This is a genomic window from Micromonospora sp. CNZ285 (genome assembly GCF_004637285.1).
Window position 1 is genome coordinate 4,035,533 of record NZ_SPQD01000001.1, and the last position, 455,831, is coordinate 4,491,363.

Here is a 455,831-nt window from a genome sequence, read left to right on the forward strand (position 1 = left end):
CGGCCCGCTGGCCCGGCTGCGGGACGACAGTTACCGGGGTTCCCGCCGGGCCCGGGGCGCCGGGCTCAGTCGGGCGGCTCGACGGGGGTGACGGTCTGCTCGGAGGTGCGGTGCTCCAGCACCGTGTCGGGGGCGGCGTTCTGGTCCGCCTCGCGGATGTCGGACTCGGTGAGGATCGCGTCGGCCTGCGCCTCCGCGTCGTCGCTGCCCGCCGCCGCCTCCTCCGGCAGCAGATGCGCTCGGGACTCGATCCGTTCCTGGTCACTCGGGTCGTGGCTCGTGGTCATGCCGATCACATACCCCGCGTTCCGCACTTCGGAACGACAGCGGGCTTTCCGCCGCGCGTCGGGTACGCTGGCCGACGTGACGCGGTCGTATCGATGGTTTAGGCAGCCGGCTGGAGGAGCCGGTGACTCGACCATGAGCTGACGTCACCACCTCTTCGAGCCGGCGGGCAGGGATCGATTTCCCTGCCCTTTCGTATGCGAGCAGCCGGCTCGATCCCCCGGACCCGGCACGGGGGCACGGTCGGCGGAAGGAATCCCCACCGTGACCACGTCCCAGGACGCCCATCGGGTCATCGACCAGCGCATCGACCGTGTGGTGCCGCTGACCACCCCGGCCCTGCTGCACCACCACCTGCCGCTCGACACCCCGCTGGCCGAGGCCGTCGTGGCGGGCCGCCGTGCCGTCGGCCGGGTGCTGGACCGCGACGACGACCGGCTGCTCGTCGTCGTCGGCCCCTGCTCCGTGCACGACCCGGCCGCCGCCCTGGAGTACGCGGGCCGGCTGCGCGAGGCCGCCGCCCGGGTCGCCGACGACCTGCTCGTGGTGATGCGTGTCTACTTCGAGAAGCCGCGCTCGACGGTGGGCTGGAAGGGCCTGATCAACGACCCGGCGCTGGACGGCTCCGGTGACGTGAACACGGGTCTGCGTACCGCGCGGGCGCTCCTGCTCGACGTGCTGCGGCTGGGCCTGCCGGTGGGCTGCGAGTTCCTCGACCCGATCACCCCGCAGTACATCGCGGACACGGTGGCCTGGGGCGCGATCGGCGCGCGGACGGTGGAGAGCCAGGTGCACCGGCAGCTCGCCTCCGGGCTGTCCATGCCGATCGGCATGAAGAACCGCCCGGACGGCAGCATCGCCACCGCCGTGGACGCGATCCGGGCGGCCGGGGTGCCGCACGTGTTCCCCGGCATCGACGTCTCCGGCACCCCGGCGATCATGCACACCCGGGGCAACGCGGACGGGCACCTGGTGCTGCGCGGCGGGGGCGGCCGGCCGAACTACGACGCGGAGTCGGTGGCCGGGGCGCTGGAGCTGCTGCGGGCCGCGGGCCTGCCGGAGCGGGTGGTGGTCGACGCCAGCCACGCCAACAGCGGCAAGGACCACCGCAACCAGCCGCTGGTCGCCGCCGACGTGGCCGCCCAGCTCGCCGCCGGTCAGCGCGGGATCGCCGGCATCATGCTGGAGAGCTTCCTGGTGCCCGGCCGGCAGGACCTGGACCCGACCCGGGAGCTGGCGTACGGCCAGTCGGTCACCGACGCCTGCATCGGCTGGGACACCACGGCCGAGGTCCTGGAGCACCTGGCCCAGGCCGTCCGGGCCCGCCGGGCCACGCTTCCGGCCCGGGCCTGAGCGGGGTTGGGGCGAGTTTGACCGGTTCGGTGCCGGGTAGGTGGTCGGCGTGACCGATGACGCGCCCGTGACCGAGCAGCCCGACACGCGGCCGCTCGACGACCTGCTCGACGACATCTACCACGGCCAGGAGCGGATCACCCAGGCGGACATCTACCGCCGGGCGGTGGCCGCCGAACTCCCCGCGGAGCTGCTCACCCGGATCGCCGCGCTCCCCCAGGGCGAGTACGCGGCGGACGAGGCGGCCGATCTGCTGGGCGGAACGGTCGCCTGAGCCCCCGCCGACGAGAGGACGCGAGATGACCGACCGCAACCCCGACCACGAGCACCTGGCGGCGCTCGGCCAGCCCCCGGAGGGCGTCGACACGCTGCCGGAGCCGGACTTCGCCAACGAGCACGACCGCACCGCCGTGGACCGGGACGTCGTCACCGGCGAGGACGAGGACGAGCGGGAGCCGGAGGCGTCGCGCGGCTGGGCCGGCGAGGACCACGGCACCACCCCCACCTGACGGTGGGAGACACGAAAAAGGGGGCCGGCGCGCGCCGGCCCCCTTTCGTGTGCAGGTCTCACGCCTCGTGGCGACCGCCCTCGGCCGCCTGCTGGGCGACCGCGTACCCCATCTGGAGGAAGTCCGAGGCGGCCACCGCGGTCAGTGCGGTGGCGACCAGGCGGGTCAGCCGGGGCGCCAGCACCAGGCCGCCGGTGAGCCCGGTGGCCACCCAGACCGCCAGGCAGAACGGGCAGCTCACCAGCTCGCCGAGCGCGTGCCGGGTCGGGCTGCCCTCGTCGCGGACCTGCTCCATCACCTCGCCGCTGCCGATCGGGTGGTCGTAGCGGGTGAACGGCGCCCGCAGCGGACTGGTGATCGCGTCCTTGGACAGCAGCCGGCTGAGCTTGTGCGTGGCGATCGAGAGCAGCACCACGTCCGCCGGCGTGGGCCGCTCGGGCACCGGCCGCCCGGTCGCCCGGACCAGGCCGACGAGCGCGGCTGTCACCCCCGCGTACGTGCCCATCGCCTTCAGGTAGCCCTCCAGCGGCCGGTGCTCGTGCGGCGCGTACGCCTGGCGCAGGCGCGCCACCTTCTGCTTCAGGCCACTCCCGGTCAACCCGGCCTCCTCGTGCTCGTCGTGCGGACCGGGCTCAGCCGGCGGTCAGGTTGTCGGCCACCTCGCGGTCGAGGTTGGCCAGGATCTCGTCGGCCAGGTCGTGGTCCGGACCGGCCAGGTCCAGCCGTACCCGGGCACCGCCCGCGCCGGCCGGCTCCACGTCGATCTCGGCGGACCAGTCCGCGGCGCTCCACCGGGCCCGCATGTCGTCGGCGTCGACGACCTCCACCCGGCACGTGCCGGAGGTGCGCAGCCGCTCGGGCAGCCAGGCCGAGGAGCGGTCCGGATCAGTGGCGGTGTTGAACACCACCTCCGGCGGCGCGGACATGCCGCGTTCGGCGTGGCTGGCCATCAGGCGTCCCGCAGCCGGCTCGGGTCGACCTCCCGGCCGGGGTGCCGGGCCAGGTACTCCGTCTCCAGTTCGGCGGTGCGCCGCAGGTGGTTGGCGAGCGCCGAGTCGGTGGCGTGGCGCAGCGTGTCCAGCCGGGTGCGGTGCAGGCTCTGCATCTCCCGGACCAGGTCCTCGTCGCCCAGCTCCACCGGGTCCACCCCGAGCTGATCGCCGTCGACGGTGCGGGCGTGATCGCCGTCCCACTCCGCGACCCGCTGTTCCGGGCTCGCGTCCCGGCGTACCGATTCGGTCATCGTCGCCCCCTCGTCTCGTTCGGGTTGGCACCTGTTCGGATGCCCAGCGGGCGTGCCACCAAACCACCACCAGGACTACGACGCCGCGTCGGAGAAGCCCGGCGGCCCCGGTACTCTCGTGGGCATGCATCGGCTCTGGACACCGGCGTGGATCGTCCGCCACGTGGCCATGGTCGTGCTCGTGGCAGGTTGCCTCGGCATGGGCTGGTGGCAGGTCACCCGCGCCGCCGGGGGGAACGCGATCAGCTTCGGTTACGCGATCGAGTGGCCGGTCTTCGCCGGTTTCGTGATCTTCGTCTGGTGGCGTGAGGTCCGCCAGACGCTGCGCGCCGGTCCGGCGGGCGACGCGCAGCCGCCCGGCGATCCGGCGCCGTCGGTGACCGCCGGCGCAGCGCCGGTCGCCACCACCCCTGCGGTACGCCGGCCGGTGCGCGTCGTGCGGGCGCCTGCTGCCCCGGCCGACGGGGCGGACGACGCCGAGCTGGCCGCGTACAACAGCTACCTATCCTGGTTGAACGCCAATCCGGGCGCCCGGCCCGGCGACTATCCCGGCTGAGGCCGGTGCGGAAGGACGGACGACGGTGGGCGGAGCCTTTACCCGGTACCGCGTGATCGCCTGGATCGTGGGCGTGGCGCTCGTGGTGCTGGTCCTGATCGGCATGCCGCTGAAGTACGGCTTCGACAACCCGAGCGTGGTGGCCGTGGTCGGCGTGGCACACGGCTGGCTGTACATGCTCTATCTGGCGCTCACGTTCGACCTGTCGCGCCGGGCGAACTGGCCGCTGAAGCGGATGCTGCTGGTGATGCTCGCCGGCACCGTGCCGTTCGTCTCCTTCTACGCCGAGCGGCGGGTGAGCCACTGGGTGGCCGCCGAGGCCCGGCCGCGGACGCCGGAGCCGGTCGCGGGCTGACCGCCGGTCACCGGGCCGGCCGCCACGGCTCGGCCGCCGGCGGGTCGGCCCAGCCGCCCAGCCGCGCCGCCTCCCGGGCCCGCCCCAGCGCGCGGGCGACCTGGCCGAACTGCCGCTCGTCGTCGCTGCTGAACAGCAGCACCTCGGTGCCCCGGACCCGGCCCCACAGCTCGTGCGCCGGGGGCCGCACGCGGTCGCCGATCAGCACCAGCAGCATCGGCACCAGCCCGACGGCGCCGAGCAGGAGGTACGCCCCGGCGGTGAGCCGGTGCAGGCCGCCGGTGAAGCCGAGCAGCAGGCCGACCGCGGCGATCATCGCGGCGGACACGGCGACGGCCCGGATCGCGAGCCGGTCGTGCGGCCCGCGGTCGATGCGGAGCTGGGTGATCTCGGCCACCGGCCAGGTGTTGCGGCCGACGGTGAAGCGCTCGGCGGTGACGACGATGCCGGGCTGGGCGTAGAGCAGCCTGGGTCCGGCCGGTCGCGGCGAGCGGGGCGGCTGGGTGGCGGAGCGGTCGGTCTGCACGGCGGCCTCCCGGGAGCAGGGATCCCGTGGTGGGATTTCCCGTCCGGGCTTCATTGTGTTTGCCTCGCGCCACCTGACCTCGGGGTTTCGGCTGTCGCGGGGGTCACCGGCCCGGCCGCGCCGCCGGAAACAGAGAATGATTTCCGTCTTTGTCATGACTTTACCTAGCGTGGCCTGGCGACATCCGCCCAGAACGACGAATCGGGCGAGTCGCCTCATCCACCCACCGGCTCCCCCTCATCACTTTCCGCCACTTTGCCAACTTTCGCCCCTGCTTGAACTCCCGGCTACTGCGATCACGGGTTAGGTTGTCCAGGTCGGCCCGGTCGACAGCCGTCCACCCGGACGGCCCCGGGCCGGTGTCGCCGGGCCGCGAACGCGCCCGGCGACCGGTGGGAGAGGAGCTTTCCGCTCTTGTCGTCCTTACGGATGCTGCTCCGCTCGCTGGCGGTGGCCGGCCTCTCGGCCGCGTTGCTCGCCCCGGCGCAGGTGGCCCGGGCCGAGCCGACCCCCGCCGAGCTGACGAAGCAGATCGAGAAGTCCTCGACTGAGCTGGAGCGAATCGTCGAGTCCTACAACAAGCTCAACGAGGACATCAAGACCAACAAGGCCACCGCGGCCAAGTTGGAGGCCCAGATCGGGCCGCTGCAGGAACAGGCCGAACGCAGCCGCGCCGACGTGGGCGTGCTGGCCGCGACGGCGTACAAGACCGGTGGCATGCGCACCGCGGCGGCCCTGCTGGACCCGGGCAGCCAGGCCACCCTGCCGGAGCGGCTGGGCACGCTCGACCAGCTCACCCGCCAGCGGCAGCGCACCATCAACAGCTTCACCGCCGACCAGAAGCGGCTGATCGACCAGAAGACCGCGCTGGACGTCACGCTCGCCCGGGAGGCGGCGCAGGCCAAGCAGCTCAAGTCCGCGAAGACGCGGATCGAGGCGGACCTGTCCGACCTCTACGAGATGCGGCGCAAGGCGTACGGGCGGGCCACCGAGGCGCCCGGCAACCCCAGTTCGGCGGGCACTCCCCCGGCCGTCTCCGGCAAGGCCGGTGTGGCGGTGCGGTACGCCTACGGCGCGGTCGGCAAGCCCTACGGCTACGGCAACGACGGCCCCGGCAGCTACGACTGCTCCGGCCTGACGCTCGCCGCCTGGCGGGCGGCCGGGAAGTCACTGCCGCACAGCGCGGCGCAACAGTGGGGCGCCACCACCCGGATCAGCCGCAGCCAGCTGCAACCCGGTGACCTGGTGTTCTACTCCGGGCTCGGGCACGTGGCGCTCTACGTCGGCAACGGCCAGATCATCGACGCGCCGAGCGCCGGACGCAACGTCAGCAAGCGCGGCATGAACATCATGTCGATCGCCGGCTACGGCCGGGTCTGAGCACTGCGAAAACGGCGAACGGCCGGCGTCCCCCTGTCGGACGCCGGCCGTTCGCCGTTCATTGTTACCAGGTCAGGCCGCCTGGAGCCCCTCCGCGCGAGCCAGCTCACGCAGCCGGCCCAGGGCCTGGATTTCCAGCTGGCGGATGCGCTCGCGGGACAGCGAGAACCGCGACGCGACCTCGGTCAGCGAGTGCTCGCGCCCGTCCTCCAGGCCGTACCGGGCCCGCATGATGCCTGCGGAACGGTCGTCGAGGTGGTTGAGCAGGCCCTCGATCCGCTGCCGCTCCAGGCCGGTGAGCACGATCTCCTCCGGCGACGGCGCGTCGCTGTCGGCGACCAGGTCACCGAGGTTGGTGTCGCCGTCGTCGCCCACCGGGGTGTCCAGCGAGACGGTGTCCTGCGACCAGCGGACCAGCTCGTTGACCCGCTCGACGGTCACGCCGAGCGCGGTCGCGATCTGCTCCGGCTCCGGGTCGCCGCCCAGCTCACGGGTGAGCTGCCGGGCCACGTTGCGCATCCGGTTGACGTCCTCGACCAGGTGCACGGGCAGCCGTACGGTCCGCTCCTGCTGGGCGATCGCCCGGCTGATGGCCTGACGGATCCACCAGGTCGCGTAGGTGGAGAACTTGAATCCACGCTCGTAGTCGAACTTCTCGACCGCCCGGACCAGGCCGGTGTTGCCCTCCTGGATCAGGTCCAGCATGGGCATCCCGGAGCGCACGTAGCGCCGGGCGATCGACACGACCAGTCGCAGGTTCGCGCGGATGAACAGGTCCTTCGCGCGCTCACCCTCGACGACCAGCCGCTCCAGGTCCTCCCGGTCGGCGCCCTCGGGGATCCGGTCCTCGTCGAGCAGGTGCTCGGCGTAGAGGCCGGCCTCGATCGCCTTGGAGAGGTCGACCTCCCGGGCGGCGTCGAGCAGCGGCGTCCGGGAGATCTCGTGCAGGTAGACGCCGACCAGGTCCCGCTCCTCGGCGACCTCGTCGGTACGCATGCCGATGTTCTTGTCCACGATTGCCACGGTCCCCTCGCTCGCGCCGGTTGCCCGGTTCCTTGCCATCCCCACGTTCATCAGCCCTCCCCGTAACCTCCGCTGTGCCCGTAGGTGCTGACACCTACACAACAGATGTGACGCGTCGGGGATTCCATGTCGTGAGTCGAAACTGTCACGAATGCCTGAGTAGTAGCTGAGAGCCCGGTCCATGTTTCCTGTTACCGGCCCGGTTCGGGCGGCTCGCGGGCGCCGTTTCCGGCACACACCGGAGCTGCGAAATCGCCGGTCGCCCATGGAATGGCACCATTGCCTGTTCCATGAACACAGCGAGCCGCGTCACCGAGTCGTTGCGATCCTGGTCACTGCGAGATACGCGCCTGCGGACCGGTCGGTTCAGCCATGCTCAAGGATTACCCTCCGCCTCGTTGAACAATCCGGGCGGGAGGAGTCGTCCCCCTCCCGCACGTGATACGCGTCGCACCCGCCGGACGGATGCGCCGGGCGGGTGGATCGGGCGGACGGGGCGGGACGGACCGGGACAGGCCGGGCTCGCGGCGAGGGGCCGGAGACGGTCAGGAGGCGAGCAGGGCGAGCGCGCCGCGTACCTGGTGGGCGGAGCGGGCCAGCGCGGCCCGGGCGGCGGGCACCTCGGCGCCGGACACCAGCGCGACGAGCGCGGTCTTGAGGTCGCCGTCGGCCTCCCGCAGGGCGACCCGGCACACCTCCTCGGCGCAACCGGTGGCCTCCACGAGAATCGAGATCATGCGGCCGCGCAGTTTGGCGTTCGTCGCCACCATATCGATCATGAGATTCGAGTAGACCCGGCCCAGACGCACCATCACGGCCGTGGAGAACGTGTTGAGCACCAGCTTCTGCGCCGTGCCGGCCTTCATCCGGGTCGACCCGGTGACCACCTCCGGTCCGGTGTCCACACCGATGAAGACGTCCACCGACGCGGCGGCCTCGGCCTCCGGATTCGCGCAGAGCAGCACCGTACCGGCCCCCTGCGCCCGGGACGCGGCGAGCGCCCCGAGGACGTACGGGGTGCGCCCGCTGGCCGCGAGGCCCACCACGAGGTCGCCGGGGCGTACGCACTCGGCCGCGTCGGCGGCGCCACCGCGCTCGTCGTCCTCGGCGTCCTCGACGGCGCGCCACATCGCCTCCGGGCCGCCCGCGAGGTGCGAGCAGAACCAGTGCCGCGGCGAGTTGAACGTGGGCGCCAGCTCGGCGGCGTCGAGCACGCCGAGGCGACCGGAGGTGCCGGCGCCGAAGTAGTGCACGCGGTGCCCGTCGCGTAGCGCGGCCACGGCCAGGTCGACCGTCTCGGCGATCTCGTCCAGCACCGCGGCGACGGCGGCCGGTACGCGCCGGTCCGCCTCGTTGATGACGGTGAGCACGTCCCGGGTGGACATCAGATCGAGGTCGACGCTGTGCGGGTTGCGCCGCTCGGTCGGCGCGCCGACGCGCACCACCGGTCGTACCGCCGCCACGCCGTCGCGCTCCACCCGACCCGCCGTCATCCCCGCCTCCGCCCGGGGCCGACCCGGTGCGACTGGACCGCCTCGGCGGTGGCCTCCAGGGCCTTCTTGGTCCGGGCCCGGCTGCGGGCGGCCACCCCGACGAAGAGGCAGTCGACCACTGTGAGCTGGGCCAGCCGGCTGGCCGTCGCGCCGGAGCGGTACGTCGTCTCCCGGGCGGCGGTGGTGAGCACGTGGTCCGCGACCTCGGTGATCGGCGAGCGGGGGAAGTTGGTCAGCGCCACGGTGGTGGCACCGCGCGCACGCGCCTGCTCCAGCACCTCGATCACGTCGGAGGTGGTGCCGGTGTGCGAGATGCCGACGGCGACGTCGCCGCGGCCCAGCAGGGCGGCGGAGGTGAGCGCGGTGTGCACGTCCGGGAAGTAGAACGCGATGCGGCCGATGCGGTGCAGCTTCTGCTGGAAGTCGGAGGCGACGAAGCCGCTGGCGCCCGCGCCGTAGACGTCGATCCGGCCGGCCGCGCCGATCGCCTCGACCACCTGCTCGCAGACCGCCGGGTCGAGCTGCTCGGCGGTCTCCTCCACGGCCCGGGCGTCGTTGAACGCTATCGTGGCGATGATCTGGGCGAGGTCCGCGCCCGGCGGGATGTCGCCGCCGACCACGCGGGCGTCCGGCGGCTCGACCCGGCGGGCGGCCTCGGCGGCGAGCCGGATCCGCAACTGGGGGTAGCCGTCCATGCCGACCGAGCGGCAGAAGCGGATCACTGTCGCCTCGGACGTCTCGGCGGCGGTGGCGAGGTCGGTGATCGTACGCCGGGCCGCGTCCGCCGGATCGGCGACGACCAGCCGGGCCACCCGCTGTTCGGCCGGGGACAGCGAGGGCAGCAGGCCGCTGATGTGGACGATCAGTCCACCGGTCTCGTGACTCGCAGAAATCTTCGGACTCTTCGCCACGGATGAAACTTACTTTCACGAGGCGTGAGCGTCAACCATGACACCGCGTATCGGGAAATTTACTGTCTTCCGTGCCCGCCCCGGGCCAAGGATCCCATTGTCGCAGCCCCACCGCCTCAGCCGCTCCGGTCGAGTCACTCCTGCCGCCCGACGTGCCGGTCCGCCGTCGCGCGGCACGGCCTGCCTGGTCGGCCTCGGCCGGGCGGACCGGACGGCCCGTGCGGGTCACCGGTCGGTCGGCGCGGCCGTTGGCTAGCGTGTGTGTCCATGACGGAACGCACGGTGCTGGTGACCGGAGGCACGGGCGGGCTCGGCGGCGCGGTCACCGCCGCCTTCCTCGACGCCGGCTGGCGGGTGGTCGTACCCCAGCGGGAGCCCGGGACGGACGACGGCCCGGTCCGGGTCGTGGCCGACCTGCTGACCCCCGAGGGGGCCGATCGGGCGGTCGAGACGGCGACCGCCGACCCGGCCGCGCCGCTGCGCGCGGTGGTCAACCTCGTCGGCGGGTACGCCGCCGGCGGCCTGGTGCACGAGACCCCGGTCGAGGACTTCGAACGGATGCTGCGGCTCAACCTGCGCCCGACGTACCTGGTCACCCACGCGGCGCTGCCGCACCTCATGGCGTCCGGCGACGGCGCGGTGGTCTGCGTCTCGGCCCGCGCGGCGCTCTCGCCGTTCCCCGGCGCCTCCGGCTACGTCACCGCCAAGGCGGCGGTGCGGGCGTTCGCCGAGACGGTGGCGGTCGAGTACCGGCAGCGCGGCGTGCGGTGCAACACGGTACTGCCGAGCGTCATCGACACCCCGGCCAACCGCGCCGCCCAGCCCGGCGCCGACCACGGGCGCTGGGTGCCGCCGGCCGAGATCGCCGCGGTGATCCGCTTCCTGGCCTCCCCCGAGTCCGCGCCCACCAGCGGCGCGAGCATCCCGGTCTACGGGCGGGCCTGAACCGGCACCGGCCCGTCCCGCCCGGCGCCACCGGCCGGGCGTCTCGGGCCGGCCGGAGCCGGACCGGGACCGGCGGACGGGTCGTCGGGCAGCCACTCGCTCAGGTGCGCCCGGATCCGGCGGGCCACCTCCTCCGGCGGGCCGTTGCCGTCCACCACCACGAAGCCGCCGTACTCCGGCAGCTCGCGGTAGGCGGCGTCCGCGGCGGTCAGCCACGCCATCGTCTCGTGGTCGGTGCCGCGCTGTTCGATCCGCCGGTACGCCTCGGCGGGGTCGACGGTGAGCAGGAACGTCACCCGAGGCGCCGGGAAGATCCGGTACCCGGCCCGGGCCAGCCGCTCCCACCGCTGCCCGCCGTGCGCCCGGATGCTGGCGTACTGACAGGCCGACCACCTGTCCATCACCGCCGTCCGGCCGGTCACCAGGCAGCTGAGCAGCGCGAGCGCGATGGCCAGCCAGCGCAGCACCGACTCGACCACGAGCAGGCCGTCGCGCCCGACGAGCCGCTGCGCGTCCGGACGGCCGAGCCGCTGCGCGATGCGGCCGAGCCAGCGGCGGCCACCGGCGTTGCGGTGGTACGTGGCGGGACGGCCGGCGGCGGTGAGCGCCTGGGCGAGCCGGTGGGCCTGAGTGGTCTTACCTGAGCCGTCGATGCCGATCAGGGCGACGGCGCGCAGTCGGGCCCCGCCCCGGCGCGTCCGCAGTGAGCTGGCCACCCTCCCGAGGTTATCCGACCGATGCTCACACCGGCCCGTATGTCGCTTTCCTGCCCTGGCGGGCCGATCGCGCCGCAACAGGTGTGACCGGAGCGTCCGCCGGGTACGCATCGTGGTCCCACCGCCCAATGACGACGAGGGAGCCGCAGATGGCCGAGCGCGGGGACGAGACCCTGGTGCACACGCTGAAGAAGGTCGCCGCCGTGCTCAAACAGTCCGAGATCCCGTTCGCGCTCGGTGGCAGCTTCGCGGTGTACGCGCACGGCGGCCACTCCAGCGACCACGACGTGGACTTCCTGCTCCGCGAGGCGGACGTGGACCGCGCGCTGGAGGCGCTGGTCGAGGCCGGCTTCACCGCCGAGCGCCCGCCGGAGGACTGGCTGGTCAAGGTCTACGACGAGGACCGGATGGTGGACCTGATCCACCGGCCGGTGGAGACCCCGGTCACCGAGGAGACGTTCGCCGACACGATCGTGCGCCCGGTCGACGCGATCCACATGCCGGTGCTGTCGGCCAGCCAGCTCATGGTGCACAAACTGCTCAGCTTCTCCCAGCACTACTGCGACTTCGCCCGCGCCCTGCCGCTGGCCCGCTCGCTGCGGGAACAGATCGACTGGGAACGGGTACGGAAGGAGACGCAGCACTCGCCGTACGCGGAGGCGTTCCTGGTGCTGCTCGACCGGCTGGACGTGCTGCCCGGCGGCGCGCCCGGAGGAAGGGAGACCCTGTGACCGGACTGTCCGGCGACGTTCCCCCCGACGAGTACGTCGAGGCGGAGATCCAGAGCATGCTGGCCGAGGACCCGACGGTGGCCGAGCAGGGCATCACCGTGGTGCGGCGGGAGAACGGGCTGGTGCTCTACGGCGAGGTGGAGAGCCCGCACCGGCGGGAGGAGATCCTGCGGCGGGTGGCCGAGCGCTTCCCGGACACCCACGTGACGAGCGACATCGGGGTGATCCGCACGCAGGCGCCCACCCAGGTCGAGGAGTTGCCGTGAGGGAGGTTCGATGGTGATCCGGATCGCCGCCGTGGGCGACGTGCATCTGGACCAGGACGTGGTGGGCCGGTTCCGCCCGGCCCTGGAGGAGTTGCCCGGCTGCGCCGACGTGCTGCTGCTCGCCGGTGACCTGACCCGGCACGGCACCGAGGCCGAAGCGCGGTGCGTGGCCCAGGAGTTCGGCGACCTCGGCGTACCGGTGATCACCGTGCTCGGCAACCACGACCACCAGTGCGACGAGGTGCCGCAGGTGGTAAAGGTGCTGGAGGACGCCGGGATCACGGTGCTGGAGGGCACCGGCACGGTGGTGGAGACCCCCGGCGGACGGCTCGGGGTGGCAGGCGTGAAGGGGTTCGGCGGCGGGTTCGCCGGGCGGTGCGCCAGCGACTTCGGCGAGCCGGAGATGAAGGCGTTCGTGCGGACCACCCGGGAGAGCGCCGACGCGCTCACCGGCGCGCTGCTCTCGCTGGAGTGCGACGCGCTCGTCGCGCTCACCCACTACTCCCCCGTACCGGACACGCTCGCCGGCGAGCCGCTGGAGATCTACCCGTTCCTCGGCTGCTACCAGCTCGGCCAGGCGATCGACTCCGCCCCCACCGCGCTGGCGCTGCACGGGCACGCCCACCACGGCACCGAGCGCGGCACCACACCGGGCGGGGTACGGGTCCGCAACGTGGCCCACCCGGTGATCAAACAGGCGTACAGCGTCTTCCATCTGGGCGGTGATCAGATCGACTGAGCGGGAGGTTTCCGGTAACGGGCACCCGGGTATTCAGCCGACATGGAGCTGATTCTCTGGATTCTCGCAGTCGTACTGGTGGTCGCCGGAATTCTCGCCCTGTTCCGCCGACAGATCCTCTGGGGCATCGTCCTCATCGTCGTCGGCCTGCTGGTCGGCCCGGGTGGCGTCAGCATCTTCAACACGTAACAGCGGTTCTCGTACCCGCCGGGGTCGCCGGGCCCGGGTGTTCCGTCCTGCCGGACCGGAACGCCCGGGCCGGGTGACCCCGGCTTTTCCGCGTCCGGTCCGGTGGCGCCCGGGCGTTTGCCGGGCCGGTCGAGCGGAAACATCTCGACCATGGAGATGTCGCAGACTGCCACCCGGCGCACCAACGGCGCCCGCACGTGGTGGGCGCTGCTCGGCTTCGGCGCCGCCACCTTCGTCGCCGCCGCGATCGGCGGGCTGGGTGTCCAGGGCACCTCCGCCGAGTACCAGAGCCTGGAGCAGCCCGCCTGGGCGCCGCCGTCGTGGCTGTTCGGCCCGGTCTGGACCGTGCTCTACGTGCTCATCGCGATCGCCGGCTGGCTGGTCTGGCGCCGGGCCGGGTTCGGCACCGCGGTCTGGGCCTGGGTCGTGCAGCTCGTGCTGAACGCGATCTGGACCCCGCTGTTCTTCGGCGCCGGGGCATACGGGCTGGCGTTCGCCGAGATCGTGCTGATGTGGCTGGCGATCGGGGTGACGGTGGCCCTGTTCCGGCGCGTCTCCCGGCCGGCAACGCTGCTGATGTTGCCGTACTGGGCCTGGGTGACGTTCGCGTCCGCGCTGAACTTCGCGGTGTGGCGCCTGAACTCCTGACCGGTACGGGCGCGGGGGCCGCGGCTCCCGCGCCCGCCGGGTTCAGCAGCGGGGTACGCCCGGGATGTAGCCGTCGTACCCGGTGTAGACGTAGGCGTCGGAGATGAACCGGCCGGAGCCGATCCGGTCCCAGATCGAGCTGGTGCCGTACGTGCCGGTGACGCTGGTGCCGCTGGTCTGGCACTGGATGGTCACCTTCGCCCCGTCGGCCACCGTGCCGACCGAGCTGTAGCCGGTGCCGGGACCGGAGCGGACCGTCAGCGGGGAGCCGGCCGTGTTGACGGTGCCCTCGCCGGTGTTCGTCCCGCCGCACCCGTTGTCACTGGTGTAGGTCTTGGTGCCCCAGTAGAGCGCCTGGACACCGTTGAACTTGATCTTCACAGAGCTGCCGTCGATGCGCTGCTCGTAGTGCAGGTGCGGGCCGGTGGAGCCGCCTGTCGTGCCGACGTACCCGATCACCCGGCCGTAGCCGACGGTCTGCCCGACGGAGACGTTGAAGGCGTTCAGGTGGGCGTAGTAGGTGGTGTGACCGCCGCCGTGGTTGATCCGGACGTACTTGCCGTAGCTGGTGTCGCCGAGGTTGGTGACCACGTCGACGGTGCCCGGCGCGCTGGCGACCACCGGGTCGCCCAGGTCGTCGGTGCGGTTGAAGTCGATCGCGTTGGCCGGGCTGTGGTTGGTCCGGGTCTGACCGGACCAGGACTGGTTGCACGGGAACGGGACCTTGAACGTCGGGGCGGCCATCGCCGGCGCGGCCGGCACGAGGGTCGCCGCCAGTACCGCGGCGCTCGCCCCGAGGGCGAGCCATCGCTTACGCATCCACTGCCTCCAATGTTGAAAGTCTTCAATGTGATGCGGACATCCTGACAGAAAGTTCCGTTCCCGGGAAGATTCGTGGGAGCGCACCCACCGCCGGCGGACAGGGTTTCGGGATTGTTACCGGGCCGTGTCCGGCCAGGGGTGGACCCGACACGATGCAAGCGCTTACATGTGAGGACGACCATCGGACCGGCGCGGGTTCGATCCCCCCACGCGCCGGCAAGGAAGGAGATCGGCATGGCGTTTGCCAGATCGCGCCAGGCTCTCGCGGTCGCCGGCGTCCTGGGGCTGGCGCTCGGCGTCGCCGCCTGCGGCACCGGCAACGACAAGAAGAGCAGCAACGCGGGCTCGGCCGAGTGCGGCGCATACGAGAAGTACGAGGGTCACGACGGCAAGAAGGTGACCATCTACTCCTCGATCCGTGACATCGAGGACGAGCGCCTCCAGCAGTCCTGGAAGCAGTTCGAGGACTGCACCGGCATCGAGATCGACCACGAGGGCTCCGGCGAGTTCGAGGCCCAGCTGCCCGTGCGGGTCGACGGCGGCAACGCCCCCGACCTCGCCTTCATCCCGCAGCCGGGTCTGCTGAAGCGGTTCGTCGACTCGGGCAAGCTCAAGCCGGTCGGCGCCGACACCAAGGCCATGGCCGAGCAGAACTACTCCGCCGACTGGCTGAAGTACAGCACCGTCAACGGCCAGCTCTACGGCGCCCCGCTCGGCTCGAACGTGAAGTCCTTCGTGTGGTACTCGCCGAAGACCTTCAAGGAGAAGGGCTGGACGGTCCCCACCACGTGGGACGACATGATCAAGCTCTCCGACCAGATCGCTGCGAGCGGCACCAAGCCGTGGTGCGCCGGCATCGAGTCCGGTGACGCCACCGGCTGGCCGGCCACCGACTGGATCGAGGACGTGCTGCTGCGTACCGGCGGCCCGGACGTCTACGACAAGTGGACCACCCACGAGATCCCGTTCAACGACCCGCAGGTTGCCGACGCGCTCAACCGGGCCGGCACCATCCTGAAGAACGAGAAGTACGTCAACGGCGGCTTCGGCGGCGTGAAGAGCATCGCCACCACCTCGTTCCAGGAGGGCGGCACGCCCATCACCACCGGCAAGTGCGCGCTGCACCGCCAGGCGTCCTTCTACGCCAACCAGTGGCCCGAGGGCACCAAGGTGGCCGAGGACGGCGACGTCTTCGCGTTCTACTTCCCGGCCATCGACCCGTCGAAGGGCAAGCCGGTCCTGGGCGGCGGCGAGTTCGTCGCGGCCTTCGCCGACCGTCCCGAGGTCCAGGCGGTGCAGACCTACCTGGCCTCCGGCGAGTACGCCAACAGCCGCGCCAAGATCGGTGACTGGGTCTCCGCGAACAAGAAGCTGGACCTGAACAACGTCCCGAACCCGGTGGACAAGCTCTCCGTGGGCATCCTCCAGGACGAGAAGACGGTCTTCCGCTTCGACGGCTCGGACCTGATGCCGGCCGCGGTCGGCGCCGGCACCTTCTGGAAGGGCATGGTGGCCTGGATCAACGGCAAGGACACCACCGCCGTCCTGAACGACATCGAGGGCAGCTGGAAGTGATCTAGCAGGTGGCCCGGTCCGGTTCCCCGGACCGGGCCACCTCTGCTAGCCGAACCCTTGAGGGAGGGTCGATGGAGTTCGACTTCGCGGCGGAGCAGCCGAAGTTCCTCATGCTGATGTACGGGCTGATCGCTTTCGTCGCGGTGGTGGGCGGGCTGCTCCTGCTCCTCGACGTGGTGCCGTCGTACTTCGCCCGGCGCCGGGAGGCGCAGCTCGTCGCGGCCTCGGCCAGCGGCGCGCCGCTGCCCCGCCGGCGCAGGCAGGGCGAGGGCGCGTTCGCGTTCTTCTTCCTGTTGCCGACGCTGCTGCTGCTCGCCGTCGGGCTGGTGGTCCCCGCCGTCCGCACCACGCTGCTCTCCTTCATGGACTCCGGCAGCAACGACTGGGTGGGCCTGGACAACTACCGCTGGATGTTCGCCGAGGACTCGATCGTGCGGGTCCTGATCAACACGCTGATCTGGGTGCTGCTCGTGCCGCTGGTGGCCACCGCGTTCGGCCTGATCTACGCGGTCCTGGTGGACAAGGCCCGGTTCGAGGCCGTGGCCAAGTCCCTGATCTTCCTGCCGATGGCGATCTCGTTCGTCGGCGCCTCCATCATCTGGAAGTTCGTCTACGCCTACCGGGGCGAGGGCGACCAGATCGGCCTGCTCAACCAGATCGTGGTGAGCCTGGGCGGCGAACCGAAGCAGTGGCTGCTGGACTCGCCGCTCAACACGTTCCTGCTCATCGTGATCATGGTGTGGATCCAGGCCGGTTTCGCGATGGTGGTGCTCTCCGCCGCGATCAAGGCCATCCCGGCCGACATCGTGGAGGCGGCCCGGCTGGACGGCACGACCCCGTGGCAGATGTTCTGGCGGATCACCGTGCCGAGCATCCGGCCGGCGCTGATCGTCGTGGTGGTGACGATCTCCATCGCCACGCTCAAGGTCTTCGACATCGTCCGGACCGCCACCAACGGCAACTACGACACGAACGTCATCGCGACCGAGATGTACAACCAGGCGTTCCGCTACCAGGAGAACGGGCAGGGCTCGGCGCTGGCGGTGTTCCTGTTCGTCCTGGTGATCCCTATCGTGATCTACCAGATCCGCAACCTGCGCAAGCAGCGGGAGGGCTGAGATGACCACCGCAACGCCCACCGTCGGAGTCGGCGCCCAGGCCACCGAACCGACCACCCGGGGCGCCCGGGTGCGCAAGCGCCTGAACAGCCGCACCGCCACGCTCGTGTCGATCGTGATCGCGATGCTCTGGACGATCCCGACCTTCGGCCTGTTCATCTCCTCGCTCCGGCCGGAGAACGAGATCAAGACCACCGGGTGGTGGACGTTCTTCACCAACCCGCAGATCACGCTGGAGAACTACCAGGAGGTGCTGTTCAGCTCCGGCTCGTCCGGGCAGCTGGCCAGCTACTTCATCAACTCGCTGGCGATCACCATCCCCTCGGTGCTCTTCCCGCTGGCCTTCGCGTCGCTCGCCGCGTACGCGCTGGCGTGGATGAACTTCAAGGGGCGGGACTGGGTCTACATCGGGATCTTCGCGCTCCAGATCGTGCCGTTGCAGATGGCCCTGGTGCCGCTGCTGCGGTTCTTCTCCACCGGCGTCACCGTCGCCGGGGTGCAGATCCTCCCGGCGTGGGACCTGGTCGACGAGCAGAAGTTCGCCCAGGTGTGGTTCGCGCACACCTGCTTCGCGCTTCCGTTCGCCGTGTTCCTGCTGCACAACTTCATCTCGCAGCTTCCCGGCGACCTGATGGAGGCGGCCCGGGTCGACGGGGCCACCCACCCGAAGATCTTCCGCACCATCGTGCTGCCGCTGATCATGCCCGCGCTGGCGGCGTTCGGCATCTTCCAGTTCCTCTGGGTCTGGAACGACCTGCTGGTCGCGCTGATCTTCGCCGGTGGCGGCGACGAGACCGCCCCGCTGACCGTCCGGCTCGCGGAGCTGGCCGGCACCCGGGGCAACGAGTGGCAGCGGCTGACGGCCGGCGCGTTCGTGTCGATCGTCGTACCGCTGATCGTGTTCCTGTCCCTCCAGCGCTTCTTCGTGCGAGGTCTGCTCGCCGGCAGCGTCAAGGGTTGATCCGGCGCCCCGCCGCCGGCACGGCCGGCGGCGGGGTCCGGGTCACAGCGGGGAGCCCACGATGACCAGGATTGACGACGTCGCCCGTCTGGCCGGGGTCTCCACGGCCACCGTCTCCCGGGCGCTGCGGGGCCTGCCGACGGTCTCGGCCGCGACCCGCCGCCGGGTGCTCGCCGCCGCCGAACAACTCCAGTACGCGGTGTCGCCCAGCGCGAGCCGGCTGGCCGGCGGCCGGACCGGCACGGTGGCCGTGGTGGTGCCCCGGATCACCAGGTGGTTCTTCGGCACTGTGGTCGAGGCGGTCGAGGAGTTCCTCCAGGACAGCGGCTACGACCTGCTGCTCTACAACCTCGGCGGCCGGGAGCGGACCCGGCAGCGGGTGCTGCGCACGGCGAGCCTGCACAAGCGGGTGGACGCGATCATCCTGGTCGCGACCCCGCTGCGCGCGGCCGACGTGCACGCGCTGACGAAGCTGGACCTGCCGGGCGTGACGATCAGCTCCGGCAGCGAGGTGCCCGGGTGGCCCTGCGTCCGGATCGACGACGTGGCCGCCGCCCGGACCGCCACCCGCCACCTGCTCGACCTCGGCCACACCCGGATCGCGCACATCTCCGGCGACCCGGACGACGAACTGGCCTTCACCACCCACCTGGACCGGCGGCGCGGCTACCAGGAGGCGTTACGGGCCGCCGGGCTGCGGCCCGACCCGAGCCTCGACGTCGAGTCGCGGTTCACCATCGACGGCGGCACCCGCGCCACCGCCGAACTGCTGGCCCGGGGCGAGCCGCCGACAGCCATCTTCGCCGCCTGCGACGAGATGGCGATGGGCGCGATCACCGCGCTGCGCGACGCCGGGCTGCGGGTGCCGCAGGACGTGAGCGTGATGGGCATCGACGACCACGACCTGGCCGGCGTGCTCGGGCTCTCCACGATCGCCCAGCCGGCCGCCGACCAGGGGTCGCTCGCCGCCCGCATCCTGCTCGACCCGCTCGGCGTACGGGCCACCGAGCCGTATCCCGGCCTGGTGCCCGCGCCGCGCGGCGCCGACACCGGCGACGGGACACCACCCCCGGTGATCCTGCCCACTCGCCTGGTGGTGCGCGAATCGACCGCGCCGCCCCGGGCACACTGAAGAACTCGCTCGTCCCGCACCACCCAGACAGGAGTAAGGCGCTGAACACCGACGCGACGCAGCAGGCCCCGGGCACCGGCTGGTGGACCGAGGCGGTCATCTACCAGGTCTACCCGCGCTCGTTCGCCGACTCCGACGGCGACGGGATCGGCGACCTGCCGGGCATCACGTCCCGGCTCGACCACCTCGCCGAGCTGGGAGTCGACGCGGTCTGGCTGTCCCCGTTCTACCCGTCCCCGCAGGCCGACGCCGGGTACGACGTGTCCGACTACCGCGACGTCGATCCGCTGTTCGGCACACTCGCCGACGCCGACAAGCTGATCGCCGAGGCGAAGGCACGCGGGCTGCGGGTGATCGTCGACCTGGTGCCCAACCACACCTCCTCCGCGCACCGCTGGTTCACCGAGGCCGTCGCCGCCGCGCCGGGCAGCCCGGAGCGGCAGCGCTACGTCATCCGCGACGGCAAGGGCCCGGACGGCGCCGAGGCGCCGAACGACTGGGTGAGCGTGTTCGGCGGCCCCGCCTGGACCCGGCTGCCGGACGGTCAGTGGTACCTGCACCTGTTCGACTCCGGCCAGCCCGACCTCAACTGGGACAACCCGGAGGTGCGCGAGGAGTTCCTCGACGTGCTGCGCTTCTGGCTGGACCGGGGCGTGGACGGCTTCCGGGTGGACGTGGCGCACGGCCTGATCAAGCAGGCCGACCTGGCCGACTGGCAGGAGCCGCAGGAGATCCTCTCCGGCAGCGAGGTGGACAAGCCGCGCCCGCCGATGTGGGACCAGGACGGCGTGCACGAGATCTACCGGGAGTGGCGGCGGGTGCTCGACTCGTACCCCGGTGAGCGGATCCTCGTCGCCGAGGCGTGGGTGGAGCCGGCCGAGCGGCTGGCCCGGTACGTGCGCCCGGACGAGATGCACCAGGCGTTCAACTTCGAGTACCTGATGGCCGCGTGGACCGCGCCGGCCCAGTACGCGGTGATCACCCGCTCGCTGGAGGCCACCGACTCCGTCGGCGCGCCCACCACCTGGGTGCTGTCCAACCACGACGTGGTGCGGCACGCCTCCCGGCTCGGGCTCGGCACCGGCGGCGGCCGGGCCAACGGCGTCGGTGTGGACGACCCGCAGCCGGACGCCGCGCTGGGCCTGCGCCGGGCCCGGGCGGCCAGCCTGCTGATGCTCGCGCTGCCCGGCTCCGCCTACCTCTACCAGGGTGAGGAGCTGGGGCTGCCGGAGCACACCACGCTGCCCGACGAGGCCCGTCAGGACCCGACCTGGAAGCGCAGCGGGCACACCGAGCGCGGCCGGGACGGCTGCCGGGTGCCGATCCCGTGGGAGGCCGACGCCCCGTCGTACGGCTTCGGGCCGACCGACGCGAGCTGGCTGCCCCAGCCGCCGGTGTGGGCCGAGTACGCGCTGGACCGGCAGCGCGGCGTGCCCGGCTCGACGTACGAGCTGTACCGGACCGCGCTGCGGCTGCGCCGCGAGCACACGCTGGCCCGGGGGCCGCTGCGGTTCCTGTCCTCCGGCGACGAGGTGCTCACGTTCACCAACGGCGGCCTCACCGTGCTGACCAACTTCGGCGCCGACCCGGCGCCGCTGCCGGCCGGCGCCGAGGTGCTGGTGTCGAGCGCGCCGCTGGACGCCGACGCGGTCCCGACCGACGTGACGGTCTGGTTCCGGAGCTGAGGCAGTGGCCCCGCCGGACGGTCACCGTCCGGCGGGGCCCTCGCTCTCCAGCCGCCCGGCGCGGGCGTGCAGCAGGTCGTGCACCTGTGCGATGTCCCGGGGCGAGGTGCGGGCGGCCAGCCAGTACATGATCCCGGTCGGGATGAAGAAGAGCTGGAACGCGGCCAGCCCGACCGCGTAGTTCAGCGGCGGCGGGAAGGCCGCCCGCAGCCCGGCGAACGCCACCCCGACCAGCCCGTTGCCCGCCGCCCGGCCGACGCCGTTGACCAGGTTGCCCAGGCTGTAGACGGTGCCCCGGTGCTCGGGCGGGTTGACGTCGGCGATCAGGGCGAACCAGTTCGGCGAGTTCGCCGACGTCAGCGCCAGCGCCACCACGGCGGTGAGCAGGCTCAGCCCCACCGACGGCTCGGTGAACACGCTGGACAGCACGGCCGTCACCACCGCGCCGGAACCGGCGCCGTCGGGCACGTCGATGCGGATCGGCACGAAGAACAGGACCAGGTAGAACGGCAGCGCCGCGAGGATGCCGACAGCAGCGACCATGGCCCGGCCGCTGGGCGTACGCCGTTGCAGCGCGTCGCCCACCAGTCCGCCCACGATGGACAGCACGCCGCCGAGCTGGAACAGCGTGGCGAAGATGCTGCCCACCACCACCGCCGTGGCGGGCGAGTAGCCCTGCGCCTCGGCCCGCTGGCTGAACAGCACCGGCAGCCAGACCAGCGAGCCGAACGCGGCCTGGGCGGTGAGCCCTTGGAGGATCAGCCAGCGGTTGGTCCGGCGGGCCAGGATCCGGGGCAGGTCGGCACGGCTGATCCGGTAGTCGTACTCGTTCCCGGCGTCGATCGCCCCGGCCAGCTCCGGTTCGCTCTGCCCGCGCCGGATGTCGTAGGTGAACAGGTACGCCACCGTGGCGGCCAGGCCCACGCCGGTCAGCAGCAGGAACGGCCGCCGCCAGTCGGTCGCGCCGAGCACGCCGCCGAGCAGCGTCCCGGCCAGCGTGCCGACGCCCTGCGACAGCCCCCAGAAGCTCATCACCAGGCCCCGGCGGCGCGGTGAGATCAGGTCGGTGACCACGGAGAAGCCGACCGAGCCCACCGCGCCGAGCCCGACCGCGCCGACGAACTGCGCGATCAGGAACGTCGCGTACCCCCCGGCGAGCGCGCTGCCCCCGGTGCCGGCGGCCCACAGCAGCGTGCCGACCATGAGCAGCGGCTTGCGGTTGGTGCGGTCCCCCACGTACGCCCAGCCCACCGCCGCCACCGCGCTGACCAGGAAGCTCACGGCGGTGACCAGGCCGAGCATCCGCTGGGGTACGTCGAGGGCGGTGGAGATGGGCCCGTACAGCGGGGGCACCAGGCCGATCGCCACGTTGTCCAGCGAGGCGAGCACCACGAAGACCACGACGCTGTAGAACCGGTGTGCCGTGTTCCCGCGCCGGGAGATCCTCGTGCCGCTCATGCCGGGCAGCAAATCAGGTGAAGGTCACCTGCGCAGCACGACCCCCCGTACCGGCGTTACCCCCGCGCCTCGGCGTAGCGCTCGCGGATGGCGGGGACCGCCTCGCCGGTGTACTCCTCGGTGTCGCCGATGGACCAGGCGGGCGGGGTGTCGCCACCGAGCGCCACCCAGGCGGCCTGCCGGGCCGCGCCGTCGGCCACGTACTCGCCCGGCGGCGGCACCACCACCGGGCGGCCGAAGACCTGCGGCGCGATCCGGCGTACCGCCTCGGACCGGGCGCCGCCGCCGACCAGGATGATCCGGTCGGCGCGGGCGCCCTGCGCGATCAGCGCGTCCAGGCCGTCGGCCAGGCCGCAGAGCATGCCCTCCACCGCGGCCCGGGCCAGGTGCGCCGGGGTCGAGGTGCGCAGCGTCAGGCCCTTCAGCTCGCCGGTGGCGTGCGGCCGGTCCGGCGTCCGCTCCCCTTCCAGGTACGGCACGAGCACCAGCCCGTCCGCGCCGGGCGGGGCGGACAGGGCCAGCTCGCCGAGCGTGTCGAGGTCGACGCCGAGCAGGGTCGCGGCGGCGTCCAGCACCCGGGCCGCGTTGAGCGTGCACACGAGCGGCAGGAACCGGCCGGTGGCGTCGGCGAATCCGGCCACCGCGCCGCTGGGATCGGCGGCCGGCGTGTCCGCCACCGCGAACACGGTGCCGGAGGTGCCGATCGAGACGACCACGTCGCCCGGGCCGGCTCCGGCGCCGAGCGCCGCGGCGGCGTTGTCCCCGGTGCCCGGCCCGAGAAGGACCGGGCCTCCGGACGGACCGGCCGCGCCGGACGCCGCGCCGCCGCCGAACACGGCCGGGTCGAGGTGCCCGGCCACCTCGGCCGGGCCGAGCACGACAGGCACCTCCGGGCGCCGGCCGAAGGCACGTTCCAGCAGGTCCAGCCGGTACTCCCCGGTGCGCGGCGACCAGTACCCGGTGCCGCTGGCGTCGCCCCGGTCGGTGCGCAGCGCGTCCAGGCCGGGAGCGCCGGCGAGCCGCCAGGTCAGCCAGTCGTGCGGCAGACAGACGGCGGCGACCCGGGCGGCGTTGTCCGGCTCGTGCCGGGCCAGCCAGCGCAGCTTCGTCGCGGTGAAGCTGGCCACCGGCACCGCGCCGGTCGCCTCGGCCCAGAACCGGCGGCCGGTCTCCCCGCCGCCGGCCTCCTCGACCAGGTCCCGGGCCGCGTCGGCGGACCGGGTGTCGTTCCACAGCAGCGCCGGCCGGACCACCTCACCTGAGGCGTCCAGGCAGACCATGCCGTGCTGCTGGCCGCCGACCGAGACGGCGGCCACGTCGGCCAGGCCGCCGGCCTCGGTCACCGCCGCCCGCAGGGCCTCCCACCAGGCGTACGGGTCGACCTCGGTGCCGGGCGGGTGCGGCGCGCGGCCCTGCCGGACCAGTTCGCCGGTCTCCGCGTCCCGGACGACCACCTTGCAGGACTGGGTCGACGAGTCGACCCCCGCGACGAGCGGCATGGCGGCCCGCCTCAGCGCGCGCCGAGCACGTGCTCGACGGCGAGCTGGTTGAGCCGGACGAAGCCGAAGCCCTTCGCCCCGGCGGCCTCCGGGTCGAACTCCTCGAACGCGGTCCGGTCGGCCAGCAGCTCGCGGTAGCCCTCACCGGGGTTGAGCGTCGGGGTGGCCAGCTCGGCCACCCGGGCGGCACCGAGCGCCTCGATCACCTCCGGGTCGGCGCGGAACGCCGCGGCCCGCTCCTTGAGCAGCAGGTACGTGCGCATGTTCGCCTCGGCGGAGGCCCACACGCCGGTCATGTCCTCGGTGCGGGACGGCTTGTAGTCGAAGTGGCGCGGGCCGTCGTAGGCCGGACCGCCGTTCGGACCGCCGTGCTCCAGCAGATCGACCAGGGCGAACGCGTTGAGCAGGTCGCCGTGGCCGAAGACCAGGTCCTGGTCGTACTTGATGCCGCGCTGGCCGTTGAGGTCGATGTGGAACAGCTTGCCCTGCCAGAGCGCCTGGGCGATGCCGTGGGCGAAGTTCAGCCCGGCCATCTGCTCGTGCCCGACCTCGGGGTTGAGCCCGACCATCTCCGGGCGGGCCAGGGTGGAGATGAAGCCGAGCGCGTGGCCGACGGTGGGCAGCAGGATGTCGCCGCGCGGCTCGTTCGGCTTGGGCTCCAGGGCGAAGCGCAGGTCGTAGCCGTTGTCGACGACGTACTCGCAGAGCAGGTCGACGGCCTCGCGGTAGCGGTCCAGCGCGGCCTGGACGTCCTTGGCGACGTCGTACTCGGCGCCCTCCCGGCCGCCCCACATGACGAACGTCTTGGCGCCCATCTCGGCGGCCAGGTCGACGTTGCGCAGCACCTTGCGCAGCGCGTACCGGCGCACGTCGCGGTCGTTGCTGGTGAAGCCGCCGTCCTTGAACACCGGGTGGTTGAACAGGTTGGTGGTGACCATCGGCACGACCAGGCCGGTCTCGTCGAGCGCCTTGCGGAAGCGGCTGAGCCGGGCGTCGCGGGTGGCGGCGTCCGCGCCGAACGGGACCAGGTCGTCGTCGTGGAAGGTGATGCCGTACGCGCCCAGCTCGGCGAGCCGGTGCACCGCCTCGACGGCGTCCAGCTCGGGCCGGGTGGCGTCGCCGAACGGGTCACGGGCCGGCCAGCCCACCGTCCAGAGGCCGAAGGAGAACTTGTCCGCGGGGGTGGGGCGGGGTGCCATGGCAGACCTCCAGGTGGTGGTGTCGTCCGCGATTTGTTCAGCGGTTGAATTAAATGGCGGCGATGTGGCAGTGTCAAGAGGTGACGAGCACCAGCACCGCCGGGGCGGTCCGGCAGGGCAGCCTGCGCGAGTTGAACCTCGCGGTGGTGCTGCGGCGGATCGCCGCCGCCGACCGGCCGCCCTCGCGCGCCGGGATCGCCGCCGACACCGGCCTGACCCGGGCCACCGTCTCCGCCGTGGTGGACGACCTGATCGCCGGCCGGCTGGTCGCCGAGGCCGAGCCGGAGCCGCGTACCGGGGCGGGCCGCCCGGCCCGCGGGCTGGTGCTCGCCTCCGACGGCCCGGCCGGGCTCGGCCTGGAGGTGAACGTCGACTACCTGGCGGCCTGCGTCGTCGACCTGACCGGCACGGTCCGGCACCACCTGGTCCGCCGCGCGGACCTGCGCCCGGTCTCCCCCGCCGACGCGCTCGCCCGGCTCGCCGCGCTGGCCGCCGAGGCGCGCGCCGCCGCCGTACGCGACGGGCTGACCCTGGCCGGCGCGGCGCTCGCCGTGCCCGGCCTGGTGGGCGACGGCGGCCTGGTCCGGCTCGCGCCGAACCTCGGCTGGCGGGACGTGGACGTGCCGGCGCTGCTGGCCGGGCACCCGCTGGCCGAGCCGGTCGACGGGGTGCCGCCGCTGGTGGTCGACAACGAGGCCAACCTGGCCGCGCTCGGCGAGCTGTACGCCGGCCCGGCCGGCCCGCGCAGCTTCCTGCACGTCACCGGCGAGATCGGCATCGGCGCCGGGATCGTGCTCGACGGCGCCCTCTACCGGGGCGCGCGCGGCTGGAGCGGAGAGATCGGTCACTTCCCGGTGCAGCCGCAGGGGCGGCCGTGCCGCTGCGGCGGCCAGGGCTGCCTGGAGCGGTACGCGGGCCAGGAGGCGATCCTCGCCGCCGCCGGGCTGCCCGGCGCGGAACTGCCCGCCGACACCGCCGCCACCCGGCTCGCCGACCTGGCCGAGGCCGGTGACCCGGCCACGCTGACCGCCCTGACCGACGCCGGCACCGCCCTCGGGGTCGCGGTGGCGGGCGTGGTGAACCTGCTGGATCTGGACACCGTGGTGCTCGGCGGCGGATACGCCCGGCTCGCGCCCTGGCTGCGGCCGACGGTGGAGGCGGAGGTCTCCCGGCGGGTGCTCACCGCCGCGTGGGCGCCGGTGACGGTGCGCCCGGCCGTGCTCGGGGCGCAGTCCGCAGCGGTCGGCGGGGCCGGCTCGGTGGTCCGCCGGATCGTCGACCGGCCGGTGGGCTGGCTGGCCCGCACCGGCTGACCGGGACGATCCTCGACGGGCATTCCGTGCCTGCGCTCGGTACGCTTGCCGCCAGGCAACCTGTCCGTCGAGCGAGGAGTGCACCGACAGCATGCGCACGGGTCGACCGACCGAAGCGCCCGGCCACCGGAGGTGACCGCCGCGCGCCGGGGCGGTGTCGCGGGGCCGGTCAGCGGCGGTGGACACGCCTCGCGGAGACGACCCCGGCGGGTTGCCGGGGTCGCGCTACCGGCTGACGACCACCTGGCCCGGGAGCTGCTGGACGGGCTCGCCGAGGCGATCGTGACAGTCGACCACGCGGGCGTGGTGACGCTCGTCAACGCGATGGCCGCCGACCTGCTCCCCGAGGTGGCGCCCGGGGTCGACCTGTCCGCGTGCCGGGTCCCCGCGCTGGCCGACGCGGCCGCCGCCGGATCGGACTCGTTCGAGACCGACCACCACGGCCGGCGGCTGCGCGGCGTGCGGCGCCCCCTGGCCGACGACCGCAGCGCCTGGTACGTCCGCGACGCCACCGAGGAACACGCGCGTACCGACGCGCTGCTGGCCGAACGGTCGCGCACCGCGTTCCTCGCCGAGGCGGGCAGCCGGCTCGGGCTGTCCCTGCACCGCGAGCAGACGCTGCGTACCGCGGTGACGCTGCCGGTGCCCTACCTGGCCGACGTCGCCGTGGTGGTGCACCGCCCGCCGCCGCCCGCCGAGGACCAGCCGCACTGGATCCGGTACGCCACCGGCGATCCCGGCCCGGTCACCGGCCTGGCCGGCTGGCCGACTGTGGAGTCCGTACCCGGCCTTGTCGAGGCGCTCGACGGCGACCTCACCGAACCGAGTCCCTGGCTGGACGCCGAGCTGGCCGACCTGGCCGAGGTGCTGCCCGCCGGCTTCGGCCGTCCGGGCACCGTGTTGATCAGCCCGATGCCGAGCGCCGGTGGTCCGGCCGGCGCGCTGGTGCTGGCCCGCCGCCCGGAGCGGCCCGGCTTCGACAGGCGGGAGATCGGCCTGGCCCGCGAGTTCGCCGGGCGGGCCGGCGCCGCGCTGGCCGCCGCCGAGCTGTACGGCGAGCAGGCCCACCTGGCCCGGGTGCTGCAGAACAGCCTGCTCCCGCCGGAGCTGCCGCGCCTGCGCGGGATGACGCTGGCCGGCGGTTATCGCGCCGCCGGGGACAGCCTGCGCATCGGCGGCGACTTCTACGACCTGTTCCCCACCGGCGACGGCGGCCTGTTCGCGCTCGGTGACGTCTGCGGCAAGGGCGTCGGCGCCGCAGTGCTGACCGGCCGGGTCCGCCAGTCGCTGCAGACCCTGCGCCTGGTCGAGCAGCGCCCCCGGGAGCTGCTGGAGCTGCTCAACCGGGCCCTGCTGGACGCCCCCGACGCGGCCCGCCGGGCCCAGTTCACCACGCTCCTGCTCGGCGCGCTGCGCCGCGAGCCGGACGGCGGGCTGCTGGTGCGCCTCGCCGGTGGCGGGCACCCGTCACCGCTCGTCGTCCGCGCCGGCGGCGGGGTGGAGACGGTCCGGGTGGGCGGCATGCCGGTGGGCGCGCTCACCGACGCCCGGTTCGCCGGCACCGAGGTACGGCTGGCACCGGGTGACCTGCTGCTGGCGTACACCGACGGGGTGACCGAGGCCCGCGGCGGCCCCACCGAGCCGGCCATGTTCGGCGACGCCCGGCTGCGGCAGGCGCTCGCCACCGGCACCGGGCTTCCGCCCGCCGCGCTCGTCGAGCGGGTGCTCCAGCTCGTCGACGAGTGGCTGGACGGGCAGCCCCACGACGACATCGCCATGCTCGCCGTGGCGGCCGGGTGACACCGCCGCCGCCTGATCGCCCCACCCCGGCGGGCGAGCGCCGGATCGGACCGGACACGCTCGCCGCGTACCTCGATCACCTGGACGCCGCCGACCGGGCCGGCGCGGTGGCGCTGGCGCGCGGCCTGCTCGCGGACGGCTTCTCGGTCGCGGACGTCCTGGTCGACCTGGTCGCGGTGGCGCAGCGGGAGGTCGGCCGGCGCTGGCTCACCGGCTCGTGGAGCATCGCGCAGGAGCACGCCGCCACCTACGTCAGCGAGCAGGTGGTGGACGCGCTGGGCGCGACGGCCGGCCCACCGCGACGCGGGCACGTGGTGATGGCGTGCGTCGAGGGCGAGTGGCACGCGCTTGCCGCCCGCATCGTCACCGAGGTGGTCCGGGCGGCCGGCTGGCGGGTGACGTTCCTCGGCGCCAGCGTGCCGGCCCGGCACCTGGTCTCCTACCTGCACCAGACCGGTCCGGACGCGGTGCTGCTGAGCTGCGTGCAGCCGAACCGGCTGGTCCGGGCGGCGCGGATGGTGGAGGCCAGCCGGGCCGCCGGGGTGCCGGTGCTCGCCGGTGGTCCCGGCTTCGGTCCGGACGGCCGGTGGGCCACCACGATCGGCGCGGCGGGCTGGGGCGCCAGCGCCCGGGACGCGGTGGAGCTGCTGGAACGGCCGCTGTCTGCCGCGCACACCGGCGCGCCGCCGCCCCCGCCCGACGACGCGTACGTGGCGGTGCTGCACCGGCGGCGTGAGATGGTCCGGCTCGCGCTCGCCGCGGTGGACCCGCCGCCGGAGAGCGCCGAGGATGTCGCCGCCGGTATCGCGCACCTGGTGGACGCGCTGATCGCGGCCGTGCGGGTGGACGACGACCGGCTGCTGCGCGACTTCGTCGGATGGCAGGAGGAGGCGCTGACCTCCCGTGGCGGCCGGGCTCTGCTGGACCGGGTGCTCGACACGCTGGAACGGGCGCTCACCGAGCATCCCCGGGTGGTGGCCCGGTTGCGGGCCGCCCGCGAAGCCGCGCCTGACGATCCCGGCCCCGCCGGCTGAGTCAGGCGGTACGGGCCACCGGAGGTTCGCCGGACGGCCGGGCCGGGTCGCCGATCCGTTCCCCGGAGGGTTGCAGCATCGGCCAGCCCTCCGCCACGGTGGCCTCCCCGCGCCGGCCCACCTCGTCGAACTCGCGCATGCCGCGTACCAGCGCGGCCCGGCCCTCCGGGCTCATCCCGGCCAGGATCCGCTCCAGCCGGTGCCGCCGGTCGGCACGCAGCTCGGCGAGGAGCCGGAGGGCGGCGGGCGTGAGGTGCAGCGAGATCTCCCGCCGGTCGTAGCGGCCCGGCTCGCGTTCCAGCATCCCGGCCGCGACCAGGCGGTCGCACAGCCGGCTGGCGGAGGAGAGCAACATGTCGGTGAGCGTGGCGAGACGGCGGAGGTTGATGCCGTCATACTGCTCGACGACCATGATCGCGCGTAGCTGGGCACTCGACAGCCGGCTGGTGGTGCGCTCCCGGGCCGCCTCCCAGACGGCGAGCAAGGTGCCTGCCGCCTCGTCCAGGGCTGCGGACATACTCGTTTCAGGTCCCCGGGGACCGCGCTCTTCGGTCATGGTGGGCCCGAGACTACTCCCCGGATCTGCCCGGCGACCTGTGCAAAGGAGCAAAGATGAGCGGAGCGGAGGGCCACGCGCGCCGGGTCCTGACCGAGGCGCCGACGGACCTGATCGTGGACCGGCTCGCCGCCGAGCTCGCGCGCACGTACGGCGTCACCCACACCGAGCTCTACCAGGTCGACTACCGGCTCGCCGAGCTGCTGCCGCTGGACGACGGTCCGTCGGTCACCGGCCCCGGCCACCCGGCCTGGCGCGCCTTCGACCACCAGGAGCCGGTGATCGCCGACGGCGTCGGCTGGTTCCCGGTGGGCATGCGCGGCGAACGCCGGGGCGTACTGAGGGTCTCGCCGGTGCCCGCCGACCCGGACGCCCGCCGGGAGCTGGACACCATCGCCACGGTCCTCGGGCACGAGCTGAGCGCGGTCATGGCGACCACCGACATCTACCGGACCGCCCGGCGCAGCAGGCGGCTCACGCTGGCCGCCGAGATGCAGTGGGAGCTGCTGCCCGGGCGCAGCCGGATCCGGCCCTCGTTCAGCCTGGCCGGGCAGTTGGAGCCGGCGTACGCGGTGCGCGGGGACAGCTTCGACTGGTCCGACGACGGGCACCGGCTCTGGCTGGCGGTGCTGAACGGCTACGGCGAGGGGGTGGCCGCGGCGCTGCTCGCCTCGCTGGCCACGTACGCGCTGCGCAACGCGCGCCGGGCCGGGCTGGACCTGGCCGACCAGGCCGCGCTGGCCGACCAGGCCATCTACGCCCAGCACCGGGGCGAACAGCACGTCTCGGTGCTCCTGATCGAGCTGGACCTGGCCTCGGGCGAGATGACAGTGGTGGACGCCGGTTCGCCGCGGCTGCTGCGGCTGCGGGCCGGCGAGGTGACCGAGCAGGAGCTGGACAAGCAGTTCCCGCTCGGCATGTTCGAGGGCACCGACTACCGGCCGCAGCGGTTCCGGCTGGAGCGCGAGGACCGGCTCTTCGTGGTCAGCGACGGCGTGGTCGACGCCACCACCGAGCAGGTGCGCTACGGCGAGGTGGCGCTGGACCGGTTCCTGCGCCGGACCGGCCCGATGGAGCCGCTGGACGCGGTCCGGTCGCTGATCGGCGACCTGCGGGCGTTCGTCGCCGGTGACCTGGTGGACGACGCGGTGGTGGTCTGCCTGGACTGGCTGGGGCCGCAGCCCTGACCCGCCGGGTCAGTACGCGCCGCGGCTGTTGACCACCGCGCCGAACGTCTTCCACAGGATGGTCAGGTCGGCGGCCAGCGACCAGTTCTCCACGTAGTACAGGTCGAGCCGGATGCCGTCCTCCCAGCTCAGGTCGGACCGGCCGCTGACCTGCCAGAGGCCGGTCATGCCGGGCTTGACCAGCAGCCGGCGTGCCACGTCGCCGTCGTAGCGGGCCACCTCGGACGGCAGCGGCGGGCGCGGGCCGACCAGGCTCATCTGGCCGAGCAGCACGTTGGCGAGCTGGGGCAGCTCGTCCAGCGACCACTTGCGCAGCAGCCGGCCGACCCGGGTGACGCGCGGGTCGTCGCGCATCTTGAACATCAGGCCGTCGGTCTCGTTGCGCGCGGCCAGCTCGGCGAGCAGGGCGTCGGCGTTGACGACCATGGTGCGGAACTTGAAGACGCCGAACTCCTCGCCGCCCTGGCCGACCCGGGTCTGCCGGAACAGCACCGGACCCCGGCTGTCGATCTTGATGGCGAGCGCGATCACGATCAGCAGCGGCGCCAGCACGAGCAGGGCGATCGACGAGATCGACCGGTCGACGAAGCCCTTCACCAGCTTGCGGGCACCACGGAACTCGGGCGCCTCGACGTGGATCAGCGGCAGGCCGGCGACCGGACGGGTGTGGATGCGGGGACCGGCCACGTCGGTCAGCGCCGGTGCCACCACCAGGTCGACGCCGGTGCCCTCCAGCTGCCAGCCGAGCCGGCGCAACCGGGTCGCGGTCAGCTCGCCCGAGGCGGTGACCGCCACCGTGTCGGCGCCGATCGCGGTGGCGGCCTCCGGGATGCCCCGGAAGCTGCCGACCACCGGCACGTCGCCCAGACGTTGCGGCACCGGGGCGAGCAGCGCGTCCGGGATGCACGCGCCGACCACCTGGTAGCCGGCGTACGGTTCCCGGCGCAGCGTGTGCACCAGCTCCAGCACGTGCGCGGTGTCGCCCACCACGAGCACCTTGCGGGACCAGCCGGCACCCCGGTCGCGGGCCCGGTGCAGCCGCTTGCGGGCCGCGAACCGCGCCACCTCCAGGCCGATCGTGCCGACCGCGAAGGAGATGGCCAGGAAACCCCGGGAGACGCCGACGTCGGCGATGTACCCGGCGATGGCGATGCCGCCGGCGAGTCGCATGCTGGCCGCGCTGACCCGCCGGTACTCGTCGGCGCCGTAGCCGAGCACCTGGTCGTCGTAGCACCGCATCGCCTTGAGCGAGACGAGCCAGACCAGCAGGAGCGCCGGGGCGACCACCACGTACGGGATCTCGGACCCGGTCGGTTCCTCGTCGCCGAACCGGGCCAGGTAACCGACCAGGATGGCCACCGCGAGCACGGCGGTGTCCAGCACCACCAGGACCCGGATGTAGGCCCGCTCCGCGGCTCGCGTCGTCTTGCCCGGGCGTTCACCACCGGGTCGCGACGACGTGGCAGGGGTCAACAGCGTCGCCGAGGTCACCGGCCCTCCCCACTTCGCTCAGGACCGCCCCGTCGCCGCCCGGCTCCGGTGTGGAGCGCGCGGTCGAGGCACCCGGTCATCATGCCTGGACAATTATGGTTACCGATTGATTCGGACGCATTACCGTCAGTTCTCATCCCGTGCCTTGACCCGGGAAGCCTTCCGCCGTACCGGATTTCCGGTACGGCGGAAGACTAGCGCTGAGCTTCAGGTCAGCGGGGAGCGGGCGGCCGCAGCGCGATCGCCCGGAGGAAGATCTCGCCGATCTTGCTGGGGTCGGTGGTGACGAACGCGCCGCCGCCGGTGACCTTGGTGATCGACTCCAGCTCGGCCCGGTTCACCTCGGTGCCGATGCCGATGATGATGACCTGGACCGGCTGCTCGTCGTCCTTGAGCTTGTTCAGCTGCTCCAGCAGCGCCTTCTGCGAGATGCCGTCGTCGTCCTCGTTCTTGCCGTCGGTGAACAGCACGATCGAGTTGACCTTGCCGGGCTCCCAGTCCTGCTGCACCTTCTTGTACGCCGCGAGCATCGTGTCGTACAGGCCGGTGTTGCCGCTGGAGGGCTTGATCGAGGCCAGGCCGCGCTGGAGGGCGCCCCGGTTGCTGGACAGAGGCTTTATTCCGACCAGCTCGCTCCAGTCCTGCGAGCCCTGCAGGTTGGTGGAGAAGGTCCAGAGGCCGATCGACCAGGAGTCGTCGAACAGCCCGAGGCCCTGGCTCGCGGCGGCGACCGTCACCTGCTCACGGCTGGCGCCGTTGGCGGTCGCGACCGGCTTCTTCATCGATCCGGAGACGTCGATGACGCAGAGCATCCGGCCCGACTGGGTGGCCACCGACCAGGTCGTGGTGGCGGTCGAGATGGCGCCGGGGTCGAGGTCGGCCGCGCCGCCCTGGCCCGACGGCGGCACCTGGCTCGCGCCGCCGTTGGCCGGGCTCGGCGCGCCGGTCGGGGCCTGGAAACCCCGGCCCCAGTTGCCGTCCGGCGCGCGCAGCGCCTGCGAGGCGAGCCGGTCCTTGAAGCCCGGCGTCCGCAGCACCTCGAAGAGCACCTTGGCGGCGGACGCCTTGGCCGGCTCGATGCCGGGCAGCACCGCGAACGGGTAGTCCAACGGGATCGGCGCCGGCTCCAGGTAGAGCGCGGCCAGCCGGATCGGCGGCTTGGTGCTGTTGTAGGCGATCACGTCCTCCTCGGACAGCGCCGCCGCTCCGAGCCCGTTGGCGATCGCCGTCGGGTCGGACGAGCGCGGGAACCGCGCGAGGAGGTCCTGCCGCAGCGAGGAACGGTTGGTGGCGAGCGCCCGCAGCGCGCCGACCATCGCCTCCTGCGCCTTCGGCGAGCCGGACTCGCCGGTGGAGCTGGCCGCGGCGGTCAGCGACAGCAGGCCGGACAGGCCGGCCGCGTCCTGGGTCGGCTCGACGATGCCGGCCCGCAGCGGCTTGCTGGCGGTGACCTGGGTGAGCAGGTCGGACCAGCGGAGCTTCTTGTCCGGCCACCCTATGCGCGAGGCCACCGGCTCGGGCAGCGCCACCACGACCGGGCTGCGCGCGATCGAGGCGCCGTTGGTCGGCGCGAACGCGCTCGCCCCGCCGCTCTTGAGCCGGACGAGCCAGGTCGAGGAGTCCGGCACCCAGACGTCGGGGGTGACGGCGGTGCCGCTGGCCTGCCCGACGCCGGCGAGCGTGGCGCCGTGCTTGCTCGCCACCGCGGCGGCCACCTCGACCGACTCGGACGAGGAGACGTTCACCGCGATGCACGTGCCACCCACCGCGGCGCCGTCGGAGACCCACTGGTCGGCGGCGGCGCGCACCGCGGGGGCGATCTCCGGGGCGGTCGCCACCGACAGCTCGATCCGGCCCGAACAGTTCGGGCCGGCCAGCTGCTGGTAGCCGAACCAGGAGCCGGCTACGACGGCGACCAGGGCGACCGCCACGGCGGCGGCACCTGCTCCGCGGAGGTGAGAACGCATGCGATGGCGGCCAGACACGGTGACCATCTTGCGTACCTCGTGGGGTTACCACCACAACCGTTCGGACGAAAGTTACGCAGCAGAAACAGTTGATCAGCTAACCCATACGCTAAGTTACTAGTCAGTCATTTATGGTGATGTCAATCCACTTCGGACTGCCACTTGGTGACCGTCCGGTCACGGTCGGACGCACGTCGGGCTCGCCATCGGCACCGGCTCCCCCACCGCCTCCGGCACCCCGCCGTCCGGATCGACCCGGAAGATCCTGATCATGTCGGCCCGCTCGTCGGCCACGTACAGGTGCTCCCCGGCGAACGCGAAGTGCCGCGGCCACTCGCCGCCGGTGTCGACCTCGGCCACCAGCTCCGGCGCCGGGCCGTCCAGCGCGAAGACGGCGATCGTGCCCACGCCGCGGTTGCCCACGTAGAGGAAACGCCCGCCCGGCCCGACAGTCACCTCGGACGGCTGGACGTGCCCGGTCCGGCCGCTGGCGTCGACACGCGTCCGCTGCCGCGGCCCGTCCGGCGTCAGCTCGTACCCGGTGACGGTGGCGTCCAGCTCGCCGACCAGCCACAGGCGCCGCCCGTCCGGGTGCCGGGCCAGGTGCCGGGGACCGGTCCCGGGCGCCGTCCGCAGCCTCGGCTCCCGCTCCGCCAGCCGGCCGGTGGCGTCATCGACGTCGTACCGGTAGACCGAGTCGGTGCCCAGGTCGACGGCGAGCAGCCCGCCGCCGGCCGGGTCCGGCGAGACCATGTGGCAGTGCGCGTGCTCCTGCCGCTGCGGGTCGGCGCCGTGACCGGAGTGCCGGATCAGATCGGTGCGCTCCCCCGGCACGCCGTCGGCGTCCAGGCCGAACACCGCCACGCTGCCGCCGCCGTAGTTCGCCACGAACAGGTGCCGCCCGTCCGGGGCGACGGACAGGTGGCACGGCTCCGCACCGCCGGTCTCGCGGACGCCCAGCGGCGCGAGGTCGCCGTCCGCCGCTACCCGGAACGCGCTCACCTGCCCGACGGGCAACTCGTTGCACGCGTACAGCACCGGCAGCGCCGGATGCCGCACCAGGAACGACGGCGACGGCGTGACCGCCACGACGCCCAGCGGGGTCAGCTCCCCGGTCGCCCGGTCCCGCCGGGCCGCCACGACGCCCTCGGCCCGCCCGCCCGTCTCCGCCGTGTAGCCGCCGATGTGGACGATCTCGTCCTGCCCGGTCACCGCACCCACCTCTCGTCGGTCCTGCCTGCGATCCAACCAGAGGCTTCCCGGTGGCGCGCCCGGTCAGTCCCACGAGGCCCGACGGATCGGGTACGGCGTGCTCAGCCCACCGGCACCGGCTCGCCGCGCTGCCGCGCCACGTGCTCGACGAGCGAGATCAGCACCAGCTTGCCGGACTGCCGGTCCCGGGCGTCGCAGAGCACCAGCGGGACGTCCGGGTCCAGGTCCAGGGCGTCGCGGACCGCCTCCAGGCCGAACCGGCGGGAACCCTCGAAGCAGTTGACGCCCACCACGAACGGGATGCCCCGCTGCTCGAAGTAGTCGATCGAGGGGAAGCAGTCGGCCAGCCGCCGGGTGTCGGCGAGCACCACCGCGCCGAGCGCGCCGAACGCCAGCTCGTCCCAGAGGAACCAGAACCGGTCCTGGCCCGGGGTGCCGAACAGGTAGACCTGGAGGTCGTCGTTGATGGTGATCCGGCCGAAGTCCATCGCCACCGTCGTGGTCGACTTCTGCTCGACCCCGGAGACGTCGTCGGTGCCGAGCCCGGCCCCGGTCAGGACCTCCTCGGTCTGCAACGGCCGGACCTCACTCAACGCGCTGACCAGCGTCGTCTTTCCGGCGCCGAAGCCACCGGCGATGAGGATCTTCAAAGCCAGCGGCACTCGTGCCGCCCCCGGCTCCTGGTCATAGCGCACGGAGTCCACTGACCACCGCCTTGAGGATGTTGTCGTCGGGCAGGTACGCGGTGGCCGGTGGCCGGTGCACCGCGACGAGCCCATGGGCGAGGAGGTCGCCGAGCAGCACCCGGACCACGCCCAGGGCGAGGTCCAGGTCGGCGGCGAGGTCGGCCACGGCCTTCGGCCGCCGGGCCAGCTCGATCAGGCGGCGGTGCTCCGGCTGGAGACCGGGCGTGCCGGCCGGGTCCGCGCCGGGAGCGGCGAGCACGAACGCCAGCAGGTCGAAGCCGTCGACCGGCGGACGCACCCGGCCGCCGGTGAGCGTGTACGGGCGCACCACCGGTCCGGCGTCGGCGTCCAGCCACTCGTGCTGCGGCCCCGGCGACTCAGCGCGCATCGGTCCGCTCCCCCGCCACCCGGCTCGGCGCGGCCAGGTTCTCCCCGACCCGGATGACGAGCATCGCCATCTCGTACGCCACCAGGCCGATGTCGGCGTCGGCGTCGCTCGCCACGGCGAGGCAGGCGCCCTGCCCGGCGGCGGTCACGAACAGGTAGGCCGACTCCATCTCCACCACGGTCTGGCGGACCGCGCCGCCGCCCAGGTGCCGGGTGGCGCCCTTGGCCAGCCCGGAGAAGCCGGACGCCAGCGCGCACAGGTGTTCCGCATCGGTGCGGTCCTGGCCGGTGGAGGCGCCGAGCAGGAGCCCGTCCGCCGAGAGCACCACCGCCTGGCGGGCGGCGGGAACACGCTCCACCAGGTCGTCGAGCAGCCAGTCGAGATCGGCGTTCTGCCGCGTCGTGTGCACCACTAGGCGTCCCTCTCAGTCGCGGTTCGTTGATCCGGCGCCGGCGGGGCGGGCTGAACGGCCGGCCCCGCGGTGGTGGACGGCGTACCGGTGTCGCGCGTTTCGGTGGTGGGGGTGGCCGGATCGGTTCCGGTGGCGCGGGAGCCGTCCCGGCGTCCGCGCGCGGTGCCGGCCTGCAACGCCGACATGGCGCGGCGGGCCTCCTCCGGGGTGCGGTGGGCCGGGGTGTCGGCGACGGCGGCGCGCGGACGGGCGGTCGCACCGCGACGCCGGATCCGGCGGGGCAGCCCGTCGTCGTCGGCGGGTGGCTCCACCGTCGAGGCCCGCGCCGACTGCAGCGGGACCACTGTGCTCTCCGACCGCTCCCGGCCCGGCCGGACCGGCCGCCCCGGCCGGGGCACAGTGGCCAGCCGGGTCACCTTGGCCAGGCGCCGCCGTTCCGGCCCGGCGGAGGCGTCCACGCCCACCGGCGGTTCGTCGGTGACCAGTTCCGACGGTACGAACACCGCTGCCACGATCCCGGCCGGGCGCGACGGCCGCAGCTCCACCCGGACGCCGTGCCGGGCGGCCAGTCGCGCCACCACGAACAGCCCGAGCCGGGCGCTGCCGGCCGGGTCGAACTCCGGTGGCTCGGCCAGCTTGCGGTTGGCCTCGGCCAGGGCCGGCGCGGACATGCCCAGCCCCCGGTCGAGGATCTCGATGGTGTAGCCGCCCGGGACGCTGCGGCCGGTGACGTCCACCCGGGTGCCGGGCGGGGAGAACGTGGTCGCGTTCTCGATCAGCTCGGCGAGCAGGTGGATCACGTCGCCGACGGCGCGGCCCAGCACCCCGGCCGGCGCCACCTCGCCCACGTCGACCCGGTCGTACGCCTCGACCTCGGAGATCGCGCCGCGCATCACGTCGACAGCGGCGACCGGGCGGCGCCAGCCCCGTCCGGGCGCGGCCCCGGCGAGGATGACCAGGTCCTCGGCGTGCCGCCGCAGCCGCGTCGCCAGGTGGTCGACCTGGAACAGCCCGGCCAGCTCGTCCGGGTCCTCGGTACGCCGTTCCAGCCGGTCCAGCAGCGCCAGCTGCCGGTGCACCAGCCCCTGGCTGCGCCGGGCCAGGTTGAGGATCACCTCGTTGAAGCCCCGGCGCAGCGTCACCTCGTCGACGGCGGCCCGGACCGCGGTCCGGCGCACCTCGTTGAAGGCGCGCGCCACCTGGCCGATCTCGTCGCCGCCGTGGTCCAGCTCGGGCGCCTCCCGGGCCACGTCGACCTCCTCGCCCCGGCGCAGCCGCGCGACCACGTCGGGCAGCCGGCGTTCGGCCACCTCGGTCGCGGCGGCGCGTACGCCGGTCAGCCGCTGCGCCAGCGACCGCCCGACCCGCAACGCCACCAGCACGCACACCACGATCGCGATCAGGCCCAGCACACCGGCGGCGGCGAGCTGGACGAGGATCCGGGTGGCCATCGGCACCGACCGCTCGGCGAGGGCGTCCGCACCGCGCAGCTCGAAGTCGCGCAGGCTCTGCCACACCTCGGCGTGGCCGGTCTCCCACGCCCGCATGTCGAACCGGGCGGGCAGCCCGGGCGAGCGGATCAGGCTGTCCTGGAGCGCGCGCAGCCGGAGGAACCCGGCGCCCTCGGTCATCCGCTGGTACGCCGTCCGCTCCCCGGCCGGCAGGTCGGCGACCGCCATCTCGGCCAGGAAACGCTGGTTCTCCACCGTGCGTACCAGTTGCTCGTGCTCGCCGTCGGCGTACCGCCCGGCGGTGACGGCGCCGGCCAGCAGCGCGTCGGCCTGCCCGAGCAGCTCCCGGGAGCGGCCCAGCGCGGTCAGCGCCGTGGCCTCCCGGTTGAGCTGCGCGTCGGGCAGCGCGGCCATCGCGCCGAACGCCTGGAACGCCGAGCCGATCATCCCGCTGTAGAGGCCGACGGCACCGGCCCGGTCCACCTTGCGGTCGTCGATGAACGCGCGCCCGGCGGGCAGCGCGTCGAGCGCCGAGACGAGTTGGTCGAGCCGGTTGTCGAGCTGGGCGTCGGCGACGTCGCGCAGGTCGCCGCCGTCGACCTTGCGGCGCAGCTCGACGATCGCGTCGTCGGTGCGTACCCGCTGCTCGGTCAGCTCGGGGAGGGCGCGGTCGCCGGCGAGCTGGACCACCGACAGCCGCCGCTCGCGTTGCAGCTCGGCCACCACGGCCTCGCCGGGACGGCCCAGGTCGTAGAGGAGGGTACGCGCGGAGAGCAGGTCGAGCGCGGGCCCGAAGGTGAGCGTGGTGGCGAAGATCCACAACGCCAGCAGCCCGGTCACCGGGCCGATGACCAGCGCGGTCAGCTTGGCGCGGATCGGCCAGTCACGGGTGTTCAATCAGACCTCGCCCGGGAAGGTGTCGCTCGGTGGCGCCGGCAGCGGCCGTCACGTTCGCCGGCCACGACGCCGGGCCCCGGCCCGGACGCCTTGGGCAGGATACGTAATCCGGGGCGGATGCACTACCGGCCGTCTCGGCTCTCACTACGGTCCGAGACGGGCACGGCGGGCGCAGTCGGACACCGATCCGGCACCGGACGGTGGTCGCGACACCGCGCCTTTTTCCGGAGCGGGGCGGAAAGTGCCGCACAACGGGATTGGCGATCACCCGCACGAGGGAATACCAGCGTGCGAAGGAGGAGCCATGTCGTCCACCCAGGTAGTCGTCATAGTCATCGTCGTCGCCGTCATCGCCGCGCTCGTCGCGGTCGCCGTGGTCGCCAGCCGCCGCCGGGCGCTGCGCGAGCGCTTCGGCCCCGAGTACGACCGGGTCGTCGCCGAGCAGGACAGCCGCAGCGCTGCCGAGCGGGAGCTGCGGGAGCGCGAACGCCGGCACGCCGAGCTGGAGCTGACCCCGCTGAGCCCGGAGTCCCGGGCCCGCTACGCCGCCGCCTGGGAGGAACTCCAGGTGCGCTTCGTCGACTCCCCCGCGGAGACCGTCGGCGAGGCCGACGAGCTGGTCAGCCGTCTGATCGCCGAGCGCGGATACCCCACCGGGGACTTCTCGGACCAGATCGCCCACCTCTCCGTCGAGCACGCCCGCACCCTCACCCACTACCGCGACGCCCACGAGATCCGGCAGCGCAACGAGCGCGGTGAGGCCGGCACCGAGGACCTCCGGCAGGCGCTCGTGCACTACCGCGCCCTCTTCGCCGACCTGCTCGGCGAGGACCCGGTGCCCACGTCCACGCAGCAGCCGGAGCAGCGCCACCCCGACCACGACCACGACGTCCCGAGCCGCTGAGGAGGCCGCCGCCATGCGCCAGGAGGAACAGCAGGTCACGCAGGACCACCCCGAGGCCGTCCGGTCCGCACCGGTGCCGGTGCCGGTGCCGCAGCCGGGCGAGCACGCCGACACCGACCGCCGTGACGCCGACCGGGCCGACGTGCCCGAGGACGCGCTGGACGACCGCGGCACCTTCGACGACCCGGCGGTCGCCGACCAGCGGCGCGACGCCGAGGTCGACGAGACCCGCGCCTACGACGCCGGGGAGCTGCGCGACGCGGCCGACCGGACCGACGACGACGGGCGGCCCCCGTTCCACGAGCCGGCGCCGCTGCCGACGGCGTTCGGCGCGGCCACGGTGGGCGACGCGGTCGCCGCCTCGGCCCTGGCGAGCGGCCGCCCGCAGGACGAGCGCGACGCGCGCGGCGAGGACACCGCTGCGCCGGGCGACGGCGCGCCGGGACGCACCGACCCGCTGGACGACGAGCGGGCCGACCCGACCGCCGGGGACCGCCTGCACGACCGGGACCGCTGGGACGCCGAGCACTCCGGCACCACCGACCGTGACGTGGACGGCGACGGCCGGGACGACCGCACCGGCGACGACGTGGCCCGCGACGACCGCGGGGCCGACGGCGTACTCCGGGACGACGCGGTCGCCGACGGCGCGGTCGGGTACGGCAGCGCCGAGCCCGGCCTGGTCGACCCGGACGCCGAGCCCGTCCCCGCCACCGACGACGCCGACCGGCGGCACGGGGTGGACACGGCCACCGCCGGCGCGGCGGCGGGCGCGGCAGCCGCCGGCACGGGCCTGGCCGGCGCGGCTCGGCCCGCACCCGGCGCGGTGCCGGCCGACGCGGCGACGCTGTTCGCGCCGGAGGCCGCACAGGGCTTCCGGGACCGCTGGCGCGACGTGCAGCTGCGCTTCGTGGACGACCCGCGCGCGGCCGTCGGCGAGGCGGAGTCGCTGGTCGAGGAGGCGATCGAGGCGCTCTCCACCGCCCTGCGCGAGCAGCGCACCCGGCTCGGCACCTGGCAGGAGTCCGGCTCCACGGACACCGAGCAGCTCCGGGTCGCCGTGCGCGGCTACCGCGACTTCCTGGACCGCGTGCTGGGCCGCTGAGAAACCGCCACGAAGCCCCGGCCGGTGACCCGGCCGGGGCTTCCGCACGCCCGGACCGAACAGCAGGTATGAAACTTCGCAATCGGGGTACGTGCGGGCAGCGGTGCACACGAGGGGAGCACGGGCATGGGCGGTGGCGGCCTGCGATTGAACATGAACGCCCTGGACTATCTGATCCTGGCGCTCTACTTCGTCACGGTGCTCGGCGTCGGTTTCGCCGCCCGGCGCGCGATCCGTACCAGCGTGGACTTCTTCCTCTCCGGCCGCTCGCTGCCCGCCTGGGTCACCGGCCTGGCGTTCGTCTCGGCGAACCTGGGCGCGCTGGAGATCATCGGCATGGCCGCCAACGGCGCGCAGTACGGCATCATGACCGTGCACTACTACTGGATCGGCGCCGTGCCGGCGATGGTCTTCCTCGGCATCGTGATGATGCCGTTCTACTACGGCTCCAAGGTCCGCAGCGTCCCCGAGTACCTGCGGCTGCGCTTCAACCGCCCCACCCACCTGCTCAACGCGATCAGCTTCGCGGTCGCGCAGGTGCTCATCGCGGGCGTGAACCTCTACGCGCTGGCCCTGATCATGCAGGCGCTGCTCGGCTGGCCGCTCTGGTTCGCGATCATCGTCGGCGCGGTGATCGTGCTGGCGTACATCACCGTCGGCGGGCTCTCCGGCGCCATCTACAACGAGGTGCTCCAGTTCTTCGTGATCATCGCCGGTCTGGTGCCGATCACGGTGATCGGACTGGTCAAGGTCGGCGGCGTGAGCGGCCTGATGGACGCGGTCCGCGACTCCAAACTCGGCGAGGCCGGACTGCACGCCTGGGAGGGCACCGGCAGCACCGACAACCCGCTCGGCGCGCACTGGCTGGGCATCGTGTTCGGCCTCGGCTTCGTGCTCTCCTTCGGCTACTGGACCACCAACTTCGCCGAGGTGCAGCGCGCGCTCTCCGCGCGGAACATGAGCGCCGCCCGGCGTACGCCGATCATCGCCGCGTACCCGAAGCTGCTCATCCCGGCGGTCACCGTGATCCCCGGTCTGATCGCCCTGGTCACCGTGAAAGGGCTGGGCGCCGACGAGGGCGACCTGGTCTACAACAACGCGATCCCGCTGCTCATGCGCGACCTGCTGCCCAACGGCGTGCTCGGCATCGCGGTCACCGGCCTGGTGGCCTCGTTCATGGCCGGCATGGCGGCGAACGTCAGCGGCTTCAACACCGTGTTCACGTACGACATCTGGCAGGCGTACTTCCGGCGGGACCTGCCGGACGAGCACTACGTGAAGGTGGGCCGGCTCGCCACCGTCGGCGCCGTGGTGATCGGCATCGGCACCGCGTTCATCGCGGCCGGGTTCAGCAACATCATGAACTACATCCAGGCGCTGTTCTCGGTGTTCAACGCGCCGCTGTTCGGCACGTTCATCATCGGCATGTTCTGGCGGCGGATGACGCCGCTGGCCGGGTTCTGGTCGCTGCTGTCCGGCACCGTCGTCGCCACCGCCACGTACCTGCTCTACAAGGGCGGCGTGATCAGCTTCAACTCGGACCTGGAGGAGAGCTTCTGGGGCGCGGGCCTGGCCTTCGCCACCGTCGCGGTGGTGGCCGCGATCGTCACGCCGCTGACCCGGCCGAAGACCGACCGGGAGCTGACCGGGCTGGTGTACGGCCTCAGCGACAGCACGCTCGCGGACGACACGCTGGCCGGCGACGCCGCCTGGTACCGCTCGCCGGTGCTGCTCGGCGTCGTCGCGGTGATCCTCGCCGCCCTGTTCTACATCCCGGTCTTCTAAGGAGGGGACGCACGCCATGGCAGACAACGCAGACCGCCACTACCAGGGCGGCGAGGCGCACGACCCGCTGGTCGACGAGACCGAGGACGCCCGCGAGGAACGCTCCGCCGCCGCCCGGCTCTTCGACATCCGCCGGGTCATCGGTGGCCTGTTCGTGGTGTACGGGCTGATCGTCGGCCTGATGGGGCTGTTCGACACGTCCGCCGAGATCGACAAGGCGCAGGGCGTCCGGATCAACCTGTGGGCCGGCGCGGCGATGCTGGTGTTCGGCCTGCTGATGCTGCTGTGGCTGCGGCTGAGCCCGACCGAGACGCCGGAGCCGCACCGCGACGAGTCCTGACCCCCGCCGCCCGCATGGCGCGGCCCGCACCGGGTACGCCACGGGGATCAGGCGGAAGGGACAGGAGGGCAGCAGCATGACCGATCGTGACCGCGGTGGCGAGCGGCCGCTGGAGGAGACCCCCGAGGTGGCCGCGGCGGTGGACGACGACAGCACGGTGCCCCAGTTGCGCAGCGGCGGCACCGACCCGGACAACCCCGTCTTCACCGAGCCCGACGGTGCGGTGCCCGACACCGGGTCGCCGAACCTCATCGGCGACCCGTACGCGGCCGGTACCGGCGCGACAGGCACCGGGACGGGCGCCGCACCGGACGACATCCGCACTGGCGCCGAGCAGCCCTGGGATCCGGAGGACCTGGTGCAGGCCCGGGGTCAGGACGTGACCCCGGAGAACCTGGAACGGGCCCGCCGCGACCTGGCCGAGCTGGGCCGGGCGGCGATCGAGCGCACCGTGCCCTGACACCGGCACGGCCGAGGGCCCCTGGCCGACGTGGGCGTCGACCAGGGGCCCGGGGAACCCGCGCGGCGGTGCCTCACTCCCGCCGCCGCGGGTGGTCCGGCCGCGGCTCAGGAGAGCGGCGGGTACGCGTTCTGCATGAGCTGCTGGAACTGCGCCGCGAACCACGCGCCGGAGATCGGCGCGTTCGGCAGGGCACCGGACATGTTGTTGCCGTTGCGGGCGTTGCCGGTGTACGTCGGGTCGCACATCCGGTCGAAGCCCTTGCCCTCGTTGTTCGGGATCTCGGTGCTGGAGCCGTCCGACTCACCCGGGGGCTTCACCCAGACGTAGGCGTCGATCCCGGTCTCCGGGTTGGCCCGCGGCCGCTCGCCGAGACCCGCGCCGGCCTGGTTGCACCAGTTGCCGGTGTGGAAGCGCCGGTCGACCCGGCCACCGTCCACGTAGGCGTCCACGCTGGTCGACGGGCCGGGGCCGGTCGGCCGGGCGGTGCCGCCCCAACCGTTGCGGGAGGTGTCGATCAGCATGCCGATGTTGCTGTCGAAGCCGACCGAGACCAGCTTCTGCCGGAACGCCTGGGCGAACGACAGCTCGTCCACGTACTGGTTCCAGTCGATCCACTTGGACTGCCGGACCGTCTGACCGTTCACCGAGTCGGTGACCTTGACGTACGGCTCCTTCAGGGCGGAGTAGTTCGCCGTGTTGACGATGAAGCCCTGCACGTTGGCGACGGTGCTGCCGGACGCGACGGCGGCGGCCTTGAGCTGGTCGGCGACCGGGCCGAAGTTGCTGTCCCAGCCGATCCAGCCGTGGTGGGCGGCGTCGATGTAGTTGTAGACGTTGCCGATCGCGCCCAGCTTCGCCAGGGCGTAGCCGACACCGTTCACGTACGCGCCGTTGGCCTTCACCGTGTCACACATGACCGTGCCGCCCGCGTTGCCCGAGGTGTTGGTCACCAGGTTGGGCAGCGAGTCGATCTCGATGATGTTGACGATGCGCAGGTTCCGGTACTTCGAGTCGCCCTGGATCGCGGCGATCGGGTCGATGTACTCGGCCTTGTAGCGGGGCAGCTCGTCCGGGCCCAGCTCACCGTTCGAGGCGAGCGCGGAGCAGTCCCGGCCGGGCAGGTTGTAGATGACGAACTGGATGTAGCCGGCGCCCTGGGCGAGCGCGGCGTCCAGGTGGTCACGGACGCCCATCGCCCCGTTGGAGCTGCTGTCCGGCGTGCCGTTGATGGCGGCGATCCGGTCGATCCAGACGGCGGTCGGGTTGTTCGACACCCGGTTGCCGCCGGACACCGACTCGGCCTTGGCCTTCCACTCGGGGTTCACGTACCCCTTTGCGCCGGCGTACGGGTTGTCGACCCGCTGCCCCGGCGGCGGAGTCGTGGGCGGCGGGGCCGTCGTGGGCGGCGGGGCCGTCGTCGGCGGGGTGCTCGTGGGGGCGTGCTGGTCGGCGGCGTGCTCGTCGGCGGGGTGCTGGTGGACGGCGTGCCGCCGTTGCACACAGTGCCGTTGAGCGTGAACTGGGTCGGCTTGGGGTTGCTGCCGCTCCAGGAGCCGTTGAAGCCGATGGTGGTGCTGGCGCCGCTGGCGAGCGACCCGTTGTACGACTCGTTCTGCGCGGTGACGTTCTGGCCGCTCTGGGACCACCGCGCGGACCAGCCGTTCACCACCCGCTGCGAGCTGTTCGGGAAGGTGAAGCCGAGGTTCCACGAGCTGAGCGCGTCACCGATGTTCTTGATGGTCACGGTGCCGGTGAATCCACCGGGCCAGTCGCTGGTCGTGTAGGTCACGCTGCACTGCGTGGCGGCCTGCGCCGCGGTGACCGGGAGGGTCACCAGTCCACCGGCTACCAGGACGCCGGCGCCGGTGAGCGCAAGCGTCCGGTTCCGGCCGGACAGCCTTCTCCACAGATTCATGCCACTGATCTCCTTGGGCGAGACCGGATCCGCGTACGGCCCGGCGCAATGGCGGCTGCGGTCGTCCTGCGGGAACGGCCGTGCGCGCCACGGGTTACTTCGGGGGACGCCCGACCCGGACGGGCGTTGTGGGGGTGGTGGTGCCGACCGGTCCGCAGGACCGGCCGATGGAGCCGGACGTCGGCCGATGGTGCCGGCTGCCCTCGACGTCTGAGCTCGCGGTGTGGCTCCCCGAACCGCGTGCAGCGATTCTTGCATGGGAGCGCTTCCATGGCAATGGCTCGATGCGCCTCGCCCCACCGTACCGCCGCCCGGCGCCACCACACCCCCCACTCCCCGCCGCCCACCGGCACCTCTCGGCTCGGGTGAACGTCATGGGTGTCGAAACGACCCGGAGACACCCACGACGTTCCACTCGGCACGCGGACCGCGCGAGGGGCCGCTGACAGCACGAGTGGGACCGGCGTCGCGGGACCGCCATGGAGAGCCCGATCGGCGCTACCGGTCGCGCAGCACGCGCCGGGGCCGCATCACCGGCAAATCCCTAAAAGCGAATCTTTCCCCGGATAAGTCGCGAAAAGGTCTAACGTCAGCCTTAGCTCGACTGACGTCGGGCTCAGGACGAACAGGGATGGAGACGCTGGTCATGGCTAAGAAGATGCTCGGGAAGGTGGTCGCGGGCGCCGCCCTCGGCGGAGCCGGCCTTCTCGCGTTCACCCCGGGAATGGCCTACGCGGGCGGGCACGACGAGGGCAAGGTCATCGCCAAGCCCCACGTGGTGAAGGCGGGGGACACCGTCGAGCTGCTCGCGATCTGCTCCGAGCCGCAGAAGCACGCCACCGTCTGGTCGAAGGTCACCGGCAAGGTCGACCTGCACCCGGCCCGCGACGGCGAACACGGCGACTGGGCCGACCGCGGCGGCGACTGGGGCGGCGACCAGGACTGGGGCTGGGACGACAAGGGTGCGGACGGCAAGGACGAGCACGGCAAGGGCCCGGACGGCAAGGACGAGCACGGCAAGGGCCCGGACGGCAAGGATGAGCACGGCAAGGGTCGGGACGGCCGCGGTGAGCCGGGCGGGGACGGGCACGGCCCGGACGGCAACGGCCCCGGCGGCAACGGTCCGGGCGGCAACGGCCCCGGTGGGAACGGGCCGGGCGGTGACGGGCCCGGCGGGAACGGCCCGGGTGGCGACGGCATGCCGCAGCCTCCGGCGAACCAGCCCCAGCCGCCGGCCGGCCAGCCGGAAGGGCAGCCGCAGCCGGGCGGCGCGGGCGCCGGCGCGGCCGTCGACCCCGGCGACTGGCAGGGGCACGACGAGTACGGCCAGGACGCCGAGCCGGGCTGGGAGAAGGAGAAGCCGGGCGCGCCGGACTGGACCAAGGACGAGCACGGCCCCGACGGCAAGGACCGGCACGGCAAGGACGCCAAGGACGAGCACGGCAAGGACGACCGTGGCGGGCGGCCGGACGACAAGGGCAAGGACGGCAAGGACGAGCACGGCTCCTGGCAGGACGGCAAGGACGACTGGCAGGGCGGCAAGGACGGCAAGGACGAGCACGGCTCCTGGCAGGGCGGTAACGACGACTGGCAGGGCGGCAAGGACGACTGGCAGGCGAGCGGAGGCGCCTGGCAGGAGGACAAGGGCGACTACGGCAAGGACGCCGAGCGCGACTACGGCAAGGACGAGTGGGAGCACGGAAAGGACTTCGTCTACTACGGCGAGGCCACCGTGTCGCACGACGCCCGGCCGGGCCGGTACGAGCTGCGGGGCACCTGCGGTGAGGGCGAGCTGGTGGTCCTGCCGCGCGGCGGGGTCGACGGCGGCGACGGTGGCATGACGACCACCGGCGTGGACCGTACCCTCGCCACCGGCGGTGCGGGCATGATCGGCGCCGCGGCGCTGGGCGGCCTGGTGCTGCTGCGCCGGCGGCGGGCCGGTGGCCTGGTCTGACCGGACGACGACCCGGGCCGGCGGCCGCCACGGAAGTCCGTGGCGTGCCGCCGGCACGGCCGTCGTCGTCCTGCTCGCCATGGCCGGGGCCGGTCTGATCGGCGCGTCCGTCCGGACCGTCCCGCCACCGTCACCGCCGCAGCCGCTCGGTCGGGCCGCCCCGGTCACCACCGGCCCGCAGAGCGATCCGGGTGGCGCCTACGCCGACCCGGACACCGAGGGCCGACCCGCACCGGGCACCGAGGGCCAACCGGCACCGGGCACCGGGCAGTCCACACCGGGCGGCACCGGCCGGCCGGCAGCGGACGCCGCCGGGGGCGGCCCGGCGGCGCCGGGCCCAACGACCGGCGCCACCCCGGGCGCCGCAGCCGTCCCGGGCGTCCCGAACACGACGGGCGCCGCCCCGGCCCCGCTGCCCCGGTCGGCGCCGGTCACCATCTCGATCCCCCGCATCGGGGTGCAGGCGCCGATCATGTCGCTCGGCACGAACCCGGACGGCACGGTCCAGGTGCCCCCGCTGGACCAGGCCATGAACGCCGGCTGGTACTCCCCCGGCGCCAGCCCGGGCGAGGCCGGCAACGCGGTCATCGTGGGTCACGTCGACTCCGCCCAGCTCGGCCCGGCGGTGTTCTTCAACCTCGGCGCGCTGGTGGCGGGTGACACGATAGTGGTGGCCCGGCAGGACGGCTCGTCCGCCACGTTCACGGTGCGGGAGGTCGCGTCGTACCCGAAGACCGCCTTTCCCGCCGCGCAGGTCTACGGCCCGTCGGACGTCCCCGCCCTGCGCGTGGTGACCTGCGGCGGGGTGTTCGACAAGACGGCCGGGAGCTACCTGAACAACATCGTCGTCTACGCGGCGATGACGAGCTGAGGGCGGGAACAGCAGTGGCCCGGTGGTCGGGGAACCGACCACCGGGCCACTCGTGCGTCAGCGTCAGGTCGCCGCCGAGGTCCGGACCAGGGTACGGATCTGGCGCAGCAGCACCGACAGCGCGGACAGGTCGGCGCGGGACTCGTCGAACTCCCCCATCGCCCGGTGCGCCCGGTGGATCGAGGTGGCGTTCGCCTGCTCCCACTCCTGCACCCGCTCCACCGGCGGCACGTCCTCCGGCGTGGACCCGAGCACCTCGGCGGTGAGCGCGGCCAGCGCGGCGTACAGGTCGTAGCGCAGCGCCATCCGGGCCAGCGTCTGCCACCTGTCCTCGCGGGGCAGCAGGGAGATCTTCGACAGCAGCGCGTCGACCCGGAACCGGTCGGAGAGCACGAAGTAGACCGAGGCCACCTCGCCCACGTCCCGCCCGGTGCCCTGCGCCGTCTCGACGATGTCCAGCAGGCCGAAGCTGTACATCAGGCGGGTCGCCTGCTCGGCCAGGTCACGCGGCAGCCCGCGCTCGACCAGCGACTCGATGTGCGCCGCGATGGCCTCCCGCTCGGTGCCCCAGAACCGGTTCTCCAGGTCCGGCAGGAGCCGGGCCACACCGTCGCGCAGCCGGGCGATCTCCGCCGGCACGTCGATCGGCGAGCGCCGGTTGGTGACCAGCCAGCGCACCGCGCGGTCGAGCAGCCGCCGGGTGTCCAGGTAGACGGCCGTCTGCAACTCGGGCGAGACCTTGTTGTCCAGCGCCTCGACCGCGTCCCACAGGTCACGCAGGCCGAACACCTCGCGGACCACCACGTACGCCCGGAGCACGTCGGCAGCGGACGCCGCCGTCTCCTCGACCACCCGGAAGACGAACGAGATGCCGCCCCGGTTGATCGCCTCGTTGACCAGGACCGTGGTGACGATGTCCCGGCGCAGGCGGTGCCGGCCCATCCGCTCGGCGAAGCGCTGCCGCAGCGGCGTCGGGAAGTAGTTGACCAGGACGTCGGTCGTCCACTCCTCGTCCGCCAGGCCCTCGCCGACGATCTCGCGCTCCAGCACGATCTTGACGTACGCGAGCAGCACCGCGAACTCCGGCGCGGTCAGGCCGCTCTCGGTGCGGACCGCCAGTTCCTCGTCCGAGGGCAGCGCCTCGAGCGCCCGGTTCAGCGCGCCGGACCGCTCCAGCTCGTTGATCATCCGCCGGTGCACCGGGAGCAGCGAGGCGGCCTGGGCCTGGGCGTTGTTGAGCGCCCGTGCCTGGTCGTAGTTGTCCCGCAGCACCAGCTCGGCGACCTCGTCGGTCATCTGGGCCAGCAGCTCGTCGCGCTCCGGCCGGTCCAGCTCACCATCGGCGACCGCCGTGTTGAGCAGGATCTTGATGTTGACCTCGTGGTCGGAGCAGTCCACACCGGCCGCGTTGTCGATGAAGTCGGTGTAGATGCGGCCGCCGGTCGAGGCGTACTCGATCCGGCCCTGCTGGGTGAAGCCCAGGTTGCCGCCCTCCCCGACGACCCGGCAGCGCAGGCCCTTGCCGTCCACCCGGATGGCGTCGTTGGACTTGTCGCCCACCTCGGCGTTGGTCTGGCTGGACGCCTTCACGTAGGTGCCGATGCCGCCGTTCCAGAACAGGTCGACCGGCGCGGTGAGGATCGCCTTCATCAGCTCCTGCGGGCTGAGCTGCGTGACGTCCTCGTCGAGGCCGAGCACCGCCCGTACCTGCGGCGAGATCGGCACCGACTTCGCCGTACGCGAGTGGACGCCGCCGCCGGCGGAGATCAGCTCGCGGTCGTAGTCCTCCCACGACGAGCGCGGCATGTCGAACAGCCGCTTGCGTTCCTCCCAGGACCGGGCCGAGTCCGGATCCGGGTCCAGGAAGATGTGCCTGTGGTCGAACGCGGCCACCAGCCGGATGTGCTTCGACAGCAGCATCCCGTTGCCGAACACGTCGCCGGACATGTCGCCGACGCCGACCACTGTGAAGTCCTGCGTCTGGGTGTCGTGGCCCAGCTCCCGGAAGTGCCGCTTGACCGACTCCCAGGCGCCCCGGGCGGTGATGCCCATCTTCTTGTGGTCGTAGCCGGCCGAGCCGCCGGAGGCGAACGCGTCGCCCAGCCAGAAGCTGTGCGCCTCGGAGATCTCGTTGGCGATGTCGGAGAACGTCGCGGTGCCCTTGTCGGCGGCCACCACCATGTACGGGTCGTCGCCGTCGTGCCGGACCACGTCCTCGGGCGGCACGATCTCGCCGCTGACGATGTTGTCGGTGACGTCGAGCAGCGCGGAGATGAACTCCTTGTAGCAGATCACCGCCTCGTCCCGGTCGCCCGGCTTCTGCTTGAGCACGAAGCCGCCCTTGGCGCCGACCGGCACGATCACCGCGTTCTTCACCATCTGCGCCTTGACCAGGCCGAGCACCTCGGTCCGGAAGTCCTCGCGCCGGTCGGACCAGCGCAGACCGCCGCGGGCCACCGGCCCGTAGCGCAGGTGCACGCCCTCGAACCGGGGCGAGTAGACGAAGATCTCGAACTTGGGCCGCGGCGCGGGCAGGTCCGGGATGGCCTGCGGGTCCAGCTTGAACGCCACGTACGGCTTGGGCCGCCCGCCCACCGGCTTCTGGTAGAAGCTGGTGCGCAGCGTGGCCTGGATCAGCGTCAGGTAGGCCCGCAGGATGCGGTCCTGGTCGAGGCTGGCCACCTCGTCCAGCGCCTCGCCGACCGCGTCGACCAGTTCGCCGCTGCGCTGCCGCCGCTCGTCGAGCGTGGTCGCGCCCGGGGCGAACCGGGTCTCGAACAGCTTCACCAGCAGTTCGGCGATCTGCGGGTACGCGATGAACGTCTGCTCCATGTACTCCTGGGAGAACACGGTGCCGGCCTGGCGCAGGTACTTCGCGTACGCGCGCAGCACGACGACCTGCCGCCAGGTGAGCCCGGCCCGGAGCACCAGCTCGTTGAAGCCGTCCACCTCGGCCTCGCCCCGCCAGGCGGCGGCGAAGGCGTTCTCCACGTGCGGACGCACCTCGGCCAGGTCCTGGTGCCGCTCGGGCAGCTCCAGACCGAAGTCGTAGAGCCAGATCCGGCCGTCGACGCGCTCCACCTCGTACGGGTGCTCGTCGACCACCTTCACGCCGAGCGAGTGCAGCACCGGCAGCACGGCGGAGAGCATCATCGGCTCGCCGTACCGGTAGACCTTGAACCGCACGTCCATCGCCTCGTCGGCGTCGGCGGCGCGGGCGGCGTACGGACGCGGCGGCGCCTGCTTGCGGAACAGGTGCATCTCCAGCTGGCCGGGCTCCTCCAGCAGCTCCAGCTTCGCCAGGTCCTTCATCGCCTCGTACGGCGTGTGCCCGTCCTTGTAGCCCTCCGGGAACGCGTCGGCGTACCGGGCGAAAAGGTGCTTGGCCTGCTCGTCACCGAGCTTGCGTTCCAGCACCAGCCGGTAGTCGTCGTCCCAGAGCCGGGTCGCGTCGGCCAGTTCCTCGGCGAGCAGGTCGGCGTCGATGTCGCCGGGCGGGTTGTTCGGATCGGTACGCACGATGAAGTGCACCCGGGCCAGCATCGACTCGGTCACCCGGGTGGTGTAGTCGACGCCGACGCCGTTCAGCTCGCGCAGCAGGATGTCCTGCATGCGCAGCCGGTTCTGCGTGGTGAACCGGTCCCGCGGCAGGTAGATCAGGCAGGAGATGAACCGCCCGTACGCGTCGCGGCGCAGGAACACCCGCAGCTGCCGGCGACCGGCCATCCGCAGCACGCCGATCACCGCGTGGTAGAGGTCGTCGGTCTTGATCTGGAACAGTTCGTCGCGCGGGTAGGTCTCCAGGATCTGCAGCAGGTCCTTGCCGGAGTGGCTGCGCAGGCTCAGGCCCGAGCGGTCGAGCACCTCGGCGACCTTGCGCCGGACCACCGGCAGCTCCTGCACGCTGGTCCGGTACGCGGCGGTGGAGAACAGGCCCAGGAAGCGCCGCTCCCCGACCACCTCGCCGGCCTCGTTGAAGATCTTGAAGCCGATGTAGTCGAGGTACGCCGAGCGGTGCACAGTGGCACGCGAGTTGGCCTTGGTGATGATGAGCAGGCGCTTCTCCAGCACCTTCTCGTGCGCCTCGGGCGTCATCGAGTTCAGCGACCGGGCCTCCGGCGAGTCGGAGCGCAGGATGCCCAGCCCGGTGCCGAGCACCGCCTCCAGGGCCTGCCCGCCGCGCACGCCGTCGGTGTGGACCAGGCGGTACTCCCGGTAACCGAGGAACGTGAAGTGGTCGTGCGCCAGCCAGCGCAGCAGCTCCACCGAGTCGGTGATGTCCTTCTCCGGCACCGGCGGGCGGTTGTCCGACGTCCGGGCGGCGGCCAGCTCGTCGGCGAGCGCGAGGGCCCGCTGCCGCATCTTCGGCCAGTCCTCGACCGCCTCGCGCACGTCGGTCAGTACCCGCTGCAACTCGCGCCGCAACGCCTCCCGCTCGGCCGGGTCGCGGACCGGGTCGATCTCGATCCGCATCCAGCTCTCGACCAGGTCACCGGCGATGGCGTCGTCCGGTTCCACGTCCGCCGACACCTCGGTGAGCCGGCCCAGCGGCTCGCGCCGCACCACGACCAGCGGGTGCACCAGCAGGTGCACGTCCAGGTGGCGGGAGTTCAGCAGGGCGGTCACCGAGTCGACGAGGAACGGCATGTCGTCGGTGACGATCTCCACGACCGTGTGGTGCTGCTCGGCGTCCGGCTCGTGGATGCGGAGCTTCAGCTCGCCCGGCACCCGCTGCTGGGCCAGGTCCCGGTGGGCCCGGGCCGCCTCCAGCATCTCCTCGGCGGTGAAGCCGATCAGCTCCTCGTCCGGCGCGAACCGCCAGAAGCGGTCCACCAGTGTGGCCGCGTCGTGGTCGTCGCCTGCCAGCGCGACCGCCTGGGCGACCAGCCGCTCCGCGTTGGGAACGGGCTCGTCCAGCTCGGCGTCCTCCGACTCGTCGGCCAGTGCCTGCGCAGGCAGGCCCAGGTCGTAGAGGGTGTCGATGCTGGAACCGGTCATCCCGGTCACTCCTGTGTCGAGACGGCTGAAACCGTCTCCGTCGGTCGCCGAATCGAAGCTGTCGTCGTCCCGGCCGGTGTCAGCCTGCCGGAGGTCGGGTCCCGGTTTGATCGCCGGACGCCGGTCCATCGGTGCCACTCCCCTCGACCCACCGCGTTGTGGGTCACTCTGCCGCCCAGCCTAGGCCCTACCGCGCGGTACCTCCCGCGGCGGACCACCGGCCGGACGTCCGGATCTGGACTCTGTCCTTTCACCCGTTGCGGGTCCGAGGTCGGCCGCTCGCGGAGTACCCCGACTGGCGATGTTCATCACACTGCCACACGCCGCTTCTGGCGCTGCCGGAGGCGGTGGCGGGGCGGTGGGGAACGCCTGGTCGTACTAGCGTGCAGGGCAGTTGAGCACCGGAAGGACCGCTTCATGCCCGTGTCGTACCCCGTCCGCCCCCGCCGTCACACCCGTCACCGTGCCCTCGCGGCACTGGCCGCAGTCCTGGTCACGGCCGGTGCGCTGACCGGATGCTCCGGGGACGACGGCCCGGAGGCGGCCGTCGAGGCGTTCCTCGGCGGCTGGCGCTCCGGCGACCTGCAGGCGGTCGGCTTCGTCCAGCCGGCCGGCGGGCGGGTGCCCGCCGGCGACGTGACCAAGCAGATCCAGGCGCTGGCCGGCGCGCTCGCGGCCAACCCGCCGGAGCTGGCGCGCACCGGCGACATCACCACCAAGGGCGACGTCGCCACCGCCCGGGTCAAGGTGAGCTGGGCGCTGCCCGGCGGCGGCACCTGGGCCTACGAGAATCCGGTACGCCTCAAGCGCGGCGGCGACGACCAGTGGCAGGTGATCTGGGAGCCGTCGGTGGTGCACGAGAAGCTGGAGAGTGGTGACAAGATCGCGCTGCGGCGGGAGCCGGCGCAGCGCGCCGGTGTGCTCGACGCGGCCGGTCAGCCGATCGTCGCGCCGCGCCCGGTGGTCCGGGTGCAGCTCGTCCCCGGCGAGATCGACGACGTCCCCGGCCTGCTCCGGAAGCTGGACGCCGCGTTCAAGGCGATCCGGCCAGCGCTCACCCCGCCGGTCGACCTGGGCGACCTGCCCAAGCGGCTCAAGGAGGCCAAGCCGGACGGCCTGGTCGAGGTGGTGACGTTGCGGGACGAGGCGTACCGGCAGATCAAGCCACGCATCTACGACCTGCCCGGCACCCGGTTCGCCTCGGGGCAGCTCATGCTGGCGCCGACCCGCGAGTTCGCCCGGGCGCTGCTCGGCTCGGTCGACCAGGCCACCGCCGACGACCTCCAGGCCCACCCCGAGCGGTACGCGCGCGGCGACCTGGTCGGCCACGGCGGGCTCCAGGGCCGGTACGACGAGCGGCTGCGCGGCGTCCCCGGCGTCACCGTCATCACCGAGCGGACCACCCCGGACGGCAAGGTCGAGCCGACCGGCACGGAGCTGTACCGCGCCGACCCGAAGCCGGGTCAGCCGGTGAAGACGACAATCGACGCGGCCACCCAGAACGCCGCCGACGCCGCGTTGCGCGGGCAGACCCGCCGGTCCGCCCTGGTCGCCGTGCGGATCAGCGACGGCGCGGTGCTGGCAGCCGCGAACGGCCCTGGTGCGGCGGGCGACAACCTCGCCTTCACCGCCCAGGTGCCGCCCGGCTCGACGTTCAAGATGGTCAGCGCGCTCGGCCTGCTCGACCGGGCCGCGGTGACCCCGCAGACGACTGTCAACTGCCCGAAGACGGCGACCGTCGAGGGACGGATCTTCAAGAACTCGGACAACTTCGAGCTGGGCGCGGTGCCGTTCGCCACCGACTTCGCCAAGTCGTGCAACACCGCGTTCACCGCGCTGGCGCCGAAGCTCGGCCCGGACGGGCTGGCGCAGGCCGGCCGTACGCTCGGCCTGGAGGCCGCCTGGGATCTGGGCACCGACGCGTTCACCGGCAAGATCTCCGCCAACGGTTCGGCCACCGAGCAGGCCGCCGCCGCGATCGGCCAGGGCACCACGCTGGTGAGCCCACTGGCGATGGCGAGCGCCACGGCGGCCGTGGCCCGGGGCAAGTTCGAGCAGCCCAAGCTGCTGCTCGACCCGGCGCCGGCCAAGCCCGCACCGGCCGGCGAGCCGCTCAAGCCGGAGTCGGTGACGGCGCTGAAGTCGATGATGCGCGGGGTGGTCACAGCGGGCAGCGGCAGCGCGCTGGCGGACGTGCCGGGCGAGCCGGTGCACGGCAAGACCGGCACCGCGGAGTACGACAACAACCCGGCGCACACGCACGCCTGGTTCGTGGGCTGGCAGGGAGACGTGGCCTTCGCCGTCTTCGTCGAGCAGGGCGGGGCGGGCTCCAAGGTGGCGGCGCCGATCGCCGAGAAGTTCCTGCGCGGCCTGGCCGCGAGCTGAGGCGTACCGGTCAGGCGATGTCGATGCCGGAGCGCGCCGGGTCCGGCTCGTCTCCGGCGGAGGCGCGGCGCAGCAGGCCGGGCCCGAGCGGGTCGTCACCGAGGTCGTCGCCGGCGGTCGGATCGGGCCCGATCGGTTCCACCGCGACCGCCGGCGCCGGTACGGCCGCCGGGGCGGGCAGCGGCTCGGGCTCCGGCCGGTTGTCGGCGACGCGGGGCGCCGGTGCGACGGGTCCGGTCGGCAGCAGCCGGGGCGGCACGGCGCCCGGCGCAACGACAGGGGCGAGCCCGGCGACCACCGTGTTCACGATCTCGGCCGCGTAGGCCCCGTCCGGGTCGTAGTCGGGGTCGAAGACGGTCAGCTCGACGCCGAGGCAGTGCGGGGTGTCGACCAGCCCGGCGAGCAGGATCTCCAGCTCGGCGAAGGCGATGCCGCCCGGGTCGGGCGCGTCCACGGCGGGCATCACCGCCGGGTCGAGCACGTCCACGTCGATGTGCACCCAGTAGCCGGCGCAGTCGACGAGCTGCTCGTGCGCCCACTGGGCGGTCCGGGCGGCGCCCTCGGCGCGCAGCGCCGGCACCGGCCGGGTGGTGATGCCGGCGGCCTGGAGGTCGAGCCGGTACTCGTCCTGCGCGCGGATGCCGAGCACCACCACGTCGATGTCCCGGAAGTACGGCCGGCGGCCCTCGATCGCGGCCAGGTCGGGCTGTCCCCGGCCGGTGACCAGGGCGAGATCCTCCCCGGCGGCGGCGCCGACGTAGGAGGCGTTGCCGGGGTGCCGGAAGTCGGAGTGGCCGTCGACGAAGACCAACCCGATCCGCCCGCCGACCGCCTCGCCGAGGCGGTGCATGGCCAGCGCCGAGCCGAGCAGCACCGAGCAGTCGCCGCCGAGCACCAGCGGGAACTCACCCCGGTCGATGATCGCGCCGATCCGGTCGGCGAGCACCACCGAGTACGCGGAGATCTCCGGCGCGTGGCAGACACCGTCGCCGGGCCGCCAGTCGCCCGGGTCGTACCGCGGCGGGGTGAGGCAGCCGGCGTCGCGGGCCCGCAGCCGCGCGAGCAGGCCGTGGTCGCGCAGCGCGCCAGGCGCCTTGCCGCAGCCGGGGACGGAACTGGCCGTGGGCGGGCGCAGTCCGAGGTTGGTCGGCGCGTCGAGGACGGCGATCCGGCGCATCATGGGCTCCCGTCCTCGGTGGTCGGGCGGGCCGGCGGTGCGCCGGCCCGCGCGGGTTGACTCAGAACAGTGCGCTGGCCAGGGCGCGTCGGGCGGACGCCACGGCGGGGTCGTCCGGGCCGGCGATGGTGAACAGGCCGAGCAGGTGCTGGCGTACCCGGTCCCGGTCGTCGCCCGCGGTACGCCGGACCAGGCCGACCAGCCGCTTGTACGCCTCGTCGGCGAGGCCGCTGAGCACCTCGATGTCGGCGGCGAGCAGCTGGGCGTCGACGTCGTCGGGGGCCGCGGCAGCGGCGTCGAGCGCGCCCTGCGGGTCGGCGCCTGCCACCCGGCGGGCCAGCCCGACCTGCGCCAGGCCCGCCTCCGCCGCCGCGTCGGCCGGGGTCTCGGCGAGGATCTTCCGGTACGCCGCCTCGGCCGCGTCGAGGTCACCGCTCATCAGCGCGTCGTCGGCGGCGTCGAGGCGCGGATCCTCCGGCTCGGCGACTGTGACGCCACCGGCCTTGAGGACCGCCTGGAGCCACTGTCGCAACTGCGCCTCCGGGACCGGGCCGGGGAAGGCGTCGATCGGGCGGCCGCCGACGATGGCGTACGTGGTGGGCAGCGTCTGGAGCTGGAACATCTGCGCGAGCCGCGGCTGCTGCTGCACGTCGACCCGGGCCAGCAGCCACGCTCCCCCGCCCTCGGCGGCCAGCCGCTCCAGCACCGGGGCGAACTGGTCGCTCTCCGGGTAGCCGGCGGCACCGAAGAAGACCACTACCGGTGTGGTGAGCGAGCGTTCGAGCACCTCGGACTGGATGTTCGCCTCGGTCACGTCGATCACGGCGGCGGAGCCTGCGGGGCTGCCCGGCAGCCCGGTCGGGCCGGTGCCCTGGGACGGTGTGGCGGAGGAGGTGTCGGCCGGTGCGGGGGTGCGCAGCGCGCTGAGGTCGACCGCGCCGCGGGTGAAGATCGACGAGGTGATCCGTGGGTCGCTCATGGTTGTCTAGTCTCGCACGTACCCCGGGGATCTCCGACCACCCGCAACGCCCACGTCGCCACTCTCACCCCTGCTCAGCCCCCGCGCCGCCCCCGCACCCCCACCTCCCCGCGATCTTGCACTTTCCGCCCCGGCAAATGCGACGAATGCCGCAGTCGCGGGGCTCGAAGTGCAAGATCTGTGAAGGTTGGTGTCAAGTGGTGGCTTCGAGGGTGCGCCAGATTTGGCGGGCTATGTAGCGTTTGAGGCTGCGGGTGATCTCGGCTGGGGTGCGGCCTTCGGTGGTGCGGCGGTTGATGTAGTCCTTGGTGGGCTGGTGGCATCGTTGGCGGGTTTTGGCGATGGTGTGCAGGGCGGCGTTGAGGGTGCGGTCGCCGCCTCGGTTGAGGCGGTGGCGGGTGATGCGGCCGGAGCTGGCGGGGACGGGGCTGACGCCGGCGAGTGAGGCGAAGGCGGCTTCGTTGCGGAACCGGCCGGGGTGTGACCAGGCGGTCAGCGCGATCGCGGCGGTGACGGGGCCGATGCCGGGTTGGTCGAGCAGGGTGGGGCAGAGTTTGTCGACCAGGGTGCGGATCTCGGTGAGGTTGGCTTTCAGGAGTTGGTCGAGGGTCTGGATCTGCTCGGCGAGGGCTGCCAGGTGAGTGCGGCGCACCCGGTCGAGACCGCTGCCGTTGCTCGTGGTGGTGAGGGTGGTGGCGTGCTGGACCTGCCGCAGGGTGCTCAGTCCTCGCATCTGTGCGCGTAGGTCGTCGTCGGCGGTGAGGATCACCGATTTGAACAAGTTGATGGTGGCGGTGCGGGTGTCGCTGTAGTGACGGCGGCAGACGTGCAGCAGGCGCAGGGCTTCCCGGTCGCCGTCGGCGCGGGGTGAGGCGACGTGGTCGGCGGCCAGCACGCCACGAGCGGCGTGCACGGCGTCCAGCGCATCGGACTTGCCGCCTCGACGGCAGCGCCCCGCAGCGGGTTTAGGTGCTTCCAGGACGTCCTCACCCGCGGCACGCAGGACGCGCAGCAGACCGACACCGTGACAACGAGCGCCGTCCAGGGCCCAGGCCCGCCGGCCCGTTCCCAGCCCGGTCGTCTGCCGGCCGGCCCAGGCCAGCAGCACAGCGGCGCCGTCGTTGGTGGCCGGCACGGTGATCTCCGCCAGCACGGTCCCGACCACAGTGAGCACCACGGCGGTGTGCGTATCGGTATGGGTATCCACACCGATGACCGCGTCGACACGCTCGGCCAGACGTTCTGCCAGGATAGGAAACACGGACGGTTCTCCCTTGCACGGGACGACGTTCGGACGGCGTCGGCCCGGGAGACGATCACCCAGCGGCACATCTGTGATGAGTCACGCGACACGGGCTGCACACCCTCCGCGGACAGGCTTCTGATCAGGCCAACAAGGTGGGCCGGGCCGACGCCGGCAATCCACGAGGACACGTCGACGCCACGGCACACCAACTGACGGCGGCCAGATCTTGCATGAGTCACTCATAGATCACCAACGTCGAACCCTACCGATACCAACCTCCCGGAACCGGCCCACTTATAGAAGCGTCGACGGGGTGAGGGTGGGGCGAGGGGGTCAGAAGCGGGCGGGCTCTCGGTAGACGCCCCACTCGGTGCGGAGGGCGTCGCAGATCTCGCCGAGGGTGGCCTCGGCGCGGACCGCGTCGAGCATGGCGGGGATCATGTTCTCGCCGGTCCGGGAGACCTCGACCATCCGCTTGACGGCGGCGGTGACGGCGGCGTCGTCGCGGGCCGACTTGCGCTCGGTCAGCACCCGGCGCTGCTCCAGCTCCACCTCGTGCGAGATGCGCAGGATCTCCAGGTCCTTGGCGACGGTGCCGGTGTGGCAGTTGACGCCGACGATCCGCTTGTCGCCCTTCTCCAGCGCCTGCTGGTAGACGAACGCCGACTCGGCGATGTGCCCGGTGAACCAGCCGTCCTCGATGCCGCGCAGAATGCCGGAGGTCATCGGGCCGATGGTGTGCGGGCCCTCGCCGCCGAGCTGCTTGATCCGGGCGAAGATCTCCTCCGCCTCGGCCTCGATCCGGTCGGTGAGCGCCTCGACGTACCAGGAGCCGCCGAGCGGGTCGGCCACGTTCGTCACCCCGGTCTCCTCCATCAGCACCTGCTGGGTCCGCAGGGCGATCTCGGCCGACTCGTCGGTGGGCAGGGCGAGCGTCTCGTCGAGGGCGTTGGTGTGCAGCGAGTTGGTGCCGCCGAGCACCGCGGCCAGGGCCTCCACGGCGGTACGCACCACGTTGTTGACCGGCTGCTGCGCGGTCAGCGACACCCCGGCGGTCTGCGTGTGGAACCGCAGCCACTGGGCCTTCTCGCTGGTGGCGCCGTACACGTCACGCAGCCAGCGGGCCCAGATCCGGCGGGCGGCGCGGAACTTCGCGATCTCCTCGAAGAAGTCCACATGCGAGTCGAAGAAGAAGCTCAGGCCGGGGGCGAACGTGTTCACGTCCAGCCCGCGCGACAGGCCCAGCTCGACGTACCCGAAGCCGTCGGCCAGCGTGTACGCCAGCTCCTGCGCGGCGGTCGAGCCGGCCTCGCGGATGTGGTAGCCGGAGACGGACAGCGGCTTGTACCGGGGGATCTCCCGGGCGCAGTACTCCATCAGGTCGCCGATGAGGCGCAGGTGCGGCTCGGGGTCGAACAGCCACTCCTTCTGCGCGATGTACTCCTTGAAGATGTCCGTCTGGAGTGTCCCGTCCAGCGTGGACAGATCGGCGCCCTGCCGTTCGGCGGCGACCAGGTACATGCAGAAGACCGGAACGGCCGGGCCGGAGATGGTCATCGAGGTGGTCACGCCGGCCAGGTCGATGCCGTCGAACAGCACCTCCATGTCGGCGGCCGAGTCCACAGCGACACCACAGTGGCCGACCTCGCCGAGGGACTGCGGGTCGTCCGAGTCGCGGCCCATCAGCGTCGGCATGTCGAAGGCCACGGAGAGACCGCCACCGCCCGCGCCGAGGATCATCTTGTAGCGCTCGTTCGTCTGCCGGGCGTTGCCGAAGCCGGCGAACTGCCTGATGGTCCAGGTCCGCCCGCGGTAGCCGGTCGGATACAGACCCCTGGTGTACGGGAACTCGCCCGGCCAGCCGATCCGCTCGAACCCGGGGTACGCGGTGTCCTCCGGCGGGCCGTACACCGGCTCGACCGGCATTCCGGACAGCGTGGTGAAGTCCGCGTCGCGCTTGCGGGCGGCGTCGTAGCGGGCCTGCCAGCGGGCCCGACCGGCGGCGATCTCGTCAGCGTCCATGCGCGGAGCTCCTTCTCAAGTCGTCGTCCCGGTTCCGAGTGTAGAGCGAGATCCTGAACGATCCTTAAGGGCTCGCGTACCGGCCGGTAACCCGGCGATCGGCCCCACCGAGGCGACCCATCACCGTCGATCCGCAGGTCAGGGCGCTGTCTCACGTGGCGGACGACTGCCCGGCGCAGCCTCCCGGCAGCCGGGTTCCCGTGCCACACTCCCGCCGTGGGCAATCGAATCACGACCCGGCTGATTACCTAGGCGGCGTACGCCTCCGCGTGCGTCGCCGGCCAAGCGATCCTGTCGGCTCGTCCTAGTGAGGCCCCCGTGAGCGTGTCCGCATCCACCCCCGCAACCGTCGACCATCCCCGGCCCGCCCCCGGCCGCCCGTACGACGAGCCCGCCGCCGAGCACGGCACGCCGAGCACGATGGTGATCCACCTCGGCGTCGGCCACTCCACGACCGGCCTGCTCAAGGTGCTGTCCGTGCTGCACTCCCGCCGGGTCGCCGTCTCACACGTCCAGTACGTGCAGTGCCCCGACCGGTCCGCGGTGATGATCGTCGAGTGCACCCCCGGCACGGCGCCGCTGGAGACGGTCCGCAAGAGCGTCGCGAACGCCGTACCTGTGGTCAGCGTCAGCGTGCACAGCGCGCCGACCCGCGACGGCGTCCGGCGCCTCCGGTCGGGCCGCGGCACCCACAGGTGACGGGTCAGCCGGTGGACTCCGGGCCACCGGCGCGCATGACGTCCCGGGCGGTGAGCGCCACGTGTAGCGACAGGCGCCGCTCACTCGAATCCAGGTCGACGCCGAGCACCCGCTCGATCAGCTCCAGCCGCTGGTAGAGCGCCGACCGCGACAGCGACATCGCGTCCGCCGCGCGCCGCTTGTTGCGCCCCTCCACCAGGTACGTCTCCAGCAGCGCGACGTGGTTCGTGCCGTGGCGCTGGTCGTACGAGAGCAGCGGGCCCAGCTCGCGCTCGACGAACGTCTGCAGGCGCACGTCGTCGCGCAGCAGGTACAGCAGGCCCCGGAGGCGGACGTCGTGCAGCCGGTAGAACGGGCGCGGCTCGGCGGTGTGCACTGTCGCGTCGGCCACCTGCGCCGCCTCCACCAGTGAGCGCCGGGCCAGGTCGAGCGTCCGGACCACCGACCCGGCGGCGACCACGACGTCCGCGCCCGCCCGGTGGCCCGCCCGGGTGAGCGCGGCGGACAAGCTCCCCAGCGCGGCCTCGTCGGAGCCGGTCTCGTCGAGCGCGACGAGGAGGGTGACGCCGGTGCCGCCTGCCGCCTCGTCCACGTCGCCGGCGAGCGCGGCGAGCCCGCACTCGCGTACCGCCGTCTCCACCGCGTCGAGCAGTGCCCGCCGGTTCGCGTTCCCGTCGGCGCCGGTGCCCGGGGCCGGCCGGCGCCGCCGGACCACGACGCCGAGCAGCCGGCGCTGTTCCAGGACGACACCGAGTCCGCGTGCCCGCAGTGCCACGTCCCGGGTGGGCGCCGAGTGGGTGACGATGCTCAGCAGCAGGCTGCTGCGCGCCTGCCGCTCGACCGACGACGAGTCCCGGGCGACAAGCTGGTTCAGCGCGATGGTGGACGCGGCGCGTTCCAGCAGCACCCGGGTCCGAGCCGGTGGCTCCTGGTCGCACAGCAGCACGAGCCGCCCCCACCGGTTGCCGCGCGCCTCGACGCTCGTCACCAGCCAGCCCGAGCGCGGCTCGTAGCCGGTGCCGGACGGGACCTCGACCGCGCGGGAGCGGGTCTCCCAGCGGTCGAGCAGCTCCTCGGCGGTCAGCGGACCGGTCTCGTACGCCAGCACCTGGTGGGCGAGGTTCTCCAGCACCGCGGGACGCCGGGACAGGCGGGTGACCTCGCGGAGCACCTGGCGGGGCTCGGCGCCCTCCACCGACAGCTCGGTGAAGATGCGGTGGATCTCGTCCTTCGCGAGCAGGTCCGCCGTCTGCTCCTCGACGATCACCGAGTGGACGACCTCGGTCACGGCGACGAACCGCATCTCGCGGCGGAGCGCGATCAGGGGCAGGTTCCGGCTGCGGGCGTGCTCGACCAGCCCGGCCGGCAGCGTGCCGCCGAACCGGCGGCCCAGCTCGACCACCACGCCCGCCACCCCGACGGCCGCCAGGCCGTCGATCCACCGGCGCAGCCCGTCGTCGTCGGGGGGCAGGCCGATGCCCGTGGTCAGGACCAGCTCGCCACCGCGGAGCAGGTCGGCGATCTCGGGGATCTCGGCGACGTGCACCCAGCGCACCGGCGCGTCCAGCCGGTCCCGGCCCGCCAGGACGCGCGGACCGGCCTGCTGCAGGGCCGGCAGTTCGAGCACGTCACGGACCGTCATCGGCATCGGAGCGCCTCCCCCTCTCCTCCGGCGCACAGTATGTGCGCTTCCCGTGGACGGGAACGACACAGTGCCCATTGCCCGGACCTGGGGAAGCGCAGATGATCCCGGGCATGACCCAGACAGCACCCGGCACCGCGCCCGCTCCCGTCCCGCTGGAGCGGGTGACCCACTGGATCGACGGCAAGCCGTTCGCCGGCGTCACCGAGCGTACGGCCCCAGTCTACGATCCGGCGCTGGGCGCGGTCCGGACGGAGGTGCCGCTGGCCTCGGTCGACGAGGTGGACCAGGCCGTCGCCTCCGCCGCCGCCGCATTCGCCTCCTGGCGGAACTCGTCGCTGACCAGGCGCACCCAGGTGCTGTTCGCGTTCCGGGAGCTGGTCAACCAGCACAAGCAGGAGCTGGCCGAGCTGATCACGGCCGAGCACGGCAAGGTCGTCTCCGACGCCCTCGGCGAGGTCACCCGCGGCCTGGAGGTCGTCGAGTTCGCCTGCGGCATCCCGCACCTGCTCAAGGGCGGCTACTCCGAGGGCGTGTCCACGAACGTGGACGTCTACTCCATCCGGCAGCCGGTCGGCGTCTGCGCCGTCATCTCGCCGTTCAACTTCCCGGTGATGGTCCCGATGTGGTTCGTGCCCATCGCCATCGCGGCGGGCAACACGGTCGTGCTCAAGCCCAGCGAGAAGGACCCGTCGGCGTCGCTGCTCGTGGCCCGGCTGTGGGAGCAGGCCGGCCTGCCCGCCGGCGTGTTCAACGTCGTGCACGGCGACAAGGTCGCTGTGGACCGGCTGCTGGAGCACCCCGAGGTCAAGGCGGTGTCGTTCGTCGGCTCCACGCCGATCGCCCGGTACGTGTACGAGACCGGCACCCGCAACGGCAAGCGCGTCCAGGCCCTCGGCGGCGCCAAGAACCACATGGTGGTGCTGCCGGACGCCGACCTCGACCTGGCCGCCGACGCGGCCGTCAACGCCGGGTTCGGCTCGGCCGGCGAGCGGTGCATGGCCATCTCGGCCCTGGTGGTCGTCGAGCCCGTCGCCGACGACCTGGTGGCCCGGATCCGCGAGCGCATCGCCACGCTGAAGGTCGGTGACGGGCGGCGCTCCTGCGACATGGGTCCGCTGGTCACCAAGGAGCACCGCGACCGCGTCGCGTCGTACCTCGACGCGGGTGTCGAGGCCGGCGCCGAGCTGGTGGTGGACGGCCGCGAGGTGCGGGTCGACGGCGACGAGTCCGGGTTCTGGCTCGGGCCGAGCCTGCTGGACCGGGTGTCGCCCGAGATGAGCGTCTACACCGACGAGATCTTCGGGCCGGTGCTCTCGGTGGTGCGCGTCGGCAGCTACGACGAGGCGCTCGCGCTGGTGAACGCCAACCGGTACGGCAACGGCACTGCGATCTTCACAAACGACGGCGGCGCGGCCCGGCGCTTCCAGAACGAGGTCGAGGTCGGCATGGTCGGCGTCAACGTGCCGATCCCGGTGCCGATGGCCTACTACTCCTTCGGCGGCTGGAAGGACAGCCTCTTCGGCGACTCGCACGCCCACGGCGCCGAGGGCGTGCACTTCTTCACCCGCGGCAAGGTCGTCACCTCCCGGTGGCTCGACCCCAGCCACGGCGGCATCAACCTCGGCTTCCCCGAGAACGTCTGAGCAGCGGAGAGAGAACGCCGATGAGCAGCAGCGCACGACGCACCTACGAACTCGACCGCGCGCACGTCTTCCACTCCTGGTCCGCCCAGTCGCTGCTCGACCCGATGGTGGTCGAGCGCGCCGAGGGCTCGTACTTCTGGGACGGCGACGGGAACCGCTACCTGGACTTCTCGTCGCAGCTCGTCAACACCAACATCGGCCACCAGCACCCGGTGGTGGTCGCGGCGATCCAGGAGCAGGCGGCCCGTCTGTGCACGATCGCGCCGTCGTACGCCAACGACGTTCGCGGCGAGGCGGCCCGGCTGATCACCGAGCTGACCCCGGCGGGCCTTTCCAAGGTGTTCTTCACCAACGGCGGCGCGGACGCGATCGAGCACGCCGTCCGGATGGCCCGGCTGCACACCGGCCGGCCGAAGGTGCTGTCGCAGTACCGCAGCTACCACGGCGGCACCCAGACCGCGGTGAACCTGACCGGCGACCCGCGCCGCTGGCCCAGCGACAACGGCACCGCCGGGGTGGTGCACTTCTTCGGCCCGTTCCTCTACCGGTCGGAGTTCGGCGCCACCACCGAGGAGGAGGAGTGCACGCTCGCGCTGCGCCACCTCGAACGCGTCGTGGAGATGGAGGGCCCGTCCACCATCGCGGCGATCGTGCTGGAGACGGTGCCGGGCACCGCCGGCATCATGCCGCCGCCGCCGGGCTTCCTCGCGGGCGTACGGGAGCTGTGCGACAGGCACGGCATCCTCTACATCGCCGACGAGGTGATGGCGGGCTTCGGGCGTACCGGCGCCTGGTTCGCGCTGGACCACTACGGCGTGGCGCCGGACCTGATCACCTTCGCCAAGGGCGTGAACTCCGGTTACGTCCCGCTCGGCGGTGTGGTGATCGCCGACCATGTCGCCGAGACGTTCGCCACCCGCGCCTACCCCGGCGGCCTGACCTACTCCGGTCACCCGCTTGCCACCGCCGCCGCCGTCGCAACCATCAACGTGATGCGGGACGAGCGGATCGTCGAGAACGCCGCCACGATCGGCGCCGACGTGCTGGGCCCGGGGCTGCGCGAACTCGCCGACCGGCACCCGAGCGTCGGTGACGTGCGTGGGCTCGGCGTGTTCTGGGCGCTGGAACTGGTACGCGACCGCGGGACGAGGGAGCCGCTGGCGCCGTACGGGTCGTCGTCGCCGGAGATGAACGAGGTGCTGGCCGCGTGCAAGCGCGGCGGCCTGGTCGCGTTCGCGAACTTCAACCGGATCCACGTGGTGCCGCCGTGCACCGTGTCGGAGACGGAGGCCAAGGCGGGCCTGGCGATCCTCGACGAGGCGCTGACACTCGCCGACCGCCACACGGTCTGAGGCACTGCCCACCACCGCCCGCCGGGTCCACCCCGGCGGGCGGTCCCGTATCCGAGAGATCCGCGAGACGGCCGGCGACCCCGGTGACGCGGAGACCGACGCACCCAGAAGGTGACGAATGACTACCGTAGATCTCGCCGACCCACCGGTCACCAACCCCTTCACCGGCACCACCGGCCTTCCGCGTACCTCAGAGGGCTGGACCCAGCTCGTCACCCCGGACGGGCGCCTGCACCCCGAGGTCGACGCCGACCGCGACGCCCTCGGCCGCCTCACCCGTGACCTGTACCGGGGGATGCGGCTCGCGCGCCGCCTCGACGACGAGGCGTTCGCGTTGCAGCGACAGGGCGAGCTGGGCCTGTGGCTGCAGTGCCGCGGCCAGGAGGCCGCCCAGGTCGGCTCGGTCGCGGCGGTACGCGCCGACGACTACGTCTTCCCGAGCTACCGGGAGCACGCCGCGGCGCTGTGGCGCGGCATCGGCCCGGCCGACCTGCTGCGTCAGTGGCGCGGTGTCGCGCACAGCGGCTGGGACCCGGAGCCGTACTCGTTCCACATCTACACGCTGGTCCTGGCCGCCCAGTTGCTGCACGCCACCGGGTACGCCCTCGGGGTGCAGCGCGACGGCAGCGACACGGTCGTCGTGACGTACTTCGGTGACGGCGCCGCCAGCGAGGGCGACGCGAGCGAGGCGATGAACATCGCCGCCGTCAACGCCGCGCCGATGGTGTTCTTCTGCCAGAACAACCAGTGGGCCATCTCCACGCCGACCGCGTCGCAGACGCGTACCCCGATCCACCGGCGCGGCGCCGGGTTCGGCCTGCGCAGCGAGTGGGTCGACGGCAACGACGTGCTGGCGGTGTACGCGGTGACGTCCGCGGTGACCGCGCACGCCCGGTCCGGCGCCGGCCCCGCGATCGTCGAGGCCACCACGTACCGGATGGGCGGGCACAGCACGTCGGACGACCCGACCCGGTACCGCACCGACGACGAGCTGGAAGCCTGGCGGGCGCGGGATCCGCTGGCCCGGGTCGAGGCGCTCATGCGCGCCGAGGGCTGGAGCGACGAGGCGTTCCTCGGCGAGATCCAGGCCGAGGCGGACGAACTGGCCGACCGGACCCGCCGGGAGTGCCTGGCCCTGACGGCGCCGGACCTCGCGGACGCCTTCGCCACGGTGCTGGCCGACGTGCCCCCGCTCCTGCGGGAGGAGCGCGACACGTTCGTCGCCTACCGCGCCTCCTTCCTCGACTGACGCCCGCCTGCGATCGGAGAACTCGTTCATGCTCACCCTCTGTCAGGCACTGAACTCCGGCCTGCGCCGCGCCATGGAGGACGACGACAAGGTCCTCCTGATGGGCGAGGACGTCGGCCGGCTCGGCGGCGTCTTCCGGGTCACCGACGGTCTCCAGAAGGACTTCGGCGAAGCCCGGGTGGTGGACACCACCCTCGCCGAGTCCGGGATCATCGGCACCGCCATCGGGCTGGCGCTGCGCGGCTACCGCCCGGTCTGCGAGATCCAGTTCGACGGCTTCGTCTACCCCGCGTTCAACCAGATCGTCTCCCAGCTCGCCAAGATGCGGGCGCGCACCGGCGGCCGTACCGGCCTGCCCGTGGTCGTGCGGATCCCCGTGGGCGGCGGCATCGGCGCGGTGGAGCACCACAGCGAGTCGAACGAGGCGTACTTCGCGCACACCGCCGGGCTGCGGGTCGTCTACTGCGCCAGCCCGGACGACGCGCACTGGATGATCCGCCAGGCCGTCGCCGGTGACGACCCGGTCATCTTCTACGAGCCGAAGCGCCGCTACTGGGTCAAGGGCGAGGTGACAACCGCCGGACCGCCGCTGCCGCTGGACCGCGCCCGGACCGTGCGGCCGGGCACCGACGTGACCCTGCTGACGTACGGCGGCACCGTCGCCACCTGCGTCGCCGCCGCCGAGGCCGCCGCTCAGGAGGGCCGCGACATCGAGGTGATCGACCTGCGGTCCATCTCCCCGCTGGACGTGGCGACCATCGAGGAGTCCGTGCGCCGTACCGGCCGGGCGGTGGTGGTCCACGAGGCCCCCACGTTCGCCGGGTTCGGCGCCGAGGTCGTCGCGCAGGTCACGAGCCGGTGCTTCTACTCGCTGGAGGCGCCGGTCGAGCGGGTCGGCGGCTTCAACCTGCCGTACCCGCCGGCCAAGGTCGAGGAGGAGTACCTGCCCGACCTGGACCGGATCCTCGACGCCGTCGACCGCGTCCTGGCCGCGTGAAGGGAGAGGTACCCGTGAGCGTTCAGCAGTTCCGTCTGCCCGACGTCGGCGAGGGCCTCACCGAGGCCGAGATCGTCACCTGGCGGGTCGCCCCGGGCGATCCGGTCCGCCTCAACGACGTCATCGTGGACATCGAGACCGCCAAGGCCGTGGTCGAGCTGCCCAGCCCGTACGCCGGAGTGGTGGACCGCCTGCTCGCCGAGGAGGGACAGACCGTCGAGGTCGGCGCCGCGATCATCGCGATCCGGACCGGTGGTGACTCGGACGCCCCGGATGCCGCGCCGGCCGCCGCGCCGCAGGCCGCCGACGAGCCGGCCGTGGAACGTACCGCGGTGCTCGTGGGCTACGGGGTGTCCGCCCAGGCGCGGACCCGCCGGCCACGCCGCGCGACGCCGTCCGTCCGCCCGGCCGAGCCGGGCCGCCCGGCGCACACGTCCCGGCCGCCGGTGCTCACCAAGCCGCCGCTGCGCAAGCTCGCCAAGGACCTCGGCGTGGCGCTGGCGGACGTGCGCGGCAGCGGCCCCGGCGGCCGGATCACGCGCCAGGACCTGCTCGACCACACCACCGGCCCGGCGCCGGTGGCCGACCAGCGGCGGGACGAGCGCCTGCCCGTGCGCGGGGTACGCAAGGCGACCGCCGCCGCGATGGTCGCCAGCGCGTTCACCGCGCCGCACGTCACCGAGTTCCTCACCGTCGACATGACCGGCACCGTCGAGTTCGTGGACCGGCTGAGGCAGGATCCGGCGTTCCAGGGGGTGAAGGTCAGCCCGCTGCTCGTGGCGTCGCTGGCGGTGCTGGACGCGGTCCGCCGGTACCCGGACGTCAACGCCCGGTGGGACGAGGGGAACCAGGAGATCGTCCGGTTCGCCGACGTCAACCTGGGCATCGCCGCCGCGACACCGCGCGGCCTGCTGGTGCCGAACGTCAAGGCCGCGCAGAACCTTCCGGTACGGGACCTCGCGGTCGCCCTGAACGAGCTGGCGGGCACCGCGCGGGAGGGCCGTACCCGTCCCGCCGACCTGTCCGGCGGCACGATCACCATCACCAACATCGGCGTGTTCGGGGTGGACGCCGGCACCCCGATCCTCAACCCCGGTGAGGCGGCGATCCTCTGCCTCGGCGCGCTGCGCCGGATGCCGTGGGTGGTCGACGAGCAGGTCGTTCCCCGGTGGACGGTGCAGTTGTCGCTGTCGTTCGACCACCGGCTGGTGGACGGGGAACTGGGCAGCCGGGTGCTCGCCCACGTCGGGCGGTTCCTGGAGGACCCGCTGTGGGGCCTGGCCCTGCGCTGAGGCCCCGACAGGCGGACGGCGCGCGGACGGACGACGAGGTCCGTCCGCGCGCCGTCGCCGTACGCGGGGCGCGCGTCAGTCCACCACCTCGAACCCGACGCCGACGGACGGCCGCGGCGCGACGCCGCCCGCCGGCGCGATCGGTTCGCCGACCTCCTCGGACGCGGCGAGCCGAAACCGCACGTACTCCAGCTCGCCGGAGAACTCGTGCCGGGCCGGGTAGCTCGGCGACACCGGCGAGTGGATGCTGCGCCCGACGTCCATGCCCGCGAAGCCGTGGAAGAACGGCAGCAGGCGCGGGAACAGCGCCTCGCCCGCCGCCTCGCCGTCCACGTACAGGCGGCCGGTGCCCTGGCAGTCGGCGGTCTTCGTCAGCTCGAAGGTCAGCTCCACCGGGCCCAGCGGCAGTTCGCCCTCCGACCGCAGCACGTAGTGGGTGCCGAGGTGGTTGTACTCGTACACCAGGTGGTTGTCCTTGATGTGCAGCACGTAGCCGCCGCTGACGTTGCCGAGCACCACGATCACGCCGCCCTGGGTGGCGTCGGTGCGGTGCACCCGCGCGGTGATGGCGTGCGAGCGGTTCATCGTCGGCGGCACCGCCGCGCCGGAGATCGTCGGTACGCCGGCCAGGTAGGTGAAGTCCAGCCGGTCCCGTACCGATCCGGGTCGCGGCACCCGGGCCCGGATCGCGAATCCCCTGTCGTCCAGCGGCAGCACGTCGTAGCGGGCCGCCTCGATCCAGAACTCCTCGATGAGGCGCCGCAGCACCTCCGGATACTCGGCGGCCAGGTCGCGGCTCTCGGTCGGGTCCTCGTCGATCCGGTACAGCTCCCAGCGGTCCTCGTCCCACGAGGTGCCCCGCTCGTGGAACGCGACCGCCTTCCAGCCCTGGTGGTAGATGCCGCGATGGCCGAACATCTCGAAGTACTGGCGGTCCCGCGATGGCGGCGCCGCCGGGTCGCGCAGCCCGTCGCGGAAGCTGCGACCGTGCAGCGGCATCTGCGGGACGCCCCGGCGCACCGCGGGCGGCTGGACCCCGACGAGGTCCAGCACCGTCGCGGTGACGTCGATGCTGTGCTGGAACTGCGTCCGCACCTGCCCGCCGGGTACGTCACCGGCCGGCCAGCTCAGCACGAACGGCACCCGGACCCCGCCCTCGTGGGTGTGCTGCTTGTAGCGGCGGAACGGGGTGTTGCTGACCTGGGCCCACCCCAGCGGATAGTTGCTCTGCGCGCGCGGGCCGCCGATCTCGTCGATCCGGGCCAGGCTGTCCTGGAGGTTCTCCGGCACCCGGTTCTGGAAGGCGGTGGGGTTGAGCGTGCCGAGGGGCGTGCCCTCGGGGCTCGCCCCGTTGTCCGACATGACCACGAAGATCGTGTTGTCGAGCCGGCCGATCCGCTCCAGGAAGTCGACCAGGCGCCCGAGCTGGGCGTCGGTGTGGTCGACCATCGCCGCGTACGCCTCCTGCATGCGGGCGAACAGGCGCCGCTGCTCCGGCGGCACGTCGTCCCACGGCACGACGCCCGGGTTGTGCGGTGGCAGCGGCGCGTCCGGCGGGACGATGCCGAGCCCGATCTGCCGCCGGTGCCGGTCCGCGCGGATGACGTCCCAGCCGGCGTCGTAGCGGCCCCGGTACTTCGCCAGGTACTCCGGCGGGGCCTGGTGCGGCGCGTGCGCGGCGGCGTACGCCAGGTAGAGGAAGAACGGCTTCTCCGGGGTGAACGAGGTCTGGTCCCGGACGAACCCGATGGCCCGGTCGGTCAGGTCCTCGGTGAGGTGGTAGCCCTCCTCCGGGGTGGCCGGCGGATCCACCTGGTGGTTGTCGTACACCAGTTCCGGATAGAAGTTGTCGGTCTCGGCCTCCAGGAAACCGTAGTACCGCTCGAAGCCACGGCCCAGCGGCCACTGGTCGTACGGGCCGGACGGCGTGGTGTGCTCCAGCGGCGCGACGTGCCACTTGCCGACCGCCATGGTGTTGAACCCGGCGTCGCCGAGCATCTCCGCGACTGTGGCGGCGGCGTGGGTGATCCGCCCCCGACCGCTGGGAAAGCCGCTGTCGAAGTTGGACAGCATGCGCATGCCGACGCTGTGGTGGTTGCGGCCGGTGAGCACGCTGGCCCGGGTCGGCGAGCACAGCGGCGAGGTGTGGAAGTTGGTGTACCGCAGCCCGGACGCGGCCAGCCGGTCGATCGTCGGGGTGTCGATCTCGGCGCCGAAGCAGCCGAAGTCGGCGAACCCGACGTCGTCCAGCAGCACGTACACCACGTTCGGGGTGCCCGGGGCGGCCGGCTGCGGTGCGCTCCAGTGCTCCGTCGACTCGTGGTAGGTGCGCCCGATGGTCCCCTCGTACGGAGGGTCCGCCAGCGAACTGGTCACGGGACGCCTCAGCCGGCCGTCGTGCCGCCGTCGAGGACGAGCGTGTGGCCCGTCACCATCCGCGCCTCGTCGCTGGCGAGGAACACCACCGCGTCGGCCGAGTCGCGCGGCGTCGCCATGCGGCCCAGCGGGATCGACGCGCGGAAGTTCTCCCGCGCGCTGTCCGGCACGTCACCCATCCCGCCCAGGAACGCCGAGAGCATCGGCGTCTCGGTCGCCGCCGGGGCGATCGCGTTGACCCGGACGCCGTGCGGCGCGAGTTCCAGCGCCAGCGCCTTCATCAGGCCGATGACGCCGTGCTTGGCGGCGGTGTACGGCGCGTACCGGGGGCGGGCGATGACGGCCTGAAGCGACGCGGTGAACACGATCGCGCCGCCACCGGCCTCGATCAGCGCGGGCGCGGCGGCCTGCGCGGTCCAGAACGCACCCTTGAGGTTGACGTCGACCACGCGGTCCAGCGTCGCCTGGTCCACCTCGTCGAGCGGGCCGGTGAACGGCGTACCGGCGTTGGCGTGCATGAGGTCGAGCCGGCCGAACCGCTCGACGGCGGTCTCGACGGCGGCGCGGCAGTCGGCGGCCCGGGTGACGTCGCAGGCCACGCCGACCACGGCGGACCCGAAGCCGGCGGCGGCCTCGGCGGCGCGGTCGCCGTCGAGGTCGGCGATGACCACGCGCGCGCCCTCCTCGACGAGCCGGCCGACGGTGGCCAGTCCGATGCCGCTGGCGCCTCCGGTGACGACGGCGACGCGGTCAACCAACCTCATGTGCTGCTCCTGTTGAATCGGTCCAGGAGGTCGCCGCTCAGGGTGGGCACCGCGGACAGCAGCCTCTGGGTGTAGGGGTGCCGGGGGTCGGAGTAGATCGATTCGGTGTCACCCGTCTCGACGATCCGGCCCTGGTTCATCACCGCGATCCGGTCGCAGAGGTACCGGACGACGGACAGGTCGTGGGAGACCAGGATCAGGGTCAGCTTGAACTGCTCGGCCAGGTCGGTGAGCAGGTTGAGGATCTGCGCGCGCACCGAGACGTCGAGCGCGCTGACCGGCTCGTCGCCGACGATGACCTTCGGCCCGGCCGCGAGGGCGCGGGCGATGGCGATGCGCTGCCGCTGGCCGCCGGAGAACTGGTGCGGGTAGCGGGTCACCGCCTCCTCGGGCAGACCCACCGAGTGCATCAGCTCGGCGACGCGGGCCCGGTGGTCGCCGGGCAGGCGCAGCGCGCGCATCGGCTCCGCGATGATGTCCGCGACGCGCATGCGCGGGTTCAGCGACGACATCGGGTCCTGGAGCACCATCTGCACGTCACGGCGCAGGAATCCGAGCCGCCGCTCCGGTACGCCGCTGATCCGCTGCCCGTTGTAGAACGCGGTGCCGGACGTCGGCTGGTCGAGGGCCATGAGGATGCGCGACAGCGTGGACTTGCCGGAGCCGCTCTCCCCCACGATGCCGAACGCCTCGCCCTCGTGGACCTGCACGCTCACGCCGTCGAGCGCGCGGATCGGCCGGCCCGGCGTACGCAGCGACCGCCGCGGGGCGCGGTACTCGCGCACCACGTCGACGGCTTCCAGCAACGGGGTGGTGGTCATGCGCTGGCCTTCCCGCTTCCTAGGGGCTGGTCGCTCTCGATCGGGTGGTGGCAGGCCGCCCGCTGGGTGCTGCCGGGCGGCGCCGTCAGCAGCGGTACCGTGCCGCAGACGTCGTCGGCGCGCGGGCAGCGGTTGCGGTACACGCAGCCGGTGGGGAACGACCCGAGCGACGGGACGCGGCCCGGGATGGTGGACAGCCGGCCGCTCCCGTCGGTGCTCTCCAGCACCGTGGACGCCCGCAGGCCCGCCGTGTACGGGTGCCGGGGCGAGTCGAACACCGTCGCCACGTCGCCGTGCTCGACGATCGAGCCGCCGTACATGACGAGCAGTTCCTCGCAGATGCTGGCGACGACGGGCAGGTCGTGCGTGATGAGCAGCAGCGACGCGCCCTCCTCGCGCACCAGCGTGTCCATCAGCCGCAGCATCTCCGCCTGCACCGTGACGTCCAGCGCGGTGGTGGGCTCGTCCGCGACCAGCACGGCCGGGTCGCACGCCAGCGCGATGGCGAGCACGACGCGCTGCCGCTGACCGCCGGAGAGCTGGTGCGGGTACTTGCGCGCGGTCCGGTCCGGCTCGGGCAGCTGGACCCGTTCGAGCAGTTCGACGGCCCGGGCGGAGGCCGCCGCGCGGCTCATCCCCTTGTGCAGCCGCAGCGACTCGGCGACCTGGTTGCCGACCCGCATCAGCGGGTTGAGCGCCGTCATCGGCTCCTGGAACACCATGGCGATGTCGTTGCCGCGGACCGCGCACATCTGCTTGTCGGAGAGGTCGAGCAGGTTCCGGCCGTTCAGCAGCACCCGGCCGGACGCGGTCACGCCGTGGGGCAGCAGGCCCATCAGCGCGAGCGCGGTCAGGGACTTGCCGCAGCCGGACTCGCCGATGAGCCCCATCCGCCGGCCCCGCCCGATCTCGAACGAGACGCCCTTGACGGCCTGGATGTCGTGGACCTTGACGACGAGGTCCTCCACCACGAGCCCGCTCACGCCGCTCACCGTCCTCTCAGCCGCGGGTCGAGGGCGTCGCGCAGCCCGTCGCCCATGAGGTTGAAGCCGAGCACCGACAGGGCGATGGCCAGACCGGGCCAGACGGCGAGCATCGGCTGCACGACGAAGTAGTTCTGGGCCTCCTGGAGCATCCGGCCCCAGGTGGGGGTCGGTGGCGGGGTGCCGTACCCGAGGTACGACAGCGCCGCCTCGGCGAGCACCGCGTGCGCGAACGACACCGACGCCTGCACGATGAGCAGGGCCGCGATGTTCGGCAGCACGTACCGGACCATGAGCACCACACCCCGGCGGCCGTAGCTGCGCGCGGCCAGCACGAAGTCGCTCTGCAGCACCTGCATCGCGCCAGCCCGGGTGAGGCGGCCGAACACCGGGACGTTCGCGACGCCGATGGCGATCATGCCGGTGAGCGTGGAGGCGCCGAAGCCTGCGGCCAGGATGATCGCCAGCAGGATGGCCGGGAACGCGAACACGATGTCCAGCGCCCGCATCACCGGCTCGCTGAGCCAGCGGTGCCCGGTGGCGGCGAGCAGACCCAGCGGTACGCCGACAGCGGCGGCGATCGCGACGGCGACCACACCGACGAACAGTGTGGTCCGCGCGCCGACGAGGAGCTGACTCACGATGTCCCGGCCGAAGTGGTCGGTGCCGAGCCAGTGGTCCCCACCCGGGGACAGCAGCGTCTGCGACGGGTCGACCCGGGTGGGGTCGTACGGCGTCCAGAGGAACGACACCAGCGCGGTGAGGACGACCAGGCCCACCAGGCCGGCGCCGATCACCAGCGTGAGGTTCCAGCGGCGGCGCGGCTTGACCGGGCCGGCCGCGACGACGTCGGCGGTGGCGTCCGGTGGGGCGTCGGCGACTGATGTCATGCCTTGCTCCTCAGCCTGGGGTCGACCGCGTGGTACACCACGTCGACGACGAAGTTGATCAGAAGCACCGCGGCGGTCAGCACCATCACGGTGCCCTGCACCTTCAGCAGGTCGCGGTTGCCCACGTCCTGCAGCAGCATCCGGCCGAGACCGGGCAGGCCGAAGACGTTCTCGATCACGACGGTGCCGATGAGCAGCGTCGCGAGCTGCAGACCGAGCACCGTGATGACCGGGATGGCCGCGTTGCGCAGCGCGTGCCGGGTCAGCGCCTGCGAGCGGCTCAGCCCCTTGGCCCGCGCGGTCTGGATGAAGTCCTCCTGCATGACCTCGACCACCGCGGACCGGACGTAGCGCATCAGGATCGCGCCCTGGGCCACGCCGAGGACCAGCGCCGGCATCAGCAGGGCCCGCACGGCGCCGCCGACGTCGTCCCACCCGGTGAACCCGCCGGCGGGCAGCCACTGCAACTTCACCGCGAACACGGTGATGAGCAGGATGCCCAGCCAGAACGACGGAACGGCGATGCCGACCTGGCTCAGCGCGGACAGCGCCGTCCCGATCGCGGTACGGCTCTTCACCGCGGCGAGGATGCCCAGCGGTACGGCGATGAGCAGCGCCAGCGTCATCCCGGCCAGGATGAGCGGCACCGTCACGCCGAGCTTGTCGGCGATCTCCGAGCCGACCGACACCCCGCTGAGCGGCGAGATGCCGAAGTCACCGCGGATCAGGCCGCCGGCCCATTCGAGGTACCGCTCGGTGAACGGCCGGTTCGTCCCGAACTGCTCCCGCAGCGCCTCCAGCGCCTCCGGGGTCGCGTTGACGCCGAGCATCGCCTGCGCCTGGTCGCCCGGCAGCAGCGCCAGCATCGTGAAGACGAGGATGGACGCGGCGAACAGCGATACCGCGAGGATGGCCAGCCGCCGGACGAAGTAGATCACCATGCGTGTGTGCTCCCACTCCGAGTCATGGCCTGATCATCACCATCTTGGTCACGGTCAGCTCCTCCATGGCGAAGCGCGGTCCCTCCCGGCCGATGCCGGAGTCCTTGACGCCGCCGTACGGCATGTTGTCGGCGCGGAAGCCGGGCACCTCGTTGACCAGCACACCACCGACGTCGAGGCGGCGCACGACGTCGAGGGCGACAGCCAGGTCACGGGTGAAGACGGCGGCCTGGAGCCCGTAGCGGGACCGGTTGACCAGCTCGACCGCCGCGTCCATGTCGGGCACCGACCGGACGCAGACCACCGGACCGAAGATCTCCTCCGCCCAGCACTCGGCGTCCTCGGGGACGTCGACGAGCACCGTCGGCTGCAGTACCCGGCCCTGCGCCGTACCGCCGGCCAGGCAGCGGGCCCCGGCGGCGACCGCGCGGTCCACCCACGAGTGCACCCGCTCGGTGGACGCCTCGTCCACCAGCGCGGACACGCGGGTGTCGGCGGACCGGGGGTCGCCGGTGGTGACCGACGCCAGCAGCGGCCGGAGGCGGTCCAGCAGCGCCTCGCGCACAGGCTCCTCGACGATCACCCGCTGCACGCTGATGCACGCCTGGCCCGAGGCGTAGAACCCGCCGCGTACGACCGCTTCGGCGGCCCGGTCGAGGTCGGCGTCGCGGCCGACGACGAGCGCCGCGTTGGACCCGAGTTCCAGCAGCACCTTGCGCGGGGCCGCGGCGCGGGCGATCTGGTGGCCGACGTGCGCCGACCCGGTGAACGACACGGCCGCGACGCCGGGGTGCGTGGTCAGGAGCTTGCCGACCTCGACGCCGCCGGTGACGAGCTGGACCCCGGCGGCCGGGCAGCCCGCCTTGCGGAACAGGTCGACGAACACCAGCGTGGCCAGCGGCGTGTTCGGTGCCGGCTTGACGATCACCGGGCAGCCCGCCGCGACCGACGGCGCGACCTTGTGCGCGGCCAGGAGCAGCGGGTAGTTGAAGCCGGTGATGCCGACGACGACACCGACCGGGCGGCGTACCCAGAAACCGAGCATGCCCTCGCCGGCCGGCTGCATGTCCAGCGCCACCGTCTCGCCGGTCAGGTGCCCGACCTCCTCGGCGGCCGTCTCCAGCGTGACGAGCGTCCGGGCGACCTCGACCCGGCAGTCGACGAGCGGCTTGCCGGTCTCCAGGACCAGCAGCTCGGCCAGCGAGCCGGCGCGGGCGCGCACCTCGGCGGCGACCGTCGTCAGGATCGCGCGCCGCCGGTGACCGGGCAGGCCGGCCATCTCCGCGGCGACCTCCCGCGCGGCGTCGACCGCCGCCTCCGCGTCGCCGGGGTCGCCCCACGGCGCCTGGGTCACGGTGCTGCCGTCGTACGGGAAGCGGACCGGCGCGGTCTGCGCGGTGCTGGTCCAGCCCGCGCCGATCGGCAGGCCGGCGGGCAGCGCGGTCAGCAGCTCCTGCGCGGTCACGACGCCGCACCCGTCCGGGCGCTGGTGGCCCCGGTGAGGAAGGCCAGCGCCGCCTCGGCGTAGACCTTCGTCTTGCGGACGATGTCGTCGACCTCGACGTACTCGTCGGGCTGGTGGGCGATCCACTTCGGGCCGGGGCCGTACACCACGTTGGGGATGCCGCTGTCGCGCCACAGGATGGTGCCGTCGGTCGCGCCGGGCACGCCGCCGAAGACGGGCTCGGTACCGGTGACGGCGCGGTGCGCCCCGGCGACGGCGAGCGAGACGGGGTGGTCCTCCGGGGTCACCGCGCACGGCCGGTCGTCGACGACCTCGACGGCGAAGGTGACACCGTGCCGGACGCCGATGGCGTCGGCGTCGGCGCGCACGCGCGCGGCGAGCGCGGCGTGGTCGACACCGGGTACGGTCCGGCAGTCCACGCCGAGGACGGCGCGGCCGGGGATGACGTTGAGCTGGTCGGCGGAGCCGGCGTCCAGGACCGTGGGGGTGAGGTACGTCAGGCCGAGGTGCTCGTGCTCACCCGGGTCGGCCTGCAGCTCCCGCTGGAACCGGCCGAGCGCGGCGACCAGCTCGGCCACCGCCGGTACGGGGTTGCGGCCGTGCTGCGGCATCGCGCCGTGCGCCATCTTGCCGGTGCAGGTGACCAGCAGCCGGACGGCGCCCTTGGCGACCGCGCAGATCTCCTCCGCCTCCGGCTCACAGATGATCGCGGCGTCCACCTCGCGGGCCAGCGCGGTGGTGGTGAAGTGCTTCGCCCCGAGCATCTGGCCCTCCTCGTCCACCAGGGCCGCCACCACGATCCGGCCCGGGAACGGCCCGGCCAGCTCGACGGCCCGGGCCGCGTGGATCATCGCGGCGACACCGGCCTTCATGTCGGCGGAGCCGCGACCGTACAGCCGCCCGTCGACGATGTCGCCGCCGAACGGGTCGACGGTCCACTCCTCGGGAGCGCCTTCGGTGACGACGTCGGTGTGGCCCTCGAACATCAGCGTCGGCCCGGGCAGGCCGCCGTCCACCACGGCGACGACGTTGGGGCGCCCGGGGACGACCTCGGTGACCTCCGGCCGCCAGCCGAAGCCCCGCATGACCCGCGCGACGAGTTCCGCCGCGGGCTGCTCGCTTCGCCCGCGCCCCGCGTCCCAGGTCGAGGGGATGCGGACCAGGTCCTGGGTCAGCGACACGACGGCTTGCTCGTCCACGAGATGGCCGGCGCGGAGGGAGGCGTGGGTGTCCGACGTCATGGCGTCGGAGGTTACGAACTCCGCCCCCGGAGGGGAACGTCCAGTTTCCGGGTCGGCGGGGGTACCAGTCGCGGCCGGACCTGGTCTTCTACGGCCGCGGCGACCCGCCGCACCCCCTCGTCGATGCGGTCCAGCGGCATCACCTGGTACCCCAGGCGCAGGTGGTGACGCGGGGCGGGCCGGGCGGCCCAGTACGGCGCGCCGGGGTCCAGCAGCACGCCCTGCCGGCGCAGCTCGCGGGCGAGTTCGCCGGCGTCCAGTCCCGGCGGGCCGGTGATCCACCGGGCCAGCCCGCCGCGCGGCACCGGCTGCGGTCCCCAGCGCACGTGCCGCTCGACCGCCCGCACCATCTCCTCGTACAGGCCCAGGTAGTGGGCCCGGACGCGGCGCACGTGGCGGGCCAGGTCCCGGCTGGCGATCATCTGCGCGAGGGCACGTTGCATCGGGCCGGGCGGGTGACGCAGCACGTAGCGGGAGCGGGCCCGCATGGCGTCCACGAGCGCCGGGGACGCCACCACGTAACCGAGCCGCAGGCCCGGCGCCAGCAGCTTGCTGAAGCTGCCGAGGTAGACCACGCGGTCCTCGTCGTCGAGCGCCCGCACCGCCACCGCGGGCATCCCCCGGAACGTCATCTCCGGGTCGTAGTCGTCCTCGACCACCACCGCGTCCGCCGCGCCGGCCCGGCGCAGCAGCTCCTCCCGCCGGGACGCCGACATGGTCGCGCCGGTCGGGTACTGGTGGCTCGGCGTGACGTACACGAGCTGGGCGCCGTGCAGGTCGGCCGGCAGGTCCTCGACGACCAGGCCGTCCTCATCGACCCGGCCGGGCACCACGTCGGCGCCGGCCATCTGCATGATCGTCCGGGCGTCGGGATAGCCGGGATCCTCGACGAGCACCACGCTGCCCGGCCGGACGAGGACGCTCGCCAGCAGGTGCAGCGCGTGCGTCGAACCCAGCGTGATCATCACCTGGTCCGGGTGGGCGGAGATGCCGCGCGCGGGCAGCACGTGCTCGCAGAGCTGACGCACCAACTCCGGGTCGTCGGCCTGGCCGGCGTCCCCGATGACCCGGGACAGCCCGTCCTGCCGCAGCGCCTCCCGCTGCGCCCGCTCCCACGCGCCGATCGGGAACATGGACGGGTCGGGCTGGCCGACCACGAACGGGAACGGCGCCCGGGACCAGGCCGGATCCCGGTGCACCGGCGTGGGCGGCGGTTCCGGCAGCCGCGCCTCCCAGTCGATCGGCCGCATCGGCGAGCGGGCGGTCCGCCGCGCGGCCCGCATCCGCACCACCGCGTCGGAGGAGACGTAGAGACCGCGCCGCGGGACGGTCACGATCAGACCCTGCTCCATGAGCCGGTCGTACGCGGTCAGCACCGTGTTCCGGGAGACGCCGAGCGCCTCGGCCAGACGGCGCGTGCTGGGCAGCGGGCCGTCGTCGTACTGCCCCGCGAGGATGGCGTCCTCGAGCCCGGTGATGATCTGCTCGTAGAGCGGAACCGTGCTCTGCGGGTTGACCGGCAGCAGGAAATCCGCCACCTCGACCTCCCACTCCCGCGGGGGTCTCGCCTCGTCCCGTCGTCGTACGCCCTGCACACGCCCTATGCGTCCCGCTGGTACTAGCCTAGCCGGAGACCTGGACCTGTTGCGGAGGGCCCGTTCCCGCCACGCTTGGCCGGGCGATGGCAGGTGACGGTCTCCTGCACGCGGACAGGGGTGGACTCATGAGCGCCCAGCGAATCGCGCTGGTGCCCGGCGACGGCATCGGACCGGAGGTCACCGCACAGGCGGTCAAGGCGTGCGACGCCGCCGCCCGACGGTTCGGGATCGACCTGGTCTGGGAAGACTACGAACTCGGCGCGGACTACTGGCGGATCACCGGCCAGGTCGTGCCGCCGGACGTGGAACAGGAACTGGCAAAGGCGGACGCCATTCTCTTCGGCGCCGTCGGCGACCCGTCGGTGCCACCCGGCGTGCTGGAACGCGGCCTGGTCATCCACCTGCGGACCGCGTTCGACCAGTACGTGAACCTGCGGCCGGTCAAGCTGCTGCCAGGTGTGCCCACGCCCATCGGCGGGCTCCGCCCGGAGCAGTGCGACCTGGTGATCCTGCGGGAGAACACCGAGGGCGCCTACGTCGGCGCGGGCGGCTTCATCCACCGCGGCGGGCCGGACGAGATCGCCACCCAGGAGTCGGTGAACACCCGCAAGGGCGTCGAGCGCCTCATCCGGCACGGCTTCCGGCTGGCCCTGGGCCGCCGCAAGCACGTCACGCTGGTGCACAAGGCAAACATCCTGACGTACGCCGGTGACCTGTGGCAGCGGACCTTCGAGGAGGTCTCGGCGGAGTACCCGGACATCGAGGTGGACTACGTACACGTCGACGCGATGTGCCTCTACCTGGTGACGCAGCCGGAGCGGTTCGACGTGGTGGTCACCGACAACCTGTTCGGCGACATCATCACCGACCTGGGCGCCGCGGTGCAGGGCGGTCTCGGCCTGGCCGCCAGCGGCAACCTCAACCCGACCGGGTCGGCGCCGAGCATGTTCGAGCCGGTGCACGGCTCCGCGCCGGACATCGCCGGCCGCGGCTGGGCCAACCCCGCCGGGTCGATCCTCAGCGCCGCGCTGATGCTGGAGCACCTGGGTCACCCGGAGGCGGCCCGCAGCCTGGAGGACGGGGTGAAGGCGGTGCTGCCGCGCCTGGGCGCCATGCGCGGGCCGGAGATGGGCATGTCGACCGAGGACTTCGGCGACGCGGTCGCCGCCGTCATCGGCGAGGGCGCGTACCAGGCGGACGCCCTGCCGGCGTGACACGGATGTGAGCACCGAACCGGTCGATCCGGGCGACGGCGGGGGCACTCCCCCGCCGTCGCCGTGTTGCGCGCCGAGACGCCCGCCCGCCGCCGGCACCGGCGCCGCGGCGGGCGCGAGCGCCGTCCGCTCACCACACGGGGGTACGGACGACCTGATCGCGCTGCCCGGCGGCACCTTCCTCATGGGCACCGACGACCCGGAGGGCTTCCCGGAGGACCTGGAGGGACCGGTCCGCCCGGTGACCGTGGGCCCGTTCGCGATCGGCGCGACGCCGGTGACGAACCGGCAGTTCGCCCGCTTCGTCGACGCCACCGGCTACCGCACGGACGCGGAACGGTACGGCTGGTCGTTCGTCTTCCACCTGCTGCTGGCGCCGTCCGCGCACCGGCACGTGCTGGACGCGTCGGTGCCGCAGGCGCCGTGGTGGCTGGCCGTCGAGGGGGCGTACTGGGCCGCCCCGGACGGGCCCGGGTCGGACGTACGCGGACGCGAGCGGCACCCCGTCGTGCACGTCTCGCACCGGGACGCCGAGGCGTACTGCCTGTGGTCCGGCACCCGGCTGGCGACCGAGGCCGAGTGGGAGTACGCGGCGCGCGGCGGGCTGTCCCAGGCACGCTACGCCTGGGGCGACGAGCTGACCCCGGACGGGCGGCACCGCTGCAACATCTGGCAGGGCGCCTTCCCCGCTGTCAACACGGCGGAAGACGGGTTCGCAGGTACCTCTCCGGTGACCACGTTTCCGCCGAACGGCTACGGCCTGTACGACGTCGCGGGCAACGTTTGGGAACTCACGGCCGAACCCTGGCGCGACCACCGCGGCCGCATCTCACCAGGTGAGAGCGTCATCAGGGGTGGTTCGTACCTGTGCCACGACTCCTACTGCAACCGTTACCGCGTGGCAGCACGGAGTCGGACCACCGTTGACTCCTCGACCGGCAACACCGGGTTCCGGGTGGCCCGGTAGCCGGACGCTGATTGGTACCTGCCGACCCCGCTGAACTGGCCCTTTTGCATCGGGTACCACGCTCATAGTGTCCCGCCTCACAGGCTACGAGCGCCCTTGGCGTTCTTCGCGATGGGACACACGAATGAATCGGCTGAAGATAACGCTGCCCGCCGTGCTGCTCGCCACGGCGCTGGCTCTGACCGCGTGCAGTAGCGACGGTGACTCGGAGACCACCACCGGCGGTGGTTCCGGCAACGGTACGGTCACCCTCGGCGCCTACCTCGAGCCGGTGAGCCTCGACCTGACCGCCGAGGCCGGCGCCGCGATCCCGCAGGTCCTGCTCTACAACGTGTACGAGGGCCTGGTGCGCCAGAACGCCGGCACCGGCGAGGTGGAGCCGCTGCTGGCCAGCGAGTGGAAGGTGTCCGACGACGGCACCAAGTACTCGTTCAAGCTGCGCGACGGCGTGACCTTCCACGACGGCCAGAAGCTCACCGCGCAGGACGTGGTGTGGAGCTTCAAGCGGGTCACCGCCGAGGGCTCGACGAACCCGTTCAAGTCGCAGATGACAGTCGTGAAGACCGTCGAGGCGCCCGATGCCTCCACCGTGGACGTGACGCTGTCCCGGCCCAGCCAGAGCTGGCTGTTCGACGTGGCCGGCCGCGTCGGCGTGGTGCTCAAGGAGAACGCCACCGACCTCGGCACGAAGCCGAACGGCACCGGCCCGTTCAAGTTCGACAAGTGGAACCGCGGCGACAGCATCACGCTGGTGCGCAACGACGGCTACTGGGGTGAGAAGGCCAAGGTCGGCACCGCCGTCTTCCGGTACATCACCGACGCCAACGCGCTGAACAACGCGATGCTCTCCGGCCAGCTCGACATCGTGGCGAACATCCAGGCGCCGCAGCTGCTCGAGGTGTTCAAGGGCAACAAGCAGTTCGAGGTGGTCGAGGGCAAGACGACCGGTGAGGTCGTCCTGGCGATGAACAACGCCAAGGGCCCGCTGGCCGACGCCCGGGTGCGCCAGGCCATCCGCCACGCGATCGACCACGACGCGCTCATCAAGACCGTCTGGTCCGGCTACGGCACGAAGATCGGCAGCATGGTGCCGCCGAGCGACCCCTGGTACGAGGACCGCACCGGCGACTTCCCGCACGACCCCGCCAAGGCCAAGCAGCTGCTCGCCGAGGCCGGCCACGCCAACGGCCTCACCCTGACCATGGACGTCCCGCCGCCCGGCTACGCCCGCGCCTCCGCGCAGTTCGTCGCCTCGCAGCTCGCCGAGGTCGGCATCAAGGTGACCCAGAACAACGTCGAGATGCCGCAGTGGCTCGACAAGGTGCTCGGCAAGGCCAACTACGACCTGTCGATCATCGCCCACGTCGAGCCGCGTGACCTGGTCCGCTACGGCCAGCCGGACTACTACTACCGCTACAAGAACCCGGCCGTCACGCAGCTCATGAACGAGGCCGACACGGCTCTGGACGCGGCGACCCGGGACAAGAAGTTCGCCGAGGCCGCGAAGGTCATCTCGCAGGAGGCCGCCAGCGACTGGCTGTTCCTGCTGCCGAACCTCGCGGTGATCCGCGACGGCGTCGAGGGCTACCCGAAGGACGCGGTGACCCAGTCCTTCGACGTCACCAAGGTGTCCAAGAAGTAATCAGCTCCACGCACACAGAAGGACCTGGTGGGCTTCCGCCCCCCAGGTCCTTCTGCCATTCCCCCCGCTCCCCGCTCCCCGCTCCCGCGATCTTGCACTTGCGGCCCCTGGCGCGGGGGATTTGACACCTTTCGCCGGGGCACCAAGTGCAAGATCGCCGGGCTAGGAGGGCCGGGGATGCCCGGGAGTCCTGGTCTGCACACGGTGGACTGACACGGCGTGCTGCCTGCGTGGCCGAGACCGCGGGGCGTCGACACAACGCACTGCCGAGCGAGGGCTGGAACCCGAGTGGACGCGTTCCGCCCGGTCGACGACCACGTCCAGCCCCACGGTGCAGCCTCTGCGTTCGGCGCCGGCGCGACGCAGCGAGCTGCCGAGGGCAGCGCATTCCGGCTCCCCTCGGCACGCCGAGGGGCTGACGTGCTGCCAAGTGGCTCGGCCTTGAACGCCCCGCTGCGTCGATCTTGGAGTTGTGGCGCCTGGGATGCCCCGTATGCGAGCTGTGTGAGGTGCCACAAGTCCAAGATCGGCGGGTTACACCGAGGCGCGGACGAGCCACCGACCGGCGCGGCGGGAACGACGTGAGGCGGGTCCCGTCCGGGTGGACGGAACCCGCCTCGATCGTCACGCGCCTACGGTGCCGGCGCGAGGTGAGACAGCGTGCGTGTCAGCTGAGCCGGGCGGAGGGCGTCCGGCGGCGTCCCCGCAGGTGCATCCCCAGCAGGCCGACGCCGAGGATGGCGGCGGCCAGCAGGCCCGTGGTCACGCCCGTGGAGAGCGTGGGGCCACCGGTGTTACCGGAGGCGAGAACCATGCCGTTCTGCGACTCCTGCTCAGTGGTGTTGCCCGCCGGAGCGGCCTTGGACTTGGGCTTGTCCTTGCCCTTGCCGTTGTCGGCAGCGGCCGGCGCGGGGACCGGGGTCTGGGCCAGCGCCTGGGTCGCCTGGGCGAAGGTCTGCGGGGTCACGTCCGGGGCGTTGCCCTGCGTACGCCACTGCTTGAGCTGCTTCATGCCCTTGCAGGCCGAGGGGTAACGGTCGCAGTAGCTGGTGGTGTTGCCGATGCTCTCGGACGAGAGGACCGCCTTGGCGATGGCCCGGGCGAGCGTGCTGGCGCCGGCGTTGAAGATGGCGTTGAGCTGGCGGCTGTCGGCCGGGTCGTTGATCTGGAGCGCCTCGCCCTTGCCGGTGGACACCGCGAACACGGTGTCACCGTCGCCGAGCGTGTGGATCGGGCTGATCGCGCGGGCCATGCCGTCGTGCGCGTTGCCGGACATGCGCTGCGCGGCGGCCTTCTCCAGCGGGGCGTTGGTGGCGACCACGGCGATCGTGGTGTTGGCCGGCTGCTCGGCGGCGGCGGCCGGCGGGGTCGGCGGGTTGCACTCCTTCTTCTTGGGAGCCTTGTACCCGGCGAACTCGTCGCCGATGCCGTACTTGACGCCGTACAGGGTGCAGTCGGCCGGGTCGACCGGGGAGCCGGCCGGGTTCACGATAACCATCGCGCCGACGTAGATGCCGTCGCCGAGGTGGACGCTCGCGGTGCCGACGCCACCGCGCATGCCGCCGCCACGGGCGCCGGTGCCGCCGCCGACGCCGCCCTGGCGGACGGGACCGTCCGAGGTGGCCTGTGCCGCGAGGTAACCCCACTCGGCGGAGGTGCGGGCCTTCGGGTCACCGCCGCGGCCGAGGTCGAAGATGTCCGCGGCCGGCACGATCGGGGCCACGCCGCCGGCGCCGACGCGTACGCCCTCGCCCCGGTCCTCCAGCCAGCGGATGATGCCGTTGGTAGCAGACAGCCCGTACATGCTGCTGCCGCCGAGCTGGATCGCGTTGACGCCCGGGTTCGAGTTGAGCGGGCTGAGCAGGTCGGTCTCCTTGGTGGCGGGGGCGCCACCACGCTGGTCCACACTCGCCACGGACATCTGCGGCATGTAGACGACCGAGGTGCCGGTCAGGTACGGAGCGGTGTCGGACTGGACCTGGCCGACCTGGATGCCGGGTACGTCGGTGATGGCGTTGTGGGCGCCCGGGGCGCCGGCGGCGGGGTTGGCCGACGCGGGCGACCCGACGAGCACGAGTCCCGGACAGACCAGGGCTGCCGCGGCGAACGCGGCGAATCTGGACGACTTCATGCAGCTTCTCCCATGTGAAGCGGTGCGACCTCCGCCCCGATCCGGGGCGGTCGATGCATTGGGCAACTGGTGGTCCCCCGTGGTACACGACGAGATGTGGGGGAGGCTACTGGTCAGACCAGTTGAAGGGAAGAGCCTGCTCAGCTGATGGCCGCCTCGGATAATCCGAGGTCAGGCCACATCAGGCGGATTCAGAGCAATACGTCCACCATCGAGCGGCGCGCCTCCGGCACGTACTCGGCGTAGTAGTGGTGCAGCTCCTGACGGGTCAGCCGGGCCACCTCGTCGGCCTCGCCCGCCCGCATCGCGTCGATGACGCGCCGGTGGTGCGCGAGCGTGCGCTCCATCAGGGCCTCCGGGTCCGCAGCCTGTGCGAGCTTGGTCGAGATCAGGTCCAGCACCATGCTCCGGACCGCGTCGAGGCAGAGCACCAGAAGTTCGTTCCCGGACAGGCGGGCGACGTGCTCGTGGAAGCGGACGTCCGCCGCGCTGAACGCCTCGTAGCCCTCGGCGACCGCGTCGCGCATGCCCGCCAGTGCCTGCTCCAGCTCGTCCAACTCGGACGGTGACGCCAGCCGGGCGGCGACCGACCCCGCCGCCGATTCGATGATCATGCGGAACTGGAGCAGCTCCGCCACGCCGAGCCGCCGGCTGTCCACGACCCGGGCGAACAGCTTGCGCATCGCCGAGGCGGTGGACGCGATCACCTGCGGCCCGAGCGGGTCACCGGGGCGCGAGCGGACCAGGCCGCTGCTCTCCAGCACGCGCAGCGCCTCACGCACGGTGGACCTGCTGACGTCGAACTGGGTCGTCAGCTCGCGCTCGCTCGGCAGGCGGTCCCCCGGCCGCAGGTCGCCGGCGGCGATCCGTTCCTCGACCTGCCGGACGATCCCCTCGTACGCCCTCACGGTGCGCACTGGCGCGAACGAGACACCCTTCGGCATGGCGAACCTCCCGACGCACGGCGGCCTCGCGCCGCTGGGAACAACGGTACGGGTCGTCTGCCCGCCGGCGGGGCAGGGTCAGACGGCGGGAGGCGGCGAGTCCATCGCCACGTCGTCGACCTTGATGTTGATCTCGTCGACCCGCAGCCCGTACGCCTCGACGGCGGACACGACGGCGGCCCGAACCGAGTCGGTCACCTGCGGAACCGGGTGACCGGCCTCGATCACGAGGACCAGATTGATCACCGCCGCGCCGTTCGTGACGTGGGCCGAGCAGCCCCGGCGGGCGTCGCCGACCTGGTCGAGCCCGACCCGGTCGAGCACCGCGTTGAAGAACCGGGCCACGTCACCGCCCAGCTCGGCCACCCCGGGCACCCCGCGGGTGGCGGCCACCGCGATCTTCTCCACCACCTCGTCGGAGACGTGCGTGGTCCCGCCCGCCACCGCGTCCGGCGTGATCGACAGTTCCTGGGTCGCCTCGTCAGCCATGCTCTCCCACCCGTCGCACCGCCCCGCGCCGACGGCGTGGGGCGGTGCGAGCGTACTAGGCGTGGGCGCTCCGCAGTGGACGGAGCCCGGTTCAGCGCGCCCCGGCCGGCGCCGGCTCGCCGACGACCCCGTCCAGCCCGCCGGAGGTGTCCGGCGCCGGGTGCGGCCCGGTTCCGCCGGCCGTCCGCTCCCGGCGCCGGAGCCACCAGTCGACGCCGAGGTTGAGCAGCAGACCGGCCGCTGCCCAGATCGCCACGACGGCGAGGTTCCGCCCGACGCCGACGCCGTCGAAGTAGGCGAGCGACCGGGCCGTGTCCACGGCGGCGGGCAGCGGCAGGACGCCCTGGAGCGTCCGGAAGAACTCCGGCACCATGTAGATCGACAGGCCGCCGCCGGAGGCCGGCACACCGGCCATCATCAGCACCACCATCATCGGGACGATCGCGGCGAGGCCGAAGGTACGGGTGAACACCCCGGTCACCGACGACACGGCGAAGATGGTGAGGGCGCCGAAACCGATCATCTCCAGGGCGCTCCCGTCGACCGCGCCGATGATCACGTCGAACAGCAGCCACAGCCAGGTGGACATGCCGATCGCCCAGCCGCCGAGGATCGGCAGGAACTGGCGCAGCCGCCGCAGGTGCGGCGCGCCGCCCCGGAGCACGGCGAGCATCAGGAACCCGGACATGATCCAGGACATGCCGACGTAGAGGCTGTTGCTGCCCATCGTGTCGGTCCTGCTGAGCGGCGCCACGTCGGCCACCGCCAGCGGCGTCTGCTGCCCGGCGGCGATCTGGCGGAACATGGTCTGCACCATCATGTGCTGGCTGGACCCGGCCGCCGACGACGAGTACAGGGTGGCCTCGCCGCCCGGCGTCGCGGGCAGCACGTACGCGGCGACCAGGTCCTGGGCGAGGATGCGCTCCCTCGCCTCGTCCAGCGACGCGGCCACGGAGATGTCGGCGACCCCGCCGAGACCGGCCCGCAGGCCGGCGGCGACCTGCTCCGCCTGCTCGGGGACGGCGGCGACCACCGCCACCGGGATGTCGTGCGGCTCGGGCTTGTGCATGGAGAAGCTCATCAGGCCCACCACGGCGACCAGGATGCTCAGCGGGAACGCCGCCACCGTCACGTACCGGAACCGCTTGGACCGCGGCGGGCCGCCGGCGAGCGCGGGCAGCGGCGTGTCCGGGCCGTCGACCTGCGGCGCCTGCGGGATCGGCGCCCCGCCGCGCTCCTTGAGCAGGCAGAGCAGCACGGCGGCGACGATCCAGGCGGCGAGCGTCAGCAGGTGGACGCCGATGCCCCGGCCGTCGAAGTAGAGCGCCGACCGCAGCGCCTCACCCGCCGCCGGCAGGGGCAGCACCCCGTGCAGGAACTGGAAGAAGCCGGGCATCGTGTCGACCGGCAGCGCCAGGTTCGACGCGGGCATGCCGAGCACGACGAAGAACAGCATCCCGAGCAGGACCGCCAGCGGCCCCATCACCTTGGTGAAGAGCAGCTGGGCGAGACCGACGGCGCCGGTCGTGAGCATGCCGACGCCGAGGAACGTGAGGTAGTGGCCGTCGACCGCGCCCACACCGGGTCCGAGGATCAGCCAGATGATCGTGCTGGTCAGCGCCGACCAGCCGGCCGCCAGCGGAACGAACCGCCGCAGGCGCAGCAGGTGCGGGGTGGCCATCAGGAGCATGCTCAGCGGTACGTAGCCGGCGAGCATCATGCCCATCGCGGCGAACAGCACCGAGATCCCGGCCCGGTCGTCGTCGGGCAGCGGCGCGACGTCCTCGGTCGTGGACGCCCACTGCTGCTGCACCGCGACCGGGGCGAGGAGCTGTTGCGCGGTACCGGCGCGGGAGGCGCCGGCCGCCGACGCGGTGATGATCGTCGCCTGGTCCGAACCCGCCGCCGGGAGCTGCAAGGCGCCGCTGATCTCCCGGTCCCGCAGGAGTTCCACGGCGGCGTCCCGGGACCCGACCAGCCGGGCCTCGACCGGCTCGCCGGCGGTGGCGTTCAACGCGTCGACGACGCCCTGGGCCTCGGCGCCGCTGCCGATCACCGCCACCGGCATCTGGCGGGGGTGCGGCGAGTGCATCGTTCCCACGTAGGTCGCGAACATCATCGTGACCATGAGGAACGGCATGACGAAGAGGGCGACCGAGCGGATGATCCGCTCCTTGCGGTCGGCGGCGGTCGGCTCGGCGGTCGCCGGGTCGGTGGAGGGCGGCACAGGCATGCTCCGGGGTGGGTTCACGGCTGCGTCGGCAGCCAAACGTAAGTCAAGTGACTTACGAAGTGTAGGTGACGCGTCCGCCGGAAGACGAAACGACTAGGTTTGGCCTGCGCCACAGCGAGGCGCCGGTCCAGGGAAGCGAGGGCTCATGGCACGGTCGGAGGCGGCCCGTACCGCGCTGCTCGACGCCGCCGAACGCCTGTTCGCCGAGACCGGGATCGCGCAGGTCTCCGACCGCAGGATCGCCGAGGTCGCGGGCAACACGAACCACTCCGCGGTGCGGTACTACTTCGGCGGCCGGGAGGGCCTGCTCCGGGCACTGGTCGCCCGGCACATGGACGCCCTGACCGAACCCCGCCGGGCGATGCCCGAGCAACCCGACTCGGTGCTCGGCGACGTCCGCAGCCTCGTCCAGCCGTCCATGGCGGTGCTCGCGAGCCTGCCCCGGCCGAGCTGGCGGGCACGTTTCCTCGCCCAGGCCCTGCACGACCCGACGCTGCGGGTGCTGATGCGCGAGGCGTTCGAGTCGGCCTTCGTCGACCTGCCGGTCCGCGCCTCACTGGCGTCCCGGCTGGCGCACCTCGATCCGGGGGTGGTGGCCGGCCGGGCGGCGCTGATCGCCCGCATCGTCATGACCGCCACCGCCGAGGTCGAGGCCCGCGCCGAACAGGACGGGCAGGACCCGCGCTGGCTGGACGTCGGGGACTTCCTCGCCGACGCCATCGCCGGCATGCTGGCGGCCCCGGTCAGCCGGCCCGGAACCGCCAACCCGCTCACCGGCGCGGAACTCTGAGAGGCCGGCCGGGGTGACCCCGGCCGGCCCGCGCCTCAGGAGCCGAGCTGGGAGAGCAGTTCCTCCGCCGCGGCGTACGGGTCGATGGCGCCCTCGGCCACCTTCGCGGCGAGCGTCGGGAGCTGCGTACCGTCGCGCAGTGAGCCGATCCGAGCGCGCAGCACGCCCAGCGCGATGGCCTCGATCTCGGCGGCGGCCCGCGCCTCCCGGCGGCGGCGCAGCTCGCCGTGGCGCTCCAGCCAGTCGCGGTGCTTGTCGATCGCGGCGGCGATGTCGTCGATGCCCTCGGCACGGGCGGCGATCGAGCGCACCACCTGCGGCCGCCACTCCCCCGGCCCGCGCTCGCCGAGCGCGATCATGCCCTGGATGTCGCGGACGGTGGCGTCCGCGCCGTCCCGGTCGGCCTTGTTGACCACGAAGACGTCGGCGATCTCCAGGATGCCGGCCTTCACGGCCTGGATCGCGTCGCCCATGCCCGGCGCGAGCAGCACGAGCGTGGTGTCGGCCAGCGAGGCCACCTCCACCTCGGCCTGCCCGACGCCGACGGTCTCGACCAGCACCACGTCGCAGCCGGCGCCCTCCAGCACGCGCACCGCCTGCGGCGTCGCCGCCGAGAGCCCACCCAGGTGGCCCCGGCTGGACATCGAGCGGATGTAGACGCCGGGGTCGGTCGCGTGGTCCTGCATCCGGACCCGGTCGCCGAGGATCGCCCCGCCGGTGAACGGGCTGGACGGGTCGATCGCCAGCACGCCGACCCGGTGGCCGCGCGCCCGCAGCGCCCGGACCAGCTCGTTCGTGGTTGTCGACTTGCCCACGCCGGGCGAGCCGGTCAGGCCGACCACCTGGGCGTGCCCGGCGTACGGCGCGAGCGCCGCCGCCACCTGCGGCAGCACCTCGTCGCCGGACTCGACCAGGGTGATCAGACGGGCCACCGCGCGGGGGTCACCCGCGCGGGCCCGCTCCACCAGCATGGGTACGTCCCGGCTGCGGCGCACCGGGCCGGTGGCCGCCGCCGGGGCGTTACGTGCGTCGTTCAAGACAATCAGCTCTCGGCGCCGTTCGGTACGTGGATGATCAGCGCGTCGCCCTGCCCGCCACCGCCGCAGAGCGCCGCCGCGCCGGTGCCGCCGCCGCGCCGCTTCAGCTCCATCGCGAGCGTGAGGACGAGGCGGGCGCCGGACATGCCGATCGGGTGGCCGAGCGCGATCGCGCCGCCGTTGACGTTGACCTTGTCGGGGCTGATGCCGAGGTCACGGGTGGACTGGATGCCCACCGCCGCGAACGCCTCGTTGATCTCGATGAGGTCGAGGTCCTCGATGCTCAGGCCGCCCTTCTTCAGGGCGTGGTTGATCGCGTTCGAGGGCTGCGAGTGCAGGGAGTTGTCCGGGCCGGCCACGTTGCCGTGGGCGCCGATCTCGGCCAGCCAGGTCAGGCCCAGCTCCTTGGCCTTGGCCTTGCTCATCACGACCACGGCGGCGGCGCCGTCGGAGATCGGCGAGGAGCTGCCGGCGGTGATGGTGCCGTCCTTGGTGAAGGCGGGACGCAGCCTGCCGAGCGACTCGGCGGTGGTGTCCGGGCGGATGCCCTCGTCCTCGCTGATCACCAGCGGGTCGCCCTTGCGCTGCGGGATGACCACCGGGGTGATCTCGTCGCCGAAGTGGCCGTTCTTCTGCGCGGCGGCGGCGCGCTGGTGGCTGGCCGCGGAGAACGCGTCCTGCTCCTCGCGGGTGATGCCGTGCTTCGCGCCGTGGCGCTCGGTGGACTCGCCCATCGAGCAGCAGTCCCAGGCGTCGGTGAGGCCGTCGAGGGCCATGTGGTCCTTGACCGTCACGTCGCCGTACTTGTAGCCGGAGCGCTGACCGAGCAGCAGGTGCGGGGCGTTGGTCATGGACTCCATGCCGCCGGCCACCACGACGTCGAACTCACCGGCCCGGATGAGCTGGTCGGCGAGCGCGATCGCGTCCAGCCCGGAGAGGCAGACCTTGTTGATGGTCAGCGCCGGGGTGGACATCGGGATGCCGGCCTCGACGGCCGCCTGCCGGGCCGGGATCTGCCCGGCGCCGGCCTGGAGCACCTGGCCCATGATCACGTACTGGACCTGCTCGGGCGCGACGCCGGCGCGCTCCAGGGCCGCCTTGATCGCGATGCCACCGAGCTTGGTCGCGGGGAGGTCCTTGAGGTTGCCCAGCAGGCGCCCCATGGGGGTCCGCGCGCCGCTGACGATCACCGAAGCCATTGCCTGCCTCCGAGGGGGTGCCGACCTGTACGCCTTAACGATTGTTCGGTCAGACTAGCGTCATGGCTGAGAACTCCCCCGTCGAGCCCGCTGCCGAGTTTGTCACAGACATCGGCCTGCGCCGCATCGACCACGTCGGGATCGCCGTGGCCGACCTGGACGCCGCGATCGACTTCTACCAGCGCACGTTCGGGATGCGCTGCGTGCACACCGAGACCAACGCCGAGCAGGGCGTACGCGAGGCGATGCTCGCGGTCGGCCCGGACGCCTCCGGCGGCATGGTGCAGTTGCTCGCGCCGCTCTCGCCGGACACCACGATCGGCAAGTTCCTGGACAAGCGTGGTCCCGGCATCCAGCAGGTGGCGTACACGGTGACGGACATCGACGTGGCCTGCGCGGCGCTGCGTGAGCGCGGCGTCCGGCTGCTCTACGACGCACCCCGGCGCGGCACCTCGGACTCCCGGGTCAACTTCGTGCACCCCAAGGACGCCGGCGGCGTGCTGATCGAACTGGTCCAGCCGGCCTGACGCGCGTGGAGGGGCCGGTCGCGGCCCCTCCCGGCATGTGGGAACGCGCGCGGCAGTGCGCGCTTGCGCGTTCCCACGGACACCTCCACGCATCGGTGGATGCAGTTTTTCACAGAGGGGTTCCCGCTTTAGCTACCGTTCAGTAACGTCCGCCCGAACAGCAGCGGCGACCGGTGCCGAATGTGTCGATTGCCGACATGGCGGTCCCGTCGCACCGGCGCCGACGATGGCAGCACCCCTGCCCGCGGTTTGCGGGTGCGGACAAACGGGAGGTCACCGTGCAGGACATCCTCGAAGCGATCATGGCGGCGGAGGGTTCGTCGCAGCCGGAGCGGGAGCTCGCCGGCCTCGCCGGCCTGCCCGTGCCGGAGAGCTACCGGGGCGTGGTGGTGCGTGCCGAGGACACCCGCATGTTCGAGGGCATGGCCACCCGCGACAAGGACCCGCGCAAGGCGCTGCACGTGCAGGAGGTGCCCACCCCCGAGCTGGGCCCGGGTGAGGCGCTCGTCGCGGTGATGGCCAGCGCGATCAACTACAACACGGTGTGGACGAGCATCTTCGAGCCGCTGCCGACCTTCAAGTTCCTCCAGCGCTACGGCCGGCTCTCCGAGCTGACCCGCCGCCACGACCTGCCGTACCACGTGGTCGGCTCGGACGCCGCGGGCGTGGTGCTGCGTACCGGCCCGGGCGTGACCAAGTGGAAGGCCGGCGACGAGGTTGTCGCGCACTGCCTCTCGGTCGAGCTGGAGGACTCCGCCGGCCACGACGACACGATGCTCGACCCGCAGCAGCGGATCTGGGGCTTCGAGACCAACTTCGGCGGCCTGGCCGAGCTGGCAATCGTCAAGGCCAACCAGCTGATGCCGAAGCCGCGCCACCTGAGCTGGGAGGAGGCGGCCAGCCCGGGGCTGGTCAACTCCACCGCGTACCGGCAGCTCGTCTCGCACCACGGCGCGAACATGAAGCAGGGCGACGTGGTGCTGATCTGGGGCGCGTCCGGCGGCCTCGGCGGGTACGCCACCCAGATGGCCCTCAACGGCGGCGCGATCCCGGTCTGCGTGGTCTCCTCGCCGGAGAAGGCCGAGCTGTGCCGCAGGATGGGCGCCGAGCTGGTCATCGACCGGACCGCCGAGGGGTTCAAGTTCTGGTCCGACGAGCAGACCCAGGACCAGGACGAGTGGCGCCGCTTCGGTGAGCGCATCCGCGAGCTGACCGGCGGCGAGGACCCGGACATCGTCTTCGAGCACCCGGGCCGGGAGACGTTCGGCGCCAGCGTCTACGTCGCCAAGAAGGGCGGCACGATCGTCACCTGCGCCTCCACCAGCGGCTTCAACCACCAGTACGACAACCGCTACCTGTGGATGCACCTCAAGCGGATCGTCGGCAGCCACTTCGCCAACTACCACGAGGCGTGGCAGGCCAACCGGCTGGTCGCGCTGGGCAAGGTGCACCCGACCGTGTCGAAGACGTACGCGCTGGAGCAGACCGGCCAGGCCGCGTACGAGGTGCACCGCAACGCGCACCAGGGCAAGGTCGGCGTGCGGTGCCTCGCCCCCGCCGACGGGCTCGGCGTCCGGGACACCGAGATGCGCTCGCGCCACGAAAGCGCCATCAACCGGTTCCGCGGTCACTGACCGTACGGTCGCACCGGATTGCCTTTCCGGCCGAGCCGGGCACCATTCGACCGGCGTACGCACAAAGGGCCGCGGGTACCGACCCGCGGCCCTTTTCGCGCCGCCTTCCCCGCAGAAGCCCGACCCGCCCCACCCGCCCGGGAGCTGCCAAGATCGCCAATTGGTCCGGTCTCACCGGCCGACCGAGTTGACCATGTAAACAGGACGCGAAAGGTGCCCACCGCTCTTGCGAACCACCCTGGGGCGTCTGCCAGTATGTCCCAATGCCCCAGCAGCAGTCCTCCCCTCTTGCGTTCTTCGATAACGCGAACTCACAGCCCGATTTCACCGTTGGCCTGCGTGGTTACAACACCAACCAGGTCGACGACTTCATCGGCCGCCTCAGCGCCGCCCTGAGCCAGTCCGAGCAGGCCCGCGCCGAGGCCGAGCAGCGGATGAACGACGCTCAGCGCCGGCTGCGGCAGGCCGAGCAGCGCCAGAGCGCGCTGGAGCAGAAGCTCACCGAGACCAACAAGCAGCTCGAGGAGAACAGCCGGCCGACGCTCTCCGGCCTGGGCACTCGCGTCGAGCAGATCCTGCGGCTGGCCGAGGAGCAGGCCAACGACCACCGCAACGAGGCCAAGCGCGAGTCGGAGGGCATCCTCTCCGCCGCCCGCCTCGAGGCGCGTGAGATCACCGACAAGGCCCGCGCCGAGGCCGCCGCCATGAAGGCGACCGCCGAGCGCGAGGCCGGCAGCGTCCGTACCGCCGCCGAGCGTGAGGCCGCCGAGGTCCGCGTGCAGGCCCGCCGCGAGGCCGACACGCTGCGCGCCGACGCCGACCGGGAGACCAAGCAGCTGCGTACGGTCACCGCGCACGAGGTGGCCGAGCTGAAGTCGACTGTCGAGCGCGAGGTCGCCACGCTGCGCGCCACCGCCGAGCGGGAGATCACCCAGCAGCGGGCGAAGGCCGCCCGGGAGGCCGAGGAGAAGCGGGCCGAGGCGACCAAGCTGCTCACCGACGCGCGCGACAAGCGCGACAAGGACCTGCAGGCCCTGGAGCTCCAGCTCGCCGAGCGGCGGGAGAAGGCCGAGCGCGAGGAGTCGGAGCGGCACGCCGCCCAGGTCGCGCAGACCCAGAAGCTGGTGAACGAGGCCGAGCAGCGCGCCCGCGCCGCGCAGGAGCGGGCCAAGGAGATCGAGCAGCGGGCCGAGGCCCGGCGGGTCGAGTCCGAGCGCACCGCCAACGAGACCGTCGACAAGGCCAAGGCGCTGGCCGACAAGACGCTCAACGAGGCGCGCGCCGAGGCGCAGCGGGTGCTCAACGAGGCCCGTACCGAAGCCGAGCTGACCACGCAGGCGGCCCGCCGCGAGGTCGAGGACCTGACCCGTCAGAAGGACGCGGTCACCTCGCAGCTCGGGCAGATGCTGTCCGGCCTGGCCGGCATCGTGCCGGGCGTGCCGGCCGGCGGCAAGGCCGAGACGCCGAAGGCGGACGCCTCCGGGCAGAAGGTGACGGCCGAGTCGGCCGGCTGATCGGACACCCGCTGTCGGGGGCATGAGCCACGGCGCGGGGTGACGCCGGGTGACCGGTGTCGCCCCGCGCCGTCATGCTTGTGCGGCCCGTTTCGCCAGGAGGGTGAAGTAGCTCCCAGAAGGGGCGTCCGTATCGCCCCAGCAGAGCCGGATGCGTGTGAGGATGGGGGCATGTCGCACGGCGAGGAACTGTTCGCGCTCGGCGGGGACGTGACGACGGAGCCCAGCTTCGAGTCCGCCCTGCGGGGATACGAGAAACGACAGGTCGACCGCTACGTCGCTCGCGCGGAGCACGAGATCGCGGCGTTGACCACCGAGCGGGAACAGGCGTACACCCAGATCCACAAGCTGGCCGGTCAGGTCGAGGTGCTCCAGCGCGACCTGGCCCAGGTGCGCAAGCAGGCTGCGGTGGTGGACCGGGCCTCGTTCCGGCACCTGGGTCCGCGTGTCGAGCAGATCCTCACCATGGCCGAGGAGCAGGCGGACGAGATCCTGGCCGCCGCCAACGAGGAGATCGAGGCCCGCCGCGCCGCCGCCGAGCACATCGTCGAGGAGGCCCGGGAGCAGGCCGCCCAGGCGCTCAAGGACTTCGAGATCGCGCTCGCGGCCCGCCGGACCGAGGAGGAGCGGCACACCGCCGCCCGCAAGGCCGAGGCCGAGGCCACGCTGAAGGCTGCCAAGGACGAGTCGGCGAAGCTGCGCAAGGACGCGCAGGACGAGTCGACGAGGCTGCGGACGGCGGCCCAGGACGAGGCCGAGAAGCTGCGCCGGACCGCCCAGGACGCGCTGGCGAAGGCCCAGCAGGAGGCCACCCAGCTCCGCGACACCGCCAAGGAGATCCACTCCCGGGCACAGCAGGAGGCCGCGCGGCTGCGGGAGTCGGCCAAGGAGGCGCTGGCCAAGGCCCAGCAGGAGGCGAACCAGCTCCGCGAGGCGGCCAAGGAGGTGCACGCCAAGGGCCAGCAGGAGGCCAAGCGGCTCACCGACGCCGCCGCCGAGGCCGGCCGGGCCACGCACGCCAAGGCGCTGGCCGAGGCCAAGAAGATCGTGGACGACGCGGAGGAGGCCGCCAAGGCCACCCGCGGCCGGGCCCGCAGCGAGGCCAACCGGCTCACCACCGAGGCCGCCGAGGCCGGCAAGCGCAACCGCGCCGAGGTCGAGGCGTACGTGCAGCGCATGCGCACCGAGACCGAGGCGTACGTGCAGCAGGCCCGCGCGCAGACCCAGCAGGAGCTGGGCGCGTGGCGGGCCGGGGTGGAGAAGGAGGTCACGGAGCGGCGCGACGGCGCGGAGAAGGAGCTGGCCCAGCGCCGGGCCGCCGCCGAGCAGGAGTTCGCCAAGCGCCGCGACGAGCTGGACAAGCAGCACGCCAAGCGGCAGGAGGAGCTGGAGCAGGCGTACACCACGCGGCGCGACGAGATCGAGCGCACCGCCGCCGACGTCCGGCAGGCCGCCGAGGCCGACGCGCTGAGCATGCGGCAGCAGGCCGAGCTGGAGGCCGCCGAGCTGCTGCGCCGCGCCGAGGCGGACGCCGGCGCGCAGCGCCGCAAGGCCGACGAGCACGTCGCGGCCTCGCGACGCCAGTTCGAGGAGTACGCGGCCACGACCCAGCAGCACCTCGCGACCACGCAGCAGCACCTGGCCGCAACCCAGCAGGAGGTGGCCGCCGGCCGGCAGCAGCTCGCCGGGGTGATGCTGGAGATCGCCAAGGCCCAGCAGGAGCTGGCCGACCTGCGTACCGAGACCTGGAAGTCGCGGCAGGAGTCCGACGACCTGCAGCGCCGCCTCACCGACCTGCGGCGCGACGCCGACTCGGCCGGGATCGCGGCCACCCCGGTCGACCCGGACGATCTGCCCGCCGCCTCCACCGGCCGGTCCACCGGCGACGGCACGCCGGCGGGCGAGGGCACGCCGGTCACCAGCGGCGCGGAGAGCCCCGGCGACACCCCGGCCGGCGGCGGTGCGCCGGTGGCCGCGAAGGGCACCGCCACCGCGGTCCCCAACGGCGCCGGGCCGGCCAAGGGTGACGGCGAGCCCGCCGACGCGGGCAAGGCGAAGCCGGTCGGCGAACCGGTGACCACGATGGACTCCCCCGCCGGCGCGGGCGTCGACGGGGAGCCCACTGTTGCCGCCGTGCCGGGCGAGGGCGGCCGGGGCGCCACCCCCACGAAGATCACCAGCACCGGTGAGAACGGCAAGCGCCCGACCAAGCCGACCACCGACGAGCGCAGCGCCAAGCCCAGCACGGTGACGGTCGACAAGGACTGATCCACCCGGACCCCGCCACCTCCCCGAACTGGCGGGCGACCCGCGCCAGGCCGGCCCGGCGGGACGGCCCGGCGGGATGGTCGGGGCGGACGGCGGCGACTACCCTGCGGGCAGAGGGCCGCGCGTCGGCCGTGGACGGCACCGGCGGGCGAGCCGGGCAGCGGGGAGGCACGGGTGTCACAGGAGGGTTCCGCCGCCCGGGACGACGAGGCCGCGGACGTGAACACCTCCGGCTCCCCGACCGGCGACGCGAGGCCCGCAAGCGACACCACGGGCACCGCGAGTGAGACCACGGGCACCGCGGAGCACGCGCGGACCGGCACCGGCATGGGCGGCGAACGGCCCGTCGACGTCGAACCGGGTGAGTTCGAGCCGAGCGGGCGCTTCGGCCTACCGGGACGCCCGCTGCGGCGCAGCGCCTTCCTGGTCGGGTTCACCGGCGCGCTCGGCGTGCTGCTCGCGTACGCGTTGTTCCTGGGCATCCGCAACGCCGCCGGCATCCTGGTGCTCGTGGTGATCGCGCTGTTCCTCGCGGTCGGCCTGCACCCGGCGGTGGTCCGGCTGCGCAAGTGGGGCGTGCCGCGCGGGCTGGCGGTGGCGGTCGTGACGCTCACCCTGCTGCTGCTGATCGTGGCCGGGCTGCTGGCGCTGGTGCCGCCGGTGGTGACCCAGTCCGGTCAGTTCATCCAGCAGCTGCCCGGGTACGTCGAGGAGCTGCGCCGCAATCCCACAGTCAACGACCTGGTCATCCGGTACGACGTGATGGAGCGGGTCCAGGCGGCGGCGAACGCGGACAACGTCGGGCGGGCGCTCGGCGGGGTGCTCGGCGGCGCGCAACTGATCTTCGGGACGATCTTCCGCCTGCTCACCGTGCTGGTGCTGACGATCTACTTCCTGGCGTACTTCGACAAGCTGCGCGAACTCGGGTACGCGCTGGCGCCGCGCTCGCGCCGGGAGCGGGTCCGGCTGATCGGCGACGAGATCCTCACCCGGGTCGGCGCGTACATGGTCGGCGCGCTCGCCATCGCGGTGCTGGCCGGGGTGAGCACGTTCGTGTTCGCGCTGGCGGTCGGCCTGCCGTACCCGTTCGCCCTGGCCGTGGTGGTCGCGGTGACCGACCTGATCCCGCAGATCGGCGCGACGCTGGGCGCAGTGGTGGTGACGCTCGTCGGGCTCGCCACGGACCTGCCGGTGGGCATCGCCTGTCTGGTGTTCTTCGTGATCTACCAGCAGGTGGAGAACTACCTGATCTATCCGAAGATCATGCGCCGGGCGGTGTCGGTCAACGAGGTGGCCGCGCTGCTGGCCGCGCTGCTCGGGGTGGCGCTGCTGGGCGTGGTGGGCGCGCTCATCGCGATCCCCACCGTGGCCGCGTTGCAGCTGATCCTGCGCGAGGTGGTGCTACCCCGCCAGGACGCGCGCTGAGCGCTACTCGGCGCGCCGCTGGGCCGGGCCGGGCACCGGGGTGTCGGCGAACGCGGCGACCGTGCGGTCGGCGTACGCGCTGACGTCGCCGGTCTCCATCGGGCCGTCCCAGGTGGTGGGCAGCGGCAGCGGTACGCCGGGGGCGACCCGCCGGACGATCTCGTCCAGCACCTTCTCCGCGTCGCCGACCCAGAGGTGCTTGGCGCCGTCCACGCCCACCACCTCGGCCTGCGGCACGGCGGCGAAGCGCTCCCGGGCCTCCTGCGGGCGCAGGTAGTCGTCGAACTCGGGGACCAGCGCGGTGAGCGGCTTGCCCGTCTCGGCCCAGACCCCCAGGTCCTCCGGCGCGGAGTAGCGCAGCGGCGGGGAGAGCAGGATCGCGCCGGCCACCGCCGGGTCGCAGCCGTACTTCAGCGCCAGGTCGGTGCCGAACGACCACCCGACCAGCCAGATGTTCGGCAGCTCGTGGAACTCGGCGTACTCGATCGCGGCGGCCACGTCGAACCGCTCGCCGACCGCGCCGTCGAACGCTCCCTCGCTGGTGCCGCGGACGCTGCTGGTGCCCCGGGTGTTGAACCGGAGCACGGCCAGGCCGGCCAGCGCGGGCAGCCGCCAGGCCGCCTTGCGGAACACGTGGCTGTCCATCATCCCGCCGTGCGTGGGCAGCGGGTGCAGGCAGACGAGTGTGGCGGCCGGTTCGCGGTCCAGCGGCCGGGCCAGCTCGCCGACGAGCGTCAGCCCGTCGGCGGTGTGCAGCTCGATGTCCTCCCGGCGGCCGGGCAGGATCGACGACGCGCGAATCGGAGTGCTCACGCCTGCCAGTCTCCCGCGTCGGCGGCCCCGCCGCCCAGCGGGACGGGAACCGGGTGATCCAGATCGCTCAGCCGTAGCGCGGGGCGCCCCGGCCGCGCTGGAGGTTCGGTCCGCGCCGGTCCCGGGCCCGCCAGCAGCCGGAGTGCCAGTGCCGACGGTCGGTCAGGTCGCCCCGGTCGTCGGCCGGCCAGGCGACCAGGTGCGCCACGCCGGGACGGATCTCCTGGTCACAGCCGGGACAACGGTACGTCTTGACTGACGCCCCGCCGCTGATCGCGCGTATCTGCCAGTCGCCGTCGCGCCACTGCTGCACGGTCGGCACGCCGTGGCGGGCACGATCGGCGTCCAGGCCGGGGTTCTCCTCCCGGCGGGGGCGGTTGCGACGAGGGCTCACGGTCACCAAGCGTACGGTCCGCCGGCCGGACCCGGGTCGGGCGATCTTGGTACGGATGCGCCCTTCCCGGGGCCGTTCCGTACCGAGATCGCCCTCGTGGTGGCCGATCAGGGCCAGGTCTGCGGACGGGTGAGGTCTCTCGCCACCTTTGTCCCGACGAGCACCGTCGCCGCGTCGGCCTCGGTGAAGTTCACCTGGCCCGGGGGGCCGTCGCCGGGGAAGGGCCAGGCGAAGTCGACTGTCAACCGCACCTTGGGCAGGCCGAGCAGTTCCAGGCGGTTGCCGTCCGGATACCGGAAGCCCGGGCGGCCACCCAGGTCGCGGTTGCTGGCGCGGCCCGTGTCCTCCCCCATCTCCGCCCCGTAGACCAGCGTCATCCACATGTTTGACGAAGGTGCCCGGAAGACGGTGAGCTGAACCGTGAGGCCCTTCGGGAAGGCGGCCGCATCCACCGAGCATCCCGTCACCGCCGCGTCCGCCGGCAACGTGGTCGGTCGGACCGGCCCGGTGCATCGCCGGGCCTCGTCCCAGCGCACCAGGCCGGAGACCCGTTTCAGGGCGGCCACGTTACCGCGCAGCGTGGCCGCCCGGGCGTAGAGACCGGGGAACGGCTGCCACGACGTGACCAGACCGTCCGTACCGGCGACGCGTAGCACGCCACCGTCGAAGGCCAGCCGGCCGCTGACGGCCTGCGTCGGGAAGCCGTCGATCGAAGTGTTGTCGAGAGCCTTCGCCACCGGGCTCACCTCGAGCAGGATCGGGTGTCCCTCGCCGTCGCTGAACCGGATCGACTCGACCCGGTTGGAGCTGTGGACGGACCAGCCCAGGTAGCGGGCACGGGTGGTGTCGACGCCCAGGTGCAGCACCTGCGGATCGGTGCCGACCAGGTCGGGGCGATCACGCGCCCCCGACACCCCGTCGGCGAGCGGCGGCACCGGGGGTGGTGCCGCCTCGGCCGTCGCGGCCGTCCAGGGCATCCGCCCGGCCAGCCCGCCCACGTCCGCGCGTATCGCGCCGGTGAAGCCGAGCACGCCGACCAGGGCGAGCGCGGTGCCGGCGGTGACCCGGCGGCGTACCCGACGGCGCCGGCCGAGCGCGCGGGAGCGGCGCAGCAGGCGTCCGGTGTCTGTCTCCCCCTCGGCGTGCTCCCGCAGCACCGAGATGATCCGCTGGTCGAGGTCGGTCACGGCCGGCTCCCCTTCGTCATCGGGACGCCGTAGCGCTCCCGGAGGTGGGCGAGCGCCCGCATCGCGTGGGTGCGGACGGTGACCGGGGAGCAGTCGAGGATCTGGGCGATCGTGGCGTCGTCCAGGTCCTCGTAGTAGCGCAGCACCAGCACGGCGCGCTGGCGGTCCGGGAGGGCGCGGATCAGCCCCCACATCTCGTCCCGGTCCGCCGCCTCGCCGCCGAGGTCGCCGCGTCCGGGCCGGTCGGCGAACGTGTCCACCGCCAGCTCACGGTTGGACCGCCGCCGCCACCAGGACGTGTTCGCGTTGACGAGCATCCGGCGCACGTACACGTCGGGCCGGTCGACCCGGGCGATCTTCCGCCAGTGCACGTACGCGCGCGCCAGCACGTCCTGGGTCAGGTCCTCGGCGCGGTGCGCGTCGCCGGTCAGCAGCCGGGCCAGACGCAACAGAGCCGGGCCGCGGCTGCCGACGTACTCCTCGAAGGTCACACCCGGAAGACGCCGTCACCGGGCCCGGCTGTTGACAGCGGTCAGCGCCGGGTGTGGTCGCGGAACCCGCGGCCGGACTTGCGGCCCAGGTAGCCGGCCGTGACCAGGTGCTCCAGCAGCGGCGCCGGGGCGAAGCCGGGCTCGCGCAGCTCCAGGTACAGCTCCCGCTGGATGGCCAGCGAGACGTCCAGGCCGACCACGTCGAGCAGCTCGAACGGGCCCATCGGGTAGCCGCAGCCGAGCTTCATCGCGTAGTCGATGTCGTCGGCGGTCGAGTAGCTGGCCTCCAGCATCTTCACCGCGTCGTTCAGGTACGGGAACAGCAGCGCGTTGACGATGAAGCCGGACCGGTCGCCGCAGACCACGCCGGTCTTGCCGAGCTTCGCGCAGACCGCGCGGGCGGTGGCCGACGTCTCGGCGGAGGTACGGATGGTCTGCACGATCTCCACCAGCGGCATGATCGGCGCCGGGTTGAAGAAGTGCAGGCCGACCACGTCGGCGGGACGCTGGGTCGCCATCGCCACGTCGATCACCGGCAGCGACGAGGTCGTGGTGGCGAGCACGACGCCCGGCTTGCAGATCTCGTCCAGGCTGGCGAACAGCGCCTTCTTGACGCTCAGCTCCTCGACCACGGCCTCGACCACCAGGTCGACGTCGGCCAGGTGCTCCAGCGTCGCGGACCAGGTGATCCGGCCGAGCGCGGCGTCCCGGTCGGTCTCGCTGAGCTTGCCCCGCACCACACCCTTGTTCAGCGAGGTCTTTACCGACTCGCAGACCTTCGCGGACTTCTCCGCGCCCCGGGTCACCGAGATGACCTCGTACCCGGCCTTGGCGAACACCTCGATGATGCCGGTGGCCATGGTGCCGGAGCCGACCACGCCCACCTTCGCGATGGCGCGGGCGCCGTCGGCGAGCGCGGCGTCCGCGGCGAGCGGCGTGTACTCGTCGGGTACGACCTTCGGCGAGCCCGGCCGCTCGTAGGTGTAGAAGCCGCGACCGGACTTACGGCCCAGCAGCCCGGCGGTGACCATCTGCTTGAGCAGCGGGGCCGGGGCGTGCCGGCGGTCCCGGCCGCCGCGCCGGTACATGGTGTCGAGGATCTCGTACGCGGTGTCCAGGCCGATCAGGTCCATCAGCGCCAGCGGGCCCATCGGCAGGCCGCAGCCGAGCTTCATGGCGGCGTCGATGTCCTCGCGGGTGGCGTAGCGGGCCTCGAACATGCCGACCGCGTGGTTCAGGTAGCCGAACAGCAGCGCGTTGGCGATGAAGCCGGCCCGGTCGCTGATCGTCACGTCGACCTTGCCGAGCCGCTCGCAGAGCACCTCCACGTCGGCGACCACGTCGGCGGAGGTGACCACCGTGCGGACCACCTCGACCAGCTTCATCACCGGGGCCGGGTTGAAGAAGTGGATGCCGATGACCTGGTTGGGCCGGGTGGTGGCGACGGAGATCTCGGTGACGCTCAGCGAGGACGTGTTGGTGGCGAGGATCGCCTCAGGCTTGCAGACCCGGTCCAGCTCGGCGAAGATCCGCTGCTTGAGGTCCAGGTGCTCGGGCACCGCCTCGATCACCAGGTCCACGTCGTGCAGCGCGTCCAGGCCGACCCGGAAGTCGACCCGCGCCATCAGGGCGTCCCGCTCGGCCTCGGCGAGCTTGCCCTTGGCGACGGCCCGGTCGGTGGAGCCGGTGAGCGTGGTCCGGCCGCGCTCCAGCGCCGCGTCGGAGATCTCGACGGCTGTGACGTCGACGCCGTTGCGGGCGAACACCTCCACGATGCCGGCACCCATGGTGCCCAGACCCACCACGCCCACCCTGGTGAACTCCCGCGCCACGACCGGCCTCCCCTGGCTCGACTCCGCCGTCCGCGACATGAACGGCCGCTAAGGTTATGCGCCGGAGTCTGCCACGTGACGCTGTGTTGTCGAGACGCCGTGGGATATTTCACGCACCGCGCCTCACCCGGTGGCGTTCTCCCCGGCCAGCGCCAGCAGTTCGGCGACGAACTCCGCCGGCCGCTCCAGGTGCGGGCTGTGCCCGCAGCCGGGCAGCACCACCTCCCGGTACGTCCCGCCGGCCGCCGCGTACCGGTCCAGCACCGCGCGGGTCTGCCCCACCATCGGCTGCGGCGGGCACTCCCGGTCGCCGGGCCAGCCGGGCACCACACCGAGCCGGCCGAGGTACGCCAGGTCGAACAATGAGGTGTCGGAGACGATCACGTCGGCGTCGCCGCGTACCCAGGTCACCGGCGGCTTGACCGGCACGGCGACCAGCTCGTCGGCGAGCCGGAAGTGGGCCGGGGCCAGCGCGTTGAGCACGCCGCGCGGCCCGGCGGCGGTCCCCGGCCAGTGCGGCGAGGCCACAGCGGTGCCCGGATAGTTGTCGTCCCCGGTGGCGGTGGTCAGCATGCTCTCCAGCAGCAGGTCCTCGTCGTCGCCGAGGGACGCGGGGTCGGCCACGTACGCGGCGCGCAGCACCGCCCGCGGGCTGGTCGGGCCGTCGGCGCTCCGGTCACCGGCGGCGAGCCGGGCCACGAAGTCGGGGTTCGCGCCGCCGGCGCCGGTGCCGGCGAAGTCGGGCGTGGTGGGGGTGCCGTCGAGGTCCCGGGTGCCGCCGAAGCCGTACGGGGACACCGGCGCCTCCAGCAGCAGCCCGGCCACCCGCTCGGGGTGGCCGACGAGCAGCCGCATCGCCACGCCGCCGCCCAGCGAGTGCCCGGCCACCACCGGCCGGGCGCCGGGCGCGAACAGCCCCGGGGCGTCCAGCAGCGCGGCCACGTCGTCGGCGAAGTCGTCGAGCCCTCGGGTGGCGTCGACCGGCGCGGTGTCTGTCTCGCCGTAGCCGCGCAGGTCGGGGGCGACCACCCGCAGCGTCTCCGGCAGCCGGGCGAGCAGCGGTTCCCAGAAGGCGGAGGAGGAGACGTTGCCGTGCACCAGCAGGACCGGTACGCCGTCCGGTGGACCGGCCACGCGGACCGCCTGGGTGATGCCGTTGGCCTGGACCGTGAGCCGTGCGCTGCGCATCCGCGCATGCTGGCATGGGCGCCGGCCCCCGGTCCATGTGCCCCACCGACACACCGGCCCGCCGAGGGGTGGGCGCCGGACCACCCCAGACCACCCTCCGCCGGTCGCGTGGCGGCGGTGATCAAGGAGTTTGCGCCCCCGCGGGAGTCATTTCCGTACCCAAAGTCCTTGATCACCGCGAGTGGGCGGGACAGGAAGGGGGCGCGCCGGTAATCAGCGGCCCCGAGGGCCCAGCGGATGCCCGGAGGTCTAGCTCACGTCGGCCGGCTGCGCCTCGCGCGCCTCGATCGGCTGGCGCGGCCCGGGGACGGGCAGCGGCACTGTGGGGCGCTGGTCGCGGCGCATCGCGCCGAAGCTCATCCCGACCGGGTCGGTCCGGGCCACGCCCGGGTCGTAGAGGCGCAGGTCGGTGCGGCCGAGCCGGACCACGTCGCCGTCGGCGATCGCCACGCTGCCGGTGACCCGAGTGTCGTTGAGCCAGGTGCCGTTCGTCGAGCCGAGGTCGGTGAGCAGCACCCCCTCCGGGGTGGCCCGGACGGTGGCGTGCCGCCGGCTCAGGTGCGGGTCGGCGAGCACGATGTCGGCGGTCGGCGCACGGCCGATCACCTGCGCCTCCTGGCCGACCCGGAACGTGAGCCCCCGCATCGCCCCGCCCGACACCGTCAGCAACGGCATCAGCTCAGGATGCTCCTCCATGGACAGTCGACCTCCACCCCACATCGCCCCGCGGCGTCAGCCTGCCACCTCACCGTAGTGGCTTGCACCACCGCGCGGTCACCCCCGCGACCCCGGCCGGTCATCTCCCGTTCGCCGTTTCGGACGGCACCTCCGTCGATGCGACGGCTGATCGTCCGCGCAGCGTACGGCGCGTTCGACACCTACCGGCGAGTAATCCTCGGGTCTAGACTTCGGCCATGACCGCTGTGCATGTGCCGGGCGCCCCGCTCATCTCCGACGGTCGGCTGGTGTCGACCAGCCCGGCCACCGGCGCCGAGGCAGGCAGTTTCCCGCTGGCCACCGAGGCGGACGTGCGCGCCGCCGTCGACCGCGCCCGGGCAGCCGGCGACTGGTGGGCCGGGCTCGGCTTCGCCGGCCGGCGTGACCGCCTCCAGCGCTGGCGCGGCGTGCTCGCCCGGCGGATCGAGGAACTCGCCGACCTGATGCACACCGAGGGCGGCAAGCCGGTCGGTGACGCCGTGGTGGAGATCCTCACCGCGCTGGAGCACATCGACTGGGCGGCCCGCAACGCGCAGCGGGTGCTCGGGCCGCGCCGGGTCCGCTCCCGCCTGATCCTCGCCGAGTTCACCGGTCACCTCGAATACCAGCCGTACGGCGTGGTCGGTGTGATCGGCCCGTGGAACTACCCGGTCTTCACCCCGATCGGCTCTGCCGCGTACGCGCTCGCGGCCGGCAATGCGGTGGTGTTCAAGCCCAGCGAGTACACCCCGGCGGTCGGCCAGTGGCTGGTCGACAGGTTCGCCGAGGTGGTGCCGGAGCAGCCGGTGTTCCAGGTGGTGCACGGCTTCGGCGCGGTCGGCGCGGCGCTGTGCCGCTCCGGGGTCGGCAAGGTCGCGTTCACCGGCTCGACCGCCACCGCGAAGCGGGTGATGGCCGCCTGCGCGGAGACGCTCACGCCGGTGCTGCTGGAGGCCGGCGGCAAGGACGCGATGATCGTGGACAGCGACGCCGACCTGGACGCCGCCGCCGACGCGTGCGTGTGGGGCGGGATGACGAACGCCGGCCAGACGTGCATCGGCATCGAGCGGGTCTACGCGGTCGACCAGGTCTTCGACGCCTTCGTGGAGAAGGTGGTGGCGAAGGCCGGGCGGCTCACAGTGGGCGCCGACGGGTCCGACCTCGGCCCGATCACCATGCCGTCGCAGATCGACGTCATCCGCCGGCACATCGATGACGCGCTCAGCCGGGGAGGCCGGGCGGTGCTGGGCGGCCCGGAGGCGGTCCAGCCGCCGTACGTGCACCCGACGGTGCTCGTCGACGTGCCGGAGGACTCGACCGCCGTGCAGGAGGAGACGTTCGGCCCGACGCTCGTGGTCAACCGCGTCCGGGACGTGGACGAGGCGGTCGAGCGGGCAAACGCGCTGCCGTACGGGCTCGGGGGTTCGGTGTTCGGCCGGGCGCGGGCGGTGGCGGTGGCGCGGCGGCTGCGTTCCGGGATGGCCTCGGTCAACTCGGCGCTGACCTTCGCGGGCATGTCGACGCTGCCGTTCGGCGGCACCGGCGAGTCCGGCTTCGGCCGCATCCACGGCGAGGAGGGGCTGCGCGAGTTCGGCCGGCCCAAGTCGGTCACCCGCCGCCGGGCCCGGTCGCTGCTGCCGGCGATGACGTTCGAGCGGACCCCGGCCGACATCGCCCGGATCATCAAGATCGCCAAGCTGATGTACGGCCGGGGCCGCTGAGGCGGCGCCTCAGAACAGCGTCAGCTCGTCGCGCTCGATGCCGCGCAGCTTGTCGTAGTCGACCACCACGCACCGGATCCCCCGGTCGGTGGCGAGCACCCGCGCCTGCGGCTTGATCTCCTGCGCGGCGAACACGCCGGCCACCGGCGTGAGCAGCGGGTCGCGGTTCATCAGCTCCAGGTAGCGGGTGAGCTGCTCCACGCCGTCGATCTCGCCGCGCCGCTTCACCTCGACCGCCACCGCGCCGCCGACCGCGTCCCGGCAGAGCAGGTCGACCGGCCCGATCGCGGTCATGTACTCGCGCCGGACCAGCGTGAAGCCCTCCCCCAGCGTCTCCGGGTTCGCGGCGAGCAGCTCCTGCAGGTGCGCCTCGACGCCGTCCTTGCGCAGGCCCGGGTCCACGCCCAGCTCGTACGAGGTGTCCTGGAAGATCTCCTCCAGGGTGATGCGCAGTTCCTCGCCGGCCTTGTTCACCACCCGCCAGACGCCGGGCGCCTCCTCCAGCCGGCAGGGCGGGCTCATCCAGTTCAACGGCTTGTAGGCCCGGTCGTCCGCGTGGATCGACACCGACCCGTCCGCCTTCACCATCAGCAACCGGGTCGCCGGGGGCAGATGGGCCGAGAGCCGTCCGACGTAGTCCACCGAGCACTTCGCAATCACCAACCGCACCCGCCGAGGGTAGCCGAGGCCCCGGCGGACGCCGACGAGCGCCACTGGCGTACCGGTGCCATATTGAGATCGTGCTCGAAGTCCTCACCGGTTCCGGCCTGGCCGCCTCGGCGGGCCTGAACGCCTACATCCCGCTGCTGCTGATGGGGCTGCTGTCCCGCTACACCGATCTGGTCGAACTGCCGAGCGGCTGGCAGTGGCTCGGCAACGGCTGGGTGGTGCTGATCCTCGCCGTCCTGCTCGCGGTCGAGGTGGTGGCCGACAAGGTGCCTGTGGTCGACCACGTCAACGACGTGGTGCAGACGGTGGTCCGGCCGACCGCGGGCGGGCTCGCGTTCGGCGCGGGCGCCGGCTCGGAGACGGTCACCGTGAGCGACCCGGACACGTTCTTCTCCACCCACCAGTGGGTGCCGGTCGTGGTCGGCGTGCTGATCGCGCTCGGCGTACACCTGCTCAAGGCCGCCGCCCGGCCGGTCATCAACGCGACCACGGCCGGGGTTGGCGCGCCGGTGGCCAGCACCGCCGAGGACGCGACGAGCGTGGTCATGTCGGTGGTGGCGCTGCTGCTGCCGGTGCTGGTGCTGGTGTTCCTGGTCGCCCTGGTGTTCTTCGTACCGTGGCTGTTCCGCCGCCGCCGGGAGCGGCGCCGCGAGCGCGCCGCGGCCCGCGCGGCCGGCTTCCGCGTCTGACCCGCACCGACTCCCGAAACCTCTAAAATCAGGGCAAGACACCCAAGGAGGTACGGGAGATGACCGCGTCGTTGGAGATGCCCCGGGTCCAGGAGTGCGCCGTCCGGTCCTGCGCCTACAACCACACGAACGACTGCCACGCGTTCGCCATCACGATCGGCAGCAGCGACCACGCGCACTGCCACACGTTCGTGGAGATGCCGGTGCGCGGCGGCCTCGACCAGCTGGTCGCGCAGGTGGGCGCGTGCTCGCGCGCCGACTGCCGGCACAACGCCGACCTGGAGTGTCACGCCCCGGCGATCACCGTCGGCCCCGACATGGACATGGCCGACTGCATGACCTACGAGAGCCGCTGACCCACCCGCGCGGGCGTTCAGCTCAGCGCGTTGGCCTCGCGGATCACTGTGACCAGCTCGTCGATGATGCCGGTGAGTGCGAAGTCCTTCGGCGTGAACACCCGGGCCACTCCGGCGGCCCGCAGCGCCTCGGCGTCGGCGGCCGGGATGATCCCGCCCACCACCACCGGCAGGTCGCCCCGCCCGGCCGCGCGCAGCCCGTCCAGCACCGCCGGCACGGCGGCCAGGTGCGAGCCGGACAGCACGGAGAGGCCGACCAGGTCGACGTCCTCCTCGACCGCCGCCGCGACGATCTGCCCGGCGGTCAGGCGGATGCCCTGGTAGACCACCTCGAACCCGGCGTCGCGGGCGCGTACCGCGATCTGCTCCGCGCCGTTGGAGTGCCCGTCCAGCCCCGGCTTGCCGACCAGCAGCCGCAGCCGCCCGCTGCCCAGCTCCCGGGCGGTCGCGACGACCCGCTCGCGGACCCCGGCGAGGGTCGCGTCACCGGCTGTGCCGACCGCCCCGGCCAGGCCGGTCGGCGCGCGGTACTCGCCGTACACCTGGCGCAGCGCGCCCGCCCACTCGCCGGTGGTGACACCGGCCCGCACGCAGTCCAGCGTCGCCGCCATCAGGTTCGCCGTGGTGGCGGCGTCGGCGCGCAGCCGGTCCAGCGCCGCCTCGACCGCCGCCGCGTCCCGGTCGGCCCGCCACCGGCGTACGCCGTCGGTGGCCGCCGCTTCCACGGCGGGGTCCACCTGCTCGATGTTCTCGGCGCCGGCCGCGGTCAGCGGGGACGCCTCGGTCTCGGTGAACCGGTTGACGCCGACCACCACGTCCGAGCCGGACTCCATCCGGCGGCGCCGGTCGGCGAGCGAGGCCACCAACGCGCTCTTGAGGTAGCCGGACTCCACGGCGGTCACCACGCCGCCCATCTCCAGCACCTTCTCCAACTCGACCCGGGCGCCGGTCACGATCTCGTCGACGAGCGCGGTCATGACGTGCGAGCCGGCGAACAGGTCCGGGTACTCCAGCAGGTCCGACTCGAACGCCAGCACCTGCTGCATGCGCAGCGACCACTGCTGGTCCCACGGGCGGGGCAGGCCCAGCGCCTCGTTCCAGGCGGGCAGCTGCACGGCGCGGGCGCGGGCGTCGCGGGACAGCGTGACGCCGAGCATCTCCAGCACGATGCGCTGGATGTTGTTCTCCGGCTGCGCCTCGGTCAGGCCCAGCGAGTTGACCTGGACGCCGTAGCGGAAGCGGCGCTGCTTCGGGTTCTCCACGCCGTAGCGGTCGCGGGTGATCTCGTCCCAGAGCGCGCCGAACGCGCGCATCTTGGCGATCTCCTCGACGAAGCGCACCCCGGCGTTGACGAAGAAGGAGATCCGCTGGACCACGTCGCCCATCCGCTCGGGCGGCACCTGGCCGGAGTCGCGCACGGTGTCGAGCACGGCGACGGCGGTGGCCAGCGCGAAGCCGACCTCCTGCACCGGCGTGGCGCCGGCCTCCTGGAGGTGGTACGAGCAGATGTTCACCGGGTTCCACCGCGGCATCTCACGCAGCGTGTACGCGATCACGTCGGCTGTCAGCCGCAGCGACGCGGCCGGCGGGAAGATGTACGTCCCCCGGGACAGGTACTCCTTGATGATGTCGTTCTGCGTGGTGCCGGCGCAGCGGCTCAGCTCGGCGCCCTGCTCGGCGGCGACGGTGCCGTAGAGGCCGAGCAGCCACATCGCCGGGGCGTTGATGGTCATCGAGGTGTTCATCTCGGCCAGCGGGATGCCCTCGAACAGCGCCCGCATGTCGCCCAGGTGCGCCACCGGCACGCCGACCCGGCCCACCTCACCGGAGGCCAGCTCGTGGTCCGGGTCGTACCCGGTCTGGGTGGGCAGGTCGAAGGCGACCGACAGGCCGGTCTGCCCCTTCGCCAGGTTGCGGCGGAAGAGCGCGTTTGTGGCCGCGGCGGAGGAGTGCCCGGCGTACGTGCGCATCACCCACGGGCGGTCCCGCTCGGGCAGCCGTCCCGGCATCGCGTCGTCCATGGCCGGAGTTTAAGTTACCGTTCAGTAAAAGAGAGTGTGGAAAACCACACAACCCGATGACCGCAGGTGGTGGACCGGCCGACACACAGGTCGGCCGGTCCACCGCTCATTCGCTGCGGGCGGTCTCCGGGCCGGTGATCCGCTCCAGCAGCGGCAGGGTGGCGGCCACGACGGCGAGGCAGCCCAGGACGCCGAGAGCCGTCACCGCGGCGAACCCGATCCCCGGCAGGCGCAGGTCGTACTGCATCTGCGCGCGCAGGAACAGCTGCGCGGCGACCAGTCCCATCCCGACCGCGACCACGGCGACGGTCAGCAGCGGCACCACGCTCTCCAGGGCCACCACCCGGCGCAGCAGCCGCACCGGGGCGCCGCTGAGCCGGAGCAGGCTGAACGGCCGCTTCCGTTCACTGAGGCCGGCCGCCACCGCCACGGCCAGGCTGCATCCGGCGAGCACCAGACCGGCCACCACGACGATGTCGGCCAGCCGCTGCCAGCCCCGCATGGTGTCGGCGAAGTCGGCCTCGAAGTCGCCGGGCACGTTCGGCGCCACGAAGAACGCGGGGAACGCCGCTTCGAGGACCGTCCGGGCCCGCTCCACCGCGACCGGGTCCGCCGCCTCGACCGCCACCGAGCCCGCCGGGAGCCCCGCGAGGGCCGCCGGGTCCACCGGGGACGACGGCCAGACCCGCTCGGCCGAGGCGGACTCCCGCCAGGGGATCAGGTCCGGCGGCACCTCGGCGACGCCTGCCCCCGGAGCGCACCGCCCGTAGGCGGGCGGGATGTCCGCGCAGGCGATGACGCCGGAGTCGCGGCCGTTCTCGCGTACCGGGTTCTCCCGGACGAGCACCGGGTTGCGGACGCCGGGAATCGCCGCCAGGTCGGCCAGCAGCGTGCCGGGCACCGGCGGGTCGTCCGCCAGCACCATCGACAGCCGGCCGGCCTCCAGGGAGCCCCGGGGCGCGGGACCGCGCTCGTACGTGATCGTCCCCATCACGCCGACCGCCACCGTCGTGACGAACAGCGCGAGCATCACCCCGCCCACCGCGCGGAACCCGGCGGCCGGGTTGTCGGCGAGCCGGCGCGCGGCGATCAGCGCGGCGGGCCGGCTCGCGCGAGCGGCCATCGCCCGGGCGCCGACCATGGTGAGCCACGGCCCGCCCGCGATCAGCCCGACCATGACCAGCAGCAGCGCGGGCAGGAACAGCGCGGTCTGACCGTCCGAGGTGGGCGGCCGGTACACCAGGGCGAAGCCCAGCCCGGCCAGGCCGAGCGCGAGCGGGATCAGCCGGTACACCCGGGGCGGTCGCGGCGTGACCCGGCGGGTGACGCCGAGCGGGGAGATCCGGACCCGGCGCAGGGCGAGCCAGGCCGCGGCCGCCGCGCCCGCCGGCACGCCCAGCGCCACCACGAGGGCCTCCGGCACCCCGACGGCCATGTCCTCCGGGAAGAACGGCATGCCGGTGAACGGGATGCCGGCGAGCTGCCCGCGGAACGCGAAGAACGAGGCGAAGCCGACCGCCGCGCCGGCCGCCGCCGCGAGCGCGGCCTCGACGGCCGCGACCGCCGAGATCTGCCGGGGCGTGGCACCGACCAGCCGCATGGCCGCGAACCGCTGCTCCCGGCGAGCGGCGCCGAGCCGGGTCGCGGTGCCGATGAAGACGAGTACGGGGAACAGCAGCCCGCCCGCCACCACGCCGAGGATGAGGTCGACAGCCGCCCCCGGCAGCGGAGCGCTGTTGCCGTCGAGCCGGGTGACCTTCCGGACCTGCTCCAGCCCGCCCACCTGCTCCGGGGTGCCGCCGACCAGGACGAGCAGGGTGTCCGGCGAGGTGAGCGCCGCCGGCCCGACGGCGCCGAGGTCCCGGCCCGGATAGCGGTCGGCGAGCTGGTCGGCGGGGGCGCTCGCCAGCAGCTTCCGCATCGCCGGGGAGGCGTAGAACTCGCCGGGCCCCGGTACCCGGGGAACACCCACCGGCGTGGGCGCGTCCGGGCCGGTCGCGGCGACGTCGACACGGGTGATCTGGTCGCCGCGGAAGTAGTCGGTCCGGGTGGACCACAGCAGTGGGTCGGCGGACTCGTCGGCCGTCTCCTGCGGGTACATCGACGCGTACCGGGTGAGCTGGGCGTCGGCGGCGTGCACACCGGCGAGCGTGGTGAGCAGCAGCCCGGTGCCCACCGCGACGGCGGCGGCGATGGCGACCAGCCGGACCAGCGCCTCCCGCCCACCGGCGACGGCGAGCCGGAGCGCGAGCCCGATCACGAGACGACCCCGGCGGGGGCGTTGACCCGGCCGTCCCGCACCATGACCTCCCGGTCGGCGTACGCGGCGATGCGCGCCTCGTGCGTCACCAGGACGACTGTGGTGCCGCGCTCGCGGGCGGCGTCGACGAGCAGCGTCATCACCTCCTCGCCAGTGAGCGAGTCGAGCGCGCCGGTGGGCTCGTCGGCGAACAGCACCCGGGGCTCGGCCACCAGGCCGCGAGCGAGCGCGACCCGCTGGGCCTGCCCGCCGGACAGTTCGCCGGAGCGGCGGTGCTCCAGGCCGGCCAGGCCGAGCCGTTCGAACCAGCCCCGCGCGGCGCGCAGCGCCGGAGCGCGGCGGACGCCGCGCAGCAGCAGCGGCAACGCCACGTTCTCGGCCGCGGTGAGTTCCGGTACGAGCTGCCCGAACTGGAAGACGAAGCCGAAGCTGTCGCGGCGCAGCGTGCTGCGGTCGGCCTCGCCGAGGGTGTCGATCCGGGTGCCGTCGAACCGAACCTCGCCGGAGTCGGGGCGCAGGATGCCGGCCAGGCAGTGCAGCAACGTCGACTTGCCGGACCCGCTCGGTCCCATCACGGCGACGACCTCACCGGCCGCCACGGCGAGGCTCGCGCCGCGCAGGGCCGGTGTCTCGCCGAACGCGTACGTGACGTCGCGGGCCTCGATCATCGGGCTCATGGCCGAACCGCCTTTCTCAGGGCGTCCAGCCGGGCGCCTGTCGTCTCGATCCACCGCAGGTCCGCCTCCAGGTGGTAGAGGCCGTGGTCGGCGAGCATCACGTCGACGAGTTCGCCGCCGCGTTTGATCTCGGTGAGTTCGCGCATCCGGCGCAGGTGGGCGGCGCGCTGGGTGTCCAGGTACTCCCCGGCCGGGCGGTCGAGCATCAGCGCGAGCACGACCTTGGTGAACAACAGGGTCTGCAGGTGCGGTTCCGGCTCGACCGGCTCGGTCAGCCAGTGCTCCACCTCGGTGGCGCCCAGGTCGGTGATGACGTAGCGCTTGCGGTCCGGCCCGGCGCCGGGAGCGACGTCGCCGACCACCACCTTGCCGTCGCGGGCCAGCCGGCTCAGAGTCGAGTAGACCTGCCCGTACGGCAGCGGCTTGCCGCGCCCGAAGAAGGTGTCGTAGTCGCGCTTGAGGTCGTAGCCGTGGCTCGGTTCGCGTTCGAGCAGCCCGAGCAGGGTCAGGGGAACCGTCATGGCCAGAGACTACACCGAGTGTATACCTCGCGTATATAGCCGACCCGCCAGCGGAACGGGCTGCCGCACGACGCACACTTGGAGTCATGGAGAACGAGCTCGCGATTTCCGTGCGAGGGCTGCGCAAGGCGTACGGCGACAACGTCGCGGTCGCGTCGGTGGACCTGGACGTCCGCCGGGGCGAGGTGTTCGCCCTGCTCGGCCCCAACGGCGCCGGCAAGACCACCACGGTCGAGATCCTGGAGGGCTACCGGCAGCGCGACGCCGGCGAGGTACGCGTCCTCGGCGCCGACCCCGCCCACCCCGACGCCGGCTGGCGCTCCCGGGTCGGCATCGTGCTCCAGGGCACCGGCGAGTTCGACGAGCTCAGCGTCATCGAGGTGGTCCGCCACTTCTCCGGCTTCTACCCCGACGCCGACGACCCGGACAAGGTGGTCGAGCGGGTCGGGCTGGGCGCCAAGGCCAGGGCCCGTACGCACACGCTCTCCGGCGGCCAGAAGCGCCGCCTCGACGTGGCGCTGGGCATCATCGGCCGCCCCGAGCTGCTCTTCCTCGACGAGCCGACCACCGGCTTCGACCCGGAGGCCCGGCGCGAGTTCTGGGAGCTGATCCGGGACCTGTCCGCCGCCGGCACCACGATCGTGCTCACCACCCACTACCTGGACGAGGCCGAGGCGCTCGCCGACCGGGTCGGCGTGATCGCCGCCGGACGGGTGATCGAGGTCGCCCCGCCGAACGCGCTGGGCAACCGGCAGGAGTCGCTGGCGACCGTCTCCTGGCGTACCCCCGACGGGACGCCGGCCTCGGCGGAGACCGCGACGCCGACGGCGCTGGTGGCCGACCTGGCCGCGCGCTTCGGCGGCGAGGTACCCGGCCTGACGGTGACCCGGCCGACCCTGGAAGACGTCTACCTGCGGATGATCGGACACTCATGACCACCACGACGAAGCCGGCGGCCCCGGTCGCCGCCACCTCCGCCCGGCGGTCCGGGGCGGGCGCGCTGGCGCTGCGTCAGGGGCGGCTGGAGATCACCCAGTTCCTGCGCAGCCGGGAGTCCGTCGTGTTCACGATGGGCTTCCCGATCATCATGATCCTGATCTTCGCGGCGATCTTCAGCGACGAGATCGCCCCCGGGGTCAGCTACACCCAGTACTTCATCACCGGCATGATCGCGACCGGCCTGATGACCGTGAGCTTCCAGAACCTCGGCATCTGGATTCCGATCGAGCGGGACCGGGGCGTGCTCAAGCGCTACCGCGGTACGCCGATGCCGAAGTGGGTCTGGTTCGCCGGCAAGGTGATCATGGTGGTGGTCATCGGCATCGCCGAGACCGCGCTGCTGCTCGCCGTCTCGGTGGCGATGTTCGACCTGCAACTGCCGCAGACCACCGGCAAGTGGCTGACGTTCGCCTGGGTCGCCGTCCTCGGCGTCACCGCCTGCACGCTGTGCGGCATCGCCATCTCGTCGCTGGCCCGTACCGCCCGCAGCGGCTCCGCAGTGGTCACCCCGGTCGCACTGGTGCTCCAGTTCATCTCCGGCGTGTTCTTCGTCTTCACCAGCCTGCCCACCTGGATGCAGCAGGTCGCGGCGATCTTCCCGCTCAAGTGGATGTGCCAAGGGCTGCGGTCGGTCTTCCTGCCGGACAGCTTCGGCGCCCGGGAGCCGGGCGGCTCGTTCGAGCTGGGCACCGTCGCGCTGGTGCTGGGCGCGTGGTGCGTCATCGGCCTGGTGCTGTGCCTGACCACGTTCCGCTGGACCACCAAGCGCGACGGCTGAGTGGCACACTCGCGGGCATGGCACCCACGCTGACCCGGCGTACCCTGCTCGGCGCCGCCGCCGGCGTGGCCGGCGCCGCGGTGGTCGGCGGCCTGGCCGCCCGGCAGCTCTCCGGCCCCCGCCCGGGACCGGCGCCGTCCCTGCCGGACGCCCCGGCCGGCGACGAACGGCTGATCCGCATCGCGTCCGGCGCGCGCGGCCGCGAGGTGGACTTCTGGACGGCCGTGCCCGACGGGTACGGCGACGGCCGCGGCCTGCCCGTCTGCCTGGTGCTGCACGGCGCGTCGGCCACCCCGCGCGACTACGGCCGGTTCGGGCTGGCCCGCTTCCTCACCGACGCGGTACGCCGGGGCGCCCCGCCGTTCGCGCTCGCGGGGGCCACCGGCGGGCGGCTGTCCTGGCGCGCCTCCGGTGACGACGACCCGCAGCGGATGGTGCGCGAGGAGGTGCCCACCTGGTGCGCCCGGCGCGGGTTCGACAGCAGCAGGCTGGCCGTGTGGGGCTGGTCGATGGGCGGCTTCGGCGCGTTGCTGCTCGCCGAGACGTACCCGAAGTGGCTGCGGATGGCCGCTGCCTTCTCCCCCGCGGTGAGCCCCGGTGACGCGGTCTTCACCGGCGTGGAGAGGCTGCGCGGCACCCCGGTCGGCCTGTGGTGCGGGCGGCAGGACAACTTCCTCAAGGACGTGCGCGCGCTGGCCCGGGCGCTGCCCGAGGAGCCGGTACGCGCCGCCTGGGCCGACGGGCGGCACAACTTCGGCTACTGGGGCACCGTCATCCCGGACGCGTTCGCGCTGATCGGCGCCGCGCTCAGCCCGCCCCGGACGTGAACCGGCCCCGGACGTGAACCGCCCCCGGCCGAGCGGGCCGGGGGCGGGACCTGCCGGTCAGTACGAGTAGAAGCCCTGGCCGGTCTTGCGGCCCAGGTCGCCGGCGGTGGCCATGCGCTGGAGCAGCTCCGGCGGGAAGAACTTCTCGTCGGCGGTGTCGGTGTAGATGTTGCGGGTGGCGTTGAGCAGCACGTCCACGCCGGTCAGGTCGACCGTGGCGAGCGGGCCCATGGCGTGGCCGAAGCCCAGCTTGCAGGCGGTGTCCAGGTCCTCGGCGGAGATCACGCCGGACTCGACGAGCTTGACCGCCTCCATCGCCAGCGCGCAGATCAGCCGGGTGGTGACGAAACCGGCGATGTCCCGGTTGACCACCACCACGGTCTTGCCGATCCCCTCGGCGAACGACTTGACGGTGTCCATGGTCGCGTCGCTGGTCTTGTAGCCGCGTACCAGCTCGCAGAGCTTCATCATCGGCACCGGCGAGAAGAAGTGCGTGCCGACGACCGACTCCGGGCGCTCGGTGGCGGTGGCGATCTGGGTCACCGGGATGGCCGACGTGTTGGTGGCGAGCACCGCGTCCGCCTTGCAGATCTTGTCGAGCGCACGGAACACCTCGTGCTTGATCTCGATCTTCTCGAAGACCGCCTCGACCACGATGTCCGCGTCGGCGGCGGCCTCCAGGTCGGTGGTCGGGGTGATCCGGCCCAGCGTCGCCTCGACGTCGGACGCCTCGATCTTGCCCTTCTCGGCGAACTTCGTCAGCGACTTCCGGATGCCGTCCACACCGCGCTTCGTGGCCGCGTCGTCGATGTCGCGCAGCGTCACCTGCCAGCCCGCCTGCGCCGCCACCTGGGCGATGCCCGAGCCCATCAGCCCGGCACCGACGACCGCGAGTCGACCCGCCATCTGCTTCTCCCTCGCCGTGTTCTGCAACGTCTGCCAGAACCCTACTTAACGAGGGATAAGCGTCGGCCGTCAGATGGCCAGGTCCGGCTCCTCCGGGGCGGTGCCGCGCTCCACCTCGACGCCGAGCGCCCGCAGGTCCGCCACGAAGTCCGGGTAGCCCCTGTCGACGTGGTGCACGTGCGAGACCTCGGTGAGCCCGTCCGCGCAGAGCCCGGCGATGATCAGGCCGGCACCGGCCCGGATGTCGGTGGCCCGTACCGGGGCGCCGGACAGCCGCTCCCGGCCGCACACCAGCGCGTGGTGACCGTCGGTACGGATCTCCGCGCCCAGCCGCATCATCTCGTTGGCGAACATGAACCGGCCGTCGAAGATGTTCTCGGTGATCAGCGAACCGCCCTCGCTGACCGCCGCCAGCCCGATCGCCATCGGCAGCAGGTCGGTGGCGAAGCCCGGGTACGGCAGCGTGACCACGTCGACCGCCCGGGGGCGGTCGTCCATCCGTACCCGGAAGGCGTCGCCCCGGGTCTCCACCAGGCCGCCGGCCGCGACCAGCTTGTCCAGCGCGACCTCCAGGTACGCCGGCTCCAGACCGGTCACCGTCACGTCGCCGCGGGTCATCGCGGCGGCGAACGCCCAGGTGCCGGCCACGATCCGGTCCCCCACCGTGGCGTGCCGGACCGGCCGCAGCTCGGGTACGCCGACGATGTGCAGCGTCGACGTGCCGGCCCCCTCGATCCGGGCGCCCATCCGGTTCAGCATCGTGCAGATGTCGACGATCTCCGGCTCCCGGGCCGCGTTGTCGATCGTCGTGGCGCCCCGGGCCAGCACCGCCGCCATGACCAGGTTCTCGGTCGCGCCCACGCTCGGGAAGTCCAGCACGATGTCGGCGCCGTGCAGCCCGCCCGGGGCCTCGGCGATGACGAAGCCGTGCTCACCGGAGATCTCCGCGCCCATCCGGGCCAGCCCGGCGATGTGCATGTCCAGGCCGCGCGACCCGATGGCGTCGCCGCCCGGGTGCGCCACCCGGACGTACCCCCGGCGGGCCAGCAGCGGGCCCAGCACGCAGATCGACGCGCGCAGCCGCCGGACCAGGTCGTAGTCGGCCTCCGCGCCCGGCTGCTCCGGCACGTCGATGAGCACCGAGCGGGACCGCGCCACACCGCCGTGGGCCACCATCGGGTCGACGGGGTCGTCCGGACCGAAACGTACGCCGCAGCCGAGCCGCCGCAGCACCTCGCCCATGATCGCGATGTCGGTGATCCGGGGTACGTTGGTGATCATGCTGCGGCCGGGCGCGAGCAGCGCGGCGGCCATCAGTTTCAGCGCGGAGTTCTTCGCACCGACCACGTGCACGGTGCCGGCGAGGCGGGCGTCACCGCGCACCCGGATGACGTCGACGTCGTTGACCGCCGGATCTCCCGCGTCCCCCGGCCCCACCGGGCTCGGCCGGGCCGGGATGGTCAGGTCCGGTATCCGTAGGCTGTGCGTCATGGCCGTCCACCTCACGCGCATCTACACCAAGGCCGGCGACGCCGGCATGACCAGGCTGAGCAACAACGAGCAGGTGCCGAAGACCGATCCGCGTATCGCCGCGTACGCGGACGTGGACGAGTGCAACGCCTCGATCGGCGTCGCGCTCGCCCTGGGGCAGCTCTCGGACGAGCTGCGGGCCGTGCTGGAGTCCGTGCAGAACGACATGTTCGACGTCGGCGCGGACCTGGCGACGCCTGTCGAACCGGATCCGAAGTACCCGCCGCTGCGGGTGACCGAGGAGTACGTCGAGCGCCTCGAGGGCTGGTGCGACGAGTACAACGCGCGCCTGAGCAAGCTCGACTCCTTCATCCTCCCCGGCGGCACCGCTGGTGCGGCACTGCTGCACGTGGCACGGACGACCGCCCGGCGCGCCGAGCGTGCGGCATGGGCGCTGGTCGCACACGACCCCGATCGGACCAGTCCTCTCCCGGCAAAGTATCTCAACCGGCTCTCCGATTTGCTCTTTATCCTGTCAAGAACGGCAAATCCGAACGGCGACGTGCTATGGGTGCCGGGCGGGAAGCGCTGACCCTCGGCGGCCTCCATCACGTGGAGGTCTGGGTACCCGACCTGGCGGCTGCCAGTCGTTCCTGGGGCTGGCTTCTCGGCGAGCTGGGCTGGACGCCGTACCAGGACTGGCCCGCCGGCCGCTCCTGGCGGCTCGGCGCGACCTACGTCGTGCTGGAGGAGTCACCCGCGCTCACCGGCCGCACCCACGACAGGCGCGCGCCCGGCCTGAACCACCTGGCCTTCCACGCCGGCCCGCCGGCCGCCGTCGAGCGCCTGGTCACTGCCGCCGGAGAGTACGGCTGGACGCTGCTGTTCCCGGACCGGCACCCGCACGCGGGGGGCCCGGACAGCTACGCCGCCTACCTCACCGACGGGCAGGGGTACGAAGTCGAGCTGGTCGCGGAGACGTGAAAAGGCCGGCACCCCGTTGGTTCGGGGTGCCGGCCTTCGTGTCTCTTACTTGTTCCAGTGCTCGGCCACCAGGTCGGCGGCCTGCTGCTCCCACTGGGCGTAGTGGTCCGGGTAAGCACTGACCTGGACGGTCTGGGCGGCCTTGGTCAGCGGCATGTCCTGCCAGCCGTCGACCTGCTTCAGACCCTTCAGGAACGCCGTGGTGGAGTACTCGGGGTCGGTGATCTGCTCCACCGTGCCCCAACCACTGGAGGGGCGCTGCTGGAACAGGCCCTGCGAGTCGTGGTCGTTGCGGTCACCGAGGTGGCCGAGGTTCTCCAGCTTCGACTCCTGCAACGCCGTGGCGATCGACACGACCGCGGCGCGCTCGTCCATGCCGGCCTTCTTCGTCGCCGCGATGATCGCCTTCACGTTCTTGGTCTGCTCGTCGTCAAGGTCGATGCGGGACTGCTCACCCTGGACGCCGTGCGGGATCAGCTTGTCACCCTGCACCGTGGCGGTGACCGGCTTGGTGTGGGTGGTGGTGTCGGCGGCGTGGGCGGCGACCGGACCGGCGAACACGCCACCGGTGAAAGCCAGACCAGCGATACCGAGAACGCTCTTCCGCAGAATCGTGTTCATCACAAGTGCTCCATTCGGGGGTCGACGCACCCGGGGGACGGGATGCGTGGGCACCGTCAGGCGCTCAAAGACTTCAGGGGATCCGGCTGCTCGCGGGGCACGGGGGTGCCTCTGCGCGGCGCCGGAAGCATGTCCAACGACCTGCCACCCGGCATCATTCCCGGGCCGCCTCACGCCGTCGGAACCATCGTCAACGACCAGCCAGCCGGGATGATTCCCGGGCTCGCGGATGCCACCTCGCTCGCAGGAGGGCGCCGCCGGTGCTCGGTCGTCCACCCGGTTACAACGCCACCCACCCGCCAGCGATTCCACCGCCAGAGTGCCGCCCACCACCCCCGAACCGGACACGCCCGCCCAGGTCAGCCACGGATCGCACCCGCACCCCGCCCTCGGCTCGGGCGATCATGAAGTTGGCGGCGACAAACCGGACACCAAACACCGCCAAAGTTCATGATCGACGCGACCTCGGCCGGGCTGACCCGGGCAGGCTGACCCAGGGCGAGGGCTGACCCAGGGCGGGGCTGGCCCGAGCGGGGCCGACTCGGTGCGGGGAGCGCGACGCCGCCGGGCGCTCGCCCGACCGCCCGCGCGATCTTGCAGTTCGAGCCCTCCGGGCGTCCCGTTTACGAGGTTTGCCGGGGCCCCAAGTGCAAGATCGCGGATGACTCGGGGAGGGGTGCGGCGATCTTGGAGTTGCGGTGCCTCGCGAACGGTGCGAAACGGGCATTACTGGCGCCACAACTCCAAGATCGACGTCAGCGGCGGCGCCCCGGCACGGCCCTCGCGACCGGGGAGGGGTGGGGGCAGCGGTTAGGCGGCGGGCCAGTCCTGGGAGGCCAGACGCGGCGAGACCGCCCCGGGCGGGGCGGCCTCGAGCCAGGACAGGAATCCGGTGACAGTGGATCGCGCCATGGCGATCTCGATCGGCGCGTGGTGGCTGGTACAGCGCAGGATCACCCACTCGGCGGGCATCGACATGCGCTCCTGCCCCTCGGGCAGCCGGCGGCGCTCGACCGCCAGCCCCTTGCGGGAGAGCACCCGCTTGGGGCGCAGCGCGAAGCTGAACATGCGGTACCAGCGGAGTTCGTCGCCCACGAAGCGACCGAACCCGGGTGACCAGCCACGACCGTCGAGGATCGTGTTGACCCGGACGCTCAGCCGGATGATGCCACCGCTACGCGTGAACAGGGCCCGCCGGATGAAGAGGATCAGAAGCGCGACGACGACGATCGCGACGCCGATTCCGATCCCTTCGACGATCTCCATCGGCGGGTCGGCTCAGCGGGCCGGGGTGGCGGGGGTTGCGCTCTCGGCGAGGACCGTGACGCCCTCACCGGTCACCGACAGGAAGCCGCCGGCCACGTCGTACGCGACCTGCTGGCCACCGGCCTGCTTGATGCGTACCTGGCTGGGTTCGGCGAGCTGGCCGAGCAGAGGTGCGTGCCCCGGCAGCACACCGAGCTCACCCTCGGTCGTCCGGGCGACGACCATCTCGGCCTCGCCGGTCCAGACCTTCTCCTCGACGGCTACGAGCTCGACGTGAAGCTGCTGTGCCACGCTGTCTCCTTGCTGCGGCGGCGGATTGCCGAAAGTCTAGTCGCGCCCCCGCAGCCCACCCAACGCGGGTGGTGAGAGCCGGACCACCACGGCCCCGCACCCGCTCAGGTTACTTGGTCTTCTGGACGAAGTCGGGGTGCTCCAGCAGGAAAGCGTCGAGCTGTTCGGTACGCAGGGCGGCGAAGAAGTCCTCCGCCGGGTCGAGCAGTTGCTCACCCCGGTAGTTGCTGCCGGTGCCGATCCCCCCGCCCGGCAGCTTGATCGTCTCGATCGCGTCCGGGCGGATGTCCTTCAGGGCCAGGCCGAAGTCGACGACGCTGTTGCCCCGGCCGTTGAACACCAGGGACTTACCGGCGGCGCGCAGCACCCGGTCCAGCTTGACCGGGTTGGTCACCACGTCGGCACTGAACGCCTGGCTCGCCATCGCCTTGACGAACTGCTGCTGGTGCCGCTGCCGGCCGTAGTCGCCGTCCGGCACGCCGTTCTTCGGGTACCGCTGCCGGACGTAGTCCAGCGCCTGCCAGCCCTCCAGGTGGGCGTTGCCCTTCTTGTACACGGCCTGCGGGCCGAGGTAGCCACCGCCGCCGGGCCGGAGCTGGCGCGGGGTGCCGTCCGGCTGGAGGTGCTCGGAGCGCACCTCCCGCTCGATGTACATGTCGACGCCGCCCATGGCGTCGACGATCTTCTTGAAGCCGCTGAAGTTGATGATCGCCCCGGCGTCGAAGCGCTTGATGCCGGTGACCTCCTGCACGGTCTTGGCGAGCAGCTCGAAGCCCTGCGCGGTGCTGGGGTTCTGCCCGGGCACGTTGCTGCCGTGCGACATGGCCGCGTTGAGCCGGTCGTTGGCGCCCGCGTAGTCGGCCTTGGGGAACTCCGGGATGTCCACCCGCAGGTCACGCGGCAGCGAGAAGAGGTAGCCGCGGTCCATGGTGGCGGGCACGTGCAGGACCATGATCGAGTCGGCGAGCGGACGGGCGGTCGCGGTCCGGGGGTCCACGCCGACGAGCAGGATGTTGAGCGGGCCCTTGATGTCGCTCTTCTTCTCGTTGGCGCCGGCGGCCTGGTCACCGAAGAGGTCGGCCTTGCCCACCGATCCCTCGTAGCGGGCGACCAGGGCGCGGGAGCCGATCAGCACGGAGCCGCTGAGCACCACCATGACGATGCCCAGGATCGTGCAGACGCGGGCCCACCGGGGCACGCCGCGCCACATGGACCGCTTTCCGCGATCCGCGCCGCCCTTACCGCCCACGAGCATCTCCAATCGTCGCGCCCACGGGTAGGAAGACGGGCGCGGGGGTCCGTTTGGTTGCAGAGATCAACGGCCGGGATGTGAAGTCGTGTCAGGAACGGTACCGCGCGATCCGGCGAACTGCTTGCCGGAGAACCGGGCATCTGGTAGTGCGGTGGCCCGAAAAGGCGAAGGCCGCCCCGGCTTTCGCCGGGACGGCCCTCGTGGGTGTGAGCGGGCTCTCAGCCCTCCTCGCCCATCAGCTCCTTGGCCTTGGCCCGAAGGTCGTCCAGGCCGCCGCACATGAAGAACGCCTGCTCCGGGAAGTGGTCGAACTCCCCCTCGCTGATCCGGCGGAAGGCGTCGATGGTCTCGGCGATCGGGACCGTCGAGCCGGGCACGCCGGTGAACTGCTCTGCCGCGTACGTGTTCTGCGAGAGGAACCGCTCGATCCGGCGGGCACGGCCGACGGTGAGCTTGTCCTCCTCGGAGAGCTCCTCGATACCGAGGATGGCGATGATGTCCTGCAGGTCCTTGTAGCGCTGCAGGATCCGCTTCACCTCGGTGGCGACGGCGAAGTGCTCCTCGCCGACGAACTCCGGGGCGAGGATCCGGGACGAGGACGCCAGCGGGTCCACGGCCGGGTAGATGCCCTTGTCGGAGATCGACCGCTCCAGGTTGGTGGTCGCGTCGAGGTGGGCGAACGTGGTGGCCGGCGCCGGGTCGGTGTAGTCGTCGGCGGGCACGTAGATCGCCTGCATCGAGGTGATGGCCTGGCCCCGGACGGAGGTGATCCGCTCCTGGAGCTGGCCCATCTCGTCGGCCAGGGTCGGCTGGTAACCCACGGCGCTCGGCATACGGCCGAGCAGCGTGGAGACCTCGGAACCGGCCTGGGTGAAGCGGAAGATGTTGTCGATGAAGAGCAGCACCTCCTGCTTCTTCACGTCACGGAAGTACTCCGCCATGGTCAGCGCGGACAGCGCGACCCGCAGGCGGGTGCCCGGCGGCTCGTCCATCTGGCCGTAGACCAGCGCGGTCTTGTCGATGACGCCCGACTCGGTCATCTCGGCGATGAGGTCGTTGCCCTCGCGGGTGCGCTCACCCACGCCGGCGAAGACCGAGGTACCACCGAAGTTCCGGGCCACACGGGTGATCATCTCCTGGATGAGCACCGTCTTGCCCACGCCGGCACCGCCGAACAGGCCGATCTTGCCGCCCTTGACGTACGGGGCGAGCAAATCGATGACCTTGATGCCGGTCTCCAGCATCTCGGTCTTCGGCTCCAGGTCGGCGAAGGCCGGGGCCTTGCGGTGGATGCCCCACCGGTCGTCGGCCTGGATGGTCTCGCCCTCGGTGAGGTTGAGGCACTCGCCGATCGCGTTGAACACGTGGCCCTTGACCGCGTCGCCCACCGGCACGCTGATCGGCGCGCCGGTGTCGCGCACCTCGGTGCCGCGCACCAGGCCGTCGGTCGGCTGCATCGAGATGGCGCGGACCAGGTTGTCACCCAGGTGCTGGGCGACCTCCAGGGTCAGCGTCTTCTCGCCGCCGGAGAGCGTCACGTTGACGTGCAGGGCGTTGAACAGCTCCGGCATGGCGTCGCGCGGGAACTCGGCGTCGACGACCGGGCCGATGACCCGGACCACGCGACCCGTGGCCGTCTTGGTCTCAACTGCGGTTACAGTCATCACACTTCACTTCCCGACGCGGCCAGCGCGTTCGCGCCGCCGACGATCTCACTGATCTCCTGGGTGATGCCGGCCTGACGGGCCGAGTTCATCTCACGCGTGTACTTCTCGATCATCTCTTCGGCGTTGTCGGTGGCGCTCTTCATCGCCCGCCGACGGGCGGCCGACTCACTGGCCGCCGACTCCAGCAACGCCGCGAAGATCCGCGTGTTGATGTACTTCGGCAGCAGGGCGTCGAGCAGCGACTCCGGCTCCGGCTCGAACTCGTACGCCGGCAGCAGGCCCTCGGACCGGGGCCGGTCCTCGACCTGCATCGGACCGACGATCCGGGTCACCGGGTTCTGCGTCATCAGGGACTTGAACTCGGTGTAGACGATGTGCAGCTCGTCCACGCCGAGGATCCCGTCGGCGCCGGCGTCGTTGTCCGTGTCGTCCGCGCCCGCGGTGAACGCCTTGATCAGCGTCTCACCGACCTCGCGGGCGTCCTCGAACGTCGGCTGCTCGGAGAAGCCCGTCCAGCTGGCGGCGATCTGCCGGTTGCGGAACCGGTAGAACGCCACGCCCTTGCGGCCGATGACGTAGAGCACGGGCTCCTTGCCGTCGGCGCGCAGGCGGGCGATCAGCGACTCGGCGGTCCGGATCGCGTTCGAGCTGTAACCACCGGCCAGGCCCCGGTCGGCGGTGACCAGCAGGACGCCCGCCCGCCGCACCCGCTCGCGCGGGGTGAGCAGCGGGTGGTCGATCCGCGCGTTCGAGGCCAGCGCCGTCAGCACGCCGGTGATCGCCTCGGCGTACGGCAGCGAGGCCGCCACCTTGGCCTGGGCCTTGGCGATGCGGCTCGTCGCGACGAGCTCCATCGCCTTGGTGATCTTCTTCATCCCCTTGGCGGAACGGATCCGCTGCCGGAGAACGCGTACCTGGGCGGCCATCGGATCAGCTCTCGGCCGGGCGGTCGGTGCTGCCGTCGCGGAAGCGGGTCACCGTCTCGCGGGTCTCCTCGCCCTCCAGCGGCTTGGCCGGCGCGTCGTTGACCCGGACCTCGTCCTCCTTGCCCAGGAAGACCTGCTTGAACTCGGCGATCGCGGAGTCGAGCGAGGAGATGATGTCGTCGTCCCACTTGTTGTCCGCGATCCCGGCCAGGACACCCTCGTGCTTGTGCCGGAGGTACTGGAGGAACTCGGACTCGAAGCGGCGGACCTCGCCGACCGGGACGTCGTCGAGCTTGCCCTCGGTGCCGGCCCAGACGGAGACGACCTGCTCCTGCACCGGGTACGGCGAGTAGTTCGGCTGCTTGAGCAGCTCGACCAGGCGGGAACCGCGGTCCAGCTGGGCCCGGGAGGCCCGGTCCAGGTCGGAGGCGAAGGCGGCGAACGCCTCCAGCTCGCGGAACTGGGCCAGGTTCAGCCGCAGCGAGCCGGCGACCTTCTTCATCGGCTTCACCTGCGCGGCGCCACCGACCCGGGAGACCGAGGTGCCGACGTTGATGGCCGGCCGGACGCCCTGGTTGAACAGGTCGGTCTCGAGGAAGATCTGGCCGTCGGTGATGGAGATGACGTTGGTCGGGATGAACGCCGAGATGTCGTTCGCCTTGGTCTCGATGATCGGCAGACCGGTCATCGAGCCGCCACCCAGCTCGTCGGAGAGCTTGGCGCAGCGCTCCAGCAGACGCGAGTGCAGGTAGAAGACGTCACCCGGGTAGGCCTCACGGCCCGGCGGGCGGCGCAGCAGCAGCGACACGGCGCGGTACGCCTCGGCCTGCTTGCTCAGGTCGTCGAAGACGATCAGGACGTGCTTGCCGCCGTACATCCAGTGCTGTCCGATGGACGAGCCGGTGTAGGGGGCGAGGTACTTGAAGCCGGCCGGGTCGGAGGCCGGCGAGGCGACGATGGTGGTGTACTCCATCGCGCCCGCCTCCTCCAGCGTCCCCTTGATGGAGGCGATGGTGGAGGCCTTCTGGCCGATCGCGACGTAGATGCAGCGGACCTGCTTCTTCGGGTCGCCGGAGCGCCAGTTCTCGCGCTGGTTGAGGATGGTGTCCAGGGCGACAGTGGTCTTGCCGGTCTTGCGGTCACCGATGATCAGCTGGCGCTGGCCGCGGCCGATCGGGGTCATCGCGTCGATGGCCTTGATGCCGGTCTGGAGCGGCTCGTCGACCGACTTGCGGGACATCACGTTCGGGGCCTGGAGCTCCAGCTCGCGGAAGCCCTCGTTGGCGATGTCGCCGAGGCCGTCGATCGGCTCGCCCAGCGCGTTCACCACGCGGCCGAGGAACGCGTCCCCGATCGGCACGGAGAGCACCCGGCCGGTGCGCTTGACGCGCTGACCCTCTTCGATCCCGCCGAAGTCACCGAGGACGACGACACCGATCTCCCGGACGTCGAGGTTCAGCGCCACGCCGAGCGTGCCGTCCTCGAACTCCAGGAGCTCGTTGGTCATGGTCGAGGGGAGACCCTCGACGTGGGCGATGCCGTCACCGGCGTCGGCGACGGTGCCGACCTCCTCGCGGGAGACGTCGGCCGTGTAGGAGGAGACGTAGCGCTCCAGGGCGCCGCGGATCTCCTCCGTCGAGATGGTCAGCTCGGCCATCCTCTGCTTCCTTAAGTATCAGGGGCCCGGGATACCTAGTACCGACCGGTCCGATGGCGTCGAATCAGGGCTGCTAAGACGCTGGTCAGCGCTTCGCGAGCGCGTTGCGGGTCTCGTTGAGGCGGCGCAGGACGGTCCCGTCGTACAGGTCGGATCCGACCCGTACGCGCACTCCGCCGAGCACGTCGGGGTCGACCGTCTGCTTGACGGACACCTCCCGACCGTACATCTGGGAGAGGCGGGCGCCGAGGCGTCGCTCCTCCTCGTCGTTCAGCGGAGCCGCCACTGTCACGTACGCGACCTGACGGTCCCGCCGGTCGGCGGCCAGCTCGACCAGCCGGGTGAGCGCACCGGTGAAGGAGCGTCCCCCGAAGCCGGCGAGCGCGGCCTCGACGAGGCGGACGGTGACCGGCCGGGCCTTGCCGGCGAGCAGCTGCCGGGCCAGTTCGGCCCGCCGCTCGACAGTGGCCATCGGGTCGGAGAGCGTGTTGGACAGCTCGCCGGAGCCCGAGACGACCTGCCCGAAGCGGAACAGCTCGTCCTCGACCTCGCCCAGCTCGCCGGTCGAGTCGGCGCTCGCCAGGAGCGCCTCCACGCCGAGCCGCTCGACGCCGTCGAGCAGCTCCGACGGGGCCGACCAGCGACCGGAGACCAGCGTGGTCAGCAGGTCGAGCGCGTCCGCGCCGACCTTGCCGCCCAGGATCCCGGTGAGCAGACCGACGCGGTCCTCACCCGAACGCGCCGGGTCGGACAGCGCCCGGCGCAGCCGCGGCTCGTGCCGCAGCAGGGCGGCGACGGAGAGGATGTCGTCGGCGGTGGAGGCCACCGCCGACGGCTCCGCGCCGCGGGCGTACGCGTCGAGGCGCTCGGCCCCGGCGGAGTACGACTCCCGGCTGGCGGCCTGCATCAGCGGGCCCCCGTGCTCTCGAGACCGCTCAGGAACCGGTCGACGGTGCCCTTGCGGCGCGCCTCGTCGGCCAGCGACTCACCGACGATCTTGCTCGCCAGGTCCACCGCGATGGTGCCGACCTCGGTGCGCAGCTCGCGCACGATGGTGGCCCGCTCCGCGGCGAGCTGCTCCTTGCCGGCGGCGATGATCCGGTCGGACTCCTCGCGCGCCTTGGCGAGGATGTCCTGGCGGATGCCCTCGGCGTCGGCCCGGGCGTCGTCGCGGATCTTGGCGGCGTCGGTACGCGCCTCCGCGAGCTGGGCCCGGTACTGCTCGAGCAGCTGGTTCGCCTCGGCCTGCGCGGCCTCGGCGCGCTTGATGCCGCCCTCGATCGCGTCCACCCGGGCCTGGAACGTCTGCTCCATGCGCGGGAAGACGAACTTCATCAGCACGAAGCAGAGGACACCGAAGGCGACCAGCCCGACCACGATCTCCTGCCAGACAGGAATGATCGGGTTGTGGGTCGTCTCACCACCCTCAGCGGCGAGGAAGTACATGGGAAAACCTCCCGGTCAAAGGGGCTGGTTCAGCCGGCCCAGATGAAGCCGAAGGCGATGCCCAGCAGCGCCAGCGCCTCGATGACGGCGAAGCCGATCCAGACGTACGGAAGGGTCATCCGGGACGACTCCGGCTGGCGGGCGGTCGACTGGATGTAGGCCGAGAAGACCAGGCCCACGCCGATGCCCGGGCCGATGGCCGCGAGACCGTAGCCGATGGCGGCGGTGCTGCCCTCTACCGCGGCGTAGATGTCCATTGGTTGGTTCCTCCTGGTTATCACGCGTGACGGTCACGCGGGACGACAACGGTTGGTGCGAAAGATCGGATCAGTGCTCGTCGGCGAGGGCGCCCTGCACGTAGCTGGCGGTCAGCACCGTGAAGACGTACGCCTGCAGACAGATCACCAGGAACTCGAGGAAGGTCAGCGCGATCGTCATCACCCAGGACAGCACCGAGACCGGTGCCAGCCAGACGTTGGCGCTGAGCATGGCGAACCCGCCGAGCGTGAAGACCAGCAGGAGCATGTGGCCGGCGAACATGTTCGCGAAGAGACGGACGGCCAGCGAGAACGGCCGGACCAGGAACGTCGAGAAGAACTCGATCGGGATCAGCAGCGGCAGGATGTACCAGGGCGCCGGCGGAACCAGAGAGGCCTTGACGTACTTCACGAAGCCGTGGTGCCGGATGCCGACCCAGATGAACATCACGTAGCTGATCACGGCGAGGATGGCCGGGAACGCGATGTGCGAGTTCGGCGAGATCTGGAAGAACGGCACGATGGCGAAGAAGTTCGTCAGCAGGATGAAGCAGAAGAGCGTGGTGAAGTACGGCGCGAACCGCACTCCCGCGTGCCCGATCATGTCCACCGCGATGTTGTTGCGCACGAAGCCGTAGATCGACTCGGCGAACCACTGCTTCTTGGTGGGGACGAGCTGCGGCTTCCGGTACGTGGCCAGGAAGAAGATGATCAAGATGCCGACGGCGATCCACACCATCGCCGTGATCTTGGTGAACCAGTACGAGTTCTCCGCACCCCAGGGCAGGATGCTGGGCAGGTAGAAGTCCCCCACACTGGGTGGGAATTCCGCCTGGCCCTGAGCCAGGACGTTCGCCTGTCCGAACACCGCGTCCCTTCCTAAGTAGGCGTGCCCAGTCGGCGGACGACCAGGATGATCCCCCCGGCCATGCCGAGCACGACCCCGATACCGGTGGCGACGCCGCCGGTGTCGAGCCAACGGTCGACCAGCCAGCCGATGAAACCCCAGACGAGCATGCCCCCGATGAGGTATGAGAGCGCGGTCCAACCCTGACCGGCACCGGACGGAACGTCGCCCGGGCCGCCAGTGTCGGGGGGTTTCTGGTCACCGGCCATGACGGGGCGAACGATATCAGTCGAGCAGAAGAGGCTGTGCCTCACCCCCCGCACAACCTGGTTGTGTGGGACACGGGCGGGCGAAGTCGTCTGGAGGCACGGTACTCCTCCCCCGCCACTGAGAGAATGACCGATCGCGGACAGAACCGCGCGTCGCCCGAAGGGTGGGACGCCTCAGCGCGGCATCCGTCGGGCATGGACGGTCGTGAGCCACCAGACGTGCACACCGGTCCACACCACGACACCCGCGGCGATGCCGAGCGCGAACGGGATCAGTCCCGGCCAGCCGGTCGAGGCGACCAGCACCATCACCCCGCCGAGCGCGGTGATCTTGGCGACGTAGAGGCCCAGCCCGAACGGCAGCACGAGCTGCGGATCCTTGGAGTCCGCCCAGGCCAGGACCACAGTGGTGAGCGTGTAGCTGGCCGCCGTGACAGCCACCCCGGCCGCCGCGCCGAGCGCGCCGTCCGCGCCGCGCCACACCCCGCCGGCCACCGCCGCGGCAGCGGCAAGCACCGCCACCGCCGCCAGCAGCACCGGCAGATGGCGCAGTCGCCAGCCGCGGTCCGCGGCCGCCTCCGCCGCGTGCGTCCCGGGCTCAGCCACGGGGGTACGCCGGGAACTCGGTGACCAGCTCGGTCACGTCGGCGGCGATCCGGGTCAGCTCGTCGCCGCCACCGGGGGACTCCGGATCGGTCCGCACCGCCCGCCCGATCAGCGTGGCGATCCGGCGCATCTCCCCCTCGCGCATGCCCTGTGTGGTGACGCTCGGCGAGCCCACCCGGATACCGGAGGCGACCGAGGGCGGCTGCGGGTCGTACGGGATCGCGTTCTTGTTCAGCGTAATGCCGGCGGCGTCGCAGCGGGCCTCGGCCTGGGCGCCGGTCACGCCGGTCTCGCGCAGGTCGAGCAGGGCCAGGTGGGTGTCGGTGCCGCCGGAGACCGGCGGCAGCCCCTCCGCGGCCAGCCCGTCGGCGAGCGCGCGGGCGTTGGTGACCACCTGGGCGGCGTACGTGCGGAACTCGGGCTGCGCGGCCTCGCGCAGCGCGACCGCCTTGGCGGCGACGGCGTGCATCAGCGGGCCGCCCTGGGTGAACGGGAAGACCGCCTTGTCGATCCGGGCCGCGAGCGGCTCGCGGGAGAGGATCATGCCGCCGCGCGGGCCGCGCAGCACCTTGTGGGTGGTCGCGGTGACCACGTCGGCGTACGGCACCGGGGACGGGATCGCGCCGCCGGCCACCAGGCCGATGAAGTGGGCGGCGTCCACCATCAGGTACGCGTCGACCTCGTCGGCGATCTCCCGGAAGCGGGCGAAGTCGATCAGCCGGGGGTACGCGGTCGCGCCACAGATGATCATCTTCGGCCGGTGCGCGCGGGCCAGGTCGCGCACCTCGTCGTAGTCGATCGTCCCGGTGTCGGGCCGGACGGTGTAGCCGACCGGGTGGAACCACTTGCCGGAGAAGTTCACCCGGCTGCCGTGGGTCAGGTGCCCGCCGTGCGGCAGGTCCATCGCCAGCACCGTGTCACCCGGCTGCACCAAGGCGGCGTACGCGGCCAGGTTGGCGCTCGCCCCGGAGTGCGGCTGCACGTTCGCGTGCTCGGCGCCGAACAGCTCCTTCGCCCGGGACACCGCCAGTTCCTCGGCCCGGTCCACCTCGGCGCAGCCGCCGTAGTAGCGCCGCCCCGGGTAGCCCTCGGCGTACTTGTTGGTGAGCGTGGAGCCCAGCGCGGCCAGCACCGCGGGCGAGGTCAGGTTCTCGCTGGCGATCAGCTGCAGGCCGCCGCGCAGCCGGTCCAGCTCGCCCAGCACCACCTCGGCGATCTCCGGGTCGACGGTGCTGAGCTGCTGGAAGTCCGGTCCCCAGAAGGTGTCCCTCGCGTTCTCCACAGCGAAGGAGTCTACGGAGCCGCACACTGGAGGCCGTGAGATGCCTCGTCACCGGTGCTACCGGCTACATCGGCGGACGCCTCGCGCCCCGGCTGCTGGCCGAAGGGCACACCGTACGCTGCCTGGCCCGGACCGCCGGGCGGCTGCGGGACGTGCCGTGGGCGGCCGAGGCGGAGATCGTCGAGGGTGACCTGCGCCGGCCGGAGACGCTGCCGGCCGCGTTCGAGGGCGTGGAGGTGGCGTACTACCTGGTCCACGCGCTGGGCCAGCGCGGGTTCGAGGCGGCCGACCGGGAGGCGGCGACGAACTTCGCCGAGGCGGCGCGCGCCGCCGGCGTACGCCGGATCGTGTATCTCGGCGGGCCGGAGCCGGCGGAGCGCGACGGCCTGCCCTCGGCGCACCTGCGCTCCCGGGCGGAGGTCGCGCGGATCCTGCTGGACAGCGGCGTGCCCACAGCGGTGCTGCGCGCCGCCGTGATCATCGGGTCCGGCTCGGCCTCGTTCGAGATGCTGCGCTACCTGACCGAGCGGCTCCCGGCGATGGTCACCCCGCGCTGGGTGCGCAACCGGATCCAGCCGATCGCGGTCCGGGACGTGCTGCGCTACCTGGCCGGGTGCGCGCACCTGCCGGCCGACGTCAACCGGGCCTTCGACATCGGCGGCCCGGACGTGCTGACGTTCACCGAGATGATGCAGCGCTACGCCCGGGTGGCCGGGCTGCGGCCGCGGGTCATCCTGCCGGTCCGCCCGCTCACCCCGTCGCTCTCCTCGCACTGGGTCGGCCTGATCACGCCGGTGCCGAACGCGATCGCCCGGCCGCTGGTGGAGAGCCTGGTGCACGAGGCGGTGGCGCACGAGCACGACATCGCCCGGTACGTGCCGGACCCGCCGGACGGGTTGACCGGCTTCGACCAGGCGGTCGCGCTGGCGCTGACGAAGGTGCGCGACGCGCAGGTGGAGACGCGCTGGTCGAACGCGAGCGGGCCGGCCGCGCCCGCCGAGCCGCTGCCGTCGGACCCGCGCTGGTCCGGCGGCACCGCGTACACGGATCTGCGGGAACGGGCGGTGGACGCGCCACCGGCGGCGTTGTGGCGGGTCATCGAGGGCGTCGGCGGCGAGAACGGCTGGTACTCGTTCCCGCTGGCCTGGTCGGTGCGCGGCTGGATGGACAGCCTGATCGGCGGCGTCGGGCTACGGCGGGGCCGGCGCGACCCGCACCGGCTCCAGGTCGGCGAGGCGCTGGACTTCTGGCGGGTCGAGGAGATCGTCCCGGGTGAGCTGCTGCGGCTGCGCGCGGAGATGCGACTGCCCGGGCGGGCCTGGCTGGAGATGCGCGCCGAGCCGGACGGGGACGGCCGCAGCAGGTACGTCCAGCGGGCCGTGTTCCTTCCGCGCGGCCTGCCCGGCCACCTCTACTGGGCCTCGGTGGCCCCGTTCCACGCCGTCGTCTTCGGCGGCATGGCCCGCAACATAGCCCGGGGCGCCGAACACCCGGGCTGACCCGGGCTGACCCGGGCTGACCCGGGCTGACCCGCCCCGCCCTCCCCCGCGCCTCGCGCCTCGCGCCGGCGATCTTGCACTTGCGGCCCTTGATGCGCCCGTTATGCACTTTCTATCCGGGCAGCAAGTGCAAGATCGGCGCGGGGTGGGGCGGGGCGGGGGCCGCGGACGGCGCGGCAGGGCGGGGGCGGGCGGGGTCAGTTGCCGGTTCGGGGGCTGGTGTGCTGGAAGGCCACGGCCTGACCGGGCGGGACGAAGTCGCGTACCGGCTCGTCGCGCAGCGACCACGCCAGGATGCGGCCCACGGCGGCGATCTGCCGCTTCTGCACGCCGCCGCCGACCGCGTCCCGGGGGTCGTCCGGGTTCGCGGCGATCGTCGCCACCGACAGCTGCGGGGTGAACGCGACGACAGTCTCGGTGGCGTTCCGTTCCGAGCTGCCGGTCTTGCCCGCCACCGGCCGGCGCAGACCCGGGGCCAGTTCCTCGGCCGTGCCGCCGTCGCAGCGCCGGTACATCGACTGGTCGCCGACCGGGCAGCGGCTGGCGTCGGCCGCCGCGCGGGCCACCTCGGTGTCGAGCACCTGCCGGCAGTCGGTGTTCCCGGCGGGCACCGTCCGGCCGCCCGGGTCGGTGATCGAGGCGACCGGCGTGGGCCGGCACCAGGTGCCCTCGGCGGCCACCGCGGCGTACGCGCCGGCCAGGTCCAGCGGCGTGGTGGCGGAGACGCCGAGCGTGAACGGACCCCAGCTCTTGGCGCCCTCGCGGGCCATCCGGGCGTCCGCCGGGGCACGGAACACGATGCCCAGCCGCTGGGCCATCTCGACCACCCGGTCCGCGCCGACCCGCTCGGTCAGCCACGCGAAGTACGTGTTCACCGACCGGCCGAACGCGTCCCACATGTCCCGGTCGCCGTCCATCCAGTACGTGTTGGCGTTCGCCGGGCACCACCGGCCGCCGCAGCTCGCCGGTCCGGCGCCGACCGGGTACTGCGTCACGTAGACGCGCGGCGCGTCGAACTCGGTGTCCAGCGGCAGCCCGGACTCCAGCGCGGCCAGCAGCGCGAACAGCTTGAACGTGGAGCCCGCCTGGTAGCCGGTGATGCCGCCACCGCCGGCCACGAGCTGGTTGACAGTGTTCGGGTAGTTCTGCTGCCCGTCCGGGTTCGCGGCCGTGCCGTAGGTGCGGTTCACCGCCATCGCCAGCACCCGGCCGGTGCCCGGCTGCACCACGGCTGTCGGCGCCGCCCGCGCGATCGTCTCCGGGTAGACGGTCCGCACCTGCTCGCTCGCCTTGGCCTGCACGTCCGGGTCGAGCGAGGACACGATCTTCCAGCCGCCCCGGCGCAGCGTCCGCTGCCGCTCGTCCACGTTCTCGCCGAACGCCGGCTGGGCGTTCCACCACTGGGTGAACCAGTCGCAGAAGAAGCCCCAGTCGTTGTGGTCGGCGGGCACCGCGGCGCAGTCGTTCGGCGTGGTGTTGGGTTTGAGGGACAGCTCGGTGACCTTCGCCGCCTCGGCGTCCGGCGCGCTCACCCGGCCGGTCTCCACCATCCGGTCCAGCACGTACGCCCGACGTTGCCGGGCCGCGTCCGCGTCGCCGTTGATCGGGTCGTCGGCCGGGGACCGGACCAGCCCGGCGAGCAGCGCGGCCTGGGCCAGCGTGAGCCGCTCCGGGGTGGTGGAGAAGTAGCGCTTGCTGGCGGCGGCGATGCCGTACGCCCCGGCGCCGAAGTACGCGATGTTCAGGTAGCGCCCGAGGATCTCGTCCTTGCTGATCTGCCGTTCCAGCGTCAGCGCGTACCGCATCTCGCGGATCTTGCGCCCGACGGTGATCTCGGTGGCGGCGGCGCGCTGCTCCTCGGTCAGCCGGGTGTCACCGGCGAGCGCGTTGCGCACGTACTGCATGGTCAGCGTGGAGGCGCCCTGGCGGGTGCCCTCGCGGCGGTTGGCCGTGAACGCCCGCGCCACGCCGCGCACGTCGACGCCGTGGTGCTCGTAGAAGCGCACGTCCTCGGCGGCCACGATGGCGTCGCGCATCACCGGTGCCACCTCGCCGAGCGGCACGTCCACCCGGTCCTCGACGTAGAACGAGGTGATGAGCGTCCGCCCGTCGTTGGCGTACAGGTTGGACCGCTGTGCCGGCTGCGGCGTCTTGAGCGCCTCCGGCAGCGCGGTGTACGGCATCAGGTTCTTCACGCCCAGCCCGAGGACCAGCGCGGCCGGCAGCGCGGCTGCGGCCAGGGCCAGTCCGGCGAGCACGCCGGCGAGCACAACGGTGAACAGCTTGTCGAGATAGGCCCGGTTCATCAGCTCTCCCCGCAGGAGCCGGCCGTACGGACCCGTTCAGAATGACCGGAACGGCCGCTTTCGCCGCCATCTTCCGCGAAATGCGCAGGAAGTTCGCGAGGAAGGATGAACCGCGATCAGGGGAGCAGGACGGCAGCCAGCGGCTGCACGGTCTCCTCGATCTCGTCCGCGACCCGGCTGAAGCACTGGTCGCCCCGGCCCCACGGGTCGTCCAGGTCGTCGGTGGGCAGCGCGGAGGCGCTCTGCCGCGCCGCGTCGACGGCCGCGACGAGGGCGACGCCGCGCGCGTACACGGCGTCCGGCGTCGGCTCGGCCGGCGGCAGGGCGGACCGGTCCAGCGCGCCGAGCAGGCGGCCGAACTCACCGAGCACGAACGTGCGCGCGGCGGCGTCCGGCCGCAGCGCCACCACGTACTCCTGCTGGTCGGCGGTGGCGGTGAGCACCAGGTCGGCGGCGTCGATCAGGTCGGAGCGCAGCCGCCGGGCGGCGAACCCCTCGGTGTCACCGCCGCGCGAGATCACCTGCCGGGCGGCGGGCGGGTTCATCTCCTCCCCCGCGTGCCAGCCGCCGGTGCCGGCGCTGTGGCTGTGCACGAGCGCGTCCGACCCGGCCGGGTCGACGTCGAGGCGGGCCAGCCGCTCCCGGACCGCGAGCAGCAGCAGCCGCTCGGCCATCGGCGACCGGCAGATGTTGCCCATGCAGACGTGCAGGACGGTGAAGGGCGGCACTCAGACCCCCCGCTCGTCGAGGATGTCCGGTACGACCTCGCGCAGCTTCGCCAGCGTCACCGCGCCCTCGCGCAGCACCCGCGGCACGTCGCCGGTCAGGTCGACGATGGTGCTCGGCACCGGGTCCACCGCCGGCCCGGCCTCCAGGTACGCCCGGACGCCGTAGCCGAGCTGGTCACGCGCCTCCTCGGCGGTGAGCGCGGCGGGCTGGCCGATCTTGTTGGCCGACGCGACGGCCATCGGCCCGGTCTCCCGCAGCACCTCCAGCGCGACCGGGTGCAGCGGCATCCGCACCGCCACCGTGCCGCTGGAGTCGCCCAGGTCCCAGGCCAGGCTCGGCGAGTGCTCCACCACGATGGTCAGCGCGCCGGGCCAGAACGCCTCGACCAGGTCGCGGGCCGCGCCGGGCAGCGAGAAGACCAGGCCGTCGAGCGTGTGCCGGGAACCGATGAGCACCGGGGGCGCCTGCCGGGCGCCACCCTTCGTGTCCGCCAGGGCCTTCACCGCGTACGGGGTGAAGGCGTCCGCCCCGATGCCGTAGACCGTGTCGGTCGGCAGGACGACGAGTTCCCCGTTCTTGACCGCCTCGATGGCAGCGGCGATGCCGCGGTCCCGGTCGGCGGGCGACCGACAGTCGTAGAGCATCACGAGGAGTCAGTCTGCCACGCCCGGGCGGGCTCGGCGTGGGTGCCGTCCGCCCGCCGGGACGCGCTCGCCCAGCGCGGCCGCCCGGCGAGGTCCCGGTGCTCCTCGACCCGGTCGTAACGGCCGTCGCCGCGCAGCAGCGCGGGCACCGCCGCCGCGTGCGTGTCGTCGTGCTCGATGCCGATCGCGCCGCCCGGGCGCAGCAGCACGGCGGCCCGGCCGACCACCGGCCGGATCACGTCCAGCCCGTCCGCGCCGCCGAACACCGCCTCGTCCGGGTCGTGCCCGGCCACCTCCGGCGGCACCGCCACCGACCTCGGCACGTACGGCGGGTTGCACAGCAGCACGTCGACCCGCCCGGCCAGGCCGGCCAGCAGGTCCGGATCGGTCACGTCGGCGGCCACCACCTCGACCGGCCGGTCCCCGGCGGCGGCCCGGTCCGCCGCGTTGCGCCGCAGCCAGGCCAGCGCGGCCGGGGACCGCTCCACCGCCACCACCCGCGCCGTGGGCACCTCCTGCGCGACAGCGAGGGCGATCGCGCCGGAGCCGCTGCACAGGTCCACCACGAGCGGCGCGGCGTGCTCCCGGGCCCGCTCGATCCCCCAGCCGGCCAGCAGTTCGGTCTCCGGCCGGGGCACGAAGACGCCCGGCCCGACCGCCAGCTCCAGGTGCCGGAAACCGGCCGAGCCGAGCAGGTGCTGCAACGGCTCGCGGGTCACCCGCCGCCCGACCAGCTCGTCGAGGCGGTCGCGCTGCGCCGGGGTGAAACCGTCGGCGAGCGCCAGCCGGCCGCGCGGCACGTCAAGGACGTACGCGGCCAGCTGCTCGGCCTCGGCGCGGGGCGCCTCGACGCCCGCCGCGGCGAGCGCGCGCGCCACCCGGTTGATCACCAGCGAGGGGCGTTCGCGTTCTGTCTCTTCGGACGGGTGTTGCGGGAGTGCGGTCACGCAATAATCATGAGGCGTCGCGGCTCACCTCACGAGCGGGTGCGTCCGGGCGCACACCGCAGGGAGGTCGCGAGTGGGCTGGCTCGACCAGGTCGAGGACCAGGTTGACGCTCTCCGACGCGCTCGGTCACTCCAGGAGGCCAGCCGGTCCGCGGAGGCGTGCGCCCTGCTCGACCGCGTCATCCGCACCACGGACGACCCGTACGCCCGCGCCGACGCGCTCGTGCAACGCCTGTCCGCGCTGATCAATCTCGGCCGGACCGCCGAGTTCACCCGCGCCGTCGAGGACGCCTCCGCCGCCGTACGGGACCTGGCCGAGCCCTACCTGCACGGGCACCTCAACGCGCTGGCCGCACTAGCCGCCCACCACCAGGGCGCACTGGACAGGTGTGTGATGCACCTGGTCCGGGCCGCCCGCGCGCTCGGCGCCGACGACACCCCCGACCGGGACACCGCCTGGGGCTGGCACGACCTGGCGATGGCGTACTCGTACCTGAGCTTCCACGGTCACGCGCTCGGCGCGATCGAGCGGGCCCGGGAGGTCGGGCTCAGCGTCGGCATCCCCGAGGAGACGTTCGCCGCGCCCGGCATCCGGCTGCGCAACGCGGTCGCGCTCGACCACAACGGCGACAGCGACGGCTGCCTGCGGGTGTTGCGCGACGTCGCCGGTGACCTGGCCCGGTTCCTGCGCGGCGGGCGGGCCGGCAACCTGCGCCCGAGCAGCCTGGCCGCGTACGGCTACGCCGCCGCCCGCCGGGCCGCGCTCGGCGACCGGGTGGAGTCCGCCGGGGACGCCGACCCGAACCGGCTGCTCGGCCACGGCGGGGACAGCGCCCGCGCCCGCGACCTGCGCCAACTCGGCCAGGTCTGCCTCGCGGTGGCCGCCGGCCGCCCGATCGAGGCGGTCACCCGGCTGGACGCGCTCCGGGTCTCCGACGAGACACTCGGCTCGGCCGAGCCGCCCCGGCTGCGCAGCATCACGCTGGCCCGGGCCGGCGACCACGCGGGCGCGCACCGGGCCGACCGGCACGCGTTCCGGCTCGCGGCGCGGCGCAGCGACCGGCTGCGGGATGTCTACATCGACGGCATCGCCGCGCGGATCGACCACGAGGAGATGCGCCGCGAGGCGGCCCGGTACGAGGGCGAGGCGCTCACCGACCCGCTCACCGGCCTGCCCAACCGGCGCCGGCTGGAGCGCTACCTGGGCGCCGTGGTGTCCCGGGGCGAGCGGGTGGTGATCGGCGTCTGCGACCTCGACGGGTTCAAGGCGGTGAACACCCGGCACGGCCACCACTCCGGTGACCTGGTGCTGCAACGGGTCGCCGGGGTGATCAACCGGGTGATGCGGCGGGGCGACTTCGTGGCCCGCTACGGCGGCGACGAGTTCGTCGTGGTGCTGCCCGACACCGGCATGCCGGAGGCGGTCGAGGTGGCCCGCCGGATCGAGGCGGCCGTCCGCACCGAGGACTGGGAGTCCCTGGTCCCCGGCACGCCGGTCGGGGTGACGATCGGCTTCGCCGAGGTCGACGGCAGCACCACGGTGAGCGTCCGGGAGGCGCTCGGCACCGCGTTCGAGCTGGCCGACCGGGAGATGCTGCGGGCCAAGGCGCGGTTGCGGGCGAGCTGAGGCCGTACCCCCGGGGTCGCCCTCGCGCCTTCGCGCGGGCCGCGCGGTCCGGGCCGCGGCCGGCCGGGTCAGCGGCGGGACAGCTCGGTCTCGCCGGCCAGCCGGGCCGCGCGGTCCGCCTCGGCCAGCGCGTCGAGCACCCCGTCCAGCTCGCCGGCCAGTGCCAGGTCGAGGTTGTACGCGGTGTAGCCGATGCGGTGGTCGGTGATCCGGTTCTGCGGGAAGTTGTACGTGCGGATCCGCTCGGACCGGTCCACGGTGCGGACCTGCGCCTTGCGGGCGTCCGACGCCGCCGCGTCCGCCTGCTCCTGAGCCGCGGCGAGCAGCCGGGCGCGCAGGATGCGCATGGCCTGCTCCCGGTTCTGCAGCTGCGACTTCTCGTTCTGGCAGGAGACCACGATGCCGGTCGGCACGTGGGTGATCCGGACCGCCGAGTCGGTGGTGTTCACCGACTGCCCACCGGGGCCGGACGAGCGGAACACGTCGATGCGCAGCTCGTTCGGGTCGATGGTGACGTCGACGTCCTCCGCCTCGGGCAGCACCAGCACGCCGGCGGCGCTGGTGTGGATGCGGCCCTGCGACTCGGTGACCGGGACGCGCTGCACCCGGTGCACGCCGCCCTCCCACTTGAGCCGGGACCAGACGCCGTTGCCGCCCTCCGGTACGCCCTTGCTCTTGATCGCCAGCGAGACGTCCTTGACGCCGCCGAGGTCGGAGTCCTGCGCGTCGATCACCTCGGTGACCCAGCCGTGCCGCTCGGCGTACCTGGTGTACATCCGCAGCAGGTCACCGGCGAACAGCGCGGACTCCTCGCCGCCCTCGCCGGCCTTGATCTCGACGATCACGTCCTTGGCGTCGTGCGGGTCGCGCGGGATGAGCAGTTCCGCGAGCCGCTCCTCCAGCGCCGGCAGGGAGGCGGCGATGGTGTCCGCCTCGCCGGTGAACGTCGGGTCCTCGGCAGCCAGCTCGCGGGCGGCGGCCAGGTCGGCGCGGGCCTGCTTCAGCTCATCGGCCGCCTTGTGCAGCGGGACCAGTTCGGCGTACCGACGACCGACCCGCCGGGCGGTGCCCTGGTCGGCGTGGATGGCCGGGTCGGCCAGCCGCCGCTCCAGCTCGGCGTACTCGTCGAGGAGGGCGGCCAGACGCTCACTGCTCATGCTGCGGATGCTCCTTGGAGATGGAACCGGCACAAACGGACGAACGCCCGTGCCCGGCAGGAGCCGGACACGGGCGTCGTCGACGGAGCTACTTGGCCTTCTTGGCCTGAACCTTGGCGTACTTCTGCTGGAACTTCGCGACCCGGCCGGCGGTGTCCAGCACGCGCTGCTTACCGGTGTAGAACGGGTGGCAGGCGCTGCAGGTCTCGACGCTGATGGCGCCGCCCTTGGCGGTGCTGCGGGTCGTGAAGGAGTTGCCGCAGGAGCAGCGGACCTCGGTGGTCACGTACTCCGGGTGGATGTTGGGCTTCATGTCGCCTCGGTCCTTTCGTCGGTGGTCGCCGGGTCGCCGTCGGTGCTCCCCGTCGTCACGACGGGCTCGGGCGTGAACCGGAACCGGTGGCCGATTGACCAGTCTGCCACGGGCGTCTTCCACCCGGCACAGGAGGTCCGCCACCTCCAACGCCGGCCCACCCGTCAGCATTCCCACCCCCACCCCACCCACTCCCTCACCGACCCGGCCCCCGGGCTTGGCCCGCCCCTGGCCCGCTCCCGGCCCACCCTCGACGATCATGAAGTTAGCGGCGTTTCCTGTCGCTTTTGTCCGGGACAACTTCATGATCATCGGGGCGAGAGCCAGATGGGCGGGGTGGGCGAGGGCGGGCGGGGGCGGGGGCGAGGGCTACGGGGTCGTGGTCACCTGGGCCTCGGCCTTCACTCCGTTCACCGTCACCGTCAGCTGCACCTGGGCGCCGGGGCGCAGGACGGTCAGCGTGCCGGTGGCCGGGTCGAAGCGGGCGGCGTGCCAGGGGCGTACGCCCGCCGCGCCGCCGATGTGCAGGTTCGGCGAACCGGACCAGTCGGCGCTGACCGGCGCGGCCACCGGCACCTGCCGGCCGCTGGGCTGGGTGAGCGTGGCCGTGACGCCGGCCGGCGTACGCCGGGAAACCTGCGCGGGTGCGGTCAGCGCGAGCCGGTCGACGTGCGCGTGCATCTCCGCGCTGACCCACTCCGGGCCCTCGGCCAGCGGGTCACGGCGGGCCCGCTCGGCCTCCCCCGGCGTCACCGGGTCCACCCCGAACTCGGTCCACCCGGTAAACCCGCCGAGCGCCGCAGGGGTGGACGGGTCCTTGCCCGAGTTGCCGTTGATCACGTACGGCACGCCGTCCACCCGGTCGGCGTGGAACGTGCCGACGTGGCCGTTGACCATCACCGCGCCCTTGCCGGTGCGGTGCTGGAAGTCGGCCAGCCACTGCTCGACCAGTGCCGCCTCCTTGCGGTCGCCGAGCTGGCTGGCCTTGGCCGGGCTCGGGTCGCGCGGCGGGTGGTGGAAGAACACCGCCACCGAGCCCACCGAGCGGTCGGCGGCGGCCTGGTCGAGCGTCCGGCGTAGCAGTTCCACCTGGTCGAACCCGCCGCCGCGCAACGAGCCGGTGGCGGTGCTCAGTGTGAGGAACCGGGTGCCCCGGTGGTCGAAGACGCGCGAGGTGTCCCCGAAGACGCTGCGGAAGTTGTCGATCGGGGCGCCCATGATCTCGTGGTTGCCGGGCACGTAGTAGTACGGCACCTCGCCGCCCAGTTCCTCGTCCAGGATGCGCTTGGCCAGCGTGAAGTCGGCCGGGTAGGCGGTGTCCACGAAGTCGCCGTTGATGATGAGGAAGTCCGGGCGGGCGGCGCGGACCTCGCGCAGCGTACGGCGGGCCTGGGCGACCAGGTCGCTGTCCGGGTTCGCGGCGACGAACTGGGCGTCGGAGAGCACCGCGAAGCGCCAGGGCGCCCCGTCCACAGTGCCGTCGCGCACCACCACCCGGTCGGTGCGGTTCGGCTCCGGCGGCGCCTGCACGTCCGGCGGCACCCGGGCCACCAGGTCGTCGATCACGACCTCGCTGCGGTACTGCTTGGCCGGGTCGGTCTCGGCCACGTAGAACCGGCGCACCCGCACCGGGTACTGCACACCCGGCGGTACGGCGAACTCGACGTACTTCCAGCCGGTCCAGTCCAGGTACGGGCCGCGCAGCACGAACTGGGTGTCCTGCGCGTCGTGCAGGTGCAGGCTGGGCCACTCGCCGGTGCCGTTCGCCTTGATCCACATGCCGAACGCCTGCGGCTGGCCCGGTACGTCGATCCAGGCGGGCGGGTCGGCGTACGCGGCCCGGGTGCCGGTGGACTGGCTGAAGTCGTACGACATCCGCAGCCCGCCCCCGGTGTGCCCCTCGGCCGGTGCGACCGCCCCGGAGGCGCGGGCCTGGCTGAACTTCCAGGACGCCGCGTCGTCGAACCCGGCCACCGGCACGTCGGTCAGCCCGACCGTCACCGGCAGGACCGTGGTGCGGTTGCCGACCCTCGCGGTGACCAGCGCCGAGCCGGTCGCGGCGAGCGCCGTGACGGACAGGTTGCCGTCGGCGGTGGGGGTGACGGAGAGCAGGTCGCTGTCGTACTCCAGCGTCAGGTCGGCCGGCTCGATCGGCGCGGTGTTGCCCTCGGCGTCGTAGCCGACGACGCCGAACAGGCCGCTGTCACCGGCCCGGTCCAGGCCGACCCGGTCGACGGTGCCGTCGATGCGCGCGAGCGGGCCGAGGACCGTCAGCTCGATGGTGCCCCGGGCCCGGCCGCGGGCGGCGGTGACGGTGCTGCGGCCGGGGACGGCGGCCCGGAACACGCCGTCGCCGTCGACCCGTCCGTGGGTGGCGTGCCAGCGCGGCTCGCCGGCGGCCGGGCCGTACGTCTCGTCGTATCCGGCGGCGGTGAGCCGGCGGGTGAGGCCGGGGAAGACCCGGTCCGGCCGGCCGCCGCGCACCGGCGCGACACCGGGTGCGGCGGTCGGGTCGCTGGCGGTCTCCAGCCAGTAGCCGGTGAGCCGGCCGCTGCCCTTCGGCGCGTAGACGGCGAGCCCGTTGGGCACCGGCCGCTCGCTGCCGTCGGACGGGCTGTTCTCCACCTGGACCGTGGCCGCGCCCGGCTCCCGGGCGAGCAGCGTGGAGGAGCCGCCGCCGTCGAGGTTGAGCGCGTTCGCGGCGCCCAGCTCGGCCATCATGCGGCCCATCTCGGTCTGGGTGACGCCGCGGCTGTCCACCTGACGGCCGTCCACCGTCAGCATGATCATCTTACGGCCGTCGGCGGAGAACCCGACGGCGGTGCGCGGGGCCAGCGAGGCGTCGGCGATGCTCTGCACCACGCCGTCGCGGACCAGCACGTTGCCGCCGCCCACGGCGGCGCGCAGGTCACCCCCGTCGGAGGCCCGCGGCCGCCAGGTCAGGTCCACCGCGTCGCCGGGACGCAGCGCGGCGAGCGCGTCGGCGCCGGCCTCGCGGCCGAGCAGCACGGTACTGCCGGCCGGGATCGGTCCCTCGCCCGCCGTGGTGGCGACGGTCGCCACCCGGCCGCCGGTCACCGTCACCTCGACCGTCCGGGTCGCGCCCTCCACGGCCCGCTTGCGGGTGTAGGCCCCCCAGAGCGGCGTGAACACTCCGACGCCGTCGCGCTGCACCATGTTGTTGAACTGGGTGAGCGGCACCGGCCCGGCGGGCAGCGTCGCGGTGCCCTCGAAGCCGACCTGGACGACCCGGCCGATGCCCTGGGCGCTGATCCCGACGGCGTTGGGGTGCCCGGCGACGGGCGACTGCACCAGTTCGCCGGAGCGGACGCCGACGCCCTGGGCGGCACCGGAGTTGTTGATGTCGAAGAAGTCGCCGTTCACCGCCGCGACGGCACGGGAGCGGTCCACCGCAGCGCGCAGCGGCTCGTCCTTGGTGACCTCACCGGAGTTCACGTAGTCGACGGTGAGCCCGCCGGCCAGGTCGGCGGTGAGGGCGTCGGCGCGCAGCCAGCCGGCCGCGTCGTACCTGTCGAAGGAGGTCAGGTCGAGGCCGGGCGCGACCGGCCGGGTGGTCTTGGCGGTCTCCAGGCCGCCGGCCGGTTCCACACCGGCGAGCGCGACGGCGGAGTCGGGGCGGGAGGAGGCGCGTGGCGCGTCCTCGGCGGCGGTGGCGCCCGGCGGCGCGACGGGCGGCGGCGCGGCCGTCGCGGCGGACGGTGCCGGCGCGGTGAGGGTCAGCAACGGCGTCAGCAGCAGGACGCCGGCGAGGCGGGCGGGTCGACTGCGGGTTCGCATGGACGACAGTCAACCCGACGGTGAACAGAAGTTTCAATACCTAGCGGCTTAACCGTAGAAAAACTTCACGACCTGCGACCCGGGTACGCGACGAGGGGCACGGCCGATGCGGCCGTGCCCCTCGTTCGTCGGATCCGTCAGCTCACTCGCCCGGAGTGGACTTCGCGATCTGCATCAGGAACTCGATGTTGGTGCGGGACTGCTTGAGCCGGTCCAGCAGGAGGTCGAGCGCCGCCTGCGAGTCCAGCGAGTGCAGCACCTTGCGGAGCTTGTGGATGATCGCCAGCTCCTCCGGCGCGAGCAGGACCTCCTCCTTGCGGGTGCCGGAGGGGTTGATGTCGATCGCCGGGAAGACCCGCTTGTCGGCGATCTTCCGGTCCAGCTTCAGCTCGGCGTTACCCGTGCCCTTGAACTCCTCGAAGATGACCGTGTCCGCCATGGACCCGGTCTCCACCAGCGCGGTGGCGAGAATGGTCAGCGAACCGCCGTTCTCGATGTTGCGCGCCGCGCCGAGGAAGCGCTTGGGCGGGTAGAGCGCGGTGGAGTCGATACCACCCGACATGATCCGGCCGCTGGCCGGCGCCGCCAGGTTGTACGACCGCCCGAGCCGGGTCACCGAGTCGAGCAGCACGACCACGTCGTGGCCCAGCTCGACCAGGCGCTTCGCCCGCTCGATCGCCAGCTCCGCCACCGTGGTGTGGTCCTGCGGCGGACGGTCGAACGTGGCCGCGATGACCTCGCCCTTCACCGACCGCTGCATGTCGGTGACCTCTTCCGGCCGCTCGTCGACGAGCACCACCATCAGGTGGCACTCCGGGTTGTTGCGGGTGATCGCGTTCGCGATCGCCTGCAGCACCATCGTCTTACCGGCCTTCGGCGGCGACACGATGAGCGCCCGCTGGCCCTTGCCGATCGGCATGACCAGGTCGATCACCCGGGTGGTGAGGATGTGCGGCTCGGTCTCCAGCCGCAGGCGCTCCTGCGGGTAGAGCGGCGTGAGCTTGTAGAACTCCGGCCGGCGCTTCGCCTCGTCCGGCTCCATCCCGTTGATGGTGTCCAGCCGGACCAGCGGGTTGTACTTGTCGCGCCGCTGCTCGCCGTCCCGCGCGGCCCGCACGGCGCCGGTGATCGCGTCACCGCGGCGCAGGCCGTACTTCTTGATCTGGGACATCGAGACGTACACGTCGTTCGGCCCGGCCAGGTAGCCGGTGGTCCGGACGAAGGCGTAGTTGTCGAGCACGTCGATGATGCCGGCGACCGGGACGAGCACGTCGTCCTCGCCGACCTGCGGCTCGCGGCCGCCACCGCCACCGCTGTCGCCCTCGCCCCGCTCGCCGCGGCCGCGACGACGGTCCCGGAACCGGCTGCGCCGGCCCCGCCGGCCGCCGCCCTCGCCGTCGTCGTCGCCGTCGTTGTCCCGCTCGGCGCGCTGACCACGGTCGTTGCGGTCACCCCGGTCGTTACGGTCGTTACGGTCGCCGCCGCGGTCGTTGCGCTCGTTGCGCTCGGCGCGCTCGCCCCGCTCGTTGCGGTCGTTGCGGTCGCCACGCTCGGCCCGCTCGCCGCGGTCACCACGGTCGTTGCGGTCACCACGGTCGTTGCGCTCACCGCGCTCGGCCCGGTCGCCGCCACGGTCGGCCCGCTCGCCGCCACGCTCGGCCCGCTCGCCGCCGCGCTCACGGCCCCGGCCCTCGTTGCGCTCACCGCGCTCGGCCCGGTCACCGCCACGCTCGGCGCGCTCGCCGGTCTCGGCGGGCGCCTCCTCGACGCGCGTCGTCTCGGCCGGCCGTGCCTCGGCCGCCGGCGCCTCGGCCGGACGGGCCTCGGTGGTCGCGGCGGCGGCCCGGCTGCGGCGACCGCGGGTACGGCCCTCGGTCACCTCGGCGGCCGGCGCCTGCTCGGCGGGGCGCGCCTCGGCCCGCTCCTCACGGACCTCCGCGTGCACCTCCTCACGGGCGGGAGCAGCAGCAGCCGCCACCTCGGCTCGCGGTCGAGGGGTTCCGGCCGCGCCGCCCTGCTGCCGCTCGGTGATGGCACTGATCAGCTCGCCCTTGCGCATGCGAGCGGTACCAGAGATGCCGAGCGACGCGGCCAGGCTCTGCAGCTCCGGCAGCAGCATCGCCGACAGACCGGTGCCGCTCCGCCGGCGGCGCGTGGGGGCGGCGGTGGTGGCATCGCCAGCGACGTTGGAAACATCCGACGTCACGTCGGTGGTGTCGCTCAATGGATTCCTTCCCTCGATAGGCCGGGCTGCCCGGAGTCGTGGAACCAGGTGGCCGGGCGGCCTCGGTGACCCGCCTCGCATGGACGCGTCGCGGGAGTCTGTGACACAGCAGCCGGTGGTTTCCCGACTCACCACCATCGGTGAGCAGGTCTCGCCGTCTGCGGCGACCTGTGGAAACTGCGGTGCGGCGTGGGCCTTGAGCAGGGGTGACGGGCTACCGCCGAGAGCTTCGGGGGTGCGCCGAACCGCAGGAAGATCGCATGCTTCGCGGCTGTGCTAGGTCTAGAGCGTAATCGCCTCGTCCGACCTGCGGCAACAGGGCCCCGCTCGGCGTGTCAAAGTCTACCCCGGATGACCCGGGCACCGCTGACATCTATCGGCAACTCCCACCGGCGCCAATCTGTTCCCAGCCGGAATCCCGCCGGGACCTCGGACAGCGCCAGCACGGTAGGGCCCGCCCCACTGACCACAGCCGCCACACCGGCCGCACGCAGCTCACCGACGAGCGCCGCCGTGGCGGGCATCCCCGGCGCCCGCTGCTCCTGGTGCAGCCGGTCTACGGTGGCCGGCAGCAGCAGCGCGGGATCGGCGGTCAACGCGTGCACCAGCAGCGCCGCCCGGCCCGCGTTCGACGCCGCGTCGGCGTGCGGCACGGTGGCCGGCAGCGCCGCCCGGGCCACCGAGGTCAGACCCCGCTCGGCGGGCACGAAGACGGTAGGGCGCACGGCCGCCGCCACCGGCAGCGAGACCGCCCGCGCGCCGCCCGGTTCGGTCCAGGCGATGGTGAAGCCGCCGAGCAGGCAGGGCGCGACGTTGTCCGGATGCCCCTCCAGCTCGGCCGCCAGGCGCAGCGCGGCGTCGTCGCCCATCCGCCGCTCGCCGCCTGCAACCAGCGCGCGGGCCGCCAGCACCCCGGCCACGATCGCCGCCGACGACGAGCCGAGCCCTCGGGCCTGCGGGATGCGGTTGACGCACTCCAGCGCCAGGCCGGCCGGCTGCGCGCCGAGCGCGTCGAACGTGGCCCGCATGGCGGTGACGATCAGGTGCCGCTCGTCCGACGGAAGCTCGCCGGCGCCCTCGCCGGTGACCGACACCCGTACGCCGCCGTCCGACACCTCGGCCGTGACGTCGTCGTGGCGGCCCAGGGCCAGCCCGAGCGCGTCGAAGCCGGGGCCCAGGTTGGCACTGGTCGCGGGCACCCGGACCCGCACCGGGCCGGTGGTGAATGTGGTCGGCACCGGCTCATGCTAGGACGTCACCCCGACAGCCCGGCCGGACCGCCCGGAGCGTGGGACCGGCGTGTCAGCCGGTGCGCTCGGGGGTCGGCGTGTCGACCGGGTCGGTGAGCGAGAGCCGCCGGGTGGCGAACCGCCAGCCGATCGCGTACACGACGGTGACCAGGCCGCAGCCGGCCAGCACGGTGCGCTCGTCCACCCGGTCCACCACGAGCGCCACCACGAGCTGGCTCACCGCGATGGCGAGCGTCGCCAGCATCATGTCGGTGGCGAAGACCCGGCCCCGGAGCCGGTCCGGCACCTCGCCCTGCAACGCGTAGTTGGACAGCACCCAGTTGCTGCCGCCGCCCAGGTGGGCCAGGAAGACCAGGACCAGCACCAGCGGGAACCAGGTAACCACCGACGCGCCCAGGTAGGCCAGGCCGTACAACGACATGGACAGCGCCAGGCCGGTGAGCAGCCAGGCCCGGTTGCTCAGCACCCGGCGCATCATGATCGGGCCGACCAGCGCCCCGGCGCCACGGGCGGCGAAGAGCAGACCGGCGCCGACCGCGCCGACCCCGTACACCCCGGCGAGCAGCGGGAAGACTGTGAGCACGCCGTTGCCCAGGCCGACCGCCGACTTGACCGTCACCAGCGCCAGCACGCGCGGGCGGTGGGCGATGTAGCCCAGCGCCTCCCGGATCGCCGCCCACGTGCGCGGCACCGTCGCCGCCGGGTCGCGCGGCGCCTGCAACGGCCGGCGGATCAGCGCGGCCAGGCCCGCGGCGGCGACCAGGCCGACGGCGGCCACCCAGAAGCTGGCGTACGGGCCGGCGGCGGCGCTCAGGATCCCGCCGAGCGAGGCGCCGACCACTGTCATCGTGCCCCAGGCCGAGCCGGCGACCGCGTTGCCGGCGGCCAGGTCCTCCGGGTCGACCACGTTGGGGAGCGCGGCCTGGGCGGCCGGCGAGTAGAACGCCTTCGCCACCGCCACCAGCGCGATCGCCGCCAGCGCCAGCCAGGCCGTACCGGCGCTGCGCACGCCGAGCAGCAGCAGCACACCCGCGAGCGCGCCCACGTTCGCCACCATCATCACCTTGCGGCGGTCGAACCGGTCGGCGATCGTCCCGGCGTACGGGAGCAGCAACGCGGTCGTGCCGGTGTCCACCGCCAGCACCAGCGCCCCCCAGACGCCGCTGCCGGTCAGCTCGGGCAGCAGCACCAGCAGCGGCACCATGACGAACCAGTCCGCGCCGAAGACCACCAGCTCGGCGAGGAACAGATGGCGGAAGTCGCGGTTGCGGACGAGGACCGAGAGGGTGGGTGACACGCGGGCACCCTACCGGGCCGCCCCGGGCGCGGCAGCGCGGCGCAGCAGGTCGGAGACCGTGACGAAGGTGTATCCCCGGGCCCGCAAACCGTTGATCATGTCGGGCAGGCCGCGGAGCGCGACGAGCCGGGTGTCGTTGCCGACGTCGTGGCCGAGCAGGATCGTGCCGGGTCGCACGTCGGCGACGATGCGCCGGGCGTGCCCGGCCGGGTCGTGCGGGAACTCGCTCTCGACCATCTGGAGCGTCCAGAGCACCAGGCGGTAGCCCAGCCGGGCCGACGCGTACAGCACCGAACCGCCGAGGTGGCCCCAGGGCGGGCGCAGCAGCCGGGGCGCCGAGCCGGTGGCCGCCGTGATCGCGTCGTGGCTGCGGCGCAGGTCGTCGTAGACCGTCGCGGCGTCCATCCGGGCCAGGTCGCGGTGCGCCCAGCTGTGGTTGCCGACCTCGTGGGCGTCCATCCGGCCGCGGACCAGCGCGGCGTGCTCGCGGGCCCGCTCACCGACCAGGAAGAAGGTGGCCGGCACCCGGTGCTCGTCGAGCGTGTCGAGCACCATCGGGGTCCACTGTGGGCGGGGGCCGTCGTCGAAGGTGAGCGCCACCAGGGGTTCCTCGGTGCGGACGCCCCAGACGACCTGCACCCCGCCGGTGCCGACCTCCTGGTGCCGGTTGCCGAGCGTGGCGCTCGCCGGCCCGCCCGCGATCGGGAGTCTCCGGTCGGCCACCCAGGTGCTCTCGGCGGTCGCGAACGAGCCGACCGCGGCCCCGCCGAGCAGCAGCGCGGAGCGGCGCAGCACGGCACGCCGATCCCACCGGCCCGCACCCCCCGCCATCGCACCCCCGAACCGAAAGTAGGCAGCAGCTCACTGAGCGTACCGCCCGACTCGGTTCCGGTGTGTCCCGCGCGCCGAGGTGCCGGGAGGGGCCCGCGCGGGGCCCCTCCCGGTCCGTCACTCGGTCGGCGGCAGCGGCGACTGGCGGCTCTTGGGCAGGCGGAGCACCTCGAACTGGTCGGTGCCGTCGACCAGCGCGCCCGACGGGCGGGCCGGCGGCGGCGCCACCACGCCCCGCTCCTCGGCGCGCTCCCCGCCGCCGACCGCCACCGGCACCGGCTCCGGCTCGACCGGCTCGGGAGCGCCGCCCCGCCGCCGGTTCCGGAACGAGCCCTTTGTGTGCTCGACCATCGTGTAGAGCGTCGGCACCAGCACCAGCGTCAGCAGCGTCGAGCTGAGCAGGCCGCCGATCACCACGATCGCCAGCGGCTTGGAGATGAAGCCGCCCTCGCCGGTCAGGCCGAGCGCCATCGGCAGCAACGCGAAGATGGTGGCGACGGCGGTCATCAGGATCGGCCGCAGCCGGCGCCGGCCGCCCTCCACCACCGCCTCGGTCACGTCCATGCCCTGGGCCCGGTACTGGTTGATCAGGTCCATCAGCACGATCGCGTTCGTCACCACGATGCCGACGAGCATGAGCACGCCGATCAGCGCCGGCACACCCAGCGGCGTGCCGGTGACCAGCAGCAGCCCGATCGCGCCGGTCGCGGCGAACGGCACCGAGATCAGCAGGATCAGCGCCTGGGTCAGGCTGCGGAACGTCGCCACCATGATCAGGAAGACGATCGCGATGGCGGCCAGCACCGCGAGACCGAGGTCCGCAAACGCGTCGGCCTGGTCGGCGCTGACACCGCCGATCACGTACGTGGCGCCCGGCACGTCCAGCGCGTCCAGCCGCTTCTGCAGATCCTGCGTGGTGGCGCCGAGGTTCGAGCCGGTCGCCGTGCCGGTGACCGAGACGCTGCGCTCCCCGTCGATCCGGGTCACCTGCTGCGGCCCGTCGACCTGCTCGACGTCGGCGATCGCGTCCAGCGGCACCGCGCCGACCCGCAGCGCCCGCAGCTCGTCGACGGTCAGCGGCGGCCGGGCGCCGCTGCTCAGCACCACGCTCTGCGCCGTACCGTCGAGCGTCACCTGCCCGAGCGGCGCACCCCGGTACGTCTGCGCGACGAGCTGCCCGACCGCCGCCTCGGTGAGACCCGCGCGGGCCGCGGCCACCCGGTCCACAGTCACCTCGACGCGCGGCACCTGGGTGGCCAGGCTGCTGGTGACGTCCTCCACGCCCGGCGTGCCGGCCATCGCGCCCCGTATCGCCTCGGCCGCCCGGGTCAGCGTCTCCTGGTCGGCGGCCTGCACGACCACCTCGACCTGGTTGGCGGAGGCGTTCTGCCCGCCGCCGAACGTCAGCTCGCCCACCTCCGCGCCGAGCGCGTCGAACTCCTTGCGCAGGTCCCGCCGTACCGCCGCGGCGTCGGTGTCGTCGGACAGCGACAGCGACCAGGTGGCCCGGTCGCTGCCGCCGCCGGCGAACGGGTTGTCCCCGCCACCGGCGCTGACCTGGTAGGTCTCCACTCCCGGCGTACGCCGCAGCACCTCCTCGACCCGCGCGGCGGCCCGGTCGGTGCCGGCGAGCGAGGTGCCGGCCGGCATCTCCTGCCGGATGGCGAGCGTGTCCTGGCCGGAGTCGTCCAGGAAGTTCGTCTCCAGCTTCTGCCCCAGGCCGAACGTGCCCAGCAGCACGAGCAGGCCCAGGCCCACAGTGGCCCAGCGGGTCTTCCGCGAGCGGGTGGCGAAGTCGATCACCGGCAGGTACGCCCGCTGCAGCGGGTTGCGCAGCTCCTTCTCCTCGGCGGCCCGCCGGGCGGCGGCGTCGTCGGCACCGCCGCGCGGCCGCAGGAACCAGTACGCGAGAACCGGGATGACGGTCAGCGACACCAGCAGCGAGGCGAGCAGCGCCACCGTCACGGTGATCGCGAACGGCGCGAACAGCTGCCCGACGAAGCCGCCCACCAGGGCGATCGGCGCGAACACGGCGACAGTGGTGAGCGTGGACGCGGTCACCGCGCCGGCCACCTCGCGGACCGCGGTGAGGATCGCGTCCCGCTTCGGTTCGCCGTACTCCAGATGGCGTTTGATGTTCTCCAGCACCACGATGGAGTCGTCCACCACCCGCCCGACGGCGATGGTCAGCGCGCCGAGGGTGAGCAGGTTCAGCGAGTAGTCGCCGGACCAGAGCACGATCAGCGCGACCAGCACCGACAGCGGGATGGACACCGCGGTGACGACGGTGGAGCGCACCGACAGCAGGAAGACCAGGATCACCACGACGGCCATGACCAGGCCCAGCAGGCCCTCGGTGGTCAGGCTCTCGATGGACTTCTCGACGAACGGGGCCTGGTCGAAGACCACTGTCAGCTCGGCGCCGGCGGCGTCGCCCAGCTCGTCCAGCCGGTCCCGGATCTCGTGCGAGATCTCCACCGCGTTGCCGTCCGGAGCGGCGGTCACCGCGATGCCGAGGCTCGGCTTGCCGTTGGTCCGGGTGAACGAGGTGGCCGGGGCGAGCTGCTGCTCCACGGCGGCCACGTCGCCGAGGCGTACCGGGGCGGCGGGAGCCGTGGTCAGCACGATGCCGCGCAGGTCGTCGATGGTCCGGATCGGCGTGCCCACCTGCACCGGCAGCGACCGGTCGCCGTCGGCGAGCGCACCGGCCGGCACGGCCACGCCGTTGCTCTTGAGCGCCGAGGCGATGGCGGCCGGTGCCACTTTGGCGGCGGCCAGCTTCGCCGGGTCCGGCGTGATCGTCACGACCTGGTTCCGGGCGCCGGTGACGTCCACCGAGCGGACGCCGTCCAGCGCCTCCAGCTCCGGTACGACGGCGTTGCGCAGCTTCTCCGCCAGCGCCCGCTCGTCGCCGTCACCGGTCGCGGCGACCACCACTGCGGGCAGGTCGTCGGTGCTACCGGCGATGACCTGCGGGTCGACGCCCTCGGGAAGCTGGGAGTCGATCCGGTTGAGCGCGGTCTCCATCTTGTTGACCACGTCGTCCAGGTCGGTGCCGAACTCGTACTGCACCTGGACCGTGGCCGCGCCCTCACGGGAGGTCGAGGTGACCTTGTCGAGGCCCGGGATGCCCTGGAGGCTGTTCTCGATCGGCTCGGCGACCTGGGATTCCACGATCTCCGGCGCGGCGCCCGGGTACGTCGCCACGATGAACGCGGCGGGGAACTCCAGCGACGGCAGGAGCTGCTGCTTCAGCGACGGCACGGCGAACAGGCCGAAGGCCGTGGTCACCAACGCGACGAGGGCGATCAGCCCCCGGTTGGCGAGGCTGAATCTGGCGAGCAGCGACATCGGCGTTACTCACTCCTGAAGAGGTGTCCGGCGGGGGGTGTCTGAGTCTGCCGCACGCCCCGACACTCCCGGCATCCGCCCCAGCCGATGACACCGCCGTGGTTCGGGGTCGCCCGTGCCCGCCTTGATCGTCTCCACTTCGCCGAGATGGCGGCATCCCACGCACACCGTTCCCGCCACCACCCCGAAGTGGTGTCGATCAAGCTTCGTCCAGGAAGCGCGGAGGCCCCGCGAGGTCCAGCGGAGTGCGTCGCCCGAGGCACCCCGGACGGAGGTGTGAATCGGGCCTGGCAAGGCCCGGGGAAGCCGCGGGGACGGAGCGATCAGACCAGGTCGAGGGAGCGGGCGGCGGCCAGCGCGTCGTTGGCGATGGTCACCGGCGCCGGCGCGGTGGAGATCGCCCACTCCGGGTCCTTCAGGCCGTGCCCGGTGACCGTGCAGACCACGCGCGACCCGGCCGGCACCCGGCCGGCCTCGGCCTGCTGGAGCAGACCGGCGACGCTGGCGGCGCTGCCCAGCTCGACGAAGACGCCCACCTCGCGGGCCAGCAGCCGGTACGCCGACAGGATCTCCCGGTCGGTGACCGCCGAGATCAGGCCGTCCGAGGCGTCCCGCGCGTCGATGGCCTTCGTCCAGCTCGCCGGGTTGCCGATCCGGATGGCGGTGGCGATCGTCGACGGCTCCGGCACCACCTGACCGGTGACGATCGGGGCGGCGCCGGCCGCCTGGAAGCCGTACATCCGGGGGGCCTTCGTGGCGTTGCCGTCGCGCAGATCCTCGGAGTAGCCCATCCAGTACGCGGTGATGTTGCCGGCGTTGCCGACCGGCAGGCAGTGGATGTCGGGCGCGTCGCCGAGCGCCTCGACGATCTCGAAGGCGGCGGTCTTCTGGCCGTGCAGCCGGTCGATGTTGACGGAGTTGACCAGCGCAACCGGGTAGTCCTGCGCGAGCTTGCCGGCGAGCCCGAGGCAGTCGTCGAAGTTGCCCTGCACCTGGAGCAGCTTCGCGCCGTGCACGAGCGCCTGAGCCAGCTTGCCCAACGCGATCTTGCCCTGCGGCACCAGCACCGCGCAGGTGATCCCGGCGCGGGCCGCGTACGCGGCGGCGGAGGCGCTGGTGTTGCCGGTGGAGGCGCAGATGATCGCCTTGTCACCGGCCTCGACGGCCTTGGAGACCGCAACGGTCATGCCGCGGTCCTTGAACGAGCCGGTCGGGTTGGCGCCCTCGACCTTGAGCCACACGTCCGCGCCGACCCGGGCGGAGAGCACCGGCGCCGGCAGCAGCGGCGTGTTGCCCTCGTGCAGGGTGACGACGGGAGTCGCCCCGGTGACCGGCAGCCGATCCCGGTACGCCTCGATCAGTCCCCGCCACATGTCGTGCTCCTCGCCTCCGTCGCCCCGCTCCGGGGCCTGTCACCAGCGTGGACCAGCCTGCCCGGCCGGCCACCGGCACACCCTGCTCTAACCATCAGGCGGGACGCGCGGGTTACGCGCCACCCTCCACCCGCAGCACACTCGTCACCGAACGGACGATGTCGAGTCCGCGCAGCTCACTGACGGTGGCCGCGAGCGCGGCATCGGGCGCCACGTGGGTGACGATGACGAGTTCGGCGTCTCCGCCGGCCGGGCCCTGCCGGACCGTGGCGATGGACACCTCGTGCCGGGCGAAGACGCCTGCCACCCCGGCCAGCACGCCCGGCCGGTCGGCCACGTCGAGGCTGATGTGGTAGCGGGTGAGCGCCTCGCCCATCGGCCGCACCGGCAGGTCCGCGTACGCCGACTCGCTCGCCGCGTGCACCCCGGCGAGGCGGTTGCGGGCCACCGCCACCACGTCGCCGAGCACCGCGCTGGCGGTGGGCGCGCCGCCGGCGCCCCGGCCGTAGAACATGAGCTGCCCGGCGGCGTCGGCCTCGACGAAGACCGCGTTGAACGCGTCGCCGACGCTCGCGAGCGGGTGCGTCAGCGGGATCATCGCCGGGTGCACCCGGACGTTGACTGTCTCCCGGCCCTGCGCGTCGACGCCCCGGGCCGCGATGCAGAGCAGCTTGATGGTGCAACCCATGGCCTTGGCGCTGGCCACGTCGGCGGCGGTCACCTCGGTGATGCCCTCACGGTGCACGTCGGCGGCGGTCACCCGGGTGTGGAACGCCAGCGAGGCGAGGATGGCGGCCTTGGCGGCGGCGTCGAAGCCCTCCACGTCGGCCGTCGGGTCCGCCTCGGCGTACCCCAGCTCGGTGGCCTCCTCCAGCGCCTCGGCGAACCCGGCGCCGGTGGAGTCCATGGCGGAGAGGATGAAGTTCGTGGTGCCGTTCACGATGCCGGTGACCCGGGTGATCCGGTCGCCGTGCAGCGACTCGCGCAGCGGGCGCAGCAGCGGGATGGCCCCGGCGACGCTGGCCTCGTAGTAGAGGTCGGCGCCGCCCTCGGCGGCGGCGTCGTGCAGCGTCGCGCCGTCCTCGGCGAGCAGCGCCTTGTTGGCGGTGACCACGCTCTTGCCCGCGCGCAGCGCCTCGACCAGCCAGCCCCGGGCCGGCTCGATGCCGCCGACCACCTCGACCACCACGTCCACGTCGTCGCGCTTGATCAGCCCGAGCGCGTCGGTGGTGAACAGCGCCGGGTCGACCGGCAGGTCGCCGCGGTCACGGCCGATCCGGCGTACGGCGATCCCGGCGATCTCCAGGGGGGCGCCGATCCGGGCGGCGAGGTCTTCCGACTGCTCGTGCAGCAGCCGGACCACGTCGCTGCCGACAGTGCCGCAGCCGAGCAGCGCCAAGCGAACCGGTGAGGTCATCCCACATCCAATGCCAGCAGGTCGTCTTCGGTCTCCCGGCGGACGATCAGCCGCGCCCGACCTTCGCGGACGGCGACGACCGGGGGCCGCGGGACATGGTTGTAGTTGCTCGCCATGCTCCGGCAGTAGGCCCCGGTGCCGGGCACCGCGACAAGATCTCCGGGCTGCACGTCAGCGGGCAGGAATTCATCCTTCACCACGATGTCCCCGGACTCACAATGCTTTCCCACCACGCGGGCGAGCATCGGCTGTGCGGTCGACGTGCGGTTCGCCAGCGTGGCCGAGTACGAGGCGTCGTAGAGCGCGGTACGGATGTTGTCGCTCATCCCCCCGTCCACGCTGACATAAGCACGACCGTCCGCTGCGTCACCGCCAGTGCCCAGCGGCACGGACTTCACGGTCCCGGCCTGGTACAGCGTGAACACGGCCGGGCCGACGATCGCGCGGCCCGGCTCGACCGACAGGTGCGGCACGGCGAGATTCTCCGCCGCGCACTCCCCGTCGACGATCTTGCGCAGGCGCTTCGCCAGGTCGTGCGGTGACGCCGGGTCGTCCTGCGTGGTGTACGCGATGCCGAAGCCGCCGCCCAGGTCCAGCTCGGGCAGCTCCACGCCCCGGGCGTCGCGGATCTGCGACTGGAGGGCGAGCACCCGGCGGGCGGACACCTCGAAGCCGCTGGCGTCGAAGATCTGCGAGCCGATGTGCGAGTGCAGCCCGCGCAGCTCCAGCACGTCCTCGTCGAGGATCTTGAACGCGGCCGCTGCGGCGGCCCCTCCGGCGAGGGAGAAGCCGAACTTCTGGTCCTCGTGCGCGGTGGCGATGAACTCGTGGGTGTGCGCCTCCACGCCGACGGTGACCCGGACCAGCACCTTCGGGCGTACCCCGCGCTCGCGGGCCAGCTCGGAAAGCCGGTCGATCTCGGTGAACGAGTCGACGATGATCCGGCCCACGCCCGCGTCGACCGCCCGGGTCAGCTCCGCCACCGACTTGTTGTTGCCGTGGAAGCCGATCCGCTCGGGCGGCATCCCGGCCGACAGCGCGGTGGCCAGCTCCCCGCCGGTGCAGACGTCGAGGAACATGCCCTCCTCGGCGATCATCCGGACCACGGCGCGGCACAGGAACGCCTTGCCGGCGTAGTAGACGTCCGCGTCCGGGAAGGCCGCGCGGAACTCGCGGCAGCGCTCGCGCAGGTCGTCCTCGTCCAGCACGTACGCCGGGGTGCCGTACTCGGCGGCCAGGTCGCGGACGTCCAGGCCCGCGACGGTGACCGCGCCGCCGGGGCCGCGCGCCACGTTGCGCGGCCACAGTTGCGGCACCAGGGCGTTGACGTCGACCGGGGTACGCAGCCAGGCCGGCCCCCGGGTGCCGATCTCGCCGTGCAGCGCTCCTGCCTCATGCGCCCGCATGACTACATCCGCTCCGGCGCGGACACCCCGAGCAGGTGCAGGCCGTTGGCGATGACCACCCGGGTGGCGTCGTTGAGCCAGAGCCGCGCCCGGTGGGTGTCGGTGATCTCCTCGTCGCCCTGCGGGGCGATCCGGCAGTTGTCGTAGAACCGGTGGTACGCCTGCGCGACGCTCTCCTCCAGGTAGCGGGCCACCCGGTGCGGCTCGCGCAGCTCGGCGGCGGTCGCCACCACCGCGGGGAACTCGGCGAGCGCCTTGAGCAGCTCGTTCTCCTTGTCGTGGCCGAGCAGCTCCGGCTGGAACGCCGCGGCGTCACCACGGGTCAGCCCGATCTCGGCCGCGTTGCGGGCCACCCCTGCGGTACGCGCCGCGACGTACTGCACGTAGTAGACCGGGTTGTCGTTCTTGGCCCGGGTCCACAGCTCCACGTCGATGTCGATCGGCGAGTCGGCCGAGTAGCGGGCCAGCGCGTACCGGGCCGCGTCCACGCCGATCGCGTCGACCAGGTCCTCCAGCGTGACCACGGTGCCGGCCCGCTTGCTCATCCGCACCGGGGCGCCGTCGCGGACCAGGTTGACCAGCTGGCCGATGAGGATCTCCAGGTTGCGCGCCGGGTCGTCGCCGAAGCACGCGGACATCGCCTTCATCCGGCCGATGTAGCCGTGGTGGTCGGCGCCCAGCATGATCACGACCCGGTCGAAGCCGCGCTCCCGCTTGTTCAGGTAGTAGGCGCAGTCGGCGGCGAAGTACGTCCACTCGCCGTTGGACTTGCGCAGCACCCGGTCCTTGTCGTCGCCGAACTCGGTGGTGCGCAGCCAGGTCGCGCCCTCGGACTCGAAGACGTGCCCCTGCTCCCGCAGCCGGTCCAGCGCCGCGTCCAGCGCGCCCCCGTCGTGCAGGTCCTTCTCGTTGAAATAGGTGTCGAACTCCACCCCGAAGTCGCGCAGCGAGGACTTGATCTCGGCGAACATCAGCTGGACGCCCTCGTTCCGGAACACCTCCTGGGCGGCGTCCTCGGGGAGGTCGAGCACGTCCGGCCGGCGCCGGACCACCTCGGCGGCGATCTCCGCGATGTACGCGCCGCCGTAGCCGTCCTCCGGCGCGGGCTCGCCCTTCGCGGCGGCCAGCAGCGACCGGGCGAACCGGTCGATCTGGGAGCCGGCGTCGTTGAAGTAGTACTCCGTGCCCACGTCGGCACCGGTGGCGCGGAGCAGGCGGCTGAGCGCGTCACCGACGGCCGCCCAGCGGACCCCGCCGATGTGCACCGGGCCGGTCGGGTTCGCCGAGACGAACTCCAGGTTGATCCGCTGACCGGCGAGGGTGTCGCTGCGCCCGTACGCCGGACCGGCCTCGACGATGACCTTGGCGAGCTGACCGGCGGCGGCCGCGTCCAGGCGGACGTTCAGGAAGCCGGGCCCGGCGATCTCCACCGACTTGATCCCCGGCGCCTTGGCCAGCTCGTCGGCCAGCGCCGTCGCCAGCTCCCGCGGGGGTACGCCCACCTTCTTGCTGAGCTGGAGCGCCAGCGTCGAGGCGTAGTCACCGTGATCGCGATTACGGGGTCGCTCGACGGTGGTCTGCGCGGGCAGCGCGGCGCGGTCCAGTCCCCGCTCGTCGAAGACGGCGTGGGCTGCGGCGAGGACGACCTCGGCGAGTTCTGCAGGAGTCACCGAACCATGTTATCGGGGGTAGACTCGGGCACCGCGGAGGCGACCCAGCATGTGAACCGGCCCCGCGCTCCCCCTGACCGACCGACCTGACGAGGCACGATGAGCATCAGCACCCCGGGCGGCCCGGAACGCCGTCCCACCGTGGTCAGCACCGGCAAGAAGCCGGCCGCCGGCCGGCCCGCGGCTGCCGACAAGCCCGCCGCGAAGGCCGGCTCCGGCAAGACCGGGGGCGGCAAGGGCACGCCACGGCAGGGCGCCGGGGGCAAGGGCCGCAAGCCGGTCGCCCCGGTGAAGGTGAGCCAGGGCCGCTCGTGGGGCCCGATCGCCCTCTTCGTCGCGGTCGGCGTCCTGGCCGTGGGCATCATCGGCGTCGGCGCCTGGGCGGTCTACCAGGGCGGCCAGCCGTGGCAGAAGCGGGCCGAGGCGATCGACGGCATCGTCGACTACCGCGCCAAGGACAAGGACCTGGTCAAGGGCGGCAACCACCAGCCCGGCGCGATCAAGTACGAGATCCTCCCGCCGGTCGGCGGCCCGCACAACCAGGCGTGGCAGAACTGCATGGGTGACGTCTACGACGCCCCGATCGCCAACGAGCACGCGGTGCACAGCCTGGAGCACGGCACGGTCTGGATCACCTACCGCCCGGACCTGCCCGCCGACCAGGTGGAGAAGCTCCGCGGCAAGGTGCAGGGCAAGGAGAAGCTGATGCTCAGCCCGTTCGAGGGGCTGGACAAGCCGATCTCGCTCCAGGCCTGGGGCTACCAGCTCAAGGTCGACAACGCCGACGACGGCCGGATCGACGACTTCATCAAGACCCTGCGGGTGAACGCCTCGATCGAGGGCCCGAACGCGCTCTGCGACCAGGGCGTGACCGCCACCGGCACCACCCCGCGGGACAACCTGCAGAACACCATGCCCCAGCAGCCCACCCAGTGAGGACGCCGCGATGACCGCTCCGGTGACCACCGACAGCGAACTGGACGAGGCCCCGGCCGCCGACCAGGGCGGCCGGAGCGCCGCGCGCCGTTACGGCCTGCTGGCGGTGGTCGCCGCCCTCGTGGCCGGGCTGGTCCTCGGGTACGCGGGCGGTCTGCTCACGCCGACGCTCACCCGTCCGGGTGAGAACTCGGCGGAGGCCGGGTTCGCCCGGGACATGACCGCCCACCACAACCAGGCCGTGGCGATGGGTCTGCTGGCGTTCAGCCAGGGTCAGGACCCGGAGGTACGCCAGGTCGGCGTGGACATCGCCACCGGCCAGCAGGGTGAGATCGGCACCATGCAGACCTGGCTGCGCTCCTGGAAGCTGGACCCGACCGGCGACGCGGCGCCGATGGCGTGGATGCCGGACGGCGGCGGGTTGATCAAGAACGGCCTGATGCCGGGCATGGCGACGCCGGAGGAGATGGCGAAGCTGCGCGGCGCGAGCGGCCGCGAGTTCGACGTGCTGTTCCTCCAGATGATGATCCGCCACCACATCGGCGGGGTGCACATGATCGACGGCATCCTCGACGAGGGGCACGACGACGACGTGCTGGCGGTCGCCCAGATCATGAAGAACACCCAGCAGAACGACCTGACCAACCTGAACGCCGCCCTGAAGCGCCTGGGCGGCACCCCGTAACACCGGCCCCACCCGGATCCACCGAGGCCCGGTCCCCCACCCAGGGGCACCGGGCCTCCCCGTTCCCGGGACTTCCGCCTCCGCACTCCCCGCCCCGCCCCGCCCCGCCCCGCCCCGCCCCGCCCCGCCCCGGCGATCTTGCAGTCGCCGCCTCTGCGATGCCGGATTCGCCCCGTTATAGGAGGGCCGTAAGTGCAAGATCGCGGGGGCGAGGGCGACGACGGGGTGGCGCCGGGAGATCTTGGTACGGAAGGGCCCCCAGGAGGGCCGTTTCGTACCAAGATCTCGAATGCGGAGACCTCCGCCGTGTCCGGAATGTTCTGTATGGGTGTTTATAACGGTTTGGGGTTAACGGGTCATTGTGGAGGTTGGAGAGTTTTCTACCCACATATCGTGACCAGTTGCGATTCGGGCTCGTTGCCCAAGACGTGGGGGTTGCACTCAGAGACGCAGGGCGGTCGGTGACCAGCTGGTGCCGACGCCACACCATCGGCGGTGACGGAGCGGTGGCAGCCGTCCGTCGCGGACTGCGGCAGGGCGAGCCGGGAACGCTCAGCCGCGAACAGGAACTCGAACTCATCGACGTGCTCCGGGGCGTTCACCCCGACGAGTTCGGCCTCGACGAGGAGCTCTGGACACGGCAGAGCCTGACCACGCTCATCGAGCGCCGGTTCGGGCTGGCGATGGACGCCGGCACCGTCGGGGCGTACCTCCGGGCCTGGGGTCTGGGGCCACGCGAGCCGCGCGAGCGGGCCTGCGGCCTGTGCGTCGGCGCGGTCGAGCGCTGGGTACGCAGCGAGTACCCGGCGATCACGCGGGCGGCCCAGGAGCACGCCGCGGAGGTCTACTGGATCGGCCGGGTACGCCTGCGCGGCACCATGCCCGCCGCCGACGTGGTGTCGGCGGTCTCCTCGCGGGGACGGGTGCGGTTCATGGTGACCACGCCGTCGGTGGACCCGCCGCTGCCCCGGGACTTCGTGCTGCGGCTCAGCGGCGCCGAGGAGCGCACCGTGCACCTGATCGTGGACGGCTCGTGGCCGCGCAACGAGTGGCCCCGCCGGCTGCCTCGTCGGGTCGTGCTGCACCCGCTGCCGAGCTGCGGTCGCGCCGTCGCCGCGGCCTGATCCGGCGAAGATCGACTCGCGGGGGTACCGATTCGGTGATCCGGGAGGGGGTTTGCTACTCTTCTCGGGTCGCTGAGCCCCCGTAGCTCAGGGGATAGAGCACCGCCCTCCGGAGGCGGGAGCGCAGGTTCGAATCCTGCCGGGGGCACCTCACAGAAGACCTTCACGAGCCCGACAGCCACCTTGGCTGCCGGGCTCGTTCCGTTTCCGGGCGAGCCGGCCTCCTTGACCACCGGCTCACTGCTTTACTACGTTACTAGTAAAGCAGTGAGGAGCATCGTGTTCGTCTTCCGGCTCGACACCCACTCCGGCGTGCCGCCGTACCTGCAACTCGTCCAGCAGGTCCGCCAGGCGGTGCTGCTGGGCTTCCTCCAACCCGGTGACCGCCTCCCGCTCATCCGCGAGGTGGTCGAGGACCTGGCGATCAATCCGAACACCGTCGCCAAGGCGTACCGGCAGATGGAGCAGGAGAACCTGGTCACCGGCCGGCCCGGCCAGGGCACGTTCGTCAACGAACAGCAGTCGGCCGCGATGTCGGCGTCGACGTACACGTCGCTGCGTCGTGGCCTGGCGACCTGGTTGCGCCGTGCCTACGCGGCCGGCCTCGACGAGCAGGCGGTCGACGCGCTGTTCACCTCCGTGCACCAGCAGACGAGGAACGAGGACGCGGCGTGACAGCGACCGGGTTCGCGCTGCGCACCGACGGTGTGGGCAAGCGGTACCGGAAGGGCTGGGCGCTGCGCAACTGCACCCTGGCCCTGCCGGCGGGCGGCGTGATCGCCCTGGTCGGGCCGAACGGCGCGGGCAAGACCACGCTGCTGCGCCTGGTCGTCGGGTTGCTGGCACCGAGCACCGGCACGGTGGAGGTCCTCGGCCGGGACGTCACGGCGAGCACCCCGCAGACACTCTCCCGGATCGGGTTCCTGGCCCAGGACCACCCGCTGTACAGGCGCTTCACCGTCGCCGAGATGCTCCGCTTCGGCCGGGCCTGCAACCTGCGGTTCGACCAGGAGCTGGCCGAGCGCCGGCTGGCGAAGCTGGGCATCCCGCTCGACCGCAGGGCCGGCACGCTCTCCGGCGGGCAGCAGGCCCAGGTCGCGTTGGCCCTGGCCCTGGCGAAGCGGCCGGACCTGCTCGTCCTCGACGAGCCGGTGGCCAGCCTCGACCCGCTGGCCCGGCACGAGTTCCTCCAGGTCCTCATGGGCGCGGTGGCCGAGGGCGGGGTGACCGTCCTGTTCTCCTCCCACGTCGTGCACGAGCTGGAGCGCGTCTGCGACCACCTGGTCGTGCTCAACCAGGGCCGGGTCACGCTCACCGGCGACATCGACACCCTCCTCGCCGAGCACCGGCTGCTCGTCGGCCCGCGCACGGCACACGATCTCGACCGGACCGGCGCCGTCGTGGAGGCCGTCCACAGCGACAGGCACACGACCCTGCTGGTACGCGACGGCGGGCTCCCGGCCGCGCCCGGGTGGCAGGCCCAGCCGGTCGCGCTGGAGGAGCTGGTGCTGGCGTACCTGCGCCGGCCGTCCGAGCCGGGCGCCGCGGTCACGTCGGGGGTGCCGGCATGACCTGGTTGATCTGGCGCCAGCACCGGACCGAGGTCTGCGTCCTGGGTCTGCTCGTCGGCCTGTTCGGCGTCGCCCTGCTCGTGCTCGGAACGCAGGCCCACGACCTGTTCCCCGGCGGTCCGGCCCGGTGCGCGGGACAGGCCGGCGTCGACGCGGCCTGCACGGCCTCCTTCCGCCGGCTCGACGACGAGTACGGGTACGTCGAGAACCTCCTGGCGGCCTTCTACCTGGTCCCCGTGGTCATCGGCGCGTTCCTCGGCGCGCCGCTGCTCGCCCGCGAGCTGGAGGACGGCACCTGGCAGCTCGCCTGGACGCAGGCCGTGCCGCGGATGCGCTGGCTGGCGGCCAAGCTCGTGGCGCTGGCCGGCGTCACGGTCGCGCTCACCGGGATGTTCACCGCGGTGCTCACCTGGTTCCGTCAGCCGTTCGACGCGTGGGAGGGGCGGTTCCAGTACGACGCCTTCGACCTGGAAGGGCTCGTCCCGGTGGCGTACGCGCTGTTCGCGTTCGGCGTCGCCACCGCCGCGGGGGCGATCCTGCGGCGCAGCCTGCCCGCGTTCGGCGTCGCGTTCGGGGCGTTCCTCGCCGCCCGGATGTCGGTGGCGCTGCTGGCCCGTCCCGCGTACGCCACGCCGCTCACCACCACAGCGCCGGTCCCCGCCGGCGGCGCGCAGGACCGGGCGGGACACCTGCCGGGCGTCGCCGACTGGGTGATCGAACGCGGCTACGCCGACGCCACCGGGCGCCGGCTGAACGGGGTCGAGAACGCCGAGCTGACGGACGCCGCCGACCGGGCCGGCACCAACCTCAACCAGTTCCTGCACGCGCGCGGCGTCCAGCAGTTCGGCGTCTACCACCCGGCGGACCGGTTCTGGACGTTCCAGCTCATCGAGGCGGCGGTGTTCGTCGCCGTCGCGGCGATCCTGATCGGTGTGGTGGTCTGGCGGGTACGGCGCCGCGTGATCTAGCGGCCCGTACCGGCAATCCCGAGCCGCCCTCACCTTTGTCCCCCGATTCGCGGATGGGCAGGTCGCGAGCTGGCTAACCTCGCGGTGAACGGGTCGAACCCCAGCACCTGCGAAGGTGAGCCAGTTGCCCGAGACGCCGTTGACCAACCGCCCCAAGATGCACACCGGCGTACCCTCGTCGCTCACCACCGCGCAGCGGTGGGTCCTGCGCGGCGTCGCCGTCGCGGACGCCCCCTGCGGCCTGTGGTTCCTCGAAGCGGTGGCCGGACGCACCGGCAGCACGCCGGACGAGCCGATCGACGCGACGGTGGAGGAGCTGATCGCGCGCGGGTTCCTCGTCAACACCGCGGCGGGGCTGCGGCTGGCCTCGATCGCGCTGCGCGACGACGTCCTGCGGGACACGCCCGCCTCGGTGCGCCAGGCGCTGCGCGAGACGGCCGCCGAGGTGCTCGCCGACGCCGGACGCCCGGCCCAGGCCGCCCGGCAGCTCCTGCGGGTCCTGCCGGCGGTGAGCCGGTCCGCCCGGGCGCTCGCCACGCGGCTGGCGGCCGACCCGGCGGTCGGTCCCAGCCTCGCCGCGGACCTGCTGCTGGCCGCCCCGGCACCAGGCCCGGCCGACGAGCGCCTGGCCTGGCTGGTCGACGTCGCCGACAACCTCTACCTGGCCGGCCGGGTGGACGAGACGCTGCGCATGCTGCACCGGGAGGTCGCCGCCGACAGGTACGGGCCACGGCAGCGGGCAATGCTGCTCGGGCGGCTCGGGGCCTACTACGCGACGCAGCGTCCCTCGCTGTCCCTGACGTACCTCGGTCGGGCGCTCAACCAGGAGCTGGACGCCGCCGGGCGGAGCTGGACGCTCACCATGCTGGCGTCGCAGGCGGCCCGGTTCGGGCATCCCGACACCGCCGAGCTGGTGGCGGCAGCGGAGCGGGCGCACGAGCGCAGCCCCTCCCCCGGCGGCGGTATCCGGCTGGCCCTCGCGAACGCGTCCCGGGCCACCGCCACCGGCGACCTGCCCCGCGCCGCGCGGATCCTGCGGGAGGTGGACGCGGGCGAGCCGGCCGCCCGTACGCAGGCGATCTTCCTGCGCGTCGACCGGGTGGCGAACCAGATCGCGCTCGGCCGGTACGTCGACGCGGCGACCGCGCTGGACGGCGTCGCCGCGGAGATCGACACGCTGGGTGCGGTGGCGCAGCCGCTGGTGACCGCACTGGACTGCGTCCTACGGCTGACCACCGGCGAACTGGCCGAGGCCGAGGCCCGGGCCCGTCTCGCGCTGACCGAACGCGGTGGCGCCCTGCCGGCGCAGGCCCGGGTGGATCTGCTCGCCACTGTCGTGGAGGTGCTGCTGCGCCGGGGTGAGATGGCCGCGGCCCGGGAGCTGCTGGCGGACGAACGCCCCGTCGTGGGCTGGCCCGACGACATGCAGTGGTTCCGGCTGGGCTGTGCCGCCGCGGGCGACCCGGAACCGGGCCGGCACGCCGCGCTCCTGGGGGCCGCGTTCGCCATGCCGGACCGCTCGATGGCTCCCCTGCTGCTGGTGCCGCACCACGGCCCGCGACTGGTCCGCGCGGCGCTGGCGCTGGGTGACCGGCACCGCGCCGAGTCCCTCGCCGACCACCTGAAGCGGGCCGCCGGGCTGGCGAACAACGCGCTCTGGCGCGGGGTGGCGCACCAGGCCGACGGGCTGCTGACCGGTGATCCGGCGGCGCTGCGCGCGGCGGTACGGCTGCTCCGGACCACCTCCGCCCGGCCGGCCCTGGCCGACGCGCTGCACGACCTGGCGCGGTCGCCCGGGCTGCCGCCGGCGGAGGCACCCGGCCTGCTCGCCGAGTGCGCCGCGATGTACACCCGGATGGGCGCCGGCGGCGCCGGGGACGGGACGCCGGAGCCCGACGGCACGACGGGAGACGGCGCCTGCCGCCCGGCCGTGGCCGCGCTGACCCCCGCCGAGGTACGGGTGGCCGAACTGCTCGCGGTCGGCATGACGAAGCAGGAGGCGGCCCGGGACCTGTTCGTCTCGTTCCACACCGTCGACACCCACCTGCGGTCGATCTACGCGAAGCTCGGCGTCCACAACCGGGTGGAGCTGGCGCTGGCCTGGGAGTCGCGGGACGAAGGCTGAGCGCGGACGCCACGACCCTGTGGCGTCCGCGCTCGGCATCGCGTCCTCAGTGCCGTTGCAGCGGGCTCTTCGTCTTCGGCAGCGCCTCGATCAGCTCGCGTGGCACGTTGATCGTGTCCGCGACCACCTCCGGCGGGACGTTCGCCAGCCACTGGGCGAGCGACACGTCCTCGAACTTCGCGGTCCGGAACAGCTCCAGGTAGACGAAGGGCTTGTCACCGATGTTCTCGATGTAGTGGCCCATCGAGATCGGCACGTAGCCGACGTCGCCGGTCTCCATGTTGAAGGTGCGCGCGGTGCCGTGGTTGGCGAAGACGCCCATGCGTCCCTTGCCCGAGATCACGTACTGCATCTCCGCTCCGTTCGGGTGCCAGTGGAGTTCCCGCATCGCGCCGGGTTCGATCTCCACCATGGCGACCGTGGTGGTGATCGCCGCGGCGAAGTTGCTCGAGTCGGCGATGCGTACGCTGCCGCCCTCGAACTTCTCCGGCGTCTGGGCGAGCAGGCTGTGCTTGAACGTCCGGGGCACGTCGCCGGTGGGGCTGAAGACCCGGTCCTCGGCCAGCGGCGGCGGGCTCTGCCCCGGGAAGATGTACCGCTCGGACTCGGGCGGGAAGTCGGCCATCTGCTGCATCGTCCAGCCGAAGTTCTTGGCGATGACCTCCTTCGGCACGTGCGAGAAGAAGTCCGTGAGCTGGAACGTGGCGTCCTCGGAGTAGCAGCCGTCGTCGAAGACGAGCAGGAACTCCACGCCCTCGTCGTGCGCCTGAATGTGGTGCGGGATGCCGGCCGGGAAGTACCAGAGGTCGCCGGCCTTGACGTCCTCCAGGAAGTTGCGGCCCTCCTGGTCCACGGCCGCGATCCGGCAGCTGCCGGTGAGGACGAAGGCCCACTCGGACTGGATGTGCCAGTGCAGTTCCCGGTACGCGCCGGGGTTGAGCTTCATGTTCACGATCGCCAGGTCGTGGGCGATCGGCAGGAGACGGTTGGTGACCTCCCGGGTCCAGCCGCCGCTCTCCTGCCGGGTGTGCGCCAGCGAGAACGGGAACACCAGGTTCGGCATGAGCCCGTTGTCTGTCGACGGCGGATGCACCAGGTCGGGGTGGGACTGGTCGATCGCCGGATTCCGCGGGACCGTGCCGACCATCTGGTGGTCCTTGGGCGATGATCCCATTCCGGCACGGTCATTGGATCGGGGCATGACGGATTTCCTTCCGGGTGTGGACCGCCGATTCGGCGGCCCGGGACGGGACGAACAACGCCCGCAGGTGTTCCGGGCTCTGGAAGGCCACCGCGAGCGGAATCGCGACACAGAGGAACAGCGACGCCGCGATGCTCCAGACCGGAGCATCCGTGGCGACTCCGGCGACGGCCAGCGCCGCGATCGAATAGAACGTGACGCGGATCCTGGTGACGGGGAGCACGAACATGCGCTCGGCCTCCTTCGGCTTGGAGTCTCGCCGTCGAGACGCAATTGCGATGCTGCCGAACCGGATGCCATTGGTGAATAACGCGATCGCGCCATTCACCGGAAGCGACAGGAAACACTTTTCCCGGCACTTCTGCGCATCGCGCCGCGACGGTTTCACGGGCGGAACGAGGGGTAGGGAGGGCGATGTCCAATAACGCGGAGGATCGCTGGCGGGTGGGGGAATACGACTTCCACATACCGTTTCTGGCACTTGCGCTCTCCACCGGCCTCGCCGGCGTGGTCGACGCCTTCTCGTTCCTCAAGTACAAGGTGTTCGTGGGTATTCAGACCGGCAACGTGGCGTTCGTCGGAATGGGTGCCGCCGACCACCTGCCGGCGTGGCCGTCCGCGCTGGCGTCACTTGTCGCGTTCGGCCTGGGCGGCCTGCTCGGCGCCGGGATCCGCCGCGTACGCCCGGCCGGCCCGCTCACCCCGCCGGGCATGGAACTGCTCGCCATGCTGGCGCTGCTCGTGCTCTGGGGGCTGGTGGACCGGTCCCTCGACTCGGGGCGCGACTCGCTGACCGAGCGCACGATCCTGACCGCGCTGCTGGCCTTCCCGGTCGGCATCCTCGGCGGGCTCGTCGTCCGCACGTTCGGCGTGCAGACCGCCACGTCGTACCAGACCGGGACCGTGCTGCGCACCACGAAGGGCATCGCCGACTGGGTGTTCGAACCGGAGGGCCGCAGCGCGGCCGGGCGGCTCGCCGCGACCGGCCTGCTCTGCCTGGTCAGCTACGCGATCGGCGGGTTCGTCGGCGCGGCCACCGAGACCCGCCCGATCTGGACGATGATCGTCACCTGGGCGCTGGCCGTGGTGCTGATCGCGCTCACCTGGGGCAAGCGCCCACCGGCCACCGCGACGCGGCGTCGCTGACAGACCAAATCACCGAAGGCCCCCGACCAGCATGGTCGAGGGCCTTCGGTGATTGGGGCTCACCCGCGTCCCCGTTCATCGGGGGTGCCGGTCCGCCCTTCGGGCTTACGCCGACTGCCGGGCCACGCCCGGATCCCCGTTCGCTTGTGCCTGTACCAGTTGCCCGCGCTTGTTGTTGGGCAGCCACCGGTGCGAGCCGGGCTTGCGGGCCTCGTTCGTGAGATGACCGACGCCGAACTTGTAGGTGAGCGCCTTGAGTCTCCCGCCGAGCCGGCCGCCGATGAACAGTCTCATCGCGGTGTCGTCCCGGCCGGCGAGCTGGTAGATGCCGGCCTGCGGCCCGAGGCCGACGCACATGGCGTTGAAGAAGACGCTGGCCGGCTCAGGCCGGAGGCCTGCCATCCGCCGCAGCAACGTGTCGGCGGCGTGCGCGCCGAGGCAGCCCGCGGTGTACGCGCTCATCCGATAGGGCACGCCGGAGGGTGCGGTCGAGTCTCCGGCCGCGACGATGCGGTCGTCGTCGATGCTGGTCAGTGTCTCGTCGGTGAGCAGCCGCCCGATGCCGTCGGTCCGCAGTCCGCTGCGCACGGCCAGATCCGGCACGCCGAAGCCCGCTGCCCAGACGGTGATCGCACTCGGCAGAACGCGATCGTCACGCAGCCGCACGGCATCACGCGTGACAGCGGTGACCTCGGTGCCGGGTCCGTCGAGGACCGTCACACCGAGCCTGGCGAGTGACCTGGCGGCCGCGCGCCGCGCGCGTGGATGCAGGTACGCGCCGAGCGTACCGCCGCAGACCAGACTCACCCGGTGGCCGCGTCCGGCGAGTTCGGCGGCGGTCTCGATGCCGGTCGGCCCCGCTCCGACGACCGTGACCGCGGTCCCCGCCGGGCTTTCGCCGATGACCGAGCGCAGCCGCTGCGCCGCCTCGATGGTGGCCATCGGATAGGCGAACTCCGCCATTCCGGAAACGGGCGGCTCGGCGCTCGCGCTGCCCACCGCGTAGACGAGATAGTCGTAGCCGAGTGCGCCGGTCTCCGCGAGAGCCACGCGGCGCTCGGTCGAGTCGATCACCGTGACCGCGTCCTGAACCAACTGAACACGCTCGTGCAGGACCTCCCGGTAGTCCACCACCGCCTCGTGCGATCCGGCGACCAGATGGTGCAGCCGCGGCCGGACGACGAAGTCCGGTCGTGGGTTCACCACTGTCACGCTGACGTCGTCGCGCTGCATCAGCCGGTTGGCCGCCATGACACCGGCGAAACCGCCGCCGATCACTACCACCCTGGTGTACCCGGTCATGCCTGAACTCCTTCCGCTGACGGTTCGCACCCAAGACACCGGCCGGGCGCACCGTGTGACAGAAGTGGCTCAGGTCACCGGTCAGTCATGGAAGGAATCGGCGCTGGTCCGCCCAGGGCTCACCCGGCCTCGCGGCGGGCCTTGGCGCGGCGCTTGCCCTCGTGCATCGCCTGCACCCGGGCCACCGGGATGGTCCGCCCCTGCTCGACCAGGTCCGCCGGCAGGCGCTGCGGCGCGGGCAGCGCCTCCGCCCAGGGATCCCGGTCACCCAGCAGGCCCGGCACGGTCCGCACGGTGAAGTCGGCCGGGCTCGCGCTCTCCAGGTCGGTCCAGCCCACCGGGTAGGACACCGGGGCGCCGGGCCGGATCCGGGGACTGTAGGCGGCCACCACAGTCGCGCCGTAGGCCCGGGTGGAGTCGACGAAGACGCGGCCGCCGCGGTCGGCGACGATGAACGCGGTGGTCGCGGCCGCCGGGTCGAGCCGTTCGGTACGGGCGGCGAGCGCCCGGGTCGCGGCGGCGGCCTCCTCCGCGGTGGTGGCCGGGTCCACCGGCACGATCACGTGCAGCCCCTTGGCGCCGCTCGTCTTCACCGCGCCGGCGAGCCCGGCGTCGGCGAGCGCCTGCCGCACCAGCAGCGCGACCCGCACCACGGCGCCGAACGCGTCCCCCTCCGGCGGGTCCAGGTCGAGCACCAGGTGGGACGGGTGCTCGGGCGCACCGGCGCGGGCCAGCGTCGGGTGGTACTCCACCGCCCGCTGGTTGGCGAACCAGAGCAGCGTCCGCCGGTCGTCGCAGAGCGCGTACGAGATCCGCCGGTGCGACGCCTCCGCCCACACCTCGGTGCGGCGCAACCAGTCGGGCGTGTACTTCGGCAGGTTCTTCTGCATGAACGGCTCCTGGCCGGGCCGCACCCGTAGCACCGACAGCGGCCGGTCCCGCAGTTCCGGCAGGATCCGGTCAGCCATCGCGTCGAGGTAGTCGACCAGGTCGCGTTTGGTCGCCCCGGCGCCGTCGAACAGCGGCTGGTCGAGGTTGGTCAGCGACACTCCGGCCCGGGTCTCGTCGGCGGCGCCCATCGGACCACCATCCCGGGCCGGGCCCGGCTCGGCAACCCCGACACGGTGCCCGGCGCGCCGCACCGGCCGGCACCTGCGACGATCGGGGGCGTGGGTGAGGCGGAGTCGGAGCGGTGCGGACCGGACGCGGCGGGGCAGGCGAGCGCCTGCACCGTGCGGGAGGCGCTGGACCGGGTCGGCGGCAAGTGGGCCATCGGCATCCTGATCGCCGCCTCGGCCGGCCCGGTCCGCTTCACCGAGCTGGAGCGCCGGGTGGAGGGGATCAGCCGCCGGATGCTCACGCTGACGTTGCGCAACCTGGAGCGCGACGGGCTGCTGGACCGGCACGTGCATCCCACGGTGCCGCCGAAGGTGGAGTACACCGCGACGCCGATGGCCCGGGAGCTGTACGAGTCGCTGGTGGCGCTGACGAGCTGGGCGGAGCGGCACCGGGAGGCGATCAGCGCGGCCCGGGCCGAGTACGACCGACGGCACGGCGGCCCACCGGCCTGACTCAGTCCCGTACCGGAGCCGCCCAGTCGATGTGGTGGTCGAACAGCCAGGCCTGGGCAGCGCCGCCGTCGCGCGCCAGGTAGCGGGCGGCGAGCGGCATGCCCAGGTCCCGGACCAGCCGCCCGACCGGTCCGGCGACCTTCGTGGTGCTGGTCCGCCGCCCCTGCGCGACCACCCGCTCCACCCGGTCGCGGCGCAGCCGCTCGTAGGCCCGGAACGCGGCCGGCACGTCCGGCAGGTCGCGCAGGCAGCGGGCGAGCTGGACGGCGTCCTCGAAGGCCATCGCCGCGCCCTGCCCGGAGGAGGGGGCGGCGGTGTGCGCCGCGTCGCCGATCACGATCATGCGGTCGCGGTGCCAGACCGGCACCGAGGGCAGGTCGTACGTCGGCCAGCCGTACTCGATGCGCGCGGTGTGGTCGAGGATCCGCATCGCCGGTCCCGGATCGGCGGCGAGCAGCGCGCGCAGCCGGGACCGGGCCTCGTCCGGGCCGACCGCGGCGAGGTGTTCCCGGCTCGGCTCGACCGGCTGCGGCGGGTTGGCGAACCACCAGACCTCGTCCTCCCCCACCACGATCCAGCAGAAGAAGCAGCGCCGGCCGAACATCATCCGCATCACGCCGCGCTCGTCGGGCAGGCGCAGCCCGCGGGCGAAGCCACCGGCGTTCAGCAGCGGCACGTAGCGCGGCGCGGGGGCGGCCGGGTCGATCAGCGTGCGGACCCGGGAGCGCAGCCCGTCGGCGCCGACGAGCAGGTCGCCGCGGGCGGTACGGCCGTCGGCGAACCGGGCGGCCACACCGCCGTCGGTCGTGTCGGCGCCGGTCAGCCGGGCGCCGTGGACGAACTCGACGCCCCGGCGCAACGCCTCGTCGCGCAGCGCCCGGTAAAGGTCGGAACGGCCGACCGTACGGCTGCCGGGGGCCCCGAACTCGGCGAGCCGGCGCCCCCTGTGGTTGTGCATGAGCATCCGGGGTGTCGGGTGCCCGAGCCCGGCCACCAGGTCGTCGAGGTCGATCGCGCGCAGCGCGTCGAGCCCGTTGGCCGAGAGCGTCAGGAACGCGCCCACACCGACCGCGTCCCTCGGGTACGCCTCGTACACCGAGGCGTCGATGCCGGCGCGCCGCAGCGCCATGGCGGCGACCGGGCCGGCCAGTCCGGCGCCGACGACGACAGCTTTAGTCATGTCATGACTATACATAAAATGACTATACCGCGACAGGGGCCACCTAGGGTGAGGGCATGACGGTTCGTCGCTCGCCGCTGGCGATGATGGTGCTGGCCCTCCTGGTCGAGGAGCCGATGCACGCGTACCGGATGCAGCAGCTCATCCGAGAGCGGGAGAAGCAGGACGTGGTGAACGTCGCGCAGCGCAACAGCATCTACCAGACCATCGAGCGGCTGCGCCGCGACGAGCTGATCCGGGTGGCCGAGACCAGGCGCGAGGAGGGGCGGCCGGAGCGCACCGTGTACGCGCTCACGCCGGCCGGCCGCCGCACGCTCGACGGGTGGCTCGCCGACGCGCTCGCCACCCCCGCCCGGGAGTTCCCGGAGTTCCCCGCCGCCCTGTCGTTCCTGCCGATCCTGCCGCCCGAGGAGGCGGCCCGGCGGCTCGACGAGCGGGTGGGCGCCATCGAGGCACGGTTGCGCGAGCGTGAGGCGGCGCTGGCCGGGGTACGACTGCCCCGCCTCTTCCTGGTCGAGGACGAGTACCAGCTGACGCTGCTCCGCGCCGAGCTGGACTGGGTACGCGGACTCGTCGCCGATCTGCGCTCCGGCGCGCTCACCTGGTCCGGGGAGTGGCTCGCGGACTGGACCGGAACACCGGTCTGACCTGCGGAAACCGGCCGTTGTGGCGAACGCCACGCGGTGGATCTGACCGATCGGTCAGCACCTGACCGATCGGTCAGGCATGCTGGAGGACATGGCGCGACCCACCACCGCCACCCACGACGAGCTGCTGGCCGCTGCCGCTCGCCGCTTCGCCGCCACCGGGTACAAGGGCACCTCTCTCCAGGACATCGCCCGCGACGTGGGCTGCTCCAAGGCAACGGTGCTCTACCACTTCGCCAGCAAGGACGCCCTGCTCTGCGAGCTGATGGCCCCGGCCATCACAGTGCTGGAGGAGCTGGACGCCCGGATCGCGGCGCACACCGGCGCAGAGGCCCAGCGCGTCGCCGCGGACGGCTTCGTCGACCTGGCGGTCCGCTTCCGCCGGGAGATCGCCCTGCTCCGGGGAGAGTTCCCCGACCTGCTCCAGCAGCCCGCGTTCGCCCACATCCAGCAGATCTCCGAACAACTCATCGCCGCCTTCTCCGGCTTCTCCGACCGTCCGGAGGCACGCGTCGCGGCGCTCGTCGTGCTCGCCGGCATCGCCGAGACCTGCGGCGAGTTCCTGGACATCCCCGACGAACAGCTGCGACCCGCGCTGCTCGCCGTGGCGTACCGCGCGCTCGAAGTCACCACCTGATCCGAACCCCGAGGACAAGGAAGGTCCATGGCGACCCTGCTGTACCGGCTCGGCCGGGCATCCCTGCGCCGGCGGCGACTCGTCGCCGTCGTCTGGCTCGTCGTACTCGTCGGACTCGGCCTGGCCGCGGCCACGCTGAAGGGCCCGACGGCGAGCAACTTCACCATGCCGGGCACCGAGTCGCAGAAGGCGATCGACCTGCTCGCCGACCGCTTCCCGGCGGCCAGCGGCGCGACCGGCACCATCGCGATCAAGGCGCCGCAGGACGGCGCGCTGACCTCACCCGCCGGACAGGCGGTGGTCAAGCAGGTCACCGAGGAGGCGGCCACGCTGCCCGGCGTGGTCGGCGCGGTCGACCCGTACCAGGCGCAGGCGCTCACCCCGGACGGCCGGTACGCGCTGATCCAGGTGCAGTTCGCCGGCGGCGCGGACGAGGTCACCGACGAGCAGCGCGACGCGTACGAGAAGGTCGGCGCGCAGGCCGAGGCGCAGGGCTGGCAGATCGCCCCCGGCGGCGAGGTGCTGAACGGTGAGCCGGAGGTCGGCTCGACCGAGGCGATCGGCGTGCTGGTCGCGGCGATCGTCCTGGTGATCACGTTCGGCTCGCTCGTGGCGGCCGGGATGACCATGCTGAACGCGCTGATCGGCGTCGGCGTCGGCATGGCCGGTCTGTTCGCGCTCAGCGGCGCGGTCGAGCTGACCAGCACCGCGCCGATCCTGGCGCTGATGCTCGGCCTCGCGGTCGGCATCGACTACTCGCTGTTCATCACCTCCCGGCACCGGCAGAACCTGCTCGACGGGCTCTCCCCCGAGGAGGCGGTCGGCCGCGCGGTCGGCACCGCCGGCTCGGCGGTGGTCTTCGCCGGCGCGACCGTCGTGGTGGCGCTCGCCGGCCTGGCCGTGGTGGGCATCCCGTTCCTCACCGTGATGGGCCTGGCCGCCGCCGGCACCGTCACCGTGGCCGTGCTGGTGGCGATCACGCTGGCCCCGGCGCTGCTCGGCTTCGCCGGCCACAAGGTGCTGCCGCGCAAGCTGCGCGACCGTAAGGCGGTCGAGGATCCGACCACCGGCTCGGAGGACCGCTCCGGCTTCGGCTTCCGCTGGGCGCGGTGGGTGACCAAGCTGCGCATCCCGGTGATCCTGGTCGGCCTGCTCGGCCTCGGCCTGCTCGCGATCCCGGCCCAGGACATGCGCCTGGCGCTGCCGGACGCGTCCGCCGCCGCCGAGGGCACCCCGGCCCGGGTCAGCAGCGACCTGATCCGCGAGGGCTTCGGCCCCGGCTTCACCGGCCGGCTCGCGGTCGTGGTGACCGCCGACTCGCCGCAGGACACGCAGGCCGCCATCCCGCAGGTGACCGCGCTGGTCCAGAAGACCGACGGGGTGCTGGCAGTGGCCCCGCCGCAGGTCGACCCGTCGGGGCGTACCGCGCTGATCGGGGTGATCCCGAAGACCGGACCGACCGACGAGGCCACCGAGACGGTGGTGCACGACATCCGCAAGCAGGTCTCCGGCATCCAGAACGCCGACGTGCTGCTCACCGGCGTCACCGCTGTCGGCATCGACGTGTCGGAGAAGCTCTCCGACGCGCTGCCGGTCTACCTGCTGCTGGTGGTGGGCCTGTCGATCCTCCTGCTGATGCTGGTGTTCCGGTCGATCCTGGTGCCGGTCAAGGCGGCGCTGGGCTTCCTGCTCACCGTGGCGGCCACGTTCGGCATCACCGTCGCGGTGTTCCAGCAGGGCCACCTGGCCGACCTGGTCGGCCTGGACACCCCGGCCCCGCTGGTCAGCTTCCTGCCGATCCTGCTCATCGGCATCCTGTTCGGCCTGGCCATGGACTACGAGGTCTTCCTGGTCTCCCGCATGCGCGAGGACTTCGTGCACGGCGACACCGCCCAGCAGGCCACCATCAACGGCATGGGGCACGGCGCCCGGGTGGTCACCGCCGCCGCGCTCATCATGATCTCGGTGTTCGGCGGCTTCGTCTTCCTGGAGGACCCGATCATCAAGTCGATGGGCTTCGCGCTCGCGATCGGTGTCGCCATCGACGCGTTCGTGGTCCGGATGACGATCGTGCCCGCGGTGATGTCGCTGCTCAACAACGCCGCCTGGTGGCTGCCGCGCTGGCTGAACAAGATCCTGCCCAACGTGGACGTCGAGGGTGAGGGCCTGCGCGCCCACCTCGCCGAGAAGCAGCACGCGAACGTGTGATCCGTGCGGGTGGGGCCCCGCGGGGCCCCACCCGTCACACACCCGCCGGATACGTCTCCATCTCGCCGGGTGTGACGCACGCCGGCAGCGGGTGCAGCGCCGTCGTCTCGTCGCACCAGATGAACGCGTCGTAGCGCTCACCCAGCCGGGTCGGCACGTAGTTGCCCCAGGACTCGAAGCTCGGGTCGTACACCACCCCGACGGCCCGGTGGTCCGCCTCGCCGGTCACCCACTCCGGCTGGTCGTCGCCGCCGAAGACCAGCACCGCCCGGTCCGGCATCAGCTCGTGCAGCCGATGTTCCACCGAGCCCTCCCGGGCCGGCGGCACCACCATGGTCTCGGCCGGTGAGCCCCAGCGCGGCGCGGCGATCACGCTGCCGCGCCAGCTGCCGAAGCCGATCAGCGCCACCGCGTCCCGGCCGTACCGTTCCCGGCCGAGCTGCCCGATGTTGACCATGCCGTCCGCCGCCATGTCGGTGGCCCGGGCGTCGCCGACATGCGTGTTGTGCGCCCACACGATGCCCCGCGAATCCGGCCCGTACCGGTCGAGCAGCCGGTCGAGCGTGTCGGCCATGTGGACGTCGCGCACGTTCCACGACTCGGGGCCGCCGCCGACCATCGCCCGGTAGTACCGCTCCGCGCCGGCCACCACCTCCGCGTTCTGCCAGGCCGAGAAGCGGTCCGGGCCGTCCGCGGCGGCCTGTTCCCGGGTACGCGCCAGCAGCCGTACCACCTCCTCCTCGCACCGGGCGGAGACGAACCGGCTGGCCGTCGCATACTCCTCGGGCCGCTTGCCGTACGGCTCGAAGCAGCGGTACGCCTCCTGGGCCGCCTCCAGCGAGGCCGGGTCCTCCTCACCGAGGTAGTCGAAGATGGCCTGCATCGACTCCCAGAGGGAATACACGTCCAGCCCATGGAAGCCGGCCCGCTCCCCCTCGGGGCGTTCCAGGTTCCACGCCCGCATCCAGCGGCAGAAGCGGGCCACCTCGGCGTTCGCCCACATCCAGGTGGGCCAGCGTTCGAACCGCTCCAGCGCCACCAGCGGATCGGCGAGCCCGCCCGGCGCGCCGACCACCGACCGGTGCACCCGGTCGCAGTCCGGCCAGTCCCCCTCCACCGCCACGAAGTCGAACCCCTGTTCGGCGATGAGCCGCCGGGTCAGCTGCTCCCGCAGCCGGTAGTAGTCGTAGCTGCCGTGCGTCGCCTCGCCGATCATCACCACCCGGGCGTCCCGTACGCGGTCCAGCAAGGGGTCGAAGTCGCTCGGCGCGCCGAGCCGCTGTACCAGCATGTCCGCGGCTACCCGGGGCCCGCCGGGGCAAACCGCGACCGCGGCCCGGCGGCAGCGGGCATGCCGCCGGGCCCAGCGGGTAGCCGGGCGGCATGACCGTCACCGGCGCGCAGTTGCAGGAGTTCCTGGCCGGGCTGGACTACCCGGTCTCCCGGGAGGACCTGGTCCGCTGGGGCCAGGAGAACGGCGCCAGCACCGAGACGCTCCAGCGGCTGCGCACGCTGCCGGCCGAGGAGTTCGACACCCCGGCCGAACTGGTCGAGGCGCTCGTCACGCTCGCCGGTTGAGCGGCGCGTGCAGCAGCCGGAACAGCACCAGCCACTGTTCCGGCCAGACCAGCCCGACCGGGGTGTCCGGCGCGATCCGCGCGGCCCGCAACGCGCCGTCGACCCGCGGCCGGGGATGGCCCGCGCGCAGCGAGGCCGCGAGCGAGCCGCCGACTCCGCCGAAGCCCAGCTCCACCATCCGCCGGTACGCGGGCAGCGCGGCCGGCGCCACGAGTGGCGTCGTCCGGCGCTCCAGCCGCAGGATGCCCCCGTCCACGCCCGGCACCGGCCGGAACGCGGTCCGGGGCACCCGCCCGGCCATCCGCCAGTGGTACTCGGGCCAGGTGAGCACGGTGAGCCGGCTCCACCGGCCGTGGTCGCCGGTGCGCTTGCGGGCGTAGTCGAGCTGGGTGAGCAGCGTCGCGGTACACAACCCTGGTGCGGCCAGGCACCAGCGGGCCACCGCCGCGGTGAGCGACCAGGGGATGTTGCCCGCCACCGAGAACGGGCCGGCGGGCGGGGACGCGGTCAGGAAGTCGGCCGCCCGTACCTCGACGTTCGGCAGCGGAGCGCAGGCCGCTGTCAGCTCGGGCAGCACGGCCGGGTCGACCTCGTACGCGATCAGCCGCCCGCACCGCGCGGCGAGCGGCCGGGTCAGCCGGCCGCGCCCGGCGCCGACCTCCAGCAGCAAATCGTCCGGGCCGGGCCGGACCGCGCGGACCATCCGCGCGACGGCGGCCGGGTCGGCGAGGAAGTTCTGGGACAGTACGCGACGGGACCGGTCGCGTGCGGTGGTTCGGCGGGGCGCCACGGGTTCGTCCTGTCTGTCGCCGGACGGCGACGGGTACGGACCGCTGCGTGGGTGTCCCCCGCCGTCGAGGCGGCGTGGGGCGGATCAGGCGGGCGGTCCGAGCGGATCGGGACTCGGACGACCCTGGGGAGTGGCCGGGACGCGGCGCATGCCTGAGCGGGCCACCTCGGCGAGGTGGCGTGGTCGAACCACGGGTACCGCCACCTCGGCGAGGTGGCACGACCGGCGCCCCTCGGGGCGGGTCGGAACCGGCGGTCAGATCAGACGCGGGCGGCGTACCGGCCGGCCAGGGCCGGGCGCCGGAACCGCGGACGGGCGTCCAGGAGGAGCCCACACGCGGCCGGCGCGGCGGCCACACGGATCAGGGCATGCGTGAACATGCCGCCACGCTAACGACCGGGTCGGGCCCGGGCGACCGGTTTTCTACAGGTCGACGGTGCGGCCCTGGGCGCGGGCGGTCTGCGCGGCGTCCAGCACCGCCACCACCTCGCGGCCGAACCGCACGTCGCAGCGGTGGTCGCGGGTGCCCGCGTCGACCTCCTGCAGCAACTGGTCGAGCGCGGCGCCGAACGCCTGGAGCGCGCTGCCGTCGCCGGGCGGGACGATCTCGGTGCCGTTCTCGCCGAAGAAGACGAAGTCCCGGGTGACCGCCTCGGACGGCGCGTCCAGGGTCAGCGAGAGTGAACTGGTGGCGCCGCCGTCGTGGGTGAGCAGCAGGTGCGCCAGGCCGCTCGGGCCGTCCATCGCGGCGACCCGGGTGACCCGGCCGAGCACCGGCAGGATCAGCGACAACGCGTGCGGGCCGATGTCCCACAGCGCGCCGCGTTCCCGCCGCCAGGTCGAGTCGCCGTACGGGTTCCCGGGCTGGAAGATCGACGCGAACATGGTGGCGCGGGCGTGCTGCCAGCCGCCCGCCGCGGCGGTCGAGGCGAGGAACCCGGTGACGTTCGGGTGGAAGCGCTGGGTGAAGAAGACCACCGAGGCGACCCCGGACGCCTGTGCCGCGTCGACCACCCGGTCGGCGTCGGCGAGGTCGAGCGCCAGCGGCTTGTCCAGCAGCAGGTGCCGCCCGGCGGTGGCGGCCCGCACGGCGATGTCGGCCTGCACGTCCGGCGGGAGCGCCACGGCGATCGCGTCGCAGGCGTCGATGAGCGCGTCCACGTCGGTGAAGGCCGGTACGCCGTGCCGGGTGGCCAGCTCCTCCGCCTTCGCCGGGTTGCGCCCCCAGACGCCGGCGAGCCGTGCCCGCGGGTGCGCCTCGATGGCCGCGGCATGCGTCTCCGCCGCCCAGTAACCGGTGCCGAACAACCCGAACCGCACCCCGACCCCCTGCCGTCGACGTCCGCCACCGGCGTACGCCGGGACCGTGATCCACGCTAGTCCCCCGGCCCGTCCGGCGCGTCCCGACCCGGCGGGCGAGCCGCTACTACACGGATTAGTAGGCTGTGCCGGTGAACGACACCGTGTCGACGACCAGCGCGGCGGCCGCCTCCGCCTCCCCGGTGGACGGGCCGCTCGCCACGGTCGCGATCGTGATCTCGCTGGCGCTCGCCGTCTGGGCCCTGGTGGCGGCGGTACGCCACCGGCCGCCGGACCGGATCCAGTTCGTCGGCCTGGCCGTGCTGGAGGTGGCGCTGCTCGCGCTCACCGTGATGGCTCTCGTCGCGCTCGGCGGCGGCGAGCGGCCGGGTGAGCCGGGCGCGTTCTTCGGCTACCTGGCGACGCTCGTCTGCCTGCCGCCGCTGGCCTGGGTGCTGGCCCGGATGGAGCCGACCCGCTGGGGCTCGGGCATCGTCTGCGCGATCTGCCTGGTCACGCCGGTGGTGGCGGTACGGCTCCAGCAGACCTGGGAGGTCCTCGGTGGCTGACACGACGACCGCGCACGAGCAGCGCGCCACCAACCGCGGCCCGGGGCGGCTGCTGATCGCCGTCTACATCGTCTTCGCCATCGCCGCGACCTCGCGGGCCTCGTTGCAGATCGCCACGAAGTTCGACGAGGCGCCGGTGGCGTACCTGCTCTCCGCGCTCGCCGCGCTGATCTACATCGTGGCGGCGGTCGGGCTGGCCCGCGCCGGGCACACCGGCCGCCGGGTCGCGCTCGCCTGCTGCACAGTCGAACTGGCCGGCGTGCTCGGCGTGGGCGTGCTGAGCATCGCCGACAAGGAGCTGTTCCCGGACGAGACGGTCTGGTCCGACTTCGGCAGCGGCTACGGCTACGTGCCGCTGGTGCTGCCGGTGCTCGGCCTGTTCTGGCTCTGGCGCACCCGGCGCGACCCCGCCTGAGCGGGCCCGCGCCGGGTCGGGCCGGTCAGTCCTTCGGACCGCCGGCGACGTAGATGACCTGGCCGGAGACGAAGGACGCGCCCTCGCTGGCCAGGAACGAGATGGTGTGCGCGACGTCCTCCGGGCGGCCGGGACGGCGGACCGGGATCTCGGCGGCGGCGTGCTTCTGGAGGTCGTCGAAGTCGACCTTCATCCGCGCCGCGGTGGCGGCGGTCATGTCGGTGACGATGAAGCCGGGCGCGACCGCGTTGACAGTCACCCCGAACGGGCCCAGCTCGATCGCCAGCGTCTTGGTGAAGCCCTGGAGGCCGGCCTTGGCGGCCGAGTAGTTCGCCTGGCCCCGGTTGCCGAGCGCGGACGTGCTGGACAGGTTGACGATCCGGCCCCACTTCGCCTCGACCATGTGCTTCTGCGCGGCCTGGCTGAACAGGAACGCCCCGCGCAGGTGCACGCCCATGACCGTGTCCCAGTCGCCGTCGGTCATCTTGAACAGCAGGTTGTCGCGCAGCACGCCGGCGTTGTTGACGAGCACCGTCGGTGCGCCGAGTTCGGCGGCGACCCGTTCCACGGCGGCCTCGACCTGGGCCCGGTCGGACACGTCGGCGCCGACGCCGAGCGCCCGGCCGCCGGCCGAGCCGATGGCGTCCACCGTCTCCTTGGTGGCGGACTCGTCGATGTCGACCACGGCGACGGCCATGCCGTCGGCCGCCAGCCGGCGGGCGGTCGCCGCGCCGATGCCGCGCGCGGCTCCGGTGACGATGGCGACGCGGGGCTCCTCCGACATGCTTACCTCCCGGTAACTTGTGGCTCGATCGAAGGAGCTTAACCCGCCGGTACGCCGCCCCCTACCGCTCGTGGCCCCGGCAGAGCCGGATCCACCGGTAGCCGTACCCGGCGAGCTTGAGCCGGTCGAGCTTGCCCACGTCCTCGTAGTTGCGGTCGCTGAGCACGTCGATCGGCAGGTCCGCCTCCGGCGCCAGCGTGCTCAGGTCGACCTCCACGTCCTCGGTCCCCAGGTTGTGCAGGAAGACCATCGTCCCGGTACGCCCGTCGGCGCGGTGCGCGAGCACGCCGGGCGGCATCGGCACGTCGATGTGCGTGGTGCTGCCCGAGCCGGTCTCCGGCGCCTCACGCAGCGTCCGGATCATCCGCTCGAACCAGCCGAGCAGCGACCGCGGGTCCTTGCGCTGAGCGGTGACGTTGACGTTCTGGTAGCCGTACTCGCCCTTGTCGATCACCGGGCGGATCAGCTTCTCCGGCTCGGCGGTGGAGAAGCCGGCGTTGTCCGCGTACGACCACTGCATCGGGGTACGGATCGCGTCGCGCCCGTCCAGCGACAGGTCCTCCCCCATGCCGATCTCCTCGCCGTAGCGCAGCACCGGCGTGCCGCGCAGCGAGAACTGGAGCGAGTACGCCAGCTCCATGTGCCGGCGGTCGTTGCCGAGCATGGGCGCCAGACGACGGCGGATGCCCCGGCCGTAGAGCTGCATGTTCTCGTCCGGCCCGAACGTCGCCAGCACGTCGTTGCGCTGGTCGGCGGTGAGCCGGGACAGGTCGATCTCGTCGTGGTTGCGCAGGAACGTGGCCCACTGGCCGCCGGTGGGCAGCTTCGGGGTGTCGCGCAACGCCTCGATGATCACCTCCGGGTCCTCCCGGGCCAGGGCGAGCATCAGCCGGCCGTTGAGCATGAAGTCGAACAGCATGTGGATCCGGTTGCCCGAGCCGCTGCCGTCGCCGAAGTAGACGGGCAGCTCGTCCGGCTCGACGTTCGCCTCGGCCAGCAGGACCGCGTCGCCGCGCCGCCACTGCACGTGCTGACGCAGGTCGGTGATGAAGTCGAAGTCCTTCGGCGAGTTCGGGTTGCCCGGCTCGGTGCGCTCGATGATGAACGGCACCGCGTCCATCCGGAAACCGGAGACGCCGAGCTGGAGCCAGAACGAGGTGATCTTCTTGATCTCCGCCCGGACCTTCGGGTTCTCGATGTTCAGGTCCGGCTGGAACTTGTAGAAGCGGTGGTAGTACCACGCCTTGGCGGTCCGGTCGTAGGTCCACGTCTCGTGCTGCTCGCCCGGGAAGACCATGCCCTGGTGGCGGTCGGCCGGCTCGTGGTCGGCCCAGACGTACCAGTCCCGGTACGGCGAGTCCGGCGAGGAGCGGGCGGACTGGAACCACGGGTGCTGGTCGGAGGTGTGGTTGACCACCAGGTCGATGATCACCCGGATGCCCCTGTTGCTCGCCTGGTGCAGCAGTTCGGCGAAGTCGCCGAGCGTGCCCAGGCGCGGGTCGACGTTGTAGAAGTCGGTCGCGTCGTACCCGTCGTCCTCGTTCGGCGAGGGGTGGATCGGGTTCAGCCACAGGCAGGTCACGCCGAGCCGGGCCAGGTAGTCCAGCCGGCCGATCAGCCCCTGGAAGTCACCCACCCCGTCGCCGTCGGAGTCCGCGTACGTGTCGACGTCGAGGCAGTAGACGACCGCCTCCTGATACCACCTGTCACCCATGCGGGGACTACTTCTCCGAACGCGCGCGACGGCAAACCCGGTACGGTGCTCCGATGAGCGAGGAGGCGTACGACTGGTCCGCCGGCACCTGGCTGAACCCGCCGGAGCGGGCCGAGCCGGTCGACGGCGGCGGCCTTCTGGTCGAGCCGCACGGCGGCAGCGACTTCTGGCGGCGCACCAGCTACGGCTTCGTGCACGACGACGGCTCGGCACTGCTCGCGCCGTTCCCGGCGGGCAGCGCCGTGGAGGTGTCCTTCGTCCTCGACTACGCGGCCCAGTTCGACCAGGCCGGCGTGCTGGTGCGGGTGGACGAGCGGCGGTGGACCAAGGCCGGGGTCGAGGTGAGCGACGGCGCGCCGCAGGTCGGCGCCGTGGTCACCGACGAGTTCTCGGACTGGTCGGTGGCGCCGGTGCCGCAGTGGTCCGGCCGGGAGGTGACGGTCCGGGTGAGCCGGGCCGGGGACGCGCTGACCGTACGGGCCCGGTGCGCGGACGAGCCGTGGCGGCTGGTCCGGGTCGCGCCGCTCGACCCGGCGGCGGAGGCGTCGGCCGGGCCGTACTGCTGCTCGCCCAGCCGGGGCGGGCTGCTGGTCCGCTTCACCGGCTGGCGGCGGGGTCCGGCGGACGCCGCGCTGCACCCGGAGGGCTGAGTCACAGGTGTGACACCGGCCGGTCCGGGTAACACCTTCGGATCTCCGGCTCTCGCGTGGAAGGACCGCCATGGCCCTGGCCCAGGACGTCGACCCGAACCAGTTCACCGGGCTGACCGGCTGGGTGGCGAGCGTGATCGACTCGCTCGGCGCGGTCGGTGTGGCGCTGCTGGTGGCGCTGGAGAGCATCATCCCGCCGATCCCGAGCGAGATCGTGCTGGCGATGGCCGGCTATCTGTCCGCCGAGGGCCGGTTCAACGTGGTGGTCATCGTGGTCGCCGCGACAGTCGGCTCGCTGATCGGCGCGCTGGTGCTCTACTGGCTCGGCGCGGCGCTCGGCGAGGACCGGCTCAAGCGCTGGCTGGACCACATCCCGCTGGTCGACCTGGAGGATCTGGAGAAGGCCGACCGCTGGTTCGAGCGGCACGGCCGGTGGGCGGTGCTGATCGGCCGGGTGGTGCCGGTGGTACGCAGCCTGGTCTCGATCCCGGCCGGCGCCAACCGGATGCCGCTGGGCGAGTTCATCCTGCTGACCACGCTCGGCAGCGGGGTGTGGAACACCCTGATCGTCGGCGCCGGCTTCGCCCTCGGGTCGCGGTGGGAGGACGTCGACAGGTACAGCCAGTGGTTCAACTACGCGATCTTCGCCGTCTTCGGCTTCATGATCGTGAGCTGGGCGGTGAAGAAGGTGCGCCGGCGGCGCGCCCGGCAGTCGGTGACCGCCGGGCGCTGACCGTCGCGCGGGCTCAGAAGCCCGCGGTGATGCCGGTGAACTCCCAGGTGTTCTGCGCGATGCCGGAGCAGTTGGCGACCACGCCGCCGCCCGGGCAGGGCCGGTCCCGGTTGACCGACCAGAACGTGAACCGGGCCAGGCCGCGCGCCTTGGCCCAGTCGCGGATCTGCGTCCAGGTGGCCGGCGAGGTCAGCTCCTGCTGGTCGGAGAGGCCGTTCATGCCGGACAGGCCCATGTGGGCGTACGCGGTGGCGTCGGACCAGCCGAACGCGTTCTTCAGCGCGTTCTTCAGGCCCTCGGCCGCGTTCACGGTGTTCTGGTACATGTTCGCGCCGCCGCCGAAGTCGAACGGCATGATGGTGAACACGTCGATCCCGGCGCCCTTCGCGGCGGCCTGGTTGATCAGCCGGGTGCCGTAGTACGACGGCCCGGTGGTCGAGGTGCCGAACGTGATGATGGTCTTGATCCCCGGGTTGTTCTGCTTGACGATCTTCAGGGCGTCCAGGATGCGGTCCTGCACCACCTCGTTCTCGAACTCGTCGCTGTTCTCGATGTCGATGTCGATCGCCTTCAGCCCGTACGCGTTGATGACCTGCTGGTACGCGCCCGCGAGGGCCGCGGCGGACGAGCAGTTCGGGCCGAGCTTGTTGCCGCTCCAGCCGCCGAAGGACGGGATGACGTCGCCGCCGGCCGCCTTGATCGCGGCGATGGTGGCGGCGTGCGTACCGCCGGTCAGCGGGCCGTTGCCGTCCCAGGCGGGGGTGCAGCCGCCGCCGGAGAGCACGAACGCGATGGTGAACCACTTGATCCCGGTCGCGCCCATGACGGCGGCGGGCGCGGGCGGGTCGCCCCAGCCCGGGTAGAGGTAGGGAGCGGCGGCCATCGCGCCTCCACCGCCGCCGGTGCAGCCGCTGGTGGTGGCCGCGACCGCCGCCGACTTCGCCGACTCGCCGGTGCCGTTGTACGCGGTCACTGTGTAGCTGTGCCCGCTGCACGCGGCCAGCCCGGAGACGGTGGCCGAGGTGCCGGTGACGGTGGCCTTGACAGTGCTGCCCTCGTACACCCGGTAGCCGGTGACGGTCCCGGAGACCGCGTTCCAGGCGAGCGAGACCGACGACGCGGTGGTGCCGGTGACCCGCAGCCCGCCGGGGGTGGCGGGCGCGCCCGGGTTGCCGGGGTTGCCGCCGGTGCAGGAGGCGCCGTTGACTGTGCAGTTCACCGGGTCGCCGGTGCCGCTGACGACGAAGCCGAAGCTGGTGCTGGCGCCCGGGGCGAGCGCGCCGTTCCAGGACTGGTTGACGGCGGTGACGTGCTGGCCGGAGGTGGTGAGGCGGGCGTCCCAGAACGAGCCGAGCGTGCTGCCGGCCGGCAGGTCGAACTGGACGTTCCACGAGGAGATCGCGGCGGAGCTGTCGTTGGTGACGGTGAACCGGGCCTCGTACCCGCTGCTCCAGCTGGAGGTGCGGACGAAGGCCGCGGTGGCGGCGGAGGCGGGCGGCGCGGCGAGCAGGGCACCGGCGACCACGGCGGTGGTCAGCGCGGCGGCGAGCGTCGCCAGGCGGGGGCGGAGTCTCACGGCGTCCTCCAGGGGACGGGCGGGGGTGGAGAGGAATTCACAACCGTCGACGTGCGCCTATTATTAAGAGTGTTAACTGTTTCTGTCCAGCACCGGTTCGACGCGACCCGGACCGGTGGGTCCGGGCCGCGTCCCGGCCGCACTCAGCGGCGGAAGGTGAACCAGTTGACGTTGACGAAGTCGGACGGCTGGCCGCTGCTGAACGTCAGGTAGACGGTGTGCCGCCCGGTCACCGCGCCGACGTTGCCCGGCACCGAGCGCCAGGTCTGCCAGCCGCCGGTGTTGCCTACCGCGAAACTGCCGATCGGCGGCGCGGTCGGGCTGTCCACCCGGACCTCCACCAGCCCGCTCACCCCGGACGCCGCGCCGGAGGCGACACGGGCCACGAAGTCGCGCGGCGGCGTGGAGCCGAAGTCGACGTTGTCGTAGCGGGCCCAGTCGCCGTTGGCGAGCCAGCCGATGTCCTGGCCGCCCTCGGCGCACGTCTCCACCTGCACGCCGTTCTGCGCGTTGAACGACTCGGCCTGGATGGTGGCGTACGCGTCGCGCACCCCGCCCGGCGGAGGCGTGGTCGGCGTGGGCGACGGGTTGCTCCCGCCGCCGCGGGTGTAGACGGCCACGTAGTCGACGAGCATCGACCGGCCGGGCACCGTCGACGCGGTGGGCGTCGCCGAGCCGGCCACGCCGTCCGGGAAGCCGCCGCCCATCGCCACGTTGAGCAGCAGGAAGTAGCCGGCGTGGTTGGTCATCTGGCTCCAGTACGGCTCACCGATCTGGTTCTGCCCGACGGTGTGGAAGAGCTGGCCGTCGACGTACCAGCGCAGTTGCTGCGGGCTGATCGAGGCGTCCCACTCGAACCGGTAGGTGTGGAACGCCGACTGGCAGGTGCTGCCCGGGCAGGCCCGGGACGCGCCGATGCCGTTGAACTCCCCGCACGGGCCGCCCGGCGCGACGCCGCAGTGCAGGACGCCCCAGACCGAGTTGATCCCGTTGACGTTCTCCATCACGTCGAACTCGCCGATGCCCGGCCAGTTCTGGTAGTTGCCCCGGTACGGCGAGCCGAGCGCCCAGAACGCCGGCCAGTACCCGGACGCCGCCGCGCCTGTCACGTTCGGCATCTGGATCCGGCCCTCCAGGGCCAGCACGCCGCCCGACGGCGGCTTGAAGTTCGCCCGTACCGTCTCGATCCGGGCCGAGGTCCAGCGGCCAGCGGAGTCCCGCAGCGGCGTGATGCGCAGGTTGCCCGAGCCGTCGTGGGCCAGGTTGGCGGTGCTGGACGTGTAGGTCTGGATCTCGCCGGTGCCCCAGTTGGCCGGGCCGCCCGGGTAACCGGTGCCGGTGTCGATGATCCAGTTGGCGGACGAGGGCAGCGTGCCGGCGGAGCCGGTGAAGTCGTCGCTCCACACCAGGTTCCATCCGGACGGCGTCGGGGGTACGGCGGCCTGGGCGGTCATCGAGACGCCCGCGAGCGCTGTGGTGAGCGCGAGGACGCCCGCGGCCAGGGCGAGCCGGCGGCGTGATCGGGGCACGGTGGCGGAGGCGGCCGGAGCCGCCGGGATCGGGTTCATTCGGGGTGCCTCTCTGCGGGGACGGGTCCGGGAGAGCGCTCTCTGAGAGCGATTTCTACGCGCCCGCCCCCGCACTTGTCAACGCTTGTCGATGGCCTCCGCCGGCTGCGGCCGGCGCAGCACCACCTGCTCCAGCGCCGTCCACGCCGTGGTGGTGACCAGATAGAGCACCGCCGCCAGCGGCACCACGAGCGCCACCAGCACCGTGCCGTACGGCAGCAGCGGCAGCACCCGCCCGAGCACCGCCGCGCCCGCCCCCTCGGTCGGCGTGCCGGCCACGGTGCCGGTGGCGGCCGCCGCCCGGCGCATCCGCCGCGACGACCACCAGGCCAGCGCGAGCAGCGCGGCCAGCAGCACGCCGAACACCAGTGGCACCGGGCCGGCCAGGCCGTCGCCGAGGTGCCACCCCAGCGGTACGCCGGCGAGCCGCTCCCCCAGCAGTTCCGGCGCGCCGTCACCGGTGGCGAACAGGCGGTACATGACCAGGAAGAACGGCGCCTGCAACAGCGCCGGCAGGCAGCCCGCGACCGGGCTGGCCCCGGCGTTGCGGTAGAGCGCGAACAGCTCGCTCTGGAGGCGGGCCGGATCGTCGGCGTACCGGCGCTGGAGTTCCCGCACCTCGGGGGCGAGCGCGGTGCGACGCCGCTCCCCGTGGACCTGGGCCACCGTCAGCGGCGAGATCAGCAGCCGGACGGCGACGGTGAACAGGACGATGGCGGCCGCAGTGGCGGCGCCGCCGGTGAGCGGGGCGAGCACGTCGGCGAGCCAGGTGACGACTGTGGCCGCGGCCGAGGCCGCGGAGTGCAACGGTGCGAAGGCGAGCATGGGTGGACCCCTCGATGGCGATTCCGGGTGTCCCGGGCGGCGACGTGCCGCGCGGCGGGACGGATGACGACGGAATCGGCCGCGAAAGCCGGGGATGGAGGGACCGGCGACCCGTGGGCGCCGGCCGGGAGGTGGCTACGCGGCCGAGGGGTGCAGGCCGGGAGCGCGGGGGCGCGGACGCCCAGGTGCGTCCGGGTCGACCTGCCGGGGCACCCCGCGACGGCGGGCGCGGGCCCGTAGTGCGGCGGCGAACCGGGTGCCGGGCGGCGTGGGCAGCGCGCGGACCCGCAGCGCGAGCAGGGTGGCGAGCAGCAGCGCGGCGACGACCGCCGCACCGGCGATCAGCCCGGCCGGCCGGTCGGCGACCAGGGCCAGGGCGTACGCCCACGCTCCCGTCAGCACCGCCAGCATCCCCGCCACACGGCCACCCTAGCCCGCCGTGTCACGCCCCGGGGCCCGTGCGCGCCCACCGGCGGCACGACTCGATCGGGCGAACCGGCGCCGACACGCCCAGCGGCACGTTTCCCCAAACGGACACGGTGGGTAACAGGTCCTCGACCACGCGGCACGGTGCCGCGAGCGGTCCGGAGAGACGGTGGTGACGATGAGTGGCTCAGTGGCGGAGCGGGAGCGGAGCGCCGCATCGGGCGGAACCGACCTGCTGACAGTCGGCGTCGAGGAGGAGTTCCTGCTCGCCGACCCGCACACCGGGACCGCCGTACCCGCCGTCGACCTCGTGATGGAGCAGGTGCCGGCCGAGCTGCGGGGTCAGGTGGAGCGCGAGTTCCAGACCAGCCAGATCGAGATCGGCAGCCCGCCCGGGCTGGAGCTGTCCTCGATCCGGCACTCGCTGTCGATGCTGCGCGCCGAGATGGCCGACGCGGCCGAGCGGGCCGGCGTACGGCTACTCGCGATCGGCACCGGGCCGGTCGACGGGCCGGTGCCGCCGGTGGTGGACAAGCCGCGCTTCGACCGGATGATCGAGCGGTTCCGGCTGCTGGTGCCCGGTCCCGGCAACAACGGCATGCACGTCCACGTCGGCATCCCCGATCCGGACACCGGTGTGCGGGTGCTCAACCACGTCCGGCCCTGGCTGCCGATCCTGCAGGCGGTCACCGCCAACTCCCCGTTCTCCCGGGGCGAGGACACCGGGTACGCGAGCTGGCGCTCGGTGGAGTGGGAACGCTGGCCGTCGGTCGCGCCCACCCCGTTCCTGGAGTCGCACGAGCACTACGAGCGGCTGATCCGGCAGCTCATCGCCAGCGGCGTGATGCTGGACGAGGGGATGCTCTACTGGTACGCCCGGCTGTCCGCCAAGTACCCCACGGTGGAGATCCGCATCGGCGACGTCTGCCCGTCGGTGGACGACGCGGTGCTGGTGGCGGCGCTGGTCCGCGCGCTCGTCGCGACCGCGCTCACCGACATCGACGCCGGCCGTCCGGCCGTCAACACCGACCACCACCTGCTGGTGGCGGCGCACTGGCGGGCCGCCCACGACGGGCTGGAGGGCGAGGGCGTCGACCTCACCGACGGTGAGCTGCGCCCGGCCTGGGAGCTGCTGGACCGGCTCGTCGACCGGCTGCGCCCGGAACTGGAACGGCACGGCGACCTGGACCGGGTGACCGACCTGCTGGGCGGGCTGCGCCGGCACGGCAGCGGCGCGGCGCGGCAGCGGGCGGTGTTCGCGCGTACCGGACGGCTCGTCGACGTGGTCGCGGACGTGGCGCGGCAGACCCGTGGCTGAGCGGCCGTGCGGCCGCGGCCCGGCGTGACAGGATGGGCGACGTGGCCGAGCGCATGATCGTCATCGGTGGCGACGCCGCCGGCATGTCGGCGGCGTCGCAGGCGCGGCGCCGCCGCCGCGACCGCTCCGACCTGGAGATCGTCGCGTTCGAGCGAGGGCACTTCACCTCCTACTCGGCCTGCGGCATCCCCTACTGGGTGAGCGGCCTCGTGGAGGAACGGGACGAGCTGATCTCCCGTGATTCGCAGACCTTCCGCGACGACTTCGGCATCGAGGTCCGCACCCGGCACGAGGTCACCGCCATCGACCTCGACCGCCGCGAGGTGGTCGCGCGGGACCTGGACGGCGGCGGCGAGGTCCGCGCCGGTTTCGACACCCTGGTGTACGCCACCGGCGCGTCCCCGGTGCAGCCGGACTGGGCACGCGACGACGTGTCGGGCGTGTTCGGCGTGCAGACGCTGGACGACGGCGCGGCGCTGATCGAATGGCTGGAACGCGAGCCCCGGCCCCGGCGCGCGGTGGTCGTCGGCGGCGGCTACGTCGGCGTCGAGATGGCAGAGGCGCTCGTGCAGCGCGGGCTCTCCGTCCAGCTCGTGGAGCAGGCCGACCAGCCGATGTCGACGGTGGACCCGGACATGGGCGAGCTGGTGGCCGACGCGATGCGCGGCACCGGCATCGGTGTCCGTACCGGCCGCACCGTCACCGGCCTCCAGGAGCGGGACGGCCGGATCTCCGCGGTGGTCACCGACGAGGGGCCGATCCCGGCCGACGTCGTGGTGCTGGGTCTCGGCGTACGCCCCAACACCGCGCTCGCCGAGGCCGCCGGCCTGCCGATCGGTCCCTCCGGCGCGGTACGGACCGACCGCCGGATGCGGGTGCCCGGCGTGCCGGGCGTCTGGGCGGCCGGCGACTGCGTCGAGTCGCTGCACCGGGTCAGCGGCATGCCGGTGCACATCCCGCTCGGCACGCACGCCAACAAGCAGGGCCGGGTCGCGGGCATCAACATCGGCGGCGGGTACGCCACCTTCCCCGGCGTCATCGGCACCGCCGTCACCAAGGTGTGCGAGCTGGAGGTGGGCCGCACCGGACTACGCGAGCGGGACGCGCGGGAGGCCGGCTTCGAGTTCGTGACGGTGCTGGCCCAGTCGACGAACCGGGCCGGCTACTACCCGGGCGCGCGGCCGATGACCGTCAAGCTGATCGCCGAGCGGCCCAGCGGGCGGTTGCTCGGGGCGCAGATCGTCGGCTGGTCCGAGGCGGCCAAGCGGATCGACGCGCTCGCGGTGGCGCTGTGGAACGGCATGACAGTGGACGAGATGACAGCGCTCGACCTGGGGTACGCGCCGCCGTACGCCCCGGTCTGGGATCCGGTGCTGATCGCCGCCCGCAAGGCCGTCGACGCCCTCGCCGCCGGCGGCAGATGAGAAGTGTCGGTGGCCGGCGTTAGCGTGTGCGCGCTGTCGCGTTGCCGGTCCGGCACTTCCCCTCGGAGGTAAACCCCCATGTCGCAGGAGACGACCTACCTCGAACTGTCCGAAGTGGACGGTGGAGCGCACAAGTTCTACGAGGTGGTGGTCGACGACACCGCGATGACAGTGCGCTACGGGCGGATCGGCGACCAGGGCCAGGTGAAGACGAGCACCTACCCGGACAACACCCGCGCCCGCGCCGCCGCCGCGAAGAAGATCGGCGAGAAGGTCCGCAAGGGGTACGCCCCGGCGGTGCCGGGCGTACGCCAGAAGCGCACGGTGTCGCGCCGGCAGATCGTCAGCACCCGCTCGATTGCCCGTACCGCCCCGGTCCTGTGGCGGTACGCCTCGGGCGCGCCCGCCTTCGGCATCTTCGTCGACGACCGGCACTGCATGGTCGGCAACGAGCACGGCGTGATCACCACGCTCGACCACGACGCCCGGCTGGTCAACCAGGTCCGGCTCCCCGACGGGGTGAAGTGCATCGTCGCCGACGACGCCTGGGTCTACGCCGGCTGCGACGACGGCAACGTCTACGACCTGTCCGGCAAGGTGCCGCGCGCGGCGTACGCGATCGCGCCCGAGATCGACATCTACTGGCTGGACATCCACGACGGCGTGCTGGGCGTGTCCGACCGCGACGGCGGCATCTCGGCGATCGACCACGAGGACGAGTTCCTCTGGCGCCGGCCGGGGCGGGGCCGGTCGGCGTGGATGGTGCGCTGCGACGCCGACGCGCTCTACCACGGCCACTCGCAGGGGGTCACCGGCTACGACTGGCGTACCGGGCGCGAGCTGTGGCACACCGGCACCGGCGCGGTGCTGTTCGGCTGGCAGGAGCGGGACGCCGTGTTCGCCGGCACGGGCACCCGCGAGGTGGTGCGCCTGCGCAAGGACGGCCGGGCCGAGCAGGTCTACCGCTGCGATTCGGCGGTCTTCTCCTGCGCCACCGCCGAGGGCGGCCGGTACGTGTTCGCCGGCGACAGCGCCTCCTCGATCTACTGCTTCGACCAGGCCGGCAACCGGCTGTGGAAGCTCGGCACCGGCTGCGGCTCGGCGTACTCGATGCAGTACCACGACAACCGGCTCTACGTGGTCACCACGAGCGGCTACCTGGCCTGTATCGACGCGAGCGAGGCGGCGATCCGGGCGGCCGAGGGGGGCAGCGTGCCCGACGTGGTCGACGTCAAGGCGCCGGCCCGGATGCCCGAGACGGCCGCCTGGACGTCGGTCGAGGTGACCACCGACGACCGGGACGGCGTGCTGGTGCAGTGCGTCGAGCAGGGCGGCCGGCTGCGCGTGCACGTGCTCGCCGACGGCTACCGGCGGGACTGGTCGGTGCAGTTCCCCAAGGGCATCCGCGAGCCGGGCGCGCGCTACCTGGTCACCGAGGTCCGCGAGTCCGGCCGCGGCGGCTTCTACCGGGCGTACGGAGACATCCGCCGGCTGCGCTGACGAGACACCGGCCGGGCCGGGCCTGCGGATCGTCGCCGCACCGGTCAGGATGTGCCGATGCGGTGCGACATTCCCGAAGGGCTGCGCTGGGTCGAGCGGACGGAGGCCGGCCGGGCGTGGCTCGCGGAGCTGCCCGGCCGGCTGGCCCACCGCGTCGCGCGGTGGGAGCTGACGGTCGGCCCGCCGTTCGCGTACGCGTTCGCCTCGCTGGCGCTGCCCGCGACGCTGCCCGACGGGACTCGGGCGGTGCTGAAGCTCCAGTACCCGGACGATGACAGCGTCCACGAGGCCACGGCGCTGGCGCACTGGGACGGGCGGGGCGCGATCCGGCTACTCGGACACGACGCCGACCGGCGCGCGCTGCTCGTCGAGCGGTGCGATCCCGGTACGCCGCTGCACGCGCTGGCGCCCGACGCGGCGCTCGACGTCGCGATCGGGCTGCTCCCCGGACTCACGGTGCCGGCCGGTGCGCCGTTCACGCCACTCGCCGAGGAGGCGGCCGGCTGGGCGGAGCGGATGCCTGGCAACTGGCGACGGGCCGGCCGCCCGTACGAGCGGCGCCTGCTCGACACCGCGCTCGGGCTGCTCGCCGACCTGGCGCCGAGTCAGGGTGAGCAGGTGCTGGTCAACCAGGATCTGCACGCGGGCAACATCCTGGCCGCCGGGCGCGAACCGTGGCTGGTGATCGACCCGAAGCCGCTGGTCGGCGAGCGGGAGTTCGCTGTGGTGCCGCTCGTGCGCGGCGCGGAGCTGGGTCACTCCCCCGCGGCGGTGCGGCACCGGCTCGACCGGCTCAGCGCCGAGCTGGGCCTGGACCGGGAGCGGGTACGCGGCTGGGCGATCGGCCAGACGGTGGCCTGGAGCGTCGGCGGCGACCAGGTGTTCCCCGGGAACGTCGAGGCGGCCCGCTGGCTGCTCGACGAGATGTGACTCACCCCGCCTGGCAGGTGGGGCACCAGTACAGGTTGCGTCCGGCCAGCGCGCCCCGGCTGACCGGGGTGCCGCAGACGTGGCAGGGCGCGCCGGGGCGGCGGTAGACGTACACCTCGCCGCCGTGCCTGTCGACGCGCGGCGCACGGCCGGTCACCTCCGGCAGGTCGGCGTCGCGCACCGTGTCGATCCGGCCCCGCTCGACCGCGCGGCTCATCAGCATCACCAGGTCCGCCCAGAGCTCGGCCCAGCCGGCCGGCGTCAGCTCCCGGCCGGGCAGCAGCGGCGGCAGCCCGGCCCGGAACAGCGCCTCGGTCACGAAGATCAGGCCGGTGCCGGCCACCACCGACTGGTCGAGCAGCAGCGCGGCCAGCGGGGTGGGGCTGCGGCGGATCCGCGCGTACGCCCGGTCCGGGTCGGCGTCGGCCCGCAGCGGGTCTGGCCCGAGCCGCTCCCGCAGCGCCACCACCTCGGGCGGGGTCAGCAGCTCGCAGGCCGTCGGGCCACGCAGTTCCAGCCAGTGCCGGTCGCTGTGCAGCCGCAGCCGCAGCTGCCCGACCGGGGCCGGCGGCTCCCCCGGCCCGTCGGCGAACTTCCCGTACAGACCCAGGTGTACGTGCAGCGTCAACTCGCCCGCGTAGTGGTGCAGCAGGTGCTTGCCGTACGCCTCGGTGCCGTCCAGGACGGTGCCGCTCAGGCGGGCCGCGCCCTCGGCGAAGCGGCCCTGCGGGCTGTCGGCGTGCACCTTGTCGCCCGCGAACAGCTCGGCGTGCCGGGCGGCGAGGCGGTGGATGGTGTGTCCCTCTGGCACAACGACCAAGCGTAGCCAGCGGATCGGGCCGCCGGCGACGTCGGGTCCTGGGACGCCATTGAATCGATGTTCGTCGACTGAAAGACTGGCGGCGGCAGCGCTCGGGAGCCAGTGCGAGCCGCTCGATCCCACCGGAGGGACAAGCGCGGGGTGATGCGCCACCCCGGCGCCGGGCAGTCGCCTCCGGCGCTCCGCCGTGCCGCCACGGCGGCGACATCGCGGTCCACCACTCCGGCGCCGACCGCCCCGGCGCCCCCAGCTCGGGAGAGACAGATGCTCCGTACGCTCGGCGCGGCACTGGCCGCCGCCCTCGCCCTCACCGGCCTGGCCGCCTCGGCCGGCGCCGACCGGTCGCCCGCCACCACGACGATGACACTCGCCGCGGCGACGCCGACCCCGACGCCCACGTTCGCGTGCCCGCCGGCGCTGCCGGTCAGCGGCCAGGTGACCGGTGCCACCACGACAAGCATTACCATCACCTACTGGATGGTGCTCAGCCCGCCCTGCGGCTACGACCCGCCGCTCGTCGTCAGCCTCTTCACCAGCCGCGAGGACGCCACCGGGTGGCGCGACCCAGTGGCCGAGGCGGTCACCGGGCCGGAACGGTCGGGGAAGGTGACCGTCGGCGGCCTGGCCCCTGGTACCGAGTACTGGTTCCGGTTCGGCGACACCAAGGGCGTACGGGATCCGTACGTGATCGGCGGACCGGCGCGGACGCTGTCGCTCTGTTCCGCGACGGCCACCATCGACAGCAGGTGGGGCAGCGGCTTCGTCGCCACGGTGACGGTGCGCAACGACGGCACCGAGCCGGTACCGGGCTGGCTGGTCTCGTGGCGCTGGTCCGGTGACGAGCGCATCCAGTCGATCTGGGGTGGGGTGGCCGAGGGCTCCGGCCAGGACGCCGTGGTCCGGAACGCCTCCTGGAACGGGACGCTGGCGCCCGGCGCGTCGGCGACGTTCGGCCTGCTCGTGGCGAGCAGCACGACGCCCGCCGCGATCACGCCGGTCTGCGGGCGGTGACCGGCATGGGATGGACGGCACGGCACGGCGGCGCCGGCCGCCTCCTCGCGGCGGGGCTGGCGCTCGCCGTGGCCGTCGCGGCGACGGTGGTGGGTCCGGCAGCGGGTGCGCTGGCGGCCCCGGTGACCGTCCCGAACGGCACCCAGTTCACCGACACCACCGGCGCCGTGGTGCACGCCCACGGCGGCGGCGTGCTCAAGGTCGGCGACTACTACTACTGGTTCGGCGAGAACCGCAACCCGGACAACACGTTCCGGGCGGTCTCCGTCTACCGCTCGACGGACCTGCGCACCTGGGAGTTCCGCAACAACGTGCTCACCCAGTCGTCGGCGGCCGAACTACGTGTCTCCAACATCGAGCGGCCGAAGGTCGTCTACAACGCCGCCACCGGCCGGTTCGTGATGTGGATGCACAAGGAGAACGGGTCCGACTACAACGAGGCGCGGGCCGCGGTCGCCTCCTCGGCCACAGTGGACGGCAGCTACACCTACCACGGCAGTTTCCGGCCGCTCGGGCAGCACATGTCCCGCGACATCACGCTCTACAACGACAACGGCACCGCGTACATGATCTCGGCGGCCGACGACAACTACGACCTGAACATCTACCGGCTCACCTCGGACTACCTCAACGTCGCCGCCCTCGTGGGCAACTTCTGGGACGGCGCGCACCGCGAGGCGCCCGCGATGTTCAAGCGGGGCTCCACGTACTTCCTGCTGACCTCGGGGGCGACGGGATGGAGCCCGAACCAGGCCCGGTACGCCACCGCGCCGAGCATCTCGGGGCCGTGGAGCGGCTGGACCGACGTGGGCAACGGCACCACGTTCAACTCCCAGCCGGCGTACGTGCTGCCGATCCAGGGGACGTCCGGCACCAGCTACCTCTATCTGGGTGACAGGTGGGCCGGTGCGTGGGGCGGCCCGGCCAACGACTCCCAGTACGTGTGGCTACCGATCAACTTCCCGACCGCCACCAGCATGAGCCTGACCTGGTATCCGTCGATCACCATCGACACGGCGGCGGGCACCGTCACCGGCAACTCGCCCACGTACCACCGCGTCACGGCCCGGCACAGCGGCCGGGTGCTGGACGTGATCAACGGCTCCACCGCGAACAACGCCGAGGTCAAGCAGTGGAGCTGGAACGGCGGCGGCAACCAGAGGTGGGAGTTCCAGGACGCCGGCGGCGGCTGGTTCCGCCTCGTCAACGCGGCGAGCGGCAAGTGTCTCGACGTCGCGAACGCGTCCACCGCCGACGGCGCCAACATCATCCAGTACACCTGCGGCAGCGGCGCCAACCAGCAGTGGCAGTGGGCCGCGCTCGGCGGCTGGTTCCAGTTGCGGGCCCGGCACAGCGGCAAGTGCCTGGACGTGGTGAACGCCGGCACCGGCGACGGCGCGGACGTCCAGCAGTACGCCTGCGGTGCGGGCACCAACCAGCAGTGGTCACGCACGGTGTCCTGACCGGGCGGCGCGCCTGAGTGTGCGGAGCGGACCCAGGGGTGTCGATTTCGGCACACCTGGGTACTTCCTGCATGTCATGCGCGGCCTCCGCGCCTGGATCAGGAGGTGCCATCGTGAAGATCCTGTCCCGCCGGAACTCTCCGGCGACCAGTACCGATACCAACGGCGACGGCGTGGTCGACGAGCGCGACCGGACCGCCGAGCAGCCGGCCGACCGGCCCGTGGTCACCGACCGCGACGAGGAGCGGACCACGTACCGCAGCGCCGCCACCGCGACCGACGACGAGCGCGCCCGGGACGCGGCGACCGACCGGGACGCACGCGACCTCGGCGCGGCCACGGCCACCGACGGCCGGACGGCGGCCACGACGACCGACGCCCGGATCGCGGCGGCCGACGACGAGCGGGATGCGGAGGCGCGGCGACGGGCCGCGGACCGGGGCGCGGCGGCACGTGCGGTCACCGGCCGCCGGGTCGACGCCGACACGCGGACCGCTCCGGTGACCGACGTGCGGACCGCCGGCGCGACGCCCGCCGCCGAGCGCACCGTGGACCTGGACCGCGACGGCCGTCCGGACCGCACCGACCTCGACCGGGACGGCCGCCCCGACGGTACGGACACCGACGGCGACGGCCGGGTGGACCGCCCGGAGCCGTACACCACCAAGCGTCCGCGGGCCAGCCTGCTCGCCACGCTCGGCCTGATCGTCTCGGTGGTCGGGGCGATGTTCGTGCTTTCCGGCACGCTCGCCGGGTACGGCATCGGCGTCGGCGCGGTGGGTGCCGTGCTGGCGATGCTGGGTCTGATCGCCACCCGTCGGCGGCACGTGGCCGGCAAGACCGACGCGCTGATCGGCATCGCGGTCGGCCTGGCCGCCGTGGTGCTCGGCATCGTGGCGATGACCGGCCAGTTCGACTGGCCGACCACCGACGGCGACTGGGTGGGCCGCTTCCGCGAGTGGCTTGACTCACAGTTTGGTGCCTGGTTCTGACGGGCACTGTCCCGATCGCCGGCAGGGCCGGCCAGCCCGATCAGTTCCGGTGGTTCACCGGCCGGGCAACACCTCTTTCGGGGGCGGCGGTTCGCCGCCCCCGAAGTGTGTCCGGCGTCGGCGCAACGATCGCTCGTCGCTGACCGATTCAACGCAACGATCCGCTGCCGAACGCAACTTCCCACGGTGGATGTCGTCTACCCGGGCCGCATAACGTTGGACCACGGCGCCAGCCCGTGGGCCGACGGTGGCCGGGCGCGCCCGACCCTGGGAGCACGACATGACGATGGACGCCATCCGCCAGCGCTTTCTGATGTGCCGGCCGACGTACTTCGCCGTCGACTACGCGATCAACCCGTGGATGGACCCCACCGCCCCGGTCGACGCCGACCTGGCGATCCGGCAGTGGGAGCAGCTTCGGCGCACGTACCTGGACCTGGGCCACGAGGTCGACCTGATCGAGCCGGTCGCCGGCCTGCCGGACATGGTCTTCGCCGCGAACGGCGGCACCGTGATCGACGGCAAGGCCATGGCGGTGCAGTTCCGCGACCCGCAGCGCGCCGACGAGGCGCCCGCCTACCGGGCCTGGTTCGAGGGCGCCGGCTTCGAGATGTACGACCCGAAGCACGTCAACGAGGGCGAGGGCGACGTCCTGCTGGCCGGTGACCACCTGCTCGCCGGCACCGGGTTCCGCACCGCGCACGCCTCGCACGCGCAGCTCCAGGAGGTCTTCGGCTACCCGGTGATCACCATGCAGCTCGTGGACCCCCGCTTCTACCACCTGGACACCGCGCTGACAGTGCTCGACGAGCGCACCGTGGCGTACCTGCCGGAGGCGTTCTCCCCCGGCAGCCGGGCGGTGCTGCGCCGCCTGTTCCCGGACGCGATCCACGCCACCATGGCCGACGCCGAGGTGCTGGGCCTGAACGCGGTGAGCGACGGCCGGCACGTGGTGCTGCCCGCGCAGGCCACCGACCTGGCCGCGAAACTGCGCGACCGGGGTTACGAGACCATCGGGATCGACCTGTCCGAGCTGCGCAAGGCCGGCGGCGGACCGAAGTGCTGCACGTTGCGACTCCGTCAGGGAAAGGCGAGCAAGTGATCATCGACGACATGCTGCGGACTCCGTCCGCGGTCCGGGACGCGGAGCGTCACACGGCGCACAACTACCACCCGCTGCCCGTGGTGATCTCGTCGGCCGAGGGCGCCTGGCTGACCGACGTGGACGGCCGCCGCTACCTGGACTGCCTGGCGGGATACTCGGCGCTGAACTTCGGCCACCGGCACCCGAAGCTGATCGAGGCCGCACACACGCAGCTCGACCGGCTCACGCTGACCAGCCGCGCGTTCATCCACGACCAGTTCGCCGACTTCTGCCGCGAGCTGGCCGCGCTCTGCGGCAAGGACCTGGTGCTGCCGATGAACACCGGCGCCGAGGCGGTGGAGACCGGCATCAAGGTGGCCCGCAAGTGGGGCTACCAGGTCAAGGGCGTCACGCCGGGCCAGGCCAACATCGTGGTGGCGGAGGGCAACTTCCACGGCCGTACGACCACCATCGTCAGCTTCTCCACCGACGAGGACGCGCGCGCCGACTTCGGGCCGTACACCCCGGGTTTCACAGTGGTCCCCTACGGCGACCTGGACGCGCTGACCGCGGCGATCGACGAGAACACGGTGGCCGTGCTGCTGGAGCCGATCCAGGGTGAGCAGGGCGTCGTGGTGCCGCCGGAGGGCTACCTGCCGGGTGTGCGCCGGGTCTGCACCGAGCGCAACGTGCTGTTCGTCGCCGACGAGATCCAGTCGGGGCTGGGGCGTACCGGCGCCACGTTCGCCTGCGAGCACGAGGGCGTCGAGCCGGACATGTACCTGCTGGGCAAGGCGCTCGGCGGCGGCATCGTGCCGGTGTCGGCGGTGGCCGCGAACCGGGACGTGCTGGGTGTGCTCCAGCCGGGCCAGCACGGCTCGACGTTCGGCGGCAACCCGCTGGCCTGCGCGGTCGCGACCGAGGTGGTCCGGCTGCTGGCGACCGGCGAGTTCCAGCGCCGCTCGGCCGAGCTGGGCGAGCGGCTGCACGCCGGCCTGCGCGGCCTGATCGGCAAGGGCCTGGTGGCGGTACGCGGTCGCGGCCTGTGGGCCGGGCTGGACATCGACCCGGCGCTGATGACCGGCCGGCAGGCGTGCGAGCGGCTGATGGAGCGGGGTGTGCTCGCCAAGGACACGCACGGCTCGACCATCCGGCTCGCCCCGCCGCTGGTGATCACCGAGGATGAGATCGACCACGCGGTGGCGCAGCTCGCCGCCGTGCTGGCCGGCTGAGGCCGAACGCGACGAGGCTCACTCAGTACGCGAGAAGGCGCCGGGACCACGACGGTCCCGGCGCCTTCGCACGTGCCCGTCACTGACGCGGCAGCCGCATCGCCATGGTCGGTGCCTCGGCCATCACCGAGTTCGGGGTGTACTTCGCGTCGCTGGTCATGTCGTCGGCGCGGCCGACCTGCACGCCCGGGTACAGCTCGATCAGGTCGCCCTCGGCGAGCACCCGGGACTGCTGCGGCGCCAGCGCGATCCGCTCGTGCTCGGCCATCGAGCCGCCGGGGCGTACGCCGGAGCCGTTGGTGCTGGTGTCGGTGACCACCACCTCGCCCACCCGCAGCTCCAGCCGGATGTGGCTGCGGCTGATCCAGCGGCGGGCCTCGTCGTTGAGCCACTGGCCGAGCGTCACCCCACCCGGGCCGTCCGGCGCCCGGCCGATCGCCACCGGCTCGGTCTCGGTGAGCACGAACCGCTTGCGGACCAGTCCGCCGATGCGCGCCGCGAGCACCGCGGTACGCGGGCGCGGGCCGGCGTCGGAGAGCCGCGCGCCGTGCCGGGGGCAGGTCGGCGCGCCGGTACGCAGCGTGGGCGGCGGCTGCTCGGCCGGCACCCGGTCCACGGCGGCCAGGTCGGCGAAGGCTCCGCCGCCCCCACCGCCGCCGAACAGCGCGCAGCCCGGCTCGGGACAGCGCCACTTGCGGGAGAGCACCTTGACGCCGGCGGGTGAGCGGCTCCCGGTGGCCGGGTCCTGCCCGCCGCCGACGTGCGCGATGAAGACCGGCCCGCCGGCGCCCGGCACCGGGGCGAGCACCCGGCCCGCCTGCGCGACCCACGGGTACCGCCCGACGAGCCCGTCCAGCCGCGCCCGGGTCAGCACCGGCAGGCCGAGCAGGTCGGCCACCTCCAGCATCCGGTCACCGGGCTGGTCGAGCACCTCCACCAGGCCGTCGTCGGCCCACCGGCGCACCACCATCCGCTCGTTGGAGGTCAGGTCGGCGTCGGACAGCAGCGCCCGGTGCACGATCGCGTAGACCGGGACGCTGTCCTCGCCGATCTGCCGGGACAGCGCGTCGATCACCATGCCGAGCCGCAGCAGGCTGGCCGGTCGGCCGCCGTCCAGGTTCTGCCAGCGGATCACCTCGGCCAGGTCGACCACGGCCCTGGCCAGCGACGGATCGGTGCAGACCCGACCCTCGATGGCGTCGAGCACCTTGCTGATCTCGAATCTCATGCCGCAGCTCCGCACGATGTCGTCCCGTGACGCGGCCGGGGCCGGTCGGCCCGCCGCGCCGCGCGCCACCACCGCGGCGCGCCCTCCACCATGCGACGACCCTACCGGCCACCCCCGTCGGCGGCCTCGCCGCGCACTGCGGAAAAGGGGCGCACGCCACCCGGCGGGTGCCGTTACATTGATCGTCCGGCCCCCGGTGGGGCCCTTTTTGCGGAGGAACATCACTGATGACGAAACGACGGCTGGCGACCACGGGGGTCGCGATCGTCGCGGTGCTCGGTCTCGGTCTGACCGGATGCGGGGACCGGACCGGAGCGGACGCGCCAGCCGAACGGGCCGCCGCTGCGGGCTCCGCGAGCCCGGCGACGACGCCGCGTGACGAACTGACCGCCGCCATCGAGAAGCTCAACGAGCAGACGCTGCGGGTCAAGCTGGACTCGGCCATGCTCAGCGCGCACGGTGTGACCGATCCGCGGGCCCGCACCATGCAGACCACCCTGACGATGGCCGCGTTCGGTGAGGTGCGCATGCTGGTCATCGGCGCCGACACCTGGGTCAAGTTCGACGGCGAGCTGGGCGAGCGGCTCGGCGGTTCCCGGAAGTGGCTGCGCATGGACACCGGCGACGGCGTGATGCCGGTGGACGACCCGGGCGGGGTGAAGAAGCTGCTCGCAGCGGTGGTCGACGTCCGCGCCTCGGGTGACCGCTCGTACGCCGGGACGCTCGACTACACGCGCAGCGGCGCCACCGGGAAGGCGCTCACGGCGGCGGGTGACAAGGCGAAGGCCCTGCCGTTCACCGCGACCGTCGACGAGCAGGGGCGCCTCAGCACCTTCACGCTGGACATGACGCCCATCGACGCGTCGCTCGACCAGATGTCTGTCACCTACTCCGAGTTCGGCACGCCGGTGCGGCTGAGCCCGCCCGCGCCCGGTGCGGCGGAGAAGGCACCGGCGGAGATCGCCGCGGCCTTCTCGGGCACCCGGTCCTGACCCGGCGCCGGGCGGGGGCGCCCCACTCGCCCCCCGCCCGGCCCGCCGCGCTCAGGCCGCGCGCAGCGGCCTGCCCACGTCGTGCAGGTGCGCCAGAGCCTGCCGGTACGACTCGAACAGCCCGGTCTCCGCGTACGGGACGCCCTGCTCGGCGCAGTACGCCATCACCAGCGGCCGGGCCCGGCGCAGGTTGGCGCGCGGCATGTTCGGGAACAGGTGGTGCTCGATCTGGTAGTTGAGCCCGCCCAGCGCCAGGTCGACGAACCGGCCGCCGCGGACGTTGCGCGAGGTCAGCACCTGCTTGCGCAGGTAGTCCAACTCGTCGTCGGCGGTGGGCATCGGCATGCCCTTGTGGTTCGGGGCGAACGAGCAGCCCATGTAGAGGCCCCACAGCCCCTGGTGCACGGCGACGAACAGCAGCGCCTTGCCCGGTGACATGACCGCGAACAGCAGCCCGAGGTAGCCGGCGGCGTGCGCGGCGAGCAGCAGCGCCTCCACGGCCCGGTGCCGCATCGGCACCCGCCACCGCCCGTCCGGTTCCCGGCCGATGAGCGCCTGCACGCTCGCCACGTGCAGCGCCAGCCCTTCCAGCAGCAGCAGCGGGAAGAACAGCCACGCCTGGCGGCGGGCCATCCACCGGCTCAGGCCGCGCGTCGCCATCGCCTGCTCGTACGTCCAGACCAGCGCGCCCGCGCCGACGTCCGGATCCTCGTCGGTGTGGTTCGGGTTGGCGTGGTGCCGGTTGTGCTTGTCCACCCACCAGCCGTAGCTGAGCCCGACCGCGAGGTTGCCGGCGACCAGTCCGGCCGCCTCGCTCGGCCCGCGCCGGCGGAACATCTGCCGGTGCCCGGCGTCGTGGCCGAGGAACGCCACCTGCGTGGTGGCCACCGCCATCACCACCGCCAGCGGCACCTGCCACCACGAGTCGCCGACGAGCGCCACCACGACCCAGCCGGCCAGGAATGTGCCGAGCGTGAGCGCGATCCGCAGCGCGTAGCGGCCGGGCCGCCGCTCGAGCAGTCCCGCCTCGGCGATCCGGCGGGACAGCCGCGCGTAGTCGCTGCCCCGCCGTGCCGCGGGTTCCGTCGACGTGGAAGTGGTCATGTCGCCCCCGATGCCGCGAGCCACGCTCCGTACGCGACTCTCCGTCACCAATTCTGGCAATGAGCGTCGCCGTGGGTAATCCCGCAGACCCCCGGCTCCGGGGTGGTGCTGTCCCTACCCCTCCGGACCGGAGCGACGCAAACGATCTTCGTCACACCGTCGTGGCCCCTCTCGTCGGTGGGCGCACCCCCTCTGACCAGCTAATCTGTACGTAAAGATGAGTGGCATTCATCCGAACGGCCGAGGTGCAGGCCGCACGGTGATCGACAGACGGGAGACAGCGCGGTGCGTGGATTGACAGACAAGGTGGTGCTCGTGACGGGCGGCGGCTTCAGCCCGGACCAGGTCGGCTCCGGACTCGGCATGTCCATGTGCGTCGAGCTGGCCGCCGAGGGCGCGAAGGTGGTCGTCTCCGACCTCTCCCTGGAACGCGCCGAGGCGACAGTCACGCGCGTCAGGGAAGCCGGCGGCGACGCAGTGGCGGTGGCGGCCGACGTCACCGACGAGGACTCGGTGCGCGCCATGGTGAGCGCCGCCCTCGACGCGTACGGGCGCATCGACGTGCTGGTGAACAACGCCGGGGTGTTCGGCGCGTACGTGCCGCTGCTGGAGATCGAGAACAGCCAGTGGGACCGCGTGATGGAGGTCGACCTGAAGGGCGTCTTCCTCGCCACGAAGGCCACACTGCCGCACATGCTGGAGCGCGGCAAGGGCGTCGTGATCAACGTGTCGTCGGCGTCCGGCGTGGTCGCCAGCGAGGTCGGCGCGGAGTACACCACCGCCAAGCACGGCGTCATCGGGCTCACCAAGCAGATCGCCTACGACTACGGCCACCAGGGCATCCGTGCGGTCGGCATCGGCCCCGGCGTGATCAAGACCGCCGCCTTCGAGGGCGCGGAGATCACCAGCGACTTCCCGTTCTACGACCTGACCATGCAGGCGCCCGCCGGCCGGTACGGCGAGCCGCACGAGATCGCCCGCGCGGTCTGCTTCCTCGCCAGCGACGACGCGTCCTTCATCCACGGCCACACCATCCCGGTCGACGGTGGTTCGCCGATCAGGTGAGGCGAACGGATCGGCCCGGGCCGGGATCGTCTCCCGCCCGGGCCGCATCCCCCGCCGGTCAGCCGAGCCGGGCGACGGCGTCGCGCAGCCGGACCAGGTCGCGCCGGCGCCGCTCGTAGGTGGCGGCCAGCCCGATCAGCAGCAGCCCACCCACTCCCAGGAAGATCCAGCGGGGCAGCAGGTCCCAGCCCCGGGCCAGCTCGTGCAGCGCCAGCGGCACCAGCGTGGCCGCGCCCAGCACCACCGGCGCCTGCCAGCGCCGGGTCGCCCCGCCGAGCACGACGGCGAGCGCCGTCGCGCCGAGTGCCAGCCGCCGCCACGGCTGCGGCTCGCCGGAGACCAGCACCGACACGAGGCTCGGCAGGAACGCCGCACCGAGTCCCGGGCCGAGCGCCAGCCAACTGGTCAGCCCGGGCCGGCGCCGCAGCGCCAGCAGCCCGGCGCCCAGGGCGATCGCCGCCGCCGGCAGCGTGTACGCCTCCAGCACGACGACTCCGCCCGCTGCGAGCAGCAGCCAGCCGCCGACCAGCTCGCTGCCGGCGGCCACCGCCGCCAGCACGCGACGCCCGGCCGGCGACTCGCCCCGGCGCGGCACCCGGACCGCGACGGCCACCCCCCACAGCACGCAGACCGCCGCCGCGTACCGCAGCGAGCCGCCGGTGAGCAGCAGCGCGAGCAGCGCCACGGCCTGCGCCGCCGCCTCCAGCGCCCACATACCGGCCCGCCCCGCGCCGACACCGCCCGGCCCTCGGACCACGCGCAGCAGCGGCGCCGCGTGCAGCGTCACCGCCGCGACGGCCAGGGCGGCGAACGCCGCGGTACGCAGCGGCAGCCCCGCCGCCAGTGACGCGGTGACCGCGAACCCGGTCGCTGCCGTGACGGCACCCAGCCACCCCGCGATCCGGACCACCGCCGGCCGCCCGGCCGCCCCGGTCACGGCACCGGCCACCACCAGCGCCCCGAGTGCGGCGAGCGTCAGCGCCCGGGTGGCGAGCAGGCCACCGAACCCGGGTACGGCGAGCACCGCCCCGAGCGGCACGAGCACCCTCGGGCGGGCACCGGTGAGCGCGGCGACCAGCAGCGCGGCCAGCCCGACGCCGAACGCCACAGCCGGCACCACCGGCCAGGGCGCACCGGCCGCCTCCGCCAGCACGGGCAGCGCGACAGCGCCGAACGGCAGCGCGGCGAGCCACCAGGCGACGCGGCGATCCGTCGCGGCGTACGCCCCGGCGGCGACGCCCAGGAGCAGCAGCACCAGCCCGGCGCGGGCGGTCCCGGCCGACGCCGCCGCGGCGGCGGGCACTCCGGACCAGGGTTGCACCGGCAGGTCCACGAGCACTGTCAGCACCGCCGGGGACACGGCCAGCAACGCCACGACGGCCAGCGCGCCGCCGACCGCGCGCAGCGCGACCACCGGCCGGGAGCCGGCCCCGGCGGCGAGCGCCAGCAGCACTCCCGCCGTGGCGTACGGCGCCACCGGTTCCCCGCCCGGCGCGACGAGCGGCACGAGGCCGGTCCCGGCGAGCGCCACGGCGAGCCCCGTCGAGGCGTACCCGCTCAGATCGGTCCACAGGCGACGGACGGCGAGGACGACGACGACCGGCACCACGACGGCGGCGAGGGCACCCCGCAGTTGCCACCAGAGCGGCGCACCGAGGCCGAGCAGCGCGACCGCCGCGGCCGCCGGTACGGCGAGCAGCGCCACCGCCAGCGCCACGCCGCCCACCACCGGCTGCGCGTCCCGCCCGCGCCGGCCCAGCGCGGCGAGCGCCACGCCGAGCACCGCGGTCACGGCGAGCACGGCCACGGCCCCGCCCGGGGCGGCGCAGCCGACGAGCAGCGCGTGCCCGAGCAGTACCGCCCCGGCCGACGCGGTGACCGGCACGACGACCCGTCCCCCGCGCGGCCGGGCCACCGCCGCCAGCAGCAGCGCGGCGGCGGTCGCGAGGTCCACGACCAGCACCAGCGGCCACGGCGTCGCCGTCACTGCCGGCGCGGCGAGGGCGACCAGCCCGGCGGCGGCCACGCCGGCGAGCGGCCGGACGGCCCGGGGCGTCAGCAGCGCGACCGCCCCGGCGGTCAGCAGCAACGCCACCGGAAGCTGCCAGCCCCAGGACGGGACCGGCACGTCCCGACCGCCCTGCCAGGCCGGGAAGCCGACGCTCGCGGTAGACGCGGCGACCAGGCCGGTGAGCACGACCGCCACCTGGCCCAGCACGGCGGCCACGGCGAGCGCGCCCACGAGCGGACCGGTCCGGACCGGCGCCGGCAGCGCACGGACCGCACCGGCGAGCGCCGCCACCACGAGGCCGGCGGCGATCAGCAGCAGCCCGGACCGCCACTCGGCGACCGGCCGGATCAGCGCGACTGCGAGCACCGGCACCAGCAGCCCGGTGGTCGTCGCGCGCCAGAGGCGGCCACCCGCGGCGAGCGCGCCGGCGACCAGCGCCAGCGCCACCACCAGCAGCGGGCCGCCGGCCAGCAGCGGGATGCCCGCCGCGTGGCCGACCGCCAGCGGCACCAGCGCGCAGCCGGCCGCCAGGACCAGCGCCGTGCCGTGCCCGGTCCAGCCCAGCACCCGCCCGGCCGCGAGCGCCGTGCGATTGCCGGAGGTACGGCGGCGCAGCACGACCACGACCGCGAGGTCACCGAGCGCCACGGCGGTCAGCACCAACGCCCAGCCGGCGGCGGTGGGCCGGAACGCGGCAGCGGCCAGCGGCAGCACCGGCTGCGCGAGCAGCCACGCCGCGAACCAGGGTGCGGTGAGACGGCTGACCAGTGCGTACCCGGCGGCCACCGCGGCGCTGCCCGCCGTTACCAGCGCCGCGTACCGGCTGCCGGGCAGGCCGGTCACCCCGAACAGGTCCACCGACCAGGCGGCGGATCCGTCCAGGACCACCAGGAGCAGCGCCACCGAGGCGAGCGTCTCGGCGGTGCCGCGCAGCCCGCGGGCCCGGGCGACGAGCGGCGCGACCAGGGCCAGCGCGGTGACGGCGAGCAGGATCAGCGCCCGGCCGGCCACCCCGAACGTGCTCCAGGCGACGGCGGTGAACACCACGGCGGCGGTGCCGAGCAGCAGCCCACCGAGCACGAACAGCAGGCCCTGGACCGCGCGGGTGGAGGTCTCCGCGCCGCCGGGGCGTACCGGGACGGGGGCCTGCGGAATTTGACGCGGCGGCGGCGCCGGGAGCGGCGCGGGACCGGCGGCGCGCGGCGCGGGGATCTCCTGACGGACCCGGGCGGCCAGCGCCGCCCGCCGCTGCCGGGCCGTGACCAGCCGGCCGGACAGATCCTGGTACGCGAGCCGGGCCGCCTCGACGCGCGGCACCAACTCGGTGATCTCCCGGTCCAGCCGGACCACCTCGGCGGCGGGCGGGTAGGGCGGACGGCCGCAGCCGCGGCATCCGGCGACGAGGTCGGCCGGGGCGCCGCAACCGGGGCAGGGGTAGCCGGTGTTCTCCACCCGGCCAGCTTCGCGGGCGGCGGAGCGGACGGACAGAGTAGGAGTACCTAAGGGACGTCTCGTAACTGGGTGAAGGCGTTGCGTGGGATGGGGCCGGTGGTCAGCCGGCGAGGATGATGTTGTGGAGGTTGGCGATGCCGGAAGCGGCGTCGGTCAATGTGTGGGCGGCGCGGCGGTAGTCGCGCAGGATCTTGAAGCACTTCATCCTGGCCAGGGCGTGTTCGACCCCTGCTCGGACGGTGCGGTGTTCGATGTTGAGGGCTTCCTTCCAGTCCGGCAGTGTGCTGCCGTCGGTGGGCTTGCGGTACGGCATGATCACCTCGGGGTTGCCGCGGTAGCCGCCGTCGGCCATCACCGGCCGCCCGTCCAGCTTCTCGGCAATGCCGGAGGTGCGGTAGACGATGGTGTCGTTGCGGTTGCCGGGCTGCGGGTCGCCGACGGCGATGACCAGGCGGGTGGAGGCGTCGATGGCGACCTGCAGGTTCGTTGAGTACCGGTAGTTCTTGCTCCGGGCTGCCAGGCGGTGATCGCGGGTGGGGATCAGGGTGCCGTCGACGATGGCGATCTGCTCGACCGGCCGTTTACGCACCGGCGCCAGGGCCAGCAGCGGCGCGAGGGTGTCGATGACCCGGTGCGCTGCGGAGTGCGACACCCCGAACAGCGGGCCGATCTGCCGCATGGTCAGGTTCGTGCGCCAGTAGGTGGCGACCAGCAGCACCCGATCGGCGAGATCCAGGGCCCACTGCCGACCCGGCCGGCCGTCGGCGATGCCGTCCCCGCCGCGTTCGGCGACCAGCCGGACCAGCTTGCAGAACTGGGCGGGCTGCAGCCCAGTGAACGGGAAGATCCAGTCAGGGTTGGCTGCGGTGATCACCTGCACCCAGGGATCCTGACCGATCGTCCTGACTAGACAGACACCGGGGTTACGAGACGTCCCTTAGGGCCGGGTCTGCTCGCGCACCCAGGCGGTGTAGCCGGGGTTGCCGCTGTCCTCCCGGCTGACCAGGATCTCCGGCACCTCGTACGGGTGGTTGGCGCGGAGCTGGTCGACCAGGGCGTCCACCCGGTCCGGCGCGGTCTTGAACCGCACCTGCCACTCGGCGGTGGTCTGGATCGCCGACTGCCACCAGTAGGTGCTGTCCACCGGGCCGCCGACCTGGGCGCAGGCCGCCAGCCGGCCGGCGACGGCCGCGGCCGCCAGCACGTCCGCGACCCCGCGGGCGTCCACCACAGTCGTCACCACGCAGATCTGCTCCACGAGCGCACCCTACGCGGCCCGCTGCCACCACGCCGAACAGGCGCGGGGAATCGGCTCAGGCGTCGACGGTGCCGTCGCGGTTGTCCGCGATCCACCTGTCGATGCGGGCCCACCAGTCGAACAGCCAGTCGATGCGTTCCTGCTTGCCGGCCGGGATCTCCTCCGGCGGCACCGACCAGAACCGCATCACGATCCGCTTGTCCATCGGCAGCTCGCGCCACACGTCCGCGACGGTGAGCATCTGGTCCAGACCGGTGTGCGCCACGAAGATCACGCCGGCGTCCGGCGCGGCGTCGAGCGCGGCGAGCAGCCCGCCCGGCTGCGGGGCGAGCACGTGCCGCATCCGCTCGGCGCGGCGCGCCATCCGTTCCAGGCCGAGCGACCGGAGCCGGTCAATCGCACGCAGCCGGCGCGCCGGGGTGAAGTTGCCGCCCTCCGGGAAGATCACGAAGGCGTCGTCGTCGTCCAGGCCGGTGGCCAGGTGCCCGACCTGCCGGGCCACCGACTCGCGCCCGTCCGGCCCGGCCGCGATGAACCGGTTGGGCAGCCGGTTGAGCAGCACGTCGATCGCCGGGTCCCACTGGAGGGTCTCCTTGAGCACGATCCGGGGTTCCCGGTTGAACCAGTTCACCAGCGCGTGGATCAGGATGAACGAGTCGCCGGGGCCGGCGTGCCGGCAGACCACCAGCTCGGGGCGGCCGGGCAGTGCGGTGTCCGGGTCGGTGCCGACCACGTCGATGCTCAGCCGCAGCGTCCAGCGGGCCTGCCAGAACATGATCCGCAGGAACCAGCCGGCCAGCACGTAGTGGGCCCGCTGGAAGGCCGGCGCGCGCTTGTACACGCCGAAGCCGGAGGCGAGCCAGAGCAGGAACAGGGCGAGCAACGCGGCGGCGTCCCAGACCAGGTAGACGGTGCCGATCCAGAGCAGCCGCAGCGGCCGCAGCCGTCCCGGCACCAGCGGGGACGCGGCGAGCGCCAGCAGCGCCCAGCCGGGCAGCGTGGTCACCACGAGGAAGGCCAGCAGCACCACACCAGGGGCGAGCACCAACCGGCGTAGCCAGCGGGGTGGCAGCGGCATTCAGCGCTCCAGCGCGGTGTCCAGGTATCGGCGGGAGGCAGTGTACGCGCGGCTGATCCGCCGTCCCACCGCCGCCGTGTCCCGGTACGCCCACGGGCTGTCGTCGCGCGGCTCCAGCCCGCCGGTGGGCAGCACGTGCACCTCGACGTCCTCGGGCAGCGCCGCCATCTCCCGCGCGAACCGGTGCCGGCGGGCGATCTCGAACGCCACCTGGGCGATCTCCCAGGGGCGGCGCGGCGGCGTCAGTTCGCGTTCGATCCGGCCCACCTGGAGCACGAAGATCTGCTTCGCGCCGAGCAGCACCGCCTCGCCGACCGGGATCGAGTTGACCACCCCGCCGTCGATGTAGTGCTGGCCGTCGATCTGGGTCGGGGGCAGCAGCCCGGGCACCGAGGCGGAGGCGAGCACCGCCGGCACCAGCGGTCCGGTGTGGAACCAGTGCTCGGCCGCGCGTTCGATGTTCGCGGCGCAGCAACGGAACGGCACGGCCAGGTCGGCGAAGGTGGTGTCCTCGCCCAGCGCGCTCTCCAGCAGGCGGTACAGCGGGCGGGGTGAGTGCAGGTGGGTACGTGCCGCGAACCGGCGCAACTGCCGGGCGACCGAGTCGCCGTACACCTCGCTGGCCTCCGGCGACGCCCAGAGCCGGACCAGCCGGTCGGTGACCGCCTCGGTCGGGTCGGCGGCGACCAGGGCGCCGTTGACCGCGCCGATCGACGTACCCAGCACCATGTCGGGTTTGATCCGGGCGCGGAACAGGGCGCGCAGCATGCCCACCTCGACCGCGCCGAGCACTCCCCCGCCGCCGAGCACGAACGCCACCGGACCTGCTGCCATGCCGTTCATCCTGGCACGCGGCCCACACCCGGCCGCCCGGCCGCCCCGCCCGTGACCGGACCGTCACGCGACACCGGCCGGGTTGTGACGCAGCGCGATCGTCAACCGGACGACTGTTGACAGGTCAGACACATTCCCGCAACCTGATAGCGCTCCCGAGCCCAGGCAGGTGCGAGCTGATGGCGACACTCCAGGCCGGCCGTCTGCTGGCCCGGCGGTACCGGCTCATCGACCGGATCGGTGCCGGTGGCATGTCGGTGATCTGGCGTGCCCGCGACGAGGTGCTCGACCGGATCGTGGCGGTCAAGGTGCTCGCCCCCTCGCTCGCCGCCGACGCCCGGTTCCGTGACATGGTGCGCGAGGAGGCCCGCTCCGCCGCCCAGCTCGACCACCCGCACGTCACCGCCGTGCACGACTACGGCGAGACGGTGGCCCCGGACGGCTCGATCACCTCGTTCGTGGTGATGGAGCTGCTCAGCGGCGAGGAGCTGGAACACCGGCTCACCGAGGGTCCGCTGCCCTGGCCGGAGGCGGTGGAGACGGGCGCGCAGGTGGCCGAGGCGCTGGCCGCGGCACACCGGCTCGGCATCGTGCACCGCGACGTGACCCCGGCCAACGTGATGATGACCGGCACCGGCGCGAAGGTGCTCGACTTCGGCATCGCCACCCGGATCGGCGCGCCGGACGACGACGAGGACGGCGGCACGTTCGGCACCCCGGCGTACGTGGCGCCGGAACGGCTCGACGGCGCGCCCGCCCAGCCGGCCACCGACGTCTACTCGCTCGGCGTGCTGCTGTTCGAGACGCTGACCGGGCACCCGCCGTACCCGGCGGAGACCTGGGAGCAACTGAGCGCGGCTCTCGCGGACTGTCCGGAGCCGACACTGGACGACGTACCGGGACTGCCCGGTCCGGTCGCTGACATCTGCCTGCGCTGCCTGGCCCGCGACCCGCGCCGGCGGCCCACCGCGCACCGGGTCGCCGCCGTGCTGCGCGACCAGTTGCTGCCCGCCGACCCGCAGGCCGCCACCATGCTGGCGCCGACCATGACGCTGCCCGCGCTGACCTCGCCGCCGCCGGTCGGGCCGGAACCGGCCGGGCCGCCGACCCCGGGCCCGGCCCCCGCCGCGCCGCCGAGCCCGGAGCCGGGGCGGGATCCCGCCGCGCCGCCGGCGCCGCGCCGGCGCCGCACCCTCACGCTGGCCGCCGTCGGCGTCACAGTGGTCGCCGCCGCGGCGCTGCTGGCGCCCGCGCTGACGCCGGACCGGCAGGTGGACCCGCGGGTGCTGCCGACCGCCGGGCCGGTGCAGCCGTCGCCCGCCGACCCGCCGGTGGTCGAGGAGCCGGCCACCACGCCGCCGGCCGCGCCGACGTCGGTGCCGCCGAGCGGGGGCGCCCGCCCGCCGGCCGCCGGTCAGGCCGACGCCGCCGAGCGGGTGGACGGGCTGATCGAGGCCGGGCTGACCGAGGGCCAGATCCGCGAGGACGTCGGGGTGGACCTGCGCAACCTGCTGCGCAACGCGGTCGCCGCGAACGGCGAGGGCGAGGTGACCGCCGCCGTGGACCGGCTCCGCGGCAAGATCGACGAGCGTCGCCGGGAGGGCAGCATCAGCCCCGGGTACGCGCGGCGACTCGACGCCGCGGCGGCGGAACTCGTGGCCGGGCAGACCTGACCGGTCAGCCGGCCACGGCGGGCGCGACCGTCCGGGATGCCCGGGCGGGTGCCCGCGCGGCCAGGAAGCCCCGGTAGACCGCCTCGTAGTCGGCGGCCATCCGCTCCACCGAGAAGTTCTCCGCGACGTGCGCGACGCAGTCCTCCGGATCCAGGTCCGCCGCCGCCCGCAGCGCCGCCGGCAGCTCGCCGGGGTGCTCGCAGACGAAACCGGTGATCCCGTCGCGGACCAGCTCCGGCACCGCGCCCCGGCCCAGCGCCACCACCGGCGTACCGGTAGCCATCGCCTCCACCATCACCATGCCGAACGGCTCCGCCCACTGGATCGGCATGATCAGGCAGCGGGCGTCCAGCAGCAGCCGCAGCGCGGTCGCCCGGTCCGCGTTCACCACGAGCGTCACGTCGTCGCCGAGCAGCGGCCGGACCACCTGCTCCAGGTAGCGGCGCTCGGCCGGCTCGTTGCTCTTGCCGGCGAGCGTGAGCGGCAGCCCGGCGGCCCGGCAGGCCGCGATCGCCACGTCCGGGCCCTTGTCCGGGCTGAACCGGGCCAGCCAGAGCACCGGGCCCGCGCCCGGGCTGCGCTTGCGCGGGATGTCCCGCAGCGGCATCGCGTTGTGCACGGTGCCCGCCCAGGGCAGTCCCGGGTTCGCGCGGCGCTGGGCATGCGAGATCGCGACCAGGCCCACCCCCCTGTCGGTGTTGCCGAGCACGGTGCCGTACTCGCCGACCGGGTTGCCGTGCACGGTGGCCACTGTGGGCACGCGGCGACGACCGGCCACCATCGGGCCGATCGTGGTGTGGTCGTGGATCAGGTCGAAGCCGGCCGGGTCGACAAGGCGGTCCACGTGGGCCAGGTGCGCCAGTTCGGGCAGCGACTCGCCCATCCGCTCGTACTGGAGGTCGTCACAGGTGGAGACGAAGTCGGCGGCGGTGCCGTGCTCGGTGCCCGCGCCGAACAGCGTGACGCGGTGCCCCCGGTCGACAAGCGCGTCGACGAGGCCCGCCACCACCGTCTCCAGCCCGCCGTAGCCGGGCGGCGGCACCGAGAGCCACGGCGGCACCACCATGGCGATCCGCAACGGCCCGGCCCAGGCGCGCTCCGAGGACTGCTGGTTCACGGCCACGAGTCCTCCCCGTCGGTCCCCGGCGTACCCCGCTGCGCGCGGGTTCCCGGCCCGGCCCGCGGTAAACGACGGGCGGTCAGCCGGACACCACGATCCCGACGTGCACCTCCCGTACGCCGGGCAGCGCCCAGGCGGCCCGTTCCGCGTCCTCGCGCTGCCACCAGGCGCTCACCACGCCGTCGAGCACCACCGTGTCGCCGTCGACCCGGGCGTCGATCCGCTCGGTCCCGGTACGCCGCAGCAGCAGGGCGCGCAGGTCGAGTCGCTTCTGCTCGTCACTCGGCGGCGTCGGGGGCCGCACCTCGACCAGGTTCGTCACCCCGCGTACGCCGCGCAGCCGGCGCAGTTCCCGTTCGGCGGTACGGCGCTGGAAGCCGAACTCGACCTCGCCGCGCAGCATGATCCAGCCGTCGGCGACGGTCACGTCCAGCCGCTCGGCGGGCACGAAGCTGTCCCACTCCAGCGCCCGGCTCGCCGCGATCGCGATGTCGGCGTCGGTACGCAGGTCCGTGGCGGGCAGGTCGACCGCCAGGTCGCTGGCGACCGCCCGGACGCCGCGTACCCGGTGGGCGCAGCGCTCGGCGGCCCACCGCCGGGCGTAGCTGTCCACCTGGCCGGTGAGCGTCACGACGCCCCGCGAGACCGTCACGCCGATCTCGGTGGCCCGGGTCTGCGCGTCCCAGTCCAGTTCGGCGAGGACGTCGCGCTGGATCTGCTGGTCGGTACGCACGGCGGACGTGGTGGTCATGCCCCGACCCTCCCGCCGGTGCGGGTGAGGCGCGCTCACCCGCACCGGGTGAGAAACGAGGAGGGGCGGCGGGTGACGGAGCCAACCCCCTTGGCTCCGTCACCCGCCGCCCGGGAGGGAGGTAGGTCCTCGGGACTATGACGTCTCGGCGAGCGTCACGGTTGCGCTCTCGCTGGATCCGTTTCGCTTGTACTGCACCTCGACCCGGTCGCCGACCTTGCCGGCCTGCACGGCGCCGACCAGGTCGTTCGAGTCGTTGATCACCTTGTCGCCGAACTTGGTGATCACGTCGCCGCGCTGGAGCCCGGCCTTCTCGGCGGGGCTGCCGGGCGTGACGGCGGCGACCAGCGCCCCGCCGTCCTCGGCGCCGTTCACGCTCACCCCGAGCGAGGGGTGGCTGATCTTCTCGCCGCGCTGGAGCTTCTCGGCCACGTTCTTGGCCTTGTTGCTCGGGATGGCGAAGCCCACGCCGATGTTTCCGGTGCTGCCCTGCCCGGCGGTGGCGATGGCGGTGTTGATGCCGATCACCTCGCCGCGGGTGTTGACGAGCGCGCCGCCGGAGTTGCCCGGGTTGATCGGGGCGTCGGTCTGGAGCAGGCCGGAGATCGAGCTGGCGCCCTGCTGCGGGTTCTGCTGGCCGCCCTCGCCCGCCTGGATGGTGCGGTCGCGGGCGCTGAGGATGCCGGCGGTGACCGAGCCCTGGAGGCCGAGCGGGCTGCCCAGGGCGAGCACCTGGTCACCGACCTGCATGGCGTCGCTGTCGCCGAACTTGGCCGCCTTCAGGTTGCTCACGCCACTGGCCTGGACCACCGCGAGGTCGGTCTTCGGGTCGGTGCCGACGATCTTCGCGGAGGCGCTCTTGCCGTCGGCGAAGACCACCCGCACGGTGTCGCCACCGGCGCCGGCGACGACGTGGTTGTTGGTGAGCACGTACCCGTCGGCGCTGAGGATCACCCCGGAGCCCTCACCGCTGTTCGTCATGATCGTGACGATGCTGTCCTGGACGGAGGCCGCGATCTTCGGCAGGTCGGCGCTGTTGATCACCGGGGCGGCGGAGTAGGTGCGGGTGGGTCCGTCCCCGTCGAACGCGAGGGCGAGCGCGCCACCGGCCGCGCCGGAGCCGAGCATCAGGACCAGCGCCAGCGCGCCCGCGCCGACGAACTTCCCGGCCCGGCTGGGGCGGGCCGGCTGCTGCGGGCCCCACTGCGGCATCTGCTGCCCGGGCTGGTACGGCTGGTAGCCCTGCTGCGTCTGGTACGGCTGCGCCTGGTACGACGGCACCGGCCCGCCGTGCTGCGTGGACGGGTAGCCGGTGGCGGACTGCTGGTTCCAGCCGGCCTGCTGGTGCTGCTGCCCGTACCAGGGGTGCGGCTGCCCCGAGGCCGGGTACGGCGGCGCGGACGGTGTCGCCGGCTGCGGCGGGTACGGCCCGGCGGGCGCAGCGTCCGCGGCGCTGCCGGCCGGGTTCGGGTGTCCGGCGGGCGTGCCGGTTCCGGCGGCCGGGGAGTCGGCCGGAACCGACGCGGGGGCCGGGGTGCTGGAGGAGTCCGACGTCCCGCTCTCGACGCGGGGCAGCTCGGCGGTGTGGTGCGACGGCTCGGCGTCGGCGGGGGCCGGCGACCGCTGCGGATCGGTCTCGTGGTCGGTCATGCCACCAGCTTTCCCCGTAGCACTGTCACCAGCCTGGAATCCACCTGGAAGTTTTCTGAATGTCACTCGCCGGGCTCGGGCTCCTCGGGCAGCAGCGGCAGCTTCACCCGGAAGGTCGCCCCGCCGCCCGGTGTCTCCGCCACCTCGACGGTGCCGTGGTGCGCGGCGACGAGCGCGGCCACGATGGCCAGGCCGAGGCCGGTGCTGATCGGTCCACCGGCCCGGCGGGTACGGGCGGCGTCCACCCGGTAGAACCGCTCGAAGACCCGTTCGGCCTGCTCCGGGGTGAGGCCGGGACCGGTGTCCGCCACCTCCACCACGGCGAGGTTGCCCGCCTCGGCCCGCAGCCGCAGCGTCACCGAGGCGTCCGGCGGCGTGTGGGTGAGCGCGTTCGTCATCAGGTTGCCGATCACCTGGCGCAGGCGCGCGTCGTCGCCGAGCACCACGAGCTGCCCGGCGCCCGGTTCCCGCTCCAGCTCGATGCGCCGGTCCGGGGCGACCACCCGGGCCGCCTCGACCGCGTCGGACGCCAGCACCGGCAGTTCGACCGGGGCCAGCGCGATCGGCCGTTCCCGGTCCATCCGCGCCAGCAGCAGCAGGTCCTCCACCAGCAGTCCCATCCGGGACGCCTCGTCCTCGATGCGGCGCAGCAGGTCGGCGGTCTGCTCCGGCGCCCGCGCCGCGCCCTGGCGGTACAGCTCGGCGAAGCCCCGGATGGTGGTCAGCGGCGTGCGCAGCTCGTGCGAGGCGTCGGCGATGAACTGCCGCATCCGCTCCTCGGACCGGCGGGCCCGCGCCTCCGAAGCCTGCGCGTACGCGGCGGCGTCCCGCGCGCCCATCTCGGCGCTGCGCGCCGCCGCCTCGGAGGCGGCCCGCGCGGTGAACGCGGCCTCGATCTGCGCGAGCATGGCGTTCAGTGCCCGGGACAGGCGGCCCAGCTCCGAGGTGGGGCACGGCCGCCCCATCTCCGGGTCGGGCACCCGCCGGGTCAGGTCGCCGCCGGCGATGGCGGCCGCCGTACGCTCTATCTCCACCAGCGGCTTCAGGCTGGTACGGACGATCCCGGCGCCCACCGACGCCAGCGAGATCAGCACCGCGCCCCCGACCAGAAGGTCTATCCACACCAGCCGGCCGACCGCGGAGTCGACGCCGGTGAGGTGCTGCCCGAGCGCGATGATCCGCCCGTCGGGCAGGGCGGTGTAGAGCATCCGCCACCGGCTGCGGCCGTCCTCGGAGCGCACGGTGAACGGGTCGCCCACCCGCTCCCGGTAGCCCGCGTAGTCGGCGGGGAACCGGGGCAGTTCCTCGTCGCGCAGGCCCTCGTAGCGCGTCGGCTCCTCCGGCAGCTCACCGGGTGCCATGACGGACGCCACGTAGTCCGACGGGATGGTGATCTTGATCCCGCCGCCGCCGGCCTTGTCGAGCGTGTTGGCCACCGTGTACGCGCCGCCGCGGAGCTGGTCGTCCGCCTGCCCGATCAGATAGTTGCGCAGCAGGAACGCCGTCAGACCGCTGATCACCACCAGCGCCACAGCCACGAGCGCGAGGACCGCGGCGACGAGCTTCAGCCGGAGCGGGACGCTGCGCAGCCTGCCCTTCGCGTCGTCGACGACGTTCACGCCGCCGGCTTGCGGAGCACGTAACCCACTCCCCTGAGCGTGTGGATCAGCCGGGGCTGGGTGTTGTCGACCTTGCGCCGCAGGTACGAGATGTAGGACTCGACGATGTTGTCGTCACCGCGGAAGTCGTAGTTCCAGACGTGGTCGAGGATCTGCGCCTTGCTGAGCACCCGGTTGGCGTTGAGCATCAGGTAGCGCAGCAGCTTGAACTCGGTCGGCGACAGCTGCACCCGCTGGCCGGCCCGGTGCACCTCGTGGGTCTCCTCGTCCAGCTCCAGGTCGGCGAAGGTGAGGCGGGACGGGGCCTGCTCGCCGGTCGCGGTACGCCGCAGCACGGCACGGATCCGCGCGGTCAGCTCCTCCAGGCTGAACGGCTTGGTGACGTAGTCGTCGCCGCCCAGGGTGAGCCCGCGGATCTTGTCGTCGGTGGCGTCGCGCGCGGTCAGGAAGACCACGGGGGTACGGGTACCGCCCTCGCGCAGCATCCGGATGACCTCGAAGCCGTCCAGGTCGGGCAGCATCACGTCGAGCACCACCAGGTCGGGCCGGTGGTCCTTGGCGGCGTTCAGGGCGGCGCTGCCGCTGGTCGCGGTGGCCACGTCGAAGCCCGCGAAGCGCAGGCTCGCGGAGAGCAGTTCGAGGATGTTGGGATCGTCCTCGACGACGAGAAGCCGTGCCTCGGTCTGGGTAGCCGCCATGTCACCCATCATCCGCGCTGCGGCTGCGGCCACGCTGGGTGCTCCCTGGAAACAACCTGTGAGATCAGCGGAGCAGCCGCCGGAGCCCTTCCAGCGCGCCGTCGAGCAGCCGGATCGCGGTACGGAGCTGGTTGTCGCTCAGCCGCCGGGCCCGGACGAGCGCACCGACCTCGACGGTGAACGCGGCCAGCCGCTCATCGAAGTCGGCGAGCAGCGGTGAGTCGTCCGGACGGGCCGCGCCCTCGCCGGTCGCCGGACGGGCGGTGGCGGACGCCGCCCAGCCGCCCTGGCGGGTCTGCCGGGCCACCTCGCGCAGTTCCCGCTTCAGGTCGCGCACCGATCCGCGCACCTCGGTGCGGATCTCCCCGGCCAGCGCGGAGAGATCCTCGACGGCGGCGCCGATGTCGTTCTCCAGCGTCGACAGCTCGTCGGCGCGCTGGCGCAGTTCGGCGCGGCCCGCCTCGGTGATCTCGTAGACCTTGCGGCCGCCCGCGGCGGTGTGCGTGACCAGCCCCTCCGCCTCCAGCCGTTGCAGGCGCGGGTAGATGGTGCCGGCGCTGGGCGCGTACAGGCCGAGGAAGCGCTCCTCCAGCAGGCGGATCAGCTCGTAGCCGTGCTTCGGGCCGTCGTCGAGCAGCTTCAGCAGGTAGAGCCGGAGCCGGCCGTGGCTGAACACCGCGGTCACGGCACGTCCTCCACGTGGTCGGCGGGCGCGACCGGGCGGGCGAGCAGCGCGATGCTGCCGGAGGTCGCGGAGGCCCAGAGCCTACCCGCACCCCCGCCGAGCACACCGTGGCTGTCCTTGATCGAGCCGAGCCCGCGTCCACCGCTGTCCACCTGGGGAAAGCCGCTGGTGATCTTGCCGGACGTGGTGTGCAGGTGCACGGTGAGGTCGCTGTCCTCGCGGACCCGGACGGTGATGCTGCCGGAGATGGCGCTGAGCCGGATCTCGCTGCCGCGCGGGTTGTCCAGGTCGCAGGTGATCGAGCCGGAGACGGCGTGGGCGCGGACCCGGTCGGGCGCGCTGTCGGCGAGGATCAGCTCACCGGAGACCGTCTCCAGGTCCAGGTCGCCGCCGATGCCGAGCGCCTCGACCGGCCCCGAGATGACCTTCGCGCTGGTGCGTCCCCGCAGCCCGCGCAGCGTGACCTGCCCGGAGGTGACGTCGACCCGGGTCTCCCGGCGCAGCCCGGAGGCGACGAGCGCGCCGCTGACCACCGACAGGGTGGCGAGCACGTCCGGCGGGACGGCCACCGACACCTCGGCCCGGATCCGGTTGCCGAACCAGGAGAAGATGCCGAACAGGCCGGGCTTGCGCTTGTGCCGGATCGTCAGCCGCCCGTCGCGTACCTCGACGAGGAGCGGCCGGCTGCTGACCCGGGTCACGTCGACCCGGGCCGGACCGTCGGCGCCGACCACGTTCAGCCGGCCGCTGATCAGCTCGGCGTCGAGCCGGGTGATCGGCTCGTCCAGCGTGATGCGCTGCGGGTTCTCGACCGTCCAACTGGCCATGACACGCTCCCCTCGTCGGCGCGCCGACCCACGGCGTGCCAGGTGTTGCGAGAAGCATAACGCGATACATCGCGACTGAACAAGACACTGTCGCGACTATGTCGCGTCTCCGACGACTGAGCGCGTCAGGCCGCCAGGTCGAGCTGGGCCGCGAGCACGGGACGCGGGGCCGGGTGGACGGCGGCCTCGGCGATCCGGGCCAGCGCGCGGCGGTCCGCGCCCTCGGCCGGGTGCAGCGCCGCGCTCACCGTCACCGACACGGTCAGGCCCCGGGCGGCGAGCACCCGGCGTACCGACGCCCAGAGCGTCTCCTCACCCAGGAAGGCGGGCAGCGTGCTCGGGTCGCCCGCGTACCGGTAACCGATGCTCAACGGCACCACCGGAGCGCCCGCCGCCACGGCGGCCTCGAACATCGCCGGGCGGAAGCCGCGGCTCGGGCGGCAGTCCGCCGCGGCGCCGCACCAGGTCGTACCCTCCGGGAACACCGCCACCGACCGCCCGGACCGCAGCGCGCCGGCCACCCGCGCGACGGTGGCCGGCAGGTCACGCGGCCGGGACCGGTCCACGAAGACGGTGCCCGCCGCGGCGGCCAGGGCGCCGACCAGCGGCCAGCTCCGGACCTCGCGCTTCGCCACCATCCGGACCGGCGACACGGCAAGCACCGCCAGGACGTCCAGCCAGGAGACGTGGTTGGCGACCAGCAGCGCGCGCCCGCGCGGCGTCCGGCCGCGGACCAGCAGCCGGACCCCGAGGGTACGCAGCGTCCACCGTGCCCAGCCGCGCGACGCGGCCCGGCCCCGGGCGGCGGACAGCAGCGGCAGCAGCACTGCGAGGCCCGCCCCGGCCAGCATCATGCCGAGTACGCCGAGCAGCCGCCCGGCCCGGCGCAGCAGCGACACGTCCGGGGCGGCGGGCGCCGGCAGACAGTCCGGCCCGCACCCCGAGGCGGGCCGCCACAGGCCCGCACCGTCGACGCCCGCGCGCGGGTCCGCGCCGAGCCCGGGGACAGCGGCGGTCACGACCCGGCCTCGCCGAGGAAGTGCCGCAGGTAGCGCGGGTTCATCCGGTCCAGCGAGAACAACACGTAGAAGTCGGCGCAGCCGAAGTCCGCGTCGTACCCGGGCTCGCCGGCCACCCAGGCGCCCAGCCGCAGGTAGCCGCGCAGCAGCGGCGGAACGAGCGCCCGCCGTTGCGCCGGGGTGAGCGCGGCGAGGTCGGCGGCGGGCGCCTCGGCGAACCAGGGCCGGCGCGGGGTCACCCGCAGCAGCGGCGGGGCGAGGTGCCGGGCGGTGACCTCGGCCCACACCTGCGCGGCGGCGGTCCCGCCGTCGGCGACCGGCACCGAGGCGCAGCCGCCGAGCCAGCGGGCGCCGCGCAGGTGCAGGTAGCGGCAGATCCCGGCCCACATGAGGTTGATCACCGCGCCGGTGCGGTGGTCCGGGTGGACGCAGGAGCGGCCCGCCTCGACCAGGTGGTCGCGGAGCGGGGCCAGCGGGCCCAGGTCGAACTCGGCGTCGGCGTACCGGCGGTCGGTGCGGCCGGGCGGCAGCAGCCGGTACGTGCCGACGACCTCGCCGGTGCCCTCGCGCAGCACCACCAGGTGGTCGCAGTACGCGTCGAACCCGTCGGTGTCGAGCCCGGTGGCGGCGGTCGGCAGGGTGGCGCCGAGTTCGCCGGCGAACACCTCGTGGCGCAGGCGTTGCGCGGCCGCGACCAGTGTCGGGTCGTCGGCGATCAGCAGGGTGTAACCGCTGGTCGTGAGCGGTGCGCCAGCGGCGTGCAGAACGGCCATGACTCCTGTGTAGGTGCCCCGGGTTGCCGCCGGACGGGATGAGGGGTGTCGATCCGGTGAACGCCGGTCGGCGGCGGCGTGCGAACCGGGACGGCCGGGACGGGACCGGCGTGTGCGAGGCTGCCGGGCGGACCGCCCGCGACGGCGCCGGCGGAGGGGAACCCGGAGGTGCACATGCTGGTCGAGGCCCGCTTCCAAGGGCCGGACGGCTCCGGCAACGGCGGCTGGAGCGCCGGGATCTTCGCCGCGCTGATCGACGACCGGGGCCCGGTGGAGGTCACCCTGCGCCGGCCGCCGCCGCTGGACACGCCGCTGACCGCCGCCGACGGCGAGGTACGCGACCCGGACGGCCACCTGATCGCCCAGGTACGCCGGGTCGAGCCGGTCGACGCGGTGGTGCCGCCGGTGGACCCGGCGACGGCGGAGCAGGCCGCGCGGGCGTACCCCGGTCTGGTCGACCACCCCTTCCCCCGCTGCTACGTCTGCGGCCCGGCGAACCCGGACGGGCTGCGGATCTTCCCCGGCCGGCTGCCGGACGGGCGGACCGCCGCGCCGTTCCGCGCGCCGGACGAGGTGGTGCCCGCGACGGTGTGGGCGGCGCTGGACTGCCCGGGCGGCTGGGCGGTGCTCGCGCCCGGCCGGCCGTACGTGCTGGGGCGGATCGCCGCGCAGGTCACGGCGCTGCCGCGGCCGGGCGACGAGTGCGTGGTGACGGGCGTCGCGGTGGGCTCCGAGGGGCGCAGGGCCGAGGTGCACACCAGCCTGTACGGTGCGGACGGCGCGCTGCTCGGCCGCGCCCGGGCCACCTGGGTGGCGCTACCGAGCCGGTGATCTCCTCCCTGAGGAGGACGGCGCGTACACGTCCCGCCTGATTGACCCCCTTGCGCCGGGTTGGAAGGCTGTTGCCGGGTGCCCCCGCAACGGCGCCCCCACCGGCGCGCGACGAGCCCGCCGGGGCAGGAGAGGAGAATGATGTCCGACGGGCAGCCACGCCCCAGTGCCGGGACCGGCCAGATCATCGTGTCCGGCCTGACCAAGCAGTACAAGACCGTCCGCGCGGTCGACGATCTGTCGTTCACAGTCGAGCCGGGCCGGGTCACCGGCTTCCTCGGCCCCAACGGCGCGGGTAAGACGACCACGCTGCGCATGCTGCTCAACCTGGTGACGCCGAGCGCCGGTACGGCCACCATCGGCGGCAGCCGGTACGCCGACCTGCCCGACCCGCTCCGTACCGTCGGTGCGGTGCTGGAGGCGTCCAGCGCACACAAGGGCCGCACCGGCATCAACCACCTGCGGGTGATCTGTGCTGCGGCGGGCCTGCCGAAGGAGCGCGCCGACGAGGCGCTCGCCCTGGTCGGGCTCTCGCCCGCCGCCAAGCGCAAGTTCAAGGGCTACTCGCTCGGCATGAAGCAGCGGCTCGGCATCGCCGCCGCGATGCTCGGCAACCCGCAGGTGCTGATCCTGGACGAGCCGGCGAACGGCCTGGACCCGGAGGGCATCCGCTGGATGCGCGGCTTCCTCAAGGGGCTCGCCGCCGAGGGACGGACGGTGCTGGTCTCCAGCCACCTGCTCTCCGAGATGCAACTGCTCGCCGACGACGTGGTGATCATCGCGGCCGGCAAGCTGGTCCGGCAGGGCCCGGTCGACCAGGTGATGGCGTCGATGACGCACGACGTGCGGGTGCGGGTGCGCACCCCGCAGGCCGACGAACTGACCGCGGCGCTGCGCGAGCAGTCGGCAGTCGTCGACACCGACCCGCACGGCGCGCTGCTGGTGACCGGCGTGGACGCGCCGGCTGTGGGCCGGGTCGCGCTGGCCGCCAAGGTGGAGCTGCACGAGCTGACCACCGAGCGCCCCGACCTCGAAGGGGTCTTCCTGGAGCTGACGGCCGGAAAGGCGGAGATCCGATGACGCTTGTCCGATCCGAACTGCTCAAGATCCGTACCACCAGCACCTGGTGGATCTTCGGGCTGATCAGCCTGGCGCTGTGGGCGCTCACGCTGTTCTTCAACTGGTTGCAGACCGAGGCGCTGGCCAGCGGGGACTTCGGCCAGGCGCCGGAAGACCAGACCGACCAGTTGCAGGCCATCGCGGCCGCCGACAACCTGGCGGCCAACCTCTACACCAACGGCCAGTTCTTCGGGCTGCTCATCGTGCTGCTGCTGGGCATCGTGGTGGTGACCAGCGAGTTCTTCCACCAGACGGTGACCACCACGTTCCTCACCGCGCCGCACCGCACCGCGGTGATGCTGGCCAAGCTGGCCGCGGCCGGCGTGCTTGCGCTGCTGTTCTGGCTCGTCACCACAGTGCTGAACCTGGTCACCGCGCCGCTGATCCTCAGCTCGGTGGACGTCGGCTCGCAGCTCGGTAGCGGCGCCGTGTGGCGGGCGATCGCGCTCAACGGCCTGGCGTACCTGCTGTGGTCGGTGCTCGGCGTCGGGCTCGGCGTGCTGATCCGCAGCCAGATCGGCGCCACCGTGACCGGCATCCTGTTCTACCTGGGCGGCGCGATCGGCGCGGTCATCGTGCTGAGCCTGCTCGCGTCGCGGTACGGCGACTGGATCAACAAGCTCCAGCTGCTGGTCCCGTCGCTGGCCTCCGGGCTCATGGTCGGTGGCGACACCGATATCCCGGGTAACCCGCCGCAGTGGGCGGGCGCCCTGGTGCTGATCGGGTACGCGGTGGTGGCGGGCGCGATCGGCGTGGCCACGATCCGCAAGCGCGACATCTCCTGACCTCGCGGTCCGGACGGACCCCGGCCGGTGACGGACGTCATCGGCCGGGGTCTCGCTCGTCTAGCAGGAGTCGGCGGATCACGCAGCGTTTGCCGAACTTCTGGCATCTTCTGTGAAACGGACCACCAGCCGGAGGCGAGAATGCCTGCGCGCAGCGCACGGCGTAGCCTTGGCATCGGTTTACCCAGCGTCGGCAACCGGGGGTCACCGGGGGCCACCGTGACATTCACAACCGCGTGAAAGAGGCGATTAGCGGCCGTGTCGACCCAGCAGACTTCGCAGGAGAACCCACTGGCGGGTTTCGGCCCGAACGAGTGGATCGTCGAGGAGATGTACCAGCGTTACCTCGCCGACCCCTCGAGCGTCGATTCGGCCTGGCACGACTTCTTCGCCGACTACCGGCCGGCCCCGGGCGCCGCCACACCGCGCCCGGACGGGCAGGCCAAGCCGGCCGCGAAGCCGGAGCCGGCCGAGCAGCAGGAGGCGGTGGCCACCGTCACCGCGCAGCCCGCCAAGACCGAGCCGAAGGCCGCCCCCAAGGCCGCGGCCGCCCCGGCCAAGCCCGCCGCCAAGCCGGCGGCGAAGGCGCCTGAGCCGGCCAAGAAGTCCGCCCCGGCCAAGCCGGCGGCCAAGGCGCCGACCGCGAGCGCCGCGGGCACCACGCCGCTGCGCGGCGTCGCCGCCAAGATCGTGCAGAACATGGACGCGTCGCTGTCGGTCCCGACCGCCACGAGCGTGCGCGCCGTCCCGGCCAAGCTGCTCGTCGACAACCGCATCGTGATCAACAACCACCTGACCCGCGGTCGCGGTGGCAAGGTCAGCTTCACCCACCTGATCGGGTACGCGCTCGTCCGCGCGGTCGTCGAGCACCCGGAGATGAACAACTCCTTCGCCGAGGTCGACGGCAAGCCGGCGATGGTCCGCCCGGAGCACGTCAACCTGGGCATCGCGATCGACCTGGTCAAGCCGGACGGCTCGCGCAACCTGGTGGTGCCGTCCATCAAGGGCTGCGAGCAGATGGACTTCCGGCAGTTCTGGCAGGCGTACGAGGACGTGGTCCGGCGCGCCCGCCGCAACGAGCTGACCATGGAGGACTACTCCGGCACCACGATCTCGCTCACCAACCCGGGCGGCATCGGCACCGTGCACTCGATCCCGCGCCTGATGCAGGGGCAGAGCGCCATCATCGGCGTCGGCGCGATGGAATACCCGGCCCCCTACCAGGGCATGAGCGAGGCCACCCTGGCCGAGAACGCGGTCAGCAAGGTCATCACGCTGACCAGCACGTACGACCACCGGATCATCCAGGGCGCCCAGTCCGGCGAGTTCCTCAAGGTCATGCACGAGCTGCTGCTCGGCGAGCGCGGCTTCTACGACGACATCTTCACCTCGCTGCGCATCCCGTACGAGCCGGTGCGCTGGATGCGCGACGTGGCCGTCGACAGCGAGGGCCAGATCAACAAGACCGCGCGGGTGCACGAGCTGATCCACGCGTACCGGGTGCGCGGCCACCTGATGGCCGACACCGACCCGCTGGAGTTCAAGATCCGGAAGCACCCGGACCTGGACGTCCTCCAGCACGGGCTCACGCTGTGGGACCTCGACCGCGTCTTCCCGGTCAACGGCTTCGCCGGTCAGCAGCGGATGAAGCTGCGCTCGATCCTCGGCGTGCTGCGCGACTCGTACTGCCGCCGCGTCGGCATCGAGTACATGCACATCCAGGACCCGGAGGAGCGGCGCTGGATCCAGGAGCGGGTCGAGCGCAAGTACGAGAAGCCCAGCTCCGACGAGCAGAAGCACGTGCTGAACCGGCTCAACGCCGCCGAGGCGTTCGAGACGTTCCTGCAGACCAAGTACGTCGGCCAGAAGCGCTTCTCGCTGGAGGGCGGCGAGTCGCTGATCCCGCTGCTCGGCGAGGTGCTGGAGTGCTCCGCCGAGGCCGGGCTGGACGAGGTCGTCATCGGCATGGCGCACCGCGGCCGGCTCAACGTGCTGGCGAACATCGTCGGCAAGCCGTACGAGAAGATCTTCTCCGAGTTCGAGGGTCACCTCGACCCGCGGTCCACGCAGGGCTCGGGCGACGTGAAGTACCACCTCGGCCAGAACGGCAAGTTCACCACCCCGGACGGCGAGCACGCGGTCAAGGTGTCGGTGGTGGCGAACCCGTCGCACCTGGAGGCCGTGGACCCGGTGCTGGAGGGCATAGTCCGGGCCAAGCAGGACCGGATCGACCTCAAGCTGGAGGGCTACACCGTGCTGCCGCTGGCGGTGCACGGTGACGCCGCCTTCGCCGGCCAGGGCGTGGTCGCCGAGACGCTCAACCTCTCCCAGCTGCGCGGCTACCGCACCGGCGGCACCGTGCACGTGGTCGTCAACAACCAGGTCGGCTTCACCACCGCCCCGGAGTACAGCCGGTCCAGCCTCTACAGCACCGACGTGGCCCGGATGATCCAGGCGCCGATCTTCCACGTGAACGGCGACGACCCGGAGGCAGTGGTCCGGGTGGCCCGGCTCGCGTTCGAGTACCGGCAGGCGTTCAACAAGGACGTCGTGATCGACATGGTCTGCTACCGCCGGCGCGGGCACAACGAGGGCGACGACCCGTCGATGTCCAACCCGGAGATGTACAAGATCATCGACTCGAAGCGGTCCGTCCGGAAGCTCTACACCGAGGAGCTGATCGGGCGCGGCGACATCACCGTGGAGGACGCGGAGGAGCTGCTGCGCGACTACCAGGGGCAGCTGGAGCGGGTCTTCAAGGCCACCCGGGACGCCGCCACCACCCCGCGTCAGCTCAGCCGCCCGGCCCGGGAGGAGGAGCCGGAGCCGCAGGTCGACACCGCCACCGACGCCGCGGTGGTCAAGGCGATCGGCGAGGCGCACGTCAACCTGCCGGAGGGCTTCACCCCGCACAAGCGGATCCAGCAACTGCTGGAGCGGCGCCGCAAGATGTCCGTCGAGGGCGGCATCGACTGGGGCTTCGCCGAGATCATCGCGTTCGGCACGCTGCTGCACGACGGCGTCACCGTCCGGCTCGCCGGGCAGGACTCGCGTCGCGGCACGTTCGTCCAGCGGCACGCCTCGGTGGTCGACGCCAAGACCGGCGAGGACTACCTGCCGCTGATGTCGCTCACCGCCGACGGCGAGCGGTCGCGCTTCTTCGTCCACGACTCGCTGCTCTCCGAGTACGCGGCCATGGGCTTCGAGTACGGCTACTCGGTGGAGAACATCAACGCGCTGGTGGCCTGGGAGGCCCAGTTCGGTGACTTCGTCAACGGCGCCCAGTCGGTGATCGACGAGTTCATCTCGTCCGGCGAGGTGAAGTGGGGTCAGCGCTCGGCGGTGACGCTGCTGCTGCCGCACGGCCACGAGGGCCAGGGCCCGGACCACACGTCCGGCCGCCCGGAGCGGTTCCTCCAGCTCTGCGCCGAGGACAACATGCGGGTGGCCATCCCGACCACCCCGGCGAACTACTTCCACCTGCTGCGCCGCCAGGCCCTGTCGCCCAAGCGCAAGCCGCTCGTGGTGTTCACGCCGAAGTCGCTGCTGCGGCACAAGCTCTGCGTGTCGCCGGTGGAGGACTTCACCACCTGCACGTTCCAGCCGGTGCTGGCCGACACCGCGGCTCCGGCGCCGGAGCGGGTGAAGCGGGTGCTGCTCTGCTCGGGCAAGGTCTACTACGACCTGTTCCAGGCCCGGCAGGAGCGGGGCGTGACCGACACCGCGATCATCCGGATGGAGCAGCTCTACCCGCTGCCCGTCGAGGAGGTCCGGGCCGCGCTCGCCCAATACCCGAACGCCGAGGACTTCGCCTGGGTCCAGGAGGAGCCGGCCAACCAGGGCGCCTGGTCGTTCGTCGCGCTCAACCTGCTGGAGCACCTGCCCGAGGTCCGGCTGCGCCGCATCTCCCGGCCGGCCGCCGCCGCGCCGGCGGTGGGCTCGGCGAAGATGCACGAGGTCGAGCAGAACGCGCTGATCGAGGCGGCTCTCCCCCGCCCGTGACACCACCGGCAGCGGCCCGTCCCGACTCCGGGGCGGGCCGCTGCCGTACGACGAGAGGAACACCGTGTACTTCACCGACCGTGGCATCGAGGAGCTGGTCGAGCGCCGGGGTGACGAGCAGGTCAGCCTGGAGTGGCTGGGCGAGCGGCTGCGTGACTTCGTCGACCTGAACCCGGAGTTCGAGACCCCGATCGAGCGGTTCGCCACCTGGCTGGCCCGCCTCGACGACCCGGACGACGACTGACGGGTCAGCCGGTCGCGCCCCGACCGGCGACCCGCAGGTCCCCGGTACGCCGCAGCTTCTGCCAGCCCAGCCGGCCGCCGGTCAGCGCGGTGCCGACCGCCTGGAGCAGCACCAGGTACATCACCTGGCGGTAGACGAACTGCTGCAACGGCAGCACCCAGAGCACGCCGAGCTTCTCCCGGTCCAGCCGGAAGGCCAGCACCGCGGTGAGGAACTGGAGCGTGAGCATCGCCAGCCAGGCCACCACAGTGTCGCTGCGGTCCAGGAAGATCAGCCCGTAGATCGCGAGCAGGTCGATCACCGGGGCGGCCAGCGGCAGCAGCACGCCGAACAGCGTCAGGAACGACAGGGACCGGCGCCCGAACCGGCCCGACGGGCCGCTCTCGATCACCGAGCGCCGGTGCTTCCACATCGCCTGCAGGGTGCCGTAGCTCCACCGGTACCGCTGCTTCCACAACTGGCCGATGGTGGCCGGCGCCTCGGTCCAGGCGCGGGCGCTCTCCTCGTACACGATGTGCCAGCCGGCCCGGCCGATGGCGACGGTGACGTCGGTGTCCTCGGCCAGCGTGTCGTCGGTCATGCCGCCCACCTGCTCCAGCGCCTGGCGCCGGAACGCGCCGATCGCGCCGGGGACGGTGGGCATGCAGCGCAGCGTCTCGTAGAGGCGGCGGTCGAGGTTGAAGCCGATGACGTACTCGATGTGCTGCCACTTGGCGATCAGGCTGCGGCGGTTGCCGACCTTGACGTTGCCGGCGACCACGCCGACCCGGGGGTCGGCGAATGGCTGGACCAGCCGGCGGACCGAGTCCGGCTCGAAGATCGTGTCGCCGTCGACCATGACGATCAGGTCGTGCCGGGCCAGCGCGACGCCCGTGTTCAGCGCGCTCGGCTTGCCGCCGTTGGGCTTGCGGACGACCCGGACGTTCGGCAGGCGCAGCGCCGCGACGATGTCGGCGGTGCCGTCTGTCGAGCCGTCGTCGACCACCAGCACCTCGATGCCGCCGGGGTGGTCACCGAGGGCCAGCGAGCGGACCGCCGCGGCGATGCCCTCCCGCTCGTTGTAGGCGGGCACGATCACCGAGACCGGTTCGGTGACCGGCGGACCCCAGGACCAGTCGCGGCGACGGCGGCGGCGCGCGTGCCGTGGGGCCAGCACGAACAGCAGCAGGGTCCGGCCGACGGTGAGCACGCCGACGAGCACGAAGAAGACGCCGAGCACCCCGAACATGCCGTCGGCCACGCGGACCGCGCCGACCAGCACGTGTCCCCGCCACCGCTCGTCGAGCGGGGCCGCCGTCTGCCCGCCCACCGGGCCGGACACGCCTGCGGCCTCGAACGTCTGGTTGAGTCCCTCGCTGACGGTGGTGAAGCGATACCCGCGTTCCAGCATCGCCGGGATGTAGCGGTCCAGCGCGGCCACGGTGCCGGACCGGTCGCCGCCCGCGTCGTGCCAGAGCGCGATCGTGCCGGCCGTCCCGTCCGGCGTGGCGTTGGCGACCATCTCCTCGACCGACGGAAGCTCCCAGTCCCGGCTGTCGACGTCGTTCACCACTGTGAGGTAGCCCAGCCCACCGGCCTGGCGCAGCATCGGCCAGTCCCGGTCGGTGTAGGCGTCCGCGCGGGACGAGTACGGGAACCGCAGCAGCGACGGCCGGACACCTGTGGTGCTGGCGATGGCGAGCTGCGTCTGCGCGTACTCCAGTTCGCGCCGCCACTCCGGCAGCGCGGCGAGGTCGGGATGGGTGAACGTGTGCACGCCCAGCTCGTGCCCCTCGGCCACCAGGCGGCGGGTCACCTCCGGGTTGCGGACGACCTGCGAGCCGATGACGAAGAAGGTGGCCTTGACCTGGTACTTGTCCAGGACGCGCAGCACCTCCGGCGTCCACCGCGGGTCGGGTCCGTCGTCGAAGGTGAGCGCGACGGTGCGCGGCGGCAGGCGGTGCGACTGGGTGCGGCCCTCCGCGCCGACGTTGACGATCGGGCCGCCCCCGATCACCGAACTGGGCACCTCCCGCTGGCTGCCGGGCGTCACCCGGTTGTCGGGTACGAACGCGGCGTTCGTGTACGCCTCGACGACCAGCAGGCCGGCCAGGATCACCACGACCATGGTGACCAGGGCCCAGCTCGGCCGGGGCAGGAGACGCCGCCCACGGGACCGGCGCGCGCCGGGGATCTGCCGGACGTCCAGCACGACTGTGGGCGTGTCGTCCGGCCGCCGCCCGGCCCGGTGCCGGCGGGCGGCGTGCACGCGGCGGGGGTCCAATGGGGCGGTGGGCTGGTCACCTGTCGACGGGCGGGCGGGCGCCTCGTCACTCATCGGCGGGCGCGGCCGGCGCGACGGGGTCGGCGGGCGGGTCGACGACCGGCGGTGGATCGACAGCGGGTGGCGGCACCTCGGCGGTGGGGGCGGTGGGCGGCGCGGTGGTGGCCGCCGGGGTGGTCCGGGGCGCGGTCGGGGCGGTCCGGGTCGGCCGTGGGTGCCGAGGGCTCGGCGAGGCCGTGGCGACGGAGGTGGCCGGCACCCGCACCGGAGCGGTCCGGACGTCGGTGGGCGCGTCCGGCGTGGGACGGGTCACCGCGGGTGCGGGCGACGCCGGCGGGTTCGGCGAGGGCAGCCGCTGCTCGCTGGTCGGCTCGACGAACGGGATGACGCTGTCCGGGGTGATCGGCCCGCCGGCGAAGCTGACCCCGACCATGACCGTGTAGACCACACCCGCCGCGCCGGCGCAGTAGGCGAGACGGCGCAGCCGCCGGCGTCGCCGCCCGCTCGGGTCGACGAAGACGGGGGGCGATTCCGGTACGACGGGAATCAGTGCTGTCGGGCCTTCCACGCGGCCAAGTGTAGATGCGAAAAAATCCCGCCTTCTCCTCTGGCCAGCCGGTGTGACCAGGCAGAACGGACAGCACCGACCTCGATCTTGTAGGTTGGGTGCCGTGGCGCGCAGCGTGTACCTGACCGGCGTTGGTTCGGGCGGGGGAAAATCGACGGTGGCCCTCGGGCTGGCCGAGCTGTTGTCCCGACAAGTGGAACGGATAGGCGCGTTCCGGCCGCTCGTCGCCGGTGACGGCGCCGACCCGATCCTGGCCCTGCTCACCGAGCGCTACCGGATGGACCTGCCGGTCGACGAGCTGTACGGCGCCACGTACGCCGAGGCGAGCGCGCTCGTCGCGGACGGCCGCCGGGAGGAGCTGATCTCCCGGATCGTCACCCGCTACCGCGAGGTCGAACGGCGCTGCCCGGCGATAGTGGTGGTCGGCAGCGACTTCGCCTACGGCGACGGCACCGGCCCCCGTGAGCTGGCCTTCAACGCCCGGCTGGCGACCGAGTTCGGCAGCGTCGTGGTGCCCGTCGTGGACGGGTTCGGGCAGGAGCCCGCCGCGATCGCGGCGGCGCTGCGTGGCGCGTACCACGATCTGGTCGACCTCGGCGCGACGGTGATCGCGGCGCTGGCCAACCGCGTGCCGGAGCCGATGACGCTGCCCGAGCTGCCGGTGCCCGCGTACGCGATCCCGGAGGTGCCGACCGTGTCGGCGCCGACGGTGGCCGAGGTGGCCGCGGCGCTGTGCGGCACGGTGCTCACCGGAGACGAGACCGCGCTCGACCGCGACGTGCTCGACTACGTGGTGGGCGCGGCGCACGTACCGACGCTGCTGGACCACCTCACCGACGGGGCGCTGGTGATCACCCCGGGCGACCGGGCGGACCTGCTGGTCGCCGCCAGCGCCGCGCACGTGGCCGGGCAGGTGTCGCTGGCCGGGCTGGTGCTCACGCTCGGCGAGCAGCCCGACCCGCGGGCCATGCGCCTGGTCGAGCGGATGAACACCGGGCTCCCCGTGCTGTCGGTGCCGAGTGACAGCTACGACACGGTGTCCGCGTCCAGCCGGATCGAGGGACGCCCCAGCACCGCCAACCCGCGCAAGGTCGAGGCCGCGCTCGGCGCGTTCGAACGCTGCGTGGACACCGACGACCTGGCCCGCCGGCTGCGGGTCAGCCGGTCCGCGCGGGTCACTCCGCTGATGTTCGAGAACGACCTGATCGACAGGGCCCGCGCCCGCCGCCGCCGGCTGGTGCTGCCCGAGGGCGCCGACGAACGGATCCTGCGCGCGACCGAGGTACTGCTACGCCGGGGCGTCGCGGAGATCACCCTGCTCGGCCGCCCGGACGAGATCGCCCGGCGCACCCGGGAACTGGGCGTCGACCTCGGTGACGCCCAGGTCGTCGATCCGGTGACCAGCCCGTGGCGGGACGAGTTCGCGCAGGCGTACGCGCAGTTGCGCGCCCACCGCGGCGTCACCGTGGAGCTGGCGCACGACATCGTGGCGCAGCCCAACTACTTCGGCACGATGATGGTGCAGACCGGTCACGCCGACGGCATGGTCTCCGGCGCCACCCACACCACGGCCGCCACCATCCGCCCGGCCTTCGAGATCATCCGGACCGTGCCCGGCGTCTCCGTCGCGTCCAGCGTCTTCTTCATGCTGCTCGCCGACCGGGTGCTGGTGTACGGCGACTGCGCCGTCAACCCCGACCCGGACGCCGACCAGCTCGCCGACATCGCCATCTCGTCGGCCGACACGGCGGCCCGGTTCGGCATCGAGCCGCGGGTGGCGATGCTGTCGTACTCCACCGGCAGCTCCGGCGCGGGCGCCGACGTGGAGAAGGTCGCGGCGGCGACCAAGCTGGTCCGGGAACGCCGGCCGGACCTGCTCGTCGAGGGCCCGATCCAGTACGACGCGGCGATCGACCCGCAGGTGGCGGCCACCAAGCTGCCGGACAGCCCGGTCGCCGGGCGGGCCACGGTGTTCATCTTCCCGGACCTGAACACCGGCAACAACACGTACAAGGCGGTGCAGCGGTCGGCCGGAGCGGTGGCGGTCGGGCCGGTCATGCAGGGCCTGCGGCGGCCGGTGAACGACCTGTCCCGCGGCGCAGGAGTGCCGGACATCGTCAACACGGTGGCGATCACCGCCATCCAGGCCGCCGCGGAGGCGTCGGAATGAGCCGCATCCTGGTCCTCAACAGCGGGTCCTCGTCGGTCAAGTACCGGCTGTACGACGGCGACGACGTCCTGGACAAGGGCACAGTCGAGCGGATCGGCGAACCCGGCGGCGGGCCGGCCGACCACGAGAGCGCGGTCCGGGAGATCATCGGCCGGCTCGACCTGACCGGGCTGTCCGGCGTCGGCCACCGGGTGGTGCACGGCGGGCGGAAGTTCAGCGCGCCGGTACGCATCGACGACGCGGTCGTCACCGCGATCGAGGACCTGGTGCCGCTGGCGCCGCTGCACAACCCGGCCAACCTCGCCGGCATCCGGGTGGCCCGGGAGGCGCTGCCGGACGTCCCGCAGGTGGCCGTCTTCGACACCGCGTTCCACCACACGCTGCCCGAGGCCGCCGCCACGTACGCGATCGACAAGGCCACCGCCGAGCGGTACGGCGTCCGCCGGTACGGCTTCCACGGCACCTCGCACGCGTACGTCTCGCGTCGCGTCGCCGACCTGCTCGACCGCCCGTACGACCGGCTCAACACCATCACGCTGCACCTGGGCAACGGGGCGAGCGCGTGCGCCGTCCAGGGTGGGCGCAGCGTGGCCACCTCGATGGGCATGTCCCCGCTGGAGGGCCTGGTGATGGGCACCCGCAGCGGCGACCTCGACCCGACAGTCATCTTCCACCTGCGCCGCGAGGGCGGCATGGTCGTGGACGACATCGACGACCTGCTCAACCACCGCAGCGGCCTGCTCGGGCTGACCGGCGTCAACGACATGCGCGAGGTGCTGGCCCGCCGCGACGCCGGTGACCCGGACGCGACGCTGGCGTTCGACGTCTACTGCCGGCGGATCACCGGCTACGTCGGCGCGTACTACGCGCTGCTCGGCCGGGTCGACGCGATCGCGTTCACCGCCGGGGTCGGCGAGCACGCCGCGCCGGTCCGGGCGGCGTCGCTGGCCGGGCTGGAGCGGCTGGGCGTCGCCGTCGACCCGTCGCGCAACGACGGCCACGGCGACCGGCTCGTCTCCCCCGACGGCGCGGGGGTGGCGGTGCTGGTGGTCGGCACCGACGAGGAGCGGGAGATCGCCCGCGAGACCCGTGAGGTGCTCGGCGTCTGACGGCCCGGCCCTCCGCCCGGCCCTCCGTGCGGCCGGGCGCGGCCGGGCACGGTCGGGCCTGGCCGGATCAGCGCGGGGCCGCCCGGTCAGCCCAGGGCGATCCAGGCGATCAGGGCGACCACCACGACGGCGGCGACGGCCCCACCGGCGATCAGCGGCAGGCGGGACGGTGCCGCCGACGACGCGGCCTGCTCGGGAGAATCGACGAATGCGCGGAACTGCGCGGTGTTGCCACTCGGGTCGGTGTAGTTCTCAGCCATGCGGCTGACCCTAGCGAAGCCTGCCGAACCGGTCCGCCCCGCCGGGCCGCCACCTGCGGATCCGGTCGGCGGGATCGGGCAAACCCGGCCACCCGGTGGAGGCGGGAGCCGCCCGGGTGGCGGCGCCGACCGGCCCGGACGGCGGGCGCGGACCGACCGCTCGGCTGCCTACCGTGCAGGTGTGAGGGGGCAGCGGCTGGTCGCCGCGCTGATGACGGCGCTGCTGGCCGGTTGCGGCCCGGCCGTGGCCACGTCCGACCCGGTCCCGGCAGGCGTCGGACCGGCGCCGGAACGCTCGTACGCGGTGGGCATGCGGCAGTTCACGCTCGACCCGGACGGCAGGCGCCCACTGCCGGTCACCGTCTGGTACCCGGCCGCCCGGTCGTCGCCCGGCCCGCCCACGTCTGCTTCCGCCACCCCCTCCGGGTCCGCCCGTGCCGTACCGGCGAGCCCCGGTCCGGCGCGTGGACCGCGCGTCCGGCCGGGAGCCCCGTTCGCCGCCGGACGGTTCCCGGTGGTCCTCTACAGCCACGGACTACGCAGCCTGCCCGCGCTGCACGCGACCCTGACCAGCCGCTGGGCCGCCGCCGGGTTCGTGGTCGTCGCGCCCGCCTACCCGCGGACGAACCAGCGCGCCCGCCCGTTCACCCGCGAGGACGTCCGCAACCAGCCCGCCGACGCCTGGCGGCTGATCCGCCACCTGGTCCGGCTGGGCGCCCGCCCCGGGGACCCGCTCGGGGCACACCTGGCGGTGGACCGGTTCGCCGCCGCCGGGCACTCGGCCGGCGGGCACACCACGCTCGGCATGTTCGCCTCCGGGCAGTCGTCCCCGCTGCGCGCCGGAATCGTGATCGCCGGTGGCCGCATGGTCGCCGGCCCCTCCCGGCCGCTCGCGCCGATGCTGTTCGTGCACGGGAGCGCCGACCGGATCGTGCCGGAGTCGATCGGCCGGGCCGCGTACGCCCGCTGTCTCGGGCCGGCCGCCTTCCTGAGCCTCACCGGTCAGGGCCACGGCGAGTACCTGACGCCGGGACGACCCGGCTTCCCCCAGGTGCTCGACACCACCACCGACTTCCTGCGCTGGACGCTCTACGCCGACCGCGCCGCCCTGCACCGCCTCCCCTCCGACGCGACCGCGCCGGACACCACCACCTTCACCACCCGCGCCCTCCCCACCTGACGCGTCCCGCCGCCCACCCTCCCCCTTTGTCCCGTCGATCATGAAGTTGACGGCGTTCGCTGTCCGGTTTGTCGCCGCCGACTTCATGATCGACGGGGTCTGGGCGGGGCGGCGGGGGTCTGGGGGGGGCGGCGAGGTCTGGGTGGGGTGGGTAGCGTGCGCGGGGTGGACGAAGTAGCGGGTCGGCAACTGGGGGCGATCCGGGAGGTCGTCGATGTCGCCGGCGCGTGCGGGATCGACGTGTGGCTGCGTGGCGGCTGGGCGATGGACTTCCACCTCGGCGAGGTGACCCGTCCGCACGTCGACGTCGACTGGTACTGCTGGCGGCGCGACGCCGCAACGCTGGCCGACCGGCTCGGCGCGCTCGGCTGGCGCCCCGACCCCCGGATGCCCGCCGCGACGCAGCTCGACCTGTCGCGCGACGACGTCGAGCTGAGCTTCGCGTACCTCGATCGGGACGCGGACGGCCGGGTGGTCGTCGGCGCCGGACCGTGGGCGGGCACCGCCCTGCCGGAGGGCATGCTGGCCGGGCCTCCCGGCCGGATCGGCACGCTCGCGGCGCCGGTGATCAGCGTCGCCGCGCAGATCGAGTTCAAGGAGATGTTCCCGGTCTGGATGCCGGAACGTCCGCGCCGGCCCAAGGACGCCGGCGACCTGGCCCGTCTCCGGGCGTCAGCGGGTGGTCACCCGGCGCGCTGACCGGGCCTGGCCGCCGCGATCGCGAGGCACAATCGAGTTCATGCGCCGTCGTCCCGTCGCCCTGCTCACCGCCGCCGTGCTCGGCGCCGCCCTCGCCGGATGCTCGGAGCAGCCCACCGCCCCGGCCGGGCGGCCCGCTCCCGACACCCCACCGACCAGTGCCACGCCGGCGCCGCGCGTACCCGCCGGCAAGGCTCCCACGGAGAGCTTCGCTGTCGGCGTACGCCAGGTGAAGCTGAACCGCGACGGCGACCGGCCGTTGCCGGTGACGCTCTGGTACCCGGCGGCCGGCGCGGCCGGTGGCGCGGCCGAGCGTTCCGCCCCGGCGGCGGACGGGCGGTTCCCGGTGGTGCTGTTCAGCCACGGGCTCAGTGCCCGGCCGGAGGACTACCAGGCGCTGCTGACCCGCTGGGCGGCGGCCGGGTTCGTGGTCGCCGCGCCGCGTTTCCCGCACACCTCCCGGGGCACCGACGGCAACCCGCTGGACGTGCTCAACCAGCCGGCCGACGTGTCGTACGTGCTGACCCGAGTGCTCGCGCTCGGTGAGAAGGCGGGCGATCCGCTGCGCGGCCGGCTGGACCCGGAGCGGGTGGCCGCGACCGGGCACAGCGCCGGTGGCGTGACCACTATCGGGCTGTTCACCGCGGGCCGGGACGAGCGGCTGGACGCGGGCATCGTCTTCGCCGGCACCGCGCTCGGTGTGGGTACCGCGTTCGCCGGCGCCGCCGCGCCGCAGTTGTTCGTGCACGGCGAGGCCGACGAGGTGGTGTCGTACGCGGCGGGCAAGGCCGTGTACGACGCGGTGCCGTGGCCGAAGGCGATGCTCAGCCTGCCCAAGGGCGACCACGGCCGGGCGCTGCTCGGCGACGGCAAGGCGCTGGGCGTGGTCGCCGACACCACAGTCGAGTTCCTCCGCTGGACGCTCTACGGCGATCCGGCGGCGAAGAAGCGCCTCCCCGCCGACGCCGCCCGGGGTGGCCTGGCCACCCTGGACGACCGCCTCTGAGACGTCAGGCGGTGTGGTCGACGACCACCTTGCCGAAGACGTCGCCGGAGTGCAGCCGGTCGAACGCCTCGGAGATCCGGCTGAACGGCACCACCCGGTCGACCACCGGGCGCACCTCGTGCTCGGCGCAGAACGCGAGCAGCTCGGTCAGCTCGTCCGGGGTGCCCATCGAGGTGCCGAGGATCTCCAGCTGCATGGCGAAGACCCGGCGCAGGTTGATCTTCGGCTCGTGCCCGGAGGTGGCGCCCGAGACCACGATCCGGGCCGTCGGGGCGGCCGACTTCAGCGAGTGGTCGAAGGTCGCCGCGCCGACCGTCTCGATCACCACGTCGACCCGTTCCGGCAGCCGCGCGCCGGGTTCCAGCGCGGTCGCGCCCAGCTCGGCGATCCGCTCCCGCTTGCCGGCGTCGCGGCTGGTCGCGTACACCCGCTTGCCGAGCGCGACGCCGAGTGCGACGGCCGCGGTGGCCACGCCACCGCCGGCGCCCTGGACCAGAACCGACTCGCCGTCGGCGACCCGGCCCTTGGTGGTCAGCATCCGCCACGCGGTGAGCCAGGCCGTGGGCAGGCACGCCGCGTCGGTCGCCGACAGGCCGTCGGGCAGCGGCAGCAGGTTCATCCGGGGTACGGCGACACGCTCGGCGAACGTGCCCTGGTAGTGCTCGGAGAGGATGGAGACCCCGCGCGGGTCCCCGGGGGTGGGCACGACCGGGTAGATGACCACCTCGTTGCCGTCCGGGTCGGTGCCGACCGCGTCGCAGCCGAGGATCATCGGGAGCTGGCCGGCGGTCAGGCCCACGCCGCGCAGCGACCAGAGGTCGTGGTGGTTGAGCGAGCTGGCCCGGACCTGCACGGTGACCCAGTCGTCCTGCGGGTGGGTCGGCTCGGGACGGTCGCCGACGGCGAGCGCGGCGAGCGGGTTGTCGGCGTCGAAGGCCGAGGCATAGGCAGCACGCATGATCGGCACGGTAACAAGCTGAGCAGGAGTTAAGAAGGGGCCCTTCCTCTACCGGAGGCGTCAGGAAGGGCCCCTTCCTTACATCTCAGCGGCGGGCGACGCCATCGCGGCGGGCGGCTTCGGCGACCGCCGCGGCCACCGCCGGCGCGACGCGCGGGTCCAGCGGCGACGGCACGATCGCGTCGGCGGTGAGCGACTCGGCGACCACACCGGCGATGGCGTCGGCGGCGGCCACCTTCATCGAGTCGGTGATCCGGGTGGCCCCGGCGTCCAGCGCGCCCCGGAACACACCGGGGAACGCGAGCACGTTGTTGATCTGGTTCGGGTAGTCGCTGCGCCCGGTGGCGACCACCGCCACGTGCCGGGCGGCCACCTCGGGGTGCACCTCCGGGGTGGGGTTGGCGAGCGCGAACACGATGCCGCCGGGGGCCATGCCGGCCACCGCCGCCTCCGGGATCTGGCCGCCGGAGACGCCCACGAGCACGTCCGCGTCGCGCAGCGCCTCGGTGATGTCGCCCTGCCGGCCCTCGGCGTTGGTGAGCTCGGCCAACTCGGCCTTGGTGCCGGTCAGCTCGCGGTGCCGGCCGATGATGCCGCGCGAGTCGCACACCACCACCCGGTCCGGGTCGACGCCGCCGGCGATCAGCATCTTGGTGACCGCCACCCCGGCCGCACCCGCGCCGCTGACCGCCACCCGCAGGTCACCGAGCTTGCGGTTGAGCAGCGCCGCGGCGTTGCGCAGCGCGGCGAGCACCACGATCGCGGTGCCGTGCTGGTCGTCGTGGAAGACCGGGATGTCCAGCGCCTCGTCGAGCCGGCGCTCCACCTCGAAGCAGCGCGGGGCGCTGATGTCCTCCAGGTTGATCCCGCCGAACGAGGGCGCGAGCGCCTTGACCGTCGCCACGATCTCGTCCACGTCCTGGGTGTCCAGGCAGACCGGCACCGCGTCCACGCCGGCGAACTGCTTGAACAGCACCGCCTTGCCCTCCATCACGGGCAGCGCGGCGCGCGGGCCGATGTTGCCCAGACCGAGTACGGCGGAACCGTCGGTGACCACGGCGACGGTGTGCGACACCCAGGTGTAGGTGTCGGCGAGCGCGGGGTCGGCGGCGATCGCCTCACACACCCGGGCAACCCCCGGGGTGTACGCGAGGGAGAGGTCCTCGCGGCTGGTCAGCGGCACGGTGGAGGCGACTGCCATCTTGCCGCCGACGTGCAGGCGGAAGACGGGATCGGCGGGGTCCGGGGTGGACGAAGACATGGTGACTCCAGAATCTGTCGAGCAGACGGACCGGCCGGCGTGGTCAGCGGTGGTCAGCGACCGGCGGCGCGGCGGTGCGGGGGTCACCCGGGCACTTTTCGAGCATAGTCACGCTTCGGCACCCAGTATGTGAGCGGGGTCATATCCGCTCCGGTCGTTACCGACCCCTGACCCGGCCCGGACGCGGCCACCAGCGGGCCACCACCCGGCCGCGGACGTCGGCCACCCCGTACGCCCGGGAGTCGTCGGCGACGAACTCGTTGTCGCCGCGCAACCACCATCCGCCGTCGCGCGGTTCCACCGCCCGCTTGACGACGAGCAGGTCGGGACGGCTGCGGAACACCGCGACGACGACGTCACCGGCGCGCACCGGCCGGCCTTTCGTGCGGACCAGCACGGCGTCGCCGTGACGCAGCGTCGGGGCCATGGACGGGCCGGTCACCAGCACCGGCACCAGCGGGCCGCGCAGGGCCGGAGATTCACCGGTGGGCGCCATGTCACCTCCCAGCCCCGGAAGGCGTCTCCAGGAGTAATGTCGTCTTGGATCATCGCAAACAACCCATGGAGGACCCTGATGCGCCTTCCCCGCATCCTCACGCCCCGGGTGACGGCCAGCGCTCACTGCGACCTGCCCTGCGGCGTATACGACCCGGCCCAGGCCCGGATCGAGGCCGAGTCGGTCAAAATGATCTGCGAGAAGTACCAGGCCAACACCGACCCGGAGTTCCGCACCCGCGCCATCCTGATCAAGGAGCAGCGGGCCGAGCTGGTCAAGCACCACCTGTGGGTGCTCTGGACCGACTACTTCAAGCCGCAGCACTTCGAGAAGTACCCGCACCTGCACCAGCTGTTCAACGAGGCCACCAAGCTGGCCGGCGCGGCCGGCGCCAAGGGCGGCACCGACCCGGCCAAGGCCGACGAGCTGCTGGCGAAGATCGACGAGATCTCGAAGATCTTCTGGGAGACCAAGCAGGCGTGACGTCGCCCGACGGCACTCCGACGATCCGGCCGGTACGTCCCGAGGACGTACCGGCCGTCGTCGCCATGGTGCACGAACTCGCCGAGTACGAGCGCGCGCCCGAGCAGTGCCACCTCACCACGGCACAGCTCGACGCGGCGCTGTTCGGCCCGTCCCCGGCGCTGTACGGCCACGTCGCCGTCGACGCGTCGGACCAGCCGGTCGGCTTCGCGCTCTGGTTCCTCAACTTCTCCACCTGGGCCGGCGTGCACGGCATCTACCTGGAGGACCTCTACGTCCGCCCGGACGCCCGGGGCACCGGCGCGGGCCGGATGCTGCTCGCCACGCTGGCCGCGATCTGCGTCGAGCGCGGCTACCAGCGCCTGGAGTGGTGGATGATCCACTGGAACCCGGCGGCCCGCTTCTACGCCGCGATCGGTGCCACGCCGATGGACGAGTGGACGCCGTACCGCCTGGCCGGGCCCGCGTTGCACGAGCTAGCCACGCACGCGACGGCCGTGCCCACGCGGCCCGCCCGCTGACCGGGTAGAGTCCCGCACCGGGGGGAGGAGCCGTGACTCAACTGACCGGGCACCCGACGACGGACGACGATGTCGTCCACCTCACCGTGCCCGCCGACGGTGGTTACCTCGGCGTGCTCCGCACCGCCACGGCCGGCCTCGCGGCCCGGCTCCAGTTCGCCCTCGACGAGATCGAGGATCTGCGCATCGCCGTCGACGAGGCGTGCGCCATGCTGCTCGCCATCGCCACCCGCGACGCCGAGCTGGAGTGCCGGTTCGCGGTGACCGACGACGCCCTCACCGTCGAGGTGACGGTGCCGACGGTCCGGGGCGCCACGCTGCCGTCCGAGTCGTCGTTCGCCTGGAAGGTGCTGACCGCGCTGACCACCGGGGCGAACGCCCACGCGTCCGGCGGCCGGGCCACCATCTCGCTGCTGACCCGCCGCGCCGGCGTCTACTGACCGACGCGCGGCCACGGGGCCGGCGGCGTCCAGGCCGGGCGGCTTCCAGACGCTCAGCCGGCCGGCTCGCCGAAACCCAGTGCGCGGTTGGTCGGCCCGCTCACCAGCAACCCGACCATGCCGATCCCGAGCGCCATCAGCGGCACCCCGAGCCAGCCCATGCCGCCCTCGATCATGAACCAGCCCACCGGCAGCAGCATGAGCTGAAGCACGATGGCCGGCGCGCGGGCACCGGCACGGCGGCGGGACAGCGCGCCGCCGAGCGCCCAGAGCGCCACCGCGCCCCCGACCGCGAAGACGGTCACCAGCAGCGCCGAGGTCAGATCCGTCGTGTCGGCGGTGAGGTCGGACCAGATGAGCCACACCGCGATCAGCCCCAGCGCCACCGCCTGGGCACGTAGCAGGAGCACCGCGGCGCGCAGCGTGCCGGGGAGCGGGTCGGAGTCGATCGTCACGGGCGCCACGATACCGGTGGGTAGTCGCGGTACAGTGCCGCCCATGCGGGCCGTCCTGGTGGTCAATCCGAAGGCCACCACCACCAGCGAGCGCAGCCGGGACGTGCTGGTCCGGGCGTTGCGCAGTGAAGTCGACCTGTCGGTGCGGTACACCCGCCGGCGGGGCCACGCCATGGACCTGGCCCGGGAGGCCGCCCAGGAGGGCGTCGACCTGGTCGTCACGCTCGGCGGCGACGGCACCGTCAACGAGGTGGTGAACGGCCTGATGGCGGCGGAGCCGCCGACGTTCCGTACCGGACAGACCTCGGCCGAGCGGCTGCCCGCGCTGGCCACCGTGCCGGGCGGTTCGACGAACGTGTTCGCCCGCGCGCTCGGGCTGCCCCGGGAGTGGCCGGACGGCACCAGCATGATCCTGGAGGGGCTGCGGCTGGGCCGGTCCCGCACGATCGGGCTGGGCCGGGCCGACGACCGCTACTTCACGTTCTGCGCCGGCTTCGGGCTGGACGCGGCGGTCATCCGCCGGGTGGAGCAGGCCCGCAAGAAGGGACGCGTCTCCACTCCGGCGCTCTACTTCCGCTCCACCGCGGGTCAGTACTTCGTCGGCTCGGACCGCCGTCACCCGTCGATCACGCTGGAGCGCCCGGGTGAGGCGCCCGCGACGGAACTGGCCACCGCGATCATCCAGAACACCGCGCCGTGGACGTACCTGGGCGACCGGGAGATCAACCCGAACCCGGAGGCGTCGTTCGACCTGGGGCTCGACGTGCTCGCGTTGCGGCGGCTGCGGGTCGCCAGCACGGCCCGTACGGCGGTGCAGTTCTTCTCGAAGCGACCGGATCCGCACGGCAAACAGGTGCTGCGGCTGCACGACGTGGCGGAGTTCACGCTGGTCTCGGAGCGCCCGTTGCCGTTCCAGCTGGACGGGGACTACCTCGGCGAGCGGGAGAAAGTCCGATTCACATCCGTACCGGCCGCACTGAGAGTAATCTGCTAGGTCTCGGGTATCCCAGTCGGTTGACGCGGACCCCCGCCGCGCGGGCGCGGTGGCCGCCACGCCGAGGAAGGGTGCCGGAAATGTCAGCAACGTCACGCAGACCGTACTACATTGATTATCGACTGTGGCACGCCGGGTAACCAGGGCTCTGGCAAACCCGGACAAATGGGTGGTGAGCCCGCTCACTGTTCGGAGTTTTTCCGAGCGTCACCCTTGACATCGCTGTAGTTCGTGAAAGTATTCACAAGCGAACTCGTGTTGCCGGGACATTGCCTGGATATGCTCGTTCGGTTGAGCTGTTCCAGCAGGTCCGGGCACCCCACAGCCTGCTCACGCTGCGCCGAATTGATGGATGCTGACCGTCACCATTCGGCAATGCGGACGCATATAGAAATAGCAACAACGAAGCGTTATCTGGCCACCCACTAAGAATGAGGAGTGTTGCCGCCATGGACTGGCGCCACGATTCGGTCTGCCGCGACGAGGACCCGGAGCTGTTCTTCCCGATCGGGACGTCCGGCCCGGCCCTCCTTCAGGTGGAGCAGGCGAAGGCCGTCTGCCGGCGCTGCCCCGTGACCGACCAGTGCCTGCAGTGGGCGCTGGAGTCCGGTCAGGACGCCGGCGTCTGGGGTGGGATGAGCGAAGAGGAGCGTCGCGCGGTGAAGCGCCGCGGCGGCCTCCGGGCGCTGCGCGCTCACTCCGCCTGACCCGTACACGCTGATCGCCCCGGCCGGGATTCCGGCCGGGGCGTTCTGCTGTCCCGGACCGGGTCAGCCCGCCACCGCCGCCACCCGCCGCCGGACCAGGTCGGCCAGCTCCGGCAGGTCGGTCAGGGGATCCGCCACGGCGACCGCGCCCGCCGACCGGGCCGACGCGCGTACCCCGTCGTGGAACCGGCCCGGCGCCAGGAAGTAGGCGGCCACCGCGACCCGGTGGGCGCCCGCCGCGCGCAGCCGCGTCACCGCACCGCCGACCTCCGGGGGCGCCGCCGAGGCGTACGAGACGCGGCAGGGCACTCCCAGCCCGGCGCCGAACGCCGCGGCGACCCGGCCCACCGAGGCCCGCGCCGCCGGATCCCGGGTACCGGCCGCCGCCAGCACCACCGCGTCCAGCCCGCCCGGCCCGTCGCCGGTCGCCTCCGCCAGGCGGCGGCGCAGCCCGTCCAGCAGCCCGCCGTCCACCCCGCCGCCGGTCGGCCCCAGCACGTCGGTCACCCGTACCTCGATGTCCGCGCCGGCCGCCGCGACCGCCGCCGGGATGTCCACCTTCCGGTGGTACGCGGCGGTCAGCAGCAGCGGCACCAGGACCGCCCGGGAGTGACCGGCGTCGGCCAGCCCGCGCAGCACCTCGACCGGCCCGGGATCGGTGTGGTCGAGCCAGCTCGGCAGCACCGGACGACCGGGGCGGGTGTCCGCCACGGCCCGGGCCAGCGCCCGGGTCGCCTCCGCCGCGCGCGGGTCACGGCTGCCGTGGGCCACCAGCACCACCGGCGGCCCGGCGCTCAGGTGTGCAGGCCGCACTCGGTCTTCTCGAACATCGCCCAGCGCCCGGCGCGCGGGTCCTCCCCCGCCTTCGTCCGCCGGGTGCACGGCCAGCAGCCGATCGAGCCGTAGCCACGGGCGAACAGCTCGTTGACCGGGATGTCGTACCGGGCCACGTAGGCGTCCACCTCCCGCTGCGTCCACGCCGCGATCGGGTTCACCTTGACCTTGCCGCGCCGCGCGTCGAAGCCCACCACCGGCGTGTTCGCCCGGGTCGGCGACTCGTCCCGGCGCAGCCCGGCGGCCCAGGCGTCGTACCCGGACAGCGCCCGCTCCAGCGGCTCCACCTTGCGCAGCTGGCAGCAGTCGTCAGGGGACCTGTTGAACAGGCGCGGACCGTACTGGCCGTCCTGCTGCCCCACAGTCATCCGCGGCCGGATCGAGCGCACCCGCACCGGCATCCGCCGGGCCACCTCGTCGCGGACCCGCAGCGTCTCCGGGAAGTGCAGCCCGGTGTCCAGGAACACCACGTCGACGCCGGGCGCGACACGGGAGACCAGGTGCGCCACCACGCCGTCGGCCATCGAGCTGGTCACGCAGAACCGCTCGCCGAACGTCTCCACCGCCCACCGGGCGATCTCGATCGCCGGTGCGTCGGCCAGCTCCCGGCCGGCCTCCTCGGCCAGCGCGCGCAGCTCCTCCGGGTCGCGGCGGGCCGGCTCGGCCGCGCCGATGAGGCCGAGGCCGGCGGCCGAGATGAGGCCGCTCACCGGGTCACCGCCCGGCTCAGCAGGCCGGTGAACTTCACCGCGAAGACCCGCGCGCAGGCGTGGCACTCCCAGGCGCCGTGCCCGGCCTCGTGCGGTCGCAGGTCCTCCTCCCCGCAGTACGGGCAGTAGAGAGGCGCAGATCTGGCGTCGCTCATCGGAGCTCCTCCTCGTCGGCTCTGATCACCCAGTTGGCGAACGTCTCACCCTCGGTCCGGCCGGCCAGGTAGCGGCGGGCGAGCCGTTCCACGTACTCCGGAAGCTCCTCGGCGGTGGTCTTCAGACCGCGCAGCTTGCGGCCGAAGCCGGCGGTCTGCCCCTGCGCCATGCCGAGGCCGCCGCCGAGGTGCACCTGGAACCCCTCGACCTGCCGGCCGTCCGGGCCGACCACGAGCTGGCCCTTGAGCCCGATGTCGGCGACCTGGGTGCGGGCGCAGGCGTTCGGGCAGCCGTTGAGGTGGATGGAGATGTCCGCGTCGAAGTCGCGCAGCCGCTCCTCCAGGCGCGCGACCAGCTCCTCGCCGCGCCGCTTGGTCTCCACGATCGCGAGCTTGCAGAACTCGATGCCGGTGCAGGCCATCGTGCCGCGCCGCCACGCCGACGGCCGGGCCTCCAGGCCGATCCCGCGCAGCGCCGTGACCAGCTCCTCGGTCCGCTCCGGCGCCACGTCCAGCACGAGCAGCTTCTGGTACGGGGTGAGCCGCACCCGGTCGCTGCCGTGCGCCTCGACCACGTCGGCGAGCTGCGCCAGCTGGGTGCCGGACACCCGGCCCACCACCGGGGCCGCGCCCACGTAGTTCGCGCCGTCGCGCTGGGCGTGCACGCCGATGTGGTCGACCGGCTTCGCCGGCAGGTCGGCGGCCGGACCGTCGAGCAGCGTGCGGCCAAGGTATTCCTTCTCCAGCACCTCCCGGAAGCGCTCCACGCCCCAGTCGGCGACCAGGAACTTCAGCCGGGCCCGGTTGCGCAGGCGGCGGTAGCCGTAGTCGCGGAAGATGCCGACCACACCGGCCCACACGTCCGGTACCTCGTTCAGCGGCACCCAGACGCCGAGCCGCTTGGCGAGCATCGGGTTGGTGGAGAGCCCGCCGCCGACCCACACGTCGAACCCGGGCCCGTGCTCCGGGTGCTCCACGCCGAGGAACGCGATGTCGTTCGCCTCGTACGGCGTGTCGACCAGCCAGGAGATCGAGGTCTTGAACTTGCGGGGCAGGTTGGAGTACGCCTTGTCGCCGACGTACCGGCGGACGATCTCGTCGATCGCCGGCGTCGGGTCGAGCACCTCGTCGCGGGCCACCCCGGCGACCGGGCTGCCCAGCACGATCCGGGGGCAGTCGCCGCACGCCTCCGTGGTCTGCAGGCCGACCGCCTCCAGCCGGCGCCAGATCTCCGGCATGTCCTCGACCCGGATCCAGTGGTACTGGATGTTCTGCCGGTCGGTGATGTCGGCGGTGTCCCGGGCGAACTCGCGGGAGATGTCCGCGATCACGCGGAGCTGGGCCAGGTTGAGCTGGCCGCCGTCCACCCGGACCCGAAGCATGAAGAACTCGTCCTCCAGCTCGTGCGGCTCCAGCACTGCGGTACGCCCGCCGTCGATGCCGGCCTTGCGCTGGGTGTAGAGGCCCCACCAGCGGAAACGGCCGCGCAGGTCCTGCGCGTCGATCGAGGCGAAACCGCGGTGGGCGTAGATGTTCTCGATCCGGTCCCGCACGTTGAGCGGGTCGTCGTCCTTCTTGATCCGCTCGTTGGGGTTGAGCGGCTCACGGTGTCCGAGCGCCCACTGCCCCTCGCCGCGTGGCCGGCGGAGCGCACGGGCGGCAGGCGCCGGGGTGTCGGGACGGGTCGGGGTGCTGCTGACCGCCATCGCGGCGTCCTCCATGGTCTGCTGCGGTGCCTGGAGCGCGGACGCGGCGGCCGGCCCTGGAGAGGGCCGTGGACGGCGATGTCGATGACGGCCGGCGCGAGTACGCGCCCGAGACGGAAAGGTCGGGCGTCGTCAGTGGGCCGGACAGATCGCGCTGCGCACGCGGCCGTAATCGACGTGGCGACGAGCCACGAAGCGGCGGACGACAGCGGCGGTCATGTGCCTCATGCTGCCACACCACGCCCCGCACGACCACAGCTCCGCACTGTGATCCCACATCACGGGCCCACCCCGCCCGCACCCCCTCCGCTGATCATGAAGTTGACGGGGACAAAGGGGACGGTGGATGCCGTCAACCTCATGATCAACAGGGCCCGGGCGGGGCCGGGCGGGGCCGGGTGGGTGGGTTTCGGTGGAGCGGGCGGGTGGGCGGGAGTGGGCGTGTGACGCTGCGGGGGTGAGGAGGTTCGTGCCCGCGTCTGCCCGCGGCCGGTCGGGTCCGGTGGTGTGGGTGGTACCCGGACTGCTCACGCTCGTGGTGACGCTGGCGGGCATCGGGCACGCCCAGCCGTGGCGGGACGAGCTGGCCACCTGGAGCGCGGCCACCCGCCCGCTCTCCGACCTGGCCCGGATGACCCGCACGATCGACGCCGCCACCGGGCCGTACTACCTGCTCATGCACGGCTGGACCGCGCTGGCCGGCACGTCGCCGACCGCGCTGCGGCTGCCCTCCGCGCTCGCGATGACCGTGGCGGCCGCGCTCACCGCCCGCCTCGGCGCGGTGCTCGTCGGCCGTCGCGCCGGGCTGCTGGCCGGACTGCTGTTCGCGGTCCTGCCGGTCACCTCGCGGTACGGCCAGGAGGCCCGCCCGTACGCCCTGGCGACGCTGCTCGCCGTGCTGGCCACGCTGCTGCTGGTCGAGGCGTTGCGCCGGCCGGGACGGTGGCGCTGGGCGGGGTACGCCGCAGCGGTCGCCGCGCTCGGCCTGCTCCACCTGCTCGCGCTCACGCTGCTCGCCGCGCACGCCGTGGTGGTGCTGCTGACCGCCGCACGTGGCCCCGCGGCGGTCGTCGATCCGCCCGGCCAGTTCCGAGCCGAGATGCCCGACGCGAGCCGGCCACGCCGCAGACACCCACGACGTTCCACCCAGCCAGGAGATCGAGCGCCGGTGGAACGCCACGGGTGTCACGGCGCCCCGCAGACACCCGTGGCGTTCCACCCGGCCACGAGATCGAGCGCCGGTGGAACGCCACGGGTGTCACCGCATCCCGGGAGCAGGGAGCACGGCACGGACGCGCCGGAAGCGGAACCGCAGGACGTGACCGGCGAGGCTCGGGAGACGTCGGCGCCCGGCCGACGGGTGCTGGCCGGGTGGCTGCTGGCGCTGGTGCCGGTCGTCGTGCTCGTCACCCCGCTGGCGCTGGTCGCCCGGGGGCAGCGCGGACGGCAACTCGACTGGGTGGACCAGGCGCGCCTGCCCGACCTGGCGGCGTTGCCGGGCGCGCTGGCGCAGAGCGGCGTCGTCGGCGGGTTCGTGCTCGCGCTCGCGGCGCTCGGCGCGGCCCGGCTGGGTCGCCGGGCGCTGCTGCCGGCCGCCGCCGTGCTGCTGCCCGTGGTGCTGGTCTTCGCCGCCGGGACGATGGTGCCGCTGTGGGTGACCCGCTACCTCGTCTTCACCGTGCCGTTCGCCTGCGTACTGGCCGGCGCCGCGCCGGCTGCCGCGCGGGTCACTCCCGCACCGACCAGAACGCCGGGCACAGCAACGCCCGCCGAACCAGAGCGCACGGCGACACCCGCCACGGCCGACCGCACTGCCGCGCCCACGGAAGCAGAGCAAGGACCGACGTCGCCGCGCGGACGGCTCGCGGCGGGAATCGCGGTGGTGGTCCTGGCCGGGCTGCTCGGCCTGCCCGACCAGGCGGCCCTGCGCCGTACCCACGAGTGGCCGCGCAGCGCACCAGTGGACTACGCGGGCGCCGCTCGGATCATCGGCGCCGAGCAGCGGCCCGGCGACGCGATCGTCTACTCGCCCCGGGACGGGTGGCTGTTCCCGGATCTCGGCATGGCGTACCACCTGGGGCCGAGGCTGCCGCGCGACGTGCTCGTGGTCCGCGACCAGCGTCAGGACGCGAGCCTCTGGGCCGTGGAGTGCGACGACCCGGCACGGTGCCTGGCCGGGGTGGACCGGGTGTGGCTGGTGGTCACCGGCCGCCGCGCCGACCCGCTGGCGGCGGTGCCTGGTGCGAAGGGCGACGCGCTGCGCGCGGGCTACACGGTGCGGCGGGTGTGGCCACGGCCGGGGATCACGGTGGCCCTGCTCGTCCGGTGAGGCGGTCGGTGGTGCCGCGGGCCAGCGGTACGACGATCGCCGCCTCGGTGCCGCCGTCGGCGCAATTACGCAGGTCGATGGTGCCGCGCAGCTCGCCGGTGACCAGCGCCCGGACGATCTGGAGGCCCAGGTTGCCGCCGCGCTCGGCGTCGAACTGCTCGGGCAGCCCTCGGCCGTTGTCGGTGACAGTGACGTGCAGCTGCTTGCGAGCCCGGTGCGCGGAGACCACCACCTCGGGCCGGGGCGCGGAGACCACGGCCTCGGGCCGGGGCACGTCCGCAGGCAAGGGGGCAGCGGCCTCCTCGTCGGCCGGCGGGAAGCCGTGTTCCACGGCGTTGAGCAGCAGCTCGTTGAGCACCATCACCAGCGAGGTGGCGATCTCGGCGGGCAGGATGCCGAAGGTGCCGCGGCGGCGCATGCCCACGCTCACCTCGGTGGCGGCGACCTCGGTGGCGGCGCTGGCGACCCGGTCCACGATGCCGTCGAACTCGACCGCCTCGTCGCTGGACAGGGAGAGCGTCTCGTGGACGAGCGCGATCGAGGCGACCCGGCGTACCGATTCCTCGAGCGCCACCCGCGCCTCGGGCATGGCGACCCGCCGGGCCTGGAGGCGCAGCAGCGCGGCGACGGTCTGGAGGTTGTTCTTCACCCGGTGGTGGATCTCCCGGATGGTGGCGTCCTTGGTGATCAGGGCGCGGTCGCGGCGGCGTACCTCGGTGATGTCGCGGACCAGCACCAGCGCGCCGATCGGCACTCCGGCGGGCATCAGCGGCAGCGCCCGGGTGAGCATGGTGGCGCCGCGGGCGTCGATCTCCCGGCGGGGTGGTGCCTCGCCGCGCAGCGCGGCGAGTACGGCGTTGCCCGCGTCGGTGCCTTCGAGGGGGTCGCCGGCGAGCCGGCGGTGCAGCTTGGCCAGGTCCTCGCCGACGAGGTGGGAGGCGTAGCCGAGGCGGCGGTACGCGGACTGCGCGTTCGGGCTGGCGTAGGTGACCTTGCCGTTGGCGTCGAGCCGCACCAGGCCGTCGCCGACCCGGGGTGCCGAGGTGGTCTCGCCGGGGTGCCGGGGCGGCGGGAACGTGCCGTCGGCGATCATCTGGGCGAGGTCGTCGGCGGTGGTCAGGTAGTTCAGTTCGAGCTGGCTCGGGGTACGCGCGGTGGACAGGTTGGTGTCCCGGCCCACCACGGCGATCACCTCGCCGGCTTCACCGTCGCCGGTGCGCAGCCGGACCGGGATCGCCTCGTGGCGGGCCGGGACGTCGCCGTACCAGACCGGGTCGCCCTCGCGCCAGATCCGTCCCTGCCGGTGGGCCACCTCCAGGTGGGCCACCTCGGCCCCGCCGACGATGCGCCCGACCTGGTCGTCCAGGTAGGCGGTCGGGGCGGTGGTGGGACGGACCTGGGCCACGCAGAGGAACGTGCCGTCACCGTCCACCGGTACCCAGAGCAGCAGGTCGGCGAAGGACAGGTCGGACAGCAGCTGCCAGTCGCCGGCGATCCGGTGCAGGTGGTCGATGTCGGCCGGGCGGAGCGCGGTGTGCTCCTCGGCGAGGTCACGGAGGGTGGACACGCCCCACAGCGTGCCACGCCGGACCTCACATCGTCGCCGTGACCTTCTTCAAGCCGCGCGGCGCGTCCGGGTCCTCGCCCCGGGCCAGCGCCAGGGACAGCGCGAGCCGTTGCAGCGGCAGGATGTCGAGCAGCGGCGCGTACCGCTCGTCGACCTCGGGCACCGCCATCCGGGTCTCGCCGACCTCGGCGGAGCCGACCACGACCACGTCGGCGCGGCGTTCGCCGAGGCGGGGCAGCACCTCGCGCATGGACGTACCGCCGGGGCCGGAGCCGACCACGGCGAGCACCGGGACGTCCGGGTCGGTCATGGCGAGCGGGCCGTGCAGCAGGTCGGCGCCGGAGAAGGCGAGCGCCGGGAGGTACGAGGTCTCCATCAGCTTCAGCGCCGCCTCCCGCGCGGTCGGGTACGCGTACCCGCGACCGGTGGTGACGAGCTGGGCGGCGAACCGGTAGCGCGGGGCCAGCCGGGCCGGGGTGTCGTCGGCGAGCGTCTGCGCGGCCAGCTCGGGCAGGCGGCTCAGTGCGGCGTGCTCCTCGGCGGGCAGCACGCCGTCGCCGGCGCGTACGCCCTCGATCAGCATGAGCAGCGCGAGCAGCTCGGCGGTGTAGGTCTTGGTGGCGGCGACCGCGCGCTCGTGGCCGGCGGCGATGTCGACGCTCAGCTCGGCGGTCTCCACCAGCGGCGAGCCGGGGTTGTTGGTGACCGCGAGGGTGAGCGCGCCGGAGGCGCGGGCGACCCGCAGCACCTCGGCCAGGTCGGGCGAGCCGCCGCTCTGGCTGACACCGACGACGAGCGCGTCGGAGAGGTCGGGCCGGGCGCCGAAGACGGTGATCGCGCTCGGGGAGGCCAGCCCGGCGGGCAGCCCGAGGCGGATCTCGGTCAGGTAGGCCGCGTAGAGCGCGGCGTGGTCGGAGGTGCCCCGGGCGGTGAAGACGACGTGCCGGGGGCGCCGTTCGGCGACGACGGCCGCCACCTCGGCGATGGCCGCCGCGTGCTCGGTGGAGAGCAGACGCTCGTAACCGGCCGGCTGCTCGTCGATGTCGGCGGCCATTCCGGCCCCTGCTCGCGTCACTCCAGAACCTCCTTCTGCGCGTTTCCCGCGCGTTCGATGCTCAGTCTTGCACGTTTGAGCAGATCCAATCAACGCAACGAGCAGAAGTGCGCAGTGGATCACTAATTGACGGAAGATCCCCTAGGCTTGCCCGGCTGACGACCGACCCGACCGGCGAGAGGACGACGTGCCCGAGGACGACGCCGCGCTCTCCGCGGAGGAGGAACTCGCACTGGCCCGGCTGGCGCTGGGCGAGGGGGACCTGCGGCACGCCGCCGACCACGTGGCCGCCGCGCTGGTCCGCTCCCCCACGCTGCCCGAGGCGCACGAGACGCTCGCCCGGCTGAACGCGGCCAGCGGCGGCGACCTGGACCTCTTCCCGCTCGGTCAGCAGGCGTTCGTCGGCGCCGTGGTGGCCCGCGCGCACCTCCTCGCCGCCGCCGGCCGCCCCGCCGAAGGGCTCGACCTGCTCGCCGCCGCCACCGGCTACGCGCCCGCCGCGCCCTGGGCCGCCGTGCCCTGGGTGACCGCCGCCGACCTGCCGGAACGCCTCGACCCCGAGCGCACCGCGCGGATCCTCATGCAGGTCTGCGCGGCGGCGCCGGACCCCGCGCCGCGCCGGCTGCGCGAGCCGCTCGCGCCGTACCTCACGCTGGCCCGCCACGCGATCACCGTCCATCCGGCCCATCCGCTGCTGCTGGGCGCGGCGTCCGCGCTGGCCCGGCGCCTCGGCGAGGTCACCCTCGCCGTCACCTGGGCCACCCGGGGGGTACGCGCACAGCCCACCAAACTCGGCGAGGTGTGGCTCGGGTACGCGTACCGCAGCGCCGGCCGGACCGCCGAGGCGCTCGCCGCACTGGAACGCGCTGTCGCGCTCGACCCCGACGACCTCGCTGTCTACGCGGACATCGCCGGCACGCTGGCCGACAACGGCCGGCTCGACGCCGCGCTGGGCTGGATCGACAGGGCGCTGGCGAAGGATCCCGCGTTCGACTGCGCGGTGCACACCGCGCACCGGCTGCGCTACCTGCGCGACGGCGACGTGGACCACCTGGTGGCGCTCGCCGACTTCGTCCGCGACCACCCGGACGACACGCACGAGCACGGTGACCTCGCCGAGTGCTGCCGGGGCCGCCCCTGGCTCGGGCAGGTGACCCCGGCGGGTGACGACGCCCCGCCCCCCGACGGTCCCGCTCCCTCGGCGGCGGCGGTACGGCGGCTCCAGCAGCTCGCGCACCCGGCGTGGGCGCATCCGCCGGCCGCGTACGACGCCGCGGTCGGGCTGGCCACACTGGACCTCGCCGACCTGCTCGCCCTGCTGACACACCCGCCGGAGGCGCCGGCCACGGCGCTGGGCCGGGTGCTCGGCGGGCAGGATCCGGCACTGTGGACGCGCTGCGCGCAGGTCTGGGCCTGCCTCGGCCTGCTGCACCACCGCACCGACGAGCCGTGGGAGCGCTCGACCCGGCGTCGGGTGCTGGGGGAACTGGCCGCCGGTGATCTCGGCCCGGCCGCCGAGGCGGCACTGTTCGCCCTGGTCACCGCCGCCTGGGTGCACCCGGACACGCGCGCCGATGTGGCCGCGCTGGTGTCCGGGCGGATCGCCGAGGTGGCGGCCGGACCGATCCGGCGTACCCCGGTGGCGGTGTCGCTGGCGTACCTGGCGCAGGCCACCCCGGCCCTCGACCCGGCGGCACGCGCCACCGCCGGGCGGCTGATCGCCGGCGCCGAGGGCGGTCCGCTGCGGCGTCTCTGGCGACGCCTCACCGCCCTGTTGCGCCGCGGCTGAGCGCAGGCGGTCCGTCCCGATCCGGCCCGCCCCTCACCAGCTCGCCGAAGTGGCGCGATCAACTCGCCCTCGACCCCGCCACTTCCCCGAGCTGGCGAGCGGCGGGGCCGCGACGGTGCGTCAGGCGACGGGGGCCCTGCCGAGCGCGGCCTCGGCCTCGTCCTCCGGTGTGGCACCGGCCGGCGGTACGTCGTTCGTCGCGCGCAGCGGCACCTCCTTGATGAACCAGGCGAGCACCGGTACGGCCACCGTGAAGACGACGGCCCAGAAGAAGACGTGCGAGATGGCGTCGGACAGGCCGCCGAGCACCGCCTCGCGCATCGGGCCGGTGAGCTTCTTGAGCGCCTCCAGGTCCATCGCGCCGCCTTCGCCGCCCGAGCCCGCGAACGCGGAACCGGCGGCCGAGTCGGCCAGGCGGTTGGCGAAGATCGCGCCGAAGAGGGATACGCCGAACGAGCCGCCGATGGACCGGAAGAAGGTGGCCGCGCCGCTGGCCGCGCCGAGGTCCTTCTGTTCCACGCTGTTCTGCGCGATCAGCATCGAGGTCTGCATGAGGAAGCCCATGCCGACGCCGAGCACGATCATGTAGAGCGAGGACTGCGCCTTGCTGGTGTCCACGTCCAGCAGGCTGAGCAGGCCCATCCCGGCGACCATCACCACGCCGCCGACGATCGGGAAGACGCGGTAGCGGCCGGTCTTGGTGATGGTCCGGCCGACCACGAGCGACACCACGAGCATGCCGAACATCAGCGGGAGCAGCAGCAGGCCGCTGTTCGTGGCCGACGCCCCCTGCACGGTCTGCTGGTAGAGCGGCAGGAAGTTCATCGCGCCGAACATGGCGAAGCCGAGCAGGAACCCGATCACCGAGATCAGCGCGAAGTTGCGGTTGGCGAACAGGCTCAGCGGCAGGATCGGTTCCGGCACGCGCCGCTCCACCACCGCGAACGCGCCGAGCGCGAGCGCCGCCAGCACGGCGAGGCCGAGGATCTGCGGCGAGATCCAGTCGTACTCGTTGCCGCCCCACGTGGTCACCAGCACGATCGCGGTGATGCCGACGGACAGCAGCGCCGCGCCCAGCCAGTCGATCTTGTGCTCGGTGCGGTACTTCGGCAGGTGCATGGTGGTGGCGAGGACCAGCAGCGCCGCGCCGCCCAGCGGCAGGTTGACGTAGAACGCCCAGCGCCAGGAGAGGTTGTCGGTGATGAAACCGCCGACGAGCGGGCCGGCGACCATGGCGATGGCCATGATGCCGGCGATCATGCCCTGGTAGCGGCCCCGCTCGCGGGGCGGGACCAGGTCACCGATGATCGCCATGACGCCGACCATCAGGCCGCCCGCGCCGAGGCCCTGGACGGCCCGGAACGCGATCAGCTCGGTCATGCCGGTGTCGGCGCCGCCGAAGACGCCGGAGCCGGCCATGCCGCAGAGCGCGGAGCCGACCAGGAACACCACCACAGCGGTGAGGAAGACCGTCTTGCGGCCGTACAGGTCGCCGAGCTTGCCCCAGATCGGCGTGGAGACGGTAGTGCCCAGCACGTACGCGGTGACCACCCAGGTGAAGTGGTCGGCGCCGCCGAACTCGAAGACGATCCGCGGCAGCGCGGTGCTGACGATCATGTTGTCGAGCATCGCGAGCATCATCGCGATCATCAGACCGAACAGGACGACCCGGACATTGGGTCTCGTGGTCACCTGGGCTGGTTGACTCATCGGTAGGCTCCCCCGCAGATCGGATGATCGACTTACTTGCCGCCCGGCTAGTTTGCTTACTAGCCGGACGGTAAGCTGGTGGCGGGCGCACGTCAAGCGGATTGGAAGGATGTCGGCCGGTGAGGGAGACCACAGGTGGCACGCGGGAGCGGATCCAGGCCGTCGCCTTGGAACTCTTCACCGAACAGGGCTACGAGAAGACGTCGCTGCGGGAGATCGCCGAGCGGCTCGGCGTGACCAAGGCGGCGCTCTACTACCACTTCAAGAGCAAGGACGAGATCGTCACCAGCCTGGTCGACGACCGGCTGCGCCGGATGGACGAGCTGATCGCCTGGGCCGCCGACCAGCCGCCCACGCTGGCGACCCGGCGCGCCCTGATCGGCAGGTACGCCGACAGCATGTTCGCCGGCGACCTGCCCCAGGTGATGCGCTTCTTCGAGCAGAACCAGACGGTGCTCAAGAGCCTGGTCGCCGGCCAGCAGATGCGGGACCGGATGATGCGGCTGGCGCACGAGCTGTGCCGGGGCGACGACTCACCCGCCGCCCAGCTCCGGGCCGCGCTCACGCTGTTCGCCGTGCACAGCAGTTGGTTCGCGGTACGCGTGCCGGGCATCACCGACGACGAGCGCAAGCGGATCGCGCTCCAGGTGGCCGACGAGCTGCTCGCCAAGATCGGCGAGACCGGTCAGGGCTGAGCCGGTTCAGCCCGCCGCGGTCAGGTCCAGTCGCAGGCCGCGCAGGTCGATGCCGGGCAGCGGCGTCCAGTCCTTCTCCGGGTACCTGACGAAACCGAGCCGCTCGTAGAGGCGGTGTGCGTTCACCGCCATCCCGGCGCGGACGCAGATCACCACGGCGGTGCAGCCCAGCTCCGTGGCGCGCGCCACGCACGCGGCCGCGAGCGCGGCGCCCGCACCCCGGCCCTGCGCGGCCGGATCCACCGCGAGCATCCGGAACTCGGCCTCGCCCGGGCCGGCCAGTTCGGCGTACGGGGTGCCGGGCAGCACGAACGTCACCGCGCCGAGCACCTGGCCAGTGGCGTCGTCGACGGCCACCAGCACCTCGCCGGTCTCGGCGCGGCCGGCCACGTCGGCGAGCACCGGCGCGTACCCGCTCTCGTCCTTGAGCTGGCCGTCCGCCTCGTACGCGGCGACGGTCAGCCGGGCCACGACGGGGAAGTCCGCCGGCTCGGCGCGGCGCACCCGCAGGCCGGTCAACCGATCTCCGCGATCAGGTCGCCGTCCTGCACCACGTCACCCTCGTTGACGGCGAGCTTCTGCACCACGCCGTCGGACTCGGCGACCACCGGGATCTCCATCTTCATCGACTCCAGGATGACGAGGGTGTCGCCCTCGGACACCGTGTCGCCGGCCGCCACGACGACCTTCCAGACGTTCGCCACCATCTCGGCGCGGATCTCCTCGGCCATCTCGCGGCCCTCCCTCTCCCCGACAGCTCCCCGACAATCCTGCGAACGGTATCCAATCATGACGCCGGTCACGCCGGGCCGCGCACCACCGGGCCGCGATCCGCCCCGCCGCGCCCCGGCGGGCGGTGACGGCACTAGCATCGTGCGGGTCGGCCACCGGCGAGCCCGGTGTGCCGCACCGCGACCTTCCGCCGCGCCCCGCCGCGGACGGAACCGTGACCAGCACAAGGAGGCAGAGCATGGCGAAGAAGGCCCGTAAGAAGAAGGCCCGCAAGAAGAGCAGCGCCAACCACGGCAAGCGCCCCAACTCCTGATCATCCGATCAGGCGGCGCAGTCGCCGGACAGCGAGACGGCCCGGGTCCGTGATCGGACCCGGGCCGTTTCGCGTCGTTCGTCAGTCGGCCAGTTCGCGGGACTCGGTGGTCTCGAAGACCACCAGCTCGGTCAGCCGCAGGCGCAGCCGCTCCCGCAGCTTCTCCGGGGCCGCCTCGTTGCCGCAGCACCGGGCGACGAGCGCCTTGACCTCCTGCTCGATGCCGTACTCGCGCAGGCACGGCCCGCACTCGTCCAGGTGGTGCCGGATCAGCACCCGGCGCTCCTCGGCGCACTCCAGGTCGAGGTAGAGGTAGACCTCGGCGAGGACCTCGTGGCAGTCCGTCTCGTGCGGTTGTCCACAGCTCACGGTCACACCTCCCGGCCGGCGGCGGCGGTCGAACCCTTCTTCGACGAGGCGGCGCTGAAACCCCGCTCCGCCGCGTACTGCTCCAGCAGCTTCCGCAGATTACGTCGGCCACGGTGCAGACGGGACATCACGGTGCCGATCGGCGTGCCCATGATGTCGGCGACCTCCTTGTAGGAGAAGCCCTCGACGTCGGTCAGGTAGACGGCCAGGCGGAACTCCTCCGGCAACTGCTGGAGGGCCTCCTTGACGTCGCTGTCCGGCAGCCGGTCGAGCGCCTCCGTCTCGGCCGAGCGCAGGCCGCTGGACGTGTGCGACTCGGCCTCGGCGAGCTGCCAGTCGGTGATCTCCTCGGTCGGCGCCTGGATGGGCTGGCGCTGCCGCTTGCGGTAGGTGTTGATGTAGGTGTTGGTCAGGATCCGGTAGAGCCAGGCCTTCAGGTTCGTGCCCTGCTCGAACTGGTGGAAGGCGGCGTACGCCTTCAGGTACGTCTCCTGAACCAGATCCTCCGCGTCCGCCGGGTTGCGGGTCATCCGCAGCCCGGCAGCGTAGAGCTGATCGACGAAGGGCATCGCGTCCCGCTCGAAGCGGGCCCTGCGCTCGTCCGTCTTCTCGGTGGTCAACCGCACATCCCCTCGCGTCGGATGCTTTCCCGCCGAGGATACGCGTACCCACTTACCGGCAGATTCACTTCCGGAGTGTGTGCCGGTGCTCACGACCGACGCCGCCGCGGGCCACTCCGGCGCGTCGAGCAGCCGCCGCAGCTGGCGCTCGTCCCGTTCGTCCCGTTCCCGGCTCCGTGTCTCGATCGGCACCGGTCACCCCCCTCGCGATGGCTCTGTCGTCGTCCAAGGGAAGTAACGCGAGTTGCGGGGCGTGGCATTCCTCCGGCCCCACCCGATCCTGGTCCCGGCCTCGGCCGCGACCGACGCTGGGACCAGGAAGGGCCTGGGAGGGTGGCCCCGGCGCGCCCGAACCGGGCGGCCGGCACCAACCGGTGCAACGACCCGCCGCGCCGGACGGTCACGGCGCGCGCCGCCCGGTCAGGACGACCACCCGTGTACGCGCAGCCAGTCCCGCACCACGACGGCCGTACCGGCCGGATCGCGGCGCAGGTCGTGGCGCTCCCCCGGCCGGACCACCACCTCGATGCCGGGGCCCGGCTCGGGCACGCCGAACGGGTCCCGGTCGCCGTTGACGACGAGCGTGGGCAGCCCGGTGAGCAGTTCGCCGGCCCGGGAGCGCTCCGGTCGTCCCGGCGGGTGCAGCGGGAACGCCAGCGCGACGACTCCGGCCGCCCCGACGGCGGTGGCGGTACGGCAGGCCACCCGGGCGCCGCTGGACCGGCCGCCGACCACCCAGTGGCGCACCAGCGGGGCACGGCGGCGCAGGTCGGCCAGCACCGCGGTCCACGCCTCGTCGAGGTGTCCGGCGGGGGCGGGCGCGCGTCGCCCGGCGACCCGGTACGGCTGGGTCACCAGGGCCACCCCGGCCCCGGCGGCGAGCACCGCGTCCCGCACCGCGGTCAGGTCGGGGGCGTCCACGTCACCACCGGCGCCGTGCCCGAGCACCAGCACCGTGGTGGCGTCGGCGGGTGTGTCGAAGCGGAGCCGGGCGGGTCCGCGTGGGGTGTCGATCTCGTCGTCGTGGCGCACCGGCTCATTCTGCGCGGACCGGTGCGCCTGCCGGTGGTTCGGCGCGGAAACGCCGACGTCGCCCGCGGCCTGCCGGAGCGGGCCACGGGCGACGTCGGGATCAGCTCAGCGGAACCAGCGTGAGCAGGCGGTCGCGCACCGGCGGTCCGGCGTCGTCGAGCGCGTCCGGGTCCGGCTGCACCTCGCTGCGCCAGGCCACCAGCATGGCGCGCCGTTCACGCGGCGTGGTGCCGCCCCAGACGCCGTGGCAGTCGCCCACCTCCAGCGCCCAGGCCAGGCAGGAGCCCTGGACGTCGCAGGTGCGGCAGAGCGCCACCGCCGCGTCGGCCGGTTCGTTCGGTGCCGGAAAGAACGTCTCCGGATCGACGTTCTGACAGGTGCCCCTGGTGCGCCACGCGTCGTCCTGGCGTCGTTCGCTCAGCGCCCGCAGCAGTCGCGGATCGCGCCGCGCGGCGGCTACCTCGTGCGGACGCGGCATACGTGCCCGTGTCAATACACCCACCTCCCCCGTGGGAACCGGCGTAGATCTCTCACAAGATCGATGGGTGTCATCCGCCCCGTGCGAACAGACGCCCATCACCGGCGCTGTGTTCTATCGCATTCGAATACGTAAGGACAAGGGTCTTCAATGAAACTGACTGAACGTCCGGGCGACTTTTCCGGCCCAACCCCGGCAAACGGGGCACCCAAATGTGGCGGAGCGTGATCAGAACAGCGTCGGTCCGGCGGCCGTCCGGGCACCCGCCGGAGCCACCGCGGCGACCAGCTCCGGGCCGTCGTTGCGGACGTCGCCGACGGCCCGGGACACGGGCCGGATCTCCAGCCCGGCGAGCAGGCCGGCGTCCGGCGGCGCGAGCAGTTCCGCCGGCTCCTCGGCCGGGCCGAGCCACTCCGCCCAGCGCTCCGGCGACAGCAGCAGCGGCATCCGGTCGTGCACCTCGGCCAGCTCGCCGACCGCAGCGGTGGTGAGCACGCTGAACGTGAGCCGGGCCGCACCGGCCGACTCCCAGACCGACCAGATGCCGGCGAAGGCCAGGACCGAGCCGTCCCGCGGGGTCATGAAGTAGGGCTGGCGCCCGCCGTCGGCGAGGCGGACCCACTCGTACCACCCGTCGGCGGGAACCAGGCAGCGACGGCGGGCGAAGGACGGCGCGTACGCCCGGCTGGTGGCGACCGTCTCGGCCCGCGCGTTGATCATGCGGGCGGCCCCGGCGGCGCTGCGCGACCACTGCGGGAGCAGGCCCCAGCGGCCGAGGGAGAGCAGCCGGTGCCCCTCCGGGGCGAGCCGGACCAGCGGCACCGGGTCGGTCGGCGCGACGTTGTAGTCCGGCGCCACCCCACCGGTCTCGTCGGCCGACTCGAACAGCGCGCTCAGGTCGGCGGCGCTCCGGGTCGTGGCGTACCTCCCGCACATGGCGCCCACGCTAGCCGCATCCGGGCGTTCCGGCTGTCCCGCCCAACGGGAGCAGGGGCGACGGACGGTTCCACAGGCCCGCGAGCTTGGCAGAATGTAACGGTGAGCAATCCGACCGCGACGCGTCCGCCGCAGCCGTGGACCGCGCCGACCGCGAGCGACCCGGTCGCCGCGACGCTGCGCCTGCCCGGCTCCAAGTCGATGACCGCCCGGGCCCTGGTGCTCGCCGCGCTCGCTGGCGGGCCGTCGACACTCGCCCGTCCACTGCGCGCCCGGGACACCGAACTGATGGCCGGCGGCCTGCGCGCGCTCGGCGCCCACATGTCGATCTCGGACGACGACCGCTGGCTGGTCCGCCCCTATCCGCTGGCCGGCCCGGCGCACGTCGACGTCGGCCTGGCCGGCACCGTGATGCGCTTCCTGCCCCCGGTGGCCGGGCTGGCCGCCGGGCGGGTCACGTTCGACGGCGACCCGCACGCCCGGACCCGTCCGCTCGGGCCGCTGATCGGCGCGCTGCGCACGCTCGGCGTCCGGATCGACGCGCCACCGGCCGGCAGCCTGCCGCTCGTCGTGCTCGGCGCGGGCCGGGTGACCGGCGGCGACGTGGTGATCGACGCCTCCGCGTCCAGCCAGCTGGTCTCCGGGCTGCTGCTGGCCGCGCCGCGCTTCGACAGGGGTGTCGTGGTCCGGCACGTGGGGCCGCCGGTGCCGTCCGCGCCGCACCTGCGGATGACGGTGCACATGCTGCGCGCCGCCGGCGCCGCCGTGGACGACACGACGCCCGACGTCTGGACGGTCGAGCCGGGCCCGCTGTCCGGGCGCGGCTGGGAGATCGAGCCGGACCTGTCCGGCGCGGCGCCGTTCTTCGCCGCCGCCCTGGTCACCGGCGGCGAGGTGACGCTGCAGGGCTGGCCACGCAGCAGCCTCCAGCCGGTCGAGCGGCTCCGGGAGCTGCTGCACCGGATGGGCGGCGAGGTGAGCCTCGGCACCGACGGCCTGACCGTGCGCGGCACCGGCACCGTGCGCGGGCTCGACGCCGACCTCTCCGACGTCGGCGAGCTGACCCCGGTGCTGACCGCGCTCACGCTGCTCGCCGACGGACCGTCCCGGCTCACCGGCATCGGCCACATCCGCGGCCACGAGACCGACCGGGTCACCGCGCTCGCCAAGGAGTTCACCGCGCTCGGCGCGGACATCACCGAGACCCGCGACGGGCTGGACATCCGGCCCCGCCCGCTGCGCGGCGGGACGTTCCGCACGTACGCCGACCACCGGATGGCGCACGCGGCGGCGGTGGCCGGGCTGGCCGTCCCCGGCATCGAGGTCGACGACGTGGCGTGCACCTCCAAGACCATGCCGGAGTTCCCGGCACTATGGTCGGGGATGGTGACGGGCAAGAACTGACAGCGGGGGGACGTCCTGGCGACGAAGCGGCGTGAGTACGACGAGGACGACGTCCGGGTACGACCGGGCCGGTCGTCGCGCCCGCGTACGCGCACCCGGCCCCGGCACGCCGACGCCGTCGACGGGTTCGTCATCGCCGTCGACCGGGGCCGCTACACCTGCGTGATCCCCGGCGCCGGGCCGGACGCGCCGCTCGTGACCGCCATGCGCGCCCGCGAGCTGGGACGCAAGTCGGTGGTGGTGGGCGACCGGGTGGGTCTGGTCGGGGACACCTCCGGGGCGCCGGGCGCGCTGGCCCGGATCGTGCGCATCGCCGAGCGGACCTCGGTGCTGCGGCGTACCGCCGACGACGACGAGACCACCGCCGAGGGGCGGCTGGAACGGGTCGTGGTGGCGAACGCCGACCAGTTGGTGATCGTCAGCGCGCTCGCCGACCCGCCGCCGCGTACCGGGTTCATCGACCGCTGCCTGGTGGCCGCGTACGACGCCGACATCGAGCCGCTGCTCTGCCTCACCAAGGCCGACCTCGCCGGCCCGGAGGCGGTGCTCGGCTACTACACCGAGCTGGAGCTGCCGTACGTGCTGATCCGCCCGGACTCCGACCTGGCCGCGCTGCGGGCGCTGCTCGCCGGCCGGGTCTCGGTGATGGTGGGTCACTCCGGGGTGGGCAAGTCGACGCTTGTCAACCGCCTCGTCCCGGACGCCGAACGGGCGGTGGGCACGGTCAGCGCGATCGGCCGGGGCCGGCACACCTCGACCAGCGCGGTGGCGTTGCGGCTGCCCGCCGAGCCCGGCGCCGACGGCGACACCGGCTGGATCGTCGACACCCCGGGGGTACGCAGCTTCGGGCTGGCACACGTGTCCGCCGAGAGCCTGCTGCACGGCTTCCCGGACCTGGTCGAGGCGACGGTGGACTGCCCGGCCAACTGCCCGCACACCGCCGACGAGGCGGACTGCGCGCTCGACGCCTGGGTGGCCGCCGGGAAGGCGGACGCGCGCCGGCTCGCCTCGTACCGCCGGTTGCTGGCCTCCCGCAGCGGCGAGGGCGACCCGCGCGAACCGGAGCGCAACCCCGGCGATCCGCTCGCCGGGTCCTGACCGGCGGACCGGCGGCGACCCGCCGTCGCCGGCCGGGCCGCCGCCACTAGCGTGTCCGTCATGACCGGGTACGCCGACGACCTCGCCCTCGCCCACCTGCTCGCCGACGCCGCGGACGCCGTCTCCTCGGCCCGGTTCCGCGCGCTCGACCTGCGCGTCGAGTCCAAGCCGGACCTGACCCCGGTCTCCGACGCGGACACCGCTGTGGAACGGGAGATCCGCGCGCTGCTGGCCGCCCACCGTCCCGGTGACGGCCTGCTCGGCGAGGAGTACGGCGAGCAGCCGCCGGCCGGTCCGGACGGGCGGCGCTGGGTGATCGACCCGATCGACGGCACGAAGAACTTCGTCCGGGGCGTACCCGTCTGGGCCACGCTGATCGCGCTGCTGGAGCACGACCGGCCGGTGCTCGGCCTGGTCTCCGCCCCGGCGCTGGGCCGCCGCTGGTGGGGCGCGCTCGGCGCGGGCGCGTTCGCCGGCACCGGCCCGGCGGACGGCACGCCGATCCGGGTCTCCGGCGTGACGGCGCTCGGCGACGCGAGCTTCTGCTACTCGTCGCTGACCGGGTGGGAGCAGGCCGGGCGGCTGAACGCGGTGCTCCAGCTCATGCGCGACACCTGGCGCAGCCGCGCGTACGGCGACTTCTACGGCTACATGCTGCTGGCCGAGGGGGCACTGGACGTGATGGTGGAGCCGGAGCTGTCGCTGTGGGACATCGCCGCGCTGGTCCCGATCGTCACCGAGGCGGGCGGAGTCGTCACGGATCTGGCCGGACGGCCCGCCCCGGCCGGCGCCGACTCGGCCGACATCAGCGCCGTGGCCAGCAACGGCGCGCTGCACGACGACATCCTGGCCCGGCTCGGCCGTCCAGCCGAGCGCTGACCCCGGGGGAGCCTCTATCCTCGCCAGGTGGTTTCCTCCGGTTGGTGCTTCCTGGCGGCGATGATCATCGCGTACGGCTTCGCCAACCTCCTCCAGTCGGTCGCGGCCGCGCGGACCACCGTGCACCACACGTTCGACCCCGGGCTGCTGCTGCGCCTGGCCGGGCACCGGACGTACCTGATCGGCCTGACCTGCCAGGTCGTCGGCTTCGTGCTGGCCTTCCTGGCCCGCCGTGACCTGCCGTTGTTCCTGGTCCAGGCCAGCGTGGCGGCCGGGCTCGGGGTGACCGCCGTCCTCGGCGTGCTGGTGCTCAAGTGGCGGCTGCCCGCGGCCGAGGTGGTACTGCTGGTGCTGCTGTTCGCCGGCATCACCGCGCTCGTGCTCTCCGCCCAGCCGGCGCCGTCACGGCAGCTCGGCACCGCCGGGCTGGTCGGCCTGGCGGTGGCGGTGCTCGCGATCGCCGCCTCCGGCTTCTTCGCCGCCCGGCTGCACGGCGCGCTCGGGTCGGTGGTGCTCGGCTCGCTGGCCGGGATGGCGTTCTCCGCCGCGGCGGTGGCGGCCCGCCCGCTCGCCTCGGCCGGTTCGGTCGAGGCGTTCGTCCGCGACCCACTGCTCTACCTGCTGATCGTCCACTCGCTGATCGGTCAGCTGCTGCTCGGGCTCGCCATGCAGCGCGGGTCGACCACGGCGGCGGTCGCCGCGATGGACGCCGCCGGTGCGGTACCAGCGGCGATCGTCGGCCTGCTGCTGCTCAACGACAAGATCTGGCCCGGCCGGGAGTGGCTGGCCGGGCTCGGCTTCCTGGTGACGCTCGCGGCGGTGGTCGGCCTGACCCGGTACGCCGAACCGCAGCACCACCACAGCGGCGCCCGCCAGAAGGCGATGGTGGGCGCCGCGATGGTGCCGGTTCAGGCGGCCTCGACCGGCCCGCGTTCGGACACGACCACCTCGACCGGCGGCGTCGCCTCGACCGGCGTCGGCTCGATCGGGGTGGCCGGGCGGCGCCGCCCGATCACCCGCTCGTAGAGGCGCTCCAGCGCGGCGGCGGTGCGTTCCCAGGTGTAGCTGCACCGGACCCGGTCCACCGCGGCGTGCCCGTACGCGAACCGTCCGGCGTTGTCGGACAGCAGCCGGCGCAGCGTGACCCCGAGCGTGCGGACGTCACCCGGCGGCACCAGCTTGCCGGTCACCTCGTCCACCACCGCGTCGGCGATGCCGCCCATGGCGTAGCCGACCACCGGTACGCCGCAGGCCATCGCCTCCAGCGACACCCGCCCAGCCGACGCGTAGTGCGGGGTGCAGGCCACCACGTCGGCGGAGCGGTACCAGGTGGCCATCTGGTCGTGCGGCACCGCGCCGACCAGCTTCACCTGCTCCGCCACTCCGGCCCGCTCGGCCAGCTCGCGCAGCCGGCGCGCCTCGGCGTGCCCGTCCAGCCGCTCCGGCGGCGGACCGCCGGCGATCACCAGTTCCGCGTCACCCACCAGCCGCATGGCCCGGATCAGGTCGTCCTGACCGTGCCCGGGCGCGAGCCCGCCGACGGAGAGGATCCGGGGCCGCTGGTCCCGGGGGGCCGCCTCGCCGGCCGGGTGGAACTGGCCGGTGTCCACCCCGGTCGGCACCATCGCCACCGCTGTGCGTTGCAGGCCCATCCGGGTCAGCTCGTCGACCTCGTCGTTGCACTGGGCCACCGCCACGTCCACGGCCCGGGTCAGCGCCCGCTCCAGCGGGATGCGCTCCCCCGGCCCGGCGTACTCCCGGCCGAGGTGACGCAACTGCTCCACGCCGAGCGAGTGGAACGTCTGCACCACCGGGATGTCCGTGGCGCGGACCGCGTGCGCGGCGGCCAGCCCGCCGACCCAGTAGTGCCCGTGCACCACGTCGGGGGTCCAGTCCCCGGCCCACTGCCCGGCCAGCCAGCGGCCGTACTCGGCGACGAACGGGACCAGCTCGGCGGTGGAGAGCACGTCGGGCGGGCCGACCGGGACACGTTCCACCCGGTAGCCGTCGAGTTCGGTCAGGGCGGGCTGGGCGGACGCGGCACGGCGCTCGTAGACGCGGACGTCATGGCCCCGGGCGGCGAGCTCCGCCGCCACGCGCGCAATGTGCTCCTGCGTCCCGACGGTGGGACCGTCGGTGGACGAGCCGGCGTGCGCGCATACAAGGCCGACGCGCATGGTGCACCTCCATGCGTTTCTCGCGAGCGGGGTCTCCGGTCAGAGCGTCCCATTAACCCAGCTCCGGTGCGCCCAAACCTGACAGATCGGGGTCACCCGGCCACGCCGTCCCGTGGACGGGACAGCCGACCGATGCCGATCACCGGCGAAATCGGTCGGCATGACCACCCGGCCCGGGGGTACCGACGGGGAATGCCGCTGACCCGCAGCCTCTCCGACGCCACAGTCGTCATCACCGGTGCCTCCAGCGGGATCGGCGCGGCCACCGCGTACGCGCTGGCCCGCCGGGGTGCCGACGTGGTGCTGGCCGCCCGGACCGAGTCCGCGCTGCGCCGGGTCGCGTCGTTCTGCCGGGAACTGGGCGGGCGGGCCCTGGTGGTGCCCACCGACGTGACCGACCCGGAGGCGGTGGAGCGGCTGGCGGGGCGGGCGGTGGCCGAGTTCGGCCGGATCGACGCCTGGATCAACAACGCCGCGGTGGGCACCGTGGGGCTGTTCGACGAGATCCCGGTGGCCGAGTTCCGCCGGGTGGTGGACGTGAACCTGCTCGGCGCCGTGTACGGGACGCGCGCCGCGCTGCCCTGGCTCGACGCGGCCGGCGGCGGGGTGCTCGTCAACAACGCCTCGGTGCTGGCCGAGGTGGCGATGCCGTACCAGTCGGCGTACAACGCGACGAAGCACGCGATCCGCGGGCTGGCCGACACGGTCCGGCAGGAGTTGCGGGTGACCGGCCGGGGCACCATCTCGATCTGCACCGTGCTGCCCGCCACCATCGACACGCCGTTCTTCCGGCACGCCGCCAACCACTCCGGCCGGGAGCTGACCCCGCCGCCGCCGGTGTACCCGCCGGAGATGGTCGCCGAGACGATCGTCAAGCTGCTGCGGCGGCCCCGGCGCGAGGCGTACGCGGGCGGCGCGGCCCGGCTGATCGGCCTTCAGTGGCGGCTCGCCCCGGCGCTGGCCGAGCGCGTGCTGGGCTGGTACACCGCGCGCACCCAGTTCGGCCCCGGCGTACGCGCCGACTCGACCGGCGCGGTCTTCACGCCGGACGCGGCGGCGGAGCGGACCGACGGGTGGTCCGGCCGGCGCGGGCAGGTGCTACGGCTGAGCGCGGCGGTCGGGCTGGCCGCCGGCACGGCGGTCGGCACGGTGGCGGCGCTCAGCCGCCGGTCGCGGGCCGGTCGGCCGTGAGTCCCGTCGACCGGACCGGTGCGCGGGCGCGGACCCAGGTGCACAATGGGGCGATCATGCCGACGGATGCGCGTTGCCTGGTGGAGACCGACGACTCCTCGCCGACGGTCCGGCTGACCGGGGTGCTCGACCGGGCCGAGGTGGAGGCCGTACGGGACGCGCTGCTCGCCCGGCTGTGGCGGCACCCCGGGGTGCTGCTCGTGGACCTCTCCGGGGTGCGGATCCCCGATCCGGTGGCACGCGACGCGCTGGACGAGGTCTGCCGGGCGGTCGACGACTGGCCCGCCGCGCGGCTGCTGCTCGACCCGGACGGGCCGCCACCGGACGCGCCGCCCGACCCGCTCGACGCCGAGCTGCCCCCGGTGGCCGAGGCGGCCCGCGAGGCACGGGTGCTGGTCGCCGACGGGTGTGCCAGGTGGGGACTGCCGGAGCTGGCCGAGCCGGCCTGCATCGCGGTCACCGAGATGGTCAACAACGTGGTGGCGCACGCGGTCACGCCGATGACGCTCCGGCTGGCCCCGCGCGGCGGCGCGCTGCACGTGGCCGTCCGGGACCACTCGACCGGGCGGCCCGCGTACGGCGGTCCGGCGCCGGTGGACTCGGTGGGCGGGCGGGGGCTGCTGCTCATCGACACGGTGGCCCGGCGCTGGGGCAGCACGGCGCTGCCCGACGGCAAGGTGGTGTGGTGCGTGCTGTACGCCGAGGACGAGGCGGCGTACCGCAACTGAGGTGCTTTTCGCACCGTTTCTCCCGATCCACCCGGCCGGACGCGGTTAGGGCGGGGAGCGCAGTGGGTAGTTCCCCGGCATGCGCGACGACGAGTACCCCACCCCCGTGTCCGATCCCGAGGCGGCGGGCCTGCCCGACACCGCCGACGACGACTCCACCGCGAACGACGACGTGCTGACCGGGCGCGAGGCGGACGGCCCCGAGCCGGCCCAGCTCCCCGGTGACCGCACGCCGGTCGCCGTGGACCAGTTCGGCACCACGGCGGAGGAGCAGCTCGACGGCGAGTCGCTGGACTACAAGCTCCAGCGCGAGCGGTACGAGCGCCCCGCCGACGACCCGCTCGCCGGCCCGGTCGACCCGGACATCGCCGCCGAGGCGGACAGCGAGGAGGCCGCCGCGCAGGCCCAGCTCGACGCCGACGTGATCGACCCGGGCCCGGTCTCGGACCCGAACTCCCCGGTGTCGGTGTACGACCACGGCCAGCTCGGCACCGTCGCCGACCACCAGGTGGGCCGGCTGGTCGAGCCGGACGAGGGCGCACACACCGACCAGGAGACCGACAACGTCGCCTACGACGCCGGCGCGGCCGGTGGCGGGGCCAGCGCGGAGGAACTGGCGGTGCACGAGACCCGGCCGCCGGAGGCGCGCTGACCGCTCAGTCGTCCAGGCCCCGCTCGATGGCGTACCGGGTCAGCTCGACCCGGTTGTGCAACTGGAGCTTGCCCAGGGTGTTCTGCACGTGGTTCTGCACGGTCCGGTGGGACAGGCTCAGCCGGTCGGCGATCTGCTTGTAGGACAGCCCCTTGGCGACCAGACGCAGCACCTCGGTCTCCCGTTCGGTGAGCCGGGGTGCGTCGTCGTGCGGGGCGGGCGGCGCCGCGGCCAGCCGCCGGTACTCCCCCAGCACCAGCCCGGCCAGGCCGGGCGTGAACACCGGCTCACCGGCCGCCGTGCGGCGCACCGCGTCCAGGAACTCCGCCGGTGCGGCCGACTTGATCAGGTAGCCGGTGGCGCCGGCCTTGACCGCGTCCAGCACGCCCTGCGGCTCGCCGCTGGCCGAGAGCATGAGCACCCGCACGTCGGGCAGCGCGGCGCGCAGGCCCCGGATCACCTCGACGCCGGAGATGTCCGGCAGCTGGAGGTCGAGCACGACCAGGTCGGGACGGGCCGCCGCGGCCACCCGTACCGCCTGCCGGCCCTCACCGCTGGTCGCCACCACCTGGTGGCCCGCCTCGGTGAGGTCCCGGGCCACGCCCTCGCGCCACATCGGGTGGTCGTCGACCACCATCACCCGGATGCTCACCCGCGGCTCCTCGGCACGACCAGCTCGATCTCGGTGCCGGCGCCGGGCGCGGACACGATCCGCACCTCGCCGCCCAGGTCGGCCACCCGGCCCCGGATGGACTGCGCCACCCCGAGCCGCCCCTGCGCGGCGGCCTCCGCCAGCCGCCCCTCCGGGATGCCCGGCCCCTCGTCGCGTACCGAGACGGTCACCGTCTCCTCCTCGTCCTCGATCAGCACCCAGGCCCGCCCGCCGGCGTGCCGGGCCACGTTGTCCAGCGCCGCGCCGACCGCGGCACCCAGCTCACCGGCGGCCCGAGCCGGCAACGGCACCGGTGTGGCGGGCGCGGACACCACGACGGTGGCCGAGGCGTACCTGTCGATCAGGTCGCGCAGGTCCTGCTCGTCCCCGCCCGGGTCCGGCGACGCGCCCGCCCGGCCGATCAGCGCCCGCAGCGCCGCCTCCTGCTCGCCGGCCAGCCGGGCCAGCTCGGCCGCCTCGCCGTCCAGGTCCGCGCCGCGCCGCCGGACCAGCGCGAGCACCTGGAGCACCGAGTCGTGGATGTCGCGGGCCAGCCGTTCCCGCTCGCGGGTGGCCGCCTCCAGCTCCACCGCCCGCTGCAACCGCTCCTCCGCCTGCACCGCCAGCCGCGCCACGTGCCCGACCACCACGCCGGCGAGCAGCATGAGGATCGCGCCGGTCAGCGCGGACGGGCTGATCCGGTCGCGGGTGGCGAGGTCGGCGCCGCCGAGCACGATCGCTGCGACCGCGCCACGTCGCCGCCCGCCGGAGACCGCCCAGGCGAGCACCGGCCCGGCCAGCCAGGCGGCGGTCAGCATCGGCACGCCGGCGGCGAGCGCCGCGCGGCCCACCACCCAGGGCGTGACCAGGATGATCGCCAGCACCACGCCGAGGTCGGCCAGGAGCAGCGGCCAGCGCCGCCCGGCCGGACGGCCGTAGCCGGCCGCCGTCACGCCGCTCCACGCCAGCATCGCCAGCAGGACACCGCCCGCGGCGACCGGGTGCGCGTAGCGGTCCGCGTCGCGCAGCACGACCAGTCCGACGTACGCGAGCGCGGCGAAGCGGAACACCGCTATCGATCGCCAGAAGGGGCCCTCGAGGCCGGAGGACGACGGCATGTGGGCCACCCTGTCACAGCCGGTCCAGGGCACCCCGGGCGGTGCGGTCCGAGAAACCCTGACGTACGGTGGAAATGCCGCGAAAGTCGTCGAGAACCATCGTCGGGACGGGGTCATGACAGACGCAGAACTCCCCGCACCGCGTACGGTTGTGCCCATCGAACCTTCCCTCCTTCTCGCCACCGCCTTCGACCAGGCGCAGGTGACCGGGCTGCGGCACTCGGTCACCTCCTGCGCGCACGGGTCCGGCCTGTCCGGCCAACGGCTGGACGACTTCGTGCTGGCGGTCAACGAGCTGATCACCAACGCGGTCCGGCACGGCGGCGGGCAGGGCTGGCTGCGGCTCTGGGAGCGGGACGGCGAACTGGTCTGCGAGGTCGCCGACCACGGGCCCGGGATCAGCGAACGGCGGCTGCGCGATCGCGAGCGGCCCGCGCCGGACACCGCCGGCGGCTGGGGCCTCTGGCTGGCCCGGGAGCTGAGCGACGCGATGGAGGTGGAGAGCGGCGACGCCGGCACGGTCGTCCGGATCACCGCCGTGCTCGCCACCCGCCAGCCCGTCACCGGCCCGCTGGACGGCTGACCCGCCACCGTCAGGCGAACAGGGCGCTCACCGACTCCCCGTTGTGGATCCGCCGCATCGCCTCGGCCAGCGCGGGCGCCACCGACAGCACCTCCAGCTTCGGCACCCGCTTCTCCGCCGGGATCGGCACCGTGTTGGTGCAGACGATCTCCAGGACGCCCTCCTGCCCGCCCAGCCGCTCCAGCGCCCCGCTGGAGAACAGGCCGTGCGTACACGCCAGCCGGACCGAGCGGACCCGCCGCTCGCGCAGGTGCGAGATCAGCTCGATCACCGTGCTGCCCTTGGCGATCTCGTCGTCCAGCACGATCACGTCCCGGTCCGCCACGTCACCGATGATCGTGCTGATCTGCACCCGGTCGTCGCTGAAACGCTGCTTCGCGCCGGCCGCCACCGGCGTCCCGAGCATCCGGGCGAACGCGGCGGCCTCCTTGGCGTTGCCCAGGTCCGGCGAGACCACCACCGCGTTGCTCAGGTCGTACGCCTTGAAGTGGGCGGCCAGCTCGCGCAGCGCGTGCAGGTGGTCCACCGGGACGCTGAAGAAGCCGTGCACCTGCGGCGAGTGCAGCGTCATGGCCAGCACCCGGTCCGCGCCCGCGGAGGTGAGCAGGTCGGCGACGAGCCGGCCACCGATGGAGATGCGCGGCGCGTCCTTCTTGTCCGACCGCGCGTACGCGTAGTGCGGCAGCACCACGGTGATCCGCGCGGCCGACGCGCCCCGGGCCGCGTCGATCATGAGCAGCAGCTCGACCAGGTGCTCCTGCACCGGCGGCACCAGCGGCTGGATGAGGAAGACGTCGCGCTCCCGGCAGTTCGCCTGCAACTGCACCTCCAGGCAGTCGTTGGCGAACCGGGACACCCGCACCGGGTGCAGCGGGACGTGGAGGTGGGCGCAGATCTCGGCGGCGAGGTCGGGATGGGCCGACCCGCTGAACACGGCAATGTCACGCACGTCTGATGATCGTACGGCCCGCCGGAGGGAGACGGTGGACGCTCGCGGCGGGTACGGTGCTGCCGTGACCGCAGAGTTCGTCGCCGCGATCGACCAGGGCACCACGTCCTCGCGCTGCATCGTCTTCGACCGGGCCGGTGAGATCGTCGCCGTGGCCCAGCGCGAGCACCGGCAGATCTTCCCCCGGCCCGGCTGGGTGGAGCACGACGCCGAGGAGATCTGGACGAACGTCGAGCACGTGGTGCGCGAGGCGCTGGCGAGCGCCGACATCGGCACCGAGTCGCTGGCCGCGGTGGGCATCACCAACCAGCGCGAGACCACAGTGGTGTGGGACCGGGAGACCGGCCGCCCGGTGGCGAACGCGATCGTCTGGCAGGACACCCGCACCGGCCCGCTGCTGCGCGAGCTGACCGAGACGTACGACGAGGAGCGGCTGCGGGCCCGCACCGGCCTGACCCCGGCCACCTACTTCGCCGGGCCGAAACTGCGCTGGCTGCTCGACCACGTCGACGGGCTGCGCGAACGGGCCGAACGCGGCGAGGTGCTGTTCGGCACCATGGACAGCTGGCTGATCTGGAAGCTGACCGGCCGGCACGTCACCGACGTGACGAACGCCAGCCGCACCATGCTAATGGACCTGGAGACGCTCGACTGGGACCCGGAGCTGCTCGACGCGCTGCGCGTCCCGGCCGCCGTGCTGCCGGAGATCCGCAGCTCGGCCGAGGTGTACGGCACGGCCCAGGGGGTGCTGGCCGGGGTACCGGTGGCGAGCGCGCTCGGCGACCAGCAGGCGGCGCTGTTCGGGCAGACCTGCTTCCAGCCCGGCGAGGCCAAGTGCACCTACGGCACCGGCAGCTTCCTGCTGCTCAACACCGGCGCCAGCCCGGTGCCGTCGCGGCACGGCCTGCTCACCACTGTGGCGTACCGGATCGAGGGCCAGCCCGCCGTGTACGCGCTGGAGGGCGCCATCGCGGTCACCGGCTCGCTCGTGCAGTGGCTGCGCGACAACCTCGGCCTGATCTCCTCCGCACCGCAGGTCGAGGAGCTGGCCCGCACCGTCGACGACAACGGCGGCTGCTACGTGGTGCCGGCCTTCTCCGGCCTGTTCGCCCCGCACTGGCGCAGCGACGCCCGGGGCGTCATCGCCGGGCTGACCGGCTACATCACCAAGGGGCACCTGGCCCGCGCGGTACTGGAGGCGTCGGCCTTCCAGACCCGGGAGGTGGTGGACGCGATGAACGCCGACTCCGACGTGGCGCTGCGCCGGCTGCGGGTCGACGGCGGGATGACCGGCAACGAGCTGCTCATGCAGTTCCTCGCCGACGTGCTGGACGTGCCGGTCGTCCGGTCCCGGATCACCGAGACGACGTGCCTCGGCGCCGCGTACGCCGCCGGCCTGGCCGTCGGGTTCTGGCCCGACCTGGCGACGCTGCGGGAGAAGTGGCGCTCGGACGCGCAGTGGGAGTCGACGATGGACCCGGCGCACCGGGAGCGCGAGCTGCGCCAGTGGCGCAAGGCGGTCCGGCGCACGCTCGACTGGGTCGACTGAGCGTCAGGCCCAGGTGGTGCCGGTGAGCTTCTCGTACACCTCGACGTAGCGGGCCCGGGTCGCCTCGATCACCTCGGCCGGCACCTCCGGCGCGGGCGGCTGCTTGTCCCAGCCGCTCGACGTGGCCCAGTCCCGCACGTACTGCTTGTCGTAGGAGAACTGGGCGCGGCCCGGCTGGTACGACTCGGCCGGCCAGAACCGGGACGAGTCGGAGGTGAGCACCTCGTCGCCGAGGACCAGCGTGCCGTCCGCCGCCCAGCCCAGCTCCAGCTTCGTGTCCGCGATCAGGATGCCCCGCTCGGCGGCGATCTCCGCGCCGCGCCGGTAGACGTCGATGGTGATCTGCCGCAGCCGCTCCGCGACCTCCGGCCCGACCTTGTCCACCACCTGCTCGTACGTGATCGGCTCGTCGTGCTCGCCCTTCGGCGCCTTGGTCGACGGCGTGAAGATCGGCTCGGGCAGGATCGACGCCTCGACCAGGCCGCGGGGCAGCGGCACCCCGGAGACCGAGCCGGTGCGCTGGTATTCGGCGAAGCCGCCGCCGGTCAGGTAGCCCCGGGCCACGCACTCGACCGGCACCATGTCCAGCCGCCGGCAGCGGATCGCCCGGCCGGCGAACTCCGCCGGTACGTCCGTCGCGGAGATCACATGGTTCGGCACCAGGTCGGACAGCTGCTCGAACCACCACAGCGACAACGCGGTGAGCAGGCGGCCCTTGTCCGGGATCGGGGTCGGCAGCACCACGTCGTAGATGGAGACGCGGTCGGAGGCGACCAGGATCAGGTCCTCGCCGTCGGCGTAGACGTCCCGGACCTTGCCCGAGTGCAGAAGTTCCACGGCGCTAGTACACCATGACCGGCGCGGACCGCCCGGCGCGCCCACCGCCGTCCCGCCCGGCGTTGACACCCGGCCGGGGGCCGGTGAAATGATCCGTCCACCCCACCTTCGGAGAGAGACGCGTGCGCGCTGTGCAGTCCGTACCCCGTCCCGGGATCGACCGGCGACGGTTCCTGGGCGCGCTCGCCGGGCTGCCGCTCGCCGCCGGCGGCCTGCCGCTGCTCACCGGGTGCAGCCCGGAGGAGGTGGCCGCCGACGAGGGCCCGATCGAGCTGTCCGTGTTCTGGTGGGGCGGCGCCCGCCGGGCCGCGGCCACCGAACAGGCGCTGCGGCTGTACTCGCAGCAGAACCCGCGGGTCAGTTTCCGGGTCACCTGGCAGGGGCTGGGCGGCTACTACGACCGGCTCGCCACCCAGGCCACCGGCGGGAACGCGCCGGACCTGTTCCAGATCGACGACACCCTGCTCGCCGAGTACGCGGGCCGGGACATCCTGCTCGACCTCACCCGGTACGTCGCCGACGAGCGCCTCGACCTGCGCGAGGTGCCGGAGCAACTGGCCCGCTACGGCCGGGTGGACGAGCGCACGGTGGGCGTGCCGGCCGCGCAGACGAGCGCGGCGCTGGTGTTCAACCGGCGGCTGCTGCGCCGGCTGGGCCAGCCCGAGCCGCGTACCGGGATGTCCTGGAAGGAGTACGCGAACTGGGCCGCCCGCGTCACCCGCGCCTCCGGCAACCGGGTGGCCGGCACCATGGACGCCTCCGGCGACTACCGGGCGTTCTGGCTCTGGCTGCGCGGCCAGGGCAGCGAGCTGTACCAGGGTCGGCAGCTCGGCTTCAGCTCCGCCGAACTGCTCGCCTGGTTCGAGTTCTGGGAGGTGGCGCGCTTCGACCGGGCCACACCGAGCGCCGCCCTGGTCGAGCAGGCCGACAGCGGCGAGCTGGCCCGCCAGCTCGTGGTCACCGGGCACACCGCGGCCTCCTTCGCCTGGTCGCACCAGTTGCCCGAGTTGCAGAGCCTGACCGACGACGAGCTGGGCGCCATCGCCTTCCCGGGCACGCCCGCCGCGCAGTGGCCCCGCGCGTCGATGTACTGGGCCGGTTTCCGGGGCACCCGCCACCCGGAGGCGGTGGTGGGCGTGCTCGACTTCCTGACCACGAACGTGGCGGCCGGCCGGCTCCTGGGCGTCGAGCGCGGCCTGAACGCCAGCAAGCAGGTGCGCTCGTTCGTCGCGGCGGAGGTGACCGGCCGGGCCGAGAAGCGCATGGCCGCGCTCGGCGCCGAGCTGGACGACCTGGCCGGCCCGTCGCCCGCGCCGCCGCCGAAGGGGCACGCCGAGGTGCGCGAGCTGCTGATCGACGCGGCCGAGAGCATCCGCGGCAAGCGGGCCGGCGCCCGTACCGCCACCTCCCGCTTCATGGCCCAGGCGAACGCCGCCCTCGCCGACTGACCCGCCCCACCCCGCCCGGCGTGGGCGGGGTGGGCAGGGGCGTCAGCGCGGAGGGCGGTTGCGGCGGTTACGGGTGAGCAGCACCACCAGCAGCACGATGCCGCCGACCACCACGAGGCAGCAGAGCAGGCCGAGGATGCCGAACCCGCCACGGGAGCGCCGGCGCGCCGCCTCCACCACGATCTCGCCGGTGCCGGTGGACGCCCAGGCCGCGACCGGCACGAAGACCGAGAGCATGACCGTACCGAGGACCGCGCCCAGGCGGCCCCACCACTTGTTCCATGAAGACATGCCCCCATCCTCGCCGAGACGCGCAACCGGGGCACGGCGGACAGGGCGGATGTCGCCGGACATGGCGAAAGGCCCCGGAGAGAACTCCGGGGCCTTTCGTCACGAGTAGCGGGGACAGGATTTGAACCTGCGACCTCTGGGTTATGAGCCCAGCGAGCTACCGAGCTGCTCCACCCCGCGTCGGCTCATACAGCCTATCCCATCGCGATCGCCCGGTTCAGCCGGGTGCCCGATCCCCGCCCGTGCTCCGTCGCGGGCGTCACGACCCGCCGGTCAACCCGCCCTTCCACGGGTCGTCGAGGACGACGGCGGCGTCGATCGTCGCGCCGGTCGTCGCCTCCAGCACCACGGCGGCGCGTTGCGAGAAGGTCAGATCGGTACGGGAACGGGGCCCGCCGTCGCCGAACACGGCGACCACCGGCGCGGGTGGGGTCCCCCAGGTCCGGCCGGTGATCAGGTCGAGCGTCGCGTTCACCTGCCCGTCGGCGGCGAACGTCGCGGTGACCTGGTTCGGGTCGGACCTGACCGAGCAGGCGGGGCCGGCGAGAGACAGGCCGGAGAGCACGGCGGGGTCGAGGCCGACCCAGCCGGTCGTCGCCTCCAGTTCCAGGACGATCGTCCATCGCGGGGTCAACTGCTTGCCCAGGAGCAGCACCGACCGGTCGCCCGGCCGCCGTGTGGAGAGCCGCTCGGCGACCAGCCGCCTGGCCTCGGGCACGTCTCCGGGCTGCGCCGCACCCATCCGGTGGAGTGTCTCCTCGGCGGAAAGCGGCGCGACGGTGACGCACCATCCCTCGCCGAGCGTCTCGGTGAGGTCGAGCGGTTCTGACACGGGTGACCTCCGGGTGGTGGGGTCTCGCGGCCGCGAGACCCCACCGAACTCGTCATCCTCGGATGTTGACGTAGAACTTGCCCCGCGCCCGCGCCAAGGTGAGGCGAACAGGCAGGCACCTGGAACGACGAAGGGCCCCGGAGCGAACTCCGGGGCCCTTCGTCACGAGTAGCGGGGACAGGATTTGAACCTGCGACCTCTGGGTTATGAGCCCAGCGAGCTACCGAGCTGCTCCACCCCGCGTCGGCTCGACAACCGTAGCGCACCGACCCGGGCAGGCGCAAAACGGGTACTCAGTCCAGCCACCGCCGGATCGCCTCGACCGCCCGGCGGCTGTCCGCGTCGAACTGGGCGCGCTGCGTCGAGGTGCTCTCCCAGCCCTGTTCCCACAGCACCGTCACCACGTCGCCGGAGCGCACCGCGCGTACCAGGTGCACCTCGTCGCCGCCGCTCGGATCGCCGTTGGCGTCCCGGTACGGCGTCCGCGTCTCGAACAGCACCGACTCGTCGCCGTACCCGGTGTCGGGCAGCAGACGTTGCCGCACCGTCGCCGGCGGCGTACCCCGGGCGGGCTGCTCGGGGCAGGCCCGCACCGCCGCGCGCAGCTCGGCCAGCGCGGTGCCGGCGCCCCCGGACCGGTAGATCGTGATGCTGTGCCGGTAGTTGCCGGACGGCACCTCGTCCGCCGGCGCGCCGGCCCGGCGGTACGGCAGCGACCGGGCCCGCTGCGCCACCACCCGCTCGTCGCCGGGCGTCGTGCCGCACAGCACCGGCAGCACCGGCCCCGGGCCGAAGTAGTTACCGGTACCGGCGTCGTTCGCGACGGGCAGGACGAAGAACGCCCGGTCCGGGATCGTGGTCGGGGTCACCGCGGCCGGCGGCGTGGTGGTCACGACCGGGCTCCGCGAGCCGTAGGTACGGCCGGCGGACGGCGACGGCGTGGCGGTCGACGGCGCGACCGAGGGCGCGGCGGTCGACGGCAGCGGGGTGGGCGTACCCGCGGGGGCGGAGCCGGGTCGGGCCCCGGCCCGGCGGCGAGCACCAGCTGGCTCCCGGCCACCGTGCCCGCGACCAGCCCGGCGGCGGCCAGGACGGTGATCGCGGCGCGGCGCCGGGCCCAGCGGTCGGCGCTGCGGCGCAGCCGGTCCGGCGCCGGCAGCACCCGCTCGTCGGTGTCCGCGGCGAGGGACCGGTAGTAGCGGTGCAGTTCACGCGACATCGTTGACCTCCAGTTCCTCGGCGGCGACGCCCGGCAACAGCTCGGCCAGCCGGGCCCGTCCCCGGGACAGCCAGGACTTCACCGTGCCGGCGGGCACGCCGGCCTCCCGGGCGATCTCCTCCACCGGCAGGTCGAACAGGTAGTGCAGGGCGAGCGCCTGCCGGTGCCGGGGCGGGAGCTGCCGCAGGGCCGCGACCAGCAGCACGGTGTCCTCGCCGGGCGGCCCGACGTCCGGAGGCGGGCCGGTGCGGCTGGCCGCGAGGCGCCACCCGCGCAGCCGCCGGAACCGGTCCGTCGCCAGCCTGCTGATCACCAGCCGCAGCCACGCCTCCGGGGCGGGATGGCCGGCGAGCTTCGTCCACTGCCGCCAGGCCCGGGCGTACGCCTCCTGCACGAGATCCTGGGCCTCGGCCGGGTCGCCAGCCACCGCGTAGCCGTACCGGACGGCCCGCCCGGACGTGCTGCGGTAGAAGTCGTCGAAGCTGTCCGCGTCCCGCATGTGCCCTCCGCCCCCACACGTTCACCTGCACTGTTGACGGCGCGGCGGGGTCCGGGGTTGCGGCCGGGGAGTCCGTTTGACGACACGAGCCCGTGGTCCGGGTGACCGTTGCGGTCCCGGACCACGGGCTCGTGGTGTCAGCTCGGCGTCAGCCGCCCGGTGACGGCGCGGGTGACGTCGGCGCCGGTGGCGAGACGCTGCCCGACGGCGCCGGGTTGCCCGAGCCGTTCGCCGCGGCCTGGGCCTGCTGGAACGCGCTCATCGCCTCGTCCAGCGCCTTCAGCGCACGCCCGTACCGCTCGAAGTCGCCGGACGCCTGCGCGGCCTTGACCTCACCGATCGCGGTCTGCACCCGGGCGGCCGCCTGGGCCAGCTCCCCGCTCATCGGCGGCGGCGTGTTGTTGTCGCCCCCGGTCGGCGGCGGCGTGGGGTTGTCGTCGGTGCTGGGCGGCGGGTTGGTGTTCGGCGCCCGCTTGCCCTGCTCGACGAGCTGCTTGATGCCGTCGCTGAGGTTGTTGGCGAGCACCACGTACGAGCCGCCGTCACCGTAGGAGAGCAGCACCTTCTGCAGCAGCGGGTAGGCGTCCTGGCTGCTGCTCTTCACGTACACCGGCTCGACGTAGAGCATGCCGTCGGCGAACGGCAGCGACAGCAGGTTGCCGTACTGCACCTGCGCCTGGTTTGAGGAGAGCAGGTTCAGCTGCTGCCGGATGTCACCGTTGTTGGTCATCTGCTGGTGCACCTGCGTCGGACCGGAGATCCGGGTCTGGTCCGGCAGCTCCAGCACCTCCAGCTTCGGCTGCCCGTCGACGTACGACCCGGAGACCAGCGCCGCGAGGTTCTGCCGGCCGTTCGGGGTCACCGCCGAGGTCAGCTGGAAGCGTGGCCCGTCCTGCCCGGGGAACTGGGTGAACAGGTAGTACGGCGGTTGCTTCTGCCCGCTGTCCGGCGCGTCCGGCACGTTCGGCACCTGCCAGAAGTCCTGGCCGGAGTAGAAGTCGCCGGGGTCGGTGACGTGGAACTTGGTCAGCAGGTTGCGCTGCACCTTGAACAGGTCGGCCGGGTAGCGGAAGTGCTCGGCCAGCTCGGCCGGGATGTCGCCCTTGGGCAGCACCAGGTCGCCGCCGAACGCCTTGTTCCACGCCTTGAGCACCGGGTCGGTGTCGTCGTACGAGTAGAGCTTGACCGTGCCGTCGTACGCGTCGACAGTCGCCTTCACCGAGTTGCGGATGTAGTTGACGTTCTCCCGGGCGAGCTGGAACGTGCCCCGGCCGGTCAGCTCGTCGGTCGTCTCGGCCTGGAGGTTGACCCGCTCGGCGTACGGGTAGGTCGCCGCCGTGGTGTAGCCGTCGATGATCCACAGCACGCGCCCGTTGACCACCGCCGGGTACGGGTCGCCGTCGAGTGTGAGGAACGGCGCGACCTTCTCCACCCGGTCGCGCGGGTTACGCACGTACAGCAACTTCGAGTTCTCGTTCACCGCCTCGGAGAGCAGGAAGTTCGACTCCTGCTCCTTGATCGCGTAGAGCAGCCGGCGCGGGAACGAGCCGATCTTGACGCCGCCCTCACCGGTGTAGGTGTAGTACTGCTCACCACCGGTGGAGGTGGGCCGGTCGAACTCGACGTTGCGCTCGCCGGTCTGCCCGACGATCGCGTAGTCGTCCGGCTCCATCCGCTCGCCGTAGTAGATCCGCGGCTGCTGGGCCGGGATCTCCTCGGTCGGCGCGGAACACGCCTCCTGCGCCTTGTCGCCGAGGAAGCCGGAGACGAAGTACGGCTGGCCGCCGCAGACCACCTGGTTCGCCGGGGCGGCCACCAGGCCGTATCCGTGGGTGTAGACGGTGTGGCGGTTGATCCAGTTGCTCTGCTGGTCGGTCAGCTCGCCGTAGTTGATCTCACGGACGCCGACCACGTAGTCGGAGGTCTTGTCCTTCACCGAGTACCTGTCGATGTCCAGCTTCGAACCGAAGTCGTAGAAGCCGCGGACCTGCTGCAGCTGCGTGTACGTCTCGGAGACCAGCTGCGGGTCGAGCAGCCGGATGTTCGACACCACGGAGGTGTCGGTGGCGAGGCTGGCGGGTGGAACGAGGTTGCTGGCCGCGTACGGTGTGGTCTTCGTGCCGTCGAGGCCGAACGCGGACCTGGTGGCCTTGATGCTGCGCTCGATGTAGGGCGCCTCCTTGTCCCGGGCGCTCGGCTTGACCTCGAACGTCTGCACGGCCCACGGGTAGATGCCGCCGATCGCCACCGCGGAGACGCCCAGCAGGGCCAGCGAGATGCCCGGCCAGACCAGGTTCCGCATCACCGCGTTGGAGAACACGATGATCGCCAGCGCCACCACGATCGAGATCCAGGCGAGGATCTCCTTCGCCGGGAGCAGCGCGTTCACGTCGGCGTAGCCGGCGCCGTAGAGCTTGGCGCCCTCGTTGTACTCCAGCAGCATGGCCCGCCGGTCCAGCACGTAGGCGACGGCCTTGAGCAGCACGAACACGGCGACCAGCGAGCTGAGGTGGGCGCGGGCGGCGTTCGTCATCCGGTCGCCGACGCCCTGCAGGCGTACGCCGCCGAAGATGTAGTGCACGGCGAGCGCGCCGAGCAGCGACAGCACCACGGCGGTGAAGCCGACGCCGAGCACGTAGCGCCAGAACGGCAGCTGGAAGACGTAGAAGCCGACGTCGACGCCGAACTCCGGGTCCTTCACGCCGAAGTCGCCGCCGTTGCGGAACAGCAGCCACTGGCCCCAGCGGCTCTGCGCGGAGAGGCCGGCGAACAGCCCGACGACGGCGGCGGCCAGCGCGATCCAGGTGCCGAGCCGGGGGCTCAGCAGCATCCGGTAGCGCTCCAGGGTCGCCTGCTCGGCCGAGTGCGGGCGCATCTTGGGCCGCAGCCGGTGGGCCAGCCAGAGGTTGCCGCCGACGAGCAGCGCCATGCCGGCGCCGACCACCAGGAACAGCAGCAGGCGGGTGGCGAGCACGCCGGTGAAGACCTGGGTGTAGCGGACCTCGTCGAACCAGAGCCAGTCGGTCCAGGCGTTCACACCCCACCCGAGGAGGGTGAACAAGATGAACACCCCGATCAGGACACCGATGGTGACGCGTCCGCGCCGGCTCATCCTCGGTAAGGGACTGCTACGCATGACCACTGTTGGCTCCGCACGCTCGATGTGATCGGCTCCGACCAGGCACCAAGAGTACGGGGTGTTCCTGAGCACGTCGGGTCAAGGTCACGTCACGATCCGCGCCGTGACCGCCGCCCGGCCCGCGTCAGCAGCGCGTCGGCTGTCCCCCGGCGCGCAGCGTCTCGAGTGCCGTCAATGCCTCACCCAGCGTGGCGACCTTCAGCAGCGGCAGGCCCGGCTGCGGGTTGCGGACCGCCTCCGCGCAGTTGTCGGCGGGCACCAGGAACGCCTTCGCGCCCGCGTCCTTGGCGCCGACCAGCTTCTGTGCGATGCCGCCGATCGGGCCGACGCGCCCCTCGTCGTCGATGGTGCCGGTACCGGCGATGATCTTCCCGCCGGTGAGGTCGGCCGGCTCCAGCTTGTCGATGATGCCGAGCGAGAACATCAGCCCGGCGCTCGGCCCGCCGATGTCACCCAGGTCGATCTTCAGGGTAAACGGGTGCGGCTGCTGCTGGTCGATCTCCACGCCGATGCGCGGCCGGCCGTCCTGCTCGCGGCTGGTCACCGTGGCCGTACCCGGGGTGCCGCCACGGGTGTAGCCGATCGTCAGCGCGGTGCCCGCCGGCTTCGCCCGGATCAGCTCGGTGAGCTTCGCCGCGCTCGTCACCGGCACCCCGTCGACCGATGTGACCACGTCGTCGGGGCGCAGCACGTCGACCGACGGGCCGCCCGGCGTGACCGCCTTGACCAGCACCTTGATCGGGTAGCCCAGCTCGCGCAGCGCCGCCGTCTCGGCGCTGGTCTGCGAGTTCTGGAAGTCCTCCGCGTTGCGCTTCTCGACCTCCTCCTGCGACTCCCCCGGCGGGTAGACCAGCTCCCGCGGCACCACCGCCTCGTCCGAGGAGAACCATCCGGCGAGCGCCGACCGCAGCCGCACCGTCGGCTGCACACCGACTGTGGTGAGCCGGAGCTGACCGGCGGAGGTGGACGTCGCGCGGCCGGTCACCTGGATGACCTCCTTGCCGTCCTCGCTGCCCAGCGTGTTCACCGTCGGACCCGGGCCGAGCACCACGTACGGCAGCGGCACGCTCAGCACGCCGATGCTGAGCAGGGCGGTGAGCAGGGCACCGAGGAGGACGGTCACGCCGCGACGTCTCATGGGCCAGAGCGTACCGATCCGTCTCCTGCCATCCGGCGCGGTGACCGGCGGACTTCGCCCTCAGCGCAACGCCGAGTGGCACGACCTGCGGCGGGGCCCGCGTACCGTAGACGTCGTGCCTGATATTCCGTTCGGCTTCGCGCTCCCGGGTGGTCAACCACCAGACCCCAACGATCCCGCGGCGATGCAGCAGTTCATGTCGCAGTTGCAGCACCTGCTCTCGGCGCCGGGCAGCGGGCCGGTCAACTGGGACCTGGCCCGGCAGGTAGCCGCCAGCCAGCTCGCCGCCGCCGGCGACCCGGCGGTGTCGCCGTTCGAACGCAACGCGGTCGAGGAGGCGCTGCGCATCGCCGACCTGTGGCTTGAGCCGGCGACCTCGTGGCCCTCCGGCATCCGCACCTCGGTCGCCTGGAACCGCAACGAGTGGATCTTCAAGACGCTCGACGTGTGGCGCAAGCTCTGCGACCCGGTGGCCAGCCGGATGGTCGGCGCGATGGGCGACCTGGTGCCGCCGGAGGCCCGCGCCCAGCTCGGCCCGATGCAGTCGATGGTCGCCACGCTCGGCGGCGCCCTCTTCGGCGGCCAGCTCGGCCAGGCGCTCGGCTCGCTCGCCGCCGAGGTGCTCTCCGCAGGTGACATCGGCCTGCCGCTCGGCCCCGCCGGCACCGCCGCGCTCGTCCCCGCCAACATCAAGGTGTACGGCGAGGGCCTGGAGCTGCCCGAGGACGAGGTACGCCTCTACGTGGCCCTGCGCGAGGCCGCCCACCAGCGGCTGTTCCAGCACGTGCCGTGGCTGCGCGGGCACGTGCTGACCGCTGTGGAGAACTACGCCGCGGGCATCCGGGTCAACCGGGAGGCGATCGAGGAGGCGATGGGCCGGGTCGACCCGACCGACCCGGAGTCGATGCAGGCGATCGCGCTGGAGGGCATCTTCACGCCCGAGGACACGCCCGCCCAGAAGGCGTCGCTGGCCCGGCTGGAGACCGTACTCGCCCTGGTCGAGGGCTGGGTCTGCCACGTCGTCGACAGCGCCGCCGGTGACCGCCTCCCCAACGTCGTACGCCTCGGCGAGGCGTTCCGCCGCCGCCGCGCCGCGGGTGGCCCGGCCGAGCAGACGTTCGCCGCGCTGGTCGGCCTCGAACTGCGGCCCCGCCGCCTGCGTGAGGCGACGGTGCTGTGGGCGGCGCTGACCGAGCACCGCGGCATCGCCGGGCGGGACGCGGTCTGGGGTCACCCGGACCTGCTGCCCTCCGACGACGACTTCGCCGCCCCGGAGGCGTTCGCCACGACGAGCACCGATCTCGACGACGAGCTGGCGAACTTCGACTTCTCCGCCCCCGGTGCCCCGGAGGAGAAGTCCCCGGGCGAGGACGACGACAAGCACTGACACGTACGCGAGCGGGGCCCGCACGGTTCACCGTGCGGGCCCCGCTCGCGTCCCCCGCCCCTCTCCCCGCCCGCCCATCTCACCGTCGATCTTGGAGTTGTGGCGCCCAAGATGTCCCGAGTGCGGCTTCTGTGAGGTGCCACAACTCCAAGATCGGCGAATCGGTGGCAGGGCCGCCATGCGGGCAGCGCGGTGCGGAGGGCGGTGTGTCAGGCGGGGCGGCCGGACAGCAGGGCGCGCGTCGCCTCCCAGCCCTCGACGGCCGGATCGAGGGCGGCCAGGTCGGCCGGGCCGCGCAGGCGGTGCCAGCCGGCGGTGACCGCCACGTCGCCCGGGCTCGATGCCGCCCGCCGCACCTCGGCCGGCGCGCTGGTGTCCAGGTCCAGCGCCGGCAGCCACGCCGGTACGGGCAGTCGCGCCGCAACTCCCAGCAGCCCGGTACCGCTCCCCTCGACCGGGGCCACCGCCATCGGCCGGGTGGTGAGCGGCCGGAGCAGCTTGCCGAGCGTCAGCCCGGGCACGTCCGGCGCGTCCGCCGCCACCACCGCCACCTGGTCGTAGCCGCCCGTGTGGGCCTGATCGCCGATGGCGGCCCCGCCCTGAACTGCCGCGTGCACGGGTTCATGTGCGGATGACCGGTCCTCACCCTCGGCCGCCGCCCGGGCCGGGTCGTGGTCCACCTGGCCCTCACCGGTCGTCGACGTGTGCCGCCCGGCGGCCACCGCCGCGAACACCGCGTTCGGCGTCGGCTCGGGCACCTCGTACACCTGGGTGCCGGGCCAGACCACCGCGTCGGCCAGCCATCGGTCCCGGGCGGTGACCGCGACGGCGGTCTCCACCTCGTTCAGTGTGGCGAGCAGGTCGACCACGTCCTCGGCGAGCGCGGTACGCCATCGCGCCGGATCGACTCCGGGCGGCGTCCAGGTCACCGGGCCGAGCAGCGCCACCACCACACGTCGCGACATTCGCCGACCTTAACCCCCGCCCCGCCCGCGTCCGTTCACGATCATGAGGTTGGCGGTGGCGAAGCGGACGGAACGCCCGGCCAACTTCATGATCGACCGCGACGAAGGGGTGGTCAGGGGATGGCGGCGGTGGCTGCCACGCCCTCCAGGTAGCCGCGGGCGCGTTCCGACCTCGGGTAGCGGGCGACCAGCGCCCAGAAGTCGGCGTTGTGGCTGGGCACGATGAGATGCGCCAGCTCGTGCAGCAACACGTAGTCGATCACCCAGTCGGGCATGTCCTGGACCCGGTGCGAGATCCGGATGGTGCGGTCGGCTGGCGTGCAGGAGCCCCAGCGGCCGTTCTGGTTGGTCACCCAGCGGACGCTCGCCGGCGCGGCGGCCGACCCGTGTTCGGGCAGGTAGAGGTCGATCAGCCGGGTGGCGCGGGCGAGCAGTTCGGCGTCCGAGCGGGCCAGCCTGCCCTCGCGGGCGGCGAGCCGGGCGAGCATCCGGTCGACCCACTCGCTCTCCTCGGCCCGGGAGAACTGGTCGGGGATCAGCACGACGACGCGCTCACCGTCCCGGTACGCGGACACCGTGCGCCGCCGACGCTGGCTGCGCCGCACCTCGACGACGGGCTTCCGCGTCACGGCCATTACCGGTCCGCGCAGCCTCGGTTGACTGTCACGATGGAAAGCTAATGCGTACTGACCAGGACTCCGCAAGAGTCAACACGACGACACGCGCCCGGAAAGTGGCGGTTGATTGTCAGGAGTCCGGAAAAAATTCTTTGCGACGGTAGCTGACCATCACCTGACCGGCCCTGTTCACGTTAAGTGATCTACGACGAGTGACAGTCGGCGGGGGCGCCCGAAGCGGATCTGGGTGCATTCATCCGGCGTGTCCGCGCGAAACTGACTTATCCGACGTTACTCGGCATGCACACTCTCGACGTCGACTTGCTCACAGAGTCGGCGCACAGCTGACATGGAACTGCCCGTACCTGGGTAGGGTCCGCCAACCACGGTCAGGTGACTGACCGAGGAGAACCCCCCGGCGCCGGTGCCACGCGTGGGCCGCCGCAGGGAGACCGCCGGGACACCTCCGGCGGACGAGACGAGGAGGCTACCGTGGCCGACCAGGCCCAGACCTACAACGGTTACTGCGTGAAGTGCAAGGAGAAGCGGGACTTCGAGGGGCACGTGGAGGTCTCGAAGACCGGCATGAACATGGCCAAGGGCAAGTGCCCGGTGTGCGGCACAACAGTGAACCGCATCCTGGGCAAGGCCAAGGTCTGACCCGTACGGCAGACACCGGGGAGGGCGGCCGTCGGCCGTCCTCCCCAGTCGTGTAGCCGACAGAGTTACCGGCTAGTTGTGGAAAACCGGCGAGAACCTGTGGACAACGCTGGCCACGGCTCGCCGCACCTGTGGACAACGAGCGACGGAGCGCGCGGAGACGGTCACGATCAGTGGCGTGACCGATCCGACACCGCTCGTCCGTCCCGTCCTGCTCCCCGGCCTGACCCGGCTCTGGCGCGACCGGCACACTCTCCAGCTCGGCGAGCCGCCCGGCCGCGCGGTGCTGCTGGAGATGTCCTCGCCGGGGACGGCCCGCCTGCTCGACCTGCTCGACGGCACCCGCAGCGAACGCGCCGTGCTGGCCGAGGCGCGCGCCGCCCGGGTCCCGCCCGACGAGGCACGCGCCCTGTTCGACACGCTCCGGGACGCCGGGCTGGTGGTGCCGGCGCAAGCACTGCTCCCCCGTGACCTCGCCGGGACGACACGGGCCCGGCTGACCGCCGAGGCCGCCGCGCTGGCGCTCGCGTCGCCCGACCTGCCCGGCACACCGGCCCGGCTGCTGCGCCGCCGCCGCGACGCCCGGGTGCTGGTCACCGGCACCGGACGACTCGGCGCGGCGGTCACCGTCGCGCTGGCGCAGGCCGGCGTCGGGCACGTCGTACCCGATCTGGCCGGCCCGGTCGGCGCCGGTGACCTGGTCGGGACCGGCCTGACCGCCGCGGAGCTGGGCCGGCCGCTGGCCCCGGCGGTACGCGCGGCGTTGGAGCGGTGCACGCCCGGTACGGTCACCGTCCCGTTGCGGGCGGCCCGGCCGGACCTGGTGGTGCAGCTCGGCGTCGACCGTCCGGCCGAGCTGCTGGCCACCGGGTACGCCCGCCGGCGTCAGGCCCACCTGCTGCTCGACCTGCGCGGCGGCGTACCGGTGATCGGCCCGCTGGTCCGCCCGCCCGTCGGTCCCTGCCTGCGCTGCCTCGACCTGCACCGCGGCGACCGGGATCCGGACTGGCCCGCGCTGGCCGCCCAGCTCGCCGCCGACCGGGGCGAGCGGGCCTGCGCCGCCGCCACCCGGCTCGCCGCGGCGGCCTTCGCGACGGCCGAGGTGCTGGCCCAGCTCGACGGCGCCCAGCCGGAGACGCTCGGCGGCGCGGTGGAGATCCGCGGGCCGGGCCGGGTCCGCTACCGACGGTGGCCGCCGCACCCCTCCTGCGGTTGCTGCCGGCGTCGCCCGATCCGGTCGGCCCCGGCCGCTACCCGCCGCACGGCAGCAGCGGAGGCCCCGCGTCGGTAACAATGGCCGGGTGACCGACATCCCGCGCCGGGCCGTGTCCCGCACCGCCAAACTCGCCGCTCTGCCGCTCGGGTTCGCCGGTCGAACCGTCCTCGGCATGGGCAAGCGGGTGACCGGCCTCGCGTCCGACGTCATCTCCGCCGAGATCCAGCAGCGCACCGCCGAGCAGTTGTTCAGCGTGCTCGGGCAGCTCAAGGGCGGGGCGATGAAGTTCGGCCAGGCCCTGTCGGTGTTCGAGGCGGCGTTGCCCGAGGAGGTCGCCGCGCCCTACCGGCAGGCGCTCACCAAGCTCCAGGAGGCCGCGCCGCCGCTGCCGGCCGCGACAGTGCACAAGGTGCTCGCCGAGCAACTCGGCCCGGACTGGCGCGACCGGTTCGTCGAGTTCGACGACACTCCGGCCGCCGCGGCCAGCATCGGCCAGGTGCACCGGGCGGTCTGGCGCGACCCGGGGTACGAAGCGGAGGGCGGTCCCCGGCACCGGGACGTGGCCGTGAAGATCCAGTACCCGGGTGCCGGTGACGCCCTGCTCGCCGACCTCAAGCAGCTCTCCCGGCTCGGCGGCATGTTCCGGGCCATCCAGCCTGGGCTGGACGTGAAGCCGCTGCTGGCCGAACTGCGCGAGCGCATCACCGAGGAGCTGGACTACGAGCTGGAGGCGGAGTCGCAGCGGGCGTTCGCGGCCGCGTACGCCGACGACCCGGACATCTTCATCCCGGAGGTGCTCGACGCCGCGCCACGGGTGCTGATCACCGAGTGGGTGGAGGGCATCCCGCTGTCGCAGATCATCCGGGAGGGCACCGAGGAGCAGCGGAACGAGGCCGGCCGGCTGATGGCCGAGCTGCACCTCTCCGCGCCGGAGCGGGCCGGACTGCTGCACGCCGACCCGCACCCGGGCAACTTCCGGCTGCTCCCGGACGGCCGGCTCGGCGTGATCGACTTTGGGGCGGTGGCCCGGATGCCGCAGGGCACGCCCGAGCCGATCGGCCGGATCGCGGCGCTGGCGCTGCGCGAGGATGCCGACGGGGTGGTGGAGGGGCTGCGCGCCGAGGGCTTCGTCAGCCGTACCGAGTCGATCGACGCCCCGGCGGTGCTCGACTTCCTGCGTCCGATGCTGGAGCCGATCGCCGCCGACGAGTTCCGTTTCACCCGGGCCTGGCTGCGCGCCGAGGCGACCCGGCTGGCCAGCCCGCGCTCCCCCGCCTACCAGCTCAGCCGGCAGCTCAACCTGCCGCCGTCGTACCTGATGATCCACCGGGTCACGCTCGGGTCGATCGGGGTGCTCTGCCAGTTGGAGGCGAAGGCGTCCTACCGGTCGATCCTGGAACGCTGGCTGCCGGGCTTCGCGCCGGTGGCCTGAGCGAAAGCCGGCCGGCGGGCGAGCACAGCCGGCAAGAGCGAGTGAGCACAGCGAAGGGGCGGTGACCGACTAGGTCACCGCCCCTTCCTCACGATCGTTCTACAGAACGCCCAGGTCGCGGGCCGACTGGCTGCGACTCCGCATGGCGACGGTACGGGCGGAACGGGTTGCCTCAGTGCTCGTGGTGGTGCGACCGGCCTGAGGCCGGCGCATTCGAGCCCTGGACAACGCTTCGTGGAGTAGTTGCATCTCGAATCCGTTCGGCAGGTTCAGCATCAGGGTTTCTCTTTCAGGTCGGCCGGTGGAGGGACACCGGCATCGGTCGGTTTCGGAACGTAGGTGTGTCAGGCTGCCAGCCGGACGGAGCTTCGCGACTCGGACAGCCCGCTGGCCGCCAGTCGCGCCTCCGCCTCGACCCGGAGCTGCGCGTCACGGGCGAGGTCCTCCTTGCGCGGACGGCCACGGGGCCGCTTGCGCGGGACGACCGCGCCACGCTCGAAGATCTCGCCGCCCCAGACGCCCCAGGGCTCGGCTCGCTCCACCGCACCGGCCAGGCACTCGACGCGCAGCGGGCAGTCCCCGCAGAGCGACTTGGCCAGCTCGAGCTCGGCGGGCGAGTCGGAGAACCACAGGTCGGGGTCGAACTTCCGGCAGGGCAGGTTCGCCTCCACGTCGACGCTCACGTCGAGGGGGGCCAACGCCAGACTCATCCTCCGGTCACCTCTCTCTCACTTCGATCTCGTGGATCGCATTCCGACGTACTTCGGCGGGACAAAAACTGAGGCCGCGGATCCCGGTATGCGGGTTCCGCGGCCTCGAGGTGAGCCGGTGGTCTGATGGATCAGACCGGTCTACCTCGAGGTGGAACACCGCGGACATCCGTGCGCTTCTTGGCGCCATCGATGCCCTTGCCCGCGAAGCCACTGGTCCCCTCGACTCCGGCGATCGGCGCAACGGTCAGGTTCAGCTCGGCCTGAACCGGGACCTGGTGCACCTGCGGAGCCGACGGTCGAGCGGCGAGGGCCACCCGGACAGCCGACAGCGGAGCGACGGCAGACGGCATCGCCGCAAGACGCTCATAGGTGAAGATCTTCATTGGTGCCACCTCCCTACTCTCCTCGTGCCGACCGTGGACTCATCCCCGTTGAGCAGCCAGAACGGCGCCGCTCGCGAGGTGTGCCATGAGGCTATTCCTCGCCCTCGGGGGAGGGCAAACGATTTACGGCTAGTTTTCAGAAGTTTTCTGTGGGCAGACGTCGTCCACCGTGGCGCCCGCCACCAGGGCGAGCACCGTATCCCCGTATAGCCCGACTTTTCGGGGCCCGATCCCGGCGATCGCCACCAGTTCCTCGGTGCGTCCAGGCTTCCGTTCGGCCAGCGCGGTGAGCGTGGCGTCGGTGAAGACCACGTACGCCGGCACCTTCTGCGCGCCCGCCACCCGCTGCCGCCACTCGCGCAGCCGCTCGTACAGCTCCTCGTCGATGTCGGACGGGCAGGTCGGGCAGCGGCCCAGTTTGCGGTCCGCGCCGGCGAGCAGCGTGGCACCGCAGATCCGGCACGAGACCACCTGCGGCCGGCGCCGCTCGGCCCGCCGCGCCGGCCCGGCACCGCCGGCCCGCTCGCCGCCGCCGGACCGGTCGAGCTGCGGCAGGAACCGCGAGGGCCGCCGGGCCCGCCCACCCGGCGAGCGGGCCGTGGCGTACGACAGCCAGAGCCACTCCCGGGCCCGGGTGATCCCGACGTAGAGCAGCCGCCGTTCCTCCTCGACCTGCTCCATCGTCTTCGCGTACGTGGTGGGCAGCGTGCCCTCGGCCAGCCCGACCAGGAACACCGCGTCCCACTCCAGCCCCTTCGCCGAGTGCAGCGACGCGAGCGTCACCCCCTCGACGGTGGGCACGTGCTGCTGGGCGGCCCGCCGGGCGAGTTCCTCGGTGAACCCGGTCAGGCCTGGTTCCTCCTCGGCCTGCGCCGCGTACTCCTCGGCGAGCTGGACCAGCGCGGCGAGCGCCTCCCACCGCTCGCGGGCGGCGCCGCCGGGCGAGGGCGCGTCGGGCGCCCAGCCGACGGCGGTGAGCGCCTCGACCACGGCGGCCGGCAGCGGGGTCCCCGCGTCGGCCGACCGGGTGGCGGCGCGCAACGCGATCATCGCCTGCCGCACCTCGGGCCGTTCGAAGAACCGCTCCGCGCCCTGGAGCACGTACGGCACACCGGCCTCGGAGAGCGCCTTCTCGTACGCCTCGGACTGCGCGTTGGTGCGGAACAGCACCGCGATCTCCCGGGCCGGGGTGCCGCCCGCGACGAGCGACCGGCAGCGGGCGGCGACCGCGTTCGCCTCGGCCGGCTCGTCGGTGAAGATCCGCAGGTCCGGTTCCGGGCCGGGCCGGCGCTGGCCGTGCAGTTCCAGCCGCAGCCGCGCCTCGGTGCCCCGGGCCTGCGAGATCACCGCGTTGGCGAGCCCGACGACCTGCGGGGTGGAGCGGTAGTCGCGGACCAGCCGGACGACTGTCGCGCCCCGGTGCAGGCGGGGGAAGTCGACCAGGTACGACGAGGTGGCGCCGGTGAACGAGTAGATCGTCTGGCTGGCGTCGCCGACCACAGTCAGGTCGTCCCGGCCGCCCAGCCACGCCTCCAGCAGCCGCTGCTGGAGCGGGTTCACGTCCTGGTACTCGTCGACCACGAAGTGCCGGTACTGGTTGCGCACCTGCTCGGCCACGTCCGGGTGCTCCTCGATGCCCCAGACGGCGGCGCGCAGCATGTCCTCGAAGTCGATCACCCCGTTGCCGCGCTTGAGCCGCTCGTACGCGTCGAACACGTCTGCCACCCGGGCCGGCTCGTACGGCGTCTCGCGCAGCGCCTTGGCCGCGGCGACGACGTATTCCCCGGGCTCGACCAGCGACGACTTGGCCCACTCGATCTCGGCGGCCAGGTCCCGCGCGGCGGCCCGGTCGGCGCGCAGGCCGACCTTGGCGGCGGCGAGCGTGACCACCCGCACCTTGCTGTCCAGCAGTTCCGGCATGGCCCGCCCGGCCAGCAGCCGGGGCGCGAAGTAGCGGACCTGCCGCAGCGCCGCGGCGTGGAACGTGCGCGCCTGCACCCCCTGCACCCCGAGCACGCCGAGCCGGCTGCGCATCTCGGCGGCGGCGCGGGCGGTGAACGTGACCGCCAGCACATGCCGGCCGGCGATGTCGCCGGTCAGCGCCCGGTACGCGATCCGCGAGGTCACCGCCCGGGTCTTGCCGGTGCCGGCGCCGGCCAGGATGCAGACCGGTCCGGCCGGGGCGGTCACCGCTGAGCGCTGCTCCGGATCCAGCCCGGCCAGCACCTGTTCCGCCGCTGAGTGAACGCCCACAGCAGGGAATCATCCCAGCATCGTGTGACGTTGCAGCGGTTAGCCTGGCCTGATCGGACCGGGCGCGAGTCACCCCTTGGAGGATCGGACCATGCTGACGATGTATTCCACCCCGTGGTGCGGCTACTGCCACCGGCTGAAGTCGCAGCTCGACCGGGAGGGCATCGCGTACGAGGTGGTCGACATCGAGCAGGACCCGACGGCCGCGGACTTCGTGATGAGCGTCAACGGCGGCAACCAGACCGTCCCGACGCTGCGCTTCGCCGACGGCAGCGCCCTGACCAACCCCTCGATCACCCAGGTCAAGCAGCACCTCGCGGCGCTGCCCGGCTGATCTCCCGCGACGCCACGAGCGGCCGTACCCGATCCGGGTGCGGCCGTTCGCCGTCGGTCAGGAGCCTCCGCGGCTGAGCACCCCGTCGTCGGCCGGCCGGCGTGGTGACGGGATCCGGACCGGCGCGGCGACCGGCGTGGTCAGCCCGCGGCCCCGCCACAGGTAGAGGCCGGCCGCCGTGGTGACCGCACCGACGAGGGCGAACAGCAGCCGGTAGTCGAACACGCCGACGAGCAGCGCGCCGGTGCCGATGGAGAGCGCCTGCGGCCCGCTGACCAGCGCCTCGGACGCGGCGGTGACCCGGCCGAGCAGCCGCGGCGGCGTCCGCCGCTGGATCAGCGTGTTCAACCCCACCATGGTCAGCGGCAGCGACAGGCCGGCCAGCAGCAGCGCCACCACCCCGAGCCACAACCGGGGGTACGCCAGCGCCAGCGCGGCCGGTCCGAAGAACGTCACGCCCGCGGCGAGCGCGCCGACCTCGCCGAACCGGCGGACCACGGCGGCCGAGAACAGGCCGCCGACCAGCCCGCCGACGCCCTGCACCATGACCAGCACGCCGACGAACGCGGCGTCGCGGTGCAGGCCCAGATCGACGTACGCGAAGATCAGCGACTCGGTGAAGCCCATCACCAGCGAGCCCAGCCCGTACCCGAGCAGCGCCCGGCGCAGCGCCGGTTCGCCGGTCAGGTGGCGCAGCCCCGCACCCAGTTCGGACGGCCCGCGCCGATCCGGCCGCGACGGCGTGCCCTCCTCCACGCGCAGCCGCGCGACCACCGCCGCCGCGGTGACGAAGCCGGTCATGGCGAGCAGGACCAGCAGCCAGCCGCCCACGGCGGCGTACACGCCCGCCCCGGCCAGCGGCCCGATCAGCCGCAGGCCCTGCCGGACGGTCTGGAGCAGCCCGTTCGCGTCGGCGAGCAGGTCGGCCGGAACCAGGTGCCGAATCAAGCCGTTGAGGACGGCGGTGAGCGTGATGTACGACAGCCCGTAGAGCGCGGCGACCACGTAGATCACCCAGACGTCGGACCGGTCCCGGACCGTGAGCAGCGGGCCGAGCAGCACTGCCGCGACCAGGTTGGCGGCGATGAAGAACTGTCGCCTGCGGTAGCGGTCGACCACCCAGCCGACCAGCGGGGCGAGCGCCATCGGCGCGATGACCGCGAAGATGGTCGCCCCAGCCATGCTGTCCGAACCGGTCAGGTCCTTGACCCAGACGGCCAGGGCGAGCAGCAGGACCGACTCCGCCGCCATGCTCGCGACGAGCGCGGCGAACAGGAGACGGAAGTCGGGGCGGCGCAGGACGGTGCGCATCGGTTCCCTCCGGCGGGGTGCGCCACCAGGGCGCGTCGGGGGCGGGCGCTGGTGAAGACACCCTCCACGGTCCTCTTTTTGTCTCGTGACACGCCCGTGCCGGAACCTCCGACGCCGGTCGCGCCGTCCATACTGACCGTGGGGGGCGAATTTCATACAGTTACCGTCGCGTCAAGCGACGGTCGACGGGAAAGAGGACGCCGTGCCTCCTGCCGTACCAGGCCCGATTCTGCGCCGTCGTCGACTCGGCACCGAGCTGCGTCGGCTCCGCGAACAGGCCGGTCTGACCGGTGACCAGGTCATCGAGCGGATCGGCTGGGCCTCCGCATCCAAGTTGTCCCGTCTGGAGAACGGCCGCAGCCGTCCCGACCCGGACGACGTGGACGTGTTGCTGACGCTCTACGGCGCCGACGAGGAGCAGCGCGCGGAGCTGACCGGGATCACCCACGAGGCCGGCGACATGCGCGGCTGGCTGCGCAACTTCCCGGTGATGACCCAGCAGCAGCGCGCCTTCGCCGAACTGGAGGCCGGTTGCGCGGAGATCTCCGAGTACAACCCGGTGCTGGTGCCGGGGCTGTTGCAGACGCCCGGGTACGCCCGGCACCGGATCCTGTCCGCCGCGCAGGTCGCCGCCGAGGCCGGCGACCCGGAGACCGAGGATCCCGAGACCGAGGTACGCGCGCGGCAGGCTCGCCAGTCGCTGCTGACCCGCTCCCCCGACGTGCCCCGCTACACGGCGGTGCTGGAGGAGGCGGCGCTCGGCCGCCGGGCCGGGCCGCCGGAGGTGCTGCACGAGCAGCTCGTCCACCTGTGCGAGATGGCGCTGCTGCCGAACGTGACGCTGCGGCTGCTGCTGCGGGACACCCGGGTCGGTGACTGGTACCTTCCGCCGACCGCGTTCTCGGTCTACCGGTTCGCCGATCCCCTCGATCCGGAGACACTCGCCATCGAAGGTGGGTTCACCGACGTCATGTCGACCGAGGTAAACACCCTAAATCGCTATAAAGTGGTGTTCGAGTGGCTATGCTCGTCGGCACTCTCCGCATCGGACACCCTCTCCTGGTTGATCGAGGCGACGGGACGGCTGACCGGCACGGCAGTCGAGTCCACGGTGGCGTACGGGCCGGCAACGGCGCCGGCCCAGCGTCGCCGGGACTCGGGGCGCCTCACCACGGAACGGTGATCCGGCACGGACACCGCCCGCGCTCCGGCGTCGCTCGGTCCCATCGGAGCACCTCACCAGGAGCAAGCACCATGAACGAGATCCACACCAGCACGACCGCCCGCTCGGGACGGCTCGCCGGCGCCGCCTGGCGCAAGAGCACCCGCAGCCAGACCTCCAACTGCGTGGAGGTCGCACCGCTCGGCTCCGGGCCGGCCACCGTGGCGCTGCGGGACAGCAAGGACCCGAGCGGACCGGTTCTGCTGTTCGACCGGGCCGGCTGGCTCGGCTTCCTCGCCGGCACGAAGAGCGGTCAGTTCGATCTGGACTGATCCGGCGAACCACGGGGGGCCGTCGGCGCGAGCCGGCGGCCCCTCGCGCGTCCATCCCCGACAACGGTGCTGACCTGGGATCCCCCGATCGGTCGAGCTGGCGCGTTCCCCTTGCCGGGCGGACACATCGGCGTAACATGACGCGGGAGTGACGTGGAAGTTCCAGCGTGTAACCGCCGATTGTCCGGGGGACACCATGCGGTTCCTGATCGTCCGCACCGAGATCCGCACCGCCGCCGACGCCGACATCGCCGCCGCCTGGGCCGGCGGAGGCCGCCTGCGGGACGAGACGTGCACGCCGGAACCCCGCCGCCAGGTCGTCCACGCCGAGGACCGGGACGCCGCACTCCTGCTCGCCCGCGCACTGTCCGCAGTCGGTGCGGTCCGCGCGGGCCGGCACCGGGTCAAGGTGCTGCCGATCGAGGAACCCACCCGCGGGCACCCGTACCGCTGGGACGGTGGATGACCGGACGCTGACGTCCGTCGCGGCCGGACCGGCCTCCCCCGCCGTTTTCCCGCCTCACCCGGCCTCGACGGCACGTGTTCCCGGCCCGTGACCGTCGCGGCAACGACGGTCCGGGTCGGGGCCGCGTCCCACCCGGCCCGGTCCGCCCGGGCCTCGCCAGTTCGGGGAGGTGGCTGCATCCCACCGGCCTCGACCGCGCCACTTCCCCGAACTGGCGCCGCCGCACCAACCGGAACACGGCAACCCGACGGGGTCGGGCGGTCAGCAGTGGCCGTCGAGCCAGCGGTGCACCAGGAACAACGCGATCGATGACGGCGGCGGCAGGACCAGCCGGTCTCCCCCGCCCACCGGCACCGGCTCGCCCGCCAGCGCCGCACCGATCTCCCGGCGGGTGAACCAGCGCGCGTGCGCGATCTCGGCCAGGTCGACCCGGATCGGCGCGTCCGCGTCGGCGCGGGCCAGGAAGCCGAGCATCAGCGAGCCGGGGAACGGCCAGGACTGGCTGCCCACGTACACGATCTCCTCGACCGGGACGCCCACCTCCTCGCGGACCTCGCGCAGCACGGCGGCCTCGGCCGACTCGCCGGGCTCGACGTATCCGGCCAGGCAGGAGTAGCGGCGCTGTCCCGGGGTGCGCGGCCAGGCCGCGTTGTTGCCGAGCAGGCAGCGGCCGTCCGGGCCGTCCATCCCGTCGTGCACCAGCACGATCATGGCCGGGTCGGTACGCGGCCAGACCCGGCCGCCGTCCGGGTCGATCCGGGACCAGCCGGCCTCGTCGGCGCTCGTCGCCTTGCCGGTCGTCGACGAGTAGCCGTGCCGCAGGTGCCAGTTGAGCAGCGCCAGCGCGGTGGTGAACAGGCCCGCGTCCCGGTCGGTCATCAGGTGGCCGACCTCGCGCAGGTGGGCCGGGCGGGTGTCCGGCAGCGCCGGCAGTGGCCCGTCCACCGCGAACACCGGTACGCCGTCCGGCTCGACGCCGAGGAACATCGGCACCGAGCGGGGCACCTCGGGCAGCTCGCCGGAGCCGACCAGCACCAGTTCCGGCGGCGTCGCCGCGCCCCGGACCAGCGCCCGCCCCTCGGCGGCGGAGTCGAGCACCAGCACCCGGGCCCGTTCCCACGCCTCGGTCAGCCAGGCCGGATCGGTACGCCGGTGCGCGGCCCGGTCGAGCGTCGACCGGGCCAGCGGCGGGGCGGGTTCGCCGCTCATGCCGATTCCGTACGCACCGGTGTCAGCGCGGCGAGCGAGTCGGCCACCCGCGCCGCGTCGCCGAGCACGACGGTGACCGCGCGGGCCGGGGCCAGGTAGCGGGCGGCCACCTCGGCCACGTCGTCCACCGTCGTGGCGGCCAGCCGGGCGGCGTACTCGGCGAGGAAGTCCAGCCGCAGCCCGTTGCCAGCGTACGCGCTGGTCAGCGACGCGAGACCGGCCTGGGTGGACATGCCGAGCTGGAGCGTGCCGAGCGCGTACTGGCGGGCCTGCTCCAGCTCGTCGGGCTTCGGCGGCACCGTCGCCAGGCGGCCCAGCTCGTATGTGGTCTCCACCAGCGCCGCCGCTGTCACCTCGGTGGCCACCTCGGCGCCGGCGACGAGCAGCGAACCGGCCACCGAGTGCTCGACGAGCGAATGCGGCCCGTACGTGTAGCCCTTGTCCTCGCGGATGTTCTCCACCCAGCGGGAGGAGAAGTAGCCGCCGAAGATCAGGTTGGCGAGCTGCAACGCGGCGTGGTCCGGGTGGGTACGCGGCACCGCCGGCAGCGCGAGGCGTACCGAGGACTGCACCGAGCCGGGCCGGTCGACGAGCAGCAGCGGCCCGGGTTCCAGCGGCGGCGCCGGGGGCAGCTCGGCGACGTGGCCGTCACCGCGCCACCCGGCGAGCGCCTTCTCCGCCGCGTCCAGCGCCCGCTCCGGGGCCACGTCGCCGACGAGCACGAGCACCGCGCCGGCCGGATGCACCCGCTCGGCGTGCAGCCGGCGCAACGCGGCCGGGCGGACCGCCCGGACCTGGTCCGGGTCGGGCGTCTGCTCCGCGTACGGGTGCCGGCCGTACACCCGCTTGAGCAGCGCGGTGCGGGCCAGGTGCGACGGCTGGCTCTGGGCGACCTGGATGCGGTCGACCAGGCGGTCCCGCTCGGTCTCCACCCAGTCGGCCGGGTAGGTGGCGCCGGTGAGCACCTCGCCGAGCAGTTCCAGCATCCGGTCCAGGCCGGTGACCAGGCCCGCACCGGAGAGCATCAGGCGGTCCGGGTCGAGGCCGGCGGTCAGTCCGCCGCCGACCTTCTGCAACTCGGCCGCCAGCTCGGTGGCGCTGTGCGCCTCGGTGCCGGAGAGCATGGTCTGCGCCAGCATCGCGCCCCGGGCCAGGTGGGTGCGCCCGAACGGCATCCACAGTCGCAGCTCGACCAGGGGTACGGAGGAGCGGCGTACCGCGATCACGGTGAGGCCGTTGGCAAGCGTGCGCTCGGCCTGCTTGGGCACCTTGAGGCGGCGGTTCGGACCGAGCGCCGGCAGCGGCCGGACGGCGGTGGCGGTGGTCGTACTCGTGCTCATCGGGCTCCTCCGGCGACGACCTCGACTGCCGCGCGGCGCTCGGGCCGCAGGGTGGCGGCGGCGGCGCGGACCTGTTCCTCGGTCACCTCGCCGACCAGCCGGGGCAGGTCGTTGAGCAGGCCGGGTTCGCCGCGTTGCTGTTCCAGCACCGCCATCCGCAACGCGCGGCCGAGCACCGCGTCCGTGTCGCGCAGCAGGTGGGTGGCCATCCGGGCCTGGGTACGCGCCAACTCCCCGTCGGTCAGCCCGTCGGCCGCCAGCCGGTCCAGTTCCTCGTCGATGGTGCGCAGCACCTTGTCCACGTCGCCGCCGGGCGGCAGGTGCGCCTGGAGCAGCAGCGCGGTGGGGTCGCGGACGTCGAACGGGTCACCCATGAAGCCGAGGTACCCGCCGAGGCTGGTGACCGACCGGTCGCGCTGCACCAGCCGCTCGACCAGCCGGGAGGCGTCGCCGTCGGTGAGCACCTCGGCCAGCACCACGTAGGGCAGATAAGCGGCGAAGTCGCTGACCGGGTCGGGCACCCGCCACGCGCCGGCCACCGCCGGGAGCGGGGCCAGCGCGTCGGTGTACGTGCTGCGCCGCTCGGTGGTCAGGTCGGGCTCGGCGAAGTCGGGCCGCTGCGGGGCGGGGCGGGCCGGCACGTCCCCGAAGTGCCGCTCGATCAGCGTGGTCGCCTCGGCCACGTCGATGTCGCCGCTGACCGCGAGTACGGCGTTGCCGCTGGCGTAGTAGCGGCGGAAGAAGTCGGCGGCGTCGGCCACGGTGGCCGACTCCAGGTCGACGAAGGAGCCGTAGCCGTCGTGCGCGTTGGGGAAGGTGTCGAACATCACCGGGGGCAGCGTCAGCCAGGGGAACCCGCCGTACGGCCGGTTCAGCACGTTGACCCGGATCTCCTCCTTGACCACGTCGACCTGGTTGCGCAGGTTCTCCTCGGTCAGCCGGGGACCGCGCATCCGGTCGGCCTCCAGGAACAGCGCCCGTTCCAGGGCGTTCGCGGGAAGCGTCTCGAAGTAGTCGGTGTAGTCCAGGTGGGTGGAGCCGTTGAACGTCCCGCCGGCGCCCTGGACGTGCCGGAAGTGGGCGAGCTTCTCCAGGTTCTCCGAGCCCTGGAACATCAGGTGCTCGAAGAGGTGGGCGAACCCGGTGCGCCCTTCGGGCTCGGAGCGGATGCCGACGTCGTAGACCACCGCCACCCCGATGACCGGGGCGCTGCGGTCCGGCGTGAGCACCACGCGCAGGCCGTTGTCGAGGGTGAACCGTTCGACCGGGTACTTCGTCGCTGGGATCTTCGCTCTCCGCGTCGGCACGAGATCGACACTAGCGCCTCGGTACCCGCTCCACCGCCGGTGTGCCTGGCCCCACTGGACGGCGGTGCCGGCGGCTGGCCGACCGGCCACGCTTTCTCCACCGAACAGGTGGGAATTATCGGGAAACCGCAGGTCGCGGCGCACGGCGCGAGAACGGGGCTTGACGCCGCCCGAGCGCTGCCCCACTCTTCCTACCAACTAAATAGGAATACTGCGGATTGGACATTCGATGAGAGGGCTTCCCCTGCGCCGCCTGGTCACCCTGGCGACCCTGGCCGCCGTCGGCGCGGCCACGCTCGGCACCACCGCCGCCTGCGGCGAGGACAGCGACGCCGCCGCCGGGTCCGGCCCGGTGACGCTGCGCCTGGGCTACTTCCCCAACATCACCCACGCCCCGGCAGTGGTCGGCGTGGAGAAGGGGATCTTCAAGGAGAAGCTCGGCAGCGACGTCGAGCTGGACACCAAGACGTTCAACGCCGGCCCGGCCGCCATCGAGGCCGTCTTCTCCGGCGCGCTCGACGCCACGTACATCGGCCCGAACCCGACAGTGAACGCCTTCTCCAAGTCCAAGGGTGAGGCGGTCCGGGTCATCTCCGGCGCCGCGTCCGGCGGCGTCGCGCTCGTGGTCAAGCCCGGCATCACCTCGGTGGAGCAGCTGCGCGGCAAGAAGATCGCCACCCCGCAGCTCGGCAACACCCAGGACGTGGCGCTGCGCTACTGGCTCAAGGAGAAGGGCCTGGAGACCACCAAGGAGGGCGGCGGCGACGTCAAGGTCGTCCCGCAGGAGAACGCGCAGACGGTCGAGACGTTCGGCAGCGGCGCCATCGACGGCGCCTGGGTGCCCGAGCCGTTCGTCTCCCGGCTGGTGAACGCCGGCGGCAAGGTGCTCATCGACGAGCGCGACCTGTGGCCGGACAAGAAGTTCGTCATCACCAACCTGCTGGTCAGCACCAAGTTCCTCAAGGCGCACCCGGACGTGGTGAAGAAGCTGGTCGAGGGCCAGGTCGCGGCGAACGAGTTCGTCAACAGCAAGCCGGACGAGGCGCAGCAGGCCATCTCCGACCACATCGGCAAGATCACCGGCAAGCCGCTCGACCTCAAGCTCATCAAGCAGGCCTGGCCGACGCTGGAGTTCACAAACGACCCGATCCCGTCGTCGCTGAAGACCGGCCTGGACCACGCGGTCGCGGTCGGGCTCACCCAGCCGGTCGACCTGAACGGCCTCTACGACCTGAAGTACCTCAACGAGGTGCTCAAGGCGCAGGGCAAGGCCGAGGTCAGCCAGCCGTGACGACGACCGGCACGACCCCGCGCAGCGCGACCGGCTCGGTCGCGCTGCGCGGCGTGACGAAGGTGTACGGCCAGGGCGAGCAGGCCGTCCTGGCGCTGGACGGACTGTCGCTTGACGTCGCCCCGGGTGAGTTCGTCTGCATGGTCGGCGCGTCCGGCTGCGGCAAGAGCACGCTGCTCAACCTGGTCGCCGGGCTGGACCGGGTCAGCGGCGGCACGATCGAACTGGGCGAGGGCGTCAACCCGGGACTCATGTTCCAGGAGCCGGCGCTGTTCCCCTGGCTGACCGTCGAGGGCAACGTCGAGGTGCCGCTGAAGCTGCGCGGGCTCCCTCGTGACCAGCGCAAGGAGCGGGTGGCCGAGCTGCTGCGCACGGTCCACCTGTCCGAGTTCGGCCGCAAGCGGCCGCACCAGCTCTCCGGCGGCATGCGGCAGCGGGTCGCGCTGGCCCGCACGCTCGCGCTGGAGACGCCGGTGCTGCTGATGGACGAGCCGTTCGGCGCGCTGGACGCGATGACCCGCGACATCCTGCACGACGAGCTGGAGCGGATCTGGACCGAGCGCAAGCTCACCGTCCTGTTCGTCACGCACAACGTCCGCGAGGCGGCCCGGCTCGCCGACCGCATCGTGCTGCTCTCCAGCCGGCCCGGCCGGATCATCTACTCCACCGAGGTCGCCGTGCCGCGCCCCCGGCGGATCGACTCGCCGGAGGTCTCGGCCATCGCCGCCGAGGTCACCGACCGGCTGCGCAAGGAGGTGGGCCGGCATGGCCAGTGACACCCTCGCCGGGTCGGCGCGTACCGACGCGGAGATCTCCGGACTCGACGCGCTGGAGATCGCCGGCCGGGAGAAGGGCCCGTCCCGGGTACGTCGCCTGTGGTCGGCCACCTGGCCCAAGTTCGCCGCACTCGCGCTGGCCATCGCCATCTGGCAGGCGGTGGTCTGGTCCGGGTGGAAGGAGCCGTGGGCGCTGCCCGGCCCGGCGGTGGTCTTCGGCGACCTCGGGGACTACCTGCTCAGCTCGGCGCTGTGGGAGGGCCTGGCCACGACCGCTCGGCGGGCGGCGGTCGGGTTCGCCGCCGCGGTCGCGGTCGGCCTGCTGCTCGGCCTGGGCGTGGCCCGGGTCAAGGTGCTCCGGGCCGCGCTCGGCTCGATGATCACCGCGTTGCAGACCATGCCGTCGATCGCCTGGTTCCCGCTGGCCATCCTGCTGTTCCAGCTCAGCGAGCAGGCGATCTTCTTCGTCGTGGTGCTCGGCGCCGCGCCGTCGGTCGCCAACGGCGTCATCCACGGCGTGGACTACGTGCCGCCGCTGCTGGTCCGCGCCGGCCGTAACCTCGGCGCCCGGGGGCTCAACCTCTACCGGTACGTGATCGCGCCGGCCGCGCTGCCCGCCATCGTGGCCGGGCTCAAGCAGGGCTGGGCGTTCGCCTGGCGCAGCCTGATGGCCGGTGAGCTGCTGGTGGTCATCGCCACCCGCACCTCGATCGGCGCGCAGCTCACGTACGCACGCGAGCTGAGCGAGGCGCCACGCCTGATGGCCATCATGATCGTCATTCTGGTGGTGGGCCTGCTCGTGGACACCGCGTTCGGGGCCGCCGACAAGGCGATCCGCCGCCGCTGGGGCGTGCTGGACCAGGCCGGCAACTGACGTCGTGTACATCTCCGCGCGCGCCGACTACGCGCTCCGGGCCATGCTCGCCGTCGCCGACGTCGCCGGGACCACCGGCGACCCGGCGGCCGGCGGCGGCGAGCTGGTCAAGGCGGCGAGCCTGGCCGAGAGCCAGGACATCCCGCTCAGCTTCCTCCAGGGGATCCTGCTCGACCTGCGGCGGGCCGGACTGCTGCACAGTCACCGCGGCACCGAGGGCGGGTACGCGCTGACCCGCCCGCCGGACGAGATCAGCGTGGGCGACGTGCTGCGCGCGGTCGGCGGCGCGATCACGAGCGTCCGGGGCATCCCCGCCGACCGGGCCGGCTACCACGGCGTGGCCACCGGCCTGCGGGACGTGTGGCTGGCGGTGGACGGCGCGATCGCCCTGGTCGTGGACCGGACCACGCTCGCCGACCTTTTGAGCGACCGGGCCACGGCACCCTGACGCGTCCGGTCACGGGGTCCGGGTGTCCTACCGGTCGTCGGCCGCAGAGGCATGACTCCCGGCCGATATGACTCTGGGGCATATTCATGCCCGAGAGTCATATCGGCTTCTCGGCATCATCCGCCCTGGGCGGCTACTGAGTGTGCGGGGCGCTCATCCCGGGCGTGAAGCTGCGGGCGGCGCCGCGATCCGGCGAGCCGCCGTCGGACGGCTGCCACGGCCCGAACGCGGCCGCCGCGGCGAGCGCCAGGCCGGCCCCCGCCACCGCGAGCACCAGCACCACTTCCCGCGCTCCGCCCGATCCGGCTTCCCCCGCCATGAACCGCTCCCTCCGCTTCCGGCCGACCCCCCGACCGGTCCCCCGCGCAGCAGCATCACCGTCGGGTTCCGGTCGCACAGTCGGGCAGCCGACCGAACATCGACTGATTCCCGACTCAGGAGCGAACGCCCGGTCCGCTCGGAGGCGGCCCGATCGGAGACGAGCCGGTCAGGCGCGGGCCGCGGTCAGCGGCGGCGCGGGCGCCGACGGGGACGGGTTCCCGGGGCGGGATGCGCGGCCGCGGGCGCGGTGATGGTCACCGGCACGCCGGAGGGCTCGCGGGCGCCGGTGAGCCGGGTCAGCTCGCTGTCGCCGGCGCGTACCCGCGTGGTCTTGGGGTTGATGCCCGCGGTGGTCATCAGCCGGGCGACGTCGCGGCGCTGGTCCGGCAGGACGAGCGTCACCACGGTGCCCGACTCGCCGGCCCGCGCGGTCCGGCCGCCCCGGTGCAGGTAGTCCTTGGCCTCGGTGGGCGGGTCGGCGTTGACGACCAGGTCCAGCCCGTCCACGTGGATGCCCCGGGCCGCCACGTCGGTGGCCACCAGCGCGGTGACCTGGCCGGTGCGGAACTGCTCCAGGATGCGGGTGCGCTGCGGCTGCGACTTGCCGCCGTGCAGCGCCGCCGCGCGTACGCCCTTGGCGAGCAACTGGCGGGCCACCCGGTCGGCGCGGTGCTTGGTGGCGATGAAGACGATGGTGCGGCCCTCGCGGGCGGCGATGTGCGCCAGCGCGGCCTGCTTGTCGTCCGCCTCGAGGTGCAGCACGTGGTGGGTCATCGCGGTGACGGTGGCGGTGCCCGGGTCGACGGAGTGCGTCACCGGGTCGGTCAGGAAGCGGCGGACCAGCCGGTCCACGCCGCGGTCCAGGGTCGCCGAGAACAGCATCCGCTGCCCACCCGGGGCGACCTGCTCCAGCAGCTTCGTCACCTGCGGCAGGAAGCCCATGTCGGCCATCTGGTCCGCCTCGTCGAGCACGGTGATGGTCACCTGGTCCAGCCGGGCGTCCCCGCGGTCGATCAGGTCGTGCAGCCGGCCCGGCGTGGCCACCAGCACCTCGACGCCGGCGCGCAGCGCGGCCGCCTGGCGGCCCAGCGAGAGCCCGCCGACCACTGTGGCGCAGCGCAGGCCGAGCGTGGCGGCGTACGGGGCGAGCGCGTCGGTGACCTGCGCGGCCAGTTCACGGGTGGGTACGAGCACCAGCGCGAGCGGGCGGCCCGGGCGGGCCCGGCGACCGGCCGTACGGTGCAGCAGCGGCAGCCCGAACGCGAGCGTCTTGCCGGAGCCGGTCCGGCCCCGGCCGAGCACGTCGCGGCCGGCCAGCGAGTCCGGGATCGTCGCCGTCTGGATCGGGAACGGCGCGGAGATGCCCTGCGCGGCCAGCTCGGAGACGAGCGCCGGGGCCAGGCCGGTGGCGGCGAACGTGGGCAGGGTCGTGGTCATGCGGAAAGCCTTCCTCGAGGCGGCACGTGTCGAGGAAGGGCGCCGGGCTGCGGCGCGTCACCGGCGTCGCCGATGGTCACAAGCACGAACCGAAAGGGACGGGCCGGCCCGGCAGAGGCGGGCCGGCCCGTGCACCGCGCCCGAGAGGGCGCGGTGGTGGTGCCGGTTGATCCGAAGATCAGAGCGGGCGGATGTTCTCCGCCTGCGGGCCCTTCTGGCCCTGGGTCACCTCGAACTCGACCCGCTGGTTCTCGTCCAGGCTCCGGTAGCCGGAGGTCTGGATCGCCGAGAAGTGGGCGAAGACGTCGGCGCCGCCGTCGTCCGGGGTGATGAAGCCGAAGCCCTTGTCAGCGTTGAACCACTTGACGGTGCCAATTGCCATGTGTTTCGTCTCCTTGACGGAACGGTCGGCCCGCACGTGTTGCGGGCCGGAGAGGAGCACCCCGCGCGTGGAATACGCGGCGTGCCTGTCGCTGCTGGTCGCCCCGCCCGGAGAACTCCGGACACAACAAAGAGCGCCTGGGGCCACAATCCGCCAGGCGCACACAGAGTCTCTGGAAACCAAAACTGCAACCCGGCCAAGGTATCACGGATTCGTGCGCTGCGGGAGATCCCCCGGGATTTCCGGCACGGCGGCCACCAGACCGGCCAGTCCCTCCGCGTCGAGCAGGTCGGCCGGACGGACGGTGGCGGAGTCCCGCACGTAGTGGAACGCCGCGCCCACCCGGTCCACCGGCACCCCGGCCAGTTCCGCCCAGGCCAGCCGGTAGACCGCCAGCTGCACCGCCGCCGCGTCGGCCTCCCGGCCGGACGGCTGCCGCCCGGTCTTCCAGTCGACGACGTCGTACCGCCCGCCCGGGCGGGCGAACACGGCGTCCATCCGGCCCCGGACCACGACGCCGGCGATGACGGTGGCGAACGGCACCTCCACCTCCACCGGCACCCGGTCGGCCCACTCGCTGGCCAGGAAGCGCTCCTGCAACTCGACCAGCGCCTCGTCCGGGGCCGCGTCCTCGTCCGCCGCGCCGGGCAGCTCGTCCACGTCGAGCAGCCGGTCCGCGCCGAAGCGCTGCTCCAGCCAGGCGTGGAACGCGGTACCGCGCCGGGCGTACGGGTTCGGCTCGGTCGGCATCGGGCGGCGCAGCGTCCGGGCCAGCGCCTCCGGGTCGCGGCGCAACGCCACGAGCTGGGTCACCGACATCTGGCCCGGTAGCTCGACCTCGACCGCCTCGGCCTGCCGGGCCAGCTCCGCCCGCTCGGCGAGCAGCAGATCGGCCTCGCGCCGCCAGCGGGCCACCTCGGCGTCCTCCGCCGCTCCCGCGGTGGCGAGCACTGCCGCCTCGCGGCGGGCCGTCTCCGGGTCGGCCAGGTGACGGCGGACCAGGGCCGCCGCCTCGGTCAGCGCCGGCCGGCGGGCGCCCAGCGGGTCGGCCGGCCACTCGGCCCGCAGCACCGTCTCGGTGGTCGGGTTCACCGCGTCCCCGGCCGGCTCGGGCGTCCACGCGTCCACCACGTGCCCGTCCGCGCCGGCCAGGCAGGCGTCGTGCACCTCCCGCAGGAACACCGACGGGCCGCGGAACCGCTTGGTCCCCTCCCCCCACCAGTAGCCGGAGCAGAGCAGCAGCCGGCGAGGGCGGGTCACCGCCACGTACGCCAGCCGGCGCTCCTCCCGCTCGTCGTGCGCCCGCCAGTCGTCGGTGAACTCGGTCAGCGCCCGGGCCACCCCGCGCTGGTCCTCCGCCTCCGGCAGGGCCAGCTCGGGCAGCCCGTCCGCGTCGCCGCGCAACGGGAACGGCAGCACACCCAGCCCGCCCAGCCAGTGGTCGGAGTTGCGCACCGGCCCCGGCCAGACGCCCCGGGTCATCCCGGCGACCGCCACCACGTCCCACTCCAGGCCCTTCGCGGCGTGCGCGGTGAGCACCTGCACCGCACCGGCCACCACCTCGACCTCGCCGGGCGCCAGCCCGCGCTCCTCGTCCTCGGCGGCAGCCAGGTAGGCGAGGAAACCGGCGAGCGTGGCGCCGGGCGTCTCACCGCTGAACCGGGCCGCCACGTCGCCGAGCGCGTCCAGGTGGGCGCGGGCCAGCCCGGCGTCGCCCGCGCCGGCCCGGCCGGCCCGGACCGCCACCTCGACGTCGAGCCCGATGGTCCGCTCGATGTCCGCGATCAGCTCCGGCAGCGACTGGTCCAGCCGGTAGCGCAGCAGCGCCAGCTCCATCCCGTACGAGCGCAGCCGCGCGTAGCCCTCGGCCGAGTACGCCTGCGCCGGCCCCAGGTCCGCCAGCGCCTCGACGAGCGTGGCCTCGTCCAGCGCGTCCACGGTGATCTCCGGGCCCTCGTCGCCGGTGAGCTCGCGGCGGCTGCGGGCGATCGCGCGGGCCCGGCGGTGCAGGGCGACCAGGTCACGCGGGCCGATCCGCCAGCGCGCGCCGGTGAGCAGCCGCAGCAGCGCCGCCCCGTCGGTCGGATCGGCGAGCACGCGCAGCGTGCACACCACGTCCCGTACCTCAGGGGTGTCCAGCAGCCCACCCAGGCCGACCACGTCGACAGGCAGCCCGCGGGCACGCAACGCCGCCTCGATCGCCGGAATCTGGCTGCGCAGCCGCACCAGCACCGCAGTGGTCGGGCGACGGTCGGCCGGGATGTGCTCGGGCAGCGCGCCGGGCATCCCGGCCGCGCCCCGCCAGGCCGCCAGCACGCTGTCCGCGATCCAGTCGGCCTCGTCGGCGTACGTCTCCAGCAGCGCGCAGTGCACGGTGCCGCCGGCCTGCCCGCCCGGCGTGCGGTGCGGGATCGGGTCGCGGACGCTGAGCGCGGCGTGCAGTTCCGGCACCCGCGCGCCGGCCGCCCGCAGCGGCACCGACAGCGTGTTGGCGACGCCGAGGATCTCCGGCCGGTTACGCCAGCTCGTCGTAAGGCTGAGCACGTCGGCGGGGCTGCCGTCGGTGCGGGCGAACTCGGCCGGGAACCGGTCGAGCGTGCCGGCGCTGGCGCCGCGCCAGCCGTAGATGGACTGGCACGGGTCGCCGACGGCGGTGACCGGGTGGCCGCCGCCGAACAGCGCGTTGAGCAGCACCACCTGGGCGTGGCTGGTGTCCTGGTACTCGTCGAGCAGCACCACCCGGAACCGGTCCCGCTCGATCACGCCGACGCCGGGATGGTCGCGGGCCACCCGGGCCGCGCGGGCGAGCTGGTCGGCGAAGTCCATCGCCTCGAAGTCGTCCTTGCGCCGGGCGTACGCGCGCACCAGCGGCAGCAGCTTCAGCCGGGTCCGCTGGAGCTGGAGCGCCTTGCGCACGTCGGCGTAGACGCGGCCCGGCCGGGACTGCACGTCGGCGAAGAACCGGCCGGTCCAGGCGGCCAGCTCGTCCGGGTCGACCAGGTGCTCGTCCAGCTCACCGGCGAGCGCCAGCACCGCGTCGGTGATCGTCGACGGCATCCGGTCCACCTCGGACATGTCGCCGTCGTAGTTGCGTACCAGCAGGTCGACGAGCTGCCAGCGGGACGCCTCGGTGAGCAGCCGGGTGGTCGGCTCGTACCCGGCGCGCAACCCGTGCTCGGTGACGATCCGCCCGGCGTACGAGTGGTACGTGGACACGGTCGGCTCGCCCGCCAGCGGGTCGTCGTGCGGATCCCGCCCCTGCCGGCCGAGCCGCCGGATGAGCTGGTCGAGCCGGGTCCGGACCCGGTGCGCCAGCTCGCCTGCCGCCTTGCGGGTGAAGGTGAGGCCGAGGATGTGCTCGGGGCGTACGTAGGAGTTGGCGACCAGCCACATCACCCGCGCGGCCATCGTCTCGGTCTTGCCCGAGCCGGCGCCCGCCACCACCAGCAGCGGCTCCACCGGCGCGGCGATGATCGCGGCCTGCTCCCGGGTGGGCGCCGGCAGCCGCAGCAGCCGGGCCAGCTCGACGGGCGTGTAGCGGGGCCCGGCGTCGGCGGTGCGCGGCGCGGGCGTGGCGGAGGCGCCGAACAGCGCCGGCTGAACACTCACGGTGCGGTCTCCGGTGGCGGCTCGACCACCTGGCGGCCCTGGCCGGAGACTGGGCAGCTGGTGCGTACCGGGCAGACCCGGCACTTGGAGTTGGCCACGGCGGCGAACGTCGAGGCGGCCATCGTGTCGGCGGTACGGCGCACCAGCGCGGTGGCCCACCCGGCCTCCGGACCCTCCCCGGCCGCGGCCTGGGTCTGCTCCTTGGCGTCCCGCGCGCCGGTGCCGAGCTGCACCAGCGCGGCCCCGCCCGGTTCCTCGCCGAACTCGGCGAACCCGCCCGCCTCCACGGCCGCCTGGTACGCGCCGAGCTGCGGATGCTCGGCCACCTCCCGCTCGGTGACCGCCGTCGACTTGCCGGTCTTCAGGTCGATCACCACGAGCCGCCCCTCGTCGTCGACCTCCAGCCGGTCGACCCGGCCGGTCAGCTCGATCGGGCGGGACGGGTCGTCGAGGCGGACCGCGAACTCGTGCTCGATCGCGAGCAGCCGGCGCGGGTTGCCGGCCAGCCAGCGCAGCAGCTTGTCCACCATCGCCTCGGCGCGCTGCCGCTCCGGACCGGCCATCCACCGGGCGGCCAGCTCGATCGCGTCGAACCGGGCGGCCACGTACTCCAGCAACGCCTCCCGGTCGACGCTGGCGTCCTCCGCGAGCATCGCCGCAGCGTGCACCAGGTTGCCGACGCCCTGCGCGGCGCTCGCCGACCCGCTGCCGCCGTGCCGTTCCAGCAGCCAGCGCAGGCTGCACCGCAACGCGCTCTCCATCGCCGACGGGGTGACCCGCACCGGCTCGCCCTCGTCGACCAGCGGCCGGTCGTCGGAGAGGCCGCGCAACCCCCACCAGTCGTCCGGGTGCGCGCCGGGCACCCCGGCGGCGGCCAGCCGCGCCAGCTCACCCGCCGCCGCGTGCCGCCGGGTGATCGGCGTGGCCGGGTCGGTGACAGCGGTACGCAGCTCCGCCACCAGCGCGGACAGGGTGAGCCCACGCGGCGGCAGGGTGACCGGGAGCGCGGCGGACGGCCCGTCCTGCGGATGCTCGTCCCCGTGCGGCGCCGGCCCGTCCGCGGTGCCCCCGCGCGTGGCCGTACCTGTCGGGCCGTTCCCGGTCGGTCCGTTTCCGGTCGGGTTCGGGCCGGTCGGGGCGGTGCCGCCTCCGCCGGTGGCGGGTGGGTCGGCGGCGGCCAGCTCGTGCAGGAAGCGGCTCGGCTGCTCCTCGTGGTCGTCCCCGCCGACAGCGGCAGACGCGACAGCGGTGACCAGCAGCCGCCGCCGGGCCCGGCTGATCGCGACGTGGAACAGTCGCCGCTCCTCGTCCAGCAGCGCCGACGTCTGCCCGACCAGGCTGGCCCGCAGCCCGGCGCCGTCGGCGCGACCGGCGAGCACGTCGACGAGCCGCTCCGAGCCGAGCAGGCTGCCGCGCAGACGCAGGTCCGGCCAGACGCCCTCCTGCACCCCGGCGACCGCGACCAGATCCCACTCCAGGCCCTTGGCGGCGTGCGCGGTGAGCAGGCGTACCGCGTCGCCCCGGTCGGCGGCGGCGGCGAGCGTGTCGGCGGGCAGCTCCTGCCCGAGGACGTGGTCGAGGAACACCTCGGTACGCGCGCCGGGCAACCGGTCGGTGAACCGGGCCGCCGCGTCGAAGAGGACGAGTACGGCGTCCAGGTCACGGTCGGCGGCCTCGGCCCGCCAGCGCTGGGCGGTCTCGTGCTCGCCGGTGGCCGCCCGCCCCCTGGTGATCACCCCGGACCAGCGTTCGGCCAGCCCGCTCTCCCGCCACACCGCCCAGAGCACGTCCTCGACTGTGGCGCCGGGCCGGCCGGCCGTCTCCCGAGCGGTCGCGAGCAGGTGCGCCACGGCCTGCGCGGGGGCCGCCCAGCGGCGCTCGATGGTGGCCAGTTCCGCCGGGTCGCGCAGCGCCTCGACCAGCAGCTCCCCGGACGGACGGCGGTCGCCGCCGGCCAGCGCCAGCGCCCGTAGCCCCTGGCGCAGCCGCCGCTCGGCCAGCGGGTCGGCCCCGCCCAGCGGGGAGTGCAGCAACGCGACCGCCGCCTCCTCGTCCAGCCGGTCGGGTTCGAGCGCGCAGCGCAGCAGGAGCAGCAGCGGAGCGACCGCCGGCTGGAGGTGCAGCGGCAGGTCCTCGCCGTGTACGACGGTCGGCACACCCGCGGTGTGCAGCGCGCGCCGCAGCGACGGCAGTTGCCGGCCGGTGGAGCGGACCAGCACCGCCATCCGGGACCACGGCACGCCGTCGAGCAGGTGCGCCTCGCGCAACGCGTGCGCCAGCCACGCCGACTCGCTGGTGGCGGACCGGAACGTGCGTACCTCCACCGTTCCGGCCGGCGCGCCGGGAAGCGGGCGCAGCCGCCGGTGCGCCGCCGGGCCGCGCAGCCGCCGGGCCAGCCGGGCGGTGGCCGCGAGCAGTTCCGGCCCGGCACGGTACGAGGTGGTAAGCGTGACCTGGGCGGCAGGCGCACCGGAGGCGGTGCGGAAGCGGTGCGGGAACGTGGCGACGCCCGCCGGGTCGGCGCCGCGGAACGCGTACGTGGACGAGTCCGGGTCGGCGAACGCGACGAGGGACCGCCCGCCTCCGGCCACCACGGCGAGCAGGTCGAGCTGGGCCGGGTCGGTGTCGGCCAGCTCGTCGACGTACACGTGGGCCAGCCGACGGCGCTCGGCGGCGAGCAGCTCGGGATCGTCGAGCAGCATGCCGGTGGCGGCGCGCACCAGCTCCGCCGGGTCGTACGCCACCGAGCCCCGGTTGCTCACGTCACGCAGGGCGAGCACGGCGACGTACTCCCGCAGGAAGCGCGCGGCGGCCGGCCAGTCGGCGCGGCCCAGTTTCTCGCCCAGCCGAGCCAGCTCGACCGGGCCGACGCCGCGCTCCGCGGCACGCATCAGCAGGTCGCGGAGCTGCTGGGCGAACGCCCGGGTACGCAGCGCGGGGCGCAGATCCTCCGGCCAGCCCACCGGGTCGTCGCCGGGCTCCTCCCCCACCACGTCGAGCAGCTCGCGGATGATCAGATCCTGCTCCGGGCCGGTGAGCAGCCGGGGCGAGGGCTCGCCGCGCTCGGCCGCCGCGCGGCGCAGCAGCCCGAAGGCGTACGCCGGGAACGTACGCACCAGCGGCTCGCGGACGACCCGGTGTCCGTCGCCGGCGATCCGCGCCTCGATCCGGTGGCGCAGTTCGGTGGCGCCGCGCCGGCCGAAGGTGAGCACGAGGATCCGCTCCGGGTCGACGCCCTCGGCCACGCGGGCCGCGACCGCCTCGACGAGCGTCGTCGTCTTGCCCGTGCCGGGACCGCCCACGACGAGCATCGGCCCGTCGATGTGCGCGACCACCTCGGCCTGCACCACATCGATCCGGCGCCCGATGGTCGTGCCCTCGGCGGCCTCGGTGGCCGGCGAAGCGGTCGACGGGTGCGGCGTGGCGGTCTGCGGGTGCGCGGCATCGCCCGCCGACCCCCCGGATCGCGGCTCCGCATCAGCCAGCCCACCGGGCCGACCCACCCCCTGCCCCGCCCCGGCGTCGTGGGTGACCCCCGCCTCCGCGCCGCCGGGCCGGCGCACCAACCGGTACGCCTGCATCACCGACATCCCACCACGCCGGTACGACACCCGGAAACCGACGTCCGCCCCGCGCGGGGTCAGGTCAGGCGGGTGTCTATCAGGTCCAGGGCAGCGGGGACGCTGTCTGCCACCAGCAGCAGGTCCAGCGCGGCCGGCTTGAGGAACCGCTGCTCGCCGAGCCCGCGGATCCAGTCGAGCAGCGGCCGGTAGAAGCCGTCCACGTCGACGATCACCATCGGCTTGGCGTGCAGGGCCAGGGTGGCTGTGGTCCAGACCTCGAACAGCTCGTCGAGTGTGCCGAGCCCGCCGGGCAGCGCCACGAACGCGTCGGACTTCTCGTCCATCAGCGTCTTGCGGCTGGCCAGGCTGTCGGTCACCAGCAGCTCGTCGGAGTCCAGGTCGGCGACCTCCAGATCGACCAGGGACTGCGGGATGACGCCGACGGTGCGACCGCCGGCCGCCCGCGCGCCCTGCACCACGGCGCCCATCATCCCGACGCAACCCCCGCCGCTGACCAGCGTGTGGCCGCGCCGGGCCAGTTCCTCACCGGTCTCGGTGGCGAGTGCCAGCCAGCGGGCGTCGAGGGTACGGGAGGACGCGCAGAAGACACAGACGTTGGCCACGGGTCAGCTCCGTCCCGCCGGGCCCTCGGGGGCGGCCTCGGCGGCGGCGCGCTGGTCGGCGGCCACCCGGGCGACCGCCTCCTCGCGGACCGCCTCCTGCTCGGCGGAGAGCACGGCCTCGGCCTCGACGATGTGCCGGACCGCCTCGTTGACGTCGTCGGTGAGGCGGATCAGGTCGAGGTCGGACGGGCCGATCTTGCCCTCGGTGGCCATGGTGCCGCGCAGCCAGTCGAGCAGCCCGCGCCAGTAGTCGGTGCCCATCAGCACGACCGGGAAGCGGGTCACCTTGCCGGTCTGCACCAGGGTGAGCGCCTCGAACAGCTCGTCCAGGGTGCCGAAGCCGCCGGGCAGCACCACGAACGCCTGGGCGTACTTGACGAACATGGTCTTGCGGGCGAAGAAGTAGCGGAAGTCGATGGCCAGGTCGACCCAGTCGTTGAGGCCCTGCTCGAACGGCAGCTCGATGCCGAGCCCGACGGAGAGGCCGCCGGCCTCACCGGCGCCCCGATTGGCGGCCTCCATCACGCCGGGACCGCCGCCGGTGATCACCGCGTAGCCCGCCCGGGCGAGGGCGCCGCCCAGCTCCTCGGCCATCCGGCACTCCGGGCTGTCCGGCTTGCTGCGGGCGGAGCCGAAGACACTGACCGCCGGGGGCAGGTCGGCGAGGGTGTCGAAGCCCTCGACGAACTCGGAGAGGATCCGCAGCGCGCGCCAGGCGTCCTTGGTCTTCCAGTCGCTGCGTCCCCGGGAGTCGAGCAGCCGCTGATCGGCCGTACTCGTCGGAATCGCCCGGTTGCGCAGCGTCACCGCACCGCGGTGCCGTTCTCCCCGGTTCCGCTCCTCCCGCCGGCCGTCCCCGGCCGACATTCCCCTGCTCTCGCCCATGGGGTCACCGTAGTAGAGCGACTCCGGCGCGGCGCGCAGGCCCGGGAGCCGGAGAAATCTTTGGGATCCGGGCAACTAATTCGGTCGCACGTACGTCTTACTATTCACATACCCGGTATACCCCGGGCGACGCGCCTTCGGGGGAGGAGCCAGCGTTGATCAGTAACAGCGAGATGATCCGGATCCGCCGTCAGATGCAGCGGCGGATCCGTGACGTGGTGGCCGAGCGCCGCCGCGCCCGGATGATGGAGACCCACCGGTCCGACCTGACCGGCGAGACCGGCGAGGCGGAAGCACCCCTGACGACGACCGTCTGACGATCACCGGGGCCCGCGCGGCGGGCGCGGGCCCCGGATCGTCGCGCGTCAGGCCGGGGCCAGCCAGCGGTGCAGCGTCGCCGCGCCGTCCCGGATCTTGGTCAGTTCGACGTGCTCGTCCTTGTGGTGCGCCAGGTTCGGGTCGCCGGGGCCGAAGTTCAGCGCCGGGATGCCCATGGCCGCGAACCGCGCCACGTCCGTCCAGCCCAGCTTGCCGATCGGCGCGGCGCCGACCGCCGCCAGGAACTCCTGTGCCGCCGGGCTCTCCAGTCCGGGCGGCGCACCGGCCGCCGCGTCGGTGACCTCCAGGTCGAAGCCGGCGAAGACCTCGCGCAGGTGCGTCTCGGCGCCCGCCGGGTCGCGGTCCGGGGCGTACCGGTAGTTGATCTCGATCTCGCAGCGGTCCGGGATGACGTTGCCGGCCACCCCGCCGGTGATCCGCACCGCGTTGAGGCCCTCGCGGTAGTCGCAGCCCTCGATCGTCACCCGGCGGGCCTCGTACGTGGTCAGCCGCCGCAGCACCTCGCTCGCGCCGTGGATGGCGTTCACCCCGTGCCAGGAGCGCGCCGCGTGGGCCCGCTCCCCGTGCGTGGTGACCACCGCCCGCATGGTGCCCTGGCACCCCGCCTCGACGATCCCGTACGTCGGCTCCAGCAGCACCGCGAAGTCGGCCTCCAGCCACTCGGGGTGGCTCTGCGCGACCAGCGTGAGGCCGTTGTACTTCGACTCGATCTCCTCGGCCTCGTAGAAGAAGTACGTGACGTCGTAGCGCGGGTCGGGCAGCGTCACCGCCAGGTGCAGCGCGAACGCCACCCCGGACTTCATGTCGGACGTGCCGCAGCCGTACATCAGGTCGCCGCGCATGGTCGAGGGGAAGTTGCCGTTGAGCGGAACGGTGTCCAGGTGGCCGGCGAGCACCACGCGCTGTGCCCGGCCCAGGTCGGTACGGGCCATCACGGTGTTCGAGTGCCGGTAGGTGGTCAGGTGCGGTACACCGCGCAGCACCTCCTCCACGCAGTCGGCGATGGCCTTCTCGTTGAGGGATACCGACTCGATGTCGACCAGGGCGCGGGTGAGCGCCACCGGATCGGCCAGGACCTCGGGGGTCAACGGGTTCTGCATGTCTCGCACGGTACCGTCATCCTCGGTGGGCGCGAGGGACACGTGCCGCGCCCCCGGCCGCGAGCAGCGGCGGACGCCGCCGCCGGAACGAGAGGTGACATCGTGACGTCCGCACCATCCGCCTGGGGTATCGGCCTGGCCACCGTCACCGCGCAGGACCAGGTGCTCGACACCTGGTACCCGACCGGCAAGCTGGGCCTGGGCGAGCTGCCGCTGGTGCCCGGCGAGGACCGGGCCGACGTGCTCGACCTGCCGCCGGGCGCGATCGGCGAGCGGGCGCTGCCGGGGTTGCGCACTGTCGAGGTGACCACGGTGATCGGCTCGCTGGACGACCCGATCAAGGACGCCGCCGACGCGTACCTGCGGTTGCACCTGCTCTCCCACCGCCTGGTGCGACCAAACGAGCTGAACCTCGACGGCATCTTCGGCAAGCTGGCGAACGTGGCCTGGACGTCGGCCGGGCCGTGCCCGCCGGAGCGGGTGGACGAGCTGCGTGTGATCGAGCGGGCCGCCGGCCGCCACCTGTCCGTGTACGGGGTGGACAAGTTCCCCCGGATGACCGACTACGTGGTGCCGTCCGGGGTGCGGATCGCCGACGCGGACCGGGTCCGGCTCGGCGCGTACCTTTCCTCCGGCACCACTGTGATGCACGAGGGCTTCGTCAACTTCAACGCCGGCACGCTGGGCACCTCGATGGTCGAGGGCCGGATCGTGCAGGGCGTGGTGGTCGGCGACGGCTCCGACATCGGCGGTGGCGCCTCGATCATGGGCACGCTCTCCGGCGGCGGCACGGAGAAGGTGCGCATCGGTGAGCGGAGCCTGGTCGGCGCGAACGCCGGTGTCGGCATCACGCTGGGCGACGACTGCGTGGTGGAGGCCGGCTGCTACATCACCGCCGCCTCGAAGATCACCCTGCCGGACGGCCGGACGGTCAAGGCCCGCGAGTTGTCCGGCGTCGACGGGCTGCTGTTCTGGCGCAACTCGGTGACCGGCGCGCTGGAGGCGAAGCCCCGTACCGGCCAGGGCATCACGCTCAACGCCGCGCTGCACGCCAACGACTGAGCCGTTCCCCCGTCCGGGTCCGCGACGGCCGTCGCCGCGCGGACCCGGACGGCCGGCTCACCGCAGGCGGTACGCCTGGATGATCCGCTGGGTCACGGTGTTGCCGGCGTCGTCACGGGCGGTGGCCCGCAGCGACGCGTACCCCGGGCCGGCCGGGTGCCGGACGGTGGCCGTCCACGCCCCGCCCTGCTTCTTCAGCGCCGCCTTCTGCCAGGTCTTGCCACCGTCGTAGGAGACGTCGACGGTGAGCGCAACGACCCGGCCGGACGGCGCGCCGGGCTGGCGCTGCACCGTCACCGGCACGGTGAACGTCCGGCCCGCCGGGGCGGAACTGTCCACCGCCAGCGGCGGGGTGAACCGGACCGCCATGGCCGGAAGCCGGGCCGGCACGTCACCCGGAACCCGCTTGGAGCGGAACGTCCAGCTCGCCGAGACCTCGGTGCTCAGGTCGGTGAAGCCGCGCGTCGCCGTGGTCTCCAACCGGTAGTTCGCCGTTCCCGGCGGCAGCGTGAACTCGCCGTACCCCGGGTAGGGCGACTCGGCGAACAGCTTGCCGTTGCGGTAGAGCCGCGTCTGCTCGGTGTCGTTCAGCGAGCCGCCCGGGTGCCCGGCCGCGTCGCTGTGCACCGGCAGCGAGACCACGAGGGTGTCGCCGGTCCGGGTGATGCCCTGCTCCGGCCACTGCGGCTGCGGAAACGACGGACCGAACGGGGCCTTGTTCCACTCGTCGCGGTAGGTGTGACCGGACCGGTAACGGGTCGGCCCGGACTCCAGCACCGCCCGCGGCTGCAACCAGCCGTCCTCGTCCCGCTCACCGAAGGCCAGTTCGACGCTCCAGCGGGTCCGGCTGGTGGTGAGGTGGTCGATCCGCTTGCCGGGCACCTGGACGGGCAGGATGACCGCCGAGCCGCCCATGTTGTAGTCGGGCTCCGCGTACACAACCAGTTCGTTGTCCATCCCGGCGTATCCGGCGGCGAACCGGTTGGCGACTGTGGCCAGGTCGGCGGGCCGGTAGTTCCGGACGAAGCCGGTCGGGAAGCGGCCCGGGAACAGCTCGTTCAGTCCGTAGAAGTACGGGCTGCGCTCGGGCGCGGTCGGCTCGGCCCACTGGCTGGCGAGCGAGCCGACGAACACCTTGTCGGAGACGCTACGGCCGACCTGGGCCGAGTAGAGGCCCTCGAACCTGTCGGTCCAGAGCCCGAAACTGGCGTAGTAGTCGTCGAATCCCCAGGCCGCTGTGACGTCGATCAGCAACGGCGCCGCGCCGCGTTGCGGCACCGTGGTGCGCACCGGCTTCGCCCGCCGGGCGTCCAGCGCGAGCCGCTGGTTCCCGGTCACCACCAGCTCCGGCTGGGCGAGGAAGGAGACCTCCGACCAGCCCTGGTCGCCGTCCACGAAGATCAGGCTCTGCACGCCGTACCGGCCCTTGGGCACCCGGAGCCGGGCCTCGCCGTCGGCGTCGTACACGTCGCGGTAGCTACCGTCGTCGAGCCCGAGCAGGCTCGTGTAGTAGCCGTCGGTCAGGGCGCCGGAGCGGTTGCGGTGCGTCACGGTCAGGTCGTAGCTCTCCACCTCGCGGTCGACCGCGAGCGGGGTCACCGCCACCGCGTCGCCGGCGCGGGCGAGCAGGCGGCCCGTCCAGTAGCCGTCGGCGCCGCCGAGCCGGGTGTCGATCACCACTGTCACCTGGGCGCTGCCGCCCGCCGGAACGGTGAGCCGCGAGGTGCTGAGAGTCAGCATGCCGGCCGGTGCGATCCGCCCGCCCGGTCCGGTGAACCGGGTACTGAGGTCCAGCGTGAGCGGGGCGGTCCCGCCGTTGCGGTAGGTGACGGTCCGGCTGATCGGCTGGTCGTCGGTGTGCGGCCAGGTCGCCACGCCGAACGAGACGGACGCGGGTTCGCTCGTCACCTGCTGGGTGATCGCGCGAGCGACGTCGACCCGGCCCGCGCCCTGCTGGAACGCGGTCTGCTCCGGGTGCGGCTTCGCCGAGGCCATCAGCGTCGCCTTGTAGCGCTCGGGCGCCCAGCCGGGGTGCTGCTGGGCGAGCAGCGCGACCGCGCCGGCCACGTGCGGGGCGGCCATCGACGTGCCGGACAGCGAGGCGTACCGGTCCCCCACCGGGTCGCCGATCTGGCCGTGCGCGGCCCGCGCGGCCACGATCTCCACACCCGGCGCGGTGATGTCCGGCTTGATCGCCCCGTCGCCGACCCGGGGACCGCGGCTGGAGAAGTCGGCGAGCGCGTCGTCCCGGTCGACCGCGCCGACCGCGAGCGCGGCGTCGGCGGTGGCCGGCGAGCCGACCGAACCGTCGGCGCCGTCGTTGCCGGCGGAGATCACGAACAGCGTCCCGTGCTGCTCGGTGAGCGTCCCGACCGCCTCCTCCAGCGGGTCCACCTCCGGGGTGTCACCGCCGCTGAGGCTCATGTTGACCACCGTGGCGTGCTGCTCGGCCGCGGCCCACTGCATGCCGGCCAGGATGGCCGACTCGGTGCAGCCGTAGACCTCGCAGACCTTCCCGGACAGCAGCGTGGCGTCGGGCGCCACGCCCCGGTACTTCCCGCCCGAGGCGGCGCCGCTGCCGGCGATGGTGGAGGCCACGTGCGTGCCGTGCCCGACGATGTCGTCCGGGTCCGCCTCCTCGGTGAAGTTGCGCGACTCGGCGACCTTGCCGGCCAGGTCCGGGTGGCTGAGGTCGACGCCGGTGTCGAGCACCGCGACCCGCACGCCCTTACCGGTCCAGCCGGCCGCCCACGCGGTCGGCGCGCCGATCTGCGGCACGCTGTGATCGAGAGTCAGCCGCCGCCGGCCGTCCAGCCAGATCCGGTCGACACCCCCCGCCGCGTCGAGCCGGGCACCGGAGCGGTCGGCGCTCACCGCCTTCCAGAGCGCGCCGGTGTCACCCTTGTCGGCGACGACCGCCGCGCCGGCGATCGCCGGCAGGTCGCGGGTCACCCGCGCGCCTGCGAGCGGGGCCGCCGTCCGCCGGGCCACCCCCGGCCGGTACGTCACGAGCAGCGGTACGCTGCCGCGCCGCGCGTCGTCGTACCCGGCCTCGATCAGCCCGCTCACGTCGAACAGGCGCCGGTCGAGCTTGCCGGCGCGGACCAGCGGGAGCGCGTCCTGCGGCAGCACGGTGAGCCGGTCGCGCTCGCGTCCGACCAGGAACTGGATGCCGGCGCGGCCGGCGCCGGGGCGTACCGCGGCACGGCCGCCCGAGGCGACGGTGACCCGGTCGCCGGTGATCAGGGTGACGGTGACCGGGTGGACGCCGGCCGGGGCGGACGGCCCGGTTCGGGCGGACGGGCCGGTCGGCGCCGTGGGCGCGGCGGCCAGCGCGGGCACCGGCAGGCCGAGCGCCAGCGTCAGGCCGAGGCCGAACGCCGTCAGCTTTCTGCGGTTCCGGAGCAACCTTCCTCCTTCGTCGAACGTTTCATCGATGAAAGACACATCGACGCGGGTATCAGGATTGCATACCGCGTATGCATCGGGAAGTCGCCGATCCGACGGAACCGCCACCACCCACCGGAGCGGGCCGGGACGATCGGACGATGACCTCCATGAAGGACCGGATGCTGGCCGGCGAGCAGTACATCGCCGACGATCCCGCGATCACCGCCGACCTGGAGCGGGCGGCCCGGCTCAGCGAACGCTTCAACCGCAGCTCCGCCGACGATCCGGCGGGCCGCCTCGCCGCGCTGCGCGAACTGCTCGGCTCGCTCGGCGAGGACGCCTGGGTCCGGCCGCCGCTGTACTGCGACTACGGACACCGGACGCACATCGGCGCGCGTACGTTCGTCAACTTCAACGCGGTGTTCCTCGACGTCGCCCGTATCACCATCGGCGCGGACGTCCAGATCGGACCGAACGTGCAACTGCTCACCGCCACCCACCCGGTGGAACCGGAGGCGCGCCGGGCCAAGTGGGAGGCCGCGCAACCGATCACCATCGGTGACAACGTCTGGCTCGGCGGCGGGGTGATCGTGCTGGCCGGAGTGACCATCGGCGAGAACACGGTGGTCGGCGCCGGCGCGGTGGTGACGCGCGACCTGCCGGCGAACGTGGTGGCGGTGGGTAACCCCGCCCGCCCGATCAGGAGCCTCGAACAGCCATCCTGAGCTGCGGAAACAGCCGTTCCAGCGGATGCGGATTCCCGGCCTGTCGCGCACTCTGGGTAGTAGCACGTTTACCGGGAGGCACAATGGAACGGGTTCTCGAACTGAGGGTGCACGGGGTCTCCAACACCCCGCCGGATCAGCTGCTCGGCCTGACCGCCGGCGCCAACGGTGACGGTGCGCAACCAACACTGGTCGCCGGCGGTCAGACCACCGGCTTCTACCGGTCCAGCACGGCGGGCCGGGACGACCCGATCACCGTCGAGGCGTACAGCTGGGGGCAGTTGACCTCCGGCGCGCGGACCCGGCGGGACGTGGAACGGGCGCTGTGGACGCTGATGCTCCCTTTCGCGCTGGCGAACGTCGCGCTGCACGCCCGCGCCGGCATCCCGCCCGACCCGGACCAGGAACGCTGGGCCAGCCGGTCCGGCATCACGGCCTGGCTCATCCGCCTGTTCTGCCTGAGCCTGACCTGCACGCTCGTCGTCACGGTGACCGGCGTGGGCGTGGACCTCATCGCCTGGCAGTGCGTGGAGCCGGCCTGCCTCGGCCGGATCCCCGGGCCGTGGGAGTTCCTCGGCGACCCCTGGTGGCGCGAGGGCACCCGGACGCTCGCGCTCGGGCTGCTGCTGCCACTGCTCGTGCTGGCCGGGATCGGGCTCGTCGCCTTCCGCACCTACCAGTACGAGGCGCAGATGCCGGCGGACCCGCACCACCACGCGCCGGCCGGGGAGGACAGCGAGCCAGCCGGTCGGCCGGACCCGCGTGAGCCCTCGCGGAACCCGCTCCAGGACCCGACGTTCTGGAACGGGGAGGGGCAACTGCGCCGGGCCGCCGTGCTGCACCTGTGCACCGGGGCGGTCAGCGCCGCCGCCGTACCGGTCATCGCAGTGATGATCATGAACCCGCCGCGTGGTGTGCGGGCCGCCGTCGCCTGGCCCACAGTGGCGCTGCTCGCCGCCGTGGTGGTGATCGCCGTGGTCGCTGTCGCCCGGCCGTGGCTGAGCCGGCGGCAGGGCGCCACCCCGCTCGGCCGGTGGAGCGCGGCGGTCGTGGCGCTCACCGCGCTCGGACTGGCCGGGGCGTTCACCCTGCTGCTGCTCCCCGAGGGGGCGGCCGGGCCGCCGCTGTCGGCGTACCGGCCGCCGGACGGATGCACCGCGCAGCCGGACACCGCCGGCTGCCGCACCGACAGGTCCCTGCCCGGGTACGACACGGCGATCGCGTGGCTGCTCGCGTACCAGGTGCTGTTGCTGCTCGCCATCGCCGCGGCGAACCGCTCCGGCCGCCGGGCGCTGATCGGCCCCGTCGCCGGGATGGTGCTGCTGCCGCTCGGCGCGACCTGGATCGAACGCGGCCTGCCCGCGCTGCCCGCCGCGCCGGGCGAGCTGCACACCTGGATGCTCGTCGGTCCGGCCGTCGCGCTGGCCGCCGCCGGGCTGTTCCTGCCCCGCCTGCGGCCGGCGGTGCCGACCCAGCCGCTCGGCGCGTACACCGATCTCGCCTGGCGTGGCTGCGCCCCGGCGGTCATCGCCGGGTTCGGCTGGATGATGGCGGTGGCGTACTGCGCCGGGCTGCTCTACTGGGTCAGCGACCGCCTCGACGCGTCGGCCGAGCCGAGCGGCCCGAGCCGGGTCGTACCGCCGCTGGCCGTCTTCTGGGCCGGGCTGGCCTGCGCGATCGGCCTGGCCGCGCTGATCGGGCTGCTGATCCGGGCGGTCGTCCTGCTGCACCGGCTGCGCCGGGTGGAGTACGCCCGGCTGGCCGCCACCCCCGGCCTGTCCGCACACGACCTGCGGCGCTGCCGCGACGTCAGCACCTACCGGGCGCTGCACCGGCTGGTCGGCGAGCACGCGGTACGGCTGCTGGGCTGCTACGCCGCGTTCTGCGCCATCCTGGTCACCCTCTGCTGCGCCGCCGCGCTGTCCGGCGAGCGGCCCAGCCCGCTGTCCCCGTCCGGCTGGCAGATCGCCATCCACTGGACCGCCGAGCGCGGCGACACGCTCCTCGGCTGGCTGCCGGTGGTGATGGCGGCGCTCGGGCTGCTCGTCTACCGCACCGACTCGGTACGCCGCTCGGTCGGCGTGATCTGGGACGTGTGCACGTTCTGGCCCCGGGCCGCGCATCCGCTCGCGCCGCCCAGCTACGCCGAACGCGCCGTACCGGAACTCCAGACCCGGGTGGCCGGACTGCTGGCGCTGCCGCCGCACCACGGCGACCGGATGGACGGCGTCATCCTCTCCGGGCACAGCCAGGGCACCGTCATCTGCGCCGCGGTACTGCTGCAACTGCCCCGCCGGTGGCGGCGGCGGACCTGGTTCTTCTCCTACGGCTGCCAGCTCACCCGGCTCTACGGGCGGGTCTTCCCGTCCTACTTCGGGCCGGAACGGCTGCGGGCGCTGGCCGGCGCGCTCACCTGGCCCGGCGGGCACGTGGCCTGGACGAACTTCTGGCGGGACACCGACCCGCTGGGCTGGCAGGTCAGCGCCGGCCAGCGGGACGTGCCGGTGGCCGACCCGGAGGCGCTGCACCCGTCCGGCGGCGAGGTGGCCGACCCGCCCATCCGCAGCCACAGCGGTTATCCGGAGTCGGTGGAGTTCACCCGCGAGCGCGCGGTGGTGTCCCGGCTGCTGCGCCGCACCGTGCCGTCACCCCGGCAGCGGACCGGCTGACCTCGCCCGGCGTCACGCCGGCGGCGGGTCGGCCAGGCGTACCACCAGGTCGGCGTGCTCGGCCGTGCCGGCCACCCGCCGGGCGTTCTCCTCGTCGCTGCCCCGCGCCCAGGCGCGGGCCTGCTCCGGCGACTTCCCGTACGCCTCGTGGCGGGCGGCGAGCCGGCGCAGCCGCAGCTCCGCGTCCAGGTCCAAAAACCAGATCTGGTGTACGAGGGTGCGCACCTCCTCCCACGGGTCGTCCCGCAGCAGGAGGTAGTTGCCCTCGGTGACCACCAGGCGCACCTCGGGCGGCACCTCGATCGCCCCGGCGACCGGCTCCTCCAGGTCGCGGCGGAACTCCGGTGCCCACACCGACGTCGGTTCCAGCCGGCGCAACCGGCGCAGCACGGAGACGAAGCCGTTGACGTCGAACGTGTCCGGCGCGCCCTTGCGCCCGGCCCGGCCGACCCGTTCCAGCGCCGACCCGGCCAGGTGGAAGCCGTCCATCGGGACCAGCCGGGCGACCGTGCCGAGCGCGGCCACGATCCGTTCCGCCAGGGTGGACTTGCCCGCACCGGGCGCGCCGGCGATGCCGAGCAGCTGACGCGGGCCGGCCTCGGCCAGCGCACGCGCCCGGGCGACCACGTCGTCGAGCCCGAGCACCTCCGCCGCCGGCATCAGCCCAGCACCGGCTCGCTGATGGTGAACCGCGCCTCGACCGCCGCGTGCACCGGCTGCGGCGCCGGGTCCAGTTCCAGTTCACGCTCCGGCTCGCCGGAGCGCGCGTACGCCGCCTTGACCATCATCGGCGGGGCGGCGCTCATCCCGGTGTCGGACAGCTCGCGCAACGCGACCACCCGGGCGCCGAGCGCCTCGGCGTACTCCCGGGCCCGGATCAGCGCGTCGGCGATCGCCGCCTGCCGCGCCTCCCGGTAGGCCGGGCTGTCCGGCCGCAGCGACCACACCGGGCCGGCCACCTCGACCTGCTCCTGGTCGGCCAGGCGGAGCATCAGCTCGCCGAGCGCGGTGAAGTCGGTGGTCGTGACGGTGGTGCTCACGCTGCCCTGATAGGCCACCACCCGGTCGCCGGAGCGCTTCGTCACCGGCCAGACATGGACCTGGCCGGTCTCCCGGCGTTCCACCGCCGGCTCGGCCGCGTCGAGCAGCGCGCGCACCGCGGCGGCCCGTTCGGCCAGCCGGGTCAGCGTGGTCTCCCGGTCCCGGTCGCGCGCCACCGCCGTCACCGTGAACCGGGCCAGCTCGGGAGCCACCTCCCGGTACGCCTCACCGCGTACCGCCACGACCGGTGCGTCAGCCATGCCGCTCAGCCTAACGGCGGGGTGGCCGGCAGGTGCCCCATGTAGGTGACCGCGCCGGCCGTCTCCCGGACCCCGCTCAGGTGACCACCCGCCGCGCCCAGCTCCCGCAGGTACGCCAACTCGCCCGCGTGGTCGGCGGCGGCCGGGAACTCCCGCCGGTGCGTGGTGAACGTCCGCGCCCGCAGCGTCGCGCGGACGTCCCGCCCCTCGGCGAACCGATCGGCCAGCGCGCCCGCGTCGCCGCCGCGCAGCGCCTCGGTCAGCTCGCTCAGGAACGCGCCGAGCGCGTCCAGCTCGGCGAGGACGCGGTCCCGGTTGCCGAGCAGCATGTTCGCGGTCCGTTCGGGCGGCCCGCCGGCGACCCGGGTGCCGTCGGAGAAGCTGCCGGCGGCGAGCGTCAGCACCGCGTCCCGCAACGCCGACCGGTGCACGGTGCCGGCCAGCGCACCCGCCAGCACGTGCGGTACGTGCGAGGCGAGCGCGGCGGCGCCGTCGTGTTCCGGGGCGGACATGGGCACGACCCGGGCGTGGAAGACGTCCACCAGCAGCACCGCCAGCCGCCGGAACGCGCCCAGGCCGGCCGGCCCCGGGCAGAGCACCCAGGCGGCGCCGTCGAGCAGGTCCGGGGCGGCCGCGGCCGCTCCAGCCCGGTCGGCGCCGGCCATCGGGTGGCCCGGCACGAAGCGGTGCCCGAGCCCCTGGACGGTGGCGGCGGTGCTCACCTCGGCCTTGACGCTGCCCACGTCGGTGAGCACGCAGTCGTCGTCGGTCACGGCCGCGACCCGGGCCAGTGTCACCGGCAGCGTGGGCAACGGGCCGCAGAGGAACACCACGTCCCGGCCGGTGACCGCCTCCTCGACCGTGTCGGGCGCGTCGACGCCCCGGTCGCGTACCTGCCGGCGGGCCGCCGGATCGGGATCCCAGCCGGCGACGTCGAGCCCGGCGGCGTGCAGCCGCAGCAGCACCGAACCGCCGATCAGCCCGGTGCCGACCACCGCCGCCCGCGCCAGCCCGCCCGCCACGTCAGGCCTCGGCGAGCCGCCCGGCCACCGCGTCGACGTGCTCGTCGGACTCGGTGAGGGCCACCCGGACGTGCCGCGCGCCGGCCGGGCCGTAGAAGACACCGGCGGCCACCAGGATGCCCCGGCAGGCCAGCCAGTCCACGGTCTCCCAGCAGTCCTCGTCCCGGGTGAGCCAGAGGTAGAGCCCGGCCTCCGAGTGCTCGACGGTGAAGCCGACGGCGGTGAACGCCTCGCGCAGCTTCTCCCGCCGGACGCGGTAGCGCTCCCGCTGGGCGTCGGCGTGCTCCTGGTCGCCGAGCGCGGCCACCATCGCGGCCTGCACCGGCGCGGGCACGATCAGACCCGCGTGCTTGCGGATCTTGAGCAGCTCGGCCACCAGCGCCGGGTCACCGGCGACGAACCCGGCCCGGTAGCCGGCCAGGTTGGAGCGCTTCGACAGCGAGTGCACCGCCAGCACGCCGTCGTACGAGCCGCCGCACACCTCGGGCGAGAGCACCGAGACGGGCTCGGCGTCCCAGCCCAGCGGCAGGTAGCACTCGTCGCTGGCGACCACCGCGCCGCGCTCGCGCGCCCACTCGACCACCTTGCGCAGGTGGGCGGCGGGCAGCACGCGGCCGGTCGGGTTACCGGGCGAGTTGACCCAGACCAGGCGGACCCGGGGATCCGGGCCCAGCGCGGTCAGCGAGTCGGTGCGTACCGTCGTCGCGCCGGCCAGCCGGGCCCCGTCCTCGTAGGTCGGGTAGGCCACCGACGGCACCACCACCACGTCACCCGGGCCGAGCCCGAGCAGCGTGGGCAGCCAGGCCACCAGCTCCTTGGAGCCGATCGTCGGCAGCACGCCCAGGCCGTCGACACCCGCGCCGCAGGCCCGCGCGACCCACGCCGCGATCGCGTCCCGCAGGTCGGGCGTACCGGCGGTCAGCGGGTAGCCCGGCGCGTTCGACGCGTCGGCCAGGGCCTGGCGGATCAGCTGTGGCACCGGGTCGACCGGCGTGCCCATCGACAGGTTGATGAGACCGCCCGGGTGCGCCGCGGCCGTGGCGGCCGCGGCGTCCAGGGTGTCCCAGGTGAAGTCGGGCAGCCGTGCCGAAACCGGCGAGCGCCGGCTCAGTGGCCCTCGCCGCGCGGCGGCTGCGCGGCGACGAAGGTGGCGTCCTTCTCCACCTTGCCGATCTTCGAGGCGCCACCGGGCGAGCCCAGGTCCTCGAAGAACTCGTAGTTGGCCCCGGTGTAGTCCTTCCACTGCTCCGGGACGTCGTCCTCGTAGAAGATCGCTTCCACCGGGCAGACCGGCTCACAGGCACCACAGTCGACGCACTCGTCGGGGTGGATGTAGAGCATCCGGTTGCCCTCGTAGATGCAGTCGACCGGGCACTCCTCGATGCATGCCTTGTCGAGCACATCCACGCACGGCTCGGCGATGATGTAGGTCACCGGTCTTCTCCTCCGCAAGACTCGTCGCGATCAACCGCAACGGTAAGAGCCTAGTATCTCGCCGGGGAGGGGGTCGATCGTGCTCCGACAGCAGGACGTGGGACACCGGATCGTGGTCCGCCGGATTGTGGGGATTCGCGAGGGCCGCACGCTGTTCTCCGACGCGCTCGGTGAGCTCGTGGAGCTGAGCGAGACCCACATCACTCTGTCCACCGACGCCGGGCCGCTGCGCGTACCGGTGGCCGAGGTGCACCGGGCCAAGCGGGTGCCGCCGGCCCGGCGGCCCACCGCCGCCGCCGTGGTCGCGCTGGAGCTGGCCGCCGACGAGGCCTGGCCCGCGCCGGTACGCGGACGGCTGGGCGACTGGCGGCTGCGCTGGGCCGACGGCTGGACCGGGCGGGCGAACAGTGCGCTGCCGGTCGGCGACCCGGACCGGCCGCTGCCCGCCGCGCTGGACGCGGTGCAGCGCTGGTACGCCGAGCGCGGCGGGCCCGCCCTGGTGAACACCCCGCTGCCGCTCGCCGCCCCGGTCGGCGCGGAGCTGGACGCGCGCGGCTGGACGTCCCGGCCGCCGGTGCTGGTGCAGACCGTCCCGCTGCGCGCCCTGACCGTGCCGCCGCCCGCCACCCCGTTGCCGGGCACCGGGCCGCTCCCCGCCGACGCCCCGCTGCCGGCCGACGCCGCCGCCGGGGTGCCGCCGGTGACGCTGGTGGACGCGCCCTCCGACGACTGGCTGGCGATCGCCGCCGGCCGCAAGGGCGGGCTGCCGGACGCCGCCCGGCAGGTGCTCACCGGGACGCCCCGGGTCCGCTTCGCCGAGCTGCGCGAGGACGGCCGGCTGCTCGCGGTCGGGCGGGGCACGGTGACCGGCGGGGGCCGCTGGCTCGGCGTCAGCCTGCTGGAGACGGTGCCACAGGCGCGCCGTCGAGGGCTCGCCGCCGCTGTCGTCCGCGCCCTGGCCGGCTGGGGCGCCGCCGAGGGCGCCACCCACGCGTTCCTCCAGGTCGAGCAGAGCAACACCGGCGCCGTGGCGCTCTACCGGGGGCTCGGCTTCACCACCCACCACACCTACCTGACCCGGGTCGCCCCGGCGGCCTGAGCGGCGCTCCGGTCAGCGCCGGACGATCTTGCGAGGCCGGGTGCGCTTCATCTCGGCGTACCGCTTGAGCTGGCGGGACCGGTAGTCCCGGCCCAGCGCGGTCAGGATCAGGTAACCGACGAGCACGCCCGCCGCGGTGGCCGCGAGATAGAGCCAGATCTGGGCGAAGAACAGGCCCGCGCCGCCGCCGAACGGGTTCTCCCCGACCAGCAGCGGACCGACGAACACGGTGAGCGCCAGCGCGACCGCGACCGCGGCGGCCAGGTCACCCGCCCAGCGGCCAAGTGGCCGATCCGCGCCCCACCGGAACGCGGTGCCGGCCAGGATCAGGCCGATGACCAGGAACATGGCGAGCGAGACGCGGCCGGACGCGGTGTCGTCGTCCGGGAACACGAATCTGATGACCAGCCGGGCCACCACGTTCACCCCGAACAACGCGGCCGCCAGCACGCCTACCGCACGCCACCGCTGACCCATCGCACGCCTCCCGCCGTACCGCCCGCTCCCTCGGCGGGCCTCTTGGCTGGAATGTCTACCACCGCGAGCTGTGCGGCGTCAGCACCTCACCGTGCGTCGGGCGGCGTCACCAGGTGCCGGAAGCCCAGCACCGCGAACGTGACCGCGCCGGCCACGATCAGCGCGAGGCCGAGCACGTTGTCACCGGCGAGCGCCAGATCGCCCTCGACGGTCCGGAAGCCCCCCACCACGATCACCAGGAACCACGGCAGCGCGCCGAGCGCCACCGCCCAGCGCGTACCCGTCGACCGGTGGGCGAACCGGCCCAGCAGCACAGTCGTCGCCACCACGGCGACGACACCGGCGGCCACCAGGCCGACGCCGAGAAGCGCCCGCAACCCGCCGGAGCGGCCCTGCACGGTCTCCCAGGCCCACGTCGCGAAGATCAGGTCGAGCAGCGCCAGCAGGACGCCGGCCCAGACCGTCACGACGCCGCCGGCCACCCGCAGCGCGCGGTCGAGCACCCGCTCCGCCGGGCTCGGCGTCGCGGCCGTCGGCGGCTGCTCGGGAAGGGTCGACACGGGTACGGCCGGCAGCGTCACCGGAGACCGGCCGCCGCGACCGGGGACCGCCGCGGGTCGTCCAGGGCGATGCCGGCGAAGAGGTCGTCCTCCCAGCCGTACGGGCCGGCACCCGGCCCCTTCTCACCGACCGCGAGCGTGAAGTACTCGACGCCCATGAACTCTCCGCCGAAGTTGCCGGCGATCGAGTAGAGCCAGGAGTTCGCCGGGATCTGGGTGGCGTGGGCGCGCATCGCCGCCTCCTTCGCGGCGTGCTGGTCGGTGCCGTCGATCCGGGCGGCGATCTCCGCGTCCGGCGTGCCGAACGGCAGCTCGTCGGCGCTCTCGATGCCGGCGAACGGGTTGTCCGACGACTCGGTGAACGTCTCCAGGCCCGCGTCGAGCACGCTGCGCGGCATCGCCGTCCAGTAGACCTTCGCCGGGGCGATCCCCTCGGCCGCGGCCAGTTCCACCGCCCGCATCGCCACCCGGTGCGCCTGGATGTGGTCGGGGTGGCCGTAGAAGCCGTCCGGGTCGTACGTGACCAGCACCTGCGGGCGGACCTCGCGGATGACCTCCACCAGGTACCCGGCGGCGGTGTCCAGGTCGGCCTGCCAGAACGCCCGCGGGTGCTCGTTCGTGGCCAGGCCCATCATGCCGGAGTCGCGGTAGCGGCCCGCGCCGCCGAGGAACCGGTGGTCGGTCACGCCGAGCGCGGCGCAGGCGGCCGCCAGCTCGCCGATCCGGTAGCCGCCGAGCTGGTCCGCCTCGGCCGCGCAGAGCTGCGCCAGGGCCGGGACGTGGATCTCGCCCTCCTCACCCAGCGTGCAGGTCACGAGCGTGACGTGGGCGCCGGTGGCGGCGTAGTGCGCCATCGTCGCGCCGGTCCCGATCGACTCGTCGTCCGGATGCGCGTGGACCAGCAGAAGGCGTCGGTCGGGCAGCGTCGTCACGCCCGTCACTCTAACCGGCGGTCCTGCCCGCTCGACGGTGATGCGTCCGCCCAGGTCGGCCACATCACCTCCGGCGCCCGCCTACGCTGCAGGCGTGGACTTTCCCGAGCTGGCCGCCCGTACCCGTCGGTTCAGCCACGGGGCGCCGCGCGCCGTCACCGTCGCGGGCGACGGCGCCCGGGTGATCTTCCTGCGTTCCGCGGGACCGGAGGACCCGGCCGACGCGCTCTGGCTGCTCGACGTCGACAGCGGCGAGGAACGACTGGTAGCGGACCCGGCGGTGCTGCTGGGCACCGACGCCGAGCCGGCCCGCCTCGCCCCCGGGGAACGGGCGCTGCGCGAGCGGTTGCGGCTCAGCTCCGGCGGCATCGGCTCGTACGCGCTGGACTCGGCCGGCCGGGTCGCCGCGTTCGCGCTGGCCGGGCGGCTGTTCCGGGCCGACCTGGTGCACGGCGACGTGGTCGAGGTGGCGGCGATCGGGCCGGTGATCGACCCGCGCCCCGACCCGGCCGGCGAACGGCTCGCGTACGTCACCGACGCCGCCGAGGGGGTGCGCCGGGGCCAGTTGCGGGTGGTCGAGCCGGACGGCACGGACAACCTGCTCGCCGGGGAGGACCACGGCGTCACCTGGGGCCTGGCGGAGCACATCGCGGCCGAGGAGTTCCACCGCTACCAGGGCTACTGGTGGGCGCCGGACGGGCGCAGCGTGCTGGCCGCCCGGGTCGACGAATCCCGCCTGGAACGCTGGTACCTGCATGACCCGGCCAACCCGGCGAGCCCGCCGACGTCGCTCGCGTACCCCGTGGCGGGTGGGCCGAACGCGGAGGTCAGCCTGCACCTGCTCGACCTCGACGGCGGCTGGGTCGACGTGCACTGGGACCGCGAGACCTATCCGTACCTGAGTTCGGTGGACTGGACCGAGGGCGGACCGCTGATCACCGTGCTGCGCCGCTCGCAGCAACACGGCCTGGTGCTCGCCGTCGACCCGCGCACCGGGGAGACGCAGGTGCACGCCGAGCTGGCCGACCCGCGCTGGGTGGAGCCGATCCCCGGCACCCCGGCACACCTGCCCGACGGGCGGGTGCTGGTCGGCGGCGAGCTGGCCCACGACGGGTACGACGCGCGCTGCCTGTTCGCCGACGGCACGCTGCTCACCCCGCCGTCGCTGTACGTGCGGCGGGTGGTCGGACGGCTGCCGAACGGCCCGAACGCGGCGGCGGACCTGCTGGTGGAGGCGAGCGAGGGCGAACCGAGCCAGCGCCACCTCTACCGGGTGCGGACCACCATCGGCGGCGGCATGGACGCCCGCCGGATGGGCAGCGACCCCGGCTGGCACACCGCCTCGATCGGCGGGTCCACGCTGGCGGTGGGCATCGCGTCGCTGGAGCACGCCGGGGTCCGCTGGCGGGTGTGGCACGGCGACCGCGAGGTGGCCGAGTTGCGCTCGTTCGCCGCCACCTGCTCGTACGCGCCGCGGCCGACGATGGTCCGGGTGACCGACAGGCGGCTGCCCAGCGCGGTGCTCTACCCGGCCGAGCACGTCAAGGGCACCCGGCTGCCGGTGCTGCTGGACGTCTACGGCGGTCCCGGCCACCAGGAGGTGGTGGCGGCCCGCGGTGTCTGGCTGGAACGGCAGTGGTGGGCCGAGCAGGGCTTCGCGGTGGTCACCATCGACAACCGGGGTACGCCGGGCATCGCGCCGTCGTTCGAGAAGGCGATCCACAGACGGGTCGCGGACGTGATCCTGACCGACCAGGTGGACGCGCTCACCGCGCTGGCCGACAAGCACCCGGATCTGGACCTGGAGCGGGTGGCGGTGCGTGGCTGGTCGTTCGGCGGCTGGCTGGCCGGGCTCGCGGTGCTGCGGCACCCCGAGTTGTTCAAGTGCGCGATCGTCGGCGCGCCGGTCACCGACTGGGCGTTGTACGACACCGCGTACAGCGAGCGCTACCTGGGCATGCCGGACGACGGGATGGACGTCTACGCCCACCATTCGCTGGTCGAGCTGGCCGCCGAGCCGCTCGGCGATCCGGCGCAGGCCCGGCCGATGCTGCTGGTGCACGGCCTGGCCGACGACAACGTGCTGGCCGCGCACACGCTGCGGCTGTCCGCGGCGCTGCTGGCGACGGGCCGCCCGCACGCGGTGCTGCCGCTGACCGGCGCGAGCCACCTGGCCGCCGGCGGCGTGTCCGAGCGCCTGCTCCGGCTGGAGCTCGACTTCCTCCGCCGCTACCTGTGAGGAAGGGCCCCTCGATGAGGGGCCCTTCCGCCGACCACAGGTGTGGCTACTGCTTGACGTACGCGTTGACGAAGTTCGGGTAGCCGAACACGGAGGAGATGAACACCCCGCCCGCCTTGGACCCGTGCACGTTGTACGCCACGTCCACGTAGAGCGGCACCACGGGCGCGTGCTCCTTCATGATCCGCTCGTCGAGCTTGCCCCACTCCGGGCCCTGCTCCGACGGCGGCAGCGCCAGGATCCGGTCCATCTCGGCGTTGATCGCGTCGTCGTTGAAGTACGACTGGTTGCTGTTGCCCTCGGCCTTGATGGTCCGGCCGTCGTAGAGCACCGGCAGGATCGACGCGCCGCTCGGCCAGTCCGCCGCCCAGTTGCCGATGTACAGGTCCCAGGGGTTGTTCTTCTTCTTGACCTCGTCCAGCTTCGCGTCGTCCGGGATGTTCCGGACGGTGATCTTGAAGCCGGCGCGCTCCAGGTTGCCCTTGAGCTGGACCGCCTCCGCCTGCTCGGTCGTGTTGTCGGCGACGCCGAGGACCAGCTCGGGCGTCTGGCCGCCGAGCAGCTCCTTGGCCTTCTCCACGTTGCCGTTGGCGCCGGCCGGGTACGCGTCGTACGCCTTGTAGCCGATGGTCGACGGCGGCATCAGCGTGGTGATCGGCTGCGCGACGGTCTGGCCGCCGAGCGCCTTGACCAGGCCCTCGCGGTCGATCGCGTAGTTGAGCGCCTGGCGGATCTTCAGGTCCTTGACCCGCTGGGTGTTGATCACGAGCTGGTTGGCGCTCGGGGTCGGGGACAGCAGCGTCCGGGACTTCAGCGCCGGGTCACCGGCCACCTTCGCCACGAGCGAGGCCGGCACCGCGTTGAACGCCAGCGCGCTCTGGTCGGCGCCGTTGTCCGCGATCACCCGGTTGTTGGCGGCGTCGGCGGTCGGGCCGAAGCTCCAGACGAACTGGTCCGGGTACTGGTGCCGCACCGGGTCGGTCTTCGCGTCCCAGTTCGGGTTGCGGTCGAGCGTGAGCTGGACCCCGACCTGGTTCTTGGCGATCTTGTACGGGCCGGACGAGAACGGCTTCTGGTCCAGGTTGACCCCGGTGTCCTTCTCCGGCTTGAGCGGCGCCGTGGTGGGCAGCGAGACCGCGAACGGCAGGTCGCAGCGCGGCTTGGCGAACTCGAAGCGCAGCGTCTTGTCGTCCGGCGTGGTCAGGCCCGGCGGCAGCGACGTCTTGTTCTTCTTGAAGTCCCACTTGGTGTCGTACTGCGCGGTGTCGGCCAGCCACTCCTGGATGTAGGTGGGGCCGCCGGTGAGGTCGGGGTCGAAGGAGCGGGCGATGCCGTACGCGATCTCCTTCGAGGTGATCGGGCTGCCGTCCTCGAACTTCACCCCGTCCTTGATGGTGAATTCCCAGACCTTGCAGTCGTTGTTGACGTTCTTGCCCGGCGTCTCGGCCAGGTCACCCACCAGGACCAGGCCACCCTTGCCGTCGTCCTTCCAGGTGGTCAGGTAGCGGGCGAAGAGCGGGTTGGCCATCAGACCGGCGAACGAGTACGTCCGCTGCGGGTCCAGGTGGGAGATGGGGGTCTCCCGGATGATGGTGAACGTCCCGCCCTTGGCCGCGCCGTCGATCTCGGCGGCCGGGCCCTGCGAGTCCTTGGGGTCGGTCGCGATGACCCCGGTCTGCTGCCGGTTGCCGTCCACCTTGGTGCCTTCGCCCGTGTTCTCCGAACAGGCACCGAGTGCCACAACCAGTGCGATGGCGCCGCCAGCGGCGGCCGCTGCGCGTGGTCGCATGTCCTACCTCCTCCACCCGTGCGCCGAGCGCATCCGCCGACGTCCCGAGGATCGTAAAGAAGAAAAGCTACGAGTTGGATAACAGTTGTCGATAAATTTCGTCGCGGTTCAGCCGAGCCGCACCCGCGGGTCGATCACCGCGTAGAGCAGGTCCACCACCACGTTCGCCAGCACCACGAAGACCGCCGCGATCAGCACGGTCGCCATGATCGTCGGCAGGTCGCCCGAGCGGACCGCGTCCACAGCGGTACGCCCCATCCCGTTCAGACCGAATGTCGTCTCGGTGATCACCGTGCCGCCCAGCGCCCCGCCCACGTCCAGACCGGCGATCGTCACCACCGGTGTGATCGCGGCGCGCAGCGCGTGCCGGCCGTACACCTTGCGTTTGGCCAGGCCCTTCGCCCGCGCGGTCCGGACGAAGTCCTCCGAGAGCGTCTCCAGCATCTGCGCCCGGGACAGTCGCGCGTAGATCGCGGAGAAGAGGAACGCCAGCGCCACCCAGGCCAGCACCAGCCCGCTCGTCCACTTCAACGGATTGTCGAACAACGAGGTGTAGCTCGGCACCGGCAGCAGGCGCAGGTTGTAGACGAAGACGATGAGCAGCACCGCGCCGACGAAGTAGAGCTGCAACGAGGCGCCGGTGAGCGAGAAGCCGATCGCCGCCCGGTCCAGCCAGCTGCCCCGGCGCAGCGCCGAGAGCATGCCCAGGCCGACGCCGAGCAGCAGCCACAGGATGGCGGCCGGGATGACGATGCTCAGCGTCACCGGCAGCACCCGGGCGATGGTGTCGGAGACCGCCTCGTTCGACACGTACGACCAGCCGAGGCAGGGGGCGTCGCACCGGCCGCCCTGGGCGCTGCCCAGGTCCCGGCCGGTGAAGATGCCCTTCATGTAGCCGGCGTACTGGCTGATCAGCGGATCACGCAGGCCCAGCTCCTGGCGGACCCGCTCCAGTCGCTCCGGGTTGCAGTTCTTCGGGCACATGCCGGTGACCGGGTCGCGGGGCAGCGCGAAGAACATCAGGAAGCTGAGCACGCTGACCGCGAACAGCGTGAGCGCGGCGGACAGCAGCCGGCGGATGAGGAATCGCGTCATGGGCCGGCCTCCTACCGGGACGACTTCGGGTCGAGCGCGTCGCGCAGCGCGTCACCGAAGAGGTTGAAGGCGAACACGAGCGCGAAGATGGTGATGCCCGGGAAGAAGACGTACGCCGGGTCGGTCTGCAGGTAGTCGAGGCTGCGGTAGATCATGCGGCCGAAGCTCGGCGTCTCGTCGGTGAGGCCGACGCCGATGAACGACAGCGCGGCCTCGCTGGTGATGTACTGCGGCACCGCCAGCGAGAAGGCGACCAGGATCGGCGCCCAGGCGTTCGGCAGCAACTGGCGGAACAGCATGTGCCCGAGACCCGCGCCGCTGGCCCGCGCCGCCTCCACGAACTCGCGTTCACGCAGCGCGATGATCTGACCCCGGACCAGCCGGGCCGTACCGGTCCAGCCGAACAGGGCGAAGATCGCGATGAGCACACCGATCTGGAAGTACGCCGGCACGGCCTCGCGCTGCCCGTAGAAGCGCAGCGCGACGGTCGGCATCAGGGCCAGCGCGATGATCAGGAACGGCATGGCCAGGGTCAGGTCGGTGATCCAGTTGATCACCGTGTCCAGCCAGCCGCCCAGGTAGCCGGCGAGCGTCCCGAGCGTCACGCCGATCACCGCGGTCAGCACGGCGGCGGCGAACGCGATGAACAGCGACGTCCGCAATCCGTGCACCATCCGGATGAAGATGTCCCGGCCGAGGCCGGGTTCCAGCCCGAACCAGTGCTCCCCGGTCACACCGCCGGCGTAGCCCAACGGCATGCCGTAGCCGTCGAGGCGGCTCTGGAACTGCTCCTTCGGGCCCACCCCGTACAGCGCCTCGATGAGCGGTACGGCGAGCGCGACGAGCACGAAGAACGCCAGCAGGCCGCCGCTGATCAGCGCGGTGCGGTCCCGCCTGAGCCGCGCGAGGGCGAGCTGGCCGGGTGACCGGCCGACGAACTCCTTCTTACCGCTCTCGCCGCCCTCGCCGGGCGACTCGATCTCGGCGAGCGCGACGCCCTCGACCGGCGACAGGCTCATGGGGACACCTCCACGGGTTCGCCGGTCGGCACGCCGACCGGTCCGCTCTCCGGGTAGTGGCAGGCGGCGAGCTGCCGGCCGTCGTCCCGCGTGGTCAGGGTGGGTTCTTCGGTGGCGCAGTGGTCGGTGGCTTTCCAGCAGCGGGTGCGGAAGCGGCAGCCCGACGGTGGGTTGAGGGGGGTGGGCACGTCGCCGGTGAGGCGGATGCGGCCGGCGGGCCCGAGGGTGGTGACGTCCGGGATCGCCGAGAGCAGCGCCCGGGTGTAGGGGTGTTGGGGGCGGGTGTAGATGGTGTCGCGGTCGCCGATCTCGACGATCTTGCCGAGGTACATGACGGCGACGCGGTGGCAGAAGTGCCGCACCACGGCGAGGTCGTGGGCGATGAACACGAACGCCAGGCCCAGGTCGTGTTGCAGGCTGCGCAGCAGGTTGATGACCTGCGCCTGGATCGACACGTCCAGCGCGGAGACGGGTTCGTCGGCCACGATCAGCTTCGGCTTCAGGGCCAGGGCGCGGGCGATGCCGATGCGCTGGCGCTGCCCGCCGGAGAACTCGTGCGGATACCTGTTGTAGTGCTCCGGGTTCAGGCCCACGAGTTCGAGGAGTTCCTGCACGCGTTTCTTGACGCCGCCGGGTGGGGTGATCCGGTTGACCTGCAACGGCATCGCCACGATCCGCCCGACGGTGTGGCGGGGGTTCAGCGACGCGTACGGATCCTGGAAGATGATCTGCAGGTCCTGCCGCAACCCGCGCAGCTCACCACGTTTCGCGTGGGTGATGTCCCGCCCCGCGAAGGCGATGCTGCCGGCGGTGGGTTCCAGTAGCCGCACCAGCATCCGCCCGGTCGTGGTCTTCCCACACCCCGACTCCCCCACCAGCCCGAGGGTCTCGCCCGGGCGTACGTCGAAGTCCAGCCCGTCGACCGCCCGCACCGCACCCGTGCTGCGCAGCCCTTGCCGGACCGGGAAGTGCTTGGTCAGCCCCCGCACCGACAGCAGCGGCTCGGTCTCGGTACTCATCGGGCCACCCCCACCTGGGCTACCTCGTCGCGGTAGATCCGCTCCCGATCCCCCGCCGACAGATGGCAGGCGACCAGGTGACCCGGCGCTCCGGCCTCCCGCAGCTCGGGCACCTCGGTGCGGGACCGGTCGCCGTTCACGTCGGCCCACCGGCACCGCGGATGGAACGCACACCCCGACGGCAGGTTGATCAGACTGGGCGGGTTACCCGGAATGGGCAGCAGGTCCGCGTCGGCGTCACCGTGCAACGACGGCACACTCGACAACAACCCCCACGTGTACGGATGCTGCGGCGCCCGCAACACCCGCTCCACACTGCCGTGCTCCACCGCCCGGCCCGCGTACATCACCAACACGTCATCAGCCACCTGACTGACCACACCCAGATCGTGGGTGATCAACACGATCGCCGACCGGAACTCCTCCTGCAAATCACTGAGCAGGTCCAGGATCTGCGCCTGCACCGTCACGTCCAGGGCCGTGGTCGGCTCATCGGCGATCAGCAGATCCGGATCGTTCACCAACGCCATCGCGATCATCGCCCGCTGCCGCATCCCACCCGAGAACTCATGCGGATACTGATCGAACCGCTTGGCCGGCTGCGGAATCCCCACCCGGCCCAACATGTCCACCGCGCGACTGCGAGCCTCGCGTCTGCCGGCCCTCGGATGATGCACCCGGTACGCCTCAGCGATCTGCCTACCCACCGAGTAGTAGGGGTGCAACGCCGACAACGGATCCTGGAAGACCATCGCCATGTCCCGGCCCCGCAGCCGCCGCACCTCCTCCTCACCCAACCCGACGAGCTGACGCCCACCCACCGAGATCTCCCCGGAGATGGTCGTGCGCTTCGCGTTGTGCAAACCCAGGATCGCCAGCGAGGTGACGCTCTTACCGGAACCGGACTCCCCCACGATCCCCAGCGTGCGACCCCGCTCCACGGCAAACGACACCCCGTCCACGGCCCGCACCACACCGTCCTCGGTGTCGAACCGCACCCGCAGATCCCTGACCTGGAGATAGGGCCCGTCGCCGGAGCGCTGCTCCGGCACCTCCGGGCGGTCCGGCTCCCCGGACGGCACCGCCTCCGACCTGCCCATTGACCGCCTCCCCTTCGGTGATGAAGAGAACCTACAGGAAATCCCCAGAGGCGAAAATAAGCTACATCGAACGGTCTGTCAGCGGTCCGAGCGTAACGACTCGGTCTCCCGTCCGCACGCCCCTCACCTGGGACATTCACCGCCGCGATTGGGCGTCGCCGCCTCGTCGTCGCACCCGTCGTGCGACGATGGTCGTGGCGATCAGGGAAGGATTCTCACCAGCACGAGGTGGAGGTGACCATGACCGCGGCGGTGTTCGGCCACGACGGCCCGTGGACCGAAGAGGAGTACCTCGCCCTCGGCGAGACGCAGGAACGCGTCGAATTCTTCGACGGGAGCCTCTACGTGACTCCAGGTCCCACCCCGCTGCACCAGAACATCTCCGGTGAGCTGCGGGCCGCACTCCGGGCACCAGTGCGCCAAGCCGGGCTTCGCGTACTGGAAGCGGTGAACGTCCGGCTCAGGCCGGGCCGGATACCGATCCCCGACCTCGCCATTGTCGACAACGTTGATCTCCGGGTTCCCGTGATCGAGGCGAGCAGCGTCCGGCTGGTCTGCGAGATCATCTCCCCGAGCAACGCCGCCACGGACAAGGTGCTCAAGATGCACTACTACGCTGCCGCCGGCATCGAGTGGTATCTCCTTGTCGACCAGGAAACCCTGACGATGCACCTTTACCAGCGGCAAGGAGCGCACTACGTCGAGCGGTCCGTCACGAAGGCCGGCGAGGTACTGGAGCTGACGGATCCGGTCCACGCGACGATCCGGCCTGAGGATCTGCTCGCCTGACGGATGTCGGTGCGCTCGCCTAGGGTCGGCGCATGAGCGAGCGTCAGCAGGGCAACGGAGTGCCGGCATGAGCGAGTTCGACGCGGCGACCGCCGCCGTCCAGGCCGCTCTCGACGCGGGCGCCCGCTACGCCGACGCCCGGGTCATGCACCGCCGCTACGAGTCGATGTCGGCCCGCAACGGCGACATCGAGGAGCTGAGCCAGCACGAGAGCATCGGGCTGGGCGTACGCGCGCTCGTCGGATCGGGGTGGGGCTTCCACGCCGTACCCGATCTGTCCGACGCCGCGGCCCGCGACGCCGGCCGGCGCGCCGCGGCGATCGCCACCGCGAGCGCGCGGGTGCCCGGCCCGCCGATCGACCTGGTGCCGGTCGAGGCGACGGTGGCGAGCTGGGTCTCGGACTGCGCCGTCGACCCGCTCGGGGTGCCACTGTCGGACAAGGGCGACCTGCTGGTCCGCGCCACGGCGACGATGCGCGCGCACGGCGCCGACCTGGCCGAAGGGCTCTACCAGGTCTGGGACACCTCGAAGTGGTTCGTCTCCAGCGAGGGCCACCGGATCGACCAGCGCATCCGGGAGTGCGGCGGCGGCATCTCGGCCACCTCGATCGGTGACGGCGAGACGCAGCGGCGGTCCTACCCGAGCTACCGCGGGCAGTACGGCACCACCGGCTGGGAGCTGGTCACCTCGCTCGACCTGGCCGCGCACGCCGCCCGGATCGCCGAGGAGTCCCGCGAGCTGCTCACCGCACCGCTCTGCCCGTCCGGCGAGACCGATCTGATCCTCGGCGGCGAGCAGCTCGCGTTGCAGATCCACGAGTCGGTAGGGCACGCCATCGAGCTGGACCGCATACTCGGCTGGGAGGCGGCGTTCGCCGGCACGTCCTGGCTCGACCTGGCCCGTCTCGGCTCGCTGCGTTACGGCTCCGAGCTGATGAACGTGACGATCGACCCGACCATCCCCGGCGCGCTCGGCAGCTTCGGCTACGACGACGAGGGTTCGCCGGCGGTTGCTCGGGACGCGGTCCGCGAGGGGCGGTGGGTCGGGGTGCTCGCCGGCCGTGACTCGGCCGCCGTCGCCGGCCTTGACTACGGCGGCAGCGTACGGGCCGACGGCTGGGCCCGGCTGCCGATGGTGCGGATGACGAACGTGGGCCTGGAACCCGGCCCGCACACGCTCGACGAGATCATCGCGGCCACCGACGACGGGGTGCTGATGGACATCAACCGCTCCTGGTCGATCGACGACAAGCGGCTCAACTTCCAGTTCGGCTGCGAGGTCGGCTGGGAGGTGAAGAAGGGCCGCCGGGGGCGGATGCTGCGCAACCCCACCTACACCGGCATCGGGCCGGTCTTCTGGCGCTCGATGGACATGCTCTCCTCGGAGACGGTCGCCTGGGGCACTCCCAACTGCGGGAAGGGGCAGCCCGGCCAGGTCGGGCACACCGGTCACCCGGCCGCGCCGGCCCGGTTCCGCGGGGTCCGCGTGGGGGTGCGGGCATGAGCGAGCGCAGCGTGAGCGCCGAGTTGGAGATCGCCGCCGGGGTGGTGGACCTGGTTCGGCACACGGCCGGTCCGGGCGCCGAGGCCGAGGTGCTGGTGACCCGCACCGACCTGGCGCTGACCCGGTTCGCCAACTCGTTCATCCACCAGAACGTGTCCGAGACCGGTGTCGCCGTACACCTGCGGTTGCACGTGGACGGGCGCACCGCGACCGGCAGCGGCAGCCGGGTCGACGCCGACGGGCTGGCCGCCCTGGTCGAGCGGACCCGGGCCGCGGCCCGCCTCGCGCCGCCCGACCCGGCCTGGCCGGGACTCACCGCACCGACGCCGGTGCCGTCCGGCCCGGCCGTCGACGAGGCCACCGCGTTCGCCTCGCCCGACGAGCGGGCCGAGCGGGTACGCGCGTTCGTGGACGCGGTCGACGGGCTGGAGGCGGCCGGCTACTGCCGCACCGCGTACCGGTCGGGGGCGTTCGCCAACTCGGCCGGGCACACGGCGACCGGCCGGGCGGCCGAGGCGGCGATGGACGGCATCGCCCGCGCCGGCGGCGCCGACGGGGTGGCCCGGCTCTGCGCGGACCGGCTGGCCGATCTCGACAGCGCGGCGCTCGGCGCCCGCGCGGCTGCGAAGGCGCGCGCCGCTGCCGACCCGGTCGAGCTGCCGCCGGGGCACTACGAGGTGGTGCTCGAACCGGCGGCCGTGGCCGACCTGCTGCAGAACCTGGCCTGGTACGGCTTCAACGGCAAGCGGTACGCCGAACGGCAGTCCTTCGCCGAGCCGGGCACCGCCCAGTTCGACCCGGCGGTGACGCTGGTGGACGACCCGCTGCACGCCGGCACACTGCCGTTCGACCTGGAGGGCACGCCCCGGCGGGCGTTGCCGCTGGTGGAGCACGGCATCACAAGGGCGGTGGCGTACGACAGGCGCGGCGGCGCCGAGGCGGGCACCGGGTCCACCGGCCACGGTATGCCGGGGAGCGCGACGTTCGGGCCGATCCCGCACAACATCCGCCTGCTGGCGGCCGGTGCGGGCGCGGGGTCGGCCGCCGCGGCGGTGAGCACGGGCGTAACCGGGGCGGTGGGCGACCCGGACACCGCCGCGCTGGTGTCCGGGATGCGGCGCGGGCTGCTGGTGAGCGACTTCTGGTACACCCGCGTGCTGGACCCGAAGCAGCTGGTAGTCACCGGGCTGACCCGCAACGGGGTGTGGCTGGTCGAGGACGGCGTCCCGACCCGCGCGGTACGCGACTTCCGGTTCACCGAGTCGTACCCCCTGGCGATGGGACCGGGCCGGGTGCTCGGCCTGGGCCGGACGGCGGTCCGCCAGCCCGCTCGCGTTGACGGCTCCTGGTACGAGACCCCGGCGCTGCGGCTGTCCTCCTGGCACTTCACCGGCGGCGCGTCCGGGTGACCCGGCCCGCCGCCGGGCGCGTCACGGCACCGGTCGGCGCACCGTTCGGCCGACCCGCCACATTGATCATGAACTGACTCTTTCCAAGCTGCGGGACACACGGGACACTGCGTTGCGCGGCCGGGCCGTGAAGATCGGCGTAACGTGTGTCACTTAGCCGCACCGGTTCGCCGGTGTGGCCTCGCGCGTGCGCAGGACGTGACAGTGACGTCAGGGAGATGACTCGAATGACAACTACGTCGGCCAGGACGCCGAGACCGCAGCCGCGGGGAGGGCGGGCACGCGCCGCCATCGCGGCGAAGACGTTGCGGACCGACAGATGGTGGATCGCCCCGCTGATCACGGTGGTGGGGCTCAGCGCGTGGGTCCTCTACGCGACGGTCCGGGTCTTCATGCACAAGTGGTACTGGGTGGAGCAGTACCACTACCTGACGCCGTTCTACTCCCCCTGCGTCACCGACCGCTGCGTCGAGGGCTCCTCGCACTTCGGCCAGTTCCTGCCCGGCTGGTGGATCATCCCGGACGCGGCGCTCACCCTGCCGTTCCTGCTGCTGTTCCGGCTGACCTGCTACTACTACCGCAAGGCGTACTACCGGTCGTTCTGGCTGTCGCCGCCGGCCTGCGCCGTCCCGGACGGGCACCAGTCGTACAGCGGCGAGACGCGGTTCCCGCTGCTCGGGCAGAACCTGCACCGCTACTTCTTCTACGCCGCCGCGATCATCTCGCTGATCAACACCTGGGACGCGATCCTGGCCTTCCACTCCCCCGAGGGCGTCGGCTTCGGCCTGGGCAACATCATCCTGATCGGCAACGTGGTGATGCTGTGGGCGTACACGATCTCCTGCCACTCCTGCCGGCACATCATCGGCGGGCGGCTCAAGCACTTCTCCAAGCACCCGATGCGCTACAAGGCGTGGACCGGGGTGTCCTGGTTGAACGTCCGGCACATGCAGCTCGCCTGGATCACCCTCGGCACCCTGGCACTCACCGACTTCTACGTGATGGCGGTCGCCGCCGGCTGGATCAACGACCTGCGGTTCATCAACTGAGAGCCTGGACATGACTGAGACGCGAATCGAACGACACCACTACGACGTCGTCGTGATCGGGGCCGGTGGCGCCGGCCTGCGCGCGGCGATCGAGGCCCGGCTGGCCGGCAAGAAGACCGCGATCATCTCGAAGTCGCTGTTCGGCAAGGCGCACACGGTGATGGCCGAGGGCGGCGCCGCCGCCGCGATGGGCAACGTGAACTCGCGCGACAACTGGCAGGTGCACTTCCGGGACACCATGCGCGGCGGCAAGTTCCTCAACAACTTCCGGATGGCCGAGCTGCACGCCAAGGAGGCGCCGCAGCGGATCTGGGAGCTGGAGACGTACGGCGCGCTGTTCGACCGCACCAAGGACGGGAAGATCTCGCAGCGCAACTTCGGCGGCCACGAGTACCCGCGCCTGGCGCACGTCGGCGACCGGACCGGCCTGGAGCTGATCCGTACGCTCCAGCAGAAGATCGTCTCGCTCCAGCAGGAGGACAAGCAGGAGTTCGGCAGCTACGACGCGCGGATCCGGGTCTTCTCCGAGACCACGATCACCGAGCTGCTGCTCGACGGCGACCGGGTCGCCGGCGCGTTCGGCTACTACCGCGAGTCCGGCGAGTTCGTCCTGTTCGAGGCGCCCGCGGTGGTGCTCGCGACGGGCGGCGTCGGACGGTCCTACAAGGTCACCTCGAACTCGTGGGAGTACACCGGCGACGGCCACGCGCTGGCGCTGCGCGCCGGGGCGACGCTGATCAACATGGAGTTCCTCCAGTTCCACCCGACCGGCATGGTCTGGCCGCCCTCGGTGAAGGGCATCCTGGTCACCGAGTCGGTCCGCGGCGACGGCGGCGTGCTGAAGAACTCCGAGGGCAAGCGGTTCATGTTCGACTACGTCCCGGACGTGTTCCGCAAGCAGTACGCGGAGACCGAGGAGGAGGCGGACCGCTGGTACACCGACCCGGACAACAACCGGCGTCCGCCGGAGCTGCTGCCCCGCGACGAGGTCGCCCGCGCGATCAACAGCGAGGTCAAGGAGGGCCGGGGTACGCCGGCCGGGGGTGTCTACCTGGACATCGCCTCCCGTAAGTCGGCCGAGGAGATCCGCCGCCGCCTCCCGTCGATGTACCACCAGTTCAAGGAACTGGCCGACGTCGACATCACCAAGGAGCCGATGGAGGTCGGCCCGACCTGTCACTACGTGATGGGCGGCGTCGAGGTGGACCCGGACTCCGGCGCGGCGTACGGCACGGTGCGCGGGCTCTACGCCGCCGGTGAGGTGTCCGGCGGCATGCACGGCTCCAACCGGCTCGGCGGCAACTCCCTGTCCGACCTGCTGGTCTTCGGCAAGCGCGCGGGCGGGCACGCGGCCACGTACACCGATCAGCTCACCACCCGCCCGGCGGTGTCGGTGGCGGCGGTGGAGGCCGCCGTGGAGACGGCGCTGGCGCCGTTGCAGCGGGACACCGGGGAGAGCCCGTACCAGCTCCAGCAGGACCTCCAGGCGGTCATGGGCGACCTGGTCGGAATCATCCGGCGCGAGGGTGAGCTCGCGGACGCCATGCGCAGACTCGCCGAGCTGCGGGAGCGGGTGGCGAAGGTGAGCGCGGCCGGCGGCCGGCGCTACAACCCGGGCTGGCACCTGGCGCTGGACCTGCGCAACATGCTCGTGGTGTCGGAGTGCACCGCGATGGCGGCGCTGGAGCGGCAGGAGTCGCGCGGCGGGCACACCCGTGAGGACTACCCGGCGATGGACCCGAAGTGGCGGCGGGTCAACCTGGTCTGCTCGCTGGACGGGGACACGGTCCGGCTGACCCACAAGCCGCTGCCGAAGATGCGGCCGGAGCTGATCGGGCTGTTCGACCGGGCCGAGCTGGCCAAGTACCTGACCGACGAGGAACTCGCCGAGTTCGACGCCCTCACCGAGGAGGCGAACAACTGATGGGAAGTAAGCGCCAGTTCCGCATCTGGCGGGGCGACGAGACCGGCGGCGACCTGAAGGACTACACGGTCGAGGTGAACGAGGGCGAGGTGGTCCTCGACGTGATCCACCGCCTCCAGGCCACCGAGGCCCCGGACCTGGCGTGCCGGTGGAACTGCAAGGCCGGCAAGTGCGGCTCCTGCTCGATGGAGATCAACGGCAAGCCGCGGCTGGGCTGCATGACGCGGATGTCGACGTTCGAGGAGTCCGAGACCGTCACTGTCACCCCGCTGCGCACCTTCCCGGTGATCCGGGACCTGGTCACCGACGTCTCGTTCAACTACGAGAAGGCCCGGGAGACCCCGGCGTTCGCGCCGCCGGCCGACGTGGCGCCCGGCGACTACCGGATGCAGCAGGTCGACGTCGAGCGCTCGCAGGAGTTCCGCAAGTGCATCGAGTGCTTCCTGTGCCAGAACGTCTGCCACGTGATCCGTGACCACGACGAGAACAAGCCGGCGTTCTCCGGTCCCCGGTACTTCATCCGGGCGGCCGAGCTGGACATGCACCCGCTCGACGCGCGCACCGACCGCCGGGAGTACGCGCAGTCGGACATGGGACTCGGATTCTGCAACATCACCAAGTGCTGCACCGAGGTCTGCCCCGAGCACATCAAGATCACCGACAACGGGATCATCCCCATGAAGGAACGGGTCGTCGACCGCAGGTACGATCCCCTTGTGTGGCTCGGTAACAAGATCTTCCGGAGGGGTCAGGTGCCTCAGACCAGCGCGACCAGCGGGCATTCCAGCGGTGCCGTCACGTCCGGAGGGGCGCAGGGCGGGGCGCACGCGCACGGCGGCGGTTCGCACGCCGGCGGGGTGCACTCGCACGCGGGCGGCTCGCACGACAGTGCCGCCGAGCGTCAGGCGCAGCAGGGCGTCAACTGGCACCGCGAGGTGCCGCACCCGACCGCCCCGGCGGTGGACGCCAACGGCCGGCTGCCGCTGACCGAACTGACGTTCAACAAGGCCGCCGCGCCGTCGCCGTTCGGCGACGACGTGACGTTCCCGCTGCCGCCCGAGCACCTCAACTTCGCTCACCCGCAGCAGGACGAGCCGAAGCACTGAACAGCAGCGCGACGACGACGGGGGCCAGCGGCACACGCCGCGGGCCCTCGTCCCGTTTCCGCTCGGCTGTCCGGTTCACCGGACGGCCCGGTCCGCGCCGCTGTCGTTCAGCCGGTGGCGAGCAGCGGCCGCAGCGCGGCCACGATCGGCACGTCGGCCGGCAGCCAGTCGACGCTGTCCAGGTCGGCGGCGGAGAGCCAGCGCAGGGCGGCGTGCTCCAGCGCCTTGGGCTCGTCGCCGTGCAGCAGGCGGGCGGCGTAGACGCGCAGCACGGACCGGCCGTGCGCCATCCGTACGTCCCGGCCGACGCGCGCGCCGACCGCCACCCGTACGCCCAGTTCCTCGGCACACTCCCGGGCCAGCGCGTCGGTCTCGGCCTCGCCGGGCTCGACCTTTCCGCCCGGGAACTCCCATCGCCCCGCCACCTCGGGGGGCGCGGAGCGCTCGCATGCCAGCACCCGGCCGCCCTCGATGATCGCCGCCCCGACGACCACCTTCGGCTCCCGCCGGTCGGCCTGCCCGCTTCCGCTTGCCCGTTCGGTCCGCACGGGCCACCAGCGTGCCAGATCAATCGGCGGTTTGGGTAGCTGCGTCGACCGTCAGGTCAGCAGAACACGGAAGTGTGGGCGTGGACACACCATCTGAGTGGCGAGAGACTAGAGGGCGTCGACTGGGACACGGGATGGCGACGATTTGGCCACAAGCCGGCAACGACGCCTGGGAGGTGCGGTGATGCGCGTGCTGTTCAGCGGCCGGGCGAAGCACGACTACCTCAGCGACGCGCTCGCCCTGCTGTCCGGATGGACGCGCGAGGGCGAACAGATCCGCCGCACCATCGTCCTCGACGACACCCAGCACGCCGCGCTCACCGAGCGGGTGGCGGTGGTGGCCGACGCGTTGCGGCTGCGCCCCGAGATCAGCCGCCGGGCCGACCGTACCCAGATCCGGCTCGGACACGACGACGGCGAGCCGCTCACCGAGGGCGAGGTGCTGCTGGCCGCGCGCATCGAGGACGCGGTCCGCGCGGTCACCGAGTCCTGAGCCGCTGGCACGCCCCGCCTACCCTCGGGTGCATGTCTGGCCCCACGTACGACCGCAAGGAACAGTTCCAGCAGATCCAGAGCGGGTTGCTGCCCGGCGAGCAGATCATCGCCGTCTACGACGCGATCGGCACCGGCACCGGCTTCATCGGCCTGACCGACCGGCGGGTGATCGTCCAGGACCGCTCCTTCGTCGGCAAGCGGTACGCGATCACCAGCATCCCGTACTCGAAGATCACCAGCGTGAGCGTGGTGAGCAACAAGTCCTGGGGTGGTTCGTTCTTCTCCACCGGGTCCATCGCGGTGCACGTCGGCACGCACACCTACGAGGTCGAGTTCCGGGGCGCGCAGAAGAGCCACCACGTGCACAACGTGATCCTGCAGTACATCTCCTGACCCGCCTGGCACAATCGCCGCCATGCGAGGGCTGACGGCGCGATGGCGGGCCTGGCGGGGCGACCATCGACGGGCCGTACGCCTGCTCCGCCGCCTCCTGGTGCTCGCCACCGCCGCCGTGGTGCTGCTCGGCGCCGCCACGGTCGCCAGCGCGACCTGGGTCCGCGACGCCGCCGAGGGCCGCCTGTTCGACGCCGCGGACGCGCCGGAGACGCCGGTGGCCCTCGTGCTGGGCACCAAGGTGGAGCCGGACGGCACGCCGGCGCCGTTCCTGGCCGCCCGGCTGGAGATCGCCCGCCAGTTGTACGCCGCCGGCAAGGTCCGCGTGCTGCTGCTCTCCGGGGACCACATGAACTGGGACTACGACGAGCCGGACGCGATGCGGCGCTGGCTCGTCGACCGGGGCGTCCCGGCGGACAAGACGGTGCTGGACCACGCCGGGTTCGACACGTACGACTCGTGCGTCCGCGCGCACCGCGTCTTCGGGGTGCGGCGGGCCACAGTGGTCACCCAGTCGTTCCACCTGCCGCGCGCGGTGGCGCTCTGCCGGGACGCCGGCATCGACACCGTCGGCGTCGGCGACGACACCGCCCGCCGGTACGCGGGCCAGTGGCGGATCAGCTCCGCTCGGGAGTACGGGGCGTGCGTCAAGGCCGCCGTCGACGTGCTGACCGGGCGTGACCCGGTGCACCTCGGCCGCCGCGAGACCGGAGTGGACGACGCGCTGCGGGCGTAATCCGGTTGTCCCTCCGGCTCGGCTGCTGGTCTGCTGAACCCCTCGAAGCCGACCGGAGGGAGCACCGCCATGCCACACGCTGCGAAGCCCAGCCGACCCGTCGTCACCTCATCCGAAACGAGGCTTCGTGTTGTCGTACCCCATTCCGGCGGAGGTCACTGACCTCGCGCCGCGTCGCGTTCCGTCCGCCCGGCGGGAGGGCGCGTGATGTCCGTCTTCGACGATCCCGGCCTGTTCGGCCGGCTCTGGGCCGCCACCTACGACGGCCCCGGCAATCCCGACCCGGCCCCGGCCGTCGACTTCCTCGCGCCGCTGGCCGAGGGCGGCCCGGTGCTCGAACTGGCGATCGGCACCGGCCGGGTGGCCCTGCCGCTGGCCGCCCGCGGCCTGACCGTGGAGGGCGTCGAGGCGTCCCCGGAGATGGTTGCGCACCTGCGCGCCAAGCCGGGCGGCGCGGACATGCCCGTCACCGTCGGCGACATGGCGGACGTCCCGGTCGCCGGGCCGTACCGTCTGGTCTTCCTGGTGTTCAACACGCTGTTCAACCTGGTCTCGGAGGAGCGCCAGGCGGCGTGCTTCCGCAACGTCGCCCGGGTGCTCGCGCCCGGCGGGGCGTTCGTCATCGAGACCTTCGTGCCCGACCCGGCGGACTTCGACCGGGACGAGCAGGTCCAGGTGCGGGAGGTGACCGAGGACTCGGCCACCATCCGCATGCACCGGTACGACCGGGCGGCGCAGACGTTCGTGCGGCAGACCGTCACGTTCGACGCCGCCGGCGTGCACCTCAAGCCGTTCGCCATGCGGTACGCCTGGCCGGAACAGATCGACGAGCTGGCGGAGCGGGCCGGGCTGCGGCTCGCCGATCGGTACGCCGACTGGGACCGGACGCCGTTCGACGCGGACAGCCGCGCGCACATCTCCGTCTACCGGCGGCGGTAGCGCTCACACCGAGGGGCCGGATATCCCGTCCCGGCCTCTCGGTCGCGCCGATTACGCTGACGACCGCCGGGTCCGGACAGGAGGAACCGATGACAGTCACCGTCGCCGCAATGGACGACTCGCACGCCGACGCCGTGCTGGACATCTACCGCCTCGGCATCGCCGAGGGAAACGCCACGTTCGAGACCGAGCCGCCGGACTGGACGCGCTTCACCGCCACCCGCCTGCCCGGCCACCGCTGGGTGGCGCTCGACGAGGCGGGCGACGTGCTCGGCTGGGTGGCCTGCTCGGCCGTCTCCGACCGCTGCGTCTACGCCGGCGTGGTCGAGCACTCCGTCTACGTGCACCCGAGGGGGCGCGGACGCGGGGTCGGCCGGGCCCTGCTGGAGGCGCTGATCGCCTCGACCGAGGCGGCCGGGATCTGGACCATCCAGTCCGGTGTGTTCCCGGAGAACACCGCGAGTCTCGCGCTGCACGCGACGTGCGGCTTCCGCGTCGTCGGCACCCGCGAGCGGGTGGGCCGCCACCACGGCACCTGGCGGGACGTGACCCTGATCGAACGCCGCAGCCCCGAGATCTGACCGCTCCCACTCCCCCGGGCCGCCTTTGCCCCCGGTGATCAAGGAGTTTGTGTCCGGTCGAGACCGCCTGGGTGACCCGAACTCCTTGATCACGAGTTCGGGCGGTGGGCTGCGCGCGTACCCGAAGGCACTTGACGGTTCTGGCGCCCGGGTGCGATGGTTAGTTACATGAGTAATGAACCAAAGAACCGGGATGGATGACGGCCGGCCGATCTTCGTCCAGATCGCGGAGCTGATCGAAAACTCGATCATCGACGGGACGTACGCGGAGGAGACCCAGGTGCCGTCGACGAACGAGCTGGCGGCGTTCCACCGGATCAACCCGGCGACCGCCGCCAAGGGGATCAACCGCCTGGTCGATGACGGGCTGCTCTACAAGCGCAGGGGGATCGGAATGTTCGTGGCAACGGGGGCCGTCGAAACACTCCGGGAACGCCGCCGGCGCGAGTTCTCCGACCAGTACGTGCGGCCCCTCATCGAGGAGGCACGCAAATTGGGCATCGGCACCGAGGAGCTGAAGAAGCTCATCGAGACAGGGGAGGAACAGCGATGAGCGTCGTGGCGGCAGCCGGCCTCACGAAGCGGTTCGGCGACGTGACCGCTCTCGACGACGTCACCTTCACGTTGACAGGAAACAAGATCTACGGCCTGCTCGGCCGCAACGGCGCCGGCAAGACGACGCTGATGCAGCTGATCACCGGCCAGAACAGCGGCACCAGCGGCGACCTCACGATCTTCGGCGAGCGGCCGTACGAGAACGAGCGGGCACTGTCGCGGGTGGTCTTCATCAAGGAGAGCCAGACGTACCCGGCCGCCTACCAGGTCCGGCACGTCCTGAGCCTGGCGAAGCGCCTGTTCCCGAACTGGGACGAGGACTTCGCGCAGTCCCTCATCGACGACTTCGACCTGCCGCGCAAGCGCAACGTGCGCAAGCTGTCCCGCGGGATGCTGTCCGCGCTGGGCGTGACGATCGGCCTGGCCGCACGCGCGCCGCTGACCTTCTTCGACGAGCCGTACCTCGGTCTCGACGCGGTCGCCCGGCAGCTCTTCTACGACCGGCTGCTCGCCGACTACGCCGAGAACCCACGCACTGTCGTGCTCTCCACGCACCTCATCGACGAGGTGGCCGACCTGATCGAGCACGTGCTGCTGCTCGATCGCGGCAAGCTGCTGCTCGACGCGCCCAGCGACGAGTTGCGCGGCGAGGTGATGGAGGCGTCCGGCCCGGCCGGGGCGGTGGACGAGTTCGGCGCCGCGTACCGGGTGCTGCACCGGGAGCAGCTCGGCGGCGCGGCCCGCACGACGCTGCGCGGGTCGTTCGACGACGCCGAACGCACGCGCGCCAAGAAGCTCGGCATCGACCTGGCGCCGGTGTCGCTCCAGCAGGCCGTGGTGCGCCTGACGACGGAAAGGACGAACGCCCGATGACCCGCATCCTCGATGTCGCCCGGATGCACACCATCGCCTGGGTGGGCCAGCTGGCCTGGCCGTGGGGCATCATGGCCATCTCGCTCGGCGTCAACCTGCTGATCTTCGCCTCGATCGACGAGGCCGCGCCGGGCAAGAACACCACGGGCGGTCTGGCCAGTCTCTACATCGTCTGCGCGATCGTCGCCGCCGCCTCGATCAGCCAGGTGTTCCCGTTCGCGCTCGGCATGGGCGTCACCCGGCGCACCTTCTACCTCGCCACGGTGCTCGTCAACGTGGTGCAGGCGGTCGTCTACGGCATCCTGCTCTACCTGCTCAATCTGATCGAGGGCGCCACCGGCGGCTTCGGGATCCAGCTACGGTTCTTCCGGATCCCGTACCTCGACGTCGACAACGGGCTGCTGCAGATTGCCGTCTACGCGGTGCCGTTCCTGTTCCTGAACTTCCTCTCCGTCCTCGCCGCCGTCTGGTACGTCCGGTTCGGCATGAACGGCCTGCTCGGGGCCGGCGCGGCCCTGATCCTGGTGACCGGCCTGCTTGTCGCGCTGGTCATCTGGCAGGACTGGTTCGGCGACATCTGGGAGTGGCTGAGCAGCCAGCACCAGATCAGCCTGCTGGTGGGATGGCCCGCCCTGGTGGCCGCGCTGGCCGGGCTCGGCGGCATGGCGGCCATTCGGCGGGCGAACGCCTGACGGTACGCACACAGCGACCGCCGGTCCGCGAGACGCGGACCGGCGGTCTTCTGTGCGATGGTTGCCGGCCTCTCAGCGCCTGGTCTCGTACCTGGTCAGGAGCACGCCACCAGGGAACGTCCGGGTCTCCACCAGGGCCAGGTTCACCCAGTTGTCGAGGGTCGCGAAGAACGGCTTACCGCCACCCACCAGGACCGGATGGGTGACGAGCACGTACTCGTCGATCAGCCCGCCCCGCATGGCCGCCGCGGCGAGGGTGGCGCCACTGATGTCCATCGGACCACCGTCCTCGGCCTTCAGCCGCCTGATCTCGGTGACCGCGTCGCCGGTGACCAGGCGGGTGTTCCAGTCGACCGGCCTGGTCGTCGAGGAGAACACCACCTTCGGCATGTCCCGCCAGCGGCGGGCGAACTCGGCGTGCGCAGGTGTGACGTCCGGCTGCTGATCGGCGGTCGGCCAGTGGGAGCTCATCGCCTCCCACAGTCGCCGCCCGTAGAGCGCCGTGCCGGTCGCCGCCACCCGGTCGGACCACCACTGGAACAACTCGTCGCTCGGCACACCCCAGCCGAGATCGTCGCCGGGCGCTGCGACGTAGCCGTCCAGGCTCACGTTCATGCCGAAGGTCAGTTTGCGCATCGTGCCAGCCTCCCGTGGGTCGATACTCGACGTACAGACCAGCACGGCGCCGGGAAGACATCGGTCAGGCCACACCGAGAGCCGGGCCACTGGTGTCCCGCGTCCGGATGCGGGACCAGCCGCCGACGGCGAGGCCATCATCCGACGACGTGCGCTCCGATACACGGGGCGGGTGAGCTGAGCGGGCAGTACATCAACCAGCCGCGTCGGTGTTCTGCGACTCTCGGCCCAGGCAAGCGCCTCCGGCGTCAACGCGTCGTCGATCCAGACAGCAGGCCGTGAGCCGACATGATCACGCGTCGCGCTCACGGCCTTCCCGTACCGCTGCCACCTACGCCGAGACTCGGCCTGCCGTCAGATGCCGCCGCTAGGCTGCGCCCCATGATCACACGGCCAACCGAACAGTGAAGCCGGAAGGTACGGGACCAGAAGGGCGGCATCGCCGCAGGCACCCTCGCTGAAGTTGACGCCTACGCGCTACACCTCTGGCCAGACGCATTCATCGCTGCCGTCGATGCGGCTCTCGACGCCTATGAAGCAGACATACGCTCGCTCTCGCGGGCCGAGAGCGTCACGCAGCCTGGGTCCGAGACGCATCCAGGCATGCCGCCGATGCCGACGCCGTCACCGTCCGGTGATGAGATCGTCGCATCATTGACGTCAAAGCTCTCACTGCCCGACGCGACATCGGGCGGGCCGAACTTACTGACGGGTGGCGCGAATGGTGAGGGCGGGGGCGCCCAGCCGCAACCCGGTAACCGCCCTCAGCTCGCCGGCGCTGGCGGCGTCCTCTCCCCTACGGCGCGCGGGTGCCAGCCGCGCGGTGCTTGGCGCCGTCGCGATGCATCGCCGGCACTGCTGTGGTGGCCGGGTAATTCCGATGACGTCCTTCGGGCGGGCAGCGAGGATGGCGCGTCGAGGGGGTGCGACCACAAATGTCACTCACGGATGGCACGGACCGACAGCATCGACCCGTCGCCCTGGTGACCGGTGCCGGCCGCAGCGCCGGCATCGCCGCATCGGTGGTGTTGGCGCTGGCCCGAACCGGCTGGGATGTCGGCTTCACCTACTGGACCCCGTACGACGAGCGGATGCCCTGGGGAGCCGATCCCGAGGCGATGACGCAGCTCAGCAGCCAGGCCGCGAAGCACGGGGCAAGAACTGTCGCAGTCGAGGCGAACCTCGCTGATCCTCACGCCACGGGTGACATCTTCGAGACCGTGGAGCGAGAGCTGGGCTCGGTGAGCGCGCTCGTCCTCGCCCACTGCGAGAGCGTTAAATCAAGCCTGCTCGGCACCAGCATCGAGAGCTTCGACCGTCACTTCGCGGTCAACACCCGGGCGAGCTGGCTCCTGATTCGCGAGTACGCCCGACGGTTCCGAGGGGAACATGGCACGGGACGCATCGTCAGCCTCACCAGTGACGCTACCGTCGGCAACCTTCCCTACGGAGCAAGCAAAGGCGCTCTCGATCGGATCACCCTGGCCGCTGCTCAAGAACTGGCCCACCTCGGCGTGACCGCCAACGCCATCGATCCGGGTCCAACCGACACCGGCTGGATGACCGCAGAGATCAAGGATGCCGTCCTACGGGCCACGCCGCTCGGTCGCCTCGGACGCCCGCAGGATTGTGCGAACCTCGTCGCGTTCCTGTGCTCGCCCGACGGGGGCTGGATCAACGGCCAACTGTTACGCAGCGACGGCGGCATCTCCTGACCTGCGGGAACGGCACCGACTCAGACGTTGAAGCGGAACTCCACCACGTCGCCGTCCTGCATGACGTACTCCTTGCCCTCGATCCGGACCTTGCCGGCGGCCTTGGCCGCCGCCATCGATCCGGCCTCGACCAGGTCGTTGTAGGAGACCACCTCGGCCTTGATGAAGCCGCGCTGGAAGTCGCTGTGGATCACACCGGCGGCCTCCGGCGCGGTCGCGCCGACCGGGACGGTCCAGGCCCGCGCCTCCTTGGGGCCGGCCGTCAGGTACGTCTGGAGCCCGAGCGTCCGGAAGCCCACCCGGACGAGCTGGTTCAGGCCGGGCTCGGACTGCCCGATCGACTCCAGCAGCTCGCGGGCCTCGTCCTCGGGCAGGTCCACCAGCTCGGACTCGATCTTGGCGTCCATGAAGATCGCCTCGGCGGGCGCGACGAGGCCGCGCAGCTCGTCGAGGAACTCGGCGTTGCCCAGCTCGGCCTCGTCGACGTTGAAGACGTAGAGGAACGGCTTGGTGGTGAGCAGGTGCAGCTCACGCAGGTGTTCCAGCTCGACCTTCGCGGCGGCGGCGCCCGCGTACAGGGTCACGCCGTTGTCGAGGACCTCGACCGCCTTCTTGGCTGCCTCGACGGCGGCGGCCCGGTCCTTGCGGAGCTTGGCCTCCTTCTCCAGCCGCGGCAGCGCCTTCTCCAGCGTCTGGATGTCGGCCAGGATCAGCTCGGTGTTGATCGTCTCGATGTCGTCGGCCGGGGACACCTTGCCGTCGACGTGCACCACGTTCGGGTCGGAGAAGGCGCGCACCACCTGGCAGATCGCCGAGGCGTCCCGGATGTTGGCGAGGAACGCGTTGCCCCGCCCCTGCCCCTTCGAGGCGCCCCGGACCAGGCCGGCGATGTCGACGAACGAGACCGGCGCCGGCAGTACCTTCTGCGAGGAGAAGATCTCGGCCAGCTTGGTCAGCCGCTCGTCGGGCAGCCCGACCACGCCGACGTTCGGCTCGATGGTGGCGAACGGGTAGTTCGCGGCGAGCACGTCGTTCTTGGTCAGCGCGTTGAACAGGGTGCTCTTGCCCACGTTGGGCAGGCCGACGATGCCGATGGTGAGACTCACGACGAACCAGCTTACGCGGTTCGCCGCCCGCGCCGGGCAGGCAGGTCCGCGAAGCCTGTCACTCCGACGCGGCGGACAGCAGGCGCGGCTCGATCCGGGTCTCCCGGACGGTGCCGTCCTCGGCGCGGACCAGCTCGTACGCGGCCACGCCGGGCCGGTCCGCCACCGCCTCGGCCAGCCGGGTGCCCCGGTAGATCAGCCCCACCCCGTCGTCGGTGCAATGACTCGCGGGCAGCGTGCCGTCGGCGACCAGCCGGTGCATCAGCGGGCGGCGCTGCTCCTCGCTGTCGTAGTGCACGCCGTTGCCGTACGGGAGCCAGCCCAGCCCTTCGGTGAAGGGCCGCAGCGTGGGGCCGTAGCTGTCGGTGGCGCCGCCGGTGTGCCAGCAGATCGAGCCGGCGGACACCCCGCCGAGCACCACTCCGGCCTGCCAGCACTCGTGCAGGATCTCCGGCAGGCCGTGCACCCGCCAGACCGCGCAGAGGTTCGCCACGCTGCCGCCGCCGACCCAGATGACGTCCTGCGCGAGCAGGTGCGCGCGGATGTCCTCGACGTTGGGCATCGGGTAGAGCGCCAGGTGGGAGGCGCGGAACCGGGTGCCGGCGAAGGCGCCGTAGAAGACGGTGAACCCGGTCGGCTGGTCGCCGGTGGCCTGGCCGAGGTAGCAGACGCGCGGCGCGTCACCGGCCCCGGCCAGGTGGGCCATCAGGTCGAACAGGGCGCTCGGCCGGGCGTCCCAGGGGCCGCGGCGACGGCTGGCGAAACCCATGCTGGTGGCGACGATCGTCGGTTCGGTGGCGGGCATGGGCGTCCTTCCGGGCGGTGGCGGTGCCGATCATTGTGCCGGATCCGCGGGCCCGGCCTCGGCCGCCGCGAGCAACGCGCGCAGCAGATCGGCCAGCCGGTCCTGGTCGGCGGGGGGCAGTGCGTCGAGGATCCGCCGCTGCACCGCGAGCCCGGCCTCGGCCGATTCCTCCACCACCCGGCGGCCGGTGTCGGTGAGCGTCACCCGCAGCGCCCGCCGGTCGGCCGGGTCCGGTGAGCGCCGTACCAGGCCGGCCCGTTCGAGCCGGTCGAGCCGCCCGGTCATGCCGCCGGAGGTGAGCATCAGCGAGGCGGCGAGCGCCTTCGGCGCCAGCGTGTACGGCGAGCCGGAGCGCCGCAGCGCGGCCAGCACGTCGAACTCGCCCCGGCCGATGTTCCAGCCCGCGTACACCTTCTCCTGGCCGTCGCCGACCAGCCGGGCCAGCCGGTAGATGCGGCCGAACACGGCCATCGGCTCGGGCCGCATGCCGGGGCGTTCCCGCCGCCACTGCTCGACGATCGCGTCCACCTCGTCGCCTGTCACGGCTGCCGATTGTGCCGCACGTCCCACTTCCCCTTTTCGCTCGGGCCTGATTAGCTTAGCACTAAGATACTTAGGGCTGAGAAAGAGGCCGACATGAACCCCCGCTGGACCGACGTCGCGCTCACCGCCGCCGCACCCGTCACCTGGGGCACCACTTACCTGGTCACCGCCGAACTCCTTCCACCGGACCGGCCGCTCTGGGCCGGGGCGATCCGCGCCCTCCCGGCCGGCCTGCTGCTGCTCGCCCTGACCCGCCGACGACCACGCGGCCTCTGGTGGGGGCGGGCCGCCGTGCTCGGCGCGCTGAACATCGGGGTGTTCTTCCCGCTGCTGTTCCTCGCCGCGTACCGGCTGCCCGGCGGCACCGCCGCCGTCCTCGGCGCCGCGCAGCCGCTGCTGGTGGCGGTGCTGACGGTCGCGCTGCTCCGCGACCGCCCCACCCGGCCGGCGCTGGTCGCCGCCGTGGCCGCCCCGCTCGGCGTCGCCCTCGTGGTGCTGCGGCCGGGCGCCGGCCTCGACCCGCTCGGCGTCGCCGCCGGACTGGCCGGCACCGTGGCGATGGCCGCCGGGCTGGTGCTCACCCGCCGCTGGGGCCGGCCGCCCGGGGTGGGCGTCCTCGCCGCGACGAGCTGGCAGCTCGTCGCCGGTGGCCTGATGATCGTGCCGGTAGCCGCCGCCGTCGAGGGCGCGCCGCCCGTGCCCGACGGGCCGGCCCTTCTCGGGTACGCGTGGCTCGGGCTGGCCGGCACCGCCCTGGCGTACGTGCTGTGGTTCCGGGGCGCGGCGCGACTGCCGGTGTCCCGCGTGTCGGTGCTCGGCGCGTTGAGCCCGCTCACCGCCGCGACGCTCGGCTGGGTGGTGCTCGGTGAGGCGCTGGACCCGGTCCAGCTCACCGGTTTCGCGGTGGCCGTGGCGGCGATGGTGCTCGCCCAGTTGCCGGACCGATCGTCGCGCCGGCAGCCGGGCGGCGACACGGACAGCCCGACGGCGACCGGCACGCGGGCCGGCTCGGACGGCCCGGCGGCGGCACTGGCCGGCCTTCGCGCAGGCGGCCCGACGGCAGCGCCGACCGGCCTCCCGGCAGGCGGCGGGACGGCGGGCTGGTGGCGGCGCGGTCAGCCGGCCCGCAGCCGCCGCCAGTCGTCCGGCCACGCCTCGGCGGCGACGCCTTCGGGCAGCACACCGGCCGGTAGCTGCGCCGCTGCTGCGAGCGGCAGCGTGAACCGGTGCGCGGCGGCGGGGCCGGCCGCGTACGACCGGTCGAGCAGCCATCGCACCTCGTCGGCGGTCCAGCCGAGGCCGGAGCGCGCGGCGATCTCGCGGACCAGCCGCAGGCCGACCCGGGTGTCGTCGTCGTAGAAGCGCATGCACCAGTGGTGGGCCCACATGCCGAGCGCGCGCAGCCCGTCCGGGTCGAGGGAGCCGGCCAGCCGCCCGCAGGCGGTGTCCGCGAAGGGGCGACCGGGGTCACCGGCCCGATCACGCTCGATCGCGCCGTACGCGGCCGGCGCCACCACCCGCATCCGCTCGTAGAAGCCCTCCACCACCGCGGCGTCCAACGGTGCTCGCCCCGATCGCATCAGCGGACACCCCGCCCGGCCACGCTCGCCATGCCCCGCACCTCTTCTTGAGTTGGTGGCGGGACGCTACCGACCACTTACGACACTTTCTCGGGTCCGACGGCCATGATCCACGCCACCTCGGCGGAGTGGCGGTGTCCCGGGGCCGGGGATACCGCCACGTCCCCGAGCTGGCGCGACTGCCGCACGTCATGTCCGAATCCCGCCAGCCGAGCCCGGGAGCTGCGAGGCAGGATCGTGGCATGGAACTGGACTTCGAGCGGTGCTACCGAGCCGTCGACAGCCGCGACCCGCGGTTCGACGGCTGGTTCTACACCGGTGTGACGTCGACCGGGATCTACTGCCGGCCGTCCTGTCCGGCGATGACGCCCAAGCGGCAGAACGTCCGGTTCTTCCCGTCCGCCGCCGCCGCGCAGGGGGCCGGGCTGCGGGCGTGCCGCCGGTGCCGGCCGGACGCGGCACCGGGCTCGCCCGAGTGGGACGTCCGGGCCGACCTGGTCGGCCGCGCCATGCGGCTGATCGCCGACGGCGTGGTGGACCGGGACGGGGTGCCCGGGCTGGCGACCCGGCTGGGCTACACCGAGCGGCACCTGCACCGGATGCTCCGGGCCGAGCTGGGCGCCGGCCCGCTGGCGCTGGCCCGGGCCCAGCGCGCGCAGACCGCCCGGATCCTGATCGAGACCACCGGCCTCGGCCTGGCCGAGGTGGCCTTCGCCGCCGGGTTCGGCAGTGTCCGGCAGTTCAACGACACGGTCCGCGAGGTCTACGGCGGCACCCCGTCCGAGCTGCGGGCCGGCCGTCGTGGCCCGGCCGCGGCCACCGGTGCGGGCACGCTCTCGCTGCGGCTGGCCTACCGGCCCCCGCTGCACGCGGGCGCGCTGCTGGACTTCCTCGCGCTGCGCGCGCTGCCCCGCGTCGAGGTGGTCCGCGACGGCACCTACCACCGGGGGCTGCGCCTGCCGCACGGTCCCGCCACGGTGGCGCTGACCCCCGCCGACGGCCACATCGACGCCACGCTGCGGCTGGCCGACATGCGTGACCTGGCTCCCGCGGTGGCCCGCTGCCGCCGCCTGCTCGACCTGGACGCCGACCCGGTAGCGGTGGACGCCACACTGGCCGCCGACCCGGCGCTGGCCCCGGCCGTGGCGGCCGAGCCCGGCGTCCGGCTGCCGCACGCCGTAGACGGTTTCGAGCTGGCCGTCCGCGCCGTCGCCACCCAGCAGGTCTCGCTGGCCTCGGCGCGGACCACGCTCACCCGCCTGCTCTCCGCCACCCGGGCGGCGAGCGGGGCGGGTGCCGACGACCCGGCGGACGGCCTGGTGGCGTTCCCCGGTCCGGCGGAGGTGCTCGCGGCGCCGGACACGGCGTTCCGGATGCCGGCGGCCCGCCGGGAGACGCTGCGCGCGCTGGCCCGCGCGGTCGCCGACGGCGAACTCGACCTGGAACCCGGAGGCGACCGGGAGGAGACGGTCCGGCTCCTGGCCGCGGTGCCCGGCATCGGCCCGTGGACCACCGGCTACCTGGCCATGCGCGCACTCGGCGACCCCGATGTCGCGCTCACCACCGACCTGGGCGTACGCCGTGGCGCAGCAGCGCTCGGCCTGTCCGACGACCCGAAGACCCTGTCCGCGTACGCCGACCGCTGGCGCCCCTGGCGGTCGTACGCGACCATCCGACTCTGGAGAGCAGCATGAGCACTGTGGACAGCACCGTCATCGACACCCCCGCCGGCCCGTTGAGCGTGCTCGCCGGCCCCGACGGGGCGGTACGCGCGGCGGGCTTCACCACCGACCCGGCGGTCCTGCTGCCGCTGATCCACCCGAGCCTGCGCGGCGAGCTGCGGGAGCGGGCCGACCTCGGTCCGGTGACCGCCGCCGTCCGGGCCTATCTGGACGGTGAACTCACCGCCATCGACGCGGTAGCGGTGGAGCAGCACACCGGCGGCGCATTCCTGACGCACGCCTGGCAGGTGCTGCGCGACGTGAAGCCCGGCGACCCGGTCACCTACACCGGGTTCGCCGCGCTGGCCGGGCGACCGGCGGCGATCCGGGCCGCCGCTGCGGCCTGCGCCCGCAACGCCGCCGCGCTGTTCGTGCCCTGCCACCGGGTGCTGCGCACCGACGGCACGCTGGGTGGATACCGCTGGGGGCTGGACGTGAAGAAGTGGCTTCTCGGGCATGAGGGACGGGTGACGGCTAGCTGACAGCCGGACTGTCACCCCCGGCGGCTACCGTCGGGTAGTGCCCGCGTCCAGCGACGGCAACCCCGCGGCGCATACCGGCGCCCGGTCCCAGCCGCTGCGCAACCTCTGGCGGCTGCGGCCCTACCTGCGCCCGTACGCGATGGAGTTCGCCTGGCTGCTGATCGCGGCGCTTGCGGCCACCGCGGCGAGCCTGGCCGTTCCGCTGGTGGTGCAGCGGGTGGTCGACGGGCCGGTGGCCCGGCACGACGAGGCCGGGCTGCTCCGGCTCGGCGCGCTGGCGCTGCTGCTCGGCGTGGCCGAGGCGGTCCTCATCTTCATCCGCCGCTGGACGCAGTCGTCGTCCTCGGTCGGCATGGAGGCCACCATCCGCGCCGACATCTACGCCCACCTGCAACGGCTTCCAGCGGGCTTCCACGACCGCTGGCAGTCCGGCCAGCTGCTGTCCCGGATCACCAGCGACCTGTCGGTGATCCGGCGGTTCCTCTCCTTCGGGCTGCTGTTCCTGGTGCTCAACCTGGTCACCTACGCGGCGGTGGTGGCGCTGCTGATCCGGCTGCACCAGTGGCTGGGGCTGCTGGTCGCGGCGAGCGCCGTACCGCTGTTCCTGATCAGCCGCCGCTTCGCGCGCCACTACCACGCGGCGTCGCGTCGGATGCAGGACCAGCAGGGCGACGTCGCCACGCTGGTCGAGGAGACCGCGCTGGGGTTGCGCACCATGCGGGCGTACGGGCGCGGGCCGGAACTGGCTGCCCGGTTCGCGGTCGGCGCGCGCCGGCTGCACGACACCGGGATCGGCAAGGCCCGGCTGCTCGCCCGGACCTCCGCGCTGTTCGACCTGGTGCCCAACCTGACGCTCGGCGCGGTGCTGGTGGCCGGCGCCGCGGCGGTCGCCGATGGCGCGCTGTCCATCGGGGAGCTGGTCGCGTTCGTCAGCCTCCAGCTCATGCTGATCTGGCCGGTGCAGTCACTGGGCTGGATCATCGCCAACGGGCAGGAGGCCGCGACCGCCGCCGACCGGATCCAGGAGGTGCTGGACACCGCGCCCACCATCGTGGACGCTCCGCACGCCCGGTCGCTCGACCGGGGTGAGGTGCGCGGCCGGCTCCGCTTCGAGGGGGTCGGCTTCCGCTACCCCGGCTCGTCCGGGCCGGTGCTGCGCGACCTGGATCTGACGGTCGAGCCGGGCGAGACGATGGCGCTGGTCGGTGCCACCGGGTGCGGCAAGAGCACGCTGCTGTCGCTCGTCCCCCGGCTGCACGAGGTGACCGGCGGCCGGATCACGATCGACGGGTACGACGTGCGTGACCTGCGGCTGGACTCGTTGCGCCGGCTCGTCGCCGTGGCGTTCGAGGAGCCGACGCTGTTCTCCATGTCGATCTGGGAGAACCTCACGCTGGGCCGGCCGGACGCGAGCGAGGACGAGGTACGCGCCGCGCTGACGCTGGCCCAGGCGGACTTCGCGTACGAGTTGCCCTGGGGGCTTGCCACCCGGGTCGGTGAGCAGGGGCTGTCGCTGTCCGGCGGGCAGCGACAGCGCCTCGCGCTGGCGCGTGCGGTGCTCGGCCGGCCCGCGGTGCTGGTGCTCGACGACCCGCTCTCCGCGCTCGACGTGCACACCGAGGCGCTCGTCGAGGCGGCCCTGCGCCGGGTGCTGCGGGACACCGCGACCACGACCCTGCTGGTGGCGCACCGCCCGTCGGCGGTGGCGCTGGCGGACCGGGTGGCCTTGCTCGACGACGGCCGGATCGTCGCCGTGGGCACCCACTCGGAGCTGCTGGCCCGGGTGCCCGCCTACCGGGCGGTGCTGTCCGCCGAGCCGGAGCGCCGGAGCGACGGCGTCGGCCTGGTGCGCTCGTGACCGGCCGCGCGCCACGGGTACGCAGGCCCCGCGACGCGCGGAGCGGTGACGGGCCGACCGGCGCGCGCCACGGCGACGGTGACGACCTGTCCCGCTGGCGGGGACGGGCCACCGACCCGGACGCCGACCGCAGCCGCGCGGAGGACTCGTCCCCGGAGGCGGTGACCCGGCTGCGCGCCCGCAGCCGGGTGCTGCTGCGCCGGCTGCTACGCCCGCACCGCCGGGCGCTCGGGCTGGCGGTGGCGCTGCTGCTGGCCCAGAACGCCGCCGCGATGTCCGGGCCGTACCTGGTCATGCTCGGCATCGACAGGGGCATCGGGCCGCTGCGGGCCGGTGATCCCGGCCCGCTGATCGCTGTCGCCGCCGCGTTCGTGGTCGCCACCGCTGTCGAGTACGCGGCCCGGCGCGCGTTCCTCACCCTCGCCGCCCGGATCGGCCAGGCCGTCCTGCTGGACCTGCGCCGCCGGGTGTACGGGCACTTCCTGCGCCTCGACGTCGGGTTCCACGAGCGCTACACGTCCGGGCGGATGGTGTCCCGGCTGACCAGCGACCTGGAGTCGATCGCCGAGCTGGTCGACGGCGGCATCGACAAGCTGGTGATGGCCGGGCTCTCCGTGCTGTCCGTGGCGGGCATCCTGCTCTGGCTGGACCTGCCACTGGCGGCGGCGACGCTGCTCGCGTTCCCGTTCCTGTTCGTGCTGTCGCGCTGGTTCGCCCGCGCGTCGGCCGGGGCGTACCGGCGCACCCGGGAGGCGGTGGCGCTCGTCATCGTGCACTTCGTCGAGTCGCTGCGCGGGATCCGGGCCGTGCAGGCGTACCGGCGGGAGGACCGCAACGACCGCATCTTCGGCGCGGTGAACGACGACTACCGGCGCTCCAGTCTGAGCGCGTTCCGGCTGATCGCGATCTACTCGCCGGGCATCCGGCTGATCGGCAACCTGACCGCGGCGGTGGTGCTCGGGTACGGCGGCTGGCGGGTGCTGGGCGGCGGTGTGGAGGTGGGCGTGCTCGCCGCGTTCCTGCTCTATCTGCGCCGGTTCTTCGAGCCGATGGAGGAGCTGAGCCAGTTCTACAACTCGCTCCAGTCGGCGACCGCCGCGCTGGAGAAGCTGGCCGGGGTGCTGGACGAGCGTCCGGCGGTGGCCGAACCGGCGCAGCCGGTGCCGCTGCCGGCCGGGCCGCCGCGCGGGGCGGTGACCTTCCGCGCGGTCGACTTCGGCTACCGCCGCCGGACGCCGATCCTGTCCGGCCTCGACCTGACCGTGCCGCCGGGGCAGACAGTGGCGCTGATCGGGCCGACCGGCGCCGGGAAGTCCACAGTCGCGAAGCTCGTCGCCCGCTTCCACGACCCGGACGCGGGCGCGGTCCGGCTGGACGGGGTGGACCTGCGCGACCTCGCGGACGCCGAGCTGCGCCGGGCGGTGGTGCTGGTGGCCCAGGAGACGCACCTGTTCAGCGGCTCCGTGGCCGACAACATCAGGTTCGGCCGTCCCGACGCCGACGACGAGGCGGTGGTGGCGGCCGCGCGGGCGATCGGCGCGCACGACTTCATCGCCGCGCTGCCCGACGGGTACGCCACCGACGTGCACCGGCGCGGCGGTCGGCTGTCCGCCGGGCAGCGGCAGCTCGTCGCGTTCGCCCGGGCGTTCCTCGCCGACCCTCGGGTGCTGATCCTCGACGAGGCGACCTCGTCGCTCGACGTGCCGACCGAACGGCTGGTGCAGCGGGCCCTGCACAACGTGCTGCGCGACCGTACCGCCCTGGTGATCGCCCATCGCCTTTCCACAGTGGAGACGACGGACCGGGTGCTGGTCCTCGACGACGGCCGGATCGTGGAGGACGGCCCACCGGCCGAGCTGATCGCCGCCGACGGCCGCTACGCCGCCCTGCACCGCCAGTGGCGCGACTCGCTCCTCTAGCCGTCGCCCAGGTCCCCGTCGATCTTGCAATTGCGGCCCGCGGGATGCCCGATTAGTGGCTTGTGCCGGGGCGGTAAGTGCAAGATCAACGAGGACGCGCGGGGTGGGGAAAGGCGTGGAGTGCGGCGGGGTGGCTGCCTACCATCGGCTGATGACCGACACGACGATCAGCCCTCGCGGCGGCGTCCCCGAGCGTCCGAGCCTGGACGGCCTCGAGGAGACCTGGGCCCGCCGCTGGCAGGAGGACGGCACGTACGCGTTCGACCGCACGAAGGAGCGGTCGGACGTATACGCGATCGACACTCCCCCGCCGACCGTGTCGGGCGAGCTGCACATGGGGCACGTCTTCTCGTACACCCACACCGACACGGTGGCCCGGTTCCAGCGGATGCGCGGGCGCACGGTCTTCTACCCGATGGGCTGGGACGACAACGGGCTGCCCACCGAACGCCGGGTGCAGAACGTGTACGGCGTGCGTCCCGATCCGGCACTGCCGTACGACGGGGACTGGCGCCCGCCGGCCGCACCGGTGGACGACGCGGCCCGGAAGAACCCGACGGCGATCTCCCGGCGCAACTTCATCGAGCTGTGCGAACTGCTCACTGTCGAGGACGAGAAGGCGTTCGAGGCGCTGTGGCGGCGGCTCGGGCTGTCGGTGGACTGGTCGCTGACGTACACCACGATAGGTTCGGCGGCCCGCGCCGCCAGCCAGCGCGCGTTCCTGCGCAACCTGGCCCGGGGCGAGGCGTACCAGGCCGAGGCGCCGACGCTGTGGGACGTCGGGTACGGCACCGCCGTCGCGCAGGCCGAGCTGGAGGACCGGGAGCGGCCCGGCGCGTACCACCGGCTGCGGTTCACCGGCCCGGACGGCCGCGAGGTGCTGATCGACACCACCCGCCCGGAGCTGCTGCCGGCCTGCGTGGCGCTTGTCTGCCACCCCGACGACGAGCGGTACGCGGACCTGGTCGGCGCCGCTGCGCGTACCCCGGTGTTCGGGGTCGAGGTGCCGGTGCGCGCGCACCCGCTGGCGGACCCGGCCAAGGGCACGGGCATCGCGATGGTCTGCACGTTCGGTGACCTGACCGACGTGACCTGGTGGCGTGAGCTGCGGCTGGACACCCGCGTGGTGATCGGCCGGGACGGGCGCCTGCTGCCGGAGCCGCCGGCCGGCGTGCCGGCGGAGCCCTACGCGGCGCTGGCCGGGCAGACGGTGAACGGCGCCCGGCGGACGCTCGTGGAGCTGCTCGCGGACGCGGGCGACCTGGTCGGCGAGCCGCGGCCGATCACCCATCCGGTGAAGTTCTACGAGCGCGGCGACCGGCCGCTGGAGATCGTCTCGACCCGGCAGTGGTATCTGCGCAACGGCGGCCGCGACGCCGGCCTGCGCGAGGAGCTGCTGGCCCGGGGGCGGGAGCTGCGCTGGGTGCCGGAGCACATGCGGCACCGGTACGAGCACTGGGTGGGTGGTCTCACCGGTGACTGGCTGGTCAGCCGGCAGCGGTTCTTCGGCGTGCCGGTGCCGGTGTGGTACCGGCTCGACGACGCTGGCGAGCCGGACTGGTCCCACCCTCTCACACCGGACGAGGCGATGCTCCCGATCGATCCGACGAGCGAGCCGCCGCCCGGATACGAGGAGTCGCAGCGCGGCGAGCCGGGCGGTTTCACCGGCGACCCGGACGTGCTGGACACCTGGGCCACGTCGTCGCTGACCCCGCAGATCGTCGGCGGCTGGGAGACCGATCCGGACCTGTTCGCCCGGGTCTTCCCGATGGACCTGCGCCCGCAGGGGCACGACATCATCCGGACCTGGCTGTTCGCCACAGTGGCCCGGTCCCACCTGGAGCACGGCGCGCTGCCGTGGCACACCGCCGTGCTCTCCGGCTGGATCCTCGACCCGGACCGCAAGAAGATGTCGAAGTCCAAGGGCAACGTGGTCACGCCGATGGCGCTGCTGGAGCGCAACGGGTCCGACGCGGTCCGCTACTGGGCCGCGAACGGCAAGCCGGGCATGGACCTCGCCTTCGACCCTGCCCAGGTCAAGGTGGGGCGCCGGCTGGCCACCAAGCTGCTCAACGCGTCGCGGTTCGCGCTCGGGCTGGGCGCCGCCGACGCGCTGCGGGCCGCGGCGACCCAACCGCTGGACACCGCGATGCTCGCCGAACTGTCCGGCGTGGTCGCGACCGCGACCACCGCCTTCGACGGGTACGACCACACGGCCGCCCTGATGGCCACGGAGGCGTTCTTCTGGCGGTTCTGCGACGACTACATCGAGTTGGTGAAGGAGCGCGCCTACGGCACCGGGCCGGCAGCCGACTCGGCCCGGGCGGCGCTGGCGACCGCGCTGTCGGTGCAGTTGCGCCTGTTCGCGCCGGTGCTGCCGTTCGTCACCGAGGAGGTCTGGTCGTGGTGGCGGTACGGGTCGGTGCACCGCTCACCGTGGCCGACCACGTACGAGGTGGGCCGCGCGATGGAGGCGCCGGGTGACCCGGAGCTGCTGCGGCTGGCCGCGGACGCGCTGGGCCAGGTGCGCCGCGCCAAGTCGGAACGGAAGCTGTCGATGAAGGCGGACGTGCCGCTGGCCGAGGCGCTCGGACCGGCGGCGGTGCTGGACCGTCTCGGCACCGTCGCCGACGACCTGCGCGCGGCGGGCCGGATCGCGAAGCTGGACCTGCTGCCCGACCGCACCACCGAACTGGTCGTCGCCTGCGCGTTCTGACAGTGAGGGGCGGCCGGCGTGACGCCGGCCGCCCCTCACTGCGGTGCATGCCTCAGTCGGCCGCGCAGGCCGCCTTGAGCTTGTCCCGAGCGGCGGTGAGATCCGCCTTGCTCGGTGCCTTACCCGGCGCCTTGGCCCAGGTGTCGGCGAGGTCGGTCATCTCGGTGGCGACCCCCTTCACCGCGGCGTTCACCTCGTCGCTGCTGGTGAAGGCGTGCGTGTAGAGCGTGGCCGCGCCCGCCGAGTACTGGGCGCTGACCGCCGAGTGGCCGGCCGGTGGGCCGATCTTCTCCGCCTCGGCCACCTCCTTCAGCGCGGCCGTGATGTCCTTCTCCGCAGTCGCGCAGGTCTTCCGGGTGGCCTCGTCGAGGCCCGCCGGCGCCGGGGTCACCGGCGGCACGGACGTGGCGGCGGGGGCGGACGGCGCCGCCGGCCCGGCCGACGGCTTGTCGTCCCCGTCGTCGCAGCCGGACATGACGATCATCGCCACCGCGGCCGGAGCCAGCAGGGCGAGTCGAGCTGAACGCACAGTGTTCTCCCCGTGTCGGTGTTCGTAGCCGCCGCAAACTAGCAGACCGGACACGGCAGGGCGGAACCCGTTTTCCGGCGTTCACGTCGGAAAACGGGTTCCGCCCCGGGTTCAGCTCGTCTCGCCGGCCACGCTGAACGAGCGCAGGCGGTCGATCGCCAGCACGGTGAACCCGACCGCCACCAGCGCGGTGAGCACCGCCGCGACCGGCACCGAGACGGTGGTGCCGAGCAGCGGCGTCGGCGCCATCCGATCGGCCAGGGCGATCACCCACTGCTGGATCGACAGCACCCGGGTGCCGCCGACGAACCGGCCCAGCAGCCCTTCCCAGATCAGCACGTAGACCAGGCCGAGCAGCACCGGCCGCCGGGTCACCAGGCTGAGCGCCAGGAACAGCGCCGAGTACGCCAGCGCGCCCGCCGCCGAGGCGACCACCAGTGCGAGTCCGAGGCGTACCGAATCGGCGAGCACGCCCGCGACGTAGATCGGAACGCCGACGGTGACCGCTGTGACGCCGGCCGCGACCGCCAGCTTCGGCAGCACGATCTGCCAGCGCGGCAGCGGCTTGGTGAGGATGTGCACGACGGTGCCGTCGTCGATCTCGGCGCCGAGCACGCCGGTGCCCACGATCAGCGCCACCACCGGCAGCACCACCGCGAGGCCGAGGCCGACGAGCACCGGCGGACCCCACTGGCCCGGGTCGACGCCGAGCGACCGGCAGAGCACCGCCAGGCCGATCAGGACCAGCGGCAACGGCAGCAGCATGAGGAACCGGCTCCGGCCGAACAGGCCGCGCGCGGTGATCCAGGTGACTGTCGACATCATGCCTCCACCAGATACGAGAAGACGCTCTCCAGCGACTCGTCCTCCGGCAGGAGCTGCCGGACCCGGATGCCGTGCCGGAGCGCGATCCGGGGCAGTGCCCGGGTGAACGCGCCGTAGTCGCCGGCCTTGACGGTCAGGCCGGTGCGGTCCAGCTCGACGCCGGAGACCGACGCCTCGGCCATCAACGCCACCGCCAGCGCCCGGTCGTCGGTGGAGCGGACCGCGAACACGTGCGGCCGGTTGGTCATCAGGCGGCGGATGGTCCGGTAGTCGCCGGAGGCGGCGAGCCGGCCGGCCACCATCACCTGGACCGTGCCGGAGACCTGCTCGACCTCCTCCAGGATGTGCGAGCTGAACAGGATGGTCCGTCCCGCGTCGCCGAGCCGGTGCAGCAGCGCCATCATGTGCAGCCGCTGGCGCGGGTCCATTCCGTTGAACGGCTCGTCGAGCAGCAGCACCTGCGGGTCGTGCACGAGCGCGGCGGCGACCCGGGTGCGCTGCCGCATGCCCTTGGAGTAGGTGCCGATCCGGCGGGTCTGCGCGTCCTCCATCTCGACCAGCTCGATCGCCCGCTTCGTGGCGGCCTCCGGGTCGGGCAGCCGGTGCAGCTTGGCGCTGGCGAGCACGAACTCGTACGCGCTGAGGAACGTGTGCACCGCCTCGCGCTCGCTGACCAGGCCGAGCCGCCGGTAGACGGCGGGGTTGCGCCAGGTCGGCTCCCCGTCCAGCGTCACCGTGCCGCGAGACGGGGACAGGAAGCCCGCCATCATGTGCAGCAGCGTGGTCTTCCCGGCGCCGTTGGGGCCGAGCAGGCCGGTCACGCCGGGGCCGAGCCGCATGGTGACGTCGTTCACCGCCACCACGTTGCCGTACCAGCGGGAGACACCGGCCAGGTCGAGCGTGCTCGTCGCGGCGGCGGGCGCGCCGGCCGTCGACTGGGTGCTGATCGCCGTCATCGGGCGGCCACCTTCCGGTATCGCAGGAGCAGCAGGCTGACGCAGGCGGCGACCAGCAGCACGGCGACCACGGCGTAGACCGGCCCGAAGTCGCCGATCGGCATGCCGCCCCGGCCCTGGGTCAGCCGGTCGCCGAGCGCCCAGTTGCCCACGCCACCGACGAGCGTCGGCGGGGAGGCCACGAAGGCCAGCTCGTTGATCGTCTGCGAGGGGAGGATGGACAGCACGCCCACGACCGGCGTGGTCATCAGGAAGACCGCCACGATGCCACCGGCGGCGAACGCGCGCTTGCCGGTGAGCGAGGCGACGAGCAGGGCGATCGAGGCGAACACCACCGCCCAGAGCCCGGCGTAGAGCAGCCCGGGCAGCAGGTCGAGCAGTTCGTCCCACACCCCGCGTACGCCCCGGTTCGTGGTGAACGCGGCGCCGAGGAACATCACCAGCTGCGGGCCGCCGAGCAGCAGCCACAGCGCGGTCACCAGCGCCAGCAGCTTGGACAGCGCGTAGTCGCCGCGCGGCAGCGGGCGGGAGAAGTACAGCGGAAGCACGCCGCTGCGCAGGTCGCGGGAGACCAGCTCGGGCGCGGCCACCGCGGCGAAGAAGATGACCAGCCAGCTCATCGCGTCGGCGAACTGGGCGTACGTCATCACCACCTCGCCGATCTGGCTGCGCACCGCGGTGACCCCGGCGGCCACCACAGTCACCACGGAGACGACCAGCCACGGGAAGATCTTGGCCTTGGCGCTGCGGCCCAGCCCGAAGACGGTACGCACGCCGTGCAGGTAGAGCGCGCCGAAGACCTGCCGGCGGCCGAGCCGCGGGCCGGTGTAGCGCTGGTAGCCGATGTCGTGGATGACCCCGGTCGCGTCAGACATGGCTGGGCTCCCTCGCGGCGAAGAGTTCGGCCACCCGGTGCCGCCGCTGATCCAGCCGGTGCAGCGGCAGGTCCAGCTCGGCGACCGCGCCGAGGATCTGGTCGTAGGTGGCGTCGTCGGCGAGCGGGACGAGCAGCAGGCGCCCGTCGCGGGTCACCGGCAGGTCGAGCGCGGCGAGCCGGACGGCCAGGTCGTCGGTGCCCTCGCTCACCTCGACGGCGAGCACGTCGGTGGCGGTGGTCATGGCGGACACCCGGTCGGCGCGCAGCAGCCGGCCGCCGTCGATGGCGACGAGCGTGTCGCAGATCCGCTCCACCTCGCCGAGCAGGTGCGAGCAGACCACCACCGAGATGCCGAACTCGGTGCCGATCCGGTGGATCAGCGCGAGCATGGCGTCCCGGCCGGCCGGGTCGAGGCCGTTCGTCGGCTCGTCGAGCAACAGCAGATCGGGATCGTGTACGAGCGCCTGGGCGAGCTTGACCCGCTGCTTCATGCCGGTGGAGTAGCCGCCGACGGCCCGGTGCCGCTCCTCGTGCAGCCCGACGTGGCGCAGCGCCTCGGAGGCCCGCTCGCGGGCGACGGTGCGCGGCAGCCCGCTGATCCGGCCCAGGTGGGTGACCAGTTCGGCGGCGGACAGGTCGGGCGGGAGGGCGTCGTGCTCGGGCATGTAGCCGACCCGGGCGCGGACCGCGGCGGGATCGGTGGTGGGGTCGAGGCCGAGCACCTGTACCCGGCCGCTGGTCGGCGGGAGCAGACCCAGCAGGATCTTGATCAGAGTGGACTTGCCGGCGCCGTTCGCGCCCACCAGCCCGATGATCCCCGGCTCGACCGACACGGTGAGGTCGGCCAACGCGGTGACCCGGCCTCCGTACGTCTTGGTCAGCGACTCGGTCGCGAGCAGTGTCACGCCGTTCAGCGTAGAACTCCGGGGCCTCGCCGGAGCCTCTCCTGACCCCTGCGATCCCCTGATCCTCGGCCGCCGGGGCCCCTAGGTGGCCGCCGGGGTCCCTGGACGGTGGGAGCGGGGTGGCGAGCGCGCGGGGAAGCTGCCACCGTGTGAGGCGAATCGACGGGGGCGGCATGACCGACGGTACGGACCGGACGATCGTGAGCGTGGTGGTGCCCACGTACAACTGCGGCGCGAACCTCGATCCGCTCGTCGCGTCGCTGCCGCGGCAGGGGCTGCCGCCCGGTTCGTACGAGGTGATCTTCGCCGACGACGGGTCGACCGACGGCACGCCGCAGCGCCTGGACGAGCTGGCCGCCGCCGACCCGCACGTACGGGTGCTGCACCTGGAGCACTCGGGCTGGCCGTCGCACCCGCGCAACCGAGGGCTGGAGCAGGCGCGCGGCGAGTACGTCTTCTTCGCCGACGACGACGACTGGTTCGGCGACGATGCGCTGGCCCGCCTGCACGCCTGCGCCCGGGAACACGACGCGGACATCGTGATCGGGCGGATGATCGGGCACCGGCGGGGCGTACCGCGGGAGTTGTTCCGGGAGAACCGGTTCGGCGTCACACCGGCGAACGCGCCGCTGGCCGACAGCATGACCTGCCACAAGCTGTTCCGGCGGTCCTTCCTGGACCGGCACGGGCTGCGGTTCCCGGAGGGCCACCCGCGCCGCCTGGAGGACCACCGGCTGATGGCGGCGGCCTACCTGCTCGCCGGACGCGTCTGCGTGCTGGCCGATCACCCCTGCTACCACCACGTCCGCCGGGTGGACGCGGGCAACGTCACCGCCACCCGGATGGACCCGGCCGAGTACTACGCGGCGCTGCGGGAGGCGCTGGACGTCGTGGACGCGCACCGGTCACCCGCCGCGACCCGGCTCCGCCTGCAACGGCGCTGGCTGCGTAAGGAGATGCTGAGCCGGCTGCGCGGGCAGGCCCTGCTGAGCGCGCCGGAGCAGTGGGCCGACCAGGTGGCCGCCGAGGTGGGCCGGCTCGTCGAGGAGCGCTTCACGCCGGAGGCGGTCGCCGGGTTGCCGCCGATGTTCCAGGTGATCGCGCATCTCGCCGCACGGGGCCGGGTTGCGGACCTGCGTCGGCTGGCGGAGTGGGAGGTGAGCGTCCGGGCCCACGCCTCGGTCGGCGGATGGCGGGTCCGGGGGCGGACGCTGACCGTCACCGTCGACGCCCACCTGCGCGCCGGTGACGAGCCGCTGCGCTTCGACGACGACGGGCTGCCGGTGCTCCCGGTGGCCGACGCGGTGCCGGCCGGGGTCGTGATGCGGGCCGGCGGGGCGAGGACCGACGTCGTCGTCCGCCGCCGGGAGACCCGGGAGGAGTTCTTCCTGCCGGTGGCCGCCACCACGGAACGGGTCGAGACCGGTGAGGTGCGCCACCGCAGCACCGCCACCGTCGACTTCGCGGAACTCGACGGTGGCCGGACCCGGGGCACCTGGGAGGTCCGGGCCCGGGTGATCCAGGCCGGCTGGGCGCTGGACGCCCGCCTGCCGCTCGTGGTGAGGTGCGCGGCCGACGGCGGCCCGCCCCGGGTGGAGGACTCGCGCCGGCTCCCGTCCCGGATCCGTCGCGCGGTCCGTCGGATACGGGATCGCGCGCTCGGCCGGTCGGCGCGCTCCGGCAGCCGTTCGCACGATCGACCGGCGGCGGCACGCCGGTAAGGATTCGGTGACCCCGGTTCGTCCTCGGCACGGTCGCCGGACACGCGATCACCGGGAGGCGGGTGGCGCTCTCGACCGATCGCCGGTGGGCTGCGAAACTGTGTGCCGGCCGGTGAGTTGGGGGTTCGATGAGCAACGGGTGGCTGCTGCCCGAGGACGTTCTGCGGGATGCGCCGTCGTACGCGCCCAGACCCGCTGAGCTGGCCGATCTCCAGTTGTTGCTGAGTGGGGCGTACGCACCGCTCAGCGGTTTCATGAGCCGGGCCGACCTGGCCTCGCTGAACCGGCGCGGCCGGCTGGCCGACGGCACGCCGTGGCCGGTGCCGGTGACGCTCCAGGTACCGGCGGCGCTCGCCGACGGCCTGGACCCGGCCGACCCGGCCCGCCGGGCGGTGGTGCTCACCGACGGTGAGGGCGCACCGGTGGCGGCGATGGACGTGACCGACGTCTGGCCGGGCCGCGAGGGCATGGTGGGTGTCGGTGGCGCGGTGCGCCGCCTGGGCGACGGCGGCCACGGGCCGTTCCAGCGGCTGCGGCGCGGCCCCGACGAGGTACGCGGACTGCTGCCGCCGGGCCGGGTGCTCGGCGTGTTCGCCGACCGCCCGCTGCACCGGCCGCAGTTGGCGCAGATCGCGCACGCGGCCCGGACGCTCGGCGCGCACCTGCTGGTGATGATCCCGGTGGGCGAGGAGTCGATCGGCGGCCTGCCGGCCGAGTCGCTGGTGCGCAGCGTGTTCGCCGCACGCGACCGGATGCCCCCGGCGACGCTGGTGGCGGTGCCGCTGGCCCGGCGGCGCGACGAGATCAGCGACGCGCTGCTGCGGGCGCGGGTCGCCGCCGCGTACGGGGTGACCCACCTGCTCTCCACCGAGGGCATGCTCTCCGGCGCCGGCCTGCGCGTGCTGGTGCCCCGCGAGCTGGCCTACGACAACCGGGACGGGCAGTGGCGCTGGCGTGAGGACATCCCGCCGCGCAACCGGCGGCTGGCGCTGAGCACGCGGGAGATCGACGACCTGCTCGACCGGGGCTTCCCGCTGCCCGAGTGGCACACGCCGCCGGCGGTGGCAAAGGAACTGACCCGGGCGCGCCCGCCGCGGCGGCACCGGGGCCTGGTGATCTTCCTGACCGGCCTGTCCGGCTCGGGCAAGTCGACCATCGCCCGCGGGCTGGCCGACGTGCTCCGCGAGCAGGGCGACCGCACCATCACGCTGCTCGACGGCGACGTGGTGCGGCGGGAACTCTCCGCCGGGCTGGGGTTCAGCAAGGCCGACCGGGATCTCAACGTACGCCGGATCGGCTGGGTGGCCGCGGAGATCGCCCGGCACCGGGGCGTCGGCATCTGCTGCCCGATCGCGCCGTACGCGGCGGCCCGCGCCACCGCCCGGGAGATGGCCGAGACGGCCGGGGCGGGCTTCCTGCTGGTTCACGTGGCGACGCCGCTGGCGGTCTGCGAGCAGCGCGACCGCAAGGGCCTGTACGCCCGCGCCCGGGCCGGCCTGATCACCGGGATGACCGGCATCGACGACCCGTACGAGGAGCCCACCGACGCCGACCTGGTGGTGGACACCTCGGATCTGAGCGTCGAGGAGGCCATCGGGAAGGTGATGGAGCACCTGACCGAGACCGGCTGGGTGGAGCCCCGCCTCCAGCCCGCCTGATCTTCCGACCGCCGGACGCGTCCGGCCTGCGCGCACCTCGACCGCCGTCGTCCGGCCTTCCGGACGGCGGCGGTCTCGCATCGCCCCTCACTGCGCGGTAGTGTTCGTCTTTGTTGGAACACGTTCGACCGCGTGGGGTGCCCGCGTGGTCGGTGAGGCGCGGAGGTGAGCCGGGGATGCTGGCGCGGCAGCGGCAGACGGCAATCCTGGAACGACTGCGCCGCGCCGGTGGCGTCCGGGTCACCGAGCTGGCGGCCGAGTTCGGCGTCTCCGACATGACCATCCGGCGCGACCTGGACACGCTGCACGAGCAGGGACTGCTCGCCAAGGTGCACGGCGGCGCGACACCGGCCGGTCCCGGCTCGACCGACGAGCCCGGCTTCCACGCCAAGTCCGTCCGCCAGTCCGCCGAGAAGGCCGCGATCGCCGAGCACGCCGCGGGACTGGTCCGGCCCGGCGCCGCCATCGCGCTCTCCGCCGGCACCACCACCGCCGAGCTGGCCCGGCGGCTGGTCGACGTGCCCGGCCTCACCGTGGTCACCAACTCGCTGCCGGTGGCGGAGGCCCTGCACGTCGGCGGACGGCCGGACCAGACCGTGGTGCTCACCGGCGGCGTCCGCACACCGTCGGACGCGCTCGTCGGCCCGCTCGCCGTGGCCGCGATCGCCGCGCTGCACCTGGACCTGCTTTTCCTGGGCGTGCACGGGATCAGCGAACGGGCCGGTTTCACCACGCCCAATCTGATGGAGGCGGACACGAACCGGGCGCTCGTGGCCGCGGCGGACCGGCTCGTGGTGCTCGCCGACCACACCAAGTGGGGCACCGTCGGCATCTCGTCGATCGTGCCGCTGGAGGCGGCGGACGTGCTGGTCACCGACGACCGGTTGGCACCCGAGGCCCGACGGGTACTCGACGACAGGGTGGGTGAGCTGGTGACGGTGCCCACGACGAGGGGGGCGGAGTGAAGCGTACGCAGATCGCGCTGGCCGACGGCCGCGAGCTGATCTACTTCGACGAGCGGGACGACGCGGTCCGCGACCAGCCGGACCGGCGGGACCTGCCCCCTCCCCCGCCCGCCTCGCAGCTGCGGTACGACCCGCTGACCGACGAGTGGGTGGCGGTGGCGGTGCACCGGCAGACCCGGACGTTCCTGCCGCCGGCCGACCAGTGCCCGCTCTGCCCGTCCCGGGGCGAGCGGCACAGCGAGATCCCCGCCCCCGACTACGACGTGGTGGTCTTCGAGAACCGGTTCCCGTCGCTGAGCCAGCGGGTGGCCGACGAGCCGGCCGAGATCACGCCGTTCACCCCGGTACGCCCCGGGCGCGGAAAGTGCGAGGTGGTCTGCTTCACCGACGACCACAACGCCTCGTTCGCCCGGCTCTCCCCGCGCCGGGTGCGGACGGTGCTCGACGCGCTCGCCGACCGCACCACCGCACTGAGCGCGCTACCCGGCGTGGAGCAGGTCTTCCCGTTCGAGAACCGGGGCGTGGAGATCGGGGTGACGCTGCACCACCCGCACGGGCAGATCTACGCGTACCCGTTCGTCACGCCGCGCACCCGGACCATGCTGGCCGCCGCCCGGCGGTACGCCGACCGCACCGGGGGCAACCTCTACGCCGACGTGCTGGCCACCGAACGCGCCTCCGGGGAGCGGGTGGTGACGAGCAACGAGCACTGGACCGCGTACGTCCCGGCGGCGGCGCGCTGGCCGTTCGAGGTGCACGTGGCGCCGCACCGGCCGGTGCCGGACATCCCGGCGCTGAACGACGCCGAGCGGGACGCCTTCGGGCCGCTCTACCTGGACCTGCTGCGCCGCTTCGACGGGCTGTTCGACCTGCCGATGCCGTACATCGCGGCCTGGCACCAGGCGCCGGTACGGATCGACAGGGAGCTGGGCCACCTGCACCTGCAGCTGTTCAGCATCCGGCGGGCCAAGGACAAGCTGAAGTACCTGGCCGGGTCGGAGTCCGGCATGGGCGTGTTCATCAACGACATCGCCCCCGAGCGAGCCGCCGAGCTGCTCCGCGCCGCCTGAGCGGGAACGCGCCCGTACAACAGGGCGCGGGGGGCCCGGGACAGGGCCCCCCGCAAGGGAAGGGACGGCTGGACGAGACTGGCATCGCGTCCACCCGGTACAACGAGCCCGGCCCGGACCCGGTGACGCACGAGCCCGGACACGACGGCGCCCGCCGGCGCGTGCCGGCGGGCTCCGTGGTGATCGACGGGAGTGATCAGGCGGCGAGCTTGCGCGCCAGGTTCTCGTCGAGCGCGTTCATGAACTCGTCGGTGGTCAGCCACGGGGCGTCCCGCGAGATGAGCAGCGCGAGGTCCTTGGTCATCTGGCCACCCTCGACGGTGTCCACGATGACCTTCTCCAGCGTGTCGGCGAACTCGGTGACCGCCGGGGTGCCGTCCAGCTTGCCCCGGTGGGCCAGGCCCCGGGTCCAGGCGTAGATCGAGGCGATCGGGTTGGTCGAGGTCTTCTCGCCCTTCTGGTACTGCCGGTAGTGCCGGGTGACGGTGCCGTGGGCGGCCTCGGCCTCGACGGTACGGCCGTCCGGGGACAGCAGCACCGAGGTCATCAGGCCGAGCGAGCCGAAGCCCTGCGCGACGGTGTCGGACTGCACGTCACCGTCGTAGTTCTTGCAGGCCCAGACGTACCCGCCCTCCCACTTGAGCGCGGCGGCGACCATGTCGTCGATCAGCCGGTGCTCGTAGGTGAGGCCGGCGGCCTCGAACTCGGCCTTGAACTCGTTCTCGAACACCTCGGCGAAGATGTCCTTGAACCGGCCGTCGTACGCCTTGAGGATGGTGTTCTTGGTGGACATGTAGACCGGGTAGCCGCGGTCCAGGCCGTACCGGAACGAGGCGCGGGCGAAGTCCCGGATCGAGTCGTCGTAGTTGTACATGCCCATGGCGATGCCGCCGCCGGGGAAGTTGGCGACCTCCATCTCCATCGGGGTGCCGCCGTCGGCCGGGGTGTAGGTGATGGTCACCGTGCCGGGGCCGGGGACGACGAAGTCGGTGGCCTTGTACTGGTCGCCGTGCGCGTGCCGGCCGATGATGATCGGCTTGGTCCAGCCCGGGACGAGCCGCGGCACGTTCGACATGATGATCGGCTCGCGGAAGACCACGCCGCCGAGGATGTTGCGGATGGTGCCGTTCGGCGACCGCCACATCTTCTTCAGGCCGAACTCCTCCACCCGGGCCTCGTCCGGGGTGATGGTGGCGCACTTGACGCCGACGCCGTGCTCCTTGATGGCGTTGGCGGCGTCGACCGTGACCTGGTCGTCCGTGGCGTCACGGTGCTGGATCGACAGGTCGTAGTAGTGCAGGTCGACGTCGAGGTAGGGCAGGATCAGCTGCTCCCGGATCTGCTTCCAGATGATCCGGGTCATCTCGTCGCCGTCGATCTCCACGACCGGGTTGTTTACCTTGATCTTCGCCATCGGCCGGCGCTCCTCTCGGGGGACACGTGCTCAAGCAGTACGAGCGTACTGGAAACTGGCCGGCAGTCCCCAGGCGGCCCGGGTGGGCCGCCGGAAAAGCGGGCTGCGCCGCGCCTCGGCCTGCTGGCATCATCGTCCGATGCCGCTCAGCCGCACCCTCGGGTCTATCACGGTCACCGCGCTCTCCGACGGCGAGGGGCCCTTCTTCCAGCCGCGCGGCGAGGCGTTTCCCGGTGCCACCCAGGCGCACTGGGCGGCGGCCGACCGGCTCGATCCGGGCGCCGTCACCGACGACGGCCGGTGGTGGCTGCGGTTCCGCGCGTTCGCGGTGCGGGCCGGCGACGGGCCGGTCACGCTTGTCGACGCCGGCATCGGCCCGGCCGACTCCCTCGCCGCGAGCTGGGCGCCGGTGCCGGGCCGGCTGCCGGCCGAGCTGGCCGCCGCCGGGATCGACCCGGCCGACGTCCGCACCGTGGTCCTCACCCACCTGCACACCGACCACGTGGGTTGGGCCGGCCCGTTCTTCCCGAACGCGGACCACCTGATCCAGCGCGCCGAGGTGGACGCGCTGGAGCTGTTCCACCCGGAACTGCCGGCCCGGCTGCTGACGCCGTTGCGCGCCGCCGGGCGGCTGCGGGTGGTCGACGGTGAGACGCCCCTCACCCCGGGGGTACGGCTGCTGCACACGCCCGGCCACACGCCGGGTCACCAGTCGGTGCTCATCGAGGCGGACGACGAGCGCCTCCTGATCACCGGCGACCTGCTGGTGCACGCGATCCAGTCGGTCGACCCGGACCTGGCGTACGCCCACGAGGAGGACCAGGACACGGCCCGCCACTCCCGGCAGCACCTGCTGTCGTCCCTCTCCCCCGCCGTCCTGGCCACCCCCCACCTGACCGCCCCCTTCACCCCCCACCCGCTGCCGGGTCGATCATGAGGTTGGCGGCGTATTCGATCTCCCATTCCGCCGTCAACTTCATGATCGACGGGGAGAAGCGCGGGCGGGACGGCAGAAGGCCCGCCGGCGGAACCGGCGGGCCTTCGGACGCAGTGGTCGGGCGTCACATGCTGGCGACGTCGCCCTGCTTGGCGCGGACGGCCTCGGCGGCCTCCTTCAGCGCGGCCAGCTCGTCGGCGTCCAGGTCGGTCTCGACGACCCGCTTCACGCCCTCGGCGCCGATCTCGGCCTCGACGCCCAGGTACACGCCGGAGATGCCGTACTCGCCGTCGACCCAGGCGCAGACCGGCATGACGGCGCCGGAGTCCTCGGCCACGGCCTTCGCCATCCGGGCCGCGGCGGCGGACGGGGCGTAGTAGGCGGAACCGGTCTTGAGCAGCGCGACGACCTCGGCGCCACCGTTGCGGGTCTTGACGACCAGCTCCTCGATCTGCTCGGCCGGCATGACGTCACGCAGCGGCTTGCCGTTCACGGTGCTCTTCGACGGCACCGGGACCATCGTGTCGCCGTGCGAGCCGAGCGTCAGGGTCCGTACCGACTTCACCGGTACGCTCAGCGCCTCGGCGACGAAGTTGGTGAAGCGGGCGGTGTCCAGCATGCCGGCCTGGCCGAGCACCCGGTTCTTCGGGAACTGGGTGGCGAGCTGGGCCAGCGCGGTCATCTCGTCGAGCGGGTTCGACACCACGATGACGACGGCGTTCGGGGCGTACTTGGCGACGTTCTCGGCGACCTGCCGGACGATCTTGGCGTTGGTCTCCAGCAGGTCCATCCGGCTCATGCCCGGCTTGCGCGGCAGGCCGGCGGTGATGACGACGACGTCCGAGCCCTCGATGGCCTCGTAGCCCTCGCCGTTCGGGCCGGTGGTGACGCCGACGACCTTGGTCTCGAAGCCCTCGACCGCGCGGGACTGGTTGAGGTCGAGCGCGAGACCCGCCGGCTTGCCCTCCACGATGTCGGTGATCACGACGGTGTCGAAGACGTCGTACTCGGCCAGGCGCTGTGCGGTGGTCGAGCCGTAGAAGCCGGCGCCGACGACAGTGACCTTCTTACCCATGGTCGTCCCACTCCCTGATACCAGTCGGTTTTCCGGACCGTATCAGCCATCCTGGCACCGATCGGGTCAGGGGCGGACGGTTATGACCTGGGTGGGTGTCAGGCGGTCCGCTCGGCCCGTTCGACCACGTTCGTCAGCAGCATCGCCCGGGTCATCGGACCGACGCCGCCGGGCATCGGCACCAGCTTGCCGGCGACCTCGGCCACCTCCGGGTCCACGTCGCCGGTGTAGCGGCCCTTGCCGTCCTCGCCGATGACCCGCGTGATGCCGACGTCCACCACTGTCGCGCCCGGGTTGATCATGTCGGCGGTGAGCAGCCCGGGCACCCCGGCGGCCACGATGACGACGTCGGCGGCGCGGGTGTGCGCGGCCAGGTCGAGCGTGCCGGTGTGGCAGAGCGTCACGGTGGCGTTCTCGCTGCGGCGGGTCAGCAGCAGGCCCAGCGGGCGGCCGACCGTGTTGCCCCGGCCGACGACAGCGACGTTCGCGCCGCGCAGCGGCACGTCGTGCCGGCGCAGCAGCTCCACGATGCCGCGCGGGGTGCAGGGCAGCGGCGCGTCGTACCCGAGGACGAGCCGGCCCAGGTTGACCGGGTGCAGCCCGTCGGCGTCCTTGTCCGGGTCGATCGACTCCAGCGCGCGCTGGGTGTCGAGGTGACCGGGCAGCGGGAGCTGGACGATGTAGCCGTGGCAGGCCGGATCGGCGTTCAGCTCGGCCAGCGCCGCGTCGAGCTGCTCCTGGGTGGCGTCGGCCGGCAGCGCGACCCGCAGCGAGGCGATGCCGACCTCGGCGCAGTCGCGGTGCTTGCCGTTGACGTACGCCTGGGAGCCGGGGTCCTCCCCGACCAGCACGGTGCCGAGGCCGGGGGTGATGCCGCGTTCCGCGAGCGCCTTGACCCGGGCCCGTAGCTCGTCCTTGATCTCCGCCGCGGTGGCCTTGCCGTCCAGGATCGTCGCCGTCACGTCGTGATCGTCTCACGCCTGCGGGCGGGCCCGGACGACGACGGCCGACGATCACGCTCCGCAACGTGCCCTAACTCACGGAGAGTGACCAGTAACTGTGACGCGGCGGCCCTGACGCACTCGGACGGGCAGGGACCGGACAGGCGGGCCGGAGGTCGCAGACGCGCTCGACCGGGCCTCGAACGGACCACCAGGGGCGAATAAAAGGCCAGTTAGAGGCGGTGTTTAGCACGCACGGACAGCGGTGGCAAGGCTCGTCGAACACGATCCGTCATCAGTTGACCACGCACTAGTTGTCGACGGGCCGGATCGCGACCTACCGTTACCGCTCGTTGCGCAGAGTCACCCAGCGTCGGGACGACCGCGCAGCGTGAGGAGATGAGGAGACTCCATGCGTGTTCGTAGGCTCGCGGCCTGGGCCGCGCTCCCGCTCGCGGTGACGCTGGGCCTGACGGCCTGCGGCTCGGGCGGTGGCGGCGGCGGTGCCGGCGACTCCGACGCGGCCGTGCGGATCGAGATCGCCGAGCCGCAGCACCTCGTGCCGACAAACACCAACGAGACGAGCGGCTCCCAGGTCCTGTCGGCCCTGTTCAGCCCGCTGGTCGACTACGACGAGGCGAACAAGCCGCACGAGGTGGCAGCCGACTCGGTGACGACGTCCGACAACAAGGTCTGGACGGTCAAGCTGAAGCCCGGCTACACGTTCCACAACGGCGAGAAGGTCACCGCCGACAACTACATCGACGCCTGGAACTACGGCGCGTACGCGCCGAACGGCCAGAACTCCAGCTACTTCTTCGAGAAGGTGGCCGGCTACGACGACCTCCAGGGCGAGAAGCCGAGGGCGACGACGCTCAGCGGCCTGAAGAAGGTCGACGACCTGACCTTCACCGTGACGCTCAGCCAGCCGTACGTGGACTTCAAGTCCATGCTCGGCTACACCGCCTTCTACCCGCTGCCCAAGGCGGCCTTCTCCGCGCCGGGCGTGCTCGCCGAGGGCTACGAGCAGGCGCCGATCGGCCAGGGCCCGTTCAAGATGAAGGGCAGCTGGCAGCACGACGCCAAGGTCGAGGTGGAGCGCTACGACGCGTTCCCGGGTCAGCAGCCCAAGGTCGGCGGCGTCGAGTTCCGCATCTACCAGCAGCCGACCGCGGCGTACGCGGACGTGCTGTCGGACAACCTCGACGTGATCAAGACGATCCCGACCGAGAACCTGTCGACCGCCGCGACCGACCTGGGCGACCGCTTCCAGCAGAGCCCGGCCTCGTCGCTGCAGGTGCTGGCCTTCCCGACGTTCCAGGAGGAGTTCAGCAAGCCCGAGGTGCGCAAGGCCATCTCGATGGCGATCGACCGGGACGAGATCACCAAGTCGATCTTCAAGGACTCGCAGCAGCCGGCCCGCTCGTTCGTCTCGCCGGTGGTCGCCGGTTACCGGGAGAACACCATCGGCACGGCGGGCGCGTTCGACCCGGTCAAGGCCAAGGCGATGTACGAGGCCGCGGGCGGCCCGAAGAAGATCGAGCTGTCCTACAACGGCGACGGCGGCCACAAGGACTGGATCGACGCCACCTGCAACCAGCTCAAGGCCAACCTGGGCGTGGAGTGCGTGGGCACCGCCGAGCCGAAGTTCGCGGACCTGCTAACCAAGCTCAAGCAGAAGCAGCCGGTCGGCCTGTTCCGGATGGGCTGGGTCATGGACTACCCGTCCATGGAGAACTACCTCGGCCCGCTGTACAGCACCACCGGCTCGTCGAACTACTACGGCTACAGCAACCCGGAGTTCGACAAGCTGCTCGCCGAGGGCGCCCGCGCGGCGACCGAGGACGAGGCGATCAAGAAGTACCAGGCGGCGGAGGACCTGCTCGCGCAGGACATGCCGGTGATCCCGCTGCGGTACGGGCAGAACAACTTCGGCCACTCGACCAAGGTCAAGAACGTCCACGTGGACCTCTTCGACCGGGTGGACCTGCTGAAGATCGAACGCGCCTGACACCCCGCTGACGGGCCGGGCCACCCCCACCGGGTGGCCCGGCCCTCGCATTGGCACGTATTTCGCCCGGTTTCGGCAGACTTGCCAGCATGCTCCGCTTCATCCTGCGGCGACTGCTCCAGATGGTCCTCGCCTTCTTCGGGACCACGCTGATCGTCTACGCGTTGATGTTCGCCGGGCAGGGCGACCCGATCCAGGCCCTCGCCGGGGAGCGGCCGGTCACCGCCGCGCAGCGGGCCTACCTGACCGAGAAGTACCACCTGGACGCGACGGGTGTCGGCGGCTTCTTCTACCGCTACTTCGACTACCTGGGCGGCCTGGTCCAGGGGGACCTCGGGCAGTCGCTGACCGGGCGGCAGATCAGCGACATCCTCGCCGCCGCCTGGCCGGTGACCGTGAAGCTCGCCGTGATCGCGATGGCCGTGACGGTGATCTTCGGAGTCACCGCCGGCGTGATCGCGGCGATCCGCCGCTCCGGCGTGTTCGACCACGCCACGCTCGTGCTCACGCTGCTGGTGCTCGGCATCCCCACCATCGTGCTGGCCCCGCTGGCGCAGTACTTCCTCGGCGTACGCTGGCCGATCTTCCCGCCCACCGCCGGAGCGCAACCCTCCTTCTACGCGTTGCTGCTCCCCGGCATCGTGCTCGGCTCGTTGTCGCTGGCCACCGCGCTGCGGCTGACCCGTACCTCGGTGACCGAGAACCTGCGCGCCGACTACGTCCGCACCGCCCGCTCCAAGGGCCTGCGGCGGCGCCGCATCGTCGGGGTGCACGTGCTGCGCAACTCGCTCATCCCGGTGGTCACCTTCCTCGGCGTCGAGCTGGGCAACCTGATGGGCGGCGCGATCATCACCGAGGGCGTGTTCAACGTCCCGGGCGTCGGCTTCAACCTGTTCCGCGGCATCCGCACCGAGGACGGCCCGCTTGTCGTCGGCATCGTCAGCGTGCTCGTCGTGGTCTACCTGCTGTCCAACCTGGTGGTGGACGTGCTCTACGCCGTCCTCGACCCGAGGATCCGCTATGAGTGAGCGCAGCGAGGTGCCGCAGTGAGCGACTTCGAGACGGTGGCGGCGACCGAGAACCAGGCCGCGCGGCGCGGCGTGTCAGGCGAACCGGGCACGCCCGGGCGGGCCGGGCGGCCGGACCGGGCCCGCAGCCTGGCCGGTGACGCCTGGCGGGACCTGCGCCGCAAGCCAATCTTCTGGATCAGCCTGCTCCTGGTGGTGCTGGTCGCCGCGATGGCCGTGGCGCCGGGACTGTTCGCCGCCAACGACCCGCGCGACTGCGTGCTGTCGCGGCAGCACGCCGGGCCGTCCGGCGGGGCCATCTTCGGGTACGACTTCCAGGGCTGCGACACGTTCGCCCGCGCGGTCTACGGCGCCCGCGCCTCGCTGCTCGTGGGCGCGTTATCCGCGCTGATCACCGGCGTGATCGCGCTCGTCGTCGGCATGCTCGCCGGCTACTTCGGCGGGTGGGTCGACGCGGTGCTGTCCCGGGTGATCGACATCGTGCTCGGCATCCCGCTGCTGCTCGCCGCGATCGTGCTGCTCAAGCGGGTGAGCACGAGCGGCGAGACGGTACGCCTGTTCGCGGTGATCCTCGTCCTGGCGCTGCTCGGGTGGACCACCGCGGCCCGGGTGGTCCGCTCCTCGGTGATCACCGCCCGGGAGCAGGACTACGTGGCCGCCGCCCGGATGCTCGGGGCCGGCAACGGCCGGATCATGTGGCGGCACATCCTGCCGAACGCGCTCGCCCCGGCCATCGTGGTGCTCACCATCGCGCTCGGGTCGTTCATCGCGGCCGAGGCGACGCTGAGCTTCCTCGGCATCGGTCTGAAGGCGCCGACCATCTCCTGGGGCATCGACATCGACGCCGGCCGGGTGCACATGCGGGAGTCCGCGACGCCGCTGATCGTGCCGTCGACGTTCCTGGCCCTGACCGTGCTCGCCTTCATCATGCTCGGCGACGCGATCCGCGACGCCTTCGACCCGAAGCTGCGGTGACGTCTCATGACCCAGTCGTCGGTCCGGCCCACGCCGGCCTCACCCACGCCGCCCGGCGGGCACCTGCTGGAGGTACGGGACCTGTACGTCGAGTTCCGTACCCGGGAGGGCGTGGCGCGCGTGATCAACGGGGTGACGTACCACCTGGACGCCGGTGAGACGCTCGCGGTGCTGGGCGAGTCCGGCTCCGGCAAGTCCGTCACCGCCCAGGCGATCATGGGCATCCTGGACACCCCGCCCGCGTACGTGCGCGCCGGGCAGATCCTCTACCAGGGGCGGGACCTGCTCACCCGGCCGGAGGAGGAGCGCCGGCAGATCCGCGGCGCCGAGATCGCGATGATCTTCCAGGACGCGCTGTCGGCGTTGAACCCGGTCTTCCCGGTCGGCTGGCAGATCGGCGAGTCGCTGCGCGAGCGGGCCGGGATGTCGCGGGCCGACGCGCGCAGGCGCACCGTCGAGCTGATGGACCTGGTCCGGATCCCGGCCGCGGCGAAGCGGCTCGGCGACTACCCGCACCAGTTCTCCGGCGGCATGCGGCAACGCGTCATGATCGCGATGGCGCTGGCGCTGGACCCCAAGGTGCTGATCGCCGACGAGCCGACCACCGCGCTGGACGTCACGGTGCAGGCGCAGATCATGGACCTCCTGGCCGACCTGCGCCGGGACCTCGGCATGGCGCTCGTCCTGATCACCCACGACCTGGGCGTGGTCGCCGGTGTGGCGGACCGGATCGCGGTCATGTACGCGGGCCGCATCGTCGAGCACGCCGACGTGCACGCGCTGTACCGGGCGCCGGCCCACCCGTACACCAAGGGGTTGCTGGAGTCGATCCCGCGCCTGGACGTGCGCGGCCAGGCGCTGTCCAGCATCCGCGGGCTGCCGCCGAACCTGATGGCGATCCCGTCCGGCTGCCCGTTCCACCCCCGGTGCCCGTACGTCCAGCCGGTCTGTGTGGACGAGGTGCCGCACGACCTGGTGCTCGCCGACGGGCGGACCAGCGCGTGCCACTTCGCCCAGGAGGTGCACGATGACCGCGACGGCTGAACCCGCCAAGGTGCGCGGCGAGACGATCCTCGCCGTCGACCAGCTGGTCAAGCACTTCCCGATCAGCCAGGGCGTGCTGTTCAAGAAGACAATCGGCCAGGTCAAGGCGGTCGACGGCGTCTCGTTCGAGCTGCGGCGCGGTGAGACGCTCGGTGTGGTCGGCGAGTCCGGGTGCGGCAAGTCCACGCTGGCCCGGCTGCTCATGCGCCTGGAGACGCCGACCGCCGGGCGGGTCACGCTGGAGGGGCGCGACCTGCTCCGGGCCACCGGGGCCGACCTGCGCCGGCTGCGGCGGAACATGCAGATGGTGATGCAGGACCCGTACACCTCGCTGAACCCGCGCATGACCGTCGGCGACATCATCGGCGAGCCGTTCGAGATCCACCCGGAGGCGGCACCGAAGCGCAGCCGGCGACAGCGGGTACAGGAGCTGCTGGACGTGGTCGGGCTCAATCCGGAGCACCTCAACCGCTACCCGCACCAGTTCTCCGGCGGCCAGCGGCAGCGCATCGGCATCGCCCGGGCGCTCGCGCTGCGGCCCGAGATCATCGTCTGCGACGAGCCGGTGTCGGCCCTGGACGTCTCCATCCAGGCCCAGGTGATCAACCTGCTCGAACAGCTCCAGGACGAGCTGGGGCTGTCGTACATCTTCATCGCCCACGACCTGTCGGTGGTGCGGCACATCTCCGACCGGGTCGCGGTGATGTACCTGGGCCGGATCGTGGAGATCGGCACCGAGGAGCAGATCTACCAGCGCGCGACCCACCCGTACACCCAGGCGCTGCTGTCGGCGGTGCCGGTGCCCGACCCGGAGGCCCGCGACCGGCGGACCATCATCCGGCTCACCGGCGACGTGCCCAGCCCGGCCGAGCCGCCGTCCGGCTGCCACTTCCGGACCCGCTGCTGGAAGGCCGAGGAGGTCTGCGCGACCCAGGACCCGCAGGCGGTCCCCCGGGCGGCGGACCCGCACCCCAGCGCCTGCCACTTCGCCGAGGTGCGCACCGAGGCGTGAGCGCGACGAAGGCCCCGTCCCCCGGAGGAAGAGGGGGCGGGGCCTTCGATGCGGGCACGCGTGCGGACGGCGGACCCGGGACGAACCCGAGGCGGCCCGGCGGCGTGAGGTGCGCCGCCGTACCGGTGGACGGCAGCTCGCGGCGGAGACCGCCGGGTCGACGCGGCGGTGTCCGGTGCGGCGCGAGCGCGCGTCCCGGTGCGGGCTGCGGGTTCGGTGCGGCTCAGGCGGCCGGCGGGGCGCGCGCGGCGAGCGGGCCGCGCGGCGGCAGCGGCACGACCGGAGGCCGGGGCGCGGGCACGACGGGCTCCGGCACCGCCGGACCGGCCACGCGCGGGAGCGCGGCCGGGGCCAGGTCGTCCGGTCCGTCTGCGTAGCCGAGGCCGCCGCCGTGGTCGTGCCACGGCCCGGCGGCGAGCCCCGACCAGGAGATTCCGGGGTACGCGGTACGCAGCGCGACCGGGCTCGTCCCGCTCGCGGAGGCGGCGGTCGGCGGGGCGGCGGCCGGCGCGACGACGGCGGGTGCGGCTGCCGCTCCGAGTCCGGCCAGGACGAACGCCAGCGTGACGACGACGGCGGTCAACCGGTCGCGAACGCGCATGGCACACCTGCCGGGCTCACAGACAGCGGAGACGCTCGATCGTCGCCGCGCACACGCTAGCAACCGCCTCCGGCGGCGGGCAACGGCCCGGCATCCGGGTGCGCCAGTCGTGTGGACGACTGACGCACCCGGACGGTCACGGCCGGACTCGTCAGTGGAAGAAGTGCCGGGTGCCGGTGAGGTACATGGTCACGCCGGCCGCCTTGCAGGCCGCGATGGTCTCCTCGTCCCGGATCGAGCCGCCGGGCTGCACGATCGCCCGTACCCCGGCGTCGATGAGGATCTGCGGACCGTCGGCGAACGGGAAGAACGCATCCGAGGCGCAGACCGAGCCGCGGGCCCGCTCGTCACCGGCCCGGCTGACCGCCAGCCGCGCCGAGTCCACCCGGTTCACCTGTCCCATGCCGACACCGACGGTGGCGCCGTCGCGGGCCAGCAGGATCGCGTTGCTCTTGACCGCGCGGACCGCCCGCCAGGCGAACGCCAGGTCGCGCAGCGTCGCCTCGTCGGCCGGGTCGCCGGTCGCGAGCGTCCACCCGGACGGGTCGTCGCCGGGCGCGTCGACGGCGTCCCGCGTCTGCACCAGCACGCCGCCGCTGACCTGCCGCCACTCCGCGGGCCGCACGGCGAACTCGGGCGCCCGCAGCAGGCGGAGGTTCTTCTTGGCCCGCAGCAGCTCCAGCGCGTCCTCGTCGAAGCCGGGCGCCACCAGCACCTCGGTGAAGATCTCCGCGACCTGGCCGGCCATCGCCGCGTCGACCGGCCGGTTCACCGCGATCACGCCGCCGAACGCGGAGACCGGGTCGCAGGCGTGCGCCTTGCGGTGCGCCTCGGCCACGTCCGCGCCGACGGCGATGCCGCACGGGTTGGCGTGCTTGATGATCGCCACCGCGGGCTGGTCCGGAAAGTCGTTGGCGGCCCGCCAGGCGGCGTCCGCGTCGACGTAGTTGTTGTAGGACATCTCCTTGCCGTGCAGCTGCTCGGCCTGGGCCAGCCCGGCCGGCGCGCCCGGATCGGTGTAGAGCGCCGCCGCCTGGTGCGGGTTCTCGCCGTACCGCAGCACCGCCTGGCGGCGCAGCGCCAGCCCGGCGAACTCCGGCCAGCCGTCCTGCGCCGGCGACACGGTGGTGGCGAACCAGTCGGCCACCGCGACGTCGTAGTCGGCGATGTCGGCGAACGCGCGGGCCGCCAGCGCCCGGCGACGGGCCAGGGTGAAGCCGCCCTCGGCGAGCGCGGCCACCACCGCCGGGTACGCGGCCGGGTCGGTCACCACCGCCACCGAGGCGTGGTTCTTCGCCGCGGCCCGCACCATCGCCGGACCGCCGATGTCGATCTGCTCGACGCACTCGTCGGTGTCGGCGCCGGAGGCGACGGTGGCCTGGAACGGGTACAGGTTGGAGACCAGCAGGTCGATGCCGGCGATGCCGTGCTCGGCGAGCTGGGCGGCGTGCGCGTCCTTGCGCAGGTCGGCGAGGAGGCCGCCGTGGATCTTCGGGTGCAGCGTCTTGACCCGCCCGTCGAGGATCTCCGGGAAGCCGGTGACCTGCTCGACCGGCGTCACCGGCACCCCGGCGCCGGAGATCGTCGACGCGGTGCTCCCGGTCGACACGATCTCCACGCCGGCCTCGTGCAGGGCGCGGGCCAGCTCGGCCAGGCCGGTCTTGTCGTAGACGCTGACCAGCGCGCGCCGGATCGGGCGGCGGCCGGCGTCCTCAGTGGCGTTCACGGGATGGTGACCTTTCTGCCGGTGATCGTCCAACCTTCACGGACCAGGCGGCCGACCTGCTCGACGAGCTGGCGCCGCTCGGCGGACTTGATGCGCTCGGTGAGCGTGTCCTCGTCGTCGTCGTCCTGCACCGGCACGGCGACCTGGGCCACGATCGGGCCGGTGTCCATGCCCGCGTCGACGAAGAACAGGGTGGCCCCGGTGACCTTCACGCCGTACGCCAGCGCGTCGCGGGGGCCGTGGATGCCGGGGAACGCCGGCAGCAGCGTGTTGTGCGTGTTGAGGTAGCGGTCGCCGAACGCGGCCAGGAACTCCGGGCCGACCAGCTTGAGGAACCCGGCGCTGATGACCAGGTCCGGCCGGTGCTCGGCGACCCGCGCGGTGAGCGCCTTGTCCCAGTCGGCGCGGGTGGGGTGGTCCTTGACACGCTCGACGAAGGACGGCACACCCGCGGCGGCGGCCCGGTCCAGGCCGGCGATCCCATCCCGGTCGGCGCCGACCGCGACCACCCGGGCGCCGTACCCGGGGTCGGCGGTGGCGTCCAGCAGCGCCTGGAGGTTGCTGCCGGAGCCGGAGACGAGGACGACGAGGCGGGCGACGGACGCGGGCTCGGTCACCGGGCAACCCTATCGGGCAGGTCAGGCGGCCCGGCCGCGGGGCGGCGGCTCAACGGTTGACCTCCCGGGTGGCGTGATCGCGGTACGCTGCCGGTCGCCCGGTGTCCGGCCTCGCGCCCGGCCCGCACCCCCACGAAGAAACCGGCACGCCGCGTGCCGTCGGACCGAGGAGTACATCGCATGCAGCCCGGATACCCCCCGCCGCAGCCGCAGCAGATCGACAACAACATGACGATGTCCATCGTCGCGATCTTCCTGTTCTGGCCGCTCGCGATCCCGGCCATCATCAACGCGTCGAAGGTCAACCCGCTGATCCAGCAGGGTGACTACGCCGGCGCGCAGGCTGCCGCAGCCGAGTCCAAGAAGTGGTCCAAGTGGGCCCTCATCGTCGGCCTGATCTGGATCGCCATCATCGTGGTGGGATGTTGCCTCCTCGGCGGCCTGGCTGGTCTCGCCGGCAACAGCGGCAGCAACTGACCGACAACCCGAACCGATCTGAGGAGCACCCAGACATGCAGCCCGGTTACCCCGGACAGGACCCGTACGGCCAGCAGCCGAACCAGGACCCGAACGCGCAGCCGCACGACCCGTACGCCCAGCCGCCGCAGGCCCCGCAGTACGGCCAGCCGCCGCAGTACGGGCAGCAGCCGCAGTACGGCCAGCAGCCCACATCGGGCCAGCCGTACGGCCAGCCCACCTCGGGTCAGCCCGCCTACGGCCAGGACCCGTACGCGCAGCAGCAGCCGTACGGCGCCGCGCCGCAGTACCCGGGCGCCGGCTACCCGGCCGGGGCGGGCCAGGCCCCGAACAACACGCTGGGCCTCGTGTCCATGATCCTCGGTATCGCCTCGATCCCGATGGTCTGCTGCTTCTACCTCGGCATCCCGCTGGGTATCGCGGCGGCGGTCACCGGTTACCTGGGCCGCCAGAAGGCCGCGCAGGGGCTCGCCAACAACGACGGTCAGGCCAAGACCGGTCTGATCTGCGGCGCGGTCGGCGCCGGCCTGGGCATCATCCTGATCATCCTGGGCATCGTCGCCAACGTCAGCCTGCCCGCCCAGCCCTGATCGTCCGTCGTCCAGGGGCGTCCACCTTCCGGTGGACGCCCCTGACGCGTCTGCGGGCCCCGGAGGCGACGCGTCAGCGGGTGCAGGTCGACGGGTGTGAGTCAACAGGTGCGCGTCAGCGGGGGCGGGTCAGCGTGCGGGTGGCGGCGGCGCCGAGCACCGCGCCCACCCCGATCACGAGCGTGGCCACCGCGGCCACCGCCCACGGTGACGGCCCCACCTCGGCCAGCCGGCCACCGCCGAGCGACCCGCCGGATGCCGCCGCGAACAGCCCCAGCAGCGCGCCCGCGACCGGTCCGGCGAGCGCGGCCGGCAGCAGCAGCGCCGGCCAGCCCACCTCGGCCCGTTCCTCGGCCGCCGCGCGCAGCAGCCGCCGGGCGAGCAACCAGCCGGCTGCCATCGCGGCCAGCACCGGCACGGCCAGCAGCGCGCCACCCAGCCCGTCCATCGGGCCACGCGGCAGGCCGGCCAGCAGCGGTACGGCCGGCAGCGCGCCCACGGAGACCTCACTCGTGCGGACGGCGGTGTCGGTGCCGACCGCGAACCCGGGACCGAGCAGGTAGCTCGCCGACCAGGCGGTCGCGTTCGGCGCGTAGGCGAGGCTGACCAGTGTGATTCCCGCCTGACCGGCCACCCCGGTCCGGTACGCCCCGATCATGTCGGCCGCGTCGCCGCCACCGGTGGCCACCGCCAGCCCGGCCGCACCGGCACCCGCGCCGCACAGCAGCAGCGCCGCCACCAGTCCGGTGCGCAGACCGTCGCGCACCGGCGGTGGGCAGCGCTCGGCCAGCACCGCCCAGACACCTGTGGTGCGCAGCGCGCCGACCAGGGCGGCGGACACGCCGAACGCGGCGAACGTGAGCGCGGCGGTGACCGGGGAGACCCGCAGGCCGGCGGCGTCGACGGCGAACGCCGCGAGTGCGCCGAGCAGTGCGTACGCGATGCCGACGGCGACCGCGACGGTGAGCGCCTGGCGCGGTGAGCCCGCCCCGCGCGCGCCGACGGCCCGGCTGACGTGCACCCCGGCGCGGGTGAGCCGCCAGACGGCGAGCGCGCTGAGCGCGAGCGGCGCCAGGCCGAGCGGGCCGGCGGCGGTCTGCAACGGCACCCCGTGCCCGAGCAGCCAGCCGGCCAGGCCGGCGCGGAGCGCACCACCGAGCGATCCGGCGTCCTCGCTGAGCTGGGCGAGGCCCAGCACGGCGGAGACCGGCAGCCAGGAGGTCAGCGCCGCCCAGAGCGCGGCCACCCCGGCGGCGACCGGCAGCGGGGCCCGGCTGCGGGGCTCGGCACCCGATCGGGGCGCGGGCACGCGCGCGGCCGGGCGGGCACGGCCGGGCGGCCGGGCACCGGCGGGGGGACCGGTGGCCGGACGGCGGGGCTGGTCAGGGGTGACGCGTGACATCGTGTCTACTCTGGCACGCCGCGGGAAGGACGGCAGTCCGATACCGGGTCGGTTGCCTGGCGAGTTCGCCGAACCCCGGCCCGGCGGCGGTGATCCGGTCTAGCCTCGGCCTCAGACGCGACCGTTCCCGTCGCGGTGCCGACCGCTCGGAGGAAGCCGTGCACGCTCCGTATCCGCCGCCCCCGCCGCCACCGGCCGTCGGCCGGGACCGGACCACGCTCTGGGGCGTCCTCGGCATCGTCTTCGGCCTGTTCTGCTGCGGCATCCTGGGCATCGTCTTCGGCGCGCTGTCGATCCGCGACGCCCGGCGCAACGGCAGGTCGCAGTTGCTCGGCTGGTTGGGCATCGCGTTCGGTGTGATCAACATCGTCGCCAGCGCCATCGTGCGCGCCCGGGGCAACTCGTACTACCCGTACTGGTACCGCTGAACGCGAGGGGGCCGACCGGTTGCCCGGTCGACCCCCTCGGCGTGTCGCTCGGCCGCTCAGCGGCCGGACATGAGCTCCCGCATCAGGTTGGCGGTCTCGGTCGGGGTCTTGCCGACCTTGACGCCCACCGCCTCCAGCGCCGCCTTCTTGGCGTCGGCGGTGCCCGCCGAGCCCGAGATGATCGCGCCGGCGTGACCCATGGTCTTGCCGGGCGGGGCGGTGAAGCCGGCGATGTAGCCGACCACCGGCTTGGTGACGTTGGCCTTGATGAACTCGGCCGCCCGCTCCTCGGCGTCGCCACCGATCTCACCGATCATGACGATCGCGTCGGTCTCCGGGTCCGCCTCGAAGGCGGCCAGGGCGTCGATGTGGGTGGTGCCGATGATCGGGTCACCGCCGATGCCGACACAGGTGGAGAAGCCGATGTCGCGCAGCTCGTACATCATCTGGTAGGTCAGCGTGCCGCTCTTGCTGACCAGGCCGATCCGGCCGGAGCCGGTGATGTCGGCCGGGATGATGCCGGCGTTCGACGCGCCCGGCGAGGCGATGCCCGGGCAGTTCGGGCCGATGATCCGGGTGCGCTCGCCCTTGGACTTGTTGTACGCCCAGAACGCGGCGGTGTCGTGCACCGGCACGCCCTCGGTGATCACCACGGCCAGGTCGATGCCGGCGTCGATCGCCTCGACCACGGCGGCCTTGGTGAACTGCGGCGGCACGAAGATGACGGTGACGTCGGCACCGGTCTCCTTCATCGCGTCCGCGACGGCGGCGAAGACGGGCAGCTCGGTGCCGTCGAAGTCGACAGTGGTGCCGGCCTTGCGCGGGTTCACGCCGCCGACCACGTTGGTGCCGGCGGCGAGCATCCGCCGGGTGTGCTTGGAACCCTCGGAACCGGTCATCCCCTGCACGATGACCTTGGAGTCCTTGGTCAGCCAGATAGCCATTGTCAGACCCCCGCAGCTGCCAGCTCGGCGGCCCGCTCGGCCGCGCCGTCCATGGTGTCGACCCGCTGGATCAGCGGGTTGGCCGCGCCGTCGAGGATCGCCCGGCCGGCCTCGGCGTTGTTGCCGTCGAGGCGCACGACGAGCGGCTTGGTGGCCTTCTCGCCGCGCTGCTCCAGCAGCGCCAGCGCCTGCACGATGCCGTTGGCGACCGCGTCGCAGGCGGTGATGCCGCCGAAGACGTTGACGAAGACGCTCTTGACCGACGGGTCGGACAGCACGATCTCCAGGCCGTTCGCCATCACCTCGGCGCTCGCGCCGCCGCCGATGTCGAGGAAGTTGGCCGGCTTGACGCCGCCGTGCCGCTCACCCGCGTACGCGACCACGTCGAGCGTGGACATGACCAGGCCCGCGCCGTTGCCGATGATGCCGACCTCGCCGTCGAGCTTGACGTAGTTGAGGTCCTTGGCCTTCGCGGCCTGCTCCAGCGGGTCCACCGACGCCTGGTCGACCAGGGCCTCGTGGTCCGGGTGCCGGAACCCGGCGTTCTCGTCCAGGGTGACCTTGGCGTCCAGGAGCAGCAGCTTGCCGTCCTTGGTGGTGGCCAGCGGGTTCACCTCGACGAGCGTGGCGTCCTCGGCCACGAACGCCTGCCACAGCTTGACCGCGACCTCGACCACCTGGTCGGCGACCTCGGCCGGGAAGCCGGCCGCGGTGACGATCTCGCGCGCCTTGGCCTCGTCCACGCCGGTGTTGGCGTCGATCGGCGCCTTCACGACCCGCTCCGGGGTCTCGGCCGCGACCTGCTCGATGTCCATGCCGCCGGCCACGCTGGCGATGCAGAGGAAGGTGCGGTTCGCCCGGTCGAGCAGGTACGAGAAGTAGTACTCCTCGGCCACGTCCGCGGTCACGGTGATCATGACCTTGTGGACGGTGTGACCCTTGATGTCCATGCCGAGGATGTCGGTGGCCCGGGCCACCGTCTCCTCCGCGCCCTCGGCCAGCTTCACGCCGCCGGCCTTGCCGCGGCCACCGACCTTCACCTGCGCCTTGACGACCACCCGGCCGCCGAGGCGTTCGGCGATCGCGCGGGCCTCCTCCGGGGTAGTGGCGACGCCGCCGGCGAGCACGGGCAAGCCGTGCCGCTCGAACAGGTCCCGCCCCTGGTACTCGTACAGGTCCACGATTGCGCGTCCCGTCCCGTCTCCGCGGCGCGCCGTCGCGCCGCCACCAGCTTCGGAAAATCAGTTTGACGCCTGTCATCAGATGAGACAGGCCATTTGCCGCAGCCTAACGAGATGGGAACGGGCGGCAACCGAGCGGGTGCGGGGTGTGCGGTAATGCACAGGCTGTCGTCCGGCCGTCCCGGGCACGGCCGCACCGGCGCGCGCGGGCGTCAGCCGTCCGGGGGATCTCCGGACCGGGGCGTAACCGCCCGTCGGGGGCGTCGTTGAGTGTGATGTCGGCGCGCTGGTCAAGCGCGGCGACGGGAGCGGCCGATGCCCTGTCGGTCGAGGGGTGGCGGCGGGGCATCGTGCATAGAGGGGCCGGGCGTGTGAGGGGTGCGTCCGGCCCCTCCCCCGTGCCCGGAACCGGGAACGCGAGGGCCGGACAGCGGAGAACGCGGCGGGTCAGCCGACCGGCTGGGCGACGTTCTCCCGTACCCACTCGACGATCGACCCGGTGGTCGCACCCGGGGTGAAGATCTTCGCGACGCCGAGCCGCTCCAGCTCCGGGATGTCGGCCTCGGGGATGATGCCGCCGCCGAACACCACGATGTCGGTGGCGTCGCGCTCGGTGAGCAGTTCGACGACGCGCTTGAACAGCGTCATGTGCGCGCCGGAGAGCACCGACAGGCCGACCGCGTCCGCGTCCTCCTGGATGGCGGTCTCGACGATCTGCTCGGGCGTCTGGTGCAGGCCGGTGTAGATGACCTCCATGCCGGCGTCACGCAGGGCACGGGCGACCACCTTCGCTCCCCGGTCGTGGCCGTCCAGGCCGGGCTTCGCGACGACGACCCGGATACGAGAGCTCATCTGCGCACACCTTTCACCGGCACTCCTGACCTGAACGAACGGTAACCCGGCCGGACGTGAGGCGGGAAGCGGGGCCGGACCTTCCCACAAACGAGCCGACCCCTCTACCGCCCACCCGGGTACGCGGAAAGCCGGACACCTCCGCCGTTCGGTCACTGTCCGCGACGAATGGGCAGTCGACGGGCCATCCGACTGGCGGCACGAGATATGACAAGGTCGGATGGAATTGGACATAACGAATCAGCATTTCGGCGCTTCGGCTTGTGACAGGAGTGGCTGTTGGCTAACGTGTCCACGGTTGTCATCAGGTCCACGGACGGGTGACGACGCGACACCGGAGGTTCGCCAGAGCTTCACCGAACGGTCCGGAGTCGCATCGGATCCCCGACAACGGAGGGTGTGCGTGCGCCAGCGCCTGTCGTCTGAGCCCGATCGCTATCGCGGCCGCCGCCGCGTACCCACCCCCCCGCGGAGCCGCTACGCCGCGGTGGTCACCACCGCGTTCGTCGGCGCCGGCATCGTCGCCATCGGCGCGAACGCCCTCCCCGACGCCAAGAGCGTCAACCCGTCGGTCCTCGACGAGCTCCGGCAGGCCTCGGTCGCCAGCCAGGACGCCGCCGCCCGTGCCGACAGCGCGGACGTCGCCTCCCGTTCGGACCGCTCCGACCGCAAGGCCGCCGAGCAGGACCCGTGGCTCCTGCCGCTGCACGGCTACGACTTCAAGTCCCCCTACGGCATGCGCTGGGGCAAGCTGCACACCGGCATCGACCTGGTCGCCCCGGAAGGCACGCCGTACAAGGCGGTCCACGCCGGCACCGTCACCAAGGCCGGCTGGTTCGGCGGCTACGGCTACGCCGTCATCGTCCAGCACTCCGACGGCAGCGAGGCCATCTACGGCCACTCCTCCGCGGTGACGGTCAAGGAGGGCCAGGAGGTGAAGGCCGGCGACCAGCTCGGCCTGGTCGGCAACACCGGCCACTCCTACGGCTCGCACCTTCACCTGGAGATCCATGTCAAGGGCCAGCCGCAGGACCCCGTGGCGTTCCTCAAGGACCGCGGAGTGGACATTCAGCTCGAAGTCGAGGCGGTTTACAGCGACGCAGCCGCGTCCTGACGCTCCGTAACGCCTCTTAACCGCCCGGACCGCACGGTCCGGGCGGTTTCGTCTGTGCCGATGTCTGCCACGTCACACCGACGAGTGTGACCGGGAGCACACTCACCGAAGATCGTCTCTTCGACCGAACCGGCCGGCCGGTGGAAAACCGGACGCGCCGCGGCGACTACGCGCCACCGCCTCCGCACCCCCATACCCGCTGCGAGCTGCACCGACACCAGTATTTCGAGGTCACGTGCCCCTCGAAACCGATGAAGGATCCCGTGCAGCACAGCAGCCCCACCCCGGACAACGCTCCCGCCCGGCACCGGCGCCCGCGCCGCGCCCGGCGCACCGTTTACGTGGTCACCGGCGCGGTGGCCCTGCTCGGCCTCGGCATCGGCGGCGTGGTCGTCACCACCGCCCCGTCCGACCCCACACCGGCCGCCGTCGACCTCGGCGTAGCGGCCCGCGCCGACGACGCCGCCCGCGCCGACCGCTCGGACCGTGAGCCGGTCACCCCGTCCGCCGTACCGGCCAGCCCGTCGCCGAGCCCGAGCGCGAGTGCAACCACCCCGGCGCCGAAGAAGACGGCGACCGCGAAGCCCAAGCCGAAGCCCAAGAAGACGACTGTGGCGAAGAAGCCCACCTGGGTCATCCCGATGAAGGGCGCCGACATCACGTCCTGCTACGGGCCCCGCTGGGGCACCCAGCACGCCGGCATCGACTTCGCCATGCCGTCCGGCACGCCGATCCACGCCGCCGCGGCGGGCACCGTGGTCAAGGCCGGCGACGTGGGCGACGGCTACGGCATCTCGGTCTTCATCGACCACCACAACGGCTACCTGACCCACTACGCCCACCAGAGCCGGCTCGCCGTCGCCGTGGGCGACACGGTCAAGGCCGGTCAGGTCATCGGCTACGAGGGCTCCACCGGCGACTCCACCGGCCCGCACCTGCACTTCGAGGTGCACCAGGGCGCGATGTGGAGCCAGATCGACCCGGCGCCGTTCCTGCGTGCCCGGGGCATCGACGTGGCCTGCTGACGCCACCACGAGTGATCCACCCGGCGTGGCCGGGCCGGTCTGCGGCCCGGCCACGCCTGCGGTCCGTCACGGGGTCACCCGGGTGGCCGGGCTGTCGCCGGGCAGGCCCCACATGTCGGCCTCCACCGGCGGCACCGGCGTGGCGCCGAGGACGCTGCCGTCGGCGGCGTACGCGGTGAGGGTCGCCTGCCGGTCCGGCGGGACCCGGACGGTCCCGGCGTTCGACGCGTCGAGCGCAACGGTGGCCGGGGGTGCGCCGCCGACGGTGACAGTGACGCGGGCCGCCTCCGCCGGGGCGACCACACGCACCTGGCCCGTGGACGTACGCGTGCCGTCGTCGGCCCGGATCCGCCAGCCGACCGGCCGCCGGTCGGCACCCTCGGCCGGCAGGAGCAGCCGCAGGTCGGTCCACCAGCCGGTGCGATGGTCGCCGTGCAGGGCGTACGCGATCACCCCGCCGGCTTCGGGCTGCACGGTGAGCAGCGCCGCGGCCCGGCCGCCCTCGCGGCCCGACCAGCGCACCCGCACCGTCGTCCCGGCCGCCGGCAGGCGACTGTCGAGCAGTGCCCATCCGAGGAACTCGCGCAGGTCGGCGTCGGCCAGCGGCGTGCCCCTGGCGCCCCGACGGGCGGCGGCGAGCAGGACGTCCATCTCCGGCGCGGTTGGGCCGACCCAGGCGTACGGGCCGCCGCCCAGGCCCCCCTGGTGGAGCACCCGGCCGTCGCGGCTGACCCGAACCACGGGTTCGTGCCGCAGCGGCCCGGCGGGCAGGACGGTGAACCCGACCCCGCTGCCGTCCGCCCTCGCCACGTCCTCGTACTTCAGCGTTCCCCCCGGCGTGTACCGAGGATCGCCACTGATCGTCACTGTGGATTCCGTGGGCCCGACGACGACAGCGAATCCGCCCCCGTCCGGACCGACCCGCATCAGGGTCATCACCGGGTCGTCGGCGCCCTCGCTGTGCCCGGCGTAGCGCATCTGCCCGGCGCCGGCCCCGGCCGGGCCGACGTACCAGACCAGCGCCTCCTTGGTCAGCAGGCCGAAGCGCAGCGGCACCGCCACCAGCGCGACCCGGTGACCCGGCCGGTCACTGCCATAGAGCAGACGGATCCGGTCGCGATCGCCGACCTTCCAGAGGCCGTCCGCCTTCGGGCCGTCCAACGAGGTGGGAGCGCCCATCGCCGGGTCGGCGCTGATCCGCTCCCGCAGCGTGTCCAGCCAGGCCCGGTCGCCGGCGAGCGCACCACGGGGCGGCGCGTCGAGCAGCGCCGCCGGGGCGGCGGCGACGGCGATGCCGGGTGCCCAGCCGGGAAGGGGCACCAGGTTGGCCTGGACCCCGACGAGCGCGGCCACGACCGCCGCCACCACCGTCCGGATCCGGCGGTTGCGCCGGTGCCGTCGCTCGCGCCCGGCGAATCCCGGCCACGGGTCCTCCGGTACGCCGACACCGTGCGCGGCCTGCCGCAGCGCGGGACTGAGCGTCGAACGGGCGAAGCTCTCGGTCATGCCGGGTCCTCCTGGAGCCGTACCGGGGACGCAGGGGCGGGTGCGGCGAAGTCGGCCCGCAGCCGGGCCAGCCCGCGCGACGCCTGGCTCTTCACCGAGCCGACGGAGCAGCCGAGCACCTGGGCGGTGTCCGCCTCGCTGAGGTCCTCGAAGTAACGCAGCACCAGAACGGCCTGGGTTCTGGGCGGCAGGCGGCGCAGCGCGGTGAGCAGCAGCCGCCGCTCCTCCACCTGCGCGTACGCGTCGGGCACCGGCGCGCTGTCGGAGGCCAGCAACGGCACCTCCAGGGGCCGCCGCCGGCGCCGCCAGGAGATGGCCGTGTTGACCATCGCCCGGCGTACGTAGACCTCGGGCGCGTCCCTGCGCAGCACCCTCCCCCAGCGCCGATGGGTCTTCTCCAGCGCCGACTGCACCAGGTCCTCGGCCGTTCCCCGGTCGCCGGTCAGCAGGTATGCCGTGCGGAGCAGCCGTCCCCACTGTCGCTGTACGAACAGCCGGAACTGCTCGTCGTCCTCCTCGCGGCTCACGCCACCTCCAGGTCGCATCCGCCTCGCGTCCACGAGCGGATGCGAGGAAGACGCGACAGGTGCCGCCGGGGGTTGAGTGCCGCCGGGTCAGGACCGGCCGGCGCTCAGAGCTTGTCGATCGGGGCGTGCCGCAGCACCAGCCACATGGTCTGGTCGCCGAAGTCGATCTGGGCGCGGGCACCCGGCCCGGCACCCTCCACCGCCAGCACCCGGCCCAGGCCGTACCGCTGGTGGTTGACCCGGTCGCCGACCGAGACCTTCGGGGCCTGCTTCAGCTCGCTCGCGGTGGCCAGGCGGCTGGCGTCCACGCCCAGCCGCTTCGCCAGCTCGGTCGCCTTGGGCGTGCCGCCGGCGAAGCCGCCGCGGCCCAGCCGGTCCGCGCGGCCGCCGACGCCGCCGCCCCCGCCACCCCACGAGGTGTACGACCCCTCGGTGCGCTCCCAGCGGACCAGCTCCGGCGGCAGCTCCTCCAGGAACCGCGACGGCGGGTTGTAGGCGGGCGCGCCCCAGGCCGACCGGGTCACCGCGCGGGACAGGTAGAGGCGCTGGCGGGCCCGGGTGATGCCCACGTACGCCAGCCGCCGCTCCTCCTCCAGCTCGCGGGTGTCGCCGAGCGAGCGCAGGTGCGGGAAGACGCCGTCCTCCAGGCCGGTCAGGAAGACCACCGGGAACTCCAGGCCCTTGGCCGTGTGCAGCGTCATCAGCGTGACCACGCCCTGGTGGTCCGGGTCGTCGGAGGGGATCTGGTCGGCGTCGGCGACCAGCGCCACCTGCTCCAGGAAACCGGCCAGCGTGGCCCGCTCGTCGTCGGCGCCGAGCGCCTCGATCCGCTCGGTGTACTCCCGGGCGACGCTCACCAGTTCCTGGAGGTTGTCCACCCGGCCGGCGTCCTGCGGGTCGAGACTCTCCTCCAGCTCGGCCAGGTAGCCGGAGCGGGTCAGCACCGCCTCCAGCACCTCCTCCGGGGTGCCGGTGTCGGCCAGCTCCCGCGCCGCGTCGAGCAGCGCGACGAACTCGGCGATGCCGTTCGCCGCCCGGGTCGAGATGCCCGGCGCGTCCTTGGCCCGGCGCAGCGCGGCGCCGAAGGAGATGCGGTCCCGGGCACTCAGCGCCTCCACGCACGCCTCGGCCCGCTCGCCGATGCCCCGGCGCGGGGTGTTGAGGACCCGGCGCAGGCTCACCGTGTCGTCGTCGTTCACCACCGCGCGCAGGTACGCGAGCGCGTCGCGGACCTCCTTGCGCTCGTAGAAGCGCACCCCGCCGACCACCTTGTAGGGCAGGCCGACCCGGATGAACACCTCCTCGAACACGCGGGACATGGCGTTGGTGCGGTAGAACACCGCCACGTCGCCCGGGCGGGTCTCGCCGTCGTCGACCAGCCGGTCGATCTCCCGGGCCACCCAGTCGGCCTCGGCGTGCTCGGTGTCGGCGACGTACCCGACGATCTGCTCACCGGACCCGGCGTCGCTCCACAGCCGCTTCGGCTTGCGCGAGGTGTTGCGGTCGATCACCGCGTTGGCCGCGTTGAGGATGGTCTGGGTCGAGCGGTAGTTCTGCTCCAGCAGGATCGTGCGGGCGTCGGTGAAGTCCCGCTCGAACTCCAGGATGTTGCGGATGGTCGCGCCGCGGAACGCGTAGATCGACTGGTCGGCGTCACCGACCACGCACAGCTCGGCCGGCGGGATCCCCTCGGTGCCGGAGACCAGCTCCTTGATCAGCACGTACTGGGCGTGGTTGGTGTCCTGGTACTCGTCCACCAGCACATGCCGGAACCGGCGCCGGTAGCTCTCCGCGACGTGCGGGTGCGACTGGAGCAGGTGCACCGTCGTCATGATCAGGTCGTCGAAGTCCAGCGCGTGTGCCTCGCGCAGCCGCCGCTGGTAGAGCGTGTACGCCTCGGCCAGCGCCCGCTCGTTCGGCCCCTTGGCCCGGCCGGCGAACTCCTCCGGGTCGACCAGCTCGTTCTTCAGGTTCGACACCTGGGCGGCGAGGCCCCGGGCCGGGTAGCGCTTCGGGTCCAGATCCAGCTCGCGGGCGACCATCTGCATCAACCGGCGCGAGTCGTCCGCGTCGTAGATCGAGAACGTCGACTTCAGGCCGGCGTGCTCGTGCTCGGCCCGCAGGATGCGTACGCAGGCGGAGTGGAACGTGGAGACCCACATGAGCCGGGCGCGCGGGCCGACCAGCGCGGCCACCCGCTCCTTCATCTCGCCGGCGGCCTTGTTGGTGAAGGTGATCGCGATGATCTCGCCGGGGTGCACGTCGCGGGCGGCGAGCAGGTAGGCGATCCGGTTGGTCAGCACCCGGGTCTTGCCGGAGCCGGCGCCGGCCACGATCAGCAGCGGGGAGCCGGCGTGGGTCACCGCGTCCCGTTGGGGGCCGTTGAGGCCGTCGAGGAGGGCGGCCGGATCCGACCCGGCGCCCCCGGGGCGGCGCGGCGGGGTCGGCCGGGACTCCGGCGCGGGCGGGGACGCGGGAATGTCGAAGAGAGGATGCATCGCAGCCCGAGTCTATGCCGCCGGGCGGACACTTCCCCGCCCGCGCCGCCGCCCGGCGCACGCCGGCACGTCTCACCTGTTGGTGCGTCTTCTTGCGCGCCCGCCCCGGTGGTCGGCATACTCGACGACGTGTTCGATCAGCGCTTCTCCTTTTACTACGGCACCGGGAGTCCGGCAGCCGTGGGTCGCGCCTGATCACAGACCTACGAAACGCCCCGGGCTCCCCAGAGCCCGGGGCGTTTTCGTTCCGGGATCCGGGTACCGGGCCCGAGCCCCGAGAGGGACGACGATGATGACTGACGTGGTGGAGTCCAGCGGCAGCCCGGCGCGCAACGGCCGGCCGGCCGGCGGCGACCCGACCGGTGCCGCGGCGGCCCGGACCGGCACCGACGACGCGGCGGCGGCGGAGCGGATCGGTGAGATCCGGCGGCGCATCGACGAGATCGACCGCACCCTCATCGCGCTCTGGCAGGAGCGGGCCGCGCTCTCCCAGGAGGTCGGCGCGACCCGGATGGCCTCCGGCGGCACCCGGCTGGTGCTCTCCCGCGAGCGGGAGATCCTGGAGCGGTTCCGCTCCGAGCTCGGCGCCGACGGCACGCAGCTCGCGCTCCTGCTGCTGCGCGCCGGTCGCGGCCCGCTGTGACGCGGTGACGTCCCCGGATACGACGAACCGCCTGCCGGCGTCGAGCTGACGCCGGCAGGCGGTCCGGAACGGATCAGGCCACCTCGTGGGTGACGACGATCTCCCGCTTCTCCGCGAAGTGGCAGGCGCTCGGGTGGTCCGAGCCCGGCCGGATCTGGAGCAGCGGCACCTCCTGGGCGCAGACGTCCTGCGCCTTCCAGCACCGGGTGCGGAACCGGCAGCCCGAGGGCGGGCTGACCGGCGACGGCACGTCGCCCTGGAGCCGGATGATCGCCTTGCTCTCGCGCACGGTCGGGTCCGGCACCGGCACCGCCGACAGCAGCGCCTGGGTGTACGGGTGGGTCGGCCGCTCGTAGATCTCGTCCTCGGTGCCGATCTCCACCATCTTGCCCAGGTACATCACGGCGACCCGGTCGGAGAGGTGCCGCACCACCGACAGGTCGTGGGCGATGAAGACGTACGACAGCCCGAACTCGGCCTGGAGCTTCTCCAGCAGGTTCATCACCTGGGCCTGGATCGAGACGTCCAGGGCCGACACCGGCTCGTCGCAGACGATCACCTCGGGCCGCAGCGCCAGCGCCCGGGCGATGCCGATGCGCTGCCGCTGGCCGCCGGAGAACTGGTGCGGGTACCGGTTGATGTGCTCCGGGTTGAGGCCGACCAGGTCGAGCAGCTCCTTGACCTTGCCGCGCCGGCTGCCGCGCGGAGCCACCTCGGGGTGGATCTCGAACGGCTCGCCGATCAGGTCACCCACCGTCATCCGGGGGTTCAGCGAGGTGTACGGGTCCTGCATCACCAGCTGGATCTGCCGGCGCAGCCGCCGCAGCGCGCCACCGGAGAGCTTGGAGATGTCCTGGCCCTTGTAGAGCACCTGGCCGGAGGTCGGCTTTTCCAGGTTCATCAGCACCCGGGCGAGCGTCGACTTGCCGCAGCCGGACTCGCCGACCACGCCGAGCGTCTCGCCGGCCTTGAGCTCGAAGGAGACGCCGTCGACCGCCTTGACCTGGCCGATGGTCTTCTTGAACACCACACCCCGGGTCACGGGGTAGTGCTTGACCAGGTCACGGACCTCGATGATGTGTTCAGTCACGGTTCACCAGTTCCTCGGCGAAGTGGCAGGCGCTGGCCCGGCCGTTGCCCAGTTGCAGCAGCGGCGGGACCTTCTCCCGGCACACCGGCTGCGCCATCGGGCAGCGCGGGTTGAACGCGCAGCCCGGCGGGATGTTCATCAGGTTCGGCGGGAGGCCCTTGATGGTGCGGAGCTCCTGCCCCTTCTCGTCCATCCGCGGGATCGAGTTGAGCAGGCCGAGCGTGTACGGGTGTCCCGGCTTGCGGTACAGGTCGTAGACGTCGGCTTCCTCGACGATCCGGCCGGCGTACATGACCGCGATCCGGTCCGCGACGTCGGCGACCACGCCGAGGTCGTGGGTGATCAGGATCATGCCCATCTGCCGTTCCCGCTGCAGCTCGCTGAGCAGGTCCATGATCTGGGCCTGCACGGTCACGTCGAGCGCGGTGGTCGGCTCGTCGGCGATCAGCACCTCGGGGTCCAGCGCCAGCGACATGGCGATCATGGCGCGCTGCCGCATACCGCCGGAGAACTGGTGCGGGTAGTTGCTGAACCGGCCCTTGGCGTTGGGGATCTTCACCTGGTCGAGCATCTCGATCGCGCGCTTCTTGGCGTCCGAGCGGCTCATGCCGCGCCGGATGCGGAACTGCTCGGCGATCTGGAAGCCGACTGTGAAAACCGGGTTGAGGGCCGAGAGCGAGTCCTGGAAGATCATGGCGATGCCCTCGCCACGGATCCGCCGCCGCTGCTCGGGGGACATGGTGAGCATGTCCTTGCCGTGGAAGCGGACCTTGCCGCCGGTGACGAAGCCGGGCGGGGTGTCCAGGATGCCCATGATGGTCTGCGCGGTGACGCTCTTGCCGGAGCCGGATTCGCCGAGCACGGCGAGGGTCTCCCCCGCGTCGACGTGGTACGTGACTCCGTTGATGACCTTGGCGACGCCGTCCCGGGTGCGGAACTCCACCCGAAGGTCGTCGACCTCGAGCAGGCGGCCCGAGGGGCGGCCGGATCCGTCGGCGCCCGGCGAGGACTGCTCGGACACGAGAATGTCGGACAACTCAGTTCCCCTATCGGAGCTTCGGGTCGAGGGCCTCGCGGACCGCCTCGCCGAGCATGACGAAGCTCAGCACTGCGGTGACGAGGAACGCGGCGGGGAAGAACAGCAGGAACGGCGAGACCCGGATGTAGTTCTGCGCCTCGCTGATCATGATGCCCCAGGAGACCACCGGGGTCTTCAGGCCGATGCCCAGGAACGAGAGCGTGGCCTCGGCGCCGATGAACGAGCCGACCATGATCGTGCCGTAGACCAGCAGCGGGGCCAGGCAGTTCGGCAGCAGGTGCTTGAGGATGATCCGGCCGGTGCCGGCCCCGAGCGCGCGGGCCGCGACGATGTAGTCGGCCTCCTTGGTGGCCAGCACCGAGGAACGCATCAGCCGCATCACGACCGGCCAGCTCAGCACGCTCAGGGACATGATCACCAGGCCCATGATCGTCCACTCGCCGTTGTCGGTGCCGGACCCGTTGAACGTGGTGAGGATGACGATCGAGCCGAGCACGAACGGCAGGCCGAAGAAGATGTCCGCCACGCGGGACAGCAGCGCGTCCACCCAGCCGCCGCGGTAGCCGGCGATGATGCCCATCGCGCCGCCGACGAGCAGCGTCAGGACGGTGGAGACCACAGCGACCACGATCGAGGCGCGGGCGCCGTAGATGACCCGGGCGTAGACGTCACGGCCCTGCACGTCGTAACCGAACCAGGCGGAGGACGACGGCTCGACCCGGCTGCGCTCCAGCGTGCCGTTCACGGCGTCGCCGGAGGTGAACAGCGACGGGAAGGCCGCCATCACGAGGAACAGCACGATGAACGTCGCCGAGATCCAGAACAGCGGCTTGCGGCGCAGGTCGATCCAGGCGTCGCCGAGCAGGCCACGGGGCTTCTGCTGCTTCGCGCTCTCCGGCAGGCCGGCGTTGGTGGGAGCGCCCGAACCGGCCTCGGTGGGCATGGTCGCGGGCGGCGTCGACACGATCGACGCGGTACTCGGGTCACTCATGCCCGCACCTCGCTGCGCTCGGCGCGGGCGTGGTTGCCCGCGCAGACTGCTGGGACGATTCGTTCGCTGCGGCGGTCACTCATAGCGGATCCTCGGGTCGAGGGCAGCGTAGAGCAGGTCGACCACCAGGTTCATCACGAGATAGACGAGCACCAGCACCACCACGATGCCGACAACGGTAGCGCTCTCCTTCGTCACGATCGAGCGGAGCACCTGGCGGCCGATGCCGTTGATACCGAAGATGCCCTCCGTCACGATCGCGCCGCCCATCAGGGCGCCGAGGTCGGTGCCGAGCAGGGTGACGACCGGGATGAGCGAGTTGCGCAGCAGGTGCACGCCGACCACGCGGCGCATGGGCAGGCCCTTGGCGATCGCGGTACGCACGTAGTCGGCACGCCGGTTCTCGGCGATGCTCGTACGCGCCACCCGGGCGATGTACGCCATCGATGCGCTTCCGAGCACGAAGCCCGGCACGATCAGTTCGCTGAACCGCATCTCGTTGGACACGGTCGGGTTGATGATGCCCCACTTCACACCGAGCAGCCACTGCAGCACGAAGCCGATGACGAAGACGGGCAGGGCGATCAGGAAGAGGGTGGAGACCAGGACCAGGTTGTCCAGGAAGCCGTTGCGCCGGAGACCGGTGAGGATGCCCGCGCCGAGACCGATCACGGCCTCGATGGCGAGGGCGACCACTGCCAGCTTCAGGGTGTTCGGGTACGACGTGGCGATGATGTCGCTGATCTCGCGACCGCCGAACGTGATACCGAAGTCACCCTGCAGAAGGTTCTTCATGTAGCTGGCGTACTGCACCCAGATCGAGTCGTCGAGATGGTACTTCTCGGTCATCATGGCCCGGTAGTTCGGCGGGCAACCGCGGTCGCCGCACTTGCCGGCGAAGGGGTCACCGGGCACGGACCAGACGAGCCAGTAGATCAGGAACGTCGTACCGATGAACACCGGTACGAGTTGCAGCAGCCGTCTCAAGAGATAACGGCCCATGGGGTGGTCCTCCAGACAGGGAGCGCCGGGTGAGCCGGCGCGGCGGCGACAACGTGCGAGGGGTTCGTTGTACACCCCCTCGCGGAACGGCCCCGGGTCGGGCTCACCGGTAGGCGAGCCCGACCCGGGGTCAGACCGTTCGGATCAGAGCTCGACCGAGGTGATGTCGAGCTCACCGACGTTGGACAGCTCCAGCTTCTTGATCTTCTCCGAGTGGCCGGACTGCTGGCCACCGAAGTAGATCGGCATGGAGGGGACGTCCTGGTCGATCAGCTTGACGGCCTCAGCGAACTTCTTGTGGGCCTCCTCGAGGCTGGGGGCCGCGGAGGCCTCCTTGGCGAGGGCGTCCACCTGCGGGTTGCTGTACTTGCCGTCGTTCGAGGAACCACCGGTGACGTAGAGCGGGTTGATCCAGTTCTCGACGTCCGGGTAGTCCTGCTGCCAACCGGCCCGGTAGGCACCGGTCATCTTGTAGGCGTTGATGTTGGCGCGGAAGACCGCGAAGGTCGGCACGCCGACGGCAACCGCGTCGATGCCCAGGTTGGTCTTGATCTGCTGGGCGACGGCCTCCATCCACTCCTTGTGGCTGGCGTCCGCGTTGTACGACAGGGTCAGCTTGCCCTGGAAGCCACCGGCCTCCTGGAGGAGCTGCTTGGCCTGGGCCACGTCGAACTTGCAGGCGGTGCAGTTGCCCGGCTCGGCGCCCGGGGTCAGCGGGTTGGCCCAGCTGTCGGCCGGCTTGCGGTTACCGAAGAAGATCTTGTCGGTGATCGACTGCCGGTCGATGGACATCGAGATCGCCTTGCGCAGCTTCGGGTTCTGGAAGCGCTTGTCGTAGATCGGGAAGGCGATGATGCCGGTCGACGGGGTGGTCGACGCCATGGCACGGTCGGCCAGGTCGGTCTTCCACTTCTCGCCGGCCAGCGCGGAGACCGGAACCTGCTGCTGGAAGTCCAGGTTGCCGGCGAGCAGGTCGTTGTACGCCGCCGTGTCGTCCTGGTAGATCTTGACGGTGACGTCCTTGATCTTCATCTTGTCGCGCAGGCTGTAGTCGTCGAAGCGGGTCAGCTTGATCTCGACGTCGTCCTGCCAGGAGACGAGCTTGACCGGGCCGTTACCGATCGGCTTCTTGCCGAAGTCCGCCGGGGTGGACGAGAAGAACGCGTCCGGCAGCGGCATGAAGGCGCTGTAGCCCAGCTTGGTCGGGAACACGGCGGTCGGCGCGGAGAGCGTGACCTCGAAGTTCCAGTCGTCGACGACCTTCAGGCCGGACATCTCCTTGACCTTCGGCTCCGGGGCCTTCTTCGGGCCGTCCGGGCCGTCCGGGTCCTCGGTGAAGACCTCGTCGAAGCCCTGGATGTCGGAGAAGAAGGAGGCGTTCTGCGCGCCGTTCGGGCCGTACGCAGCCCAGTTCCAGGCCTTGACGAAGCTCTCGGCCTTGACGGTGGTGCCGTCGTGGAACTTGGTGTTCTGCTTGATCTTGATCTTGAAGACCTTCGAGTCGCTCGTGTCGATCGACTCGGCGAGCAGGTTCTGCGGCGCCCCACCGTTGTTGGGGTACTCGACCAGGCCGCTCCACACCCAGTCGATGACCTTGCCGCCACCGGTCTCGGTGGTGTTCGCCGGAACCAGGGGGTTCTCCGGCTGGGTTCCGTCGATGACGATCGCGCCGTCCTTGCTGGCGCCGGCGTCGCCACCGTCGTTGTTCCCGCTGGAGCAGCCGGACGCGACGAGCGCGAATGCCGCGCCCACCGCGAGCGCGCCGCTCGCCCGCTTCGAGACTCTCATTCCGAGGGGCCTCCTCTTTCTAACCTGGTTCCGTCGTGAGTTTCACGCACGTCTTTGGGGGTGACACCACCGGCGACCCGAACCGCAGGACGCCGGTTTACCGCAGAGGAATTCGGGACACCCCAGGGGTACCGATCCGCCGGGCGCCACACCCTGGACGAGACACCGCGCAGGGTCGGCGGCCACGCAGCGGCGCGAAAGACGGCGTCACGTGGTCGACGGGCCCGACGAGGTGCCTCACACCGGGGGGTGAGGTGCTGCCACTGTGACACCAACCGGCCCTTTCCGTGAAGGTGCCGTTATCAAGCCGTTAGTTGGTCGCCACGTTGCCGATACTTGAGAAAAGATCACAAAGCGCACGGACGATAGGGCCCTGAACAGGCAAGACGGGCATAGAAGGGTCGACAAGCATCCCTGCGGCAGGGAGGTTGTGACGTTCACCGCGCCGGCCTCGGCGCCTCCCACGGGCAGGCGACTGTCGTGTTTTCTGTCCGTCCGGATGATGCCATGCCGACTGAGCGGGCGACAGAGGCACCCGGGGGTACGAGGCCGCCGAGGCCCCGCCCCCGGGCGGACGTGGGATTCCTAGACCAGCCGGCGGTCGGCGGCCCAGCGGGACAGCTCGTACCGGTTCGACATCTGGAGCTTGCGCAACACGTTGGAGACGTGCGTCTCGACCGTCTTGATCGAGATGTACAGCTCCTTGGCGATCTCCTTGTACGCGTACCCCCGGGCGAGCAGCCGCAGCACCTCGCGCTCGCGGTTGGTGAGCTGATCCAGCTCGGGATCGGCCACCGGCGCGTCCGGCCGGGACGCGAACGCGTCGAGCACGAACCCGGCCAGCCGCGGGCTGAACACGGCGTCGCCGTCGGCCACCCGCCGGATCGCGTCGGTCAGCTCCTCCGGCGAGATCGTCTTCGTGACGTACCCCCGCGCGCCGGCGCGGATCAGGCCGATCACGTCCTCGGCGGCGTCGGACACGCTCAGCGCCAGGAACCGCACCTGCGGGTGGGTACGTCGCATCGCCTCCAGCACCGCGCGGCCGCCGCCGTCGGGCATGTGCACGTCGAGCAGCACCACGTCCGGCGCGGTGGCCGCGATCCGGGTCACCGCCTCGGCCACCGAGCTGGCCTCGCCGACCACCTCCACCCGCGCCCCCAGCTCGGCGCGGACGCCGGCCCGGAACATCGCGTGGTCGTCGACGAGGAACACCCGCAGCGGCCCGCGCGGCGCCGTACCCTCGACCGGTTCCTGCTCGGACATGTCACTTGTCCCTTTCCGCCGTGGAGCCGGAGCCGCTGATCGGCAGGATCAGCCGGACCTCGGTCCCTTCCCCCGGCTCGGACCGGATCTCCGCCCGGCCGCCGTGCCGCTTCATCCGTCCGATGATCGAGCCCCGGACGCCGTGCCGGTGATTCTCCACCGTATCCGGGTCGAAGCCCTTGCCCCGGTCCCGGACGAACACGCTCACCTGCTCCGGCTCCACCTCGGCGTACAGCGAGACGGTCTGCACACCGGCGTGCCGGGCCGCGTTGACCAGGGCCTCCCGGGCGGCGGCCACGATCGCGCCCACCTTCTCGTCGGTCTCCCGGTCGCCGACCACCACCACCTCGACGGTGATGGCGAACGTGTCCTCCACCTCGGCGGCGGCCTGCTCCAGCGCGGCCGCGAAGCGCTCGGTGGGCGACGCGGTCGGCTTGTAGAGCCAGTTGCGCAGCGAGCGCTCCTGACCGCGGGCCAGCCGCTGCACCGTCTTGACGTCGCTGGCGTTGCGCTGGATCAGGGCCAGCGTGTGCAGCACCTGGTCGTGCACCATCGCGGCCAGTTCGGCGCGCTCCTGCTCCCGGATGCGGCCCTCCCGCTCAGAGCGGAGCTGGTTCCAGGTGCGCCAGAGCACCGGGCCGGTGACCACACCCACGCCGGCCAGCCCGACCAGCGCGAAGATCACGCCGTTGAGCACCGCGTCGAAGTTCTGCGCCGGTGAGTAGACGGCGGCCACGCCGATGATGCCGACCGCGACGAGCACACCGCCGCCGATGAAGCGCAGCACGAACGCGCGCCTGTCGCTCTCCTCCACCACCGCGCCCAGCCAGGGCACCGCCGAGTCGCCCCACTGCCGGCGGCGCTCCGGGGCGGCCTGGTGCCAGATGACGCCCGCGCCGACCGCGATGATCGCGACCAGCCAGCCGGCGGTACCGGCCGCGCCCACCGAGTTGAACGCCACCACCTGGAGCAGCAGCACGCCGAGCCCGATCACCACGAACGGCAGCAGCTGGGCCAGGTCGCGGCGGGGCGGGGCGGCGGTGTCGCCGGGGCGGGGCGGGACCACCGCCCAGAAGGCGGCGTAGAGCAGCAGCCCGAGCCCGCTCAGCCCCAGCAGCACCATGAACGCCACGCGGACCCGCAGCACCGGGATGCCCAGGTGCTCGGCGATGCCCGCGGCCACGCCGGCGGCCAGCCGGTGCTCGGTGGCCCGGTAGAGGCGCGGGGCGTGCGGGGCGGGGGTGCTGCTGATCGGAGGCTCCCAGGTCGAGGCGGATGTGCCGGCGGCGCGCCGACGCTCAGATCGTCACACGGTTGCGACGCCGCGGACCACGGGGACGCCCCGGAGTTTCACCGGCGGTGGATCTCAGGGTGGGGTCAGGGTCGGGTCCGGAGGCTGCTCGGGCGGCCGGGGCAGCAGTATCGAAGGCATGAACGAGGACGCTGCCCGTCCGCCCCGCCCCTGGGCGGCAGCACAGGACGCCCCGCCGCCGCCCCCGCCGGGAGCGGCGCCCACCACCGACCAGGCGAGCCCGCCGCCCGGCGGCGGCACGCCGTTCGCCGGTCCACCACCCGGTGGGTACGCCCCACCGCCCGGCGCCGCCGGCTTCACCACCCGGTACGGCCTGGTACGCCCCCGTGAGGGCCGCTACCTGGCCGGGGTGTGCGCCGCCATCGGCCGGGCCACGAACACCGACCCGGTGCTGTGGCGCGTGCTGCTGGCCGTGCTCGGCTTCTTCGGCGGCATCGGCATCATCGTGTACGTCGCCGGCTGGCTGATCATCCCCGGCGAGGGCGACACCGCCTCCCCGGTGGAGGCCATGCTCGGCCGGGGCCGGTCCAGCATGTCCCCGATCACGGTGATCGTGCTCGGCATCGTGGTGGCGCTCGGCTTCGCCTACGTGGTCACGGACGGGTTCCGGGCGATCCTGCTCGGCGCGGTGATCCTGATCGGCGGCGCGCTCCTGCTCAACCGCGAGCAGCGCGGCCCGGCGCAGCGGCCGGCTCAGCCGGTGCCGCCGCACGGTCCCCCGCCGGGTCCGGTGCCGCCGGTGGCCTGGCCCGCGCCGCCGGCCCCGGCGCCGGGTACGTGGACCGCGGCTCCCCCCGCGGCCCCGTGGACCGGCACGCCCGCCGGACCGGCACACCCCGGCGCGGTGCCGTCCGGCGGCCTGCCCGCCGAGCCCGGCTACCCGCCGGCGTCCGTGTCCGAGCCGGGCTATCCCCTGGCGCCCGCCTCCGAGCCTGGCTACCCGCCGGCGTCCTCGCCCGAGCCCGGCTACCCGCCGGCGTCCCCGTCCGAGCCCGGTTACGAGCCGGGGCACCCGGTCACGTCCGACGCGGACCGCGAGCCGGGCCCCTCCGGACCCGCCACCGGCTACCCGACGCTGCCGGCGCCGGGCTGGCCCGCCGCGGCAGGCACCCGGCCGGACCCGTCCGAGCCGACGACGGTGGCGATGCGGCACGTGACCGGGCCGGTCGCCGACACCGCCGCCTGGCCCGCGTACGGCGGGAACCCGGCCCGGCCGGGCGCGCGGGACGCCGGTGCCCGGCTGGACGAGCCGGCCGCCGTGCCGCCGCCCGCGCCGGTCGGCGCACCGCTGCCGCCCGGCGGGTACCGGCCGCCGTTCGCCCCGCACGGCCCCTACGCCGGATCGCCGCCCGTCCCGCCACCGGTCCGGCCGCCGCGACCGCCGAAGCGGCCCAAGGAGCGCTCGCCGCTCGGCGCGATCACGTTCTCGCTGATCTTCCTGGCGCTCGGCGTGGTGGCCATGCTCGACCTGCTCGACGTCTTCCCGGTCGGTGCCGCCGGCTACTTCGCCGCGGTGCTCGCGACCATCGGCCTCGGCCTGCTCGTCGGCACCTGGTTCGGCCGGGCGCGCTGGCTGATCGCCCTGGGCCTGGTGACCGCGGCGGCGCTCGGCATCGCCACGGTCGCCGAGTCCTACGACCGGGTACGCGGCATCGACGGCAACGTCACCTGGGCCCCGACCGACCTGCGCGACCTGGCGAACCGGTACGAGAACAACCTCGGTGACGCCACGCTCGACCTGCGCGGGATCGACTTCGACAAGCAGGACGTCCAGGTGACCGTCGACGTGAACCTCGGCAACGCGACAGTGGTCGTACCGCCGAATGTCGACGTGACCACGGTGGCCGACGTGAACGCCGGTGACGCCACGGTCTTCGGCCGGCGCAGCGGCGGGCTCGGCGGTCGCCAGTGGGAGACCACCGACGTCGGTGCCGACGGCCCCGGTGGGGGCAAGCTGCGCCTCTTCGTCCACGTCAACGCCGGCAAGCTGGAGGTGACCCGATGAAGGCACACCGTACCGACATCGTGTCGTTCGCTTTCGGACTCGTCTTCCTCGGCCTGTCCGTCTGGTGGCTGCTGGCTCGGATCCTCGGTCTCTCCGTACCCCCGGTCGGCTGGTTCCTGGCCGGCGGGCTGGTGCTGATCGGCCTGCTCGGACTGATCGGCGCGCTGCGCTCGGGCCGCGCACCGGAACAACCCGCGCCGGACGTCACCGTCGCGGCACCGTACGGCTCCCCGGCCGCCGGCACGGAGACTCCCGCCGACGCGGAGGCGGTCACCGACACGAAGACGCCCGACGCCGCCGACGAGTGGGCCACCGAGGCCACCACGGACTCCGCGGAACCGGCCACCCGCGAACTGCCGGCGCTCGATCCACCGGCCGACGAGGCGGCGCCACAACGCCGTACGCCGGGGGATCCGGCCTGACCGCGCCACTGCGGCGCCCTTCGGACGCGGCCTATGCTGGTCGGCGGAGATCTCGCCTCCGCCGGCCGGCCCCGCCCCCGACCATGCCGGAGCCGCCGGTCGGGTCGCCGGAGCCGCCCCGTCCGTTCGCTATCTCGTCAGGAGCCCGTCCGACATGACCCAGTCCCCCGCCGTGCGTGTCACCGGTCCCACCGGTGCGGTCCGCATCGGCGAGCGCGCCGCCCGCACGCTCGTCAGCGAGTTCGCCCGGCGTAACGACCCGAAGGCCGGCCTGCTGGTCGGCGCGACCCCGGAGTCCGCGGTGCTGGCCGCCGCGATCGAGGCGCTGCTGCCCGGCGACCGGCTCACCGTGGTGCCGGCGGAGGGCGCCGCGGCGGCCGCGCTGCGCGAACACGTCACCGCGCAGGGCCGCTGGGTCGCCGACCGGGTACGCGTGGCCGACACCCTCGCCGAGGCGGACGCCGCCGCGGTGGTGGTCGTCGCCGAGCCGTTCACCGGCAGCGCGGACGAGGCGCGCGTCGCGATCGACGGGCTGGCGAAATACCTGGCCGAGGGCGCGGTGCTGAGCGTCGCCGCGCCGCTGTTCCGCACCGGGGGCGCCGACGGCGAGCTGGACCGGCAGGGCGTGCTCCACGGCGTACGCAGCGACCTGGTGCTGCGCAACACCCCGCCAGTACGCGTGCACCACCTGCGGTTCACCCCGGCGCCGGTGGCGCTCGCGGCCTCGCTGTCCCCGGCGTACCGGCCGTCGAGCGTGCCGCTGACCCGGGGCATGCACATCGACTCCAACGGCGTGGCCGCGGCGGGCATCACGCTCGGCCTGGCCGCCCTGACCCGGGCCGCGCGGCCGAAGTCGAAGCTCTGGCTGCTGCCGGCGCTGGCCGCCGCGCCGGTGGCCGCGTTCTTCCGGGACCCGGAGCGGGACGTGCCGGAGGACCCGTCGGCGGTCGTCGCCTCGGCGGACGGTCAGGTGCTGTCCGTGCAGCGCCTGCAGGACGAGCGCTTCGGCGACGGCGAGTGGCTGCGGATCGCGGTGTTCCTGTCGGTGCTGGACGTGCACGTCAACCGCTCCCCGGTGGCCGGCAAGGTGGTCGACTACTTCGTCGCCGACGGCGGGTTCGTCAACGCCATGAAGCCGGACGCCGAACACAACGTGGCGGCGTACACGGTGCTGGACACCGACCACGGCACCGTCGTGGTGGCGCAGCGCACCGGGCTGATCGCCCGCCGGATCGTGCAGCGGGCACCAGTCGGCTCGCTGCTGGCCCGGGGTGAGCGCTTCGGCCTGATCCGGTTCGGCTCGCGTACCGACGTCTACCTGCCGGCCGACGCCGCGGACCCGCTGGTCGGTCCGGGCGACAAGGTGGTCGGCGGCGCGACGGTGATCGCCCGCTGGCGCTGAGCGCCGGACACGAAGAAGGGGCGCCGCTGCAGCGGCGCCCCTTCTGTCGTTCTCGGATCAGGCGGTACGGCGCTGGTGCAGCCAGAGCAGCGGCCCGCTGACCAGGTAGCCGACCACCACGAACGCGAAGGTGAGCCGGATGTCGACGAGCGCGCCGATCACCGGGGCCAGCCAGAGCCACGGCGGCAGCTTCAGCAGCCGGGCGAGCTTCGCGTACGGGAAGCTGGACACCATGGCGAAGGCGAGCAGCGCCACGCCGGCCACCATGACCAGGCCGGGGACCGGCACGCCGATCGCCACGGTCAGGGCGAGCACCGCCGCCGCCATGGTGGTCGGCACGCCGCAGAAGAAGCGGCCGTCCTTCGGCGAGACGTTGAACCGGGCGAGCCGGATCGCCGCGCAGGCGGCGACGAGCGCGCAGGAGACCGCGGCGGCCGCCGGGGGCACCGAACCGGCCAGCGAGGCGTAGACCACGACCGGCGCGGCGAGGCCGAACGAGCACATGTCGGCGAGCGAGTCCATCTGCGCGCCGAACGGGCTGGCCACGCCGAGCTTGCGGGCCAGTGCGCCGTCGAGGCCGTCGAACGCGACGCACGCGATCAGGCAGATCGCGGCGAGCTGCACGTCACCGCGCATGGCCAGGAAGATGGCCAGCATGCCGAGCATGAGGCTGCTCAGCGTGCACGCGTTGACGAGCGCGAACTTGGCCCGGCGGGCGGCGGTGCGCTCACCCGGCAGGAGCGGGATCGACATCCCCGGGGACTCGTCGTCGACCGGGGCGGCCGGGGCGAGCGCCGGGCTCACCGGGCGTACCGCTTCGATGTCGGTGTCGAGCCGGCCGTAGCGGATGCGCTGGCGGTCGGAGTAACGGTGGTCGGGGGTGACCAGGTCGGTCCCCGAGACGGCCGCGCCGTCCCGGCGGCCCACCCGGACCAGCAGCACCTGGCGGGCGAACGTGCTGCTGCGGCGCAACCTGCCCGCCCAGCGACGCCCTGCGGGGCGCGGACTGTCAGTCGTACGACGCCGGCGCCATGGGGCTCTCGGCACGTTTCCTCCATCACCGGATCGGCTGGCCGCCCACGGCGGGGCGGGTGTCCGGCTGTCTCGTGCCGGACCTTTCGGGTCCGGCAGCCCTTTTGCGGAGTACACCATTGCACAGGGGACAGGGGCTTGGCGATAGCTGCCGGCGGTACTTATATCTCCCTTAACCGCGCGAACCGCCCACTCATTCCCATCTCGGGCCTCAATGCCCGTTTTCGTCGGTCAGCCGTACTTCCGACTGTACCGGAGGTCACCCAGGGCGGCTCGGCGAGCGATTCAGCTCACCCGCTGCCCGGTGGCCCGGGCCGCCACGTCGGTCATCGACAGACCGGTGACCTGCTCCCTGGCGAACCAGGCGGCCCGCGCGGTCGAGCCGCCGGCCAGCTCGGTCACCACCGCGTCGGTCGGCGCGTCCACCCGTACCCGGTAGATCACCCGGACGCCGTGCCAGTCCAGCGGGCGGCCCTCCGGGCCGAGCGCGGCCGGGTTGTGCAGGTTGTCCACGGCGATCAGGTCGACCACCCGGCCCAGCTGCCCGGCCTCCTCGACCAGCTCGCGCAGCAGCCCGGCGGCGGGCTGCTCGCCGTGGTCGGTGCCGCCCCCGGGCAGGTGCCAGCGACCCGCGCCCGGGTACCCGTCGGCGATCATGGTGAGCAGCACCCGGTCGGCCGGGTCGGTGACCAGCCCGTACGCGGCGAAGCGCTGCCGGCGGTCGACCGACGGCCCGGCCGGTTCGGCGGGCAGCGCCCGGGGCAGGTCGGCCGGCAGCGGAGTCACCGGCAGGCCGAGCAGCTCGGCGGTGAACGGCATCAGCGGCCGGGCAGCGGCCTCCTCGGGGGCGAACCAGCCCACCTCGTCGCTGCCACCGGCCGGCTCGGGCCGCAGCCGTCCGCCGCGCGCCTCCACCTCGAAGATCAGCCGATCGGTGTGCAGCGCGATCCCCAGGCCGGCGAACGCGGCCACGTCGGCCACCGCGGCCCGGATCGCGCCGGGCGCCACGGTCAGGCCGGTCTCCTCGGCGAACTCGCGTACCACGGTGTCGGCCGGGTGCTCCGCGTGCTCGACGCCGCCACCGGGCAGCTGCCACACCCCCGGGTAGGGGCACTTCGCCGAGCCACGCGCCAGCAACACCCGCCCCTCGGTGTCCCGCAGCACCCCGTAGGCCCCGACCCGCCGCAGCTGCTCCACAGCACCCTCCCCCGCCCGCGCGCCGCGCGCTCCCGCCGCACCCCGCGCCCCACTCCGTCGATCATGAGGTTAGCGGTACCGAGGCGGACATTTCGCGCCGTCAACGTCATGATCGCCGGGGTGGAGGCCCGGGGTGAGGGGCCCGGGTGGGGGTCAGAGGAGGTGAGCGGCCTGGACTGCTTCGGCCGTCACCTCGGTGAGGCGGTCGGTGGGCAGGGCGTCGAGTTCCTCGCGGCGGAACCAGCGGGCCTCGCAGGTGGAGCCGCCGATGTCGGCCACGGTGGGCGGCGCGGGCTGGTCGACCACCACCCGGTAGAAGGCGCGTACGCCGTGCCAGTCGATCGGGTAGCCCTCCGGGCCGAGCGAGGCGGCGTCCCGGTGGCTGGCCACCCCGAGCAGCTCGACCAGGCGACCGGTCTGACCGGTCTCCTCGACCAGTTCGCGGATCAGCGCCGCGCCCGGCTGCTCGCCGTAGTCGGTGCCGCCGCCGGGCAGGTGCCAGCAGCCGGCGCCCGGGTAGCCGTCGGAGACCCGGGTCAGCAGCACGCGCTCCTCCGGGTCGGTCACCACCGCGTACGCGGCGAAGCGCTGCGCCCGGTGCAGACCGTCCGGGCCGGGGACGGCGTAGAACGAGGGGAACTCGGGCACCTCCTCCGGCACGATGTCGTCGGTGGAGGTGGGCAGGCCCAGGGCGCGTGCGGTGAACGACCGCAGCGGAAGCTCCCGCGCCTCGTCGAGGGTGAACCAGCGGGCCAGGTCGGTCGGCCGGTCGACCCGCTCGGTGAGCGTGCCGCCCCGGACCGACACGGTGTAGAGCAGCCGGTCGGTGTGGATCGTGATGCGCCGCTCGGGCAGCGCCCGCATGTCGGCGAGCACGTCCTGGAGGCCGGCGACCGCCACCGAGAGCCCGGTCTCGGCCGCGGTCTCCCGGACGACTGTGTGTTTGGGGTCCTCACCGTGGTCGACCGCGCCTCCGGGGAGCGACCAGGTGCCGGGGGTGCCGGAGCGCTCCGATGCGCGGACCAGCAACACTCGGCCGTTTGAATCAGCACAAACTGCGTATGCCGCGATCCTGCGGAGCGGCTCCAGCGAGGTGGTCACGGGAGCAAATTCTCCCCGGAGCGGGTTACCGACATCGAAAAGAGTCAGATTCCTGACTCTCCGCTGGCGTCTCAGGGACGGTTCAGGGTAGGCGTCCGGGCGGTCACCGAGGTCGGCCGCCGCGGCGCGCGGGACCGTTGACACATGACCTTCCCGAACCCCTCCCAGGCCCCGTACAAGCAGCTCCGCCGACCGGTCAGCGACCGCATGATCGCCGGTGTGGCGAGCGGCCTCGGCCGCTACTTCGCCGCCGACCCCACGCTGATCCGGGTGATCTTCGCGACCGCCACGGTGCTCACCGGCGGGCTCGCCGCGCTCGCGTACCCGATCATGTGGTTCCTGATGCCCGAGGAGCCGGCCGGCGCGCCCGCCTGGCCGCACCCGCCGGGGACCGCGCCCGGGTGGCCGCCGGTCCCGCCGGCTACGCCGGCCGAGCCGCGGACGCCGGGCGGGCCGCAGGCCGGACCGCAGACGCCGCCCGCGGCCTGAGCCGCGTCACTCCCACTCGATGGTGCCCGGCGGCTTGCTGGTGACGTCCAGGACCACGCGGTTGACCTCGGCGACCTCGTTGGTGATCCGGGTGGAGATCCGGGCCACCACGTCGTAGGGCAGCCGGGACCAGTCGGCGGTCATCGCGTCCTCGCTGGAGACCGGGCGCAGCACCACCGGGTGACCGTAGGTGCGCCCGTCGCCCTGCACCCCGACGCTGCGGACGTCGGCCAGCAGCACCACCGGGAACTGCCAGACGCCCCGGTCCAGACCGGCCGCGGTCAACTCCTGCCGGGCGATCAGGTCGGCCTTGCGGAGCACGGCGAGGCGCTCCTCGTCGACCGCGCCGATGATCCGGATGGCCAGACCCGGGCCGGGGAACGGGTGCCGCCACACCATCGCCTCGGGCAGCCCCAGCTCCAGGCCGATCGTGCGGACCTCGTCCTTGAACAGCGTGCGCAGCGGCTCGACCAGGGAGAACTTCAGGTCCTCGGGCAGGCCACCGACGTTGTGGTGGCTCTTGATGTTGGCGGTGCCGGTGCCGCCGCCGGACTCGACCACGTCCGGGTAGAGCGTGCCCTGCACGAGGAATTCCACGTCGCCGTGCGCGGCGATCTCCCGGGCCGCGGCCTCGAAGACGCGGATGAACTCCCGGCCGATGATCTTGCGCTTCTGCTCCGGGTCGGTCACCCCGGCGAGCGCGCCGAGGAACCGCTCCCGCGCGTCGACCACCTTGAGCCTGATGCCCGTCGCCGCCACGTAGTCCTTCTCGACCTGCTCGGCCTCACCGGCCCGCAGCAGGCCGTGGTCCACGAACACGCAGGTGAGCTGGTCGCCCACGGCTCGGTGCACGAGCGCCGCGGCGACCGCCGAGTCCACGCCGCCGGAGAGGCCGCAGATGACCTCCTTGTCGCCCACCTGCTCCCGGATCCGGGCGACCTGCTCGTCGATGATGTTCGACGGTGTCCAGGTGGGCGCGATGCCGGCGATGTCGTACAGGAAGCGGGTGAGCATCTCCTGGCCGTGCGCGGTGTGCCCGACCTCGGGGTGGAACTGCACGCCGGCGCGGCGGCCGGCCAGGTCCTCGAACGCGGCCACCGGGGCACCCGCCGACTCGGCGGTGACGGTGAAGCCGTCCGGGGCCTCGGTGACGCAGTCGCCGTGGCTCATCCAGACCGGCAGGTCGGCGGGCAGGTCGCGCAGCAGCACACCGGGCTCGGTCAGGCGCGGGCGCAGCGGGGTGCCGCCGTACTCGCGGTTGCCGGTGCGCGCGACGGTGCCGCCGAGCGCCTGGGCCATGGCCTGGAAGCCGTAGCAGATGCCGAAAACCGGTACGCCGGTCTCGAACATGCCGGCGTCGATCTGCGGGGCGCCCGGCGCGTAGACGCTGGAGGGACCGCCGGACAGGATGATCGCGGCCGGGTTCTTCGCCAGCATCTCGGACACCGGCATGGAATGCGGGACGATCTCGGAGTAGACCTTCGCCTCGCGGACACGGCGCGCGATGAGCTGGGCGTACTGGGCTCCGAAGTCCACCACGAGGACGGGGCGAGGCGTGCTCATGTGCGCAAAGCCTACCGACAGTCACCGGGCCATCGGACGCGCCCCGGCGGTGTGGCGGGGTGAACCTTGCGCCGACGCGGTCAGCGCAGCGCGGCGGGGGCGTGCGCGGGGACGGCGGGCCGCCGCGGTGGCACCGGCGCGACCCGGGTGTACGCCGACCCGAGCGCCGGGCGCGGGTCGGCCTCGCCCTTGTTCGGCCAGTACGACATGGCCCGCTCGGCCTGCGCGGTGATCGTCAGCGACGGGTTGACGCCCAGGTTCGCCGAGACCGCCGCGCCGTCCACCACGTGCAGCCCCGGGTGGCCGTACACCCGGTGCCAGGGGTCGATGACGCCCTCGTCCGGGGTGGCGCCGATGACCGCGCCGCCGAGGATGTGCGCGGTGACCGGGATGTTGAACGGCTCGGTGACCGCCCCGCCCGGGGTGCCGCCGATCTCCTCGGCGAGCAGCCGGGCCGCGGTGTTGCCGGCCGGGATCCAGGTCGGGTTGGGCGCGCCGTGGCCGGGGCCGGAGACCAGCCGGCCCCGGCGGTAGCGGGTGGTCAGCGAGTTGTCGACCGACTGCATGACGAGCGCGATCACGGTGCGCTCGGACCAGCGGCGCACCGACAGCATCCGCGCCGCCAGCGCGGGCTGCCGGACGATGCTGCCCAGCCAGCGCCGGACCCGGCGGGGACCGCCGTCGACGAGCAGCGACTGGAGCAGGCCCATCGCGTTGGAGCCCTTGCCGTAGCGGACCGGCTCGATGTGGGTCTGCGGGTCGGGGTGGAACGAGCTGGTGATCGCCACCCCCTCGGTGAAGTCGAGGCCGCGCCGGCGGGCCGCGCCGGGCGCCACCGAGGCGCCGAGGATGGCCTCGGAGTTGGTGCGGGTCAGCTCGCCCAGCCGGGGCGAGAGCGCCGGCAGCGCGCCGGTCGCCTTCATCTCGTGCAGCAGCCGCTGGGTGCCGAGCGCGCCGGCCGCGAAGACCACCTGGTCGGCGTGGATCACCTCGCGCCGCTTGCGCAGCCAGGCGCCGGTGCGTTCGGTGTGCACCGCGTAGCCGCCGGCCGGGTCCGGGCGGACGGCGGTCACGGTGGTCAGCGGGTGCACCTGCACGCCGAGGCGCTCGGCCAGCCAGAGGTAGTTCTTCACGAGCGTGTTCTTGGCGCCGTGCCGGCAGCCGGTCATGCACGAGCCGCAGTGGCTGCACCCGGTGCGGTCCGGCCCGGCCCCGCCGAAGTACGGGTCGGCCACCCGCTCGCCGGGCCGCCCGATGTGCACCCCGACCGGCGTCGGGTGGTAGGTGTGCGCCACCCCCATCCGCTCGGCCACCGCGCGGACGGCCTGGTCCGCGCGGGTGTCGATCGGGTACGTGGTGACGCCGAGCATCCGCTTCGCCTGGTCGTAGTGGCGGGCCAGCTCGTCGCGCCAGTCGGTGATGTCCCGCCACTGCGGGTCGGCGTAGAACGCGTCGAGCGGCTCGTAGAGCGTGTTCGCGTAGACGAGCGACCCGCCGCCGACCCCGGCGCCGGAGAGCACCAGCACGCCGCCGCCGGCCTTGCGGTCGGCCGAGCGCAGCAGCGTGATCCGCTGGAGCCCGAAGCAGCCGAGCCGGGGCGCCCAGAGGAACCGTCGCGCCCGCCAGGACGTACGCGGGAACTCGTCGTCGGCGAAGCGCCGGCCCGCCTCCAGGACGCCCACCGTGTAGCCCTTCTCGGCCAGCCGGAGCGCCGTGACGCTGCCGCCGAAGCCCGAACCGATGACGAGCACGTCGTAACGCATGAACGCATCATTACCGACCGGTAGCTATGGCGCCAGCGAGTGTTTTTCGCAGATCATGCAGAGCGCTCGATTCGCCGGGATTCCCGCCGCTGCAACCTTCGGCGGCTGCCGGCGCGTCGAACACCACGGGGAGGAACGAACGTGACGAGACGACGCCTGCTGGGCCTGGCCGCACTGGTGGCGGCGCTGCTGGTGGCCACCGGAGCGGTGGTGACCACCCGGCTGGTGGCGAACCGCCCGGCCGCCCCGGTCGCCGGCCCGAGCACCGCGCCGCCGGCCTCACCGACGCCCGCCCCGACCACCGCCAGCCCGACACCCCCGCCCGGCGCCGACCTGAAGGGCCCGCTCAACCTGCTGCTGGTCGGCGTGGACACCCGGGTCAGCATCCCCGGCTGGGAGCCGCACGCCGACGCGGTGCTGCTGCTGCACGTACCGGCCGGGCTGGACAAGGCGTACCTGTTCTCGCTCCCCCGCGACCTGGTCGTGGACATCCCCGCGTACCCGAAGGCCCGCTACCCGGGCGGCCGGACCAAGCTCACCCACGCGATGAGCTACGGCAGCCGGGTGCCGGGCGACAAGCGCAACCCCAGCACCGCCCAGGGGTACGAGCTGCTGCGCACCACCGTCTCCCGCTACACCGGGCTGCGCATCGACGCCGGGGCGGTGATCACGTTCGGCGGCTTCGACAAGCTGGTGGACACGCTCGGCGGGGTGGACCTCTACGTCGACCAGCGGGTCGAGTCCCGGCACCGCCGCCCGGACGGCACCATGCGGACGCTGACCGGCGGCGGCTACACCGGGCCGCAGATGGTCTACGAGAAGGGCACCCGCCACCTGACCGGCTGGCAGGCGCTCGACTACGCGCGGCAGCGATACACCGCGGGCGGCGACTACACCCGGCAGCGGCACCAGCAGCAACTGCTCCGGGCGCTGGCCCGCAAGATCCTCGACCAGGGCACCGCCCGCGACCCGCAGCGGGTCGAGCAGGTGGTGGCCGCGCTGGGCAAGACCCTGGTGTACGCCGGGGGCGGCCGGAAGCTGATCGACTACGCGTACGTCCTGGGCGGCCTGCCGGCCGACCGGCTCACGCTCGTCGTGCTGCCCGGCGCCGGGGTTAGCAGCGGCGGCGCGTACCGGGGTGAGCAGCTCAAGCCGCTCGGCCGTGACTTCCTCACCGCGCTGCGCGGCGGGCGGGCCGACGCGTTCCTGGCCGCCCACCCGTCACTGCGGGTCAAGAACTGACGCCTACAGCGGCTTCGGGGCGGGCGGGCGCTCGGTGCCGTACAGCCACGGGTCGAAGACCTTCGCCAGCTTCTTGCCGGTGATCCGCTCGGCCAGCGCCACGAAGTCGGCGGTGGTGGCGTTGCCGTTCTTCCGCTCCGCGGCCCAGGTGCGCAGGATGGTGAAGAACGCGGTGTCGCCCACCGCCACCCGCAGCGCGTGCACAGTCATCCCGCCCCGGTCGTAGACCGAGCGGCTGAACAGGTTCGCCACGCCCGGCTTGCCCGGCGGCGTACGCCACACCTGACCGCCGGCGTTCGCGTACCTCTGCTCGAACGCGCGCTGCACGGTGGTCGAGCCGATGTGCTCGGCCCACAGCCACTCGGCGTACGTGGCCAGCCCTTCGTTGAGCCAGATGTCCTGCCAGCGCTGGATCGACACGCTGTTGCCGTACCACTGGTGGGCCAGCTCGTGCGCGACCACGCCGGTGTTGTCGCCCTGCCGGAAGAAGCTCGCCGAGTAGACCGGCCGGCTCTGCGTCTCCAGCGCGTACCGGATCCGCTCGTCGGCGATCACCACGCCGCCGTACGAGTCGAACGGGTACGGCCCGAAGACGCTCTCCAGGTAGTCGGCGACCTCGATCGTGCGCGCGAGGGACCGGTCCGGCGCGCCCTCCGCCACCTGCGTGGTGACCGCGCTGTAGACCGGCCGTCCCTTGTGCTGCCCGGTGGTGACCCGGAACTTCCCGATCGCCACGGTGGTCAGGTAGCTGGCCGCCGGCGCGGTCTCCGACCACTTCCAGGTGGTCCAGGCGCCGCTTGTCGTCTTCCCCTTCGGCACGCCGTTGGAGACCGCCGTCAGCCCCTTCGGGACGGTGATCTCCATGTCGTAGGTGGCCTTGTCCGACGGGTGGTCGTTGACCGGGAACCAGGTGCTGGCCGACTCCGGCTGCCCGAGCGCGATCGCCCCGTCGACCGTGTGCAGCCAGCCGCCCTCGCCCAGCGACTCGGTACGCAGCGGCTCCGGCCGGCCGTCGTACCGGATCTCGGCGGTGAACCCGTTGCCCGAGGTCAGCCCGATCGCCGGCGTGATCACCAGCTCGTCCTCGGTGCGGCTGTGCCGGGCGGCGGTGCCGTCCACAGTCACCGAGCGGACGGTCAGCCCGGCCAGGTCCAGGTTGAACGCGGACAGGTTGGCGGTGGCGGTGGCCCGCAGCGTGGTGGTGCCGCTGAGCTTGTCCGTCTCCGGGTCGTAGCGCACCTTCACGGTGTAGTGCGCGACGTCGTACCCGCCGTTGCCGTAGCTCGGGAAGTACGCGTCACCGGCGCCGTCCGCGCCCGGCGCGAAGCTGCGCGAGGCCGCCGGCGCGGGGGCGGCCGGGGACGTCGGGCCGGGGTCCGGCTCGACCGAACCGCAGCCCGCGACCAGCAGCGTGCCGCAGGTCAGCAAGCCGATCCGTCGTCGTGCGCCGCGCCGCGTCATCGCCTCGATCCCTCCCGGGGCCCGTTCGGCGGCCCCGCCCACGGGCCGCTCCGACGCGGCAGCCTACCCAGGCGCGGTCACGCGTGCGTCACGGCAGTCCCGGCGGCGTGCCACCCACCAGCCAGGCGTCCAGCAGCGCCCGCAGGGGACGCCCGGACGTGCGTTCGGCGTACCCGACGAAGTCGGCAGTGGTGACGTTGCCGTCGCGGTGCTGCGCCAGCCAGCCGCGCAGCACGCGGTAGAACGTCTCGTCGCCCACCGCACGGCGCAGCGCGTGCACCGCGAGCGCGCCCCGCTGGTAGACCGCGTCGCCGAACATCCCGGCCCGGCCCGGGTCGACTGTGGGCTTCGACCAGTCGGTGTCCGCGTACCGTTCGGCGACTGTCTGCGCCACTGTGCGCCCGCCGTCGTGCTCGGCCCAGAGCCATTCGGCGTACGTGGCGAAGCCCTCGTTGAGCCAGATGTCGCTCCACCGGGCCACCGAGACGCTGTCGCCGAACCACTGGTGGGCCAGCTCGTGCGCGACCACCTCGGTGTTCGGCAGGCCGTCGCGGAAGAACGCCGGCCCGTAGACCGGCCGGCTCTGCGTCTCCAGCGCGTACCGGATGCGTTCGTCGGCGACCACCACGCCGCCGTACGCCTCGAACGGGTACGGCCCGAAGCGCGCGGCCAGGAAGTCGGCGACCTCGCCGGTGCGGGCCACCGACGCGGCGGCCGGCCCGTCCGCGGGCAGCGCCGCGGCGACGGCGGTGACCAGCGGCTTCCCGGCGTGGGTGCCGCTGCTGACCCGGTAGTCGCCGATCACCAGCGTGCTCAGGTAGCTGGCCATCGGCGCGCGCTCGGACCAGCGCCAGGTGGTCCAGCCGCCGCTCGACGTCTTGCCCTCCGGCACGCCGTTGGACAGCGCGGCGAGCCCGTCCGGCACGGTGACCGCGAGGTCGTACGTGGCCTTGTCCGACGGGTGGTCGTTCACCGGGTACCAGGTGCTCGCCGACTCGGGCTGGCCGAGCGCTATCGCGCCGTCCGGCGTGGCGTGGAAGCCGCCGTCGCCCAGTTCGGCGTTGGGCAACGGCTGCGGCACCCCGCCGTACGTGACCTCGACGGTGAACCGCTTCCCCGACGGCAGTCCGCCCGACGGCGTGACGATCAGCTCGGCGCCGTCGTGGCGGTGCTTCGCCGCCGCACCGTCCACCCGCACCCGCTCGACGTCCAGCCCGGCCAGGTCGAGCTGGAACCGGGACAGCGCGCGGGTCGCGGTGACGGTCAGCGTGGCGGTGCCGGTGAGCCGGTCGCTCGCCGGGTCGTAGCGCACGTCCAGCGCGTAGTGGCCCACGTCGTAGCCGCCGTTGCCGGCCCCCGGCACGTACGGGTCACCGGCGTCCGCCGCGCCCGGCCGGAACCCGTTGCCGTCGTCACCGCCGGTGCAGCCGCCCAGCGCGAGCGCCGCCGCCACCAGCCCTGCCGCCCAGACCCGCCCCCGTCTCACCCGGCGAGCCTAGACGCGCGACGGCGCGGGCGGGGCCGGAACACGTCCGCGCCGCCGCCCGCGCCGTCACGCGGTGCTCAGCCGATGATCGGCGGTGCTCAGCGGTCGAGGACGAGCCCGACCTTCTGGAACTCCTTGAGGTCGCGGTAGCCGCACTTGGCCATCGCGCGGCGCAGGCCGCCGAAGAGGTTGAGCTGGCCGTCCGGCTCGTCGGCCGGGCCGAACAGCAGCTTCTCCATCGAGCCGAGCGGCTCGCCGGCCACCTCGAACGCGCCACGGGGCAGCGACGGGTGGCTGGCCGCGGAGTGCCACCAGGCGCCGCCGGCCGGGGCCTCCTCGCACAGCGACAGCGGCTCGCCGAGCATGACCGCGTCCGCGCCGCAGCCGAGCGCCTTGGCGATGTCGCCGGAGGTCTGCATGTCGCCGTCGGCGATCAGGTGCACGTACCGGCCGCCGGTCTCGTCCAGGTAGTCGCGGCGGGCGGCGGCGGCGTCGGCGATGGCGGTGGCCATCGGCACCCGGATGCCGAGCACCGACTCGGTGGTCGACCAGTCGTCGCCGCCGATGCCCACGATCACGCCGGCCGCGCCGGTACGCATCAGGTGCAGCGCGGTCTTGTAGTCGGTGCAGCCGCCGACGACGACAGGCAGGTCCAGGTCGGCGATGAACTCCTTGAGGTTCAGCGGCTCGTCGGTGGTGGAGACGTGCTCGGCCGAGACGAGCGTGCCCTGGATGACCAGGATGTCCACGCCGGCGTCGAGGATCACCGGGGCCAGCGCCAGGGTGTGCTGCGGGGAGACCCGCACCGCCACCGTTCCGCCGCCCTCACGCAGTTCACGCACCCGCTCGGCGATCAGGTCGGGGCGGATCGGCTCGGCGTACACCTCCTGGAGGCGCTTGGTCGCCCGCGCGTCCTCGCCGAGACCGGCCAGCTCCTCCAGGATCTTGGCCGGGTTCTCGTACCGGGTCCAGAGACCCTCGACGTTCAGCACGCCGAGCCCGCCGAGCTGGCCGAGCCGGACCGCCGAGGCGGGGCTCATGGTGGCGTCCGAGGGGTGCCCGACGCAGGGGATGCCGAACTGGTACGCGTCGAGCTGCCACGCGGTGGAGACGTCGTCGACGTCCCGGGTGCGGCGGCTCGGCACGATGGCGATGTCGTCCAGGTGGTAGCCGCGCTGCGCGGTCTTGCCCAGCCCGATCTCGACCACGTCACGCATGAGGGACTCCAGGTGGTTGGGGGTGGTGGGTCAGCGGGAGTGGTAGTTGGGCGCCTCGACGGTCATCTGGATGTCGTGCGGGTGGCTCTCCTTGAGCCCGGCCGCGGTGATCCGGATGAGCTGGCCACGCCGGTGCAGCTCCGGGATGCTCTCCGCGCCCACGTACCCCATGGCGGCGCGCAGCCCGCCGGTGAGCTGGTGGGCGACGGCGGACAGCGGCCCCCGGTAGGGCACCTGACCCTCGACGCCCTCCGGGACCAGCTTGTCCTCGGCGAGCACGTCCTGCTGGAAGTAGCGGTCCTTGGAGTAGGACTTGCCCTGGCCGCGCGACTGCATCGCGCCGAGCGAGCCCATCCCCCGGTACGCCTTGTACTGCTTGCCGTTGATGAAGATCAGCTCGCCGGGGCTCTCCTCGCAGCCTGCGAGCAGGCTGCCGAGCATCACCGTGTCGGCGCCGGCGACGAGCGCCTTGGCGATGTCGCCGGAGTATTGGATGCCGCCGTCACCGATCACCGGCACGCCGGCCGGGCGCGCGGCACGGGCCGCCTCCATGATCGCGGTGATCTGCGGTACGCCGACCCCGGCCACGATCCGGGTGGTGCAGATGGCGCCCGGGCCGACGCCCACCTTCACGCCGTCCGCGCCGGCCTCGACGAGCGCCTTCGCGCCCGCGTACGTGGCGATGTTGCCGCCCACGATGTCGATGGTGACGTCCCGCTTGAGCCGGGCGACCATCTCCAGCACGGCGCGCTGGTGGCCGTGCGCGGTGTCCACGATGACGACGTCCACGCCGGCGTCGACCAGGGCACGGGCGCGCTTGTAGCCGTCCTCGCCCACGCCGACCGCGGCGGCGACCCGGAGCCGGCCCGCGTCGTCCTTGGTGGCGTTCGGGTACTGCTCGCTCTTGGTGAAGTCCTTGACCGTGATCAGGCCGCGCAGCTTGCCGCTCGCGTCCACGATCGGCAGCTTCTCTATCTTGTGCTGGCGCAGCAGGCCGAGCGCGTCGTCCTTGCTCACGCCGACCGGCGCGGTGATCAGCGGGGTGCGGGTCATGATCTCGCGCACCGGCGTGGCCGGGTCGGAGACGAACCGCATGTCGCGGTTGGTGACGATGCCGACCAGCTGGCCCTGCGCGTCCACCACCGGGACGCCGGAGATGCGGTAGCGGCCGCAGAGCGCGTCGACCTCGCGCAGCGTGTCGTCCGGGCTGGCGGTCACCGGGTTGGTGATCATGCCGGACTCGGAGCGCTTCACCAGGTCGACCTGGAGCGCCTGGTCCTCGACGGAGAGGTTGCGGTGCAGCACGCCGATGCCGCCCTGGCGGGCCATGGCGATCGCCATCCGCGCCTCGGTGACGGTGTCCATCGCGCTGGACAGCAGCGGCACGGTCAGCTCGATGTTGCGGGTGAGGCGGGTGCGGGTGTTGACGCGGCTGGGGACGACGTCCGACTCGCCCGGCTGCAGCAGGACGTCGTCGAAGGTCAGCCCGAGCGGCACCACGCGGGCCGAACCCGCAGGCAGCTCGGGCAGATGGCCACCCAGCTCCCCGCCGTCGGCGCCGGCCGGGATCTCGGTGCTGGGTGAATTCTCCACGATTGCTCCCCTGAGCTGGTCGAACGGGCTGCAGCGAGGCGGCGCGCGGGGGCACCGGCAGGCGCCGGGTGACGGCGCGTCGCCTCATCGTACCCACCTACCCGTCCCGGCCCGGGCAGCGGCGGGCCCGAGGGTAGGCAGGGCCACAGCACGGGCTGGGGCGGGCTTTCCGGCGGCTCGGGGTCTACGGTGAGGGGGTGCACGACGAGCCCATCGACCCGTTCAACGGCGACCCGGCCGATCCAGCTGCCGGCCTGCACGATCCCGGCGACGACGACGCGCTCGACCCGCTGACCGAGGTCGAGCGCCAGGACGTCCTGGAGGATCTCGCCGATCTGGAGATCTACCAGGCGTTGCTCCAGCCGATCGGCGTGCGCGGCCTGGTGATCGAGTGCGAGGACTGCCGCGAGCCGCACTACTTCGACTGGGACCTGCTGCGCGGCAACCTGCGCCACCTGCTCAACTCGGGGCGTCCCCGGGTGCACGAGCCGGCCTACGACCCGGACCCGGACCACTACGTGAGCTGGGACTACGCCCGCGGCTACGCCGACGGCGTGCACGACACGCTCACCGAGGGCACCGACGACTCCGTGCAGGAGTGATCCCCGCGCGGGTCAGGCGACCAGGCCCGCCCGGAACCCGGCCGCCACGGCGTGCGCCCGGTCGCGCGCGCCGAGCTTGCGGAACAGCCGCCGGGCGTGGGTCTTGACCGTGTCCTCGGAGACGAACAGCTCCCGCCCGATCTCCGCGTTGCTCTTGCCCTCGGCCATGCCGAGCAGCACCTGAAGCTCCCGCTCGGTCAGCCCGATCGCGCTGCGCGGCGTCCGCGCCGGCCGCTGGGCCGCACCCGCCCGGGGCGCCTCCGCGCCGTCGGCCGCCGCCGGGTCGTCCGGGTCCTCACCCCGCTGCACGGGCACCACTGTGGGCAGGCCCGCGGCGTCCACCGGCGCCGTCACCGGCCAGCCGGGCCCACCCTGGGTACGCCCCGGCGCCGCCGGCCGGGTCGGCCCGCCCACCGCCGCCGCGTCCCGGGCGGTGTCCGCCACCCGGTTCCTGTTGCTCCGCCCGGGGGCGGAGAGCAGCAGCAGCGCCTTGGCGACCGCGCTGGTCAGGTCGTGGTCGGCGTTCTGGATCAGGCCCCGCGCTCCGGCGCTGATGGTGGCCGCCGCCGACTCCGACTCCTCGGTGCCGAGCAGCAGCACCGCCGCCTGCGGGGCGCGGGCCAGCACCCGCCGGACGAAGCCGGCGCTGTCCGGGCGGGTCAGCGCGGTGTCGGCGAGCACCACGTCCACCGGACGCTCCGCGAGCCGCAACATCACCTCCGGATCGGAGACGGCCGTCCGGACAACGCCGGACAGCCCGAGCCGCGCCGCCGCGGAGGTCAGATGCTGGGCCGCCAATGGTGTCCGAACGCACACAAGAACACTACGCACAGTGGTCTCCTCTCCGACTCAGAGCAGACCATGCGGAGGTGGGGTCGGGAGGGGGTTCCGGGCAATCATCCGAACTTTTCCGACAGATGGGGCATATGCCGCCGAGTGTCCGACGTTTTCGATCACAGATGTGTGAGGCGCGGACCGCTCGGGTACCGAGGGGTTCATCCGGAACCGGCATCCCGCGCGGACCGCCGCCCGGTAGCTGGCAACGAACATTCTCCGCGGTGCCGCGCGGGAGGAGGGGTGCTGATGTCGAACGTACGTAGGCTGCCTGGACCGATCGACGAACTCTGGGACTGGCAGCGGCTCGGAGCCTGCCGGGGCCGCGACAGCGCGCAGTTCTTCCACCCGGACGGCGAGCGCGGCTCCTCCCGGCTGCGCCGCGAGATGGGCGCCAAGTCGGTCTGCCGCGCCTGCCCGGTACGCGCCGAGTGCGCCGCCCACGCGCTCTCCGTGCGCGAGCCGTACGGCGTCTGGGGCGGGTTCAGCGAGTCCGAGCGGCTCCGGCTGCTCGCCCTCGGCTGGGAGGACCTGGCCGACCGCCGCCAGACCAGGGTGGACATCGCCCGGCTGGAGGCGCGCCTCGGCCGGCCGCACAACACCGCCGTGCCGGACCAGCGCAAGGTCGCCTGACCGGCCTCACGACCCCCGACGCCGCGCCCCGGACCCCCGGGGCGCGGCGTCGTGTCGTCCCGCCCCGGCCCTCGCGTGATCAACACCAGCTCGGCAAAGTGGTCATATCGCGGAACCTCTGATGCCACCACTTCGGGGAGCTGGTGTTGATCAAGGATGATGATGCCGCCACTGTGGGCGGTCAGGCGACGGTGACCGTGACGGTGTGCCAGCCGGTCGCGCCGTCCGGGGCGACCGGGGCGCGCTGTTCCGTCTGGGTCTCACCGGTCGTGTCGGTCGCCCGCACCTGGAGCGTGTGCTCGCCCGGCGTCGCGTCCCACCGCCAGGACCACTGCACCCAGGTGTCCGCCGACACCGCCGGGGCCGTTGTCGCCTCCTGCCAGGGGCCGCCGTCGACGCGTACCTCGACGCGGCTGATGCCGCGGTGCTGCGCCCACGCCACACCGGCCACGGTCACCGGGCCGGCGGCCGGGCGGCTGCGGGGCCGGGGCGTGTCGATCCGCGACTGCGTCTTGATCGGGCCCTGCGCGGACCAGCCGCGCGGCACCCAGTACGCGTCGAAGTCGGCAAAGCTGGTCAGCTCCAGCTCGGTGAGCCACTTGCAGGCCGACACGTACCCGTAGAGGCCCGGCACCACCATCCGCACCGGGAAGCCGTGCTGGATCGGCAGCGGCTCGCCGTTCATGCCGACCGCGAGCAGCGCGTCCCGCCCGTCGCGCAGCACCGAGGTGGGCGTGCCGCAGGTCCACCCGTCGACCGCGCGGCCCACCACCTGGTCCGCGCCCTCCTCCGGGCCGGCCTCGTCGAGCAGTTCCTTGATCGGTACGCCGAGCCAGCGCGCGTTGCCGATCAGGTCGCCGCCCACCTCGTTGGAGACGCAGGCGAGCGTCACGTACCGCTCGACCATCGGGCGGGCCAGCAGGTCGTCGAAGCTCAGCTCGATCGGGTTGCGCACCCGCCCGTGGATGCGCAGCCGCCAGGTCGCCGGGTCCACCTGCGGCACCACCAGCGCGGTGTCGATCCGGTAGAACTCCCGGTTCGGCGTGACGTACGGCGCGAGCCGGGGCAGTGACAGGTCCGCTCCGGCCGGCACCTGCGGGGCGGGCGCCACCGGGGCGGGCAGCGTCACCGCCTCCCGGGCCGCTGACACGCCGCGCCGGCCCGCCAGCCAGTGCCCGCCCAGCCCGGCCACCGCGGCAGCACCGGTGAGCAGCCCGGCACCGCGCAGGAACCGCCGCCGCGACTCCGCCTCGTCGTCGTGCCGTGCCGGCTCCCAGCCACCCGGGGTCTTCTCCTCCCCTGCGAGCGCGGCGACCGCCGGAGGCGGCCCGGACGACGGGTCGGCGCCCAGCGGTCCGGCCACGAACGCCCAGAGCGTCAGCGCGCCCAGTCCGCCGCCGACCAGGGAGGGCAGCGCGTCGAACGCGTCCGCGCCGGCCCGGGTCAGCGCGGCGGCGACGCCGAGCACCGTGAACGCGGCGACGCCGGCCAGGCCGATCACCAGCCGCCGGGCCGCCGCCAGGCCGAGCAGCGCCCCGAAGACGGCCAGCAGCAGCGCCGTCCCGACCAGCAGGGCGATCTTGTCGTACGTGCCGAAGACGTCGATGGCGAACTGCTTGAGCGGCTCGGGCACCAGGTCGACGACGAGTCCGCCGACGGCGACGAGCGGCGCGGACCGGGGACCGGTCAGGACCGCCACGGGTTCGGCGGTGCCGAGTGCCACCACGGTGGCGACGACACCGGCCAGCGCCGCGCGGCGGCGGGAGAGGGTGCTCACGGCATCCAGTCTGGTCGACCCGCCGGGCCGGCTGCCAATTCCGTCAGCGTTCCGTAAGGAGATACGCGTCAGGGCACACCACCGGGTCGGCGGTGTGCCCTGACGTCGGGCCGTACTGCTCGGGTCAGAAGCCCGGGCCGTGCTGGTGGCCGTGGCCGTGCGAGTGGCCGTGCCCACCCGCGGCCGGCTCCGGCTCGGCCGGCTTCTCCACCACGAGGCTCTCGGTGGTGAGCAGCAGGCCGGCGATCGAGGCGGCGTTGCTGACCGCGTTGCGGGTCACCTTCACCGGGTCGATGATGCCGGACTTGGCCAGGTCGACGTACTCGCCGGTGGCGGCGTCGAGGCCGTGGCCCCAGTCCTGGCCGACGACCTTCTGCACCACCACGTAGCCGTCGTGGCCGGCGTTCTGGGCGATCCAGCGCAGCGGCTCGACGAGCGACTTGCGCACGATCGAGACGCCGACCTTCTCGTCACCGGTGAAGCCCAGGTCGTCGTCGAGCGCCGGCAGGATCTGGGCCAGGGCGGCGCCGCCACCCGGGACCGTGCCCTCCTCGACCGCGGCCTTGGTCGCGGCGATGGCGTCCTCGATGCGGTGCTTGCGCTCCTTCATCTCGACCTCGGTGGCCGCGCCGACCTTGATCACGGCGATGCCGCCGGAGAGCTTCGCCAGCCGCTCGGCCAGCTTCTCCCGGTCCCACTCGGAGTCGGAGGCCTCGATCTCCTTGCGGATCTGCGCGACCCGGTCGGCGACCTCGGAGGCCTGCCCGCCACCGTCGACGACTGTGGTGTTCTCCTTGTCGACCACGACGCGGCGGGCGGTGCCCAGCACCTCCAGGCCGACCTGGTCGAGTTTGTAGCCCAGCTCCGGGGCGACCAGCTCGGCACCGGTGAGGATCGCCATGTCCTGCAGCATCGCCTTGCGGCGGTCGCCGAAGCCGGGGGCCTTGACCGCGCAGACCTTGACGGTCTTGCGCAGCGCGTTGACCACGAGCGTCGACAGGGCCTGGCCCTCGACGTCCTCGGCGACGATCAGCAGCGGCTTGTTGTTCTGGAGAACCTTCTCCAGCAGCGGCAGCAGCTCCTCGATCGCCGAGATCTTCTGGGTGGTGATCAGGATGTACGGGTCCTCCAGGACCGCCTCCTGCGCCTCCAGGTCGGTGACGAAGTTCGGGGAGATGAAGCCCTTGTCGAACTGGAGACCCTCGGTCACCTCCAGCTCGGTGGTGAGCGCGGAGCCCTCCTCGACGGTGATGACGCCGTCGCGGCCGACCTTCTCCATCGCCTCGGCGATCAGCTCGCCGATGGCGGCGTCCTGCGCGGAGACGGTCGCGACGTGCGCGATCGACTCCTTGCTGGAGACCTCGACGGCCTTGCCGAGCAGCGCCTCGGAGACCTTGGCGGCCGCCGCGTCGATGCCCCGCTTCAGGCCGGTCGGGTTGGTGCCGGCGGCCACGTTGCGCAGGCCCTCGCGGACCATGGCCTGGGCCAGCACGGTGGCGGTGGTGGTCCCGTCGCCGGCGACGTCGTTGGTCTTGGTCGCCACCTCCTTGACCAGCTGCGCGCCGAGGTTCTCGTACGGGTTGGTGAGCTCGATCTCCTTGGCGATGGTCACGCCGTCGTTGGTGATCGTGGGCGCACCGAACTTCTTGTCCAGGACGACGTTGCGCCCGCGCGGGCCGAGGGTGACCTTCACCGCGTCCGCGAGGGCGTTGACACCGTGCTCCAGCAGGTGCCGGGCGTCGTCCGAGAAGCTGAGGATCTTCGCCATCAGTATCCCTTCGAAGCGACGTTGCCCCGGCCCGGCGAGCCGGACCGGGGCAACGACACTGATCGGTTGCTTACTTCTCGATGACCGCGAGGACGTCGCGGGCGGAGAGCACCAGGTACTCCTCGCCGGCGTACTTGACCTCGGTGCCGCCGTACTTCGAGTAGAGGACGGTGTCGCCGACCTTCACGTCGATCGGCACGCGGTTGCCCTTGTCGTCGATCCGGCCCGGGCCGACAGCGAGGACGGTGCCCTCCTGCGGCTTCTCCTTGGCGGTGTCGGGGATCACGATGCCCGAGGCGGTGGTGGTCTCGGCCTCGTTCGCCTGGACCACGATGCGGTCCTCGAGCGGCTTGATCGCAACCTTGGTCGCGGTAGTCACGGGCATACCCTCCCGGGTACTTGGTGTCGTTGCCGGCCGGCACGCCGACCAGCGTCAATCTGCCACATGCCACCGGGCGGGGCCGTCGTCGCGGGTGCCGGTCCGCCTGGCGCTCAACCCCCGGGCACGAGGCTCGGGCGTTGGCACCCTCAGGGTGAGAGTGCTAATCGCAGGTTATTCCTCGGCTAGCACTCCGTCAAGGAGAGTGCCAACGCGTCGCCCTCCGTGTCGCGCCGGAACCGGGCCGGGAGAATGAGCGCGTGGATCTCGACCAGCTCGCCGCGCTGCGTACCCCCGAGGGGTCGGCGGCGCTCGCCGCGGCCGAGCGGGTGGCCGGCGGCGACCCGCTGGCGGCGGCGGCCGCGCTGCGCTCGGCCGGCCTTCCCGGCGGGCTCGCGGCGGCGGCGCTCACCCAGGCGGAGCTGCGCCGCCGGGCGGCAGGCAAGTTCGGCGCGGCGGCGGCCGGGATGTTCCTCACCCGGGCGGGGCTGGAGCAGGCCACCCGCCGCGTGGTCGCCGACCGGCGCGCGGCACGGCTGCGCGCCGCGGGCGTGACCACGCTGGCCGACCTGGGGTGCGGCCTGGGGGCCGACGCGCTCGCCGCGGCCCGCGCCGGCATCCGGGTGTACGCGGTGGAGGCCGACCCGGTGACCGCCACGATGGCCGCCGCGAACGCCGAGGCGGCCGGGCTCGCCGATCTGGTGACGGTCTCCTGTGGTGACGCCACGGCGTTCGACGTGACCGGGGTGGACGCGGTGTTCTGCGATCCGGCCCGGCGGCGGGCGGGCACCGGGCGGCGCGTCTTCGACCCGAACGCCTACTCGCCGCCGTGGGACTTCGTCACCGGCCTGGCCGCGCGGGTGCCGCGCACGGTGGTGAAGGTGGCGCCCGGGCTGGACCACGCGCTCATCCCGGGCGGCGCCGAGGCGGAGTGGGTGAGCGTGGACGGCGACCTGGTCGAGGCGGCGCTGTGGTGCGGCGAGCTGGCCGAGGTCCCGCGCCGCGCCACGGTGCTGCGCGAGCGCGACGACGCGGTGTCGCTCCTCACCGGCACGGGCGCGCAGGAGGCGCCGGTGGGACCGGTCCGGCGGTTCCTCTACGACCCGGATCCGGCGGTGGTGCGCGCGCACCTGGTCGCCGAGCTGGCCGCCGACCTCGACGCCACGCTCGCCGACCCGTCGATCGCCTACCTGTACGGCGACGAGGCCCGGCCCACCCCGTTCGCCCGCTGCCTGGAGATCACCGACGTGCTTCCGTTCTCGCTCAAGCGGCTGCGCGCCCTGCTCCGGGAGCGGCGGGTCGGCCGGGTCGAGATCCGTAAGCGCGGGTCGGCGCTGGAGCCGGAGAAGCTGCGCCGCGACCTGCGACTGTCCGGCGACGAGGCGGCCGGTCTGGCGCTGACCCGGGTGGCCGGCGACCCCACGGTGCTCGTCTGCCGGCCGGTTCCGGCCGGCGGCTGACCCCGGCGCGCCGTTTCGGCTCGCGGTCGGCCGACAGCCGGGCTAGCTTGACGCCCATGGCGGGCCCCGGCACTCCGGCGATCGCGTTGCTGAGCAAGCGGAAGATCGCCCACAGCACCCACACCTACGACGTGTCGCCGGACGCGCCGAACTACGGCGCGCTCGTGGCGACCGCGCTCGGGGTGGCGCCGGAGCGCGTGTTCAAGTCGCTCGTCACCGAGGTCGACGGCGGGCTGACGGTGGCGGTGGTGCCGGTGACCGGCGAGCTGGACCTGAAGGCGCTCGCCGCCGCGGCCGGCGGCAAGCGGGCGACGATGGCGGACCGCACGACGGCCGAGCGGGCGACCGGATACGTCCGCGGCGGCATCAGCCCGTTGGGGCAGCGCAAGCGGCTACCGACCGTCATCGACGCCTCCGCGCTGGGGCACCCGACGGTGTACGTCTCGGCGGGCCGCCGGGGGTTGCAGGTGCAGCTCGCGCCGACCGATCTGGTGGCGCTCACCGGGGCGACGACGGCATCGATCGCCGCTGCCTGAGCGGGCTCGTGACGGTGCGTGTGGGAGCGTTCCCGGAACGCGCTCTCCCGGTGGTGTCTTGCGGGTGACAACCGCGTTGCTGAATTGTTACCGCCGCCAACAAACTTCTGACCTCGGCAGTCTTGCGGCGCATGGGAAGCGGGGAATACGTTGCCGGACACAACAAAACATCACCACTCCCCCACCTCCGAAAGGACCCTGCACATGCGCAAGGGCTTCCTCACCTTCGCGGCCGTCGGTCTTCTCGCGACCGGCAGCATGGCCGCATGCGGTGACAACGGCGGTTCTTCCGACGAGGCCGGCGGCTCCAACGCCAAGAAGCCGAAGATCGGCGTGATCCTGCCGGACAGCAAGTCCTCCGCCCGCTGGGAGGGCGCGGACCGCAAGTACCTCAAGGCGGCGTTCGACGCGGCCGGCGTCGAGTCCGACATCCAGAACGCGCAGAACGACAAGACCGCGTTCCAGACCATCGCCGACCAGATGATCACCAGCGGCGTCAACGTCCTGATGATCGTCAACCTGGACTCCGGCACCGGCAAGGCCGTGCTCGACAAGGCCAAGTCGCAGGGCGTCGCGACCATCGACTACGACCGGCTGACCCTGGGCGGCTCCGCCCAGTACTACGTCAGCTTCGACAACGAGGCGGTCGGCAAGCTCCAGGGCGAGGGCCTGAGCAAGTGCCTGACCGACAAGGGCGTCAAGAACCCGTCGATCTCGTACCTCAACGGCTCGCCGACCGACAACAACGCCACCCTGTTCAAGAACGGGTACGACTCGGTGCTCAAGCCGAAGTTCGACTCGAAGGAATACACCAAGGTCGCCGACGACCCGGTGCCGGCCTGGGACAACGCGCAGGCCGCCACGATCTTCGAGCAGCAGATGACCAAGGCCGGCGGCAAGATCGACGGCGTGCTCGCCGCCAACGACGGTCTCGGCAACGCGGCCATCTCGGTGCTGAAGAAGAACAAGCTCAACGGCAAGGTCCCGGTGACCGGTCAGGACGCCACCAAGGAGGGCCTGCAGAACATCCTCGCCGGTGACCAGTGCATGACCGTCTACAAGGCGGTCAAGAAGGAGGCGGACGCCGCCGCCGAGCTGGCCATCGCGCTCGCCAAGGGCGAGAAGAAGGACACCGGCCAGACGGTCAAGGACCCGGAGGGCAACCGGGACGTGCCGGCCGTGCTGCTGGAGCCCAAGGCCATCTACAAGGACAACGTCAAGGACGTGGTGGCCGACGGCTACGTCACCAAGGAAGAGCTCTGCACCGGTGCCTTCGCGAAGCTCTGCACCGACGCCGGCGTGAGCTGACCCACCCGCCTCAGGCGGCGCCGCCCGGCACGGGGAGACCCGTGCCGGGCGGCGCCCGCGCCGGACGGGATCCGAGACCTCCCTCCGCCCAAAGGAGAACCCCGTGTCCGCAACCCCCCTGCTGGAGCTACGCGGGATCGACAAGAGCTTCGGTCCCGTCCAGGTGCTCCGCGACGTCGCCTTCGCCGCGCACCCCGGCGAGGTGACCGCGCTCGTCGGCGACAACGGCGCCGGCAAGTCGACCCTGGTCAAGTGCATCAGCGGCATCCACCCCACCGACGCCGGCGAGTTCCTCTTCGACGGCCGGCCGGTGACCATCAACAGCCCCCGCGACGCCGCCGCGCTCGGAATCGAGGTCGTCTACCAGGACCTCGCGCTCTGCGACAACCTCGACATCGTGCAGAACATGTTCCTCGGCCGGGAGAAGCGCAGCGGCATCGTGCTCGACGAGCCGACCATGGAGCAGATGGCCGCCGAGACGCTCGCCGGCCTGAGCGTGCGCACCGTGAAGTCGCTGCGCCAGCACGTGGCCAGCCTCTCCGGCGGCCAGCGGCAGACCGTCGCCATCGCCAAGGCCGTGCTCTGGAACAGCAGGCTCGTCATCCTGGACGAGCCGACCGCCGCGCTCGGCGTCGCGCAGACCGCCCAGGTGCTGGAGCTGGTGCGCCGGCTGGCCGACAACGGCCTGGCCGTGGTGCTCATCTCGCACAACATGAATGACGTCTTCGCCGTCTCCGACCGGATCGCCGCGCTCTACCTCGGCCAGATGGTCGCTCAGGTGAAGACCACCGACATCACCCACTCGCAGGTGGTCGAGCTGATCACCGCCGGCCGCTCCGGCAGCCTCGGCCTCACCGGCGAGCCGGGCGGCAACGGCGCCGCGCCCGCCGACACCACTCCAGGAGCCGTCCGATGACCGCCATCGTCGTGAAGAAGGAAGGCCCGGCCGGTGTCACACCGACACCGACCATGAGCAGCCACGTGAACAACTACTGGCGCCGGGTACGCGGCGGCGACATCGGCGCGCTGCCCGCTGTGGTCATGCTCGTGGCGCTGGCGGTGGGCTTCTCGATCGCCCGCCCGTCGTTCTTCACCGCCGGCAACCTGGCGAACCTGTTCACCCAGGGCGCGGCCGTCACGCTCATCGCCATGGGCCTGGTCTTCGTCCTGCTGCTCGGCGAGATCGACCTCTCCGCCGGCTTCGCCAGCGGCGTCTGCGCCGCGATCCTGGCCAATGTGGTCACCGTGCTCGGCTACCCCTGGTACGTGGCGGTGCTCGCCGCCGTCGTCACCGGCGTGGTCATCGGCACCGTGCTGGGCCTGCTGGTCGCCAAGGTCGGCATCCCGTCCTTCGTGGTCACGCTCGCCGGGTTCCTGGCCTTCCAGGGCGTCGTGTTGACGCTGATGGACGAGGGCGCCAACATCGCGATCCGCGACGACGTGCTCGTCGCGATCGCCAACCGCAACCTCACCCCCGCGCTGGGCTGGGCGCTGGCCGCGGTGGCAGTCGCCGGGTACGCGGCCGTGCAGTTGCTGCGGTACCGCAACCGGGCCGCCCGCGGCCTGCTCACCGACCCGATCGCGGTGGTCGCCGCCCGGATCGCCGGCCTCGCGGTGATCCTCGGCGTCGCTGTCTACGTGCTCAACCTGGAGCGCAGCCGCAACGTGCTGATCACCTCGCTCAAGGGCGTGCCGATCGTGGTGCCGATCATCGCGGTGCTGCTGATCGTCTGGACGTTCGTGCTCCAGCGCACCAGCTACGGGCGGCACATCTACGCGGTCGGCGGCAACGCCGAGGCGGCCCGCCGGGCCGGCATCAACGTCGACCGCATCCGCATCTCCGTCTTCGTCATCTGCTCCTCGATGGCCGCCATCGGCGGCATCGTGGCCGCCAGCAGGGGCAACTCCGTCGACCCCAACACCGGGGGCAGTAACGTACTGCTCTACGCCGTCGGCGCGGCGGTGATCGGCGGCACCAGCCTCTTCGGCGGCAAGGGCCGGATCCTCGACGCCGTGCTCGGTGGCGCGGTGGTCGCGGTCATCGACAACGGTATGGGACTGATGGGATACAGCTCGGGCGTGAAGTACGTGGTCACCGGCGTGGTGCTGCTCGCCGCGGCGACGATCGACGCGCTGTCGCGTCGGCGGGCCGCCGCCACCGGCAACCGCTGATCAGGGGTACGGAAACACCATGGCAGTGGCAATGCGCGCGGGCCCCAGTCAGGACGAGATCCGTCGGCAGAACCTGGGCGCATTGCTCCGCTACGTACACGTTCACGGGGCCACCACCCGGGCCGAGCTGACCACAGCGCTCGGCCTCAACCGCAGCACCATCGGCGCGCTGACCGCGGACCTGGCCGGCGCCGGTCTGGTCAGCGAGAGGACACCGAAGGAGACCGGCCGGGCCGGACGACCGTCACTCGTCGTCCGGCCCGAGTCGGAACGGGTCTACGCGTACGCGTACAGCGTCGAGGTGGACCGGCTGCGGGCCGCGCGGGTCGGGCTCGGCGGTGAGGTGCTCGACCGCCGGGAGATGGACCGGCCGCGCAACCTGGTCGCCGGGGAGGCCGCCCCGCTGCTCGCGGGCGCGGTCAAGGAGATGCACCAGTCGGTGCCGGCGGACGCGGTCTGCGTGGGCGCCGGGCTGGCGGTCTGCGGCATGGTCCGCCGGGAGGACGGTCTGGTCCGGCTCAGCCCGACCACCGGCTGGGTGGACGAGCCGATCGGCGCCGCGCTCGCCGTCGAGCTGGGGATAGACGTACCGATCACGGTGGGCAACGTGGCCGACGTGGCCGCGTACGCCGAGCACGCCCGGGGTGCGGCGGTCGGCTGCGACAACGTCATCTACCTCTACGGCGACGTCGGCGTGGGCGCGGGCATCATCGCCGGGGGCCGGCGGCTGAGAGGGCACGGCGGCTACGGCGGCGAGGTCGGCCACATGGTGGTGGTCCGCGACGGGGTGCGCTGCGACTGCGGCCGGCGCGGCTGCTGGGAGACCGAGATCGGCGAGCACGGGCTGCTGCGTGCCGCCGGCCGGTCCGAGGCGCGTGGCCGGGACGCGCTGCTCGCCGTCTTCGACGCCGCCGACCGCGGTGACGCCCGCGCCCAGACCGCGGTACGGCAGGCCGGCGACTGGCTCGGCTTCGGCGTCGCGAACCTGGTGAACATCTTCAACCCGGAGATGGTCATCTTCGGCGGCACCATGCGTGACCTCTACCTGGCCTCCGCGGCGCAGGTACGCAGCCGGCTCAACTCCAACGGGCTGCCCGCGTGCCTGGAGCACGTGCGGCTGCGTACCCCGAAGCTCGGTGACGACGCGGCGCTGATCGGCGCCGCGGAGCTGGCGTTCGAACGACTCCTCGCCGACCCGCTGAACTGATCGGCCCGCCGATCCGTACCAGTGTGCGGACGGGCGGCCGGCTTGCGCGGCCGTCCACGACCCCGCGTACCGGTCCGGACCGAGGAGGCACCGCAACCATGGCATCGCTGGAATCCGCACGCCGCAAGCTGGCGCACCGGGTGGTACTGCTGCTCGCCGCGCTGGGCGCGGGGATCGGCGTCGTTCCCGGGACGGCGCAGGCCGCACCCAACCCCGGCGTGCAGATGAACGCCGCCGACATGACGCTGCTCAACGGCGTACGGCTGGCCGGGCTGTGGGAGATGCCGGCCGGGCAGATGGCGGCCGAGAAGGGCCAGTCCGCCCGGGTACGCGAGGTCGGCGCGGAGATCGCCAAGCAGCACGCGGAGCTGGACCAGTTGGTGGTCGAGGCGGCGAACAAGCTGGGCGCCACCCTGCCGACGGATCCGACGGCCGAGCAGCAGGGGTGGCTGACCGAGATGCGGAACGCCACCGGCGCCCGGTTCGACCAGATCTTCGTCACCCGGCTGCGGGTCGCCCACGGCAAGATCTTCCCGGTGATCGGCGCGGTCCGGGCCAGCACCCGCGACCCGATCGTGCGCAAGCTGGCCGAGGACGCCAACACGTTCGTCAACGACCACATGACCATGCTGGAGAGCACCGGGCTGGTGCGCTGGCAGCAGTTGCCGCCGGCCGCGCTGCCGCCCGCGCAGAGCGATTCGCTCGTCGCCGCCGCCCAGGCCAACGTGGGCAGCGGCGGTGGACTCCAGGTGGGCACCGGTGTGGTGTGGGCGGTGTTCCTGATCGCGCTCGGCACCGGCGGGTACGCGACCTGGCGGCTGACCCGCCGCACGTGACCCCCGGCCGTCGAGCGGGCCCCGGCGCTTCCGCCGGGGCCCGTCGCGCGTCCTCAGCCGTGCCAGGAACGCCACAGCGCGGCGTACGAGCCACCGGCCGCGACCAGCTCGCCGTGTGATCCCAGCTCGGTGATCCGGCCGTCGGCGACCACCGCCACACGGTCCGCGTCGTGCGCGGAGAAGAGCCGGTGCGCGATGGCGATGACGGTACGGCCCTGTAGCACCGCCGCCAGCGACCGTTCCAGGGCCCGGGCCGCCCGCGGGTCGATCAGCGAGGTGGCCTCGTCCAGCACCAGCGTGTGCGGGTCGGCGAGCACCAGCCGGGCCAGCGCGAGCTGCTGCGCCTGCGCCGGTGTGAGCGGGTGGCCGCCCGCGCCGACCGGCGTGTCGAGCCCGTCCGGCAGGGCCAGCGCCCAGTCCAGCGCGTCGACGGCGGCCAGCGCCGCGCGTACCCGCTCCGGGTCGGCGTCCGGCCGGACCATCGCCACGTTGTCGGCGAGCGTGCCGATGAACACGTGGTGCTCCTGACTGACGAGCGCGACGTGGGTACGCAGCTCGGCCAGGGGCATTCCGGCGAGCGGCCGGCCGTCCACTGTCACAGTGCCGGCGCGCGGCGCGTGCACGCCGGCCAGCAGCCGCCCCAGCGTCGACTTGCCCGCCCCGGACGGGCCGACCATCGCGAGCCGTTCCCCCGGCCGGGGTTCCAGCGTCACGCCGTGCAGCACGTCGTGTCCCGGGCGGTACGCGTACCGGACGTCGTGCGCGGCGAGCCGGCCCTCGCCGCCCGGGGCGGCGGCGCGCTCGTCCGGCGTGGCGAATGCCTTGGCGCGCTCGTCCGGCTCGGCGGCCACCCCGAGCAGCCGGGCCAGCGAGGCGCCGCCGACCTGGAACTCGTCCAGCCAGCCGAGCAGCCGCTCGATCGGGTCGGTGAGCTGCTGGGCGTAGAGCGTGGCGGCGGTGACCTGGCCGAGGCTGGCCCAGCCCTTCAGGTGGAACCAGCCACCGATGAGCAGGGTCGCCACCATCGGCACCAGGTAGCCGAACTCGGCCACCGGCCAGAACACGGTCCGCAGGTAGAGCGTGTAGCGCTCGGCCGCGTACGACCGGCTGATGTCCGCGTCGCCGCGGGCCCGGCGGCGGGCCGCCTGCCGCAGCGCCTCGGTGGTCCGCGCCCCCTCGACCGTCTCGCTGATCCCGTCGGTGATGTCCGAGTAGGCGGCGTTCTCCCGCAGGTAGCCCTGCGGGGCGCGGCGCAGGTACCAGCGGGTGCCGGCCCACAGCACCGGCACCGCCAGCAGGCTGGGCAGCGCCAGCAGCGGGCCGGTCAGCACCAGCGCGCCGAGGATCAGCAGCACGGTCAGCGCGGCGATGAGCGTCTCCGGACCGGCGAACCGGACCGTACGGGACAGCGCGGCGACGTCCCGCGACGTGCGGGTGAGCAGGTCACCGGTGCCGGCCCGCTCCACTGTGGCGAGCGGCAGCGCGAGCACCCGGTCGACGAACTCCTCCCGCAGCTCGGCGAGCACCCGCTCACCGAGCCGAGCCGAGGCCAGGTGCGCGAAGCGGACCAGCACCGCCTGCACCACCACGAACGCGGCGATGGCCGCCACGACCCGGTCCACTGTCGTCGCGGCGATGCCCTGGGAGATCCCTTCGACCAGGTCACCGAGCAGGCGCGGGGCGACGAGCCCGGCGCCGGCGGCGAGCGCGTGCAGGCCGAGCGCGGCGGCCAGGCCGCGCGGGTGACGGCGGATCAGCTCGCGCACGTACCGGCGGACCTGGGCGACGTCGGCGACGGGCAGCGCGTTGCTCATCGGTCCTCCTCCCGGCTCACCGTGGCGGCGTAGCGCGGCTCGGCGGCGAGCAGTTCCTCGTGCCGGCCCTCGGCGACGACCTTGCCGTCCTCGACGAAGACCACGTGGTCGGCGTGACCGAGCACCAGCGGGCTGGTGGTGCAGACGAGCGTGGTGCGGCCGTGGCGGGCCGGGCCGAGCCGTTCGGCGATGCGCGCCTCGGTGTGCGCGTCCACCGCGCTGGTCGGCTCGACCAGGATCAGCGTCTCCGGGTCGGCGACGAGCGCGCGGGCCAGCCGCAGCCGCTGCCGCTGCCCGCCGGAGAACTCCCGGCCGCGTTCGGCGACCTCGCCGTCCAGGCCGCCGGGCAGCGCCTCGACGATGTCGGTGGCACTCGCCGCGGCCAGCGCCGCCGCCACCGCGCCGGGCTCGGCCCGGTCGTGCGGGTCCAGCTCCGTGCGCAGCACGCCGCTGAACAGCTGCGCGTCGTTGTCGGCCACCAGGATCCGCTCCCGCACCGTCGCCAGCGCCACGTCCCGCAGCGGTACGCCGTGCAGCGTGACGTCCCCGTCGGCGTACCGCCCGAGCCGGTCGGCGATCTCGGTGGCGTCCTGCGGGGTGGCGGCGGCCAGCGCGGTGAGCCGGCCCGGTCGCAGCACCAGTCCGGACCGTACGTCCGCCAGTTCGCCCGGCCCGGCCGGCACCGGCACCGGCGTGGCCGGGTCGGTGAACTCCGGCGCGAGCCGCAGCAACCGGACCACCCGGCGGGCCGCGACGTGCCCCCGGGTCAGCTTGTCGGCCGCCTCGGTGAGGTTGCGCAGCGGGCTGACCAGGAACGCGGTGTAGCCGTAGAACGAGACCAGCTCGCCGGCGCTGATCTCGCCACGCAGCGCGAACCGGGCACCCAGCCAGGTCACCAGCACCACGAAGACGCCGGGCAGCAGGATCTGCGCGGCCTGCAGGAGCGACTCGACCCGGGCCACCCGCAGCCCGTCCGCGCGCAGCGCCTGCGACCGTTGCCGGTAGCGCTCGGACAGCACCGGTTCGCCGCCGACGCCGCGCAGCACGCGCAGGCCGGAGACGATGTCCGCGGCCCGGGCGGTGAGCCGGCCGGTCGAGTCCCGGTACGCGGCCTGCTGGCGGTGCAGCGGGCGGATCAGCAACGCCACGAGCGCCATCAGCAGCGGCACCCCGAGCACCACCACGAGGCCGAGCGGCTGGGAGGCGTTGAGCAGGATCACCGCGACGGTGACGATGCCGACCACCGAGCCGGCGCCCCGGGCGGTGATGTCGATGGCGCTGCCGATGTGCTCGATGTCGGCGGTGCCGATGCTCACCACCTCGCCCGCCGCGACCCGCCGGGGCAGTGCGGCGCCGAGGCGGTTCGTGGCGTCCACCGTGACCTGCACGGTGCGGTAGGCCGCGCCGAGCCAGTTGTGCACCGCGCAGCGGTGGCGCAGGATCCCGGCGACGGCCTGCACCAGACCCAGCCCGAGCAGGGCCAGACTCCAGCGCAACAGCGCGTCCGGGTCGCGTTGGGCCAGGCCGGCTTCCACGGCGCGGCCGAGCACGGCCGGCACCAGTGCCTGGGCCAGCATCCAGATCACGCCGAGCGCGAGACCGGCGCCGAAGATGACGGGGTGCCGCCCGGCGAGCCACACGAGGTATCGGGTGGCCGACCGCGCGTCGGGGGTGCCGGGATCGCCGGCCGGTGAGAAGCGCATGACCCACCGACGCTAGGTGCCGGGGTGATCCGGGCGCCAACCAATTCCGGCCGTCGTGACGACCCTCGCGTCAGCGGTCGACCTGGGTGAAGTCCCAGCTGTGCGGCGGGCGGGCGATCAGCCGGGCCGGCGGCTCGGGCAGTTCCCGGGGGTTGTTGCGCCACCTGGAGATGACCACGAGCCGGTGGTCGGTGGAGGAGAACACCTCGCTGGAGACGTGCATCGGGTCGTGCTCGAACTCGGGCAGCGCGGTCTCGCAGACCCAGGTGATCAGGTCGGCGAAGCCGTACGGCTCGGCCTTGGCCTCCCACATCCGGACGATCATGTCGGTCTCCTCCCCGCTCACACGCTGACCACTGTCAGCGGCATCGCCGAGTCGGCCGGCAGGTCCAGCCGGCTCGGCGCGACGCCCGCGGCCACCAGGTGGGAGCCGAGCGCGGCCACCATCGCGCCGTTGTCCGTGCAGAGCTTCGGCCGGGGCGTACGCACCCGGATGCCGTGCCTGCCGGCCCGCTGCTCGGCCATCGCCCGCAGCCGGGAGTTGGCCGCCACCCCGCCGCCGATGACAAGCGTGTCGATGCCGCTGGTGCGGCAGGCGTCGATCGCCTTGCCGACCAGCACGTCGCAGACCGCCTCCTGGAAGGACGCCGCCACGTCGGCGACCGGCACCGGCTCGCCGGCCCGCTGCCGCGCCTCCACCCAGCGGGCCACAGCCGTCTTCAGGCCGGAGAAGGAGAAGTCGTACCGGTGGCCGACCAGGTCCTTCGCGGCGGTCAGCCCGCGCGGGAAGGCGATCGACGCCGGGTCACCGGCGCGCGCCTCGCGGTCGATGTACGGGCCGCCGGGGAACGGCAGCCCGAGCAGCCGGGCCACCTTGTCGAACGCCTCGCCGGCCGCGTCGTCGATGGTGGCGCCGAGCGGGACCACGTCGCGTGCGAGGTCGTCGACGCGCAGCAGCGAGGAGTGCCCGCCGGAGACCAGCAGCGCGATCGCGGGCTCGGGCAGCGGGCCGTGTTCGAGCGTGTCCACCGCGACGTGCGCGGCGAGGTGGTTCACCCCGTACACCGGCTTCTCCGCCGCCACCGCGTACCCCTTGGCGGCGGCGACCCCGACGAGCAGCGCGCCGGCCAGGCCCGGTCCGGAGGTCACGGCGATGGCGTCGATGTCGGCGATGGTGACGCCGGCTTCGCGCAGCGCCCGGTCCATGGTCGGCACGATGGCCTCCAGGTGGGCGCGGCTGGCCACCTCGGGCACCACGCCGCCGAACCGGGCGTGCTCCTCGACGCTGGAGGCCAGCGCGTCGGCGAGCAGCGTGTGCCCGCGCACGATGCCCACGCCGGTCTCGTCGCAGGAGGTCTCGATGCCGAGGATCAGGGGTTCGTCAGCCATGCGCGTCAGTCCTCGTTGCGCTGCATGACCAGCGCGTCGGTGTTGCTCGGTTGGTAGTAGCCGCGCCGTACGCCGATCGGCTCGAACCCGTAGGTGGCGTAGAGCCGTTGCGCGGGCGCGTTGTCCGCGGCGACCTCCAGCAGCGTGCTGCGGGCGCCACGCCGGGCCGCCTCGGCGAGCAGCGCCTCCAGCAGCAGCCGGCCGATCCCCCGGCGCTGGGCGTCCCGGCGGACCGCGACGTTCTGCACCCACGCCTCGTCGGGCGGGGACACGGCCAGCCCGGCGTAGCCCAGCACGGCGCCGGCGTCGTCGGTGGCGACCAGGTAGAAGTGCCCGTTGGCGAGTTCGTTCCAGAACATCGCCGCCGACCACTGCTCGGCGCCGAACAGGTCCGCCTCGATGGGCAGCACCTCGTCGATGTGCCACCAGCGGAACCGGCCCAGCCTCATGGCAGGACCGGCTTGTGGCCGGTGGCCGCGACCGCATCCGGGCGGCGCAGGTAGAGCGGGGTCAGCGTCTCGCCGGGCGCGCCCGCGCGGATCCGCGGCGCGGCGAGCCGGGCCAGCGCCAGCGGGTCCGGGTAGCGCGGCTCGTCGCGTACCGGCAGCCCCAGCACGTCCGCGTACCGGTGCGCGCCGTCGCCGACCGCGACGGTGACCGCCAGGTCGCGCGCCCGCTCCGCGGCCACCGCCGGGGCCGCCACCTCCGGGCCGGCCAGGCGCTGGCCGGCGCCGTCGTAGACGGCCCAGTAGATCTCCCGGCGCCGCGCGTCGCTCGCCGCCAGCACCGGCTCGCCGACGGCCGCCGGGTGGCCGAGCCCGTCCAGCGAGCAGACGCCGTACGTGGGTACGCCGAGCACCTGACCCATGGTGGCGGCGGTGACCAGCCCGACGCGCAGCCCGGTGAACGGGCCCGGGCCGAGGCCGGCGACGATCGCGGCCAGGTCGGCGGGCCGTGCACCGACGTCCGCCAGCACGGCGTCGACCTGCGGCGCGAGCAGCTCGCCGTGGGCGCGGGCGTCGACGGTGCACCGGGACGCGCGGACCGCGACGCCGTCCGCCGAGACCTCGGCAAGGGCCGCGGTCACCGCGGGCGTCGAGGAGTCCACCACGAGTACGAGCACGGTAAGCCAGCCTAGCCGTCCGCTCCGCCCGCGCCCGGCACGCCCTCGGCCCGCCCTCGCCGCTCGCCTGGTCACGATGCGTAGC

The 455,831-nt window shown here is 73.0% G+C and carries 411 protein-coding genes, 3 tRNA genes and 4 pseudogenes (2 of these 418 running past the window's edge); 184 read left to right on the forward strand and 234 right to left on the reverse strand.

Annotated features, from left to right (window positions below; genetic code table 11):
* Positions 1-91 carry the final stretch of a phosphodiesterase gene (locus CLT75_RS18270; protein ID WP_135241712.1) on the forward strand. Its footprint begins 623 nt before the window's first position, so the window shows 91 of its 714 coding nt (coding positions 624-714); the start codon falls outside the window, past its left edge; it ends in the stop codon at positions 89-91.
* Here CLT75_RS18270 and CLT75_RS18275 read toward each other — a convergent pair.
* Positions 66-287, reverse strand: coding sequence for a hypothetical protein (locus CLT75_RS18275; RefSeq protein WP_013288141.1), 222 nt, complete (start codon positions 285-287; stop codon positions 66-68). The two genes, CLT75_RS18270 and CLT75_RS18275, sit on opposite strands and share 26 nt — an antisense overlap.
* Positions 288-540: 253 nt before the next feature.
* On the opposite strand from CLT75_RS18275, the gene CLT75_RS18280 reads away from it, so the two are divergent.
* The 3 genes from CLT75_RS18280 to CLT75_RS18290 are packed head-to-tail and all read left to right on the forward strand — an operon-like array spanning position 541 to position 2,147.
* Positions 541-1,638: a 3-deoxy-7-phosphoheptulonate synthase gene (locus CLT75_RS18280; RefSeq protein ID WP_135241713.1), complete on the forward strand. Its 1,098-nt coding sequence runs from the start codon at positions 541-543 to the stop codon at positions 1,636-1,638.
* Between the two features lie 40 nt (positions 1,639-1,678).
* Complete coding sequence (locus tag CLT75_RS18285) at positions 1,679-1,912, forward strand: hypothetical protein (protein WP_018786980.1); 234 nt, start codon at positions 1,679-1,681, stop codon at positions 1,910-1,912.
* A gap of 25 nt (positions 1,913-1,937) precedes the next feature.
* Positions 1,938-2,147, forward strand: coding sequence for a hypothetical protein (locus CLT75_RS18290; RefSeq protein ID WP_030502248.1), 210 nt, complete (start codon positions 1,938-1,940; stop codon positions 2,145-2,147).
* A 58-nt stretch (positions 2,148-2,205) separates the two neighbouring features.
* On the opposite strand, the gene CLT75_RS18295 is transcribed toward CLT75_RS18290, so the two are convergent.
* The 3 genes from CLT75_RS18295 to CLT75_RS18305 are packed head-to-tail and all read right to left on the reverse strand — an operon-like array spanning position 2,206 to position 3,390.
* Positions 2,206-2,745, reverse strand: a complete 540-nt coding sequence (locus tag CLT75_RS18295) for a DUF1360 domain-containing protein (RefSeq protein ID WP_013288145.1) — start codon at positions 2,743-2,745, stop codon at positions 2,206-2,208.
* 34 nt (positions 2,746-2,779) lie between these two features.
* Positions 2,780-3,097, reverse strand: a complete 318-nt coding sequence (locus CLT75_RS18300; RefSeq protein WP_135241714.1) for an SRPBCC family protein — start codon at positions 3,095-3,097, stop codon at positions 2,780-2,782.
* A complete protein-coding gene (locus tag CLT75_RS18305; protein WP_135241715.1) occupies positions 3,097-3,390 on the reverse strand; it encodes a DUF6158 family protein in 294 nt (97 codons plus the stop codon). Before CLT75_RS18305 ends, CLT75_RS18300 begins: the two co-directional genes overlap by 1 nt.
* Positions 3,391-3,514: 124 nt before the next feature.
* Between CLT75_RS18305 and CLT75_RS18310 the strand changes: the two genes are divergently transcribed.
* Together CLT75_RS18310 and CLT75_RS18315 are read left to right on the forward strand one after the other, a co-directional pair.
* Complete coding sequence (locus tag CLT75_RS18310; protein WP_135241716.1) at positions 3,515-3,946, forward strand: hypothetical protein; 432 nt, start codon at positions 3,515-3,517, stop codon at positions 3,944-3,946.
* A 25-nt stretch (positions 3,947-3,971) separates the two neighbouring features.
* On the forward strand, positions 3,972-4,301 hold the full coding sequence (locus tag CLT75_RS18315) for a DUF3817 domain-containing protein (protein WP_013288149.1): 330 nt from the start codon (positions 3,972-3,974) through the stop codon (positions 4,299-4,301).
* 7 nt (positions 4,302-4,308) lie between these two features.
* On the opposite strand, the gene CLT75_RS18320 is transcribed toward CLT75_RS18315, so the two are convergent.
* Positions 4,309-4,827: a DUF6232 family protein gene (locus tag CLT75_RS18320; RefSeq protein ID WP_135241717.1), complete on the reverse strand. Its 519-nt coding sequence runs from the start codon at positions 4,825-4,827 to the stop codon at positions 4,309-4,311.
* Between the two features lie 414 nt (positions 4,828-5,241).
* Here CLT75_RS18320 and CLT75_RS18325 point away from each other — a divergent pair, with 414 nt between their 5' ends.
* Positions 5,242-6,207: a C40 family peptidase gene (locus CLT75_RS18325; protein ID WP_135241718.1), complete on the forward strand. Its 966-nt coding sequence runs from the start codon at positions 5,242-5,244 to the stop codon at positions 6,205-6,207.
* Positions 6,208-6,279: 72 nt separating this feature from the next.
* On the opposite strand, the gene CLT75_RS18330 is transcribed toward CLT75_RS18325, so the two are convergent.
* The 3 genes from CLT75_RS18330 to CLT75_RS18340 all read right to left on the reverse strand — a co-directional run bounded on the left by CLT75_RS18330 (position 6,280) and on the right by CLT75_RS18340 (position 9,634).
* Complete coding sequence (locus CLT75_RS18330) at positions 6,280-7,269, reverse strand: sigma-70 family RNA polymerase sigma factor (protein WP_209310469.1); 990 nt, start codon at positions 7,267-7,269, stop codon at positions 6,280-6,282.
* A gap of 506 nt (positions 7,270-7,775) precedes the next feature.
* On the reverse strand, positions 7,776-8,723 hold the full coding sequence (murQ, locus tag CLT75_RS18335) for an N-acetylmuramic acid 6-phosphate etherase (protein WP_135241720.1): 948 nt from the start codon (positions 8,721-8,723) through the stop codon (positions 7,776-7,778).
* Positions 8,720-9,634 carry a MurR/RpiR family transcriptional regulator gene (locus tag CLT75_RS18340; RefSeq protein ID WP_135241721.1) on the reverse strand — a complete coding sequence of 305 codons (915 nt, stop codon included), beginning with the start codon at positions 9,632-9,634 and terminating at the stop codon, positions 8,720-8,722. The genes murQ and CLT75_RS18340 overlap by 4 nt, the downstream gene beginning before the upstream one ends.
* A gap of 267 nt (positions 9,635-9,901) precedes the next feature.
* Between CLT75_RS18340 and CLT75_RS18345 the strand changes: the two genes are divergently transcribed.
* Positions 9,902-10,579, forward strand: a complete 678-nt coding sequence (locus tag CLT75_RS18345) for an SDR family NAD(P)-dependent oxidoreductase (RefSeq protein ID WP_135241722.1) — start codon at positions 9,902-9,904, stop codon at positions 10,577-10,579.
* Here CLT75_RS18345 and CLT75_RS18350 read toward each other — a convergent pair.
* Entirely contained in the window at positions 10,564-11,295 is a 732-nt protein-coding gene (locus tag CLT75_RS18350; RefSeq protein WP_135241723.1) for a dTMP kinase, read from the reverse strand. The two genes, CLT75_RS18345 and CLT75_RS18350, sit on opposite strands and share 16 nt — an antisense overlap.
* 149 nt (positions 11,296-11,444) lie before the next feature.
* Here CLT75_RS18350 and CLT75_RS18355 point away from each other — a divergent pair, with 149 nt between their 5' ends.
* From CLT75_RS18355 to CLT75_RS18370, 5 genes and pseudogenes are all read left to right on the forward strand, one after another.
* Positions 11,445-12,026, forward strand: coding sequence for a nucleotidyltransferase (locus tag CLT75_RS18355; protein ID WP_043328811.1), 582 nt, complete (start codon positions 11,445-11,447; stop codon positions 12,024-12,026).
* A gap of 56 nt (positions 12,027-12,082) precedes the next feature.
* Positions 12,083-12,292 carry a hypothetical protein gene (locus CLT75_RS18360; RefSeq protein WP_225319459.1) on the forward strand — a complete coding sequence of 70 codons (210 nt, stop codon included), beginning with the start codon at positions 12,083-12,085 and terminating at the stop codon, positions 12,290-12,292.
* A gap of 10 nt (positions 12,293-12,302) precedes the next feature.
* Positions 12,303-13,083 (forward strand): annotated as a pseudogene (locus CLT75_RS18365) (metallophosphoesterase family protein).
* Entirely contained in the window at positions 13,074-13,220 is a 147-nt protein-coding gene (locus tag CLT75_RS32685) for a GPGG-motif small membrane protein (RefSeq protein ID WP_013288160.1), read from the forward strand. The pseudogene CLT75_RS18365 and the gene CLT75_RS32685 overlap by 10 nt, the downstream one beginning before the upstream one ends.
* A gap of 150 nt (positions 13,221-13,370) precedes the next feature.
* Positions 13,371-13,868: a TspO/MBR family protein gene (locus CLT75_RS18370; protein ID WP_135241725.1), complete on the forward strand. Its 498-nt coding sequence runs from the start codon at positions 13,371-13,373 to the stop codon at positions 13,866-13,868.
* 42 nt (positions 13,869-13,910) lie between these two features.
* Here CLT75_RS18370 and CLT75_RS18375 read toward each other — a convergent pair whose 3' ends face one another.
* Positions 13,911-14,687: a M23 family metallopeptidase gene (locus tag CLT75_RS18375; protein WP_120573485.1), complete on the reverse strand. Its 777-nt coding sequence runs from the start codon at positions 14,685-14,687 to the stop codon at positions 13,911-13,913.
* A gap of 237 nt (positions 14,688-14,924) precedes the next feature.
* Between CLT75_RS18375 and CLT75_RS18380 the strand changes: the two genes are divergently transcribed.
* The 5 genes from CLT75_RS18380 (at position 14,925) to CLT75_RS18400 (ending at position 21,161) form a co-directional block, all read left to right on the forward strand.
* Complete coding sequence (locus tag CLT75_RS18380) at positions 14,925-16,265, forward strand: ABC transporter substrate-binding protein (protein WP_135241726.1); 1,341 nt, start codon at positions 14,925-14,927, stop codon at positions 16,263-16,265.
* Between the two features lie 71 nt (positions 16,266-16,336).
* Positions 16,337-17,383: a carbohydrate ABC transporter permease gene (locus CLT75_RS18385; protein ID WP_135241727.1), complete on the forward strand. Its 1,047-nt coding sequence runs from the start codon at positions 16,337-16,339 to the stop codon at positions 17,381-17,383.
* A 1-nt stretch (position 17,384) separates the two neighbouring features.
* Entirely contained in the window at positions 17,385-18,344 is a 960-nt protein-coding gene (locus CLT75_RS18390; RefSeq protein ID WP_135241728.1) for a carbohydrate ABC transporter permease, read from the forward strand.
* A 61-nt stretch (positions 18,345-18,405) separates the two neighbouring features.
* Positions 18,406-19,476, forward strand: a complete 1,071-nt coding sequence (locus tag CLT75_RS18395) for a LacI family DNA-binding transcriptional regulator (RefSeq protein WP_135241729.1) — start codon at positions 18,406-18,408, stop codon at positions 19,474-19,476.
* Between the two features lie 41 nt (positions 19,477-19,517).
* Positions 19,518-21,161: a glycoside hydrolase family 13 protein gene (locus CLT75_RS18400; protein ID WP_135244056.1), complete on the forward strand. Its 1,644-nt coding sequence runs from the start codon at positions 19,518-19,520 to the stop codon at positions 21,159-21,161.
* Positions 21,162-21,182: 21 nt separating this feature from the next.
* Here CLT75_RS18400 and CLT75_RS18405 read toward each other — a convergent pair whose 3' ends face one another.
* From CLT75_RS18405 to xylA, 3 genes are read right to left on the reverse strand one after another with little or no spacing between them, the layout of a single operon-like run.
* Positions 21,183-22,619, reverse strand: coding sequence for an MFS transporter (locus CLT75_RS18405; RefSeq protein WP_135241730.1), 1,437 nt, complete (start codon positions 22,617-22,619; stop codon positions 21,183-21,185).
* A gap of 56 nt (positions 22,620-22,675) precedes the next feature.
* The gene (gene xylB, locus CLT75_RS18410) at positions 22,676-24,118 is read right to left on the reverse strand and encodes a xylulokinase (protein ID WP_135241731.1); all 1,443 of its coding nucleotides are present in this window, start codon (positions 24,116-24,118) and stop codon (positions 22,676-22,678) included.
* 11 nt (positions 24,119-24,129) lie between these two features.
* Positions 24,130-25,317 carry a xylose isomerase gene (gene xylA, locus CLT75_RS18415; protein WP_135241732.1) on the reverse strand — a complete coding sequence of 396 codons (1,188 nt, stop codon included), beginning with the start codon at positions 25,315-25,317 and terminating at the stop codon, positions 24,130-24,132.
* Between the two features lie 53 nt (positions 25,318-25,370).
* Here xylA and CLT75_RS18420 point away from each other — a divergent pair, with 53 nt between their 5' ends.
* From CLT75_RS18420 to CLT75_RS18430, 3 genes are all read left to right on the forward strand, one after another.
* Positions 25,371-26,630: an ROK family transcriptional regulator gene (locus CLT75_RS18420; protein ID WP_135241733.1), complete on the forward strand. Its 1,260-nt coding sequence runs from the start codon at positions 25,371-25,373 to the stop codon at positions 26,628-26,630.
* A gap of 132 nt (positions 26,631-26,762) precedes the next feature.
* Positions 26,763-28,430, forward strand: coding sequence for a PP2C family protein-serine/threonine phosphatase (locus tag CLT75_RS18425; RefSeq protein WP_486485215.1), 1,668 nt, complete (start codon positions 26,763-26,765; stop codon positions 28,428-28,430).
* On the forward strand, positions 28,427-29,464 hold the full coding sequence (locus CLT75_RS18430; protein ID WP_135241734.1) for a cobalamin-dependent protein: 1,038 nt from the start codon (positions 28,427-28,429) through the stop codon (positions 29,462-29,464). Before CLT75_RS18425 ends, CLT75_RS18430 begins: the two co-directional genes overlap by 4 nt.
* A 1-nt stretch (position 29,465) precedes the next feature.
* On the opposite strand, the gene CLT75_RS18435 is transcribed toward CLT75_RS18430, so the two are convergent.
* Entirely contained in the window at positions 29,466-29,981 is a 516-nt protein-coding gene (locus tag CLT75_RS18435) for a MarR family winged helix-turn-helix transcriptional regulator (RefSeq protein ID WP_135241735.1), read from the reverse strand.
* A gap of 95 nt (positions 29,982-30,076) precedes the next feature.
* On the opposite strand from CLT75_RS18435, the gene CLT75_RS18440 reads away from it, so the two are divergent.
* Positions 30,077-31,207 (forward strand): PP2C family protein-serine/threonine phosphatase, encoded by a 1,131-nt coding sequence (locus tag CLT75_RS18440; RefSeq protein WP_135241736.1) that lies wholly within the window; start codon positions 30,077-30,079, stop codon positions 31,205-31,207.
* Positions 31,208-31,216: 9 nt separating this feature from the next.
* Here the strand turns inward: CLT75_RS18440 and CLT75_RS18445 are convergent, their stop codons facing one another.
* The 7 genes from CLT75_RS18445 to CLT75_RS18475 form a co-directional block, all read right to left on the reverse strand.
* Complete coding sequence (locus CLT75_RS18445) at positions 31,217-32,698, reverse strand: sugar transferase (RefSeq protein WP_135241737.1); 1,482 nt, start codon at positions 32,696-32,698, stop codon at positions 31,217-31,219.
* 212 nt (positions 32,699-32,910) lie between these two features.
* The gene (locus tag CLT75_RS18450; protein WP_209310345.1) at positions 32,911-34,665 is read right to left on the reverse strand and encodes a substrate-binding domain-containing protein; all 1,755 of its coding nucleotides are present in this window, start codon (positions 34,663-34,665) and stop codon (positions 32,911-32,913) included.
* Between the two features lie 177 nt (positions 34,666-34,842).
* A complete protein-coding gene (locus tag CLT75_RS18455; RefSeq protein ID WP_209310346.1) occupies positions 34,843-35,877 on the reverse strand; it encodes a beta-propeller fold lactonase family protein in 1,035 nt (344 codons plus the stop codon).
* Between the two features lie 101 nt (positions 35,878-35,978).
* Positions 35,979-36,581 carry an ATP/GTP-binding protein gene (locus CLT75_RS18460; protein WP_135241740.1) on the reverse strand — a complete coding sequence of 201 codons (603 nt, stop codon included), beginning with the start codon at positions 36,579-36,581 and terminating at the stop codon, positions 35,979-35,981.
* A complete protein-coding gene (locus CLT75_RS18465) occupies positions 36,562-36,951 on the reverse strand; it encodes a DUF742 domain-containing protein (RefSeq protein WP_135241741.1) in 390 nt (129 codons plus the stop codon). Before CLT75_RS18465 ends, CLT75_RS18460 begins: the two co-directional genes overlap by 20 nt.
* Positions 36,941-37,363, reverse strand: a complete 423-nt coding sequence (locus CLT75_RS18470) for a roadblock/LC7 domain-containing protein (protein WP_135241742.1) — start codon at positions 37,361-37,363, stop codon at positions 36,941-36,943. The genes CLT75_RS18465 and CLT75_RS18470 overlap by 11 nt, the downstream gene beginning before the upstream one ends.
* Entirely contained in the window at positions 37,363-39,711 is a 2,349-nt protein-coding gene (locus CLT75_RS18475) for a nitrate- and nitrite sensing domain-containing protein (RefSeq protein ID WP_135241743.1), read from the reverse strand. The genes CLT75_RS18470 and CLT75_RS18475 overlap by 1 nt, the downstream gene beginning before the upstream one ends.
* Before the next feature lie 304 nt (positions 39,712-40,015).
* Between CLT75_RS18475 and CLT75_RS18480 the strand changes: the two genes are divergently transcribed.
* From CLT75_RS18480 to CLT75_RS18500, 5 genes are all read left to right on the forward strand, one after another.
* Entirely contained in the window at positions 40,016-40,615 is a 600-nt protein-coding gene (locus CLT75_RS18480; protein ID WP_135241744.1) for a hypothetical protein, read from the forward strand.
* A 13-nt stretch (positions 40,616-40,628) separates the two neighbouring features.
* Positions 40,629-41,720 carry a hypothetical protein gene (locus CLT75_RS18485; protein ID WP_135241745.1) on the forward strand — a complete coding sequence of 364 codons (1,092 nt, stop codon included), beginning with the start codon at positions 40,629-40,631 and terminating at the stop codon, positions 41,718-41,720.
* Between the two features lie 126 nt (positions 41,721-41,846).
* Complete coding sequence (locus CLT75_RS18490; RefSeq protein WP_135241746.1) at positions 41,847-43,505, forward strand: sodium:solute symporter family protein; 1,659 nt, start codon at positions 41,847-41,849, stop codon at positions 43,503-43,505.
* Between the two features lie 16 nt (positions 43,506-43,521).
* The gene (locus tag CLT75_RS18495; protein ID WP_135241747.1) at positions 43,522-43,845 is read left to right on the forward strand and encodes a hypothetical protein; all 324 of its coding nucleotides are present in this window, start codon (positions 43,522-43,524) and stop codon (positions 43,843-43,845) included.
* A 76-nt stretch (positions 43,846-43,921) separates the two neighbouring features.
* Complete coding sequence (locus CLT75_RS18500) at positions 43,922-44,305, forward strand: hypothetical protein (RefSeq protein ID WP_135241748.1); 384 nt, start codon at positions 43,922-43,924, stop codon at positions 44,303-44,305.
* A gap of 107 nt (positions 44,306-44,412) precedes the next feature.
* Here the strand turns inward: CLT75_RS18500 and CLT75_RS18505 are convergent.
* Positions 44,413-46,223 (reverse strand): annotated as a pseudogene (locus CLT75_RS18505) (glycoside hydrolase family 6 protein).
* 646 nt (positions 46,224-46,869) lie between these two features.
* On the opposite strand from CLT75_RS18505, the gene CLT75_RS18510 reads away from it, so the two are divergent.
* Together CLT75_RS18510 and CLT75_RS18515 are read left to right on the forward strand one after the other, a co-directional pair.
* Positions 46,870-48,177 carry a hypothetical protein gene (locus CLT75_RS18510; protein ID WP_486485216.1) on the forward strand — a complete coding sequence of 436 codons (1,308 nt, stop codon included), beginning with the start codon at positions 46,870-46,872 and terminating at the stop codon, positions 48,175-48,177.
* Entirely contained in the window at positions 48,164-49,048 is an 885-nt protein-coding gene (locus CLT75_RS18515; RefSeq protein WP_209310347.1) for a class F sortase, read from the forward strand. The genes CLT75_RS18510 and CLT75_RS18515 overlap by 14 nt, the downstream gene beginning before the upstream one ends.
* A gap of 63 nt (positions 49,049-49,111) precedes the next feature.
* Here CLT75_RS18515 and CLT75_RS18520 read toward each other — a convergent pair whose 3' ends face one another.
* The gene (locus tag CLT75_RS18520) at positions 49,112-54,175 is read right to left on the reverse strand and encodes an NAD-glutamate dehydrogenase (RefSeq protein WP_135241750.1); all 5,064 of its coding nucleotides are present in this window, start codon (positions 54,173-54,175) and stop codon (positions 49,112-49,114) included.
* Positions 54,176-54,463: 288 nt separating this feature from the next.
* Here CLT75_RS18520 and CLT75_RS18525 point away from each other — a divergent pair, with 288 nt between their 5' ends.
* Positions 54,464-56,431 (forward strand): penicillin-binding transpeptidase domain-containing protein, encoded by a 1,968-nt coding sequence (locus CLT75_RS18525; protein ID WP_135241751.1) that lies wholly within the window; start codon positions 54,464-54,466, stop codon positions 56,429-56,431.
* A gap of 10 nt (positions 56,432-56,441) precedes the next feature.
* Here CLT75_RS18525 and CLT75_RS18530 read toward each other — a convergent pair whose 3' ends face one another.
* The 4 genes from CLT75_RS18530 to icmA form a co-directional block, all read right to left on the reverse strand.
* Positions 56,442-57,611 carry an arginase family protein gene (locus CLT75_RS18530; RefSeq protein WP_135241752.1) on the reverse strand — a complete coding sequence of 390 codons (1,170 nt, stop codon included), beginning with the start codon at positions 57,609-57,611 and terminating at the stop codon, positions 56,442-56,444.
* Positions 57,612-57,669: 58 nt separating this feature from the next.
* Positions 57,670-58,587: a tetratricopeptide repeat protein gene (locus tag CLT75_RS18535; RefSeq protein ID WP_135241753.1), complete on the reverse strand. Its 918-nt coding sequence runs from the start codon at positions 58,585-58,587 to the stop codon at positions 57,670-57,672.
* A gap of 193 nt (positions 58,588-58,780) precedes the next feature.
* Positions 58,781-59,917: an IS110 family RNA-guided transposase gene (locus CLT75_RS18540; protein ID WP_486485217.1), complete on the reverse strand. Its 1,137-nt coding sequence runs from the start codon at positions 59,915-59,917 to the stop codon at positions 58,781-58,783.
* A 249-nt stretch (positions 59,918-60,166) separates the two neighbouring features.
* On the reverse strand, positions 60,167-61,855 hold the full coding sequence (icmA, locus tag CLT75_RS18545; RefSeq protein ID WP_135241754.1) for a coenzyme B12-dependent isobutyryl-CoA mutase large subunit: 1,689 nt from the start codon (positions 61,853-61,855) through the stop codon (positions 60,167-60,169).
* 318 nt (positions 61,856-62,173) lie between these two features.
* Between icmA and CLT75_RS18550 the strand changes: the two genes are divergently transcribed.
* Entirely contained in the window at positions 62,174-62,554 is a 381-nt protein-coding gene (locus CLT75_RS18550; RefSeq protein ID WP_135241755.1) for a hypothetical protein, read from the forward strand.
* Between the two features lie 4 nt (positions 62,555-62,558).
* On the opposite strand, the gene CLT75_RS18555 is transcribed toward CLT75_RS18550, so the two are convergent.
* Positions 62,559-64,202, reverse strand: coding sequence for a PucR family transcriptional regulator ligand-binding domain-containing protein (locus CLT75_RS18555; protein ID WP_135241756.1), 1,644 nt, complete (start codon positions 64,200-64,202; stop codon positions 62,559-62,561).
* Positions 64,203-64,309: 107 nt separating this feature from the next.
* Here CLT75_RS18555 and CLT75_RS18560 point away from each other — a divergent pair, with 107 nt between their 5' ends.
* The 5 genes from CLT75_RS18560 to CLT75_RS18580 all read left to right on the forward strand — a co-directional run bounded on the left by CLT75_RS18560 (position 64,310) and on the right by CLT75_RS18580 (position 70,732).
* Complete coding sequence (locus CLT75_RS18560) at positions 64,310-65,842, forward strand: CoA-acylating methylmalonate-semialdehyde dehydrogenase (RefSeq protein ID WP_135241757.1); 1,533 nt, start codon at positions 64,310-64,312, stop codon at positions 65,840-65,842.
* A gap of 20 nt (positions 65,843-65,862) precedes the next feature.
* Positions 65,863-67,194 (forward strand): aspartate aminotransferase family protein, encoded by a 1,332-nt coding sequence (locus CLT75_RS18565; RefSeq protein WP_135241758.1) that lies wholly within the window; start codon positions 65,863-65,865, stop codon positions 67,192-67,194.
* A 118-nt stretch (positions 67,195-67,312) separates the two neighbouring features.
* On the forward strand, positions 67,313-68,443 hold the full coding sequence (locus CLT75_RS18570) for a thiamine pyrophosphate-dependent enzyme (protein WP_135241759.1): 1,131 nt from the start codon (positions 67,313-67,315) through the stop codon (positions 68,441-68,443).
* Between the two features lie 28 nt (positions 68,444-68,471).
* On the forward strand, positions 68,472-69,440 hold the full coding sequence (locus CLT75_RS18575) for an alpha-ketoacid dehydrogenase subunit beta (protein WP_123110079.1): 969 nt from the start codon (positions 68,472-68,474) through the stop codon (positions 69,438-69,440).
* Positions 69,441-69,454: 14 nt separating this feature from the next.
* A complete protein-coding gene (locus CLT75_RS18580; protein WP_135241760.1) occupies positions 69,455-70,732 on the forward strand; it encodes a dihydrolipoamide acetyltransferase family protein in 1,278 nt (425 codons plus the stop codon).
* 75 nt (positions 70,733-70,807) lie between these two features.
* Here CLT75_RS18580 and CLT75_RS18585 read toward each other — a convergent pair whose 3' ends face one another.
* Genes CLT75_RS18585 through pdxR form a run of 9 tightly spaced genes read right to left on the reverse strand, consistent with a single transcriptional unit; the run spans position 70,808 to position 81,751 of the window.
* The gene (locus CLT75_RS18585) at positions 70,808-73,108 is read right to left on the reverse strand and encodes an arylsulfatase (protein ID WP_135241761.1); all 2,301 of its coding nucleotides are present in this window, start codon (positions 73,106-73,108) and stop codon (positions 70,808-70,810) included.
* 8 nt (positions 73,109-73,116) lie between these two features.
* Positions 73,117-73,872, reverse strand: coding sequence for an SDR family NAD(P)-dependent oxidoreductase (locus CLT75_RS18590; RefSeq protein ID WP_013475388.1), 756 nt, complete (start codon positions 73,870-73,872; stop codon positions 73,117-73,119).
* Positions 73,869-74,693, reverse strand: coding sequence for an ATP-binding cassette domain-containing protein (locus CLT75_RS18595; protein ID WP_135241762.1), 825 nt, complete (start codon positions 74,691-74,693; stop codon positions 73,869-73,871). The genes CLT75_RS18590 and CLT75_RS18595 overlap by 4 nt, the downstream gene beginning before the upstream one ends.
* A complete protein-coding gene (locus tag CLT75_RS18600; protein WP_227457480.1) occupies positions 74,690-75,676 on the reverse strand; it encodes an ABC transporter ATP-binding protein in 987 nt (328 codons plus the stop codon). Before CLT75_RS18600 ends, CLT75_RS18595 begins: the two co-directional genes overlap by 4 nt.
* A gap of 5 nt (positions 75,677-75,681) precedes the next feature.
* Complete coding sequence (locus tag CLT75_RS18605) at positions 75,682-76,566, reverse strand: ABC transporter permease (RefSeq protein WP_013288207.1); 885 nt, start codon at positions 76,564-76,566, stop codon at positions 75,682-75,684.
* The gene (locus CLT75_RS18610; protein WP_135241763.1) at positions 76,563-77,507 is read right to left on the reverse strand and encodes an ABC transporter permease; all 945 of its coding nucleotides are present in this window, start codon (positions 77,505-77,507) and stop codon (positions 76,563-76,565) included. Before CLT75_RS18610 ends, CLT75_RS18605 begins: the two co-directional genes overlap by 4 nt.
* Positions 77,508-77,529: 22 nt before the next feature.
* The gene (locus CLT75_RS18615; RefSeq protein WP_135241764.1) at positions 77,530-78,972 is read right to left on the reverse strand and encodes an aldehyde dehydrogenase family protein; all 1,443 of its coding nucleotides are present in this window, start codon (positions 78,970-78,972) and stop codon (positions 77,530-77,532) included.
* The gene (locus CLT75_RS18620) at positions 78,969-80,213 is read right to left on the reverse strand and encodes a M20 family metallopeptidase (protein WP_135241765.1); all 1,245 of its coding nucleotides are present in this window, start codon (positions 80,211-80,213) and stop codon (positions 78,969-78,971) included. The genes CLT75_RS18615 and CLT75_RS18620 overlap by 4 nt, the downstream gene beginning before the upstream one ends.
* 11 nt (positions 80,214-80,224) lie before the next feature.
* Positions 80,225-81,751 carry a MocR-like pyridoxine biosynthesis transcription factor PdxR gene (pdxR, locus tag CLT75_RS18625; RefSeq protein ID WP_135241766.1) on the reverse strand — a complete coding sequence of 509 codons (1,527 nt, stop codon included), beginning with the start codon at positions 81,749-81,751 and terminating at the stop codon, positions 80,225-80,227.
* Between the two features lie 185 nt (positions 81,752-81,936).
* Between pdxR and CLT75_RS18630 the strand changes: the two genes are divergently transcribed.
* The 3 genes from CLT75_RS18630 to CLT75_RS18640 all read left to right on the forward strand — a co-directional run bounded on the left by CLT75_RS18630 (position 81,937) and on the right by CLT75_RS18640 (position 85,634).
* On the forward strand, positions 81,937-83,025 hold the full coding sequence (locus tag CLT75_RS18630; protein WP_135241767.1) for a 3-isopropylmalate dehydrogenase: 1,089 nt from the start codon (positions 81,937-81,939) through the stop codon (positions 83,023-83,025).
* Positions 83,026-83,032: 7 nt separating this feature from the next.
* On the forward strand, positions 83,033-83,992 hold the full coding sequence (locus CLT75_RS18635) for a formylglycine-generating enzyme family protein (protein WP_135241768.1): 960 nt from the start codon (positions 83,033-83,035) through the stop codon (positions 83,990-83,992).
* Between the two features lie 124 nt (positions 83,993-84,116).
* Positions 84,117-85,634, forward strand: coding sequence for an ABC transporter substrate-binding protein (locus CLT75_RS18640; protein ID WP_135241769.1), 1,518 nt, complete (start codon positions 84,117-84,119; stop codon positions 85,632-85,634).
* 667 nt (positions 85,635-86,301) lie between these two features.
* On the opposite strand, the gene CLT75_RS18645 is transcribed toward CLT75_RS18640, so the two are convergent.
* The 4 genes from CLT75_RS18645 to CLT75_RS18660 all read right to left on the reverse strand — a co-directional run bounded on the left by CLT75_RS18645 (position 86,302) and on the right by CLT75_RS18660 (position 91,425).
* Positions 86,302-87,765 carry a P1 family peptidase gene (locus CLT75_RS18645; RefSeq protein ID WP_135241770.1) on the reverse strand — a complete coding sequence of 488 codons (1,464 nt, stop codon included), beginning with the start codon at positions 87,763-87,765 and terminating at the stop codon, positions 86,302-86,304.
* A gap of 191 nt (positions 87,766-87,956) precedes the next feature.
* A complete protein-coding gene (locus CLT75_RS18650; protein WP_486485218.1) occupies positions 87,957-88,682 on the reverse strand; it encodes a FadR/GntR family transcriptional regulator in 726 nt (241 codons plus the stop codon).
* A gap of 105 nt (positions 88,683-88,787) precedes the next feature.
* Entirely contained in the window at positions 88,788-89,198 is a 411-nt protein-coding gene (locus tag CLT75_RS18655; protein ID WP_135241772.1) for an Asp23/Gls24 family envelope stress response protein, read from the reverse strand.
* Positions 89,199-89,289: 91 nt separating this feature from the next.
* Positions 89,290-91,425, reverse strand: coding sequence for a DUF3533 domain-containing protein (locus CLT75_RS18660; protein ID WP_135241773.1), 2,136 nt, complete (start codon positions 91,423-91,425; stop codon positions 89,290-89,292).
* Between the two features lie 151 nt (positions 91,426-91,576).
* Here CLT75_RS18660 and CLT75_RS18665 point away from each other — a divergent pair, with 151 nt between their 5' ends.
* Positions 91,577-92,221 carry a TetR/AcrR family transcriptional regulator gene (locus CLT75_RS18665; protein WP_135241774.1) on the forward strand — a complete coding sequence of 215 codons (645 nt, stop codon included), beginning with the start codon at positions 91,577-91,579 and terminating at the stop codon, positions 92,219-92,221.
* 35 nt (positions 92,222-92,256) lie between these two features.
* Here the strand turns inward: CLT75_RS18665 and meaB are convergent, their stop codons facing one another.
* Both meaB and CLT75_RS18675 read right to left on the reverse strand, forming a co-directional pair.
* Positions 92,257-93,258 carry a methylmalonyl Co-A mutase-associated GTPase MeaB gene (gene meaB, locus CLT75_RS18670; protein WP_135241775.1) on the reverse strand — a complete coding sequence of 334 codons (1,002 nt, stop codon included), beginning with the start codon at positions 93,256-93,258 and terminating at the stop codon, positions 92,257-92,259.
* Between the two features lie 5 nt (positions 93,259-93,263).
* Positions 93,264-94,457, reverse strand: coding sequence for an acetyl-CoA C-acetyltransferase (locus CLT75_RS18675; protein ID WP_135241776.1), 1,194 nt, complete (start codon positions 94,455-94,457; stop codon positions 93,264-93,266).
* A gap of 62 nt (positions 94,458-94,519) precedes the next feature.
* Here CLT75_RS18675 and mce point away from each other — a divergent pair, with 62 nt between their 5' ends.
* The 5 genes from mce to CLT75_RS18700 all read left to right on the forward strand — a co-directional run bounded on the left by mce (position 94,520) and on the right by CLT75_RS18700 (position 101,825).
* Positions 94,520-94,984 carry a methylmalonyl-CoA epimerase gene (gene mce / locus CLT75_RS18680; RefSeq protein WP_135241777.1) on the forward strand — a complete coding sequence of 155 codons (465 nt, stop codon included), beginning with the start codon at positions 94,520-94,522 and terminating at the stop codon, positions 94,982-94,984.
* Positions 94,985-95,262: 278 nt separating this feature from the next.
* Complete coding sequence (gene ccrA / locus CLT75_RS18685; protein ID WP_135241778.1) at positions 95,263-96,618, forward strand: crotonyl-CoA carboxylase/reductase; 1,356 nt, start codon at positions 95,263-95,265, stop codon at positions 96,616-96,618.
* Between the two features lie 263 nt (positions 96,619-96,881).
* Positions 96,882-98,132, forward strand: a complete 1,251-nt coding sequence (locus tag CLT75_RS18690) for a DivIVA domain-containing protein (protein WP_013475376.1) — start codon at positions 96,882-96,884, stop codon at positions 98,130-98,132.
* A gap of 171 nt (positions 98,133-98,303) precedes the next feature.
* Positions 98,304-100,400, forward strand: coding sequence for a hypothetical protein (locus tag CLT75_RS18695; protein ID WP_135241779.1), 2,097 nt, complete (start codon positions 98,304-98,306; stop codon positions 100,398-100,400).
* A 327-nt stretch (positions 100,401-100,727) separates the two neighbouring features.
* Positions 100,728-101,825, forward strand: a complete 1,098-nt coding sequence (locus CLT75_RS18700) for an AI-2E family transporter (RefSeq protein ID WP_209310471.1) — start codon at positions 100,728-100,730, stop codon at positions 101,823-101,825.
* 3 nt (positions 101,826-101,828) lie between these two features.
* Here CLT75_RS18700 and CLT75_RS18705 read toward each other — a convergent pair whose 3' ends face one another.
* From CLT75_RS18705 to CLT75_RS18735, 7 genes are all read right to left on the reverse strand, one after another.
* On the reverse strand, positions 101,829-102,638 hold the full coding sequence (locus CLT75_RS18705) for an alpha/beta hydrolase family protein (RefSeq protein WP_135241781.1): 810 nt from the start codon (positions 102,636-102,638) through the stop codon (positions 101,829-101,831).
* Positions 102,639-102,705: 67 nt separating this feature from the next.
* Positions 102,706-103,038, reverse strand: coding sequence for a hypothetical protein (locus CLT75_RS18710; RefSeq protein ID WP_135241782.1), 333 nt, complete (start codon positions 103,036-103,038; stop codon positions 102,706-102,708).
* 101 nt (positions 103,039-103,139) lie between these two features.
* The gene (locus CLT75_RS18715) at positions 103,140-104,219 is read right to left on the reverse strand and encodes a hypothetical protein (RefSeq protein ID WP_135241783.1); all 1,080 of its coding nucleotides are present in this window, start codon (positions 104,217-104,219) and stop codon (positions 103,140-103,142) included.
* Complete coding sequence (locus tag CLT75_RS18720) at positions 104,216-104,710, reverse strand: SigE family RNA polymerase sigma factor (RefSeq protein ID WP_135241784.1); 495 nt, start codon at positions 104,708-104,710, stop codon at positions 104,216-104,218. Before CLT75_RS18720 ends, CLT75_RS18715 begins: the two co-directional genes overlap by 4 nt.
* Before the next feature lie 41 nt (positions 104,711-104,751).
* Positions 104,752-106,542: a 3-hydroxybutyryl-CoA dehydrogenase gene (locus CLT75_RS18725; RefSeq protein WP_135241785.1), complete on the reverse strand. Its 1,791-nt coding sequence runs from the start codon at positions 106,540-106,542 to the stop codon at positions 104,752-104,754.
* 123 nt (positions 106,543-106,665) lie between these two features.
* The gene (locus tag CLT75_RS18730; RefSeq protein WP_135241786.1) at positions 106,666-107,730 is read right to left on the reverse strand and encodes an alpha/beta fold hydrolase; all 1,065 of its coding nucleotides are present in this window, start codon (positions 107,728-107,730) and stop codon (positions 106,666-106,668) included.
* 249 nt (positions 107,731-107,979) lie between these two features.
* Complete coding sequence (locus CLT75_RS18735) at positions 107,980-108,426, reverse strand: FHA domain-containing protein (protein WP_135241787.1); 447 nt, start codon at positions 108,424-108,426, stop codon at positions 107,980-107,982.
* A 218-nt stretch (positions 108,427-108,644) separates the two neighbouring features.
* Between CLT75_RS18735 and CLT75_RS18740 the strand changes: the two genes are divergently transcribed.
* Positions 108,645-110,147 carry an aldehyde dehydrogenase family protein gene (locus CLT75_RS18740; RefSeq protein WP_135241788.1) on the forward strand — a complete coding sequence of 501 codons (1,503 nt, stop codon included), beginning with the start codon at positions 108,645-108,647 and terminating at the stop codon, positions 110,145-110,147.
* 9 nt (positions 110,148-110,156) lie between these two features.
* Here the strand turns inward: CLT75_RS18740 and nucS are convergent, their stop codons facing one another.
* A complete protein-coding gene (nucS, locus tag CLT75_RS18745) occupies positions 110,157-110,816 on the reverse strand; it encodes an endonuclease NucS (RefSeq protein WP_135241789.1) in 660 nt (219 codons plus the stop codon).
* A gap of 71 nt (positions 110,817-110,887) precedes the next feature.
* Between nucS and CLT75_RS18750 the strand changes: the two genes are divergently transcribed.
* On the forward strand, positions 110,888-111,505 hold the full coding sequence (locus CLT75_RS18750; RefSeq protein WP_013288236.1) for a DUF4126 domain-containing protein: 618 nt from the start codon (positions 110,888-110,890) through the stop codon (positions 111,503-111,505).
* A 59-nt stretch (positions 111,506-111,564) separates the two neighbouring features.
* Entirely contained in the window at positions 111,565-111,861 is a 297-nt protein-coding gene (locus CLT75_RS18755; RefSeq protein WP_013288237.1) for a DUF1540 domain-containing protein, read from the forward strand.
* 17 nt (positions 111,862-111,878) lie between these two features.
* Here the strand turns inward: CLT75_RS18755 and CLT75_RS18760 are convergent, their stop codons facing one another.
* From CLT75_RS18760 to CLT75_RS18775, 4 genes are all read right to left on the reverse strand, one after another.
* Positions 111,879-113,882 (reverse strand): protein meaA, encoded by a 2,004-nt coding sequence (locus tag CLT75_RS18760; RefSeq protein ID WP_135241790.1) that lies wholly within the window; start codon positions 113,880-113,882, stop codon positions 111,879-111,881.
* A gap of 106 nt (positions 113,883-113,988) precedes the next feature.
* Positions 113,989-116,142: an ABC transporter permease gene (locus tag CLT75_RS18765; RefSeq protein ID WP_135241791.1), complete on the reverse strand. Its 2,154-nt coding sequence runs from the start codon at positions 116,140-116,142 to the stop codon at positions 113,989-113,991.
* Entirely contained in the window at positions 116,139-116,819 is a 681-nt protein-coding gene (locus CLT75_RS18770) for an ABC transporter ATP-binding protein (protein WP_135241792.1), read from the reverse strand. Before CLT75_RS18770 ends, CLT75_RS18765 begins: the two co-directional genes overlap by 4 nt.
* A complete protein-coding gene (locus tag CLT75_RS18775) occupies positions 116,816-117,340 on the reverse strand; it encodes a PadR family transcriptional regulator (protein WP_135241793.1) in 525 nt (174 codons plus the stop codon). Before CLT75_RS18775 ends, CLT75_RS18770 begins: the two co-directional genes overlap by 4 nt.
* Before the next feature lie 86 nt (positions 117,341-117,426).
* Here CLT75_RS18775 and CLT75_RS18780 point away from each other — a divergent pair, with 86 nt between their 5' ends.
* From CLT75_RS18780 to CLT75_RS18790, 3 genes are read left to right on the forward strand one after another with little or no spacing between them, the layout of a single operon-like run.
* Positions 117,427-118,275, forward strand: a complete 849-nt coding sequence (locus tag CLT75_RS18780) for an ABC transporter ATP-binding protein (protein ID WP_135241794.1) — start codon at positions 117,427-117,429, stop codon at positions 118,273-118,275.
* Positions 118,272-119,117, forward strand: coding sequence for an ABC transporter permease (locus CLT75_RS18785; RefSeq protein ID WP_013288243.1), 846 nt, complete (start codon positions 118,272-118,274; stop codon positions 119,115-119,117). The genes CLT75_RS18780 and CLT75_RS18785 overlap by 4 nt, the downstream gene beginning before the upstream one ends.
* Positions 119,118-119,134: 17 nt before the next feature.
* Positions 119,135-119,944, forward strand: coding sequence for an alpha/beta hydrolase-fold protein (locus CLT75_RS18790; protein WP_135241795.1), 810 nt, complete (start codon positions 119,135-119,137; stop codon positions 119,942-119,944).
* 57 nt (positions 119,945-120,001) lie between these two features.
* Here the strand turns inward: CLT75_RS18790 and CLT75_RS18795 are convergent, their stop codons facing one another.
* Positions 120,002-120,850, reverse strand: a complete 849-nt coding sequence (locus tag CLT75_RS18795; protein WP_135241796.1) for a 3-hydroxyacyl-CoA dehydrogenase family protein — start codon at positions 120,848-120,850, stop codon at positions 120,002-120,004.
* A gap of 69 nt (positions 120,851-120,919) precedes the next feature.
* On the reverse strand, positions 120,920-122,341 hold the full coding sequence (gene murA, locus CLT75_RS18800; RefSeq protein ID WP_135241797.1) for a UDP-N-acetylglucosamine 1-carboxyvinyltransferase: 1,422 nt from the start codon (positions 122,339-122,341) through the stop codon (positions 120,920-120,922).
* Here murA and CLT75_RS18805 point away from each other — a divergent pair.
* Together CLT75_RS18805 and CLT75_RS18810 are read left to right on the forward strand one after the other, a co-directional pair.
* On the forward strand, positions 122,340-122,912 hold the full coding sequence (locus CLT75_RS18805) for a cob(I)yrinic acid a,c-diamide adenosyltransferase (RefSeq protein WP_043328669.1): 573 nt from the start codon (positions 122,340-122,342) through the stop codon (positions 122,910-122,912). The two genes, murA and CLT75_RS18805, sit on opposite strands and share 2 nt — an antisense overlap.
* Complete coding sequence (locus CLT75_RS18810) at positions 122,888-123,304, forward strand: VOC family protein (RefSeq protein WP_135241798.1); 417 nt, start codon at positions 122,888-122,890, stop codon at positions 123,302-123,304. The genes CLT75_RS18805 and CLT75_RS18810 overlap by 25 nt, the downstream gene beginning before the upstream one ends.
* A 45-nt stretch (positions 123,305-123,349) precedes the next feature.
* On the opposite strand, the gene CLT75_RS18815 is transcribed toward CLT75_RS18810, so the two are convergent.
* From CLT75_RS18815 to CLT75_RS18880, 14 genes are all read right to left on the reverse strand, one after another.
* On the reverse strand, positions 123,350-123,925 hold the full coding sequence (locus CLT75_RS18815; protein WP_135241799.1) for a hypothetical protein: 576 nt from the start codon (positions 123,923-123,925) through the stop codon (positions 123,350-123,352).
* An 810-nt stretch (positions 123,926-124,735) separates the two neighbouring features.
* On the reverse strand, positions 124,736-125,191 hold the full coding sequence (locus CLT75_RS18820) for a DUF2550 domain-containing protein (RefSeq protein WP_120573385.1): 456 nt from the start codon (positions 125,189-125,191) through the stop codon (positions 124,736-124,738).
* 12 nt (positions 125,192-125,203) lie between these two features.
* Positions 125,204-125,482 carry a F0F1 ATP synthase subunit epsilon gene (locus tag CLT75_RS18825; RefSeq protein WP_047893558.1) on the reverse strand — a complete coding sequence of 93 codons (279 nt, stop codon included), beginning with the start codon at positions 125,480-125,482 and terminating at the stop codon, positions 125,204-125,206.
* Between the two features lie 109 nt (positions 125,483-125,591).
* Complete coding sequence (locus tag CLT75_RS18830) at positions 125,592-126,737, reverse strand: LCP family glycopolymer transferase (RefSeq protein WP_135241800.1); 1,146 nt, start codon at positions 126,735-126,737, stop codon at positions 125,592-125,594.
* Positions 126,738-126,952: 215 nt separating this feature from the next.
* Positions 126,953-128,398, reverse strand: coding sequence for a F0F1 ATP synthase subunit beta (atpD, locus tag CLT75_RS18835; RefSeq protein WP_135241801.1), 1,446 nt, complete (start codon positions 128,396-128,398; stop codon positions 126,953-126,955).
* Complete coding sequence (locus tag CLT75_RS18840; RefSeq protein ID WP_120573382.1) at positions 128,398-129,327, reverse strand: F0F1 ATP synthase subunit gamma; 930 nt, start codon at positions 129,325-129,327, stop codon at positions 128,398-128,400. Before CLT75_RS18840 ends, atpD begins: the two co-directional genes overlap by 1 nt.
* Before the next feature lie 4 nt (positions 129,328-129,331).
* Complete coding sequence (atpA, locus tag CLT75_RS18845) at positions 129,332-130,984, reverse strand: F0F1 ATP synthase subunit alpha (protein WP_135241802.1); 1,653 nt, start codon at positions 130,982-130,984, stop codon at positions 129,332-129,334.
* An 85-nt stretch (positions 130,985-131,069) separates the two neighbouring features.
* Positions 131,070-131,891 (reverse strand): F0F1 ATP synthase subunit delta, encoded by an 822-nt coding sequence (locus tag CLT75_RS18850; RefSeq protein WP_135241803.1) that lies wholly within the window; start codon positions 131,889-131,891, stop codon positions 131,070-131,072.
* Entirely contained in the window at positions 131,891-132,430 is a 540-nt protein-coding gene (locus CLT75_RS18855; protein ID WP_091422605.1) for a F0F1 ATP synthase subunit B, read from the reverse strand. Before CLT75_RS18855 ends, CLT75_RS18850 begins: the two co-directional genes overlap by 1 nt.
* A gap of 29 nt (positions 132,431-132,459) precedes the next feature.
* On the reverse strand, positions 132,460-132,687 hold the full coding sequence (locus CLT75_RS18860; protein WP_091422600.1) for an ATP synthase F0 subunit C: 228 nt from the start codon (positions 132,685-132,687) through the stop codon (positions 132,460-132,462).
* Positions 132,688-132,757: 70 nt separating this feature from the next.
* Positions 132,758-133,555, reverse strand: coding sequence for a F0F1 ATP synthase subunit A (atpB, locus tag CLT75_RS18865; protein WP_121684030.1), 798 nt, complete (start codon positions 133,553-133,555; stop codon positions 132,758-132,760).
* 11 nt (positions 133,556-133,566) lie between these two features.
* A complete protein-coding gene (locus CLT75_RS18870; protein WP_091423295.1) occupies positions 133,567-133,803 on the reverse strand; it encodes an AtpZ/AtpI family protein in 237 nt (78 codons plus the stop codon).
* 174 nt (positions 133,804-133,977) lie between these two features.
* A complete protein-coding gene (locus CLT75_RS18875; protein ID WP_135241804.1) occupies positions 133,978-134,409 on the reverse strand; it encodes a hypothetical protein in 432 nt (143 codons plus the stop codon).
* Positions 134,402-135,691, reverse strand: a complete 1,290-nt coding sequence (locus tag CLT75_RS18880; protein ID WP_209310348.1) for a serine hydroxymethyltransferase — start codon at positions 135,689-135,691, stop codon at positions 134,402-134,404. The genes CLT75_RS18875 and CLT75_RS18880 overlap by 8 nt, the downstream gene beginning before the upstream one ends.
* A 35-nt stretch (positions 135,692-135,726) precedes the next feature.
* Between CLT75_RS18880 and CLT75_RS18885 the strand changes: the two genes are divergently transcribed.
* The gene (locus tag CLT75_RS18885; protein WP_135241806.1) at positions 135,727-137,190 is read left to right on the forward strand and encodes an SDR family oxidoreductase; all 1,464 of its coding nucleotides are present in this window, start codon (positions 135,727-135,729) and stop codon (positions 137,188-137,190) included.
* Between the two features lie 197 nt (positions 137,191-137,387).
* On the opposite strand, the gene CLT75_RS18890 is transcribed toward CLT75_RS18885, so the two are convergent.
* The 4 genes from CLT75_RS18890 to prmC all read right to left on the reverse strand — a co-directional run bounded on the left by CLT75_RS18890 (position 137,388) and on the right by prmC (position 141,816).
* A complete protein-coding gene (locus CLT75_RS18890) occupies positions 137,388-139,496 on the reverse strand; it encodes a transglycosylase domain-containing protein (protein ID WP_135241807.1) in 2,109 nt (702 codons plus the stop codon).
* Between the two features lie 116 nt (positions 139,497-139,612).
* On the reverse strand, positions 139,613-140,224 hold the full coding sequence (locus tag CLT75_RS18895; protein WP_135241808.1) for an arsenate reductase/protein-tyrosine-phosphatase family protein: 612 nt from the start codon (positions 140,222-140,224) through the stop codon (positions 139,613-139,615).
* Complete coding sequence (locus CLT75_RS18900) at positions 140,225-140,869, reverse strand: L-threonylcarbamoyladenylate synthase (protein WP_013288268.1); 645 nt, start codon at positions 140,867-140,869, stop codon at positions 140,225-140,227.
* Positions 140,869-141,816, reverse strand: a complete 948-nt coding sequence (gene prmC / locus CLT75_RS18905) for a peptide chain release factor N(5)-glutamine methyltransferase (RefSeq protein WP_209310349.1) — start codon at positions 141,814-141,816, stop codon at positions 140,869-140,871. Before prmC ends, CLT75_RS18900 begins: the two co-directional genes overlap by 1 nt.
* Positions 141,817-141,889: 73 nt before the next feature.
* Between prmC and CLT75_RS18910 the strand changes: the two genes are divergently transcribed.
* Positions 141,890-143,443, forward strand: coding sequence for a GGDEF domain-containing protein (locus CLT75_RS18910; RefSeq protein WP_135241809.1), 1,554 nt, complete (start codon positions 141,890-141,892; stop codon positions 143,441-143,443).
* 68 nt (positions 143,444-143,511) lie between these two features.
* Here the strand turns inward: CLT75_RS18910 and prfA are convergent, their stop codons facing one another.
* The 12 genes from prfA to argS form a co-directional block, all read right to left on the reverse strand.
* Complete coding sequence (prfA, locus tag CLT75_RS18915) at positions 143,512-144,600, reverse strand: peptide chain release factor 1 (RefSeq protein WP_135241810.1); 1,089 nt, start codon at positions 144,598-144,600, stop codon at positions 143,512-143,514.
* Positions 144,601-144,688: 88 nt separating this feature from the next.
* Entirely contained in the window at positions 144,689-144,913 is a 225-nt protein-coding gene (rpmE, locus tag CLT75_RS18920) for a 50S ribosomal protein L31 (RefSeq protein ID WP_046563792.1), read from the reverse strand.
* Between the two features lie 369 nt (positions 144,914-145,282).
* A complete protein-coding gene (locus CLT75_RS18930) occupies positions 145,283-148,711 on the reverse strand; it encodes a phosphodiester glycosidase family protein (RefSeq protein ID WP_135241811.1) in 3,429 nt (1,142 codons plus the stop codon).
* A 142-nt stretch (positions 148,712-148,853) separates the two neighbouring features.
* Positions 148,854-150,935, reverse strand: a complete 2,082-nt coding sequence (gene rho / locus CLT75_RS18935) for a transcription termination factor Rho (protein ID WP_135241812.1) — start codon at positions 150,933-150,935, stop codon at positions 148,854-148,856.
* A 335-nt stretch (positions 150,936-151,270) separates the two neighbouring features.
* A complete protein-coding gene (gene thrB / locus CLT75_RS18940) occupies positions 151,271-152,173 on the reverse strand; it encodes a homoserine kinase (protein WP_135241813.1) in 903 nt (300 codons plus the stop codon).
* Between the two features lie 64 nt (positions 152,174-152,237).
* Positions 152,238-153,482, reverse strand: coding sequence for an MFS transporter (locus CLT75_RS18945; protein ID WP_135241814.1), 1,245 nt, complete (start codon positions 153,480-153,482; stop codon positions 152,238-152,240).
* 9 nt (positions 153,483-153,491) lie between these two features.
* A complete protein-coding gene (locus CLT75_RS18950) occupies positions 153,492-154,313 on the reverse strand; it encodes a polysaccharide deacetylase family protein (protein WP_135241815.1) in 822 nt (273 codons plus the stop codon).
* Between the two features lie 117 nt (positions 154,314-154,430).
* Positions 154,431-157,664: an efflux RND transporter permease subunit gene (locus CLT75_RS18955; protein WP_135241816.1), complete on the reverse strand. Its 3,234-nt coding sequence runs from the start codon at positions 157,662-157,664 to the stop codon at positions 154,431-154,433.
* 323 nt (positions 157,665-157,987) lie between these two features.
* Entirely contained in the window at positions 157,988-159,037 is a 1,050-nt protein-coding gene (gene thrC, locus CLT75_RS18960; RefSeq protein ID WP_135241817.1) for a threonine synthase, read from the reverse strand.
* Positions 159,038-159,149: 112 nt separating this feature from the next.
* Positions 159,150-160,454, reverse strand: coding sequence for a homoserine dehydrogenase (locus CLT75_RS18965; protein ID WP_120573338.1), 1,305 nt, complete (start codon positions 160,452-160,454; stop codon positions 159,150-159,152).
* A complete protein-coding gene (lysA, locus tag CLT75_RS18970; protein ID WP_135241818.1) occupies positions 160,451-161,860 on the reverse strand; it encodes a diaminopimelate decarboxylase in 1,410 nt (469 codons plus the stop codon). The genes CLT75_RS18965 and lysA overlap by 4 nt, the downstream gene beginning before the upstream one ends.
* Positions 161,861-161,862: 2 nt before the next feature.
* On the reverse strand, positions 161,863-163,530 hold the full coding sequence (gene argS, locus CLT75_RS18975; protein WP_135241819.1) for an arginine--tRNA ligase: 1,668 nt from the start codon (positions 163,528-163,530) through the stop codon (positions 161,863-161,865).
* Between the two features lie 99 nt (positions 163,531-163,629).
* Between argS and CLT75_RS18980 the strand changes: the two genes are divergently transcribed.
* The 8 genes from CLT75_RS18980 (at position 163,630) to CLT75_RS19015 (ending at position 170,939) form a co-directional block, all read left to right on the forward strand.
* Complete coding sequence (locus CLT75_RS18980; RefSeq protein ID WP_135241820.1) at positions 163,630-164,466, forward strand: thioredoxin-like domain-containing protein; 837 nt, start codon at positions 163,630-163,632, stop codon at positions 164,464-164,466.
* Between the two features lie 10 nt (positions 164,467-164,476).
* A complete protein-coding gene (locus tag CLT75_RS18985) occupies positions 164,477-165,151 on the forward strand; it encodes a DUF305 domain-containing protein (protein ID WP_135241821.1) in 675 nt (224 codons plus the stop codon).
* Positions 165,152-165,579: 428 nt separating this feature from the next.
* Positions 165,580-166,275, forward strand: coding sequence for a winged helix-turn-helix domain-containing protein (locus tag CLT75_RS18990; protein WP_135241822.1), 696 nt, complete (start codon positions 165,580-165,582; stop codon positions 166,273-166,275).
* 76 nt (positions 166,276-166,351) lie between these two features.
* Positions 166,352-166,423: transfer RNA gene (locus tag CLT75_RS18995), tRNA-Arg, on the forward strand.
* A 131-nt stretch (positions 166,424-166,554) separates the two neighbouring features.
* Positions 166,555-166,950: a GntR family transcriptional regulator gene (locus CLT75_RS19000; protein ID WP_135244060.1), complete on the forward strand. Its 396-nt coding sequence runs from the start codon at positions 166,555-166,557 to the stop codon at positions 166,948-166,950.
* Complete coding sequence (locus tag CLT75_RS19005) at positions 166,947-167,846, forward strand: ABC transporter ATP-binding protein (RefSeq protein ID WP_135241823.1); 900 nt, start codon at positions 166,947-166,949, stop codon at positions 167,844-167,846. Before CLT75_RS19000 ends, CLT75_RS19005 begins: the two co-directional genes overlap by 4 nt.
* Positions 167,843-168,814 carry an ABC transporter permease gene (locus CLT75_RS19010; RefSeq protein WP_135241824.1) on the forward strand — a complete coding sequence of 324 codons (972 nt, stop codon included), beginning with the start codon at positions 167,843-167,845 and terminating at the stop codon, positions 168,812-168,814. The genes CLT75_RS19005 and CLT75_RS19010 overlap by 4 nt, the downstream gene beginning before the upstream one ends.
* A 115-nt stretch (positions 168,815-168,929) precedes the next feature.
* Positions 168,930-170,939 carry a helix-turn-helix domain-containing protein gene (locus tag CLT75_RS19015; protein ID WP_135241825.1) on the forward strand — a complete coding sequence of 670 codons (2,010 nt, stop codon included), beginning with the start codon at positions 168,930-168,932 and terminating at the stop codon, positions 170,937-170,939.
* Between the two features lie 46 nt (positions 170,940-170,985).
* Here CLT75_RS19015 and CLT75_RS19020 read toward each other — a convergent pair whose 3' ends face one another.
* Both CLT75_RS19020 and CLT75_RS33355 read right to left on the reverse strand, forming a co-directional pair.
* Positions 170,986-172,086, reverse strand: coding sequence for a cupin domain-containing protein (locus tag CLT75_RS19020; RefSeq protein ID WP_135241826.1), 1,101 nt, complete (start codon positions 172,084-172,086; stop codon positions 170,986-170,988).
* Positions 172,087-172,123: 37 nt separating this feature from the next.
* Positions 172,124-172,528, reverse strand: a complete 405-nt coding sequence (locus CLT75_RS33355) for a hypothetical protein (protein ID WP_486485219.1) — start codon at positions 172,526-172,528, stop codon at positions 172,124-172,126.
* A gap of 26 nt (positions 172,529-172,554) precedes the next feature.
* On the opposite strand from CLT75_RS33355, the gene CLT75_RS19030 reads away from it, so the two are divergent.
* Positions 172,555-173,286 carry a YoaK family protein gene (locus CLT75_RS19030; RefSeq protein WP_135241827.1) on the forward strand — a complete coding sequence of 244 codons (732 nt, stop codon included), beginning with the start codon at positions 172,555-172,557 and terminating at the stop codon, positions 173,284-173,286.
* Between the two features lie 105 nt (positions 173,287-173,391).
* On the opposite strand, the gene CLT75_RS19035 is transcribed toward CLT75_RS19030, so the two are convergent.
* A complete protein-coding gene (locus CLT75_RS19035) occupies positions 173,392-174,588 on the reverse strand; it encodes an NAD(P)/FAD-dependent oxidoreductase (protein WP_135241828.1) in 1,197 nt (398 codons plus the stop codon).
* Positions 174,589-174,707: 119 nt separating this feature from the next.
* Positions 174,708-175,667 carry a non-homologous end-joining DNA ligase gene (gene ligD, locus CLT75_RS19040; RefSeq protein ID WP_135241829.1) on the reverse strand — a complete coding sequence of 320 codons (960 nt, stop codon included), beginning with the start codon at positions 175,665-175,667 and terminating at the stop codon, positions 174,708-174,710.
* Between the two features lie 90 nt (positions 175,668-175,757).
* Here ligD and CLT75_RS19045 point away from each other — a divergent pair, with 90 nt between their 5' ends.
* Entirely contained in the window at positions 175,758-176,159 is a 402-nt protein-coding gene (locus CLT75_RS19045; RefSeq protein WP_135241830.1) for a winged helix-turn-helix transcriptional regulator, read from the forward strand.
* Between the two features lies 1 nt (position 176,160).
* Here the strand turns inward: CLT75_RS19045 and CLT75_RS19050 are convergent, their stop codons facing one another.
* Positions 176,161-177,339 carry an FAD-dependent oxidoreductase gene (locus CLT75_RS19050; protein WP_135241831.1) on the reverse strand — a complete coding sequence of 393 codons (1,179 nt, stop codon included), beginning with the start codon at positions 177,337-177,339 and terminating at the stop codon, positions 176,161-176,163.
* Positions 177,340-177,395: 56 nt separating this feature from the next.
* On the opposite strand from CLT75_RS19050, the gene CLT75_RS19055 reads away from it, so the two are divergent.
* The 3 genes from CLT75_RS19055 to CLT75_RS19065 all read left to right on the forward strand — a co-directional run bounded on the left by CLT75_RS19055 (position 177,396) and on the right by CLT75_RS19065 (position 180,831).
* Positions 177,396-177,986: a PadR family transcriptional regulator gene (locus tag CLT75_RS19055; RefSeq protein ID WP_209310350.1), complete on the forward strand. Its 591-nt coding sequence runs from the start codon at positions 177,396-177,398 to the stop codon at positions 177,984-177,986.
* Between the two features lie 91 nt (positions 177,987-178,077).
* Complete coding sequence (locus CLT75_RS19060) at positions 178,078-178,623, forward strand: TetR/AcrR family transcriptional regulator (RefSeq protein WP_135241832.1); 546 nt, start codon at positions 178,078-178,080, stop codon at positions 178,621-178,623.
* Positions 178,624-178,650: 27 nt separating this feature from the next.
* The gene (locus CLT75_RS19065; protein WP_135241833.1) at positions 178,651-180,831 is read left to right on the forward strand and encodes an MMPL family transporter; all 2,181 of its coding nucleotides are present in this window, start codon (positions 178,651-178,653) and stop codon (positions 180,829-180,831) included.
* 34 nt (positions 180,832-180,865) lie between these two features.
* On the opposite strand, the gene CLT75_RS19070 is transcribed toward CLT75_RS19065, so the two are convergent.
* A complete protein-coding gene (locus CLT75_RS19070; RefSeq protein WP_135241834.1) occupies positions 180,866-182,122 on the reverse strand; it encodes an erythromycin esterase family protein in 1,257 nt (418 codons plus the stop codon).
* Between the two features lie 92 nt (positions 182,123-182,214).
* Here CLT75_RS19070 and CLT75_RS19075 point away from each other — a divergent pair, with 92 nt between their 5' ends.
* Positions 182,215-182,409: a DUF2795 domain-containing protein gene (locus tag CLT75_RS19075; protein ID WP_091422483.1), complete on the forward strand. Its 195-nt coding sequence runs from the start codon at positions 182,215-182,217 to the stop codon at positions 182,407-182,409.
* Here CLT75_RS19075 and erm read toward each other — a convergent pair.
* On the reverse strand, positions 182,393-183,199 hold the full coding sequence (gene erm / locus CLT75_RS19080; protein ID WP_135241835.1) for an ErmE/ErmH/ErmO/ErmR family 23S rRNA (adenine(2058)-N(6))-methyltransferase: 807 nt from the start codon (positions 183,197-183,199) through the stop codon (positions 182,393-182,395). The two genes, CLT75_RS19075 and erm, sit on opposite strands and share 17 nt — an antisense overlap.
* Before the next feature lie 423 nt (positions 183,200-183,622).
* Positions 183,623-184,519 carry a Gfo/Idh/MocA family protein gene (locus CLT75_RS19085; protein WP_135241836.1) on the reverse strand — a complete coding sequence of 299 codons (897 nt, stop codon included), beginning with the start codon at positions 184,517-184,519 and terminating at the stop codon, positions 183,623-183,625.
* 131 nt (positions 184,520-184,650) lie between these two features.
* Between CLT75_RS19085 and CLT75_RS19090 the strand changes: the two genes are divergently transcribed.
* The gene (locus CLT75_RS19090; protein WP_135241837.1) at positions 184,651-185,067 is read left to right on the forward strand and encodes a hypothetical protein; all 417 of its coding nucleotides are present in this window, start codon (positions 184,651-184,653) and stop codon (positions 185,065-185,067) included.
* Positions 185,060-185,535: pseudogene (locus CLT75_RS19095) on the forward strand (hypothetical protein). The gene CLT75_RS19090 and the pseudogene CLT75_RS19095 overlap by 8 nt, the downstream one beginning before the upstream one ends.
* On the opposite strand, the gene fabG reads toward CLT75_RS19095, so the two are convergent.
* Together fabG and CLT75_RS19105 are read right to left on the reverse strand one after the other, a co-directional pair.
* Complete coding sequence (fabG, locus tag CLT75_RS19100) at positions 185,508-186,266, reverse strand: 3-oxoacyl-ACP reductase FabG (RefSeq protein ID WP_135241839.1); 759 nt, start codon at positions 186,264-186,266, stop codon at positions 185,508-185,510. The pseudogene CLT75_RS19095 and the gene fabG sit on opposite strands and share 28 nt — an antisense overlap.
* 61 nt (positions 186,267-186,327) lie before the next feature.
* Positions 186,328-187,980: an alpha-amylase family protein gene (locus CLT75_RS19105; RefSeq protein WP_135241840.1), complete on the reverse strand. Its 1,653-nt coding sequence runs from the start codon at positions 187,978-187,980 to the stop codon at positions 186,328-186,330.
* A 53-nt stretch (positions 187,981-188,033) separates the two neighbouring features.
* Here CLT75_RS19105 and CLT75_RS19110 point away from each other — a divergent pair, with 53 nt between their 5' ends.
* A complete protein-coding gene (locus CLT75_RS19110; RefSeq protein WP_135241841.1) occupies positions 188,034-188,630 on the forward strand; it encodes a DUF1349 domain-containing protein in 597 nt (198 codons plus the stop codon).
* 70 nt (positions 188,631-188,700) lie between these two features.
* Positions 188,701-189,363 (forward strand): DedA family protein, encoded by a 663-nt coding sequence (locus CLT75_RS19115; protein ID WP_135241842.1) that lies wholly within the window; start codon positions 188,701-188,703, stop codon positions 189,361-189,363.
* Between the two features lie 13 nt (positions 189,364-189,376).
* On the opposite strand, the gene CLT75_RS19120 is transcribed toward CLT75_RS19115, so the two are convergent.
* The 4 genes from CLT75_RS19120 to CLT75_RS19135 all read right to left on the reverse strand — a co-directional run bounded on the left by CLT75_RS19120 (position 189,377) and on the right by CLT75_RS19135 (position 193,743).
* Positions 189,377-190,939, reverse strand: a complete 1,563-nt coding sequence (locus CLT75_RS19120) for a cellulose binding domain-containing protein (protein ID WP_135241843.1) — start codon at positions 190,937-190,939, stop codon at positions 189,377-189,379.
* A gap of 143 nt (positions 190,940-191,082) precedes the next feature.
* On the reverse strand, positions 191,083-192,507 hold the full coding sequence (locus CLT75_RS19125; RefSeq protein WP_135241844.1) for a carbohydrate-binding protein: 1,425 nt from the start codon (positions 192,505-192,507) through the stop codon (positions 191,083-191,085).
* Between the two features lie 78 nt (positions 192,508-192,585).
* A complete protein-coding gene (locus CLT75_RS19130) occupies positions 192,586-193,332 on the reverse strand; it encodes a membrane protein insertase YidC (protein ID WP_135241845.1) in 747 nt (248 codons plus the stop codon).
* A 135-nt stretch (positions 193,333-193,467) separates the two neighbouring features.
* A complete protein-coding gene (locus CLT75_RS19135) occupies positions 193,468-193,743 on the reverse strand; it encodes a DUF6412 domain-containing protein (RefSeq protein ID WP_135244063.1) in 276 nt (91 codons plus the stop codon).
* A 184-nt stretch (positions 193,744-193,927) separates the two neighbouring features.
* On the opposite strand from CLT75_RS19135, the gene CLT75_RS19140 reads away from it, so the two are divergent.
* The 4 genes from CLT75_RS19140 (at position 193,928) to CLT75_RS19155 (ending at position 198,930) form a co-directional block, all read left to right on the forward strand.
* A complete protein-coding gene (locus tag CLT75_RS19140; protein WP_135241846.1) occupies positions 193,928-195,076 on the forward strand; it encodes a glutamate--cysteine ligase in 1,149 nt (382 codons plus the stop codon).
* A 41-nt stretch (positions 195,077-195,117) separates the two neighbouring features.
* The gene (locus CLT75_RS19145) at positions 195,118-196,500 is read left to right on the forward strand and encodes an FAD-dependent oxidoreductase (RefSeq protein ID WP_135241847.1); all 1,383 of its coding nucleotides are present in this window, start codon (positions 195,118-195,120) and stop codon (positions 196,498-196,500) included.
* Positions 196,501-196,578: 78 nt separating this feature from the next.
* Positions 196,579-198,000, forward strand: a complete 1,422-nt coding sequence (locus tag CLT75_RS19150; RefSeq protein ID WP_135241848.1) for a WGR domain-containing protein — start codon at positions 196,579-196,581, stop codon at positions 197,998-198,000.
* A gap of 57 nt (positions 198,001-198,057) precedes the next feature.
* A complete protein-coding gene (locus CLT75_RS19155) occupies positions 198,058-198,930 on the forward strand; it encodes an aminoglycoside phosphotransferase family protein (protein WP_135241849.1) in 873 nt (290 codons plus the stop codon).
* A 1-nt stretch (position 198,931) separates the two neighbouring features.
* On the opposite strand, the gene CLT75_RS19160 is transcribed toward CLT75_RS19155, so the two are convergent.
* Entirely contained in the window at positions 198,932-199,741 is an 810-nt protein-coding gene (locus CLT75_RS19160; protein ID WP_135241850.1) for a DNA-formamidopyrimidine glycosylase family protein, read from the reverse strand.
* Positions 199,742-200,014: 273 nt separating this feature from the next.
* Between CLT75_RS19160 and CLT75_RS19165 the strand changes: the two genes are divergently transcribed.
* The 5 genes from CLT75_RS19165 to rocD all read left to right on the forward strand — a co-directional run bounded on the left by CLT75_RS19165 (position 200,015) and on the right by rocD (position 205,532).
* Complete coding sequence (locus CLT75_RS19165) at positions 200,015-200,761, forward strand: cellulose binding domain-containing protein (RefSeq protein WP_135241851.1); 747 nt, start codon at positions 200,015-200,017, stop codon at positions 200,759-200,761.
* Between the two features lie 5 nt (positions 200,762-200,766).
* Positions 200,767-202,224, forward strand: coding sequence for an RICIN domain-containing protein (locus CLT75_RS19170; RefSeq protein ID WP_135241852.1), 1,458 nt, complete (start codon positions 200,767-200,769; stop codon positions 202,222-202,224).
* A gap of 113 nt (positions 202,225-202,337) precedes the next feature.
* A complete protein-coding gene (locus CLT75_RS19175; protein ID WP_135241853.1) occupies positions 202,338-203,216 on the forward strand; it encodes a DUF4190 domain-containing protein in 879 nt (292 codons plus the stop codon).
* A 286-nt stretch (positions 203,217-203,502) separates the two neighbouring features.
* Positions 203,503-204,318 carry a dimethylargininase gene (gene ddaH, locus CLT75_RS19180; protein WP_030271835.1) on the forward strand — a complete coding sequence of 272 codons (816 nt, stop codon included), beginning with the start codon at positions 203,503-203,505 and terminating at the stop codon, positions 204,316-204,318.
* The gene (gene rocD, locus CLT75_RS19185; protein ID WP_209310472.1) at positions 204,318-205,532 is read left to right on the forward strand and encodes an ornithine--oxo-acid transaminase; all 1,215 of its coding nucleotides are present in this window, start codon (positions 204,318-204,320) and stop codon (positions 205,530-205,532) included. The genes ddaH and rocD overlap by 1 nt, the downstream gene beginning before the upstream one ends.
* Positions 205,533-205,611: 79 nt before the next feature.
* Here rocD and CLT75_RS19190 read toward each other — a convergent pair whose 3' ends face one another.
* A complete protein-coding gene (locus CLT75_RS19190) occupies positions 205,612-206,760 on the reverse strand; it encodes an FHA domain-containing protein (protein WP_135241854.1) in 1,149 nt (382 codons plus the stop codon).
* A 227-nt stretch (positions 206,761-206,987) separates the two neighbouring features.
* On the opposite strand from CLT75_RS19190, the gene CLT75_RS19195 reads away from it, so the two are divergent.
* Positions 206,988-207,752, forward strand: coding sequence for a hypothetical protein (locus CLT75_RS19195; RefSeq protein ID WP_135241855.1), 765 nt, complete (start codon positions 206,988-206,990; stop codon positions 207,750-207,752).
* A gap of 51 nt (positions 207,753-207,803) precedes the next feature.
* Here the strand turns inward: CLT75_RS19195 and CLT75_RS19200 are convergent, their stop codons facing one another.
* Positions 207,804-208,856 carry an acyl-CoA desaturase gene (locus CLT75_RS19200; RefSeq protein WP_135241856.1) on the reverse strand — a complete coding sequence of 351 codons (1,053 nt, stop codon included), beginning with the start codon at positions 208,854-208,856 and terminating at the stop codon, positions 207,804-207,806.
* Between the two features lie 285 nt (positions 208,857-209,141).
* Between CLT75_RS19200 and CLT75_RS19205 the strand changes: the two genes are divergently transcribed.
* The gene (locus CLT75_RS19205) at positions 209,142-209,921 is read left to right on the forward strand and encodes an SDR family NAD(P)-dependent oxidoreductase (protein WP_135241857.1); all 780 of its coding nucleotides are present in this window, start codon (positions 209,142-209,144) and stop codon (positions 209,919-209,921) included.
* 58 nt (positions 209,922-209,979) lie between these two features.
* Here CLT75_RS19205 and CLT75_RS19210 read toward each other — a convergent pair whose 3' ends face one another.
* The 5 genes from CLT75_RS19210 to CLT75_RS19230 form a co-directional block, all read right to left on the reverse strand.
* Positions 209,980-213,384, reverse strand: a complete 3,405-nt coding sequence (locus CLT75_RS19210) for an SCO7613 C-terminal domain-containing membrane protein (RefSeq protein WP_135241858.1) — start codon at positions 213,382-213,384, stop codon at positions 209,980-209,982.
* 100 nt (positions 213,385-213,484) lie between these two features.
* Positions 213,485-214,264, reverse strand: coding sequence for an IS5/IS1182 family transposase (locus CLT75_RS19215; protein ID WP_030275477.1), 780 nt, complete (start codon positions 214,262-214,264; stop codon positions 213,485-213,487).
* A gap of 57 nt (positions 214,265-214,321) precedes the next feature.
* The gene (gene cutA, locus CLT75_RS19220; RefSeq protein ID WP_030503202.1) at positions 214,322-214,642 is read right to left on the reverse strand and encodes a divalent-cation tolerance protein CutA; all 321 of its coding nucleotides are present in this window, start codon (positions 214,640-214,642) and stop codon (positions 214,322-214,324) included.
* Between the two features lie 55 nt (positions 214,643-214,697).
* Complete coding sequence (locus CLT75_RS19225) at positions 214,698-215,720, reverse strand: 1-acyl-sn-glycerol-3-phosphate acyltransferase (RefSeq protein WP_135241859.1); 1,023 nt, start codon at positions 215,718-215,720, stop codon at positions 214,698-214,700.
* Complete coding sequence (locus CLT75_RS19230) at positions 215,721-216,554, reverse strand: patatin-like phospholipase family protein (RefSeq protein ID WP_135241860.1); 834 nt, start codon at positions 216,552-216,554, stop codon at positions 215,721-215,723.
* A 179-nt stretch (positions 216,555-216,733) separates the two neighbouring features.
* Between CLT75_RS19230 and CLT75_RS19235 the strand changes: the two genes are divergently transcribed.
* Entirely contained in the window at positions 216,734-218,227 is a 1,494-nt protein-coding gene (locus tag CLT75_RS19235) for a serine/threonine-protein kinase (RefSeq protein WP_135241861.1), read from the forward strand.
* Positions 218,228-218,231: 4 nt separating this feature from the next.
* Here the strand turns inward: CLT75_RS19235 and CLT75_RS19240 are convergent, their stop codons facing one another.
* The 9 genes from CLT75_RS19240 to CLT75_RS19280 all read right to left on the reverse strand — a co-directional run bounded on the left by CLT75_RS19240 (position 218,232) and on the right by CLT75_RS19280 (position 227,369).
* Complete coding sequence (locus CLT75_RS19240; RefSeq protein WP_486485354.1) at positions 218,232-219,344, reverse strand: glycosyltransferase family 4 protein; 1,113 nt, start codon at positions 219,342-219,344, stop codon at positions 218,232-218,234.
* An 82-nt stretch (positions 219,345-219,426) separates the two neighbouring features.
* The gene (locus CLT75_RS19245; RefSeq protein WP_135241863.1) at positions 219,427-220,098 is read right to left on the reverse strand and encodes a BON domain-containing protein; all 672 of its coding nucleotides are present in this window, start codon (positions 220,096-220,098) and stop codon (positions 219,427-219,429) included.
* A 135-nt stretch (positions 220,099-220,233) separates the two neighbouring features.
* Positions 220,234-221,748: a trypsin-like peptidase domain-containing protein gene (locus tag CLT75_RS19250; RefSeq protein ID WP_135241864.1), complete on the reverse strand. Its 1,515-nt coding sequence runs from the start codon at positions 221,746-221,748 to the stop codon at positions 220,234-220,236.
* A 62-nt stretch (positions 221,749-221,810) separates the two neighbouring features.
* Complete coding sequence (locus CLT75_RS19255) at positions 221,811-223,367, reverse strand: HAMP domain-containing sensor histidine kinase (RefSeq protein WP_135241865.1); 1,557 nt, start codon at positions 223,365-223,367, stop codon at positions 221,811-221,813.
* The gene (locus CLT75_RS19260; protein ID WP_030271847.1) at positions 223,364-224,065 is read right to left on the reverse strand and encodes a response regulator transcription factor; all 702 of its coding nucleotides are present in this window, start codon (positions 224,063-224,065) and stop codon (positions 223,364-223,366) included. Before CLT75_RS19260 ends, CLT75_RS19255 begins: the two co-directional genes overlap by 4 nt.
* Positions 224,066-224,129: 64 nt before the next feature.
* On the reverse strand, positions 224,130-224,750 hold the full coding sequence (locus tag CLT75_RS19265) for a PadR family transcriptional regulator (protein WP_135241866.1): 621 nt from the start codon (positions 224,748-224,750) through the stop codon (positions 224,130-224,132).
* Positions 224,747-225,577, reverse strand: coding sequence for a DUF4097 family beta strand repeat-containing protein (locus CLT75_RS19270; RefSeq protein WP_135241867.1), 831 nt, complete (start codon positions 225,575-225,577; stop codon positions 224,747-224,749). The genes CLT75_RS19265 and CLT75_RS19270 overlap by 4 nt, the downstream gene beginning before the upstream one ends.
* Before the next feature lie 125 nt (positions 225,578-225,702).
* Positions 225,703-226,596 (reverse strand): lysophospholipid acyltransferase family protein, encoded by an 894-nt coding sequence (locus CLT75_RS19275; RefSeq protein ID WP_135241868.1) that lies wholly within the window; start codon positions 226,594-226,596, stop codon positions 225,703-225,705.
* The gene (locus CLT75_RS19280; RefSeq protein WP_135241869.1) at positions 226,593-227,369 is read right to left on the reverse strand and encodes a GNAT family N-acyltransferase; all 777 of its coding nucleotides are present in this window, start codon (positions 227,367-227,369) and stop codon (positions 226,593-226,595) included. Before CLT75_RS19280 ends, CLT75_RS19275 begins: the two co-directional genes overlap by 4 nt.
* Positions 227,370-227,543: 174 nt before the next feature.
* Here CLT75_RS19280 and CLT75_RS19285 point away from each other — a divergent pair, with 174 nt between their 5' ends.
* The 5 genes from CLT75_RS19285 to CLT75_RS19305 all read left to right on the forward strand — a co-directional run bounded on the left by CLT75_RS19285 (position 227,544) and on the right by CLT75_RS19305 (position 234,350).
* Positions 227,544-228,200 carry a hotdog family protein gene (locus CLT75_RS19285; protein ID WP_135241870.1) on the forward strand — a complete coding sequence of 219 codons (657 nt, stop codon included), beginning with the start codon at positions 227,544-227,546 and terminating at the stop codon, positions 228,198-228,200.
* Positions 228,201-228,338: 138 nt separating this feature from the next.
* Complete coding sequence (locus CLT75_RS19290; RefSeq protein WP_396881172.1) at positions 228,339-229,280, forward strand: ABC transporter ATP-binding protein; 942 nt, start codon at positions 228,339-228,341, stop codon at positions 229,278-229,280.
* A complete protein-coding gene (locus CLT75_RS19295) occupies positions 229,277-230,104 on the forward strand; it encodes an ABC transporter permease (RefSeq protein ID WP_135241872.1) in 828 nt (275 codons plus the stop codon). The genes CLT75_RS19290 and CLT75_RS19295 overlap by 4 nt, the downstream gene beginning before the upstream one ends.
* A 258-nt stretch (positions 230,105-230,362) precedes the next feature.
* Positions 230,363-234,106 (forward strand): multifunctional oxoglutarate decarboxylase/oxoglutarate dehydrogenase thiamine pyrophosphate-binding subunit/dihydrolipoyllysine-residue succinyltransferase subunit, encoded by a 3,744-nt coding sequence (locus CLT75_RS19300; protein WP_135241873.1) that lies wholly within the window; start codon positions 230,363-230,365, stop codon positions 234,104-234,106.
* A 64-nt stretch (positions 234,107-234,170) separates the two neighbouring features.
* Positions 234,171-234,350 (forward strand): DUF6104 family protein, encoded by a 180-nt coding sequence (locus CLT75_RS19305; RefSeq protein WP_030503218.1) that lies wholly within the window; start codon positions 234,171-234,173, stop codon positions 234,348-234,350.
* A 4-nt stretch (positions 234,351-234,354) separates the two neighbouring features.
* Here the strand turns inward: CLT75_RS19305 and CLT75_RS19310 are convergent, their stop codons facing one another.
* Positions 234,355-236,667: a polysaccharide deacetylase family protein gene (locus CLT75_RS19310; protein WP_135241874.1), complete on the reverse strand. Its 2,313-nt coding sequence runs from the start codon at positions 236,665-236,667 to the stop codon at positions 234,355-234,357.
* Complete coding sequence (locus tag CLT75_RS32885) at positions 236,660-237,181, reverse strand: hypothetical protein (RefSeq protein WP_209310351.1); 522 nt, start codon at positions 237,179-237,181, stop codon at positions 236,660-236,662. Before CLT75_RS32885 ends, CLT75_RS19310 begins: the two co-directional genes overlap by 8 nt.
* A gap of 94 nt (positions 237,182-237,275) precedes the next feature.
* Here CLT75_RS32885 and pta point away from each other — a divergent pair, with 94 nt between their 5' ends.
* Complete coding sequence (gene pta / locus CLT75_RS19320) at positions 237,276-239,351, forward strand: phosphate acetyltransferase (protein WP_135241876.1); 2,076 nt, start codon at positions 237,276-237,278, stop codon at positions 239,349-239,351.
* Positions 239,348-240,460, forward strand: coding sequence for an acetate kinase (locus CLT75_RS19325; protein WP_135241877.1), 1,113 nt, complete (start codon positions 239,348-239,350; stop codon positions 240,458-240,460). Before pta ends, CLT75_RS19325 begins: the two co-directional genes overlap by 4 nt.
* Before the next feature lie 86 nt (positions 240,461-240,546).
* Here CLT75_RS19325 and CLT75_RS32690 read toward each other — a convergent pair whose 3' ends face one another.
* Positions 240,547-240,720 carry a hypothetical protein gene (locus CLT75_RS32690; protein ID WP_167796933.1) on the reverse strand — a complete coding sequence of 58 codons (174 nt, stop codon included), beginning with the start codon at positions 240,718-240,720 and terminating at the stop codon, positions 240,547-240,549.
* A gap of 181 nt (positions 240,721-240,901) precedes the next feature.
* Here CLT75_RS32690 and CLT75_RS19330 point away from each other — a divergent pair, with 181 nt between their 5' ends.
* The 3 genes from CLT75_RS19330 to CLT75_RS19340 all read left to right on the forward strand — a co-directional run bounded on the left by CLT75_RS19330 (position 240,902) and on the right by CLT75_RS19340 (position 243,605).
* On the forward strand, positions 240,902-241,900 hold the full coding sequence (locus CLT75_RS19330) for an alpha/beta hydrolase family protein (protein ID WP_135241878.1): 999 nt from the start codon (positions 240,902-240,904) through the stop codon (positions 241,898-241,900).
* Positions 241,901-242,065: 165 nt separating this feature from the next.
* The gene (locus CLT75_RS19335) at positions 242,066-242,599 is read left to right on the forward strand and encodes a nucleotidyltransferase domain-containing protein (protein ID WP_486485220.1); all 534 of its coding nucleotides are present in this window, start codon (positions 242,066-242,068) and stop codon (positions 242,597-242,599) included.
* A 40-nt stretch (positions 242,600-242,639) separates the two neighbouring features.
* Entirely contained in the window at positions 242,640-243,605 is a 966-nt protein-coding gene (locus CLT75_RS19340; protein WP_135241880.1) for an alpha/beta hydrolase, read from the forward strand.
* Between the two features lie 4 nt (positions 243,606-243,609).
* Here CLT75_RS19340 and CLT75_RS19345 read toward each other — a convergent pair whose 3' ends face one another.
* The 3 genes from CLT75_RS19345 to CLT75_RS19355 form a co-directional block, all read right to left on the reverse strand.
* Positions 243,610-244,572 carry a zinc-binding dehydrogenase gene (locus CLT75_RS19345; protein WP_209310352.1) on the reverse strand — a complete coding sequence of 321 codons (963 nt, stop codon included), beginning with the start codon at positions 244,570-244,572 and terminating at the stop codon, positions 243,610-243,612.
* A gap of 76 nt (positions 244,573-244,648) precedes the next feature.
* On the reverse strand, positions 244,649-245,824 hold the full coding sequence (locus tag CLT75_RS19350; protein ID WP_135241882.1) for an NAD(P)-dependent malic enzyme: 1,176 nt from the start codon (positions 245,822-245,824) through the stop codon (positions 244,649-244,651).
* Between the two features lie 157 nt (positions 245,825-245,981).
* On the reverse strand, positions 245,982-246,320 hold the full coding sequence (locus CLT75_RS19355) for a S26 family signal peptidase (protein WP_135241883.1): 339 nt from the start codon (positions 246,318-246,320) through the stop codon (positions 245,982-245,984).
* 78 nt (positions 246,321-246,398) lie between these two features.
* Here CLT75_RS19355 and sodN point away from each other — a divergent pair, with 78 nt between their 5' ends.
* Genes sodN through CLT75_RS19370 form a run of 3 tightly spaced genes read left to right on the forward strand, consistent with a single transcriptional unit; the run spans position 246,399 to position 247,764 of the window.
* The gene (sodN, locus tag CLT75_RS19360; RefSeq protein WP_135241884.1) at positions 246,399-246,803 is read left to right on the forward strand and encodes a superoxide dismutase, Ni; all 405 of its coding nucleotides are present in this window, start codon (positions 246,399-246,401) and stop codon (positions 246,801-246,803) included.
* Positions 246,800-247,324, forward strand: coding sequence for a GNAT family N-acetyltransferase (locus CLT75_RS19365; protein WP_135241885.1), 525 nt, complete (start codon positions 246,800-246,802; stop codon positions 247,322-247,324). The genes sodN and CLT75_RS19365 overlap by 4 nt, the downstream gene beginning before the upstream one ends.
* Before the next feature lie 32 nt (positions 247,325-247,356).
* The gene (locus CLT75_RS19370; protein ID WP_013475278.1) at positions 247,357-247,764 is read left to right on the forward strand and encodes an ATP-binding protein; all 408 of its coding nucleotides are present in this window, start codon (positions 247,357-247,359) and stop codon (positions 247,762-247,764) included.
* 53 nt (positions 247,765-247,817) lie between these two features.
* Here CLT75_RS19370 and CLT75_RS19375 read toward each other — a convergent pair whose 3' ends face one another.
* Entirely contained in the window at positions 247,818-248,219 is a 402-nt protein-coding gene (locus CLT75_RS19375; protein ID WP_041784529.1) for a hypothetical protein, read from the reverse strand.
* A gap of 43 nt (positions 248,220-248,262) precedes the next feature.
* On the opposite strand from CLT75_RS19375, the gene CLT75_RS19380 reads away from it, so the two are divergent.
* Both CLT75_RS19380 and CLT75_RS19385 read left to right on the forward strand, forming a co-directional pair.
* Complete coding sequence (locus tag CLT75_RS19380; protein ID WP_135241886.1) at positions 248,263-249,213, forward strand: diacylglycerol/lipid kinase family protein; 951 nt, start codon at positions 248,263-248,265, stop codon at positions 249,211-249,213.
* 449 nt (positions 249,214-249,662) lie between these two features.
* Positions 249,663-249,920 (forward strand): WhiB family transcriptional regulator, encoded by a 258-nt coding sequence (locus CLT75_RS19385; protein ID WP_135241887.1) that lies wholly within the window; start codon positions 249,663-249,665, stop codon positions 249,918-249,920.
* 63 nt (positions 249,921-249,983) lie between these two features.
* Here the strand turns inward: CLT75_RS19385 and CLT75_RS19390 are convergent, their stop codons facing one another.
* Genes CLT75_RS19390 through CLT75_RS19400 form a run of 4 tightly spaced genes read right to left on the reverse strand, consistent with a single transcriptional unit; the run spans position 249,984 to position 253,325 of the window.
* Entirely contained in the window at positions 249,984-250,733 is a 750-nt protein-coding gene (locus CLT75_RS19390) for a CbiX/SirB N-terminal domain-containing protein (RefSeq protein ID WP_209310353.1), read from the reverse strand.
* Entirely contained in the window at positions 250,715-251,464 is a 750-nt protein-coding gene (locus CLT75_RS19395) for a phosphoadenylyl-sulfate reductase (protein WP_135241888.1), read from the reverse strand. The genes CLT75_RS19390 and CLT75_RS19395 overlap by 19 nt, the downstream gene beginning before the upstream one ends.
* Positions 251,461-251,619 (reverse strand): hypothetical protein, encoded by a 159-nt coding sequence (locus tag CLT75_RS32695; protein ID WP_013288361.1) that lies wholly within the window; start codon positions 251,617-251,619, stop codon positions 251,461-251,463. Before CLT75_RS32695 ends, CLT75_RS19395 begins: the two co-directional genes overlap by 4 nt.
* Positions 251,616-253,325 carry a nitrite/sulfite reductase gene (locus CLT75_RS19400; RefSeq protein WP_135241889.1) on the reverse strand — a complete coding sequence of 570 codons (1,710 nt, stop codon included), beginning with the start codon at positions 253,323-253,325 and terminating at the stop codon, positions 251,616-251,618. The genes CLT75_RS32695 and CLT75_RS19400 overlap by 4 nt, the downstream gene beginning before the upstream one ends.
* Before the next feature lie 469 nt (positions 253,326-253,794).
* On the opposite strand from CLT75_RS19400, the gene CLT75_RS19405 reads away from it, so the two are divergent.
* On the forward strand, positions 253,795-255,654 hold the full coding sequence (locus CLT75_RS19405) for a glycosyltransferase family 39 protein (protein ID WP_135241890.1): 1,860 nt from the start codon (positions 253,795-253,797) through the stop codon (positions 255,652-255,654).
* On the opposite strand, the gene CLT75_RS19410 is transcribed toward CLT75_RS19405, so the two are convergent.
* Together CLT75_RS19410 and CLT75_RS19415 are read right to left on the reverse strand one after the other, a co-directional pair.
* Positions 255,629-257,221 (reverse strand): PAS domain-containing sensor histidine kinase, encoded by a 1,593-nt coding sequence (locus CLT75_RS19410; protein ID WP_135241891.1) that lies wholly within the window; start codon positions 257,219-257,221, stop codon positions 255,629-255,631. The genes CLT75_RS19405 and CLT75_RS19410 overlap by 26 nt on opposite strands.
* Before the next feature lie 25 nt (positions 257,222-257,246).
* Positions 257,247-258,275 (reverse strand): SIS domain-containing protein, encoded by a 1,029-nt coding sequence (locus CLT75_RS19415; protein ID WP_030275110.1) that lies wholly within the window; start codon positions 258,273-258,275, stop codon positions 257,247-257,249.
* Between the two features lie 187 nt (positions 258,276-258,462).
* On the opposite strand from CLT75_RS19415, the gene CLT75_RS19420 reads away from it, so the two are divergent.
* Positions 258,463-260,064, forward strand: coding sequence for a tetratricopeptide repeat protein (locus CLT75_RS19420; protein WP_135241892.1), 1,602 nt, complete (start codon positions 258,463-258,465; stop codon positions 260,062-260,064).
* A gap of 120 nt (positions 260,065-260,184) precedes the next feature.
* Here CLT75_RS19420 and CLT75_RS19425 read toward each other — a convergent pair whose 3' ends face one another.
* Positions 260,185-261,774 (reverse strand): MDR family MFS transporter, encoded by a 1,590-nt coding sequence (locus tag CLT75_RS19425; protein WP_135241893.1) that lies wholly within the window; start codon positions 261,772-261,774, stop codon positions 260,185-260,187.
* Between the two features lie 119 nt (positions 261,775-261,893).
* On the opposite strand from CLT75_RS19425, the gene CLT75_RS19430 reads away from it, so the two are divergent.
* A complete protein-coding gene (locus CLT75_RS19430; protein WP_013288368.1) occupies positions 261,894-262,469 on the forward strand; it encodes a TetR/AcrR family transcriptional regulator in 576 nt (191 codons plus the stop codon).
* 6 nt (positions 262,470-262,475) lie between these two features.
* Here the strand turns inward: CLT75_RS19430 and CLT75_RS19435 are convergent, their stop codons facing one another.
* Positions 262,476-262,988: a GNAT family N-acetyltransferase gene (locus CLT75_RS19435; RefSeq protein WP_135241894.1), complete on the reverse strand. Its 513-nt coding sequence runs from the start codon at positions 262,986-262,988 to the stop codon at positions 262,476-262,478.
* Positions 262,985-263,200 (reverse strand): biotin/lipoyl-binding carrier protein, encoded by a 216-nt coding sequence (locus tag CLT75_RS19440; protein ID WP_135241895.1) that lies wholly within the window; start codon positions 263,198-263,200, stop codon positions 262,985-262,987. The genes CLT75_RS19435 and CLT75_RS19440 overlap by 4 nt, the downstream gene beginning before the upstream one ends.
* Before the next feature lie 239 nt (positions 263,201-263,439).
* Here CLT75_RS19440 and CLT75_RS33360 point away from each other — a divergent pair, with 239 nt between their 5' ends.
* Entirely contained in the window at positions 263,440-263,514 is a 75-nt protein-coding gene (locus CLT75_RS33360; protein WP_369752275.1) for a 50S ribosomal protein bL37, read from the forward strand.
* A gap of 81 nt (positions 263,515-263,595) precedes the next feature.
* On the opposite strand, the gene rsrA is transcribed toward CLT75_RS33360, so the two are convergent.
* The 5 genes from rsrA to CLT75_RS19465 form a co-directional block, all read right to left on the reverse strand.
* Positions 263,596-263,883 carry a mycothiol system anti-sigma-R factor gene (rsrA, locus tag CLT75_RS19445; protein ID WP_135241896.1) on the reverse strand — a complete coding sequence of 96 codons (288 nt, stop codon included), beginning with the start codon at positions 263,881-263,883 and terminating at the stop codon, positions 263,596-263,598.
* A gap of 2 nt (positions 263,884-263,885) precedes the next feature.
* A complete protein-coding gene (locus tag CLT75_RS19450) occupies positions 263,886-264,695 on the reverse strand; it encodes a sigma-70 family RNA polymerase sigma factor (RefSeq protein WP_120573278.1) in 810 nt (269 codons plus the stop codon).
* 228 nt (positions 264,696-264,923) lie between these two features.
* A complete protein-coding gene (locus tag CLT75_RS19455; protein WP_135241897.1) occupies positions 264,924-265,535 on the reverse strand; it encodes an alpha/beta family hydrolase in 612 nt (203 codons plus the stop codon).
* A 100-nt stretch (positions 265,536-265,635) separates the two neighbouring features.
* Positions 265,636-266,028, reverse strand: coding sequence for a WhiB family transcriptional regulator (locus tag CLT75_RS19460; RefSeq protein ID WP_013288375.1), 393 nt, complete (start codon positions 266,026-266,028; stop codon positions 265,636-265,638).
* A 213-nt stretch (positions 266,029-266,241) separates the two neighbouring features.
* A complete protein-coding gene (locus CLT75_RS19465; RefSeq protein ID WP_135241898.1) occupies positions 266,242-266,949 on the reverse strand; it encodes an SOS response-associated peptidase in 708 nt (235 codons plus the stop codon).
* Between the two features lie 102 nt (positions 266,950-267,051).
* Here CLT75_RS19465 and aroA point away from each other — a divergent pair, with 102 nt between their 5' ends.
* The 4 genes from aroA to CLT75_RS19485 all read left to right on the forward strand — a co-directional run bounded on the left by aroA (position 267,052) and on the right by CLT75_RS19485 (position 271,356).
* Entirely contained in the window at positions 267,052-268,353 is a 1,302-nt protein-coding gene (gene aroA, locus CLT75_RS19470) for a 3-phosphoshikimate 1-carboxyvinyltransferase (protein WP_135241899.1), read from the forward strand.
* 162 nt (positions 268,354-268,515) lie between these two features.
* Entirely contained in the window at positions 268,516-269,451 is a 936-nt protein-coding gene (rsgA, locus tag CLT75_RS19475) for a ribosome small subunit-dependent GTPase A (protein ID WP_135241900.1), read from the forward strand.
* 60 nt (positions 269,452-269,511) lie between these two features.
* The gene (gene hisN, locus CLT75_RS19480) at positions 269,512-270,330 is read left to right on the forward strand and encodes a histidinol-phosphatase (protein ID WP_135241901.1); all 819 of its coding nucleotides are present in this window, start codon (positions 269,512-269,514) and stop codon (positions 270,328-270,330) included.
* A gap of 60 nt (positions 270,331-270,390) precedes the next feature.
* Positions 270,391-271,356 carry a hypothetical protein gene (locus tag CLT75_RS19485; RefSeq protein WP_209310473.1) on the forward strand — a complete coding sequence of 322 codons (966 nt, stop codon included), beginning with the start codon at positions 270,391-270,393 and terminating at the stop codon, positions 271,354-271,356.
* Here the strand turns inward: CLT75_RS19485 and CLT75_RS19490 are convergent.
* A complete protein-coding gene (locus tag CLT75_RS19490; protein WP_135241903.1) occupies positions 271,239-272,507 on the reverse strand; it encodes a glycosyltransferase in 1,269 nt (422 codons plus the stop codon). The two genes, CLT75_RS19485 and CLT75_RS19490, sit on opposite strands and share 118 nt — an antisense overlap.
* Positions 272,508-272,699: 192 nt before the next feature.
* Between CLT75_RS19490 and CLT75_RS19495 the strand changes: the two genes are divergently transcribed.
* The 3 genes from CLT75_RS19495 to CLT75_RS19505 all read left to right on the forward strand — a co-directional run bounded on the left by CLT75_RS19495 (position 272,700) and on the right by CLT75_RS19505 (position 275,078).
* The gene (locus tag CLT75_RS19495) at positions 272,700-273,698 is read left to right on the forward strand and encodes an SDR family oxidoreductase (RefSeq protein ID WP_135241904.1); all 999 of its coding nucleotides are present in this window, start codon (positions 272,700-272,702) and stop codon (positions 273,696-273,698) included.
* A 56-nt stretch (positions 273,699-273,754) separates the two neighbouring features.
* The gene (locus tag CLT75_RS19500) at positions 273,755-274,426 is read left to right on the forward strand and encodes an ATP-binding protein (protein ID WP_135241905.1); all 672 of its coding nucleotides are present in this window, start codon (positions 273,755-273,757) and stop codon (positions 274,424-274,426) included.
* Between the two features lie 79 nt (positions 274,427-274,505).
* Positions 274,506-275,078: a DUF5709 domain-containing protein gene (locus tag CLT75_RS19505; RefSeq protein WP_135241906.1), complete on the forward strand. Its 573-nt coding sequence runs from the start codon at positions 274,506-274,508 to the stop codon at positions 275,076-275,078.
* A gap of 4 nt (positions 275,079-275,082) precedes the next feature.
* Here the strand turns inward: CLT75_RS19505 and CLT75_RS19510 are convergent, their stop codons facing one another.
* On the reverse strand, positions 275,083-275,715 hold the full coding sequence (locus CLT75_RS19510; RefSeq protein ID WP_209310474.1) for a response regulator: 633 nt from the start codon (positions 275,713-275,715) through the stop codon (positions 275,083-275,085).
* A gap of 11 nt (positions 275,716-275,726) precedes the next feature.
* Positions 275,727-276,848, reverse strand: a complete 1,122-nt coding sequence (gene macS, locus CLT75_RS19515; RefSeq protein WP_135241908.1) for a MacS family sensor histidine kinase — start codon at positions 276,846-276,848, stop codon at positions 275,727-275,729.
* Between the two features lie 115 nt (positions 276,849-276,963).
* Between macS and CLT75_RS19520 the strand changes: the two genes are divergently transcribed.
* Positions 276,964-277,431, forward strand: a complete 468-nt coding sequence (locus CLT75_RS19520; protein WP_135241909.1) for an ATP-binding protein — start codon at positions 276,964-276,966, stop codon at positions 277,429-277,431.
* 10 nt (positions 277,432-277,441) lie between these two features.
* On the opposite strand, the gene CLT75_RS19525 is transcribed toward CLT75_RS19520, so the two are convergent.
* Positions 277,442-278,380: a ribose-phosphate diphosphokinase gene (locus CLT75_RS19525; RefSeq protein WP_135241910.1), complete on the reverse strand. Its 939-nt coding sequence runs from the start codon at positions 278,378-278,380 to the stop codon at positions 277,442-277,444.
* Between the two features lie 64 nt (positions 278,381-278,444).
* On the opposite strand from CLT75_RS19525, the gene glpK reads away from it, so the two are divergent.
* Positions 278,445-279,929 carry a glycerol kinase GlpK gene (gene glpK, locus CLT75_RS19530; protein ID WP_209310354.1) on the forward strand — a complete coding sequence of 495 codons (1,485 nt, stop codon included), beginning with the start codon at positions 278,445-278,447 and terminating at the stop codon, positions 279,927-279,929.
* Positions 279,930-279,932: 3 nt separating this feature from the next.
* On the opposite strand, the gene CLT75_RS19535 is transcribed toward glpK, so the two are convergent.
* The gene (locus CLT75_RS19535; RefSeq protein WP_135241912.1) at positions 279,933-280,766 is read right to left on the reverse strand and encodes a phosphoribosylaminoimidazolesuccinocarboxamide synthase; all 834 of its coding nucleotides are present in this window, start codon (positions 280,764-280,766) and stop codon (positions 279,933-279,935) included.
* A 122-nt stretch (positions 280,767-280,888) separates the two neighbouring features.
* Here CLT75_RS19535 and CLT75_RS19540 point away from each other — a divergent pair, with 122 nt between their 5' ends.
* Positions 280,889-282,214: an extracellular solute-binding protein gene (locus CLT75_RS19540; RefSeq protein WP_135241913.1), complete on the forward strand. Its 1,326-nt coding sequence runs from the start codon at positions 280,889-280,891 to the stop codon at positions 282,212-282,214.
* 42 nt (positions 282,215-282,256) lie between these two features.
* Here CLT75_RS19540 and CLT75_RS19545 read toward each other — a convergent pair whose 3' ends face one another.
* The 9 genes from CLT75_RS19545 to CLT75_RS19580 all read right to left on the reverse strand — a co-directional run bounded on the left by CLT75_RS19545 (position 282,257) and on the right by CLT75_RS19580 (position 289,332).
* Positions 282,257-282,505 (reverse strand): hypothetical protein, encoded by a 249-nt coding sequence (locus CLT75_RS19545; RefSeq protein ID WP_135241914.1) that lies wholly within the window; start codon positions 282,503-282,505, stop codon positions 282,257-282,259.
* A 106-nt stretch (positions 282,506-282,611) separates the two neighbouring features.
* Positions 282,612-282,685 (reverse strand) — tRNA-Met (locus CLT75_RS19550).
* Between the two features lie 79 nt (positions 282,686-282,764).
* A complete protein-coding gene (locus CLT75_RS19555) occupies positions 282,765-283,337 on the reverse strand; it encodes a DUF6461 domain-containing protein (RefSeq protein ID WP_135241915.1) in 573 nt (190 codons plus the stop codon).
* Between the two features lie 169 nt (positions 283,338-283,506).
* Positions 283,507-283,580, reverse strand: a tRNA-Met gene (locus CLT75_RS19560).
* Positions 283,581-283,630: 50 nt separating this feature from the next.
* Positions 283,631-284,230, reverse strand: a complete 600-nt coding sequence (locus CLT75_RS33365; protein ID WP_486485221.1) for a hypothetical protein — start codon at positions 284,228-284,230, stop codon at positions 283,631-283,633.
* Entirely contained in the window at positions 284,227-284,556 is a 330-nt protein-coding gene (locus tag CLT75_RS33370) for a hypothetical protein (protein ID WP_486485222.1), read from the reverse strand. Before CLT75_RS33370 ends, CLT75_RS33365 begins: the two co-directional genes overlap by 4 nt.
* Positions 284,546-285,055 carry a SigE family RNA polymerase sigma factor gene (locus tag CLT75_RS19570; protein ID WP_135241916.1) on the reverse strand — a complete coding sequence of 170 codons (510 nt, stop codon included), beginning with the start codon at positions 285,053-285,055 and terminating at the stop codon, positions 284,546-284,548. Before CLT75_RS19570 ends, CLT75_RS33370 begins: the two co-directional genes overlap by 11 nt.
* A gap of 148 nt (positions 285,056-285,203) precedes the next feature.
* Positions 285,204-288,191 carry a UPF0182 family membrane protein gene (locus CLT75_RS19575; protein ID WP_486485223.1) on the reverse strand — a complete coding sequence of 996 codons (2,988 nt, stop codon included), beginning with the start codon at positions 288,189-288,191 and terminating at the stop codon, positions 285,204-285,206.
* Between the two features lie 127 nt (positions 288,192-288,318).
* Complete coding sequence (locus CLT75_RS19580) at positions 288,319-289,332, reverse strand: YlbL family protein (protein ID WP_209310356.1); 1,014 nt, start codon at positions 289,330-289,332, stop codon at positions 288,319-288,321.
* Between the two features lie 115 nt (positions 289,333-289,447).
* Here CLT75_RS19580 and CLT75_RS19585 point away from each other — a divergent pair, with 115 nt between their 5' ends.
* Positions 289,448-290,719 (forward strand): zinc-dependent metalloprotease, encoded by a 1,272-nt coding sequence (locus tag CLT75_RS19585; protein WP_082171395.1) that lies wholly within the window; start codon positions 289,448-289,450, stop codon positions 290,717-290,719.
* A 209-nt stretch (positions 290,720-290,928) separates the two neighbouring features.
* On the opposite strand, the gene CLT75_RS19590 is transcribed toward CLT75_RS19585, so the two are convergent.
* Positions 290,929-291,684, reverse strand: coding sequence for a hypothetical protein (locus tag CLT75_RS19590; protein WP_135241918.1), 756 nt, complete (start codon positions 291,682-291,684; stop codon positions 290,929-290,931).
* 113 nt (positions 291,685-291,797) lie between these two features.
* Positions 291,798-292,319 (reverse strand): M48 metallopeptidase family protein, encoded by a 522-nt coding sequence (locus tag CLT75_RS19595; protein ID WP_013288401.1) that lies wholly within the window; start codon positions 292,317-292,319, stop codon positions 291,798-291,800.
* Positions 292,320-292,793: 474 nt separating this feature from the next.
* Here CLT75_RS19595 and CLT75_RS32700 point away from each other — a divergent pair, with 474 nt between their 5' ends.
* The 3 genes from CLT75_RS32700 (at position 292,794) to CLT75_RS19605 (ending at position 295,609) form a co-directional block, all read left to right on the forward strand.
* Positions 292,794-292,961 (forward strand): DUF5679 domain-containing protein, encoded by a 168-nt coding sequence (locus CLT75_RS32700; protein WP_007464795.1) that lies wholly within the window; start codon positions 292,794-292,796, stop codon positions 292,959-292,961.
* A 178-nt stretch (positions 292,962-293,139) separates the two neighbouring features.
* Entirely contained in the window at positions 293,140-294,252 is a 1,113-nt protein-coding gene (locus tag CLT75_RS19600) for a hypothetical protein (RefSeq protein WP_135241919.1), read from the forward strand.
* A gap of 10 nt (positions 294,253-294,262) precedes the next feature.
* Complete coding sequence (locus tag CLT75_RS19605; RefSeq protein WP_135241920.1) at positions 294,263-295,609, forward strand: ABC1 kinase family protein; 1,347 nt, start codon at positions 294,263-294,265, stop codon at positions 295,607-295,609.
* A gap of 344 nt (positions 295,610-295,953) precedes the next feature.
* On the opposite strand, the gene CLT75_RS19610 is transcribed toward CLT75_RS19605, so the two are convergent.
* From CLT75_RS19610 to CLT75_RS19620, 3 genes are all read right to left on the reverse strand, one after another.
* Positions 295,954-296,319: a WhiB family transcriptional regulator gene (locus tag CLT75_RS19610; protein ID WP_013288404.1), complete on the reverse strand. Its 366-nt coding sequence runs from the start codon at positions 296,317-296,319 to the stop codon at positions 295,954-295,956.
* A gap of 131 nt (positions 296,320-296,450) precedes the next feature.
* Positions 296,451-296,705: a hypothetical protein gene (locus tag CLT75_RS19615; RefSeq protein WP_013288405.1), complete on the reverse strand. Its 255-nt coding sequence runs from the start codon at positions 296,703-296,705 to the stop codon at positions 296,451-296,453.
* 129 nt (positions 296,706-296,834) lie between these two features.
* Entirely contained in the window at positions 296,835-298,958 is a 2,124-nt protein-coding gene (locus CLT75_RS19620; protein ID WP_135241921.1) for an ATP-dependent DNA helicase UvrD2, read from the reverse strand.
* A 91-nt stretch (positions 298,959-299,049) separates the two neighbouring features.
* On the opposite strand from CLT75_RS19620, the gene CLT75_RS19625 reads away from it, so the two are divergent.
* Positions 299,050-299,292, forward strand: coding sequence for a mycoredoxin (locus tag CLT75_RS19625; protein WP_018784736.1), 243 nt, complete (start codon positions 299,050-299,052; stop codon positions 299,290-299,292).
* A 57-nt stretch (positions 299,293-299,349) separates the two neighbouring features.
* Here CLT75_RS19625 and CLT75_RS19630 read toward each other — a convergent pair whose 3' ends face one another.
* Positions 299,350-300,759 carry an MFS transporter gene (locus tag CLT75_RS19630; RefSeq protein WP_486485224.1) on the reverse strand — a complete coding sequence of 470 codons (1,410 nt, stop codon included), beginning with the start codon at positions 300,757-300,759 and terminating at the stop codon, positions 299,350-299,352.
* A gap of 46 nt (positions 300,760-300,805) precedes the next feature.
* On the opposite strand from CLT75_RS19630, the gene CLT75_RS19635 reads away from it, so the two are divergent.
* The 3 genes from CLT75_RS19635 to CLT75_RS19645 all read left to right on the forward strand — a co-directional run bounded on the left by CLT75_RS19635 (position 300,806) and on the right by CLT75_RS19645 (position 302,563).
* Positions 300,806-301,786 carry a helix-turn-helix domain-containing protein gene (locus tag CLT75_RS19635; RefSeq protein ID WP_135241923.1) on the forward strand — a complete coding sequence of 327 codons (981 nt, stop codon included), beginning with the start codon at positions 300,806-300,808 and terminating at the stop codon, positions 301,784-301,786.
* 71 nt (positions 301,787-301,857) lie between these two features.
* Positions 301,858-302,097 carry a DUF397 domain-containing protein gene (locus CLT75_RS19640; RefSeq protein ID WP_013288410.1) on the forward strand — a complete coding sequence of 80 codons (240 nt, stop codon included), beginning with the start codon at positions 301,858-301,860 and terminating at the stop codon, positions 302,095-302,097.
* Between the two features lie 196 nt (positions 302,098-302,293).
* Positions 302,294-302,563, forward strand: coding sequence for a hypothetical protein (locus tag CLT75_RS19645; protein ID WP_135241924.1), 270 nt, complete (start codon positions 302,294-302,296; stop codon positions 302,561-302,563).
* Between the two features lie 261 nt (positions 302,564-302,824).
* Here the strand turns inward: CLT75_RS19645 and nudC are convergent, their stop codons facing one another.
* From nudC to CLT75_RS19660, 3 genes are read right to left on the reverse strand one after another with little or no spacing between them, the layout of a single operon-like run.
* Positions 302,825-303,772 carry an NAD(+) diphosphatase gene (gene nudC / locus CLT75_RS19650; RefSeq protein ID WP_135241925.1) on the reverse strand — a complete coding sequence of 316 codons (948 nt, stop codon included), beginning with the start codon at positions 303,770-303,772 and terminating at the stop codon, positions 302,825-302,827.
* Positions 303,769-305,112, reverse strand: a complete 1,344-nt coding sequence (locus CLT75_RS19655; protein WP_135241926.1) for a M16 family metallopeptidase — start codon at positions 305,110-305,112, stop codon at positions 303,769-303,771. Before CLT75_RS19655 ends, nudC begins: the two co-directional genes overlap by 4 nt.
* Positions 305,109-306,419: a M16 family metallopeptidase gene (locus tag CLT75_RS19660; RefSeq protein WP_135241927.1), complete on the reverse strand. Its 1,311-nt coding sequence runs from the start codon at positions 306,417-306,419 to the stop codon at positions 305,109-305,111. The genes CLT75_RS19655 and CLT75_RS19660 overlap by 4 nt, the downstream gene beginning before the upstream one ends.
* Before the next feature lie 229 nt (positions 306,420-306,648).
* Here CLT75_RS19660 and CLT75_RS19665 point away from each other — a divergent pair, with 229 nt between their 5' ends.
* The 4 genes from CLT75_RS19665 to CLT75_RS19680 are packed head-to-tail and all read left to right on the forward strand — an operon-like array spanning position 306,649 to position 309,808.
* Complete coding sequence (locus CLT75_RS19665) at positions 306,649-307,710, forward strand: ABC transporter substrate-binding protein (RefSeq protein ID WP_135241928.1); 1,062 nt, start codon at positions 306,649-306,651, stop codon at positions 307,708-307,710.
* Positions 307,707-308,486 (forward strand): ABC transporter ATP-binding protein, encoded by a 780-nt coding sequence (locus tag CLT75_RS19670; RefSeq protein ID WP_135241929.1) that lies wholly within the window; start codon positions 307,707-307,709, stop codon positions 308,484-308,486. Before CLT75_RS19665 ends, CLT75_RS19670 begins: the two co-directional genes overlap by 4 nt.
* The gene (locus tag CLT75_RS19675; protein WP_135241930.1) at positions 308,476-309,360 is read left to right on the forward strand and encodes an ABC transporter permease subunit; all 885 of its coding nucleotides are present in this window, start codon (positions 308,476-308,478) and stop codon (positions 309,358-309,360) included. Before CLT75_RS19670 ends, CLT75_RS19675 begins: the two co-directional genes overlap by 11 nt.
* Before the next feature lie 4 nt (positions 309,361-309,364).
* Positions 309,365-309,808 (forward strand): RrF2 family transcriptional regulator, encoded by a 444-nt coding sequence (locus CLT75_RS19680; protein ID WP_120573241.1) that lies wholly within the window; start codon positions 309,365-309,367, stop codon positions 309,806-309,808.
* Positions 309,809-309,941: 133 nt separating this feature from the next.
* On the opposite strand, the gene CLT75_RS19685 is transcribed toward CLT75_RS19680, so the two are convergent.
* From CLT75_RS19685 to CLT75_RS19715, 7 genes are all read right to left on the reverse strand, one after another.
* Positions 309,942-310,127 (reverse strand): hypothetical protein, encoded by a 186-nt coding sequence (locus tag CLT75_RS19685; protein WP_135241931.1) that lies wholly within the window; start codon positions 310,125-310,127, stop codon positions 309,942-309,944.
* A 185-nt stretch (positions 310,128-310,312) separates the two neighbouring features.
* Positions 310,313-311,566: a DEAD/DEAH box helicase gene (locus CLT75_RS19690; RefSeq protein ID WP_135241932.1), complete on the reverse strand. Its 1,254-nt coding sequence runs from the start codon at positions 311,564-311,566 to the stop codon at positions 310,313-310,315.
* Positions 311,567-311,744: 178 nt separating this feature from the next.
* Positions 311,745-311,948, reverse strand: a complete 204-nt coding sequence (cspE, locus tag CLT75_RS19695) for a transcription antiterminator/RNA stability regulator CspE (RefSeq protein WP_013288421.1) — start codon at positions 311,946-311,948, stop codon at positions 311,745-311,747.
* 204 nt (positions 311,949-312,152) lie between these two features.
* Positions 312,153-315,557 carry an ATP-dependent DNA helicase gene (locus CLT75_RS19700; protein WP_135241933.1) on the reverse strand — a complete coding sequence of 1,135 codons (3,405 nt, stop codon included), beginning with the start codon at positions 315,555-315,557 and terminating at the stop codon, positions 312,153-312,155.
* Positions 315,554-319,138, reverse strand: coding sequence for an ATP-dependent DNA helicase (locus tag CLT75_RS19705; protein WP_135244067.1), 3,585 nt, complete (start codon positions 319,136-319,138; stop codon positions 315,554-315,556). The genes CLT75_RS19700 and CLT75_RS19705 overlap by 4 nt, the downstream gene beginning before the upstream one ends.
* Before the next feature lie 59 nt (positions 319,139-319,197).
* Entirely contained in the window at positions 319,198-319,743 is a 546-nt protein-coding gene (locus CLT75_RS19710; RefSeq protein ID WP_013288424.1) for an LOG family protein, read from the reverse strand.
* 3 nt (positions 319,744-319,746) lie between these two features.
* Complete coding sequence (locus CLT75_RS19715) at positions 319,747-320,610, reverse strand: LOG family protein (protein ID WP_486485355.1); 864 nt, start codon at positions 320,608-320,610, stop codon at positions 319,747-319,749.
* Between the two features lie 173 nt (positions 320,611-320,783).
* Between CLT75_RS19715 and CLT75_RS32705 the strand changes: the two genes are divergently transcribed.
* Entirely contained in the window at positions 320,784-320,945 is a 162-nt protein-coding gene (locus CLT75_RS32705; protein ID WP_013288426.1) for a hypothetical protein, read from the forward strand.
* A 48-nt stretch (positions 320,946-320,993) separates the two neighbouring features.
* Here the strand turns inward: CLT75_RS32705 and dapE are convergent, their stop codons facing one another.
* Positions 320,994-322,067 carry a succinyl-diaminopimelate desuccinylase gene (dapE, locus tag CLT75_RS19720; protein WP_135241935.1) on the reverse strand — a complete coding sequence of 358 codons (1,074 nt, stop codon included), beginning with the start codon at positions 322,065-322,067 and terminating at the stop codon, positions 320,994-320,996.
* A 102-nt stretch (positions 322,068-322,169) separates the two neighbouring features.
* Between dapE and dapD the strand changes: the two genes are divergently transcribed.
* On the forward strand, positions 322,170-323,129 hold the full coding sequence (gene dapD / locus CLT75_RS19725) for a 2,3,4,5-tetrahydropyridine-2,6-dicarboxylate N-succinyltransferase (RefSeq protein ID WP_135241936.1): 960 nt from the start codon (positions 322,170-322,172) through the stop codon (positions 323,127-323,129).
* A 57-nt stretch (positions 323,130-323,186) separates the two neighbouring features.
* Here dapD and CLT75_RS19730 read toward each other — a convergent pair whose 3' ends face one another.
* Entirely contained in the window at positions 323,187-326,537 is a 3,351-nt protein-coding gene (locus tag CLT75_RS19730; protein WP_135241937.1) for a S8 family serine peptidase, read from the reverse strand.
* A gap of 140 nt (positions 326,538-326,677) precedes the next feature.
* Between CLT75_RS19730 and CLT75_RS19735 the strand changes: the two genes are divergently transcribed.
* Together CLT75_RS19735 and CLT75_RS19740 are read left to right on the forward strand one after the other, a co-directional pair.
* On the forward strand, positions 326,678-327,244 hold the full coding sequence (locus CLT75_RS19735; protein ID WP_135241938.1) for a sugar O-acetyltransferase: 567 nt from the start codon (positions 326,678-326,680) through the stop codon (positions 327,242-327,244).
* An 83-nt stretch (positions 327,245-327,327) separates the two neighbouring features.
* Positions 327,328-329,913, forward strand: a complete 2,586-nt coding sequence (locus CLT75_RS19740; RefSeq protein WP_135241939.1) for a hypothetical protein — start codon at positions 327,328-327,330, stop codon at positions 329,911-329,913.
* 12 nt (positions 329,914-329,925) lie between these two features.
* Here the strand turns inward: CLT75_RS19740 and CLT75_RS19745 are convergent, their stop codons facing one another.
* The 5 genes from CLT75_RS19745 to fdxA are packed head-to-tail and all read right to left on the reverse strand — an operon-like array spanning position 329,926 to position 333,670.
* Positions 329,926-330,573: a nucleoside/nucleotide kinase family protein gene (locus tag CLT75_RS19745; RefSeq protein WP_135241940.1), complete on the reverse strand. Its 648-nt coding sequence runs from the start codon at positions 330,571-330,573 to the stop codon at positions 329,926-329,928.
* Positions 330,573-331,214, reverse strand: a complete 642-nt coding sequence (locus CLT75_RS19750; RefSeq protein WP_135241941.1) for an SIMPL domain-containing protein — start codon at positions 331,212-331,214, stop codon at positions 330,573-330,575. Before CLT75_RS19750 ends, CLT75_RS19745 begins: the two co-directional genes overlap by 1 nt.
* A 5-nt stretch (positions 331,215-331,219) precedes the next feature.
* A complete protein-coding gene (locus tag CLT75_RS19755; protein WP_135241942.1) occupies positions 331,220-332,236 on the reverse strand; it encodes a prephenate dehydrogenase/arogenate dehydrogenase family protein in 1,017 nt (338 codons plus the stop codon).
* A gap of 1 nt (position 332,237) precedes the next feature.
* Positions 332,238-333,347 carry a succinyldiaminopimelate transaminase gene (dapC, locus tag CLT75_RS19760; protein WP_135244068.1) on the reverse strand — a complete coding sequence of 370 codons (1,110 nt, stop codon included), beginning with the start codon at positions 333,345-333,347 and terminating at the stop codon, positions 332,238-332,240.
* Positions 333,344-333,670, reverse strand: coding sequence for a ferredoxin (gene fdxA / locus CLT75_RS19765; RefSeq protein ID WP_007464872.1), 327 nt, complete (start codon positions 333,668-333,670; stop codon positions 333,344-333,346). The genes dapC and fdxA overlap by 4 nt, the downstream gene beginning before the upstream one ends.
* 79 nt (positions 333,671-333,749) lie before the next feature.
* Here fdxA and CLT75_RS19770 point away from each other — a divergent pair, with 79 nt between their 5' ends.
* Positions 333,750-334,769, forward strand: a complete 1,020-nt coding sequence (locus CLT75_RS19770) for a GNAT family N-acetyltransferase (protein WP_135241943.1) — start codon at positions 333,750-333,752, stop codon at positions 334,767-334,769.
* Between the two features lie 12 nt (positions 334,770-334,781).
* Here CLT75_RS19770 and CLT75_RS19775 read toward each other — a convergent pair whose 3' ends face one another.
* From CLT75_RS19775 to mshB, 3 genes are all read right to left on the reverse strand, one after another.
* Complete coding sequence (locus tag CLT75_RS19775; RefSeq protein WP_135241944.1) at positions 334,782-335,246, reverse strand: hypothetical protein; 465 nt, start codon at positions 335,244-335,246, stop codon at positions 334,782-334,784.
* Between the two features lie 86 nt (positions 335,247-335,332).
* Positions 335,333-335,806 (reverse strand): hypothetical protein, encoded by a 474-nt coding sequence (locus CLT75_RS19780; RefSeq protein WP_412535472.1) that lies wholly within the window; start codon positions 335,804-335,806, stop codon positions 335,333-335,335.
* A 17-nt stretch (positions 335,807-335,823) separates the two neighbouring features.
* Entirely contained in the window at positions 335,824-336,747 is a 924-nt protein-coding gene (gene mshB / locus CLT75_RS19785; protein WP_209310357.1) for an N-acetyl-1-D-myo-inositol-2-amino-2-deoxy-alpha-D-glucopyranoside deacetylase, read from the reverse strand.
* A gap of 85 nt (positions 336,748-336,832) precedes the next feature.
* On the opposite strand from mshB, the gene CLT75_RS19790 reads away from it, so the two are divergent.
* Positions 336,833-338,977 (forward strand): prolyl oligopeptidase family serine peptidase, encoded by a 2,145-nt coding sequence (locus CLT75_RS19790; protein WP_135241946.1) that lies wholly within the window; start codon positions 336,833-336,835, stop codon positions 338,975-338,977.
* A 46-nt stretch (positions 338,978-339,023) separates the two neighbouring features.
* Here CLT75_RS19790 and CLT75_RS19795 read toward each other — a convergent pair whose 3' ends face one another.
* The 5 genes from CLT75_RS19795 to CLT75_RS19815 form a co-directional block, all read right to left on the reverse strand.
* Positions 339,024-340,766, reverse strand: a complete 1,743-nt coding sequence (locus CLT75_RS19795; RefSeq protein ID WP_135241947.1) for an ABC transporter substrate-binding protein — start codon at positions 340,764-340,766, stop codon at positions 339,024-339,026.
* Positions 340,767-340,874: 108 nt separating this feature from the next.
* A complete protein-coding gene (locus CLT75_RS19800; RefSeq protein WP_013288442.1) occupies positions 340,875-341,861 on the reverse strand; it encodes an ABC transporter permease in 987 nt (328 codons plus the stop codon).
* Between the two features lie 11 nt (positions 341,862-341,872).
* The gene (locus tag CLT75_RS19805) at positions 341,873-342,880 is read right to left on the reverse strand and encodes an ABC transporter permease (RefSeq protein ID WP_135241948.1); all 1,008 of its coding nucleotides are present in this window, start codon (positions 342,878-342,880) and stop codon (positions 341,873-341,875) included.
* On the reverse strand, positions 342,877-343,899 hold the full coding sequence (locus CLT75_RS19810) for a dipeptide ABC transporter ATP-binding protein (protein WP_135241949.1): 1,023 nt from the start codon (positions 343,897-343,899) through the stop codon (positions 342,877-342,879). Before CLT75_RS19810 ends, CLT75_RS19805 begins: the two co-directional genes overlap by 4 nt.
* Entirely contained in the window at positions 343,896-344,999 is a 1,104-nt protein-coding gene (locus tag CLT75_RS19815) for an ABC transporter ATP-binding protein (RefSeq protein WP_135241950.1), read from the reverse strand. The genes CLT75_RS19810 and CLT75_RS19815 overlap by 4 nt, the downstream gene beginning before the upstream one ends.
* A gap of 240 nt (positions 345,000-345,239) precedes the next feature.
* Here CLT75_RS19815 and CLT75_RS19820 point away from each other — a divergent pair, with 240 nt between their 5' ends.
* The 6 genes from CLT75_RS19820 (at position 345,240) to CLT75_RS19845 (ending at position 352,780) form a co-directional block, all read left to right on the forward strand.
* Positions 345,240-345,788, forward strand: a complete 549-nt coding sequence (locus tag CLT75_RS19820) for a Uma2 family endonuclease (RefSeq protein WP_135241951.1) — start codon at positions 345,240-345,242, stop codon at positions 345,786-345,788.
* Positions 345,789-345,855: 67 nt separating this feature from the next.
* A complete protein-coding gene (locus tag CLT75_RS19825; protein WP_135241952.1) occupies positions 345,856-347,292 on the forward strand; it encodes a TldD/PmbA family protein in 1,437 nt (478 codons plus the stop codon).
* The gene (locus CLT75_RS19830) at positions 347,289-348,701 is read left to right on the forward strand and encodes a metallopeptidase TldD-related protein (RefSeq protein WP_135241953.1); all 1,413 of its coding nucleotides are present in this window, start codon (positions 347,289-347,291) and stop codon (positions 348,699-348,701) included. The genes CLT75_RS19825 and CLT75_RS19830 overlap by 4 nt, the downstream gene beginning before the upstream one ends.
* Positions 348,702-348,928: 227 nt before the next feature.
* Positions 348,929-349,750, forward strand: a complete 822-nt coding sequence (locus CLT75_RS19835; RefSeq protein ID WP_135241954.1) for a hypothetical protein — start codon at positions 348,929-348,931, stop codon at positions 349,748-349,750.
* A gap of 10 nt (positions 349,751-349,760) precedes the next feature.
* Positions 349,761-351,674: a fumarate reductase/succinate dehydrogenase flavoprotein subunit gene (locus CLT75_RS19840; RefSeq protein ID WP_135241955.1), complete on the forward strand. Its 1,914-nt coding sequence runs from the start codon at positions 349,761-349,763 to the stop codon at positions 351,672-351,674.
* Complete coding sequence (locus CLT75_RS19845; protein ID WP_135241956.1) at positions 351,674-352,780, forward strand: succinate dehydrogenase/fumarate reductase iron-sulfur subunit; 1,107 nt, start codon at positions 351,674-351,676, stop codon at positions 352,778-352,780. Before CLT75_RS19840 ends, CLT75_RS19845 begins: the two co-directional genes overlap by 1 nt.
* 107 nt (positions 352,781-352,887) lie before the next feature.
* On the opposite strand, the gene CLT75_RS19850 is transcribed toward CLT75_RS19845, so the two are convergent.
* Positions 352,888-353,328, reverse strand: a complete 441-nt coding sequence (locus CLT75_RS19850; protein ID WP_209310358.1) for a (deoxy)nucleoside triphosphate pyrophosphohydrolase — start codon at positions 353,326-353,328, stop codon at positions 352,888-352,890.
* 184 nt (positions 353,329-353,512) lie between these two features.
* On the opposite strand from CLT75_RS19850, the gene CLT75_RS19855 reads away from it, so the two are divergent.
* The 8 genes from CLT75_RS19855 to CLT75_RS19890 all read left to right on the forward strand — a co-directional run bounded on the left by CLT75_RS19855 (position 353,513) and on the right by CLT75_RS19890 (position 358,592).
* Positions 353,513-353,821, forward strand: coding sequence for a 4a-hydroxytetrahydrobiopterin dehydratase (locus tag CLT75_RS19855; protein ID WP_135241957.1), 309 nt, complete (start codon positions 353,513-353,515; stop codon positions 353,819-353,821).
* A 32-nt stretch (positions 353,822-353,853) separates the two neighbouring features.
* The gene (locus CLT75_RS19860) at positions 353,854-354,216 is read left to right on the forward strand and encodes a PH domain-containing protein (protein ID WP_135241958.1); all 363 of its coding nucleotides are present in this window, start codon (positions 353,854-353,856) and stop codon (positions 354,214-354,216) included.
* Between the two features lie 22 nt (positions 354,217-354,238).
* Positions 354,239-354,952 carry an ElyC/SanA/YdcF family protein gene (locus tag CLT75_RS19865; protein ID WP_135241959.1) on the forward strand — a complete coding sequence of 238 codons (714 nt, stop codon included), beginning with the start codon at positions 354,239-354,241 and terminating at the stop codon, positions 354,950-354,952.
* Between the two features lie 207 nt (positions 354,953-355,159).
* A complete protein-coding gene (locus tag CLT75_RS19870; RefSeq protein WP_135241960.1) occupies positions 355,160-355,891 on the forward strand; it encodes a class I SAM-dependent methyltransferase in 732 nt (243 codons plus the stop codon).
* 89 nt (positions 355,892-355,980) lie between these two features.
* Positions 355,981-356,472 (forward strand): GNAT family N-acetyltransferase, encoded by a 492-nt coding sequence (locus tag CLT75_RS19875; RefSeq protein WP_135241961.1) that lies wholly within the window; start codon positions 355,981-355,983, stop codon positions 356,470-356,472.
* Between the two features lie 193 nt (positions 356,473-356,665).
* A complete protein-coding gene (locus CLT75_RS19880) occupies positions 356,666-357,025 on the forward strand; it encodes a GntR family transcriptional regulator (protein ID WP_128137275.1) in 360 nt (119 codons plus the stop codon).
* Positions 357,022-357,900, forward strand: a complete 879-nt coding sequence (locus CLT75_RS19885; protein WP_135241962.1) for an ABC transporter ATP-binding protein — start codon at positions 357,022-357,024, stop codon at positions 357,898-357,900. The genes CLT75_RS19880 and CLT75_RS19885 overlap by 4 nt, the downstream gene beginning before the upstream one ends.
* Positions 357,897-358,592: an ABC transporter permease gene (locus CLT75_RS19890; RefSeq protein WP_135241963.1), complete on the forward strand. Its 696-nt coding sequence runs from the start codon at positions 357,897-357,899 to the stop codon at positions 358,590-358,592. Before CLT75_RS19885 ends, CLT75_RS19890 begins: the two co-directional genes overlap by 4 nt.
* Before the next feature lie 72 nt (positions 358,593-358,664).
* Here CLT75_RS19890 and CLT75_RS19895 read toward each other — a convergent pair whose 3' ends face one another.
* Positions 358,665-359,228, reverse strand: coding sequence for a dihydrofolate reductase family protein (locus tag CLT75_RS19895; protein WP_135241964.1), 564 nt, complete (start codon positions 359,226-359,228; stop codon positions 358,665-358,667).
* 935 nt (positions 359,229-360,163) lie between these two features.
* Here CLT75_RS19895 and CLT75_RS19900 point away from each other — a divergent pair.
* Positions 360,164-360,943 carry an SDR family oxidoreductase gene (locus tag CLT75_RS19900; RefSeq protein ID WP_135241965.1) on the forward strand — a complete coding sequence of 260 codons (780 nt, stop codon included), beginning with the start codon at positions 360,164-360,166 and terminating at the stop codon, positions 360,941-360,943.
* 20 nt (positions 360,944-360,963) lie between these two features.
* Here the strand turns inward: CLT75_RS19900 and ychF are convergent, their stop codons facing one another.
* The 3 genes from ychF to CLT75_RS19915 are packed head-to-tail and all read right to left on the reverse strand — an operon-like array spanning position 360,964 to position 363,397.
* Complete coding sequence (gene ychF / locus CLT75_RS19905) at positions 360,964-362,049, reverse strand: redox-regulated ATPase YchF (RefSeq protein ID WP_030501477.1); 1,086 nt, start codon at positions 362,047-362,049, stop codon at positions 360,964-360,966.
* Between the two features lie 58 nt (positions 362,050-362,107).
* Entirely contained in the window at positions 362,108-362,854 is a 747-nt protein-coding gene (locus CLT75_RS19910; protein WP_135241966.1) for a peptidase E, read from the reverse strand.
* A gap of 30 nt (positions 362,855-362,884) precedes the next feature.
* Positions 362,885-363,397, reverse strand: a complete 513-nt coding sequence (locus CLT75_RS19915) for a MarR family winged helix-turn-helix transcriptional regulator (RefSeq protein WP_135241967.1) — start codon at positions 363,395-363,397, stop codon at positions 362,885-362,887.
* A 93-nt stretch (positions 363,398-363,490) separates the two neighbouring features.
* Between CLT75_RS19915 and CLT75_RS33375 the strand changes: the two are divergent.
* Positions 363,491-364,312, forward strand: a pseudogene (locus tag CLT75_RS33375) (EamA family transporter); the annotation flags it as partial.
* Between the two features lie 200 nt (positions 364,313-364,512).
* Here the strand turns inward: CLT75_RS33375 and CLT75_RS33380 are convergent.
* A complete protein-coding gene (locus CLT75_RS33380; RefSeq protein ID WP_262015854.1) occupies positions 364,513-364,977 on the reverse strand; it encodes a hypothetical protein in 465 nt (154 codons plus the stop codon).
* A gap of 242 nt (positions 364,978-365,219) precedes the next feature.
* Between CLT75_RS33380 and CLT75_RS19925 the strand changes: the two genes are divergently transcribed.
* From CLT75_RS19925 to valS, 5 genes are all read left to right on the forward strand, one after another.
* Complete coding sequence (locus CLT75_RS19925) at positions 365,220-366,671, forward strand: AlkA N-terminal domain-containing protein (RefSeq protein WP_135241969.1); 1,452 nt, start codon at positions 365,220-365,222, stop codon at positions 366,669-366,671.
* On the forward strand, positions 366,668-367,180 hold the full coding sequence (locus CLT75_RS19930; RefSeq protein WP_135241970.1) for a methylated-DNA--[protein]-cysteine S-methyltransferase: 513 nt from the start codon (positions 366,668-366,670) through the stop codon (positions 367,178-367,180). The genes CLT75_RS19925 and CLT75_RS19930 overlap by 4 nt, the downstream gene beginning before the upstream one ends.
* 37 nt (positions 367,181-367,217) lie before the next feature.
* On the forward strand, positions 367,218-369,038 hold the full coding sequence (locus CLT75_RS19935) for an ABC transporter ATP-binding protein (protein WP_135241971.1): 1,821 nt from the start codon (positions 367,218-367,220) through the stop codon (positions 369,036-369,038).
* Positions 369,039-369,124: 86 nt separating this feature from the next.
* Positions 369,125-370,957, forward strand: a complete 1,833-nt coding sequence (locus CLT75_RS19940; RefSeq protein ID WP_486485356.1) for an ABC transporter ATP-binding protein — start codon at positions 369,125-369,127, stop codon at positions 370,955-370,957.
* Between the two features lie 151 nt (positions 370,958-371,108).
* Positions 371,109-373,673, forward strand: a complete 2,565-nt coding sequence (gene valS / locus CLT75_RS19945; protein WP_135241973.1) for a valine--tRNA ligase — start codon at positions 371,109-371,111, stop codon at positions 373,671-373,673.
* 52 nt (positions 373,674-373,725) lie between these two features.
* Here the strand turns inward: valS and CLT75_RS19950 are convergent, their stop codons facing one another.
* The 5 genes from CLT75_RS19950 to CLT75_RS19970 all read right to left on the reverse strand — a co-directional run bounded on the left by CLT75_RS19950 (position 373,726) and on the right by CLT75_RS19970 (position 377,765).
* On the reverse strand, positions 373,726-374,163 hold the full coding sequence (locus tag CLT75_RS19950) for a hypothetical protein (protein WP_209310476.1): 438 nt from the start codon (positions 374,161-374,163) through the stop codon (positions 373,726-373,728).
* 150 nt (positions 374,164-374,313) lie between these two features.
* Positions 374,314-375,024: an ABC transporter permease gene (locus tag CLT75_RS19955; protein ID WP_047892659.1), complete on the reverse strand. Its 711-nt coding sequence runs from the start codon at positions 375,022-375,024 to the stop codon at positions 374,314-374,316.
* Positions 375,024-375,983: an ABC transporter ATP-binding protein gene (locus CLT75_RS19960; protein ID WP_135241974.1), complete on the reverse strand. Its 960-nt coding sequence runs from the start codon at positions 375,981-375,983 to the stop codon at positions 375,024-375,026. Before CLT75_RS19960 ends, CLT75_RS19955 begins: the two co-directional genes overlap by 1 nt.
* A complete protein-coding gene (locus CLT75_RS19965) occupies positions 375,980-376,858 on the reverse strand; it encodes an ABC transporter permease subunit (RefSeq protein ID WP_135241975.1) in 879 nt (292 codons plus the stop codon). The genes CLT75_RS19960 and CLT75_RS19965 overlap by 4 nt, the downstream gene beginning before the upstream one ends.
* Positions 376,851-377,765 carry an ABC transporter ATP-binding protein gene (locus tag CLT75_RS19970; RefSeq protein WP_135241976.1) on the reverse strand — a complete coding sequence of 305 codons (915 nt, stop codon included), beginning with the start codon at positions 377,763-377,765 and terminating at the stop codon, positions 376,851-376,853. The genes CLT75_RS19965 and CLT75_RS19970 overlap by 8 nt, the downstream gene beginning before the upstream one ends.
* A gap of 173 nt (positions 377,766-377,938) precedes the next feature.
* Between CLT75_RS19970 and CLT75_RS19975 the strand changes: the two genes are divergently transcribed.
* The 4 genes from CLT75_RS19975 (at position 377,939) to galT (ending at position 383,179) form a co-directional block, all read left to right on the forward strand.
* Positions 377,939-379,486 carry a glycosyltransferase family 2 protein gene (locus tag CLT75_RS19975; RefSeq protein WP_135241977.1) on the forward strand — a complete coding sequence of 516 codons (1,548 nt, stop codon included), beginning with the start codon at positions 377,939-377,941 and terminating at the stop codon, positions 379,484-379,486.
* Between the two features lie 128 nt (positions 379,487-379,614).
* On the forward strand, positions 379,615-381,144 hold the full coding sequence (cysC, locus tag CLT75_RS19980) for an adenylyl-sulfate kinase (protein WP_135241978.1): 1,530 nt from the start codon (positions 379,615-379,617) through the stop codon (positions 381,142-381,144).
* Between the two features lie 176 nt (positions 381,145-381,320).
* A complete protein-coding gene (locus CLT75_RS19985) occupies positions 381,321-382,109 on the forward strand; it encodes a DeoR/GlpR family DNA-binding transcription regulator (protein ID WP_013288495.1) in 789 nt (262 codons plus the stop codon).
* The gene (galT, locus tag CLT75_RS19990) at positions 382,106-383,179 is read left to right on the forward strand and encodes a galactose-1-phosphate uridylyltransferase (protein WP_135241979.1); all 1,074 of its coding nucleotides are present in this window, start codon (positions 382,106-382,108) and stop codon (positions 383,177-383,179) included. Before CLT75_RS19985 ends, galT begins: the two co-directional genes overlap by 4 nt.
* 196 nt (positions 383,180-383,375) lie before the next feature.
* Here the strand turns inward: galT and CLT75_RS19995 are convergent, their stop codons facing one another.
* Complete coding sequence (locus CLT75_RS19995) at positions 383,376-384,593, reverse strand: NADP-dependent isocitrate dehydrogenase (RefSeq protein WP_135241980.1); 1,218 nt, start codon at positions 384,591-384,593, stop codon at positions 383,376-383,378.
* Positions 384,594-384,732: 139 nt separating this feature from the next.
* On the opposite strand from CLT75_RS19995, the gene CLT75_RS20000 reads away from it, so the two are divergent.
* Positions 384,733-385,530 (forward strand): MBL fold metallo-hydrolase, encoded by a 798-nt coding sequence (locus CLT75_RS20000; RefSeq protein ID WP_135241981.1) that lies wholly within the window; start codon positions 384,733-384,735, stop codon positions 385,528-385,530.
* Positions 385,531-385,654: 124 nt separating this feature from the next.
* Here CLT75_RS20000 and mdh read toward each other — a convergent pair whose 3' ends face one another.
* Positions 385,655-386,605: a malate dehydrogenase gene (gene mdh / locus CLT75_RS20005; protein ID WP_013288499.1), complete on the reverse strand. Its 951-nt coding sequence runs from the start codon at positions 386,603-386,605 to the stop codon at positions 385,655-385,657.
* A 98-nt stretch (positions 386,606-386,703) separates the two neighbouring features.
* Positions 386,704-387,567: a bifunctional methylenetetrahydrofolate dehydrogenase/methenyltetrahydrofolate cyclohydrolase gene (locus CLT75_RS20010; RefSeq protein ID WP_047894341.1), complete on the reverse strand. Its 864-nt coding sequence runs from the start codon at positions 387,565-387,567 to the stop codon at positions 386,704-386,706.
* 391 nt (positions 387,568-387,958) lie between these two features.
* Between CLT75_RS20010 and CLT75_RS20015 the strand changes: the two genes are divergently transcribed.
* From CLT75_RS20015 to CLT75_RS20035, 5 genes are all read left to right on the forward strand, one after another.
* Complete coding sequence (locus tag CLT75_RS20015) at positions 387,959-389,557, forward strand: ABC transporter substrate-binding protein (RefSeq protein WP_135241982.1); 1,599 nt, start codon at positions 387,959-387,961, stop codon at positions 389,555-389,557.
* 89 nt (positions 389,558-389,646) lie between these two features.
* Positions 389,647-390,585, forward strand: coding sequence for an ABC transporter permease (locus CLT75_RS20020; RefSeq protein WP_135241983.1), 939 nt, complete (start codon positions 389,647-389,649; stop codon positions 390,583-390,585).
* 18 nt (positions 390,586-390,603) lie between these two features.
* Positions 390,604-391,560 (forward strand): ABC transporter permease, encoded by a 957-nt coding sequence (locus tag CLT75_RS20025; RefSeq protein ID WP_135241984.1) that lies wholly within the window; start codon positions 390,604-390,606, stop codon positions 391,558-391,560.
* Between the two features lie 6 nt (positions 391,561-391,566).
* Positions 391,567-392,604, forward strand: coding sequence for an ABC transporter ATP-binding protein (locus CLT75_RS20030; RefSeq protein ID WP_135241985.1), 1,038 nt, complete (start codon positions 391,567-391,569; stop codon positions 392,602-392,604).
* Positions 392,588-393,616, forward strand: a complete 1,029-nt coding sequence (locus CLT75_RS20035) for a dipeptide ABC transporter ATP-binding protein (RefSeq protein ID WP_135241986.1) — start codon at positions 392,588-392,590, stop codon at positions 393,614-393,616. The genes CLT75_RS20030 and CLT75_RS20035 overlap by 17 nt, the downstream gene beginning before the upstream one ends.
* 223 nt (positions 393,617-393,839) lie before the next feature.
* Here CLT75_RS20035 and CLT75_RS20040 read toward each other — a convergent pair whose 3' ends face one another.
* From CLT75_RS20040 to purN, 3 genes are all read right to left on the reverse strand, one after another.
* The gene (locus CLT75_RS20040; protein WP_135241987.1) at positions 393,840-394,217 is read right to left on the reverse strand and encodes a hypothetical protein; all 378 of its coding nucleotides are present in this window, start codon (positions 394,215-394,217) and stop codon (positions 393,840-393,842) included.
* 151 nt (positions 394,218-394,368) lie between these two features.
* Complete coding sequence (gene purH / locus CLT75_RS20045) at positions 394,369-395,943, reverse strand: bifunctional phosphoribosylaminoimidazolecarboxamide formyltransferase/IMP cyclohydrolase (protein ID WP_135241988.1); 1,575 nt, start codon at positions 395,941-395,943, stop codon at positions 394,369-394,371.
* Entirely contained in the window at positions 395,940-396,560 is a 621-nt protein-coding gene (purN, locus tag CLT75_RS20050) for a phosphoribosylglycinamide formyltransferase (protein WP_135241989.1), read from the reverse strand. Before purN ends, purH begins: the two co-directional genes overlap by 4 nt.
* 180 nt (positions 396,561-396,740) lie before the next feature.
* Between purN and CLT75_RS20055 the strand changes: the two genes are divergently transcribed.
* Positions 396,741-397,037: a CD225/dispanin family protein gene (locus tag CLT75_RS20055; RefSeq protein WP_135241990.1), complete on the forward strand. Its 297-nt coding sequence runs from the start codon at positions 396,741-396,743 to the stop codon at positions 397,035-397,037.
* Positions 397,038-397,072: 35 nt separating this feature from the next.
* Entirely contained in the window at positions 397,073-397,627 is a 555-nt protein-coding gene (locus CLT75_RS20060) for a DUF4190 domain-containing protein (protein ID WP_135241991.1), read from the forward strand.
* Between the two features lie 115 nt (positions 397,628-397,742).
* Here CLT75_RS20060 and CLT75_RS20065 read toward each other — a convergent pair whose 3' ends face one another.
* Positions 397,743-399,029, reverse strand: a complete 1,287-nt coding sequence (locus CLT75_RS20065; protein WP_135241992.1) for a cell division protein PerM — start codon at positions 399,027-399,029, stop codon at positions 397,743-397,745.
* 158 nt (positions 399,030-399,187) lie between these two features.
* On the opposite strand from CLT75_RS20065, the gene CLT75_RS20070 reads away from it, so the two are divergent.
* A complete protein-coding gene (locus CLT75_RS20070; RefSeq protein ID WP_135241993.1) occupies positions 399,188-399,457 on the forward strand; it encodes a DUF4190 domain-containing protein in 270 nt (89 codons plus the stop codon).
* A 56-nt stretch (positions 399,458-399,513) separates the two neighbouring features.
* Here CLT75_RS20070 and sucD read toward each other — a convergent pair whose 3' ends face one another.
* The 3 genes from sucD to icmB form a co-directional block, all read right to left on the reverse strand.
* Positions 399,514-400,401, reverse strand: a complete 888-nt coding sequence (gene sucD / locus CLT75_RS20075) for a succinate--CoA ligase subunit alpha (protein ID WP_135241994.1) — start codon at positions 400,399-400,401, stop codon at positions 399,514-399,516.
* 2 nt (positions 400,402-400,403) lie between these two features.
* On the reverse strand, positions 400,404-401,582 hold the full coding sequence (gene sucC, locus CLT75_RS20080; protein WP_135241995.1) for an ADP-forming succinate--CoA ligase subunit beta: 1,179 nt from the start codon (positions 401,580-401,582) through the stop codon (positions 400,404-400,406).
* Between the two features lie 447 nt (positions 401,583-402,029).
* Entirely contained in the window at positions 402,030-402,434 is a 405-nt protein-coding gene (gene icmB / locus CLT75_RS20085; protein WP_013288515.1) for a coenzyme B12-dependent isobutyryl CoA mutase small subunit, read from the reverse strand.
* A gap of 403 nt (positions 402,435-402,837) precedes the next feature.
* Between icmB and CLT75_RS20090 the strand changes: the two genes are divergently transcribed.
* Together CLT75_RS20090 and CLT75_RS20095 are read left to right on the forward strand one after the other, a co-directional pair.
* Positions 402,838-403,548 carry a M23 family metallopeptidase gene (locus CLT75_RS20090; RefSeq protein ID WP_135241996.1) on the forward strand — a complete coding sequence of 237 codons (711 nt, stop codon included), beginning with the start codon at positions 402,838-402,840 and terminating at the stop codon, positions 403,546-403,548.
* A 251-nt stretch (positions 403,549-403,799) separates the two neighbouring features.
* Entirely contained in the window at positions 403,800-404,573 is a 774-nt protein-coding gene (locus CLT75_RS20095; protein WP_135241997.1) for a M23 family metallopeptidase, read from the forward strand.
* Positions 404,574-404,639: 66 nt separating this feature from the next.
* On the opposite strand, the gene CLT75_RS20100 is transcribed toward CLT75_RS20095, so the two are convergent.
* From CLT75_RS20100 to pcrA, 3 genes are all read right to left on the reverse strand, one after another.
* A complete protein-coding gene (locus CLT75_RS20100) occupies positions 404,640-406,079 on the reverse strand; it encodes a hypothetical protein (protein WP_135241998.1) in 1,440 nt (479 codons plus the stop codon).
* The gene (locus tag CLT75_RS20105; RefSeq protein WP_486485225.1) at positions 406,076-406,606 is read right to left on the reverse strand and encodes a SigE family RNA polymerase sigma factor; all 531 of its coding nucleotides are present in this window, start codon (positions 406,604-406,606) and stop codon (positions 406,076-406,078) included. The genes CLT75_RS20100 and CLT75_RS20105 overlap by 4 nt, the downstream gene beginning before the upstream one ends.
* 104 nt (positions 406,607-406,710) lie before the next feature.
* Entirely contained in the window at positions 406,711-409,104 is a 2,394-nt protein-coding gene (gene pcrA, locus CLT75_RS20110) for a DNA helicase PcrA (RefSeq protein WP_135242000.1), read from the reverse strand.
* 289 nt (positions 409,105-409,393) lie between these two features.
* Between pcrA and CLT75_RS20115 the strand changes: the two genes are divergently transcribed.
* Positions 409,394-409,747 (forward strand): chorismate mutase, encoded by a 354-nt coding sequence (locus tag CLT75_RS20115; protein WP_135242001.1) that lies wholly within the window; start codon positions 409,394-409,396, stop codon positions 409,745-409,747.
* A 73-nt stretch (positions 409,748-409,820) separates the two neighbouring features.
* Here the strand turns inward: CLT75_RS20115 and CLT75_RS20120 are convergent, their stop codons facing one another.
* The 7 genes from CLT75_RS20120 to CLT75_RS20150 form a co-directional block, all read right to left on the reverse strand.
* Positions 409,821-410,837, reverse strand: coding sequence for an ABC transporter ATP-binding protein (locus CLT75_RS20120; protein WP_135242002.1), 1,017 nt, complete (start codon positions 410,835-410,837; stop codon positions 409,821-409,823).
* Positions 410,830-411,858 (reverse strand): ABC transporter ATP-binding protein, encoded by a 1,029-nt coding sequence (locus CLT75_RS20125; protein ID WP_135244071.1) that lies wholly within the window; start codon positions 411,856-411,858, stop codon positions 410,830-410,832. Before CLT75_RS20125 ends, CLT75_RS20120 begins: the two co-directional genes overlap by 8 nt.
* 25 nt (positions 411,859-411,883) lie before the next feature.
* A complete protein-coding gene (locus CLT75_RS20130; RefSeq protein WP_135242003.1) occupies positions 411,884-412,867 on the reverse strand; it encodes an ABC transporter permease in 984 nt (327 codons plus the stop codon).
* Positions 412,868-412,942: 75 nt separating this feature from the next.
* Entirely contained in the window at positions 412,943-413,869 is a 927-nt protein-coding gene (locus tag CLT75_RS20135) for an ABC transporter permease (RefSeq protein ID WP_135242004.1), read from the reverse strand.
* A gap of 144 nt (positions 413,870-414,013) precedes the next feature.
* On the reverse strand, positions 414,014-415,657 hold the full coding sequence (locus CLT75_RS20140; protein WP_135242005.1) for an ABC transporter substrate-binding protein: 1,644 nt from the start codon (positions 415,655-415,657) through the stop codon (positions 414,014-414,016).
* Between the two features lie 585 nt (positions 415,658-416,242).
* Positions 416,243-416,920: a response regulator gene (locus CLT75_RS20145; RefSeq protein ID WP_030501521.1), complete on the reverse strand. Its 678-nt coding sequence runs from the start codon at positions 416,918-416,920 to the stop codon at positions 416,243-416,245.
* 1 nt (position 416,921) lies between these two features.
* On the reverse strand, positions 416,922-418,172 hold the full coding sequence (locus CLT75_RS20150; protein ID WP_135242006.1) for an ATP-binding protein: 1,251 nt from the start codon (positions 418,170-418,172) through the stop codon (positions 416,922-416,924).
* Positions 418,173-418,350: 178 nt separating this feature from the next.
* Here CLT75_RS20150 and CLT75_RS20155 point away from each other — a divergent pair, with 178 nt between their 5' ends.
* The 3 genes from CLT75_RS20155 (at position 418,351) to CLT75_RS20165 (ending at position 422,061) form a co-directional block, all read left to right on the forward strand.
* On the forward strand, positions 418,351-420,237 hold the full coding sequence (locus CLT75_RS20155) for a PspC domain-containing protein (protein ID WP_135242007.1): 1,887 nt from the start codon (positions 418,351-418,353) through the stop codon (positions 420,235-420,237).
* Positions 420,234-420,659, forward strand: coding sequence for a hypothetical protein (locus tag CLT75_RS20160; protein WP_135242008.1), 426 nt, complete (start codon positions 420,234-420,236; stop codon positions 420,657-420,659). Before CLT75_RS20155 ends, CLT75_RS20160 begins: the two co-directional genes overlap by 4 nt.
* 154 nt (positions 420,660-420,813) lie before the next feature.
* Positions 420,814-422,061 carry a phosphatidylserine decarboxylase gene (locus CLT75_RS20165; RefSeq protein ID WP_135242009.1) on the forward strand — a complete coding sequence of 416 codons (1,248 nt, stop codon included), beginning with the start codon at positions 420,814-420,816 and terminating at the stop codon, positions 422,059-422,061.
* A 57-nt stretch (positions 422,062-422,118) separates the two neighbouring features.
* Here CLT75_RS20165 and CLT75_RS20170 read toward each other — a convergent pair whose 3' ends face one another.
* The 3 genes from CLT75_RS20170 to CLT75_RS20180 all read right to left on the reverse strand — a co-directional run bounded on the left by CLT75_RS20170 (position 422,119) and on the right by CLT75_RS20180 (position 425,391).
* Complete coding sequence (locus CLT75_RS20170; RefSeq protein ID WP_135242010.1) at positions 422,119-423,033, reverse strand: CDP-alcohol phosphatidyltransferase family protein; 915 nt, start codon at positions 423,031-423,033, stop codon at positions 422,119-422,121.
* A gap of 345 nt (positions 423,034-423,378) precedes the next feature.
* Positions 423,379-424,290, reverse strand: coding sequence for an NUDIX domain-containing protein (locus tag CLT75_RS20175; protein WP_135242011.1), 912 nt, complete (start codon positions 424,288-424,290; stop codon positions 423,379-423,381).
* A gap of 153 nt (positions 424,291-424,443) precedes the next feature.
* On the reverse strand, positions 424,444-425,391 hold the full coding sequence (locus tag CLT75_RS20180; protein WP_135242012.1) for an NUDIX domain-containing protein: 948 nt from the start codon (positions 425,389-425,391) through the stop codon (positions 424,444-424,446).
* A gap of 144 nt (positions 425,392-425,535) precedes the next feature.
* Between CLT75_RS20180 and CLT75_RS20185 the strand changes: the two genes are divergently transcribed.
* A complete protein-coding gene (locus CLT75_RS20185) occupies positions 425,536-425,880 on the forward strand; it encodes a PspC domain-containing protein (protein WP_135242013.1) in 345 nt (114 codons plus the stop codon).
* 6 nt (positions 425,881-425,886) lie between these two features.
* On the opposite strand, the gene guaA is transcribed toward CLT75_RS20185, so the two are convergent.
* Positions 425,887-427,443 (reverse strand): glutamine-hydrolyzing GMP synthase, encoded by a 1,557-nt coding sequence (gene guaA, locus CLT75_RS20190; RefSeq protein WP_135242014.1) that lies wholly within the window; start codon positions 427,441-427,443, stop codon positions 425,887-425,889.
* 80 nt (positions 427,444-427,523) lie between these two features.
* Positions 427,524-429,206, reverse strand: a complete 1,683-nt coding sequence (locus CLT75_RS20195; RefSeq protein ID WP_135242015.1) for a GMC family oxidoreductase — start codon at positions 429,204-429,206, stop codon at positions 427,524-427,526.
* A 141-nt stretch (positions 429,207-429,347) separates the two neighbouring features.
* Between CLT75_RS20195 and CLT75_RS20200 the strand changes: the two genes are divergently transcribed.
* Positions 429,348-430,448: an LCP family glycopolymer transferase gene (locus CLT75_RS20200; RefSeq protein ID WP_135242016.1), complete on the forward strand. Its 1,101-nt coding sequence runs from the start codon at positions 429,348-429,350 to the stop codon at positions 430,446-430,448.
* Between the two features lie 3 nt (positions 430,449-430,451).
* Here CLT75_RS20200 and CLT75_RS20205 read toward each other — a convergent pair whose 3' ends face one another.
* The 4 genes from CLT75_RS20205 to guaB all read right to left on the reverse strand — a co-directional run bounded on the left by CLT75_RS20205 (position 430,452) and on the right by guaB (position 436,205).
* Positions 430,452-431,909, reverse strand: coding sequence for a M1 family metallopeptidase (locus CLT75_RS20205; RefSeq protein WP_135242017.1), 1,458 nt, complete (start codon positions 431,907-431,909; stop codon positions 430,452-430,454).
* Positions 431,910-431,997: 88 nt separating this feature from the next.
* The gene (locus CLT75_RS20210) at positions 431,998-433,395 is read right to left on the reverse strand and encodes a M1 family metallopeptidase (protein WP_135242018.1); all 1,398 of its coding nucleotides are present in this window, start codon (positions 433,393-433,395) and stop codon (positions 431,998-432,000) included.
* 98 nt (positions 433,396-433,493) lie between these two features.
* Positions 433,494-434,612: a GuaB3 family IMP dehydrogenase-related protein gene (locus CLT75_RS20215; RefSeq protein ID WP_135242019.1), complete on the reverse strand. Its 1,119-nt coding sequence runs from the start codon at positions 434,610-434,612 to the stop codon at positions 433,494-433,496.
* Positions 434,613-434,642: 30 nt separating this feature from the next.
* Positions 434,643-436,205: an IMP dehydrogenase gene (gene guaB / locus CLT75_RS20220; RefSeq protein WP_135242020.1), complete on the reverse strand. Its 1,563-nt coding sequence runs from the start codon at positions 436,203-436,205 to the stop codon at positions 434,643-434,645.
* 197 nt (positions 436,206-436,402) lie between these two features.
* On the opposite strand from guaB, the gene CLT75_RS20225 reads away from it, so the two are divergent.
* Positions 436,403-436,807 (forward strand): DUF5319 domain-containing protein, encoded by a 405-nt coding sequence (locus CLT75_RS20225; protein WP_135242021.1) that lies wholly within the window; start codon positions 436,403-436,405, stop codon positions 436,805-436,807.
* Positions 436,808-436,819: 12 nt separating this feature from the next.
* Here CLT75_RS20225 and CLT75_RS20230 read toward each other — a convergent pair whose 3' ends face one another.
* The gene (locus tag CLT75_RS20230) at positions 436,820-437,638 is read right to left on the reverse strand and encodes a response regulator transcription factor (protein WP_135242022.1); all 819 of its coding nucleotides are present in this window, start codon (positions 437,636-437,638) and stop codon (positions 436,820-436,822) included.
* A gap of 252 nt (positions 437,639-437,890) precedes the next feature.
* Between CLT75_RS20230 and CLT75_RS20235 the strand changes: the two genes are divergently transcribed.
* On the forward strand, positions 437,891-438,274 hold the full coding sequence (locus CLT75_RS20235) for a WhiB family transcriptional regulator (protein WP_030501539.1): 384 nt from the start codon (positions 437,891-437,893) through the stop codon (positions 438,272-438,274).
* A gap of 181 nt (positions 438,275-438,455) precedes the next feature.
* On the opposite strand, the gene CLT75_RS20240 is transcribed toward CLT75_RS20235, so the two are convergent.
* The 3 genes from CLT75_RS20240 to groES form a co-directional block, all read right to left on the reverse strand.
* A complete protein-coding gene (locus tag CLT75_RS20240) occupies positions 438,456-440,051 on the reverse strand; it encodes a sulfite oxidase (protein WP_135242023.1) in 1,596 nt (531 codons plus the stop codon).
* A gap of 124 nt (positions 440,052-440,175) precedes the next feature.
* A complete protein-coding gene (groL, locus tag CLT75_RS20245) occupies positions 440,176-441,819 on the reverse strand; it encodes a chaperonin GroEL (RefSeq protein ID WP_135242024.1) in 1,644 nt (547 codons plus the stop codon).
* Positions 441,820-441,889: 70 nt separating this feature from the next.
* Positions 441,890-442,204: a co-chaperone GroES gene (gene groES / locus CLT75_RS20250; RefSeq protein ID WP_018222648.1), complete on the reverse strand. Its 315-nt coding sequence runs from the start codon at positions 442,202-442,204 to the stop codon at positions 441,890-441,892.
* 254 nt (positions 442,205-442,458) lie between these two features.
* On the opposite strand from groES, the gene CLT75_RS20255 reads away from it, so the two are divergent.
* From CLT75_RS20255 to CLT75_RS20285, 7 genes are all read left to right on the forward strand, one after another.
* On the forward strand, positions 442,459-443,658 hold the full coding sequence (locus CLT75_RS20255; RefSeq protein WP_135242025.1) for a THUMP-like domain-containing protein: 1,200 nt from the start codon (positions 442,459-442,461) through the stop codon (positions 443,656-443,658).
* A gap of 56 nt (positions 443,659-443,714) precedes the next feature.
* The gene (gene ybaK / locus CLT75_RS20260; protein ID WP_135242026.1) at positions 443,715-444,194 is read left to right on the forward strand and encodes a Cys-tRNA(Pro) deacylase; all 480 of its coding nucleotides are present in this window, start codon (positions 443,715-443,717) and stop codon (positions 444,192-444,194) included.
* A gap of 204 nt (positions 444,195-444,398) precedes the next feature.
* A complete protein-coding gene (locus tag CLT75_RS20265) occupies positions 444,399-445,502 on the forward strand; it encodes a sugar ABC transporter substrate-binding protein (protein WP_135242027.1) in 1,104 nt (367 codons plus the stop codon).
* Between the two features lie 103 nt (positions 445,503-445,605).
* Positions 445,606-446,418 (forward strand): ATP-binding cassette domain-containing protein, encoded by an 813-nt coding sequence (locus tag CLT75_RS20270; protein WP_120573138.1) that lies wholly within the window; start codon positions 445,606-445,608, stop codon positions 446,416-446,418.
* Positions 446,415-447,674, forward strand: coding sequence for a sugar ABC transporter permease (locus CLT75_RS20275; protein WP_120573137.1), 1,260 nt, complete (start codon positions 446,415-446,417; stop codon positions 447,672-447,674). The genes CLT75_RS20270 and CLT75_RS20275 overlap by 4 nt, the downstream gene beginning before the upstream one ends.
* 31 nt (positions 447,675-447,705) lie before the next feature.
* Complete coding sequence (locus CLT75_RS20280; RefSeq protein ID WP_135244072.1) at positions 447,706-448,881, forward strand: ROK family protein; 1,176 nt, start codon at positions 447,706-447,708, stop codon at positions 448,879-448,881.
* Positions 448,882-448,979: 98 nt separating this feature from the next.
* Entirely contained in the window at positions 448,980-449,717 is a 738-nt protein-coding gene (locus CLT75_RS20285; RefSeq protein WP_135242028.1) for a DUF4142 domain-containing protein, read from the forward strand.
* A 53-nt stretch (positions 449,718-449,770) separates the two neighbouring features.
* On the opposite strand, the gene CLT75_RS20290 is transcribed toward CLT75_RS20285, so the two are convergent.
* The 6 genes from CLT75_RS20290 to tsaB form a co-directional block, all read right to left on the reverse strand.
* Positions 449,771-451,531, reverse strand: a complete 1,761-nt coding sequence (locus tag CLT75_RS20290; RefSeq protein ID WP_135242029.1) for an ABC transporter ATP-binding protein — start codon at positions 451,529-451,531, stop codon at positions 449,771-449,773.
* Positions 451,528-453,234, reverse strand: coding sequence for an ABC transporter ATP-binding protein (locus CLT75_RS20295; RefSeq protein WP_135242030.1), 1,707 nt, complete (start codon positions 453,232-453,234; stop codon positions 451,528-451,530). The genes CLT75_RS20290 and CLT75_RS20295 overlap by 4 nt, the downstream gene beginning before the upstream one ends.
* A gap of 70 nt (positions 453,235-453,304) precedes the next feature.
* Positions 453,305-453,559: a hypothetical protein gene (locus CLT75_RS20300; protein ID WP_135242031.1), complete on the reverse strand. Its 255-nt coding sequence runs from the start codon at positions 453,557-453,559 to the stop codon at positions 453,305-453,307.
* A gap of 17 nt (positions 453,560-453,576) precedes the next feature.
* Complete coding sequence (tsaD, locus tag CLT75_RS20305; RefSeq protein WP_135242032.1) at positions 453,577-454,623, reverse strand: tRNA (adenosine(37)-N6)-threonylcarbamoyltransferase complex transferase subunit TsaD; 1,047 nt, start codon at positions 454,621-454,623, stop codon at positions 453,577-453,579.
* Between the two features lie 5 nt (positions 454,624-454,628).
* Entirely contained in the window at positions 454,629-455,072 is a 444-nt protein-coding gene (gene rimI, locus CLT75_RS20310; RefSeq protein WP_135242033.1) for a ribosomal protein S18-alanine N-acetyltransferase, read from the reverse strand.
* Complete coding sequence (gene tsaB, locus CLT75_RS20315; RefSeq protein WP_135242034.1) at positions 455,069-455,746, reverse strand: tRNA (adenosine(37)-N6)-threonylcarbamoyltransferase complex dimerization subunit type 1 TsaB; 678 nt, start codon at positions 455,744-455,746, stop codon at positions 455,069-455,071. Before tsaB ends, rimI begins: the two co-directional genes overlap by 4 nt.
* 76 nt (positions 455,747-455,822) lie before the next feature.
* Here tsaB and CLT75_RS20320 point away from each other — a divergent pair, with 76 nt between their 5' ends.
* A protein-coding gene (locus CLT75_RS20320) for a hypothetical protein (protein ID WP_486485226.1) crosses the window boundary here: on the forward strand, positions 455,823-455,831 show its 5' portion. Its footprint extends 411 nt past the window's final position; 9 of the gene's 420 nt are visible here — the first part of the coding sequence; it begins with the start codon at positions 455,823-455,825; its stop codon lies off the right edge, out of view.

Bases quoted from the DNA above. Each gene is read 5' to 3' on its own strand.
- CLT75_RS18275 (WP_013288141.1), bottom strand. From the start codon at position 287: ATGACCACGAGCCACGACCCGAGTGACCAGGAACGGATCGAGTCCCGA.
- CLT75_RS18290 (WP_030502248.1), top strand. From the start codon at position 1,938: ATGACCGACCGCAACCCCGACCACGAGCACCTGGCGGCGCTCGGCCAG.
- CLT75_RS18300 (WP_135241714.1), bottom strand. From the start codon at position 3,097: ATGGCCAGCCACGCCGAACGCGGCATGTCCGCGCCGCCGGAGGTGGTG.
- CLT75_RS18305 (WP_135241715.1), bottom strand. From the start codon at position 3,390: ATGACCGAATCGGTACGCCGGGACGCGAGCCCGGAACAGCGGGTCGCG.
- CLT75_RS18310 (WP_135241716.1), top strand. From the start codon at position 3,515: ATGCATCGGCTCTGGACACCGGCGTGGATCGTCCGCCACGTGGCCATG.
- CLT75_RS18330 (WP_209310469.1), bottom strand. From the start codon at position 7,269: ATGGCAAGGAACCGGGCAACCGGCGCGAGCGAGGGGACCGTGGCAATC.
- murQ (WP_135241720.1), bottom strand. From the start codon at position 8,723: ATGACGGCGGGTCGGGTGGAGCGCGACGGCGTGGCGGCGGTACGACCG.
- CLT75_RS18345 (WP_135241722.1), top strand. From the start codon at position 9,902: ATGACGGAACGCACGGTGCTGGTGACCGGAGGCACGGGCGGGCTCGGC.
- CLT75_RS18355 (WP_043328811.1), top strand. From the start codon at position 11,445: ATGGCCGAGCGCGGGGACGAGACCCTGGTGCACACGCTGAAGAAGGTC.
- CLT75_RS18360 (WP_225319459.1), top strand. From the start codon at position 12,083: ATGCTGGCCGAGGACCCGACGGTGGCCGAGCAGGGCATCACCGTGGTG.
- CLT75_RS32685 (WP_013288160.1), top strand. From the start codon at position 13,074: ATGGAGCTGATTCTCTGGATTCTCGCAGTCGTACTGGTGGTCGCCGGA.
- CLT75_RS18370 (WP_135241725.1), top strand. From the start codon at position 13,371: ATGGAGATGTCGCAGACTGCCACCCGGCGCACCAACGGCGCCCGCACG.
- CLT75_RS18375 (WP_120573485.1), bottom strand. From the start codon at position 14,687: ATGCGTAAGCGATGGCTCGCCCTCGGGGCGAGCGCCGCGGTACTGGCG.
- CLT75_RS18380 (WP_135241726.1), top strand. From the start codon at position 14,925: ATGGCGTTTGCCAGATCGCGCCAGGCTCTCGCGGTCGCCGGCGTCCTG.
- CLT75_RS18385 (WP_135241727.1), top strand. From the start codon at position 16,337: ATGGAGTTCGACTTCGCGGCGGAGCAGCCGAAGTTCCTCATGCTGATG.
- CLT75_RS18390 (WP_135241728.1), top strand. From the start codon at position 17,385: ATGACCACCGCAACGCCCACCGTCGGAGTCGGCGCCCAGGCCACCGAA.
- CLT75_RS18395 (WP_135241729.1), top strand. From the start codon at position 18,406: ATGACCAGGATTGACGACGTCGCCCGTCTGGCCGGGGTCTCCACGGCC.
- CLT75_RS18405 (WP_135241730.1), bottom strand. From the start codon at position 22,619: ATGAGCGGCACGAGGATCTCCCGGCGCGGGAACACGGCACACCGGTTC.
- xylB (WP_135241731.1), bottom strand. From the start codon at position 24,118: ATGCCGCTCGTCGCGGGGGTCGACTCGTCGACCCAGTCCTGCAAGGTG.
- xylA (WP_135241732.1), bottom strand. From the start codon at position 25,317: ATGGCACCCCGCCCCACCCCCGCGGACAAGTTCTCCTTCGGCCTCTGG.
- CLT75_RS18420 (WP_135241733.1), top strand. From the start codon at position 25,371: ATGGCGGCGATGTGGCAGTGTCAAGAGGTGACGAGCACCAGCACCGCC.
- CLT75_RS18435 (WP_135241735.1), bottom strand. From the start codon at position 29,981: ATGTCCGCAGCCCTGGACGAGGCGGCAGGCACCTTGCTCGCCGTCTGG.
- CLT75_RS18440 (WP_135241736.1), top strand. From the start codon at position 30,077: ATGAGCGGAGCGGAGGGCCACGCGCGCCGGGTCCTGACCGAGGCGCCG.
- CLT75_RS18450 (WP_209310345.1), bottom strand. From the start codon at position 34,665: ATGCGTTCTCACCTCCGCGGAGCAGGTGCCGCCGCCGTGGCGGTCGCC.
- CLT75_RS18465 (WP_135241741.1), bottom strand. From the start codon at position 36,951: ATGCGCGCTGAGTCGCCGGGGCCGCAGCACGAGTGGCTGGACGCCGAC.
- CLT75_RS18480 (WP_135241744.1), top strand. From the start codon at position 40,016: ATGTCGTCCACCCAGGTAGTCGTCATAGTCATCGTCGTCGCCGTCATC.
- CLT75_RS18485 (WP_135241745.1), top strand. From the start codon at position 40,629: ATGCGCCAGGAGGAACAGCAGGTCACGCAGGACCACCCCGAGGCCGTC.
- CLT75_RS18490 (WP_135241746.1), top strand. From the start codon at position 41,847: ATGGGCGGTGGCGGCCTGCGATTGAACATGAACGCCCTGGACTATCTG.
- CLT75_RS18495 (WP_135241747.1), top strand. From the start codon at position 43,522: ATGGCAGACAACGCAGACCGCCACTACCAGGGCGGCGAGGCGCACGAC.
- CLT75_RS18500 (WP_135241748.1), top strand. From the start codon at position 43,922: ATGACCGATCGTGACCGCGGTGGCGAGCGGCCGCTGGAGGAGACCCCC.
- CLT75_RS18510 (WP_486485216.1), top strand. From the start codon at position 46,870: ATGGCTAAGAAGATGCTCGGGAAGGTGGTCGCGGGCGCCGCCCTCGGC.
- CLT75_RS18520 (WP_135241750.1), bottom strand. From the start codon at position 54,175: ATGGACCGGCGTCCGGCGATCAAACCGGGACCCGACCTCCGGCAGGCT.
- CLT75_RS18525 (WP_135241751.1), top strand. From the start codon at position 54,464: ATGCCCGTGTCGTACCCCGTCCGCCCCCGCCGTCACACCCGTCACCGT.
- CLT75_RS18530 (WP_135241752.1), bottom strand. From the start codon at position 57,611: ATGATGCGCCGGATCGCCGTCCTCGACGCGCCGACCAACCTCGGACTG.
- CLT75_RS18535 (WP_135241753.1), bottom strand. From the start codon at position 58,587: ATGAGCGACCCACGGATCACCTCGTCGATCTTCACCCGCGGCGCGGTC.
- icmA (WP_135241754.1), bottom strand. From the start codon at position 61,855: ATGGACGCTGACGAGATCGCCGCCGGTCGGGCCCGCTGGCAGGCCCGC.
- CLT75_RS18555 (WP_135241756.1), bottom strand. From the start codon at position 64,202: ATGCCGATGACGGTCCGTGACGTGCTCGAACTGCCGGCCCTGCAGCAG.
- CLT75_RS18560 (WP_135241757.1), top strand. From the start codon at position 64,310: ATGACCCAGACAGCACCCGGCACCGCGCCCGCTCCCGTCCCGCTGGAG.
- CLT75_RS18565 (WP_135241758.1), top strand. From the start codon at position 65,863: ATGAGCAGCAGCGCACGACGCACCTACGAACTCGACCGCGCGCACGTC.
- CLT75_RS18570 (WP_135241759.1), top strand. From the start codon at position 67,313: ATGACTACCGTAGATCTCGCCGACCCACCGGTCACCAACCCCTTCACC.
- CLT75_RS18575 (WP_123110079.1), top strand. From the start codon at position 68,472: ATGCTCACCCTCTGTCAGGCACTGAACTCCGGCCTGCGCCGCGCCATG.
- CLT75_RS18590 (WP_013475388.1), bottom strand. From the start codon at position 73,872: ATGAGGTTGGTTGACCGCGTCGCCGTCGTCACCGGAGGCGCCAGCGGC.
- CLT75_RS18595 (WP_135241762.1), bottom strand. From the start codon at position 74,693: ATGACCACCACCCCGTTGCTGGAAGCCGTCGACGTGGTGCGCGAGTAC.
- CLT75_RS18605 (WP_013288207.1), bottom strand. From the start codon at position 76,566: ATGACATCAGTCGCCGACGCCCCACCGGACGCCACCGCCGACGTCGTC.
- CLT75_RS18610 (WP_135241763.1), bottom strand. From the start codon at position 77,507: ATGGTGATCTACTTCGTCCGGCGGCTGGCCATCCTCGCGGTATCGCTG.
- CLT75_RS18620 (WP_135241765.1), bottom strand. From the start codon at position 80,213: ATGACGTCGGACACCCACGCCTCCCTCCGCGCCGGCCATCTCGTGGAC.
- CLT75_RS18630 (WP_135241767.1), top strand. From the start codon at position 81,937: ATGAGCGCCCAGCGAATCGCGCTGGTGCCCGGCGACGGCATCGGACCG.
- CLT75_RS18640 (WP_135241769.1), top strand. From the start codon at position 84,117: ATGAATCGGCTGAAGATAACGCTGCCCGCCGTGCTGCTCGCCACGGCG.
- CLT75_RS18645 (WP_135241770.1), bottom strand. From the start codon at position 87,765: ATGAAGTCGTCCAGATTCGCCGCGTTCGCCGCGGCAGCCCTGGTCTGT.
- CLT75_RS18655 (WP_135241772.1), bottom strand. From the start codon at position 89,198: ATGGCTGACGAGGCGACCCAGGAACTGTCGATCACGCCGGACGCGGTG.
- CLT75_RS18665 (WP_135241774.1), top strand. From the start codon at position 91,577: ATGGCACGGTCGGAGGCGGCCCGTACCGCGCTGCTCGACGCCGCCGAA.
- CLT75_RS18675 (WP_135241776.1), bottom strand. From the start codon at position 94,457: ATGGCTTCGGTGATCGTCAGCGGCGCGCGGACCCCCATGGGGCGCCTG.
- mce (WP_135241777.1), top strand. From the start codon at position 94,520: ATGGCTGAGAACTCCCCCGTCGAGCCCGCTGCCGAGTTTGTCACAGAC.
- CLT75_RS18690 (WP_013475376.1), top strand. From the start codon at position 96,882: ATGCCCCAGCAGCAGTCCTCCCCTCTTGCGTTCTTCGATAACGCGAAC.
- CLT75_RS18695 (WP_135241779.1), top strand. From the start codon at position 98,304: ATGTCGCACGGCGAGGAACTGTTCGCGCTCGGCGGGGACGTGACGACG.
- CLT75_RS18700 (WP_209310471.1), top strand. From the start codon at position 100,728: ATGGGCGGCGAACGGCCCGTCGACGTCGAACCGGGTGAGTTCGAGCCG.
- CLT75_RS18730 (WP_135241786.1), bottom strand. From the start codon at position 107,730: ATGCGCAGCGCACGGCTCACGGTCCAGGCCAACGGCATCACCCAGGCG.
- CLT75_RS18735 (WP_135241787.1), bottom strand. From the start codon at position 108,426: ATGGAGGAGCATCCTGAGCTGATGCCGTTGCTGACGGTGTCGGGCGGG.
- CLT75_RS18740 (WP_135241788.1), top strand. From the start codon at position 108,645: ATGACCGCTGTGCATGTGCCGGGCGCCCCGCTCATCTCCGACGGTCGG.
- CLT75_RS18755 (WP_013288237.1), top strand. From the start codon at position 111,565: ATGACCGCGTCGTTGGAGATGCCCCGGGTCCAGGAGTGCGCCGTCCGG.
- CLT75_RS18760 (WP_135241790.1), bottom strand. From the start codon at position 113,882: ATGGACGACGCGATGCCGGGACGGCTGCCCGAGCGGGACCGCCCGTGG.
- CLT75_RS18770 (WP_135241792.1), bottom strand. From the start codon at position 116,819: ATGAGCCCGATGATCGAGGCCCGCGACGTCACGTACGCGTTCGGCGAG.
- CLT75_RS18775 (WP_135241793.1), bottom strand. From the start codon at position 117,340: ATGACGGTTCCCCTGACCCTGCTCGGGCTGCTCGAACGCGAACCGAGC.
- CLT75_RS18780 (WP_135241794.1), top strand. From the start codon at position 117,427: ATGGAGAACGAGCTCGCGATTTCCGTGCGAGGGCTGCGCAAGGCGTAC.
- CLT75_RS18785 (WP_013288243.1), top strand. From the start codon at position 118,272: ATGACCACCACGACGAAGCCGGCGGCCCCGGTCGCCGCCACCTCCGCC.
- CLT75_RS18790 (WP_135241795.1), top strand. From the start codon at position 119,135: ATGGCACCCACGCTGACCCGGCGTACCCTGCTCGGCGCCGCCGCCGGC.
- CLT75_RS18795 (WP_135241796.1), bottom strand. From the start codon at position 120,850: ATGGCGGGTCGACTCGCGGTCGTCGGTGCCGGGCTGATGGGCTCGGGC.
- CLT75_RS18805 (WP_043328669.1), top strand. From the start codon at position 122,340: ATGGCCGTCCACCTCACGCGCATCTACACCAAGGCCGGCGACGCCGGC.
- murA (WP_135241797.1), bottom strand. From the start codon at position 122,341: ATGACGCACAGCCTACGGATACCGGACCTGACCATCCCGGCCCGGCCG.
- CLT75_RS18810 (WP_135241798.1), top strand. From the start codon at position 122,888: ATGGGTGCCGGGCGGGAAGCGCTGACCCTCGGCGGCCTCCATCACGTG.
- CLT75_RS18815 (WP_135241799.1), bottom strand. From the start codon at position 123,925: ATGAACACGATTCTGCGGAAGAGCGTTCTCGGTATCGCTGGTCTGGCT.
- CLT75_RS18820 (WP_120573385.1), bottom strand. From the start codon at position 125,191: ATGGAGATCGTCGAAGGGATCGGAATCGGCGTCGCGATCGTCGTCGTC.
- CLT75_RS18830 (WP_135241800.1), bottom strand. From the start codon at position 126,737: ATGCTCGTGGGCGGTAAGGGCGGCGCGGATCGCGGAAAGCGGTCCATG.
- atpD (WP_135241801.1), bottom strand. From the start codon at position 128,398: ATGACTGTAACCGCAGTTGAGACCAAGACGGCCACGGGTCGCGTGGTC.
- CLT75_RS18840 (WP_120573382.1), bottom strand. From the start codon at position 129,327: ATGGCCGCCCAGGTACGCGTTCTCCGGCAGCGGATCCGTTCCGCCAAG.
- atpA (WP_135241802.1), bottom strand. From the start codon at position 130,984: ATGGCCGAGCTGACCATCTCGACGGAGGAGATCCGCGGCGCCCTGGAG.
- CLT75_RS18850 (WP_135241803.1), bottom strand. From the start codon at position 131,891: ATGCAGGCCGCCAGCCGGGAGTCGTACTCCGCCGGGGCCGAGCGCCTC.
- CLT75_RS18855 (WP_091422605.1), bottom strand. From the start codon at position 132,430: ATGTACTTCCTCGCCGCTGAGGGTGGTGAGACGACCCACAACCCGATC.
- CLT75_RS18860 (WP_091422600.1), bottom strand. From the start codon at position 132,687: ATGGACATCTACGCCGCGGTAGAGGGCAGCACCGCCGCCATCGGCTAC.
- CLT75_RS18870 (WP_091423295.1), bottom strand. From the start codon at position 133,803: ATGGCCGGTGACCAGAAACCCCCCGACACTGGCGGCCCGGGCGACGTT.
- CLT75_RS18890 (WP_135241807.1), bottom strand. From the start codon at position 139,496: ATGAACCGGGCCTATCTCGACAAGCTGTTCACCGTTGTGCTCGCCGGC.
- CLT75_RS18900 (WP_013288268.1), bottom strand. From the start codon at position 140,869: ATGCTCTACGACTGTCGGTCGCCCGCCGACCGGGACCGCGGCATCGCC.
- prfA (WP_135241810.1), bottom strand. From the start codon at position 144,600: ATGAGCAGTGAGCGTCTGGCCGCCCTCCTCGACGAGTACGCCGAGCTG.
- rpmE (WP_046563792.1), bottom strand. From the start codon at position 144,913: ATGAAGCCCAACATCCACCCGGAGTACGTGACCACCGAGGTCCGCTGC.
- CLT75_RS18930 (WP_135241811.1), bottom strand. From the start codon at position 148,711: ATGCGAACCCGCAGTCGACCCGCCCGCCTCGCCGGCGTCCTGCTGCTG.
- CLT75_RS18950 (WP_135241815.1), bottom strand. From the start codon at position 154,313: ATGGCGGGGGGTGCGGGCCGGTGGGATCGGCGTGCCGTGCTGCGCCGC.
- CLT75_RS18955 (WP_135241816.1), bottom strand. From the start codon at position 157,664: ATGTCGCTGCTCGCCAGATTCAGCCTCGCCAACCGGGGGCTGATCGCC.
- thrC (WP_135241817.1), bottom strand. From the start codon at position 159,037: ATGTGGCGGGGACTGATCGAGGCGTACCGGGATCGGCTGCCGGTCACC.
- CLT75_RS18965 (WP_120573338.1), bottom strand. From the start codon at position 160,454: ATGACCTCACCGGTTCGCTTGGCGCTGCTCGGCTGCGGCACTGTCGGC.
- lysA (WP_135241818.1), bottom strand. From the start codon at position 161,860: ATGCGGGCGCATGAGGCAGGAGCGCTGCACGGCGAGATCGGCACCCGG.
- CLT75_RS18980 (WP_135241820.1), top strand. From the start codon at position 163,630: ATGAGCATCAGCACCCCGGGCGGCCCGGAACGCCGTCCCACCGTGGTC.
- CLT75_RS18985 (WP_135241821.1), top strand. From the start codon at position 164,477: ATGACCGCTCCGGTGACCACCGACAGCGAACTGGACGAGGCCCCGGCC.
- CLT75_RS19010 (WP_135241824.1), top strand. From the start codon at position 167,843: ATGACCTGGTTGATCTGGCGCCAGCACCGGACCGAGGTCTGCGTCCTG.
- CLT75_RS19020 (WP_135241826.1), bottom strand. From the start codon at position 172,086: ATGGTCGGCACGGTCCCGCGGAATCCGGCGATCGACCAGTCCCACCCC.
- CLT75_RS19030 (WP_135241827.1), top strand. From the start codon at position 172,555: ATGTCCAATAACGCGGAGGATCGCTGGCGGGTGGGGGAATACGACTTC.
- CLT75_RS19035 (WP_135241828.1), bottom strand. From the start codon at position 174,588: ATGACCGGGTACACCAGGGTGGTAGTGATCGGCGGCGGTTTCGCCGGT.
- ligD (WP_135241829.1), bottom strand. From the start codon at position 175,667: ATGGGCGCCGCCGACGAGACCCGGGCCGGAGTGTCGCTGACCAACCTC.
- CLT75_RS19050 (WP_135241831.1), bottom strand. From the start codon at position 177,339: ATGACTAAAGCTGTCGTCGTCGGCGCCGGACTGGCCGGCCCGGTCGCC.
- CLT75_RS19055 (WP_209310350.1), top strand. From the start codon at position 177,396: ATGACGGTTCGTCGCTCGCCGCTGGCGATGATGGTGCTGGCCCTCCTG.
- CLT75_RS19060 (WP_135241832.1), top strand. From the start codon at position 178,078: ATGGCGCGACCCACCACCGCCACCCACGACGAGCTGCTGGCCGCTGCC.
- CLT75_RS19065 (WP_135241833.1), top strand. From the start codon at position 178,651: ATGGCGACCCTGCTGTACCGGCTCGGCCGGGCATCCCTGCGCCGGCGG.
- CLT75_RS19070 (WP_135241834.1), bottom strand. From the start codon at position 182,122: ATGCTGGTACAGCGGCTCGGCGCGCCGAGCGACTTCGACCCCTTGCTG.
- CLT75_RS19075 (WP_091422483.1), top strand. From the start codon at position 182,215: ATGACCGTCACCGGCGCGCAGTTGCAGGAGTTCCTGGCCGGGCTGGAC.
- fabG (WP_135241839.1), bottom strand. From the start codon at position 186,266: ATGTCGGAGGAGCCCCGCGTCGCCATCGTCACCGGAGCCGCGCGCGGC.
- CLT75_RS19105 (WP_135241840.1), bottom strand. From the start codon at position 187,980: ATGGGTGACAGGTGGTATCAGGAGGCGGTCGTCTACTGCCTCGACGTC.
- CLT75_RS19110 (WP_135241841.1), top strand. From the start codon at position 188,034: ATGAGCGAGGAGGCGTACGACTGGTCCGCCGGCACCTGGCTGAACCCG.
- CLT75_RS19115 (WP_135241842.1), top strand. From the start codon at position 188,701: ATGGCCCTGGCCCAGGACGTCGACCCGAACCAGTTCACCGGGCTGACC.
- CLT75_RS19125 (WP_135241844.1), bottom strand. From the start codon at position 192,507: ATGAACCCGATCCCGGCGGCTCCGGCCGCCTCCGCCACCGTGCCCCGA.
- CLT75_RS19130 (WP_135241845.1), bottom strand. From the start codon at position 193,332: ATGCTCGCCTTCGCACCGTTGCACTCCGCGGCCTCGGCCGCGGCCACA.
- CLT75_RS19135 (WP_135244063.1), bottom strand. From the start codon at position 193,743: ATGCTGGCGGTGCTGACGGGAGCGTGGGCGTACGCCCTGGCCCTGGTC.
- CLT75_RS19150 (WP_135241848.1), top strand. From the start codon at position 196,579: ATGTCGCAGGAGACGACCTACCTCGAACTGTCCGAAGTGGACGGTGGA.
- CLT75_RS19155 (WP_135241849.1), top strand. From the start codon at position 198,058: ATGCGGTGCGACATTCCCGAAGGGCTGCGCTGGGTCGAGCGGACGGAG.
- CLT75_RS19165 (WP_135241851.1), top strand. From the start codon at position 200,015: ATGCTCCGTACGCTCGGCGCGGCACTGGCCGCCGCCCTCGCCCTCACC.
- CLT75_RS19170 (WP_135241852.1), top strand. From the start codon at position 200,767: ATGGGATGGACGGCACGGCACGGCGGCGCCGGCCGCCTCCTCGCGGCG.
- ddaH (WP_030271835.1), top strand. From the start codon at position 203,503: ATGGACGCCATCCGCCAGCGCTTTCTGATGTGCCGGCCGACGTACTTC.
- CLT75_RS19190 (WP_135241854.1), bottom strand. From the start codon at position 206,760: ATGAGATTCGAGATCAGCAAGGTGCTCGACGCCATCGAGGGTCGGGTC.
- CLT75_RS19195 (WP_135241855.1), top strand. From the start codon at position 206,988: ATGACGAAACGACGGCTGGCGACCACGGGGGTCGCGATCGTCGCGGTG.
- CLT75_RS19200 (WP_135241856.1), bottom strand. From the start codon at position 208,856: ATGACCACTTCCACGTCGACGGAACCCGCGGCACGGCGGGGCAGCGAC.
- CLT75_RS19225 (WP_135241859.1), bottom strand. From the start codon at position 215,720: ATGCCGCTGCCACCCCGCTGGCTACGCCGGTTGGTGCTCGCCCCTGGT.
- CLT75_RS19230 (WP_135241860.1), bottom strand. From the start codon at position 216,554: ATGGCAGCAGGTCCGGTGGCGTTCGTGCTCGGCGGCGGGGGAGTGCTC.
- CLT75_RS19235 (WP_135241861.1), top strand. From the start codon at position 216,734: ATGGCGACACTCCAGGCCGGCCGTCTGCTGGCCCGGCGGTACCGGCTC.
- CLT75_RS19245 (WP_135241863.1), bottom strand. From the start codon at position 220,098: ATGACCACCACGTCCGCCGTGCGTACCGACCAGCAGATCCAGCGCGAC.
- CLT75_RS19250 (WP_135241864.1), bottom strand. From the start codon at position 221,748: ATGACCGACCACGAGACCGATCCGCAGCGGTCGCCGGCCCCCGCCGAC.
- CLT75_RS19260 (WP_030271847.1), bottom strand. From the start codon at position 224,065: ATGGCGGCTACCCAGACCGAGGCACGGCTTCTCGTCGTCGAGGACGAT.
- CLT75_RS19270 (WP_135241867.1), bottom strand. From the start codon at position 225,577: ATGGCCAGTTGGACGGTCGAGAACCCGCAGCGCATCACGCTGGACGAG.
- CLT75_RS19280 (WP_135241869.1), bottom strand. From the start codon at position 227,369: ATGGCCGTTCTGCACGCCGCTGGCGCACCGCTCACGACCAGCGGTTAC.
- CLT75_RS19285 (WP_135241870.1), top strand. From the start codon at position 227,544: ATGCTGGTCGAGGCCCGCTTCCAAGGGCCGGACGGCTCCGGCAACGGC.
- CLT75_RS19290 (WP_396881172.1), top strand. From the start codon at position 228,339: ATGATGTCCGACGGGCAGCCACGCCCCAGTGCCGGGACCGGCCAGATC.
- CLT75_RS19295 (WP_135241872.1), top strand. From the start codon at position 229,277: ATGACGCTTGTCCGATCCGAACTGCTCAAGATCCGTACCACCAGCACC.
- CLT75_RS19310 (WP_135241874.1), bottom strand. From the start codon at position 236,667: ATGAGTGACGAGGCGCCCGCCCGCCCGTCGACAGGTGACCAGCCCACC.
- CLT75_RS19325 (WP_135241877.1), top strand. From the start codon at position 239,348: ATGAGCCGCATCCTGGTCCTCAACAGCGGGTCCTCGTCGGTCAAGTAC.
- CLT75_RS32690 (WP_167796933.1), bottom strand. From the start codon at position 240,720: ATGGCTGAGAACTACACCGACCCGAGTGGCAACACCGCGCAGTTCCGC.
- CLT75_RS19340 (WP_135241880.1), top strand. From the start codon at position 242,640: ATGCGCCGTCGTCCCGTCGCCCTGCTCACCGCCGCCGTGCTCGGCGCC.
- CLT75_RS19350 (WP_135241882.1), bottom strand. From the start codon at position 245,824: ATGTCTTCGTCCACCCCGGACCCCGCCGATCCCGTCTTCCGCCTGCAC.
- CLT75_RS19355 (WP_135241883.1), bottom strand. From the start codon at position 246,320: ATGGCGCCCACCGGTGAATCTCCGGCCCTGCGCGGCCCGCTGGTGCCG.
- sodN (WP_135241884.1), top strand. From the start codon at position 246,399: ATGCGCCTTCCCCGCATCCTCACGCCCCGGGTGACGGCCAGCGCTCAC.
- CLT75_RS19380 (WP_135241886.1), top strand. From the start codon at position 248,263: ATGCGGGCCGTCCTGGTGGTCAATCCGAAGGCCACCACCACCAGCGAG.
- CLT75_RS19385 (WP_135241887.1), top strand. From the start codon at position 249,663: ATGGACTGGCGCCACGATTCGGTCTGCCGCGACGAGGACCCGGAGCTG.
- CLT75_RS32695 (WP_013288361.1), bottom strand. From the start codon at position 251,619: ATGAGCGACGCCAGATCTGCGCCTCTCTACTGCCCGTACTGCGGGGAG.
- CLT75_RS19400 (WP_135241889.1), bottom strand. From the start codon at position 253,325: ATGGCGGTCAGCAGCACCCCGACCCGTCCCGACACCCCGGCGCCTGCC.
- CLT75_RS19415 (WP_030275110.1), bottom strand. From the start codon at position 258,275: ATGGCCGCCGACATCGACGAGCAGCCGGCCGGTTACGAGCGTCTGCTC.
- CLT75_RS19425 (WP_135241893.1), bottom strand. From the start codon at position 261,774: ATGAGTCAACCAGCCCAGGTGACCACGAGACCCAATGTCCGGGTCGTC.
- CLT75_RS19440 (WP_135241895.1), bottom strand. From the start codon at position 263,200: ATGGCCGAGGAGATCCGCGCCGAGATGGTGGCGAACGTCTGGAAGGTC.
- CLT75_RS19465 (WP_135241898.1), bottom strand. From the start codon at position 266,949: ATGTGCGGGAGGTACGCCACGACCCGGAGCGCCGCCGACCTGAGCGCG.
- hisN (WP_135241901.1), top strand. From the start codon at position 269,512: ATGACCGGGTACGCCGACGACCTCGCCCTCGCCCACCTGCTCGCCGAC.
- CLT75_RS19485 (WP_209310473.1), top strand. From the start codon at position 270,391: ATGATCATCGCGTACGGCTTCGCCAACCTCCTCCAGTCGGTCGCGGCC.
- CLT75_RS19490 (WP_135241903.1), bottom strand. From the start codon at position 272,507: ATGCGCGTCGGCCTTGTATGCGCGCACGCCGGCTCGTCCACCGACGGT.
- CLT75_RS19495 (WP_135241904.1), top strand. From the start codon at position 272,700: ATGCCGCTGACCCGCAGCCTCTCCGACGCCACAGTCGTCATCACCGGT.
- CLT75_RS19500 (WP_135241905.1), top strand. From the start codon at position 273,755: ATGCCGACGGATGCGCGTTGCCTGGTGGAGACCGACGACTCCTCGCCG.
- CLT75_RS19505 (WP_135241906.1), top strand. From the start codon at position 274,506: ATGCGCGACGACGAGTACCCCACCCCCGTGTCCGATCCCGAGGCGGCG.
- CLT75_RS19510 (WP_209310474.1), bottom strand. From the start codon at position 275,715: ATGGTGGTCGACGACCACCCGATGTGGCGCGAGGGCGTGGCCCGGGAC.
- macS (WP_135241908.1), bottom strand. From the start codon at position 276,848: ATGCCGTCGTCCTCCGGCCTCGAGGGCCCCTTCTGGCGATCGATAGCG.
- CLT75_RS19520 (WP_135241909.1), top strand. From the start codon at position 276,964: ATGACAGACGCAGAACTCCCCGCACCGCGTACGGTTGTGCCCATCGAA.
- CLT75_RS19545 (WP_135241914.1), bottom strand. From the start codon at position 282,505: ATGTCTTCATGGAACAAGTGGTGGGGCCGCCTGGGCGCGGTCCTCGGT.
- CLT75_RS33370 (WP_486485222.1), bottom strand. From the start codon at position 284,556: ATGTCGCGTGAACTGCACCGCTACTACCGGTCCCTCGCCGCGGACACC.
- CLT75_RS19570 (WP_135241916.1), bottom strand. From the start codon at position 285,055: ATGCGGGACGCGGACAGCTTCGACGACTTCTACCGCAGCACGTCCGGG.
- CLT75_RS19575 (WP_486485223.1), bottom strand. From the start codon at position 288,191: ATGCGTAGCAGTCCCTTACCGAGGATGAGCCGGCGCGGACGCGTCACC.
- CLT75_RS19580 (WP_209310356.1), bottom strand. From the start codon at position 289,332: ATGAGACGTCGCGGCGTGACCGTCCTCCTCGGTGCCCTGCTCACCGCC.
- CLT75_RS19590 (WP_135241918.1), bottom strand. From the start codon at position 291,684: ATGTCGCGACGTGTGGTGGTGGCGCTGCTCGGCCCGGTGACCTGGACG.
- CLT75_RS19595 (WP_013288401.1), bottom strand. From the start codon at position 292,319: ATGGCCGTGACGCGGAAGCCCGTCGTCGAGGTGCGGCGCAGCCAGCGT.
- CLT75_RS19610 (WP_013288404.1), bottom strand. From the start codon at position 296,319: ATGAGTCTGGCGTTGGCCCCCCTCGACGTGAGCGTCGACGTGGAGGCG.
- CLT75_RS19615 (WP_013288405.1), bottom strand. From the start codon at position 296,705: ATGAAGATCTTCACCTATGAGCGTCTTGCGGCGATGCCGTCTGCCGTC.
- CLT75_RS19625 (WP_018784736.1), top strand. From the start codon at position 299,050: ATGCTGACGATGTATTCCACCCCGTGGTGCGGCTACTGCCACCGGCTG.
- CLT75_RS19630 (WP_486485224.1), bottom strand. From the start codon at position 300,759: ATGAAATTCGCCCCCCACGGTCAGTATGGACGGCGCGACCGGCGTCGG.
- CLT75_RS19640 (WP_013288410.1), top strand. From the start codon at position 301,858: ATGAACGAGATCCACACCAGCACGACCGCCCGCTCGGGACGGCTCGCC.
- CLT75_RS19645 (WP_135241924.1), top strand. From the start codon at position 302,294: ATGCGGTTCCTGATCGTCCGCACCGAGATCCGCACCGCCGCCGACGCC.
- nudC (WP_135241925.1), bottom strand. From the start codon at position 303,772: ATGAGCGGCGAACCCGCCCCGCCGCTGGCCCGGTCGACGCTCGACCGG.
- CLT75_RS19655 (WP_135241926.1), bottom strand. From the start codon at position 305,112: ATGAGCACGAGTACGACCACCGCCACCGCCGTCCGGCCGCTGCCGGCG.
- CLT75_RS19665 (WP_135241928.1), top strand. From the start codon at position 306,649: ATGAGAGGGCTTCCCCTGCGCCGCCTGGTCACCCTGGCGACCCTGGCC.
- CLT75_RS19675 (WP_135241930.1), top strand. From the start codon at position 308,476: ATGGCCAGTGACACCCTCGCCGGGTCGGCGCGTACCGACGCGGAGATC.
- CLT75_RS19685 (WP_135241931.1), bottom strand. From the start codon at position 310,127: ATGGCGGGGGAAGCCGGATCGGGCGGAGCGCGGGAAGTGGTGCTGGTG.
- CLT75_RS19690 (WP_135241932.1), bottom strand. From the start codon at position 311,566: ATGACCACGACCCTGCCCACGTTCGCCGCCACCGGCCTGGCCCCGGCG.
- cspE (WP_013288421.1), bottom strand. From the start codon at position 311,948: ATGGCAATTGGCACCGTCAAGTGGTTCAACGCTGACAAGGGCTTCGGC.
- CLT75_RS19705 (WP_135244067.1), bottom strand. From the start codon at position 319,138: ATGCAGGCGTACCGGTTGGTGCGCCGGCCCGGCGGCGCGGAGGCGGGG.
- CLT75_RS19715 (WP_486485355.1), bottom strand. From the start codon at position 320,610: ATGTCGGCCGGGGACGGCCGGCGGGAGGAGCGGAACCGGGGAGAACGG.
- dapE (WP_135241935.1), bottom strand. From the start codon at position 322,067: ATGCAGAACCCGTTGACCCCCGAGGTCCTGGCCGATCCGGTGGCGCTC.
- CLT75_RS19735 (WP_135241938.1), top strand. From the start codon at position 326,678: ATGACCTCCATGAAGGACCGGATGCTGGCCGGCGAGCAGTACATCGCC.
- CLT75_RS19740 (WP_135241939.1), top strand. From the start codon at position 327,328: ATGGAACGGGTTCTCGAACTGAGGGTGCACGGGGTCTCCAACACCCCG.
- CLT75_RS19745 (WP_135241940.1), bottom strand. From the start codon at position 330,573: ATGCCGGCGGCGGAGGTGCTCGGGCTCGACGACGTGGTCGCCCGGGCG.
- CLT75_RS19750 (WP_135241941.1), bottom strand. From the start codon at position 331,214: ATGGCTGACGCACCGGTCGTGGCGGTACGCGGTGAGGCGTACCGGGAG.
- CLT75_RS19775 (WP_135241944.1), bottom strand. From the start codon at position 335,246: ATGGGTCAGCGGTGGCGTGCGGTAGGCGTGCTGGCGGCCGCGTTGTTC.
- CLT75_RS19795 (WP_135241947.1), bottom strand. From the start codon at position 340,766: ATGCGACCACGCGCAGCGGCCGCCGCTGGCGGCGCCATCGCACTGGTT.
- CLT75_RS19800 (WP_013288442.1), bottom strand. From the start codon at position 341,861: ATGACGCGATTCCTCATCCGCCGGCTGCTGTCCGCCGCGCTCACGCTG.
- CLT75_RS19805 (WP_135241948.1), bottom strand. From the start codon at position 342,880: ATGAGCCTGTCGCCGGTCGAGGGCGTCGCGCTCGCCGAGATCGAGTCG.
- CLT75_RS19810 (WP_135241949.1), bottom strand. From the start codon at position 343,899: ATGAGTACCGAGACCGAGCCGCTGCTGTCGGTGCGGGGGCTGACCAAG.
- CLT75_RS19815 (WP_135241950.1), bottom strand. From the start codon at position 344,999: ATGGGCAGGTCGGAGGCGGTGCCGTCCGGGGAGCCGGACCGCCCGGAG.
- CLT75_RS19820 (WP_135241951.1), top strand. From the start codon at position 345,240: ATGACCGCGGCGGTGTTCGGCCACGACGGCCCGTGGACCGAAGAGGAG.
- CLT75_RS19825 (WP_135241952.1), top strand. From the start codon at position 345,856: ATGAGCGAGTTCGACGCGGCGACCGCCGCCGTCCAGGCCGCTCTCGAC.
- CLT75_RS19830 (WP_135241953.1), top strand. From the start codon at position 347,289: ATGAGCGAGCGCAGCGTGAGCGCCGAGTTGGAGATCGCCGCCGGGGTG.
- CLT75_RS19835 (WP_135241954.1), top strand. From the start codon at position 348,929: ATGACAACTACGTCGGCCAGGACGCCGAGACCGCAGCCGCGGGGAGGG.
- CLT75_RS19840 (WP_135241955.1), top strand. From the start codon at position 349,761: ATGACTGAGACGCGAATCGAACGACACCACTACGACGTCGTCGTGATC.
- CLT75_RS19845 (WP_135241956.1), top strand. From the start codon at position 351,674: ATGGGAAGTAAGCGCCAGTTCCGCATCTGGCGGGGCGACGAGACCGGC.
- CLT75_RS19855 (WP_135241957.1), top strand. From the start codon at position 353,513: ATGCGCGTGCTGTTCAGCGGCCGGGCGAAGCACGACTACCTCAGCGAC.
- CLT75_RS19860 (WP_135241958.1), top strand. From the start codon at position 353,854: ATGTCTGGCCCCACGTACGACCGCAAGGAACAGTTCCAGCAGATCCAG.
- CLT75_RS19865 (WP_135241959.1), top strand. From the start codon at position 354,239: ATGCGAGGGCTGACGGCGCGATGGCGGGCCTGGCGGGGCGACCATCGA.
- CLT75_RS19870 (WP_135241960.1), top strand. From the start codon at position 355,160: ATGTCCGTCTTCGACGATCCCGGCCTGTTCGGCCGGCTCTGGGCCGCC.
- CLT75_RS19875 (WP_135241961.1), top strand. From the start codon at position 355,981: ATGACAGTCACCGTCGCCGCAATGGACGACTCGCACGCCGACGCCGTG.
- CLT75_RS19880 (WP_128137275.1), top strand. From the start codon at position 356,666: ATGGATGACGGCCGGCCGATCTTCGTCCAGATCGCGGAGCTGATCGAA.
- CLT75_RS19885 (WP_135241962.1), top strand. From the start codon at position 357,022: ATGAGCGTCGTGGCGGCAGCCGGCCTCACGAAGCGGTTCGGCGACGTG.
- CLT75_RS19890 (WP_135241963.1), top strand. From the start codon at position 357,897: ATGACCCGCATCCTCGATGTCGCCCGGATGCACACCATCGCCTGGGTG.
- CLT75_RS19895 (WP_135241964.1), bottom strand. From the start codon at position 359,228: ATGCGCAAACTGACCTTCGGCATGAACGTGAGCCTGGACGGCTACGTC.
- CLT75_RS19900 (WP_135241965.1), top strand. From the start codon at position 360,164: ATGTCACTCACGGATGGCACGGACCGACAGCATCGACCCGTCGCCCTG.
- CLT75_RS19910 (WP_135241966.1), bottom strand. From the start codon at position 362,854: ATGCCCGCCACCGAACCGACGATCGTCGCCACCAGCATGGGTTTCGCC.
- CLT75_RS33380 (WP_262015854.1), bottom strand. From the start codon at position 364,977: ATGCGATCGGGGCGAGCACCGTTGGACGCCGCGGTGGTGGAGGGCTTC.
- CLT75_RS19925 (WP_135241969.1), top strand. From the start codon at position 365,220: ATGGAACTGGACTTCGAGCGGTGCTACCGAGCCGTCGACAGCCGCGAC.
- CLT75_RS19930 (WP_135241970.1), top strand. From the start codon at position 366,668: ATGAGCACTGTGGACAGCACCGTCATCGACACCCCCGCCGGCCCGTTG.
- valS (WP_135241973.1), top strand. From the start codon at position 371,109: ATGACCGACACGACGATCAGCCCTCGCGGCGGCGTCCCCGAGCGTCCG.
- CLT75_RS19955 (WP_047892659.1), bottom strand. From the start codon at position 375,024: ATGTCGACAGTCACCTGGATCACCGCGCGCGGCCTGTTCGGCCGGAGC.
- CLT75_RS19960 (WP_135241974.1), bottom strand. From the start codon at position 375,983: ATGACGGCGATCAGCACCCAGTCGACGGCCGGCGCGCCCGCCGCCGCG.
- CLT75_RS19965 (WP_135241975.1), bottom strand. From the start codon at position 376,858: ATGTCTGACGCGACCGGGGTCATCCACGACATCGGCTACCAGCGCTAC.
- CLT75_RS19975 (WP_135241977.1), top strand. From the start codon at position 377,939: ATGACCGACGGTACGGACCGGACGATCGTGAGCGTGGTGGTGCCCACG.
- cysC (WP_135241978.1), top strand. From the start codon at position 379,615: ATGAGCAACGGGTGGCTGCTGCCCGAGGACGTTCTGCGGGATGCGCCG.
- CLT75_RS19985 (WP_013288495.1), top strand. From the start codon at position 381,321: ATGCTGGCGCGGCAGCGGCAGACGGCAATCCTGGAACGACTGCGCCGC.
- CLT75_RS19995 (WP_135241980.1), bottom strand. From the start codon at position 384,593: ATGGCGAAGATCAAGGTAAACAACCCGGTCGTGGAGATCGACGGCGAC.
- CLT75_RS20000 (WP_135241981.1), top strand. From the start codon at position 384,733: ATGCCGCTCAGCCGCACCCTCGGGTCTATCACGGTCACCGCGCTCTCC.
- mdh (WP_013288499.1), bottom strand. From the start codon at position 386,605: ATGGGTAAGAAGGTCACTGTCGTCGGCGCCGGCTTCTACGGCTCGACC.
- CLT75_RS20015 (WP_135241982.1), top strand. From the start codon at position 387,959: ATGCGTGTTCGTAGGCTCGCGGCCTGGGCCGCGCTCCCGCTCGCGGTG.
- CLT75_RS20020 (WP_135241983.1), top strand. From the start codon at position 389,647: ATGCTCCGCTTCATCCTGCGGCGACTGCTCCAGATGGTCCTCGCCTTC.
- CLT75_RS20030 (WP_135241985.1), top strand. From the start codon at position 391,567: ATGACCCAGTCGTCGGTCCGGCCCACGCCGGCCTCACCCACGCCGCCC.
- CLT75_RS20035 (WP_135241986.1), top strand. From the start codon at position 392,588: ATGACCGCGACGGCTGAACCCGCCAAGGTGCGCGGCGAGACGATCCTC.
- CLT75_RS20040 (WP_135241987.1), bottom strand. From the start codon at position 394,217: ATGCGCGTTCGCGACCGGTTGACCGCCGTCGTCGTCACGCTGGCGTTC.
- CLT75_RS20055 (WP_135241990.1), top strand. From the start codon at position 396,741: ATGCAGCCCGGATACCCCCCGCCGCAGCCGCAGCAGATCGACAACAAC.
- CLT75_RS20060 (WP_135241991.1), top strand. From the start codon at position 397,073: ATGCAGCCCGGTTACCCCGGACAGGACCCGTACGGCCAGCAGCCGAAC.
- CLT75_RS20065 (WP_135241992.1), bottom strand. From the start codon at position 399,029: ATGTCACGCGTCACCCCTGACCAGCCCCGCCGTCCGGCCACCGGTCCC.
- sucD (WP_135241994.1), bottom strand. From the start codon at position 400,401: ATGGCTATCTGGCTGACCAAGGACTCCAAGGTCATCGTGCAGGGGATG.
- icmB (WP_013288515.1), bottom strand. From the start codon at position 402,434: ATGAGCTCTCGTATCCGGGTCGTCGTCGCGAAGCCCGGCCTGGACGGC.
- CLT75_RS20095 (WP_135241997.1), top strand. From the start codon at position 403,800: ATGAAGGATCCCGTGCAGCACAGCAGCCCCACCCCGGACAACGCTCCC.
- CLT75_RS20100 (WP_135241998.1), bottom strand. From the start codon at position 406,079: ATGACCGAGAGCTTCGCCCGTTCGACGCTCAGTCCCGCGCTGCGGCAG.
- pcrA (WP_135242000.1), bottom strand. From the start codon at position 409,104: ATGCATCCTCTCTTCGACATTCCCGCGTCCCCGCCCGCGCCGGAGTCC.
- CLT75_RS20115 (WP_135242001.1), top strand. From the start codon at position 409,394: ATGATGACTGACGTGGTGGAGTCCAGCGGCAGCCCGGCGCGCAACGGC.
- CLT75_RS20130 (WP_135242003.1), bottom strand. From the start codon at position 412,867: ATGAGTGACCCGAGTACCGCGTCGATCGTGTCGACGCCGCCCGCGACC.
- CLT75_RS20135 (WP_135242004.1), bottom strand. From the start codon at position 413,869: ATGGGCCGTTATCTCTTGAGACGGCTGCTGCAACTCGTACCGGTGTTC.
- CLT75_RS20140 (WP_135242005.1), bottom strand. From the start codon at position 415,657: ATGAGAGTCTCGAAGCGGGCGAGCGGCGCGCTCGCGGTGGGCGCGGCA.
- CLT75_RS20145 (WP_030501521.1), bottom strand. From the start codon at position 416,920: ATGTCCGAGCAGGAACCGGTCGAGGGTACGGCGCCGCGCGGGCCGCTG.
- CLT75_RS20155 (WP_135242007.1), top strand. From the start codon at position 418,351: ATGAACGAGGACGCTGCCCGTCCGCCCCGCCCCTGGGCGGCAGCACAG.
- CLT75_RS20160 (WP_135242008.1), top strand. From the start codon at position 420,234: ATGAAGGCACACCGTACCGACATCGTGTCGTTCGCTTTCGGACTCGTC.
- CLT75_RS20165 (WP_135242009.1), top strand. From the start codon at position 420,814: ATGACCCAGTCCCCCGCCGTGCGTGTCACCGGTCCCACCGGTGCGGTC.
- CLT75_RS20185 (WP_135242013.1), top strand. From the start codon at position 425,536: ATGACCTTCCCGAACCCCTCCCAGGCCCCGTACAAGCAGCTCCGCCGA.
- guaA (WP_135242014.1), bottom strand. From the start codon at position 427,443: ATGAGCACGCCTCGCCCCGTCCTCGTGGTGGACTTCGGAGCCCAGTAC.
- CLT75_RS20195 (WP_135242015.1), bottom strand. From the start codon at position 429,206: ATGCGTTACGACGTGCTCGTCATCGGTTCGGGCTTCGGCGGCAGCGTC.
- CLT75_RS20205 (WP_135242017.1), bottom strand. From the start codon at position 431,909: ATGACGCGGCGCGGCGCACGACGACGGATCGGCTTGCTGACCTGCGGC.
- CLT75_RS20215 (WP_135242019.1), bottom strand. From the start codon at position 434,612: ATGCGTGACGTGGTCGAGATCGGGCTGGGCAAGACCGCGCAGCGCGGC.
- CLT75_RS20235 (WP_030501539.1), top strand. From the start codon at position 437,891: ATGTCGAACGTACGTAGGCTGCCTGGACCGATCGACGAACTCTGGGAC.
- groL (WP_135242024.1), bottom strand. From the start codon at position 441,819: ATGGCGAAGATCCTCAGCTTCTCGGACGACGCCCGGCACCTGCTGGAG.
- groES (WP_018222648.1), bottom strand. From the start codon at position 442,204: ATGCCCGTGACTACCGCGACCAAGGTTGCGATCAAGCCGCTCGAGGAC.
- ybaK (WP_135242026.1), top strand. From the start codon at position 443,715: ATGGCGGGCCCCGGCACTCCGGCGATCGCGTTGCTGAGCAAGCGGAAG.
- CLT75_RS20265 (WP_135242027.1), top strand. From the start codon at position 444,399: ATGCGCAAGGGCTTCCTCACCTTCGCGGCCGTCGGTCTTCTCGCGACC.
- CLT75_RS20275 (WP_120573137.1), top strand. From the start codon at position 446,415: ATGACCGCCATCGTCGTGAAGAAGGAAGGCCCGGCCGGTGTCACACCG.
- CLT75_RS20280 (WP_135244072.1), top strand. From the start codon at position 447,706: ATGCGCGCGGGCCCCAGTCAGGACGAGATCCGTCGGCAGAACCTGGGC.
- CLT75_RS20285 (WP_135242028.1), top strand. From the start codon at position 448,980: ATGGCATCGCTGGAATCCGCACGCCGCAAGCTGGCGCACCGGGTGGTA.
- CLT75_RS20290 (WP_135242029.1), bottom strand. From the start codon at position 451,531: ATGAGCAACGCGCTGCCCGTCGCCGACGTCGCCCAGGTCCGCCGGTAC.
- CLT75_RS20295 (WP_135242030.1), bottom strand. From the start codon at position 453,234: ATGCGCTTCTCACCGGCCGGCGATCCCGGCACCCCCGACGCGCGGTCG.
- CLT75_RS20300 (WP_135242031.1), bottom strand. From the start codon at position 453,559: ATGATCGTCCGGATGTGGGAGGCCAAGGCCGAGCCGTACGGCTTCGCC.
- tsaD (WP_135242032.1), bottom strand. From the start codon at position 454,623: ATGGCTGACGAACCCCTGATCCTCGGCATCGAGACCTCCTGCGACGAG.
- rimI (WP_135242033.1), bottom strand. From the start codon at position 455,072: ATGAGGCTGGGCCGGTTCCGCTGGTGGCACATCGACGAGGTGCTGCCC.